The sequence below is a fragment of the Chryseobacterium sp. CCNWLW53 genome (assembly GCF_037083525.1).
Lineage (GTDB): Bacteria > Bacteroidota > Bacteroidia > Flavobacteriales > Weeksellaceae > Chryseobacterium > Chryseobacterium lathyri.
Map to the genome: position 1 here is coordinate 1 of NZ_JBAOJR010000004.1, position 461373 is coordinate 461373.

General features: G+C 37.6%; 428 protein-coding genes, 2 tRNA genes and 5 pseudogenes (1 of these 435 only partly in view). 176 read left to right on the forward strand and 259 right to left on the reverse strand.

What is annotated here, in order from left to right; all coding sequences use genetic code 11:
• Nucleotides 1–117: 117 nt before the first annotated feature.
• Nucleotides 118–258: a microviridin/marinostatin family tricyclic proteinase inhibitor gene (locus tag V6R96_RS13080; protein WP_111953573.1), complete on the reverse strand. Its 141-nt coding sequence runs from the start codon at nt 256–258 to the stop codon at nt 118–120.
• Between the two features lie 738 nt (nt 259–996).
• On the opposite strand from V6R96_RS13080, the gene V6R96_RS13085 reads away from it, so the two are divergent.
• Nucleotides 997–1425, forward strand: coding sequence for a transposase (locus tag V6R96_RS13085; protein WP_336379532.1), 429 nt, complete (start codon nt 997–999; stop codon nt 1423–1425).
• On the forward strand, nt 1398–1733 hold the full coding sequence (locus V6R96_RS13090) for a helix-turn-helix domain-containing protein (protein WP_111953569.1): 336 nt from the start codon (nt 1398–1400) through the stop codon (nt 1731–1733). Before V6R96_RS13085 ends, V6R96_RS13090 begins: the two co-directional genes overlap by 28 nt.
• 107 nt (nt 1734–1840) lie before the next feature.
• Here the strand turns inward: V6R96_RS13090 and V6R96_RS13095 are convergent, their stop codons facing one another.
• The 7 genes from V6R96_RS13095 to V6R96_RS13125 all read right to left on the reverse strand — a co-directional run bounded on the left by V6R96_RS13095 (nt 1841) and on the right by V6R96_RS13125 (nt 6094).
• Nucleotides 1841–2398, reverse strand: coding sequence for a DUF4256 domain-containing protein (locus tag V6R96_RS13095; RefSeq protein ID WP_111953567.1), 558 nt, complete (start codon nt 2396–2398; stop codon nt 1841–1843).
• Nucleotides 2399–2452: 54 nt separating this feature from the next.
• Nucleotides 2453–2866 carry a DoxX family protein gene (locus V6R96_RS13100; RefSeq protein ID WP_336379531.1) on the reverse strand — a complete coding sequence of 138 codons (414 nt, stop codon included), beginning with the start codon at nt 2864–2866 and terminating at the stop codon, nt 2453–2455.
• A gap of 17 nt (nt 2867–2883) precedes the next feature.
• Entirely contained in the window at nt 2884–3462 is a 579-nt protein-coding gene (locus V6R96_RS13105) for a YdeI family protein (RefSeq protein ID WP_111953563.1), read from the reverse strand.
• Between the two features lie 74 nt (nt 3463–3536).
• Nucleotides 3537–4004 (reverse strand): SRPBCC domain-containing protein, encoded by a 468-nt coding sequence (locus V6R96_RS13110; protein WP_336379530.1) that lies wholly within the window; start codon nt 4002–4004, stop codon nt 3537–3539.
• Nucleotides 4005–4083: 79 nt separating this feature from the next.
• The gene (locus V6R96_RS13115; RefSeq protein WP_034725549.1) at nt 4084–4416 is read right to left on the reverse strand and encodes a helix-turn-helix transcriptional regulator; all 333 of its coding nucleotides are present in this window, start codon (nt 4414–4416) and stop codon (nt 4084–4086) included.
• Nucleotides 4417–4623: 207 nt separating this feature from the next.
• Entirely contained in the window at nt 4624–5019 is a 396-nt protein-coding gene (locus V6R96_RS13120; protein WP_336379529.1) for a VOC family protein, read from the reverse strand.
• A 691-nt stretch (nt 5020–5710) separates the two neighbouring features.
• Nucleotides 5711–6094, reverse strand: a complete 384-nt coding sequence (locus V6R96_RS13125; protein WP_111953557.1) for a helix-turn-helix domain-containing protein — start codon at nt 6092–6094, stop codon at nt 5711–5713.
• Between the two features lie 128 nt (nt 6095–6222).
• On the opposite strand from V6R96_RS13125, the gene V6R96_RS13130 reads away from it, so the two are divergent.
• Nucleotides 6223–7014, forward strand: coding sequence for an SDR family oxidoreductase (locus V6R96_RS13130; protein ID WP_336379528.1), 792 nt, complete (start codon nt 6223–6225; stop codon nt 7012–7014).
• Between the two features lie 21 nt (nt 7015–7035).
• Nucleotides 7036–7359 (forward strand): nuclear transport factor 2 family protein, encoded by a 324-nt coding sequence (locus V6R96_RS13135; protein WP_223559419.1) that lies wholly within the window; start codon nt 7036–7038, stop codon nt 7357–7359.
• Nucleotides 7360–7580: 221 nt separating this feature from the next.
• Here the strand turns inward: V6R96_RS13135 and V6R96_RS13140 are convergent, their stop codons facing one another.
• Nucleotides 7581–7754: a hypothetical protein gene (locus tag V6R96_RS13140; RefSeq protein ID WP_336379527.1), complete on the reverse strand. Its 174-nt coding sequence runs from the start codon at nt 7752–7754 to the stop codon at nt 7581–7583.
• Nucleotides 7755–7927: 173 nt separating this feature from the next.
• Between V6R96_RS13140 and V6R96_RS13145 the strand changes: the two genes are divergently transcribed.
• The 4 genes from V6R96_RS13145 (at nt 7928) to V6R96_RS13160 (ending at nt 13516) form a co-directional block, all read left to right on the forward strand.
• Nucleotides 7928–8890: a beta-1,6-N-acetylglucosaminyltransferase gene (locus V6R96_RS13145; RefSeq protein ID WP_223559420.1), complete on the forward strand. Its 963-nt coding sequence runs from the start codon at nt 7928–7930 to the stop codon at nt 8888–8890.
• Nucleotides 8891–9112: 222 nt separating this feature from the next.
• On the forward strand, nt 9113–11980 hold the full coding sequence (locus V6R96_RS13150; RefSeq protein ID WP_336379526.1) for an AsmA-like C-terminal region-containing protein: 2868 nt from the start codon (nt 9113–9115) through the stop codon (nt 11978–11980).
• A 149-nt stretch (nt 11981–12129) separates the two neighbouring features.
• Nucleotides 12130–12885: a LexA family transcriptional regulator gene (locus V6R96_RS13155; protein WP_336380200.1), complete on the forward strand. Its 756-nt coding sequence runs from the start codon at nt 12130–12132 to the stop codon at nt 12883–12885.
• Nucleotides 12886–12904: 19 nt separating this feature from the next.
• The gene (locus tag V6R96_RS13160; RefSeq protein ID WP_336379524.1) at nt 12905–13516 is read left to right on the forward strand and encodes an alpha-ketoglutarate-dependent dioxygenase AlkB; all 612 of its coding nucleotides are present in this window, start codon (nt 12905–12907) and stop codon (nt 13514–13516) included.
• A gap of 11 nt (nt 13517–13527) precedes the next feature.
• Here V6R96_RS13160 and xth read toward each other — a convergent pair whose 3' ends face one another.
• Complete coding sequence (gene xth, locus V6R96_RS13165; protein WP_223559424.1) at nt 13528–14301, reverse strand: exodeoxyribonuclease III; 774 nt, start codon at nt 14299–14301, stop codon at nt 13528–13530.
• Nucleotides 14302–14442: 141 nt separating this feature from the next.
• Here xth and V6R96_RS13170 point away from each other — a divergent pair, with 141 nt between their 5' ends.
• The 3 genes from V6R96_RS13170 (at nt 14443) to V6R96_RS13180 (ending at nt 15620) form a co-directional block, all read left to right on the forward strand.
• A complete protein-coding gene (locus tag V6R96_RS13170) occupies nt 14443–14670 on the forward strand; it encodes a glutathione synthase (protein ID WP_111953545.1) in 228 nt (75 codons plus the stop codon).
• Between the two features lie 10 nt (nt 14671–14680).
• Nucleotides 14681–14911: a hypothetical protein gene (locus V6R96_RS13175; protein ID WP_223559426.1), complete on the forward strand. Its 231-nt coding sequence runs from the start codon at nt 14681–14683 to the stop codon at nt 14909–14911.
• A 142-nt stretch (nt 14912–15053) separates the two neighbouring features.
• Nucleotides 15054–15620, forward strand: coding sequence for a ferritin-like domain-containing protein (locus V6R96_RS13180; protein ID WP_111953541.1), 567 nt, complete (start codon nt 15054–15056; stop codon nt 15618–15620).
• A 107-nt stretch (nt 15621–15727) separates the two neighbouring features.
• On the opposite strand, the gene V6R96_RS13185 is transcribed toward V6R96_RS13180, so the two are convergent.
• Entirely contained in the window at nt 15728–16072 is a 345-nt protein-coding gene (locus tag V6R96_RS13185; protein ID WP_336379523.1) for a hypothetical protein, read from the reverse strand.
• Nucleotides 16073–16248: 176 nt separating this feature from the next.
• On the opposite strand from V6R96_RS13185, the gene V6R96_RS13190 reads away from it, so the two are divergent.
• Nucleotides 16249–16851: a DNA-3-methyladenine glycosylase gene (locus V6R96_RS13190; RefSeq protein WP_336379522.1), complete on the forward strand. Its 603-nt coding sequence runs from the start codon at nt 16249–16251 to the stop codon at nt 16849–16851.
• A 50-nt stretch (nt 16852–16901) separates the two neighbouring features.
• Here V6R96_RS13190 and V6R96_RS13195 read toward each other — a convergent pair whose 3' ends face one another.
• Both V6R96_RS13195 and V6R96_RS13200 read right to left on the reverse strand, forming a co-directional pair.
• The gene (locus V6R96_RS13195; protein ID WP_336379521.1) at nt 16902–18299 is read right to left on the reverse strand and encodes an alkaline phosphatase; all 1398 of its coding nucleotides are present in this window, start codon (nt 18297–18299) and stop codon (nt 16902–16904) included.
• A gap of 130 nt (nt 18300–18429) precedes the next feature.
• A complete protein-coding gene (locus V6R96_RS13200) occupies nt 18430–18768 on the reverse strand; it encodes a MerC domain-containing protein (RefSeq protein ID WP_336379520.1) in 339 nt (112 codons plus the stop codon).
• A gap of 86 nt (nt 18769–18854) precedes the next feature.
• Between V6R96_RS13200 and V6R96_RS13205 the strand changes: the two genes are divergently transcribed.
• The gene (locus V6R96_RS13205; RefSeq protein ID WP_336379519.1) at nt 18855–19244 is read left to right on the forward strand and encodes a transcriptional repressor; all 390 of its coding nucleotides are present in this window, start codon (nt 18855–18857) and stop codon (nt 19242–19244) included.
• Between the two features lie 148 nt (nt 19245–19392).
• Entirely contained in the window at nt 19393–19884 is a 492-nt protein-coding gene (locus V6R96_RS13210; protein ID WP_336379518.1) for a hypothetical protein, read from the forward strand.
• Nucleotides 19885–19887: 3 nt separating this feature from the next.
• On the opposite strand, the gene V6R96_RS13215 is transcribed toward V6R96_RS13210, so the two are convergent.
• Entirely contained in the window at nt 19888–20352 is a 465-nt protein-coding gene (locus tag V6R96_RS13215) for an NUDIX domain-containing protein (RefSeq protein WP_336379517.1), read from the reverse strand.
• A gap of 44 nt (nt 20353–20396) precedes the next feature.
• Nucleotides 20397–21239: an AraC family transcriptional regulator gene (locus tag V6R96_RS13220; protein ID WP_336379516.1), complete on the reverse strand. Its 843-nt coding sequence runs from the start codon at nt 21237–21239 to the stop codon at nt 20397–20399.
• A gap of 90 nt (nt 21240–21329) precedes the next feature.
• Between V6R96_RS13220 and V6R96_RS13225 the strand changes: the two genes are divergently transcribed.
• The 5 genes from V6R96_RS13225 (at nt 21330) to V6R96_RS13245 (ending at nt 25772) form a co-directional block, all read left to right on the forward strand.
• Nucleotides 21330–22307: a polysaccharide deacetylase family protein gene (locus V6R96_RS13225; protein WP_336379515.1), complete on the forward strand. Its 978-nt coding sequence runs from the start codon at nt 21330–21332 to the stop codon at nt 22305–22307.
• Between the two features lie 11 nt (nt 22308–22318).
• On the forward strand, nt 22319–22723 hold the full coding sequence (locus V6R96_RS13230; protein WP_336379514.1) for a DoxX family protein: 405 nt from the start codon (nt 22319–22321) through the stop codon (nt 22721–22723).
• A 162-nt stretch (nt 22724–22885) separates the two neighbouring features.
• Nucleotides 22886–23053 (forward strand): lmo0937 family membrane protein, encoded by a 168-nt coding sequence (locus V6R96_RS13235; protein ID WP_111953517.1) that lies wholly within the window; start codon nt 22886–22888, stop codon nt 23051–23053.
• A gap of 174 nt (nt 23054–23227) precedes the next feature.
• On the forward strand, nt 23228–24886 hold the full coding sequence (locus V6R96_RS13240) for an FAD-binding dehydrogenase (protein ID WP_336379513.1): 1659 nt from the start codon (nt 23228–23230) through the stop codon (nt 24884–24886).
• A 106-nt stretch (nt 24887–24992) separates the two neighbouring features.
• Complete coding sequence (locus tag V6R96_RS13245; RefSeq protein WP_336379512.1) at nt 24993–25772, forward strand: SDR family oxidoreductase; 780 nt, start codon at nt 24993–24995, stop codon at nt 25770–25772.
• A gap of 80 nt (nt 25773–25852) precedes the next feature.
• Here the strand turns inward: V6R96_RS13245 and V6R96_RS13250 are convergent, their stop codons facing one another.
• The 6 genes from V6R96_RS13250 to V6R96_RS13275 all read right to left on the reverse strand — a co-directional run bounded on the left by V6R96_RS13250 (nt 25853) and on the right by V6R96_RS13275 (nt 30573).
• The gene (locus V6R96_RS13250) at nt 25853–26845 is read right to left on the reverse strand and encodes an aldo/keto reductase (RefSeq protein WP_336379511.1); all 993 of its coding nucleotides are present in this window, start codon (nt 26843–26845) and stop codon (nt 25853–25855) included.
• Nucleotides 26846–26982: 137 nt separating this feature from the next.
• A complete protein-coding gene (locus V6R96_RS13255) occupies nt 26983–27879 on the reverse strand; it encodes a hypothetical protein (protein ID WP_336379510.1) in 897 nt (298 codons plus the stop codon).
• 10 nt (nt 27880–27889) lie between these two features.
• A complete protein-coding gene (locus tag V6R96_RS13260; protein WP_111953508.1) occupies nt 27890–28714 on the reverse strand; it encodes a hypothetical protein in 825 nt (274 codons plus the stop codon).
• 12 nt (nt 28715–28726) lie between these two features.
• Nucleotides 28727–29554 carry a hypothetical protein gene (locus tag V6R96_RS13265; protein ID WP_223559439.1) on the reverse strand — a complete coding sequence of 276 codons (828 nt, stop codon included), beginning with the start codon at nt 29552–29554 and terminating at the stop codon, nt 28727–28729.
• Nucleotides 29555–29810: 256 nt separating this feature from the next.
• Complete coding sequence (locus V6R96_RS13270; RefSeq protein ID WP_336379509.1) at nt 29811–30131, reverse strand: helix-turn-helix domain-containing protein; 321 nt, start codon at nt 30129–30131, stop codon at nt 29811–29813.
• Between the two features lie 7 nt (nt 30132–30138).
• Nucleotides 30139–30573, reverse strand: coding sequence for a transposase (locus V6R96_RS13275; protein WP_336379508.1), 435 nt, complete (start codon nt 30571–30573; stop codon nt 30139–30141).
• Between the two features lie 664 nt (nt 30574–31237).
• Here V6R96_RS13275 and V6R96_RS13280 point away from each other — a divergent pair.
• Nucleotides 31238–32839 carry a tetratricopeptide repeat protein gene (locus V6R96_RS13280; RefSeq protein ID WP_336379507.1) on the forward strand — a complete coding sequence of 534 codons (1602 nt, stop codon included), beginning with the start codon at nt 31238–31240 and terminating at the stop codon, nt 32837–32839.
• Nucleotides 32840–33072: 233 nt separating this feature from the next.
• Nucleotides 33073–34920, forward strand: a complete 1848-nt coding sequence (locus V6R96_RS13285; RefSeq protein WP_336379506.1) for a chloride channel protein — start codon at nt 33073–33075, stop codon at nt 34918–34920.
• 102 nt (nt 34921–35022) lie between these two features.
• Here the strand turns inward: V6R96_RS13285 and V6R96_RS13290 are convergent, their stop codons facing one another.
• The 7 genes from V6R96_RS13290 to V6R96_RS13320 form a co-directional block, all read right to left on the reverse strand.
• Nucleotides 35023–35967, reverse strand: coding sequence for an aldo/keto reductase (locus tag V6R96_RS13290; protein WP_336379505.1), 945 nt, complete (start codon nt 35965–35967; stop codon nt 35023–35025).
• Nucleotides 35968–36193: 226 nt separating this feature from the next.
• Nucleotides 36194–37999, reverse strand: a complete 1806-nt coding sequence (locus tag V6R96_RS13295; protein ID WP_336379504.1) for a hypothetical protein — start codon at nt 37997–37999, stop codon at nt 36194–36196.
• Nucleotides 38000–38214: 215 nt separating this feature from the next.
• Nucleotides 38215–38907 (reverse strand): hypothetical protein, encoded by a 693-nt coding sequence (locus V6R96_RS13300; protein WP_336379503.1) that lies wholly within the window; start codon nt 38905–38907, stop codon nt 38215–38217.
• 71 nt (nt 38908–38978) lie between these two features.
• Nucleotides 38979–39548 (reverse strand): Crp/Fnr family transcriptional regulator, encoded by a 570-nt coding sequence (locus V6R96_RS13305; protein ID WP_223559446.1) that lies wholly within the window; start codon nt 39546–39548, stop codon nt 38979–38981.
• 40 nt (nt 39549–39588) lie between these two features.
• Nucleotides 39589–40371 carry a siderophore-interacting protein gene (locus V6R96_RS13310; RefSeq protein WP_336379502.1) on the reverse strand — a complete coding sequence of 261 codons (783 nt, stop codon included), beginning with the start codon at nt 40369–40371 and terminating at the stop codon, nt 39589–39591.
• Between the two features lie 10 nt (nt 40372–40381).
• On the reverse strand, nt 40382–41557 hold the full coding sequence (locus V6R96_RS13315; protein ID WP_336379501.1) for an MFS transporter: 1176 nt from the start codon (nt 41555–41557) through the stop codon (nt 40382–40384).
• A gap of 85 nt (nt 41558–41642) precedes the next feature.
• Entirely contained in the window at nt 41643–42251 is a 609-nt protein-coding gene (locus V6R96_RS13320) for a hypothetical protein (protein ID WP_336379500.1), read from the reverse strand.
• Nucleotides 42252–42883: 632 nt separating this feature from the next.
• On the opposite strand from V6R96_RS13320, the gene V6R96_RS13325 reads away from it, so the two are divergent.
• Nucleotides 42884–43228, forward strand: a complete 345-nt coding sequence (locus V6R96_RS13325) for a mannan-binding lectin (protein ID WP_040995112.1) — start codon at nt 42884–42886, stop codon at nt 43226–43228.
• A gap of 75 nt (nt 43229–43303) precedes the next feature.
• Here V6R96_RS13325 and V6R96_RS13330 read toward each other — a convergent pair whose 3' ends face one another.
• Nucleotides 43304–44086, reverse strand: coding sequence for an AraC family transcriptional regulator (locus tag V6R96_RS13330; RefSeq protein ID WP_336379499.1), 783 nt, complete (start codon nt 44084–44086; stop codon nt 43304–43306).
• 72 nt (nt 44087–44158) lie between these two features.
• Here V6R96_RS13330 and V6R96_RS13335 point away from each other — a divergent pair, with 72 nt between their 5' ends.
• A complete protein-coding gene (locus V6R96_RS13335; RefSeq protein WP_228452524.1) occupies nt 44159–45364 on the forward strand; it encodes an MFS transporter in 1206 nt (401 codons plus the stop codon).
• A gap of 200 nt (nt 45365–45564) precedes the next feature.
• Here V6R96_RS13335 and V6R96_RS13340 read toward each other — a convergent pair whose 3' ends face one another.
• On the reverse strand, nt 45565–45999 hold the full coding sequence (locus V6R96_RS13340; protein WP_336379498.1) for a nuclear transport factor 2 family protein: 435 nt from the start codon (nt 45997–45999) through the stop codon (nt 45565–45567).
• 125 nt (nt 46000–46124) lie between these two features.
• Between V6R96_RS13340 and V6R96_RS13345 the strand changes: the two genes are divergently transcribed.
• The gene (locus V6R96_RS13345; protein WP_223559453.1) at nt 46125–46529 is read left to right on the forward strand and encodes a helix-turn-helix domain-containing protein; all 405 of its coding nucleotides are present in this window, start codon (nt 46125–46127) and stop codon (nt 46527–46529) included.
• A gap of 32 nt (nt 46530–46561) precedes the next feature.
• Here V6R96_RS13345 and V6R96_RS13350 read toward each other — a convergent pair whose 3' ends face one another.
• On the reverse strand, nt 46562–47269 hold the full coding sequence (locus tag V6R96_RS13350) for a DUF421 domain-containing protein (RefSeq protein ID WP_336379496.1): 708 nt from the start codon (nt 47267–47269) through the stop codon (nt 46562–46564).
• A 92-nt stretch (nt 47270–47361) separates the two neighbouring features.
• Nucleotides 47362–48123 carry an MBL fold metallo-hydrolase gene (locus V6R96_RS13355; RefSeq protein WP_336379495.1) on the reverse strand — a complete coding sequence of 254 codons (762 nt, stop codon included), beginning with the start codon at nt 48121–48123 and terminating at the stop codon, nt 47362–47364.
• Nucleotides 48124–48215: 92 nt separating this feature from the next.
• On the opposite strand from V6R96_RS13355, the gene V6R96_RS13360 reads away from it, so the two are divergent.
• Nucleotides 48216–48533: a helix-turn-helix domain-containing protein gene (locus tag V6R96_RS13360; RefSeq protein ID WP_111953480.1), complete on the forward strand. Its 318-nt coding sequence runs from the start codon at nt 48216–48218 to the stop codon at nt 48531–48533.
• On the opposite strand, the gene bioA is transcribed toward V6R96_RS13360, so the two are convergent.
• The 5 genes from bioA to V6R96_RS13385 all read right to left on the reverse strand — a co-directional run bounded on the left by bioA (nt 48487) and on the right by V6R96_RS13385 (nt 53289).
• Complete coding sequence (gene bioA / locus V6R96_RS13365; protein ID WP_336379494.1) at nt 48487–49809, reverse strand: adenosylmethionine--8-amino-7-oxononanoate transaminase; 1323 nt, start codon at nt 49807–49809, stop codon at nt 48487–48489. The two genes, V6R96_RS13360 and bioA, sit on opposite strands and share 47 nt — an antisense overlap.
• A 111-nt stretch (nt 49810–49920) precedes the next feature.
• Nucleotides 49921–50907, reverse strand: a complete 987-nt coding sequence (gene bioB / locus V6R96_RS13370) for a biotin synthase BioB (RefSeq protein ID WP_336379493.1) — start codon at nt 50905–50907, stop codon at nt 49921–49923.
• A gap of 2 nt (nt 50908–50909) precedes the next feature.
• Nucleotides 50910–51524: a dethiobiotin synthase gene (bioD, locus tag V6R96_RS13375; protein ID WP_336379492.1), complete on the reverse strand. Its 615-nt coding sequence runs from the start codon at nt 51522–51524 to the stop codon at nt 50910–50912.
• A 48-nt stretch (nt 51525–51572) separates the two neighbouring features.
• Nucleotides 51573–52673: an aminotransferase class I/II-fold pyridoxal phosphate-dependent enzyme gene (locus V6R96_RS13380; RefSeq protein WP_336379491.1), complete on the reverse strand. Its 1101-nt coding sequence runs from the start codon at nt 52671–52673 to the stop codon at nt 51573–51575.
• On the reverse strand, nt 52666–53289 hold the full coding sequence (locus V6R96_RS13385; protein ID WP_336379490.1) for a hypothetical protein: 624 nt from the start codon (nt 53287–53289) through the stop codon (nt 52666–52668). The genes V6R96_RS13380 and V6R96_RS13385 overlap by 8 nt, the downstream gene beginning before the upstream one ends.
• A gap of 65 nt (nt 53290–53354) precedes the next feature.
• Between V6R96_RS13385 and V6R96_RS13390 the strand changes: the two genes are divergently transcribed.
• Nucleotides 53355–54842, forward strand: coding sequence for a PLP-dependent aminotransferase family protein (locus V6R96_RS13390; protein WP_336379489.1), 1488 nt, complete (start codon nt 53355–53357; stop codon nt 54840–54842).
• 490 nt (nt 54843–55332) lie between these two features.
• Here the strand turns inward: V6R96_RS13390 and V6R96_RS13395 are convergent, their stop codons facing one another.
• From V6R96_RS13395 to V6R96_RS13435, 9 genes are read right to left on the reverse strand one after another with little or no spacing between them, the layout of a single operon-like run.
• Complete coding sequence (locus V6R96_RS13395; RefSeq protein WP_336379488.1) at nt 55333–56517, reverse strand: PepSY-associated TM helix domain-containing protein; 1185 nt, start codon at nt 56515–56517, stop codon at nt 55333–55335.
• Between the two features lies 1 nt (nt 56518).
• Nucleotides 56519–58957: a TonB-dependent receptor gene (locus tag V6R96_RS13400; RefSeq protein WP_336379487.1), complete on the reverse strand. Its 2439-nt coding sequence runs from the start codon at nt 58955–58957 to the stop codon at nt 56519–56521.
• Nucleotides 58944–60332: an AMP-binding protein gene (locus tag V6R96_RS13405; protein ID WP_336379486.1), complete on the reverse strand. Its 1389-nt coding sequence runs from the start codon at nt 60330–60332 to the stop codon at nt 58944–58946. Before V6R96_RS13405 ends, V6R96_RS13400 begins: the two co-directional genes overlap by 14 nt.
• A 4-nt stretch (nt 60333–60336) precedes the next feature.
• Entirely contained in the window at nt 60337–60582 is a 246-nt protein-coding gene (locus tag V6R96_RS13410) for an acyl carrier protein (RefSeq protein WP_062646915.1), read from the reverse strand.
• Nucleotide 60583: 1 nt separating this feature from the next.
• A complete protein-coding gene (locus V6R96_RS13415) occupies nt 60584–61987 on the reverse strand; it encodes an MATE family efflux transporter (protein WP_336379485.1) in 1404 nt (467 codons plus the stop codon).
• Nucleotides 61984–63798 (reverse strand): IucA/IucC family siderophore biosynthesis protein, encoded by a 1815-nt coding sequence (locus V6R96_RS13420; protein ID WP_336379484.1) that lies wholly within the window; start codon nt 63796–63798, stop codon nt 61984–61986. The genes V6R96_RS13415 and V6R96_RS13420 overlap by 4 nt, the downstream gene beginning before the upstream one ends.
• A 7-nt stretch (nt 63799–63805) precedes the next feature.
• Entirely contained in the window at nt 63806–65122 is a 1317-nt protein-coding gene (locus V6R96_RS13425) for a SidA/IucD/PvdA family monooxygenase (protein WP_336379483.1), read from the reverse strand.
• Nucleotides 65115–67541 (reverse strand): GNAT family N-acetyltransferase, encoded by a 2427-nt coding sequence (locus tag V6R96_RS13430; RefSeq protein ID WP_336379482.1) that lies wholly within the window; start codon nt 67539–67541, stop codon nt 65115–65117. The genes V6R96_RS13425 and V6R96_RS13430 overlap by 8 nt, the downstream gene beginning before the upstream one ends.
• Entirely contained in the window at nt 67513–69039 is a 1527-nt protein-coding gene (locus tag V6R96_RS13435; RefSeq protein ID WP_336379481.1) for an aspartate aminotransferase family protein, read from the reverse strand. The genes V6R96_RS13430 and V6R96_RS13435 overlap by 29 nt, the downstream gene beginning before the upstream one ends.
• A 217-nt stretch (nt 69040–69256) precedes the next feature.
• On the opposite strand from V6R96_RS13435, the gene V6R96_RS13440 reads away from it, so the two are divergent.
• On the forward strand, nt 69257–70354 hold the full coding sequence (locus tag V6R96_RS13440) for a TauD/TfdA family dioxygenase (RefSeq protein ID WP_336379480.1): 1098 nt from the start codon (nt 69257–69259) through the stop codon (nt 70352–70354).
• 304 nt (nt 70355–70658) lie between these two features.
• Here V6R96_RS13440 and V6R96_RS13445 read toward each other — a convergent pair whose 3' ends face one another.
• The 8 genes from V6R96_RS13445 to V6R96_RS13480 all read right to left on the reverse strand — a co-directional run bounded on the left by V6R96_RS13445 (nt 70659) and on the right by V6R96_RS13480 (nt 77563).
• Complete coding sequence (locus V6R96_RS13445; protein ID WP_336379479.1) at nt 70659–71471, reverse strand: alpha/beta hydrolase-fold protein; 813 nt, start codon at nt 71469–71471, stop codon at nt 70659–70661.
• Nucleotides 71472–71758: 287 nt separating this feature from the next.
• Nucleotides 71759–72328 carry a Crp/Fnr family transcriptional regulator gene (locus V6R96_RS13450; RefSeq protein ID WP_223559472.1) on the reverse strand — a complete coding sequence of 190 codons (570 nt, stop codon included), beginning with the start codon at nt 72326–72328 and terminating at the stop codon, nt 71759–71761.
• Between the two features lie 13 nt (nt 72329–72341).
• Entirely contained in the window at nt 72342–72863 is a 522-nt protein-coding gene (locus V6R96_RS13455) for a GNAT family N-acetyltransferase (protein ID WP_111953617.1), read from the reverse strand.
• 9 nt (nt 72864–72872) lie between these two features.
• Complete coding sequence (locus V6R96_RS13460) at nt 72873–73883, reverse strand: S41 family peptidase (protein WP_336379478.1); 1011 nt, start codon at nt 73881–73883, stop codon at nt 72873–72875.
• Nucleotides 73884–73951: 68 nt separating this feature from the next.
• Entirely contained in the window at nt 73952–74746 is a 795-nt protein-coding gene (locus V6R96_RS13465) for a helix-turn-helix domain-containing protein (protein ID WP_336379477.1), read from the reverse strand.
• 66 nt (nt 74747–74812) lie between these two features.
• A complete protein-coding gene (locus V6R96_RS13470) occupies nt 74813–75394 on the reverse strand; it encodes a nucleosidase (protein ID WP_336379476.1) in 582 nt (193 codons plus the stop codon).
• A gap of 396 nt (nt 75395–75790) precedes the next feature.
• Complete coding sequence (locus tag V6R96_RS13475) at nt 75791–76492, reverse strand: DsbA family oxidoreductase (RefSeq protein WP_336379475.1); 702 nt, start codon at nt 76490–76492, stop codon at nt 75791–75793.
• Nucleotides 76493–76588: 96 nt separating this feature from the next.
• Nucleotides 76589–77563 carry an AraC family transcriptional regulator gene (locus tag V6R96_RS13480; RefSeq protein ID WP_336379474.1) on the reverse strand — a complete coding sequence of 325 codons (975 nt, stop codon included), beginning with the start codon at nt 77561–77563 and terminating at the stop codon, nt 76589–76591.
• A 205-nt stretch (nt 77564–77768) separates the two neighbouring features.
• Between V6R96_RS13480 and V6R96_RS13485 the strand changes: the two genes are divergently transcribed.
• From V6R96_RS13485 to V6R96_RS13500, 4 genes are all read left to right on the forward strand, one after another.
• On the forward strand, nt 77769–78410 hold the full coding sequence (locus V6R96_RS13485; RefSeq protein ID WP_336379473.1) for a hypothetical protein: 642 nt from the start codon (nt 77769–77771) through the stop codon (nt 78408–78410).
• Between the two features lie 139 nt (nt 78411–78549).
• Complete coding sequence (locus tag V6R96_RS13490; protein WP_336379472.1) at nt 78550–79821, forward strand: hypothetical protein; 1272 nt, start codon at nt 78550–78552, stop codon at nt 79819–79821.
• A gap of 231 nt (nt 79822–80052) precedes the next feature.
• Complete coding sequence (locus tag V6R96_RS13495) at nt 80053–80475, forward strand: transposase (RefSeq protein WP_336379471.1); 423 nt, start codon at nt 80053–80055, stop codon at nt 80473–80475.
• Nucleotides 80476–80505: 30 nt separating this feature from the next.
• Nucleotides 80506–80832, forward strand: coding sequence for a helix-turn-helix domain-containing protein (locus tag V6R96_RS13500; protein ID WP_336379470.1), 327 nt, complete (start codon nt 80506–80508; stop codon nt 80830–80832).
• A 59-nt stretch (nt 80833–80891) separates the two neighbouring features.
• Here the strand turns inward: V6R96_RS13500 and V6R96_RS13505 are convergent.
• From V6R96_RS13505 to V6R96_RS13515, 3 genes and pseudogenes are all read right to left on the reverse strand, one after another.
• A pseudogene (locus V6R96_RS13505) lies at nt 80892–80975 on the reverse strand (DsbA family oxidoreductase); the annotation flags it as partial.
• Between the two features lie 33 nt (nt 80976–81008).
• The gene (locus tag V6R96_RS13510) at nt 81009–82181 is read right to left on the reverse strand and encodes an MFS transporter (protein WP_336379469.1); all 1173 of its coding nucleotides are present in this window, start codon (nt 82179–82181) and stop codon (nt 81009–81011) included.
• A gap of 2 nt (nt 82182–82183) precedes the next feature.
• Nucleotides 82184–83119, reverse strand: coding sequence for an alpha/beta hydrolase (locus V6R96_RS13515; RefSeq protein WP_336379468.1), 936 nt, complete (start codon nt 83117–83119; stop codon nt 82184–82186).
• Nucleotides 83120–83277: 158 nt separating this feature from the next.
• On the opposite strand from V6R96_RS13515, the gene V6R96_RS13520 reads away from it, so the two are divergent.
• Nucleotides 83278–83664 carry a winged helix-turn-helix transcriptional regulator gene (locus V6R96_RS13520; protein ID WP_336379467.1) on the forward strand — a complete coding sequence of 129 codons (387 nt, stop codon included), beginning with the start codon at nt 83278–83280 and terminating at the stop codon, nt 83662–83664.
• On the opposite strand, the gene V6R96_RS13525 is transcribed toward V6R96_RS13520, so the two are convergent.
• Nucleotides 83661–84851, reverse strand: a complete 1191-nt coding sequence (locus V6R96_RS13525) for an MFS transporter (RefSeq protein ID WP_336379466.1) — start codon at nt 84849–84851, stop codon at nt 83661–83663. The genes V6R96_RS13520 and V6R96_RS13525 overlap by 4 nt on opposite strands.
• Nucleotides 84852–85233: 382 nt before the next feature.
• On the opposite strand from V6R96_RS13525, the gene V6R96_RS13530 reads away from it, so the two are divergent.
• Entirely contained in the window at nt 85234–85983 is a 750-nt protein-coding gene (locus V6R96_RS13530) for an NrtR DNA-binding winged helix domain-containing protein (protein ID WP_336379465.1), read from the forward strand.
• Between the two features lie 75 nt (nt 85984–86058).
• Nucleotides 86059–86790: an MBL fold metallo-hydrolase gene (locus tag V6R96_RS13535; protein WP_111953416.1), complete on the forward strand. Its 732-nt coding sequence runs from the start codon at nt 86059–86061 to the stop codon at nt 86788–86790.
• Between the two features lie 20 nt (nt 86791–86810).
• Here the strand turns inward: V6R96_RS13535 and V6R96_RS13540 are convergent, their stop codons facing one another.
• Nucleotides 86811–87152, reverse strand: a complete 342-nt coding sequence (locus tag V6R96_RS13540; protein ID WP_111953414.1) for a hypothetical protein — start codon at nt 87150–87152, stop codon at nt 86811–86813.
• A gap of 602 nt (nt 87153–87754) precedes the next feature.
• Between V6R96_RS13540 and V6R96_RS13545 the strand changes: the two genes are divergently transcribed.
• The gene (locus V6R96_RS13545; RefSeq protein WP_111953410.1) at nt 87755–88348 is read left to right on the forward strand and encodes a Crp/Fnr family transcriptional regulator; all 594 of its coding nucleotides are present in this window, start codon (nt 87755–87757) and stop codon (nt 88346–88348) included.
• Between the two features lie 33 nt (nt 88349–88381).
• Here the strand turns inward: V6R96_RS13545 and V6R96_RS13550 are convergent, their stop codons facing one another.
• The gene (locus V6R96_RS13550) at nt 88382–89011 is read right to left on the reverse strand and encodes a chloramphenicol acetyltransferase (protein ID WP_336379464.1); all 630 of its coding nucleotides are present in this window, start codon (nt 89009–89011) and stop codon (nt 88382–88384) included.
• Nucleotides 89012–89198: 187 nt separating this feature from the next.
• Here V6R96_RS13550 and V6R96_RS13555 point away from each other — a divergent pair, with 187 nt between their 5' ends.
• On the forward strand, nt 89199–90056 hold the full coding sequence (locus V6R96_RS13555) for an NAD(P)-dependent oxidoreductase (RefSeq protein ID WP_336379463.1): 858 nt from the start codon (nt 89199–89201) through the stop codon (nt 90054–90056).
• Nucleotides 90057–90086: 30 nt separating this feature from the next.
• Here the strand turns inward: V6R96_RS13555 and V6R96_RS13560 are convergent, their stop codons facing one another.
• From V6R96_RS13560 to V6R96_RS13585, 6 genes are all read right to left on the reverse strand, one after another.
• The gene (locus V6R96_RS13560) at nt 90087–90956 is read right to left on the reverse strand and encodes a DMT family transporter (protein WP_111953404.1); all 870 of its coding nucleotides are present in this window, start codon (nt 90954–90956) and stop codon (nt 90087–90089) included.
• Between the two features lie 223 nt (nt 90957–91179).
• Entirely contained in the window at nt 91180–91983 is an 804-nt protein-coding gene (locus tag V6R96_RS13565) for an AraC family transcriptional regulator (protein ID WP_336379462.1), read from the reverse strand.
• Between the two features lie 18 nt (nt 91984–92001).
• The gene (locus V6R96_RS13570; RefSeq protein WP_336379461.1) at nt 92002–92403 is read right to left on the reverse strand and encodes a heme-binding protein; all 402 of its coding nucleotides are present in this window, start codon (nt 92401–92403) and stop codon (nt 92002–92004) included.
• Nucleotides 92404–92406: 3 nt separating this feature from the next.
• On the reverse strand, nt 92407–93198 hold the full coding sequence (locus tag V6R96_RS13575; RefSeq protein WP_223559493.1) for an SDR family oxidoreductase: 792 nt from the start codon (nt 93196–93198) through the stop codon (nt 92407–92409).
• 284 nt (nt 93199–93482) lie between these two features.
• The gene (locus tag V6R96_RS13580; RefSeq protein WP_336379460.1) at nt 93483–94016 is read right to left on the reverse strand and encodes a DUF4442 domain-containing protein; all 534 of its coding nucleotides are present in this window, start codon (nt 94014–94016) and stop codon (nt 93483–93485) included.
• A gap of 2 nt (nt 94017–94018) precedes the next feature.
• Nucleotides 94019–94570, reverse strand: a complete 552-nt coding sequence (locus V6R96_RS13585) for a TetR/AcrR family transcriptional regulator (protein WP_111953394.1) — start codon at nt 94568–94570, stop codon at nt 94019–94021.
• 178 nt (nt 94571–94748) lie between these two features.
• On the opposite strand from V6R96_RS13585, the gene V6R96_RS13590 reads away from it, so the two are divergent.
• From V6R96_RS13590 to pdeM, 4 genes are read left to right on the forward strand one after another with little or no spacing between them, the layout of a single operon-like run.
• The gene (locus V6R96_RS13590) at nt 94749–95771 is read left to right on the forward strand and encodes a ligase-associated DNA damage response exonuclease (RefSeq protein ID WP_336379459.1); all 1023 of its coding nucleotides are present in this window, start codon (nt 94749–94751) and stop codon (nt 95769–95771) included.
• Nucleotides 95768–97348 (forward strand): ATP-dependent DNA ligase, encoded by a 1581-nt coding sequence (locus tag V6R96_RS13595; protein ID WP_336379458.1) that lies wholly within the window; start codon nt 95768–95770, stop codon nt 97346–97348. Before V6R96_RS13590 ends, V6R96_RS13595 begins: the two co-directional genes overlap by 4 nt.
• Nucleotides 97349–99796 carry a ligase-associated DNA damage response DEXH box helicase gene (locus tag V6R96_RS13600; protein ID WP_336379457.1) on the forward strand — a complete coding sequence of 816 codons (2448 nt, stop codon included), beginning with the start codon at nt 97349–97351 and terminating at the stop codon, nt 99794–99796.
• Entirely contained in the window at nt 99793–100572 is a 780-nt protein-coding gene (gene pdeM, locus V6R96_RS13605) for a ligase-associated DNA damage response endonuclease PdeM (protein WP_336379456.1), read from the forward strand. Before V6R96_RS13600 ends, pdeM begins: the two co-directional genes overlap by 4 nt.
• A gap of 85 nt (nt 100573–100657) precedes the next feature.
• On the opposite strand, the gene V6R96_RS13610 is transcribed toward pdeM, so the two are convergent.
• Nucleotides 100658–101848 carry an MFS transporter gene (locus V6R96_RS13610; protein ID WP_336379540.1) on the reverse strand — a complete coding sequence of 397 codons (1191 nt, stop codon included), beginning with the start codon at nt 101846–101848 and terminating at the stop codon, nt 100658–100660.
• Nucleotides 101849–102020: 172 nt separating this feature from the next.
• Between V6R96_RS13610 and V6R96_RS13615 the strand changes: the two genes are divergently transcribed.
• The 4 genes from V6R96_RS13615 (at nt 102021) to V6R96_RS13630 (ending at nt 103794) form a co-directional block, all read left to right on the forward strand.
• Nucleotides 102021–102611, forward strand: coding sequence for a TetR/AcrR family transcriptional regulator (locus V6R96_RS13615; protein ID WP_336379455.1), 591 nt, complete (start codon nt 102021–102023; stop codon nt 102609–102611).
• A 68-nt stretch (nt 102612–102679) separates the two neighbouring features.
• Entirely contained in the window at nt 102680–103138 is a 459-nt protein-coding gene (locus V6R96_RS13620) for a hypothetical protein (RefSeq protein WP_336379454.1), read from the forward strand.
• A gap of 2 nt (nt 103139–103140) precedes the next feature.
• Nucleotides 103141–103443, forward strand: a complete 303-nt coding sequence (locus V6R96_RS13625) for a DUF3817 domain-containing protein (protein WP_111953374.1) — start codon at nt 103141–103143, stop codon at nt 103441–103443.
• A 123-nt stretch (nt 103444–103566) separates the two neighbouring features.
• Nucleotides 103567–103794 (forward strand): rhodanese-like domain-containing protein, encoded by a 228-nt coding sequence (locus V6R96_RS13630; protein WP_336379453.1) that lies wholly within the window; start codon nt 103567–103569, stop codon nt 103792–103794.
• Nucleotides 103795–103951: 157 nt separating this feature from the next.
• Here V6R96_RS13630 and V6R96_RS13635 read toward each other — a convergent pair whose 3' ends face one another.
• Together V6R96_RS13635 and V6R96_RS13640 are read right to left on the reverse strand one after the other, a co-directional pair.
• Entirely contained in the window at nt 103952–104908 is a 957-nt protein-coding gene (locus tag V6R96_RS13635; RefSeq protein WP_336379452.1) for a nitrilase family protein, read from the reverse strand.
• Between the two features lie 57 nt (nt 104909–104965).
• The gene (locus V6R96_RS13640) at nt 104966–105763 is read right to left on the reverse strand and encodes a helix-turn-helix domain-containing protein (protein ID WP_336379451.1); all 798 of its coding nucleotides are present in this window, start codon (nt 105761–105763) and stop codon (nt 104966–104968) included.
• A 184-nt stretch (nt 105764–105947) separates the two neighbouring features.
• Here V6R96_RS13640 and V6R96_RS13645 point away from each other — a divergent pair, with 184 nt between their 5' ends.
• Entirely contained in the window at nt 105948–106454 is a 507-nt protein-coding gene (locus V6R96_RS13645) for a pyridoxamine 5'-phosphate oxidase family protein (protein WP_336379450.1), read from the forward strand.
• Between the two features lie 118 nt (nt 106455–106572).
• On the opposite strand, the gene V6R96_RS13650 is transcribed toward V6R96_RS13645, so the two are convergent.
• On the reverse strand, nt 106573–107718 hold the full coding sequence (locus V6R96_RS13650; RefSeq protein ID WP_336379449.1) for an Atu1372/SO_1960 family protein: 1146 nt from the start codon (nt 107716–107718) through the stop codon (nt 106573–106575).
• Between the two features lie 69 nt (nt 107719–107787).
• Here V6R96_RS13650 and V6R96_RS13655 point away from each other — a divergent pair, with 69 nt between their 5' ends.
• On the forward strand, nt 107788–108594 hold the full coding sequence (locus tag V6R96_RS13655) for an AraC family transcriptional regulator (protein ID WP_111953362.1): 807 nt from the start codon (nt 107788–107790) through the stop codon (nt 108592–108594).
• Here the strand turns inward: V6R96_RS13655 and V6R96_RS13660 are convergent.
• The 9 genes from V6R96_RS13660 to V6R96_RS13700 all read right to left on the reverse strand — a co-directional run bounded on the left by V6R96_RS13660 (nt 108591) and on the right by V6R96_RS13700 (nt 115967).
• Nucleotides 108591–109247 (reverse strand): DUF6766 family protein, encoded by a 657-nt coding sequence (locus tag V6R96_RS13660; RefSeq protein ID WP_111953360.1) that lies wholly within the window; start codon nt 109245–109247, stop codon nt 108591–108593. The genes V6R96_RS13655 and V6R96_RS13660 overlap by 4 nt on opposite strands.
• Nucleotides 109248–109311: 64 nt before the next feature.
• Nucleotides 109312–110058 (reverse strand): SDR family oxidoreductase, encoded by a 747-nt coding sequence (locus V6R96_RS13665; RefSeq protein ID WP_336379448.1) that lies wholly within the window; start codon nt 110056–110058, stop codon nt 109312–109314.
• Nucleotides 110059–110064: 6 nt separating this feature from the next.
• Nucleotides 110065–110565, reverse strand: a complete 501-nt coding sequence (locus V6R96_RS13670) for a nicotinamide-nucleotide amidohydrolase family protein (RefSeq protein WP_336379447.1) — start codon at nt 110563–110565, stop codon at nt 110065–110067.
• Between the two features lie 38 nt (nt 110566–110603).
• Nucleotides 110604–112736 carry a catalase gene (locus tag V6R96_RS13675; RefSeq protein WP_336379446.1) on the reverse strand — a complete coding sequence of 711 codons (2133 nt, stop codon included), beginning with the start codon at nt 112734–112736 and terminating at the stop codon, nt 110604–110606.
• Between the two features lie 58 nt (nt 112737–112794).
• Nucleotides 112795–113181: a hypothetical protein gene (locus V6R96_RS13680; protein ID WP_111953352.1), complete on the reverse strand. Its 387-nt coding sequence runs from the start codon at nt 113179–113181 to the stop codon at nt 112795–112797.
• A gap of 14 nt (nt 113182–113195) precedes the next feature.
• A complete protein-coding gene (locus tag V6R96_RS13685; protein WP_146896905.1) occupies nt 113196–113498 on the reverse strand; it encodes a hypothetical protein in 303 nt (100 codons plus the stop codon).
• 286 nt (nt 113499–113784) lie between these two features.
• Nucleotides 113785–114399, reverse strand: coding sequence for a Crp/Fnr family transcriptional regulator (locus tag V6R96_RS13690; protein WP_223559511.1), 615 nt, complete (start codon nt 114397–114399; stop codon nt 113785–113787).
• Nucleotides 114400–114776: 377 nt separating this feature from the next.
• Nucleotides 114777–114998, reverse strand: a complete 222-nt coding sequence (locus V6R96_RS13695) for a hypothetical protein (RefSeq protein ID WP_111953348.1) — start codon at nt 114996–114998, stop codon at nt 114777–114779.
• A gap of 84 nt (nt 114999–115082) precedes the next feature.
• On the reverse strand, nt 115083–115967 hold the full coding sequence (locus V6R96_RS13700) for a DMT family transporter (protein WP_223559512.1): 885 nt from the start codon (nt 115965–115967) through the stop codon (nt 115083–115085).
• A 93-nt stretch (nt 115968–116060) separates the two neighbouring features.
• On the opposite strand from V6R96_RS13700, the gene V6R96_RS13705 reads away from it, so the two are divergent.
• Nucleotides 116061–117473, forward strand: coding sequence for a PLP-dependent aminotransferase family protein (locus tag V6R96_RS13705; protein WP_223559513.1), 1413 nt, complete (start codon nt 116061–116063; stop codon nt 117471–117473).
• Nucleotide 117474: 1 nt separating this feature from the next.
• Here the strand turns inward: V6R96_RS13705 and V6R96_RS13710 are convergent, their stop codons facing one another.
• From V6R96_RS13710 to V6R96_RS13730, 5 genes are all read right to left on the reverse strand, one after another.
• Nucleotides 117475–118068 (reverse strand): Crp/Fnr family transcriptional regulator, encoded by a 594-nt coding sequence (locus tag V6R96_RS13710; RefSeq protein WP_111953342.1) that lies wholly within the window; start codon nt 118066–118068, stop codon nt 117475–117477.
• Nucleotides 118068–118445 (reverse strand): bacillithiol system redox-active protein YtxJ, encoded by a 378-nt coding sequence (gene ytxJ, locus V6R96_RS13715; protein WP_336379445.1) that lies wholly within the window; start codon nt 118443–118445, stop codon nt 118068–118070. The genes V6R96_RS13710 and ytxJ overlap by 1 nt, the downstream gene beginning before the upstream one ends.
• On the reverse strand, nt 118442–118903 hold the full coding sequence (locus V6R96_RS13720) for a DUF1569 domain-containing protein (protein WP_336379444.1): 462 nt from the start codon (nt 118901–118903) through the stop codon (nt 118442–118444). The genes ytxJ and V6R96_RS13720 overlap by 4 nt, the downstream gene beginning before the upstream one ends.
• Nucleotides 118897–119433, reverse strand: a complete 537-nt coding sequence (locus V6R96_RS13725) for a YfiT family bacillithiol transferase (protein ID WP_223559516.1) — start codon at nt 119431–119433, stop codon at nt 118897–118899. The genes V6R96_RS13720 and V6R96_RS13725 overlap by 7 nt, the downstream gene beginning before the upstream one ends.
• Before the next feature lie 164 nt (nt 119434–119597).
• The gene (locus tag V6R96_RS13730; RefSeq protein WP_336379443.1) at nt 119598–120740 is read right to left on the reverse strand and encodes a DEAD/DEAH box helicase; all 1143 of its coding nucleotides are present in this window, start codon (nt 120738–120740) and stop codon (nt 119598–119600) included.
• Between the two features lie 434 nt (nt 120741–121174).
• Here V6R96_RS13730 and pncA point away from each other — a divergent pair, with 434 nt between their 5' ends.
• Nucleotides 121175–121780 carry a bifunctional nicotinamidase/pyrazinamidase gene (gene pncA / locus V6R96_RS13735; protein WP_111953334.1) on the forward strand — a complete coding sequence of 202 codons (606 nt, stop codon included), beginning with the start codon at nt 121175–121177 and terminating at the stop codon, nt 121778–121780.
• Nucleotides 121781–121977: 197 nt separating this feature from the next.
• Here pncA and V6R96_RS13740 read toward each other — a convergent pair whose 3' ends face one another.
• Nucleotides 121978–123162, reverse strand: coding sequence for a pseudouridine synthase (locus V6R96_RS13740; protein ID WP_228452530.1), 1185 nt, complete (start codon nt 123160–123162; stop codon nt 121978–121980).
• 101 nt (nt 123163–123263) lie between these two features.
• Here V6R96_RS13740 and aroB point away from each other — a divergent pair, with 101 nt between their 5' ends.
• The 5 genes from aroB to V6R96_RS13765 all read left to right on the forward strand — a co-directional run bounded on the left by aroB (nt 123264) and on the right by V6R96_RS13765 (nt 127963).
• Nucleotides 123264–124310, forward strand: coding sequence for a 3-dehydroquinate synthase (aroB, locus tag V6R96_RS13745; protein WP_336379442.1), 1047 nt, complete (start codon nt 123264–123266; stop codon nt 124308–124310).
• A gap of 279 nt (nt 124311–124589) precedes the next feature.
• Nucleotides 124590–125225 (forward strand): porin family protein, encoded by a 636-nt coding sequence (locus V6R96_RS13750; RefSeq protein ID WP_111953330.1) that lies wholly within the window; start codon nt 124590–124592, stop codon nt 125223–125225.
• A 316-nt stretch (nt 125226–125541) separates the two neighbouring features.
• Nucleotides 125542–126225, forward strand: a complete 684-nt coding sequence (locus V6R96_RS13755; RefSeq protein ID WP_111953328.1) for a porin family protein — start codon at nt 125542–125544, stop codon at nt 126223–126225.
• Between the two features lie 4 nt (nt 126226–126229).
• A complete protein-coding gene (locus tag V6R96_RS13760) occupies nt 126230–126922 on the forward strand; it encodes a porin family protein (RefSeq protein WP_336379441.1) in 693 nt (230 codons plus the stop codon).
• 333 nt (nt 126923–127255) lie between these two features.
• Nucleotides 127256–127963: a porin family protein gene (locus tag V6R96_RS13765; RefSeq protein ID WP_111953607.1), complete on the forward strand. Its 708-nt coding sequence runs from the start codon at nt 127256–127258 to the stop codon at nt 127961–127963.
• A gap of 174 nt (nt 127964–128137) precedes the next feature.
• On the opposite strand, the gene V6R96_RS13770 is transcribed toward V6R96_RS13765, so the two are convergent.
• The 6 genes from V6R96_RS13770 to V6R96_RS13795 all read right to left on the reverse strand — a co-directional run bounded on the left by V6R96_RS13770 (nt 128138) and on the right by V6R96_RS13795 (nt 134916).
• Nucleotides 128138–129082 carry a glycerophosphodiester phosphodiesterase family protein gene (locus V6R96_RS13770; protein ID WP_336379440.1) on the reverse strand — a complete coding sequence of 315 codons (945 nt, stop codon included), beginning with the start codon at nt 129080–129082 and terminating at the stop codon, nt 128138–128140.
• A 141-nt stretch (nt 129083–129223) separates the two neighbouring features.
• Nucleotides 129224–130723 (reverse strand): amidophosphoribosyltransferase, encoded by a 1500-nt coding sequence (purF, locus tag V6R96_RS13775; RefSeq protein WP_111953326.1) that lies wholly within the window; start codon nt 130721–130723, stop codon nt 129224–129226.
• A gap of 106 nt (nt 130724–130829) precedes the next feature.
• Nucleotides 130830–131549, reverse strand: a complete 720-nt coding sequence (gene purC / locus V6R96_RS13780; protein WP_223559523.1) for a phosphoribosylaminoimidazolesuccinocarboxamide synthase — start codon at nt 131547–131549, stop codon at nt 130830–130832.
• Between the two features lie 33 nt (nt 131550–131582).
• Entirely contained in the window at nt 131583–132278 is a 696-nt protein-coding gene (locus tag V6R96_RS13785; protein WP_336379439.1) for a DUF3307 domain-containing protein, read from the reverse strand.
• Between the two features lie 2 nt (nt 132279–132280).
• On the reverse strand, nt 132281–132886 hold the full coding sequence (locus tag V6R96_RS13790; RefSeq protein WP_111953320.1) for a SatD family protein: 606 nt from the start codon (nt 132884–132886) through the stop codon (nt 132281–132283).
• A 164-nt stretch (nt 132887–133050) separates the two neighbouring features.
• Nucleotides 133051–134916, reverse strand: a complete 1866-nt coding sequence (locus V6R96_RS13795) for an endonuclease (protein ID WP_336379438.1) — start codon at nt 134914–134916, stop codon at nt 133051–133053.
• A 192-nt stretch (nt 134917–135108) separates the two neighbouring features.
• Between V6R96_RS13795 and V6R96_RS13800 the strand changes: the two genes are divergently transcribed.
• The 9 genes from V6R96_RS13800 to V6R96_RS13840 all read left to right on the forward strand — a co-directional run bounded on the left by V6R96_RS13800 (nt 135109) and on the right by V6R96_RS13840 (nt 143557).
• A complete protein-coding gene (locus V6R96_RS13800; protein WP_111953316.1) occupies nt 135109–136248 on the forward strand; it encodes an acyl-CoA dehydrogenase family protein in 1140 nt (379 codons plus the stop codon).
• Nucleotides 136249–136265: 17 nt separating this feature from the next.
• Nucleotides 136266–136763: a DinB family protein gene (locus V6R96_RS13805; protein WP_111953314.1), complete on the forward strand. Its 498-nt coding sequence runs from the start codon at nt 136266–136268 to the stop codon at nt 136761–136763.
• Between the two features lie 192 nt (nt 136764–136955).
• Nucleotides 136956–139886 carry a reprolysin-like metallopeptidase gene (locus V6R96_RS13810; protein ID WP_111953312.1) on the forward strand — a complete coding sequence of 977 codons (2931 nt, stop codon included), beginning with the start codon at nt 136956–136958 and terminating at the stop codon, nt 139884–139886.
• 401 nt (nt 139887–140287) lie between these two features.
• Nucleotides 140288–141001, forward strand: coding sequence for a glycohydrolase toxin TNT-related protein (locus V6R96_RS13815; RefSeq protein WP_223559527.1), 714 nt, complete (start codon nt 140288–140290; stop codon nt 140999–141001).
• A 10-nt stretch (nt 141002–141011) separates the two neighbouring features.
• Nucleotides 141012–141431, forward strand: a complete 420-nt coding sequence (locus tag V6R96_RS13820; protein ID WP_336379437.1) for a hypothetical protein — start codon at nt 141012–141014, stop codon at nt 141429–141431.
• Nucleotides 141432–141717: 286 nt separating this feature from the next.
• Entirely contained in the window at nt 141718–142185 is a 468-nt protein-coding gene (locus V6R96_RS13825) for a nucleoside triphosphate pyrophosphohydrolase family protein (protein WP_073063272.1), read from the forward strand.
• 1 nt (nt 142186) lies between these two features.
• Nucleotides 142187–142753, forward strand: a complete 567-nt coding sequence (locus tag V6R96_RS13830) for a thioredoxin family protein (RefSeq protein ID WP_223559529.1) — start codon at nt 142187–142189, stop codon at nt 142751–142753.
• 2 nt (nt 142754–142755) lie between these two features.
• The gene (locus V6R96_RS13835) at nt 142756–143361 is read left to right on the forward strand and encodes a DUF4230 domain-containing protein (RefSeq protein WP_336379436.1); all 606 of its coding nucleotides are present in this window, start codon (nt 142756–142758) and stop codon (nt 143359–143361) included.
• A 13-nt stretch (nt 143362–143374) separates the two neighbouring features.
• Nucleotides 143375–143557, forward strand: coding sequence for a hypothetical protein (locus tag V6R96_RS13840; RefSeq protein WP_034730159.1), 183 nt, complete (start codon nt 143375–143377; stop codon nt 143555–143557).
• Nucleotides 143558–143900: 343 nt separating this feature from the next.
• Here the strand turns inward: V6R96_RS13840 and leuB are convergent, their stop codons facing one another.
• Genes leuB through V6R96_RS13860 form a run of 4 tightly spaced genes read right to left on the reverse strand, consistent with a single transcriptional unit; the run spans nt 143901 to nt 148209 of the window.
• Nucleotides 143901–145025, reverse strand: a complete 1125-nt coding sequence (gene leuB, locus V6R96_RS13845; RefSeq protein ID WP_336379435.1) for a 3-isopropylmalate dehydrogenase — start codon at nt 145023–145025, stop codon at nt 143901–143903.
• Nucleotides 145006–145611 (reverse strand): 3-isopropylmalate dehydratase small subunit, encoded by a 606-nt coding sequence (gene leuD, locus V6R96_RS13850; RefSeq protein WP_336379434.1) that lies wholly within the window; start codon nt 145609–145611, stop codon nt 145006–145008. The genes leuB and leuD overlap by 20 nt, the downstream gene beginning before the upstream one ends.
• Before the next feature lie 16 nt (nt 145612–145627).
• Nucleotides 145628–147016 carry a 3-isopropylmalate dehydratase large subunit gene (gene leuC, locus V6R96_RS13855; RefSeq protein ID WP_336379433.1) on the reverse strand — a complete coding sequence of 463 codons (1389 nt, stop codon included), beginning with the start codon at nt 147014–147016 and terminating at the stop codon, nt 145628–145630.
• Between the two features lie 29 nt (nt 147017–147045).
• Entirely contained in the window at nt 147046–148209 is a 1164-nt protein-coding gene (locus tag V6R96_RS13860; RefSeq protein ID WP_336379432.1) for a 2-isopropylmalate synthase, read from the reverse strand.
• 146 nt (nt 148210–148355) lie between these two features.
• Here V6R96_RS13860 and V6R96_RS13865 point away from each other — a divergent pair, with 146 nt between their 5' ends.
• Nucleotides 148356–149900 carry a hypothetical protein gene (locus V6R96_RS13865; RefSeq protein WP_336379431.1) on the forward strand — a complete coding sequence of 515 codons (1545 nt, stop codon included), beginning with the start codon at nt 148356–148358 and terminating at the stop codon, nt 149898–149900.
• A 93-nt stretch (nt 149901–149993) separates the two neighbouring features.
• On the opposite strand, the gene V6R96_RS13870 is transcribed toward V6R96_RS13865, so the two are convergent.
• Entirely contained in the window at nt 149994–151010 is a 1017-nt protein-coding gene (locus V6R96_RS13870; protein ID WP_336379430.1) for a membrane dipeptidase, read from the reverse strand.
• A 224-nt stretch (nt 151011–151234) separates the two neighbouring features.
• Here V6R96_RS13870 and thrS point away from each other — a divergent pair, with 224 nt between their 5' ends.
• Together thrS and infC are read left to right on the forward strand one after the other, a co-directional pair.
• Nucleotides 151235–153154, forward strand: coding sequence for a threonine--tRNA ligase (thrS, locus tag V6R96_RS13875; protein WP_336379429.1), 1920 nt, complete (start codon nt 151235–151237; stop codon nt 153152–153154).
• A gap of 158 nt (nt 153155–153312) precedes the next feature.
• Nucleotides 153313–153813, forward strand: a complete 501-nt coding sequence (infC, locus tag V6R96_RS13880) for a translation initiation factor IF-3 (RefSeq protein WP_172617123.1) — start codon at nt 153313–153315, stop codon at nt 153811–153813.
• A 307-nt stretch (nt 153814–154120) separates the two neighbouring features.
• Here the strand turns inward: infC and V6R96_RS13885 are convergent, their stop codons facing one another.
• Nucleotides 154121–154681, reverse strand: coding sequence for a hypothetical protein (locus tag V6R96_RS13885; protein ID WP_336379428.1), 561 nt, complete (start codon nt 154679–154681; stop codon nt 154121–154123).
• 264 nt (nt 154682–154945) lie between these two features.
• On the opposite strand from V6R96_RS13885, the gene V6R96_RS13890 reads away from it, so the two are divergent.
• On the forward strand, nt 154946–155467 hold the full coding sequence (locus V6R96_RS13890; protein ID WP_336379427.1) for a hypothetical protein: 522 nt from the start codon (nt 154946–154948) through the stop codon (nt 155465–155467).
• 230 nt (nt 155468–155697) lie between these two features.
• On the opposite strand, the gene V6R96_RS13895 is transcribed toward V6R96_RS13890, so the two are convergent.
• Both V6R96_RS13895 and V6R96_RS13900 read right to left on the reverse strand, forming a co-directional pair.
• A complete protein-coding gene (locus V6R96_RS13895) occupies nt 155698–156327 on the reverse strand; it encodes a response regulator transcription factor (protein WP_111953286.1) in 630 nt (209 codons plus the stop codon).
• Nucleotide 156328: 1 nt separating this feature from the next.
• Entirely contained in the window at nt 156329–158536 is a 2208-nt protein-coding gene (locus V6R96_RS13900; RefSeq protein ID WP_336379426.1) for an ATP-binding protein, read from the reverse strand.
• A gap of 362 nt (nt 158537–158898) precedes the next feature.
• Here V6R96_RS13900 and V6R96_RS13905 point away from each other — a divergent pair, with 362 nt between their 5' ends.
• From V6R96_RS13905 to V6R96_RS13935, 7 genes are all read left to right on the forward strand, one after another.
• Nucleotides 158899–159720: an alpha/beta fold hydrolase gene (locus V6R96_RS13905; RefSeq protein ID WP_111953282.1), complete on the forward strand. Its 822-nt coding sequence runs from the start codon at nt 158899–158901 to the stop codon at nt 159718–159720.
• Nucleotides 159721–159910: 190 nt separating this feature from the next.
• Nucleotides 159911–160480: a hypothetical protein gene (locus V6R96_RS13910; protein WP_336379425.1), complete on the forward strand. Its 570-nt coding sequence runs from the start codon at nt 159911–159913 to the stop codon at nt 160478–160480.
• A 179-nt stretch (nt 160481–160659) separates the two neighbouring features.
• The gene (rpmI, locus tag V6R96_RS13915) at nt 160660–160857 is read left to right on the forward strand and encodes a 50S ribosomal protein L35 (protein WP_047453167.1); all 198 of its coding nucleotides are present in this window, start codon (nt 160660–160662) and stop codon (nt 160855–160857) included.
• Between the two features lie 117 nt (nt 160858–160974).
• Nucleotides 160975–161319, forward strand: a complete 345-nt coding sequence (rplT, locus tag V6R96_RS13920) for a 50S ribosomal protein L20 (protein ID WP_034705993.1) — start codon at nt 160975–160977, stop codon at nt 161317–161319.
• A 200-nt stretch (nt 161320–161519) separates the two neighbouring features.
• Nucleotides 161520–162695, forward strand: a complete 1176-nt coding sequence (locus V6R96_RS13925) for a M28 family peptidase (protein ID WP_336379424.1) — start codon at nt 161520–161522, stop codon at nt 162693–162695.
• Nucleotides 162696–162721: 26 nt separating this feature from the next.
• A complete protein-coding gene (locus tag V6R96_RS13930; RefSeq protein ID WP_111953278.1) occupies nt 162722–163906 on the forward strand; it encodes a M28 family peptidase in 1185 nt (394 codons plus the stop codon).
• Nucleotides 163907–163987: 81 nt separating this feature from the next.
• The gene (locus V6R96_RS13935) at nt 163988–165178 is read left to right on the forward strand and encodes a M28 family peptidase (RefSeq protein ID WP_336379423.1); all 1191 of its coding nucleotides are present in this window, start codon (nt 163988–163990) and stop codon (nt 165176–165178) included.
• A 265-nt stretch (nt 165179–165443) separates the two neighbouring features.
• On the opposite strand, the gene hisIE is transcribed toward V6R96_RS13935, so the two are convergent.
• The 11 genes from hisIE to V6R96_RS13990 all read right to left on the reverse strand — a co-directional run bounded on the left by hisIE (nt 165444) and on the right by V6R96_RS13990 (nt 175337).
• Nucleotides 165444–166031 (reverse strand): bifunctional phosphoribosyl-AMP cyclohydrolase/phosphoribosyl-ATP diphosphatase HisIE, encoded by a 588-nt coding sequence (gene hisIE / locus V6R96_RS13940; protein WP_336379422.1) that lies wholly within the window; start codon nt 166029–166031, stop codon nt 165444–165446.
• Complete coding sequence (hisF, locus tag V6R96_RS13945; RefSeq protein WP_336379421.1) at nt 166028–166780, reverse strand: imidazole glycerol phosphate synthase subunit HisF; 753 nt, start codon at nt 166778–166780, stop codon at nt 166028–166030. Before hisF ends, hisIE begins: the two co-directional genes overlap by 4 nt.
• A complete protein-coding gene (gene hisA / locus V6R96_RS13950) occupies nt 166773–167495 on the reverse strand; it encodes a 1-(5-phosphoribosyl)-5-[(5-phosphoribosylamino)methylideneamino]imidazole-4-carboxamide isomerase (protein WP_336379539.1) in 723 nt (240 codons plus the stop codon). Before hisA ends, hisF begins: the two co-directional genes overlap by 8 nt.
• Before the next feature lie 3 nt (nt 167496–167498).
• Entirely contained in the window at nt 167499–168077 is a 579-nt protein-coding gene (gene hisH / locus V6R96_RS13955; RefSeq protein ID WP_336379420.1) for an imidazole glycerol phosphate synthase subunit HisH, read from the reverse strand.
• A gap of 1 nt (nt 168078) precedes the next feature.
• Nucleotides 168079–169173, reverse strand: a complete 1095-nt coding sequence (gene hisB, locus V6R96_RS13960) for a bifunctional histidinol-phosphatase/imidazoleglycerol-phosphate dehydratase HisB (protein WP_336379419.1) — start codon at nt 169171–169173, stop codon at nt 168079–168081.
• On the reverse strand, nt 169170–170201 hold the full coding sequence (gene hisC, locus V6R96_RS13965; protein WP_336379418.1) for a histidinol-phosphate transaminase: 1032 nt from the start codon (nt 170199–170201) through the stop codon (nt 169170–169172). The genes hisB and hisC overlap by 4 nt, the downstream gene beginning before the upstream one ends.
• Before the next feature lie 4 nt (nt 170202–170205).
• On the reverse strand, nt 170206–171480 hold the full coding sequence (gene hisD, locus V6R96_RS13970; RefSeq protein ID WP_336379417.1) for a histidinol dehydrogenase: 1275 nt from the start codon (nt 171478–171480) through the stop codon (nt 170206–170208).
• A 2-nt stretch (nt 171481–171482) separates the two neighbouring features.
• Nucleotides 171483–172340: an ATP phosphoribosyltransferase gene (gene hisG, locus V6R96_RS13975; RefSeq protein WP_223559551.1), complete on the reverse strand. Its 858-nt coding sequence runs from the start codon at nt 172338–172340 to the stop codon at nt 171483–171485.
• Between the two features lie 253 nt (nt 172341–172593).
• On the reverse strand, nt 172594–173691 hold the full coding sequence (locus V6R96_RS13980) for a glycosyltransferase family 1 protein (RefSeq protein ID WP_336379416.1): 1098 nt from the start codon (nt 173689–173691) through the stop codon (nt 172594–172596).
• A gap of 124 nt (nt 173692–173815) precedes the next feature.
• Nucleotides 173816–174628: a 2,3,4,5-tetrahydropyridine-2,6-dicarboxylate N-succinyltransferase gene (locus tag V6R96_RS13985; RefSeq protein ID WP_111953256.1), complete on the reverse strand. Its 813-nt coding sequence runs from the start codon at nt 174626–174628 to the stop codon at nt 173816–173818.
• A gap of 136 nt (nt 174629–174764) precedes the next feature.
• On the reverse strand, nt 174765–175337 hold the full coding sequence (locus V6R96_RS13990) for a C40 family peptidase (protein ID WP_223559553.1): 573 nt from the start codon (nt 175335–175337) through the stop codon (nt 174765–174767).
• A gap of 154 nt (nt 175338–175491) precedes the next feature.
• Here V6R96_RS13990 and V6R96_RS13995 point away from each other — a divergent pair, with 154 nt between their 5' ends.
• Nucleotides 175492–176160: a hypothetical protein gene (locus V6R96_RS13995; RefSeq protein ID WP_336379415.1), complete on the forward strand. Its 669-nt coding sequence runs from the start codon at nt 175492–175494 to the stop codon at nt 176158–176160.
• A gap of 16 nt (nt 176161–176176) precedes the next feature.
• Here the strand turns inward: V6R96_RS13995 and V6R96_RS14000 are convergent, their stop codons facing one another.
• Complete coding sequence (locus tag V6R96_RS14000; RefSeq protein ID WP_111953252.1) at nt 176177–176545, reverse strand: hypothetical protein; 369 nt, start codon at nt 176543–176545, stop codon at nt 176177–176179.
• Between the two features lie 414 nt (nt 176546–176959).
• On the opposite strand from V6R96_RS14000, the gene V6R96_RS14005 reads away from it, so the two are divergent.
• Nucleotides 176960–177643: a hypothetical protein gene (locus V6R96_RS14005; protein WP_111953250.1), complete on the forward strand. Its 684-nt coding sequence runs from the start codon at nt 176960–176962 to the stop codon at nt 177641–177643.
• 132 nt (nt 177644–177775) lie between these two features.
• On the opposite strand, the gene V6R96_RS14010 is transcribed toward V6R96_RS14005, so the two are convergent.
• Nucleotides 177776–178240 (reverse strand): hypothetical protein, encoded by a 465-nt coding sequence (locus V6R96_RS14010; protein ID WP_336379414.1) that lies wholly within the window; start codon nt 178238–178240, stop codon nt 177776–177778.
• Between the two features lie 232 nt (nt 178241–178472).
• On the opposite strand from V6R96_RS14010, the gene V6R96_RS14015 reads away from it, so the two are divergent.
• On the forward strand, nt 178473–179228 hold the full coding sequence (locus tag V6R96_RS14015; protein WP_111953246.1) for an SDR family oxidoreductase: 756 nt from the start codon (nt 178473–178475) through the stop codon (nt 179226–179228).
• A gap of 95 nt (nt 179229–179323) precedes the next feature.
• Here V6R96_RS14015 and V6R96_RS14020 read toward each other — a convergent pair whose 3' ends face one another.
• From V6R96_RS14020 to V6R96_RS14030, 3 genes are all read right to left on the reverse strand, one after another.
• The gene (locus V6R96_RS14020; protein WP_336379413.1) at nt 179324–179695 is read right to left on the reverse strand and encodes a Rid family detoxifying hydrolase; all 372 of its coding nucleotides are present in this window, start codon (nt 179693–179695) and stop codon (nt 179324–179326) included.
• Nucleotides 179696–179826: 131 nt separating this feature from the next.
• Nucleotides 179827–180735 carry an alpha/beta hydrolase gene (locus tag V6R96_RS14025; protein WP_336379412.1) on the reverse strand — a complete coding sequence of 303 codons (909 nt, stop codon included), beginning with the start codon at nt 180733–180735 and terminating at the stop codon, nt 179827–179829.
• Nucleotides 180736–180931: 196 nt separating this feature from the next.
• Complete coding sequence (locus V6R96_RS14030; protein ID WP_336379411.1) at nt 180932–181756, reverse strand: helix-turn-helix domain-containing protein; 825 nt, start codon at nt 181754–181756, stop codon at nt 180932–180934.
• 131 nt (nt 181757–181887) lie between these two features.
• On the opposite strand from V6R96_RS14030, the pseudogene V6R96_RS14035 reads away from it, so the two are divergent.
• A pseudogene (locus V6R96_RS14035) lies at nt 181888–182031 on the forward strand (AraC family transcriptional regulator); the annotation flags it as partial.
• Nucleotides 182032–182194: 163 nt separating this feature from the next.
• Nucleotides 182195–182268 (forward strand) — tRNA-Ala (locus V6R96_RS14040).
• 85 nt (nt 182269–182353) lie between these two features.
• On the opposite strand, the gene V6R96_RS14045 is transcribed toward V6R96_RS14040, so the two are convergent.
• The 10 genes from V6R96_RS14045 to V6R96_RS14090 form a co-directional block, all read right to left on the reverse strand.
• Nucleotides 182354–182836 (reverse strand): MarR family transcriptional regulator, encoded by a 483-nt coding sequence (locus V6R96_RS14045; RefSeq protein ID WP_336379410.1) that lies wholly within the window; start codon nt 182834–182836, stop codon nt 182354–182356.
• The gene (locus tag V6R96_RS14050) at nt 182833–183330 is read right to left on the reverse strand and encodes a GNAT family N-acetyltransferase (protein ID WP_336379409.1); all 498 of its coding nucleotides are present in this window, start codon (nt 183328–183330) and stop codon (nt 182833–182835) included. The genes V6R96_RS14045 and V6R96_RS14050 overlap by 4 nt, the downstream gene beginning before the upstream one ends.
• A 157-nt stretch (nt 183331–183487) precedes the next feature.
• Nucleotides 183488–184903 (reverse strand): TolC family protein, encoded by a 1416-nt coding sequence (locus V6R96_RS14055; RefSeq protein ID WP_336379408.1) that lies wholly within the window; start codon nt 184901–184903, stop codon nt 183488–183490.
• 90 nt (nt 184904–184993) lie between these two features.
• The gene (locus V6R96_RS14060; protein ID WP_336379407.1) at nt 184994–188140 is read right to left on the reverse strand and encodes an efflux RND transporter permease subunit; all 3147 of its coding nucleotides are present in this window, start codon (nt 188138–188140) and stop codon (nt 184994–184996) included.
• A 1-nt stretch (nt 188141) separates the two neighbouring features.
• Entirely contained in the window at nt 188142–189326 is a 1185-nt protein-coding gene (locus V6R96_RS14065) for an efflux RND transporter periplasmic adaptor subunit (RefSeq protein WP_111953230.1), read from the reverse strand.
• 1 nt (nt 189327) lies between these two features.
• Nucleotides 189328–189783, reverse strand: coding sequence for a transcriptional regulator (locus V6R96_RS14070; RefSeq protein ID WP_034727861.1), 456 nt, complete (start codon nt 189781–189783; stop codon nt 189328–189330).
• A gap of 116 nt (nt 189784–189899) precedes the next feature.
• A complete protein-coding gene (locus V6R96_RS14075; RefSeq protein ID WP_336379406.1) occupies nt 189900–190412 on the reverse strand; it encodes a GNAT family N-acetyltransferase in 513 nt (170 codons plus the stop codon).
• Between the two features lie 290 nt (nt 190413–190702).
• Complete coding sequence (locus V6R96_RS14080) at nt 190703–190933, reverse strand: DUF2007 domain-containing protein (protein ID WP_111953226.1); 231 nt, start codon at nt 190931–190933, stop codon at nt 190703–190705.
• A 62-nt stretch (nt 190934–190995) separates the two neighbouring features.
• Nucleotides 190996–192321 (reverse strand): L-lysine 6-transaminase, encoded by a 1326-nt coding sequence (gene lat / locus V6R96_RS14085; RefSeq protein WP_111953224.1) that lies wholly within the window; start codon nt 192319–192321, stop codon nt 190996–190998.
• Between the two features lie 102 nt (nt 192322–192423).
• Entirely contained in the window at nt 192424–193974 is a 1551-nt protein-coding gene (locus V6R96_RS14090) for an aldehyde dehydrogenase family protein (protein ID WP_223559616.1), read from the reverse strand.
• A 135-nt stretch (nt 193975–194109) separates the two neighbouring features.
• Between V6R96_RS14090 and V6R96_RS14095 the strand changes: the two genes are divergently transcribed.
• The gene (locus tag V6R96_RS14095; RefSeq protein ID WP_040995320.1) at nt 194110–194262 is read left to right on the forward strand and encodes a histidine kinase; all 153 of its coding nucleotides are present in this window, start codon (nt 194110–194112) and stop codon (nt 194260–194262) included.
• Nucleotides 194263–194356: 94 nt separating this feature from the next.
• Here V6R96_RS14095 and V6R96_RS14100 read toward each other — a convergent pair whose 3' ends face one another.
• From V6R96_RS14100 to ccsA, 3 genes are all read right to left on the reverse strand, one after another.
• Nucleotides 194357–194554: an Arc family DNA binding domain-containing protein gene (locus V6R96_RS14100; RefSeq protein WP_111953220.1), complete on the reverse strand. Its 198-nt coding sequence runs from the start codon at nt 194552–194554 to the stop codon at nt 194357–194359.
• A 127-nt stretch (nt 194555–194681) separates the two neighbouring features.
• Entirely contained in the window at nt 194682–195545 is an 864-nt protein-coding gene (locus V6R96_RS14105) for an SPFH domain-containing protein (RefSeq protein WP_111953218.1), read from the reverse strand.
• A gap of 212 nt (nt 195546–195757) precedes the next feature.
• A complete protein-coding gene (ccsA, locus tag V6R96_RS14110) occupies nt 195758–199027 on the reverse strand; it encodes a cytochrome c biogenesis protein CcsA (protein ID WP_336379405.1) in 3270 nt (1089 codons plus the stop codon).
• Nucleotides 199028–199584: 557 nt separating this feature from the next.
• On the opposite strand from ccsA, the gene V6R96_RS14115 reads away from it, so the two are divergent.
• The 5 genes from V6R96_RS14115 to V6R96_RS14135 all read left to right on the forward strand — a co-directional run bounded on the left by V6R96_RS14115 (nt 199585) and on the right by V6R96_RS14135 (nt 206081).
• Nucleotides 199585–202131 (forward strand): DNA translocase FtsK, encoded by a 2547-nt coding sequence (locus V6R96_RS14115; protein ID WP_336379404.1) that lies wholly within the window; start codon nt 199585–199587, stop codon nt 202129–202131.
• A 65-nt stretch (nt 202132–202196) separates the two neighbouring features.
• Nucleotides 202197–202844, forward strand: coding sequence for an outer membrane lipoprotein carrier protein LolA (locus V6R96_RS14120; protein WP_223559619.1), 648 nt, complete (start codon nt 202197–202199; stop codon nt 202842–202844).
• 111 nt (nt 202845–202955) lie between these two features.
• The gene (locus tag V6R96_RS14125; RefSeq protein WP_111953210.1) at nt 202956–204410 is read left to right on the forward strand and encodes an LptF/LptG family permease; all 1455 of its coding nucleotides are present in this window, start codon (nt 202956–202958) and stop codon (nt 204408–204410) included.
• Nucleotides 204411–204559: 149 nt separating this feature from the next.
• Nucleotides 204560–205351, forward strand: coding sequence for a hypothetical protein (locus tag V6R96_RS14130; protein ID WP_336379403.1), 792 nt, complete (start codon nt 204560–204562; stop codon nt 205349–205351).
• 88 nt (nt 205352–205439) lie between these two features.
• Entirely contained in the window at nt 205440–206081 is a 642-nt protein-coding gene (locus V6R96_RS14135) for a hypothetical protein (protein ID WP_336379402.1), read from the forward strand.
• 50 nt (nt 206082–206131) lie between these two features.
• Here V6R96_RS14135 and frr read toward each other — a convergent pair whose 3' ends face one another.
• Both frr and pyrH read right to left on the reverse strand, forming a co-directional pair.
• Complete coding sequence (gene frr, locus V6R96_RS14140; RefSeq protein WP_111953204.1) at nt 206132–206686, reverse strand: ribosome recycling factor; 555 nt, start codon at nt 206684–206686, stop codon at nt 206132–206134.
• A 125-nt stretch (nt 206687–206811) separates the two neighbouring features.
• Nucleotides 206812–207519 carry a UMP kinase gene (gene pyrH, locus V6R96_RS14145; protein ID WP_111953202.1) on the reverse strand — a complete coding sequence of 236 codons (708 nt, stop codon included), beginning with the start codon at nt 207517–207519 and terminating at the stop codon, nt 206812–206814.
• 166 nt (nt 207520–207685) lie between these two features.
• On the opposite strand from pyrH, the gene porQ reads away from it, so the two are divergent.
• The 5 genes from porQ (at nt 207686) to V6R96_RS14170 (ending at nt 210767) form a co-directional block, all read left to right on the forward strand.
• Complete coding sequence (porQ, locus tag V6R96_RS14150; RefSeq protein ID WP_111953200.1) at nt 207686–208678, forward strand: type IX secretion system protein PorQ; 993 nt, start codon at nt 207686–207688, stop codon at nt 208676–208678.
• A gap of 83 nt (nt 208679–208761) precedes the next feature.
• Nucleotides 208762–209436 carry a (d)CMP kinase gene (cmk, locus tag V6R96_RS14155; RefSeq protein ID WP_111953198.1) on the forward strand — a complete coding sequence of 225 codons (675 nt, stop codon included), beginning with the start codon at nt 208762–208764 and terminating at the stop codon, nt 209434–209436.
• A gap of 91 nt (nt 209437–209527) precedes the next feature.
• Nucleotides 209528–209878 (forward strand): YtxH domain-containing protein, encoded by a 351-nt coding sequence (locus V6R96_RS14160; protein ID WP_040999207.1) that lies wholly within the window; start codon nt 209528–209530, stop codon nt 209876–209878.
• 79 nt (nt 209879–209957) lie between these two features.
• Entirely contained in the window at nt 209958–210266 is a 309-nt protein-coding gene (locus V6R96_RS14165) for a phage holin family protein (RefSeq protein ID WP_111953196.1), read from the forward strand.
• A 3-nt stretch (nt 210267–210269) separates the two neighbouring features.
• A complete protein-coding gene (locus V6R96_RS14170) occupies nt 210270–210767 on the forward strand; it encodes a phosphoribosyl-ATP pyrophosphatase (protein ID WP_111953194.1) in 498 nt (165 codons plus the stop codon).
• 140 nt (nt 210768–210907) lie between these two features.
• Here the strand turns inward: V6R96_RS14170 and V6R96_RS14175 are convergent, their stop codons facing one another.
• Nucleotides 210908–211633 (reverse strand): RNA methyltransferase, encoded by a 726-nt coding sequence (locus V6R96_RS14175; protein WP_336379401.1) that lies wholly within the window; start codon nt 211631–211633, stop codon nt 210908–210910.
• Here V6R96_RS14175 and V6R96_RS14180 point away from each other — a divergent pair.
• Complete coding sequence (locus V6R96_RS14180; RefSeq protein WP_111953190.1) at nt 211619–214225, forward strand: BamA/TamA family outer membrane protein; 2607 nt, start codon at nt 211619–211621, stop codon at nt 214223–214225. The genes V6R96_RS14175 and V6R96_RS14180 overlap by 15 nt on opposite strands.
• Here the strand turns inward: V6R96_RS14180 and V6R96_RS14185 are convergent.
• Nucleotides 214222–214812, reverse strand: a complete 591-nt coding sequence (locus V6R96_RS14185; RefSeq protein ID WP_223559625.1) for a vancomycin high temperature exclusion protein — start codon at nt 214810–214812, stop codon at nt 214222–214224. The two genes, V6R96_RS14180 and V6R96_RS14185, sit on opposite strands and share 4 nt — an antisense overlap.
• A gap of 23 nt (nt 214813–214835) precedes the next feature.
• Nucleotides 214836–215960 (reverse strand): ferredoxin--NADP reductase, encoded by a 1125-nt coding sequence (locus V6R96_RS14190; RefSeq protein ID WP_336379400.1) that lies wholly within the window; start codon nt 215958–215960, stop codon nt 214836–214838.
• A 32-nt stretch (nt 215961–215992) separates the two neighbouring features.
• Between V6R96_RS14190 and V6R96_RS14195 the strand changes: the two genes are divergently transcribed.
• From V6R96_RS14195 to V6R96_RS14250, 12 genes and pseudogenes are all read left to right on the forward strand, one after another.
• Complete coding sequence (locus tag V6R96_RS14195; RefSeq protein ID WP_336379399.1) at nt 215993–216553, forward strand: TlpA disulfide reductase family protein; 561 nt, start codon at nt 215993–215995, stop codon at nt 216551–216553.
• Nucleotides 216554–216574: 21 nt separating this feature from the next.
• On the forward strand, nt 216575–217546 hold the full coding sequence (locus tag V6R96_RS14200) for an iron ABC transporter permease (protein WP_336379398.1): 972 nt from the start codon (nt 216575–216577) through the stop codon (nt 217544–217546).
• A 95-nt stretch (nt 217547–217641) separates the two neighbouring features.
• The gene (locus V6R96_RS14205) at nt 217642–218565 is read left to right on the forward strand and encodes an ABC transporter ATP-binding protein (protein WP_336379397.1); all 924 of its coding nucleotides are present in this window, start codon (nt 217642–217644) and stop codon (nt 218563–218565) included.
• Nucleotides 218566–218731: 166 nt separating this feature from the next.
• Complete coding sequence (locus tag V6R96_RS14210; RefSeq protein WP_034727924.1) at nt 218732–219184, forward strand: MarR family winged helix-turn-helix transcriptional regulator; 453 nt, start codon at nt 218732–218734, stop codon at nt 219182–219184.
• 6 nt (nt 219185–219190) lie between these two features.
• On the forward strand, nt 219191–221584 hold the full coding sequence (locus V6R96_RS14215; protein ID WP_336379396.1) for a 3-hydroxyacyl-CoA dehydrogenase/enoyl-CoA hydratase family protein: 2394 nt from the start codon (nt 219191–219193) through the stop codon (nt 221582–221584).
• Between the two features lie 39 nt (nt 221585–221623).
• Complete coding sequence (locus V6R96_RS14220; RefSeq protein ID WP_336379395.1) at nt 221624–221977, forward strand: four helix bundle protein; 354 nt, start codon at nt 221624–221626, stop codon at nt 221975–221977.
• Between the two features lie 45 nt (nt 221978–222022).
• Entirely contained in the window at nt 222023–223201 is a 1179-nt protein-coding gene (locus tag V6R96_RS14225) for an acetyl-CoA C-acyltransferase (protein ID WP_336379394.1), read from the forward strand.
• 36 nt (nt 223202–223237) lie between these two features.
• Nucleotides 223238–223594, forward strand: a pseudogene (locus V6R96_RS14230) (four helix bundle protein).
• A gap of 52 nt (nt 223595–223646) precedes the next feature.
• The gene (locus tag V6R96_RS14235) at nt 223647–225428 is read left to right on the forward strand and encodes an acyl-CoA dehydrogenase family protein (protein WP_111953170.1); all 1782 of its coding nucleotides are present in this window, start codon (nt 223647–223649) and stop codon (nt 225426–225428) included.
• A gap of 165 nt (nt 225429–225593) precedes the next feature.
• Entirely contained in the window at nt 225594–225902 is a 309-nt protein-coding gene (locus V6R96_RS14240) for a hypothetical protein (protein WP_223559631.1), read from the forward strand.
• Nucleotides 225903–225937: 35 nt separating this feature from the next.
• Nucleotides 225938–226273 (forward strand): YegP family protein, encoded by a 336-nt coding sequence (locus tag V6R96_RS14245; protein WP_111953166.1) that lies wholly within the window; start codon nt 225938–225940, stop codon nt 226271–226273.
• Between the two features lie 316 nt (nt 226274–226589).
• On the forward strand, nt 226590–227036 hold the full coding sequence (locus V6R96_RS14250; protein WP_111953164.1) for a phosphohydrolase: 447 nt from the start codon (nt 226590–226592) through the stop codon (nt 227034–227036).
• Here V6R96_RS14250 and V6R96_RS14255 read toward each other — a convergent pair.
• Together V6R96_RS14255 and V6R96_RS14260 are read right to left on the reverse strand one after the other, a co-directional pair.
• Entirely contained in the window at nt 227033–227749 is a 717-nt protein-coding gene (locus V6R96_RS14255; RefSeq protein ID WP_336379393.1) for a DUF2490 domain-containing protein, read from the reverse strand. The two genes, V6R96_RS14250 and V6R96_RS14255, sit on opposite strands and share 4 nt — an antisense overlap.
• A gap of 71 nt (nt 227750–227820) precedes the next feature.
• Complete coding sequence (locus V6R96_RS14260; protein ID WP_336379392.1) at nt 227821–229632, reverse strand: TonB-dependent receptor; 1812 nt, start codon at nt 229630–229632, stop codon at nt 227821–227823.
• Between the two features lie 632 nt (nt 229633–230264).
• Here V6R96_RS14260 and uvrA point away from each other — a divergent pair.
• Entirely contained in the window at nt 230265–233057 is a 2793-nt protein-coding gene (gene uvrA, locus V6R96_RS14265; RefSeq protein WP_336379391.1) for an excinuclease ABC subunit UvrA, read from the forward strand.
• 252 nt (nt 233058–233309) lie between these two features.
• Here uvrA and V6R96_RS14270 read toward each other — a convergent pair whose 3' ends face one another.
• Nucleotides 233310–233945: an NAD(P)H-binding protein gene (locus V6R96_RS14270; protein WP_336379390.1), complete on the reverse strand. Its 636-nt coding sequence runs from the start codon at nt 233943–233945 to the stop codon at nt 233310–233312.
• An 878-nt stretch (nt 233946–234823) separates the two neighbouring features.
• Between V6R96_RS14270 and V6R96_RS14275 the strand changes: the two genes are divergently transcribed.
• Nucleotides 234824–234895: transfer RNA gene (locus V6R96_RS14275), tRNA-Arg, on the forward strand.
• A gap of 99 nt (nt 234896–234994) precedes the next feature.
• Here the strand turns inward: V6R96_RS14275 and V6R96_RS14280 are convergent.
• The 4 genes from V6R96_RS14280 to V6R96_RS14295 all read right to left on the reverse strand — a co-directional run bounded on the left by V6R96_RS14280 (nt 234995) and on the right by V6R96_RS14295 (nt 238954).
• Complete coding sequence (locus V6R96_RS14280) at nt 234995–235822, reverse strand: hypothetical protein (protein ID WP_336379389.1); 828 nt, start codon at nt 235820–235822, stop codon at nt 234995–234997.
• 73 nt (nt 235823–235895) lie between these two features.
• Nucleotides 235896–236810: a helix-turn-helix transcriptional regulator gene (locus tag V6R96_RS14285; protein ID WP_336379388.1), complete on the reverse strand. Its 915-nt coding sequence runs from the start codon at nt 236808–236810 to the stop codon at nt 235896–235898.
• A gap of 76 nt (nt 236811–236886) precedes the next feature.
• Nucleotides 236887–237684, reverse strand: a complete 798-nt coding sequence (locus tag V6R96_RS14290; protein ID WP_336379387.1) for an SDR family oxidoreductase — start codon at nt 237682–237684, stop codon at nt 236887–236889.
• A 211-nt stretch (nt 237685–237895) separates the two neighbouring features.
• Nucleotides 237896–238954: a 3-oxoacyl-ACP synthase III family protein gene (locus V6R96_RS14295; protein WP_111953152.1), complete on the reverse strand. Its 1059-nt coding sequence runs from the start codon at nt 238952–238954 to the stop codon at nt 237896–237898.
• A 240-nt stretch (nt 238955–239194) separates the two neighbouring features.
• On the opposite strand from V6R96_RS14295, the gene V6R96_RS14300 reads away from it, so the two are divergent.
• Entirely contained in the window at nt 239195–242539 is a 3345-nt protein-coding gene (locus tag V6R96_RS14300; RefSeq protein ID WP_336379386.1) for an SNF2-related protein, read from the forward strand.
• Nucleotides 242540–242650: 111 nt separating this feature from the next.
• On the opposite strand, the gene V6R96_RS14305 is transcribed toward V6R96_RS14300, so the two are convergent.
• From V6R96_RS14305 to V6R96_RS14325, 5 genes are all read right to left on the reverse strand, one after another.
• Complete coding sequence (locus V6R96_RS14305) at nt 242651–243949, reverse strand: GEVED domain-containing protein (RefSeq protein WP_336379385.1); 1299 nt, start codon at nt 243947–243949, stop codon at nt 242651–242653.
• 199 nt (nt 243950–244148) lie between these two features.
• Nucleotides 244149–244664, reverse strand: a complete 516-nt coding sequence (locus V6R96_RS14310; protein WP_336379384.1) for an endonuclease V — start codon at nt 244662–244664, stop codon at nt 244149–244151.
• The gene (locus V6R96_RS14315; protein ID WP_336379383.1) at nt 244664–245026 is read right to left on the reverse strand and encodes a VOC family protein; all 363 of its coding nucleotides are present in this window, start codon (nt 245024–245026) and stop codon (nt 244664–244666) included. Before V6R96_RS14315 ends, V6R96_RS14310 begins: the two co-directional genes overlap by 1 nt.
• Nucleotides 245023–245472, reverse strand: coding sequence for a GNAT family N-acetyltransferase (locus tag V6R96_RS14320; protein WP_223559640.1), 450 nt, complete (start codon nt 245470–245472; stop codon nt 245023–245025). Before V6R96_RS14320 ends, V6R96_RS14315 begins: the two co-directional genes overlap by 4 nt.
• Before the next feature lie 206 nt (nt 245473–245678).
• Nucleotides 245679–246731, reverse strand: a complete 1053-nt coding sequence (locus V6R96_RS14325) for a M28 family metallopeptidase (RefSeq protein ID WP_336379382.1) — start codon at nt 246729–246731, stop codon at nt 245679–245681.
• A gap of 88 nt (nt 246732–246819) precedes the next feature.
• Between V6R96_RS14325 and V6R96_RS14330 the strand changes: the two genes are divergently transcribed.
• Nucleotides 246820–247959 carry an aminotransferase class I/II-fold pyridoxal phosphate-dependent enzyme gene (locus V6R96_RS14330; protein WP_336379381.1) on the forward strand — a complete coding sequence of 380 codons (1140 nt, stop codon included), beginning with the start codon at nt 246820–246822 and terminating at the stop codon, nt 247957–247959.
• A gap of 126 nt (nt 247960–248085) precedes the next feature.
• Here the strand turns inward: V6R96_RS14330 and V6R96_RS14335 are convergent, their stop codons facing one another.
• From V6R96_RS14335 to pdhA, 11 genes are all read right to left on the reverse strand, one after another.
• The gene (locus V6R96_RS14335) at nt 248086–250821 is read right to left on the reverse strand and encodes a sodium-translocating pyrophosphatase (RefSeq protein ID WP_336379380.1); all 2736 of its coding nucleotides are present in this window, start codon (nt 250819–250821) and stop codon (nt 248086–248088) included.
• 243 nt (nt 250822–251064) lie between these two features.
• Nucleotides 251065–251676 (reverse strand): inorganic pyrophosphatase, encoded by a 612-nt coding sequence (locus V6R96_RS14340; RefSeq protein WP_111953138.1) that lies wholly within the window; start codon nt 251674–251676, stop codon nt 251065–251067.
• Nucleotides 251677–251692: 16 nt separating this feature from the next.
• Nucleotides 251693–252205, reverse strand: a complete 513-nt coding sequence (locus V6R96_RS14345; protein WP_336379379.1) for a hypothetical protein — start codon at nt 252203–252205, stop codon at nt 251693–251695.
• A 24-nt stretch (nt 252206–252229) separates the two neighbouring features.
• Nucleotides 252230–253393, reverse strand: coding sequence for a hypothetical protein (locus tag V6R96_RS14350; protein ID WP_336379378.1), 1164 nt, complete (start codon nt 253391–253393; stop codon nt 252230–252232).
• 84 nt (nt 253394–253477) lie between these two features.
• Nucleotides 253478–254410 (reverse strand): phytanoyl-CoA dioxygenase family protein, encoded by a 933-nt coding sequence (locus V6R96_RS14355; protein ID WP_111953132.1) that lies wholly within the window; start codon nt 254408–254410, stop codon nt 253478–253480.
• A 92-nt stretch (nt 254411–254502) separates the two neighbouring features.
• On the reverse strand, nt 254503–255414 hold the full coding sequence (locus tag V6R96_RS14360) for a hypothetical protein (RefSeq protein ID WP_336379377.1): 912 nt from the start codon (nt 255412–255414) through the stop codon (nt 254503–254505).
• Nucleotides 255411–256088, reverse strand: a complete 678-nt coding sequence (gene radC, locus V6R96_RS14365; RefSeq protein WP_111953128.1) for a DNA repair protein RadC — start codon at nt 256086–256088, stop codon at nt 255411–255413. Before radC ends, V6R96_RS14360 begins: the two co-directional genes overlap by 4 nt.
• Before the next feature lie 34 nt (nt 256089–256122).
• Nucleotides 256123–256701, reverse strand: a complete 579-nt coding sequence (locus V6R96_RS14370; RefSeq protein ID WP_336379376.1) for a murein L,D-transpeptidase catalytic domain-containing protein — start codon at nt 256699–256701, stop codon at nt 256123–256125.
• Nucleotides 256702–256717: 16 nt separating this feature from the next.
• Nucleotides 256718–257386 (reverse strand): ABC transporter ATP-binding protein, encoded by a 669-nt coding sequence (locus V6R96_RS14375; RefSeq protein WP_111953124.1) that lies wholly within the window; start codon nt 257384–257386, stop codon nt 256718–256720.
• A 139-nt stretch (nt 257387–257525) separates the two neighbouring features.
• On the reverse strand, nt 257526–259139 hold the full coding sequence (locus tag V6R96_RS14380) for a 2-oxo acid dehydrogenase subunit E2 (protein ID WP_223559648.1): 1614 nt from the start codon (nt 259137–259139) through the stop codon (nt 257526–257528).
• Nucleotides 259140–259226: 87 nt separating this feature from the next.
• A complete protein-coding gene (pdhA, locus tag V6R96_RS14385; RefSeq protein WP_111953105.1) occupies nt 259227–260228 on the reverse strand; it encodes a pyruvate dehydrogenase (acetyl-transferring) E1 component subunit alpha in 1002 nt (333 codons plus the stop codon).
• 124 nt (nt 260229–260352) lie between these two features.
• Between pdhA and V6R96_RS14390 the strand changes: the two genes are divergently transcribed.
• Genes V6R96_RS14390 through V6R96_RS14400 form a run of 3 tightly spaced genes read left to right on the forward strand, consistent with a single transcriptional unit; the run spans nt 260353 to nt 263259 of the window.
• Nucleotides 260353–260955 carry a phosphatase PAP2 family protein gene (locus tag V6R96_RS14390; RefSeq protein WP_111953103.1) on the forward strand — a complete coding sequence of 201 codons (603 nt, stop codon included), beginning with the start codon at nt 260353–260355 and terminating at the stop codon, nt 260953–260955.
• A gap of 9 nt (nt 260956–260964) precedes the next feature.
• A complete protein-coding gene (locus V6R96_RS14395) occupies nt 260965–261450 on the forward strand; it encodes a BlaI/MecI/CopY family transcriptional regulator (RefSeq protein ID WP_111953101.1) in 486 nt (161 codons plus the stop codon).
• An 18-nt stretch (nt 261451–261468) separates the two neighbouring features.
• Complete coding sequence (locus V6R96_RS14400; RefSeq protein ID WP_336379374.1) at nt 261469–263259, forward strand: DUF4153 domain-containing protein; 1791 nt, start codon at nt 261469–261471, stop codon at nt 263257–263259.
• A 173-nt stretch (nt 263260–263432) separates the two neighbouring features.
• Here V6R96_RS14400 and V6R96_RS14405 read toward each other — a convergent pair whose 3' ends face one another.
• Entirely contained in the window at nt 263433–263801 is a 369-nt protein-coding gene (locus V6R96_RS14405; RefSeq protein WP_111953097.1) for an RNA-binding protein, read from the reverse strand.
• 310 nt (nt 263802–264111) lie between these two features.
• On the opposite strand from V6R96_RS14405, the gene V6R96_RS14410 reads away from it, so the two are divergent.
• From V6R96_RS14410 to V6R96_RS14460, 11 genes are all read left to right on the forward strand, one after another.
• Entirely contained in the window at nt 264112–264315 is a 204-nt protein-coding gene (locus tag V6R96_RS14410) for a helix-turn-helix transcriptional regulator (RefSeq protein ID WP_111953095.1), read from the forward strand.
• Between the two features lie 59 nt (nt 264316–264374).
• Nucleotides 264375–264785 (forward strand): DUF6157 family protein, encoded by a 411-nt coding sequence (locus V6R96_RS14415; protein WP_336379373.1) that lies wholly within the window; start codon nt 264375–264377, stop codon nt 264783–264785.
• A 95-nt stretch (nt 264786–264880) separates the two neighbouring features.
• Nucleotides 264881–265273: an acyl-CoA thioesterase gene (locus tag V6R96_RS14420; protein ID WP_111953091.1), complete on the forward strand. Its 393-nt coding sequence runs from the start codon at nt 264881–264883 to the stop codon at nt 265271–265273.
• Nucleotides 265270–265830 carry an AraC family transcriptional regulator gene (locus tag V6R96_RS14425; RefSeq protein ID WP_336379372.1) on the forward strand — a complete coding sequence of 187 codons (561 nt, stop codon included), beginning with the start codon at nt 265270–265272 and terminating at the stop codon, nt 265828–265830. Before V6R96_RS14420 ends, V6R96_RS14425 begins: the two co-directional genes overlap by 4 nt.
• Nucleotides 265831–266029: 199 nt before the next feature.
• A complete protein-coding gene (locus V6R96_RS14430; RefSeq protein WP_336379371.1) occupies nt 266030–268888 on the forward strand; it encodes a heavy metal translocating P-type ATPase in 2859 nt (952 codons plus the stop codon).
• Between the two features lie 4 nt (nt 268889–268892).
• Nucleotides 268893–269621, forward strand: a complete 729-nt coding sequence (locus V6R96_RS14435) for a DUF72 domain-containing protein (protein WP_336379370.1) — start codon at nt 268893–268895, stop codon at nt 269619–269621.
• 334 nt (nt 269622–269955) lie between these two features.
• On the forward strand, nt 269956–270822 hold the full coding sequence (locus V6R96_RS14440) for a polysaccharide deacetylase family protein (RefSeq protein ID WP_336379369.1): 867 nt from the start codon (nt 269956–269958) through the stop codon (nt 270820–270822).
• 116 nt (nt 270823–270938) lie between these two features.
• Entirely contained in the window at nt 270939–271598 is a 660-nt protein-coding gene (locus V6R96_RS14445; protein ID WP_336379368.1) for a YggS family pyridoxal phosphate-dependent enzyme, read from the forward strand.
• Nucleotides 271599–271654: 56 nt separating this feature from the next.
• Nucleotides 271655–272839 carry a sigma-54 dependent transcriptional regulator gene (locus V6R96_RS14450; RefSeq protein ID WP_111953079.1) on the forward strand — a complete coding sequence of 395 codons (1185 nt, stop codon included), beginning with the start codon at nt 271655–271657 and terminating at the stop codon, nt 272837–272839.
• A 103-nt stretch (nt 272840–272942) separates the two neighbouring features.
• On the forward strand, nt 272943–274304 hold the full coding sequence (locus tag V6R96_RS14455; protein ID WP_336379367.1) for an MATE family efflux transporter: 1362 nt from the start codon (nt 272943–272945) through the stop codon (nt 274302–274304).
• Between the two features lie 540 nt (nt 274305–274844).
• A complete protein-coding gene (locus tag V6R96_RS14460) occupies nt 274845–275858 on the forward strand; it encodes a terpene synthase family protein (protein ID WP_336379366.1) in 1014 nt (337 codons plus the stop codon).
• Nucleotides 275859–276252: 394 nt separating this feature from the next.
• Here the strand turns inward: V6R96_RS14460 and V6R96_RS14465 are convergent, their stop codons facing one another.
• Nucleotides 276253–276756, reverse strand: coding sequence for an N-acetyltransferase family protein (locus tag V6R96_RS14465; RefSeq protein WP_336379365.1), 504 nt, complete (start codon nt 276754–276756; stop codon nt 276253–276255).
• A gap of 269 nt (nt 276757–277025) precedes the next feature.
• Entirely contained in the window at nt 277026–277592 is a 567-nt protein-coding gene (locus V6R96_RS14470; RefSeq protein ID WP_111953073.1) for a Crp/Fnr family transcriptional regulator, read from the reverse strand.
• 77 nt (nt 277593–277669) lie between these two features.
• Between V6R96_RS14470 and V6R96_RS14475 the strand changes: the two genes are divergently transcribed.
• Nucleotides 277670–278359, forward strand: a complete 690-nt coding sequence (locus V6R96_RS14475) for an HAD family hydrolase (RefSeq protein ID WP_223559659.1) — start codon at nt 277670–277672, stop codon at nt 278357–278359.
• 45 nt (nt 278360–278404) lie between these two features.
• On the opposite strand, the gene V6R96_RS14480 is transcribed toward V6R96_RS14475, so the two are convergent.
• The 3 genes from V6R96_RS14480 to era all read right to left on the reverse strand — a co-directional run bounded on the left by V6R96_RS14480 (nt 278405) and on the right by era (nt 282331).
• Complete coding sequence (locus tag V6R96_RS14480; RefSeq protein ID WP_336379364.1) at nt 278405–280807, reverse strand: prolyl oligopeptidase family serine peptidase; 2403 nt, start codon at nt 280805–280807, stop codon at nt 278405–278407.
• Nucleotides 280808–280959: 152 nt separating this feature from the next.
• Nucleotides 280960–281388: a DoxX family protein gene (locus V6R96_RS14485; protein WP_111953067.1), complete on the reverse strand. Its 429-nt coding sequence runs from the start codon at nt 281386–281388 to the stop codon at nt 280960–280962.
• A gap of 67 nt (nt 281389–281455) precedes the next feature.
• A complete protein-coding gene (era, locus tag V6R96_RS14490; protein WP_223559662.1) occupies nt 281456–282331 on the reverse strand; it encodes a GTPase Era in 876 nt (291 codons plus the stop codon).
• A gap of 130 nt (nt 282332–282461) precedes the next feature.
• Between era and V6R96_RS14495 the strand changes: the two genes are divergently transcribed.
• From V6R96_RS14495 to V6R96_RS14505, 3 genes are all read left to right on the forward strand, one after another.
• The gene (locus V6R96_RS14495; protein ID WP_336379363.1) at nt 282462–282794 is read left to right on the forward strand and encodes a hypothetical protein; all 333 of its coding nucleotides are present in this window, start codon (nt 282462–282464) and stop codon (nt 282792–282794) included.
• Between the two features lie 5 nt (nt 282795–282799).
• A complete protein-coding gene (locus V6R96_RS14500) occupies nt 282800–283363 on the forward strand; it encodes a Crp/Fnr family transcriptional regulator (protein ID WP_223559663.1) in 564 nt (187 codons plus the stop codon).
• Between the two features lie 241 nt (nt 283364–283604).
• Nucleotides 283605–283931: a multidrug efflux SMR transporter gene (locus V6R96_RS14505; protein WP_111953059.1), complete on the forward strand. Its 327-nt coding sequence runs from the start codon at nt 283605–283607 to the stop codon at nt 283929–283931.
• Between the two features lie 67 nt (nt 283932–283998).
• Here V6R96_RS14505 and V6R96_RS14510 read toward each other — a convergent pair whose 3' ends face one another.
• The 5 genes from V6R96_RS14510 to gpmI form a co-directional block, all read right to left on the reverse strand.
• Entirely contained in the window at nt 283999–284766 is a 768-nt protein-coding gene (locus V6R96_RS14510) for a class I SAM-dependent methyltransferase (protein WP_223559664.1), read from the reverse strand.
• On the reverse strand, nt 284766–285575 hold the full coding sequence (gene map, locus V6R96_RS14515; protein WP_336379362.1) for a type I methionyl aminopeptidase: 810 nt from the start codon (nt 285573–285575) through the stop codon (nt 284766–284768). Before map ends, V6R96_RS14510 begins: the two co-directional genes overlap by 1 nt.
• Before the next feature lie 178 nt (nt 285576–285753).
• Nucleotides 285754–286185, reverse strand: coding sequence for a BT0820 family HAD-type phosphatase (locus V6R96_RS14520; RefSeq protein WP_111953053.1), 432 nt, complete (start codon nt 286183–286185; stop codon nt 285754–285756).
• 91 nt (nt 286186–286276) lie between these two features.
• Entirely contained in the window at nt 286277–287257 is a 981-nt protein-coding gene (locus V6R96_RS14525) for an acyl-ACP desaturase (RefSeq protein WP_111953051.1), read from the reverse strand.
• Between the two features lie 152 nt (nt 287258–287409).
• Nucleotides 287410–288951, reverse strand: coding sequence for a 2,3-bisphosphoglycerate-independent phosphoglycerate mutase (gene gpmI, locus V6R96_RS14530; protein ID WP_336379361.1), 1542 nt, complete (start codon nt 288949–288951; stop codon nt 287410–287412).
• Nucleotides 288952–289301: 350 nt separating this feature from the next.
• On the opposite strand from gpmI, the gene V6R96_RS14535 reads away from it, so the two are divergent.
• Nucleotides 289302–289625 (forward strand): translation initiation factor, encoded by a 324-nt coding sequence (locus V6R96_RS14535; RefSeq protein WP_111953039.1) that lies wholly within the window; start codon nt 289302–289304, stop codon nt 289623–289625.
• Between the two features lie 2 nt (nt 289626–289627).
• Here the strand turns inward: V6R96_RS14535 and V6R96_RS14540 are convergent, their stop codons facing one another.
• The 3 genes from V6R96_RS14540 to V6R96_RS14550 form a co-directional block, all read right to left on the reverse strand.
• The gene (locus V6R96_RS14540; RefSeq protein ID WP_336379360.1) at nt 289628–290527 is read right to left on the reverse strand and encodes a leucine-rich repeat domain-containing protein; all 900 of its coding nucleotides are present in this window, start codon (nt 290525–290527) and stop codon (nt 289628–289630) included.
• 54 nt (nt 290528–290581) lie between these two features.
• Nucleotides 290582–292735: an alkaline phosphatase PhoX gene (locus tag V6R96_RS14545; RefSeq protein WP_336379359.1), complete on the reverse strand. Its 2154-nt coding sequence runs from the start codon at nt 292733–292735 to the stop codon at nt 290582–290584.
• A gap of 283 nt (nt 292736–293018) precedes the next feature.
• Nucleotides 293019–294848: a cytochrome c peroxidase gene (locus V6R96_RS14550; protein WP_336379358.1), complete on the reverse strand. Its 1830-nt coding sequence runs from the start codon at nt 294846–294848 to the stop codon at nt 293019–293021.
• 321 nt (nt 294849–295169) lie between these two features.
• Here V6R96_RS14550 and V6R96_RS14555 point away from each other — a divergent pair, with 321 nt between their 5' ends.
• Nucleotides 295170–295625 (forward strand): hypothetical protein, encoded by a 456-nt coding sequence (locus tag V6R96_RS14555; RefSeq protein ID WP_223559674.1) that lies wholly within the window; start codon nt 295170–295172, stop codon nt 295623–295625.
• Between the two features lie 19 nt (nt 295626–295644).
• Nucleotides 295645–296499, forward strand: coding sequence for a nucleoside phosphorylase (locus tag V6R96_RS14560; RefSeq protein ID WP_223559675.1), 855 nt, complete (start codon nt 295645–295647; stop codon nt 296497–296499).
• Nucleotides 296500–296664: 165 nt separating this feature from the next.
• On the opposite strand, the gene V6R96_RS14565 is transcribed toward V6R96_RS14560, so the two are convergent.
• Nucleotides 296665–297447 carry a hypothetical protein gene (locus V6R96_RS14565; RefSeq protein WP_336379357.1) on the reverse strand — a complete coding sequence of 261 codons (783 nt, stop codon included), beginning with the start codon at nt 297445–297447 and terminating at the stop codon, nt 296665–296667.
• 576 nt (nt 297448–298023) lie between these two features.
• Here V6R96_RS14565 and V6R96_RS14570 point away from each other — a divergent pair.
• The 8 genes and pseudogenes from V6R96_RS14570 (at nt 298024) to V6R96_RS14605 (ending at nt 305881) form a co-directional block, all read left to right on the forward strand.
• Nucleotides 298024–300213, forward strand: coding sequence for a phage baseplate assembly protein V (locus tag V6R96_RS14570; RefSeq protein ID WP_336379356.1), 2190 nt, complete (start codon nt 298024–298026; stop codon nt 300211–300213).
• Between the two features lie 2 nt (nt 300214–300215).
• Nucleotides 300216–301058: a hypothetical protein gene (locus V6R96_RS14575; RefSeq protein WP_336379355.1), complete on the forward strand. Its 843-nt coding sequence runs from the start codon at nt 300216–300218 to the stop codon at nt 301056–301058.
• A complete protein-coding gene (locus V6R96_RS14580; RefSeq protein ID WP_111953022.1) occupies nt 301039–301311 on the forward strand; it encodes a hypothetical protein in 273 nt (90 codons plus the stop codon). The genes V6R96_RS14575 and V6R96_RS14580 overlap by 20 nt, the downstream gene beginning before the upstream one ends.
• Nucleotides 301312–301322: 11 nt before the next feature.
• Entirely contained in the window at nt 301323–303275 is a 1953-nt protein-coding gene (locus V6R96_RS14585) for a PAAR-like protein (protein ID WP_336379354.1), read from the forward strand.
• A gap of 19 nt (nt 303276–303294) precedes the next feature.
• The gene (locus V6R96_RS14590; RefSeq protein WP_336379353.1) at nt 303295–303945 is read left to right on the forward strand and encodes a hypothetical protein; all 651 of its coding nucleotides are present in this window, start codon (nt 303295–303297) and stop codon (nt 303943–303945) included.
• A gap of 4 nt (nt 303946–303949) precedes the next feature.
• Nucleotides 303950–304357 carry a hypothetical protein gene (locus V6R96_RS14595; RefSeq protein WP_336379352.1) on the forward strand — a complete coding sequence of 136 codons (408 nt, stop codon included), beginning with the start codon at nt 303950–303952 and terminating at the stop codon, nt 304355–304357.
• A 304-nt stretch (nt 304358–304661) separates the two neighbouring features.
• Nucleotides 304662–305365 (forward strand): annotated as a pseudogene (locus V6R96_RS14600) (PoNe immunity protein domain-containing protein).
• Between the two features lie 3 nt (nt 305366–305368).
• Nucleotides 305369–305881, forward strand: coding sequence for a DUF6630 family protein (locus V6R96_RS14605; RefSeq protein WP_336379350.1), 513 nt, complete (start codon nt 305369–305371; stop codon nt 305879–305881).
• Between the two features lie 101 nt (nt 305882–305982).
• Here V6R96_RS14605 and V6R96_RS14610 read toward each other — a convergent pair whose 3' ends face one another.
• Both V6R96_RS14610 and V6R96_RS14615 read right to left on the reverse strand, forming a co-directional pair.
• On the reverse strand, nt 305983–307362 hold the full coding sequence (locus V6R96_RS14610; RefSeq protein WP_336379349.1) for a hypothetical protein: 1380 nt from the start codon (nt 307360–307362) through the stop codon (nt 305983–305985).
• Nucleotides 307363–307625: 263 nt separating this feature from the next.
• Complete coding sequence (locus V6R96_RS14615) at nt 307626–308186, reverse strand: DNA-3-methyladenine glycosylase I (RefSeq protein WP_111953014.1); 561 nt, start codon at nt 308184–308186, stop codon at nt 307626–307628.
• A 143-nt stretch (nt 308187–308329) separates the two neighbouring features.
• On the opposite strand from V6R96_RS14615, the gene V6R96_RS14620 reads away from it, so the two are divergent.
• Both V6R96_RS14620 and V6R96_RS14625 read left to right on the forward strand, forming a co-directional pair.
• A complete protein-coding gene (locus V6R96_RS14620; RefSeq protein WP_111953012.1) occupies nt 308330–308629 on the forward strand; it encodes a hypothetical protein in 300 nt (99 codons plus the stop codon).
• A gap of 119 nt (nt 308630–308748) precedes the next feature.
• Nucleotides 308749–309558 (forward strand): enoyl-ACP reductase, encoded by an 810-nt coding sequence (locus V6R96_RS14625; RefSeq protein ID WP_111953010.1) that lies wholly within the window; start codon nt 308749–308751, stop codon nt 309556–309558.
• A 79-nt stretch (nt 309559–309637) separates the two neighbouring features.
• Here V6R96_RS14625 and V6R96_RS14630 read toward each other — a convergent pair whose 3' ends face one another.
• The 6 genes from V6R96_RS14630 to V6R96_RS14655 form a co-directional block, all read right to left on the reverse strand.
• Nucleotides 309638–311077, reverse strand: a complete 1440-nt coding sequence (locus V6R96_RS14630; RefSeq protein WP_336379348.1) for a glycoside hydrolase family 30 protein — start codon at nt 311075–311077, stop codon at nt 309638–309640.
• A gap of 42 nt (nt 311078–311119) precedes the next feature.
• A complete protein-coding gene (locus V6R96_RS14635; RefSeq protein ID WP_111953006.1) occupies nt 311120–311929 on the reverse strand; it encodes a family 16 glycosylhydrolase in 810 nt (269 codons plus the stop codon).
• Between the two features lie 76 nt (nt 311930–312005).
• A complete protein-coding gene (locus V6R96_RS14640; RefSeq protein WP_336379347.1) occupies nt 312006–314228 on the reverse strand; it encodes a glycoside hydrolase family 3 N-terminal domain-containing protein in 2223 nt (740 codons plus the stop codon).
• 9 nt (nt 314229–314237) lie between these two features.
• Nucleotides 314238–315662, reverse strand: a complete 1425-nt coding sequence (locus V6R96_RS14645; RefSeq protein ID WP_336379346.1) for a glycoside hydrolase family 30 beta sandwich domain-containing protein — start codon at nt 315660–315662, stop codon at nt 314238–314240.
• A 3-nt stretch (nt 315663–315665) separates the two neighbouring features.
• On the reverse strand, nt 315666–317216 hold the full coding sequence (locus V6R96_RS14650; RefSeq protein WP_111953585.1) for a RagB/SusD family nutrient uptake outer membrane protein: 1551 nt from the start codon (nt 317214–317216) through the stop codon (nt 315666–315668).
• Between the two features lie 11 nt (nt 317217–317227).
• Nucleotides 317228–320146 carry a TonB-dependent receptor gene (locus tag V6R96_RS14655; RefSeq protein ID WP_223559687.1) on the reverse strand — a complete coding sequence of 973 codons (2919 nt, stop codon included), beginning with the start codon at nt 320144–320146 and terminating at the stop codon, nt 317228–317230.
• 177 nt (nt 320147–320323) lie between these two features.
• Here V6R96_RS14655 and V6R96_RS14660 point away from each other — a divergent pair, with 177 nt between their 5' ends.
• The 4 genes from V6R96_RS14660 to V6R96_RS14675 all read left to right on the forward strand — a co-directional run bounded on the left by V6R96_RS14660 (nt 320324) and on the right by V6R96_RS14675 (nt 325738).
• On the forward strand, nt 320324–321511 hold the full coding sequence (locus V6R96_RS14660) for an MFS transporter (RefSeq protein ID WP_336379345.1): 1188 nt from the start codon (nt 320324–320326) through the stop codon (nt 321509–321511).
• A 23-nt stretch (nt 321512–321534) separates the two neighbouring features.
• Nucleotides 321535–322323, forward strand: coding sequence for an NrtR DNA-binding winged helix domain-containing protein (locus V6R96_RS14665; protein WP_111952996.1), 789 nt, complete (start codon nt 321535–321537; stop codon nt 322321–322323).
• A gap of 128 nt (nt 322324–322451) precedes the next feature.
• Nucleotides 322452–323630 carry an acyl-CoA dehydrogenase family protein gene (locus V6R96_RS14670; RefSeq protein WP_111952994.1) on the forward strand — a complete coding sequence of 393 codons (1179 nt, stop codon included), beginning with the start codon at nt 322452–322454 and terminating at the stop codon, nt 323628–323630.
• A 164-nt stretch (nt 323631–323794) separates the two neighbouring features.
• Nucleotides 323795–325738: a T9SS type A sorting domain-containing protein gene (locus V6R96_RS14675; protein WP_336379344.1), complete on the forward strand. Its 1944-nt coding sequence runs from the start codon at nt 323795–323797 to the stop codon at nt 325736–325738.
• Between the two features lie 61 nt (nt 325739–325799).
• Here V6R96_RS14675 and V6R96_RS14680 read toward each other — a convergent pair whose 3' ends face one another.
• From V6R96_RS14680 to V6R96_RS14700, 5 genes are all read right to left on the reverse strand, one after another.
• A complete protein-coding gene (locus V6R96_RS14680; protein WP_336379343.1) occupies nt 325800–328493 on the reverse strand; it encodes a PD-(D/E)XK nuclease family protein in 2694 nt (897 codons plus the stop codon).
• Entirely contained in the window at nt 328490–329026 is a 537-nt protein-coding gene (locus V6R96_RS14685; RefSeq protein ID WP_336379342.1) for a DUF922 domain-containing protein, read from the reverse strand. The genes V6R96_RS14680 and V6R96_RS14685 overlap by 4 nt, the downstream gene beginning before the upstream one ends.
• A gap of 2 nt (nt 329027–329028) precedes the next feature.
• Nucleotides 329029–329433 (reverse strand): hypothetical protein, encoded by a 405-nt coding sequence (locus tag V6R96_RS14690; RefSeq protein ID WP_336379341.1) that lies wholly within the window; start codon nt 329431–329433, stop codon nt 329029–329031.
• A 62-nt stretch (nt 329434–329495) separates the two neighbouring features.
• Nucleotides 329496–330131, reverse strand: coding sequence for a 16S rRNA (guanine(527)-N(7))-methyltransferase RsmG (gene rsmG, locus V6R96_RS14695; RefSeq protein ID WP_111952984.1), 636 nt, complete (start codon nt 330129–330131; stop codon nt 329496–329498).
• Between the two features lie 97 nt (nt 330132–330228).
• On the reverse strand, nt 330229–331566 hold the full coding sequence (locus tag V6R96_RS14700) for a M20/M25/M40 family metallo-hydrolase (RefSeq protein WP_336379340.1): 1338 nt from the start codon (nt 331564–331566) through the stop codon (nt 330229–330231).
• Nucleotides 331567–331790: 224 nt separating this feature from the next.
• Between V6R96_RS14700 and V6R96_RS14705 the strand changes: the two genes are divergently transcribed.
• The 4 genes from V6R96_RS14705 (at nt 331791) to V6R96_RS14720 (ending at nt 334466) form a co-directional block, all read left to right on the forward strand.
• Nucleotides 331791–332987, forward strand: coding sequence for a pyridoxal phosphate-dependent aminotransferase (locus tag V6R96_RS14705; RefSeq protein WP_111952980.1), 1197 nt, complete (start codon nt 331791–331793; stop codon nt 332985–332987).
• Between the two features lie 172 nt (nt 332988–333159).
• Nucleotides 333160–333792 carry a peroxiredoxin gene (locus tag V6R96_RS14710; RefSeq protein WP_111952978.1) on the forward strand — a complete coding sequence of 211 codons (633 nt, stop codon included), beginning with the start codon at nt 333160–333162 and terminating at the stop codon, nt 333790–333792.
• A gap of 117 nt (nt 333793–333909) precedes the next feature.
• Complete coding sequence (locus V6R96_RS14715) at nt 333910–334218, forward strand: co-chaperone YbbN (protein ID WP_034707328.1); 309 nt, start codon at nt 333910–333912, stop codon at nt 334216–334218.
• Complete coding sequence (locus V6R96_RS14720) at nt 334218–334466, forward strand: DUF6952 family protein (RefSeq protein ID WP_034727575.1); 249 nt, start codon at nt 334218–334220, stop codon at nt 334464–334466. The genes V6R96_RS14715 and V6R96_RS14720 overlap by 1 nt, the downstream gene beginning before the upstream one ends.
• A 382-nt stretch (nt 334467–334848) precedes the next feature.
• Here the strand turns inward: V6R96_RS14720 and V6R96_RS14725 are convergent, their stop codons facing one another.
• Genes V6R96_RS14725 through V6R96_RS14735 form a run of 3 tightly spaced genes read right to left on the reverse strand, consistent with a single transcriptional unit; the run spans nt 334849 to nt 337085 of the window.
• Nucleotides 334849–335538: a Bax inhibitor-1 family protein gene (locus V6R96_RS14725; RefSeq protein WP_111952976.1), complete on the reverse strand. Its 690-nt coding sequence runs from the start codon at nt 335536–335538 to the stop codon at nt 334849–334851.
• Between the two features lie 24 nt (nt 335539–335562).
• Complete coding sequence (locus tag V6R96_RS14730) at nt 335563–336006, reverse strand: peptidylprolyl isomerase (RefSeq protein WP_223559694.1); 444 nt, start codon at nt 336004–336006, stop codon at nt 335563–335565.
• A gap of 44 nt (nt 336007–336050) precedes the next feature.
• Nucleotides 336051–337085 carry an acyl-CoA reductase gene (locus V6R96_RS14735; RefSeq protein ID WP_336379339.1) on the reverse strand — a complete coding sequence of 345 codons (1035 nt, stop codon included), beginning with the start codon at nt 337083–337085 and terminating at the stop codon, nt 336051–336053.
• 59 nt (nt 337086–337144) lie between these two features.
• On the opposite strand from V6R96_RS14735, the gene V6R96_RS14740 reads away from it, so the two are divergent.
• The 8 genes from V6R96_RS14740 to V6R96_RS14775 all read left to right on the forward strand — a co-directional run bounded on the left by V6R96_RS14740 (nt 337145) and on the right by V6R96_RS14775 (nt 346255).
• On the forward strand, nt 337145–337495 hold the full coding sequence (locus tag V6R96_RS14740) for a 4Fe-4S binding protein (protein ID WP_040999034.1): 351 nt from the start codon (nt 337145–337147) through the stop codon (nt 337493–337495).
• Nucleotides 337496–337617: 122 nt separating this feature from the next.
• A complete protein-coding gene (serC, locus tag V6R96_RS14745) occupies nt 337618–338682 on the forward strand; it encodes a 3-phosphoserine/phosphohydroxythreonine transaminase (RefSeq protein ID WP_336379338.1) in 1065 nt (354 codons plus the stop codon).
• Nucleotides 338683–338803: 121 nt separating this feature from the next.
• A complete protein-coding gene (locus tag V6R96_RS14750) occupies nt 338804–339769 on the forward strand; it encodes a D-2-hydroxyacid dehydrogenase (protein WP_223559696.1) in 966 nt (321 codons plus the stop codon).
• A gap of 3 nt (nt 339770–339772) precedes the next feature.
• Complete coding sequence (locus V6R96_RS14755) at nt 339773–341017, forward strand: DUF1015 domain-containing protein (protein ID WP_111952966.1); 1245 nt, start codon at nt 339773–339775, stop codon at nt 341015–341017.
• 55 nt (nt 341018–341072) lie between these two features.
• On the forward strand, nt 341073–342476 hold the full coding sequence (locus V6R96_RS14760; protein WP_336379337.1) for a M20/M25/M40 family metallo-hydrolase: 1404 nt from the start codon (nt 341073–341075) through the stop codon (nt 342474–342476).
• A 1-nt stretch (nt 342477) separates the two neighbouring features.
• Nucleotides 342478–343836 carry a M20/M25/M40 family metallo-hydrolase gene (locus tag V6R96_RS14765; protein ID WP_336379336.1) on the forward strand — a complete coding sequence of 453 codons (1359 nt, stop codon included), beginning with the start codon at nt 342478–342480 and terminating at the stop codon, nt 343834–343836.
• Between the two features lie 3 nt (nt 343837–343839).
• Nucleotides 343840–345198: a M20/M25/M40 family metallo-hydrolase gene (locus tag V6R96_RS14770; RefSeq protein ID WP_336379335.1), complete on the forward strand. Its 1359-nt coding sequence runs from the start codon at nt 343840–343842 to the stop codon at nt 345196–345198.
• Nucleotides 345199–345991: 793 nt separating this feature from the next.
• Nucleotides 345992–346255, forward strand: a complete 264-nt coding sequence (locus tag V6R96_RS14775) for a hypothetical protein (protein ID WP_146896919.1) — start codon at nt 345992–345994, stop codon at nt 346253–346255.
• Between the two features lie 201 nt (nt 346256–346456).
• Here V6R96_RS14775 and V6R96_RS14780 read toward each other — a convergent pair whose 3' ends face one another.
• From V6R96_RS14780 to V6R96_RS14800, 5 genes are all read right to left on the reverse strand, one after another.
• Entirely contained in the window at nt 346457–347629 is a 1173-nt protein-coding gene (locus V6R96_RS14780) for a retropepsin-like aspartic protease (RefSeq protein WP_336379334.1), read from the reverse strand.
• Between the two features lie 146 nt (nt 347630–347775).
• Nucleotides 347776–348843: a peptidylprolyl isomerase gene (locus tag V6R96_RS14785; protein WP_407934762.1), complete on the reverse strand. Its 1068-nt coding sequence runs from the start codon at nt 348841–348843 to the stop codon at nt 347776–347778.
• Between the two features lie 54 nt (nt 348844–348897).
• On the reverse strand, nt 348898–349410 hold the full coding sequence (locus V6R96_RS14790) for an FKBP-type peptidyl-prolyl cis-trans isomerase (protein WP_223559702.1): 513 nt from the start codon (nt 349408–349410) through the stop codon (nt 348898–348900).
• 384 nt (nt 349411–349794) lie between these two features.
• Nucleotides 349795–351075, reverse strand: a complete 1281-nt coding sequence (locus V6R96_RS14795; protein ID WP_336379333.1) for a spondin domain-containing protein — start codon at nt 351073–351075, stop codon at nt 349795–349797.
• A 105-nt stretch (nt 351076–351180) separates the two neighbouring features.
• A complete protein-coding gene (locus V6R96_RS14800; RefSeq protein ID WP_111952950.1) occupies nt 351181–352254 on the reverse strand; it encodes a branched-chain amino acid aminotransferase in 1074 nt (357 codons plus the stop codon).
• A gap of 85 nt (nt 352255–352339) precedes the next feature.
• Here V6R96_RS14800 and mnmD point away from each other — a divergent pair, with 85 nt between their 5' ends.
• Both mnmD and V6R96_RS14810 read left to right on the forward strand, forming a co-directional pair.
• Nucleotides 352340–353038 carry a tRNA (5-methylaminomethyl-2-thiouridine)(34)-methyltransferase MnmD gene (gene mnmD / locus V6R96_RS14805; RefSeq protein WP_336379332.1) on the forward strand — a complete coding sequence of 233 codons (699 nt, stop codon included), beginning with the start codon at nt 352340–352342 and terminating at the stop codon, nt 353036–353038.
• Between the two features lie 98 nt (nt 353039–353136).
• On the forward strand, nt 353137–353553 hold the full coding sequence (locus V6R96_RS14810) for an NUDIX hydrolase (RefSeq protein WP_336379331.1): 417 nt from the start codon (nt 353137–353139) through the stop codon (nt 353551–353553).
• 66 nt (nt 353554–353619) lie between these two features.
• Here V6R96_RS14810 and V6R96_RS14815 read toward each other — a convergent pair whose 3' ends face one another.
• The gene (locus V6R96_RS14815) at nt 353620–354324 is read right to left on the reverse strand and encodes a DUF4294 domain-containing protein (protein WP_111952944.1); all 705 of its coding nucleotides are present in this window, start codon (nt 354322–354324) and stop codon (nt 353620–353622) included.
• 51 nt (nt 354325–354375) lie between these two features.
• On the opposite strand from V6R96_RS14815, the gene V6R96_RS14820 reads away from it, so the two are divergent.
• Both V6R96_RS14820 and rpe read left to right on the forward strand, forming a co-directional pair.
• Nucleotides 354376–355449, forward strand: coding sequence for a M28 family peptidase (locus V6R96_RS14820; protein WP_336379330.1), 1074 nt, complete (start codon nt 354376–354378; stop codon nt 355447–355449).
• 125 nt (nt 355450–355574) lie between these two features.
• The gene (gene rpe, locus V6R96_RS14825) at nt 355575–356225 is read left to right on the forward strand and encodes a ribulose-phosphate 3-epimerase (RefSeq protein ID WP_336379329.1); all 651 of its coding nucleotides are present in this window, start codon (nt 355575–355577) and stop codon (nt 356223–356225) included.
• 325 nt (nt 356226–356550) lie between these two features.
• Here the strand turns inward: rpe and V6R96_RS14830 are convergent, their stop codons facing one another.
• The 12 genes from V6R96_RS14830 to V6R96_RS14885 form a co-directional block, all read right to left on the reverse strand.
• Nucleotides 356551–357048 (reverse strand): DUF1772 domain-containing protein, encoded by a 498-nt coding sequence (locus V6R96_RS14830; RefSeq protein WP_223559706.1) that lies wholly within the window; start codon nt 357046–357048, stop codon nt 356551–356553.
• 33 nt (nt 357049–357081) lie between these two features.
• The gene (locus V6R96_RS14835; RefSeq protein WP_336379328.1) at nt 357082–358176 is read right to left on the reverse strand and encodes a DUF692 family multinuclear iron-containing protein; all 1095 of its coding nucleotides are present in this window, start codon (nt 358174–358176) and stop codon (nt 357082–357084) included.
• A gap of 3 nt (nt 358177–358179) precedes the next feature.
• On the reverse strand, nt 358180–358392 hold the full coding sequence (locus V6R96_RS14840; RefSeq protein WP_111952936.1) for a hypothetical protein: 213 nt from the start codon (nt 358390–358392) through the stop codon (nt 358180–358182).
• Nucleotides 358393–358664: 272 nt separating this feature from the next.
• The gene (locus V6R96_RS14845; protein WP_034707297.1) at nt 358665–359081 is read right to left on the reverse strand and encodes a nucleoside-diphosphate kinase; all 417 of its coding nucleotides are present in this window, start codon (nt 359079–359081) and stop codon (nt 358665–358667) included.
• Between the two features lie 596 nt (nt 359082–359677).
• Entirely contained in the window at nt 359678–360604 is a 927-nt protein-coding gene (gene rsgA / locus V6R96_RS14850; RefSeq protein ID WP_111952934.1) for a ribosome small subunit-dependent GTPase A, read from the reverse strand.
• 194 nt (nt 360605–360798) lie between these two features.
• On the reverse strand, nt 360799–361878 hold the full coding sequence (locus tag V6R96_RS14855) for a chorismate mutase (protein WP_111952932.1): 1080 nt from the start codon (nt 361876–361878) through the stop codon (nt 360799–360801).
• Nucleotides 361879–362311: 433 nt separating this feature from the next.
• Complete coding sequence (locus V6R96_RS14860; protein ID WP_111953579.1) at nt 362312–362647, reverse strand: hypothetical protein; 336 nt, start codon at nt 362645–362647, stop codon at nt 362312–362314.
• A gap of 275 nt (nt 362648–362922) precedes the next feature.
• Nucleotides 362923–364008, reverse strand: coding sequence for a DNA polymerase III subunit gamma/tau (dnaX, locus tag V6R96_RS14865; protein WP_111952930.1), 1086 nt, complete (start codon nt 364006–364008; stop codon nt 362923–362925).
• A 97-nt stretch (nt 364009–364105) separates the two neighbouring features.
• Nucleotides 364106–364747: a TetR/AcrR family transcriptional regulator gene (locus V6R96_RS14870; protein WP_336379327.1), complete on the reverse strand. Its 642-nt coding sequence runs from the start codon at nt 364745–364747 to the stop codon at nt 364106–364108.
• Between the two features lie 6 nt (nt 364748–364753).
• Nucleotides 364754–366010 (reverse strand): aminotransferase class I/II-fold pyridoxal phosphate-dependent enzyme, encoded by a 1257-nt coding sequence (locus V6R96_RS14875; RefSeq protein WP_111952926.1) that lies wholly within the window; start codon nt 366008–366010, stop codon nt 364754–364756.
• Between the two features lie 423 nt (nt 366011–366433).
• Entirely contained in the window at nt 366434–366790 is a 357-nt protein-coding gene (locus V6R96_RS14880) for an AraC family transcriptional regulator (protein WP_336379326.1), read from the reverse strand.
• A gap of 107 nt (nt 366791–366897) precedes the next feature.
• The gene (locus V6R96_RS14885) at nt 366898–367641 is read right to left on the reverse strand and encodes a helix-turn-helix transcriptional regulator (protein WP_336379325.1); all 744 of its coding nucleotides are present in this window, start codon (nt 367639–367641) and stop codon (nt 366898–366900) included.
• 81 nt (nt 367642–367722) lie between these two features.
• Between V6R96_RS14885 and V6R96_RS14890 the strand changes: the two genes are divergently transcribed.
• The 4 genes from V6R96_RS14890 (at nt 367723) to V6R96_RS14905 (ending at nt 370543) form a co-directional block, all read left to right on the forward strand.
• Nucleotides 367723–368370 carry a DUF1349 domain-containing protein gene (locus V6R96_RS14890; protein ID WP_111952919.1) on the forward strand — a complete coding sequence of 216 codons (648 nt, stop codon included), beginning with the start codon at nt 367723–367725 and terminating at the stop codon, nt 368368–368370.
• 428 nt (nt 368371–368798) lie between these two features.
• Nucleotides 368799–369119: a hypothetical protein gene (locus V6R96_RS14895; RefSeq protein WP_336379324.1), complete on the forward strand. Its 321-nt coding sequence runs from the start codon at nt 368799–368801 to the stop codon at nt 369117–369119.
• The gene (locus V6R96_RS14900; protein ID WP_111952913.1) at nt 369116–369727 is read left to right on the forward strand and encodes a response regulator transcription factor; all 612 of its coding nucleotides are present in this window, start codon (nt 369116–369118) and stop codon (nt 369725–369727) included. The genes V6R96_RS14895 and V6R96_RS14900 overlap by 4 nt, the downstream gene beginning before the upstream one ends.
• Before the next feature lie 399 nt (nt 369728–370126).
• Nucleotides 370127–370543: a hypothetical protein gene (locus V6R96_RS14905; protein WP_111952910.1), complete on the forward strand. Its 417-nt coding sequence runs from the start codon at nt 370127–370129 to the stop codon at nt 370541–370543.
• 58 nt (nt 370544–370601) lie between these two features.
• On the opposite strand, the gene V6R96_RS14910 is transcribed toward V6R96_RS14905, so the two are convergent.
• The 3 genes from V6R96_RS14910 to V6R96_RS14920 all read right to left on the reverse strand — a co-directional run bounded on the left by V6R96_RS14910 (nt 370602) and on the right by V6R96_RS14920 (nt 374343).
• Nucleotides 370602–371156 (reverse strand): thermonuclease family protein, encoded by a 555-nt coding sequence (locus V6R96_RS14910; protein ID WP_336379323.1) that lies wholly within the window; start codon nt 371154–371156, stop codon nt 370602–370604.
• Nucleotides 371157–371948: 792 nt separating this feature from the next.
• The gene (locus V6R96_RS14915) at nt 371949–372602 is read right to left on the reverse strand and encodes a response regulator transcription factor (RefSeq protein ID WP_111952904.1); all 654 of its coding nucleotides are present in this window, start codon (nt 372600–372602) and stop codon (nt 371949–371951) included.
• Entirely contained in the window at nt 372586–374343 is a 1758-nt protein-coding gene (locus V6R96_RS14920) for a HAMP domain-containing sensor histidine kinase (protein ID WP_223559718.1), read from the reverse strand. Before V6R96_RS14920 ends, V6R96_RS14915 begins: the two co-directional genes overlap by 17 nt.
• 436 nt (nt 374344–374779) lie before the next feature.
• Between V6R96_RS14920 and V6R96_RS14925 the strand changes: the two genes are divergently transcribed.
• The 7 genes from V6R96_RS14925 to V6R96_RS14955 all read left to right on the forward strand — a co-directional run bounded on the left by V6R96_RS14925 (nt 374780) and on the right by V6R96_RS14955 (nt 382614).
• Nucleotides 374780–375196 carry a hypothetical protein gene (locus V6R96_RS14925; RefSeq protein WP_336379322.1) on the forward strand — a complete coding sequence of 139 codons (417 nt, stop codon included), beginning with the start codon at nt 374780–374782 and terminating at the stop codon, nt 375194–375196.
• A gap of 181 nt (nt 375197–375377) precedes the next feature.
• Complete coding sequence (locus V6R96_RS14930; protein WP_336379321.1) at nt 375378–378389, forward strand: ATP-binding protein; 3012 nt, start codon at nt 375378–375380, stop codon at nt 378387–378389.
• Nucleotides 378382–378996, forward strand: a complete 615-nt coding sequence (locus tag V6R96_RS14935) for a response regulator transcription factor (protein ID WP_111952892.1) — start codon at nt 378382–378384, stop codon at nt 378994–378996. Before V6R96_RS14930 ends, V6R96_RS14935 begins: the two co-directional genes overlap by 8 nt.
• A 274-nt stretch (nt 378997–379270) precedes the next feature.
• A complete protein-coding gene (locus V6R96_RS14940) occupies nt 379271–380383 on the forward strand; it encodes a hypothetical protein (protein WP_336379320.1) in 1113 nt (370 codons plus the stop codon).
• Nucleotides 380384–380540: 157 nt separating this feature from the next.
• The gene (locus tag V6R96_RS14945) at nt 380541–381467 is read left to right on the forward strand and encodes a hypothetical protein (RefSeq protein ID WP_336379319.1); all 927 of its coding nucleotides are present in this window, start codon (nt 380541–380543) and stop codon (nt 381465–381467) included.
• A 371-nt stretch (nt 381468–381838) separates the two neighbouring features.
• Nucleotides 381839–382198 carry a prevent-host-death protein gene (locus tag V6R96_RS14950; RefSeq protein WP_111952883.1) on the forward strand — a complete coding sequence of 120 codons (360 nt, stop codon included), beginning with the start codon at nt 381839–381841 and terminating at the stop codon, nt 382196–382198.
• Nucleotides 382199–382272: 74 nt separating this feature from the next.
• Nucleotides 382273–382614, forward strand: coding sequence for a nuclear transport factor 2 family protein (locus V6R96_RS14955; protein ID WP_223559723.1), 342 nt, complete (start codon nt 382273–382275; stop codon nt 382612–382614).
• Between the two features lie 90 nt (nt 382615–382704).
• Here the strand turns inward: V6R96_RS14955 and V6R96_RS14960 are convergent, their stop codons facing one another.
• A complete protein-coding gene (locus V6R96_RS14960) occupies nt 382705–383316 on the reverse strand; it encodes a DUF4142 domain-containing protein (RefSeq protein WP_336379318.1) in 612 nt (203 codons plus the stop codon).
• A 344-nt stretch (nt 383317–383660) separates the two neighbouring features.
• On the opposite strand from V6R96_RS14960, the gene V6R96_RS14965 reads away from it, so the two are divergent.
• Nucleotides 383661–384284: a hypothetical protein gene (locus V6R96_RS14965; RefSeq protein WP_336379317.1), complete on the forward strand. Its 624-nt coding sequence runs from the start codon at nt 383661–383663 to the stop codon at nt 384282–384284.
• A gap of 26 nt (nt 384285–384310) precedes the next feature.
• On the opposite strand, the gene V6R96_RS20790 is transcribed toward V6R96_RS14965, so the two are convergent.
• Both V6R96_RS20790 and V6R96_RS14975 read right to left on the reverse strand, forming a co-directional pair.
• A complete protein-coding gene (locus tag V6R96_RS20790) occupies nt 384311–384625 on the reverse strand; it encodes an alpha-amylase domain-containing protein (protein ID WP_336379536.1) in 315 nt (104 codons plus the stop codon).
• 120 nt (nt 384626–384745) lie between these two features.
• Nucleotides 384746–385779, reverse strand: a pseudogene (locus tag V6R96_RS14975) (alpha-amylase); the annotation flags it as partial.
• Between the two features lie 440 nt (nt 385780–386219).
• Between V6R96_RS14975 and V6R96_RS14980 the strand changes: the two are divergent.
• Nucleotides 386220–387716 (forward strand): hypothetical protein, encoded by a 1497-nt coding sequence (locus V6R96_RS14980; protein ID WP_336379316.1) that lies wholly within the window; start codon nt 386220–386222, stop codon nt 387714–387716.
• Nucleotides 387717–387846: 130 nt separating this feature from the next.
• Here V6R96_RS14980 and V6R96_RS14985 read toward each other — a convergent pair whose 3' ends face one another.
• Genes V6R96_RS14985 through V6R96_RS14995 form a run of 3 tightly spaced genes read right to left on the reverse strand, consistent with a single transcriptional unit; the run spans nt 387847 to nt 389754 of the window.
• Entirely contained in the window at nt 387847–388218 is a 372-nt protein-coding gene (locus tag V6R96_RS14985; RefSeq protein WP_111952865.1) for a VOC family protein, read from the reverse strand.
• 45 nt (nt 388219–388263) lie between these two features.
• Nucleotides 388264–388857, reverse strand: coding sequence for a dihydrofolate reductase family protein (locus V6R96_RS14990; RefSeq protein ID WP_223559727.1), 594 nt, complete (start codon nt 388855–388857; stop codon nt 388264–388266).
• Between the two features lie 30 nt (nt 388858–388887).
• Nucleotides 388888–389754 (reverse strand): alpha/beta hydrolase, encoded by an 867-nt coding sequence (locus tag V6R96_RS14995; protein ID WP_336379315.1) that lies wholly within the window; start codon nt 389752–389754, stop codon nt 388888–388890.
• A gap of 288 nt (nt 389755–390042) precedes the next feature.
• On the opposite strand from V6R96_RS14995, the gene V6R96_RS15000 reads away from it, so the two are divergent.
• Both V6R96_RS15000 and V6R96_RS20795 read left to right on the forward strand, forming a co-directional pair.
• Entirely contained in the window at nt 390043–390186 is a 144-nt protein-coding gene (locus V6R96_RS15000; protein ID WP_157963349.1) for a bacteriocin-like protein, read from the forward strand.
• A gap of 22 nt (nt 390187–390208) precedes the next feature.
• Nucleotides 390209–390355, forward strand: coding sequence for a bacteriocin-like protein (locus V6R96_RS20795; protein ID WP_167409388.1), 147 nt, complete (start codon nt 390209–390211; stop codon nt 390353–390355).
• Nucleotides 390356–390626: 271 nt separating this feature from the next.
• On the opposite strand, the gene V6R96_RS15005 is transcribed toward V6R96_RS20795, so the two are convergent.
• The 3 genes from V6R96_RS15005 to V6R96_RS15015 all read right to left on the reverse strand — a co-directional run bounded on the left by V6R96_RS15005 (nt 390627) and on the right by V6R96_RS15015 (nt 392837).
• Nucleotides 390627–391184: a sugar O-acetyltransferase gene (locus V6R96_RS15005; protein WP_336379314.1), complete on the reverse strand. Its 558-nt coding sequence runs from the start codon at nt 391182–391184 to the stop codon at nt 390627–390629.
• Nucleotides 391185–391451: 267 nt separating this feature from the next.
• On the reverse strand, nt 391452–392189 hold the full coding sequence (locus tag V6R96_RS15010; RefSeq protein ID WP_336379313.1) for an SDR family NAD(P)-dependent oxidoreductase: 738 nt from the start codon (nt 392187–392189) through the stop codon (nt 391452–391454).
• A 78-nt stretch (nt 392190–392267) separates the two neighbouring features.
• The gene (locus V6R96_RS15015) at nt 392268–392837 is read right to left on the reverse strand and encodes a Crp/Fnr family transcriptional regulator (protein WP_336379312.1); all 570 of its coding nucleotides are present in this window, start codon (nt 392835–392837) and stop codon (nt 392268–392270) included.
• Between the two features lie 419 nt (nt 392838–393256).
• On the opposite strand from V6R96_RS15015, the gene V6R96_RS15020 reads away from it, so the two are divergent.
• Complete coding sequence (locus V6R96_RS15020) at nt 393257–394096, forward strand: GLPGLI family protein (RefSeq protein WP_336379311.1); 840 nt, start codon at nt 393257–393259, stop codon at nt 394094–394096.
• Nucleotides 394097–394453: 357 nt separating this feature from the next.
• Nucleotides 394454–394894: an NAD(+)--rifampin ADP-ribosyltransferase gene (arr, locus tag V6R96_RS20800; protein ID WP_407934763.1), complete on the forward strand. Its 441-nt coding sequence runs from the start codon at nt 394454–394456 to the stop codon at nt 394892–394894.
• 141 nt (nt 394895–395035) lie between these two features.
• On the opposite strand, the gene V6R96_RS15030 is transcribed toward arr, so the two are convergent.
• From V6R96_RS15030 to V6R96_RS15085, 12 genes are all read right to left on the reverse strand, one after another.
• The gene (locus V6R96_RS15030) at nt 395036–395833 is read right to left on the reverse strand and encodes an HAD family hydrolase (RefSeq protein WP_223559734.1); all 798 of its coding nucleotides are present in this window, start codon (nt 395831–395833) and stop codon (nt 395036–395038) included.
• A gap of 86 nt (nt 395834–395919) precedes the next feature.
• Nucleotides 395920–396993, reverse strand: coding sequence for a UDP-glucose--hexose-1-phosphate uridylyltransferase (locus V6R96_RS15035; protein WP_336379309.1), 1074 nt, complete (start codon nt 396991–396993; stop codon nt 395920–395922).
• The gene (gene galK / locus V6R96_RS15040) at nt 396953–398140 is read right to left on the reverse strand and encodes a galactokinase (RefSeq protein ID WP_336379308.1); all 1188 of its coding nucleotides are present in this window, start codon (nt 398138–398140) and stop codon (nt 396953–396955) included. Before galK ends, V6R96_RS15035 begins: the two co-directional genes overlap by 41 nt.
• Nucleotides 398141–398181: 41 nt before the next feature.
• The gene (locus V6R96_RS15045) at nt 398182–399150 is read right to left on the reverse strand and encodes a transketolase C-terminal domain-containing protein (RefSeq protein ID WP_336379307.1); all 969 of its coding nucleotides are present in this window, start codon (nt 399148–399150) and stop codon (nt 398182–398184) included.
• An 11-nt stretch (nt 399151–399161) separates the two neighbouring features.
• On the reverse strand, nt 399162–400010 hold the full coding sequence (locus V6R96_RS15050) for a transketolase (RefSeq protein ID WP_223559738.1): 849 nt from the start codon (nt 400008–400010) through the stop codon (nt 399162–399164).
• A gap of 4 nt (nt 400011–400014) precedes the next feature.
• Entirely contained in the window at nt 400015–400668 is a 654-nt protein-coding gene (fsa, locus tag V6R96_RS15055) for a fructose-6-phosphate aldolase (protein WP_336379306.1), read from the reverse strand.
• Nucleotides 400669–400798: 130 nt separating this feature from the next.
• Nucleotides 400799–402832 (reverse strand): alpha-glucuronidase, encoded by a 2034-nt coding sequence (locus V6R96_RS15060; RefSeq protein ID WP_336379305.1) that lies wholly within the window; start codon nt 402830–402832, stop codon nt 400799–400801.
• 147 nt (nt 402833–402979) lie between these two features.
• A complete protein-coding gene (locus tag V6R96_RS15065; RefSeq protein WP_111952823.1) occupies nt 402980–403948 on the reverse strand; it encodes a glycoside hydrolase family 43 protein in 969 nt (322 codons plus the stop codon).
• Nucleotides 403949–404123: 175 nt separating this feature from the next.
• Nucleotides 404124–405245: an endo-1,4-beta-xylanase gene (locus V6R96_RS15070; protein ID WP_336379304.1), complete on the reverse strand. Its 1122-nt coding sequence runs from the start codon at nt 405243–405245 to the stop codon at nt 404124–404126.
• Nucleotides 405246–405484: 239 nt separating this feature from the next.
• Entirely contained in the window at nt 405485–406939 is a 1455-nt protein-coding gene (locus V6R96_RS15075; RefSeq protein WP_336379303.1) for an MFS transporter, read from the reverse strand.
• Nucleotides 406940–407023: 84 nt separating this feature from the next.
• On the reverse strand, nt 407024–408931 hold the full coding sequence (locus V6R96_RS15080; protein ID WP_336379302.1) for a sialate O-acetylesterase: 1908 nt from the start codon (nt 408929–408931) through the stop codon (nt 407024–407026).
• A 55-nt stretch (nt 408932–408986) separates the two neighbouring features.
• Nucleotides 408987–411359: a glycoside hydrolase family 127 protein gene (locus tag V6R96_RS15085; RefSeq protein WP_336379301.1), complete on the reverse strand. Its 2373-nt coding sequence runs from the start codon at nt 411357–411359 to the stop codon at nt 408987–408989.
• 522 nt (nt 411360–411881) lie between these two features.
• Here V6R96_RS15085 and V6R96_RS15090 point away from each other — a divergent pair.
• Nucleotides 411882–412568, forward strand: a complete 687-nt coding sequence (locus V6R96_RS15090) for an NrtR DNA-binding winged helix domain-containing protein (RefSeq protein ID WP_223559746.1) — start codon at nt 411882–411884, stop codon at nt 412566–412568.
• Nucleotides 412569–412570: 2 nt separating this feature from the next.
• On the opposite strand, the gene V6R96_RS15095 is transcribed toward V6R96_RS15090, so the two are convergent.
• From V6R96_RS15095 to V6R96_RS15225, 27 genes are all read right to left on the reverse strand, one after another.
• On the reverse strand, nt 412571–414478 hold the full coding sequence (locus V6R96_RS15095) for a DUF294 nucleotidyltransferase-like domain-containing protein (protein ID WP_336379300.1): 1908 nt from the start codon (nt 414476–414478) through the stop codon (nt 412571–412573).
• A gap of 46 nt (nt 414479–414524) precedes the next feature.
• The gene (locus tag V6R96_RS15100) at nt 414525–415169 is read right to left on the reverse strand and encodes a 3'-5' exonuclease (protein WP_336379299.1); all 645 of its coding nucleotides are present in this window, start codon (nt 415167–415169) and stop codon (nt 414525–414527) included.
• A gap of 87 nt (nt 415170–415256) precedes the next feature.
• A complete protein-coding gene (locus V6R96_RS15105) occupies nt 415257–416984 on the reverse strand; it encodes a sodium:solute symporter family transporter (RefSeq protein WP_336379298.1) in 1728 nt (575 codons plus the stop codon).
• A 3-nt stretch (nt 416985–416987) separates the two neighbouring features.
• Nucleotides 416988–418148 (reverse strand): aldose epimerase family protein, encoded by a 1161-nt coding sequence (locus tag V6R96_RS15110; RefSeq protein ID WP_336379297.1) that lies wholly within the window; start codon nt 418146–418148, stop codon nt 416988–416990.
• 21 nt (nt 418149–418169) lie between these two features.
• Nucleotides 418170–419666, reverse strand: a complete 1497-nt coding sequence (gene araA / locus V6R96_RS15115; RefSeq protein ID WP_336379296.1) for an L-arabinose isomerase — start codon at nt 419664–419666, stop codon at nt 418170–418172.
• A 163-nt stretch (nt 419667–419829) separates the two neighbouring features.
• Entirely contained in the window at nt 419830–420528 is a 699-nt protein-coding gene (locus V6R96_RS15120; protein ID WP_336379295.1) for an L-ribulose-5-phosphate 4-epimerase, read from the reverse strand.
• 211 nt (nt 420529–420739) lie between these two features.
• Entirely contained in the window at nt 420740–422437 is a 1698-nt protein-coding gene (locus V6R96_RS15125; RefSeq protein ID WP_336379294.1) for a ribulokinase, read from the reverse strand.
• A 246-nt stretch (nt 422438–422683) separates the two neighbouring features.
• Nucleotides 422684–424657, reverse strand: coding sequence for an alpha-L-arabinofuranosidase C-terminal domain-containing protein (locus V6R96_RS15130; RefSeq protein WP_336379293.1), 1974 nt, complete (start codon nt 424655–424657; stop codon nt 422684–422686).
• A 153-nt stretch (nt 424658–424810) separates the two neighbouring features.
• The gene (locus tag V6R96_RS15135; RefSeq protein WP_336379292.1) at nt 424811–427438 is read right to left on the reverse strand and encodes a glycoside hydrolase family 3 C-terminal domain-containing protein; all 2628 of its coding nucleotides are present in this window, start codon (nt 427436–427438) and stop codon (nt 424811–424813) included.
• 193 nt (nt 427439–427631) lie between these two features.
• Nucleotides 427632–430370 carry a T9SS type A sorting domain-containing protein gene (locus tag V6R96_RS15140; RefSeq protein ID WP_336379291.1) on the reverse strand — a complete coding sequence of 913 codons (2739 nt, stop codon included), beginning with the start codon at nt 430368–430370 and terminating at the stop codon, nt 427632–427634.
• A 141-nt stretch (nt 430371–430511) separates the two neighbouring features.
• Nucleotides 430512–433043 (reverse strand): glycosyl hydrolase 115 family protein, encoded by a 2532-nt coding sequence (locus V6R96_RS15145; RefSeq protein WP_336379290.1) that lies wholly within the window; start codon nt 433041–433043, stop codon nt 430512–430514.
• Nucleotides 433044–433204: 161 nt separating this feature from the next.
• Nucleotides 433205–435148 carry a glycoside hydrolase family 97 catalytic domain-containing protein gene (locus V6R96_RS15150; protein ID WP_336379289.1) on the reverse strand — a complete coding sequence of 648 codons (1944 nt, stop codon included), beginning with the start codon at nt 435146–435148 and terminating at the stop codon, nt 433205–433207.
• Nucleotides 435149–435154: 6 nt separating this feature from the next.
• Nucleotides 435155–436522, reverse strand: a complete 1368-nt coding sequence (locus V6R96_RS15155) for a glycoside hydrolase family 43 protein (protein ID WP_336379288.1) — start codon at nt 436520–436522, stop codon at nt 435155–435157.
• A 15-nt stretch (nt 436523–436537) separates the two neighbouring features.
• Nucleotides 436538–437425 (reverse strand): alpha/beta hydrolase-fold protein, encoded by an 888-nt coding sequence (locus tag V6R96_RS15160; protein WP_336379287.1) that lies wholly within the window; start codon nt 437423–437425, stop codon nt 436538–436540.
• 88 nt (nt 437426–437513) lie between these two features.
• Nucleotides 437514–439139: a glycoside hydrolase 43 family protein gene (locus tag V6R96_RS15165; RefSeq protein WP_336379286.1), complete on the reverse strand. Its 1626-nt coding sequence runs from the start codon at nt 439137–439139 to the stop codon at nt 437514–437516.
• 112 nt (nt 439140–439251) lie between these two features.
• Entirely contained in the window at nt 439252–440970 is a 1719-nt protein-coding gene (locus V6R96_RS15170) for a glycoside hydrolase family 43 protein (protein ID WP_336379285.1), read from the reverse strand.
• 68 nt (nt 440971–441038) lie between these two features.
• A complete protein-coding gene (locus V6R96_RS15175; RefSeq protein WP_336379284.1) occupies nt 441039–442313 on the reverse strand; it encodes an MFS transporter in 1275 nt (424 codons plus the stop codon).
• Nucleotides 442314–442940: a bifunctional 4-hydroxy-2-oxoglutarate aldolase/2-dehydro-3-deoxy-phosphogluconate aldolase gene (locus V6R96_RS15180; RefSeq protein WP_336379283.1), complete on the reverse strand. Its 627-nt coding sequence runs from the start codon at nt 442938–442940 to the stop codon at nt 442314–442316.
• 5 nt (nt 442941–442945) lie between these two features.
• Nucleotides 442946–443953, reverse strand: a complete 1008-nt coding sequence (locus tag V6R96_RS15185) for a sugar kinase (RefSeq protein ID WP_336379282.1) — start codon at nt 443951–443953, stop codon at nt 442946–442948.
• 4 nt (nt 443954–443957) lie between these two features.
• The gene (gene uxaC / locus V6R96_RS15190) at nt 443958–445376 is read right to left on the reverse strand and encodes a glucuronate isomerase (protein WP_336379281.1); all 1419 of its coding nucleotides are present in this window, start codon (nt 445374–445376) and stop codon (nt 443958–443960) included.
• Between the two features lie 117 nt (nt 445377–445493).
• On the reverse strand, nt 445494–446309 hold the full coding sequence (locus tag V6R96_RS15195) for an SDR family oxidoreductase (RefSeq protein WP_336379280.1): 816 nt from the start codon (nt 446307–446309) through the stop codon (nt 445494–445496).
• A gap of 37 nt (nt 446310–446346) precedes the next feature.
• On the reverse strand, nt 446347–447522 hold the full coding sequence (uxuA, locus tag V6R96_RS15200) for a mannonate dehydratase (RefSeq protein WP_336379279.1): 1176 nt from the start codon (nt 447520–447522) through the stop codon (nt 446347–446349).
• A gap of 80 nt (nt 447523–447602) precedes the next feature.
• Nucleotides 447603–449552: a RagB/SusD family nutrient uptake outer membrane protein gene (locus tag V6R96_RS15205; protein WP_111952743.1), complete on the reverse strand. Its 1950-nt coding sequence runs from the start codon at nt 449550–449552 to the stop codon at nt 447603–447605.
• Between the two features lie 11 nt (nt 449553–449563).
• Nucleotides 449564–452422, reverse strand: coding sequence for a SusC/RagA family TonB-linked outer membrane protein (locus V6R96_RS15210; protein ID WP_336379278.1), 2859 nt, complete (start codon nt 452420–452422; stop codon nt 449564–449566).
• Between the two features lie 79 nt (nt 452423–452501).
• The gene (gene xylA / locus V6R96_RS15215; RefSeq protein WP_336379277.1) at nt 452502–453830 is read right to left on the reverse strand and encodes a xylose isomerase; all 1329 of its coding nucleotides are present in this window, start codon (nt 453828–453830) and stop codon (nt 452502–452504) included.
• A gap of 108 nt (nt 453831–453938) precedes the next feature.
• Nucleotides 453939–455423, reverse strand: a complete 1485-nt coding sequence (locus V6R96_RS15220; protein ID WP_336379276.1) for an FGGY family carbohydrate kinase — start codon at nt 455421–455423, stop codon at nt 453939–453941.
• Nucleotides 455424–455440: 17 nt separating this feature from the next.
• Nucleotides 455441–456166: an NrtR DNA-binding winged helix domain-containing protein gene (locus V6R96_RS15225; protein WP_111952731.1), complete on the reverse strand. Its 726-nt coding sequence runs from the start codon at nt 456164–456166 to the stop codon at nt 455441–455443.
• 609 nt (nt 456167–456775) lie between these two features.
• Here V6R96_RS15225 and V6R96_RS15230 point away from each other — a divergent pair.
• Nucleotides 456776–458371 carry a sigma-54 dependent transcriptional regulator gene (locus V6R96_RS15230; protein WP_336379275.1) on the forward strand — a complete coding sequence of 532 codons (1596 nt, stop codon included), beginning with the start codon at nt 456776–456778 and terminating at the stop codon, nt 458369–458371.
• Between the two features lie 21 nt (nt 458372–458392).
• Here the strand turns inward: V6R96_RS15230 and V6R96_RS15235 are convergent, their stop codons facing one another.
• From V6R96_RS15235 to V6R96_RS15245, 3 genes are all read right to left on the reverse strand, one after another.
• On the reverse strand, nt 458393–459019 hold the full coding sequence (locus V6R96_RS15235) for a TMEM175 family protein (protein ID WP_223559772.1): 627 nt from the start codon (nt 459017–459019) through the stop codon (nt 458393–458395).
• 114 nt (nt 459020–459133) lie between these two features.
• A complete protein-coding gene (locus V6R96_RS15240) occupies nt 459134–460486 on the reverse strand; it encodes a sigma-54 dependent transcriptional regulator (protein WP_336379274.1) in 1353 nt (450 codons plus the stop codon).
• A gap of 21 nt (nt 460487–460507) precedes the next feature.
• Nucleotides 460508–461373 carry the 3' portion of a histidine kinase dimerization/phosphoacceptor domain -containing protein gene (locus V6R96_RS15245; protein ID WP_336379273.1) on the reverse strand. The gene runs 1405 nt beyond the window's last position, so only the last 866 of its 2271 coding nucleotides appear in the window; the start codon falls outside the window, past its right edge; the stop codon is at nt 460508–460510.

Sequence of the window (461373 nt, forward strand, 5' to 3'; positions counted from 1 at the left end):
ATATCAATATTGTAAAAATCATTCGAGTGGGTAATGCAGAGAATCATTGGCCGGATTTTATTAAAAAAGGAAACTTATGGTAAGTTTCCTTGGAGATGATTTGTTATTATAACTGTCTTAGTTTACAGCTTCATCATTGTCTGATGGATATTTTGTGGTATAGTTTGGCCCACTTCCTTTCACTTTTTTAGGATCTTTAACTTGCTTTTCTAAGAATGATGCAAAAAAAGGTTTCTTTTTTGGATTTTTGTCTTTCATAATGTTTTTGTTTAATTTAATATGATTGAGTTGTTATAACTGTATTAATTTACAAACTTCATCATTGGTGTTCTTTAGTAACAAATCTAATAATAAAATCATTATATAAAAATAATCAGCATTGATAATGATACTCGAATTCCGAATTTTAATATTTTTTGTTTAACTCGAAATGAAAAAATATCTTAAAACAAATCTTACTAACCGAGGAACTTTTCATAGCCAAACGGACTTTCGAAGGAAGAACTTCTATAACCATCAAACTATTCTGACATTCTTATCCTGCATGGTCTAATTTACAAAAAATTGATATAAAATCTGCATTTCCCAGAAAACATTTTTGAGATCAGACATAATCAAGGCCATGCTATGCTCATAGAAAGGATTAAAAACTATTACAACATTGATTACATCACTTTTTTAGTAAAATTAATGAAATTCCGAATTTTATCATCTGTTTATGTGTTGTTTATCAGCTAATTATGAGTGATTGCGTTTGCTGCTCTATTTTTTCCATAGAAGAAAAGATATCTTTGTAATCTTATATATACTAAACAGTTTTAGTTATGGGAAATAATTCTCCGGCTCGTGTTTAGAGACCTATAGTTCTCATACAGGAATTGCTGATTTGCCATACAAGATGTCATAAATATATAAGTAAAAACACAGATTTATAAATAAACACAAATGATGACTAAAATGCTAAACAATTTAGTCTATTCGTACTAAAGAAAAGCAATGAATTTCAAAGAAATACATATCGGAGCTCTCATCAAACAGCGCGTTGCAGAACATGATATAGAGATCCCCCGTATCTGCAACTTTTTTAAATGTACTGAAGATGAGATGGAGGAAATGCTGGTACAGGAGAATCTTTCAACAGATTTAGTTTTAAAATGGTGCAAATTATTGGAATACGATTTCTTTAGAATCTATTCTCATCATTTAATGCTATACTCTTCGCCCTCAACAATCAAGGGGGAAGACTCTGGTAAAGAGAAATCATCACTGCCTGAATTTCGGAAAAATATTTATACCAAAGAAATTATTGAATTTATTCTAGAGCTCATTAAAACCGGGAAAAAAAGTAAATATCAAATCGTAAATGAGTACAAAATTCCTAAAACTACGTTATATAGATGGATAGAAAAGTACATGAAAGAATAAGGCCGGATTATAAAAGAATATACTCAGACCTTATAGAATTAAAGCACCCCGAAAAGAAGGAAAAATGTAAAACAATATTATCTAAAGAACAGCTATCCAGCATCGATATTATTAGAATTAATATTATTATTTTCGGGAATAATGCGAAAAAAATTTCCCTCAATCAGAGACACCGTTCGTATGATAATGAAACGGTACAAAAGATTCTTGATTATCAAAAGGATAACAATTTGAGTAACAGCGAGGTAGCCAGCCATTTTAATATCAGCAGAAATACCATTAGAAAATGGAGAAAAAATACGGTTTGAAATATCTGAAAGGCGAATGATTTTCAGAAGAGAGTAGGGTAAATTATGAATTTATTGTTTTTATAAATTGGAACAGATTACCCCCTCTCAGTATTTGTTATCATATTTTAAACCTTTAATAACCCTCTAAATCCTCTTGCCGCATAATAGGAATCTGCGCCATTATGGTATATAAAAACCGTATTGTAACGGCGGTCACCGAAAATGGCTCCTCCCAGTTCCCGGATATTTGCCGGAGTTTTTATCCAGCTGGAAGTTTTCAGATCAAACTTTCCGAGTTCCTGAAGCTGGCGATATTGCGCTTCTGTTAATAATTCGATGCCCATTTCGGAAGCCCTGTCAATAGCATTACTGTCAGGTTTGTTGGCTTTACGGGCCTCCCAGGCCTGGTAATCGTAGCAGAGACTTCTGCGTTTCGGGCTTTCCGGAGAACAGTCGAAAAAGATATATTCGTCTGTTTTTTTGTCGTAGGCTACCACGTCGGGTTCTCCTTCCGTTTCTTCCATTTCGTTCAATGACCAGAGTTTTTCCGGGGCTGCTTCCAGTTTTTCCTGAATCTTTTCCCAGCTCAGGTCTTTATGACGGTTCATATTTTTCTCAAAACGGGTTTTCAATACCTTTAAAAGCCCTGTGCTCTGTTCGGCTGTCAGTTTCTTTTTGCTCATATCAGTTTTTTTATTTAATGTTTGATTTTAACTGTCTAGTTCTTATCGATCATTTTATGCATGCTCAGAAGGATTTATTACAGCTATTTTTCTGTCTGAAGGCCTGAAATACCATGAAATAATAACTAAAATCAGCAATAACAGAGCCGGAAAAGTCCTTCCAAAAGTATCCCCCACAATGATATGGGAAATAAGTGCTCCGGACATTACAAAGAAAAATCCTGCATAAGCCCACTCTTTAAGCAGCGGACGTTTTGGGATCAGTACAGCAATAACGCCCAGGAGTTTCCAGACCCCGATAATGGTCATCAGATAAGCAGGGTAACCTAGATTCGTGAAGTTTGCAAGTTCATCTTTATTTTTCATAAGCTGAACAATGGCTGTGGATACCATCCCCAATGCCATCCAGATCGTGAAGATCCAGTAGATAATCCTGTTTCTTTTTTGAGATTTGTTCTGTGTTTCCATAAGTAGTTTTTTTGAAGTTAATCGTTTATGCCTTTTCCTGTAAGGATGTGTGGAATATATTTTTCAATCCTGGCTTCTCTTGTTGCAGATTGTTTGGCGGAAGAGAAATGGAGCAGGTAAGCTCTCTGCCGTCCGGGAGTAAGGGCTTCAAAAGCTTCTTTGAGTTCCGGACTTTTATCCAGTTTACTTTGAAATTCTTCAGGCATTTCAAACTCCCTGGTTTTCTTCATAGGAACTTTTATACCGGATTTTTCTATTTCTACAGCTTCATACACATACGTTCTGATTACTTTTTCCAAATCAGTGATTTCTTTAAGGTCAGTAAAGCGGATCTGTCGTGCCGCCTGTACATTTTCTGTCTGCTGAATCAGGATATTCTGAGTGTCACTCAGTAAGGAACCTTTGAAAAAGAGTAGGGCACAGTATTCCTTAAACCCATGGATCAGAACAATATTTCTGCCTTGGTAGGTGTAGCAGGGACAGCCCCATTTCAAATCTTCTTCCAATCCTGTATCGAGAATAATCGTTCTTAATTTTTCAAATTCTTTTTGCCATTGTCCGGCCTTGTCAAAGAAAAAATCAACTTTTGGATTCATAGTGGTGATAGTTTTGAATTTGAGAGTATTAGAGTTGGAGAGTATATCAATTCTTAACCTTTAGTAACTGAAATCTAGTATCTAGTTTCTAAATATTCCTGAAGTCGGTTATGAGCCATATTAAGCCCCTGTGCAAAAGGCAGTTTCAGCATCTGGTCTCTGAAATCAACAGATTTGTAAATGGTATGAATGGTAATTTTGCTGGTACTGTCTGCTAGTTTTTCAAATTCTAAAAATTCGATCTGAACAGGGAAGGGCGTATTTTCCATCTGGAAAGTCCTTGTGATCTTGCAGCCGGGAACAAACTCATGGATGGTTCCGTTGGCGCTAAAAACCACATCGCCCTGAGGATTGGAAGTCTGAAACTGATAGCCTCCATGCGGTTTGTTTTCCATTTTAAGGACTTTGGTGCCCATCCATTGTTCAAAAATTTCCGGTTCGGTGTAGGCTTTGAAAAGAAGCTCAACCGGGAGATCAAATTCCCTGATGATGAATATTTCCTGCTTGCCGTCTTCGGCGTGAATTTTTGTTTTTAATTCCATGATTTTGAGTGTTTTGGGTTAGGTAGTTTGAGTGTTTTAGAGTATTAGAGTGGGAGAGTTTTGGGTAGGAGCGGAAATATTACTCATTACTTATCTTTTTCTGATAGGCTTTCATTACACTTTCCAGCTTATTGAATCTGTCGTCCCACATCTGGCGGAAAGGTTCTATAAAATCGGCTATTTCTTTCATTTTATTGGGATTTAGGTGATAGATAATTTCACGGCCGTTCTGTTCAGATCTCAGCAATTCGCATTCGGTAAGGATCTGAAGATGTTTGGAAACGGTAGGTCTTGCAGTGTCAAAATTGGAAGCGATAGCGCCGGCGGTCATAGATTGCGCGGCTACCAACATCAGGATAGATCTTCTGGTAGGGTCGGCTATTGCCTGGAATACATCTCTTCTTAAATTCATTGTGTAGTTATTTGACTACAAATTTAAATGAAGTTATTTGACTACGCAAGTTTTTTTTGTGAAAATTGTAATTAATATTGAAATAAAAGGGTTTAACGATAAATAATTGTTTCATATTTCCTGTAGATCTTAACGATTAAAACAGATTGAATGTATAAAAATCTGCAACATCTGCCTGATCTGTGAGAAATATTAACTTAATTTATTCTACATATGAAATACATTAAATTTATGCCCGTCAGGATCTGCGAAGACAAAACCATAATAATGGTCTCCGAAGCTTTCAGGTTCCGAAATGATAGTACCGCCGGCTTTCACGACTTCCTGGGCCCACAGATTTGTCTGTTCTATGCTTTCTGCAGAAAGAGTGAATATAATTTCATTGGGGCTCTGAGAGTCACCAAATTTTACATTTTTTAGATTGGCTTCCAGTATTTCTTTTAAGAAAAAATGAATGATCAACTCATTTTCCCCGAAAAAAAAGCTGACCAGCTCATTGGAAGAATTAGGATTATTAGGCCTGAATCCGAGTTCTGTATAGAATTTTTGGGTACGCTCAAGGTTGCTCACTCCAAGATTGGCCCAGATCATTTTAGGTTTCATATTATTTTATTTTTTGGTTAGAATAAAGGTATTGCTTTTTGGAGTAACTGAAATTGCCATGGGACAAGATTTTGTATTTATGATCCAATTTAACATAATATATTGATGCCAGTAAGTCAACCAGTAAATACAGTGAGCGGAATGTTTATAAAGAAAATTCAATGATTCAGAAGCAAATACAAAGACAAGGCTGTGAGCGTTGAAAAGTCTTTGTTGAGCTGACAGAGCATAAGCATCTTTATGACAGGAAAAATTATGGAGAACTTGCTATGATCACGAGCTTGCCGTAATTATTTTTTCTAAGATCGGATTTTTATGCCGTATAGCCATGCACAGCAAATCAGAAATAATTTAACCGGTTTATAGAGAATAAAAATCTAACAATGTACATCAGAGACAATAAGTTTATTGGGCGAGATTGAAAAAGGAAAGTTTTTGAATAAAGAAGAGTTCTCAGAATCCGTTAAAGAATGTCTGACAGAAAAGTTTTGAAAATAGCAGAATCTGAAGAGGTTATACTCCTGTCCTATTATTTATTATTTTTCCTATAATTTATATTATGTTAAATGAGATGTGGTGTTCATTTTGTAAGAACACGATCTGAAGGTCTGTCCTTTTTATCAGATTTTTGTATTTTAACCCAGACAGACAATCTCTATAATTATCTTCTTTAACGTTTTTTGAGATTAATTTAGCTGAAATTTTCTATATCAGCAGATCCTTGAATTCTTTTTATAATCAACGTTCTTAGCCGATCCTCATGTTGATCTGCCCATTGACCTAAAATACCTATTACAGGAATCAAACTTTTACCAAACTCAGTTAAACTATACTCTACTTTTGGAGGTACGACCGGATAAATTTTCTTTGTAACCAATTCGTGGTCTTCCAATTCTTTTAACTGAATGTTTAAAACCCGTCGTGTTGCATCCGGTATCTTACGCTGCAATTCACTTGGTCTTTTATGTCCCTGATCAATGAACCAAAGCAAACGTATTTTCCATTTACCATAAAGTACTTCACCGATCAGATCAAGACCGCAATTTAAGTTCGGTATTATTTTTCTCTCATACATATTGCAAAATTAAACGTATGTTCCGATTAGTGCAATAGGGGAATAATTTATCCCTATATGAATCGTAATTCCGTACTTGTGCAAACTGTTTTTATACCCCAATTTTGTCCTATAAACAATTCTTAAAAATGGAACAATTTAATTTCAACAATGAGTTATCAGGCAAGATTGCATTGGTAACAGGAGGTACAAAAGGAGCAGGAAAAGCAATTGCAGAAAGGTTGCTACAAGCTGGCGCAACAGTTATCATTTCTGCTAGAAATGCACCTGAAAAAGAAAACAGCAATCTGCATTTTATTGCCTCCGATCTGAGCAAGGCGGAAGGAACACAAAAAGTAATCAGCGAAGTATTGTCTACTTATGGAAGGCTGGATATTCTTGTAAATAACCTTGGGGGATCATCTACGCCTGCAGGCGGTTTTGCTGCACTAACAGATGATGACTGGGAATCAACCCTACAAGCTAATTTGCTTGCTCCTGTTCGACTGGACAGAGGTTTTTTACCACAAATGATCGATAGGAAAAGTGGTGTTATCATTCACATCGCTTCCATCCAGGGTAAACTCCCTTTGTACGATTCAACTTTGCCTTATGCAGCTGCAAAAGCAGCTTTGAGAAACTATAGTAAAAGTTTATCAAACGAAGTTACCCCTAAAGGTGTTCGGGTTCTGACTGTTTCGCCAGGCTGGATCAATACGACAGCATCTGAAGCCTGGCTGGGCGAAATTGCAAGAAACGCAAACAGTACTGTAGAAGAAGCGCAACAAAGTGTAATAGATGCATTAGGTGGAATACCTTTCGGTAGACCTGCCGAACCAAAAGAAGTAGCTGAATTAGTTAGTTTTCTTGTATCACCAAGAGCCGGCTATTTATCAGGAACTGAATTCGTAATCGATGGTGGCACAGTACCAACAATTTAATAATCTTAAAAAAAAGAAAATATGAATTTACCAAAAGTAATCACAGAATTAGTAAAAGCTCAGAACGATTTTAATAGCGTTGCCTACGCAAATTGTTTTTCTGATACAGCTGTTGTTTTTGATGAAGGAAAAACACACAATGGAAGAAAAGAAATAGAGCATTGGATCGCAGATTCCAACGAGCGTTACAAATCGGTTATGACGCCTGTCAGTTATGAAGAAAATGGCAGTTCAAGTGTCTTATCTGCAGAGTGTTCAGGTACATTTCCTGGGAGTCCAATTATATTAAAATTTCATTTCGAAATTGTTGACGGACAAATACAACGTTTGAAAGTAACTGATTAAAAAACGGCTAAACTTAGCCGTTTTTTTGAATAACGGGCAAACCATTCTCGGAAGTAATTTTTATTGTTTTTGAGATTTCAAATATTTGAATTTATAAAATACTCCAATACTTTTTAAACCTGATATTTTAAAGAATTTTTTTCGACAAATATGAACATCAAAAATGAACAGAAATGAAATTATTAAAAAACCTCCCGATTGAATTGAGAGGTTTTGAATTTTTACTTTTTATAATGACCTGGTGCATAATGCTTTGCTGATTTAGCACCGGTTACTTTTTTAACCTGTCCCGGTGGAAGGCCATGATTTCCATTAGGCTTTAATCTGGGAGCACAAGAAGCTACAAATAATCCAACTAATACAGCTGCTCCAATTCTTTTAATTATTTTCATCATATTTTTTGAGTTATAATATAAAAAACCGTGCCAATTAAATTTTAAGTATAAATCACTATATTGTATTGCTTATTATATAAAAAAATCCATTTAATTTTTGTATATTTACGGAAATGTCTATTAATACTTTATAAAATAAGTTGTAAACATTCATAATTTTTAAATAATATAAAATGAGTAATGTTTGCCCTGAAGAGAGTAATGGACATAGTATCGGTAATATTCCGATGAAATCCATCAATATTGCGTACTTAATCTTAGTACATCGTTTACCAGACCAATTCAAGCGACTTTTTAAAGCTCTTTACGATCCTTCCAACTTTTATCTTATTCATATCGACAAGAAAGCCAATCAGGAGATTGGCGAAGAAGTCAGTGTCTTTTTACAGAAATACCCGAATGTACACATTCTTAAAAGTAAGAATGTTGTTTGGGGTGGCTACAGCATGGTTCAGGCAGAGCTGGACGGAATGAAATATCTGTTGGACATGGAGATGAAGTGGGACTACTTTATTAACTTAAGCGGCCAGGATTATCCTTTGAAATCACAGAAAATTATTAAAGAATTTCTGTCAAAAAACAATGGGAAGAGCTATATAAAAATTGCGGATCAGAAGAAAAGCAGGCCAGAAACGATGAACCGGATTGAAAATTACTTCGAAGAATCAGAAGATAAAATTTCAGAGGAAACCTATAAAAGAGATTTTATGAAAGGTGTCATTCCCTATATTGGCGGACAATGGATGATCCTCACCCGAAACTGCTGTGAATTTATCTGCAACAGCTCGGAAGTGAAAAGGTTTGAAGACTATTATCTGAATACCTTAATTGCAGATGAGTCTTTCTTCCAGACCGTGTTGATGAATACCTCTTTTGACGGTATTTTGGTAGATGATGATAAAAGAGCAATTATCTGGATTCCTGATGGCGATATTAAATTGAGGCCAAAAACTTTCACTGAAACAGATTTAGATTTTTTGCAAACAGGGAACCATCTTTTTGCAAGGAAATTTGATGATAATGTGGATAGTAAAATCATAGGATGCATTAAAGATCGGTATGATGAGCCTTTTGAAACGTTCATAAAAGTAAGTGATATAAAAAGTATTGCCAAAAATTTAAATCACCTCAATTAAAACTGAACTGAAAATCTCAAAAAAATTTCACAATCTCAAAGATACCCTGGCTGATTAAGCCAGGTTTTTTATTTGTAAAAACGGACTTTACCTTTTTTGTTTTTATGATGATAATTTTAACAAATGGCTTGATTTTAGATTGCGATAACTAATTATTGTTATCAGTTCATAATGATAACATATCAAAATTATGGATCTATGGAAAGGTTTAAAAAAATAATTTTGAAAATTCTAAAATGGACAGGAATTTCAATAGCTGCCATTTTGTTTTTGATGTTTATTATTCCCATACTGTTTCCGGGAACAATTTCTCATCAGGTAAAAATATTTGCCAATAAACATCTTGCGGGAAAGCTCGACTATAAAAAGACCCATCTTACTTTTTTCCGGCACTTCCCTTCCCTTACGGTTTCAGTGGATAATCTTGTTTTACAGGGTTCAAAACCTTTTCAAAATGACACCTTACTGACGGCGAAAGAAGTTGCAGTAGGAATTAATCTGAAAAATCTGATTTTCAACCGTGAAGTAAAAATTGATGAAATATATGTAACCGATGCCAATGCCCATGTTTTTGTGAACAGTAAAGGAGAGGCCAACTACAACGTATACATTTCCAAAACTTCCGAAAAGTCCAAAGATACTACAGAAACAGGAGCATCCATAAAGCTGGATCTGATTAAATTCAGAAACTGGAATATCAAATATAATGATCATTCCGCAAGAGTTTTAGTCGATGCCAAAGGTCTTAACTACACCGGAAAAGGCGGCTTAAGTGAAGATATTTTCGATCTTGAGACTAATCTTGATATTGATAAAGTGGATTTTAGCCTGAACAGGATCTATTATGCCAAACAAAAAACCTTACATGCCGATCTGATTACAAGAATTAATACCAATGCCTTAACTTTTGTTCTGAAGAAAAATGAATTAAGGATTAATGATCTTCCTTTGAAATTCATTGGTTTTATTAGTATTCTCAGGGATGGCTACAATATGGATATCAATGCCGCTTCGGAAAAAACTACAATCCGGGAAATGATTTCCGTATTGCCGCCACAATATCTCGACTGGGCAAAAGGCACCCAAATTGAAGGGAACAGTGATCTGTATTTCCATATAAAAGGAAGGTTCAGTGAGCCTAAAAACATCAAGCCAAGACTCAAAGTACGTCTTTTGGTTAAAAACGGTTTTGTCTCCAACGGAAAAGCACCCGTTCCTATGAACCACCTGAATATGGATCTGAATATAGATCTCCCGTCATTAGATACCAATCAGCTTGTTGTGGACTTAAAAAAACTAAACTTTGATCTCGGTCCGAACAATAATTTCCGTGCTTTCGTGAAAACCAAAGGCCTGAATGAAATGCAGGTAGATGCTGATATAAAAGGTGCTGTAGACCTTCAGACACTTGATCAGGCTTTAGGTTTGAAAGATATTGACATCCGTGGACTTATGGATACCAATATCAAGGCCAATGGTATTTTTAGTATGGACAAAAAGTTATTCCCCAAAACTGACGGTTATCTTCATCTCAAAAACAGTCTGGTGAAAACAAAATACTACCCCAACCCTATTCAGAATATCAATTTGGTAGCCAATATTGTCAATACAGACGGTACTTTCAGAAGCCTTGGTGTAAAGCTGGATCCTTTCAGCTTTGATTTTGAAGGCAATCCAGTTTTCGTCAATGCTGATCTGCGGGATTTTGAAGACCTGCTGTATAAAGTGCGGGCAAAAGGAGTCCTGAATGTCGGAAGAATCTATAAAGTTTTTGCCAAAGAAGGATTTGATGTCAGCGGTCTCATTATGGCAGATCTTTCGCTTAATGGCCGCCAAAGCTATGCTACAAAAGGTCAGTACAGCAAGCTGGACAACAAAGGAACTCTGATTTTAAAGAATATTAAAGCAACCACAGAATATCTTCCAAAATCATTTTTTATCAGAGAAGGAAACTTCCGGTTTGAGAATGAAAAAATGTGGTTCAGAAAATTCCTGGCAACCTATGGAAAATCCGATTTTGCCTTAAACGGTTATCTTTTAAATACCATCAACTATTTTATTGAAAGAAAAGGAACCCTTCACGGAAAATTTGGCTTAAACTCCAATTATATCCTGATTGATGAGTTTATGGCGCTTAAAAACGGGGATAATACCGATAAGTCTATAGAAGTAGAATATGCCAAAGTAGAAAATCCGGGAAGCAGCGGTGTTGTCATTATTCCGGAAAATCTTGATGTTTCCCTGGAAGCCAATGCTAGAAAAGTTGAATTCAAAGGGTTGGCGTTTCATCATCTTAAAGGAAATGCTTCTGTCAATACAGGCCAGATTTATCTTAAAAACACATCATTCGACATCATCGGAAGCCGTATGAATATTGATGCCCGTTACCAGGATGAGTCTCCCCTGACAGCTAATTACGATATCTCTCTTAAAGTTCAGGACTTTGATGTTCAGCGTGCTTATAAAGAAATTGAGATGGTGCGTGAAATGGCCACAGCTGCCAGGAATGTTAAAGGAATCGTGTCGCTGGACTATAAATTGAAAGGAGATTTTGATAAAAATATGAAACCTATTTATCCGTCACTGGAAGGCGGTGGAATTGTTAATCTCCGTGATGTAGAAGTGAAAAATTTAAAAATGCTCTCTGCTGTCGGTGATAACATCGGTGCACAGGCTTTTGATAACCCTGATATGAAAGGAGTAAATATTGAATCCCATATCAAAAACAACCTGATCCATGTGGATAAAATTACATTTAAAGTTTCCGTGCTGAGGCCTTCCATAAGCGGAACAACAAGCTTCAATGGACTACTGGATCTCAGAATAAGAGTTGGGCTGCCACCGGGCGGATGGATTGGTTTTCCTGTCGTTGTGACGGGAACCCATGCCCAGCCGAAAATTAAGATCTTCAGTAAAACTGGACAGGGAATTATTGATGCCCTGTACAATAAAAAATCCAATAAAGTGATCCGTGAAGAAAGACGTGCCGAGAAAAAGACAAGACGTCAGCAACGCAAAGAGAAACAGGCTCAGGAACAAAAAGCGAAAAATGCGGAAAAGCAGATCAACACTGATCTTAAGGAAAAATAACTAATAAATACGAACAAGAAAAAAAACAAGTTGATTCCATGGGATTTATAAGTTTTGCACTGCAAAAACAAGTGCTTTTTTAATCGGAATTTGTACTTTTGTTGATATATTTTGTATCAATGTCGATTTTTTCAAACAATATTCGCTTTTTGAGGGATAAAAGAGAGCTCTCCCAACAATCTGTAGCCAATGAACTGGCAATTTCCCGTGTACGGTATTCCAAATATGAAAACGGAGTTTCTGAACCGCCTATCGGGCTTCTGATAAAAATATCTAAATATTTTCACGTCAGCATTGATCTTCTGGTCTCTGTAGATATCAGTAAATATCCGGTTGAAGACATGCTAAAGCTTTCGGATAACAGAATTGTCCTTCCGGTGGCTGTAGATGATTTGGGTAATGATACCATTGAAATTATTCCGCAGAAAGCATCAATGGGATACCTTGAAGGTTACAGTGACGTAGGTTATATTGAAAGCCTGCAGAGAATTGCCCTACCCTTCCTAACTAACGGCAAATACAGAGCTTTTCCTGCAGATGGAGATTCAATGCCGCCTTTTAGGAACGGATCTTATATCGTTGGGAAATATGTAGAGGGAATTGATGAGCTGAAACCGGGAAAAACTTATGTTTTTATCACTCTAAATGACGGAATTACCTATAAACGTTTCAAGGAAAAAAAGGGGAATACTATCTGTGTAAGTGCCGATAATTCATTCTACGAACCTTATGATATCCCTTTTGAAGAAATTGTGGAAATCTGGCAGTACGCATCAGGGATTTTTCCTGAAGACTTCGAGCCCGGTGACTATGATAATTATAATTTTAAAGAAATGTTCCGGGAACTGAAGCAGGATATCAAACAGCTGGACCAAAAAGTTTCCGGACGCCGGAAACCTAAATAAAGCTGATATAAACAGTGAAATGGATCAGTTAAGCTTATTTAATTCAGATGAATATTTCCGGTTCCCGAAAGAATTGATCGAGTACACCGAACACTTCTTACCGGAAGATGAAGCCTCAGAACTTGAGGAGCTTCTACTTCGTGCTGCACCGTGGAAGCAGAGAACCCAGAAAATGTATGATAAAATGGTTCTGACCCCGAGGCTGACAGCATGGTATGGAGATGAAAGCAGGACCTATCAGTTGGGTGGCAACTCTTTTAATGTCAATCCATGGCTTCCTGAATTATTATCCTTAAAACAACAGATAGAAAAATCATCCGGTTACAAGTTTAATTCTGTACTGCTGAATTTATACCGTGACGGAAACGATTCTGTAGCCTGGCATCGTGACAAAGAAAGCGAGCTGGGGAACCGGCCGGTCATTGCTTCCGTAAGTCTTGGTCAGATAAGGAATTTTGATTTCCGCAAAGCAGATGACCATCGGAATAAATACAGCTTGCCGCTTCAGCACGGATCTCTGCTGATTATGAAAGGAGATCTGCAGGTTAACTGGGAGCACCGTATTGCCAAATCTGCAAAACCCATGAAGCCACGGATCAACCTAACCTTCCGCCTGGTTCATGAAATGTAGGCAATAGATATTTATTTTTCCAATTGAATCCATACAGGCGCATGATCGCTGCTTTTCGTCCAGCCACGGACATGACTGTCGACACCGCCGGATCTTAAGTCTGAATGAAGATATGGACTTAAAAGAATATGATCCAGCCTTATACCTGCATTACGGTCGTATGCCTTATACAGATAATCCCAGAAAGTGTAAACAGTATCATCCGGATATAGCGTACGGATGGAATCAAGCCAGCCTTTATTTAGCAGATCTTTGTAGGCCTTTCTGACTTCTGTCCTGAATAATGCATCATTTTCCCAGCGTTCAGGTTTATAAACGTCCCGGGGTTCAGGAATAATATTAAAATCACCGATAAGTATTGCAGGCAGTTCCATTTTGATGAGCTCATTAGTTCGTTTTTTAAAACGTTTGAGCCAGTCTAGTTTATAATCAAATTTTGGGCCCGGATAAGGATTTCCGTTGGGAAGGTATAGGCAGCATATCACCATCTGGTCAATAATAGCTTCAATATAACGGCTTTGCACGTCTTCAGAATTTCCGGGCAGGACTCTCTGAACTTCTGTGATCTCCAAATCTTTGGCAAGTATGGCTACTCCATTCCAGCTTTTCTGTCCGTTCCATATGGCCTCATATCCTGCTGCATTAATCTCTTTTAAAGGAAAACGTTCCTGGGGTGCTTTTAGTTCCTGAAGACAGACAATATCCGGACTGGCTTCTTTCAGCCATTGCAGCAAGACCGGTAAACGGCCATTGATTCCGTTTACATTATATGTTGCTATTTTCATAGTTTGAGATGATTTAGAAACTATTTACCTGTTTTAGAAGGCAATAATTATTCCATCAAATGGAATGTTGTATATTAAAAATAAAATCCGGAATTATATTGGCATAATTTATTCATTACAATAAAAATAAAACATTATCCCATGTTAAATAAAAATTTTACAAAAGCAGAATTCATATTGAATAATGAAAATCAGTATCAGTTAGAATTTACCATTCAGGAAATTGGTCAAGGATCGAACCTTATCGTTGAAAGGAAAAATGAAAACGGAGAATATGAAACAGTTCAGGCTATGATTACCAGGCTGAATGACCGTATCTTTATAAAATGGAGCGAGCCATTCGACGGCAGACTTATTTTTGAAAAATAAAAACAAGTTTATGAAATACAGTGAAGCCTTAGAATATAAAAAAGAAGCGTTAAAAAAAGCCGATCAATCTGTACTCGAGAATTTTCATATCATTATTGCACCTGCCGATACCGGAGAAAGCGCAAAATATATAGAAGATTTTTCGAAAAATCCTGATCATTTTAATGACAGCAGCTGTAAAAAATACTGCTCGAATGATGAGTACGAAGTGATGAGCTTCAAAAAGGAAACGGAAAATTAAGAGCCTCTTCCCTATTGGATTATTAAAAATTTCCGTATTCGTAAACTGTTATGATCTGCCACATACATACCCGAAAATGCAGGCTGGTCCCATAATTGTAGATATTGTACCATCGAATAATTAATCACTAAAATATATTATTATGGAAACTAAAAAAACAACAAGAAAAACAGCCTCGAAAACTGCAGCAAAAAAAACAGGAAAAACGCCTGCTAAAAAAGATGCAGCCAAACAGCTGAAAGATTTGTTTGAAGATTCACTGAAAGACATTTACTGGGCAGAAAAAGCTCTCGTAAAAGCTCTGCCTAAGATGCATAAAAATGCCACAGACAAAAAACTGAAAACAGCTATTGAACAGCATCTTAACGAGACAGAAATTCATGTAAAAAGACTGGAAGAATGTTTTGCTGCTCTCGGCAAAAAAGCCCAGGCTAAAAAATGTGATGCCATGCAGGGATTATTAGATGAAGGTAAAAGCATTATGGAAGAAACTGAGGCTGGAGCTGTAAGAGATGCCGGGATAATTGCCGCTGCACAGAAAGTGGAACATTATGAAATTGCGACTTATGGGTCACTAGCTGCCTATGCTAAAGTTCTTAAAGAAAAAGTATGCTTAAAAAACCTATTAGCGACTCTTAACGAAGAAAAAAAATGTGATGAGCTGCTCACTAAAATAGCAGATACTGCCATTAATACTAAAGCAATATAAAAACTCAATTCAATATATTTAAAGAGACCTTCAAAAGGTCTCTTTTTTATATTTATTGATTCAGGCTATTATTTTTAATTCTTTCATGACAGAAATTCACCACTTAATCAGCTTATAAAATCCAGCAGACGTTTTCTTGTGATCACTTGGTTTTCTTTATAGAATTCTTCTTTATCTAAACGTGCCAGTGATGCTGTAGATTGAGAGGAAAGCCATTCCACAAATAAATCCCGGGTTTCAAAGATTCTTGGGACATTGAAATCACTATCATATATTTCTCCGTATATAAACTTTTGATCTTCATTTACTTTCATACCCATTCCGCAATAATCCCTATGACTGTAACCTAAAACCGAACCGGTCTGCAATTTATCGGCGACAAGATTGGCCAGTCTTTCTCCAAACGCAGCGGTGTCTGGGTCCGGTTTTTCTGAAAAATGGTAATTGTCCATAAGTTTAAATTATTTTAATCAATAATCTTCTAAGTTAAATCATTCATCTTTGAAATTAATAAATTTAGATGATAATTTTTTATATCCATTCTGTTTTTAAGTCTATCGCTATAACAAAAATTAATATCAGTTGTTTAACTTTGCTTCATCTTAAAACTGCAAATAAATAAACAGATTTGAAGCTGCCACTTTCTTATTATTTAAATCAGGATGTTATTTTCCTGGCTAAGGATCTTTTGGGAAAAGTACTTTTCACAGAAATAAATGGGGACATCACTGCGGGGATCATTGTAGAAACCGAGGCCTATTTTGGTGTCATAGATAAAGCTTCCCATGCTTACGGTGGCCGACGCACCGGACGTACCGCAACATTATATACCCAAGGTGGTGTTTCCTATGTTTATTTATGTTATGGAATTCATCATCTCTTTAATGTTGTAAGTTCCGTTGAAGACGAACCCCATGCAATATTGGTAAGGGCTGTGGAACCATTAATAGGCAAAGAAATCATGGAAATCAGGCGGAATATGCCGGCTTCTAAAACTGCTATTTCATCAGGACCTGGTTCAGCAGCTAAGGCTTTGGGTATTGACCGTTCTTTTAACAAAAAAGATTTAACCGAAAATGAAATATGGATCGAAGACCACGGAATTAAATATTCTCCGGACGAGATCATTTCAGGACCGAGGATTGGAGTTGCCTACGCTCAGGAAGATGCACTGCTGCCATGGCGTTTTTATGTCAGGGGCAACAAATATGTATGCAAACCAAGATCCTGAGAACTGTTGTTAAAAATGTTAGTATCAATAAAAATGCCTGTTCGTGATATTTATATCTGTGCAGCTTTTAACATTAGGTAATGCAGATCTGTATTTTTAATAAAAGGTGGCAGAAGTTCTTTCCCCGGGCCATAAACCGCAACTTCTACATAATCTCCGGAATGGTCCATACTGATCCATCCGACAGAATTATGCTTTCTCTGAATTTCTGAATAAGCTTTAAAAGGTAATTTTTTATAGTTGTAAAGCCCAGCTTCCTGCTTTTCAAGCCCTGAATAAAAACTGAGTAAATGTTTGGCCTCATCATCAGCAAGACGTATTTTGTTGGTCTCATAGATCCAGTCTTTCATTTGCTGAAGATTAAAATCCGGGTGAATAGCATTCAGAATATATTCATTGGTGTATCGATAATCAGAGATGCTGTTAAAATTTTTGGTGGCATCCGGTCCGTAAATTGTTCCCGGATTAGCATTTCCATGGTCTGTTGTGATGATCACCAATGTATTTTGATCTTTCTCTGCAAAATCCATTACAGTTTTTATAGCTTCATCAAAAGCAATCTGATCATGAATTAAAGCAGAAATATCATTAGCATGTGCTGCCCAGTCAACTTTTCCGCCTTCGATCTGTAAGACGAAACCTTCCTGATGATCTTTCATCTGATGAATAGCAGTTTGAGCTAGTTCAGCAAGAGAAGGCATCTGTTGCAGCTCAGGAATATTCGCCCTGTCTATGGAATATGGTAAAGCACCGGAATTGAAAATCCCTAAAGTTTTCTTTCCTTTTTCTGAAGTTTTCAGGTCTGCCCTATTTTTAAGAACCTGATAACCTTTCTGCTTATAAAGAGCATAGATATCTTTCTTATCTTTTCTTTTTAAAGGATTAAAAAATTCATCTCCACCACCCATCATTACATCAAAACCTATTTCAGCATACATTTCCGCGATTTCATTTTCTGCATTTCTACTGTCTGAATTAACGCAGAAACCTGCCGGTGTCGCATGGGTAATCGTTACTGTCGTGACACAGCCTGTCTTTTTTCCAGCCTTTTTAAATTTTTGCCAGATTGGAACATATTTTTCTCCATTCCCTCCAATATTAAGGACACCGTTTTTCACACGGAATCCACCACCAAAAGACGAACTGGCCGCAGCAGAATCTGTAACAATAGAGCTGGCAGAAGCAGTGTCCATCAAAGCTCTGGAAACTTTATTTTCAAGATAAAGATTCATCCAGTTTCCGTTTTTTCCCAGGATATTCTGAGAATACAGATTAGCCATTGCTAAAGTTCCCGAGCTCATCCCATCACTGATCATGAAAATAATATTTTTTGCTTTTTTCCCCGGACCTGAAACTTCCTTTGCACTGTTGGCAAAAAAATCAACCGGATTTAGGGTGAATAGGCCTGACAGCAGTGCTGAACCTTTTAAAAATTTGCGTCTGTTCATCTGGATAAATTTGGTATTGCAATTTAGAGGGTAATGTTAACTAATGAAACTAAGTTGCGTTAATTAATTATGAATTTTTATCATTAATATTCTGAATCATTCCGCTTCGGAATTTTAAGTAATCAGAATCTTAATGCTTGTGATTTCTAAAATTGATGATATGGCCTGTAATTAATCCTGCTGCTCCTACGTAAATCAAAGGAATATGGGTTTCAAAGATTAAATCTGCCAAAACAGAAATTGAGATAAGGATAATAGAACTCCAAAAAAGTAATTTAAGCCAGCTATTGGTTATATTTTTAGTCACTCTATAGACTACAACAGTGCCAATGATAAGGAAGGCAAGATCAATATAAGGATTATGGGATATTCCCAACGGAATGATCATTAACAGAGGAAAAACAACACAATGGATAAGGCACAGGACCGCTGCAGAAATTCCTACTGCATCAAGAATTTTTGATTTCATAAAGATGGGGATTTAAATTTCTTATTGTAACTTTGTTGCAAAAGTATAGATAAAATCTCAAATAACGCAACTTTGTTGCATTAAAAATGAAGCAAACCAGAAATACACAGGCTAAAACTGAAATTTTAAATGTCATTAATCATTCTGACATAGCTCTTTCACAACCGGATATTCAGAAAAAGTTGGGCGATCTATGCAATAGAGTGACGATTTACAGAGTGCTTGAAAGACTTGAAAATGAAGGTCTTATTCATAAGATTGTTAACGTTGACGGTGTTGTGAATTTCGCGAAATGCAGTGGGAAATGCAGTACAGAAAAGCATTTTCACAATCATATTCATTTCAATTGCAAGGAATGTCATTCGGTGACTTGTATTGAAAATGTGGTTCCTGATATCAGCCTTCCACCAGACTTTATAGCACAGGAATATAATTTTATAGTAAGCGGAATATGTCCGAAATGTTCCAAAGCATAGAATCTTGTGCACCACCGCTTGATCGTTTGTTTGCTTTCTGGACGTTTATAAAATCCCAGCATCAGTTTTTCCTGTATCTGGAACAGATTAATGTTTGGTAAAGTAAATAAAAGTACTATTTTTATTTTCATAAAAGAAAACACCAATTATGCCGACCGAAGCTTCCCACAAGCTGATTCCGATGACAGATTTTGTTATTGAGTACTACTCTAACGAAGGATATGCCGATCTTCAGACATTGCGTCTGATGAAAAACTATGCTAATTTTCTAAGACGGCCTCTTACGCTTGGAATGTTTGTTCCTGTAGATCTAAACGGAAATGTATTGAAAGAACCGAAAAACTATACCTCCTGGAAATCACTGGATCACAATACCGTAAAACGAACGGATACTGCCGGATTTGAGGAATACGCCGGATATCAGACTGCAGAAAAGAACTGTCTGTTCGAAGGCTTTACCATTGCTTACAACGGATATTCTGTCGTAAGAATCGTAGCTTCCTATGATGAGGCAGTTGAGCTTTCTTTTAATAAGAGCGATCTCATGTCATCTGCCTTTGCAGATATTGAATCACTGACGGTTTTTAATGACATTTATCTGACGGTTAATGCTTTGGAGGCTATAGGGATCAAAAAATAAAACTTATTTTTCGTCGTTCAGTATCTTTTCCAGTTCGGTTATAAAGGCAGCCTGCGCCGGATTGATTTTTTTCTGAGCTTCTTCTGATTCAAACCATTCCCATTGGTCTACCTCAGGAATTTCGATCATTTTAGAAGATCTTGGTGGCCATTCCATCTGTAATGTATTGCTGTGAAGCCCTGTTGTTTCAATATCACTCTCCAATGCCCATGCATAAACAGTTTTGCCGCCTTTCTGTTTAACAGGTGATAAAGTGGTAAATTGTCCCTGTACTGTTTGGCCTGTCTCCTCCTTAAACTCAAGTAAAGCCCTTTCCAGTGGATCCTCATCTGGCTGCACTTCCCCTTTTGGGACAGACCATGCGCCTAAATCTTTATTTTTCCAAAAAGGTCCGCCTGGATGAACCAGAAAATAATACAGCGTATTTTTCTGTCTTTTATACAATAAAATGCCGGCACTTGTTTTCATAGCTTTAAGATAAGACTTTTTTAAAGTAATAATCAATCAGGCGGTTAGTTATTTTTCCTGAATGCTGATGGTGACATATTTTTATATCCCCGGAAAATCTTATTAAAATGGCTGGCATCATTAAATCCAAGCCGATCCGCAATTTCATTGATGTTATAATTACTCTGCTTCAGAAGCTTTTCAGCGGCCTTTATTTTCTGATGCATCACGTGCTGTTGTATGGAGAATCCGGTCTGCTTTTTAATGTAAATGCTGATGTAATTCCGGGAAAGCATAAATTCCTTTGCCAGATTTTCAAGCTTCATTTTGTTGGCATCCATTGCATTAACATTGATATAATAGAGAATTCTTTCCGCCTGGTTGATCCCTTTTGATATTCGCTCCATACCACCGCTGTTCATCGTATTTCTGATCAGAATGGTGATTATTGCCGAGAAAATATCTGCCGCTGTTTCTTTGCTGTACATACTTTTGTTGCCGAATTCATAAAGAAGGATTTTGGCAAGTTGTAGCAGGTGTTTCCTGTCTGTTGTATTCGTAATCGCCGACTCATATACGAATGTGCTGTCTTCCAGCATCAGGCGGACTACTTTATGAAGCTCAGCTTTTTTATCAGTCTGCAGACTTTCCCAGATATGATGTTCTGTAAATTTTATATAAATGAACCTGGTTTTGTTTTTTATAGAAAATTCGTGTGCATCGCTTGGCCTGAGCAGAAAAGCATCTCCTTTTTTATAGGTAAATGTAATCCCATTCAGGTAGTGTGTTCCTGTTCCGCTTTCGATAACAATCAGCTCGTAGAAATTATGATTATGGTATTCAATGTCCCAGACCTCCTTTTCAATACTGAAAACATTAAAAGAACTGAAATTGACAATACGCTTCATATTGAATGGATTTTTACAAATTTAGCATAAATTTTTACAATATAAGTCAACCGTTTATTCTTCAATTTTGTAGAACAAAAACTCTTTAAAATGAAGCATTTAAAACAATCAGTCTTCCTGATCACATCTGCAATATTTTTAGTTTCCTGTTTTGACAGAAATATGAAAAGCACAGCTAAACAGTCCGCAGAAACCGGAACATCCTCTAAAAAATACTGGCCCAATGGTGCTCAGCTGGTTATCTCAGTATCTATGCAGTTTGAAACAGGAGGACAGCCTGAAGGTGCAGAAAGCCCTTTCAGCGGAACTCCCCTTCCCAAAGGCCAGCCGGATCTCGCAGCAGAAAGCTGGTATCGGTATGGAGCCAACGAAGGAATTTACCGTATGCTGGATCTGTGGAAAAAATATGATATAAAAGTGACCTCTCATGTCGTAGGTACTGCTGCTGAAAAATATCCTGAAATTGCCAGAGCTATTGCCAACGGAGGTCATGAAATAGCTGCACACGGTTTTGCTTGGGACAGCCAGTGGAACAAAAACTATACAGATGAAATGCAGTTTGTAAAAGATGGCGTAGATGCAGTGGAAAGAATTACAGGACAAAAAGCAGTGGGCTACAACTGTAACTGGCTCAGAAGGAGCCCTAACACTTTAAAAATCCTGCAGGAGCTTGGTTTCCTTTATCATATAGACGACCTAAGTCACGATGAGCCTTTCATTACCCAAGTAAACGGTAAAAACTTTGTTGTGATGCCTTATACACTCAGAAATAATGATATTGTGAATATTGAAGGTAAACACTGGAGCCCGGATCAGTTTCTGACCCAGCTGAAGTTCGAGTTTGACCGCCTGTATGAAGAAGGAGCTTCTAAGAGAAGAATGATGAGCATTAGCTTCCATGACAGGATTGGCGGAACTCCGGCAATGGTTCATGCTATGGAAGAATTTATCAGATATACCAAAGAAAAACAGGGCGTTGTTTTTATGCGCAAGGATGATATTGCGAAAATGGTAGTGAATGATCCCGCAACGCCTGTAGATAACAGCGAAGAAAAATTTAATAACTAAAAATAAATATTATGAATAAAAATATAGCCTATTTCCTTTTACGTATATCTATGGGAGTGAATCTTCTGGGACATGGTCTTGCCAGAATCCCCAAACTTTCCGTTTTTGCTGAGGGAATGACCAAAGGGTTTGAAAAAAGCTGGATTCCACAGCCATCCGTATACCTGTTCAGTACTACTCTGCCCTTTCTGGAATTTATTATTGGTGCTTTGCTTATTCTTGGTTTTAAGACCCGTTGGGCAAACTTTGCCGGAGCCGGGCTTATCATTATGCTTCTTTTTGGAAGCAGTACCGTTGAAAACTGGGAAGCCATGGGAATACAAATGATCTATGCTCTTTTCTTTTATATTCTGATCAGCAGAATAGAAGATAACTGCTATGCCCTGGGTCAAAAGAAATCATTTCATACAAAGTAGATACCTCAGATTTTAATAATTTTCGACTATTATAATATATCTTAATTTGTTTCAGTTATAAATACAGTATAGATACCACATTTTGGATATTATTGCTGGTTTTCTTCATAAAGGCATGGAATATGTATTTAATAAAAACAATAACATTAAAAAATTTGAGTCATGAGAAATTTATTATGGTTAGTAGCCGTCATTTGTATCGTTATCTGGCTTCTGGGAATGTTAAATATCGTACCGGGAATAAGTACTGGTTACTTAGTGCATGTTCTTTTGGTAATTGCTATTATTGTAATTCTTTATAATATCATTTCCGGCAAAAGGCCACTTTGATAATAATTAAAGCTTTTTTGAATAACAGATTAAAACAGGTCAGAAAATCATTTCTGACCTGTTTTTTTGATACTGCCAAAAATATCTGATGATAAATCTTAAGGTATACGTCTGAATATTTTATATATTTATTATAGGATATAATGAAAGTATAAACAAAAGTAATTCAATACAATGGAGGAAAAATTCCAGCCTGATGTTATCATTGTGGGAACAGGGTTAGCAGGACTCACTGCTGCTATGGAAATTACCGATGCCGGAAAAAAAGTACTTCTCCTGGATCAGGAAACTGAACAGAATATTGGCGGACAGGCATTTTGGTCGTTCGGTGGCTTGTTTTTTATCAATTCGCCACAGCAGCGGAAAATGGGAATAAAAGATTCTTATGAACTGGCTCTGCAGGACTGGAAAGGAACAGCTGGATTTGATCGTCCGGAAGATTACTGGCCCAGAAAATGGGCAGAAGCCTATTTGAAATTCGCGGCCTATGAAAAATATGCTTATGTTTCTAAGCTGGGGGTCAGGTTTATGTTCATGGTAGGCTGGGCCGAACGTGGAGACGGATCAGCAACCGGCCACGGAAATTCCGTACCGCGCTTCCATGTCAGTTGGGGAACCGGGACAGGAGTTGTGAAGCCTTTTGTAGATAAGGCGTATGAAGCAGAAGGAAAAGGCCTTTTACAGATGAAATTCAGACATAGAGTCACGGAACTGATCATAGAAAATGGTAAAACCAAAGGCGTGAAAGGTGATATCCTTGAAAATGATCATAAAGAAAGAGGTGTTGCCACCAACAGAAACGTAATTTCCCAGTTTGAATACCATACCTCTCATGTGATCATTGCATCAGGAGGCATAGGAGCCAACCATGAACTTGTGCGGAAGAACTGGCCGGAAAGACTGGGAAAAGCTCCCGAAAATATGGTTTGTGGTGTGCCTGCGTATGTGGACGGAAAAATGATTGGTGTTGCAGAAAAGTCCGGTGCACACATCATTAACCCGGACAGAATGTGGCATTATACAGAAGGAATACAGAACTTGAACCCGATATGGCCGAAACATGGCATCAGAATACTGCCGGGACCGTCTTCTTTATGGTTTGATGCCAGGGGAAACCGTTTTCCCGCTCCTTTTCTGCCAGGATTTGATACGCTTGGAACCCTGAAACATATACAGGAAACAGGGTTTTCTTACTCCTGGTTTATCCTGACCCAGAAAATCATTAAAAAAGAATTTGCTCTTTCCGGATCAGAGCAGAACCCCGATATTACCAATAAAGATTATGCTCTTTTTCTGAGAAGAATTTTTGGAAAAAAAGCTCCGGGACCTGTGGAGGCTTTTAAAGAACATGGAAAAGACTTTATTGTTTCGGATGATCTGAAAACCCTGGTGGAAAAGATGAATGAACTGTCCGGCACTTCCCTTTTGGATTATGAGAAGATAAAAGCACAGATCGAAGCCAGAGACAGGGAACTTGACAATAAATATTCAAAAGATACACAGGTCAATTATATCAGGAATACAAGAAATTATTTAGGTGACAGACTCGGCCGGGTTGCCGCTCCACATAAAATATTAGATCCTAAGAATGGTCCTCTGATCGCTGTCCGTCTCAATATTCTTACCCGGAAAACCCTGGGAGGTATTAAAACGAATCTTGACGGACAGGTTTTAAGAGATGATGATACGGTGATCGACGGGCTTTATGCAGCAGGAGAAGCTGCGGGGTTTGGCGGAGGCGGAATGCATGGCTACCGTGCACTGGAAGGAACATTTCTTGGAGGGTGTATTTTTTCAGGCATGAAAGCCGGAAAATATATTGCCGGACTTTAAAGATCAGATCGTGAATTCTTCTTTGAACCTGAATGGTGAATTGTAAGAATAAGAGAGTAAAATATTAAAATAAAAAAACAAAAGTGAATACTTATTTTGATCATAAGTGGTTTGGGTAACAGGAGCTTCGTCAGGAATAGGGGAAGCTTTGGTAAAAGAGCTGGCAGTGAAAAGCAATGCGAAAATTATCCTTTCATCAAGAAATAAAGATCAGTTAAATGCTGTGGCTCAAAGGGCCGGACTTGACGCAAATCGTTTTTTTGTTCTGCCTTTGGACCTTGAAGACTATAAAAAAATGCCGGATGTTGTGGAAGAAGCTGTAGAAAAATTCGGAAAGATTGATATTCTGATCAATAATGCAGGACTGTCTCAGCGTTCTCTGACTATAGAAACTGACATAGAAGTTGATAAACGTTTAATGGATATTGATTATATAGGAACCGTAGCACTTACAAAATCTGTGCTTCCCTATATGATCAGGAACGGCGGCGGACATATTGCTGTTGTTTCCAGTCTTATGGGTATTTTCGGAGCTCCGATGCGAAGCAGCTATGCGGCAGCAAAACATGCACTTCACGGTTTTTTTGATTCGCTGCGTGCTGAATTATATACGAAAAAAATTACAGTGACCATCATCTGTCCCGGCTTTGTACAGACCAATATTTCTATAAATGCATTAACGGGTAACGGCTCTCTGCAGGGAACAATGGATGATGCTACGAATAAAGGAATGCCCGCAGATGTGTTTGCAAGAAAAATGCTTGCGGCTATTGAAAAAAAGAAAAATCAGGCATCTATTGGCGGTCGGGAAGTAATGGGAACCTATCTCAAAAGATTTTTCCCCTCCCTGTTGGCTAAGATTGTCCGTAAGGCAAAAGTGGTATAGACAAATACAAAAACCTCCCATAATGAGAGGTTTTTTGTATATTTCATTGAATAAGAATAAGCTATTATTTAAATTGCTTTTTAAGATTTAGGAACCTGCGCCTTTTCATAGATCAGTCCGTTAGACTTCAATTCGTTCCAGAATTCAGACGGAATAGTGGCCTTAAAACCTTCCACATTATCTTTAACCTGTTCCGGCCTGCCGGCTCCGGGAATAATAGAAGCAAATTCATCTGAAGCCAAAACAAAATGAAGCGCAGCATGTACAATATCTGTATTGTATTTTTGAGCAATAGCAGTTATTGCGGCACGTTTTTCGGCCATTCCTTTTGGAATGACATCCTTATAATTGTACCTTTCTCTTCCTGCAATATATCCGGAATTATACCCAGCACCCGAGACCAGTTTTACACCGGCTTTTTTAACTGCCGGAAGCAGCCTGTCGACGGCATCTTCATGTTCAAGGATCGAATATTGTGTTGCAGAAAGACAAATATCAGGATCAGCAGAATCAATACAGTCTAAAATAGGTTCAATTTTGTTGACTCCCATTCCCCATGCCTTGATCACTCCCTGGTCCCGCAGCTCGGAAAGAACTTTAAACGCTCCTTTCTTTGCCTGTTCCAGAAAATAAGGATACCGGTCCCCTACCTGATCTTCAGACAGGTCATGAACATAAATAATATCAATATAATCCAGTCCTGTTCTCTGCAGGCTGTTTTCTATAGATCTTTTGACTCCGTCTGCTGTATAATCATGTTTAAAATCATAATTCAGCGGTTTTTTCCACATCGTAGGTGGAACTTCTGATTCAGGGACTTCATGAAACAGTCTCCCTACTTTAGTTGAAAATATAAAATCGCTCCTGTCTTTATCTTTCAGAAAGTGTCCGAATCTTCTTTCACTTTTTGTAAGGCCATACCAGGGAGATGTATCATAATAGCGGATTCCCAGATCCCAGGCGGTCTGAAGTATTTTATAAGACTCTTCATCACTTATATTTTCGAAGGCCGTTCCTATCGCCACCCCGCCTATTCCTAACCTGTGCTTTTCTGTTAAAACTTCTGTTTTCATATGATTGTATTTAAGTGTTGGTGATAAATAAAATACAAACATCGTGCAGAGAAAACTAAAGGATATATAAAATCACCCCGAACGAGAGGTGATTTTTCGCTTTTCTGATATAGTTATTGTTTAGGCAGAAAATGAAATTACTGCTCAACAATTGTTAAAACATTATAGCCTCCTGTATTAAGAAGAGGACGTTTGTCCGGGTCCCACGATACATTGATCCATACAAAAGGTCTTAGCTTATCTCCTGCATTCAGATACAGGCTCGCAGTACAGGCAGATCCCACGATCACAGCATTCGGAGCAACTCCTGTGTCCTGAGGATAACCGTTATTGGTTTTTATCCTCTGTATAACCGTATTGGAAGAGTTTCTTACTTCCCAGATCGCTTCCGTCTGGTTTTGTCCAGAACTGGTATTTACCTGGTTGGGTGCTAGGGCAAAAGTAAAAGTAGCATAATATACGCCCGATCTCGGAGCAATAAATTCCCCTGTAGCAGGATCAAAATTAGTTCTTGGCTGCCCGGAGTCCGAATCCAGTTTTTCTGCCCATGAAGTAAGATAAGCAGAAGATCTTCCGGGGATTCCGTCTGTATAGTTTCCTATAGGCCACAAACCGGTTTCAAAAACAGTGGAATTATTATTGGTTTTCTCGGCCATCACCACAATTCTTGGCTTTCCGTATGGCAGAATAGGAACCCATACCGTTCCGTCAGAATATTCTATATAACCCTGGACCCCGATGGCTGGACTTGGATTGTAACGAATAGCTCCTGCCCCGGCCTCGGCGGCGGTTTGATTGGTCATTCCTATAGCCATAGAACCGTTGGCTCCATTTCTTAGGTCAATAGCCATTTTTGGAGTAGCTACCCCAACCCCTATTTTTCCTGTTTTATCAATAATGACTTTTTCAGTTGTGTTAATTTCAATGGAATTGGCAGGATTCGGATTATTAATACCAATACCTATCTGAGCTAAAAATAAGTTTGGGAGAAGTCCCAACCCCAGAAATAATATATTTTTTTTATTTAATTTCATCTTTGTTTGTTTATAGTTCGTAAACGCTGATACTGTTATTGGTACCGGTATTGGCTGTATTTATACTTTTATTGCTTCCGAAATTGTGAAATACTTTAAACTGGATGGTATCACCTGCTACCAAATTGAAAATAGCCGTACAGTTACCTCCTACAATATTATTCACTGTATTAACGTCCCATGCCGGGTATGAGTTTACACTTCTGTATGTCTGGATATTATTAGTGGCTGTATTACTTTCAATAATAGTTTCAATTCTTGAGTTTTGGGCAATATTCCCATCAGCTAAGGTAATATTGAACGAAACGATGTAAAATCCGTTTCTGGGTGCAGTAAAAGTAGTACCATTGAAATTAGACTGTGAATCTGTAACTACGGTCCATCCGTTTACAAGAGTGGTGGTATTATTTGTGAGGGTAAGCGCACTGCTTTTATTAGCCAGCACCACTGCTTTAGGCGGTAAGGTCATTGGAAGATTATGCCACGATACACCGTCAGAATACTGGATAATATTTCCGGTGCTGTAACGGATGGCACCACCACCTGCTGCTGCGGCAGTCTGTGAGCTTGTTCCCAATCCTATAATCCCTTTTTGATCGGCAGAGCGGACATCTACTTTTGTTTTGGGATTTAACAGTCCCACCCCCAGGTTACCATTGGAGGTTACTACTACATCATTTAATATCTGAGGTGCAGAAGGCGGTACACTGCTGTTATCTTTTGCACCGTCTAAATGAAAAGTCTGCATTGGATCTTTGGTGAAGAAACCTGTCTGTGCCTGTATAGAGAATGACAGAAAAAAAACCAGTAATTGATATAAATTTTTAATTTTCATTTTGTGTATTTTTTAATTTTCAATAATGGTCATATTGTTAAAACCTGCATCCGGATGGGTCCAGTCTGCATTTGCTCTTAAAGCTCTTGGCCCGGATCCTGTGATGTTTTGATTAAGCTGTGGCCGCACAGTCTGGTTGGCAGTCAGGCTTACTGTAATGGTGGCGGAACCTCCTACCTGGGCATCTTCATTGCTGCGGGCAAAGGTCTTGTAAGAACGCGCAAGGATAGCTGCAGTAGTTGGGCTGTAAAACTGGCTGGTGACTTCAGAAGAATTGACTATTGATCCGGAAACAAAATTATACGTCATCAAAAACGTATAAACTCCGGTTCTTGGAGCCGTAAAAATCCCTGTAACAGGATCAAAACTGTTGGAAAGATCTCTTATCTCGTCCCATCCTGTAATATTTACATCAGTATTGTAAGGAACCGAGAACGGACTTGTCAGCCTGGCAACCACCACAGCTTTAGTGGGCAGGATAATTGCTGCTTCCCATACATTCCCGTCAGATACTTGAAATTTTGCCTGAGTAGGTTCATATCGCACGGCCCCTGCTCCCGCTGCGCTCGCTGTCATAGTTGTTGAGCCCAGTCCAACAGCATTCTGAAGTCCTGCTGAACGCATATCAAGTTTTACTATTGGATTTGAAACGCCTGCTCCTATAAAACCGGTATTAGTAATAATAAGGTCATTACTGATTTGTGCGGGAGTGGCTGATGCTGTATTGTCTTTTGCACCGTCAACATGCAAAATTCCCAATGGATTACTGGTACTAATTCCTATCTGTGCATTCAAGAGAGATGATGCAATAAAAGCTAGGGATAGCAATTTTTTTTTCATTTGAATTGTGTTTTTAAGATGTCAGGATTTAGTGTAACTTCTGATATAAAACTGCTTATTAACAAATTTGATACCAACATGCAAATTTAGGTTTTCTTAGTTAATGAATTAGGCTTAATACAAAAATTGGCAAATTCTTTCAGAATATAAAATGTATGGTGTAATATTTACTGAAATAAACACATTGATTTTAGATTGTAAATGTTTGATATATAAGTGATTATTTTTTAAAATACACTTTATATACCGTATTCTGCTAAATAAGTTTCTTTTTCCAATTAGCAACCGTATTTCTGCTTAATTTAAAATGCCGGGCCAGTTGTGCGTTATTGTATCCATACTTTTCCTGGTAATTTAGTATTTCAAGAATCGATTGTTTATCATAAAAACGATGTTTCTGATTAAAAATAAGGGTATTTTTATCTTCCTTATCCGTAAGAATGTTGCTGCAAGCGATAACATCCAATATGGACAAAGTCTTTTTAGAGAGTATGGTTCTACATGCTTCCTTTTTATCAGGATATTTTTCATTGATAAGGTCTGTATAGATTCTTTTGTAATCCGGAATATTTTTCATTATGCCTTTATTTATTTATCATATCATATTTATGAAGCCATTTGTAGAGTGTGCTTTTGGGGATTTTATACTCAGAAATTACACTGGATTTTGTCATTTCCCCTTTTCTGATCTTGTGCAGGACAAATTCTACAATCTCTTTGGTGTAAAGGCTCTTACGAAAAGCCGGGAGTAGATTATCTGTTTTTTTCTTTTGAATATAATTCATAGAAGACTGTGGAGAATACAAAATCAGGTGTTGAGAATAAAGTCTGAAGAAATCATATTGGAGGAGTTTGGACCAGCGCAGAAGGACTTCCGTGTCAAAAGCAGAAGAATTATACATTTTCAGGATATCTTCTTCCTGGCAGTTCAGGAATTTACATATGCGAGACATTTCTATATCGCTTTGGGCCACCTTTTCTTTTATCATTGATCCAATGTTCAGATGTTTTAGATCCATATTTTTTATTGTTTGTGTTTTTTTTAGATGAATTAGAAGTAATTTTTATTTTTGATGAAAGAGGGATAAATAAAGGAAAAGCAATAGGACAAAACTCCTAACTGAGGAAATTAGAAATTTTGACAAGGTTATTGCTTTTCATACTTGTGTTTTAGAATTTTAAGCCTGATTCTGTTTTGTTTTACAAACATCATGTGAGATTCTAACGCAACATTAAAGGTTTATCATGGAATATAAAAATAGATAACGTTGTAAATTCTGAATACTTCACTATGAATTTATAGTATTAGCCATATCTTAATATTTTTAAACCAAATGACCTGTTTCAGTAAGGATATCCGGGCTGTAGCGGTAAATAATTTCTTTTATTATTTGTATTGCTTTAAAGTTAAGATGAATTTTTCCATCTTTAAAAAACACAATATTAAGCTTTTGGTCATGTATGTAAAAGTATGGATTGAAATGATTTCTGAAAAAAAGCAGATATTTTGAGGTAATTTTCTAAATGAGATTAAGCAGTGTTGTTTAGTTTGCAGATTTGAATTTAAATCCTTCAAGTTCAATTGGTTGAAAAATTAATTAATAATATAAATTCTGAAAAACTAACACTATTATTGTAAGATAATCATTAATATTGTACTTAATTTGCTGTTTCAAAAAACACATGATGAAAAATACCGTTTTATTTCTGTCCTGTTTTATTTTCGGGCTTTTTCATGCTCAGCTCGATTCCGGATCTCTCACAAATTCACAAATTGATTCTAAAATTATCCGGGCTGAAGAACTGTCTAAGAGCAATCCTGCAAAATCAATAGAACTTTCGAATGAGATTTACCGTGCCTCTAAAAAGGCAGGCTATAAAAAAGGGCTTCTGGAAAGCACTTCTATCCTTATGGCCAGATATTATGACGCAGGAAATCATAAAAAAGTAATCGATCTGAGTACAGAAGGTGAAAAGCTCGCTATAGATGCGAACGATGATGCAAAACTGGCCAATATTTACAGGTTAAGAGCTTCATCTTACACAGAATTAGGCTTTAACAATGAAAGTATCAGAGATTTTAGAAATGCATTAAAAATATCTGAAAAAATAGAGTCTGAAGACAAAAAGAATTATTTGAAATCTTTGATATATACAGGTATAAGTTCATATTTGGCCCATGTGAATGCCCCATTGGATTCTGTGATACATTATCAGAAAAAATGCCTGGAGAGTGCAGTTCATATTGGAGAGAGCAAGGATTTTATATCAAAAAAATACCACCTTCTTGCGCTGTCTTATATGAACTTGGGTATGACAAGCGTCGCGTCCAAACGGATCCATGATGCGGAGGGTTATTTTGACAAAGCATTAAAGATAGCTCAAAATGAACATTATGGAGTATCTAAAAACCTGGAAGTTACTATTCTGAATGAATATGCATGGCTGTATTATGACCAAAAAAAATATGACCAGGCTGTACACTACGCAGAAAAGGCCGAACAGCTGGAAAAAGTAATGAGTATACCCTATATCCGCAGAGATATTTATGAAGTTAACTTCAAATCTTATGTAGAGCTTGGAGAAAAGGAAGCTTCAAAAAAGTATATGAATCTCTACACGAAACTGAATGACAGTCTCGTTAACGAAGAAAAGAAAACTATCAATACTCCCGTAAAAAAGATGATGGATCAGCAGGGAGAAGTTCATACCGGGAATATTCAGAAAATGCTGATGATTGTCTTTACTTTTATTATACTTCTTGTGGCGGGTGGTCTATTTTTCTGGAAAAGAAACCAGAGAAAACTTCATGAAAGTTATGAGACAGTCATTAATAACCTTAAAAAGACCAATGATCCTCCGGCACAAAATGTACAGCTGGAAATTTCTACTGAGAAAAGCATTAATATCACAGACGAAACACTAAAAATGATCCTGACCAAGCTAGAAAAATTTGAAAAATCACAAAAATTCATTAAAAAAGATCTGAGCCTTACTTCCCTGGCCAATGACCTGAATACCAATACCAGATACCTATCGGAAATCATCAAACAGTATAAAGGAAACAGCTATAATAACTACATCAATGGTCTCAGGATCAACTATATTACCAATAAGCTGTATGAAAATCACATTTACCGGGAATATAAGATCAGCTATCTGGCCGAAGCCTGTGGATTTTCGTCGAGAGAAGTTTTTGCAGTAATTTTCAAGAAAGAAACCGGAGTAAGTCCCTCCTATTTCATTAATAATCTGAAAAAAGACAATCTGGAATCGGTTTCTTAAAATTTTTACAGTGCTTTTAAATCAATATGATTAAAAATACCTGAGATTTCCGGATGGATCTTTCAATTGCAGGATGGAATTAAAATTATGAGAAATATTTACAATGATATAACCTATTGAATTTCATTGTGCTGCGATAAGCTTTAATGTTTTTTTAGTAATCCATGACCAGACATTTATAAAGATATTTCATAAATTTACGAAACCATTACGGTTTTAAAATTGGTTTCCAAGTGAAAATTCACAATAAAAAAAAGTATTTAAGCTTTCTAAAATTTAAAAGAGACTTCCAGGAATACGGACTGGAAAAAGCCAGAAGCTATGAACTGATTCTTCACTGGCTTAATAACAGGCTCAGCAGGAACCAGTTTCTGGTACTTTCCGGAATACTCGTGGGTTGTACTGCTGGTCTTGCCGGAGTGGTCCTGAAAACGCTTGTACATACCATCCATAATTTTATTACGCATAAGGTACATTTTGAATATCAGATCTTATTCTATATTGTTTTTCCTTTTTTGGGAATCGTTCTTACTACAGCTATTGTTCTTACTCTGTTTAAAGGCCAGGACAGAAAAGGAATCGGTGCAATTTTGTATGAAATCGCTCAGAACTCAAGTATTGTAGCTTCTGTAAAAATGTATTCACAGATCATTCAAAGCGCCGTGACAGTTGGTTTAGGAGGATCTGCGGGATTAGAAAGTCCTATTGCAGTTACAGGGGCCGCCATCGGTTCCAATTATGCACAGACCTACCGGCTCAGCTATAAGGAAAGGACTCTCCTGTTGGCTGCAGGAGCCACCGCAGGTATTGCTTCAGCTTTCAATGCTCCGATTGCGGGAATCATGTTTGCTTTTGAAATTCTTTTGACAGGTGTGGTTTTTACAGATTTCATTCCTTTGGTAGTGGCTGCTGTCTGCGGAAGCCTTTTATCAAGGATTCTGCTTCAGGAAGATGTGCTTTTCAGGTTTTATACCAGAGAGCCCTTTAACTATAAAAATGTTCCATACTATCTTATACTGGGAATTGTGACCGGACTGTATGCCCGTTATTTTGTCGTGATTTCTCAAAAAGTAGAACATTTCATCAAAGGGCTTAAGCTTTCAAGGATGCGTAAGGCTATGTTCGGAGGTTTGGTGCTGTCATTGTTATGTGTTCTTTTTCCGCCATTGTTCGGAGAAGGATATGAGACAGTGAAGGCTTTTACCAACGGAAGTACTCATTCTATTATCAGAAACAGCTTTTTCCGGTATTTTGATATCGGAGACTGGACCATTATTATATTTTTGGTTCTGGTATGTCTGTTAAAAGCTTTTGCTACGTCTTTTACAATATTTAGCGGTGGTAACGGTGGTAATTTTGCCCCGTCTCTTTTTGCCGGAGGAACGGTGGGTTATTTATTTGCAGTAGTCTGCCAGCATATCGGGTTTACGGATGTTCCGGTAACGAATCTTGTTCTGGTAGGAATGGCAGGAGCAATGAGCGGTGTACTCTATGCTCCCCTTACGGCTATATTTCTGATCGCTGAATCCAGTTTTGGATATGATCTTTTTATTCCGCTGATGATCGTATCCATTATCTCTTATCTTATTGCAAAATGGTTCTCCCCGATCTCCCCGGAACTGGAATCTTTGGCTGATCAGGGGAAAATATTTACCAACAAGCATGATAAAAACCTGCTTTTTGCTTTAAGAACCGAAGATTTTATAGACAAATATTCAGAAACAATCCATGAAAACGCTTCCATTACAATATTATTTGAGCAGGTGAAAAATGGAACTAAAAATATTTTTGCAGCAACAGATGAGGCAGGAAAACTGAAAGGCATCCTTACTTTGGATGATATCCGTCCCTATCTTTTTAATAAAGAAGCTGACAGCTCCATGACAGTTGCGCAAATTATGAAAGCTCCGCCTGCAGTCATTCACCGGGACAATAAACCGTTGGAAATTCTTCAGATTTTTGATGATACCGGCGTATGGAACCTTCCGGTAACCAGTGAAAACAATGATTTTATAGGGTTTATTTCAAAATCATCCATCTTGATGAGCTACAGACAGCTTTTGAAAGAATATTCTGATTAATTTTTTAAACATAAAGTTCAGAATCAAACTTCATCATTTAAAAACATAAAAAATATCCGTTCAGCAAACCGAACGGATATTTTTAATTTCAGATGAAATTAATTAATGACTTGCCTGATTAAGCAATTCAATATCTTCCTGGTCTAGAATAAGTTTTGGGGCGCTGAATAAAGTATCAAGCTGGGAGGCACTTGTCGCACTTACAATAGGTGCAGTGATTAAAGGATTGGCCAGAAGCCATGCCAGGGCGACTGTTCCCTGTGTTGTTTTATGCTTTTCGCTTACGTGGTCCAGGACTTTTAATACTTCAAGACCTTTTGGATTCAGGTATTTTCTTACACCTTCTCCTCTCTGGCTTTTGCCTAAATCTGCTTCATTACGGTATTTCCCGGTAAGAAAACCGGCAGCTAAGGACCAGTACGGAAATACACTCAATCCAAATTCTTCCACCAGCGGAGCATAATTTTTTTCAAAACCTTCTCTTTCCATTAAATTGTAATGAGGCTGTAGGGCTACATATTTGGGAAGGTTATTTTTTTCTGAAGCCTCAAATGATGCCTTCAGGCGCTCCGGGGAAAGATTGGAAGCAGCAATATAGCGTACTTTCCCGGCTTTTATGATCTCGTCGTAGGCAGAAAGCGTTTCTTCTACGGGAGTGGTATGATCATCAAAATGAGTATAATAAAGATCAATATGGTCGGTCTGAAGCCTTTGAAGGGATTCATCCACAGATTTCAAAATATGTTTTTTGCTGATGTCAAAACCGTGTTCTTTGGTCTCAGATCCCACCTTGGTAGCCAGAACTATATCCTGACGGTTGGAACGATTTTTCATCCATTTTCCTATGATTTCCTCAGACTGGCCTCCTTTTCCGTTGACCCACCAGGAATAGGTATCTGCTGTATCAATAAAATTGAACCCGGCATCCGTAAACTGATCCAATATATCAAAGGACTGCTTCTCGTCCAGCGTCCATCCAAAAACATTTCCTCCAAAATTAACTGGGGCTACTGACAGGTCTGTATTTTTTATTTTTCTTTTTTTCATAAAAACAGATTGAATTAAAATTTCATGTACTAAGGTAAGGATTATCATGGAGGATTTCAGATTCAAAATAAGCATATGGCTTATAGTTATTATAAATAGAAAAGCTTATTCTGCCTCACTTTTTTACATTTAAGAGGAGAAGGTAACTGATTATTTTATTAGAATGAACATAAAAAAACAGCCTTCACAATGAAAGCTGTTTATCTATCAATTTAAAAAAATACTGTTACTTTTCAGCCTGAGGAATCTCAATAGCTGTAAGTATCAATTTATGTTCCTGCAGCTGCAGTTCTATGGTATTCAATCCGCTTTTAAAGAAAGTGGATGTATGAAACATGTGATGATAATATTCAATGCCTTCCAGAACATTCTTTTTGAATGTATTCCACTTTTTGGTTTGGGAATTTGTGATCTGTGCTGAAGAATTACTGATTTCTTTTTTAAGATAATCAACATACATTTTCAGTTCATTGATGAACATATTCGGGCGCTGGTTATCCGGAAGAATATTAGCGTTCCCGTAGATGTGTTTTACCATCTCCGAAAGGGAAACTTCCCTGTCAAAAAAAGCCAGATTAGGTCCCGGACATATAACAACCCCCTGTTTTTCGCCCCTTACTTCAAGATTCTGTTCTATATAAGCGGCATTTACCAATCCTACACAGAGACAGGCTTTATCTGTAATCTCAGTCTTCCTTTTGCTAAATTCTTCAGCAGTAAGCTCAGGATCTGTCTGAAGTTCTTTCAGTTTAATATCCTGGTACTTCTTAGAGGCAGTACAGGTTCCCTGCGGTGAAAATTCTTTGCTTAGAGCCAGTAGTTTTTTCGGGCAAGAACTTCCGTATTTTCCGGCAGATTCCTTTTGTTCTTTTAATAGCTCATTAGATGTTCCTCTAACCGTATTGAAAGGTACTCCCAAAGGTGAGATATTACTCAGATAGAAGTCCTTTTCTCCAGATTTTAAAAGTAGATTTCTGGTTTCCGTATCTACAGAAGTAGCTTCAGGAACCAATAGAAATGGTGATCCCCATCCGACACTGTCTACATTATAGTTTTCAAGCAGAAATTCATGTTCTTCAGAGGTTCCCACTCCACCCTGAACTGTAATTTTCATTTCAAGAGGTTCGGAAACGGTATGTTTTCCTTTTTGCTCCAGGGCGGTGATCATTAAGGCGTGAGCAGACTGGATAAGGTCGTTCTTTTTCTGTTTAAATTCTTCCATGATAGGCCCCAGCAGCATCCCTTCCGTAGCAAATGCATGGCCTCCGCAGTTCAGTCCTGATTCAACTCTGTATTCTGAAATCCACAGTCCTTTTTTAGCTAAAAAATTGCCCTGGATCATTGCTGAACGGAAATCGCTTACTTTCAGAATGATTTTCTTTTTTAAAATACCCTTCTCATCGGGGAAGAAATCATCAAATTCTTCAATATAGCTGTACAAACGAGGATTCATTCCTGCGGAAAGTACCATTGAAGAAGATAGTTTACTTTGGGCAAAACCACGCAGTGAAGCATGGGCATCGTTAAAGATCACAGGAAGTTGCTGATCTTTTTTATAGTTGTCTTTATCAACTTTTGTCATGATATTGACATCGATACTTCCCGGTTTCAGGTTGTTTTCAATAAAGTTCTTAATATTTGAGCCTAAATTGTCTTTTTGGTTCACAAGATTTTGAAGTCTGCTTTTCAGATCTGAAGTATTGGGCAGAATGGCTATAAAGTTCTTTAATGCTTCCTTATTTCTAGTGATTTCCTGTTTGAAAGATTCAAATTTTTCATTCACGATATCATCTACCATATCCAGGTAAGCTGTAATTCTTTTAGCCCTGTAATCCTCAGTTTTTGTTGAAATTCCTAAATAATCAAGACTGAATTTCTTACTATAAAAGTTTTTCATTTTTTCCAGGATCTCATCATCAATAATGGAAATCACGGAAGAAATTCCATATTGGGCAACACGGATTGGACTGTCTATAGTATAAGCCAGGCCCATTACCGGAATATGGAAGTTGTGTAATGGTTTATGTGTCATTTTATTCTGATAAAAATTCTTTCGCTGAAAATGAATTAAAATCCCGGAATGGTGGATCCATATTGAAATGAGCGCTTCAGTCCAAAAACTTTAATTGACCTAAATTTATCATTTTAATATTAGCTATGCATTAAATAATACTTATAATATCGGAAATATGTTAAATATCATTGTTTCAAAGCTTCTCCCCTTCTGGAGTACTCAAATGTGATAACTCAACTCCTGAAGTTTTTCAAATAGATATTCTTGGGCTCAAAAGAATATTCCTTCTGAAGAAATTCAGATATCAAAGAATTTATTTTCATACCTCCTGCCAAATACACTCTGCTGTTTTTTATATTTCCCGGAAAGTGTTTTCTGATGTATTCTAGAATATTTTCGGGATGTAAAGGATTGATAATAGAAAAATTTAAAGGAAAGCTGTGATCAAGATCCGGAAAAAGTCTGCCCGGGTGTTTACTGTATATAAAACTTTCAACTTTTTTGCTTACAGCAAGAGCTCTGTTGATCTCATAAAGAAAAGATAAACCTGTATGATCTCCTATCAGAAAATACTGATTTCCGGAATGATCTGTCACCGTTTCATTTAAAAATCTGCGAAAAAATACACTGTCTCCTTCCTGAGCTGTACACATCCAATCTTTCACACTGCTGTCTTCTGCTGTGATAACAAAATCCGCAGTATGATAAACCGGTTCATAATTCCAGAAGGCATATTCCCGACTCCTGCTGCGCGGACTATAATAAGGATCGCAAAGGAAAATTTCGGCGGTATATCCTGCGGCATATTGAATCGTTGAAAAATCCCGGCTTTGAACCTTGATGTGAAAGGTGTCGTATGCAATTTTATTTTTTGAAAGAATAATGCCTGTAAAAATATCTGAAGGTTGGCGCTCGCTGTTGTTCATAGTTCTGATGATTGACTGCAAATTTGCAGACTGTCCGATCCTGAAACATTGATTTGGGTCAAAAAAGAAACTTAAAGTTTTGATTTTAACCGGCTTAATGTTTCCTGCGAAATATTGAGATAGGAAGCCACCATTTTATTGGAAAGCCTCCGTACGATAATAGGGTTTTCATCCAGCAGCTGGCGGTACTTTTCAAGGGCGTCCTGCACCAGAAAAGACATCAATCTCCTGGTATTGTTTACATAAGCCATTTCAAGGTATTTTCTGTAGAATTTCTCCCACTGCGGGATCTCATCCAGCAGATGATAAAAGCTGCCGTGCGTTATATAATACACCTCCGAATCTTCCACAGCCTGTATAAATTCATCAGAAGGTTCTGATGTGATAAAACTGACCAGTGCGGTAGCAAACTGATTTTCAAAAGCAAAATATCGTGTAGAATCCTGGCCTTCTTCATTGATAAAGAAAATCCGGAGACAGCCTTTAACCACAAAGAAAGTCCGCTGGCTGGACTGCCCGTTGGCGAGCAGCAGCTCATTCTTTTTCAGTTTCATCGGTCTGAAATGGGAAAGAATGATGTTCAGCTCCTCTTCTGTTACCGATATTTTGCTTTTAATGTATGAAGCTAATAGTTCTTCCATAAATCTGAAATCAGTCCTGAGCAAATGTAGCAATAAAAGCTCAATCTCCCTGTACCGACCTGTCTTTGGAGGTTTCATCTTCCGATTGGCCTGCTTTCCAGTAAGAAACTGCATGCATGCCGTGGGAATCCCAGTTGAGTTCTGTTTTAAAATAGCTCCGGAGTTCTTTTACAGTACTGTATTCTGCCGTGACATATATATACTTTTTCAGTATTCCAGCGGGAAATTCAATTTTTTTGACAAAATCTGCAATACGGCTTCCTTTTTCGGGATGAGGATTATAAAGCCATTCTACGGAGAGTTCTGCTCTTGAACACAGCATGATTTCGTCTTCCTTTCCGGGAACTTCGAGCAGTATTTTTGCAGTTACATAAGAAGGCAGCAGTTCTGCAACAGCGCAGATCACAGGAAGTGCCGTAGCATCACCAACGAGTAAATAAAAGTCTGCATCAGGAACCAGTGGCCGGGTGCTTTCCTTCATTCCTATTTCCAATGTATCCCCTGGTTTTGCATTAAGCGCCCATAGAGAGGCGGGGCCGGTTTCACCATGAGCAGCAAAATCAATCATCAGTTCGCGGCTGTCCAGATCGATCTTGCGGTTGGTATAGGTTCTGGTCAGGAATAAAGGTTCCTGACTTTGATCTGTCATACCTGTTGGAATAAATAATTTATTGTTGGATCCGGATTGTACGTTTCTTAATAATTCAACCTGATTTTCTTCAATTTTAAAGATTACTCTGATAAAATGAGGACTAAGATATTGTTTATTTTTAACGGTAAATACCGAACGTATTTTTCTTGATATAGCTGGATTATTTGTCATTACTTCAAGTTTATTTTTTGTTGAATAATAAAATGATTATAGAAATGATGCAACTCAATCCTCCAAACAGATACACCGCCTGATAATTGAACCATCCCGCAGCAAGACCTGCAGCCGGGCCCGCCAATCCCAGTGAAAGATCCACAAAAGCCACATAGGCGCCTAAAGCTGTTCCTCTCATTTGTGGTTTTACTTTTTGAATGGCCAGCACACCCAATGCCGGAAAAATCAGGGAAAACCCTACTCCTGTAAGCCCACAGCCAAGAATAGCCATTGCTTTTGATGCCGAGGTCCAGATGATGATCTGCCCTGCAGCTTCGATTATCAGAGAAATAAAAGCAATTCTGAAGCCTCCGTATTTGTCAGGAAATGAAGCAAATAAAATTCTTGTCAATACATAACAGGCCCCGAAAGTTATAAACGCCAGTGACGCATCACCCCAGTTTTTCTCCGTAAAAAACAGTCCCACAAAAGAAGCAATACATCCGAATGCCATAGAGGAAAATGCAAGGCTTAATCCCTGTCCGGATACCGCTCCTATAACTTTGTAAAAAGGAGTTCTTATATGCCCTTTATCCACAGGAATGGAAGGCAGTTTCGCTGTGGAAATCCAGCTGACAAACGGCAGTAGCATGATCAGGATAAATGCCGGAAGCACTCCAAAATCTTTACTCATCCAGATACTCAACGGAGCACCAACAGCAATTCCGGCATACATGGCAATACCGTTCCAGGTCATTACTTTTCCTGAATTCTGATGCCCTACAAGGCCAATCCCCCAGGTTAATGCTCCTGTAACCAGAAAACTTTCACCAACACCGTGAATCATTCTGGCAAGCAGGAGAAATACTAGCGCTGTCTGGGGTGATGCCTGGAAACTTACCGCAAGAATATAGGCTATACCTGCAATAACGGATAGCAAAACTCCCAGCATTTTGCTTTTCTTTGCTCCTTTTGTATCTGTAATTTTTCCGGAGTAAGCACGGGTTAAAAGTGTTGCCAGTGATTGTAAGCCGATTACCATTCCTATGATGATACTGTTAAATCCTAAATTGTTCTGGACAAATTTCGGAAGCACACCTAAAGAAATTCCTATCGTAAGATATATGGCAAATACCGATAGGATAATAGGCATTGTGGCTGTATAGAAATTAATAGTCTGTCCTTTTTCTAATGTTGCACTCATAATTTTGTTTAAAATATTCGGTGCAAATGTCCTGTTACAGACAAAAAAAAACTTTGACTTAAGTCAAAAAACAACCTACAGGAATTTATTCAAAATCCAGAAAACCATCTGTCAGCTTTTTCCACTGGACCTTAGAAATTCCCATCATTCCTCCTACGGCAACCATAAGATTTCTGATAACATCAATATATCCGGCGTTAAAATTCGGCGTTTCATTCCGTCCGTAGACTGCGGCTTTTAGATGAGTAGGCGTTCTCGCGATCATAAAAGTTGAGGTTGCTATAGAGCTGTAAAAATGGGCAATATGACTGTTTTTTCTGTTCTGAGGATTTATGGAGGGTCTGCACGTTATTAAAATGCTTTCCGAATAGTTATCTTCCTGAAAGCAGATATCAGTAACTTCTACCCAGTCATACCCTTTGGCTTCAGTTTCTCCCGGTCCGGGAATATCAATTCTCATAAAATCTCCTTTCTGAGGTGGTCTTTCAGCAATATTTCCTTTTGAATCATAAAGTTTAAAGGCTGCAAATCCTTTACCGCAATAGCTTTTCCAACGGCTCACTGAAAAAAATCTTTGTTTCAAAATATCAAACTTGATCGGTAAAAGTGTCGGTTCAAACTGCTTCTGGCTTTCTGTATCGTGAAATCCACCGGATTGCTGTTGTGGAACTCTGTTGATCTGCTTAGGCTTCATTGTACTGGATTTTATACTAATTTATAAAATATGAAAGTGTTTCTTTATGAGCACGATCATAACCCCATGATAAAAGCCTCTCGATGGAGAGGCTGATGTTAAAACTTAAATGTATCGGGATAAATGGATTTAACTGTTATAAGGGTCGTAAAGAAAATGGAGAAAGAAAAAACAGTAAGAATACAGAATGGCAAAATATTTTATTGACCTTTTAAATTGCCCTGAATCATTGGATGAAATTATTCAATTGTACCATTTATATTATTGGAATCTTTTTAATTTATTTTTTGTTTTATGATAATATATGATTGCTAAATTTCACGGTTATGGTAAGAAAAGCATTATTGAACGAGTTCTTATTTTTAATTAGAATTAATGTTTTTTTAATATTTATACTTATATGATGTTTTGCATAATATATTTTTTACTTATATTTGTAGATCGAAATAATTTTTTTTCATCATTTGTGTTTTTTTAAGGTCTCCTCCTTTAGGGGACCTTTTTCATTTTAGCCTATGATTTTTTGTAACTAAGTGTAAATACGGAATGGTAAATTTGGTATTTTCTACGCTATCATATATCTCATTAAAGTGACAACTTTGTAATGTTAAACAACTTAAAAACATTACACCATGTCAACATTCAAAATCAATATCATTGCAGGTCCGCTTTGGAGCAATGATGAAGCACAAAAAATCGGAGGTCGTATTGCTGCGGCACATTTAGGAAAATTCACTGGACAATGGAGCACTATTGTCGAAGGTCAGATGAGCGTTATCGAAGTTGAATATGATACGCAACCATCAGGAAGCACAGAATATACTATGGACGTTTTAGCAGGACCAATCTGGAGCAACGAAGATGCTAAAGAAATATGCCCTTCAATCTGTGCTTCTTACGGAGGAACCTGGAACGGACAGTGGACAACAGTCGTTGAAGGCAAAATGAGCGTTTGCGGATGCACATTTAAGTTCTAGAACTTATTTAGATTAATATGAATCTCTGGGGCAACCTGGAGATTTTTTTTGCTCTGATAATAATTTACAGCTGAATTATTGAGTAGTTTTTATAAAATCCGTAGGTCTGGACTGCATTACAGACTGGAAACTTCTTGTAAAGGCCTGAACACTCTTATACCCTACTTTGTATGCTGTTTCGGAAATGGTATGGTCGCCGGAGCTCAGCAGTTCCAGGCTTTTAATAATTCTTAGTATCTGCTGGTATTTGGCCAGTGTTATTCCGGTCTCTTTTTTAAAAATGCGTTCTATTGTGCGTAAGGAAAGCATTGAAATTTCACTCAGATCTTCCATTCTTATGTCCTCCTGGTAATGACTGTGAAGATATTCAATAGATTTAGATAACCTTTTATCTTCAGGAAGTCTGATATAAAGTTGTAAGGAATGTTCCACAAAATGAGGAAGCTCATTAAAAAGCGCTTGTAAGAAAAGTGCTTCATCCGGATCTTTTGAAATGCTTTTTGACCATTTTTCTGCATACTTTATCATTTCTTTCAGAACAGGAGGAACGGAAAAAACATTAATCTTATGATGAAAAGCACTGCTTTTTTCTACATCAGCGAACATGATCATCAGTTTAATTTTTTCAGAGTGTGAATTGGTTTTATGAATGGCACCCGGAGGAATCCAGGCTGCGTGGTTTTGAGGAAGAAGGTAGATCTTCCCGTCGACCGTAATATACTGGAATCCACTTTCTACATACACGAGCTGGCCTTTTTGGTGAGAATGAAGAATGTCATCATGCCGCCAGCCTTCTTCAAACCAGACAAAATAGGGCTTCTTCAGCTGATCAATATCTATAGTGTCGTGAACATTCATGTCGTTTTACGTTAAAACTTTGGCAAAATTAAATAAAACTGCTGAATTAATTTTGCATCAAATATTAATTATATGATGAAGAGCGAATCAAGAAAGAATGCTTCTTATATTCTGATGGTGGTCAATATACTGGTTGTGATCCTGGTATCCAGTAATCTGAGATCTCCTATTATCTCTGTTTCCCCGGTATTGGGTGATATACGGCATGCCTTGAATCTGGATAGTTTTCAGGTGAGCCTACTTACTTCTATTCCACTGTTTATGTTTGCAACATGTTCCGTTTTAGTGAGCAGATTTTCACATAAATTCAGTATCAGCCGGTTTCTGATGTATTCCCTGATTATTTTAAGTTTCGGACTGTTCCTAAGGATTACGGGATCTCTATGGACTCTTTTCACAGGATCTGTGTTTATAGGTTTGGGAATCTGTATCGGAAATGTAGTTACTCCGGGTTATATCAAGAATAATTTTCCTAAACAGATCGGTTTGATGACCGGAATTTTTGCAGTTTCTATGAATCTTACAGCTGCATTAGCCTCAGGCTTCAGCGTAAGGATCGGAGAATGGACGGGATTCGGATGGCGTGGCTCCCTGGGAATCTGGCTGATCATTGCCGGACTGGGACTTTTTGTCCTTATCCTGGAGCTGATATTCAATAAAAAGAATCCGGGACAGGCAAAAGCAGCTTTAAGTGTTTCTGATTTTAATATGTTTAAATCTGCGCAGGCATGGAATATCAGTGTATTTATGGGGCTGCAGTCTTTATTTTATTACTGCATGATGGCCTGGTTGCCTTCATTTCTTACTGATTGTAAAATGGAAGGTGAAAATGCGGGATGGGTCCTGTTTTTTATTCAGATTACCATGATCCCGATTACTTTCTGTGCTCCGATTATTGCCGGGAAAATGAAGGATCAGCGGATCCTGATCATACTTATCTGCAGTTTAATGTTCGGAAGTACGATGATGTTCGTCTGGCTGCAGTCGCAATGGATCTATGCTAATGCTGTCATTATCGGTATTTCTAATGGTTTGTCTTTCAGCCTGTCTATTTTGTTTTTTTCAACAAGAACGAAAAATAGCGCCAATGCGGTAAAAATATCTGGAATGGCACAGTCTGTGGGGTACCTGATTGCTGCATTCGGGCCTCCGGTTTTTGGAAAACTTCATGACTGGGATGCATCCTGGAAAAGCTCTTTTTATTTTTTGAGTTTCGCTGTTATCCTGATGTTTTATTTCGGAATGAAGGCGGCCAGGAATAAATGTGTGGAAGATTAAAAAAAATAAAAGAAGTCACACTAAGAGACTTCTGTATTTTTTTTCATTTTCATCGTTTTAAAACAAAACAAAATTAAAACCTCACAAAGAAATCTCTGTGAGGTTCAATTAATCTTTGAAAAGCTCAAAAGTAAGAGAACATTTGCTCTTCATATGAAATTATTTTCTCCATTTATTTAAGCCTACATTCATCTGAATTATTAAAAAAGCCTGGCTTCTACAATGGTGAAATAACCTATACGATCTTTTATGAGCCATTTCCCATCCTGATATACATATTGGTCATCATATTTTACACTATAATCCGTCAGAGTATCTTTGCCTTCTGTCTCACGAATCATTTTAATCTGGGAAAAAGAGGTACCTGTAGCAGTATTTCCATCTATTTCCACAGTATGCTGTCCGTTTAGTGTGAAATAGGTTTTAACCTGCGAAGCATGGCCATTAAATTCGTTTTCAAGTTTTTCTCTTCCCACAGTTTCTCCTGCCAGAAAGTCTCCCATATATGCTTTGTAGGTAGCATCCGATGTAAATAATTCCATTTGTTCTGCAATCTTTTTTTCATCGCCCAAGGATGCATAGGCATCAATTAAGTTTCTTAATTCTTCTTTTGTTTTTAAAATTTCTAATGTCATACTTTTAATTTTAATAAGGTTTTAAAATCTTTATTTGCTTGTTATTGTCTGACAAAACTATAGTATATTTGCTTACAATTTATTAGTCGTTACCAAAAGGTTAGTGACTAATGAAAACCTTAGTTATGGCAAAAGAGAAAGAAAATCAATCAGATAGCAAGGCATTTACAGAAGAATGCAGTACTGTTTTAATGGCCGTTTCAGATGCGCTTTATGCTATTGGAGGCAAATGGAAACTGATGATTATTATTGCAATGGCGAGGGGGAATAAAAGATTTACAGAGATTCAAAGACAGGTGAACGGCATATCTGCAAGGGTACTTTCCAGTGAGCTTAAAGAATTGGAGCTGAACGGATTTATTGTAAAAAAAGTTTCTGTTGGCTATCCTGTAAGTATTGAATATGAATTGCTGCCCTACAGTCATACCCTTGAAGAATTGGTAGGAGCTATGACCAGATGGGGAATACAGCATAGACAGAAAATTAAAAGCGAGATGTCCGCAGGAGGAAAGTCTTCCAGTACAAAATAAAAGGTTGATCACTGTATATCTGATATATTGATTTATGTCACTCTTCTTTTTTCACTTGCTTCCATCCATTCATCTTTTTGACATTTTGAGCAGTTTCCAGCATTTCCTTCCGTTTTAAATTCGGTATGTCCACAGAAGATACATGAATATTGACTTTCTTTATGAATTCTTTTTAATGGATTTTTTAATGAATCCGGCATAATGGGAAGGCCGTATTTTACATCTTTATCTTCATAGTAAAATACACTGATCTCCCCGGAAATTTCTTCAATAGCTGTTTCAATCTGCCCAAGCTGTGAAACACCCTTCAACCTGAGCTCTGCAAAAAATTCATCGCTTCCCAAGTTTTCTTTTTTAAAGTTTTCAATAGCAAATTCACCGTCTTTGATCAGGCAGATGGAACTTCCTTCCACCAGTTTCTCAAATTTTTTGCTTCTTCCTATAAAAAAAGTGACAATGCTGTATAAAAGAATGATGACTATAAAAACAAGAATGGAAGAAATAATACCAACATCTTTATTGAACATAGGATCACCAGCCGCAGAACCTAAACCGATAATAACGACCAGCTCAAAAATAGAAAGCTGCTTTACCCCTCTTTTTCCTAAAATCCTCAGGCCAATAATAATGGCCAGGAACATGATCATAGTCCGTAATATGATTTCCAGAAGAAAAGACCATTCTTCGTGTCCCAGAAATAATTCTTTCCAGTTGAGTTCTAAGAGAAATGGGGATAGCATAGAAATTAATTTAGAGAAGGTATCCAAAAAATGAGCCATCCCCCAACCCATTCTTCTTAAAGATTAATAGATTTTAAACTCTTTTAAATTAATTATAAAGAATATTCCATCCCGTCCTGCAGAACTAAGCATCTGTTCTCCAGATTGTTTTCATTGATCTTCTTCTGAATGTATTCACGGCTTTCCTTACAGTGGCTGACTGCTTCAAGATGCGTGACCAAGATGGAGGCATTGGGTGCATATTCACAAAGTTTGATGATGTCTTCACTGGTCATAATAATAGGATCTCCCACTGCAAAAGTGGCTGCACCTCCGGCTACAACAATATGCTGAGGCAGATGCTTATCGATCTCTGCTGCAATTCTTTCATACCAGATACTGTCACCAACGACATAGAGAGTTTGATCTTCTGTTTTAAAGACAAATCCGTTTACTTTACCCATTTTCTCCCCTATTTCTCCGGTTCCGTGCTGCCCTTCTGTAATTGAAATATTGATATTTTCCCAGATGATACTGTCTTTAATAGAAATTATATTCTTAAAACCTGACTCTGCTATCTTTTCTGCAATGATCTCAGGGCAGATCACAGGAATATTTTTATCTAAAAATTCAATAGCTTTTTCGTCCCAATGATCAGGATGAAGATGAGTTACAGCTACCGCATCAATTTTTGACAGTTTATCTTTTAATTCCTCTTCACTGAACGGAAGGTCAACCAAGGGATTCAGCAGTTCGCTATCTGTCATTGGAAGCTTTCCCAAAGAACCTTTTGCCCCAAGCATGGGATCAATTAAAATATTTTTTCCTCCTATTTGGAGCAGTAATGTGGCATTGCGCCATAATTCCAGTTTCATTTTGTTTAATTTTGTACTGCAAAACTATGGTTAAACCAAGGGTAAATAATAGACGGTTACCAAAAGGTTAACCATATATATAAAAGTTACCGATGAATTTTGAAGAATTTAAAAACTGCGGGCTTAGACGAAGCCTTGATATTCTTTCCGGAAAATGGAAACCGCTGATCCTTCTGAATCTTTTTGAGGAAGATCAGGTACGGTTTATAGAATTGTGGCGTAAAATGCCGAGGGTTTCAAAGAAAGTGCTTTCTGAACAGCTGAAACAGATGGAGGAAAATCATATCATTCAACGGATTGAAGTCTATAATTTTCCTCCTGAAGTCTATTATAAGGTGACTGATAAAGCCCGGAAATTAGGTCCTATTCTTGATCAGCTGCATGCATGGGGCAATGATCTTGATTCTTAAAAGTATTCAATACCTCCAAAATATTCCGGTAAATAAAATCAAGTTCTTCTGATGTGATGCAATACGGCGGAACCAGATACATAACATTCCCCAGCGGACGCATAATGATCCCGCGCTTAAGAAATTCATCATAGAGGACCTTTCCAATCTGGTTAAAATAAGAAGTGTGTTGATCTGTTTTATACTCAAAAGCCAGAATGGTCCCGGTCTGACGTACATTTTCAACATGTGAATGCTTTGAAAGAATTTTAGAAAAATCGGAATGTTGGTTGTTGATACGATCAATGGCTGTTAATGTTTCTTCCTGCAATAAAAGCTCCATGCTGGCCAGAGCCGCAGTACACGCTAAAGGATTAGCCGTAAAAGAATGTCCGTGAAACAGGGTTTTATACTTATCGTCAGATAAAAAGGCATTAAAAATTTCCTGCGAACAGGTGGTAATTCCCATAGGCATTGTTCCTCCGGTGAGGCCTTTTGAGAAACACATAATATCCGGCATTTCCGTCAGGTGATTGGCCGCAAACAGTTTTCCGGTTCTCCCGAAACCTGTGAATACTTCATCTTGGATCATCAGAATTTCTTTGCTTCTGCAGAATTTCATCAGTTCATCCAGATGTTTAGCCTCATACATCAGCATTCCTGCTGCGCCCTGTACCAATGGTTCATAGATAAAACAGGCTGTTTCTTCTGCCAGATCTTTAATCTGAATTTTTAAACTTTCCAGATTTTCTGCGTTAGGTGTATCGATAAAGATCACCTCAAAGAGCATACTTCCGAAAGGTTTTGTCCAGACACTTCTCCCGCTCACAGACATCGCCCCGAAGGTATCGCCGTGATAAGCATTTTTAAAAGCCAGAATCTTCGTTTTTTCTTTCCCTGAATTATAGGCGTACTGAATACACATCTTCAGCGCTGCTTCCACCGCTGTGGAACCATTATCCGAATAAAAAACCTTTTTCTGGTTCTTCGGAAGCAGGTTCAACAGGTTTTCTGAAAGCTGAACAGCCGGTTCATGCGTAAATCCCGCAAAAATAACCTGTTCCAGAGTATTCAGCTGCTGAAAAACACGTTCTGCAATATAGGGATGAGCATGACCGTGCAAAGTCACCCACCAGGATGAAACGGCATCAATGTATTTTTTTCCTTCCTCATCATATAAATAGACGCCTTTTCCTTGTACTATAGGCACTGCATCTCCTGCTGTTTTCATCTGCGTGTAGGGATGCCAGTTGACGGCTTTATCTCTTGACTGTAGAGATTGTATGGATGTATTCATTTTTTTTTAATTAGAAGTTAGAAATTAGAGGTTAGAAGTTAGTGAGATGATCGTTCCATAAGCCAATTGTAGCTTTATAACCTGTAACTGGTACCCCTCTCCCGAAACTCATTAACAACAACTATTTTCCTTCATCTTCATCGGTTTCAGGCCCAGTTTTTCCAGCATCTGCATATCTTCGGAAACTCCCGGATTAGGGGTTACCAATAGTGTTTCTCTTTCTCCTGTGAAGATGGAATTGGCTCCGGCCATAAAGCACCACGCCTGCTCTGTTTCATTCATTTCAATACGTCCGGCGCTTAATCTCACCATGGAGGAAGGCATGACAATCCTGGCGGTAGCAATCATTCTGACCATTTCCCAGGTATCTACTTTTTCGTTGTCTTCAAGCGGCGTTCCTGCTACTCTCGCTAAAGCGTTGATGGGAACTGATTCCGGATGTTTTGGCATGGTGGCTAAGGTTAAAAGCATTGAAATTCTGTCTCTGTGCGTTTCACCAAGACCTATAATTCCTCCTGAACATACCGTTATTCTTGCTTTTCTTACATTATTGATGGTATTGATCCTGTTATCGAATGTTCTGGTTGAGATAATTTCTTCGTAATACTGTTCAGAAGTATCTAGATTGTGGTTGTAAGCATATAAACCTGCTTCCTGAAGACGAATGGCCTGCTCTTCGGTAAGCATTCCTAACGTACAGCACACTTCCAGTCCAAGTTCATTTACGCCTTTTACCATATCGATTACCCTGTCGAAATCTCTGTTGTTACGGACTTCACGCCATGCTGCAGCCATACAGAAACGGGAAGAGCCACTGTCTTTTGCTTTTTGAGCGTGGGCAATCACGGTTTCTGTCGGAAGCAATGCCTGCACTTTGATATTAGTATGGTAACGGGCAGCCTGACCACAATAAGAGCAGTCTTCGGGACATCCTCCCGTTTTGATGGATAATAAGGTAGAGATCTGTACTTCTGACGGATCATGCCATTCACGGTGTACTGTTGATGCTTTATAGATCAGCTCCAGCAAAGGCTGGTGATAAATTTCTTCTATTTCTTCTTTTGTCCAGTTGTTTCTGATGGTTGTTTTTTTATCCATTATCATAAATTTGTTTTTGTTAATTGTTCTGCGGCAGCTTTAATGCTGACTTTAGTTGGCTGGTCGATTTCAGGAATGTAGATAGTTCTGGTTTCTCTTTTCATAAAGTTACAGATCACTCTTTCGGTATCTGGAGGGAAATTTCCATTGAAAATCAGGTATTCCAGCTTAAGTTTTCTTTGTTTTAAGGCCATGATGGAAAGTAAGCTGTGGTTAATGCATCCTAAATAATTTCTGACGACTAACGCTACAGGAAGATTAAGTTTTTCTATAAGGTCTATCATAAAAATCTCATCCGAAAGCGGGACCATAAGCCCTCCCGCTCCTTCTACGATTAGTTTGTTATCTGTTTTGGGAAGCTGAAACTGATCTAAACTGATTTCTATATTTTCTTCCCTGGCAGACTGATGTGGTGATGCAGCCAGCTGAAGACGGTAAGTTTCCGGATGGCAGACAGTATTCTCTGTCCATGATTCTATTTTATGGCTGTCCGTATAGTCGAGATCCCCGGATTGCACAGGTTTCCAGTAATCAGCTTTAAAATATTGTGTTAAAACAGCGGAGCATACTGTTTTTCCTACTTCGGTGCCGATTCCGGTGATAAATATTTGATTCATTTGATGTTACAGGTTGAAAGATTCGGAGTTGATGTTTATTGATTCGTCTTAAATAAATTCTTTAATAATTCTCGTGAGTTCTACAACTTCTTCTTCTGTATTAAAGCTGTGGAGGCATATTCTGAGTCTTTCGGTTCCTGCTTTTACAGTGGGACTGTAGACGGCGTAGGTTAAGAAATTATTATCAGATAGTGTTTTCTGTAAACTTCTCGATTGTTGATTATCCGGCATCAATACGGCCTGTATCGGGCTCAATTCTGAAGATGGGGTTTTAATATTTTGATTCCTGAAAGTTTCAATATTCTTTTGAAGTCTTTCTGACAGTTCTGGTTTTTGCTTTAAGAATTCATAGCCTGTTTGAATAGCCATCCATAAAAAATCCTGAGCAGCAGTGGTATAGATAAAAGGAGATGCAAAATTCACTAAATAGGATTTTATGGTTTCATCACACAAAATAGCGGCACCATGTGCTCCTAAAGCTTTTCCATAAGTCATTACGGCGGCAAAAACATCATTCTGTAACTGATTCTTCTCAATCAGGCCATATCCGAAAACACCAAAAGCATGGGCTTCATCTACAATCAGTGCTGCATTATATTTTTTGGCTAAAGCTGCAATTTCCCGGAGAGGGGCAAGATCTCCATCCATCGAATACAGGCTTTCTATAGCAATATAACAGGGCCCGGTCTGCTTTTTCAGAATACTTTCCAGATCTTCCGGATCATTGTGACGGAATTTTAGTTTTTTAGCATGTGACATTCTGCAGGCATCATGAACTGAACGGTGAATCTGCTCATCTACAATAATCGTGTCATGACGGTCCGGCAGCGTAGAAAATAAGGCCAGATTTGCATTGTAACCGGAAGAAAAAAGAAGAGCTGCTGGGTATTGATGCTGTTCAGCAATGTATTTTTCTGTTTCATCAACAATATTGCTGTTTCCGCTGATCAGTCTTGAACCGGAGCTTCCTGAAAGAAGTTTAGGATTTTCCTGAACATTCCGAAGCAACTGTAATTGAAGTTCTTCATTTCCCGCTAAGCCAAGATAATCATTGGAATAAAAATCAACACCCTCTATTTTGGGTTTTAAAGCTCTTAATATGCCCGCTTCTTTTCTTTTATCAAGCACTTCCTGAAATTTTTTAAGCATAATCCAACTGTGAAACTTCTTCTGCTATGGCATTGATCCACTGATCATGCAGTTCTTTTTCTATCGTCAGGATATTTTCTGCATGCAATTTCCAGTCTGCGGAGAATTCATTTAATTGATTGATCATTTCCTCAAGATGCCCTTCTTCTTCCAGAATAATAGATTTCACCATAATCCTCGAAGATTCCTTGGTCAGAATATCCTGATAAACCGGATATAGCTCATCTGCACGAACTTCAATGGCATAAGTCACAAAAAGATAAGCTGCATATTTCAACTCTTCCTTATTCAGGGCAAATACGGTCTGAAGATACCTGCAAGCCTTTACATCCAGAGAATGAAGATACTGTCGGGTGGCAACTGGGGCCAGAAGTTCGTCTGCTTCATAGGTTTTACATAATTCGGGATCTATTTTGCTGATCTGTTTTTTTAGATAATAAGCATGACGGTGCTCTTCGGCAGCATGTTTCAGCTGAATGAGCGTGACAGAAACCGGATGCTCACACTTAGAGATCTTTCTGGCACCGGCATTTTCCATGAACGAAAGCGTGTTCAGCCATTTGGCATGAGTTCCGTCATCCTGTACAATTCTTTCAAGCAGTTGTTGAAATTCCATAGATTTTTATTTTGAACCAAAATTAGTATATTGCCGGACCATTAAAAGGTGCCAGTTTTAATATTATGGATAGTCCGGTTAAGATTCCTTACCAAAGTTTTATAGAAATTGACAGAGATTCAGAGACTTCAATCTATATGCAGATTGCTAATCAGCTTATTAATGCTATTCAGAGAGGTTTTCTGCCATACGGCACCAAGTTGCCCGGAACCAGAGCCTTCAGTGAAGTGTTGGAAATCCACAGGAATACCGCCGTTGCTGTTTATGATGAATTGTCAGCACAGGGCTGGGTTGAGAGTCTTCCGAACAAGGGAACGTTCATCATCGGAGAAAATCAGGAAAAACCGGTAAAGGTTAAGAATTTTGAAAAAAATAACCTTCAGAATTATCCTGAAACGACAGGTTTTTCATTTAAAACTTCGAATATTTTAGATAATCCATTTGAACATTCCGACTGCGAGTATGTTTTTAACGACGGCGTTCCGGATATCAGACTGACTCAGATCGGGCAGCATTCAAGGTTTTACAGCTCTATTCTTAAACGGAAATCCAATCAGAAAATGCTGGGCCACTACAATCATGACGGAAGTGAATTTTTTAAGGAACATCTGTCGCATTATCTTAATCTTTCCCGCGGACTGCCTATTTCAAAGAACAATCTTCTCATTACCCGAAGTACGGAAATGAGTATCTATATCGTTTCCGAAATTCTTCTTTCTGTAGGAGATACTGTATTGGTAGGCGCTTTGAGCTATTTTTCCGTGAATATGATTTTCCAGAAAGCAGGTGTGAATATTGTATCACTCCCGATAGATGAAGAAGGAATTATCGTAGAAAACGTCCGGGAGGCCTGTAAAAAGCAGAAAATCCGGATGCTTTATCTTACTCCGCATCACCACTATCCTACTACTGTTGCTTTAAGTGCACAACGAAGACTTGAGTTGCTCGACCTTGCCCACGAGTATGGTTTTATCATCCTTGAAGATGATTACGATTATGAATTTCATTATGATAAAAGCCCCATTCTTCCGCTGGCAAGTGCAGATACTAAGGGAATGGTGATTTATATCGGATCTTTCGGAAAATCACTGGCTCCGGGATTCAGGACCGGGTTTATTGTTGCTCCGGAAAATCTGATGGCTGAGATGAGGAAATATCTCGGAATTATAGACCGTCAGGGTGATATCTTAATGGAAAGGGCCTTAGGTGAAATGATTGAAGAAGGAGAAATACACCGGTATCTTAAAAAGTCTTTAAAGGTTTATCAGGAAAGGCGGAATCACTTTGCAGAGCTTCTTAAGGAAAATTTAGACGAATTGATACAGTTTCAAAAGCCTTCGGGAGGTCTTGCTTTCTGGCTGGAATGGAATATTCCTGTCAACCTGATGCAGCTAAGCCGGAATTGTGCGCAGAATAATTTGTTTATTCCTAAAACACTACTCTACCAGACGAAAGATATTACGGCAATGAGGCTGGGTTTTGGAAATCTTAACTTTGAGGAAATGGAGAAGAGTATTGACATTCTTTCTGGGCAAGTGAAAAGATTGTTATAAAATTACCTGCCGATTATAACCACAAAAGTCACAAAAGTTTTCTTGAAACACTTAAGTTATTTAAAGTTTAAGAGCCTACTGTAAAATGACACTTAAGTTTTTGTGAAAATCTTTGTTTTCTTTACTATAAAAGAAAAAATATACCTGATTTCTACAACAAAGAAAAATTTTAACCATTAAGGATTATTGAGCTTTTAAGAATATTAAGTTTTAGTTTCGCTTCAAGGCGGACAACTTAAAAAAATCAATGATTTTTTCTTAACTCACCTTACTCTCTTCATTTATCTTAATGTTTAAAAAAGTTTAGGACGAGAATCAGCGACCATATTAATGTTCGGAGGAAATTGATTTTAAATAACAGTGTAAAATTAACCACAGATGACACGGATTTGCGCAGATGTTTGCGTTGTATGCGGCTGTGAAATAAGGGGATTTTGAAATAAAAAAAGTGTAACACCCGGGTTACACTTATCTAATTTTTGTTGTTTTTTTAATTGGAGGGAGTCAATATCTTCGCTTTCTTTTTCTTGGATTTCTTCTTTTTTCTGTTCAAATAGATAATGAATCCTGTGATGGGAAGTGAAGCCGCGATCATTCCTGCAAATAGATATAAAATCCTGCCAGTCATTCCAAAGATGCTTCCTGTATGAAGGTCATAATTTCTTTCTCTTAATGCGGTTCCATTGCCGATGTTTTTGTCTTTGTAGGATTGATGCTTCAGGATTTTTCCTGAGTATTGATCAAAATTGAATTGCTCATTCTGGTATTGCTTATTCTCATACGTTACTTCAGCATAATAAGTTCCTTCTTCTGTTTTAGGAAAGCTGATGAGTGCAGATTTCTTATCCGCCAGGCTCTGTTCTACCCTGTTTCCTACGATATTCAAGATGTTTTTCTTGTCTGAAGATTCTTCGGTAGGAATGGTACTTTTAGCTTTCTGTTCGGTTTTCGCCTTTCCATTCAGTGCTTTTCTGACCCATTGGTCTAAATCTTCAAAATTCCATATCAATGCTGCGTATGAAATGAGGCATAAAGGAATAACGGCATAAAATCCCAGGACATTGTGCGTATCATAATTGATTCTTTTCCATTTTGCAGACGTTTTAATGAAAAACATTCCTTTCAAAGCCTTCTTATTCATTTTACGGGGAAACCAGATTACCAGTCCTGAAAAAAGCATGATTGCCAATATCAGCGTAGAATATCCGGTAATGGTCTTCCCAATTTTTTCACCCAATAAAAGTCTGCGGTGAAGGTCCATCACAATTTCAAAAAAATCATTTTTGGCATTTTCCACCTCAAGAACTTTTCCGGTGTAAGGATCTACATAAACCCTGTAATAATAAATATATGAACCCCAATAAGTCAAAGCTTCCTTATCCATTTTCAGGGAACGGAATGCATAGCTTCTGGATGGATCTGAGGATATTTCTACCCTGTTTACCTTAAGACTGTCCGGAAGTGCCTGTTCAGCTTTTAGTTTGAGATCGGAAAACTGCAGTTTTTCTTTTTTTATGGTTTTGACGAAATATTTTTCCGGGTGTAGGGCATGTTTCAGTTCTTTTTCAAAAGCGAGAATACATCCGGTAACTGCCATTATCACAACTATAAGCCCGGACGTTAGTCCGAGCCATAGATGTAATTGATATGCTGTTTTTCTTAGTATAGAATTCATATTAAAACTTAAGAGTAACCTCCGCCACAAAGTTACGGGGCATTTGGGCTACTATAACACCCTGTCCTGCGAAATACTGCGCATTTCCTAAATTATTCATTTTAAATCCTAACCTGTATCTTTCTTTTTCAAGAGATACGGAAGCGTTCACTAAAGTATAAGCCGGGAATGTAAACTGTCCGGTAGTTGCATTGTCTACAGTAACCTGCTCACCCACGCGGTTTACTCCAAAACCTAATCCGAGACCTGAAAGTCCTTTGATCGGCAATATGTAGCTTACCCATGAATTGAATACATTAGCCGGACCTGAAGACGATGGACGACGGCCATCTACATTGGCAGCAGCTTTTACAAACTTACTGTCGTTATAAGAATATCCTGCCATAATGTTCAGACCCTGAATTGGATTAAGGATGGTTTCAATTTCGATCCCTTTACTTCTCTGCTCTCCGTCCTGGATGGTCACATTATAGTTTGTTCCGTCGCGGGTCACAACATCTGCCCGTAACATATTGTCAACCAGAATATCATAATATCCTACCGTGAAATTCACTCTGTTTCTCCAAAGATTTCCTTTGAATCCCACTTCCCACTGATTGGATCTCTGCGGTTTAAAATCTCCGCTATAGTCTGCAAGAGGCTGTGCAATCGGGGCTAAATTACTGAAGCCATTCATATAGTTGGCATAGGCAGACAGACGGTCTTTAAGGATCTGATAAGATAAACCAAATTTTGGAGACAACGCATTCTGATTGAATGTCCCCGTATTTACATTTTTGATCAAATCCAGCTGCCCTTTGCTTTCATAATGGTCAAAACGTAAACTTAGTAAAGCAACCAAACGGTCTGTAATGTATACCGCATCGGAAATATAAGCGCCATAAATATTGCTTGATGCTGTATTTCTTACCAAAGGTGCTGTAGAAGTCTGAATTTTCTGTAACGCTAAATCTTTAGTTATATTTCCATATAATCCTGTTACCGGCGGCGCTATCGGTGCTGTAGGATTTTTAGGGTCAATGTAATCAAATACAACAATGGGAGAAAGGTTATTGTTCAAAGACTGGTTTAAATAATCTAATCCTACAAGAACTTTATTTTTGATTTTTCCTATTTTAAATTCCCCGTTAAAGTTCTGCTGAACGCTGGTAGACGCTCCTTCACCATTCTGCCACTGTACATTACGTTCCAAAAGGTTATCTGTAGCTCCTCTCATAAACTGATACTGATACAATCCTTCCGTTTTCCTGTAATTTCTTGAGATCAAAGTCTGGGAACTCCACTGATCTGAAATTTTGTAATTCACCTCAGCTTTTACATTGATGGAAGGCGCTTTTAAACTCATATCGTTATTGGAATAAGACTTTTTCCAGTCATATCCAAGCTCATCCGGAGTGGTTGCAATGAATGGTCGGGTTCTCGGTAAAAAAACAATCGGTGTATTTGTTCCTTCATAGGTGTAAATCTGGGCTCCCAGGCTAAACTTTAAACGGTCATTCACCTGGTAGCTGAAGGTTGGAGCAACAAACATGGATTTTCTGAACTCAGAATCTCTGAATCCGTTCTGATATTGATACGCTGCATTCACACGGAATAAAGTCTTCCTTGAATCTGTGACTGGACCGTATACATCAGCTGTCACACGGTTCAGATTATAACTTCCCAAAAGATAAGAAGCTTCTCCGCCGAAATAATCTTTAGGCTTTTTCGTTACGACATTAATCAATCCTCCAAAAGAATTGACTGCGCCTCCGTATAAAGTTCCGGAAGGTCCTTTGATCACGTCGATACGCTCAATATCCGCCGGATCAATTTCTGAATTGGTGGTCGCAGGAACACCATCTACCATAGAAACTCTCGTAGGAAAACCTCTTAAATTGTAGTAGAAACTTCCGTCTCCCGCTCTACCCGCACTTCCCTGCATTTTTACAATACCCGGAACGTTTTTTAAAGCGTCGGACATATCATACACCAACTGTTCTTTCAGAATCTGCTGGTTGATGCTGGTATACATTTGTGGATTCTCAATGTTTCTCAAAGGCATTTTAGAGATCGAAGTACTGTCTCTGTCCAGAAATTTATTTCTACTGAAGGCATATACTGTAATTCCTTCAATCACATTATTTTCTGTCTCAGGATAAATCACCGGAATTTCAAAGACATCTTTTTCAATACGGATCTGCTCACGCATCAGTTCAATATCATTTAAAACCACCTGAAGCGTATACTCTCCCGGTGGCACATTATCAAAATAGTATTCTCCTAAACTGTTGGTCTTAGCCTGATACGGCGTATTGACTAATCTTAAAAGCGCATTCTTCACGGGCACTTTTTCAGACAACATAATCTTTCCGTTGACGCGTTCATTCTGCTGGGCAGAAACAAATAATGGAAGACCGACAAGAAATAAAAGTATTATAGGGGTTTTAAATATTTTCATGCTGTAAGTTTTGTAACAGAGGATAATTGATTTTGCCGTTTTGTGATAATGGAAATGATTCTATGTGTTCGGTGCGTACATACTGCGGGTTGATTCGCAGTTTATTTTTAATGGTTTCCTTAATGATCTGGGGATCAATTTCGATGTTGTCATACAGAACAATGATTTTTTTATCATTGCCGTTAAGACAAACCACTGTATTGCCTTCCAGTTCATTCTTAAGGATAAACTCTACCTCATCCAGGTTGAGACGGATTCCGAAAAGCTTCATGATCCGCTTGATTCTTCCTGTGATGTAGTACAGTCCGTTCTTCCCTCTTCTGCCTGTATCTCCGGTATGAAGAAGCCTTGGCTGTTCGTAGGTAGAAAGGTCTTCAAGCTTGTTAGCATACCCTCCGCTGATGCTTGCATGTAAAAAGAGTAATTCATCCGTTTCAGGATCGATCTGGAAGCTTCCTGCGTGTACAGGAATTCCGATAGACGTTTCCTCTTCAAGAAGTCCGTCTGTAGTAAGATAAGCCATTCTTCCGCCTGCTTCAGTTTGTCCGTACTGAGCAAAGAACTGTTTATCGAACTCAAGGCAGTAATTGAAGATGGTTTTCCTCAACTCAGCGTTAATCACCCCTCCCGTATGGGTCATGTATCTCAGGCTGGTGCTGTCTTTTCTGAAAAATCCGATTCTGTTGAGGTTTTCATACAGATACGGAACGCCTCCCAGCGTGCTGTAGCCGTACTCTTCCATTTCGTCCCAGAATGCTTTCTGCATGATGTCTTTGTCCGTACAGACTATTCTTCCCGCCCGCATACAGTTGGTGGTAAAAATAGAAAAACCGTACACGAAATTAATCGGTACGTTGAGCGGAACTACATCAGATTCTAGGATAGGCATATATTGAAGGATGCTCATAGCGTTCTGATAAAGGTTTTCATCGGAAAGCTTCACCAATTTTGGAACTCCGGTGGTTCCGGAAGTACTTAAAAGGATTTTGATGTCAGGATGAATGGTCACTTCCGGCTGGTAATCTTCTTTAGCAAAGATTTTCACCGTTTCCGAAAACTCCTTTAACGAATATCCATGAACCTCATCTCTTGAAGGATCAAAGATATATTTGGGACGGTATTCCGCTTCCAGACGTTCTTTAAACTCCGGGTGCAGCTTCTGTCCCAAAACAGCAATGGCATGGGTTGTTCCGTAAAAATTGAGAAGAACCTCAATGCTCGGCAGCTGGTTGTCATTGTACAAAAAGATCAATCCTTTTTCTACAGGATTGAGGCCTAAAGACCTGTACAGTGTTCCAACCGGCGTGGAAGCACCGGTGGAAGCATCTGTAAACAACAAGTTCTTGTTGGCAATTACATTTTCTAAAATTTTCATATACTTAGTTTTCTACGAGTACATCGTATTTTTTCATTTTTTCGCGGATCTTCCCGACGGTTCCCATTTCAAGAATGTCGTTGAAGTCAAACTTGACACGGTAGAACTGCTCCAACGCTTCTACAATAAGCAGATGCGACATGGAGTCCCACTCAGGAATTTCCTGATACGTCAGGTTTTCGTCTACCAATTCTTTTTTCACAGCGATTGCTGATGCGATAATTTCATAAAATTCGTCTGTTGTGTGCATTTTAAATTTTTATAGTTTTCCATTTACCATTTTTGAAGATCATGAGGAACAGTACAGCCAGTACGATTTCCGAGGAAACAATAGCCGTAAATATTCCTTTCAGTTCCCATTGAAGCCTTACCCCAAGCAGGTAAGCCAAAGGAAGCTGAATCACATAGAACATGATAATGTACAGCAGGGTTACCTGCATAATATTACCAGCCGCATTAAGCGCACGGCTGATCACCATTGTAAAACCGAGTAAGAGATAAGCCATAGACACTACATGGATGTACTGTACGGCGTATCTGGCTACCTCAGCTTCCTTGGTGAAGAAGGTCACCACATATTCCGCAGCGAACTGCCAGAATACAGCGACGGCTATCAGATAGGTCATATTGATTCCTCCGGCTCTCCATACCGTTTTCTCTGCGCGGTCCGGATTTCCGGCCCCTAAATTCTGTCCTGTAAGAACCCCTGCAGCATTTCCTATTCCCCAGGCAGGCATCGTCGCCACAGAAGCAATTCTCTGCGCAATAATGTATCCTGCAAGAGCAGTAGTGCCGAAGGTGGCGATGATTTTAACCATGATCAGCCAGCTTGAAGCAGGAATAATATACTGAACCAGTCCGCCAAAAGTAATTTTCAGAATTTTTTTAATTAAAGACAGGTCAAGATGAAATTTCACCAAGATATTCACACTGGTTTTGCGTGTAAGAAGAATAAAGAACTGATATAAAACCGCCAGTAACCGGGATAATATGGTAGCATACGCCAGTCCCATTAATCCGTAAGCGGGAATAAAACCAAGCCCGAACACAAGAATCACGGCAAAGATCATACTGGAGATATGACAAAGCCACAGGGACTTCATCGCCAGATCGGCATCACCCGCTCCTCTGAAAAGACCATTGATAGACAAACGCAAAATCACCAGACCGATACTCAGAAACACCAGTTTGGAAAAAGGAAGTCCGTTCTCTACAATCCCTGTATTGAATCCAAGGAAACTGATGATCTCGCCCGCAAAAAGGAATGACAGGCCACCAATCAGTAATGCAAAGGCAGATGCCAGCAATATGATATAATGAGCAGTCCGGCTCATACCTTCCTGGTCTTTTTCTCCGGCTCTCCTGGCCGTAAGTGTTGCAGCAGCGATACCCAAACCAATGGCAATTGCATTGGCAAAATTGATATAGTTATCTGCAATTCCCACGAGTCCAAGGACCTTATCCCCTAATCTTGCAATGATTAAAAGATTGATACTGACAAAAACAGATTCCATCACGAGCTCCATCACCATAGGAATGGCAAGGCTGAAGATAGAACGGTTGATACTCCCCGAGGTAAGTTCTACTTTTTTTCCCGCTAAAGCTCCGTACGCAAATACAGAGCCTTCTTTTACAAGATGCAGAAACTTTCTCATACCGTCGCTACAGAGTTTTTATTCGCAATCTGATACAAAGGATTCGGCAGTGCACCGTCTTTCTTTGGAATAGCAAATGCTTTATTTTCGCTGTAGCCATTGTTTTTCAAACGCAGACTGTTGATGTAGAACCTTTTGAATGTAGGAACATACAGGTCATATTTTTCATACCGCTCATTCAGATGAGGATTATGGTTTTTGTAGTTCTCTATACAGTCGTGAACAAGCGTCCAGAAGGTTTCTTCCTGAAAATTGGAATGGGTATGCAGAATATTGGATAAATATCTGAAGAACGCATCAAAAACACCCAAGAGAATAGACAACGGAACGTTTTCCTTGTTGGAAGACTGGATCAGTCCGTCTGCCAGATGATCAGGAAGTTTCTCCCTTGCTTCTGTCGTCAGGACAATATCATCCACAAAATCTTTGATGACAATTCTCTGTGGCACTCCGTTTTTCAAGACCACCATAATGTTTTCTCCATGAGGTGTTACACAAAGAGAATGGGTGTAATAAATGTGAAGCAACGGCGTAAGATAAGCATCCAGATAATCTGTGATCCACTGCTGAATACTGATTCCAGCCTGTTCTGCAAAAGCCTGTACCAATGGAACTCCATTCTGATCTACGAAAAGCAAGGAAGCCATGGTAAACATTTCTTCGTCTTCCTGTAAATAATTGGAAGCACTTTCGCGCCATAAAGCTCCCAGAAATTCGTTATACTGGTAAGGAACACCGGCAATCGCACTGTATTGAGGATGCAGATAAGCAATAGAAGCCTCTTCTCCTAAAAATATGGTTCCTTTTGTTTCAAGATAAGCATCACCTTTGATCAGTCCTTTCACCCAGTCTGTAATGGATGGGGCAATTTTCATCTGCTTAGGCGACAGTCCTCTGATATTTCCTGTACTTAAAATAGAAACAGCAGTTTTCAGGTATCTTTTTTCAGGATGATCGGTATTGAACAAAGTTCTGATGCTCTGTTGCGGGCTATACACATCATTTCCTTCTCCTAAAAGAATTAAAATACCGGATGCAATATCGCCTGCAAAATGAATCTTCAGCTTATGTTCCCACTGCCATGGATGTACAGGAATTAAATTATAATCCTCAGGAGACTTTCCGGAATCAACCAGTTTTTGTTGAAAAGCCTGATACAATTCGTCTCCAATTTCAGAACGGTAAAATCCTTCCTGATCTATGTGCTCCAGCGACTGGAACGCTGATCTGTCCTTATGAGCAGCCAGCCATAACACTTTTAAATCCTCTCCCGCTTCCGGAGCAAACGTTTCAAGATCGGTAGGAGAAAATCCTAATCTGCTTTTGTTAACGATTACCCAAGGATGGCCTGTCATCTGATGTTCTACCGTTTGGTAATTACTGGATGCCAGTTCTTTTGAAGACATAACGCCTCTCGATAAAATTAATGCATCACAGTATAACGTATGCAACAATTCTTCGGTATATCTCGCCAGCGTATTGGCATCCAAATCGAATACGGTTTGCATTTCAAGGAAAAACTGGGGAATATTCAGCGCTGAGGTGGGTACGCCATTCTCTATTTTCACGATACTCTCTGTATCAATATGCCAGTAATCCATCATCCTTTCCTGACCCCGGAAAACGTATTCTATAGTCTCGATTCCAGTTTCCAGTTTGAAGACCGTAAATCCTTCTTCATCCTGTGAAACGGCAACAGGTTTTAACCGTTCTTCATGCATTAATTCTGCAATCGTCTTGGCCATAAGGTCTCTGTTGGCCTGTAGCCAGTTTTCCTGGCTGATGGTATTATTTTTTAAGTTGGTGTTCATTGTTCTGTTATATTTTGACAGTTGATACAGCAGCGTGTTTCTCTACATCAAAATCCTGGAAAGCAATTTTCTTTTCGATTTTATAATGTTCTCTTCCCAAAATGTCATTGATGATATAGGAATTACGGTAGGCCGCCATTCCAAGATCGGTAGAAATGTAGCTGTGGGTGTGTACTTCTGCATGAAGCACATAGATTTCACCGCCGTTATGATCTATGGAATAATTCCTGTTGACCGCAAATAATCCTGTAGAATCTCTTTTAATTCTGGACTGAATATTTTTCAGGAAAGCAGGTTCATGATAACGGTATCCTGTTCCTACCACCAGATAGTCAGCTTCCTGTTCGTAAGGAATTTTCTGCTCCAACTGTGTGAATTCAAGAGTCAAATTACCCGGATTGCTGTTGTCTACTCTATCCAGCTGGCTGTTTGGAATGATGGTCAGCTTTGGATCAGCATTATCAATATTCAGGTCGTAGATGAAATCATAGATCTGGTTGATGAGGTCGTAATTGATTCCTTTAAACTGAGCCTGCTGCTTGCTTAATATTGATTTTCTTGCCGCTTCATCCCTGCTGTAGAAATAATCCACATAATCAGGAGAAGTCAGTTCAAGCGTCAGCTTTGAATACTCCATCGGGAAGAAACGGTCCGGACGTGAATACCAGCCCAATTGGGTGTTTTCATCACGGCTTTGCAATAAATCATAGAAAACCTCAGCTGCACTCTGCCCTGAACCGATCACGGCAATTTTTTTACCCTGCGCTAAAAGTTCTTCCTTACGGTACAGATAAGAGCTTGTATGCAGAATACGGGAATCCTCTTTCGGAATAAACGAAGGAATATGCGGCTGTGTTCCTGTTCCCAGGATCAGTCTTTCTGTTCTGAAAACCTCTGTCTCCTTTGTTTTGGTATGAATGGTTGTGATTAAATACAATCCGTCTTCATACACAATATCAACCACCTGCGTTGAAAAACGGCACTGTGGAAGCTGGCTCACCACCCATTGGCAGTAACGGTTGTATTCTTTACGCGGAATGAAAAAATCTTCCCTGATAAAGAATTTATACAGTCTGTTTGTTTCTTTCAGATAGTTCAGAAGGCTTAAAGGATTCGTAGGATCTGCCATGGATACACAGTCGCATAGAAAAGGCGTCTGAAGTGTTACGTGGTCGATCATTAATCCCGGATGCCAGTCGAAACCGTCTCTCTGGTCAAGGAAAAGTGTTTTTAATTCAGAAATCGGATTCGATAAAGCGGCCAATCCTAAATTAAAAGGGCCAATACCTATTCCGATCACGTTATATATTGTTTCGTTATTCATGTTCAGTGATTTTTACGGTGAATTCTACATCTTTGTTTTGCGGGAATTTTTCCCAGTACCATTCTCTGTAGCAGAAATTAAGGTTGGCCTTTTTATGAGGCATTTCAATGACTTTATCTACTTTGAACCCGACATGAGCCTTGTTCATCATAGACGCCAGAGAATCTACCGAGCCTTCGCCTACCATTTTTCCAACCTCAGGCTGGGCAAATACATAATCTACCATAGACTGTGTGGAAGGAGAAACGTATTTCTTCTTCGGATCTGTTGGTGCAATAAATTGATGGGTTCCGTAATCGGTAGGCAGTACATCGTAGTAATCGCCTACAATATCTCTGCATGGCCAATATACTTCGATATTACATGTAGGTTCGCCATTGCTCATGACGATGTAGCTGTGTGCTTCATCACCTGGCAGCATTAAATGGTAATAAGTTTCCAGCTCATCAATCGGCCAGTTCATCTGCCAGATTTTGATGGCATGTTCACGGTTAAACCACTCATGAAGCATTTCAAGGTCTTCATCAAGATTAACGGGTCTCATCGTAACCGTGACATCATCTTTCTGGAAATAACGCTTGAAGAAAGCTTCTTTTCCTTTCGGATGAATCAGCTGATCTGAGAAGTAATGGTAGTGAAGAAGATTCGGAACTTTAGCATAAGAAATGGCTGCTGCACTTGTAATACCATCAATTTCATTAGCAACCGCCTTAAAGTTGGTTTTTGTTCCCCAATGACGGTTTTTAAGTGCATAACGCGTAAAATCTGAAGGCATTTCCTGATGAACCTGTTCAAATTCATTGTGCAGGATATTGATTAATGTTCTCTCTTTCACCCATCCCGTCTTTCCTAATGATGCCACCAGTGCTGAAAGATTGCTCACCAGAACATGGTAAGAAATAATGTCTAAAAGACGTTCATCCCTGATAAAAAGATCTTCAATCTCAGGATGCGTTTTGGAAAGCTCCGCATACTGTTCTCTTGCGCTTTCTCTTAATAAATATCCCTGTGCATCTCTTACAAAAAGACTTGTCGGAAGCAACTGATCATCCAGTTGGATTAAAAGATTCTGTTGGTGTGCTTCAGGAGCCATACCGTATTGGCTGTATAAATGGTTTAAAGGAGCAATCAATAGATGAATATATTTCGCAAACCAAATGGTCACCGATTCTTCCGGACTTGTTCCCAGTTTCTCAGAAATATCTGTAAAGAATTTTTGAATAAAATTCTGTCCGTCTGCAGGTTCGTCCTGACACAATCTTGCTAAAAGAATGATTTGATCTTCCGGCTTGAACGGATTTTCGCGGATCAGCAGATTAAGGCTTTCAATATTTTTATCCTGATGATAAACCCCTAATGTTACAGGTTCCAGAAGCAGTTTAAACTGATTAAAATTCTTTTCAAATGCTGCTCCTGCATGTTTTCTCCACAAAGCTGATGCATAGCCTCTTTTTAAATCTTTCTCCGTATTGATCCTTACCGATCCTGTTAAAAGAACATGTAAAGAAAACTTAGGCATCCACGGAATATGAGGACTGTACATACTTCTGATGGAAGAGGTTGAATAAAATTCTTCCCCAAAAGCTCCGATATGGATCAGAGTACGGTCTTTCACCATTTCCGCTCCTTCTTCGATAGACAAAAGGTAAGTAGCTTCCCAAGGATGACACGGAACCGTATAAAAATCAGAAAGTTTTTCATTTTCGTTAAGGTATTTCGCTTCAAGATCTTCCGGTAATGAAACAATACTTTTTAGAAACTCATGATAAGGCTGTTCTAAAACCGACTGTTCCTGAACACAGCTTTTGTGCACCAGGAAATACTCCAGCTGAATGCCTTTATTGAATTCCGGACCATACAGAAGCTGCTCTTCTCTGGAGAATCCCATTCTCGCTTTTGTGAAAGGGTGAAGATTATGTCCTACAGGAAGCTGCTGTTCAGATTCCAGGAAAGAATACGTCAGAGCATCTTGATCCTGTAAACCTTCCTCCATGATCATTTCCAGATTTCTTAAGCTGCTGTGAATTCTTTTCGTAAATAATTCAAGACCTTTTTCACTGAATTGCTCAGAAAGTTCGCGGTATACCAGTTCGGTAAGCTGATCAACATCCGGTTCAAAAACCTTCTGATTTTTATGATCAACCACCCATAAAGGCAATCCATAGTTGTGAAAAGCGCTTTCAGAACGGTAAGAAACCGGAGCAAATAAAAAGATGTCGCTTTTCTTTAATTCAAATCTTATATGAAGCGGATAGATGCTGTTTTTCAGTGCCTGAGCCGTAAGGGCGTCGTATTTCGGAACTCCCTGATAGAACTTTCCGTTTCCAAGCTCACGAAGCATTCCGTTCAGCAGGATTCTAATCGTGATTTCCTGTGCTTTTTCCGTAAACTTAGTTTGCTGTATCAAAGTCTTCTCCATGCGATTTGATTGTATTTAAAATTTGGTGAACATCTTCTGTTGTCGTAATCGGGTTCAGGAAAGTAAACTTCAGGTAGAAATTCCCATCTACTTTGGTACTTGCCACCAGAATTTCCCCGCTGTAGAAAAGCTTCATTTTGATATGCTGGTTCAAAGCATTCAGGTCTTCAATATCAGGTCTGATATAACGGAAAACCAAAACGCTCAGGTCCGTATCGGAAAGCAGTTCGAAGTGAGGGTTTTCAGTGATCATAGACGCTACATCTTTGGTAAGGTCTATCACTGTGTCTGTGTATTCTGCGAGCTGTTCTTTGCCCATCATTCTTAAAGTAAACCACAGTTTCAGGGCATCGAATCTTCGTGTACTCTGGATAATGGATTTGTTGATCTGTGCAGGAATTTCCTCTTCATCCATTTCCGCAGGATTCAAATAGTCTGCATGGTGTTTCAGGATTCTTAATTCCCTTTTGTTTTTAACGATGAACGCACTGCTGCTGATGGGCTGGAAGAAAGATTTATGATAATCGATTGTCACAGAATCCGCTCTTTCGATGCCGTTCAGAAGATGACGGTACTTTTCGCTTAATAATAAAGCACATCCGTAAGCCGCGTCTACGTGCATCCAGATATTGTACTGCTCAGCAATATTGGCGATATCTTCCAGAGGATCTACGTTTCCGAAGTCTGTGGTTCCGGCCGTTGCTACAATTCCGATAGGAATATTTCCCATCTGCTCTTCTCTCTTAATGTATTTCTTCAGTAAACCGATGTCCATACAGAATCTTTCGTCTGTAGGCACTTTAACGATACATTTTTCGCCTAATCCCATGATAGAGGCGTTCTTTAAGTTGCTGAAATGAGATTTATCGGAAACAAAAATTCTGAAATGTCCGGCCTCCTGTGGAAGACCATCCAGCTTAATATTATGGTTGTATCTCTTCTGGGAAAAGCAGTCACGCATCATCACAAGGCCCATCAGGTTGCTCTGTGATCCTCCTGCTGTGAAAACGCCGTCGCTGGTTTCTGCATTGTATCCTAACTGCTCTGCGGTCCAGTCGATCAGCTTTCTTTCCATGAAGGTTCCTCCGGCACTCTGGTCGTAAGTATCCTGTGAAGAATTGATGGCACTGACAAGGATTTCTCCTGCCAAAGCGGGAATTACGACGGGACAATTAAGGTGTGCCACATATTGTGGGAGATGAAAAGCAGTCGCGTGCTTTACATATATAGTATCTACCTCTTCAAGTAGCTCCTGATACGAAGACAGTTTTTGATTAAGGTCTATCTGCTGTACCATGCCTTTCATTTCTTTGGCTTCTATTCCGCTGAATGGTTTGTCGGTTCTGTGAAGAAAAGTTCCTACAAGGTCTAAAGTTTCTTCGACAGCGGAACGATAATGATCGTAATTATCAGAATGAAAAATATTTCCAAAATTCCCCGAAATGTGAGGTAAGTAGGTGCCCAGGATCTCTCCGGCGGGCATTTGATTGTTATTCATATACGTATTTGTAAGGTGATTTTTAAAATCAATAAGTTGTGTAAAAGTGTATAGTATATAGGTGTATATACCTGATAGTCAAGTTTTTATTTTTTACATTTTTTTTGCTTTTTGTTTGGTGGTTGATAAATTATTCATAAATTTGAACCGGTTATTGTTATTTAGAATAATTAAAAACAAATATAGAAATTATATTCACACACCAAATATTTTTTTAATGAATTCGCTAGAAATTTTAGATAACGACAGTATTACTGCGGTAAAACTGCTTCCGAGAGTCATTGAGATCACCTCTCAGGAAAGAAGAATGATACAAGATGCAGCGGTGCATCTTCAAAGAAAATATGACAGCTATGAAAACAGAGATTTCATTACCCATGTTCATCAGCTGGCCTCTTATTTTTTACCGGAAAGAATTCTGCATATAGCGGCTGATTTCGCCAGCGACTTTTCAAAAGATCAGTACGGAGCGCTTGTGTTTAGAGGATTAATGGATATTGATCAGGAAAGTATAGGAAATACTCCACCGAACTGGCAGTCTGCCGATTATTCTAAATTCAATATCTATGGTTTTGCCTGTGCTTTGATCCACGGAGCACTTCCGTCGAAGCCCGTACAATATTATTCGCAGCGTAAAGGTGGCGGATTAATGCATGCGATCATTCCTGATGAAAAAATGAGAGAAACACAGACCGGATCGGGATCTGCAACAGATCTTTATGTACATACCGAAGATGCTTTCCTGAAACATCAGGCAGACTTTTTAAGCTTTATGTATATCCGTAATGAAGAGCAGGTGCCTTCTACCCTATATTCTATCCGTTCGCATGAATCTATGGGAGAAAAATTCAGGCCTCTTTTTGAACGGATGTATAAAATTCCAAAAGATGCCAATCTGGAAACAGCTGCAGAGGAAGAAGAAGCATTAGAAGCTGTTCTGTATGGTAATCACGAGCTACCTTTCATGCGGTTCGATGCAGCAGAACAGCTGTTTAATCCAAGCATTAAACAAAGTGATGAGGCCCATCATCATCTGACAGAATTCTGGGAAGAGGCAAGAGATCTGATCTATTCAGGGTTTACGCCACAGGCCGGAGATGTGATATTGGTGAATAACCATTTATGTGCCCACGGGAGATCTGCCTTCAGAGCCGGGGTAAGAAATGTTGATGGTGTAGAGCACGAATGTCAGAGAAGAATTATGCTCCGGATGATGAGTAAAGTGAGTCTTATGGAAATGAGAGCGCATACGCTTACAGAAGATCCGTTCTTTGTAATTGAAGAACATTTGGGTAAAAACTTCGAAAACATTTAAAATGTTCTATTAGATATTCATTTGATAATAATTATGATGGATCCTTTTAAGCTTTGTGCTTAAAAGGATTTTTTTAGCTGAATACTTTTTTAAACCTGAATAAATATTTAAACCATTAAGGGCATTTAAGTTTTTAAGATGATTAAGGTGAGCTTCGCTTTTAAAGGTTTAAAGATTTGAGCCATGTTAACCATGTCAAGGTTCAAAACCTTGACATGGTTAGGAGATGTTGATTTCAACTTCAAATAAAGTAGCATAAATAATTATAATAAAACTAGATACATCATTTTATGTAAAGCTAATTTTATAGCTTAAAAAATCGATCAAATAAAGTCAACTGCTCAGATAAAGATCTGCTCCAGTATTTAGGATCATGGATTCCTAAGGACTCTATATAAAGATGTTGAATCTTAAGGTCTGTGAGTTTTTTATGAAATTTTCTGTTCATTTCAATCATTTGTGTGTCTTCCGTACCACAATCGAAAATGTACTGCTGTTCTGCTGTAGCCATAGTCTTCACTTTATTGTCTGTAAGAAATTTAGGATTTAATGATATTGCAGATCCTAATACTTTATCTACCTGATAATGAGTATACCCTTCCCCGAATGAATTGAAGTCCAAAGCACCACAAGAACTTCCCACAATGCCAAATGTATGATTGTATGCAGTCCCAATATTCACAGCACCATAACCTCCCATGCTCCAACCCAGGATACCACGGGATTTTTTATCATTTTTCACCGGATAATTTTTATTGACAAAATCTACAAGTTCCTGCCCAATAAAAGTCTGGTACTGGGAATCTTTAACCAACGGACTGTCTACATACCACGAATTATAATTTCCATCTGGCAGTACATAAATCATTTTATACTCTTGTGCTTTCTGAACCAGATCCGGAATGTCTTGTTTGATTGTCCGTTCAGGATTTCCACTGTAACCGTGAAGAATATAAACCGATGGATAGGTTGCGCCCTGCTGCACATCCGGTGTGATGATAATCGTTTTAACGTTCTTATTCATTTTGGCACTGAAAACCTCTTGATGAATGACTTTCTGTGCGGAAAGCTGTGCAGATACCGTCAATACACAGACGATGCTTACTAAATTTTTCATAGGATAGAATTTTAATTGATGAACTGGTACATCTGAAATCAATTGAAGCGGTCTTATTTTAAAATGAAATTTTATTGCTTTCACTTTTTTTGACGCAAAGATTTACTACTATGATGATTATTTAAGTGAGCTAAAAGGGAATCAATTGACATTGATTCTATGAAGCGGACTCATCATCTTTTTTTTCTCTTTCTCTTGTTCTTATTTAGACGTACAATTGTTCTTATTTATAGGACAAAGATGGGGCTGAGAAAATAAAAAAGCCTCAACATATGTTGAAGCTTTTGTCAGTTTATTTCTTTTTTTATGCGGCTCAGCTGAGTGGGTGTAATCCCCAGATAAGAAGCAATATGATGCTGTTTCAGTCTATCATGAAGCGGTTTGTTCTCCAGAAGCTGTAAATAACGCTGTTTGGCTGTTTCATGCTTTAAAGAGATCTCCAGCGGTTCTTTTTTTACTACCCAGTTTTTTTCCAGATAATGGATGTGAAATAATGCCAGGTCGTGGTATTGATTGATGAGTTCTCTGAAAGCTTTTGCCGGATATTTTATCACCGAACAGTCTTCTAAAGCAATGATATTAAAGTCGCTGGGCTTATCTTTGATAATAGCTGCCGTAGAAGCTACAAAACTTTTTTCTTCAAAGAAAATCTTATACACAGAATCTCCCTGCTCGTCTACAGTATAATATCCTACCAATCCTGATTTTATAAAATAATAGTATCTGGCGGCAGAGCCAGCTTCCTGGAGAAGGTCATTTTTGTGATATGTTTCTTCCTTACAGATATTCATCAGGGCTTTCACCGTTTCTTCTGACAGCGGATAATAACTATTAATCTGTTCTAAAAGGTCTTTCAAAGCTGATAATAATTTAATCTAAAATTTTCTTCATCATTAAATCAGTCTGGTCTTCATCACCCAGCCTGAATGTGTGGCTTCCGAATTCCTCAAAACCATTTTTCCTGTAAAATTGAAGGGCTCTCAGGTTTTTCTCCCAAACTCCTAACCATAGATAACTTTTGTTCAGGTTTTGAGCAGTTTCCAGAGCCTGGTCATAAAGCAATTGGCCTACTTTCTGTCCATGATGGCTTTTTTTGACATAAATACGCTCTATTTCCAAAGAAGTATCGTCTTGTAGCTCAGTTTGCGCAGCACCAGAGTTTAATTTGAGGTACCCAACAGGATTATCCTCTTCCCAGGCTATAAAGAAATAGGAATCAGGATTATTTAATTCCGACTTTACTTTTTCCGTACTGAAACTTTCTTCGAGATATGTTTTCATTGCTTCCTCAGTATTACTTTCTGCAAAGGTTTCTGAAAAAGTCTGTCTGCCTATATTTTGAATGGTTTCAAGGTCTTGTATTCCTGCTTTATGAATGATTATTGATGGCATATTATACATTTATTGCTCTAATTTATTAATAAGATTTTTTATTTCAGGTATGCTTAATTCTGTTTTTGTTTCTGTATTTAAAATATTTTTTAAAATTTTAAGATGAGCAGCCTTTAAAGCGTCTTCAGCTTTTACTTCCTGATCAGGAATCACGCCGACAGGTTCCCAGTTTTTATGGCTTATGACGGATTTTATTTGCCCAGCCGGGACCAATAGTAAATATTGATTTTGGATGATGAAATGATCTACCGGATTGGCAGCACCCCCTGTTTTTTCCCCGATTACTTCGGCCAGCTTATGTTCCTGTAAAAAGTAGGCAAGGCCTTCTGCTGCTGAAAAACTTTTTTTACTGGTTAGAATGTAGACTTTTTTATGAAGATATTTCTGTCCGGCAACTTTAGATTGGGTACTGTTTATCACTGTTTCCTCTTTATTTCTGAAGTATGTAGTATAAAGATCCGTTTTTTTATCAAAAAAATAACTGCAGAATAACAGAAGCATGTCATTGTCTCCGCCGCCATTCTCTCGCAGGTCAATGATCAGGGAATTGGTATTGGCAATAAAATTCATGGCCGCAGCCAATGTTTTTTCACTGGATTCCCGCGATGCAAAGCCTTTGAAGTTGATATAACCGATATTACCTTCCAGGCGTTGAACGTTTTCAAATCCAAAATTTTCAAGGCTGTTATGAAAATTGTTTTCTTTTTCTCTTTCTTTCTCATCAACAGCTTTTTGTGGACTGTAGTTTTCGAGGTATTTAACAAAAAAATGTTTGTCTTTTATAGTTGTTCTCAACTTTTGAGTCAGAAAGACAGCAAAGTCTTTTTTACTCAAATTCTTAAAAGTTCCTTTTTCAGATTCATTTTGAAATAAAGAATCTACTTTTTGGTAGGCTTTCTTATCAATATAGTGACTCTTCACTTTTTCTGTAATATCAGAGAGCACTACATTGGTGTCATCTTTCTGTGCATAAGAAACCAGAGAAAGGGAAAGGAAAATTCCGGACAGTATTTTTTTCATTGAAATATGATTTAATATTTCAGTAAAAGTATTTCAATGATCATACTATAAATTGTAAAAATGGAAACTTAGATAAACAGCCAGATATTATTTTGTTCAATATCTACATTTTCAAAGAACTTTTTGGGACTAATTTTAGTAAATTCTTTAAAATCTTTAATAAGATGGGACTGGTCGTAAAAAAGATTTTCATAGGAAAGCTCTGTGAGGTTCCTTACTTTTTTATTGGATATCAGAACTTTACGAAATCTTTGTATTTTTCTGAATTCAGTCGCCGGCTTACCCAGATACCGCTTAGAAATTTTATTCAGATATTGTCTGGTTATACCATTTTTTGCTGCAATCTCCTCAATGCTGAGTTCAGTTTCAAAATCAGTCAATATGGAGTAAGCTAACGTTAAATCTTTATATTGAAATTTTGAAAGCCAATATTTTTCCAGCATTTCAATTTGTTTTTTTCTGTGGGGCTCATTAAAAACTGTATTCGAGATTTCTTTAAAATCTGAAAAATGAATATGTTCCTGCATAATATCACTGTTATCTGCCTCAAAAAAATGATACATTCCCAACGGCTTAAAATAAACCGTAATTTCATTAATAGACTGCTGATAAAAAATTTCAGTAGGAACAGAACATCTGGCAACAAAGTCAATCACTAAATTTTCGGATAAAGATCTCCGGATTTCCACCCATCCTTTATCCTGGGCAATAGTCACATTCTGACAGGCTGATACAATGAAATAGTTGTCCGGAAAAGTAAGATACCTGACCGGCTTATCGCTATCATCTTTTTCTACAAAATAATATCCTTCAATATATTTTTTAAGTATAGGATTTACCGGTTGATAAAAAGTAACTTTCATATAATTGCAGACTGGATTTTAATAACAGACACAAAATAATGTTCGAAAGTTTCCTCAGGACTTATGCTATGAAAATAATATTTTTTTAAACGCTTCAGAAGCCAGGTGTACCTGAACTGACCAGTCGTCTGCGGCATCACTTCCTGCATCATCAGAAATATATTTCAGACACAGAAAAGGAATATTTTCTTTTTTTGCGATCAGGGCAAGCGGATACGCTTCCATATCTACAATATTATAGTCTGTTTCGGAATGATTCATCTCAAAACTGTCGCCGCTGCCGCAAATTCCTTCTTCCAGGCCGTTCATTTGAAGACCATATTCCAAAACTGGAGGAATTCCGGATAAAGGCGTTTCATAAAGACTGAAACCGAGACCTCTTACATCCATATCTCTTTGAATAAATTTGGTACAGCATACTACTGCACCCTTTCCAAAACTTTTACTTCCTGCGGAACCCAAATTAATGATCAGTTTAGGTTTTCGGAAATGAATTTCCCGGGTAAGCTCAATAGCAGCGTTTACTTTTCCTATTCCTGTTACCAGTTTATTTTTTCCTTCAAAAGCCTGTCCGGCCTCCGAATCCAAAGCAAAGACAAACAGGGTCTCTGAAACAGGATAATGAGCTTCGGTATTGATTTTTATCATTGAACATAAATATTTAAACAAAAATAAGGATTGAACACCTAAAACAGGAATTCTTTCTTCTTTTTTTATTAATCTGTATGGAATAAAAAAAACACCCCAGTTTGAGGTGTTTTATATTGAATATGCTAAATTATTATTCATTAAAACACTAATGTTACTAATCTTTTCACAAATTCCACGAATGTTGCTGACATTCAATAGTAACATTCGTGAATCTATTAGTGTTATTTGTGGTTAGGCAATTAACATAGTCTGGAAGCTGAAAGAGGGAGGTTGAAAGTAACTTTAATCAATAAAAATTAAGGAATTAATCTTAAAAATTTAATAAAGTACATTGTCATTCTGTAGTTGGAACTCAGTAACTTCTCTCTTCCAGTTTCAGGCTTCCTTACAGTATTACACACTGCATCCATCAGCATCACACGATGCACCTCCTTCTTTGGAAAGGTCTTTAAACGGACTTACTGTTTCTTTGTACGTCTGCTGAAGGGCATCAGCAAAAACTTCTGCAGGCTGTGCCCCGGATACGGCATACTTTCCATTCAGGACAAAGAAAGGAACACTGGAAATACCATTGTTTTTGGCTTCCTGGATATCCTGACTGATTTCATAATCAAACTGATCTGATGTTAAAGCCCGTCTTGCCTCATCTTCATCAATATTTAAATTCTTAGCAAGAAAAATAAGTTCTTCAATATCTCCTACATTTTTTCCGTCAATAAAGTGAGCTTTAAAAAGAGCTTCTTCCATCTCATTTGATTTACCATACTTTTTGGCAAGATGAAGTAATTTATGAGCAGTAAAAGTATTGATGATCAAAGCTTTTTCAAAATTAAAATCGATTCCTGATCCCTTTCCCATCTGGGCGACCTGACCAATCATTTGAGATGCCTGGTCTGCCGGAAAACCTTTTTTTTCTTTAAAATATTCAATTGTATTCTGAGGATGAGCAGCATCTAGGGTTGGATCTAGCTGAAAGCTCTTCCACTCTACTTCTACTTCGTCTTTGAATGGCAGCTTTTCAAGAGCCTGTTCAAAATTATGTTTTCCGATATAGCAGAACGGACACATAATATCTGACCATATTTCTATTTTCATTCTTTATTTATTTTAATTCTGATAGAATTATCAGACTACAAAATTAATATATTTCTTAATTGTAACAAAATTTATTACATTAAAGTATACTTGTAGTTAACTTTTACTACTTTCCTTTTGAATATACTCGCTTGGAGTCATTCCTACAAATTGTTTGAACGTTTTATTAAAGGTAGATTGGTTAATAAATCCTGCTTCGGTATAGATATACATCAGGGTTACTTTTTCCAGGTCGCTTTTTGCAATTAATTCTTTTACATAACCAATCCTGTGAGAGTTGACATAGGTATTAAAATTAGAATATCCCTGTATCCTTATTGATTTTGAAATATAGTTATTGCTGATTTTCAAAATGGTAGATAACATCGAAATATTAAACTCCGGATTGGTGAAATGCTTGTTGGTGATGATTTCATTTTCTATTTTTTCAAATAATGACTTGGCATCAGATATTTCTTTTTCATCCAGCGTAATAGGAAGTGTAATTCGTTTCCTTTTTTCTATAATGGCAAGAAACTCCTGTTCCGTTATTTTCTCTTTGTAATAAATGAGCAAATACACAATCAGGATATTAAGCCCAAATGTTAGCAGATCACTATACCGGAATATGTTTTCGTAGGGCATTATTGCTGAACGAAATGGGCCAATACTGCCAGCAAGAAATGCGGCCACTGCAATGAATAAAGTATACATCGAAAAAATAAAACCTTCTCTTTTACCAAGGAAAATATAGGCCCCAAGTGGTACGGGAACTAACCAGCAAAATTGAAAAATAGAGTATTTCCAAAAATAAATGATAATAAAAAAAATATAGATGGGCGCAATTATAAGATAGCCCCGAACTATTTTTTCTAAAGAAAGTGAAGGAAATAAAGTATTAAAAACATATACATGGCTGAACATAAAAACAGCTCCAGCCAGGCAATAATATCCTACTATATTTTCTTTTATGATGAATTGGTATATTAAGGTATACAATAATAAAATAGCTCCCATCAGATAATTATATCTTCTTGAAAGTTCTTCTTTTAATCTTAAGATCTCCTGTTCTCTTAGTCTTGTATTATCCATTTTTTTTGTATTATTTACTGAAATAACCAATGAAAAGTGATCTTTACTTTATTCAATATGCTGTATGTCAATGTTTTAATTTGTTTACTATTACTGATAACGAAACTTATTCATCTTTAATTAAAAAGTGATTTTTCATTGATGCTTTGACCTCTTTTGTTTTTCAATCTCCACTTATGCATATAATTTTGCTGCGGAAATACAAATGATGAAAAATATTGTGACCATAGCAAAAAGCTTTTTATTAATATATGTTCTCACATTGGGAACTTTGTATGCTTATGCTATGCGTCCTTTATTTGATCAAAAAAAAATCGAATCTGGCAAAAGTAATAAAAAAAATAAATCCACTGTAATTTTTGTATCTGAAGGAGCTTATGTTTTCAATGAAGATCAAATGCATAGCATTACAAAGGCTCCATCCTCTTTTCCCAATAAAGCCAAAGAAATAAAAACAGACAAGATTCTTTTTATTTCAGAAGGAACCATACTATATAATGGACACAATATTTTTATTGACGGGGAAAAGAAAAGGAATATTCCATCTGCAAAATCCCTAGCTAAAAAAACATATAAGGAACCAACTGAAGTAAAGAAAAGCAAGGTTGCTAAACCTATAAACATTTATTTTACAACAGATAGCAAAAGAAAATATTTCATTTTAGCTACGGATAGCAGATATTTTATCCCTTCCACATACAACGATTATCATAAACAGCTGATTAACGAGAACTGTTTCAGCCTTACCTCTTTTGTTTTCCCAAAAGATGTATTATGGGAGCGTAATAATAATACGGTATCCCATTCCCATATAAAAGTCTTCAGTATCCGGCCTCCCCCTTTTTAAAGCTATAAGCAAACAAGTAAGAATATCCCTCAACTGTAACCAGATGTCATTAACCATCGAAATCTGTTACAAAAACATAAAAAATAAATGATAACAGAATATAGACCCTGTTATTCAACCGATTCTAAATTAAACAACAATGAAAAAAAATATATATTTAGCAATAGCCTTGACAACATCTTCCTTAGCCTGGTCTCAGGTCGGGATCAACACACAAAACCCACAAGGTATTTTCAATATAGATGGTGCCAAAAATAATGCGGCCACAGGAACTCCAACTGCGGCACAATTAAAAGATGACTTTATTGTAACTGCATCAGGATCTACAGGTATCGGAGCAGCTCCCGACGCATCTGCTATTCTGGAGCTTAATGTAAGCCAGCTTGCATCGGGAAGTCAAAAAGGATTTTTAGGTCCGAGAGTAGCTTTAACAGCCTATAACGACGCGGCTACAATTCCCAGTCCTGCAGTTGGCTTATTGGTGTACAACTTAGGAACAGCTGCCCTTGCCTTTCAAGGATATGTATATTGGGACGGAACCCAATGGAGACCTTTGGACGGGCGTTCATTACAGCCGGGTACGATAGGCGGTCTGAACTGTGCAAGTGCTTCTCTGTTTCCGATCTCCTATACTGCAGGTATCCCTTATAGTGGTACAATGTCGGTTCCCTATACAGGAGGAAATGCAGGAATATATGCTGCACAAACTATAGGACCTGTAAACGGGCTTACAGCAACACTTCCGCAGGGTAATTTTGCACAGGGATCCGGTACTTTAAACTATACTATTTCCGGGACACCAACGGTATCCACCCCGAATACAACAACGTTTCCACTTTCAATCGGAGGACAGAGCTGTAGTGCAACAGTTGGCCTTGGAAAAGTACTTGCTCCTGGCGAATATCAGTTCTTCACCTTTACATTACCAGCGACGTATACAGGATTATTGAGTACATATATTGGCGGTACTTATGATGCTATTTTAGGACAAAAGGTAAGATTGGATATTGATTTTACCACTAGCTCTAATTCAGCAGGCCCAGTTAGTTACAATCCTCGTCTGGTAAATATTTCAAGTTCTAACATTAAACTGTGGTTTGCAGCATTATCAAATGAAACTAATTACCGTCGTTCTAATGTTTTAGTCGCTCCGGGCGGTTACATAGAAACTGATAACGGAATTTATCTTGGCTGGGGAGATAATATGGATAGTACTTCAACAGCGATTACTGCAACCTCTGGCAATAGGACTGGATCTGATAATTCTCAGGAGATAGAAATAGTAGATTTACTCGTAGACGGAATTTGGTACAGAATAACAGTTTATATTTCTGTAGATAACCTGAATGATACTAATGCTGCTAATAACATCCGACGTGTCTTTATGACAGCACAAAGAATGTCGTCTTAAATGATTAATTAAACTGAAGCTCCCGTTTTTCTGAACATAAAGACACAAATGATGGGAAGAATTAATGGGAGCTTCTTTTTATCATAGGAAAAAACCAAAAATAAAATCAAACTTAGCCGGCCAGCTTTTTAATATAAGTTTTTATGTAGTAATCTTTTGCAGTATTTCTTTTGCTGCCGGCTTTATTATGAGAAAGGAAAGTCAAATCTATCATTTAAAAAAAACACAAAAATGAATTTCAAAAGTATTCATATCGGACAAATCATTGAACAAGGCGTTGCAGAAAGCAAGATAGAATTGCAGCGAATATGTAATTTTCTTAAATGTACCGAAAAAGAGATTAAACAAATGTATCAGCAGGAAAGCCTTGATACGGAGACTTTGCTGAAGTGGAGCAAACTGTTAGAGTATGATTTTTTTCGTATTTATTCACAACACCTTATTATTTATGCTCCGCCAAGTGCCAAACAGAAAACCGGAAAAACAACGCTTCCTCAGTTCCGTAAAAGCATCTACACCAGAGAAATCATTGATTTTATACTGGAACAGATCAGCACAGGAGAAATGACCAGGATGGGGGTAATAAAAGAATACGGGATTCCCAAAACAACACTTTACAAATGGTTAATAAAACACAAAGAAAAGGTAGCATAAGCTATTCCTCTCTTTATCAAATCTATACATATGAAAAATAATCAGCCTAATTATAAAAACATTTATTCCGATATACTGACCAAGAAATTTCCTCACAAGCGAAAAGAATGTGAAGTATTGCTTAGTATGGAAAGTCTGTCGTTTTTGCATATTATTCAATTGAATACGATCATCTTTGGGATATCAGATAATCAAACTGAAAATTTCAATCAAAAACACCGTTCTTACCGCAAGTCTGATATTCTGAAAATATTGGAGTACCAGAAGAAATACAACCTTAATAATATCCAATTGGCAAACCATTTCAAGTTAAGCCGTAATTCTGTTACCAAATGGAAGAAAATGTTTTTAGTATAGCAAATAGGCTTTTAACAGTTATCAATATTATATAGTGTGGAGGCAGCATCTAAGGTTAGATCTAGCTGAAAGCTCTTCCACTCTACTTCTATTTCGTTTTTAAACGGCAGCTTTTCAAGAACCTGTTCAAAATTATTTTTCCCTTTTTAATTATTGCCCCATCAAAATTTGTTACATTATTGACAGGGAATAATTGTTTTTTTCTTTTCAGTTCTTCTTTCCAGAATACTTCTCCATATAATCATTAAAAATGCCAGCATACCAAATACAAAACCGATCCATGGATTGTAAGCGGCCCCTTTAGTCACGATCATCCAGCCTCCCAAGGTAGTTCCCAGTGTTACCCCCAGATTTCCAAAAGAAGTAGCTAAGCTGTTGGCAAATTCAAGAGAACCCGGTACAGAAGAAATCATATAGGTTGAAGCATTTTGAAAACTTGGAGAATACAGGAAACCCCAGATTGCTATACTGATAATATTGGCGAGCAGACTGTCTCCGGAAAAATACAGTAAAAATGGCATGATGACCGTACCGGAAAGAAACAGAGCTGTTGTTTTTGATACATTCCAGCTTAACATTTTCCCTGCTATCCAATTGGAAAAAACACCAATGATTCCAAACAGAAAAAGCATATAACTGATCATCGGTCCATCCATTCCTTTAGCTTTATTCAAATAATCTGCAAAATAGCTGTAGGTAGAAAACCAGGCTGTTATCATGAAAAAATTCATAGCAGTACTGATGAGAAATGTTGGCTGTGTTAAAATTTTAAACTGACTTTTGTAAGATTTTTTCTCTTTGACAGGCATTGGAGGAAGTAAAAAATAGATAACAGCCAAAGCTATCATACTGACTGCACTCTGGATAATGAAAGAAGATTCCCATATCCATACACTGGCCAGCCATGTTGCAAAAGGAACTGTTGTCACCATAGCCAGGGCAACCCCTATAAAAACAATTCCCATCAGTTTGTTAGCCTGCTTTTCATCAGCACCGGACACAGCAACAGACAATGCTGTGGCAATATAGACAGGTTGCAGAAAAGCCGGAAGCACTCTCACCAGCATCAGAAGCCAGAACGGTGGTGACAGTGAGGAAACTAAAGCAGTAAACAAAAAGATGGAAATTGCGGCAAGCATTACTTTCCTGCGATCAAATCCGGACATTAGTAAAGTCATGAAAGGCCCCGTTAAAGCAATGATCAAAGCAAAAGTACTGAGCAGCCACCCTGCTTTATCTACACCTATTTGATAATGTTCCGCGATTTGCGGAAGAATTCCAATGACCCCAAATTCAGTGGTAATAACTGCAATGAATCCAAGGCAGCCGATATATGCATATTTTTTCATGCTTATTTTCCTGCAGTTTTAAGATGTTGATGCACAAACTCTGCTATTTCATCAGTAGCCTTTTGGACTTCATTCAGGATCTCTCCCATATGCATGAAACCATGAACCATATCTTTATAAAAGCTGATACGAACAGGAATTCCTGCGTCTTTCATATGCTGTGACAGCTCTTCTCCTTCATCTCTCAAAGCATCATGTTCTGCAATAAGAACTAATGTAGGTGGCGTATTTTTAAAATCTTTGATCAAAATTGGTATTGCCAAAGGATTTGGGTGGTCTGCTCCTTCAGGATGGTACCATTTCCAGGCTTGGATACCTCCTTCTTTATTAAGAACAGGGCCTGTTTCATACGTCTTCCATGATTTTGTATTGAGCTGATGATCTGCAGCAGGATAAATCAGTACCTGAAATTTCAACAGCTCTCCTATCTGGGTAGAAACACCTGTTGCAAGTGCGCCTCCGGCACTGTCCCCGATAATACCGATCTGGTTGGCATCAATTCCCAAAGATTCCGCATGGTCTGCGACCCATTTTACAGAATCGATGCAATCGTTTAAGCCTGCAGGAAAAGCATGTTCGGGAGCTAGGCGGTAATCCACAAAGATCACCACTGATCCGGTTTTATTGGCCAGTTTCCGAACTACAGCATCGTGGGTTTCAAAACTGCCGGCAATAAACCATCCTCCATGAATATAAATGATTGCTGATGAATTTTGGATATCCTTCCCTTTTGGACGGTAGATCCGGACCGGAATCTGATGGTTTGCCAGAGGAATATTCAGCTCTTCTATCATGGCAACAGGTTCTTTTTTTTTGCTAAGCTGAAGGGACATGGTTTCAAGGTATTTTCGGGTATCCTCTAATGGATTCTTGGCATTGAATGAATGTATTTTTTCTAAGTGATTTAAAATCTGATTGATAGGTTCTGTTAACTGCATTGTTCTTATTTTTTATGTGAATACTATTTTTTGGAACGTTGAGCGCTCTTGTTCCGGAACTGCTGTTTATTTTCAGTTTCTGAATGCAAAATTAATTTTCAAACCTTACATTTGCACTGTATACAGCTAATTGTACGGTACTAACAAATTTGTAAGCTATGGGAAAAATAAAGGAAAATTCAACGAATAACATCAATAAAAAGTACATACAGGAGTGTGATTTGTCTTATGCTGTCTGCAAGATCGGAGGCAGGTGGAAGCTTTTGATTTTAAACAGGTTAAAAGACGGAAAACTGCGTTTTAGTGAAGTGCGCGACCGGATCTGTGGAATTACCGAAAGAATGCTCACACTTCAACTCCGGGAACTGGAAAAAGAAGGGCTGGTAAAAAGAACAGTACATGCTGAAGTTCCGCCAAGAGTAGATTATGAGCTCACGGATATTGCCAGAGAACTGATCCCGATCTGGGAAGATCTGGAAAAATGGGGAACCAAACACAGGGACTTGGTTCAGGAAAATATGAGTAAGGCAGAGGCTGAAAATTAAGGCTGGGGTGCGTTTACTTTATTACTGAATACAAGATGAGCTAAAATGGCCAGCAGTCCAAAAGATGCTCCTACAAAGCATACTCCCTCCCACTGTGCATATTGCCAGGCTATAGAAGCCAGCCACGTTCCGAGGGATCCGCCGATGAAATAAGAAACCATATAAACAGTATTCAATCTGTTAACCGCATTGGATTTGATTAAAAAGTAATTGGTCTGGTTCATAATATGGCTGGACTGTACGCCCAGGTCTACCAGGATAACACCAACGATCAGGCCCCAATAAGTTTCCCCGGCAAAATAGGTAAATGCCCAGCTTCCCACTACTATAAAAAGTGAGTACAATATGATTCTGTTGATATCCAGATATTTCTGAAGTTTACCCACTTTTGCGGCTGCCAGTGCTCCTACAGCTCCGGCCAGCCCGAAGCTCCCTACTACGGAAGAGCCCGCATTGAAAGGCGGCTTTTCCATATGAAAGACCAACGTTGTAAATAAAGCACACATAGACCCGAAAGCCATCGCTCCCCGGAATGAAGCGAGGCGTAAGATAGGCTGTGTTTTTGCCAGATGAACCACGGACCGCATTAGTTCCTTGTACGTTCCTTTGAAATTTGGCTGCATTTCCGGAAGCATTTTGTATACGGCGATCCACACTACGATCATTAATCCCGCTGCAATTCCGAACATAGCTCTCCAACCCCAGACTTCGCCTACGATACCGCCAATAAAGCGTGACAAAAGGATTCCAAGAAGCAACCCGGACATTACAAGTCCAATATTGGAAGATTTTTCTTTATCCGAAGATAATTCTGCTGCAATAGGTACAAACAGCTGTGGAATGACGGAAGTCGCTCCTATCAGCAGGCTTGCTGCGTACAGCATCCATAATTCGGTGGCAAAGGTCATCCAAAGCAACGATCCGAATACAAGAACCAGATCAAATAAGATTAATTTCTTACGGAAAAATTTATCTCCCAAAGGCACCAGAAGTAAAAGCCCCAGCGCATAGCCTACCTGGGTAAGCACAGAAATTCTTCCTGCCGCACTTTCAGAAACATGAAGATCGTCCGAAATCAGTGCCAATAATGGCTGGTTATAATAGTTATTGGCTACCACAAGACCTGAAATAACAGCCATAAGCCAGATTACAGTACGGGAGATGCCAGAGGATAAGTTTGCCTGCATGATATGATTAGAATTATGAACTGCTAACGTTTAAGGGTTGAAACAGCCAAATAAAAAGTTCAGCTTAAGATCAGCAAAGATAATGAATTTATAAAAAAGAGGCCGTTTATTTGGAACGGCCTCTTTCAATCAACTATGGCATTTAATCTTAAAATAATTTGTCAGCAGTAAAAGCGGGAATTGTTTTTCGTCAGTTAATAGCTTTACAGAAAGTCAGCCATGTATTTTGTGTCTTATCTCTAACGTAAAGTATCTGTAAATATTTTGTAGTTGCTTTTCTTTTTTTAAGATTATTAAAGTGATTTTTTTAAAGTCTCTATGTAAAGGATTTTTCATTTTTTTTCAGCAAATTTGTAATAAGACACAATCTCAGATTAGTTCCATGGATTTTAAACAACAGCTTTTACAGCAATCTGCCGAGGCAAAAGAAATTTTCCTGCCTCATATTTCAGCCGATCCCGTTATTTTCGGATTTGAGCATAATGAACTTAAAGTTCTGCTTCTAAAGACCAATTACAGGCAAAAATGGCTGCTGCCGGGCGGCTATGTTAAAAAAGATGAAGATCTGGATGAAGCTGTTAAAAGAATCCTCAAAGAAAGAACCGGTGTTGCAGATGTTTATCTTGAAGAATTCGGAGTGTTCGGAAGAAAAAACAGAAGTGAATCTTATTTTGAGGATTTTGATGAAACTCTTTTTCAAAAACAACGGTTTATTTCTGTAGGATATTATGCACTTTATAACCCGTCAATGCTTAACATCATTCCCGATCAATACAGTGAGACCTGCGAATGGATCTTCCTCAGCAAACTGCAGGAAATTGAACTTGCGATGGATCACCGTGAGATCATTAAAAAAGCTCTTCTCATATTGAGGCAGAAAATTGCAGCAATACCTATCGGGCGAAACCTTCTTCCGGAAAAATTTACGCTTCCTGAACTTCAGAAATTATATGAAGCTGTGTTGGGAAAAGAACTTAACCGTGGGAATTTCTATACGAAAATGAAGTCTTTGGGAATCCTGAAAAAGCTGGAAGAACAGAGACGCGGTGGCGCCCATAAAGCTCCTGACCTCTACTCTTTTGATGAAGAAAATTATATCAGAGCTCTGAACAACGGGTTGAACAGCTGGTAAGATGATCGTTTTTTCCGATGAGCTCTATTGAAAAAAAGGTTTTCAGGTTTTAGAAATATTTGGGAAATTTGCAGAATGAAAATTATTCCGCTCAAAGAGGGCAACTTCTCGGCCAGCAAAACAAAGGACTTTACACTATTGACAGATGAAAATTTTGATACAGTGAAAGGAATTAAAATGTCTGTGCAGCCGTTTCTTATTATTACAGCCAATGATTATATCCTTCTTGATGCCGGCATAGGTTGGAAAAACGCTGAAGGAAAAACTGTCATTTCCGAGCTATTGGAAAAAGAGGATATAAAACCGGAACAGATCACAAAACTTCTTCTTTCACACCTTCATAAAGACCATATTGATGGGAGTATCATACGGAACGGCAATGATTTTCAGCCGGCATTTCCCAATGCAGAAATTTATATTCAAAAAAGAGAACTGGCTTTTGCAATGGAAAATAAAGGGAATCCTTCTTTTGATTTTGATACATTGGAAAAACTGATCAGCCTTCCCAATATTGTATGGATGAGTGAAGATCAGGGAGAGATCGCTAGCGGGATTTCTTTTGAAGTGGTGGGTGGCCATACCCCTTTTATGCAGGTATTCTGGATCAGAGAAAACGGGGAAACTGTTTTTTACGGAGCGGATGATCTTCCCCAGGAATCTTACCTTAAATACCATCTTGCTTATAAAAGTGATTCTGATGGTAGAAAAGCAATGGAATTAAGACTGAAATGGCAGAAAGAAGCTGCTGATGAACAATGGAAAATACTGCTTTACCACGATCTGGCCAAAGCAGTAATCCAAATATAATCTAATGCAAAAAATTGTTTTTAAAGATCATTAAACCACTTGTAAATATCCATTTCGGAAGGAATATTAAGTTTTTTCCGGATCCGGTTTTTTCTGTTCTGAATGGCTTTTGGAGTCACAAAAGTATAAGTTGCAATTTCCTTAGTAGTGAAGTTAAGTTTTAGATAAATGCAAAAAATCAATTCAGAGTTTTTGAGATTGGGGTGTATTTTAGCTATTTTGTCAAAAAAATCAGGGTAAACTAACCTGAATTTATTCAACAGACGTGGTGAATTTTCTTTAGCTAAAGTGATAATTTCGTCCTGCATAAAAATTTTTTGATTCAAATCTTCTAAATTAGATTGCGGTTTTTCGTTTTTCATAATATTTTCTCATCTCTACTTATTTCCGGTGCTTTAGTATGTACAGCACCAGTACCTATTCTTCTTTTCCTGTTATTGTAACAGTTGTTTATGGTGTTATGGAAGTTTAAGATTACAGTCTATAATTTATAATTCTAAATACACTTTCCGGATCGGTATTTTTTCTTGCAAACCTCTATCTGACGCTCATTCTTTAACTATTTTAAAAGGAACAAAGAAAGAGAAAATGATTAAAATTCTACAGAATTAAAATACCACATACATACCACGCCCCGTTTATAATTAGTGTATTTATTATATTTCCAGCTCAAAATTTAGGTTAAACTATATTTTATATTTCAACAAATGTAGCAGATGTAAATTTTGTTTTTTATGATCTTAATCAATGTTCTTAAGGATTATATTCTCTATTATGAATATTAAAAGATTTTAATATGAGGCTATCAAAATATTGTGGTATGTATGTGGTAGGACATATTGAAGAAACTCATTAAAATTGCCGTTCTTTACATTATTGAAATTTTCAGCTTTTCTGTTTATTGCATAATGAAAGACATCAATGGTTAAACATTTGTTTAAAATTTTAATTAGCTTATTATACCATGATTGTAGAAGATTTATTAATTTCATTTGGAGCAGAAACTAAAGCATATAAATCGAGTGATATCATTTTCCGCGAAGGAGAATTTCCTATGTTTTATTACCAGATTAAGCAAGGGCAGGTTAAGCTCAATAATTATACGGAGAACGGAAAAGAATTTATTCAGAATATATTTTACGACGGATACAGTTTTGGAGAGTCTCTTCTGTTTATAGACCGTCCTTATCCAATGAATGCAATCGCTATAAAGGATTCCCAAATTTTCAAACTTCCAAAATCGAATTTTTTGAATTTAATAAAGGAAAACCAGGAAGTTTCCCTGAATGTCTATCAATGTATGGCAGAAAGAATGTATTACAAATATATGATGCTTTATAATCTTTCTTTCCAGAATCCTATGCTGAAGCTGAAACAGCTAATGGATTATTTCAAAAGCTATGATGAGGACAAAACACCCTATTCTTTCCAAATTCCTCTGACGAGACAACAACTTGCTTCCCTTACCGGTCTGCGCGTAGAAACAGTAATAAGAGCCATAAAAAGTATGGAAAAAGATAAGATTTTGAAAATAGAGAATAGAAAAATTATGTACTGATTCTTACTTTAATAAAATAGAATTTTACAGGATTTAAAACTCATCAAGCTGCTTCTGAAACTCCTCCAGATATCTCGCAATATGAATTCCATCCGCCAGCCCGTGATGAGCCTCCACAGAAACCGGAAGAAATTTTCTTCCGTCACGGATGCTGAATTTCCCGAATGTAATTTTCGGGACAGATTCAGAATTGTTATAACTGGTAGGATGAAGCAGTGCGCTGAAAGAATTCCATGGAATGGTTGAATGCCTGATGAGATCCTTACCAAGTTCACCATTATTCATCCTGATCCCTGATGTACGCTGTACATCCTCTATTTCCTCCTGCATAATACCATTGAATCTATTAAAATCGTTTGAAAAAGGAATAAATGCAAAACCAAAAGTCCCGTCTGCCCTTCCTATTGTAGTGCCTGCATGAATGACATTATATAAAACCACCTGATTGTCTACAATCCGCAGTTTCAGCTCGTCTACGGCATTTACGGCAACCATTGACCTATGAAGATAGGTCGCGAAAAAAGAATGGCCGTTTTCCTTTGCATAGGCATAAGCTTTTGTACAGTCTACTTCAGTGGTAAAGCCAAAGTACGGGCTGTCCATTTTTGAGAAAAATTCAAAATGCTCTTTCCTGTTCCATTTTTCGACGTCTATAATCTTCATTGATTTTTATTTGCTGCAAATTTCCGTAAGTTTTCCGGGTTTTAAAAGTTAATCAACAAAAAATATTGTAAAAATACAGCCTTGCTTTGGTCGGTTTTTTGAGGCAAATAGAGCAGGTTTACATGATGAAATTCATTTTTCCAGTGTAATTAAATGCCATTGTTTAATCCCCGTAAAAAAATCAAGCATGGAGAAAGAGAAAATAGGATTCATAGGGTTAGGAAGTATGGGCCATTCTATGGCAAAAAATATTGAAAAAGCAGGATTCCCGCTTTCAGTTTACAACAGATCATCTGAAAAAACTAAAGATTTTAAAGAAAAATCAACCGTTTACACTCAGATTTCAGATCTGGTGGAGAACAGCACCATCGTATTTACAATGCTTACCGATGACCATGCTGCCAAAGCAGTTTACGAAGATATCCTGAAATCGGATATTGCCGGAAAACTTTTTATAGACATGAGCACCATCTCTCCACAGGCCACGGCAGAGCTCAGCGGAGCTGTTAAGATAAAAGAAGCAGCTTTCATCGATGCGCCGGTAGCCGGAAGTACTGTTCCTGCTGCAGAAGGAACGCTGATCATTATGGCAGGTGGTGAAGAAAAAGATCTTTCACGGGCCATGCCATATCTTGAAAAGCTTGGAAAAGCAGTAAAGCATTTAGGAGAAAACGGAAAAGGAATTGCAGGGAAACTTTCCATCAATTATTTCCTGTCTGCTATTTACCAGGGATTGGCGGAAACCGTTCTGTTTGCAGATCAATTGGGAATCGACCGAACGGCTATGCTGGAAATCATCAATGAAAGTGCCAGCGGAAGTGGCGCTACCAAAGTAAAAACACCTATGCTGATCAAAAACCAATATGAGCCTGCTTTTGCTCTCGATCTCATGCTGAAAGATATTTTATTAGCTCAGAATGCCGGTGCTGATTTTCCTCTATCTGAGGTTCTGAGCAAAACCTACCAGTCTGCCCATGATGATGGTTTCGGTAAGGATGATGTGATCGGAATTATTAATTATTTGAAGAATCAGCCTGAAAAATGATACAATGATACACCTTTTTTATGCAGAAGCTTATTCTTTGCTTTGAACAATTTCATTCTGAGCCGTCGCTTTACTGAAAACTGTTGTTCCTATACTGGCCACAATGACGCAACTGATTGAAATCCATTGTAAAAAACTCAGTTCTTCTACCAGAAATACCCAACCCGAAAGAGCTGCAAATGCAGGTTCCAGGCTCATCAGAATACTGAAGGTCTTTGCGGGAAGTCTTTTCAATGCCATTATTTCCAGTGAAAATGGCAACGCACTAGACAAAATAGCCACTCCTAAACCTTTTACAAAAATAGAAGGCGTAAGATTGAATACAGCTCCGTCCCATATGGTAAAAGGGATGATAACCAGACTTGCAAATACCATTCCGGTGGTAACCGCATCTTTTCCATCCATAATTTTAGCCACTTTTCCACCCATGACGATGTATACCGCCCAAAACATTCCTGCAAGAAAAGCCAATCCAATTCCAACCAGATCAACATGATCGCTTTGCCACGGAACAATGAGTAATATCCCAATACAGGCCAGCAATGCCCATACTACGTCCAGCAATTTCCGGGATAAAGCAATGGCCAAAAATAAAGGCCCTGCAAATTCTACCGTAACCGCCAGCCCCAACGGGATCCTTTGAATAGCCATGTAGAAAACGAGATTCATCGCTGCCAGACCAATCCCATACATTGCACAGTACTTCCATTTTTGTGCGGTGAACTGCAAAAATTTCGGACGGTTAATCAAAATGAGCAACACAGCAGAAAGTCCGATCCTCAAACTAACAGTCCCAATAGGGCCTATCAGAGGAAAGAGCTGTTTAGCAATGGAAGCACCTCCCTGTACACAGATAATCGCTAAAAGTGTTGCTGAAATTGCCAGGTTTGAATTTTTCATTTCTAAATTTAATATTCGTAAACAACCTATAAAATGAATTTCAGGGTTAAACGAATTTTATTCTATAAGTTATAATCCGGATTTATCATCTAAGATAGCCACCCCAAATATATTAAAACTTTGCTTTTCCGGACACTTGCAATTATAGGTTATAATTTTAAGCATGTTAACAAATAAAAGGAGCAACGGTAAGCTGCTCCTTTTTTATAGATATGTGTTTTTATTAAACCTTGCTGGTCGTTAAACCAAACTTTTGTTTAAAAGAATAATAGAAATGGGACAGATTTTCAAATCCCAGTTCGAGATAAATATCAGATGGCTTTTTATTCCTATGCCGGATCTGGTAATACGCTTCTTCCAGTCTTTTTTCTTTAAGCCATTGTTTAGGCGTCATGTTGAAAGCTTTATTGAAATCACGCTTAAACCCCGAAAGGCTGCGGCCTGTAAGCCTTGCAAACGTTTCCACCGGCACATTGAATTTGAAATTCTTATTCATAAACTCCTTAAGATCGATCTTATGCGGTTCTGAAAAATCAAAAAGCAGGTTTTTAAAATCAGGATTAGCCTGCAGAATCAGCTCAATTGCCTCTTTAACCTTTAAAACCGCCAGTCTGGAAGTGGCTGTTTTTGTTTTGTCAATATACGGAAGCAGTGAAGTAAAATATCCGCTGAAAAATTCATCAGACTCAAAAAAAAGCCTTTCATTATCTGGAAATCTTTCGGATGGGGTCATTTTATATTCTGCTGCATACTGACGGAGCGTTTCCTGGTCGAGAGTTATGGACAGAAACTGGTACTTTTTATTCTTTGAAGGATGTTTTACCGTTCGGATCAGTTGATTTTTTCTGACGAGCACTACTGTATTCTCCTTTATAACAGTTTTGCCTTTGTCATGAAAAGCATGGGTTTCACCGGACAGCTGATAGCCCAGAAAATGATCGGGAATAAATTCCTCGTGCCCCCTGTACATTTCAAAAGCACAGGAATATACCAGTTTATCGAATATGATTTCCGAAGTTTTCTCCATACTACAAATATCTGAAATTTAAGCCATAACAGCAGCACCTGCCTCTGCAATCTCTTTATCCTGTTCAGGAGTTCCCCCGGAAGACGCTATTGCACCTATGATTTTTCCCTCAGCATCTTTGATCACTACTCCGCCAGCAATGGTAAGAAGCCCGTCATTGGAATTCAGCATGCCGTATCCATGAATGTCTGCTCCCGCAATGATTGTTCCCATTACATCACTGTCGACACCGAACATTACTGCAGTTTTCGCTTTCTTAACTGCAAAATCGATAACACCGTAAACACTGTCCAGTCTTGCCATGGTCACAAGATGTCCTCCTGCATCCACAACGGCAATACTTACAGGAATATTGATGGATTTTGCTTTTTCTGTGGCTGCCTGAAGCGCTTTTGCAGCCTGGTTATACGTTATACTCATTGTTTAACTTTTTGCAGTCCATGCATCGGCCTGTAATTGTTTTACAAAATCTTCCGTTTCTTTAGGGTGTACATTCCTGAAATTAGAATTGTCATCCAGCGCTACATTCACAATCACTTCTGCCATAGACTGCGGATCCAGCTGATGGGCAAGAGAATCGGCCGCCCCGTCAAAAGCAGATTCAGGAGTAAAGTTCACTTCAGGATTATACCATCGGAAAATAGAGTCTACTCCCCTGTCATTAAACCCTGTTCCAAAAACGCCCGGGTTACAGGTTGCGATCTTGATATTGAACGGAGCCAGTTCAGTTTTTAATCCCTCAGCAATAGCTTCCATAGCATGCTTTGAAGCACAATAAGCTGCTACATATGGAACCGTCCATAATCCTCCCATTGAAGTTGTGAATACAATCTTGCCTGGCTTCTTTTGTTCAATGAATTTTTTAACAAAGCCTTGTGCCAGTTGCAATCCGCCAAAAACATTCACATCAAACATAGAACGGATAAGCTCCAGTGGCTGCTCAGCAATAGGGCCTCCTTCCATAATACCGGCATTGCTGATCAGAATATCAATATCATATTTTTTAAGGATATAATTGATGTCCTGTGAATTCGTTACATCCAGTTTATCAACCGTAAGTTCGATTCCCTGTTCGCCTGCTTCCCTGATTAAATCACTCATCTGTGGATACACCTGTGCTGTTGCAATAACCTTGTGGCCTTTTTTAGCCAGATCAAATGCGGCTATTTTTCCGAAACCGCTTGCTGCGCCTGTAATTAAAATTGTTTTGCTCATTTTGTTTTCTTTATTGTTACAGGACAAAGTTCATAGATTTCAGTAAGATATTTATTGCTGAAAAGTTCAATGTTTTATTGCTGAAAAGCTCTATATAAAAAACATATTTATACTGATCATCTCAAACTGAACAGTATTTAAATCACCTAAAAATGCAAGAGCAACAAGAGAGTTTAAGCTTGTGGGGAGATGATCATTAACTTTTGTCAATGACCGTAAGGAATACAGAGCACTTTTGCCTTAATGTTTGTATAATTTATGAATGGTATTTGAAAGCGGGTATGTTATTCAGATTTTTGCTTTTTTAATTCCCGTTTCTGTTTATAAAAATTTTTATCAGCAATGTAGATTGTTTTCTTTATCTCACAGTAAAGGGTTTCTTTATTTTTATCTGTAAGTTGTGTTGTTTTTACAATGACAATTTCATTTTCGGTTTTTATCCGTTCTTTTATTTCATCCAATTCCTCTTTTGTGTAAATAAACTCCGCATAAAGGTCATTATTGGCAGGACGTTTGAAATAGATTTCTGCAGATTTATCCCAAATAACGTATTGATGGTTGGTAAGATATATCAGCTGTACCATTGGGATGGGATCTACTGAAGAAAACATGCTGCCTCCAAAAATGGTTCCCATATAATTTTTGTTCTTATAACTGATAGGAAGTTTTATGCAGATCTTTGATAAATCTTCGGATACAGACTGTATTCTGGCAGTGCTTCTGCGGTACATAGGAGATACATTGAATGCCCATTTAAAGAGCTTCGGCAGTCCGATAATCTTTGCTCCGTATTTGCTTACATTTTGGTAAAAACTCATTTTTAAAGTTTTAGATTATTAATAATTTCGTCCATTAAAAGTTGAATATCTTCTTTCGCATATAATCTTCCTACCTGTGCCAGCCCAACTAACAGAGATAAAAGTTCCAAAGCCTTTAACCGGCAGTTCTTAATCATACGGAATTCTTTTTTTTCAATTCCTGATTCCAGAATTGCTGTTGTATGGGAAAGAATGGTCTCGTTGAAGTCTTTTAGTTTCTCTGTGATTTTTTCATCCAGTGAATTATAATCAGAGGCTAAAGTACCGGTCAGGCAGATTTGCTGCTTATCAATTAGAAAAAGGTAATAATTAAAAAGTTTTTGCAGTTTTTCCGTTGCTGAGAATGTGTTCTGGGAATTTTTAAGACTCAGGATCCGTTGCCGGTGCAGCTCAATAATGGCCAGGCAAAGCTCTGCTTTGGATGGGAAATGGTAGTGTATAGAAGATGTTTTTATATTAATGCTTTTTGCTATATCAGCATAGCTAAAAGCATTATAGCCTCTTTCAGTGAGCAGTTTATTTCCTATTTCAATAATTTTATCTTTCGTATTCATCTGTCTATCTATTAGTAGGTAGATAAAAATACAAAATAAAATTGATTTTAAAGTTTTAATTACAAACTCTTTAATATTTTCATACAAAAATGCAGGATTGGTTAGATTTTTGAAGGCTAAAACATAACCAAACTTCTATAAATACAGAACGTTTTATAGAAAATCAAAATATTTTCCATTGAAGCTGATAACATTTACAAAAAAAGGCATTTACTGCCCTCAGGGTAAATTTTATATTGATCCCTGGAGACCTGTAGACCTGGCGGTCATCACACACGGACATGCCGACCACGCCCGCTGGGGAATGAAGAAATACCTTTGCCATCACTATACAAAACCCATTCTTTACCAGAGAATCGGCCCTGATATCGAGTGCCAGGGTGTTGAATACGGTGAAACCATAACCCTGAATGGAGTAAAAGTTTCGCTGCATCCTGCCGGACATATCATTGGCTCAGCCCAGATCAGATTAGAATACAAAGGATATGTTACCGTTATTTCCGGAGATTATAAAGTACAGGAAGACGGTTTGAGTACCCCGTTTGAGCTGGTGAAATGCAATGAATTTGTAACTGAAAGTACTTTTGGATTGCCCATTTACAACTGGCTGGAGGTCCCTGATCTCAATAAAAAACTTCAGACCTGGGTGCTCAAAAATCAGGAAAATGCAAAAACATCCGTATTTATAGGATATTCTTTAGGAAAAGCACAACGTATTATGAAGGCGGTGGAAGGTTTGGGAAAAATTTATGTTCACTATTCCATCGGAAAACTCAATGAAACCTTTGAATCTGTCGGAATTAATCTTCCGGATTACACAGTCGCCGATTTCAGAGAGAATGCTAAGGAAGTTCAGCATGAAATTGTTATTGTTCCCCCAGCATTGCTTGACAGCAATATTATTAAAAAAATACCGGATGCAGCCACAGCAATCTGTTCCGGCTGGATGCAGGTCCGTGGTGCCAGAAGATGGCGAAGTGCCGATGCAGGATTTGCCATGAGCGATCATGCCGACTGGAAAGGGCTTTTGCAGGCCGTGAAAGCTACGGAAGCTGAAATTGTACACGTCACTCACGGACAGACCGAAGTTTTTTCGAAATATTTAAATGAAATTAATATCAAGTCAGATGTTGTACAAACCCAGTTTGGAGAAGATGAAGAAGAATCTGAAAAAGAAATCATTGAAAACCCCGGGCCATGAAACATTTTGCAGATTTGATCAATGCCTTGGAAACTACCAATAAGACCAATGCGAAAATAGACGCCATCATCGATTATCTGGAACGGGCTCCGGATGAAGATAAAGTATGGTTTATTGCTCTCTTTACAGGAAAAAGGCCTAAGAGAAATGTCAATACCAATTATATGAAAGAATGGGCCCTGGAGATCACACAGCTGCCGTTCTGGCTGTTTCAGGAAAGCTATTCTTCAGTGGGTGACCTGGGAGAAACACTTTCTCTCATCCTTCCCCCACCAGCCGAAAAAATCGACCGTACCTTATCCCAATGGATGCTGGATATTGTTCATTTAAAAGATAAATCAGACGCTGAAAAAAAAGAATTTGTATTAAAATCATGGAACGGGCTGGATTATACAGAACGCTTAATTTTTAATAAATTACTGGGCGGAAGTTTCAGGATCGGTGTTTCGGATAAAACACTCATCAATGCGCTGACCAGATTTTCTTCCCAGGAATCCAGCACTCTTATGCACAGCCTGATGGGTAAATGGGTACCCGGTGAAGTTACATTTCAGGAACTGATTTCGGCAGAAAATGTTAATCCTGATAATTCAAAACCCTATCCTTTCTGCCTGGCTTATCCGCTGGAAAAAGAGCTTGAAGAACTGGGAGATCCTGAAGACTGGCAGACAGAATACAAATGGGACGGAATCCGTGGACAGATTATCAGGAGAAATGATGAAGTCTTTATATGGTCAAGGGGTGAAGAGCTCGTCACAGACCAATTTCCGGAAATAAAAGATACCGTACAGGCCATGAAAGGTAATTTTGTTTTAGATGGAGAAATACTTGCGGTAAAGGATTCTAATGTTTTAAACTTTAATGAATTACAAAAAAGATTAAACAGGAAAACTTTAACCAAAAAAATGCTGGCAGATATTCCTATTGAAGTTTTTGTTTATGACTTACTGGAGCTTGAGGGAACCGACCTCCGTGAAAAATCAATGGCAGCCAGACGGGCAATGCTCGAAGAATTACTGCTGAACGAAACCCCTCAAAATATTAAGCTTTCCCAGGTCATTGGTTTTGAAAAATGGGACGATCTCAATACAATAAGGGAAGCATCAAGAGACATCAACAGCGAAGGTTTAATGCTGAAACAAAGAGACTCCCCTTACCATGCCGGCAGGAAGAAAGGTGACTGGTGGAAGTGGAAAGTAAGTCCGCTGACGATTGATGCTGTTTTAATTTACGCCCAAAAAGGCAGCGGAAGACGGAGTGCCTATTACACAGACTATACATTTGCAGTAAAAAACGGCGATGCTCTTGTCACCATTGCAAAAGCCTATTCCGGACTTACCGATAAAGAAATCATGGAAGTCAGTAAGTTTGTTAATAAGAACGCCATAGAAAAATTCGGGCCTGTCCGTACAGTAAAAGCTGAGCTGGTCTTTGAAATCGCCTTTGAAGGTATAGGATTCAGCAGCAGGCATAAAAGCGGTGTTGCCTTAAGGTTTCCAAGAATTGTAAGGTGGCGGAAAGATAAAACCGTGGAGGAAATAGATGAACTGGAAGAAATAAAAAAACTGATCCAATAATTGAAAGCATTTGAAAATACAGACGGGTTCAGGGTCATTCAGCAATGGATGGCTGATAAAGGTATTTCCCCTTTTAAATTCCAGGTAGATACATGGCAGAAATTCGGGAACGGATACAGTGGAATGGTCGTTGCACCAACCGGATTTGGAAAAACATTTTCTGTTTTCCTTGCTTTGATTTCAGATTTCATGAATCATCCTGAAAGCTATAAGAAAGGACTGAAAATGATCTGGATCACTCCCCTGCGCTCCCTGTCCAAAGATATTGCCAAAGCGATGCAGGAAGCCATAGATGAAATTGGCCTCGACTGGACCGTTGGCGTCCGAAACGGGGACACAGACCCTAAAGTCAGACAGCAGCAGGTCCGTAATATGCCTGAAATTCTGGTCGTTACTCCCGAAAGTCTGCACTTGCTTTTAGGACAGAAAAATCATAACCGTTTCTTTCAGAATCTGAAATGTGTTGCAGTCGATGAATGGCATGAATTGCTGGGCTCAAAACGTGGGGTTATGGTTGAGCTGGGCATTTCGCAATTGAAAAAATATGTTCCGAAAATAAAAATATGGGGCATCACAGCAACCATTGGAAACTTGGATGAAGCAATGGATGTCTTAATTCCTTACGATATTAAAAAAACAAAAATAACGGCCAGAGAACATAAAAAAATAGATATTCTTCCGGTTATTCCTGATGAGCTTGACATTCTTCCATGGGCAGGACATTTGGGTGCTAAATTAGCCGATAAAATTGTTCCCATTATTCTGGATTCAAAATCTACCATTGTTTTTACCAATACACGGAGCCAGAGTGAAATGTGGTATCAGCTTCTATTGGACGCTTATCCTGATTTTGCAGGCCAGATTGCCATCCATCACAGTTCTATCGATGCTCATCTCCGGATCTGGATCGAAGAAAATTTAAGTGCCGGAAAACTTAAAGCCGTAGTATCGACTTCCTCGTTGGATCTCGGAATCGATTTTAAGCCTGTAGACACCGTTATTCAGATCGGTTCGGCAAAAGGAGTTGCCAGATTTCTTCAGCGCGCAGGACGAAGCGGGCACTCCCCTTTTGAAACCTCTAAAATCTACTGCGTCCCCACTCATTCTCTTGAGCTGATCGAGGTAGCAGCACTCAAGGAAGCAGTAAAACAGAAAGTGATAGAACCCCGGGAACCCCAGGTTTTGTGCTTTGATGTGCTTGTACAGTTTCTGATGACCTTAGCTGTGGGAGACGGATTTTATCCTGAAGAAACATTCGAAAGGATTAAAAAAGTATTCGCTTTTCAGGAAATGACCGATGAAGAATGGAAAAGTATTCTTGATTTCCTTACCATTGGCGGAAGTGTTTTAAAAAGCTATGAAGAGTTCCATAAGATCGTCATCATGGAAGACGGTCTTTATAAAGTAACCTCCAGGAAAATCGCCATGCTTCATCGTATGAATATGGGGGTTATCGTGAGTGATGCCATGCTGAAGGTAAAATTTATCTCCGGAGGCTATATCGGAATGGTAGAAGAATATTTTATCTCAAAATTAAAAAAAGAAGAAAAATTCATTCTGGCCGGACGAACGCTTGAAGTAGCCATGATCAAGGATATGACCGTATATGTGCGGGCTGCAAAAGGAAAAGCAATGGCTCCAAGCTATCTAGGCGGAAGGCTTCCGTTAAGTTCGAATTTAGGGCATTTTTTAAGAGAAAAACTTTCCCATGCTTTAAACCCGAAAGCTTCAGAAAAAGAACTTAAATTTTTACATCCGTTATTAGCCAGCCAGGAAAAAAATTCCCATATTCCTAAAGATGATGAATTTCTTGTAGAGCTGATCAAAAACCGTGAAGGCTATCATCTTTTCATGTATCCGTTTGAAGGACGCCTCGTACACGAAGTAATGGCTGCACTGATTGCCTATCGTGTCTCAAAGCTGGCTCCTATTTCCTTTTCTATGGCTATGAATGATTATGGTTTTGAACTGTTCAGTGATAAGGAAATTCCTTTAAATGAAGACAATCTGGATAAAATCTTGACCCGGGAAAATCTGATGAATGATGTGATAGCCAGTATCAATTCTGCAGAAATGGCAAGAAGAAAATTCCGGGATATTGCAGTAATTTCAGGAATGGTCATCCAGAACTATGCAGGAAAGCAACGCTCCAACAAATCCCTTCAAAGCTCTGCAGGCCTGATTTTTAAAGTGCTGGAAGATTATGATCCCAATCATTTCCTTGTCAGACAGGCCTATACCGAAGTTTTCAATATGCAGCTTCAGGAACCGCGTCTGGTGGAAGCATTTAAAAGAATAGAAAAATCAAAAATCATTTTAAAATATTCCCATACCTTTACACCCCTGAGCTTCCCTATTAAAGTAGACAGCCTCAGACAGACCCTTTCAAGTGAAAGCCTGGATTCGAGGATCAAAAGGATGATGGAACAGGCAAGGAAAAGAGGTTGAGAATTTCAGTTCCCGCTTTCAGACTGGAAGTATTCCGTCCAACCTTTCTCGATCCCCATTCCCCTTCTTTGAAGGGGTGGATTTTTGCAAAGCAAAAAGACGGGGTAGTTAAAATAAAAACTATACAAAAATTGAATATTGCCACTAAAAATATCACTCTTAACAGCGAAGTTTTCACTTTAACCAACCAGCGTGCAGCCTTTTGGAAAAAAGAGAAAGCCTTAATTTTATCCGATCTTCATATTGGAAAAACCGCTCATTTCCGGAAAAACGGAATTGCTCTGGCTAATCATATCATGAAAAGTGATTTGGAAAGGCTCTCTGTTCTTATTGAATATTTTCAGCCGGAAAAATTTATTGTGGTTGGAGATCTTCTGCATGCCGGAGATAATTCTGATGTAGATGAGTTCTGCAGCTGGAGAAATCAGTATCCGGATCTTCAGTTCTGTCTTATTAAAGGCAATCATGATCGCTTGTCATTGGAATTGGAAAAAAAGTTGTGTTTGAATTTTAAATCCGAATCTCTTACCATTGATCGCTTTACTTTCGTGCATGATTTTGATAAAACCCTTTCTGAATTCCAGATCACAGGGCATATTCATCCCGGTGTTGTCCTGAATTCAGCGGTAAAAAATATCAGGCTGCCGTGTTTCGTGCAGACAAAAGATCAGCTGTTGCTTCCTGCGTTCAGTGAATTTACCGGTCTGGATACCAAAAACCTTCCTAAAGGCGGAAAATTCTATGTTTTTACAGATTCTGAGATTCATGAAATATAAGCCGTATCAGCCTTCAATTTTGAAATAAAAGGACTGCCCCGTTAAAAGACAGTCTTTAAAAATATACCAAAGGTGAAAACTATTTTTAATTTTTATTTAAACGGATGCTGTATAGGGTAATCAGTACAGTAGCCAACAGGAATAAAGCTCCGATCCATGGTGTACTCGCCAGGCCTAATGAAGATGTTACAACAATTCCTCCGGTATATGACCCTATCGCTATTCCTATATTGAACGCGGCAATATTGATCCCTGATGCTACATCTTCAGTTCCCGGAAGTTCTTTTTCTGCAATCTGTACTACTAAAAGCTGAAGTCCCGGCACACTGGCAAAAGACAAGCCTCCCAGAAGAAATAAGGTAATAATGCTTAAAACCTGATCACCAGCTGTGAAATAAAAGGCAAATAATACCAGTCCCTGAGCTGCAAACATCCACAGAAGTGCTTTTAAAGGATTTTTATTCGCTGTTTTTCCGCCTAAAAGATTTCCCAGAGCAATGGCAATTCCATAAATAAGCAGGATAAAAGTAACCGTAGACTCCTGGAATCCTGTGATCTGCTGTAGAATGGGTGATAAATACGTGAAAACAACAAATGTTCCTCCATACCCCATTGCTGTCATTAAAAATGCAAAGATCATACGTCTGTTTCCGAATACTTTGGGAAGGCTTTTTAAAGAAGCCGTCTGATCACTTTTAAGGTTTTTGGGAACCAAAAGCATGCTTGCCAGCAACCCTATGATTCCAAGGAGAGAAACACCGATAAAAGTAGCCCTCCAGCCGAAATGCTGCCCTATAAAAGTCCCTAGGGGAACTCCCGTTACAATAGCCAGGGTAAGTCCTGCAAACATAATTGAAATAGCCGTTGCTCTTTTTTCTTCCGGAACCAGCGATGCTGCAATAGTAGAGCCAATGGAAAAGTAAACGCCATGTGCAAACCCGGTTAAGATTCTGGCCATGACCAGAGTAATAAATCCCGGGGCGATAGATGCCAGTCCGTTTCCGATAACAAAAAGGATCATGATTGAGATTAAAAGTGTTTTGCGCGGTATTTTCCCTGTCAGTGCCGTCAGTATCGGAGCTCCTATAGCTACCCCGATAGCATACAGGCTTACCAGAAGCCCGGCTGATGGAATGCTGATTCCCAGATCTCCGGCCACTGTAGGAAGAAGCCCTACAATTACAAATTCTGTAGTTCCTATTCCAAATGCACTTATGGTTAATGCCCATAATGCTGCCGGAAGTCCTTTGCTCTTCACAGCAGAATTGATATTCATCTGTATTTCTTTCTGATTATTCATTGCGTTGTAATTTTGTTGAATTGACTATGCAAATTTCCGATGAATAATTGTATTATAAAAATTATTTAAATTCTAGTTCATTATCAGAATAATAATAGATTTGGTTTTTAAAATTTCCGTTCCTTTGCAGTAAAGACAGCTTATCCCAATGAAAAAATCAGAAGCCACCCGATTGAATATTCTTCAGAAAGCCTTTGAACTGATCTATGTAAAAGGATATCAGACCACAAGCGTTGATGAGATCATTGCAACGACCCAGGTAACAAAAGGGGCGTTCTATTACCATTTTAAAACAAAAGATGAAATGGGACTGGCTATTATTAACGAACTTCTGATCAGTAATTTCAAAAGCACTTTCATTGAACCTCTGAAAAACAGTGACCATCCTTTGGAAAGCATTTACAAACTGATGTACGGAATTTTAATGGAAAACGATTTCTTAAAGGTTGAATACGGCTGCCCGGCATCTAATTTCACACAGGAAATGGCCCCATGGAATATAGAATTTACAAAAGCATTGAACACACTTTCTGCTCATTGGGAAAATGCAATCATAGAATGTATTGAAACAGGTAAGAAAAATGGGTCCGTAAAAGCAGATACCGATGCAAAAGAAATTGCTGTTTTTGTAATGTCCGGCTATTGGGGTGTAAGAAATTTAGGAAAACTGGAAAATTCAAAATCAGTGTATCTTATTTATTTAAAAGGACTTAAGACTTATTTTAAATTCTTTCAATAATTTTTCACCAAAAAACATACTAATTAGTATGTTTTTGTATACCTTTGGAATATTATAAAAAATTCAAAATGTACCAGACGCTTACATTTCTGCATTCCTTATTCCGTTGGGTGGTTTTATTAAGTCTTATTTATGCCATATGGATTTCCTTTAAGGGCTATTTTTATCATAAAACATTTACAAAAAAAGAAGATCTGGTCAGGCACTGGACAGCTACAATTGCTCATGTTCAACTGATTTTCGGGATCATTCTCTATACGAAAAGTCCAATTGTAAAATACTTTTGGAAAAATTTCAGTGAGGCCAAAGCATCCTTAGACTTACTTTTCTTCGGGATGATTCACATCCTGGTTATGATTACGGCTATTGTTCTGATCACCGTCGGTTCCGCTTTGGCCAAACGGAAACCTACGGACAGAGAAAAATTTAAAACCATGCTCATCTGGTTCACAATTGCACTGGTAGTTATATTTATTGCCATTCCGTGGCCGTTCTCCCCTATTGCCAACAGACCTTATTTCAGATAATTATGATACATTTATTAAAAACAAAAACCGGACGCCTGAGAGTTCTGGCCATTTTGGAAGGAATATCCCTGCTGATCCTCGTATTCATTGCTGTACCTGTGAAATACTGGCTCGGAAACCCTTCTTTTGTGAAACTAATGGGACCAGTTCACGGAAGCCTGTTCCTGCTTTTTCTGTTTAATACGTTAAGCGTTGGTGTAGAACAGCAGTGGAAATTCCGGGAGACTACCTGGAAAGTAATTCTGGCGTGCTTTATTCCTTTCGGAACCTTTTATATTGACTATAAAATCCTAAGCAAATTATGAAAAATGGGCTGATTTTTTGCGGGATTATTCTTACGGTCTATATCGTTTACAGGGTGTACAGATACCAGACATTAGATAAAAGGCCTTGATACATTAATCCAAAAAGGAGCCATTATTCTGGACGTGAGGACAGAGAAAGAATTTAAAACGGGTCATATTGAAGGTTCTGTTAATATTTCTTTGGGAACTATCAGGGAAAGGTATACGGAAATTAACCGGGATAAAACTTATATCACGGTCTGTTCCCATGGCTTACGGAGTGTAAAGGCTGAAAAGATCTTAAAGGAAAGAGGTTTTAGGCATGTGCATAACGGCGGTGCCTGGAGTGATCTTCAGGGATTGATAAAGTAAGGAGTTGGGAGCTGGAAGATGGAAGTTATTGAGATTAAAAACAGCTATGATTCTATTTCATTAAATTTTTTATTGAATAGACTATCCTGAGGTAATTTCGAGGAGTGCCTTTGACAAAATATCTTCCATCTTCCAACTTCCAGCCCCTTAAGTCAGATTAAATAGCATTATCCTTCATCCACACCACTTTCTGCTCCGGATGATGGGTCATTCCAATGATATCCCTGTACAGCTCCGGTCTTCTTGCCTTGATATATCTGCTTCCGCCGGCCTGATGTAGCTTTTCCGGGAAAATGGTAACGGTTTCAGAACTGTCATCGAACGAACGGCATTCCGCAATAATATCCCCAAAAGGATCAATGATCATGGAACAGCCATTTTTAAGCTGATCATCATCCATCCCAACGGGATTTGAGAAAACCACATAAATTCCATTGTCATAAGCTCTTGCGGGAAGCCATTTCATCAGCCAGTCTCTTCCTTTCATTCCATCAAACTCAAGGCGGAGCGAGGTAGGATCAGATTCCCTCTTCTTCCATAATTCCGGATCTACGAAGCCTGCTCCCGGCCTGGTAGAAGGTGTACACATGGTAACATGCGGCATGAAAATAAGGTCTGCTCCCAAAAGTTTTGTTGCTCTTACATTTTCAATGATATTATTGTCGTAGCAGATAAGAATGCCACATTTCCACCCGTGAATGTCAAAAACGCAGTATTGGTTTCCTGGAGTCAGATGGGGATTAATAAAAGGATGAAGCTTTCTGTATTTGGCCTTCAGTCCTGTTCTATCAACGCAAACATAAGCTTTGAAGATATGATCATTTTCATCTTTTTCGAAGAGCCCTGCCAATATTGTGATGTTATGCTCTGCAGCGATCTGCTGTAATTTTGTTATGCTTTCGCCTGCAGGTATAAATTCTGCAATATCCAGAAGCTGTTCTTTGGAAAGGTTTTTGGCAAAAGTGTATCCGGTAACCGAACATTCGTGAAAGGCAATGACCTGTGAGCCCTTAGCCGCTGCTTCAGCCGATAGCTTTTCTATTACTGAAAGATTATATGCTTTGTCACCGCTTTTATTTTCAAATTGTGCAGTAGTAATTTTGAGATTGTCCATCTTTTTTCTGCAAAGCTATCATTCAGGATAATCAGGAGATTGTAAAAAACCGACATTTCAGCGTAACTGGATAAAATTGACTGCCAGCTTCTCTGTTTTTAAATATTGATTGGGAGTAAGTCCTGTATTGCTTTTAAAGTCTTTAATCAGATGGGACTGGTCGCTGTAGCCTGAATCATAAGAAAGACAGGCCGTACTTTCACTTCCTGCATTTTCCTTCAAAAGATTGATGAAATGATGAAGCCGAATGATATTTCCGTATTTCTTCGGGGTAATGCCCATATAATTTTCGAATTTCCTTTCAAGATGTCGCTCAGAATACCCTGTGAACAGCTCCAGCTCTTTTGAAGATACCGAACCTTTGTTTTTAAGCATAAACTGTTGTACAACCCTGATCAGCTCATCATCGGAATTCATTTTTCCGGACATGAATCTGCTAAAAAAATGATTAAGCTTAATAATGATAAACCTGGGATCTGTTCCGGACAGAAGGTCTTCCTGAAAAGACAACAATTCATTTTTTAAAACATCTTCAGCTGAAATGATTTGGTTTTTCACCTCTTTTGCAGAAAGATTAAGAAGAACATTAAAAAAATATGGCTGAAAAACGACTGCAATCATGGAAAATGAACCTGCTGCTGTAAAATCTTTATATCCTGCAGGCTGTCCGTAAAAAAATGAAGAAGGAACCTGATCATTTGAACCAGCTGCATAAAAATTCCGGCTGCCGGATATAATCAGCCCGGTACTCCCATCTGTAAATAACCTTAGCCGTTTACACTCATTTCCTGCATTTTCTAAAAAGATATAATGCCGGATATATGATGATAAATGCTTGGATGGCTTGATCTGCATAATGCAAAGCTACATAGAATAAAACATCTTTGATTTATGTTTTTAAAGAATTTTTTTAACTGTTACTACCACAAAAAAGTGGTGTTTGGTCAGGTATTTGAATATTTAATGAAATAAATATTATTGATTCCGGTTCCTGAGAAAATCAATTTAATTCAATACCAATCACTAAAATTATAATATTATGTCAACACAGAATTTAACCCACCTGGAAGCTATTAAAAAGATCAAAGAACTGTCGGAAAAGGCAAGAACATGCATGTTCTGTACCGAACTTGAAGCCATACCGGTGAATTCCCGTCCCATGACCCTGCAGGAAACGGATGATAGCGGAAATCTATGGTTTATCAGCAGTGCTTCAAGCAATAAAAACTTTGAAATAAAGGAAGACCGGAGAGTACAGCTGTTCTTTATGAACAACAGCGATTCCCAATACCTTTCTGTGTATGGTGAAGCATCCGTTTATAAAGACAAAGCTACGATTGAAGAAAAATGGTCGCCAATGGCCAAGGCATGGTTTGACGGGAAAGATGATCCGGACGTTACCATTATCCGCGTAGAGCCTAAAGAAACTTATTATTGGGATACAAAAGCCGGGAAACTTGTCAGTCTGTTCAGTTTTGTAACCGCTGCTATTACCGGAATTAAAACAAATAATTCCGACGGTGTAGAAGGCAATGCCGTTATTTAAAAGAACAAAAACGGCCTTGGTTTCAGTATTTTACTGTACTAAGGCATATTAATATCCAGTGCTAAAAACTCTGGCAGCTATTCCGGCTGCCAGTAGTTTTTTTAATGATAGAAGCAATTTATTCTACCTCAAAAACAGCCTGTATCTCCACAGAAGAATTCACGGGAATAGAGGAAGCTCCCAAAGTGGCCCTGGCATGTTTTCCTTTTTCTCCAAAAATCTCTACGGTAAGATCCGAAGCTACATTCATCAGGTCCGCATGTTTTGTATAATCATCTTTTGTATTGAAAATTCCTGTCAGCTGTACACATTGTTTCACCTTATTGAGATCGCCGCCTACGGCTTCTTTCAAAACAGCTATAACATTGAGCATGGTAGCTTTTGCAGCCTCTTTTACCTGCTGTTCGGTAACGTCAACGCCCAATTTGCCGGGATTTAAGATTTTACCTTCTTTCAAAGCAACCTGATTGATGAATACAAGATTGCCAGCGCGTACAAACGGCTTGTAATTACCGGCAGGCTGCGGAACCTGCGGAAGAATGATATTTTTCTGCTTCAAAACATCATTGATATCCTGGGATTTTTCTGGAATTGTTACTGCTGCCAGTTTTTTAGAGAATGTTCCTTTAAGGGCTAAAGCTGTTTTGGCAAAATTCCTTCCCTGCAGCTCTGCCAGTTCACGCTCATCTTTTGTAGGTCTTTCAACATCTTTCAGTGATGCCATGCTTGTTATTCCTAAAACCGTATTTCCCTGTGGAATAGCTTTGTTGATATTATCTGTTCCTCTGATTCCGTTGGAAACCAGAACCATTCCGTGAACAGCAAGACTATTCCAGAAAGCCTGAAGCGCAAGTTCTTTTCCTGCCCCGCTTCCGGCAGACATAAAAACTGTTGCAGGCATCCCTTCCAGTGCATGACTGGTCCATAATTGAACAGTTTTGGATAAAAATTCACTCATTCCGGTACTGATATTCCCAAAGTAAACCGGGGCTCCGAAAGCAATTCCATCATAGGAAGGCAGTTCATCTACTGACGCTACAGGAATGTTCTTCAGTTTAGGATTGGAAGATTCTTTAACCTGCTTGATAACTGCAAATGCATTTTTACTGCTTTCAATACCGGATGCTATTTCTTTGGCCAGTTCATAGGTTCCGCCGTTGTCCGAATGAATAAGAACCAATACTTTAGCTTTACTGTCTTGTGCCATGACTGTGGTGATTTTTAATAATAGAATTAATACAAAAACCGTACTTAGTTTTTTCATTTTTTGATGGAATAATAATTACAATACAAAATTAGTATTGTCGTTTTTATTAAATTTGCCAAAAATTCTATGCAGAACGACATCGTAAAATGCGGTTTAACAGAACAGACCGACAGCCGATTTGTAGACACCATTGAAAAAGAAGCTTATGTCTGGTGTGAAAAAGGCTGGAAACATGATGATCACGAGCATGCTCACCAGCGTTCCCAGCTTACGTTTGTGGAAGAAGGATATCAGTATTTCCATATAGACCAGAAGATCTATCTTGTGCCTCAGCATCATGTGATCTGGATTCCTTCAGGAAAAGCACACAGGATAACTTCAGAAGCAAAAACGGTCAATTTAATGGTTTTTCTGTTTAAAACGGTTTTTGATGATGATTTCTATCAAAATGTTTGCGTCTTTGCTGTTCCTGCTGTTTTGAAGGAAATGCTTTTATATGCCTCAAAATGGAATCAGCTGATTGAAGAAGATGAGGAACAGGATTTGTTTTTTAAAGCCATTCTAAAAAGTCTTCCCAATTTCTGCAGAGAAAACAGCTATCTTGAGATCCCGGTTCCGTCGGATGTCCGTCTTATTCCGGTCTGTACCTCTATTAATTCAAATTTTAAATACAGCCTGAACACTGATGAACTGGCAGAAAAAGCACAGATGTCTGTAAGGAGTTTACAGAGGATTTTTAAGAATGAAACAGGAATTACCCTTCAGAAATACCTGCAGCTCGTCAGAATATTAAAAAGCATAGAACTGATTGATACGGGGCAGTATACTTTAAGCCAGATTGCTTATAAAGTGGGTTACCAAAGCCTGTCTGCCTTTACATCTTCTTATTATTCTATCATGAAAGCCAAACCCAAAGTAAAAAAACTAAGTTAAGGAGTTTCATCATGAGCCATATCTACCGGTTTGGATTCCGGTGATCCTTTTTCACGGAGCCATATAGAAAGAATGACTAAAGAGGCAACAGCCAGAAATTCACTCTGCCAGTTCTGAAAAGACTCAAACCAGAACCTGGACCCTGATATATACTGTACTGCAGTAACGGTGGGTTCTTTTTTTATGACCTGTTCTTCATTGAATTCCTTCATGCTTCCATAGAAATGCATTGCGAAGCTGAGAATAAATAAAATAGCAAAAGCTAAGGATAAGGAATGCTTATAAATACTCAGCCATAGTCCGCCTTTTTTTACCGGCCACGGAGCATTGGCATGGACTTTTGGTTCCCTGTCTACATCTTCTTTTTCTTCCAGGGATTTCGATTCACTGGAACCTTTCTGCCTTAGCGAGACCGTAAGTACAACATACAGCATCATCTGAAGAAATTCACTTTCCCAGTTTTCGAAGGTAGCCTGTATAAAATGTCCGCTCCGGACATAGGCTCCCAGGCTGAGCATTGAGCTGCCTTCTTCTGCAAGGTCCTTATTCAGTGTTTTCCAGCCCATGAAAAACTGTCCTACAAGGCTCAAAAGCATTAATGAAAGCAAAACAATACTTAAACTGTTACGGTAAAAGAAACTTTTTTTAGACATAATCAGCAGGTTAAAGATTTAAGATCAAAATTATAATCCCAAAGCTGGATATTGCTGCAGAATTTTATCCGTTGACAATCAGACCTCCGTTCGGGTGAATAACCTGTCCCGTGATCTGGGCGGAACCACTGCCTGCAAGGAATAAAAAGCTGGCTGCAACTTCTTCCGGAGTAGCATTTCTTTCGAAAGGAGGTTTGTTAGGGTCTTCTTTTTCCTCTCCAAAGGTTTTTTGAGTAAGTGGTGTTGCAACCGGGCCTGGTGCAACTGCATTAATGCGGATTCCGTTTGGTTTGGCCTGAAGTGCCAGAGAACGTGTAAAAGATACAATAGCACCTTTGGTTGCGGCATAGTCCAGAAGCTCGGGATGCCCCTGATAAGCCGCTGCAGAAGTCGTATTAATGACACTGCTACCTTCTTTCAGGTAAGGAAAAACAACTTTTGTCAGCAGGATCATTCCTATAATATTGGAATCAAAAGTTTTCCTGATATTTTTTTCTTCAAGATCTTCTATGTTTTCTGCCGGAAACTGTACGCCTGCATTATTGATGAGGATATCAATGCCTCCAAATTCGGAAACTACTTTCTTTGTGGTATCTTCACAAAAATCGTAATCATTGATATCCCCACTAAAAATGATGCATTTTCTGCCCAGCTGTTCAATCTGTTCTTTTGTTTTTTGGGCATCATTATCGTCCTTATAGTAAATGATGGCAATATTGGCTCCTTCCTTAGCAAAAAGTAACGCTGTTGCCTTACCTATTCCACTGTCTGCACCTGTAATAAGAACGGATTTATCTTTTAATTCCCCCATCTGAAATTACTTTAAAATTAGAAGTTGGTTAATTTCACTTTTAAAGCATCCTAAAATAAATTCTGTATAATATAACTGTGCATTCAGAGCCTGGGTTTTAGGATGCAGCTCCAGCTTTTTGGTAAGAATGATCTCCCCTTTATAAGAAAAAGCAAAGTAAGCAAATATCTTATAAGATGAGTTTCTGATGGGCGTACAGTATCCTGTGGTTGCAATTGACCAGTCGGATTCAAATACCTTGGCTACATTAAGAGCCATAGTTCGTGCAATATTTTCTGATACACAGTCGCATTCTTCTGCTTCCTGCCTGTCTACATTCAGCAGTTTTACTTTCTGAGGGAGCGTATAGGCTGTCATGCCTCCTTTATAAAACAGGGAGGCATTCGGCATCTGTGAAAAAGCCAGCTGCAGACATCCTGATGTAACGCTTTCTGCAATTGAAATTGTTTCATCCGCAGTCATGAGGGACTGGCTTATATATTCTAAAAGACTTTTTTGAAATTCCATAATTTTAAATATTTAGTGGTGTGAAGGTGTGTGATGATCTATCTGTTTCTTTCCTGCTCTAGTTCCCAAACTCTGTGTGCAGCAACGGCTTTAATAAACTGCTTATCGGAACCGTCATCTTTCCCAATAACTATAGCAGGATCTTCATGCTGTTTCATGGCAATATTGCTGTTGTCATAAAGGATTTCTGTACCCGCCCCGAAATAAATGGCCTTGCAGTGTTTATAAGCTTCATTAATGAAACGCAGGGAAAGGTGCTTGTTTTCCGGCCCCATGAGCTCCTGTGCTGATTTTTCTCCAGCGCTGATATACAAAGCATCAAAACATACGCTGGCAATACTTGTAAGGGAATGTTTCGGAACTAATGATCCATCTGTAGTTTTGATAGGTGCTAAGCTTGGTGCTATAAGCTCTACTTTGGCTCCTTCTTTTTCGAGTTTTGTTTTTAAAGTATTAAGAACAGAGCCATTTGCACCATTGGCTGCAATAAAGCCTATTTTTCTGCTTTTAATAGTATCCTTAACGGTATTTTTCATGCTCAATGCTTCAGATACTTTGGTTTTAGGTTCTCTTTCTTTACTTTGAAGTTCAGCTGGATCAGCATCTGCAGGAATGCTTTGGTTAGGCTGCTTTAATTTTTTGACTGCAACTCCTAATTTTTCTGCAACTTTTCTAGCGAGGGTATTGTCGATAAAGGCCAGCTGACCAACCATTCTTTCCCTGATCTCGGGTATTGTTACCTTCGAGAGTTCAAAAACAAGGGCGTTCTGAAGATGGGTCTGTTCAGGAGCCGACTGGCTGTTATAGAATAATTTTGCCTGTGAGTAATGGTCTACAAAGCTCTGACTTCTTCTTCTGACCTTTTCACCCGAAACTCTTTCCTGATGGGAAGTAAATCCGCCTTCTGACATCATGGCCTGGAAAGGACATCCGCCTCCGATGGAATTGGGTTCATAACTTACTTTTCCTTTGGCAATCTGCTGTCTCATATGCCCGTCACGCTGGTTGTTATGAACTGTATTGATAGATCTGTTGATCGGTATTTCATGAAAATTAGGTGATCCTAATCTCGATAACTGGGTATCGGTGTATGAAAATAACCTTCCCTGAAGCAAAGGATCATTACTGAAATCTATTCCGGGAACTAAATGTCCTGGATGGAATGCTACCTGCTCTGTTTCTGCAAAGAAATTGTCAGGATTTTTATTGAGGGTTAAAGTTCCGACGATCTCTACGGGAACTTCTTCTTCGGGAACCAGTTTTGTAGGATCCAGAAGGTCGAAATCAAATTGATGTTCGTTCTCTTCCGGGATCAGCTGAACACCAAAATCCCATTCCGGATAGGCTCCGTTTTCAATGGCTTCCCATAAATCTCTTTTATGGAAATCAGGATCTACTCCGGAGATTCTCTGAGCTTCGTCCCAGGCTACAGAGTGTATTCCCAGTTTAGGTTTAAAATGGAATTTAACGAAATGAGCTTTTCCTTCGTCATTAATAAACTTGAAGGAATGAACTCCAAAGCCTTCCATCATTCTCAAACTTCTCGGGATGGCTCTGTCGCTCATGAGCCACATAATCATGTGCATGCTTTCCGGCATCAGCGAAATAAAGTCCCAAAATGTATCATGTGCAGAAGCAGCCTGCGGAATCTCATTATCCGGTTCTGGTTTTACAGCATGAACCAGGTCAGGAAATTTAATGGCATCCTGAATGAAAAAGACTGGCATATTATTCGCGACAAGGTCATAATTTCCTTCTTCTGTATAAAATTTGATGGCAAAACCTCTTACATCTCTCGCCAGATCAGTACTTCCTTTACTTCCGGCTACAGTTGAAAATCTTACAAAAACAGGAGTTTTTTTCCCTACTTCTGATAAAAATTTCGCTTTAGTATAGGCGCTAAGGCTTTTTTTGAGTTTAAAAACACCATGTGCTCCGGAGCCTCTTGCATGAACAATTCTTTCCGGGATTCTTTCGTGATCGAAATGGGTTATTTTTTCTCTAAGAATGAAGTCTTCCAGCAAGGTAGGACCTCTGTCTCCGGATTTTAACGAATCCTGATTATTGTTGATTTTCAGCCCCTGGTTGGTTGTTAGTTTTTCGTTTTCATTAGAAGTGCTGTGTGCTTCCAATTGGTCTAACTTCTTGTTGTTTTGGGTATCCTTTTTCATATCAATTTATCTTTTAATGTGGTGTGAAGGTTAAAATCAAACTAAAATCTTTTATGGATCATTCTTTTTCTGCCCTGTCTTTTTCCAAAGTGCTTAGCAGTTTATTGAGGTATTCTTCTTCTTTTAATACTTTATAGTATGCTGTTTTGGCATAGAGCGTAAAGTGTGAATTTTCAATATTTATTTCTGTATTCAAGTTTTCCGGAGGTAACGTAGTTTTACCATGATACTCGCTGATATTCAGAATATATTCTTTAATATAAGTGTCAATTACATTTTTCAGAATGTCACATTTTGCATTATTTTTTATCTTTTCTAATGATTTGATCAGAAAAGCGGTAACTCCGTAAGAATTGATAGCACTAGGGAAAAGAGATTCATTCTCTATCATATTGTTTTTATCATATAATCCGGAATGTATTAAAGTGTCGTTTTCAAATATCATATTCGTAGCGGTTATTAGTTATCGGAAATTTTTAAATATTTCTCAAAATAATGAAGGTCCTCCTTGTCTTTGATTGAAAGATAGAACATGATCTGCTCCGGTTCTTTCAGCCCTATACTGCCGAAACAGTCGAAATGTGCAATCAGAGCCTGTATATTCTCAATCTCTATGTCTTTCAGGATCACAAATAATAAAAAAATATTATTCTTTATTTCTTTGGCATAGATAGCTGCACCATCTTCAAACCAATTTCCTCTGTTAGAAACTTTAATGAAATCCTTATGCTTTAATGTTTTTACTATTTTATGACAATCCATATTTGAGTAATTGTGGTTATATACTTTCGGGAGAAGTTTCAACATCAATTTCTCTGAACTGCTGCTATTTTCAGTATTGTTACTGAGTTTTATAAAATCAATATGAATGGCATATGGCAATCTGCTGCTTCATGCTGTAGAGCAATGACCGGAATTTTTAATCATCTGAAAAGCCTGAAGCTTTAAACTGCCCTTACCTGGTTTAAGAATTGTATTGAAACTTATATTTCAAATGTACGCCTGAATAATTCACTTTTTTATGACCTCAGTCATATTAAGCCCTGCATTAATAAATAATTTTCCTGTTTTCTATGGTAATGCTTCCCTCTTTTTCCATTTTTTTTAAAGCTCTGATCACTGTTTCTACGCGTAAACCTACCAGATTGGCGATCTGCTGTCTTGTAAGCTGTACATGAAAGCAGCTTCCACAGCTGTCATCATGATAGCTTTTAAGATAATTAAGAAGCCCAGTGAGCCTTGAAGTAGGATTCAGAGAGGCCATATTCTGCATCATAATTGCTTTAAAATAAAGCCTATGGGAAAGACATGCATTCATTTCCAAAGAAAGCTTTGGATCTGTCTTTATTAATTGGAGAAACTGATCTTTCGGGACTCTTATAATTTCCAAAGGACTGATACAAATGGCATTCATAGGATAAAACTTATCCAAAAAGAGCATTGAATCCCCAAAGCTCTGATTTTTTCCGAGAATGTTGTGTATGAATTCTTTTCCTTCTTCATCATAATTGTTCAGCTTCACTTTTCCCTCTGTAATCTGTAAGTAATAAAGAGAATGGTCTCCCTCTCTGTATATAATCTCACCTTTTTTGTATTGTTTGGTTTCTCCTCCATATGAGTATAGCACTTCTTCGGCTATATTCATGCAGCTTATTGTCTTCATAGTTTTTTTATTTTATTTTCAATAAAAAATAGTGAAATTTATTATTGAAACCACGTTTAAAATAAATTTTTCAGATTAAAATATTTGAAAATTTATTTTCTGCTCTCTATCTGCTATCCTAATGGTTTTAGTAAAAAATTTATGAAATCAGATTCAATCAAACCAAATACAAATATTGAACCTTATTAATTTGTAAACTGTTAAAATAAGTTAAATAAATTAGCAAAAACAAAATATATTATTGAATTCTTAGAGATTAAATCATCATATTAATAAATATAAGTTTTCAATATAAGCTGTAATCCCGACAGCTGCTGTAAAAGACATTAAAACCCGCTTTAAATAAAACGGGCTTTAAAATCTATGAATGATAAAAATTATTTTTTGATAACCTTAGCTGTATCTGTTTTTTTGGTAGCTGCAGGATTTGCAGTATGTAAAGTATCGGAAGGCACAGGAGTAGTAACTACAGCGGTGTCTGCCGGTGCCCTATCAATAATTACACTGTCTGTTGTTGTGGTAGAAGTGTCTACTTTTGTTTCCTTTTTGCAGCTCAATACAGTCAAGCCTAATAGCATTAATGCGATGGTAAATTTCATAATAGATATATTTTGTAATGTGTTCCAAAGATAATTCATTACTAAATGTCCTTTTATGACTTGGATCATAATGCTTTATTTTGATTATTTCGCAAACTTTTTGGTTCCTGCAACACATAAAATAACCCCAATGGTTACTCCCACCATACCTATGCTCACCTGCTCATGAAGAAAATAAGCAGCAAGTGCCAATCCGAAAAAAGGCTGCAAAAGCTGTAGCTGTCCTACCGTAGCAATACCACCTTGCGCCAGACCTTTGTACCAGAATATAAATCCAATGAACATACTGAAAAGGGAAATATAAGCCATCCCAAACCATCCCTGGAAACTTACGGTCTCGATATGATCTGGAAAATAAATGAAAAATAGAGGAATCATCACCGGCAAAGCTAATACCAGAGCCCAGGAAATTACCTGCCATCCTCCTAATGTTTTTGAAAGTTTTGCCCCCTCGGCATATCCCATACCGCAAAGGATAACCGCAAGAAGCATTAGGATGTCGCCAACAGGTGAGGCGGATATTCCCTGCGAAACAGCATATCCTATTACCAAAAGGCTTCCGATAACAGAAAAAAACCAAAATATAGGATGTGGTCTTTCCCCTCCACGAAAAACTCCGAATACAGCAGTTGCCAAAGGAAGCATTCCTAAGAATACAATGGAATGTGCCGAAGTAAGGTATTGAAGTGCCAATGCGGAAAGAAGTGGAAAGCCAACTACACAACCGATAGAAACCAGCAAAAGGGGAAATATCTGATTCTTTTCAGGCCGTTTTTCTTTATAAATCATCAGAACGGAAAGCGCCAGAATTCCTGCAATAGCAGCACGGGCTATGGTAACAAAAATCGGGCTCATTTCCATTACGGCCAATTTGGTAGCAGGCATAGATCCACTGAATAGCAACACACCTATAAAGCCGTTAATCAACCCGCTTATATTTTCATCTTTAGAAATTTTATCTGTCATCATTTTCTATATTTTTTTGATAATTCAAAATTAAAGCACTGAAATGAATAAACACAGTCTCAGTTTTGTATATTTGCATGAGTACAGTTGTGAAAAATGAGCAAAGAATTTATCTATACAGAAATTGCTGAGGGAATTGCTTCCCAGATCAGAAATGGCGTCCTGAAGGCCGGAGACAGGTTACCTTCAGTAAGAATGATGTGCCAGGAACATCAGGTAAGTATGAATACGGCAAAACGTGTTTTCCTTGAGCTTGAGTCACAGTCTTTAATTGAGTCCAAGCCTCAATCAGGTTATTTTGTAAGCAGACTAATGTCTGTGAAGCTTCCTCTTCCCGAAGTAAGCCGGCCTTCTCTGATTGCCAATAATGATGAACCGGATGAACTGATCAGCAAGGTTTACGAAAATATGGGTAAAAAAGGGCTGACATTTTTTTCTATCGGAATTCCTTCGGGAGACCTTCTGCCACAGGCCAAATTAAAGAAGGAGATCATTAATGCAACCCGTGAATTAAAAGATGGCGGAACGGAATATGAGGAACTTCAGGGAAATTTAAAGTTGCGGAGAATGATCGCAGTGCGTTCACTTCAATGGGGCGGAAATCTCAGCGAAAATGATTTGGTTACCACAAACGGTGGGATGAATGCCTTATCTTTCTGCCTGATGGCCTTAGGCAAACCTGGCGATACAATAGCCATTGAAAGCCCTTGTTATCCGGGTATTTTACAGCTGGCACACGGATTGGGTTTAAATGTACTAGAACTTCCTACCCACCCGACAACAGGTATTGAAATAGAAGCCCTGAGAAAAGTGATTCCACAGATAGATCTGTGTTTATTAATTCCCAATTTCAATTCACCGCTGGGAAGCTGTATGCCGGATGAAAATAAAAAAGAGATTGTGAGAATTCTTTCTGAAAACGGAATTCCTCTGATAGAAGACGATGTATACGGTGATCTTTATTTTGGAGCGAGCCGTCCGAAATGCTGTAAGTCGTTTGACAGAGACGGAAATGTGCTGTACTGCAGCTCAATTTCAAAAACCCTGGCTCCGGGGTATCGCGTAGGATGGATTGCACCCGGAAGATATAAGGATAAAATAATGAAGCTCAAGCTGCTCCATTCTACGTCATCTATTTCTATTGTTAATGAAGCGGTAGCCAATTTCCTCAAGTCCGGAAGGTATGAAAAGCACCTCCATCAAATGCGTAAAGCTCTTCAGAACAATTATCAGAATTATGTGCAGACTATCGCAGACTATTTCCCTGAAGGCACAAAAACAAGCCGCCCGCAAGGTGGTCTTTCCCTGTGGGTGGAGTTTGATAAAAATATCCGTACCACTGAACTCTATGATCTGGCCATTAAACAGAACATCAGTATTGCTCCGGGCAGGATGTTTACCCTGCAGGATCAGTTTGAAAACTGCATGCGTCTGTGTATTGGTCTTCCGTGGACAGAAGAAACCAGGCTATGTCTTCAGCAGGTTGGAACGCTCGCAAAAAGGATCTGATTTATCTGTCAGGAACAAAATTTTTCCGTGCCAGCTCTTTTCTTACTCTGCTCAGGCTTTCAGGCGTAATTCCAAGGTAAGATGCGATCATCCATTGGGGAACTCTCAAAAGAAGGTCGGGGTACATTTTAATGAATTTCATGTATCTTTCTTCTGCTGTTTCGCCCAATAAAGAATTGATCCTGTTCTGGAGGCTTCTGATGTGCTTCTGTAAAAGAAAATCACTTCTTTCGATACTGTTAGGAAATTGCTCTACGAGATTATTGAAAAAATCGGGGTGCAGAAACAGAACCTCTGTATCTTCCACCGCTTCTATATAGTAAATTGATTTTTCGTTGAAATAAAGGCTGCTTCGGTCAGAAATCAGCCAACTCTCAGGGGCAAACTGTATAATGTGCTCTTTTCCGTTCTTGTCAATGGAATACATTTTCAACAACCCTTTTTCTACAAAGAATATATGCCTGCAGATTTCACCATACTGTAAAAGAAACTGATTCTTAGGTATTTTCTTCACTTCATAGTGTAAGCTGCACATGTTCACTTTTTCTAAAGGAACATTTAATACTTTGGCTAAATATGTGTTAATATTCTTCATTATGAAATCTGGCTTGCGGATATATCTTCATGCGATGCACTGTTAATGACTTTTCCATCTTCAATTATGATCAGCTGAGGACTCTCATGCCTGATTCCAAAGTCTTCGGAAATTTTATTGGAAATGGATCTGTATTCCAGCAAATCTAAGAAATATAAATCCAGCTTATTATCCAAACTATCTATTTCTTTTTCAAAGTTTTTCAATACTGTTTTGCTGATGAAGCAGCGTGTTGAATGTTTGAAAATAGCAATTTTATGGTGATGGGATGCTTCAATGGCTTTGGCCAGGTCTTCCTCAGATTCTATTTTTTTCCAGAAGGATTGATGCTCAGGGTTGTTTTCTTTTCCTCCGAATATTTTATCAAAAAAACTCATACATTAAATTGTTTTAAATGATGATCAAGATGTTTGTATTCTAAAAATCCCCAGTCTTTTTCAGTCATTTTCCCGAATAATCTGTGGTAGTCCGGAAGATCTTTATTTTCAGATGTTGTCCGGAAGTCCTTCAGTGTATTCAGCAGATTGGTTTTTGATTCATCAAAATCACATTCAAAATTAACGATTAGTTTTTGAAAAGTAGGCATGTTTCGGGGAATTCCGTTATTAAAGATCTGCATTTCTATTTTGGTTACTATTCCTATTGCAGCAAGAAAGAAATTAAGTTCCGGAAGTTCAACTTTTCTCAGAGCTATCTGAAGAACAAAATCACAGTGTCTCAGCATTTGGGAAACGTTCATTTTCCCCCATCTTTGTGGAGTATTTTTAGTAAGAAGAGAAATTCTGTAGGCAATTTCTTCAAAATGAACAGGATTATGCAGACTTTTCTTTACCACCCTTTTTCTCTCTTCAGATTTTCAATGTGGGCAAAATGATGATTACAGTGCCATACATAGAAAGCAAGATAATGTCTTAAGTCATAATCTTTATTCTGTTCAGGATGTCGGAAAGTTCTTTCGAACTGTTTATTGGTAAGAGTATTAAGCAGAACCGTCCATCTCTGATGCGTTCCTTTAATCATTCTCATCGCAGGCTTTACAGGCATATTGGCACTATCCTGAAGTTCTGCCCATTTGGCTTCATCATAAGGTTTGATCACAGGATTATCTTCTGTAAGGGCCAGCTTAAAACGTATAAAACTATTGATATGGCTGTCTGCAATATGGTTAACAAGCTGGCGGACCGTCCATCCTCCTTCTCTGTAAGGGGTATCTAATTGCTCATCCGTGAAATTCTCAATCAGATCTTTCAGTCTTGCCGGGAAATTCTTGATGACTTTAATATGCTCATCCAGCTTCGTGTCACAGATATTTTCAGACTGCTGAAACTGACCGATGGGAAATTTCTTTTGCTCTAAATCGTTCATTTTTAATTTTCTTGGTGGTATGTTTAATCAAGTTTTCTGTTGTGATAAAATTACTACAAGAAAAGCAGAAAGACAATAAAAAATAAAATTTCAAAAAATTATACTGAGTGAGAAAATAAAAAAGCCTCAATTCTAAATTGAAGCTATATAATTAAATTCATCTGCTAATAACCATGCAGATCAATTCCCTCCGTTCTCTGTAAAGTCACTTTCCTGCCCATCTTTTTTTGGATCACCCTGAAATGCTGCAGTTCGTCATCCGTCAGAATATTAATGGCAGTTCCTTTTTCGCCTGCACGTCCCGTTCTGCCAATCCTGTGAATGTAATCTAAAGGCGATCGCGGCAATTCATAATTGATCACACAAGGTAAAGATTCGATATGGATACCACGGCCAATAAGGTCTGTAGCAACTAAAATCTGAGCTCCATTTACTTTAAATTCTTCTAAATTATTTCTACGGGCACCCTGTGATTTCTGACTGTGAATGGCTACGGCTTTAATTTTATTCTTTTTAAGCTTTTCCACTAAATTATCTGCAGATCTTGTAGAGGAAACAAATATCAGCGCTTTTTCAACCTTCTTCTCTTTAATTAGATAGCGTAAAAAAGGACCTTTATTTTCCGGAGAAACATGATAGGCCAGCTGCTCGATATTATCAATTTCTACTTCTTCTTTTTTAATTTCAATAATTACAGGATTAATGGATAAGCGTTCCTTCATTTCAGAAACCTTATCATTTAAAGTTGCTGAAAACAGGGTCGTTTGTTTCACTACAGGCATCAGTGCGAAAAGCTTATCCATTTCTTCACCAAAGCCTAGCTGAAACATTTTATCTGCCTCATCAATCACTAAATGCTGGATTCCTGAAATACTTAATGCGTTATGATCAAGTAAATCCAATAAACGGCCGGGCGTTGCAATAAGAACTTCCACTCCAAACATTCCTTTCATCTGCGGATTGATAGAAACACCACCATAAACAGCCATAGTACGTACCTCACGTTTCAGATTTTCGGTAAAAGCCCTGAAAACTTCATCAATCTGAATGGCGAGCTCGCGTGTAGGAACCAATATTAAAACCTGAACATTACGGTCTTTTTTAACTTCTGAATTCTGTAATTTCTCTAAAATAGGCATCACAAAACAAGCCGTTTTTCCGGAACCCGTCTGTGCAATTCCCATCAGATCTTTTCCCTGCAGAATTACAGGAACAGCCTTCTCCTGAATCGGAAATGGCTTCAGGTAACCTAATTTGTTGACAGAACGAATAATATTGTGTGATAATCCTAACGACTCAAATGACATAAAATACTTATTTGGTGCAAAGATAAGCTATTGATATTTGACAGATAGCCCGAAATTGTATCTCCTATAAGCAAAAGTTTAATAATTTTAACCTGAGTTCGGGAGAAGAAATTAAGATTGAAGTGCTGGAAGCAGGAAGAGGGGTGCTTGAAGTTACTATTGGACTATAGTTAAAATTGAATTATTATTCTTAAAAAAATTAGTAAAAAACCGAGGTATAGTTATTTTTTACGACCTCAATAACTTCCCTCTTCCAGCTTCAGGCTTCCTTACCATGTTAAAAACAGAAATGCCTTATCCCGAACTCAGGTTAATTTTAGTTTTCTCAGACCTTGCTCCTATCTGTTTTTTAAAATTATATTGCCGATTTGTCCGATAATTCAGTTTTGGAGAGTTTTTTGAGTAATTTTATCCAAAATTCGAGAAATCTAAATATGAAAAAAGCGTTAATAATCGTAGATGTACAGAATGATTTCTGTGAAGGCGGCGCATTAGCAGTTCCTGAAGCCAATGAGGTCATCCCCTATATTAATCTTCTGATGGAAGAAAATGAATATGACCAGATCGTTCTTACACAGGACTGGCATCCTGCCGATCATAAAAGCTTTGCCAGCAACAACAACAGAAAAGTTGGCGAAAGCATTATCCTGAACGGCGTACCACAGTTCATGTGGCCGGATCATTGTATCCAGGGTACTTTCGGGGCAGAATTCCACAAAGATCTGAACAGAGATAAAGTAACCCACATTATCCAAAAAGGAAAAAATTCAGAAATTGACAGCTACAGTGGATTTCAGGACAACAATCACTTTATGAAAACAGGGCTGGATGATTTTTTAAAGTATCATGAAATTCAGTTGCTTGAAATTGTTGGTCTTGCAATGGATTATTGTGTGAAATTTACGTGTACAGATGCGCTTGCAAACGGATATATCACATGCCTTCATTTCAATGGAACGAAAGCCGTTAATGTAAAGCCTGATAATGGCAGAGATGCTATTTATGAGATGATCCAAAAAGGAGTTACAGTTCTCGGATAGGATTTACATATAATTTTGAAAGCCATAAACTGTTTTCAATTATAAAATATACCGATAAGAAAAAGGCGCAGAAATAAAATTTCTGCGCCTTTTTAATACGTATAATTTCCTTAAATGATTTAAGCCGAATATTCAATTATGATGCAGAATCAGCAGAATCAGCAGATTCGTCAGTCATAATTTATAACTCAAACTTATTAAAGCATTTTAAGATTATTAACTTCCAGATCTGTAAGGATTCTCCAATGGCCACGTTTGATGTTCTTTTTCGTAAGACCTGCAAACATCACTCTGTCCAAAGCTTCCACTTCATATCCAAGTCTTTGGAAAATTCTTCTGATCACACGGTTCCAGCCAATATGAATTTCGATTCCTATCTCATTTTTCGGTTTTCCTTCAATAAAAGAAATCTGATCTACAACGGCTACCCCTTCATCAAGGCGGATCCCTTCCACAATCAGTTTCATATCTTCATGGGTCAGTTTCTTATCCAGGGTTACGTGATAGATCTTTTTGGCATCAAAAGAAGGATGTGTCAGCTTTTTCGTCATGTGCCCGTCATTTGTCAAAAGAATAACTCCGGTTGTAGAACGATCCAGTCTTCCTACAGGAAACAAACGGTATGGTGATGCATTAGCAACCAGATCCATTACTGTTTTTCTGGCTTTGTCGTCCTTAGTTGTGGATATGTATCCCTTTGGCTTGTTTAGAAGCACATATACCGGTTTTTCCGGGGTAATACCCTGGCCGTCGAAAACTACTTTATCAGTCTTCTGAACCTGATATCCCATTTCAGTTACCACCTGTCCGTTTACTTCCACAAGTCCTTGCGTAATCAGTTCATCAGCCTCTCTTCTGCTGCAGATCCCGGAATTGGCAATATACTTGTTCAGACGGATGGTGTCCTTATGAACATCTTTCTCAATTTTGTTTAACCTTCTTTTCTGTACAAAAGATCTTGCCTTATCATCATTTTTGTCATCTCCAGCGGATGGTCTTCTTCCGTATTTCAGGCTGCCTCTTTCATACTTGTCTCTGGTATCAAAACTTTTTCCGCCTTTTTTGGGTGCTGACTTACCAAAAGTTTTTCTCTCACGTCCTTCACTTGAATTGGTAATATAAGCTCTGCTCTCAGTTTTTGCCCCGGAGTCCTCATCTCTGTTCGTAGGGTTATCTCCGCTTTTCTTAAAAGGTTTCGGCTCAAACTTCGAATTGCTTCCTTTATAGTCAGTATTTCTTTCACCAGCTTTTGGAAAAGGCTTCTTAAAAGGTTTTGATCCTGAAGAATTTCCAGATCTAGAAGCACGAGAATCATCAGAATTGTTTCTTGTTGAAGTTCTTGGTCTTTTTGGTCTTTCTGAATTATTGTTATCTCTGCTCATTCTAAAAATTTCTGCAAAGATAGTAATTTAGTTACGAGTTAAAAATTAAGAATCATAACTTTGCAGAATAGTTTTATTTTAATTTTAAAGAAACTCCAATAATGATAACAATATTAAACGATGATTTTTCTCAATTAAATAGTTTCCTTCACGAAAAATCTTTCAGTAAGATCTTTATTTTAGTTGATGAAAATACCCATGAATATTGTCTTCCGGTTCTATTAGGCAATATGGAAACAGACTTAAACTTCGAAATTCTTGAGATTGAGGCTGGTGAAGAAATGAAAAATATCCAGACCGCCAACCAGCTATGGGAGATTCTTACCGAAATGCAGGCAGACAGGAAAGCGCTTGTCATTAACCTTGGTGGCGGTGTAATTACGGATATGGGTGGTTTTGTAGCCTCTACCTATAAAAGAGGAGTCCAGTTCATTAATATTCCTACTACCCTTTTATCAATGTGTGATGCCTCTATCGGAGGAAAAACAGGGATAGACCTTATGCATTATAAAAATATGGTAGGAACTTTTGCCTTTCCGGAACAGATTTTCATTTATCCTAAGTTTCTGGAAACACTTCCGTTTAAAGAATTGCGGAGTGGTTTTGCAGAAATGCTGAAGCATGGCCTTATTGCTGACAAAGCGCATTGGGAAAGTCTTATTCAGATCCACAAACTTGATGTAGAAGCTGTAGTTCCCCATATCCAGACTTCAATGGATATCAAGCAGGACGTCGTGGAAAAAGATTTTCATGAAAGAAACATTAGGAAGACCTTAAATTTCGGACATACAATCGGACATTCCGTAGAAAGTCTCTGCCTTAGCCAAGGAAACCCTATTCTTCACGGTGAAGCTGTTGCCATGGGAATGATCTGTGAAGCCCATCTGGCTTATCTTGAAGATCTTATTACCCAACAGGATGCCGCGGATATTGTGGAAAACATTCAGAGATACTACCCTTATCTTGACATCAGTGATTTTGCGGATGAAAGTATTACTGCTCTTTTGCTGAACGATAAAAAGAATACAGACCGCAAAATTAATTTTTCATTACTTTCAGGAATCGGTTCGTGTACCTATGACCACCAATGCAGTGAGGAAAACATTTTGAAGTCTCTTGATTTTTACAGAAAATTGAATAATGCTTAAATTATTTATACAAAAGAATCATTCTTCTTTACTATTTTAATGGAATTAATAATTTAGATTATCTCTAAACAAACGTTTGTTTTTTAATGTAAATTATTAATAATCAATATTTTAAATAAAAGCAGCTTGTAATTTAGGCTGCTTTTTTTACTGACTTTTATCATGTTATCTGTTTTTGGCAAGCAATTTGAAAGATAATCTGCGTCAAACTCGGTAGTAAGTTTTTGACAGTAGTAAAATTTAAAATTAGAATAGTAAAATATTAAAAAAATTAAAGTTATGAAAAAGTTAATTTTAGGATTGGCAGTAACTGCAAGTTCATTAGCGTTTGCTCAGCAGACTCCATCATCTTCTTCTAACCCGGTAACATTTGGTGTAAAAGGTGGAATGAACGTATCTTCTCTTTCTAAAGACGAAGGTTTGGATGATCAAAAATCTAAAATCGGTTTCAATGCAGGTGTATTTGCGAATATTCCAGTAGCAGAATCATTCAGTGTTCAGCCGGAGGTATTGTATTCTCAATATGGTGCAAAAGCAGATTACACTCTATTAGGGACTAAGTATTCTTCTTCAACTAAATTAGATTATATCGCTGTACCGGTAATGTTCCAGTACAACCTGATCCCTAATCTTTATGTAGAAGCAGGTCCGGAATTCGGATTCTTGGTAAGTGCAAAAAACAAAATTAAAAACGAAAATAACGGAAACTCTTCTACTTCCGATAACTACAAAGATGATTTGAAAACTTTCAACTTTGGTATTGGTATCGGTGCAGGGTATTACTTCACTCCGAACTTCGGACTTACAGCAAGATATGTTGCTGGTCTTACAGACGTTGCTAAAGACAGACCTAACGGATCTGATGCAGTAAAAAACAATGTATTCCAAGTAGGATTAGCTTATAAATTCAAATAGTAAGCTTTAACATTCAGAAACAAATTTTATATTCAATAGAAAGCCGGATTAATTTATTTAATTCGGTTTTTTTATACACACAATATCTTCATCTTTTTTGGCAAGAATTTTGCCATTTGTAGATAAGCTGAAAGCATATATATTTTATAAATGTCTACAGCAAAGTTTCTTCATATATAAATTGATTTCAAATAGAAAAGGTCAGGTTTATTCATTTAAGCCTGACTTTTTCGCGTTTAACATGATTTTTGTCATTTTATTCTCTTTGGCGGGAATTTTGCTGAAGTACGGAGAAATAAGTTAAAACTTTATAACCATGAAAAAACTAATTTTAGGATTAGCAATTGCAGCAAGCCTTTCGGTTAATGCTCAAGAAAAAACAAAATCTTCTACACCCGTTACTTTTGGGGTTAAAGCAGGATTCAACGCTTCAACACTAAGCAAAGTGGATCAGTATGATAATGACCAGAAACTGAAGCCTGGTTTTAACGCTGGAGTATTTGCCAATATTCCGGTAGCAGAGAAATTCAGCATTCAGCCGGAGCTTCTTTTCAACCAGTTAGGTTCAAAAACTGAAGAAAGAGAAGTGTATTACTCCAATTCTGACAGATACACCAGAGAAGTAGATTATAAAAAGACACTGAGCTATCTTGCCGTACCTGTAATGGTACAGTACAATATCCTCCCTCAGCTTTATGTAGAAGCAGGTCCGGAATTTGGATTTCTGTTAGGAGGAAAAGATAAAGGTGATATTACCACTACCAAAACTTCCGGAAATACTACGACTACGCAGACAACAACATTTTCAGAAAAAATTGTTAAAGATTTATATAATAAATTCAATTTCGGGATCGGGATTGGAGCAGGATATTATTTTACACAGAATTTTGGGGTAACAGCCAGATTTACTGCGGGTATCACAGATATCTTTAAAGAAAACAGTGCGGATACTGTTAGAAATAATGCATTCCAGGTGGGTGTGGCTTATAAATTCAAATAATAATATGAGAAAGTTATTTTTAGGATTAGCCGTTACGGCAGGCTCATTGGCATTTACACAGGAAAAAACAGAGACTATATCTAAATCTCCCATTACTTTTGGAGTAAAAGGAGGAATGAACATTTCTTCTCACACTGATGGAAATGAGGATACTTATTATTGGTCGAATTATGAGCGAAAGTCAAAGATTGGATTTAATGCAGGAGCTTTCGTCAATATTCCGGTTTCAGGCAAATTCAGTGTTCAGCCGGAAATATTATATAACGGATTGGGCTCAAAAATAGAAAGCACCATCAACTTTGATATTCCTGACGCCAGAATGAACAATAAAGAAACCCTTTCTTTAAGCTATCTTTCAGTACCATTAATGCTTCAGTACAATCTGTTGCCTGAACTATATGTAGAAGCAGGTCCTGAATTCGGATTCCTTCTGGGTGGGAGATCCAAAGGTGACCTCACTCAAACCAGTAATCAGGACGGAGCAAGCAGTACACAGAGTTATTCTGATAAAATTGTTATGGATTTATTCAATAAATTCAATTTTGGAATAGGTATCGGAGCCGGTTATTATTTCACTCAAAATCTTGCAGTTACAGCCAGATTCACGGCCGGAGTTACAGATATCTACAAGTACAATTCATACGATGCCGTTAGAAACAATGCATTACAGGTTGGTTTAGCTTATAAATTCAAATAGAGATATATTATTTTCAAGTTAATGTCGGATCTTTTTGGTCCGGCATTTTTGTATCCTATCAAGGGAAACAACATTTCATATTTTCAATTTTAACTTTGTGTCAAATCATCAACATAAAGTCAATTTCACTTACAATCATCTTTCAAAAACAAATTTTCATAATATAATTTTTCTTAAAAAACAGTTAAAAGCATAGACAAGGTAATGTGAAAAACCTTCATAAAAGCCCTTTAAATAAGGGTTTTTGGAGTTTGGCAAGCATTTTGCAAAATAAATCAAGTCTGATTGAAAAATCAGGTGAAAAGTAAAATAGTAAAATTAAAAAATAAAATTATGAAGAAGTTATTTCTAGGGTTGGCAGTTGCTGCTGGCATGATGACGTTTGCTCAAGAAACAAAAACAGTAAGCACAGAGCCAATCAAAAAAGAAACACAACCTATCAGATTCGGTATTAAAGCGGGTGGAAACTCATCTTATTTCAGTGAGCAGAAACTAAGCCTTAACAACCAGAAAATCGGATTTCATGCGGGGGTTTTAGTTAATATTCCACTTTCTCAGAAATTCAGCTTACAGCCGGAAGTTTTATACAACCAGTTAGGAGCGAAAAGTGTAATCTCTTCCACTGATGTAACTGTTGGTGATACTAATATTAAAACGAAAAGCGATTACAAAACTACCATGAACTATATTTCAGTTCCTTTAATGGTACAGATGAGACCTACAGAGAAATTTTATGTAGAAGCAGGTCCTGAATTCAGCTATTTCATTAACGGGAAAAATTCCGGAAACAGTACTATTTCTACAACTACAGGAGGAGTTACAACCACTCAGTCTGTATCTAACTCTGAAGACATTAATAAAGATAATGTTAACAAGTTTAACTTAGGTCTTGGTTTAGGTCTTGGATATGATATTACTCAAAATATTGGGATCAACGCAAGATATATCAACAGTCTTACGGATATGAGAAACCAAAAGCCTGAGGGTACTGAGCCATTGAACCACAGAGCGTTTCAGTTAGGCTTGAATTATAAATTCTAATAGAGGACAATCAATTATTTAACCTATAGTAAAGTCCGGACTTAAAATTTTTAAGTCCGGACTTTCGTTTTTACTGACGTAGAAAGTGATTTTAGAATAATGAATCTTATACCAATTGTCAACGGCACCCAAAACTCTCTGACTCTCAAACCCGTACCCGCGTAACTCAAATTATTAGAATATTCGTGGATCATCGCTGATCACTCCATCTACTCCCATGTCTTTTAATTCTTTTAGCCTTTCTTTGGTATTGACAGTCCATGGTATAACTTTCATACCCAATGCATGGCATTCCTGTACAAGCTCTGAAGTAACAAGTGTGTGATCAGGACTGTAAATGGTTGGGGTAAAACTCAGAAATTTCATATCTCCTGATACACCATTCAGATGATCAGGATACTGCCTGAATTTCTCTGCAGGAATATTTTTGAAATGAGCCTGCTGTTGTGCCAACTTTTTATCATCAACTTTTTCCACCAGCAAAGCAGTCATGATCTTAGGGTATTCCTTATGAATGATTTCCAGTGTTCTGGGGTCAAACGACTGAATGATTACCCGGTCCTGAATTCCTTTTTTTAGAATAATGCTCATCATCAGATCTACAAATTCTTTTGGTTCAGGATGAAATATATGGTCAGAAAAAGGACGTGTTTTTGTTTCTATATTATAAAAAGGTAAAGGTCTTTTCAATTTACGGGAGTAAGCCTCACATGCATCTATTACTTCTGAAAAGAGAGGCTTTTGGGCCTTTATTTTCTTCTGATCAGGATAGTTATCAAGTTTCTTTAAGCCTACGTCAAATGTTTGAATTTTAGCATAAGGCATATCATAAATTTTATAGTAAAAACCTGAGTCTTTGGGAATATAAGTTCCATCGGGCTTTGTTACTAATTCGGGAGAAAGAAAAGCGTCATGGGAAAGGATTACTTTTTTGTCCTTTGTAATAGCAAGATCCATTTCCAGCGTTGTGATGTTCATTTTCAGAGCATTCTTCATAGCCGGAACTGTATTTTCGGGATATAAGGACTTTCCTCCGCGGTGTGCCTGCTTATCGAAAGACTGAGAGGAATACAAATGAGCAAATACCAGAAAAATACCTGTTAAGAATACGTTTTTCATATGAAGTTTTAATAATATAAAATTAAAACTTGCTTTTATATTGTATGATACAGGAATATTAAACTTTTGATACATTTATAAAAACAAAAAGAGCCAGATTTTTATATCTGGCTCTTTCATTTATTTCAAATGGATAGAATATTAATTAAACAATTCTACCTCCTCTCCTTTTCCTACCGGATATTCTTCTGTAAAACATCCGAAACAGTGGTTGGAAGATCCTAAAATCTCTTTCAGGCTGTCTGTACTTAAAAATTCCAGAGAGTCTACCCCCAGGTAATCTCTAAGCTCTTCGGTAGTCATGTTGGCCGAAATCAGATCATCTTTCGAAGGGGTATCTATTCCTAAGTAGCATGGAGCAATAATAGGTGGAGAAACACTTCTGAAGTGGATCTCTTTTACTCCTGCATCTTTCAGAATTTTTACTAATCTTTTGGAAGTGGTACCTCTTACAATAGAATCATCTATGATCACAACTCTTTTGCCTTTGATCTCAGAAATGATAGGATTAAGCTTAAGGTTCACTACTCTTTCTCTCATTTCCTGTGTCGGAACAATGAAACTTCTTCCAATGTATCTGTTTTTAATCAGAACCGGACGGAAAGGTATTCCTGAGGCCTTGGAGAAACCAATAGCAGCCGGAACTCCTGAATCGGGAACTCCAATTACTACATCAGCTTCTACAGGGGCCTGTTCCCAGATCTTTTCACCGGATTTCTCCCTGATCTCGTATACATTGATATTTTCTAAAGTAGAGTCAGGTCTTGCGAAATAGATGTATTCAAAAGAACAAATCCTTTGCTTGCCTCTCGCTTCATTGACCATGTAAGAATTAAGCTTACCCGGTTCGTTTTCATTCGTATAAATGATTTCACCAGGTAAAATATCACGTACATACTGGGCACCTACGGCATCCAATGCAACAGATTCGGAAGCTACAACGTAAGTTTTTTCGTCAACAGCTCCTAAAACCAACGGACGGATTCCGTTGAAATCCCTGAAAGCAAAGAATTTATTTCTTGTCATTCCCACTACGGAATATGCGCCTTCAATTTTCTCCATGGTCGCCTTAATGGCTCCGCGAAGTCCTAAATCAAGATTTTTTTGAATTAATCTTAAAATAACCTCAGAATCGGAAGTAGCTCTGAAAACTACGCCTTCAGCTTCCAATTCATTTTTTAATTCTCTCGCATTGGTAAGGTTACCGTTATGCGCTATAGAAAGAATAATCTGGTCATATTCGTTTTTCGCGAAAAATGGCTGGAAATTATACTTCTTTTTGTCACCTGCAGTCGTATAACGAGTGTGTCCGATTGCAGAATTTCCCATAAAAGCTTCAGGATCCTGGATCTCTTTATAAACATCCAAAACCAAACCTTCATCTTTCATATTGGTAATTTTTCCGTCTTTTAAAACAGAAATACCACACGCCTCCTGACCTCTGTGCTGTAAAGCAAAAAGCCCGAACTGCGAAAGAGAAAACGTATCAAGATCATTATCAGAATACATTCCGAAGATTCCGCACTCCTCATTCGGAGCGTCCAATCTTTCTTCTTCCTGCGTTCTGAAAAGATTTCTTCCGTAGGTTTGAGTCTCAAATTGTTTTAAATATTCACTTTTATGAATGTCTAAACTTTTCATTTCTATTTTTTCTAATCTAGATTTTATTTTGATAGATTTTAATTAGATGAAAAATTAAATATTATGTTAAATACAAAAACTTAACATCTAATTTTTATCTAAAATCTTATTTCTGAAGAAGAGTTTTAAGACGATTGTAGATTTCTACATAAGCCTCGGTAACTTCTCCTAAATCTCTTCTGAATCTGTCTTTATCCAGCTTTTTCATGGTGTCTTTGTCCCAAAGTCTGCAAGTGTCAGGAGATATTTCGTCTGCCAGGATGATTTCACCGTCAGAAGTTTTTCCTAATTCAATTTTGAAATCGACCAGGATAATATTCATTTTGTCGAAAAGATCGATCAGGATTTCGTTGATGTCAGAAGTAAGCTCATACATCTCATCAAGCTCTTCATAGGTTGCAGCACCTAAGAAAACGGCGTGGTGATCGTTGATAAGCGGATCTCCCAATTCGTCTTTTTTGTAGCAGATATCGAAAATGGTAACCGGAGATTTAATTCCTTCTTCCACTCCTAATCTTTGAGCCATGCTTCCTGCAGAGTAGTTTCTTACTACCATTTCCAAAGGAATGATTGATACTTTTCTTACCAATTGCTCTCTCTCGTTCAATTGCTTAATGAAATGAGTCTTAATCCCTTTTTCATTTAAATATTCAAAAATCAAAGTTGTGATGGCGTTGTTCATTTCACCTTTCAAATCAACAGATCCTCTTTTTTGAGCATTAAATGCTGTAGCATCGTCTTTAAAACGTACTACTACTTGATCAGGATTATCGGTAGCAAATACTTGTTTTGCCTTACCTTCGTACAACATTTCTTTCTTTTCCATTTCTAAATTCGTATTAGTTAGATTTATTTTATATTACTTAATTAAAATTCCTGTTAAAACAGCCAGTCCAAAACTCAGCAATGTGCCAATAAGCACATATTCCGTCAGTTTTCTCTGCTTAGCTTGTGCCAGATCACTGAATCTGAAAACTGATTTGGCAGCAACCATAAAACCCACGCCTTCCCAATGATTCACCATAATAAAGGTGAAAACCAGGAGACGTTCCAAAATTCCTATATATTTTCCTGCACTCGACAGAGATTCGGTTTGTATACTGCTTTGTGTTTCCGGGGCCGGAGTCCAGGAAGACAATGCTATCTTAATAAAAATTGAAGCCGGTGTTGTAAGGAACAATACAGCCAACAATATTTTCAAAAATTGCTGATTCTGCAGAAAATCAAAACTGAATTCTTTGAAATAAAATGAGATCCCAGCAATGACAAGAATATGCAGCAGCTGATCTATGAAGAACCATCTTTTCTTGTTCTTTACAGTCTGGAAGATCAGTTTTGAGGCATCAATAATAAAATGGGTAATCCCGACAAGCAATGAAACCCACCACAGATCTGTATTCCAGAGAAAAACAAAGCTTAAAACGGTATGGATCAGAACATGAAGATACAAATATGGGCTTTTCAGCTTACGGCGTTCCTTATCTGCAACCCAGGAATTTGGCTGAAGAATAAAATCTCCGAGTAGATGTGCCAATATGAGTTTAGTAAAAATCATGCTTACAGTTCTGAGATTTTCTTTCTAAAATATTGATTAGTTTCTACGATAAGGTCGTAGTTGGCGCGTTTCAGTCTCTGGCTTACCGAGGACTGTGAAATAGCAAATTTTCTGGCGAGATCTTCCTGTGTGATATCCTGGTTCATGATCATTTCGTGAATGATCTCTGCCGTGGCTACCGTCCAGCTGTCGAAATCTTTTGAAGACCATTTCAGAAGGATATTCAGATCCCTGTCTACAGCTTCGTTTGAGGTTTTTATAGAAACGGTGTGCCCGTCACTTTTAAGGTCGTTGAGCAGTCTTCCGGAATGTACATAGGCCGTTCCGTTGGATTCGGTGATTTTTTCAGAGGAAAAATTCTCTTCACCGATGCCTATTGCAATTCTTACATCTAAATTTTCCTGACTTCTTATGAGGGACTTAATGGCTAGAAAACGCCAAAATACTTCATCAATACTGCACTTGAACTGAAATTCATCTCCTCTGTAGATTTCCCATGCGAGCGGTGAGCTTCCCCAGTTTTCCAGGAGATTCTTGAGTCTGGTGATCCAAACTTCTGTGTCTGCATGCTGTGAATTTATAATATCACCGGTTATGACCGCTATCATTATGCAAATATAAGCATAATTACTTATAAATAAAAAATATAAGCAGAAACACTTATAGATATTGATTATTAGTGAATCTGCTTATATCAATGATGCTTTAAATAATAACTTCATCAGTATATTTTATGAGATTGCTTCGCTCCGCTCGCAATGACATTTACTTGTTATTTTTTGATAAACTGATACGTTTTATCATCAAGTTTTAAGAGATATAATCCTGTTGAAAGATTCTGTATGGAAATATTTTTCTTATTTCTGAACGGATCATTTTCTGTATAAATTACTTTCCCCGAAAGATCCAATACCTGAGCTGTTTTTATATCCTGAGTTTCTCCGCTTACAAAAAGATCATCATGAACAGGATTCGGATATATTTTAAACTCTTTGTTGGAAGTAATCAGATCGGTTGCAGATAAGGTTCCCCCCAGATTCTGACAATAATTTGCGGGATAGGAATCCCACTCACCGACAGTGAAAGTAGTTGTTGGCTGGCTTACCGTAGCTTTTCTGTAAAGAGAAACATCTCCGTATGAATTACTTACAAACTTGCTTCCTATAGCATCAACTGTTGCTGACTTATAGGCCAGCTCTATATATTGGGTTCCTGCAAAAGTCAAAGCATCACCTGCTGTAAGAAAGCGTGCATCATTATTGGTGTAACATGATAATGCAGATTTAGGGTTCAGAATGACGAAATTTTCGTTATTAGGTATTTTTCCTTCAAGTTCAAAACTGTTACCAAAATAATAAGAATCACTTACACTATTGTAATATTGTACTTTTATGCTGTAATTGTTTAAATCTACTTCATGGCCCGTCTTATTTACAATTTCCAAAGCTTTGTTGTTACCCGTCCCTTCAATATATTTAACGATAAAAAGATCCTTTGAATTTATATCTGCAGCTGATGTGGATACAGTAACTGCATTACTATCAGGAGACTGCAAGTAGCCCTGATCATATGCTTTTACCGTAAACGAGTAAGAGGTAGAAGGTGTCAGATGATCAATAACTATTGATGTAGATTTTGTGGTGGTTAATAAAATGCCATTCTGATAAATATTATATCCGATAACATCTGAGCTTGTACTTGGTGACCATGTTAAATGAGTAAAATAAGCTCCGGATTGAATGGAATTTAAATTTAAAGGAGCCTGTGGCGCCAAAGCATCAGGGGTCTGCACCCAAATAGAATTTACCCATTGAGGGTTATCAATAAAAGGGTTTCTGTTTTTCTGAATGGTATAAATGGCATTATTTCGGTCTGTTTCCCTTTGAGATACAGGATCCTGAAGATGCCATTGAAGAAGCATCGAAATATAGGCAGGATCAAAAGCCCGTTCTGCAGTTCCATCCAGGGGAGATCGGTCTATCGCAGGATTAATATTGGTTGAGTAATTAAATGAAGGCAGTTTACCTTCATATCTTACAGCAAAATAGAGCAGCATCCTAGCAACATCTCCTTTAAATTCATCCACAGGCTCATACACTCTATTCGTATAAATATAACCGGGAATAGCACTATTGGCAATTTTGGATGAGTTGGTAAATGTATAATGAACCGTGGAATTTCCGACACCATAAGGGTAATTATTTCTAAGCTGATTGATTCTTGCATCCGTAGGGATCACAAAATGTAAATCAGAATACATAGGATAATCACTGTTAAAAGTACTTTGTGGAACTACATGTTCTCTGTTATACCCCAATCCTTCAGCACCTGAAGTACTTATTAAGCTGGCTGATGTATATTCATAAGAATCAGGGCCGGAAGGGATCTCTGAATAAATATCCAATAAAATAGTAGTATTGGCTGGTCCATGATCATAATATTTATCCAGATCTGTCTGATTATATAGATTGGGTAAATCACCATAATGCCAGTTGACATTTTTCTCAGAAATAATATCGTGCAGCTTAGATTTCAGTGCATAGCCTGTAAGCCCTACTGTTCCGTCATAATAACCGGCAGGAGCCTGGGCAACAGCAAATGATGAAATTAAAATGACAGGTAGTAAAAGTTTTTTCATTCTTAAAAATTGGGTGACTAAAATAGTAAATTAAAACACTTGAAGTTCTGAATTTTTCATTAAAAAATCATTAATTATCAAAATATAAAAAATTGATTATTAAAATATTGCGTATATAGCCCTATGAGCTAAATAATTATTTTTGGCTTTCCGTCAATTTAATTATCTTTGGGAACTAACTATTTTATCTATATGAACACAGAGACTATTGACAACATTAAAATGATAGCAGAAACAGCAAGAGAATTTGCTGAGAAAAATATCAGACCGAATATTATGGAATGGGACGAGAGCCAAACGTTTCCAAAAGACTTATTTCACCAGTTAGGAGAAATGGGATTTATGGGAATTGTAGTTCCTGAGCAGTACGGAGGTTCCGGTTTAGGCTATCATGAATATGTTACTATTCTGGATGAAATCTCTCAGGTAGACCCATCAATTGGTCTTTCTGTGGCAGCACACAATTCACTTTGCACCAATCACATCTATGAGTTTGGAAATGAAGAGCAGAGAAATAAGTGGCTTCCGCAGCTTGCTTCAGGAAAAGTGATCGGAGCATGGGGGTTAACAGAGCACAATACAGGTTCTGATTCAGGAGGTATGTCTACTACTGCTGTAAAAGACGGTGATGAGTGGATCATCAACGGAGCGAAAAACTTTATTACTCATGCTATTTCAGGAGATATTGCCGTAGTAATGACAAGAACAGGTGAAATAGGTGCTAAAAATAACTCTACTGCTTTCGTTCTGGAAAAAGGAATGCCTGGTTTTACTTCAGGAAAGAAAGAAAACAAACTGGGAATGCGTGCTTCTGAGACCGCTGAACTTATTTTTGATAATGTTCGTGTACCGGATTCACACCGTTTGGGAGAAGTAGGAGAAGGATTCAAACAGGCTATGAAAATTCTGGACGGGGGTAGAATTTCTATTGCAGCATTAAGTTTAGGAACTGCAAGAGGAGCTTATAAAGCGGCTTTAAAATATGCTAAAGAAAGACATCAGTTCGGAAAAGCAATCGCTGAATTCCAGGCTATCAACTTTATGCTGGCAGATATGGCTACTGAAATTGATGCTGCTGAACTTTTGATTCAGAGAGCTTCAACATTGAAAAATGCTAAGCAGAAGATGACCAAAGAGGGGGCAATGGCAAAACTGTATGCTTCTGAAGCTTGTGTAAGAATTTCCAACAATGCTGTTCAGATTTTCGGAGGTTATGGATATACAAAAGACTTCCCTGCTGAGAAATTCTACAGAGATTCCAAATTATGTACTATCGGTGAAGGAACATCAGAGATCCAGAGACTGGTAATAGGAAGAGACATTACAAAATAATTTAAATACACTCACAAATGATCAAACAAGCCCTCCTAGGTGAATTTCTGCATGAAGCAGAAAGCACAAGAAATCTTTTAAAAGCAATTCCTGATAGTGCTTTAAACTGGAAGCCATCTGAAAAAAACTGGACTACCGGACAATTAGCTTCTCATATTGCAGAAGTGTATAACTGGTATGATTCTACCTTTAATCTTGATGTTTTTGATATGGGAACTTATCAATATGACAAAGGTGATATTTCTAAAGCCGAGAATATTTTAGCAAAATTTGAAGAAAACGTTGCCAAAGCTCAGAAAGTTTTAGAAAATTCAGATGAAGGAAACTATTTTAACGAATGGAAAATGGAAATGGGTGGAAATGCACTTTTTCCTCCTATGCCAAAAATTCAGGTGATCCGTTCTTTTTTATACAATCACTTATATCATCACAGAGGTGAGCTGATTGTTTATCTGAGAGCAACAGGAAATACCGTTCCTGGTTTATACGGACCGACTGCTGACGACCAGATGTAAATTTAGACTTATATTAAGATAAGTAAATAGCATACGTATTTTGCGTATGCTATTTACTTTTTTTGAGATAATATATTTTCAATGTATTACATAATAAATTAGATGTATACTCTAAATTTTTCTTAAATATTTTTGTTTTTCGTAAATTATTTTTTATTAGCTTTGATATTCCACAATCTAAATGAATAATTTATGAAAAAACAACTATCCATGATTGGAATGCTTCTTATTACGGGCATTTCTTTCGCGCAGACTGATCGTCTCTGGAGTGAAGGTTCAAAAAAAGCACCTTCAGAAATTTTTGAAAACAAAACCTCAATTAACAATCCGAAAATCTATAGTCTAGATTTTGAAGGATTAAAAAACGCTCTCAACAGAGCTCCAAAAAGGCTTGCCCCGGGAGAAAAATCAGAAATTATCATTTCTTTTCCTAATTCTGAAGGAAAGATGGAGAATTTTAAAGTAAGAGAAAATTCAAATTTTGACCCTCAGTTAGCCGCGAAATATCCGGATATTAAATCTTATGTAGGTGAAGGCCTGACGGATTCCAATTCAACAGTTTATTTCAGTATTTCCTCACTTGGTCTTTCTTCTATGGAGATTTATGGTGACAAATCTGCAGTTTTTATTGAACCCTACGCCAAAGATCTTTCGTCTTATGTTGTATACAGAAAATCGGACAAAAAAGACGATCTCAATAAATTTGAATGTACAGTTATCGACGTAGCCCAAAAAGGAGTATCCAATAATACCCAGACTGCCAGACCGAATGCGGATGATGCCAAGCTGAGAACATTCAGGTTAGCTCTTTCCACTACAGGAGAATATACAACGTATTTTGGAGGTACTAAAGCAAATGCTCTTGCTGCCATTAACAATACAATGACCCGTGTAAACGGTGTTTTTGAAAAAGATTTTGCAGCGAGAATGGTTCTGATCGCCAACAATGACGCTGTCATTTACACCAATGCTTCTACAGACCCCTATTCTGCAGCTTCAGGAATGAGCAACTGGAATTCACAGCTTCAAAGCACACTGACTTCAGTGATCGGGGAAGCCAATTATGACATCGGGCATTTATTCGGAGCTTCCGGAGGTGGCGGAAACGCTGGGTGTATTGGATGTGTCTGTACAAACGGTTCAAAAGGAAGCGGATATACTTCACCGGCAGACGCTATTCCTTCAGGAGATAATTTTGATATCGACTATGTTGCCCATGAAATGGGACATCAATTTGGAGGAAACCATACCTTCTCTATGAATAATGAAGGAACCGGTGCTAATATGGAACCGGGCTCAGGATCAACCATTATGGGGTATGCAGGGATTACTGCTCAGGATATCCAACCTCATTCCGATGCATTTTTCCATGCGATAAGCATTCAGCAGATCACCAATAATATCAAAGCTAAAACATGTCCGGTAAGCACTTCTACAGGAAATGCCATTCCTACAGCGAATGCCGGCCTTGATTATACCATTCCGAAAGGAACACCGTTTATGCTTACGGGAACAGGAACTGATGCTAACGGAGATTCATTAACTTACATTTGGGAACAGATGGATAATGCATCATCATCCCAAACCGGAGCAAGCTCTGCAGCAAGTGCTACCAAAGCATCAGGTCCTACTTTCAGATCATGGACCCCTACCACTTCTCCAACAAGATATTTCCCAAGAATGGCATCCATCTTAACAGGAGGCACTACTACTGCAGGTTCAGAAATTACAGTGGAAGCACTGTCCAATGTAGCAAGATCTTTAAATTTCAGATTTACCGTTCGTGATAACAGAGCCGGAGGTTCAGGAAATAATTCTGATGATGCCCTGATTACTGTAAATGCAACGGCAGGACCTTTCAGTGTTTCATCACAAAATTCAGCTACTACCTATTCAGGAGGAAGCTCACAAACCGTAACATGGAATGTGGCGGGAACAACAGCCAATAATGTAAATGCGGCGAATGTAGATATCCTTTGGTCAACAGACAGCGGAAATACATGGACTACCCTTCTTGCCGGAACTCCAAATGATGGAACGCAGGCTGTAACTATTCCAAATTCGTCTACGACAACAGGAAGAATTATGGTAAAAGGATCCAACCATATTTTCTTTGATGTAAATAATGCAAATATCACTGTAAATGCAGGTTCAGGAGGCACAGATACGGTAGCTCCTACGGCTCCTACCCTTGCAGCTTCCGGAACTACATCTACCACGACTAATCTTTCCTGGAGCGGCGCTACGGATAATGTGGCGGTTACAGGTTATGATGTTTATCAAGGTGCTTCATTGATCGGTTCCACAGCATCTACAACCTATACGGTAACAAGTTTAACACCTGCCACAACGTATAGCTTTAGTGTTAAATCTAAAGATGCAGCAGGAAATGTATCGCCTTCAAGTAATACAGTAAGCGTTACAACACTTTCCGGAGGTACGGTAACTTACTGCTCATCTTCTGCAAGCAATACAGCAGATGAAAGAATCGGAAATGTGAAATTCGGAACTATTAACAATACTTCAACAGGAACTGCGGGATATGAAAACTTCACTTCAGTTTCCACCAATGTAACAAGAGGAAGCGCTTACACTATCTCAATAACTCCAACATGGACTTCAACTGTTTACAGCGAAGCTTATGCTGTATATATTGATTACAATGGTGATGGTGACTTTACGGACAGCGGAGAATTAGCTTGGTCTAAAGCGGGTTCTACCACTACTCCTGTAACAGGAAGTATTACTATCCCTGCAACTGCAACTGTTGGTGCTACAAGAATGAGAGTCATGATGAAGTATAGTTCTATACCTACTTCTTCATGTGAAGCTTATACTTATGGTCAGGTTGAAGATTATACCCTGAATATTGTTTCTTCAGGAAGAGGAGAGCTTACTGATACCAAAGATCTGATCACTGATATCAAGTTATATCCCAACCCAGTAAGAGACCTATTACATATTTCAAACACGACATCAGAAGATTATAAAATCTTCGATATGGGTGGAAAACTAATCAATTCAGGAAAATTGGAAAGAGGTAGTGTAAATGTAAGCGGACTTATCAAAGGCGCTTATATGATCCAGGTTGGAGAAGCTGCCAAGAGATTCATTAAAAATTAATAACCATTAAGTAAACACTTTGGAAGACTGCCTTCGGGCAGTCTTTTTTTTATGCCAGATGATTTTAAAAATTCCCACGGAAATTTACAATGCAAATTAAACTTCAAAAACAACGCATAAGTGTTTAAAATTTACTTATAATTATTTATTTAAATAAAATTCATTAAAATTTAAAAATTTTAATTTAAATTTATCATTCAAATTTCTTTGTACCGTTACTCGATCAGGCTAGATACATTCTTATATTGGTCTTTCAATTCATAACATATAAGCCTCTCATCCTAATTTTTATTTCTCAAAATGATCCTGCAATGATAAATTGTTGAAGTAAGCTTATTTCATAAAACCAATATTTTAAATTAAAGAACAGCTTTAAAAAAATAACTATAAAAACTTTTACCATGAAACATTTATTTAAGTACATCTTTTTATTGACAACTGTATTATTTTCAGTTGCCTGTAGTTCGGACAATGAAGAAACTGATCACCCTACGGGAGTCGTTACCCATGTGTTCTATAAAAACGCAGATGAATTCGCTTTAACCTACGATCCGGCCGGAACTGTAAGCCAGGCCATCAGAAATCAGGCATTTGATTTGTATAAACTTGGGAAATGGAGTGAGTTAGAAGCATTATTCAACGCTAATAATCTTAATGGTGGCTGGCCTCCTGCAAACGGCGGGTACAATATCGTTGATGATGTTCCGTTTCAGGCAGGGCAAAAATTCGACAGGTATAGTGGCGCTATTGGCAGCTATGACGGAACAGGCGTTCCTACTTTAGGAGGAAGCTTTACAAGCCCGATCATCAATGGATATGTGTATACTTTCTCACAAAGAGCTTTAAATCAGCCTGAAAATAAATATGATTTCTACTATGAAATAGATGTCCTGAATAATTTACTACCTTTCAAGTCTCAAACGGCCGATGTCATTCCTTGGTTTAACCAGATTGGCGGAGGAAAACAGACGATGTGGAAAATCCCGATTGATGTTACAACAGGCTATCAAAAAACATGGAATAAGCTGGCACAGGAAGGATATGTAAAGATTACCATCAAAAAAAGTCCGAGCGGAAAATATAACAATCAGGTCGGCACAGTGATACAGCAATAAATAAACTCAGATGTATTCAATATCAAAAAAAATAAAACTTATCAGGCAGGCGGCTATTGCAAAAAATCATTTCAGCAATGATGAAACAGTTCCGGCTGCTGAAACAAAATTCACATGTTGTGATTGTGGTCAGGAAAATTCAATTGAAATATTTCCTTATAAATCCGGATTCCCGATTTTTGAGATTTACAATGAAGATAAAGTTTTATCCAGAAATGAATTATTAGAAAACAAAATCGTTACTGAAACTTCCCGTAGAATATTATATCTTGGAGAGTTAACGGTAAGTGATTTACCTACCCTATATTTTGGAACAGACTGCAGATCTTGTCAATCAAAGTATATCTGCGTATTCAGTTACGGGGAATGGCAGCCGGGATTAATACTTTTAAACATTTCCGGTATCTGGAAATATGAAGAACTGGAATAGCTGTTTATATTCTTAAACCATTAAGAAAAGTTAAGAAAAATCAAGAGAATTTTTCAAGTAAATCCTTAAAAGCTTAATCATCCTTAATGGTTTAGAATTAAAGGTTCAAAAATTTTCATTAATACATTTCAAAATTAAAAATATAATCCACAGTTTAAACTGTGGATTGTTAGTGAAAACACGTTTGTAGTCAACGATTATTTAACCTTTTATCAGAACAGATATCTAATGGGTATTACACATTTTCCAAAATCGTTTTCTATCTTTGCTGTAAATAATAAAATTCATGGATAAAATTGACAGTCTGAACCAAGTTGCAGAATTCCACACCACTTTTAAAGCCCCTATTTTAGATACACCACAAATCCCGTCTCAGGAAAGATGCAACCTTAGAGTTGAGCTTCTTCAGGAAGAATTAAATGAATTAAAACAGGCTATTGCTGATAATGACATCGTAGAAATAGCTGATGCCCTGTGTGATCTTCAATATGTTTTAAGCGGAGCTGTACTGGAATTCGGACTTGGCAATAAATTTGTAGAGCTATTCAACGAAGTACAGCGTTCCAATATGTCTAAAGCATGCGATAATGCAGAACAGGCAGAGGAAACTGTAGCATTTTATAAAGAAAAAGAAGTAGAATCTTTTTATGAAAAATCAGGAGAGAAATTTAACGTCTACAGAAAAGCAGACCATAAAGTTCTTAAGAATAAGTACTACTCCCCTGCAGATTTAAAAACAATTATCGAAAAATAATATGAAAAAATTTATTACCAATATTGTTGCTGTTTCATGTCTTGTTTTGGCTTCCCAGCAGTTCAGTGCCCAGAAAGTGGTGATGAACCGTGAAGTAGAAACTCAGAACGACGGCAAAATGCTTTTGGGAAACCAGTTCAAAGAGCAGTTCTTAAAAGCTCCGTACGCAGACTGGTATGTGAAAGAGCATGACGAATATGCCATTGACCAAAAGGCAATCGGTGAACTTAGAAAAGCCAAACTCACTTCGTATTCTCTTGTTGTTTTTATGGGGACCTGGTGTGAAGACAGCCACAGAGATTTCCCAAGACTGATGAAAATACTTGAGGAATTGAAATATCCTGATAACAAACTGACGATCATTGCTGTTAACCGCAAGAAAGAATCTCCTACCGGAGACGAGGTACGCTATAATATCCAGAAAGTTCCTACTATTATTGTAGAAAAATATGGCAAAGAGATCGGAAGAATCATAGAAATGCCTACCAGCGGATATATTGAAAGAGATCTGGTAAACATTCTGAAAAAAGATGACAGTTCGGTAATCAAAGAAATTTTTAACAAATAGTGTTGAGAAATTACAAAGTAATCCTATCATTTGCAGCGGGAATTCTCGTTATGCTGATCCTGTTTTTCGGGCTTAAATCATGTTTTAATCTTGGTGAAAAGACAGAGAAATCGGATTTTTATATTCTGACCAACCAGATTTCTAAAATGAACAAAATGGTCGTCATGGAACAGAATGTGTCCAGCATGCAAAAAACCAAGATGGGCTATGAGATGTTTGGTAAAGAAGTTTCAAACAACAGTATTATTACCTACACCAAAACCAATGCACAGGTTTCTTATGATCTTAATAAAATGAAGATAGAAGTAGATTCTATCAACAAAAAACTGGTTATCATTGAGCTTCCCGATGCGGAAATAAGAATTACTCCAAGCGTTGAGATCCAATCGCTGGACGATTCTTTTTTCAACAGGATCTCTGAAAAAGACATTAAAAATGTGACCCAGAAGGCTAAAGAAACTGCGGTTAAATCTATTAATGAGAATCAGCTGAGAACGGAAGGCCGCAAACAATTAATGGAAAATCTTAATAATATTTTCGTTTTGGCAAAAGCTTTGGATTATACCATAGAAGATGAAACCGGCAAGCTCGGTGTTTTAGGACTCTAAAAAATGTAAAGCTATGAATTCAGAAGACAACAAAAAAAAGGAATCTGCCAATTCAGCAGAAACGAAAAAGCAGAATCAGGATTTTCAAAATATTCCTGCTTCCTCCGAAAAAAGCAATCCACCTGATATTGATAAAGAAGATGTTCAGAAATCTTCCAAAAACAAATCGGGAAAAACGGATAACACTAAAAAATAAACGAAAAGATTCCACTCAAGTGAGTGGAATCTTTTTTATTGGAAATTTTAAACCATAAAAGTCACAAAAGTTTTTTGTTTTTTAACACTTTAGTTTCAAAAGTTTTATATCCTGAAATATTAAGTACATATAAACCTAAAATCAAAGATTTTAATATAACTTAAGTGTACTTCATATGCGTAATGTATTAACCTTAAAATAATTAAAGTGTTCAACTAAGCTTTTGTGACTTTTGTGATTTAAAAAGCATGTTCTTGTAAATCTTAAGCAGATAAAAACGAAAGATTCCGCTCAAATGAACAGAATCTTTCTTACTAATCTATTATTATATGGACTTAAATGATCATACGATGGTAGATTTTCCGATCTTGATATTTTCAAAATTGTAATAAGATTTCTCAGAATACTTAATATAATCTGCAATAAAACTACCTACTTCACTTGTAGAATAATGCTGCTCAGCATTAAGGTCTACCGTAACATATCTGTTTTCAATAGCATGCTCTACTGCCCTTCTTAATTTATCTGCCGCTTCCGGAAGTTCAAGATAATCGAGCATCATAGTTGCGCTTAGGATTGAGGCCACAGGATTGGCAATACCTTTTCCTTTAGCCTGTGGATAAGAGCCATGGATTGGCTCAAATAAAGCATTTTCCTCACCTATAGATGCTGATGGCAAAAGCCCGATGGACCCGCCAATAACGCTGGCTTCGTCAGAAATAATATCTCCGAACATATTTTCGGTCAGGATAACATCAAACTGTTTTGGGTTCAGAACCAGCTGCATAGCCGCATTATCAACAAATATATAATCCAGCTGTACATCAGGATATTGAGTGGCAATTTTCTGGCAGGTCTTTCTCCAAAGTCTCGAAGTATCCAGAACATTAGCCTTGTCGATCAGCGTAAGCTTCTTTTTCCTTTTTTCAGCTTCCTTAAAAGCCATATGGGCAATAGGAATAATCTCTTCCGTGCTGTATTTACAGACATCATAGGCATATTTACCATCCGGATCTGTAAATTTTTCACCGAAATAAATACCACTCACAAGCTCCCTGAAGATCTGGATATCCGTTCCCTCGATAATCTCTCTTTTCAAAGGACTCTTATCAATCAGTGAAGGATAAGTTTTCAGAGGTCTGATGTTAGCATACAATCCCAGTTCTTTACGGAGCTTCAATAGTCCCTGCTCAGGTCGTACCTTTGCTTCAGGATTGTTATCAAAAACCGGATCTCCAATCGCTCCAAACAGAACAGCATCCGAATCTTTGCAAATCTTTAATGTTTCTTCTGGAAGTGGATCGCCAGTTTTAAAAATGGCTTCAGCGCCCATTAATCCATAGGAAAACTGGAACCGGCATTTAAAGACTTCAGCCACAGCATCCAATACTTTAATACTTTCACTGACCACTTCCGGCCCAATCCCGTCGCCGGGAAGAACTGCTATTTTAAAATAACTGTTGCTCATACTTTTGTGTTTTTAGTTCAAATTGTTCTATAGCCTGCTTTTTGCTGATTAAAAAATCAATATCATCATAGCCGTTCAGCAGGCATATTTTTTTATAGGAATCAAGCTCAAAAGTTTCGGTTGTATCCTTAAAGCTTATCGATTGTAATTCCACATCAATGGCAATTTCATTATCAGGATTTTCCTGGATTCCTTCCAGAATTTCTTTTAAAAATTCTTCAGAAACTTTCACAGGGAGAAGTCCGTTGTTCAGGGCATTTCCTTTAAAAATATCCGCAAAATAGCTCGATATGATTACTTTGAAGCCATAATCTGTCAAAGACCAGGCCGCGTGTTCACGGCTGCTTCCACAACCGAAATTATTTCCCGCAACAAGAATTTCACCACTGAATTTAGGATTGTTTAAAACAAAATCCGGATTCGGTTCTCCTGTATGAATATTGAATCTCCAGTCTCTGAACAGGTTCTCTCCAAAACCTTTTCTGTCAATGCTTTTAAGAAATCTTGCCGGAATAATTTGGTCTGTATCTATATTTTCTGCCGGCAGCGGTACTGCACGGGATTTTAAAACAACTAATTTTTGCATGTACTTTTTAATGGATTTAGTTTAAATTTTCAAAAGCAGAAATTTTACCTTCTATCGCTGCTTTTGCTGCAGTAAGCGGACTGGCAAGAATGGTTCTCGCGCCTTGTCCCTGTCTGCCTTCAAAATTCCTGTTTGAGGTTGAGACACAGTATTCTCCTTCAGGAATTTTATCATCATTCATTGCCAGACAGGCAGAACATCCCGGTTGACGGATCTGGAATCCAGCATCATTGAAAATCTTATCCAATCCTTCTTCATGGATCTGCTTTACAACCTGTTGAGAACCCGGAACAATTAAGGCCTTTACATTTTCGGACTTACTTTTTCCTTTGATATACTGTGCTGCAGAACGGAAATCTTCTATCCGTGCATTGGTACAGCTTCCGATAAATACATAATGTACTTTAATGCCGGAAATTTCCTGGCCAGCCTTTAATCCCATGTATTTTAAGGCTTTTTCTTCAGATTCAGTCTGAGGAACCGGAATGACTTCGTGTACTGAAATTCCCATTCCCGGGTTGGTTCCGTAAGTAATCATTGGGAAAATATCCGAAGCATCGAATGTCAGCTCTTTATCAAAAACAGCGCCTTCATCCGTTTTTAAAGTTTTCCAATAGGCCAGTTTATCTTTCCATTCTTCTCCTTTAGGCGCAAATGTTTTTCCTTTTACATAATCGAAAGTGGTTTGATCCGGTGCTATCATTCCTCCTCGTGCTCCCATCTCAATACTCATATTGCAGACAGTCATTCTTCCTTCCATGGACATTTCTTCAAAAACATTTCCGGCATATTCACAGAAATATCCTGTTCCACCATCAGTTCCGATTTTGGAAATAATATAAAGGATGACATCTTTTGCCTGAACATTATCATTAAGTTTTCCATTGACTGTAATCCTCATTGACTTCGGTTTATTGAGCAGCAAGCACTGACTGGCAAAGACCTGAGCAACCTGGCTGGTTCCAATCCCGAAAGCTATAGCGCCAAAAGCGCCGTGTGTAGAGGTATGACTATCGCCGCATACAATACTCATTCCCGGCTGGGTAATTCCCAATTCGGGAGCAATGATGTGTACGATTCCCTGATACTGATGTCCCAATCCGAATAATTCGATATTGTTTTTTTTGCAGTTCTCTGTCAGCTGTTCCACCTGATTTCTGGACAGTTCATCCCGAATAGGCTGTTCCTGATTAAGGGTCGGAACATTGTGATCTGCCGTAGCTACGATCTGCTTTGGTCTGAAAATTTCAAGATTTCTGGCTTCAAGTTCTGCAAAAGCCTGAGGGCTGGTTACCTCATGGATAAGGTGTTTATCTATATAAATGATTTGAGGGCCGTCGGGAATCGTTTCTATTACGTGAGCATCCCAAACTTTGTCAAAAAGTGTCTTTTTATTGTTGTCCATATTCAATTCTCGTTGATTTTAAATCAATATTATCCTATTTTCCGGCTGCATGTTTCCATGATCATGTACAGATCGTCATTTTTAACTTCTTTCTTTCGGTCTGCAATTTTTAAAAATTCCTGATACAAAAAGTCAAGTTCATTTTTGGTGATATCATAACCGATATGCTTAAATCTGTATGCTAATGCAGAACGCCCGCTTCTCGCTGTAAGAATAATAGATGAAGCATTGACACCTACTTCTGCTGGATCAATAATTTCATAGGTTTCACGGTTTTTAATGACTCCATCCTGATGAATGCCTGAACTGTGTGCAAAAGCATTGGCTCCTACGATAGCTTTATTAGGCTGTACCGGCATTCCCATCAGATCTGAAACCATCAAACTCATTTCATTAAGCATTGTTGAGTTGATATCTGTATGAAAATTTAAGTCCTTATGCTGTTTTAAAATCATGACCACTTCTTCCAATGCTGTGTTTCCAGCCCGTTCTCCCAAACCGTTTATCGTACATTCGATCTGGCGTGCTCCATTGATGACCCCTGCAATGGAATTGGCTGTAGCAAGACCTAAATCATTATGGCAATGGCACGACAGAATTGCTTTTTCAATACCTTTTACATTTTCTTTCAGGTATTTTATTTTCTGACCATATTCTTCGGGAAGGCAATAACCTGTTGTATCCGGGATATTCAAAACGGTGGCTCCGGCTTTAATTACTTCTTCGCAGACTCTTGCCAGGTAGGCATTATCGGTTCTTCCTGCATCTTCCGCATAAAATTCTACATCTTCTACATAGCTTTTGGCATATTTTACGGCTTCTACTGCCCGCTCCAGAATATCCTCACGTGTTGAATTGAATTTATATTTAATATGAGAATCAGAAGTTCCGATTCCTGTATGAATACGAGGCCTCTTTGCATATTTCAATGCTTCAGCAGCTGTATCAATGTCTTTTTTATTAGCTCTTGTCAGTCCGCAGACTTTGGCATTTTTTACCAGTTTTGAAATTTCAGAAACAGATTCGAAATCTCCGGGGCTTGAAATCGGGAAACCGGCTTCTATTACATCAATTCCTAGCTTATCGAGCCTTTCTGCTATAATCAGTTTTTGTTTTGTATTCAGTTTACATCCGGGAACCTGCTCCCCATCCCTCAGCGTTGTATCAAAAATTTCGATTTTTTCGGAATTCATAATGAAGTTTTTTACTTAATTTTGATCAAAACTACTGCTTACAATATTTTTACATTTTCACCTTGACTGAAAATTACAATATTCAACAGCCGGAAAAATAACTACATTTACTTAATAATCAATTTATTACATTTTATAAATTTACAATGGCAGAATTGCAGAAAGATTTTTTGTTTGTACTGATTAAGTCATTAACCACTTCTGAAAAACGACAGTTCAGGCTGTATGTGAATCGTCTCGGAATTAATGTTGATGCCAAATTTCTACTCCTTTTCTCGGAACTGGATAAGATGAAGGAATATGATGAGCAGATCATCATTGAGAAAAAAATTTCTACCAAACAGCAGCTTTCCAATCTGAAAGCCCATCTTTATAAGCAGATCCTCGTAAGCCTACGAATGAATCCCAGTCATCAGAACTACAGGATACAGCTTCGTGAACAGCTTGATTTTGCAAATATTTTATATCAAAAAGGACTTTATAAGCAGGCTTTGAAAATACTGGATAAGACCAAACAGTCTGCCCTGGAACTGGATGAAAAAAGCATTGCGTCTGAAATCATCAATCTTGAAAAAGTCATTGAATCACAATTTATTACCCGAAGCATTGAAGGGCGTGCCGATGAACTGATTAAGCAATCTACAGAAATCAGCAAACAGAATCATTATGCAACAGAGCTTTCTAATCTGTCGCTGAAATTATACAGTGAAATGCTTACGTATGGCTATGTGAAAAATGATACAGACCGGGAAAAAGTATTGAATCTGTTCAATGATCAGATTAAGAAAATTAAACTAGACCAACTGAATTTCACAGAAAAGCTTTGGTATTTCAAAGCTCATGTGTGGAAAAACCAACTGCTTCAGGATTATAAATATACCCTGAAATATGCCTATCAGTGGGTAGATCTGTTCCACAAGAAACCAGAGATGATCATCAGCCATCCGGTGTGGTATATTAAAGGAAACACTTACCTGCTGAAAATTCTGTTCCTTTATGGAAATATTGATATCCTGGAGGAGCATTTTGAGCATTTCAATGCGATGGTCAATTCACAGAATTTTGCTCAGAATGAAAATCTGCAGGCACTGATCTTTCTTACCCATTACAATACTTTAATGAACATTCATTTTGTAAAAGGTGAATTTTTCACAGGGACCAAACTTATCCCTGAGATTGAACTGAAGATGGAAAGACTTCGGGAAAAAATTGACGAGCATCATTTTATGATCCTTTATCTGAAAATGGCAGCCATGTTTTTCGGAAGCAAAAAGTTTAAAAAATCCATCGAATATTCCATGAAGGTTGTTGAGTGTAAGGGTAATGTTCAGGAAGATCTTCTATTCCACACAAGGATCCTGATTCTAATGGCGAAATATGAATCCGGGAATGATGAAGATTATGATGAATTCATCAATTCTACCCTTAAATTTGCCCGAAAAATGAAGAAACCGGAAGCATTTCATTTTGAAAGCATTCAGTTTTTTAAAAACATTAACAGTCTGGTATTAGATCAACATCATAAAGCTTTTGATGCTTTTGATGAAGTGCTTGATGGATTTTCTAAAAATGAATATTACAGGAGATCACTGTTCTATATTGACATCCATGGCTGGGTAAAATCTAAGGTGAAAAACGTGGATGTGATAGAGATTATCAAGCAGAAAGTAAGATATAAGAGAAAGAGTTAAAAATCCTGCAGATGACTCCGATAATTTCAACCAACTACAGGATTTTCGTTTTTTTTAACAGTATCTGATGGATGAAGAGCCGAAGCCACCAGACTAAAACTTAAATCTTTCTATAAAGTCCAATGCATTTTTATGACTGATCTTTTCCATTATCTCTGTGGAAAAATCTTTTTCAATTCTGCTGTTGGTGGTGTTAAATAATGATGCATTATCATAGCCTTCAAAGAAAAAGGGATAGCGGGATTTATCCGGATGCCCTTTGTCGTAGAAAAAATCTGCACCATAGGCAATGGCATCCTCTCCTCCCAGATCAAGCCCATGTTGAATATGTTCATATAATCTCTCCGGATTCTTTTCATCAAGCCATTCACGGATAAGGTTTAGCCCGATCAGCCCTTTCCTTTTAATAATTTCTTTCGCCAGTTCATCCGGAAGATTTCTTTTTTTGTTCTGAATATTCCTGTAATTGGAGTGGCTTGCTAAAATAGGAATGTTATAATTTTTTTGGTCTACATAATTAAGAATATCATATGCCAGCTGATCACTTGTGTGGGAAAGATCAATAGCAATTCTCCGGTCTGAAATATAGTCGATCAGGACTTTTCCGTCATCCTTCAGGCCGGCTTCAGAGGTGTTCCCTCCCCCAAAACGGTTTTCAGTGTGGTGGGTAATTCCCAGGTAAAGAATTTTTTGTGTGTTTTCGATGATGGTTTCCAGATTTTTAAACCCTGCTTCCAGAGTATCATCTTCTCCGCAAAAAGCAGATGCATTTTCAATGGAAGCTATAATACCTACTCTATCTTTGTTTTCAGTATTTTTATAATTTCCGTTTTCAAACAGGAAGAAGTTTTCATTCTTTAAAAGATCTGAAAATATTTCACTCTGTTTTACACCCTCAACGGTACTGTTTGCATCTGTTGATGCATATATTGCCATAACCTGGAGTTTTACATTCCCTTCTTTTAGATACGGAAGTGAGCATCCCAACTCTCTGTCATCAATTGTGGAGCCCGCTTTTAATAAATAGTATAATAAATCACAGTGCAGGTCAATATTAAAGTTTTTCATATCATCGTACATATTATCGTTTCTTTTTCTTTGAATTATCATAGAATTTACAGCACAAAAACCTCATTATCATAGCATTGTTACTACAAAATAACGATAATGTCAGTGTGTTTCTTTATGAAAAATTCAGATTGGGGATGGATACATTTAAAATAACGGATCTAAATTTGAAGATTCAACAGTAATTCTTAATTCAAATATACTTTAAAAATAGCATATTATTTAAAAAATGCGTATTTTTGCATCTTAAAATTTCTTAGTAAACAATGATAAAAATTACACTTCCAGACAATAGTGTCAAAGAATTCGAAGGAGAAGTTACTCCTTTAGATGTGGCAAAATCTATAAGCGAGGGATTGGCTAGAAATACCATCTCCGCAATTGTAAACGGCAAACAAGTAGAAACGACCACACCTATAACCACGGATTCAACGGTACAATTGTTAACCTGGAATGATGATCTTGGAAAGAAAGCGTTCTGGCATTCTTCTGCCCACCTTCTGGCGCAGGCTATCCTTGAATTTTATCCTAATGCTAAGCTAACCATAGGACCTGCCATTGAAAGCGGATTCTATTATGATGTGGATTTCGGGGACGAGAGCTTATCTGAAAAGGATTTCGAGAAGATTGAAAAGAAAGTTTTGGAAAATGCCAAGAAAGGTTCCACATTCTCTTTATATCCTGTTTCCAAAGAAGAAGCATTAAAAACATATGCAGATAATCCTTACAAAGTTGAGCTTATTACGAATCTTAATGACGGAGAAATCACTTTTGTAACACACGATGATTTCACAGATCTATGTCGTGGAGGACATATTCCCAATACAAGTATTGTAAAAGCGGTTAAGATTTTAAATGCAGCGGGAGCTTACTGGAGAGGAAATGAAAAAAATCCTCAATTAACAAGAGTTTACGGTATTTCTTTCCCTAAACAGAAAGAGCTTACTGAGTATCTTGAAAAACTGGAAGAAGCGAAGAGAAGAGACCACAGAAAACTGGGTAAGGAACTTGGCATTTTTGCATTCTCTGAAAAAGTAGGTGCAGGACTTCCGTTATGGTTGCCAAAAGGGACTGCTTTAAGAAGAAAATTAGAGAATTTCCTTTCTGATGCTCAGAAAAAAGGAGGTTATGAGTTCGTCATGTCGCCACATATCGGGTCAAAAGAATTGTATGTGACTTCCGGACACTGGGATAAATATGGTGCAGACAGCTTCCAGCCGATCAAAACTCCGAATGAAGGAGAAGAATTCATGCTGAAGCCTATGAACTGCCCTCACCACTGTGAGATCTACAAAACTTCGCAATGGAGCTACAGGGATCTTCCGAAGAGATATGCAGAATTCGGGACTGTTTACAGATATGAGCAAAGTGGAGAGCTTCACGGGTTGACAAGAGTTCGTGGATTTACTCAGGATGATGCCCACCTTTTCTGTACTCCGGATCAGCTTTCAGAAGAGTTTGAAAAAGTAATTGATTTAACACTTTATGTGTTCAAATCATTAGGTTTTGAAGATTTTGTAACTCAGGTGTCTTTAAGAGATCCTGATAACAGAGAAAAATATATCGGTTCTGATGAAAATTGGGAAAAGGCCGAAAACGCAATCATCAATGCAGCTGAGAAAAAAGGATTAAAAACCATTGTGGAATACGGAGAAGCAGCCTTCTACGGTCCAAAGCTGGATTTCATGGTGAAAGATGCTTTGGGAAGAAAATGGCAGCTGGGAACCATCCAGGTGGATTATAATTTACCGGAAAGATTTGATCTTCACTACATCGGAAACGATAATGAGAAGCACAGACCGGTGATGATTCACAGAGCACCATTCGGTTCTATGGAACGTTTTATCGCAATCCTTTTAGAGAATACTGCAGGTGATTTCCCGTTATGGCTAAGCCCTGATCAGTTCATTATTCTCCCGATCAGTGAAAAATATGTAGATTATGCAAAAAAAGTTTCACAATTTTTGGAAAATCACGATATTAGCGGTCTGATTGACGACAGAAATGAGAAAACAGGGAAAAAGATCCGTGATGCGGAGTTGAAAAAGATTCCGTTCATGTTGGTTGTAGGTGAAAATGAGGAGAATGACGGCACAATTTCTGTAAGAAGACGTGGTGAAGGTGATCTTGGAGTCATGAATATGGAAGATTTTGTTTCTTACTTTAAAAAAGAGGCAGCAATCTAAGAACATTTAAAGAATAAGGAATTGAAATAAAAAATTCATCTTTTTAATTTTAAATGTTTCAATTAAAATTAGTAATTAACCAATAAAATTATAATACAATAGCACAAAGATTTAACAACAGGGGCCCACAGAGACGTCCGGTACAGGAGGACTTACACTTGATCAACGATAAAATTCGTGTGAGAGAGCTTCGTTTGGTGGGCGATAACGTAGAGCCGGGAGTTTATCCGATTGACAAAGCAAGACAACTTGCCACAGAGCAGGAACTTGATCTGGTAGTAATCTCCGATAAGGCTGAGCCTTTCATTGCAAGGATATTAGACTATAAAAAGTTTTTATACGAGCAAAAGAAAAAGCAGAAGGAACTAAAAGCTAAGCAGGTAAAAGTGGTTGTAAAAGAGATCCGTTTCGGACCTCAGACTGATGATCACGATTATGAATTTAAGAAGAAGCATGCTGAAAAGTTTCTTGAAGAAGGTTCAAAATTAAAAACCTACGTATTTTTTAAAGGACGTTCAATTATCTTTAAAGACCAGGGAGAAATTTTGCTTCTAAAACTTGCTCAGGAATTGGAGCATGTTGGAAAAGTAGACCAGCTTCCAAAACTTGAAGGAAAAAGAATGATCATGATGATGAGTCCTAAAAAACCAGCTAAATAGTTTTAACAGACTCAATGTCTGTTACTTATTATATAAAAAACCTCAAAATATTTTGAGGTTTTTTTATATTAAAGTTTTCAGGAAAAGTTTTAAAAGATATAGAAAAAAATAGTTGATCCGGATCAATCGTTAAAGTTGAGGAAGCTAAATTTACTTACGAATAAAATGATTATATAGTATTGTGTTTTTATATAAGTAGATCATTTTAATGTAAATTTCTTTGAATAACTAAAGATTCTCCCTCAACTTTTAAGACTGATCTGTTGTGAGTCAACTGCTTATTTTCAAAATAATTTATAAGATTGTGTTATCCTTCAAAATCTCCACAATCATGCTCTTTGAAAAGAGACAAAGCTTTGTGGGTTGTAAAATATCTGGATATTCTTTTATTATTTAATTCCAGCTTTTGACCTTCTATAGCCAGCTCGTAGACAGGTGCTTTATCTATTTGGGTTAAAATATATGTTCTTTCTGATGTTTTTAAAATAGTTTTGCTTCCTTCGACAGAGAATGAGAACTCATCAATTTTAAAAGTATCATTCTCATCGCAGACATTGGTCCATATCATTTTATCCTTAGTGATGGATAAGCTTGCCAAATCGCATGAATAACAATTGCCGGAAAATTCTATACCATATTTTTCATACATATTTGTGCTTTTGCTGTTTAATACATCAATAGGAACCAACGCTGAAAAATCAGTCGACATATCAGCTTTTGAAATATGATCCTTTACCGAACCGGACGTCTGAACAGTATCTTTTTTTACCGTAGTAGAAGCTACCTGGTCTAATTTTTTTTCTGTAGAAGGTGAACAAGAAGCCAGCAAAGCTATCACAAGTGAAAAGTTGATTATTACATTTTTCATGTGTCTACAATACTTAATTTATCTTTTGTAAAATTCTCTAAAATATACCATTTAACATATCCCTGCTTTCAGCCATTTATACCTATCTTAAGCCGTTTTGTTAGCTGATGCTTTGAATACACCGATCCCCTTAAAAACAAGATAAAAAACCCCTGAAACCAGCCAGTGTTTATGGAGCTGAAGTCCAATATCTTTGCTGCAGTTATTTAAAGAGATATAATGAAAAAAGTAAGTTTAACCCTCCTTTTTTGTTTACTAAGTTGTTTGTTTTTTGCACAAGCGTTAAAAGTAGTTATTAAACAAGACGGCAAAGTAATTGAACCTGTCAATGATGTTTACGAACTGAAAAAAACTGCTTTCCTATTCGAAATTACTTCTGTCAATCTGGAAGGTTTTTTAATTGGAGCCACTACGGATAAGGATATCTATACGGCTGCTGCAGGTCCTTATAACCCCGAGGTTCCATGGTTTCAGAATACGGGAATGGCGGAGGAATTATATAACAAAGACAAAGAGCTATTTTTGATGGATACGGCACCATCCTATTGGTATTATACCGATGCCAAAGATCATAGGTTCGATAAAAACCCTAAAGGCAATTTAAAACAATGGACGGCTACGCGTACCATTACAAGGTTTTATGACATTATGACGGACCAGGCAATCAATTTAAAAGATTTTGACGGAAATGCTTATGTATTCATGTATGAGTCTATATATAATGATGAATATGACTTAACAGGAAAGAAAAACCTATTTCAAGCTGTATTGAAATTCAAAGATTAATTATTACACACCTAATTATTTGATTTATATAAAAAAAGGTCTGCTTTACGATGTAAGCAGGCCTTTTTTGATATATTTAAGCAAATATTTCATTGCTTCTTTCTAAGCATACACGTACCCTTAGAGCTTCATCAGCGACTTTGTTGTTTTCTTAGCTCCTTTATTAATAATTAATCAAATCTTATCTTTGTTTTATAAAAATTCCAGATTGCAGTTCACAAGAGTCCTATCTATTCGATAATCAAACCGTATTCTATGGCCAGTTTAATGGCTGAACTAAGATTAGAAGTCTGAAATTTTTCAATAAGGTTTTTCCGGTGACTTTCTACGGTGTGCGGGCTGATGAAAAGCTTTTCTGCCATTTGATTGGTCGTGAGTCCTTTCGCTACTTCGGCTAAAATTTCTTTTTCTCTTCTTGTCAGTTTTGGAACCTGATGTAGCCCATCCGCGGATTTTTTCTCCAAAACAGACTTGGTTTGCGAGCATAAAAACCGGTTACCTGCATATACAGCATTAATACCTTCAAGAATTTCGGAAACTGAAGCATTCTTCTGGATGTATCCCAAAGCACCTTCAGCCAGAGTGCTGTTAATCACAGGCAGCTCATTATGAACGCTAAGCATAATAATCCGGAGATTCCCGTACTTTTTCTTTAAAGGTTTTATGAGTTCGATACTGTTGGTATCTACCAGGTTAATATCCAGCAACAAAATATCGACAGCCTGTTTTGCCAGGCCTGCATTCATTTCTGAAACGCTTTTGAAACAATCTACTACATCTATCGTATCGCTGTTTCCTAAAATATTCTTCAATCCTTCCAATAGAAGTGGATGATCGTCTGTTATGGCTACTTTTATCATGTTAATGAATAGGAATTTGAAGTTCTATACTGGTCCCGATATTCAATTCGGAGGTGATGTTCATCGTTCCTTTTAAAAACTGGACCCTTGATTCTATATTATGAAAACCTGCCGTTTTTCTTACGTCTAAACTTGCAGGGTCAAAACCTTTACCGTTATCCTCCACCGTAAGATGTAATACATTTTCTTCTTCACTTATCTGAATAATAATTTCAGAAGTATCGGCATGTTTTATGGCATTATTGACCAATTCCTGAATGATCCTATATAAGATCAGTTGCTTGTCTTCTGGTATGGAGTTACTGTAATTAATAAATTCGGTATGGATGTCTAATGCGCTGTTGGACATGCGAGTGGCAAACTCCTGGATAGCTGCTTCTAAACCGTATTTCATTAATAAATCGGGCATTAAATTATGTGCTACACGTCTCAGCTCTTCCACAGCACCATCAATCTGGTTAATTGATTTTGAAATTCCATCCTCTATATTTTCGGATTGATGGAGATCTAAAGAAGACAGCTGAAGTTTAGTTCCAGAAAGCAGACCACCCAATCCGTCATGAAGATCGCGGGCTAAACGGCCTCGCTCCTGCTCCTGTCCCTCCAACAATGCAGTAAGCGTAGATATTTTTGAATTCTGTTTCTCTTTTTCCATGGCTAAGGCATGCAACTCGTCTCTTTGTTTCATCGATTTTGCACGTTGCTTGTAGGCATACAGCAATAAGACGATCAAAACGATGAAAATAAAGATAAAAATAATGTAATAGGTATTGATCTTTTCCTTGAATGTCAAAAGCTTTTTATAGTTGCTGATGTCATTGTTTTTTTGCTTGGTTTCTAATTTTGCCAACCGGAGTTGCTGCTCTTTTTTCTCCGATTCAAGCTCTGAAAATTTCAGTCGTTCCCGCTGATTTTCTTCCACCAGTTTTAAATTGTTGTAAACCTGTTCACGTTGTGCCCGAAGAATATTGATCAACCTGATTTCTTGTGCTTTTTTATCACTTTCCAGCTGGAGCTTTATGTACTTCTGTTCCTGTCGTTCTTTATCAAACTGCGATTCCAGCCTTTTGGTAATATCCAGTTTTTCCTGATCGTAAATACTTTTGTATTTATCTACATAGCTTTTATAGTGTGTCAGCGCTTCTTTGTAATTGCCTTGCTCTTCGCTAATTCGGGATAAAGATTCAAGAATAGATAATTCTATATTATGATCTCTGACCGGGCTTTTCTCAATTTCCATAGAGGCTTTTAGAAAGTAAGACTTGGCTAAATCATAATTTTTACTCTGCAGGGCCAGTTCTGCCAAAATCCCAAATGAAGAAGCAATATGAATGGCATCACCGGTTTCCAGGCTCACACTATTGGCTAATTGCGCATATTGCATCGCCCTATCTCTATTAAACTCAGTATATAAATTCGCTAAATTGATGGTGGCATATGAAAGACTGCTCCTGTTGAGCATAGCCTCTTTATTTTTGTTGAAAGTTGCAATAGACTGTAAATAATATTGTTCTGCCTTATTTCTCAACGCTGTGTCCGATAGATTTTGAGCGTATTTCTGTTCATATACGTAACCCATCCGCATATAGGCATCGAAGATGAGATTAGGGTCATTTTGCCTGGATGCCAACAGCAAAAACTGTTTACTGTATTTTTCTTCCAGCTGGTATTCATTAAGGTTAGAATAAATAGTGGACAACTCTTTAGCCGCGTTGCCAAATCTTCCGTACAGCGTAGAAGTTGTGGGCGAGTTTTCGTAATAGTCGATGGCTTTCAAGTAAGCAGCAACAGCATCGGCCGTTTTATTATTACGGATCAGAATCCAGCCCTTTGCATACTGGAAGTAGCCTTTAGCTTCGTTGCTGCTCGTTTTTAAACTATACATCCTTGCCATGTCCAAGCTTTTTAAAGATTCAGCTTCTTTATTATCAAGCCGATAATTCATAGCCTGTACAGCATACAAAATGGTAGCGTATTTTCCATCGGCCTGTTTGGCTGCAATGGGAATGTTTGTTTCTAAAATCTGGTAAGATCTAGATTTAAATTTATGGAAAAATAAAGCAGTAGCGAATTTGGGAGCCAGATTTAATTGCTCTGTCGTATTTTTTGAAGCATGGTCATATTCCTTTTCTAATTTGCTTAAAACATTCTGTGCCTGAGCAAAAAACGGACAAATACATAAAGTAAAAATAAGTAACAGTCTGTACATCAAACTCTTGTCTCTATTAAGTTTTATTCAATTAAAAAACGTAAATATAGGAAAATACCCGCTAACCTGTTTCGAAACAGTGTTTCTCAGGCCATAATCGTTGAGTTAAAGATAATCAAAGGTATTAGATAAAAATATCCCTGATAATGGGGTTTTTTAGTTTATTCCGTTTTATCAGTTATACTTTAATCGCATAAGATACTGTTTTCCTTAGATGCTCTATTAATTTAGCGTTAATAATGCATTATGTTGCTTTATATTTTAATCAATATATTATCTTAGATCAACATATTGCAAATATTTTCCATATACATTTGTGATATATAAACACTATTCATTTATTAATCATAAAAAACAAAACAATGAGCACACTTACATTAAAAGACGGAACTGAAATTTATTACAAAGACTGGGGAAAAGGACAGCCTGTATTTTTTCATCATGGATGGCCATTATCCAGTGATGACTGGGATGCGCAGATGCTGTTTTTCCTGGAACAGGGCTACAGAGTTATTGCTCATGACAGAAGAGGCCATGGAAGATCTGAACAGACTGCAGAAGGACATAATATGGACACCTATGCTTCTGATGTTGCAGAAATTGTAGAAGCTTTGGATCTTAAAGATGTTATCCATGTAGGACATTCTACCGGAGGTGGTGAAGTGATCAGATATGTGGCACAGCATGGAAAAGGAAGAGTGGCAAAAGCAGTTTTAATAAGTGCCGTTACGCCAATTATGGTTAAAAACGAAAACAATCCGAATGGTGTACCCATGTCTGTTTTTGATGATATCCGTAATAATACTGCTCATCACAGACAGCAATTCTATATTGATCTTACATTCCCTTTTTACGGGTATAACAGAGAAGGAGCTAAAGTTTCTGAAGGTATCCAAAGGAACTGGTGGAGACAAGGAATGAATGGATCTATCAAAGCTCATTACGACTGTATTAAAGCTTTCTCTGAAACAGATTTCACAGAAGATCTTAAAAGTGTAGAGGTACCGGTTTTGGTATTACATGGTGAAGACGACCAGATCGTACCATTTGAAACTACCGGCAAGGTTGCCGCTACCCTTCTTAAAAACGGAAAATTAATTTCTTATCCCGGATTTCCACATGGAATGCCTACTACAGAAGCAGAAACGATCAATAAAGATTTATTATCATTTTTTCAATCATAATCAATTTACATTATAATATTTTAAAGCCGTCATTTGAAAAAAATGGCGGTTTAATATTTAAAATACACTTAATGGTGTGTTAAATTTAATCTAAAACTACCATTAATAAAGGATTTGTTTACATTAATTTAATCTTACAATTGTGATTTAATATTATAATTACTATTTTTGCAATGTTAAACCATAATCTATGAAAATTAAATTACTGACTTTATTAAGTCTTACGATGCTTCTTGCATCTTGCGCTCAGGATGATGCTCTTGACAATGTAAATACGAATGTGCAAAATGAAAAGCACAACATGGCAGGTAAAAACAATGAATCCCGTATTTTGGATCTTACACGCTATACCCTTTTAAAGGAGAGCACCAACCATCCGCAGATATTAGAAGCCGGTCAATCCATCACTATGGAATACGGCGGCAGCACTTACAAATTTATCATGCAGACGGACAATAATCTTGTTCTGTACAGGGAAAGACCAGGTCTAACTAATGTAATCTGGCATTCCAATACCTACAGAAGCTCAGGTACTCCTAGGCTTATTGTACAAAACGATGGAAATATGGTGATTTACAGAGACGGAAATGCTCTTTGGAGTTCCAATACCTCAGTTAACTATTATGTAGCCAATCCGCACGTTAAGCTTCAGCTTTATTCAAGAACCGGAGCTGCAATTCCTTCAGGATTCAGAATTAAAGTTATTTTAGGTGGAAATAATGAAGAAAGAAACGATATCATCGTTGAAGACTTCTTATAATAAAAACCTCTATTTTTAGCCGTTTCATTGAGAAACGGCTTTTTATATTTATATCTGACAAAATCACAGATAATGAAAGTTTGGATTGATTTTTTTTGTATCTTTGCAAACTGTAATTCCTCTGTATTGCAGGAATCAAGGACAAGATATTGATAACAAAACAATAAAAAAGCAGAACAATGCCAAAATTAAAAACGAAATCAGGTGCTAAAAAGCGTTTTAAACTTACCGGAACTGGGAAGATTAAAAGAAAGAATGCTTTCAAAAGCCACATCTTAACTAAGAAAGAAACTAAGCAGAAGAGAAATCTTACGCAGACTTCTTACGTTGCTGCTGTGGACACAAAAAGCGTTCTACGTCAATTAGCCATTAAGTAGTTTTTATAAATCTATATTCGGTTTATAAGAATTCAAACAAATTCAACAATTTAACCCTGAAATGGTGCCACTAAGAGCAGTTTAACTGCCGCCTCTTTCAAAAAAACAATTTAAATTATGCCAAGATCAGTAAATGCAGTAGCTTCAAGAGCTCGCAGAAAGAAAATTATTAAGCAAGCTAAAGGTTTTTTCGGTAGAAGAAAGAACGTTTGGACTGTAGCTAAAAACGCGGTAGAAAAAGCAATGCAATATGCTTACCGTGGAAGAAAAGAGAAAAAGAGAAACTTCAGATCACTTTGGATTACTCGTATTAATGCGGGTGCCAGAGAGCATGGAATGTCTTACTCTCAGTTTATGGGAGCTCTTAAAAAGAACAACGTAGAGCTTAACAGAAAAGTTTTAGCTGATTTAGCAATGAATCATCCTGAAGCTTTCAAAGCAGTTGTAGATCAAGTAAAATAATGTAGAATTTTTTGTTATCAATATAAATCCCGGGCTATGTCCGGGATTTTTTATATCCATATAAATTAAAGGAATTTCGTGTTTCGGAAAGCATATTAAAAAATAAAATCATATTAGAAAGTTTTCATTTTGGATAAAATAAATTGATTTTTATTATCTACATTTGCTGAATTATTAAATCTATAAATCTTTAGTTAAAAGTGAAAAAAATAACGACTCTTTTACTCCTTTCTTTATCAGCTTACAGTCTTCAGGGCCAGAATTTTATACAGGCTTATCAAATAAGGGTTGATAAGATATCCCAAGCCAATATTACAGCAAACCTACAGAATTTTGGAGATCTTGGTGTAAAAGCGACTGGTACCGTAGAAAATACAAATGCACTGAACTGGCTCAAAACCAAATACCAGTCTTACGGGTATGATGTAAGCCAGATCACAGAAGACAGTTTCACCTATAACGGCAACACTTCAAAAAATTTAATTGTCACCAAAACAGGAACCGTCTATCCAGACACTTATGTGATCATCTGTGGTCATTATGATACCATAGTTGGCCCCGGAGTAAGTGACAATGGCAGCGGAACTTCTATTATGCTGGAAGCAGCCAGAATTTTAAAAGATGTACCTACAGAATATTCTGTGAAATTTATTCATTTTTCCGGTGAAGAGCAGAATCTTTTGGGAAGTACACACTATGTCAATAATGTTGTTTTCCAGAATAATGTACGCCAGCTTAATCTGAAAGTTGTATTCAATATCGATCAGGTTGGAGGAAAACTGGGGAATGTAAATAATAATATTAAGTGTGAAAGCGATCAGAGCGGGCAAACCGGTAATAACGCAGCATCATTGGCGATGACACAACAATTGGCTACCTGTACCACGTTATATTCGCCGCTTCAGACGACCATGTCAAATGCCTATAGTTCGGATTATATGCCATTTGAAAATAAAGGGGACATTATCACAGGATTTTATGAAACAACCAGAAGCTATAACGAACATACTGTTAATGATACTTTTGCCAATGTGGATCCTGTTTATGTATTTAATGTCGGAAAAGCGGCTTTGGGCGCATTGCAGCATTTTGCAGTAGCTTCAACCGTTACCCTGGCAACAGATGATGTACATACCAAAAATTCATTAGAAGCAATCAGGATTTACCCTAATCCGGCCCGTGATGTTCTAAATATTGAGTTGCCAAAGGACCTCGGTCACTTTAAGGTAGAAATTAGTGATATGAATGGCCGCTTAATTTTAAATGCAGAAAACGAAAAGAAAATGAATACTTCCGGTCTGGCAAACGGAGCGTATATGGTCACTGTAAAATCCGATAAAAACAGCATCACCAAAAAAATCATTATAGAAAAATAATCACACACCAACCCAAAATATTTAATATGAAAAAACGTACCATCTTTTTATGGGCTGCATTAGCGGCCGGAAACGTCAGTGCCCAAACTCTCATTCAGGCTTATAAGAACAGGGCCGATCTGGTTTCGCAGACCAGCATAACAAACAATCTTCAGGAATTTTCCAATTTAGGGATAAAAACGACGGGATCATTGAATAATGCCAATACCCTAGCCTGGATCAAGAATAAATATACCTCTTACGGATATTCTGCCAGCCAGATTGTAGAGGATCCATTCACTTTTGGAAGTACAAGCTCCAAGAACCTGGTTATTACCAAAACTGGGACTTTGTATCCTAATAAGTATGTGATTATCTGCGGACATTACGATACCATTACTGGTCCTGGAACCAATGATAACGGCAGCGGAACTTCGGTTATTTTAGAGGTAGCTAAAATCCTAAAAGATATTCCCACGGAATATTCCATCAAGTTTATTCATTTCTCAGGAGAGGAACAGGGCTTATATGGAAGTTCTCATTATGCCAACAATGTTGCGTACCAAAGCGGGGTGAAAAAGCTGGATATCAAATTAGTCTTTAATCTTGATCAGGTAGGTGGTAAACTAGGCAATCTCAACAGTAAAATCATCTGCGAAAGAGATACTGCAGGCCAGTCTGGAAACAATGCAGCTTCCAACACTGTTACGCAGCAACTGGCAACATGCACTACCTTGTACTCTCCTCTTCAGACCAGTATTTCCAACGCCTATTCCTCAGATTATATGCCTTTTGAACAAAAAGGATATGTGATCACCGGTTTTTACGAATATACAAGAAGTTATACTGAACATACGGTGAACGATACTTTTGCTAATGTAGATCCTGTTTATGTATTTAAAGTAGCCAAAGCTGCGGTAGGTGCCATGCAGCATTTTGCAACAGCATCTTCAACCGTTACAGCCGTTTCTGCAGGTAAAGAAAAGCCAGTAAAATCATTGGAATCTGTAAAAATTTATCCAAATCCGGCGAAGGATATTTTAACAGTAGAATTACCTGATCCAGCAATAAAAGATTTCACCGTTGAAATTACCGATCTAAAAGGACTTTCTCTATTGAAAGTAGAAAACCGGTCTCAGGTGAATGTTTCACATTTAAACAACGGAATTTATTTATGCACTGTTAAAACCGAAGGTTCAAGTGTTACCAGAAAGATCATTATTGAAAAGTAAATAGACCTTAAAGTCCTGGCATTTATCCAGGATTTTATTGTTCAGATTCACACCAATCACCACAATCTTAAACTAATTAAAATGAAAAAAACAATCACCATGCTGTCTGTTTGTCTTGCAGTATTCAGCAGTAAGGCCCAGACTTTTATACAGGCTTATCAGGACAGGGCCAATCTGGTTTCACAAACCAATATTACCACGAATTTACAGCAGTTCTCAAACCTGGGCATCAAAACTACGGGTTCACTCCAAAATGCCAATGCATTAACCTGGCTGAAAAATAAGTATACTTCATTTGGATATTCTGCCAGCCAGATCGTAGAAGATCCTTTCACATTTGGGAGTACAAGTTCTAAAAATCTGGTCATTACTAAAACAGGAACGGTTTACCCTAATAAGTATGTGATCATCTGCGGGCATTTTGACAGTATCTACGGTCCTGGGGTGAATGATAATGGAAGCGGAACCTCTATTATTTTAGAAGCTGCAAAGATTTTAAAAGATGTTCCTACGGAATATTCAATTAAATTCATCCATTTTTCCGGTGAGGAACAGGGATTGAGAGGAAGCACCCATTACGCTAATAATGTAGCTTATCAGAACGGGACAAGGGTATTGGACATCAAGCTGGTATTCAATCTTGACCAGGTAGGCGGTGTTATGGGCAACAACAATAATACGGTATATTGTGATCAGGATCAGGCTGGGCCAACTAGCAATAATGCTGCTTCGGCAGCAGTAACGCAGCAGCTCAGAAACTGTACGGCACTATATTCCCCTCTTCTGACGGCTGTGGATCCTGCAGAGGATACAGATTACATCCCATTTGAAAGAAAAGGAGAAGTGATCACTGGCTTTTTTGAAAGAATAAGAAGTACTTACCCGCATTCCATTGATGATACTTTTGCCAATACAGATCCTGTTTATATTTACAAAATAGGAAAAGCAACGGTTGGAGCACTACAGCATTTTGCAGTTGCCACTTCGGTAAGTTCCATCGTACTGGGAGCAAAGGAAACCGCTTCAAATCATTCTCTTGAAACAACCCTATCCATTTATCCCAATCCTTCTAAAGATACCATCAATATTGAGCTTCCCGATACCGGCAGAAAAGATTTCAGTTTCGAAATTACAGATCTTTCAGGAAAATCACTTCTTAAGGCGGCTAATGAAAAGACAGTCAATGTTTCAGGACTGGCCGCAGGAGCTTATATTGGCGTTATTAAAGCTGATGGACAGACTGCTGTACGAAAAATTCTGATTGAAAGATAATTGAAAAATTAAATATGAAATGTGAGCAGGAAAAATCTTTCCTGCTTTTTAATTTAATCTAATTTGAATTTAAAATCAAAACTATAGGTCAGTTTTTTAATTTCCTTTTCTAATAAACTATTCCTGGATTAGTATGGAGACAGATACGATCAATATTTCTTAAACCGAACCCATATATTCTTAAGGGTTGCAAAGGCGGAATCGATTTCTGGTCGATTCGACTAAGCCTTCGTTTTATTCTTCCCACAGTGTACACTTTCCCTGTCTATTTATCCCTGCTTAGAAGAATGGTCTCAATATCCTCCATCTCAAATCCTTTTGCCTTAAGCAGGATCAGGAAATGGTAAAGCAGATCTGCCGCTTCGTTCTTAAAAAGATCATCATTGCTGTCTTTGGCTTCAATAACCAGTTCTACAGCTTCCTCTCCTACTTTCTGAGCCATTTTATTGATGCCTCTCTGATAAAGGGAATAGGTATAGGAGCCTTCTCTCTTATGATCTATTCTTTTAGCAATTTTTGCTTCTAATTCATATAAAAATCCTTTGCTTTCTTTTTCACCGAAACAGCTGAAGCTTCCGGTATGGCAGACTGTATTTGTAGGAACGGCCTGAATCAAAATGGTGTCCTGATCACAATCTATACTTATGTTTTTTACGGTCAGAAAATTGCCCGATTCTTCTCCCTTAGTCCAAAGCCTGTTTTTAGAACGGCTGAAAAAGGTGACAATACCTTCCTTTTCCGTCTTTTTATAAGCTTCCTCATTCATGTAACCTAACATGAGTACTTGCTGTGTTCTGCTGTCCTGGATAATGACCGGGACAAGTCCGTTATTTTTATCAAAATCTATTTTCATCGTACGGGTATTTTTTGATTTTTTAAGTATTGTTTTAATTCCTGAATGGGCACTTCATTGAAATGGAAAATACTGGCTGCCAGAGCTCCTGTTGCTTTTGTTTCATCAAATACTTTAATGAAATCATCTGCGCTTCCAGCTCCTCCTGAAGCAATCACAGGGATAGAAACAGCTTCCGAAACCAGCTTCGTGATGCGGATATCAAATCCGTTTTTTGTTCCGTCACCATCCATCGAGGTCAACAAGATTTCTCCGGCTCCCAAAGAAGCTGCTTCCTTTGCCCAGTTTACAGTATTTAAGCTGGTAGCCTGTTTTCCACCTCTGACGTATACAAGATCTGATCCGTCTGTAAACCGGGTATCAACAGCTACAACCACACATTGGCTTCCGAATTCTTTGGCAAGCTCATAGATCAGCTGCGGGTTTTTAACGGCAGAAGAATTGATGCTGATTTTGTCTGCTCCGGCTTCCAGAAGCTTCCTAACGTCATCCACAGAAGAAATTCCGCCACCTACTGTAAATGGGATGCTCAATTCCCGGGCAATTTTCTTTACCAGGTCTGCAAATGTTTTTCTGTCTTCCAGAGTTGCCGTAATATCCAGAAAAACCAGCTCATCAGCCCCTTCCATTTCGTATTTTACAGCAAGCTCTACAGGATCTCCGGCATTCCGGAGCCCTTCAAAATTAATTCCTTTTACCGTTGTTCCGTCTTTAATATCCAGACAGGGAATGATTCTTTTTTTAAGCATTTTCAATAAATTTCTGAAGTTGTGGTAAACTTATTTTTCCCTCATAGATAGCCTTCCCGATAATTGTTCCTGAACATCCGATTTCCTTCATGCTGTATACATCTTCCATACAGGAAATTCCACCGCTGGCCGTAAGCTTTACTGAGGTTTTACCCAATATTTCTTTGTACAGATCTGTAGATGGCCCCTCCAGCATTCCATCTTTTGAAATATCGGTACAGATCGTTTGGCTGATTCCTTTTTCCTGATACTGAAGGAGAAAGCCTATGATATCTAAAGTACTTTCTTCCAGCCATCCGGACATTTTGATCTTTCTGTTCTCACAGTCAGCCCCTAAAATGATCTTGTCATTGCCATATTTTTGAATCATTTCAAAACAGAATTCCGGGTCCTGTACGGCAATGCTACCAAGGGTGATCTGCTTTGCTCCTGAATTAAAAGCAATTTCTATGTCATCCCCGGTCTTTAATCCACCTCCAAAATCAATATGAAGAGAGGTTTCCCTGGCTATATTTTCCAGGACTTTTTGGTTCACGATATGCTTAGATTTAGCTCCGTCAAGGTCAACAAGGTGAAGAAATTCGATTCCAAAGCTTTCGAATTCTTTGGCAGTCTCTACAGGATCTTCACTGTATATTTTTTTGGTAGCATAATCTCCTTTTGATAGGCGGACACATTTTCCGTCAATAATATCAATAGCTGGAATAATTTTCATCATTTACAATTTTATAAAGTTGTTTAATATTCTGCTGCCCGTTACCCCAGATTTTTCCGGGTGAAACTGTACCGCAAAAAAATTATCTTTCTGCAAGGAAGCACTGAACGGCAGAATATAGTCACATACCGCAGCGGTAGACGCTGATTGCCCACAATAATAGCTGTGAACAAAGTAAAGATCACTGTTATCTTCAATTCCTGAAAAAAGTGGAGATTTCAGCTCGGAAATAGTATTCCAGCCCATATGGGGAACCAGATTTTCGGGCGGAAACTGTTTAACTTCCACATCAAAAATTCCTATTCCTTTTGTGTTACCCTCTTCATTATCACCACACATCAGCTGCATTCCCAGGCAGATTCCCAAAACAGGCTGTTTCAAACTTGGAATAAGTGTATCAAGACCTTTTTCCTTAAGGACTTTCATTGTTGAAGAAGCTTCCCCAACACCCGGAAAAATAACTTTATCAGCTTTTAAAATGAGTTCAGGATCATCTGTAATGATGGAATCAATACCGAGCCTGGCCAAAGCATTCTGGACCGAGCTTACATTCCCCCCGTTATATTTTATTAGTGCAATCATATTATAAGCTTCCTTTAGTTGATGGTAAATTAAAACTGCTGTCCGACTGGTTCACCGCCATTTTAACGGCTTTTGCAAATGCTTTGAAAACAGCTTCTATTTTGTGGTGCTCGTTACTGCCTTCCGCTTTGATGTTCAGATTGGATTTTGAAGAATCTGTAAATGATTTGAAAAAGTGAAAAAACATTTCTGTCGGGACATCTCCTATTTTTTCTCTTTTGAAATCAACATCCCAGACGATCCATGGCCGGCCCCCGAAATCAATGGCAGCCTGAGCAAGACAATCGTCCATCGGAAGCAGAAACCCGTATCTTTCAATCCCTTTTTTATTACCCAGAGCTTTTAGAAAAGCCTCTCCTAAAGCAATTCCTGTATCTTCAATGGTGTGATGCTCATCCACATTAAGATCTCCTTTAACTTTAATTTTAAGATCTAAATTTCCGTGTCTGGCGATTTGGTCCAGCATATGATCAAAAAAATGAAGCCCCGTTGAAATTTCTGCAATTCCCTTCCCGTTGAGATCTATTTCAATATCAATTTCAGTTTCATTGGTCTTTCTGTAGACTTTAGCCTTTCTTGATTCCTGCTTTAAAAAGCGATAGATCTCAGACCAATCTGTTGTTGTAAGTGCAACATTTTCATTAAAGCTTTCATTGATAAAAATAGCTTTAGTTCCCAAATTTTGAGCAAGTTGAACATCTGTCATCCTATCTCCGATAACGTAAGAATTTTCAAGGTTATAACTTCCGTAAATGTATTTTGAAAGCATTCCAATGCCAGGTTTTCTCGTAGGAAGGTTTTCATGCTCAAAACTTTTGTCGATCAGAATATCACTGAAAATAATTCCTTCGTTTTCAAAGGTCTTCAGCATTTTTTCCTGTGGTTTGATAAAATCTTCATAGGGAAAACTTTCTGTTCCTAAACCATCCTGATTGGTTACCATCACCAATTCGTAATCCATTTCCCTAACAATTTTGGAAAGGTTCTGAAAAACTCCGGGATAAAATTCAAGCTTTTCCAGCGAATCTACCTGAAAATCTTCGGGCGGTTCTATAATAAGAGTTCCGTCACGGTCTATAAAGAGTACTTTTTTCATGATGCAATTGCTTTTAACACATTGATTAATTTTTCGTTTTCTTCACGGGTTCCTATGTTGATCCTGATACAGTCCGGGATCGCAGGTGCTCTTTTACTGGTAAGAATTTCTTTTTCAAGCATTCCATTGTACACTTCTTCAACATTTTTCATTTTAATCAGGAAGAAATTGGCATCCGTTGGAAACACTTTTACGATACATTCAATGGCTTTAAACTGCTCTTCCAGCCAGGCTCTTTCCTTGAGTATACTATCAACATTTTCCTTAAGCTTATTTTTATCGTCCAAAAGGTTTAAAATAACTTCCTGGCTTAGGACATTCACATTATAAGGAGCTTTCACTGTATTGATCAGGCGAATAATCTCTTCGGATGCATAAGCAGCTCCTACTCTCGCTCCGGCTGTTCCCCAGGCTTTAGAAAATGTCTGCAAAACAATTAAGTTGGAGTATTTATTCAGCAGTTCAATTCCAGATTTGTTTCCTGAAAACTCAATATAGGCTTCATCAATGACAACAATACCATCAAAGTTCTGGACGAAAAATTCGATATCCTCAACGCTATTTCCTGTCGGATTATTCGGTGAGCACAGGAAGAAAATTTTAATCTCACGTTCTTTTGTAATCTTTAAAAAGTCATCTTTTACCATTTCAAAATTTTCATCCAGATCCAGCTTGAGAACTTCATTTTCATTCACTGCAGCGTAAAAGGCATACATAGCAAATGAAGGGTTCATCATCAGAATAGCATCTTTTTTAGGTTCGCAGAAAATTTTGATGATCAGATCGATCAGTTCGTCGCTTCCGTTCCCTAGTGCGATCTGATTGGATGAAACGTCTTTAAGTTCCGCCAGCTTTTTCTTAAGTTTTTTTTGTGTAGAATCCGGATACCTGTTGAATTCCCCGAACGGACATTCATTCGCATCCAGCATTACAGGAGTATTGAATTCGTTATTATCTCTGAAACTGATGTAAGGCTGTAGGCTCAGTATATTTTTTCTTACTAAAGTATTGAGGTTAAATTCTTTCATTATATTATTTTAATCTGATAGATACTGCATTTTTGTGGGCAATAAGGCCTTCGGCTTCTGCCATTATTTCAATTGTTTTTCCTATTTTCTTTAATCCTTCTTTAGACAAATGCTGAAAGGTGATTTTCTTGACAAAGCTGTCGAGAGAAACCCCACTGTAATTCTTTGCATAAGCATTGGTTGGCAGTGTATGATTGGTTCCGCTGGCATAATCTCCGGCGCTTTCACAGGAATAATTTCCGAGGAAAACGGATCCTGCATTTTCAATCATTGGCACATATTGATTAAAATCTTCCAACGCAAGAATAAGATGTTCCGGAGCGTACAGGTTACTGAATTCCAGAGCTTCATCAATAGAATTGACCAGAATAAAAAGACTGTGATCCAACGCCTGACCGGCTATCTCATTTCTCGGAAGCTTTTTGATCTGCTTTTCAACGGCTTCAACGGTTTCTGTAAAAATCTTATAATCTGTGGTGATAAACACGACCTGGCTATCACTTCCGTGTTCTGCCTGCGACAGCAGATCTGCTGCACAGAACCCGGGAACGGCTTTATTATCTGCGATAACAAGAACTTCACTGGGACCCGCAGGCATATCAATCGCCACACCATAACGCTGTGCATATTCTTTCGCTGCAACGACAAATTGGTTTCCGGGTCCAAAAATTTTATACACTTTTGAGATGCTTTCTGTTCCCAGAGCCATCGCTGCAACGGCCTGTGCTCCTCCGGTCTTAAAGATTTTTGTAATACCGCAAAGCTTCGCTGCATACAGAATAGCCGGATTAATATTCCCTTTGCTATCCGGTGGCGTACAGAGAATAATCTCTTTACATCCTGCCAGATTCGCTGGTACTGCAAGCATAAGGACTGTTGAAAATAAAGGTGCTGTGCCTCCCGGAATATAGATACCTACTTTTTCAATTGCACGGTTTTCTCTCCAGCAGATTACTCCTTTTACCGTTTCAATTTTTTGTGTTTCTACAATTTGAGAAGCATGGAATTTTGAAATATTTTCTTTTGCCTGCTGAATAGCCTTCTTTAAATCTTCAGAGATTTCATTTTCTGCATTGGCCAATTCGGTTTCTGAAACTGTTATTTGTGGAGTCACTGCTTTATCAAATTTTTTATTGAATTGAACAAGTGCCTGATCCCCATATTTTTCGACAGATTCAAATATTTCTGCAATAAGCCCGGATATTTCTTTACGCTCAAAAACAGGTCGTTGTACAAGATTCGTCCATGTTTTTCTTTCAGGATATCTGTATATTTTCATAATTAAATAACCATTTTATCGATTGGAATAATGAGTATATCCTGGGCTCCGTTTTCTTTCAGTTCATCAATCACGTCCCAAAATCTTTCTTCGTCAATTACGGAATGGATGCTGCTCCAGCCCTTTTCAGCTAAAGGAATGACGGTAGGGCTTTTCAATACGGGAAGAACCGAAGCAATATCGCTTATTTTATCATCAGGAACATTCATGAGGATATATTTCGAATTTTTGGCTTTTAATACGGATTTAATTCTGAACAGGAATTTATCCAGAATGGCTTCTTTTTGAGTATCGAGTAAAGAGGTTTTTGCTAAAACTGCTTCTGATGTCAGAATCGTAACAGTTTCCCTTAATCCGTTTTTAAACAGTGTGCTTCCGGAACTTACAATATCACAGATACCGTCTGCCAGACCAATATTCGGGGCAATTTCCACTGAGCCGGAAATAATGTGAATATCGGAAGCAATTCCTTTTTCCTCAAGGAAATTTTTAAGAGTATTGGGATAAGAGGTAGCGATTTTTCTACCCTGAAAGTAGGAAAGATCATCGGTTTCCACATCTTTGGGAACGGCTAAGGAAACACGGCATTTTGAGAATCCAAGCTTCTGGACAATCTGGATATTTTTCTGTTTTTCTGCTAAAAGATTTTCGCCGACAATGGCAATATCTACCACCCCGTCTTCAAGGTATTGTGGAATATCTGAATTTCTGAGATACATGATCTCCATGGGAAAGTTGTCTACGGAAACTTTTAGCTGGTCTTTCCCGTTGTTAACAAAAATACCGCAGTCTTTGAGGAGCTGAAGAGAATCTTCGTAGAGCCGGCCACTTTTCTGAATCGCAATTTTTAATTTACTCATTGTATTATTTTAAGATAAATCTGAGTAAATGAAAACTGATCTGTTGGATACATCCGGAAGAATCCGGGAAACAAAAAAACCGTCTGTTTACTCAGACGGTTTTAATTATTTTTTGATTTTAACACATGTTTCTATCAACCAATTCCGTCTTAGCAGAGATGATGATAGTAATGATGAAGTGTTAAAAAATTCGGTTTCATTGTATTGAATTGTGGTACAAATGTAGGATTTATTTTTAAACTGCAAAGTTTTTTTACAGATTTTTTTTGTAGAGATCCATCAATTGCTTGGCAATAGGCTCGTCATTAAATTTCTGAACAAACTCGAAACTCTTTTCTGCACGGCGTTTTCTTTCGGATTCATTTTCCCAGAGAAATTTTATTTTGGCACCGATATCGAGATAATTGGCAGGATCGATATAAACGGAGTCTTTTCCTCCTGCTTCCGGCAAGCAGCTGGCATTGCTTGTGATTGTCACTGTCTTTGAAAAAAGGGCCTCTATTACCGGAATTCCAAAGCCTTCAAAAAAGCTCGGGTACACAAAGATGTCTGCCAGTTTGTAAATTACAGCCAATTCATCCATGGAAACCCCTTCCAGGAAAATCACCTGTTTTTCCATTTTGTTCTTCCTGATGAAAGTTTCTACTTTTTTGTAATACTTAGTCTTTCTTCCAACAACAACCAGCAGAATATCTGTTCCGCTGATTCCTTTAACAATATTGAGAAGGTTTTTACGGTCTTCGATGGTTCCAACGTTTAAAATAAATCGTTCCGGAAGACTGAACTTTCCCTTTACCTCCTGAGTAAATTCATTAGACTGCTGTTCTTTAAAAGCTTTGTGGCACCCCTGGTAAATAACTTCAATTTTGCTTTCAGGAACTTTTAAATAGGTGATAATATCTCTTTTGGTCTGTTCTGAAATAGCAATGATCTTATCTGCTGAAGAAGCAGCTTTTTTAAATTTCCACAGGTGTATTTTCCGGTCAAAGAAGGAATAATACTGCGGATATCTCATAAAGATCAGGTCATGGATCGTTACAATTTTTTTGATAGGTTCTTTCCCCCATTTCAACGGAAGTTCACCGGAAAGACCATGAAATATATCTGCTCCCTGTTTTTGGGCATCTTTTCCCATTTTAAGCTGTCGGGAAAGATTTCCTTTTGAGGTAGATACAAACCGGACATTTGGTTTTTCCAGGATTTCTTTACCTCTCTCTGAACTGTTTTTGTTCAGCAGCAGGTATTCGTTTTCAGGATAGTATTGAGAAAGAATCCTGACAAGGTCTCTTGAATAATTGCCCAATCCGGACGTATTGTGAAAAAAACGTTTTGCATCGAAGGCAATTTTCATATCAAAGTTTTTAATAAGCTTTTTTAACTGTTTAAAGGTATAAATAAAATAAACCCTAAATGACTATTCAGGGTTTATTATATAAATTTTAAAATGAAACTTTAAAATTTAGAGAAAACACAGCTTATACGGCTACATTATTCTCTCTTAAAGCATCATTAAGGGATGTTTTTTTATCTGTAGATTCTTTTCTCTGGCCGATAATCAATGCACATGGAACCTGGTATTCTCCTGCAGGATACTGTTTTGTGTAGCTTCCCGGGATTACTACTGAACGGGCAGGAACTCTTCCTTTGATCTCAACAGGCTGGTCACCTGTAACGTCAATAATTTTTGTAGAAGCAGTCAGTACAACATTAGCACCCAATACAGCTTCTTTTTCGACGTGAACACCTTCTACAACGATACATCTTGAGCCGATAAAACAATCATCTTCAATGATAACAGGAGCTGCCTGTAAAGGCTCCAATACACCACCGATACCAACTCCACCACTCAGGTGAACATTTTTACCGATCTGTGCACAGCTTCCTACTGTTGCCCAGGTATCAACCATAGTTCCTGAATCTACATAAGCTCCGATATTTACGTAAGACGGCATCAAAATCACTCCTGAAGCAACGAAAGATCCTTCTCTGGCAATTGCATGCGGTACAACTCTTACTCCTTTTTCAGCATAATTTCTCTTCAAAGGAATTTTGTCATGAAATTCAAACGGACCTACTTCAATAGTTTCCATCTTCTGAATCGGGAAATACATTACCACGGCTTTCTTCACCCATTCATTCACCTGCCATCCGTTTTCTGTAGGCTCAGCAACACGAAGTTCTCCTGAATCCAATAAAGAAATAACTTCTCTTATCGCTTTCTTGCTGTCTTCGTTCTGTAATAAATCTCTATTATCCCAAATGTTTTCAATAGTTTGTTGTAACGACATGTTTCTTGTTTGATTTTAGTATAAATTATCCCTGCAGCTTCCCACAGTTCTGAAGGCCAAAAATACAAAAGATTGTCATAGTATACAAGTTAAGTCACAGACCCTGCATACTGTTATTCACAAATAATAGTCTTAGTTATAGTACTCTCTGAGCATGGAGATAGGCTTTATTCCAGTATTTTTCGTTTAATGAAGAGATAATCACCCCTTTTGAAGTTGAAGCATGGATGAATTTCACTTCTCCATCTGCCCCGATATCGTGAACAATACCTACATGGGAAACCCTGCTTCCTCCGGCTGTTGCAAAGAAAAGCAGATCTCCGGGCTTTACTTCCTTGATGTCAATCTTTTTACCAGCATCGGCCTGGTCTGATGATCTTCGCGGAAGGGAGAAATCATTTTCTTCAAAAACTTTTACGGTGAATCCTGAACAGTCAAAACCTGAAGATGTATTTCCTCCAAATCTATAAGGCGTTCCGATATATTTTTCAGCATCTTTAAGGATATCGCTGACTGATCTGGAAATGCTTCCGTTAAATTTTGAATCTAGTTTTCTGAGATTCTCAGTTTTTACAACAGTTTTATTTCCTGTATTTTTTTTGGAAGATACCTTCTTTGAAGATCCGCAGGAAACTGCAATAACAGAGGCAATCATAAGAACGGAAAGCTGCTTTATTCTTAAGTTTTTTTCAAATAATCCCGGTATCATAGTCATCTGATTTTAAATGAAGTAACTAATTATATGGCAAATATACATTTTTATATTTTAACTATAGTATAACTATACTACAACTATATAATAAATATATGTTAAAATTATAATTTCATATATTTATTAGTATATTTGAGTCCAATTTTGTGATATGGCAACGTACGAAAGTTTAATAAAGATCAATGGAAGCGTAGGCGATCTGGTTTTTTACAGCCTGAACGGGAAAAATGTGGTACGGAAGAAAAGTGGATTCAATAAAACGGCTTTCAAGAAAAGTCCTACTTATGAAAAAGTAAGGCAGAACAGTTCTGAATTCGGACATTGTTCGAAAGCAGGAAAAACGATACGAAGCTGTATTGAAAACTATATTAAGGAAACCGGTGAGCCTCTGCTCTACCAAAGGTTTGCGAAACTGATGACTGCGATTAAGGATTTTGATGCTGTTTCAGAGAAAGGAAAAAGAACCGTGCACAACGGCCTTCTTACTGAAAGAGGAATGACGTTTCTCAAGGAATTTAAATTTGGAAATAAAAAGAATTTCAGCAGTGATTTTTTTGTTTTTGAAGAAAAGGAAGATATGGTCCTGAATGTAGCGGATAAACTGCCAGCAGATGAAATATTAATAATCACCATACACCCGGATCTGGAAATATACTCTGCTGAATATTTTGAAGATCAACTTTTGGTAAAGCAGGATGCAGAAATCCGTTTTAGGCGGCATTTTCAGGATGCCGGGCTCCTACTCTGTTTTTTAGTGCTTAGAAGTAAGGGAGAAACTACCCATATGGGATTTATTGAAATAAAAAAGCCTGCAGGTTAATCTGCAGGCTTTCTGTTTATTGTTTGTTTCCTGTCCAGGTTCCGGATCTAGCCGGTGTAGGAACAGCATTTGACCAATTTCCGTTTCCATTTTTTTCTCTTGAAAGAGTTCCTTTGAATTCTCCATCGGAAGGAAGCCCGACTACAGCAGTAAGATCTCCGGTATCAGTTAAATTTCCGGAAATGTTATAATTTTCGTCATTGACTGTAGAATGCATTGTTCCGGTTACCTTTCCGTCACTGGCAACCACAAGATTCCAGGTTCCATCATCGCTTCCGGTATATTTTCCTGACCATGTTCCTATATAATCATAAATAGTATCATCATCAGAGCTGCATCCGATAAATAAAAAGGCTGTTAAAAGAAGTAAAAAAAGTTTCTTCATAGTTTCTAATAGTTTATAAGCTAATCAAATTTTATTGTTATTTATTCATCTTCTACTTTAGAAATAGAAAACTGAATAAGTATTTTGGCTTGTTCCGTGCAAATCTACTAATTTTTTTGATTCAGATTGTCTGAATTTTAATCAGCTGTTTATATTTTTATGAATAAGCTGCATATTTTGGCTAAAATACAATTATTTACTAAATGGAAACAAGCAATTACACGGTAAGATATTAAAAATAGGTGCGGTATTTCATTATTTCAATAGCAATTACTTTAATTAATTATTACACGACTCAACTTTTCATGATTTTTTTCCTGCCAAAAATAATTTATATGAAATTTATCTTCAAGATTATAAATATTTCTTACTTTAGTGAAAAATCTAAATAACTATTAAAATTCAAATAATAAGATGAAAACAGGATTAATATTTTTTGTTGCAATAGCCTTTTCCGGCGGTGTGAAATCACAGGTAGGGATTAATATAGAATCACCTACCCATACCCTGGATGTCAACGGGCTGGTTCGGGTGAGAGGGCTTGCCAATGCGGAAAGAAAAATAGTTGCTGCAGATCCGCAAGGAGTTTTAACGTTAGTTTCACCTGAAGAAATTTTCTCTCCGAAAGCATTATTAAACACCTCCATGTCTCCTGCTGAACAAAGGCTGACCGTTTATGAAGGAAAATGTTTCCAACCGACTGATAATGCCTCTTCCTGCACGGTTAGTGTAAATCATTATAGCTCATGCGCTGGTTTTACGAAGGCAATAGATACTCAAATCGTGGTAGGGCAAACTATTAATACGGGTAATGGACAGTTTTTGGGAACCTGGGCTGCGCGCTTTATTGATAATAAAGGTTATGTAGGCGGACTAACAGCCGCTGAACAGGTTGCCCCCGATTATCCCAGAATCTCCTACCCTGTTGCGAATGCGGCCAACTATTTGGGAAGCGGATCCTTCTCCGGGCAATGTAATGCGGACCTGGTAACCACCATCAATCAGACAACTGGTGATATCAAAGTAGAGTCTGTGAAAAGAAGTATGTTTGCCCATCTTGTCTATCTCTTATCTATATCACGCTCAAGAAGTAACTAGTAAACATTTTTTATAGAAAGAAAATAGCTGTATTTTATTATGCGGCTATTTTTTTGAGAATGCATAATTCTAGTTTCTAGTTAAAATTTATAGATCATTGCAAAGACAGCCAATAATCACTAAATCGATATATTATTTAATATTACGGCGGATATCCTGATATTGTTCCGTAAATAATTCCGGAGTAATTTTCGTCTCTAAAAGCAATAAAATCTTGCTGAACTTTACTTTGAGATAGAAACCTTTATCCAGTTCCAGTTTTCTGTCAGAATAATGGATGATTACTTTGGGTGTTTTGTATTTTCCTAATCTAACCATATCTACTTTTATAATATCGTTCCAGGAAATAACATGTTTCCTCAGTCCACCAGTAAAATAAATTCCGTTATCGGAAATAACCAATTTTAGCCTAGTATAAAAAAACATCGAAACAGCAATTAGAAATATCAAGGGAACCAAAAAAATAACCTCCCCGACTGCATCTTTAAACACTAATAAAGTAATTCCCAGCAATATTAAAGCAGGGCTCAAAATGTACACTATAATTTTTAGCCATTGGGGTGCTGAAAAAGATTCTTCATGTAATATTAATTGCATTATGTAAAAATATGTTTTTTGACATGAGTTTATACTCTTCGTATTACTTAAATCAAGAATTATAATTATGCATTACTGCAAGTTCAAATGAATTGAATTTTCGGTCATGGCAGGGTTTAATTTCATGCAAGGTCAAATAAATTCGGAATTTCTAACAACTTCTGAAAAGTTCACCATGTTTAGACATAACTAAATAGTCATATTTGTATGTACAAAAATTAAAAACAATATTATGTCGAAAAATAATTTACAGGGCAAAGTTGTATTAATTGCCGGAGGAGGCAAAAACCTGGGAGGATTACTAAGCAAAGATTTTGCAGCTAAAGGAGCAAAACTTGCCATACATTACAACAGCGAAAGTTCTAGAGCAGAAAGTGAAAAAACTTTATCTGAAGCTCAGGCTTTAGGAGCAGAAGCATTTTTATTTCAGGGTGATCTCACCAAAGTGGAAAACGTTACTAAATTCTTTGATGAAGCTATTGCTAAATTCGGAGGTATTGATATTGCGATCAATACGGTGGGTATGGTATTGAAAAAACCGTTTACAGAAACTACTGAAGAAGAATATGATAAAATGTTCGGAATCAACTCCAAATCAGCCTATTTCTTTTTACAGGAAGCCGGTAAAAAGCTAAATGATAATGGTAAAATCTGTACTATTGTAACTTCATTACTGGCAGCTTATACAGGTTTATATTCCACTTATGCAGGCGCCAAGGCTCCGGTAGAACATTTTACAAGAGCAGCTTCTAAAGAATTCGGAGCCAGAGGAATTTCTGTAACAGCTGTTGCTCCAGGTCCAATGGATACGCCTTTCTTCTACGGACAGGAAAGTGAAGATGCAGTAGCTTATCACAAATCGGCATCAGCATTAGGTGGGTTGACGAATATTAATGACATCGCTCCGCTGGTAGAATTTTTAGTGACTGACGGCTGGTGGATTACAGGCCAGACTATTTTTGCAAACGGCGGTTATACAACAAGATAAGCCGGATTAGCTTTTATGGATCAGATAATGGGTAATTAGGATTACAAAGTCTAATTATCCATTTTTTTTTAAAGCATTTTTATTTATTGAAATATTTATTTTTTAACAGCTATACATTCAATTTCAATACTTGCGTTTCGAGGTAAAGACACTACTTCAATAGTACTCCTTGCGGGGAAATGATTATGAAAATACTTGCTATATATTGTATTGACTATTTCAAAATGCTTCATATTGGTCATAAAAATGGTTGTTTTTGTGATATGCCTAAAATCGGAATGATTGTCCTCGAGAATAATCTTTAAATTCTCAAAAATCTGAACTGTCTGTTCTTCAATTCCTGCTTTTAAACTGTTTGTTTTTTGATCCAATCCGATCTGGCCTGAAATAAATATCAGATTCTCATAATGTGTTGAATGGCTATAAGGGCCTATGGGGTTTGGTAAATCAGTATGTTTTACCGCCATAACTTCTTTTTTTATACTGCATGACACCAATGTCAGCGAAAACAGTAATAATATAAATTTGCTCATGTTAATTGATTTATGAGATAAAAAAGAAGTTAGCCTGTAGAAAACTAACCTCTTTTGTTTTTCACTTACTTTTTGATGAAGTTGAATAATTCGTTATTAAATTTTTCCAGTTCCTCGATGAAAAGGGCATGACCACTTTTTTCGAAAGGCACCAAAGTGGCATTTTTAAGTAAGGCTTTCATTTGTTCAGCAAGATCATAGGAACAGATTTTATCCAACTTACCGTGTAAAATCAGTGTTGGAATTGTTATTTTTTTCAGGTCATTACGCAAGTCACTGTCTCTTAAGGTTTTTAGTCCTTCTGCCATTGCGTAAGGTGATGCCTGAGCCTGAATATTTCCTAACCAGGCTCCATGCCCTTGAGACACACTGTTGTCATTTGCAGGAAAGATTTTACCGAATGTGGCGAATAGCTCTGGACGGTTTGTATTGTTGAGATTAATCAATCCATTAACATCCTCTTTGGTCCATAAACCATAATTAAAATCCGCACGTTTTGTCCATATAGGTGCCGCTGCTCCAAACAATGCCATTTTGGAAACATGGGCCGCATTATATTTGGCTACATAATGAATGACCGTTGCACCTCCCATCGAAAATCCACCGATTGTTGCATTTTTAATGTCCAGTTTATCTAAAACGACCTTAATATCATCCGCAAAAACATCATAGTTATACTTTCCTCCGGGTTTATCGGATAATCCGAATCCTCTTAATGTAATTCCTATCACCCGGTAGCCCTTTTGAATAAAATTGGCATATTGATATTCATACATAGCATCGCTCAATGGCCATCCGTGAATTAAAACAATAGGCTCCCCCTCACCAAGGTCGGTTACATGAAGCCGCACATTCTTTTCTACTTCAATATATTCTTCCCTTCCAAAGGAGGCGGGGCTTCTTTTAGTTTGTGAAAATACTTGGCTTGAAATTAATGTTGTAAATAATACGATTGCTAAAATTAAATTTTTCATGATTTTTAAATATTTAGTTGTTGTTATAATTGTTATTTTTTGATAGTACAAAGTTGGGGGAATTGTAAGGTCATATCAATGGATGGTTTTCGCTTTGAATTGCACTTTTTGCCTAACCGGGTTTAGGGTACATACGAAAAAAGCACAATCTTACAGATCGTGCTTTATTATAGGATGATATATAAAAGATGGTCCTTTAAAACTGTTTTCTGAAACTGGTTGGTGATATTCCAACATGTTTTGTGAAAAAGCGGACAAAGTAAGCATCGTCTTCATAATTCAGACTATAGGCAACTTCTTTCACGTTCATTGCTGTATGTGCTAAAAGCCGTTTGCTTTCAAGAATAATGCGGTTTTTTATAATTTCATTGGGAGTGTCTTTGCTCACTAATCCTATTTTTTTACTCAGATTTTTTGGGGTAACGCACAGCAAATCTGCATAATCCGCAACAGTATGAAGCGTTTTATAATGTTGCTCGACCAATTTGCTGAATTTTCTTAAAAACTGCACATCAGCCTGCTGCTCTTTGTCAGATAATTGATGCTGCTGTTTCCAGATTCTAGTAGATTTCAGAATAATTAATTTTAAAAGTGTCCTTAACATCTCTTCTGTACCGGAATCTTCATTTCTCAGCTCAGACTGAATATCTCTGATGATCTTTTGAATCTCGGTAGACTGTTCTTCGTTTAAATTTATAAAAGGGATTTCAAACACATTATTGTACAAAATACCATCGCATGCCACTTCCTGATCATGAATTTCTACACAATAAAAATCTCTGTTAAAATGCATTAGCTGACCTCCGATGGTTTCACAGGGCTTTAAAATAACGTGGGGATTAATGAACAACAAGGTGTCGGTTTTCATTTCGATTTCCTGAAAATCCACTTGAATAATAGCGTTTTGAGGAATAAACAGGACTTTGATATGTTCATTTATTGTTGTGAGAGCATCATATTGAATTGAGTTTTTGCTGAATTCCAGGTTGCCAAATTTTTTGTATGAAAATTCCTTTATCATTGTAGGGTTTGAAAAGATTGTTGTTAATTTATTCGCGTTAACATCTTCTTGTAAAATTAATAAATTATAAAATACGGGCTTTCTTCAAATGGAATTAAAGTTCCGAACCCCAATATAGAAAATATAAAGTAGCTACCTTAGCCGATGAAACAGGGTTTTCTTCACCCAATAAATTTACGACGGTATTTAAAAAAGTAACCTCTTTGTCTCCATCCTTGTTTATAAGCTATTTAAAGAAAGAATCTGAAACAGAATTTGATAAAATAAATAATTGATTCATTTCACGATAAAATTGCCTTCAAATCAGATTGTTAAGCTTACTTAAAATTTTGTATCGCATATTAAAGCTTTAAAAATCATTATAAATTCTGATAAATAAATGAGAAAAAATTTGGAAATATCGTTTAAATACTTACTTTTGTACCGCTTTAAGGAAAAGGGGAATTAGCTCATCTGGCTAGAGCGTTAGACTGGCAGTCTAAAGGTGACGGGTTCGATCCCCGTATTCTCCACAAGAAAGCGTAGACTTAAATTTATCACAAACGCTTAAAAGCTTTGAAACCTGTAATTAAAAACTACAGGTTTCATTTTTTTCAATCATTCCATTTCTTTCTTCATCTGCATGGCACGCTGGTAAAAAGACTGCATAGCAATTTTTTCTTCCGCCTCATTAATAGCTGACAAAAGATGATTTTCATTATCTGCAATTTCTCCCAATACTTTTGATACCAACTCCCAAACCGGTTTCATTTTTTCGATGAGTTCAAGACCTTTTGGAGACAGTACAATCAGTCTTTTTCGCTCATCCTGTTTATCTTTTTTCGATTGGATAAGCTTCTGCTTTTCCAGCTCTTTTAGTAAGCTTATGGTTGAAGGATGTGTGTATCCTATTTCGTTGGCAATCTCTACCACACTCAGCATTTTTTTGTGATGTAAGGTGAAGATTATAGGAAACCATTTGGGCTCAAAATCAATTCCGAATGACTTATAGATCAAAGCACCATCTTTTCTGAGCTGCTCACTGAGACGCTGCAATCTCGTTGATATGGCCAGGATTCCTGATTCATTTATTATATTCATACCGTGTGGTTTATATGTAAAGCATAAAAAACATTGTCTGCACTCATCAATGGAAAGCGGTTGGGTAAATTTTCCTTTTCAACCTGTAAAAAATGATTTCTTTCATAAAATCTCATGGCAGCCTTTAACACATTAACCGTTCCCAGGTATATGGCATCTATTCCGTTTTCACGACAGTAAGAAATCAAAACTTCCAAAAGCTCCTGGGCAATATTCAGCTCTTTTCCTCTGAATTCTTTTTTTACGAACATCTTCCTTACGGCTCCTTCCCTTTCATCATATTTAACCAATGCTATAGAACCTACCAGCTCGCCTTCTACAAAAGCTCCCCAGAAATTTCCTCCTGGTTCCATATAAAAACTTTCAATCTGCTTAAGATCTGGCTGATCTTCTATCGTAATAGGCACGTTAAATTCTTTTTGCTGGATCGTCAAAATGAGATCAATCAGCTGATCCGAATACGTATTATTCAGTTGTTGAATATGTACTTTCATATCATTGTTATTTTTAAAATATAAAACTACGTAGTCTACTACATATATACAAACAAATATTTCTTTTTTATAAAAATTTTAACAATATAAAAGTCTAACCAATAAAAAACGTATGCCATTTCGGACATACGTTTTTACTATTTTTAGCTGAAAATTATTATTTCCATCCACCACCAAGAGCCTGATAAAGCTCTACAGCGGCTTTCATTTTGCTGTATTCTGCGTTGGAAATATTCAGTTCTGCATTTAATGAGTTAACACTTGCATTGAGCACTTCAAGATAGTTTGCCATACCGTAGTTGACAAGTTCCTGAGAGTATTCAACAGAATTTTTGTAAGCATTCAGCTCTTTCTGTTTTAAGTCTATAAAAGAATCCTGAACAGAAAATACACGGATGGCATCTGAAACTTCTTTTCCCGCTGTAAGAACTGTTTTTCTAAAGTTCAGATATGCCGTTTCCTGATTGGCCAGACTTACTTCGTAATTGGTTTTGATGGCTCTTCGGTTAAGGATCGGCTGGGCCAAACCTCCCACCACACTTGCAAACAGTGAATTGACACTGAACAAATGATCAATATCAAGAGACTGGATTCCTCCGCTTCCTGTAATTTTTAAAGTAGGATAAAACTGAGCTTTTGCAGAATTGGTCAGTTCAAAAGCATTCATTAAATTGTATTCCGCTCTCATTACATCAGGACGGTTGGCCAATAGCTGTGCAGGATATCCCAGTCTTAAATCAATGGGAACTTTCTGACTTTCCAATGTTGATCTTTCAATGGTATGAGACGGCTCTCCCATCAGCAAACTCATTGTGTTTTCCAACAGCTGAATTTGGGTATCCATATCAATTAATAACGATTTTGCATTGAAAACCAACGCCTCACTTTGCTGAACGGCAACCTCTGTTACTGTTCCTGCAATTTTTAAAGCCTTAGTAGTCTCTAGATTTTTCTCACGAACTTTAATGGTCTCCGTAATGATTCTTTTTTGATCATCAAAAGTCAGTAATTGATAATAAGCGGAAGCAATAGATGCCACCAAATCACTTTTTACGGCCTTATGAGCCGCAACAGTTCCCAAATAAGTAGCCAATTGAGCTTTTTCCTGAGCTTTCATTTTGCCCCAGATATCCGCTTCCCAGCCTAAACTTGCTGTAATATCAAGCTGATTGATATAACGTCGTTGCCCAAACAACTGTCCGGTTTGTGTATTTAGAGACTGAGTCTGAAATGCATAACCGGGGCCTACTGTTAAAGTAGGCTCATAGGCTGCTTTACTTTGCTTTAAATAAGCTTCTGCAGAATTGATACTTTGCAGGGCAATTCTAATATCCAGATTGTTATCTAAAGCCTTCGAAATATGCTTTTGAAGTATAGGATCGGTAAATATTTCTTTCCAGGAAATATTGGCAACTGTTGTACTGTCTGAAGGCAACATATCCGTACGGAAAAGCTTTTCGTCTACAACACTTTTCGGTCTCTCATACTCTTTTCTGGCCATGCACGATGTAATGGCGCCCAGTATGACAGCTGAAAAAGTTATTCTTTTTATGATGTTTAATAAACTCTTCATTATTTGAAATTAGAAATTAGGTATTAGAGGTTTAGAAGCTAGATTTAGAGCTAATTTCTAATATCTAACCTCTAACTTCTCTAATTAATTTTATTCTGCTAAATTGATTTCTTCTTTTTTAATCGGCTTCACTCTTTCTTGTAAAGTTTGGAAAATCACATACAAAACCGGAATTACAAATAGCCCTAAAATTGTACCTATTAATAATCCAATTGCTGCACCCGTTGCAATAGATCTGTTACCTACCGCACCAATTCCACTCGCCAGAACCAATGGTAATAAACCGAAAATAAAAGCAAATGAAGTCATCAAAATTGGTCTCACCCTGGCTTTAGCTGCATTGATGGCAGACATAACAATGGTTTCGCCATGATGCCTTCTCTGGACAGCAAATTCAACGATAAGGATTGCGTTTTTCGCTAATAATCCTACGAGCATGATCAGGGCGATCTGGAAGTAAATATTGTTTTCCAAGCCCATAATCTTCTGCCCGAAATAAGCTCCCATTACCCCAAGAGGAAGAGAAATTACAACGATTAGCGGAAGGATATAACTTTCATACTGAGCAGAAAGAATAAAGTAAACAAAGACTAAGCTTAATCCGAAAATCAGAAGGGTCTGCGAACCTGAATTTAATTCTTCTCTGGTCAATCCGGTAAATTCTACCGCATAGTTCTGGTTCAGCGTTTCACTGGCCACCTGCTGTACAGCGGTAATGGCATCTCCGGAACTGTATCCTGCAGAGTTAGCTCCCGTTACCTTTACTGAAGTAAACAGGTTATAACGGCTTACAGACTGCGGTCCGTATGCTTTTTTCAGAGTGACGAACTGTGAAATAGGAGACATTACTCCTGATCCTGTTTTTACATAGAGCTCATTCAGGTTTTCAATATTTTTTCTGTTTTCAGGAAGTGCCTGAACCATTACTCTGAACTGTTTTCCATACTTTGTAAAGTCGGCTGTATAAATACCTCCGATATATCCCTGCATGGTAGCCAGGATATCACTTACGGAGATGCCAAGCTGTTTCGTCAGAGGAACATTGATTTCCATCTGATACTGAGGATATTTTGTATTGAATGAGGTTTGGGCAAATTCTATCTCAGGTCTTTCCATCAGCTTTCCGATGAACTCATTTGTTTTGTTATCCAGATCTGCATATTCTCCGCCTGATTTATCCAAAAGGACCATCTCAAAACCGGCGCTGTTACCAAAACCAGGTACACTTGGCGGCTGGAAGAATACAACTTTGGCATCAGGAACAGATCCTACTATTCCAAATAGTTTTTTAGTGATATCATCAGAGGTCTGACCATCTTTTTTCCTTTCATCAAATGGCTTTAATTTTACAAAGGCAAGGCCGTTGTTACTTCCGTTTCCGGATAAGAATCCTCTACCGGTGGAAATCGTGACATTCTGTACACCCGGAACTTTTAAAGCTTTGGCCTGAAGGGTCTTCAGAGCATTGTACGTTCTTTCCATAGAAGCTCCCGGAGGAAGCTGAACGTCTGTAAAGATAATTCCTCTGTCTTCTGTAGGGACAAAACCTTTTTTCATAGTACTGCTCGCCCAGAATAAAATACCTCCGGTAACCGCGAAAATAATCAATGTTACCCATTTATGTCTCAACAGGAATACAAATCCTCTTCCGTAACGCTCAGTGGTTGTCTTGAACGCAATATTGAATTTATAAAAGAATTTCTGAAGGAAATTAAGATTGCTGTATTCTTTATGATGTTCTGAGTGAGGCTTTAAAAACAATGAACATAAAACCGGGCTCAGGGTCAAAGCGTTGATTGCAGAAATAATGATCGCAATAATAAGAGTAATCCCAAACTGCTGGTAGAATACTCCTGTAGGACCTGTAATGAAAGTCACCGGAATAAATACCGCCGCCATTACCAGAGTAATAGAGATAATAGCCCCTGTGATCTCATCCATAGCTTCTACAGTTGCTTTCTTGGCATCTGCAATACCATGTTCCATCTTGGCATGAACGGCCTCGACGACGACAATGGCGTCATCCACCACAATACCAATCGCGAGTACCAATGCGAACAGGGTTAACAGGTTTAGTGAATATCCAAATAAATTCAGGAAGAAAAATGCTCCCACAATAGATACCGGAACCGCAATAGCCGGGATCAGGGTAGATCTGAAATCCTGAAGGAATATATATACAACGATAAATACAAGAATAAAGGCTTCGATCAGGGTATGTACTACTTTTTCAATAGAAGCTTCAAGAAATTCATTGGTATCAAAGTTATAGGTGTATTTAATTCCCTTCGGAAAGGTTCCTTCAACTGATTTCAGATAGGTTTTGATATTTTTAATGATCTCCTGGGCATTAGATCCAGGAGTCTGGAAAAGTCCCATACTGATGGAAGGATTGTTCCCATTTTCTCCGACACCGGAATAAGACTGGCCTGCCAGCTCTACTTTAGCCACATCTTTCAGCATTAGGTTCTGTCCGTTTCCAAGAGATTTGATAATGATATTATCGTACTGCTCCTTATCATTGAATTTACCTACATATTTAATGATATATTCAAAAGAACTTCCGCTGTTCTGTCCTATAGAACCCGCTGCTGCTTCTCTACTCTGCTCGTTGATGGCATTGGTAACATCTGTAGGCGTTACACTGTAAGCCGCCATTTTTGCAGGATCCAGCCAGATTCTCATGGAGTAGTTTTTACCGCCGAAAACGTTGGCATCCCCTACACCATTGATCCTTTTAAGATTAGGGATAATATTGATATTCAGGAAGTTTTGAAGGTAAACATCATCCAGATCCTTGTTTTCAGAATAGAAAGACATATACATCAGTGCACTGGTCTGCTGTTTCTGCGTTACCACCCCAGAACGTGTTACCTCGGAAGGTAAAAGCGGTGTAGCTCTTGCCACACGGTTCTGTACGTTTACGGCCGCAATATCCGGGTCTATTCCCTGTTTAAAGAAAACCTGAATCTGTGCAGAACCATCATTTCCGGCACTGGAAGTGATATAATCCATCCCTTCTACCCCGTTGATCTGTTCTTCCAGAGGTACTACAACACTTTTCATTACAGTTTCCGCATTAGCTCCTGTGTAGTTTGCTGAAACGCTTACTGTGGGAGGTGCAATGTCAGGATACTGTGTGACCGGCAGCGAGATAAGCCCTAACACCCCGAGTATAACAATAATAATTGATATAACGGTGGATAAAACCGGTCGGTTTATAAAATTTTTAATCATTTTAGAATTTCGGTTTTATTGATTGAACAAGGCTATCCATTTTCACTTTTTTAGGCTTAACGGCTGTTCCCGGTTTTAATCCTCCAATACCAGCTGCAACAATGATTTCTCCTTTGCTGACACCAGATTTTATAAGAGCCAGATTATCTATCCTGTCAATCACATTGATTACTACATTTTTAGCCGTGTCTTTATCCACTTTGTAAACATAAACAATACCTTGCTGCTCGTAAGTTGCACTTTCCGGCACCACCAATACATTATCATAATGTTGTGGGAATCTGATGGTTCCACTGTTACCGTTGCTTAATAGTTTCTGGGCATTGGTAAAGGCTACTCTGAACTGGATGGTTCCGGTTGTAGGGTCTATCTGTCCGGTAATTGCTTCAATTCTTCCTTTTTCGGGATAAAGGCTTCCGTTTGCCAGCTGTAGTTCTACCATCGGAAGATTTTTAATCTTTTCAGGCATAGATGCACCCGGCGATTTTTCAAGGAAATCAAAATATTCTTTTTCATTCATTGAGAAATAAGCAAAAATCCCGGAAGTATCTGAGATCGTTGTCAATGCAGTCTGGTCAGTAGGTCCCACCAAACTTCCCACTTTCAGTGGAAGCCTTCCGATCACTCCGGAAATAGGGGCACGGATGATAGAATACTCAATATTGGCTTCTACTCCTTTATAATTGGCAACTGCCTGTCTTTTTGCAGCATTGGCCTGTTGCAGCTGGGCCTGAGCCTGTGCCAGATTTGCCTGAGCCGTCTGCAACTGTACGTTACTGATGATATTTTTCTGAACAAGAGGCTTTAGCTTATTGACTTCTACCTGTGCTGCATTTACAGAAGCCTGTGCTGCGGCAATTGTAGATTCTGCGGCACCGATACCGGCTTTGGAAGCAGCAGCATTTTCGGTCAGGATATTGGTTTCCAGACGGAATAACGGCTGTCCTTTTGTTACATACTGCCCTTCGTCTACCAGGACCTGAGTAATATATCCCTGTATTTTTGCACGGACATCATTGTTGACCCTTCCCTGTATGGTGGCCGGAAAGGTCTGATAGCCCACTATATTTTTTGACTCCACAGAAACTACAGGATAAGGTTTTGGGCCATCCTGTTTTGGAGCTTCTTTTTTGCAGGCCGTCAGTGAAAGCGCTGCAATAGAAAGTATAACTAGCTTATTATTCATTTTAAAGTTTATTAAGAGATTCCTGAATATTTTCTATGTTTTTGTATAAAAGTGCTTTGTAAGCTTCTACCCGTTCGTTGTATTCATTATCATGATTTTTTTTAAAGTTGTTTAAGTCATCCAATAGTTTGAGTTCGTCCTCCATTTTTTGAACAATTTTTTCAAATCTGATTTTTTTATACTCATCATTGATGAAAAAATACCGTTTTCGCTCATCCATTTTGTTGTGGTCAATAATCAGCTGTGCATTCAACAGTAGTGATATACTGGTAGAAACAGAACTTTTACTCGCGGAGAGTACTTCCACAAATTCGTCAAAGGTAATTCCCACTTTCTCATAATCGAAAAGCAGGTAAGCATAAATCTTTGAAGCTAAAGGCGGTAGGTTGAAAACGGTGCCGTAAAATTTTACAGCATCTTGAAAAATTTTTTCATCAATTTCTATACTTTGGTGCATAATATAAAAATTTTGACAAAAGTAGAAATTAGTTCAGAACTAAACGAACAAACATGATAGAGTTTATAAATGAAGATTCTTTTAAAAATTCAATGAAACATGATTTAACTTTTGGCTTAAATTATAATCTTTTCATAGGCTTTTCTCATTCCTCCGGCCAATAATACTTCACCACAATAGGAATAACCCTTACTTTCAAGGATCTTCAGCATGGCATTATTATCATAATTTGTATCTACTTTTATACTTTGAATTCCATGAGATCTTGTAAAATCTTCAATGTGATCAAATAATTTTTTCACCATACCCTGGCCGGCAAATTTTCCATCAACCGCCACTCTATGTACAACAACAAATTCTCCATCGCTTAGCCAGGCTCCTTCAATAGTACTGTAGGCAGGTTCGTCATTTAAAATCAATGCTACATAAACGGCAATTTCCCCATCAATGGTAAGGACATACCCAAAGCCTTTTGCAATATCACTTTCTACGGTTCCTAAATTAGGGTATCCATTCTGCCATTGGGTACTCCCGTCCTGTTTTCTTCTTTCAATGGATTGTTGGATAATTCCCCAAATTATATCCCTTTCATCAATTTCTGCTTTTCTAAGTTTGGTCTCTGAATTCATTGTTAGTTGTTTATTGAATTGAATGATTTAAATATTTAAAAGATTTGGATATGTTTTTAAGTTTTGGCTAAAGCCAATTGTAATTTTTTAATTTTTAAGATGGGCTAAAGCCCGCCTCTATTGAATAATGTAGTCTAATTGAGTCATGATCCAATATTTCTAATCTCTACATCTCAAATTTTTAAATACTTAAATCTTTAATAATTAATATTATTTGAATCAAAAAACCGAAAACTAATTAAAATTAATTTTCGGTTCGAAGTAGTAAAATTTAAAATTATGAAATTGTTTTATTGATTTTCACTTTGTTGAAGATAAGCATCTATAACTTCAAATGCATTCTTCTCGTCTTCCAACTTTACCATAATTTTTAATGACGTTGCGGTAGGCGTTGTCGTAAATGTAAGATAATTGTTCTCGACGCTGTTTGTAATTTGTGCATCATCCAATTTAGACTTTATTAGCTGGATTTCTGAAGGCTTGTCACTTTCAAAAACCGATACTCTCGTACTTCTTTCCATATTCTATATCGTTTGAGTATCTAAATATACGATGTATTTTTTAAAATTACAAATCTTTGAATTTAAATTTTATTAATATTGTTCTCTATTTTATCAAGAGCCAATTGAATTTCTTGCTGAGTAACATTCAGATGCGGTCTGAAGCGAAGGGAGTGATCTCCACACTGAAGAATGATCAGTCCGTCTTTGAAAAGCTCGTTCATCAAACGGTTACGCTGTTCTGCGGAAGGAAGATCAATGGCACACATAAGACCTCTTCCTCTTGCATTTGATATTTTATCTGGGTATTTCTGAGCCAGCTCTTTTAATCTTTCCAACAGATAATCTCCAACTACTCTTGCATTTTCAACCAGGTTTTCCTTTTCGATAACTTCCATCACCAATTGGAAACGAAGCATGTCAATAAAGTTCCCTCCGAACGTAGAATTGATCCTTGAACTTTCTCTGAAAACGTTATTTGGAATCTCATCAAATTTTTCTTTATTAGCCAAAACACCACAAACCTGGGCTTTTTTCCCGAAAGAAATAATATCCGGTTTTGCTGTAAAATGCTGAAACGCCCACATTTTTCCTGTGATGGCAATACCTGTCTGAACTTCATCAAAGATCAGTAAGATTTCGTTCTGATCACAAAGTTTTCTCAGCCCCATTAAGAACTCATCTCTGAAATGATTGTCACCACCTTCGGCCTGGATAGGCTCAATGATGATGCAAGCTACTTTATCAGGGTTCATAAGAATTGCTTCTTCGATCTGAAGAAGAGCCAGCCTTTCATTCTTGATGGTTTCCTCTAAATTTTCTTCTGTAATTGGAAAAGATAGCTTAGGGTTTAAGATTCTTGGCCAGTCAAACATTGGGAAATACTGATATTTTCTAGGATCGGAAGTATTGGTTAAGCTCAAAGTATAACCGCTTCTTCCGTGGAATGCCTGTCTGAAATGGATACAGATTCCAGCTTCTGTCTGAAGGCCTTTTTCAAAATTCTTACGGGTTTTCCAGTCGAAGCATGCTTTCATTGCATTTTCTACTCCTAATGTTCCTCCTTCGATAAAGAAAGCATACTGCAGTTCTTCAGGAATCACTACTCTTTCAAAAACTTCCAGAAAGTGGGCATATTCTTCTGAATACACGTCTGCCAAAGTGGGTTTGTTGACAGCCATTTTCCCCAGCCACTCTGATCTTTCTACCAGATAAGGATGGTTGTAGCCTATTGAAGCTGATGCAAACATAGAGAACATATCCAGGTATTCTTTGTCTGTAAGCTTGTCATACAGCCATGATCCGTGAGATTTTTCTATATCCATCACAAAATCAAAGCCGTCTGCCAAAACGTGTCTTCCTACGGTTTCCTTTACTTTATTTGCTTTTATATCAATTGTTTGTTCCATAATTAAAATAGTTGTGTGATTTAATAATTGAATGATTAAAAGTCTTAAACATTCAGGTTATTAATTTTTAGTTTTTTTGTTGAATTGATTTAAACCTAATTTTTACAAATCAAATTTAATCCCTTGTGCTAAAGGAAGTTGAGCTGTATAATTTATAGTATTGGTTTGTCTTCTCATATAGTATTTCCAAACGTCTGAACCGGACTCTCTTCCGCCGCCTGTTTCTTTTTCACCACCAAAAGCACCACCAATTTCAGCACCTGAAGTTCCGATGTTTACGTTGGCAATACCGCAGTCTGAACCTGCATGAGAAAGGAATAATTCTGCTTCTCTCAGGTTCTGAGTCATGATAGCAGATGATAATCCCTGGGGAACATCGTTCTGGATAGCAATAGCTTCCTCCAATGTTTTATATTTGATCAGATACAGGATCGGCGCGAAAGTTTCGTGCTGAACGATCTCGTAAGAATTTTTCACTTCTGCGATGCATGGTTTCACATAGCATCCTGATTCGTATTCTTTTCCGCTTAAAACACCTCCTTCAACTACAAATTTTCCGCCCTCTTTCTTACATTTCTTGATAGCTTCTTCATACTGATTCACTGCATCTACATCGATAAGCGGCCCTACATGGTTATTTTCGTCTAATGGATTTCCGATTTTCAACTGTCCATAAGCTTTTACCAATCTGTTTTTTACTTCATTGTAAACACTTTCATGGATGATCAGTCTTCTTGTTGATGTGCATCTCTGTCCTGCCGTACCTACTGCTCCGAAAACAGCTCCGATGATTGACATGTCGATATCTGCATCTTTGGAAATAATGATCGCGTTGTTTCCTCCCAATTCAAGGATAGATTTCCCGAATCTTTCTGCCACTTTGGAAGAAACCATTCTTCCCACTCTTGTAGAACCTGTAAAGGAAACCAGGGAAACCCTTTTATCATCAACCAGCTTCTGCCCGATCTCATGATCAGCAACCAGTACACTTGAAATACCTTCGGCAAGATTGTTCTCCTTTAATACTTCAGACATAATGTTCTGACAAGCGATAGCACATAAAGGTGTTTTTTCAGACGGCTTCCAGATGGTAACATTTCCGCAGATCCAGGCCAGAGCCGTGTTCCAAGCCCAAACTGCAACCGGGAAATTAAAAGCAGTGATGATTCCTACAACGCCAAGCGGATGGTATTGCTCATACATTCTGTGACCTGGTCTTTCTGAATGCATGGTATAGCCGTGAAGCTGTCTGGATACCCCTACTGCAAAATCACAGATGTCGATCATCTCCTGAACTTCCCCAAGACCTTCCTGAAGAGATTTACCCATTTCATAAGAAACAAGTTTTCCAAGGTCATCTTTATATGTTCTTAATTTCTGACCTAACTGTCTAACGATCTCCCCTCTTTTAGGAGCAGGGATGGATCTAAATTCCTGAAACGCCTTCTGAGCCGTCTCAATTACTTTGTCATAATCACTTTCTCCGGAAGTCTTAATTTTAGCGATTAGCCTGCCATCTACGGGAGAAAAACTTTCTATCGTTTTCCCCGAAGCAAAATATTTTCCGCCCACTGAAGTCCCCTTATTTTCTTCTTTAATACCAAGGTTTTTGAGTGTTTTTTCGATTCCGAAATCCTTTACTTTTTTAGACATAAAATGTTTACTTTTCGTTTCCTCTAAAGATAGAAATATTATGCGAACCTCAAAATTTTAATTTTTAACATGCTTTTTATTTGGACTAATTATAAACATGCTTATCTTTGTCATGTAATTTTTTGATATTCAGACATGGAAAATTCACAGGAAAATAATAATTCGAAGTTCAAGAAGTGGTTCAAACGTGTAGGCTGGGCAGGATTTGCTTTTTTCACGATCAAAGGCTTGATTTGGCTCGTTATATTCTACTTCGGAGCTGATACGCTTCAGAGTTGTATAAAATAAAAAGCAGAGAAATTTCTCTGCTTTCCTTTTTAGTAAGGTTAATTGGATTGTTATTGTCCTTTTATTGGATTAATAATCTTCATCTTATTTTATCCTATCCTTCTTGGTCTTTCTTTTTCCTTCCTGAATTGACCAGGCTTTGATGCAGCAGATACTCGATCTGTCCGTTTACACTCCTGAATTCATCATTCGCCCACTTTTCCACCAGCTTATAGGTCGCTTCATCGATTCTTATGACGAATGACTTTTTGCCTTTAGCTTCAGAGGATTTTGAAGTTTTTTCCGATTTCATCCTTTTCTCTTTGCCTGTTTAGTAATACTTTTTTATAAACTTTTCTATCTGTTCGCAAGGCGTTTTACCCGGCTAAGTTTTTTATGAAATCTAAGTATTTATTCTTCATTTTTCTCTCTTTATTTTGTTAATAAAGAGTTCCTGCATTTAAGATGGGCTGAGCTGCTTTTTCACCACATAGCACCACCATTAAATTGCTGACCATGGCTGCTTTTCTTTCATCATCAAGCTCTACAATATTTTCTTCTGAAAGCTTTTTCAATGCCAAATCCACCATTCCTACAGCACCTTCCACAATCTTGGTTCTTGCTGCAACAATTGCTGTTGCCTGTTGTCTCTGAAGCATTGCTCCTGCAATTTCCGAAGCATAAGCAAGGTGAGAAATTCTCGCTTCCTGAATCACAATTCCCGCTTTTGAAAGACGATCCGTAAGCTCCTGCTCCAAAATAGAATTGATCTTATCACCTCCTTCTCTCAAAGTAATCGGCGCATGGTCATCTTCTAAATTGTCGTACGGAAAACTCATCGCCAAATGACGTACCGCAGCTTCACTCTGCATTCTTACAAAGTCTGAATAACGCTCAACGTCAAAAGCTGCTTTGTAGGTATCTCCTACTTTCCAGACCATTACCACTGCGATTTCAATAGGGTTACCCATTTTATCGTTTACTTTCAGAGTTTGCCCTTGTAAGTTTTCTGAACGCAATGACATTTTCTGTGAAGAATACAGAGGATTGATAAAAAACAGTCCGTTGTCTTTCACTGTTCCTACATACTTTCCAAAGAAATTCAACACTCTTGAATGGTTCGGCTGAATGATCATCAGTCCCTTCAGAAAAAAACAGAACAGCAGAAAGCACAGCATTGCAATGATCACGAATGTAATACTCTGTTCAACTCCGGAAATAAAAAAATAAACTGCTCCGGCAAATAAAACCAGACAGAATACTAACGCCAGATAGCCTGACATAGGCTTTAATACTTTTTCCATGATTGTAATTTAATTTGATATTGTTTTGATATCATAAAGATATAAATAAACTTCTAGATTTTGAGCTATAATCTAATTTTTTTTAGTGCGGATTTCTGGATGTGAGTTTGAATATTATGAGGTCATTAGTTTCAGGTTATTTAGATCCTAAAACGTGAAAAAAAAATCCCGGAAAATGAATTCCAGGATTTTGATTTTATATTGAAAGAAATCTATTTCTTCGTTAATACTTTGAATTTGAAATAAGAAGCTGCTGATAAAAGAAGCATTGTTCCCAATCCGATATATACCCAGGCCGGAACCGGAACCGGATCTCCTGCAGCATATGAGTGAAGTCCGCTCAGGTAATAATTAACTCCGAAGTAGGTCATTACCATAGAACAGAAAGCAAACATTGTGGCTACATGGAATGCCCATCTGCTTCTCAGTCCGGGAACTAATCTCATGTGCAGCACGAAAGCGTATACCATGATAGAGATGAAAGCCCATGTTTCTTTCGGGTCCCAGCTCCAGTATCTTCCCCAAGATTCATTGGCCCAGATACCTCCTAAAAAGTTTCCAACTGTTAAAGCAAAAAGACCGATCGTCAGCGACATTTCAGAAACAATCACCAATTCCTTCAATGTGGTGTCGTGGTGAAGCTTATATGTTTCTTTATTTGAAATAATATAAAATACTAAAGAGATTACAGCAATAATCATTGACAGGGCAAAGAAGCCGTAACTTGAGGTAATAATCGCTACGTGAACAATCAGCCAGTAAGATTTCAATACCGGAACAAGTGGCGTAATCTGAGGGTCAAGTGCTGAACCTCCGTGTGCAAATCCCATCATAATAACTGCTACCATAAATCCGGCTGCAGGAATAAGAGCGTTCGCGTTTCTGTAAAGGATCAACCCGGCTGTAATACCTACCCAAGAGATAAAGATGATTGCTTCGTATCCGTTACTCCAAGGTGCGTGTCCTGAAATATACCATCTTGCTACAAGGCCTAAGAAATGGCATAAATACCCTACTATGCCTATAGCAATAATTACTTTGATTATTTTATTTAAAACCTTATTGGATTTGAAAAGCTCTACAAATCCTAAGATCAGAAGAAGTCCTCCGATTATAGTATAGAAGATCAATAGTTTGAAGTTGATGTTAACTTTATTCATGAAAACCTCAAGATCTACTTTAGATTTTGCAGGAACTACTGCTTTACCCCACTTCTGCTGGTAGTCTGAAAGTTTTGCCAGTTCAGCATCGGCTTTACTCCAGTCTCCTGTTTTTTGTGCAGTAAGAGCTTCTGCAAAATAAGGTCCCATTACCTGCTGGGATTCCATATCCGGCTCAAATTTCTGATCAAGCCATGAATGCCATGTGTGGTTGGCATCGTTCTTCACAGGAACGATTCTCATAAACTGGCCGCTGAAAAACTCGTTGAAGATCTGTACTCTTTCGTTTACAGAAATCACTTCTTTATCATAATTGGTCTGCTCAGAAGGTTTTTTACGGAATGCCGTGTTGTAATCATGCTCCAAAATGTATGTCAGATTTCCATTGGCATCTGCCGGAAAAAGGTTCATCAGTGAAGTATATCCTTCATCATCAGCCTTCGTTTTATTTTTTAATTCGTCACCTCCTTTTGTTCCTACTTTAATCATAGGAACCATAGTCCAGCTTGGCGTATCTGTATTGATCGACAGGAACCATTGGTTAGCCGTAAGAGACTTTCCATCTGTTCCCTTGAACTCGTCTTTCTTATATAATTTTCTTAAAATATCCAGTGCTTCCGTGTTGATAGGAACAATTCTTCCTTCAAAATTCTGAACCAGAAGATATCCGAATTTATCTGCATGTTCTTTGCTGATTTTGTTTCTGGCAATAATCTCGTCCGGAGAAATAGATCTCATTTTGCCCATTGGTGTTGCCAGAGAGTTCTGCTTTGGAGCAGTTCCATCAAGCGGTTGGGCAGACGGAGCCGAAGCGTGAGAATGATTATCTCCTTCCACATGAATATGTTCTCTGCTCCCGTCTGTTGTGCCATGGGTTTCAATTTTCTGTGCATTTAATCCTAAACTTAATAGCACTAAAAGCACTGCTGCCGTCTTCTTTTTATTAACATCAGTCAGCATTTTATTCAGTTTCCAGAAGTGAGTTCCTTTCCAGAAGAAGATCACAAACATTCCTAAGAACAGAAGTCCGTATCCGATATAAGAAATAATGGTTCCCCAGAAATCGTGGTTTACAGAAAGTACGGTTCCCATTCTGTCCGGATCAAAACTTGACTGGAAGAAACGGTAACCTTTATGGTTAAGAACGTGGTTCATGTAAATTTTATAAGGGGTTTCTTTTCCTTCATCAATGATCTTTACGTGGCTTTCATAAGCACTTGGAGATGTACTTCCCGGATAGGTTTCCATCACGAAATCATCTAATTTCAATGCAAAAGGCGTATTATATACTTTAGGTCCGAAACCTACCATAATATTCAGGCCATCCATTGTTACCTGCTTATATGCATTCGGGTTTCCTTTTTCTACAGAAAGATCTACCATTTGTTTTGTTTTTGGCCCCTGAAGTTCTATTCTCATTACATCGGGTACCATGGCATCTTTCTTTTTATCGCCTTCAAAAGCCATAAGCCTCCCTTTTTTAAGACCTTCAGGAACAACCAGTTTCAATTCGTTGATCGTATATAAACTTCTCAATACCAAAGGCTGGAATTCATCTTTCTTGGTACTTCCGGTAGCCTGCGTTGCCATAGTCATAAAGGCTGCATCAACAGGCGTTTTAATGAACAGTTTTCCGTCCTCTTTTTTAAATTCTACCGCACCGTCTATCGCTCTGTTGAACGTTACTAAAGTTCCGTTGATAGATTTTGTTTCTCCCGGTTTGATGTAAATATTCTGTCTTCCGGTAGTTCCGGTAGACACCAGGTGAAGATATTCTGCGCCGTTGGGCTCAGCAATTAAGCTGTCTTTTTTTCTCTGGATATAGTCTTTTGTAAACACCTTTATTTCCTTTCCGTGGAAATCATAGGTTGCCTTAAAGTCTTTATGCAAAGGAGACATCAGATAAGGAACATCCTGATAGTTAAGAACATCCCCTTTCTCTTCAATCTGGATTTTAAAGAAATTTTTGTCAGTTACAATCTCATTGGAAGTTTCACCTTCTCTGATATGCATTGTCCCTTCAAAACTGATGTATCTTGTAATAGCACCTCCTATAAAAATAAGGATAAAAGCAAGGTGAAATACCAGAACCGGCCATTTTTCTCTTCTCCACAGTCTGTATCTTGCGATATTTCCTATAAAGTTAAGAATGAGCAGAAACATGATTAATTCAAACCATTTTGCTTCATAAATTAGCGCTTTAGCTGTAGGAGTTCCGTAGTCGTTTTCTAAGAACGTTGCATACGCCATTGCAAATGCATACACCAGTAACAGCACAGCCATTGTTCTGGTTGAGATAAGAATATCTTGGAGCTTCTTCATGATTTATTTTACTTGACATGCAAAAATAAGGATGATAAACAACAAAGAGGCTAAAAAAAGCTGTTTTTTGTCATTTAAAGGCCTATTTTGGTTATTTTGAATCATTCTTAATAATATATAATTCATTAAGGAAAATTCGATTTTAAGATCATGAAATTCCGGATCTAACTTACTTATCTGTGGTCAGTTCTGATTACTACAGGCAAATAATCATTTTATTACGTCAATAATTATAAGACTGTGTCCTTCATCTTCTTTATTATTTTGTGTTGATTGGTGATAACGAAATTAAGGCCAGGCAAAAATGCCGGGATGTTTTTTGACCATATTTTTTGATTTTTTTTTCACTTTTACACTTTATGGAACAAAATTAGCGGAGCAATAGCTGGTACATTTTGAAGGAGTTTAAAAGTACCTGCTGCAGTACATTTCAGGAAAAAAAATATCTTAAAACTGATGTTCAATTTTAAAAAATAACCCTAAATTACACCATCTTTTTTGCAGAAAAAAAGATTCTATTAATGTTGAAAAAACATTAAATTTGCCACATTGATATTATGGATAAAAAGACACAGACAAAACAGACTGAATCGCCTGATAAAGGCAGAATACTATCTAAGCCACGTATATTTTTCGGGCTTACCTTTATACTTTTCTCTGTCGTTCTGGCATTTTCGTTCATCTCCTATTTGATGAACTGGAAAGCAGACCAGAGCCAGGCAGGAACTATGACCGACAAAACAATAAAATCTTCAAATATCTTTGGGAAGGTAGGCGACTGGCTGGGAAATATTTTTATATTCGAAAGCATCGGGATCGCATCCTTCATTATTGCCTTCTTATTTTTGGTTGTGGGAACGCTTATCCTTAAAAAAAGAACCTTCAAACCATGGAAAACCATCGGACACTCTTTGTTTTTTATCTGCTGGCTTCCTATTTTTATGGGAGCTGTAACTAAAGGCCAGGGTGTTTTAGGAGGCGTTTACGGTTACCAGATCATGGATTATCTGAATGCCATCATCGGACCTGTAGGACTTTGGGTAGTACTTGTTTCAAGCATTCTTTTATATTTTATTTTGGAATTCAATCTTCGTCCAAGCTCTATTAAAGCCAAACTGGACAAGATCAATGACAGTACAATCGGCAAAGTTAAATCCATGATGCCAAGCTCAGAGGAAAACTTTGAAGCAGATGCCGAACTTGAAGAGGAAGCTGCAGAAGCTGGCCAGAATGTTACCGTTACAGACGTTTCGAATAAGGCAAAAATTAAAGAGCAGGAACCGGTAAACGTTCCTAAAGGATTTCCGGAAGTTCAGCCTTTAACAGATTTAGAACCTATTGTAACGCCTAACCAGACTTCTTTTGAAGAGGAAGAGAAACCTGTCAGCTTAAATCTGAATGCAAAACCTTCTGTTCCTACTTCAACTCCGGAACAGGCATTTGATATGACACCGGTAAGTCCGGCGATTAGTCCGGTTCCTCCAGTTTCTACTCCAGCTCAGGACAATATTAAATTTAATGTAGAGATCGCTCCGGTAGTAGATGTATTGGATGATTCTGACAGGAAATCACAGGAACTTGTAGAAAAACACGGACTGTATGATCATAAACTCGATCTGGCAGGTTTCCAAATGCCTACAGTGGAATTGCTGAAAGATTACGGAAGCGAAGAAATTTCAATCAATCAAGAAGAATTAGAAGAAAATAAAAATAAGATTGTAGGACTTTTAAAGAACTTCAATGTCGGCATCTCAGAGATCAAGGCAACGATAGGTCCAACAGTTACTTTATATGAAATTGTTCCGGAAGCCGGAATCAGAGTGTCAGCTATTAAAAAACTTCAGGATGATATTGCCCTGAACCTTTCCGCCTTAGGAATCAGGATCATTGCCCCAATGCCTGGAAAAGGAACAATCGGAATCGAGGTGCCGAGAAAAAATCCTACGATGGTTTCCATGCGTTCCGTTATTGCTTCCCACAAATTCCAGAATACCGATATGGATCTTCCTGTGGTTTTCGGAAAGACGATTTCTAATGAGGTATTCATGGCCGATCTTTCAAAAATGCCTCACTTACTGATGGCAGGTGCTACAGGTCAGGGTAAGTCTGTAGGGATTAATGCCATTCTTACTTCTCTCCTCTATAAAAAGCATCCAAGCGAATTGAAATTCGTTATGGTGGATCCTAAGAAGGTTGAACTTTCATTATATTCAAAAATTGAAAGACACTATCTGGCTAAGCTTCCGGATGCTGAGGAAGCGATCATCACAGACACAAATAAAGTGATCAATACCCTGAATTCTCTTTGTATAGAGATGGATACAAGATATGACCTTCTTAAAAATGCATTCTGTAAAAACTTAAAGGAATACAATAAGAAATTTACGGAAAGAAAATTAAATCCAGAGAATGGACATCGTTATTTACCATACATCGTTTTGGTTGTGGACGAGTTTGCCGACCTTATCATGACAGCAGGTAAAGAAGTTGAGCTTCCGATCGCCAGACTCGCGCAGCTTGCAAGAGCAGTAGGAATTCACCTGATTGTTGCCACGCAGAGACCTTCTGTCAATGTAATTACGGGTATGATTAAGGCCAACTTCCCGGCAAGGGCTGCCTTCAGAGTAATTTCCAGTGTGGATTCAAGGACTATTCTGGATTCTCCGGGTGCAGACCAGCTGATTGGTAAAGGTGATATGCTTTATTTCAACGGAAATGAGATCTTAAGACTTCAGTGCGCATTCGTAGATACACCGGAAGTGGAAAGACTTGCAGAATATATCGGCGAGCAGAAAGGCTATTCATCTGCATTCCTGCTTCCTGAATTTGTTTCTGAAGATTCTACCAGTACGGTAGGCGCTTTTGATCCGAATGAGAAGGATGCTTTATTTGAAGAAGCGGCAAGAATCATTGTTTCTACACAGCAAGGATCTACTTCCATGTTGCAGAGACAGCTGAAACTGGGGTATAACAGAGCAGGAAGAATTATGGACCAGCTTGAGGCTACCGGTATTGTAGGAGGATTTAACGGAGCAAAAGCAAGAGAGGTGATTATCAGCGACCTTCATTCTTTGGAACAGTTTTTGGAAGATTTGCGTAGTTAAAGGAAAGATGCTTTATAAATTAAACCTTGAAGCATTAGAATGTTTAAAGTTTATTAAATAAAAAAATGAAAAATATTATTTCAAAAGTTATAGTCGGAAGTTTTGTAATAGGTGCTGTAGGATTTGCCGATGCACAGAAAATTGATGCGAAAGCTAAAAAAATTCTTGACGATATCACAGCCAACTACAAGTCTAAAAAGAACTCTTACTTCAAATTTTCTTTCGGAACTGGTGTGAACGGACAGGTAACCAAAACAGAACCGGGAATTTACTATTCTGCAGGAGATAAATATAAGCTGAAGATCATGGATACGGAACAGATCTTCGATGGAAGCAAAATCTACAACATCAATGCAGACGATATGGAGGTAACCATTGCAAAACCTAACGGAAGCAGCAGCATGTTCTCCCCTATCAATTATCTTTCAACCTACAGAAATGATTATAACGTAACCTATAATGGGAAAAAGAATGTAAACGGAGTGAATGCAGATTTCATTAAGTTGACCCCTGTAAAATCCAACGGAATCCAACATGTCTATCTTTTTGTAGATTCTGCTAAAAAGCAAATGGTAAAACTGGAGCAGCATGGCAACAATAAAGATGTAGCTGTAATTGCCATCAAAGAATATAAAGAAAACCAGACACTGGATCCTAATATGTTTGTTTTTGACAAAAACAAGTTCAAAAACTACATCATTACAGAGCTTTAAAAAGACAAAAATGGGACAAGAGTAATTACCTCTTTACCTGTTAATATAAAAAGTAATAAAAATTATAAGAGCCACAAGTAAACTTTGTGGCTTTTTGATTAATTTTGACGCATGCTAAAAATACTAGACCGATATATCATAAAAACCTTCTTTGGCCCTTTTTTCTTTATATTCAGTGTTTTGTTTTTCATTTTTATTGTAAACATTATCTGGGTGCAGCTGGGGCAATTTATGGGAAAAGGATTAAGCTACTGGCAGATCCTCAAACTTCTTTTTTATCTTGGGGTGAGTGTTATCAGTCTGGTACTTCCTCTTACTATCCTTCTGGCAAGTATTATGTCCTTCGGGGAATTTGGAGAACGGTATGAACTTGCTGCGATGAAGGCTGCAGGAATTTCCCTGACACGGGTAATGGCACCCCTTATGGGAGTGGCAACGGTATTGGCAGTCATGCTTTTCTTTTTCTCCAATAATATCATTCCGGACTTCCAGAAGAAGGCAAAGAATATGCTTTTCAATATTGCACAAACCAAACCTGCTTTAAACTTTACACCGGGACAATTCATTGACCAGCTTCCGGGATATATGGTGAAATTTGATAAGATCTATGGGGAAAACGGAGAAAATATTGAAGGGGTTTTTGTGCACAGAAAAGCCGGCACCTATGAAAATCAGCAGTCTATTGTGGCAGAAAAAGGGAAATTTGTCCCTGCAGCTAATAAAAACTTCCTGAAGCTGGAGCTTTATAACGGTTATATATTTGAAGACAATTTCGCAGGCAAAGGTGAAAATGTAAGGCTCAAACAACCGGATCAGGCTATTAAATTTGATACCTTAGTTTCACATTTTGATATCAGTGAAGTTATTAATAAAGCTATTGAAAAGGAGCAGATCACAGATGACTACCGTTTTCAGACGTATGGACAGCTTAATGAAACCGTTGCTAAAAACAAGAAAGAGAATGCTGAATTCTTTTCGAATATCGGTGCCGATGTTTTGAGCCAGACTAATTCGGTGATCAGCTATATGGATAAAACAAAATCCAAAGCGGTTGCCAAACAACAGATTAAGCTGGATACCGTAAAGGAACAAAAAAAGCTGGAGATTATTTCTAATGCCTATAACAGGCTGGATAATCTGAAATCTACATCCATGGGTAAAAAGAATGAATTCAGTTCAAATGTTAAATATTTCAGCAAGGTCGTTATTTACCAGCAGAGAATTGTTTCTTATTCTGTAACATGTATCATCTTTTTCCTGATTGGGGCCAGCTTAGGATCCATCATCAGAAAAGGAGGAATGGGGCTTCCGGTAATCATCGCAATCGTTATTTTTATCATTTTTTATGTAATGAATCTCGGTATTGAAAATATTGCATGGGGAGGAGGAATGAGCCCTTATCTGGCAGCGTGGCTTCCTAACCTTATCCTTCTTCCATTCGGAGTATGGATGACGTATAAAGCCCTTACCGACTCACAGCTGTTTGATGCCGAAAAATATAAAGCGCTCTTCAAACCAATTACAAAGAGATTCTCAAAAAACAAAGAACATCAGAGATATCAGTAATTGTATTGAAAGATCAAAAATTGAATCATTTTAAAATATTCAGGCCCGGAATTTCCGGGTCTTTTTATTGGAAGTTGTGGTATTTATTTCATCTCGTCATAAGGTATAAAAAGCTATATTTACAAAAATTTGTTAAAAACGATAATTACATGAAGAAAACATTACTATTTAGCCTGTTTACATTGATGTCATTCAATGCCTATGCACAGGAAGACAACACAGATTATGAATTAAGAACCGATGAAAAATACGGTTATATCATTGATAAAGGTGGAAAAAAAATTGAAGGAATTGTAAGGCTGAACGGAGATGCCATGAATCCGTGGAGCAATCAGAAAAAAGTAAAATTCGTGGCAGTGTCGGATATCGATAAGTCCAAGAAGAAACAAAAGTTCAAGACCCTCGATCCGGACGATATTAAAGAATATGTTGCTTTTGATGAGAATAACGATGAGAGGCATTTTGAAATGATCAAGTATACCAATACCAAAGAAGGCTTCAATACAGCCACCGGAGGTTTAAGCGGGAATATCAAAGCATTCAACAACCTTACAAAAAGTAATCAGTTTGCAGAAGTCGTGAAAGACGGTAAAATCAAAGTCTATAAATTATACGGCTACCCTACTACATTCTCTGCCGGCGGCCAGATCGCAGTAGCAGAAAAGGAAACAGAAAGAATGAGAAATTCCCCTTCTTACATTTATTCTAAGAAAGGAGGTAAGATCGAGGAACTGACTTTAGCCAAAGCCAAAATGATCATTGCAGACTGCAGCTATGCAAAAGGCAAGTTAACAAGCGGTTCTTATACTTCGCTTAAAAATGATGAAAAGAAACGATCCGGGTTAGGAAAACTGATCAAAAGCCAGATTGACGATGTGATGTCCAATGTCCCGCAAATTGTGGAAGAAGTGATCACGGATTACAACGAAAACTGTAAATAAAAACTAAGTACAGAGACTTTCCATTGAAAGTCTCTTTTTTGTTGCTGTAGATTTTTTGTAATTTTAGAAACCACCAAATAACTATCATATGAAAACAATGCTTATCGCAGCCATACTGTTGCTTGCTGTTTCGTGTAAAAATGACAAAGATAAGGCAGCTCATACGACATCTGTTTCCTCTGACAGCATGATTGTAAAAAAGGATTCACCCCAACAAAATACAGATGATCCTATAGCTGAAATCAAAAAGGAATATAGTATGCTTCTGGCACAACTGGAGACAAAAAAACTGAGGTCCAATGGTTTTACATACAATTGTAACGAAGAACCCTCAGGAAAGGTTACTTTCTTTTCCGACAAGGGTGAAATTAAGGTGATAGAGCATTTTTATACTGAGCACAGTCATTTTTCAGCATCTGAAAGATACTTTATTAAAAACGGAGAACCATTCTTCATATTCAGAGAAGAAACCGTGTGGAATTTTGATGGCGGAACTCCGGAAAAACCGATCACTAAAGATGATATTACAGAAACGCGTATTTATCTTCAGCATAATAAGCCGCTGAAATGCCTTGAAAAGAAATACAGCATAAGATCGGATAGCAAAGAAAAAAGTATTTCTGATCAGATATCCGGAAAAGAAATTCAGTGCAATACCGATGAACTGTTAAAAACCTATCGGTCCCTATTGAAACATAAAGATCAGAAAGGAGAAATAAAATGTCTGTAAACAAAAAGAGGCTTCACATAAGAAGCCTCTTTTTTATTTTAAATCTAAAATTACACTTTCATAATTTCAGCTTCCTTAGTCTTAAGATGCTCATCGCAAAGCTTCACATATTTGTCAGTAAAACCCTGGATTTCTTCCTCTACTCCTTTCACAACATCTTCAGAAACACCTTCAAGTTTTTTAAGTTCTTTCAACCCATCCTGTCTTGCATTTCTTACTGTTACTTTAGTACTTTCAGCTTCTACTTTAGCCTGCTTTGCAAGTTCTCTTCTTCTCTCCTCTGTTAAAGGCGGAACATTAAGAATAATATTTTCCCCGTTATTAGAAGGTGCAAAACCTAAGTTTGAATTGATGATCGCTTTCTCAATAGCACCAATAGCAGTTCTGTCCCAAGGCTGAATAGAAATCGTCATGGCATCCGGTACAGAAACATTCGCAACCTGGTTGATAGGAGTCGGAGCCCCATAATATTCTACCATTACATCCTGAACCATTGCCGTAGAAGCACGTCCTGCTCTAATTCTTTGAAATGCATGATCCAAGTGCTTTACAGCGGCGTCCATGTCGTGCTTTACAGATTCTAATATAAGATCTAATTCTTCCATTATATAGTTAAAATTTGATAAATTACACATTTTTATAAATGATGACTGATAAGTGATAATTGATCAGTAATGAGAAATTTTAAATTATTAAATCTTTTAATTTTTCAATTACTTTAATCTGCCACCTACAAATCAACTAAAGTTCCTACATTTTCTCCATCCACGATTTTCTCTAAATTCCCATCCTTATTCATATCAAATACGATAATCGGCAATTTATTCTCGTGACTTAAAGTGAAGGCAGTCATATCCATTACTTTAAGATTTTTAGCATATACCTCGTCGAAGGACAGTGAATTGTATTTTACAGCATCAGCATTCTTTTCAGGGTCCATATCATAGATTCCGTCTACTCTGGTTCCTTTTAAAATCACATCTGCCCCGATTTCGATAGCTCTCAAAGTCGCTGCCGTATCCGTTGTAAAATAAGGGTTTCCTGTTCCTGCCCCGAAGATCACTACTCTTCCCTTTTCAAGGTGTCTTACTGCTCTTCTTTTGATGAAAGGTTCAGCTACTTTATCCATTTCAATCGCAGACTGAAGTCTGGTTTTGATTCCTGCATCTTCCAGCGCTCCCTGAAGAGCCATCCCGTTGATCACCGTTGCCAGCATTCCCATATAATCTCCCTGTACCCTATCCATTCCTTTTGCAGCGCCTGCTACTCCTCGGAAAATGTTTCCTCCTCCAATAACGATCGCAACTTCGCAGCCTTTTTTCACTACTTTTTTGATCTCTGCTGCATATTCCTGCAGTCTTTCATTGTCTATACCATATTGTCTGTTCCCCATTAAGGCCTCACCACTCAGTTTCAGAAGGATTCTTTTATATTTCATCTTTAATTTTTAATAAGCTTTACCGGAGTAATTTTCTCCGAAATTTAATTTTGCAAATATAATCATTAAAAATATTGAATAAAGAAAAATATTTGCGCAGAAATAATGGCAGAAATATTTTGATAAGTACGAAAAAGGATTATTTTTGCATTAATTATAAATTGAATTGAAGAAAATTGTCATTTTTTCATTATTTCTGTCAGGAATTGTTTCTTATGCGCAAACAGGAACAAATGTTTATCCTTTCTTAAACATCCCTGTATCTGCCAGACAGGCTGCCTTAGGTGGCGATGCAATTTCCATCAGAGACTATGATGTTTCCTTTGCTATTGCAAATCCGGCCCTTTTAAATAAAGATTCAGACAAACAGCTTTCAGTGAATGCCGCAGCTTATCTTGCTGATTCAAAATATGGAACTGTTGCCTACGCCAGAGATTTTGATAATGGACATATGGCAACCATCAATGCCCGATACATGACCTACGGAAGCATTCCAAGAACCGATGAAAGTGGTGAACAAAACGGCGAGTTCAAAGCTTCAGACGTAGCAATAGGTGCAGGCTATGCTTATCAGTTCGAAGAAGACTGGACCATTGGCGGTGGCATTAATTTCATCACTTCAAAAATTGACAACTATACTTCTTCTGCGATCTCCGGAACCGCAGGAGTTACCTATCATAATAAAAAAAACAAAGAAGTTCTTTCCCTTGTGATGAGAAATTTTGGATTTCAGCTGAAATCCTTCAACGGAACCAGGGAAAACCTTCCGTTCAGGGTAGATCTCGGATATACCAGAATTCTTAAGGCTATTCCACTTGCCGTTACCATTACTGCACATGATCTTCAACAGTTTGATATTTCTTCGGAATATAACGTGAACGGTCAGGAAGTAGGTTTTGGAAGAAAGCTGGCAGACCACTTTTCTATAGGAGCAGAACTTTTCCCAGAAAAAAGCTTCAATATAAGGCTTGGGTATAATGCGAAAAGAGGAAACGAACTTGCCGTGGCAGATCAGAGAAACTTTTCGGGGCTTTCGGGCGGATTTGGAATTAAATTACGAAGATTCCGCATAGATTATGCCCATATCCGTTATCATAACTCATCCAACGTGAACCAGATAGGCGTCTCTATGGACCTTAGCAGCCACGCGGGAGAGTAATTTCAACACGAAAATTGACATAACAATGTAGATTTTTTTCTGTACAACCTTGATTTTTTAAAAAAATTCTTGAAATTTGCGGTATGAAAAAACCTGTAATAGCTATCGATGGGTACTCGTCTACCGGAAAAAGTTCAATCTCCAAAGTCATTGCCGATAAACTGGATCTTATACATCTGGACACCGGTGCGCTTTACAGGGGGATTACATGGTTTGCCATACAGAACTGCATGAATGATGACGGCTCTATCGATCTTCAGAAATTATTCTCTTCCTTAGATCAGATCGAGCTTGAATTCAGAAACAGTGACAACGAACTGATTCTTTACCTGAATCATATTGATATTTCAAAACAGATCCGTACCACAGAAGTTTCAGATAATGTAAGTATTGTCGCAAAACAGAAAGAAATAAGAGACTTTCTTCTTCACTCACAGCGTTCATTGGCAGAAAAAGGAGGTATTATTATGGACGGACGTGACATAGGGACAGTAGTTCTGCCAAATGCGGACTATAAATTTTTTCTTACTGCCAGTATTGACGAAAGAACCAACAGGAGATATTTTGAGTTAGCAGGAATGGGAATACAGGCAGACAGAGAACAGGTAAAGCAAAACCTTACAGATCGTGATAAGATCGACAGCGAAAGGGAAATAGCACCTTTAAGGCAAGCTGAAGATGCTATTGTTATTGACAATACGAAACTTACCAAAGAAGAAACAATAGATCTTATTCTCTCACATATCCATAAAATTTAACATTTTTTAATAATACAATGCCTCCTTTGGTATACAAATTGTACATTTTCACATAGAAAACTAATATTATTAACTATTAAAAAAGCTTAAAATGTCGAAAAACGGAAAAAATACAGCAGGTATATTGGCAGGACTTCTTGCAGGTGCTGCAGCAGGTGTAATCTTAGGAATGCTTTATGCGCCTGAAGAAGGTAAAGAAACAAGAAAAAAAATCAAAGATAAAGCAGGTGACCTAAAAGACCAGGCTAAAAACAAATACGGCGAAGTGTCTGAAAAAGTAAAAGATCAATACAGCAATATCTCTTCTACTTTCAAAGAAACGGCCAGCAGTGTAGCCCATACGGTAAAAGACGGATATGATAAATACAAAGATCAGATTGTTTCCAAAACTGCAGACGTAGTAAAGGATGTAGAAACGGAACTGAACGATCTTAAAAAATAAGTAGTTTATTTTTTGAGTAAATTATGGGAAGGAACTTTTTGCACGAAAGTTCCTTTTTTTGTAACTTTAAAAAAAAACAATGATAGAGACTATTAAAGAATATGCATCAAAGAGAATAGATCTTCTGAAAATTGAAGCTACTGAAAAATCCTCTCTTTCTGCAGGGCTCATTACCTACTTTGTAGTGCTGCTAGTTGCTTTTACTTTTTTTATTATCCTTTTTAATTTTGGAATGGCATTTCTTATCGGCAAGGCGCTGGACAATACTTCTTACGGTTTCCTGATCGTTGCCGGGTTTTATGTTGTGGTAATGGGATTTATCATTGCTTTTAAAAATAAGATTGTCAATATGGTGGCGGACCAGGTTATTAAATTTTTAAATCATTAAGCTATGGGCAGAAATTACGAAAGCATTGAAGAACTAAGAAGAAAGAAAAAACTGCTTAAAAGCGAGATCAATGATCTGGAAAACCTTCTTACCTTTAAAAACACAAAAGAAAGCCTGAGTGCATTCACCAATGGTCTTACAGATCAGTATCTGCAGGAAAAAGTAGATGATGACGGTGATGAAAAGGTGGTTCTAAGAAAAGATGTCATTGCCAGGCATCTAACTTCCGAAGTAAAAGATATGTTCATCAATAAACAAACAGCTGTAGGAATCGCAAGTACTGCGTTAGGTGGTAATGTGACAGACAGCCTGATAAAACTGGGAATTACCGCTTTGGTTGGCAACTACGCTAAAAAGAATATGAAAAGCCCTAACTGGAAGAAAAAACTTCTGGGTGCAGCTATGATTTATCTGGCTCCTATTGCCCTTAAATACGTCAGAAAGAAGCTGGAAGTATACCAAAAAAACAAGAGTGTTTCAAGTCTGGAACAGTTGATATAGAGAAACTAGAAGTTAGATATTAGAGGTTAGAAATTTTCATGAATAAGAAAATTTTCTCATTGTTAAATTGTTCTAAATTAATAGTGATATTTAGACTTCATCAGCTAATTTCTAATATCTAACTTCTAGTTTCTTAATTTCTATTTAGAAAATAGTTGCCCCAAAATTATTCCCGCCGCCATAGAGACATTCAGGCTTTCTGTAGACTGGGATTTACCAAATCTTGGAATGGTAATGCACTTTTTAAGGAGTTTCTCCGTCTCGGGCCTCATACCGTTTCCTTCATTACCTAAAATAAGGTTAAGTTTTTCAGGTTTTTCAAAAGTATAGATATTTTCCCCTTCCATATCCGTACCGATATTGATATTCTCCGTTTTCGAAAGATATTCCACAAGATCTGTATACATAATATTCACCCGGGTGAAAGAGCCCATCGTGGCCTGAATCACTTTAGGGTTGTAAACATCCACAGTATCTTCACTGCAGATAATCTGTTCTATTCCGAACCAGTCTGCCAGCCGGATAATGGTTCCGAGATTGCCCGGATCCTGAATACCGTCCAGGACCAACTGAACATCCTTATCCTCCGTTTTTTCTTCTTCAGGCAGATAACAAACTGCTACAGAATCTTTAGGTGTTTTAAGGAAACTGATTTTTTTCAGCTCATTTTCAGTGATCTGGATAACGGGTACATCTGTCCGGTCCAATTTTTGCGGATCGGTAGAAAATATTTCTTTAACTTTAAAATTAGATTCAGAAAGTTCACAAATGATTTTATTACCTTCAACCAAAAACAAATTGTATTTTTGTCTGAACTTCTTTTTATCTAAAGACTGTAAAATTTTTATTGTATGAGCTGTAAGCATTATAAGAATTCTCCTCAAAAATATTATAAAATTATCTCATTTGCAACATTTGTTGGTCTCCTTTATGCGTGCAGTACAACTAAAAAAGTTCCAGACGGCGAATATCTGCTTACCAGGAACAACTTTAAGTTTGAAGACAAGAAAGAATCTTTCGATGAGGAACTGAAAGATTATGTACAGCAGAAGCCCAATAAAAAGCAACTCCTTTTCATTCCGCTGGGTTTAGGATTTTACAATATGGCGAATCCTAAATATGATACTTTACTCAACGAATATATGACTTATCCCAGTGAAATGAGAAATCAAAAGCTGAGAGACTCTCTTTTCATTAAATATAATATGAAAAACAGTGTGGGAAAAACATTGTTTTTAGACCGTTTGCTTCATAGCTGGGGAACCCCGCCTGTAATCCTCGATCAGACGAGAAGTGAAAAAAGTGCTGAGTCTATTGAGAAAAGGCTTGTTTACAGAGGATTTTGGGATGCTGATGTCACTTTCAAGCATTCTATGGATTCTGCTTCCAAGAAGGCAGCCGTTAATTACTTCATCAAGCATAATGATCCTACCTATATTAAAGATTATTATTACAATATCACAGACCCCACTGTGAAAGGCCTTTACTGGCAGAAACTAGACAAGAGCCTGATAAGATCCGGACAGAGACTTGACCAGACCGTTCTTGAAAAAGAAGTAACGAGAATTACTGAGCTGATGCGGGAAAACGGCTATTATAGGTTTAATAGTTCCAATGAAGAGATCTACTTCGTAGCAGATTCACTAAAAAGCAGGAAACAGGTTCCCCTTACCCTGGAGATCCATAAAGATTCTGCTGACCATCCTTATAAAGTGGCGACCATCGGGAATATTGACGTGGCCATTGTAAACGAAGCCGGCGATTTTCCGAAAAATACCATTAAGGACAGTTTAAGGAGGATAAGGTTCCATAAAATGGACGAAAGCTATAAAACATCTTCTTTATGGAGAGCCGTGATTGTAGACAGTAAGAAAGTGTATGACCAGAAAGCTTTGGATCTTACAAAAAGAAACTTCATCGCGATGAATAACTTCAGTATTCTGAAGGCAAGGGATTCTTTAAGAAGAGGTGGTGGTACTTCACCGAATGACAGCATTGTTGATGTTCTGTATCTCTTGAAACCGCTTCCTAAATATGAGCTTAAAGTGGGAACAGATATTAATTATTCTCAGATTCTGAACCTTGGGATATCCCCTTCTGTAGACCTTACCACAAGGAATGTTTTCAGAGGTGCAGAAAACCTTTCTACAAGCATTTCAGGAACATTCGGATCAATAAGAAGTACAAAAGATATTGATAAGAGAGATCTTGCTTACGAAATTTCAGCGCAGGCTTCTCTTAATTTTCCAAGACTTCTGCTTCCATTCAATTATTATAAGCTTCTTCCCAAAAGATATACCCCAACCTCTTCTATCCTGTTGGGAGCTTCAGTACAAAACAATATCGGCTTAGGAAGAGTGAACTTCAATACGGGATTGAATTACCAGGCAAACGTCAATGACCAGGTGTCACACAGGCTTACCCTTTTCAATACGCAAATTAGTCTTACGAAGAATAAGGATGCTTATTATGACTATTTCAGTAATGATGAAATTATAAAAGACGATATACTTGCGAGTTATTTTGCCTATGACCCGATTACCCAACAAAAATTTCTTTCAGGTGAACTCAGCCTTGACAATGTTTCCAGGCAGATTGTTCAAGATACAAACTATCAGGGAGCGCTTGACCAGAAGGGGCAGGATCTTCTTACAGCCTTCAAAGGAACCCTTGTGAATAAAGACAGACAGACCCAGGATGTGATTATTTCCTCCATGATCTATAATTTTGTTTATAATGAGATTGGTAAAAAAGATTATCCCAATGCCTTTTATTTTAACGGCAAAATAGAGCTTGCAGGTAATATTTTAAGCTTATTCAATCAGAAAAGAGATGACGGGGGCGTTGTGGTAAGTCCGCAGAGAACAATCTTCGGAATTCCCTATGCTCAGTTTGTTAAATTTGATATTGATACTAGAAAATATTTTAAATTCAATGGCAATCAAACGTTGGTTTTACGTCAGTTCATAGGAGTGGGTGTTCCTTACGGAAACTCTACCGATATGCCTGTTATTAAGTCTTATTTCAATGGTGGATCCAATGATATCAGAGCATGGGTAGCATTTGGAGGACTAGGTCCATCCGACTCACAGGTCGACGAAAGAGTCCGCACCTATATGACGAATAATGTAAAGCTAACCACGAATATAGAATATAGAATCCCTTTTAATGAAATGTATGAAGGTGCCATATTTACTGATATAGGAAACACCTGGAGTATTAGAAAGCCTGGTACAGACAGCAGTTATGGTGATGAATTCAAATTCAATAAGTTTTTAGGACAAATGGGAATCGGCAGTGGATTTGGTTTAAGGGTAAATGTAGCCTACATTACTTTCAGACTTGATCTTGCCTATAAGATTTATGATCCGAATAAACCTGAAGGAGACCGATGGAGATTCAAGAATTTCCAGCCTTTCAAACCAACATTGAATATCGCGTTCGGATATCCTTTCTAATCCGGAGAAATTCCCAATATGAAGTAGACTACAGCAATCACTCTTGCGAGTATTTCCCTGAACTGATTCCTGTAGTAACTTTCCGGTTTGCTGACATCCTGCGCATCAAAACCCAAGGCATTCATAGTGTTATTCCTTGCAAAAAATAAGGCACGGAGATTATGGAAGCCTTGTGATACAATGATCACATCTTTCTTTTTGTAAACATCTTTACAGCGCAGAATACTTTTATAGGTATTGAATCCTTTCGGATCTTCTATGATGATGTCTCCCGGAACTCCTTCCTGATTGACCAGGTAATTTTTCATAGCAGCAGGCTCGTTATAACCTTTACTTTTTTCTCCGCTTACAATAATCTTTTTAATCTTACCATGATGATAAAGAAGTGCTGCAGCATCCATTCTTTTCGTAAAATAAGGATTAGACTGACCAGATCTCATCTTTGGAGAAGTTCCCAGTACCAGGGCAACTTCCCGTGGCGGAATTTTAGAAATCTTGGTATAGGTACGCCCATTGGTAAGTCCGAAAACCCATGCATTACAAAGACATATCAGCAGAATTCCTATTTCTGCTGATACAAACCCCAAGTTAAATATGTTCCTGATAACTCTCAACTAAGGTCAAAGTTAAGCTTTATTTTCTTACTTTTTACAATGGACATGCATGCCAGTATTTTGCCTTGTGCTTCTTCTTTTTCAGTCAGATATTCATTTTCAAGCAGCTCCACCTCTCCTTCTTCAAGATAGCATTCGCAGCTTCCGCATATTCCGGATTTGCATGAATAAGGAACCGGGAAATTCTGGATCAGAAGCTGTTGAAGAATCTTCTCTCTGTTATCAGGAAGATGGGTTGCATATTCTTTTCCAAGCATTTTAAACTTAACTTCCACATTTTCGATCAGCGGAAATTCTTTTTCTACAGGATAAATGTCATCATTATATTCTTCAAAAAGTTCAAAATGAATATTCTTTTTCGGAATTCCGTGGTGATAGCAGGCATTCGCAAGCGATTTTATCATCTCTCCTTTTCCGCATATCAATACTTCATCTACCGCATCCCAAATTGTAGATTCCTCATCCGTATCATCCAGATGAAGAATTTGATTAATAATCAAACTCAATTTCTTTTCGTCCAGCCTTCCGTAGAAAAACTGATCCGCTGTTTTTTCCTTTGAAAAAAAGTAAAAAATCTGAAGTCTTTCACCGTGCATTCTGGCAAGATTATCCAATTGCTCTCTGTAAATAACTTCTTCAGAGCTTTTATTTCCAAAAAATAAAAAAAGCCTGGTGCGCGGTTCCTTATGAAGGATACTCTTAAAATGACTCAGGATCGGGGTAATCCCTATTCCGGCTGCAAAAGCAACAATGGTCCGGAATTCGCTTGGTTTGGAGACCAGTGTAAACCTACCGGAAGGCTCTCCTACCATCAGCTCATCTCCAACATTATAATTTCTGAACAACTCCGAAGTGGCTCCATCAGAAGAATTCACCTTGATTCCAAGGCATATTTTTTTCTCATAAGGCGCTGAAGTCATTGAATAATCGTTGATGACTTCCTCACCGTGAGCAATAAATTTTATGCTTACAAATTGTCCCGCTTCAAACTTGAAATTCTCCTTCAAATTCCCTGGAATCTCGAATTCCAGAGAAAAAGTATTTTTGGTCAGTTGTTCCTTTTTCGCTACTTTTAACGGATGAAACTGTATCAGTTTCCCTTTATAGATTTGTTGTTCCATACTTCAATTCAAAAATAGTCAAAAAATAATTTATGAAGAAGATAATTTTATCCACGCTTATTCTTACGGCTCTTTACAGCTGCAAAAAAGAAGGTCAGAAAACCGCTGAAACCACTGTGGCAGATTCAGTTTCCGTTGCGGACAATACAGCTACTGAAACAACAGCTTATACATCTAAGGAACTTTCTCCGGATAATCTGGGAAAATATTTAGCTCAGAAGAATGACACTTTATACGTTACCAATTTTTTTGCAACATGGTGCGGACCGTGTATGAGAGAAATCCCTCATTTTAAGAGCAAAATGGAGGAATTAAAAGATAAGCCGGTAAAGTTTACTTTTATCAACCTTGATGATAAGTCTGAATGGAATACTTCTGTGAAAAAATTTGCACAGGAAAATAACCTTGCAGCAAATATCATTCTTTTGGATGGTCAGAAGCTGGACGCGAATTTTTTCACAAATAATTTTAAACAATGGGACGGCGGCTCAATTCCCTTTACTTATTTGAGAAAAGGAGATAAAGTTGACGAATATTTAGGAATGATGACCGAAGAAGTATTAAATTCCAAGGTCGATGCTCTTTTAAAATAAACATCCAGATTCTTTCTGATCATGTCAAAAAAGTTCAAAATCCTGTGTTTACTGCTGACGGCTGCTATTATTCTTACTGCAGTGATCAACCTGAACACAGGGTTTTTAAATTTAACCTTTCAGGATTTCTTTCAGGATTCTGCCCAAAGCCAGATCGCCGAGATTCGTATCAACCGGGTACTGGTGATGCTTCTGGCGGGAATATCAATTCCAACATCCGGTTTTCTGATGCAGGAATATTTTCAAAATCCTCTGGCCGGTCCGGATATTTTAGGAATTACGTCTGTAGCCAGCTTATCCGTAGCTTTTTATATTTTCTTCTCCCACGATTTTCTAATCCCGGAATTTCTGCAGAACAGTTTCCTCAGTCTTTCGGCCATTGTAGGAAGCCTTGTATTGATGCTGGTTTTACTATCCATGTCGAATAAGTTTCAGGATAAATCTTATCTCATTATATTCGGTTTCCTTATTTCGGCATTTGCCGGCGCTGTAGTTTCTTTATTACAGTTCTATGCAGAAAATCAAAGTCTGAAAAACTATATTTTATGGTCTTTCGGAGCTAATAATATGGTAACCAGAAACCAAATTTATGTATTATCAATTTTAGTTTTTATAGGCGTGTTTTTCTGTTTTAAAACAATAAAGCCATTGATCGGAAATTCATTGGGAACATCGTATGCTCAGAGCTTAGGAGTCAATCTTAATCAGTTGAAGATCCTTATTATTGCAGCCTCTTCCCTGCTTTCAGCTTCTATTACGGCATTTCTGGGACCTATTTTATTTATCGGAATTATTGTTCCGCATTTTTGCAGACTGATCTATAACCCTTCCAAATTATGGCAGCAATGGATCCTGAATATGTTTCTCGGAATGCTGATCATGCTGGTATTTTCTATTACAGCAGAAAAAACCCAGATTCCCATGAATGTGATAAGCTCTGTATTTGGGATACCGGTAATTTTGCTGATGCTTTTGAAACAGAATAAAATTTAAAAGTCAATAAGTCAATGGTAAATTGTGAATTTAATCAAGCAGATTTAAAATAGTATTTTTGTAAACAATGCATCTGGGCAATTAATCAATATCCAATGTTCCTACAAATCAAACAAGCTAATATAGGCTACGATAAAACTTTAATTTCAAATGCTTATGCAGATTTGAAACTGGGTGATGTGTGTCTTTTGATTGGTAATAACGGTGTAGGAAAAACAACGCTTATCAAATCCATTTTAAATCAGATCTCTCTTTTATGCGGAGAAATTTTAATTAATCGTAAAAATATAAAAGACCTTTCCGTTAAAGAAACTGCAGAAAATATTGCTGTTGTTTTCTCAAAATCAAATGTTCCGCAACATCATACTGTCGAAGACCTTATTTCATTAGGAAAATACATCTATTACCCTTTTTATTTCGAGCTTAAAAAAGAAGACAGGGAGGAAATTTCCCATATCATAGACGAATTGGATCTTGCTCAATACAGACATAGTCTTCTTAAAAACCTTTCGGATGGTAATTTGCAGAAAGCATTTATAGGCCGGGCTATCGCTCAGAATTCTCCTGTTGTTATTCTTGATGAGCCGACAACCCATCTTGATGAAAAAAATAAACTCATCATCTTAAAAACCCTTCGCAGACTGGCCAAGGAGCAGCATAAAATCATATTATTCTCTTCCCACGACTGGCGACTGGCCAAGGAATTTGCAGACAAAATATGGTATGTAAAGGATAATCAGCTTTTTTCCGGACTTGTAGAAGATGTACTGCTTCAGCATGATGAACTTACCAATGTTTCATTGTTTCAGGTGAATGAGAATTTTGTTCCGCCTTCTATTAATGCACCGCAGGTTCACAAGGAAATGCTTTATTCTTTACTGCAGAAAAACTTCGAAAAAGACCTTTCTGCCCTGCATTTTGAATATAAGAACGGTTTTTGGGGAATTCTCACCGACACTTCCAATCAACAATACGAATCCTTTGAAGAAATAGTTGATTTCATCAAAAACATTCATTAATACTGTATTTCTGTTACGTATTTCACATACTATGCATGCATAGTATTATGCTAATCATACAATTTAATCCGTTTACTATCAGTTAATTAACAAAATTTAACGTTAATAAATACTATGCATGCATAATATTTACTAAATTTGGGTAACACCATTAGTGGATAGAATGATGGATAATAATAAAGAAAAAATAGAAAACGTAGATTTAGTTTTAAAGCAGACCTGGTTGGCTGTTTCAAAAATGTACACAGAACTTGCCCAAGAGCATGATTCTACTGCTGTACAGGCCCTCACTCTTCTTAAAATTGACCCCAAAGAAGGTACCAGAAGTACCAATTTAGGCCCTAAAATGGCTATTGAACCCACCTCTTTGACCAGAATCATTAAACTTCTGGAAGACAACGGATATATCTATAAGGAAAAGACGACTGCCGATAAAAGGGAGGTGATCATTAAACTTACGGATAAAGGTCTGAATTCAAGGAATATGTCCAAAGAAGTGGTCGTCAATTTTAACAAAAAAGTGATGGAAAAGATTGCTCCTGAGAAAATTGAAACCTTCAAGGAAGTGATGTCCGAAATCATGAAAATTGCAAACGAATTATTAAATAACAGAAAATAAATTATAATGAAAAGAAGAATCAAACATGTAACGGTTCTTGGTTCAGGAATTATGGGCAGCGGTATTGCGGCACATTTCGCCAACATTGGTGTGGAGGTGTCTCTTTTGGATATCGTTCCTTTTGAACTGACGGAAGCTGAACAAAAAAAAGGTTTGACCAAAGATGACAAGGTGGTAAGAAACAGAATTGCTTCTGAAAACTTTGAAAAACTGAAAAAAGCAAGTCCTGCCCTTCTCTATTCTCCAAAATTTGCAGATAGAATTAAAGTAGGTAACTTCGATGATGATCTTAAAAACATCAAGAATACAGACTGGATTATTGAGGTAGTCGTTGAAAAGCTTGACATTAAGAAATCTGTTTATGAAAAAATTGAACAGTTCAGAAAGCCGGGAACATTAATTTCTTCTAATACATCGGGAATTCCTATCCATTTCTTAACGGAAGGAAGAAGCGATGATTTCAAAAAATATTTTGCGGGAACACACTTCTTCAACCCGGTAAGGTACCTTCCTCTTTTAGAGATTATACCAACAAATGATACAGATCCGGAAATTGTAGATTTCTACATGACTTATGGAGCTAAATTCTTAGGAAAAACTACCGTTTTAGCTAAAGATACTCCAGCGTTTATCGCCAACAGGATCGGAGTTTTCTCGATGATGGATCTTCTTCACAACGTACAGAAATTAGGATTGACGGTTTCTGAAGTTGATAAATTAACAGGTCCTGTCATCGGACGTCCAAAATCTGCAACATTCAGAACAGCTGATGTGGTAGGTCTTGACACCTTGGTAATGGTAGCTAACGGCGTTCGTCAGAGCGGTGCTGAAGCCAATAATTTCAATGATGTTTTTGCCCTTCCTAATTATATCCAGAAAATGATGGATAATAAATGGCTGGGTTCTAAAACGGAACAGGGATTCTACAAAAAAGTGAAAAATGCAGAAGGAAAATCTGAGATCCACGGATTAAACCTTGATACGTTAGAATACGAGCTTCAGGGAAAATCTTCTTTCCCTACTTTAGAATTAACTAAAAATATAGACAAGCCAATTGACAGATTCAAAGTTTTAATTGGTGGAAAAGATAAGGCCGGCGAATTATACAGAAAATCTTTAGGTGCCCTGTTCGCTTACGTTTCTCATAAAGTTCCGGAAATCTCTGATGAAATCTATAAGATTGATGATGCCATGAGAGCTGGTTTCGGCTGGGAAAACGGCCCGTTTGAAATCTGGGATGCCGTAGGTGTTCAGAAAGGTATAGAATTAGCAAAAGACGCAGGCTATGAAGTTTCAGATTGGGTTAAAAATGTAGAAACTTTCTATAAAGTTAATGATGAAGGTCAAAGCATCTTCGTGGATAAAAACTCAGGAGAATACAACAAAATTCCTGGGCAGGATGCCTTTATTATCTTAGACAATATCAGAAAGAACAAAACACTTTGGAGCAACTCAGGAGCTGCTATCGAATATCTTGGTGATGGTATCATCAACTTTGAGATCCGCTCAAAAATGAACTCTCTTGGAGGCGAAGTTCTTGACGGACTAAACAGAGCTATTGATTTAGCAGAAAAAGAATACGATGGATTGGTTGTTGGAAACCAGGGAACAAACTTTTCTGTAGGAGCCAACCTTGCTATGATCCTGATGATGGCTATCGAACAGGACTGGGATGATCTGAATATGGCTATCGCCTATTTCCAGAAATCGATGATGAGAGTACGCTACTCCTCTATTCCTGTAGTGGTTGCCCCTCACGGAATGACGCTTGGTGGCGGTTGCGAAATGACTATGCATGCAGACAGAGTGGTTGCGGCAGCAGAAACTTATATCGGATTGGTAGAAACCGGAGTTGGAGTAATTCCTGGTGGTGGTGGTACTAAAGAACTTACCTTGAGAACTTCCAGAGAATTCCACAGCGATGACGTTAAAAACAACAGGCTTCGTGAAGCATTCATGAATATCGCAATGGGTAAAGTAGCTACTTCTGCTTATGAAGCCTATGATATGGGAATTCTTGAAAAAGGAAAAGATATTGTATCCGTAAGCAAAAACAGACAGATTGCTGAAGCTAAAAAGGTTGCAAAACTATTGGCAGAACAAGGATATACACAACCTATCGAACAAAAAGTAAAAGTTTTGGGTAAAGATGCTTTGGGAATGTTCTACGTTGGAACTGATCAAATGTTAACAGGAAATTTCATTTCTGCACACGACAAAAAAATTGCAGACAAACTGGCCAACGTAATGGTCGGAGGAAATCTTTCCGAACCTACGGTAGTTACCGAACAATACTTATTAAATCTTGAAAGAGAAACATTCCTTCAGCTTTGTGGTGAAAGAAAAACACTGGAGAGAATTCAGTACATGCTGCAGAATGGAAAACCGTTGAGGAATTAATTTGTACAATGTCGGTTGTAAAATGTAAAAAGTATTGACATGCACAATTTTAGAGAACTGGAAGTTTGGAAAAAGTCAATTTTGTTATGTAAACAATATTACATTATTTCTAAAAATTTCCCTAAGGATGAATTATTTGGATTGACATCACAATCAAGAAGAAGTCTATATTCAATCCCCTCTAATATTGCTGAAGGTGCCGGACGAGATACCAATCCTCAGTTTTGCCAATTTTTAAACATTGCATTGGGTTCTTCCTTTGAATTTGAAACTCAAATTATAATTGCTAATGATTTAGATTTCATCAACAAAAGCGATTTTGAACTATTAGTAACCGATATCAGACATATTCAAAATATGATAATTAGATTAAAACAAACTTATTCTAAATAACGTACACTGTACATTTTACATTGTACATAATACATTTTACATAAAATGAAACAAGCATATATAGTAAAGGGTTTCAGAACTGCCGTAGGAAAAGCTCCAAAAGGAAGTTTAAGATTTACAAGACCCGACGTGATGGCCGCTACAGTTATTGAAAAATTAATGGCTGAGCTACCACAATTAGATAAAAACAGAATTGACGACCTTATCGTAGGAAACGCAATGCCTGAAGCAGAACAGGGTTTAAACGTTGCCCGTTTAATTTCTTTAATGGGATTAAATACCGATAAGGTTCCGGGAGTTACTGTCAACAGATACTGTGCATCAGGAAGTGAAGCGATTGCTATTGCTTCGGCAAAGATCCAGGCAGGAATGGCAGACTGTATCATCGCAGGAGGTACAGAATCTATGTCTTACATCCCGATGGGAGGTTACAAGCCGGTTCCGGAAACAGATATCGCAAAAACAAACCCTGATTATTACTGGGGAATGGGCTACACTGCTGAAGAAGTAGCCAAGCAATATAATATTACAAGAGAAGAACAGGATCAGTTCGCATTTGAATCCCATATGAAAGCTTTAAAAGCTAATCAGGAAGGAAAATTTGCCAATCAGATCGTTTCAATTCCTGTAGAATATAATTTCCTGGATGAAAACCAGAAAATGCAGTCTAAAAAGTTTGATTTCTCTGTAGATGAAGGACCGAGAGCAGATACTTCTCTGGAAGGTCTTGCTAAACTGAGACCCGTATTCGCGAACGGAGGAAGTGTAACAGCCGGAAATTCATCCCAGATGAGTGACGGAGCTGCTTTCGTAATGGTTATGAGCGAAGAAATGGTAAAAGAATTAGGTCTTGAGCCGGAAGCAAGATTAGTGGCTTATGCTGCAGCAGGTCTTGAGCCTAGAATCATGGGTATGGGACCGATTTATGCGATTCCAAAAGCTTTAAAACAAGCCGGTCTTGAATTAAAAGATATTGAATTAATTGAATTGAACGAAGCATTTGCATCACAGTCTGTAGCGATCAAAAAGGAATTAGGCCTAAACCCTGATATCCTGAATGTCAACGGAGGCGCTATCGCTCTTGGCCACCCGCTCGGATGTACCGGAACAAAACTGACCGTTCAGCTTCTTGATGAAATGAGAAGACGCGGCAACAAGTATGGAATGGTTTCTATGTGCGTGGGTACAGGACAGGGAGCAGCAAGTATTTTCGAACTTCTTTAATTAATTATAGATTTTAAATTATAAATTTTAGATGAAATGAGTTTCAAAGAAGACAATTTGATTCAGATAAAAACTTTTGACTTTGCTTTAAGAATAATTAAATTTTATACTCAATGTAAATCTTAGAATGAATTCATTTTATCTAAACAAATTCTTCGCTGTGGAACTTCAATTGGCGCAAATGTGGAAGAAGCAATTGCTGCACAATCTAAAAAAGATTTTATCTCAAAACTTTCTTTAGCCAACAAAGAAGCACGAGAAACAAAGTATTGGCTAAGACTTTATCAATCTTCAAATTTAGTTCAAATTGAAATAGACTCTTATTTGAAAGAAATTGAAAGTATTATTAATATTTTGACCAAAATCATCAAAACTTCATCCGAAAATTTATAACAGAGAATCAATAATTTAAAATTTATAATCTAAAATTTAAAATCATAAAATAATGAGTAATACACTTAATAAAACACTGAAGGGAGGTGAATTCCTCATCAAGGAAATTCCTGCAAATGATATTTTCACTCTTGAAGAACTTTCAGAAGAACAAAAAATGCTTCGTGATTCTGCGAAAGAATTTATCGACAGAGAAGTAATTCCTCAAAAAGAAAGATTTGAGAAAAAAGATTATGCTTTAACTGAGGAAAAAATGCGTCAGTTGGGCGAAATGGGACTTCTAGGAGTTGCTGTTCCTGAGGAATACGGTGGTCTTGGAATGGGATTCGTGAATACTATGCTGGCGTGTGATTACTGCTCAGGAGCAAATGGTTCATTAGCTACAGCTTATGGAGCTCACACGGGCATCGGAACCCTTCCTATCCTATTGTATGGTACAGAAGAGCAAAAGAAAAAATACCTTCCGGATCTGGCAACAGGTACAAAATTCGGAGCATACTGTCTGACTGAGCCTGATGCTGGTTCTGATGCCAATTCAGGAAAAACAAGAGCAAAACTTTCCGAAGACGGGAAACATTATATCATCAACGGGCAAAAAATGTGGATTTCCAATGCAGGTTTTGCAGAAATCTTTATTGTCTTTGCTAAAATTGATGATGACAAAAACATCACCGGTTTCATCGTAGAAAAAGAAGGAACCGAAGGGCTTTCTTTCGGTGAAGAAGAGCATAAACTGGGAATTCGTTCGTCTTCTACAAGACAGGTTTTCTTTAATGATATGAAAGTTCCTGTTGAAAATCTTTTAGGTGAAAGAAACAACGGTTTCAAAATCGCTCTGAATGCTTTGAATGTCGGAAGAATTAAGCTGGCAGCTGCCAACCTTGACGGACAGAGAAGAATCTTAAACCACTCTCTTCAGTATTCTAACGAAAGAAAACAGTTTGGAGTTTCTATCTCCACTTTTGGAGCAATCAGAAAGAAACTGGCAGAAATGGCAACTGGAATTTTCGTTGCTGAAGCTGGTTCTTACAGAGCGGCAAAAGATGTTGAAGATAAAATCAACGAATTGGTTGCCGGTGGAATGAACCATCAGCAGGCTGAATTAAAAGGAGTTGAGGAATTTGCTGTGGAAGCTTCTATTCTGAAAGTTTTCGTTTCAGATTTAACACAACATACTGCCGATGAAGGAATCCAGGTGTACGGAGGAATGGGATTCTCTGAAGATATGCCGATGGAAGCAGCCTGGAGAGATTCAAGAATTGCAAGAATCTATGAGGGTACCAACGAGATCAACCGTCTTTTAGCAGTTGGAATGTTGATTAAAAAAGCAATGAAAGGAGAATTGGATCTGCTTTCTCCTGCAATGGCGATCAGCAAAGAACTGATGGGAATTCCTTCATTTGATGTTCCAGATTACTCAGCATTTATGGCTGAAGAAAAAGCGATTATCGCTAACCTTAAGAAAGTATTTCTTATGGTTTCCGGAGCGGCTCTTCAGAAATACATGATGGATATTGAAAAACAACAGCATTTATTACTGAATGCTTCTGAAATCCTTAATCAACTTTATATGGCAGAATCTGCTATTTTAAGAGCTGAGAAACATTTCTCTGCTGATTCTGTAGAAGCAGCAATGGCACAGCTTAACCTTTACAAAGCTGTTGAAAAGATCATCGCAGCTGCAAAAGAAGGAATTGTTTCTTTCGCGGAAGGTGATGAACAGAGAATGATGCTTTCAGGTCTGAGAAGGTTCACGAAATATACCAATCATCCGAATGTAGTGGCTTTAACTGAAAAAGTTGCCGCACACTATATCGGTAAAGGAGCTTATTAGTCTTTTATAACATAAATTTTGATTGAAGCGTCTCATTTTTTGAGGCGCTTTTTTTTAGCTTATATTAAGACATAACAGACAGGATTGTAAACCAATAAGTAAAATCTATGGTGCTTGTGAACTTAAATTCCAATATTTTTTATATTTTTATTTTAAATTAAAAACATGAAGATTTTATTATTTCCTTTCCTTCTTATTTCTATTATACTAACTGCTCAGAAAAAAGAAAGAAAGCTGATCCTGCTGAAAACAGATACCACCAAGATTCTCAAGCTTAATGATCCTAAAGAAATTCAGGAAAAAATGGGTATGGATCGGAAGGAACAGTATAAAATGCTTACTGTAACCCCAAAAGATACAGCAGCATATATGGCTTTAAAGGAACCTAAAAAGGATTATTCAAAATACAAGATACTGAACCCTGACATTCCTGAAAAAATTGCAGACACAAAAAAGGCTCAGCCTTCCAAATAATTAAAAAAAATAAACAAACCACAAAACCAATTACTATGGGAAAATTTATTATCTCGAAGAGAACAGACAGTGACTTCAAATTCAATCTGAAAGCCGGCAACGGACAAGTAATTTTAACAAGCCAGGGATACGGCTCAAAATCCTCATGTGAGAACGGAATAGAATCTGTACGCACCAATTCTCAGGACGATTCAAAATTTGAAAGAAATACGGCTAAAGATGGCCGCTGCTATTTCAATTTAAAAGCAGGAAATGGGCAAATCATAGGAACCAGCCAGATGTATGAATCTGAAAATGGAATGGAAAACGGTATAGAATCTGTAAAAAACAACGCGCCAGGTGCTTCAATAGAGGATGAAACCCTGCTTTAAACTGAGTCCGGGATAAGACATTTCAATTTATCATGATGTAAGGAAGTCAGAAGCTGGAAGAGGGAAGTTATTGAAGTCCAAAGATAGAAATACAGGGTATTTTTAGTAGTCTTTATAAAACTACTTCAATAAATTTAAAAGAAATTGTTAATACCGGCCAATAGTAACTTCCATCCTCCAACTTCCATCTTCTAGCCTTTTAATTTTAACTTTTTATCCCTAAATCAGCTTATTTGATATTCCTTAAAATATTCTCAATAAAAATGTCTTATTTTTTAAGGCATTTTTTATTTTTGTATTCTATTTTCTATTAGAAATGACAAAAGAAGAAATGCTCAACAGAGCCATAAAGATAGCTGATAAAGCACATAAAGGTCAAACCGACAAGTACCACGCTCCCTACATCGCTCATGTGATGCGTGTCATGGAGTATGGTAAGACCATAGACGAAAAAATCGTAGGGGTGTTGCACGATGTGGTAGAAGATCATCCGGAAGAATTCAGCCTCGATTATCTAAGAACCGAAGGTTTTCCGGAATACATTATTTTTGCTATAAGCTGCCTTACCAAATTTGATCCCGAAGAAGATTACGATGAATTCGTTAAAAGAACAGAAAGATCACCTCTGGCTGTCGCTGTAAAGCTTAATGATCTCCGCGATAATATGGATCTCCGAAGAGTAAACAGGGAGCTTAGCCCTAAAGATATCAAAAGGTTCAACAAATACCTGAAAGCGTATCGTTATCTGATAGAGAAATATTAATCCGCTCCCGGGAAATCATAGGTTTTTGTAGGATGGTTCGTACCGTCGATATTAATGTTTAAAGCCAGATAGATAAAGTGAAGGTTTTTATTGCCTTTTGCTTCGAATTCTCGCTGCCACAGATAACCCGTCAGGATTCCGAAATAATCATCAATCTGATAGCCAAAACCACCATATACCCTGTTTCTCGCGAAAGTAGGCTTCATTGGACTTACCAGGAAGATCTCGTCATAAGCATTCGCGAAAACAGTTCCTTTTTTAACTATTTTTGCATTCAGGGGAACACTTATGTTCAGACGGTATCTGTAACGCATTCTTTGGGAAGCTTTATCTGTTGCCGGCTCATAGAACCAGCTTTTTTCTGCACGGAAACGGTTTTCAAACTTGACGATCCCTTTTTTGAGGTCAATCACATCCTGTAGCCATACCCTGAACTCTTCTCTGCTCAGGCTGTGTTCTTTATAATTCACGTATCTTCCAAGGCCAACAAAAGGTTTGTGATTTTTGGTAAGATTGTATCCCACTCCTCCTTTGATCTCGTAATAATCCGGGTAGGTGTAATCTTCATTTCCTCTCAGCTGGCCTTCGGCATAAAGAAAAAATTTGGGATGAAACTTGTAGGTGAGAGTCACTGCATTGAAGCTGGAAACGTGGTCCTGTGCTTTGAAAAAGGTCATACTCAAAAGTAAACTCAGACTTAAAAAAAGTTTCATAAAAAATTTTTGCAAAAATAAATTATTTAACAATTTGTTAATATTAACTTTCATTCATTTCAAATTAACATTTACTTAATATTGATCGTATAGGAGAAGCCTAAGTGGAACCATCTCTGAGGCATTTCTACTCCGAAGGCTTCCGTATATTTTGTATTGGTCAAATTATTGATCAGCACATATACGGAAAAATCTTTTTTCGCAAAGCTCAGCTTTTCATCAAGAAGGTTATAAGTTCCAAGATTCATTCTTTCATTATACCTGTAAACCAGCTCATTCGTAAAATATTGAAAGAATCTCGTTTCAAGCTTCGCAACAACCTGATGCTTCAGATTATCAAGAATATACCTGGATACAAACTCATTAGACTCCTTCATTTTGCTATCCAGATAAGTATATCCTGCTGTATACTTCAGCCAGTCAAAAATCCTGTGGCTCAATTCTGCCTCAATTCCTTTTGTATCTATTTTTCCTACATTCTGAGCGTACCATACCGGATTGGTCATGCTTTTTTTAACCCAATCGATAGAATTGTTGGAGTTTCTCATAAATCCGCTCACTTTTGCCAAAATTCTACTGTTCTGGTACTGGTAACCAATTTCAGATGAAACCGCATTTTCCGGAAACAGATCAGGATTTCCCTGTTCCGTTTTGCTTACATAATAAAGATCGGTAAATGTCGGAACACGGTGAACCTTTGCGATATTTCCATAGATTTTATTGTTCTGATTGAAATTATAGCCAACATCTAATCCAGGATAGAAAAAGTTCCCCTCTTTGGAATAATTCGCCCATGAAATTCCGGGGCTGATGTTCAGCTTTTTATCCAGTAATGAAAAATGATGCTCAAAGAAAACCTGCGAAACAAAACGGTTTCTCTCTCCTAAATTGTTACTGGCCAGAAACTCCTTTCTCAGTTCAACACCGACGCCCGTAGTTCCCAATCCCCACTGGTAGCTGGAGTTTACTTCCCCGCCTACATTATTCCCGATATGCATATTTCTGTAACCATCCGGCTTATTCCTGTCATACAAGTACATATCCTGCCCTCTTCTCCAGTATACATTCGAGCTTAGTTTCAAATGACCAAACGTCTGCTGATGGGCTAAACTTACTATAGAAGCCTGCGTTTCCTCATATTGCTCGGTAGCACTTTTAGAAGCATAAAAACCGTTAGCCCCAAATTTCTTTTCAGAAAAGCCCGCTTGCAGCTTCAGATCACCGTTTTTAATATTGAGCTTGCTTTGATAGAAAACATTTCGGATTTCGTAATCCGTATTGTACATATAGCCCTGTGATGAGGCAGAATTAGCCTGAAGAGAGTTAGAAAACTTTTCATTTCCCAGCTGTGCGTTGAAGCCGAAGCCGTAAGTTTCGTAATCTCCGCCTTCAGCACTTATTTTCACCCGTTTTCCGGGAGTTGTTTTCGTAATGATATTGATGACGCCGGCATAGGCATTCTGCCCGAATCTTCTGGCAGCCGGACCTTTGATGATCTCAATTCTTTCCACATCATCCATATCTACCGGTACATTCATAGAATTGTGTCCGGTCTGGGAATCATTCATTCTGATGCCATTCAGCAACAGCAATACCTGCTCAAAAGAACTTCCCCTGAAACCTATGTCACTCTGTACACCATTGGCTCCTCTTCTTCTGATATCCATTCCCGGAACCTGTTGAAGAACCTCGTCAATACTTTTTGCAGGAGAATTGGCAATATCTTCTTTCGTAATAACCGTAATATTCTGATTGGCATTTTTATAAGGTGTAGAAATAAATTTTCCCTGAAATTCAATGCTTTCAATATCTGTAGTTTTCTCCTGTGCATGAGCACAGAGCATTGAACCTAATAAAAATATACTTCCAATCTTCTTGATCATAATAGTTCCCGTTTTGTTTTGAATCAGTTCTTTAATAACGGACCCAAAAGTAAGGGAGTTCCCCAAGAAAGACAAATGATAGTTATCATAAAAAAGATGCAGTAGGATATACTGCATCTTTTGAGGGGGAATAACTTCATCTTTTTCTCATTAAATGTGTAACAAGATCTCTGAATAATTTTCTCATTTCTATATTACATATTTATGAATACAATTTTAACTAATTTTAAAATACAAAACAAGAGCAAAATGCAAAAACATATTGAAAATCATAAATTATTTTTCAATTTTATAATTATAAAATAGTTAACATAATCTTATGGATGTTAACAGCTTATCCATCAATTTTTTTTCTGACTGAAAATAGAAATATTTTATTTTTTTTGGCTTGTTAATAATTGAATATAATTATCTGGAAGCAAATATTTAAACGTCTTATTTTCACTAAAATTTTGTAATTTTGTGAGTCTTAATTTTGCGATGAAAATAATCATCTTTCCATACTTTTACAGGCACTTTTAATCAATGGTCAATCTTGGACGGATACAGAACAATTTATCAGGCAGCAGAATTTACACAAGAAACAGTCACACTGGCACAGATGATTCTCAGTCAGTATATATTTTATGAACATGACTAAAACAGTAGAAATAGATATAAAAAAACAGATCTTCGTTAAGAATGCCCATCTTAACAATCTGAAACATATAGACGTTCTGATCCCGAAAAATAAATTAATCGTAATCACGGGGGTTTCCGGAAGCGGAAAATCTTCCCTGGCATTCGATACCATTTATGCAGAAGGACAGAGAAGATATGTGGAAAGTTTAAGTTCCTATGCACGTCAGTTTTTGGGTAAACTGGAAAAACCCAAAGTGGATGATATTAAAGGGCTTGCCCCTTCCATTGCCATTCAGCAGAAAGTGATTTCTTCCAATCCCCGTTCTACGGTGGGAACTTCTACGGAGATCTATGATTATATGAAACTTCTTTTTGCAAGGATCGGGAAAACTTTTTCTCCGGTTTCAGGCGAAGAAGTAAAGAAAGATTCCGTTTCTGATGTAATCGATTTTATCAAGGCTTCAAAAAAAGACACTTCGTTTTTACTGACAGCTCCCTTGGAATATGACGCAGATAATTTTAAGGAAGCATTGAATGTTTTAAAGCTAGCAGGTTTCACAAGACTTGAGATCAATGGTAATGTAGCTGGTATTGAAGACCTGGAAAGCTTCGGCTTTACTCCTGAAAAAGGGATGACCATTAATCTTGTGATCGACCGTTTTTCTTATGAAGAAGACGAAAGTTTCCTTCAAAGGCTGGCAGATTCTATCCAAATGGCATTTTACGAAGGTCATGGCTATTGTTCACTAAAAAACCCGGATACCGGAAAGGTAAAAGAGTTTTCCAATAAATTTGAGCTGGATGGTATGGAGTTCCTTGAACCGAATGTTCATTTTTTCAGCTTCAACAACCCCTATGGAGCATGTCCGGCATGTGAAGGTTACGGAAAAGTGATCGGAATAGATGAAGATCTTGTTATTCCTAATAAAACACTATCCGTTTATGAGGATGCAGTCGTTGCCTGGAGAGGTGAAAGCATGAGTGAATGGAAAAAAGCATTTATTAAAAAAGCCGGAGACTTCCCTATCCACAAACCTTATCATCAGCTAACCAAAGATCAAAAAAGTTTTCTGTGGAAAGGAGACGGTAAAAGCAGTTTCCCTTCTATTAATAATTTCTTCAAAATGCTTGAAGAAAATCTGTACAAGATCCAGTACCGAGTTATGCTTTCCCGATACAGAGGAAAAACACTCTGTCCTACTTGCGAAGGCCTGAGATTAAGAGAAGAGACGAGCTGGGTAAAGGTAAACGGGCACAATATCCAGTCTATGATTGAGCTTCCTCTTGATGAATTGTATCCTTTAATAGACGGGCTGAAACTTTCTGAGCATGATCAGGATGTAGCCAAAAGGTTATTGTATGAAATCAAAACCCGTATCGAATTTTTATTAAAAGTAGGTTTAGGTTATTTAACGTTAAATAGAACCTCCAATACCCTTTCAGGCGGTGAAAGTCAGAGGATTAACCTTGCGACAAGTTTGGGAAGTTCTCTTGTAGGATCTATCTATATCCTGGATGAGCCTTCCATCGGTCTTCACTCAAGAGATACCGAAAACCTGATCGAAGTTTTAAAAAACCTTCGGGACCTGGGAAATACCGTAATTGTTGTTGAACACGATGAAGACGTTATGAAAGCTGCTGACTATATTATTGATATTGGCCCTGAAGCAGGCTATCTTGGTGGTGAACTGGTATTTGCCGGAGATTATAATGATCTTAAAAATGCGGATACGCTTACTTCAAAATATTTAACCGGAAGGATGGAAATTGAGGTTCCTAAAAAGCGCAGAAAAGCCAAGGAATGGATCCACATCAAAGGAGCAAGGCAAAATAATCTGAAAAATATAGATGTAGATGTTCCTTTGGAAAGCCTTACGGTAATCTCAGGAGTTTCCGGAAGCGGAAAATCTACGCTGATGAAGGAAATTTTAACCAACGACATCCAGATCCAGCTTGGGATGGGTGGCAAAAAAGGAGATTATGATTCTGTAGAATTCCCAAAAAAACTGATTAAAAACATTGAACTGATCGATCAGAATCCGATTGGAAAATCTTCACGATCCAATCCTGTTACTTACCTGAAAGCGTATGATGACATCAGAGATCTTTTTGCCAAACAGAAAGTTTCAAAAATGATGGGTTACAAGCCCAAGCATTTCTCTTTCAACGTAGACGGCGGAAGATGTGACGAATGCAAAGGAGAAGGTGTGATCAACGTATCCATGCAGTTCATGGCAGATATTGAGCTTGAATGTGAAGTATGTAAAGGTACCCGTTTTAAAAACGAAATCCTGGAAGTGAAGTTCGATGAGAAAAGCATTTCCGATATTCTTCATATGACGGTGGATGAAGCTTTGGAATTCTTTAAAGACAATAACGAAGAAAAGATCGTCACAAAACTGAGACCGCTTCAGGAAGTCGGATTAGGCTATCTGCAGCTGGGGCAGAGCTCTTCTACCCTTTCCGGTGGTGAAGCACAGCGTGTAAAACTGGCATCATTCCTTGTCAAAGGGGTTACGACAGACAAAACCCTGTTTATTTTTGATGAACCTTCTACAGGACTTCACTTCCATGATATTCAGAAGTTGCTGAAATCATTGCAGGCACTTATTGATCTTGGTCATTCTGTAATTGTTATTGAACATCAGCCGGATATTATCAAATCTGCAGATTATATTATAGATATTGGCCCGGAGGCAGGAAAATATGGCGGTGAAGTTGTTTTTGCCGGAACCCCGGAAGACCTGGCGAAAGATAAAAAATCGCATACCGCAAAATATATCAAGGAAAAACTTGAAAGCTAAATATGAATAGAGAGCCAATAAATGGCTCTCTATTTTTTTAACCCTTGAGGTTTATTTAATTTGTTTAAAATGTAAGTTGAGTTTAGCATGAAAGCGTTTTTAAACCACAAAAGTCACAAAAGCTTTTTGACACTTAAGTGATTAAAAATTTAATGCTTTATGAATAAGAAGTTCACTTAAGTTTTAAAAAATCATAGATTTTTTGTATCAGACCTCCAAGCTTTAAACCTTAAACGTTGAACTTTAAACCCTTCAAAGATTATACAAAAACGGGCTTTGTTTAATGTAAGCTTCATCATCGATCTGGGACACCAAAAACTCAGACAGATCTGCTGCACTGATTTTCTCACCTGGACAATCCGTCAGATTCGTCTCTGTTCTGAAGTGCTCGGAAGTAGGAATTATTAATGGAAGTCTCACCAATGTCCAATCCAGATTACTCTTCACAAGAATTTCATATTCATCCTGTTTGTCTTTTGTTGTCTTTGGATAATTCTGATACATCCACTCAGTTGCCATTTTTACTTTATCATTTTTATGATCAAAAGGCGTGTTAACGTTCAAACCGGTGATAGTAATATATCTTTTAATTCCGTGAGAATTCATCGACTGTATAATATTTTTTGTAGCATCCGTGAATATCGGTTCTTCTCCGGCAGGCTGTCCTATTTTACTGATTACCGCACTGCAATCTTTAATAAGACGGTTCACAGCTTCAGAATCTCTTGCATCTCCCTGTACGATTTCAATTAAAGGATTTTCAATAGTAAAATTTTCAGGAGTCCGAAGTAACAGTTTCATGGGATGTTTTCTTTTCAAAAGCTCCTGGACAAGGTAATGTCCTGTTTTTCCTGTGCCACCTATTACGGCTATTGTATTGGTTTTCATAATGATCTCTTTTGTTGGTGAAATATGATCCAATAATGAATGAGAATGCCTCATCAATTATTGTCAGATTTCTTTTTGGGTATTAAATAATAGAATAACAGGGTTCATAAAATTTGAACCTTAGGATCTCAAGTACTTAGAAATGCACTTGAATAATGATATTTATAAAGAGATTTTAATGAGTCAAATATAACTAATTATTTTAAAAAGATAAAACTTTAGAATCAAACGCTATTTAGCCTTAATTTTTTATCTTAGAAAACAAAATCATTCATTATTCATTCGCTGGTTTTTACCTTTTTAATCTGATTAAACAATATGAATTATAAAATTCTATCTGCTCTTCTGTTTATTCTGTTATTATGCAGAGCGCATCAAAAAAATGATCAATTCAGATAATAATCAACGATATGGATCACTGGTATATTGATAAAAAGAAGTGACAAGGAAAAAACACTTGAAAAACACCATTGCAAACATCCTGAATAGCAATTGATTACAAACTTATCCACAACAAATTGTGGATAAGTTGTGAATTTTAACATTAAATTCATGTTTCGTATTAAAAATTGTACTACATTTACTATGTAATACAACTGAAATGAAATCATTTTTTGCTTTTTTCAGCTTTGAAATTGCAATTAAATTTGAAATAAAAATTTAAGCACAGCATTGTCGGCTGTGCTTTTTTATTGTTGTCTAATTAAAAAAATGAGATGTATTTATCTACTGGATCCGCTCCTAAAGAGCGGATTCTTTTTATGCACAGGTTCAGTTCCTGTCCTGAATGAATTCTGAATAAAATCATTGAAAAACAAACCGCAATTATTGGAAAGTTTTTATTTATTTAAATTAATTAGTATTTTTATTTTTTCCAAGGCCTCATAGTTCAACGGATAGAATAGAAGTTTCCTAAACTTTAGATCCAGGTTCGATTCCTGGTGAGGCCACAAGTGTAAATAAACAATAAAATACTGGCAGCCCCGCTATATTTGTCGTAGTTGTATGTATTCCTTAAAGCCAGGCAAGTAGCTGCATGTCCAACTTTATTATTTTTTAGGTATTTTCATTACATTTATAAAATCCTCCCGCATTACCTTAGTCATGTGTTTTGCGATAGTTGTGCCAGGCCAGAGGAGACGGGCGCCGAGCGCCGAATAATCCCCGGTACTACTGCAACTTGAGTATGTGAAACCTTCTCCCCCTCCAGCTTCATCACTTAAATTACACATCACTTCATATTTGTGCTGATATATGTTCCGGTCATAGTTATTGAAGTCAATTACTTCACCATTCCACACGGCTTTATTTGCTTTCCATAATCTGAACATAGAGATAGCAGCCTCTTTATCCTCCATAGTATATGCAGATACGTCAGGTTCCAGATCGGGATCTATATTAAGGATTTTACAGATATCCTCATAGCTGTTGACTTCTGATTTAGAATTTATTGTACTTAGTTTTAATGATTCATTACCCGTTTTTATTATTTTTTCAGGTATTTTCATCATATTCATAAAATCCTGCTGCATCACCTTAGTGACGTGTTTTGCTATGGTAATGCCAGGCCAAAGGAGGCGGGCACCGACATGGCTCCTGTTGCTGACGGGACGGTAAGTAAAGTACATCAAACCTGAATCCGGATCAACTTCATCACCCAGATCAAACAAAATTTCATACTTCTCCTGATCATCGTCATTGAAATCAATCATTTCGCCATTCCACGCAGCCTTATTTGCGTTCCACAATCTGAACAGGGAAACAGCAGCCTTTTGATCTTCTTCATCATAGGCAGATACATCTGGTTTCAGGTCAGGATGTATGTTCAGTATTTTACAAATATCTTCATAACTGTTCATTTCCAATTCGAAATTCATTTTTAATTAGCTAATGATTAGGTAGTCCATTCCTTTTCCTCCCAATATTATTACTCATCCTATGAAATATATCTCAATTAAATGATTGTCTGTAGCTTAAAGGAGTTTTTTCCATTTTCTTTTTAAAAAGCTTATTGAACGATTGAGGATGCTCAAACCCTAAAGCATAAGCGACTTCCGATACGGAAAAATTCGTAGCTATAAGATATTCTTTAGCCTTTTCAATCAGTTTTTCATGAATGTGCTGCTGGGCATTCTGTCCCGTAAGGTTCCGGAGCATATCACTCAGATAATGCGGCGAAAGGTTCATTTCTGAGGCCAGGAACTCCACGGTGGGAAGTCCTTTGGTTAATGTTTCCTGTTTATTGAAATAGTCTTCCAGTATACCTTCCATTTTAGATAAAATATCACTGTTGACTGCTTTTCTGGTGATAAACTGTCTTTTATAAAAGCGGTTGCTGTAATTCAGCAGAACCTCAATATAAGACACAATAACGTCCTGGCTGACTTCGTCAATCGCTGTATTCAGCTCATTCCTGATATTATCCAGTAATCCGGTGATGATTGTTTTTTCCTGATCAGATAGATGCAGTGCCTCGTTGGTATCATAGGAAAAGAACCCGAATTTTTTAATGTTCTTGCCCAAAGGATAGGTCCGTATAAAATCCGGATGTACAAGCAACGTATATCCACAGTATTCTGCGTCCGCATCAGTAGAAAGAATCTGTCCCGGCGCCGTAAACATCATGCCTCCTTCGTTAAAATCATAATATCCCTGTCCGTAACCCATCTTTCCATGTTCAGAAAACTTATACGAAATCTTATAAAAATTCAGGTAAAAGCTTCTGTTCAGCAATTCCTTATTTACAATCATTTTCGTATTATCTACCAGGCTTACTAACGGATGAAGCGGTTTGGGAAGTTTCAGCAGGTCGTGAAGCTCCGATATGGATGAAATTTTCATAGGTGTATTATCCTTCTTTTCCATGATATAAATGTATTAAATATTTGAATTAAAAGACAGCATAAATAAAATCTATGCCGTCTCAATATTTAAAAATATCTTAAATAAACTGTTTGCCGAACTGCTCTCTGAAAGCTTCAGCTCCCAGTTCAAGACGCTGGGCATATAATGCTTTTGCATCCTCTCCTGCTACGTATCTTAACTGCTTCTTGCCATCTGTAGCTGCTTCATATACCACTTCAGCAATCTGTTCAGGTTTGGAAGCCGCTTCCATCATTCCTTCCATACTGGAAAAAAGGGAATTGGTAATCTCTTCATAGGCCGGGCTCGTTGCGGAATCTAAAGAACGACTTACAAAATCGGTCTTAATTCCTCCTGGAGATACAGTTTTGATATTAATGCCGAATTTATTCAGTTCATAAGATAGACTCTCGCTCCAACCCTCCAGCGCCCATTTGGTTGCATGATAGGTTGAACCCAAAGGAAATGCAATCAATCCTCCGATTGAGGTGGTAGAAATAAACATTCCGCTCTTTTTCTCTCTGAAATATGGAATAAAAGCTTGTGTTACACGAATCACCCCAAGAAGGTTGGTATCCAGCTGCTTTAAAATCTGCTCATCTTTTAAGGCTTCCAAAGGACCAATAAGCCCATATCCTGCATTATTGAAAACCACATCTACATTCCCCAGCTCAAGGGCTTTATTTACAGTCGATTTTATCTGTTCCAGATTGGTAACATCCAAAGGAAGCAGGGTTACATTGTCCAAGGCGGCAAGTTCAGAAGCTGCTTCCGGGTTTCTCATAGTAGCAATAACGTTCCAGCCTCTGCTTTGAAATAATTGGGCAGCCGCTTTTCCTAATCCTGTTGAAGCGCCTGTTATAAAAATTGTTTTCATTTTGTTCTGTATTAAATTAACAGGACAAAGGTCAGGATTCGAATAAAGGCTGGAGTTGCCAAATTGGACTAACGTGTATCCAAAATGGATTTTAAATAGTTTTTTGAAGGAATTATCTCAAAATAGAAAGGCCCGGATTTAAAATCCGGGCCTTGTTTATTAAAAAGAGAAATGCAGTATAAGCTGTGAATTCTCTTCAGATTATCTTATCTTAAAATTTATAGACAAATGAATTGATATTCATCCCTGCTCCTACAGAAGCAAATAAAACCACATGTCCTTCTTTTATTTCATGGGAAGGAAGTTCTCCATTCAGGATCATCGTAAGCAACGTTGGAATGGTAGCCACACTGCTGTTCCCTAATTTATCGATTACCATCGGCATGATATTCTCAGGCATTGTCAAATCATAAAGCTGATAAAAACGTTTTACAATCGCCTCATCCATTTTCTCATTAGCCTGATGAATGATAATTTTATCTAGCTGATCTATAGAATATCCGCTTGCATCCAGACACTTCTTCATAGCATCCGCCACATTTACAAGAGCAAATTCATAAATTTTTCTGCCTTCCATTTTGATATATTTCGTATCAGGACAGCTTTCATTGTTGTATGACTTACCAAAGAAAAGGTAATCTTTTTCGTTCAGGGTATAAGAAGCCGATAAATGGGACTGTATTCCTTTACCATCTTCACTTATTTCCATGATAACCGCTCCTGCACCATCCGCATAGATCATACTGTCCCTGTCGTGAATATCAACGACTCTGGAAAGTGTTTCTGCACCAATAACCAGGCAGCGTTTTGCAATACCCGATTTGATGAAGGCATTAGCCTGTATCACACCTTCTATCCAGCCCGGACATCCGAACAGAACATCATAGGCTACACAGAAATTATTTTTGATCTTTAGAAGATGTTTTACTCTTGAAGCCAGACTTGGCACACTATCCGACTGAACGGTGCCAAAGCGGACATCACCAAAATTATGGGCAAATATGATGTAATCCAGGGTCTCCGGATCTATTTTTGAATTTTCTATTGCTCTCTGTGCTGCAATCAGCCCCAGATCTGAAGTCACCTGATCCTCAGATGCGTATCTTCTTTCTTCTATGCCGGTAATTTCCTTGAGCTTTCTGGCAATAATATCATTCGCTTCCTTTAATGACTCCCCGTTTTTATTAATAAAATGATGCTTGTCAAAAAATAAATTTGTAATTGTTTCCGGCGGAATATAATTGCCGACTCCTATAATCTTGCTTGTCATTAAAAAAAAATTATAATCTTCTTAAATTCATTTTGGTTTTTTCATGAATTTAAATATTGTACAATATTAACGATAAAATATCTATTAATCGTATGATAAAATAGAATTGAATATTTATATTGGTATTCAGAGCATAAAATGAAACATTACCATCCCTCAGATCGCTTTCTATCATTAGATTTTCACTTCATTCTCAATCCCTTAGATTGTTGTTTTCATTTTTTGTAAATTCGCATGCTTATGGCAGCCTATATTCTTGAAAATACAAGCATCAATATACTTTCCGTTTATGATCTCCTGAAACATACTTCAGGCAGCGCATTCCTGGAGATCAGAGATTTTCATAATATCTATCCTACTGCCATCGAAAACAATATAGGCGTTTTTACTAAAAGATCCCCGTTAAAAGATTTCCCGGAGGTTTCCGTCGGCCAGATTGGCAGCTCTATAATAAGTACATGTACCTGCCATACCCCTAAAGACAAACTTTGTGAGCATCAGGCAGAAATCATCCACTGTATCATAGAGGAGAAAAAATTCAGGACTTTTTTTGATCCTTTTCTTCGTAAGAAACTGTTTATTGCTAAAGCTAAAAGTTACGGCTTAGAAAATGAACCGGAGCTTGATATCTATTTTGAGCTTGAATATGTTAATGACAAAATCGAAGTAAAGCCTAAGATCAGGGAAATGTTACCTATAGATGAGGATATTTTTAAACAGCAGCTTCTTCCTCAACGTTCTTCAGTAATCAATCAATTAGCATTACAGGACAGTGGGAAGAGAAAAATACTGGTCATCGGAAGGCACCGTTATTACAGCCACCTGAATTTTTCACTCATGGAAGCTGAAACTACCCAGGCAGGAAAACTCAAAAATCCTGTCCATCCTGTTGATGCCATGCAGCTTATCTGGAAAGCTGAAGAGCCACAGCATATTAAATTCTACACTGCTGTTTCAGCGTTTCAGAATAATTATAATGAGGATTACAATACTGCAGAGCTGGAAGCTCTAAAACTTATCGTACAGAATCCGCTTGGGCTGGAAACTTATTATCATGACCGTGAGCTGTCCGAGACCGTTTCATCAAAATCTCTTGTCCCTGTACATCTTGAGGTTTTGCAGGCAGAAATACAGCTTAGCGTATTCAAAAAGGAGCCTTTTTATGAGGTAACCGGAGCGTTAGAATTCAATGATGCATCCATTCCTTTTAAAAATATAATGATCAGGAATGAATATTTTGTCTACAGCCGGAATACTTTCAGTTTTGTAGATGATCCGGATATGCTGAGGGTAATTAAATTTTTTAAAACCAATAATGAGATCCTGCTTGTTCATTCCTCGAAATATGAAGGATTCATGAAAAATATTCTTTCTTCACTGGAAGAACGTATTCATATCAATTATAGTTATATACAGCCTGCAACACCAGTACAGCTTGAAGAAGAAAACCACAGTAACGAATGGGTCATTTATCTTCGCCAGCAAGGAAATTACATTGCTTTGACTCCGGTCATGAAATATGGACAGGCAGAAGTTGCCGTCTATTCCAAGAAACAGCTTTTCGGAACGGATCAGAATGGAAATGTATTTAAAATTGATAGAAATGACGCAGAAGAAGCCCGTTTTACCTATCTCATTATGAAGCAGCACCCCGACTTCGAAGCACAGATGGACGGCTATGATTATTTTTATCTGCATAAAGATAAGTTCCTGGATCAGGACTGGTTTCTTGGTGCTTTTGAAGTATGGAGACGTGAAGGTGTTGTCATTCTTGGATTCAATGAGCTTAAAAATACTAAACTCAATTCTTACAAAGCAAAAGTCAATATTCAGATCACCAGTGGGCTGGATTGGTTCAATGCTAAATTAAAGGTAAGCTTCGGACAGAAGGATGCCACACTGAAACAGCTTCATCGCGCTATACGCAACAGAAGTAAATTTGTACAGCTGGACGACGGGACGCTCGGGGTTCTCCCGGAAGAATGGATCAACAGGATGAATGAATTTTTCCGGATCGGGGAAATTGATGCTGAGGAACTTAAAATTCCAAAGATCAATTTTACGGAAGTGTCTTCACTGTTTGAAAAGGATATTTTGAGCAGCGAGGTACAGGAAGAGCTTTCTTCTTATTCACTTCAGTTCTCATCCGTTAAAGATATTCCCCAAATCGATATTCCTTCAGGATTGAAAGCTGTTTTGAGGGATTATCAGCATGACGGACTGAACTGGCTGAGCTTTTTGGACAGCTTTAATTTCGGAGGATGTCTTGCGGATGATATGGGTCTTGGAAAAACACTTCAGGTGATCGCGTTTATTCTTTCTCAACGTAAAAAACGAGGCCATGTTACCCATCTTGTCGTAGTTCCTACTTCCTTGCTCTTCAACTGGCAGGAAGAGATTAACAGGTTCGCTCCTTCAATAAATGTAATGACTCATTATGGAGCCGAAAGACTGAAAACTGCAGAACATTTTTCTGAATATGAGGTAGTACTTACCAGCTATGGAATGTTACTTTCGGATATCCGTTTTCTGAAAGACTTCCGTTTTAACTGTGTTTTCCTTGATGAATCACAGACAATTAAAAATCCTAATTCAGAAAGATATAAAGCAGCCCGCTTGTTGAATTCAAGAAACAGGTTTGTTCTTACAGGGACTCCTATTGAAAACAACACTTTCGATCTTTACAGTCAGCTTTCTTTTGCCTGTCCGGGACTTTTGGGAAGCAAGCAGTATTTTAAAGACATTTATGCCGTTCCCATTGATAAATTTGAATATGGTAAGCGTGCCCAGGAGCTTCAACAGAAAATCAAGCCTTTTATTCTCCGCAGGACAAAAAAGCAGGTTGCCAAAGAGCTTCCTGAAAAGACGGAAATGGTAATCTACTGCGAAATGGATACTGAACAGCGTAAAATCTATGATGCTTATGAAAAGGAACTCCGTGAATTTATTGCCGCCAATGATGACGATGATCTGAATAAAAACAGCATGCATGTTCTGACCGGACTTACCAGGCTCAGACAGATCTGTAATTCTCCTGTACTATTAAAAGAAGGATATTCCGGCGATCATGCCGTGAAAATAGAAATACTGATGGAACAGATCCAAAGTAAGTCGAAAGATCATAAAATCCTTGTATTCTCACAATTTGTAGAGATGCTGGACTTGCTTAAAGCTGAACTTGAACGTAAAAAGATTCCTTTTGAATATCTTACGGGACAAACCAAAAACAGAGGCAAGACCGTTAATAATTTCCAGGAGAATGAAGAGATCCGGGTATTCCTGATCAGTTTAAAAGCGGGCGGCGTAGGCCTGAACCTTACTCAGGCAGATTATATTTACCTCGTAGATCCGTGGTGGAATCCTGCAGCGGAAAACCAGGCGATCGACCGTAGTTATAGAATCGGTCAGACTAAAAATGTGATTGCAGTCCGGCTGATCTGTTCAAATACTGTGGAAGAGAAGATTTTAAGTCTTCAGAAAAAGAAAAATGAGCTGGCCCAAAATCTGCTTCAGACTGACGGAACAGGCATTCAGAAGCTGTCGAAGCATGATTTATTAGAAATACTGGAATCAAAATCATTGTAAAACCTTTCAACACAATATTCAGTTATACCTGACTAAAAAGAAAACCGACAGATAGAATCTGCCGGTTAAAAAAAACAAAAATTGATATGGATATGATTAGATAAAGTGTTCTTATTTTTTAATGATCTTTTTGGTGATGCTTTTTTTATCTTTAGTGTAGATCCTGATCAGATAAGTCCCGGGAGTAAAGCCATTCATATTAACAACACCGGATATTCCTTCCAAAAGTTTCTGTCCAGATACGCTATAAACTTCATATTTTTCAAGTCCGCCTTCTGTTTGTACCGTTACGGAACCTGATGTAGGATTTGGGTATATTTTTGCAGATGATTTTTTTGTTACCTCCGATGTAGCCAGATTGGATGCCAGCACATTTAAAGTATAATCTTCAACCTGTCCAATGAACCACCCTGCTGGACATGGCAGATTTTCCAAGGTTCCCATCCATGAATTAGATTCATAAGCTTTAACAATTCTGAACCGGGTTGATCCCAGCATTGCATCAGCAGGAATGCTGATTGTTCCAGACGTTACTCCAGACTGTCTGCCGGGAATAGGATCAGAATTATCCAGATAGCCTAAATTAAACGCTTCGTTCGGATCAAAAGTATTATTGTGATTAAGATCGATATAGGCATACACTGAGACGGTTGTCTGTCCCTGAGTTCCTCCAGTGACGGTTATTGGATAAGAATTACCTCTGTTCACACTGAAAACTGTAGATGTAAAGTTCTCAACTGCGTCTGAAGTTCCGTCTATATGACTTTCGTTGGAAATTCCTGTAAATTCTATCTTTGTAATTTCACTAACAGTCAGGGTTGTGACATTTTCAGCTCCGCAGTAGGGCCATGGGAAAACCATATTATTTCCTGCAATATTTACAGTGTAATCTTCGGTTTGTCCCGCTCTTAAGCTGGTATCACAAGCTGTAGTGATCGAATTCGGTGCGTTGGGATCAGAATAAGCAGCTGTATTGGTATTTTTCAGTACTCTCATTCTTGTGGCACCGGATGCTGCATTCGCGGGAACTGTAATGGTACCGTTAATCGTAAAGGCATTAAAAGGATTCGCTGCTGCCAGTCTGCCTATATAAAAATTTTCTCCCGCATCATCAAAATTACCGTTCTTGTTAAAATCAATAAAAACCACAACGTCACTTGGAAAAGTACCGGAGGGCCCTTTTATAGAAATCTGATAACTGTTTCCGGCCTGAAGATCTACAGACAGTGAGGTAAAATCCTCATAAGGCTGCGCATTCCCTGATTGTGAAGTTGAGGTATTATTGATATTTCCAAAACTTACATTGGTGATCATATTGCTATCTGTGCCATATTGAAATGCAGGAGTACAGTATTGTGCATTCATCATCATATAGAATACCACAGCAGAAAAAGTAGATAATTTCTTCATTTATTCTTTTATTTTGTTGAGACAAATTTATATTTATTTAGAATCAATAAAAATAAGAATCGAATGATATTTATCACTTTTAAAAGAATAATTAAAAATAAAGGAAGATATTTAAAATAAAGCTGCTGAAAACTAACAGTATATACATTTATTATACATGCAGAAATATCTGTAGAATCTAAGTGTGTAAGCAAAAATATTAAGCTCTGGAAAGCTGATCGAGCTTTTTCAACAGTGCTGGTATCCGGTAAGCTCCGGACATCTGCTCTACTTTAGGCAATAGTTCATCTACATCCGCACCTTTTGCGGTAAGAAATAACGGAGTTTTGCTTTCTCCTCTTAAAACACTTCTTCTTTGGGAATCCGGAGAAGCAAACTCGTTCTTTGCAATTCCAATGATTGCATATTTTCGGTCTAAGGCTTCATAGAGGTATCCTCCAAGACCTATTTTACCATCATTATCAAGGGTAACATAGCCATCTACGATAATAATGTCTCCTTCTTTTAAGGATATTTTCTTTAATAGGCTCAAAATGCAGGGCAGTTCCCGCTTGTAGAAAGCACCACTTTCATATCCGGAAGAGACTTCTGTTTTTTCAGTATAAATATCAGACTCATTTTCTGAGGTCCAGTCTTCAAATGCGATACACACAGTGTTTGCATGGTCCTCATAATAATAGGTATCAAAAGCGTAAATCATATTTCCTTCTATCATTAAAAAAACTCTCCGAAATGCCACAAAATCCCGGACGGATCATGTACAAAGCATTCTTTTCCCCAGTCCATTGTTCTTACGGGGGTAAGCTTTACTTTTTCATATTTCTCAGTAAGACGCAAAGTCTGAAGTTCCTTCCAGAATTCATCCGTATTCTCGACTTCCATAAAGACCATGGTATTGTCTATCCAGTCTTTAGCATAGTAATCCTGAAGATAGAATCCGGTTTCCTGCCTTTTAAACAAAGATAATTTAGGTTCAAGAATTATTTCCTCAAATCCAAGATCTCTGTAGAAGCTTCTGCTTATTTCAAAATTTTCAGCCCCGATAAATGGCCTGATGGATTTTACATGCTGTCTCATTGTTTTCTGTTTTTCCAGTTATTATAAGTCATTTCAAATTTGATTTCTCCTTTTCCATGCATACCTCTCTCCTGCCATCCGGACTTCCTGTAAAATGCTTCCGCTCTTGTTCCCGGTGCAGTTCCCAGCCATACATCTTCTTTGGTTTGTTCAAAATACCAGTCAAGCATAACATCATGAAGCTTCCTTCCAATTCCGAGATTCTCAAAATCAGGATGTATAAAAAGTGCCCAGATATTATTTTCCTTCAGATCTACAATAGAAAAACCAATAATCCGGGATTCTATCTCACCTACCCAGCCTTTTCCTCTTTCAAACAGAAATTCTTCACAGTCTGCGTCAGTTACCAAGGCGGGATCAGAAAGCATATTCTCTTTTACTGAGTTCCGGACGATCTGGATCTGTGGAATGTCTTCAGTCCTGGCTTCGCGAATTGCTGTTTTCATTTGGTTATTCTTATGTTGGTTAGCTATTTTTATAAAATTGAAGTTGGTCAATGCAAAGGCACAATTTTATGTGCCTGATGCTTTATTAGGAATCTCCGATAAAATGTACCTTACTAAAAAACACAAACCATTGGTTTATTAAACTTTAAACATTATTAATTAAAGCAATTTTTATTTTGTGTTTTGTGATGATTCAATAAAATATTTTATTTTTTATCTACTACAATTCTTTCTGCTCTGTTGGCAATTTCCCAGGCAGTGGCAAAAACCAGCTGGGCTCTTTTTTCCAGCAATGGATAATCAATTTTCTCAGGATCATCGGTTGGTTTATGATAATCTTCATGAATACCGTCAAAGAAAAAGGCTACCGGAACATTGTTTTTAGCGAAATTATAATGGTCTGAACGGTAATATAGCTGTTCCGGATCCGCAGGATCATCGTATTTATAGTTTAATTCCAGATTATTCGTTTTTTTGTTGGCAGCTTCATTGATGACTTTAAGCTGAGAGCTCAGCATTTCAGAACCTATCACATATACATATTGTTTTCCTCGGTTTGCGGCATCATCACGTCCAATCATATCAATATTGAGGTCAACAACAGTATTGGCAAGCGGAAATACGGGATTGCTGGTATAGTACTCAGATCCGAACAGGCCATGCTCTTCTCCTGTTACATGAAGGAATAGAATTGATCTTTTTGGCGCGTTTCCAGCCTTTTTAGCTTCCTGGAATGCTTTCGCGATCTGCATAACGGCTACAGTTCCGCTTCCGTCATCATCAGCTCCGTTGTAAACAACTCCGTTTTTGGTTCCGACATGGTCGTAATGTGCAGAAATCACTATTATTTCTTCCGGTTTCTCACTTCCTTCAATGAAAGCAAGGATATTTTCAGAATCCGGAAGGTTTCCGCCTCCTCTTTTCTTCATAAATTCTGCAGGAACCTTTTGATAATAGGAACCTAACGCCTTTGGAGGAGTAATTCCTAAGCCTTTATAATAATCAACCATATACTCACCCGCTTTTTTCTGTCCAGGACTTCCGGTATCTCTTCCTGCCATTTCATCGGAAGCGATCACATATAAGTTTTTCTTTAGTTCATCAGATTTAATGGTCTTATATGCAGCAAGAAAGGCTTTATCCCCTTTTGCTACAGACACGGATTGAGTGGATTGGGCCGAAGCACCTTCAGAAGTTTTCGCCGTTCCGCAGCTCACCATAACAGCCAGCCCTAACAACGGGATAAGTATTTTTTTCATACAATAATAATTTGCTTAAAAATAACAAATTTTATTTAACCTTCAACGGATGCCTATTTTTCTTATATTTGATATAAATGCAATATAGATGGAAAAAATTTACGGATTTACACACTATTCCTTTTTCACGGAAATGTCTGAGCTGGCTACAAAACATAATAGTTTTGATCTGTCTTTAGGACTTCCCGACTTTGATATTGATGAGCGATTAAAATCATTTTTAAAGGAGGCTGTAGATTGTAATAAACATCAGTATGAGCCACTTGCAGGAAATCCGATGCTCATTAACAATATCATTACTTATAACACAGCACGTAAAAACAGCATCAGACTTAAAGAAAATGAGGTGACTGTTGTTCCCTGTGCAACTTTTGCTTTAAATACAGCCCTTAAATCTATTCTAAATCAAGGAGATGAAGTTATCATTATTCAGCCTTCCTATTATACTTACGCACCTGCAGTTGTTCAAAATGGCGGTATTCCTGTTTATTATGACCTTGATAATGATTTTACCATAAACTGGGAAAATTTTCAAAAATGCATTTCCGGAAAAACAAAAGCCATTATTGTTAATTCGCCACAAAATCCAACGGGAACAATCTGGAAGCAGAATGACTGGAACCAGCTTTATGAACTGATAAGGCATCAGGAAATTTACCTTATCTCGGAAGAAATTTACGATACCTATTGCTACGACGGGCTTGAACATTACAGTTCTTTTCTTCATCCTGAGCTGAGAAACAGGACCTTCTGTATCTTCTCTTTTGGAAAAATGTTTCATACTTCCGGTTGGAAGGTGAGCTATTTACTTGCCTCAGAATACCTTACCTCAAAATTCAGATGTCATCAGCAATATATTTCCTATAGTGCGAATGCTCCTGCCCAATATGCTCTTGCTAAATATCTGGAAGTATTCGATTCCAGTGAAAACAAAAATATAATGCAGCGAAAAAGAGATATTTTTAATGAAATGATTGCATTTACACCTTTGGAAGCTATCAAAAAGGCTGAAGGAAGCGTCTTTCAGATCGTTAATTTCAGGAATGTTTCTAAAACTATGACAGATGTAGAATTTTCAAAATGGTTGACGGTAAAGAAAGGAACAGCATGTCTTCCACTTTCTGCTTTCTATAATTCGCGGCAGAACTCCGATTATGTGCGGTTCAGTTTTGCTAAAAAGGATGAATTGATCATCCAGGCTTTGGAACACCTGCAGAAAAACCTTTAATATTTGAAACCTGTCATTACAAAGAATCATAGTTTATGCATAAAGAAGATTATTAACTAAAAAATCTTCATATCAATGAAAAAGCACCGCTTGAGACGGTGCTTTAAAATATTTGATCATTCGATCTTAGAGACTTAAAACTCTTACATCAATTCTTCTGTTTTTTGCTTTACACTCATCCGTGTCATTCGCTTCACAAACCGGATGCTGAGAGCCATAGCCTTCTGCTTCTACCCTGTCTGATGAAATTCCCAGCTCCAAAAGCTTCAGTTTTGCAGTCTGAGCTCTCAGATTCGATAATTTCTGATTGCTTTCTTCATTGCCGGTATTATCTGTATACCCTCCCAATTTAATTTTCACGTCAGGATAGGCATTTAAGATTTCAGCAAGGTTATTAAGCTGAGCATCTGATCCGGCTTTCAGATCACTGGAACCGGTTTCGAAATAAAGGTTTTCCAGAGTATACCAGTTATTAGGATCTATGATAGTCTGATCTTTTTGATTTACCGAATTGTATAGCTGGAATAGTCTGCTTCCTTCTCCTAAAGCGATTGTTTTTCCGCCTTTCAATTTTATTTCCTGAATGTTTCCTGTCTCATAAACAAAATCCCCGTTTTCATTAAGATGTCCTTTGATTTCTTTTGGAGAAGCGGGAACGGTTTGAAGATCTGTATGGGTTGCAGTTGAAGTCGCATTATAAGCTCTTGTCAGGCTTTCCAGTTTCGCTTTCCTGTTGGCTTCAATTTTATCTTTATGCAGTACTGCCAATGTTGGTGCAATAACTAATGAAACAATGGACATCAATTTGATCAGAATGTTCATTGATGGTCCTGAAGTATCTTTAAAAGGATCTCCCACAGTATCTCCGGTTACGGAAGCCTTATGAGGTTCTGAACCTTTATAATAGGTCTGACCATTGATATCAACGCCTTTTTCAAATGACTTTTTAGCATTATCCCAGGCACCACCTGCATTATTCTGGAACATCCCCATCAGAACACCGCTCACGGTAGCACCGGCTAAAAATCCTCCTAAAACTTCAGGTCCGAATATAAATCCGATCAGCAAAGGTGAAATAATGGCAATAGCCCCTGGAAGCATCATTTTTCTGATGGATGCATCTGTTGATATGGCTACACACTTCTCATATTCGGGCTGTGCTTTTCCTTCCAGAATCCCCGGAATTTCACGAAACTGTCTTCTTACTTCTTCTACCATGGCCATCGCAGCTTGTCCTACTGCAGTAATGGCAAGTGAAGAGAATATAAACGGTATCATTCCTCCCACAAATAAACCTGCCAGAACATCTGCTCTGTAGATATCAATTCCATCGATTCCGGCAATTCCTACAAAGGCAGCAAATAAAGCCAGCGCCGTTAATGCAGCGGAAGCAATTGCAAATCCCTTTCCTGTAGCTGCTGTGGTATTTCCTACAGCATCCAGGATGTCTGTCCTTTCACGGACTTCTTTTGGAAGTTCACTCATTTCAGCAATTCCTCCGGCATTATCAGCAATCGGTCCAAAAGCATCAATGGCGAGCTGCATGGCAGTAGTGGCCATCATTCCGGCTGCTGCAATTGCCACACCGTAAAGTCCTGCACATAAATAAGAACCGTAAATTCCTCCTGCCAATACAAGGATAGGAAGTAATGTTGATTCCATCCCTACTGCCAAACCACCGATAATATTTGTTGCATGACCTGTAGAGGATTGTCTTACAATACTTGAAACAGGCCTTTTGCCCATAGCTGTATAAAATTCCGTAATGATGCTCATTAAAGTGCCTACTACCAGACCTACCATTATAGCACCGAAAACACCCATCTTAGTGAACTCGTGTCCTCTGAGCGTCATTTTTTCGGGAAGAAGGTAAGTGACCAGAAAATAAGAAGAGATCGCTGTAATGACAATACTTCCCCAGTTACCCAAATTCAGAGCATTCTGTACGCTGGAAGTAGATGAGCCTTCATTATCATTGATTCTTACAAATAAAGTTCCTATCATGGAGAAAATGATTCCTGTCCCGGCAATAAGCATTGGAAGAAGGATAGGTGCAAAACCACCGAAGGCATCATCAGACATTGTTTCTCTACCCAAAACCATTGTCGCTAATACTGTTGCAACATAAGATCCGAAGAGGTCGGCTCCCATCCCAGCTACATCTCCTACATTATCACCTACGTTATCTGCAATAGTGGCTGGATTCCTTGGATCATCCTCAGGAATTCCCGCTTCCACTTTTCCGACAAGGTCAGCTCCAACATCTGCAGCTTTTGTATAGATACCACCACCTACTCTTGCAAAAAGAGCAATGGATTCTGCTCCAAGAGAAAATCCTGTAAGAATTTCAATGGTCTTTTCCATTTCATGGGAATCTACTGTTGCATCAGGAGCGAAAATCTGTTTAATGATCAGAAAAAGAGCACCCAACCCCAGAACTGCCAATCCGGCCACTCCCATTCCCATAACGGAACCTCCGGTAAAAGAAACTTTCAGAGCTTTGGAAAGTGATGTTCTTGCGGCTTCTGCTGTTCTTACATTGGCTTTTGTTGCGATTTTCATTCCGATAAACCCTGCCAATGCAGAAAATACAGCTCCCACGGCAAAAGCAACCCCAATACTCCAGTGGGAATTGGAATTACTGGATCCCATTACAGCAAGTAATATCGCAACCACCACTACAAAATAGGTTAAAATCTTGTACTCGGCCTTTAGAAAAGCCATTGCACCGTCAGCAATATGTCCGCTGATTATTTTCATTTTTTCATTCCCGGCATTCTGCTTACTTACCCAGTTACTCTGCAGGAAAGTATACAATAAGGCGACAACGCCGAAAACCGGAATTAAATAGAACAAATCCATAGTTTATTATTTTAATATTAATAAATAGTAATTAGTTTTATAAATATAACAAAAATTCTATGGTTTTATTAAGTCTGATTCTATAATATATTTTCTGAAAATTTGAAACGGCATAAAAAGGTGCTATTCCGGGAAAGCATTAATATATTTAAGTTTTTATCCTCTATCAAAAAAGATGCTTATTAAACAAATAAAGGCAGATGAAATTCATCTGCCTTTATTATGAGTTGGAAATGCTATTTTTTAGCCTCCGAATTTTTCTGCGTAATCTTTTTGAGAAGCTTTGATCACTTTTTTAGCATGCTCAGCTCCATATACCTCATGAATTCTACATTTTGCAGGCTCATCCGGTAAATTTTTATACGTTAAGAAGTAGTGCATTAATCTTTTCACTTCAGCTTCCGGAAGTTCAGAAATATCTCTGAAATGTCCAAAAGCGTGGTCACCAATCATTACAGCAACAATTTTGTCATCTGCTTCTCCTCCATCGATCATTTTGAATCCACCGATTGGAATAGCTTCCATTAATAACCCTCCTGAATGAATATTGTGAGAACTTAACACACAGATATCAAGCGGATCATGATCACCTTCCGTCACATCATCAGCGCCAGCTTCTACAGCTAATTTCATAACTTCATTATGGCAGTATGTTCTTGGAACAAATCCATATAAAGCGGGAATAATATTGGAAAATTTCTGAGGTCTGTCAACCTTCAAAAATCCTGTTTCTTTATCTACTTCATATTTAATAGTATCTGAAGGAACGATTTCCACAAATACGTTTACAACATTTGGCGCATCTTCTCCTGCAGAAACCCCATGCCATGGATGTGCTTTAAAATTTGGAATCATTATTTATTTGTTATTTTTAAGTTATAATTAAAATTTCTCTTCTAAGGTCTTCTATGGTAGCAGCAATATAGTCATCGCCTTCCATATAGTTCATAATGAAAATGGTTTTGAACTCTTCAAGATCTGCATTTCCATTCAGACCATCATATGTTTTATGAAGTAAATCGATCAAAGCATTTTTTGAGTCTACGATATTCTTCCATGAGCCTTTTGTAATATACAGCTGTTGTGAAGAATTGTACTCAAACTCCTCATTAATGGTTTTTTCTGTAAGGAAAATAAACTCGTGTACTGCCAGACCTTTATCAAATTTCTGGATGATATTCGACGGTTTTATTCTTTCTAAAAAGAGGGTCATTCTTTCATAGGAATGTGCTTTGTTTTCAGCGTTTGATTTCACGGAAAGAAGCTTGATCTCCTGATTTTTAAGGGTAATGTACGAGTGTACGAATTGTCTCAGCAAAACCAAAAAAGGAATTGCGATAATTAATGCAAAAGCATACGGTAGATATCCTGAAAAATTAGCCATAATTTTAGACCGCAAAATTACTAATTATTTTCCGGCTTCTAAAGAGTTTTTAAATATATCAGTCTTAGAATTCTGAATATAGATGAGAGACAGAACAATGATCAGATAAAAACCTATCATCATTCTGTTGGCCAGGCTTGGAAAAACCAGATATCTTACAAAAACTGCTGCATAAACAGCTCCGAAAAACAAGCATTGAGCCCAGCTTTTTTTGCTGTTCAAAGAAAATTTATTGGCCAGAATAATAACGATAAACAATAAAAGCAGTGGGAAATATGATCCGTTAAAGTCCAGCATCATTGTTTTTTTTATAAAATTCAGATAATCCGGAAAATAGAACGGATCAGGATTCGATATCGGATAAATCTGAACTTTTGTAAACTGATTCATAAATAAAACAGACCATGAAATCTGATTGAAATACTGGATCAGAAAAAAGGAAAGGAAGATATATCCGTAAGATAAAAATACTTGCGCTGTTTTAATCTGAAGGGTGTTTTTATAAAAATAAATCAGAATATAAAGAAGTGAATATAAAATAAAATATTCCGGTCTTGTTAAAACACAGAGCATCGCGAAAACTGTTGCTGCAAGATGATTTTTCTTAATTATAAAGGTATAAAAACTTAACAGAAGCATTAAACAGGCTAAACTGTCTGCCGAAGCATACCGGCTTGCCTCCAAAAGAGGTTTGAATAATGAAATAATGACCGTTATAATGAATGCTAAAGGGTAATTCTTTAAAATCCTGATCAGGAACCCAAATATTAAAGTAATGATAAAAACATAAGAAAATATTGAGGTTAAAGATATTGAGGTTAAAACATTAAAACCTAATTTATAAAACATCAGGTTCACAAAATTATAAAATGGTTTCACAGAGAACAGCTGAAGTTCTTCTTCATAAGCTTTGGGATTTTTTGACAGCGTATAATAATAAGTGTTTCCCCCTATTGCAATTTCTTCAGCTTTGGAAATTTCAGAAAGTTTAGGATTTATATTTTTTAATTCTGTATAAACTTTTTTATGAATATCTTCTATTTTAAGATCAGAATGTTCGGTTTTGTAAATAAGGCCCATGTAGGCTTCTAAATCTGCATTATAATACTGATGGGTATACAAATAGTAGGACATCAGGCATACATAGATCGAAAAAATAAAAACAAGAATATTTCCAGTTTTTTTCATCTGCGTTTGAGTTTATTCTGTTAAGGATGCAAAAGTAAAAAAACTATTCTTTCAGCTGCTATTATTCAGGTGTTTTTATAGTAATTACAATTCAAACAGTGCAGGTCTTTGCGTTACTTCATGATAACATACACTGTTTTCATCAAAAAAGTGATATACAAGGCTTTTCCTGGTTTTGTTTTTGTCTGTATGCGGTTCTCCACCGTGAAGGATATTGGCATGCCATATTAGCATATCCCCTTTTTTTGCTTTAAATATTTCTTTTTTCAGACCAAGTTCTCTGACTTTAGATTCCAAAAACTCTTCATAGGCACGGTAGCTTTTTTTACCGATTTTAAATGCACTACCTTCATTCTCATAATCAGAATTAAGGAAATAAGGAAGTTTATGACTTTTAGGAATATAATGTAGTGCACCATTGGTTTCATCCACATCCTCTAATGCAATCCATACTCCTAAAAGCCCGCCTAGAGGATAAGTCGTCATATGAATACTGTCAGAATGCGTTTTCTGCTGGCTGCCATTAATGAAGTTGATACTCTGGAAAAGCTTTGCCTTACCATCTAAAAGGACAGACAGAAAATCCAGCAGGTTCTTATCATTTCCAATATTTTTAATGATTTCAGAATGATGAATGGCAAACATCAGCTTTCCTCCGTAAATAAATTTCAGGGTGCCATTTTCCATCAGCTTTTCAATTTCATTATTGATCCTGTCTGCATCATCTGGACTAATGAAATTTCTTACAATCATATATCCGTTTTCATCATACTGAAGGGCACTTTGTTTATTTTCAGCATTGAGTTCTTTGAAAAACGTAGTGTCAACAAGTCTATTCTGGTCTATTCCTCTTTTTGAAGCCGGAAGATGGGCAAAATCAGTGCTGGAAATGCTGGAATAGTAGTTTTTTTTGAGGCCATACTTTTTATACAAGGGGATATTATGCTGTAATTTCTTCTTATTAAAAAAATTATAAATAATATAGGGCAGTTTATAATAACGGATCTGCTTTAGCATGGCTGGATTATTAGGATAAATACTTTATAAAGGTACGGAATAATATTTAATTAAAATCATTCTAAATAACGAAAATAGACATGATATTCATCTTAAGAAAGTTTACCTCTCATTAGAAAACGGGCAAAATCCCTGATCAATGTCTTTTTAGAATTTTCTATAACTGCGTAGTGTTTTAATTCCGGTCTGAAGCCTCTGAAAAACTCCTCAATACTCGGAAGGTTTCCTCCTTCAAAATCAAAAATAAAATTTTCAATATTCTCTTTGATTACGTGATCAATAAGCGTAGATGCCCCGGCCATTTTAATATATTTTTTATCATTAAAAGTTCCTAAAAGAGCAATGGTATCGTAATCCGAATAAATGGCGATCATATTAGTGATTTCGTGATGATAATAAAAGGCCAGAAATTTTAAATGCTTTGATGCATGAAATGTCTCAAGCGTTTTCAGTAGAGTGTCTGTATCATGTTCTTTATCCAGCCCTATCACATTGTTTTTTATGAAAGTTTCTGCTTCTTTGTACTGTATTTCCTTAAGCTCTGAATTTTCCGTCACTTCATCATCCAATCTCAGTTTTCTTTTTCTTTTGGGAGAATATTTAGCAAATACTTTAGCATATTCATTAGGATATAAAAGAAAATTCTTCTTTGTCTTTAGCTTTGAATCGAAACTATTGGTTTCATTAAAATGATAAGCTCTTATCAGGTAATTTTTCTGGAGAAAATACAAAAATTTTTCATTGATTTTCTTATCATCTTTTTCTGAAAAAACGCCAAGCTGTTGGCATATCAACGGATTATGCACAATCTTAATTCCTTTTTTGAGGATAAAAGGAACAGGCATTACAGCATTATAATCATTATGCACCAAAACATCCCATTGCTTATCCGTCGTCACATCTAAAAAGCTTTTTGATGCTGAATATTTCTTCTGTTCTGACTTTTCCAGACAGTCAGTATATTTTTTAAAATCAATCTCGTTATATTTCAGTCTTCTAATCATAATAATCCTTCATCTGAGAAACTAAAGTAGGCATCCTGCGTCACAATGATATGGTCTAAAAGCTGTATGCTTAATGTTTTCCCTGCCTCATTTATTTTTTTGGTAATGTTGATATCCTCTTTACTGGGTTTCAGGCTTCCCGACGGATGATTGTGTGCAATAATAATTCCTGTTGAAAAATGATCCAAGGCTGTTTTAAACAAAATTCTTACATCTACGATTGATTGGTTTATACCACCCTGTGTCAGTTGTGAGATATGAATTACCTTATTGCTTTGATTCAGGAATATTGCCCAGAATTCTTCAGTCCTTAAATCTGATAACTGGTTTTTAAGGATAAAATATGCATCATCACTATTGGATATCACAGCTTTCTCAGGTATTTCCTGAACAGTTCTTCTCTTTCCTATTTCTAATGCAGCAATGATGGAAACAGCTTTTACCTGCCCAATTCCTTTGAATTTCATAAGTTCTTTATTGGAAAGAAGGCTCAACTGGTGCCAGCTGTTGTTTACTGAAGCGAGGATTTTTCTTGCTAACTCCAATGCACTCTCGTCCTTACTTCCGCTACCCATAATGATCGCCAGAAGTTCAGAATCGGAAAGGGAATTCTTTCCTTTCAGCAAAAATTTTTCTCTGGGCCTATCGTCTTCGGCAAGAAATTTTATGGTCATTTGTGTGTTATAAAGTTATAAATAAGGAATCAATTTAATAAAATGCATACAATATCACCGGATATTTTGACTTGTCGAGATATTTTGCAGTCAGCACTAATGCATTGGCAGAGAGCATAGGACATCCTAAGCTTAAGCAGGCAGGTGTCGGAGATTCCTGATCCGGAATGCATCCGAAAGAATGCAGGACTATTGCCCTTTGCATCGCATTGCTGTTATCAGTATCCAGACCGTTTAGCCTGTAAGCTTTTCCAAATTTTCCGTTATAGCTGTTCAGGATTTCATACTTTCCCAGTGAAGACTGGTAGGATCCTTCTGTATTACTGAATTTCAGAACATCTGAATTCTTAATAACCGAACCTGAACCATGTGAAACAATTGCTTTCTGCAATATTTTATCGTTTTTCAGATCATAGACAAAGTAACGGTATTTCCCGGAATGAATCTTAAAATTGATAAAAACAGCAATATCCTGGTTATAGCTCTTCTCTTTCACAAAATTTTTAATTTCCAGGACCTTTGCTGCCGGAAGACTACCGGAAGCATTACTTTCCTGAGACTCAGCTTTGGAGCAGGAAATCATAAAAAGGAACAGGAAAATAAATCTTTTCATTGAGGTAAGATGATTTTTATTCGATGATCATTCCATCTTTCATAACCAGTTTACGGTCTGTGATCTCGGCAAGGTTTGGGTTGTGGGTTACAATAACAAAAGTCTGGTTGTATTTATCCCTAAGATCAAAAAATAACCTGTGAAGATCATCCGCATTTTTTGAGTCTAAGTTTCCTGTAGGCTCATCTGCAAAAATAATCTTGGGAGAATTAATCAGCGCTCTTGCTACGGCTACCCTTTGTGCCTCTCCACCCGATAATTGATTGGGCTTATGATGCAGTCTCTGTTCTATTTTAAGGTCTTCAAATAAGGCATATGCTTTATCTAAGGCCTCCTTTTCATTGGCACCTCCAATTTTTGTCGGAAGAAGCACATTTTCTAAAGCAGTAAATTCCGGAAGAAGCTGATGGAACTGAAAGACAAAACCGATATTCTGATTTCTGAATTTGGAAAGCTGCTTATCATTCATATTAATGAAAGATTCCCCTGCAATGCTGATTTCGGTGTTGTATTTATTGGAATTGCTGGGATGATCTAGCGTTCCCAAGATCTGAAGCAACGTAGACTTCCCCGCCCCAGATTCGCCTACAATAGAAACCACTTCACCTGTTTTAATGTGAATATCAACTCCTTTCAGTACTTCTAAATTTCCATAAAATTTATGGACATTACTCGCTTTAATCATGATTCAAAAATAGTGATTTCTCCAAACAAAAATATAATTAATTAAAATTTTTATAGAATGTACAACACAGATATTTTAATTAATTTAAACAAAAAAAACCTCTCAAAGCGAGAGGTTTTAATATGTACAATCTGAACTGTTACAGTAACAGGGTTAAAGGACTTTCCAGATATGTTTTTAAAGTCTGTAGGAACTGAGCTCCCGTAGCACCGTCTACCACTCTGTGGTCACATGCTAATGAAAGCTTCATGATATTTCCTACCACGATCTGACCGTCTTTAACGATCGGCTTTTCGATGATTGCTCCTACTGAAAGGATGGCAGAATTCGGCTGGTTAATGATACTTGTAAATGTTTCGATTCCGAACATACCCAGGTTGGAGATGGAGAATGTAGAACCTTCCATTTCATTGGCTTTAAGGCCTTTGCTTTTAGCTCTTGAAGCCATATCTTTTACTGCTGCAGAGATCTGAGTGTAGTTCATCTGGTCTGTATTTTTAAGTACAGGAACCACTAATCCGTCAGGAATAGCCACTGCTACCCCCACATTGATATTTCCTCTGTGGATGATCTTATCCCCTGCCCAGCTTGAGTTCACCTGAGGATGTTTTCTTAAAGCAACAGCAGTTGCCTTAATGATCATATCATTGAAAGAGATTTTCGTATCCGGTAAAGAATTGATTTCTTTTCTGGCCTCAATTGCTTTATCCATATTGATCTCCACCATCAGATAATAGTGAGGCGCTGAGAATTTACTTTCAGCAAGACGTTTTGCAATAATATTTCTTACCTGAGAGTTTGGAGTCTCCGTGTCTTCACCCTGAACAAAGCTTAGTGCAACCTGAGCCGCTGCAGGAGCAGAAGCTGCCGGTTGAGCCTGTGCCTGGGAAGGCTGATAGTTTTCAATATCTTTTTTAACAATTCTTCCGTTTTCTCCTGAACCGTGAACACTGTTGATGTCAACACCTTTATCCTGAGCCATTTTCTTAGCTAACGGGGAAATTGCTACCCTGTCTGAAGATGAAGAACTTGCTGCCGGAGCCGCTTTTTCTTCTGCTTTTGCTTCAGTTTTCTGTTCAGCCGGTTTTTCAGAGGCCTGAGCCGCTGCTTTTGGAGCACCTACAGCAGAAACATCTGTTCCTTCCGGACCGATGATCGCCAATACTGAATCTACCGGAGCAGCACCACCTTCTTCTACGCCCTGCTTCAATAATACCCCGTTGAATTCAGATTCAAAATCCTGAACCGCTTTATCTGTTTCGATCTCAGCAAGAAGATCTCCTTCTTTTACGGTATCGCCTACATTTTTATGCCATTTTGCCACTTTACCTTCCGTCATCGTATCGGAAAGTCTTGGCATTGTAATAATTTCTACACCTGCAGGAACTTCCGCAGTAGTCTGCTCAACACTTGTAGCGTTATTTTCTGTTTTGGATTCTTCTTCAGATTTCTTCTCTTCAGAAGCACCTGCAGCAGGAGCAGCAGCTCCGCCAGTCAGTCCTGAAATATCCTCACCTTCATTCCCAATAATCGCTAAAACAGAATCTACAGCAGCAGCAGCGCCTTCTTCTACCCCAATATATAAAAGAGTTCCTTCTATTTCAGATTCGAAATCCTGAACAGCTTTATCTGTTTCAATTTCGGCTAAAATATCTCCTTCTTTTACTTTATCTCCTACTTTTTTATGCCATTTCGCCACCTTACCTTCCGTCATAGTATCAGAAAGGCGGGGCATCGTAATTACTTCTGCCATAATTTATTGTATTATTTTTTTAATATGGTGATTAATAATAGAAAACAATGCTTTTCGCATCATCTATCATTGGATCAGCAAATTATTTTAGTTTTCTAATTTATCTAAGAATGGATAATTTTCCTGAGCATAAACATATTCATACACCTTATCCGGATCCGGATATGGAGAATTTTCCATGAATTCGATACATTCGTCTACAAAATCTCTTGATTTATTGTCGATCGTTTCTAATTCTGCTTCAGTAGCCCAACCATTTTCCAAAATTCTGTGTTTTACCAGTTCCATAGGATCATCATTCTTGTGAATCGCTACTTCTTCTTTACTTCTGTAAGGCTCGGCATCAGACATAGAGTGTCCTCTATAACGGTAAGTTCTGGCTTCAATGAAAGTAGGTCCGTCTCCTCTTCTTGCTCTTTCAATAGCTTCGTAAGCTGCTTCAGCCACTTTCTCAGGATCCATTGCATCTACGGCAAGGCAAGGCATTTCGTATCCTAAACCTAATTTGTAGATATCTTCATGGTTGGCTGTTCTTTTTACAGAAGTTCCCATCGCATATTGGTTGTTTTCTACAACAAATACTACAGGAAGCTTCCAGTTCATCGCCATATTGAATGTTTCGTGAAGCGATCCCTGTCTTGCAGCCCCGTCTCCGAAGAAACAGATATTTACAGCTTTTCTGTCAAAATATTTATCTGCAAAAGCAATTCCAGCTCCCAAAGGAATCTGTCCGCCTACAATACCATGTCCGCCATAAAAACGGTGCTCTTTGCTGAAAATGTGCATAGAACCGCCCATACCTCCGGACGTTCCGGTAGCTTTACCGCAAAGCTCAGCCATGATTCTCTTCGGATCTACTCCCATCGCCATTGGATGGATGTGGCATCTGTAAGCAGTAATCATACTGTCTTTCGTTAAGTCCATTGCATGCGTGAAGCCGGCAGGAATAGCCTCCTGACCGTTATACAAATGTAAAAAACCTCTGATCTTTTGTTTTAGATAAAGAGAACGGCATTTGTCTTCAAACCTTCTCCACATAGTCATATCTTCATACCACTTCAGGTATACCTCTTTAGAAAATTCTTTCATGTGCTAGCTCTTGCTTTTTTATGATGAATATTTGAGCAAAATTATAAAAAAAACTTTGTTTTTATCGTATACATACTAATTGTTTTTTTGCTTATAGTGTTATATTTGAATTTTAAACTTGAACATGGAAGAAAAACAGCCTTCAACAGTACATAAAATTTCAAAAATCATCTCAGATTTTTTCAATCCGCTAATTTCTTTATTTATTTTTTTCGTTTATATGAGTATAAAGGAATATTCACTCGAAGATTCTCTTCTTTATTTTGTTCCTATATTATTAATGATTATTGCTCCGGTTGTGATCTGGCTGGTTTGGAATGTAAAAACCGGAAGATATACGAATATGGACGTTTCGAACCGTATTCAAAGGAAAACACTCTATATTTTTATTGCGGCCTGCGTGGTTACTTATCTTATTTTCAATTATGTAAGAAACGGGTATATTGATCTCGTCATGCTGTTTGTCCTGATCCTTGTTTTCACTATGCAGATCAGTAACTTCTTTATTAAAAGCTCGATGCATACAGCGTTTAATGTATTTGTTGCAGCATTATTTTTCACATTGGACTGGAAAGCAGGACTGGTATGGCTGGGAATTGCTGCTTTAGTGGGAATTACAAGAATCATTTTAAAAAGACATACAATAAAGGAAGTATTTATGGGTGCCGGAATAGCATTTGTGGTATCTTTTATTTATCTTTATTGCAATATACAATTTCAACATTAAGAACTTTCTATGAAAATAAATCATCTTACCGGTGCTGAGGAAAATTTTATGAAGCTGTTTTGGAAGCTTGAATCTTTTTATCTTAAAGACATCATGGAGCAGCATCCTGAACCAAAGCCGCACCAGAACACTGTTTCTACTTACCTTAAAATATTGGTGGAAAAAGGTTATATCACCACTCAAAAGGAAGGAAGAATCTTCAAATACACCGTAGTTGTCCCTATGGAAGAATACCGTAAATTCTTGCTGAAAGAGCTTGCTCATAATTTTTTCAATGATTCCGGAAAGGAAATGCTGGAGTTTTTATTCAATGAAAAATTAATATCACAGGATGATCTGAAGAATTATTTTGATCTAAAAATTGAGATTATTCCTACAAAAATTGAGGAACCGAAATTTGAATATGCAGATGAGATCTTAAATCCTAAAAAAGTTAAAAAGAGTAAAACAAAAGATAAGGATAAAGACAAGAAGAAAAAGAAGAAAAAAGACTAAGCACAAAATACACGAATCATGAAAACGAAAATCCGGGAAATAACAGGGAAGGCACAGGATGTTCTGTCGCGCTATCCGATGGTTTTATTAATGGGACTGCTCTCTTCTGTGGGAGCCATCCGTATGCTGGACAGCAAATATGACCGTGAATCGTTATTCATTCATTCGAAATTTACTATTTGCTGCTGTCTCGGTATTTCCCTTATGTTTGCTTTGAAAATCCTTTCCCAAAGGATCGGAAAAAGACTTTTACTGGAAATATTGGGAACAGTTTTCCTGATAGGATTTTTTTTCATTTTACCTGCAAAAGAGAGAAATTTTACCGAAGTTCATGGCTTCATCATCGCTATTAGTCTTCTTCTTTCTCACTTACTGGTTTCCTTTGGCGCCTTTCTCGAAAAGAACAGGGAGCTTAATTTCTGGCAATACAATAAAAATCTTTTTGTTAATATTTTCCTGACCGCTATTTTTACAGGAGTACTTACAGGAGGTGTAGAGCTGGCCATCCTGGCAGTTGACAAATTATTTGATTTTAACTTCAGTGATAACCTATATGCCGATACGTTCTATGCCCTGGCCATTTTCGGGAGCAGTTTTATCTTTCTCCTTTTCAATGAAACCGGGCTAAGCTATCTGGAAAAAGACAGTACCTATCCGGTGATTTTAAAGTTTTTCACCCAGTTTGTCCTGATTCCGCTGCTTTTCATTTATCTGGTCATCCTGTATGTTTATTCATTTAAAATAGTTATCAACTGGGAACTTCCGAGAGGATGGGTTTCTTATCTGGTCCTGGCTTACAGTATTATTGGTATCCTTGCTTTATTGCTTGTCTATCCGCTTAAAGAGGAAAAAGCAAAATCGTGGGTCAAAGTATTTTCAAAACTGTTTTACTACACCATAATTCCGTTACTTGTTTTATTATTTACGGCCATATTTACAAGGATCCTGGAATACGGCTACACAGAACCCAGATACTTCGTTTTGCTATTGGCACTATGGCTGCTGGGTGTAGTTTCTTATTTTGTTTTAAATAAAAAGGCAAGCATAAAATTTATTCCCATCAGCTTATTTGCTTTTGGAGCTTTTTCGTTGATCTTTCCTTATTTAAATGCATTCAGTGTAGCCAAAAGAAGCCAGAAAAACCAATTGATCACTCTTCTGGATAAAAATAAACTTCTGGTTAATAACAAAATAGATTTTCAGAAGAAAGTATCTGACACTCTCGTTAACGAAATTGCTGATAAATTTGAGTTCCTGGCTGAAAGAAAGCAAAAAGATTTTTTACTGAATCTGACTGCCGGCAAAACGCACGATCTTTTAGCAGGAGACTTTGAGAACGTTCGTTCTTCGCTGATCAGCAGTACCCTTAGAAATGCTTTTATACATGTCAATAAAACTTCGGATGGATCAGAATATGAAAGGCTTGTTTTAGACTCGGAATCAAAAGTAATCAACATTCAGGGTTATCAGTATTTAATTAATTTTGACAGCTATAATCAGCAATCGAAAGATATTAATGGAGATACATTTCTGATAGACAGCCAGACCGGAGTCAATAATGGAAAAACGATAAAGGTGATTCTCAATTCAGAAGAGACGGTAGATTTCAGTCCGGTGATAGATAAGCTATTCGAAAACAACGCCAGCCATTCGGGAACCATAAAAATGAAAGAAATCTCTATGGAAAGTGATTTGGGGAAATACCACATCAAAATAGTTTTTCAGAATATCTCAAGAGACAGCTCTCCTTACAACAAACAAAAGACCATATTTTATAATAATGCAGCATTATTGATCAAAGAAAAATAAAACTCATAAAGTGGCTTTTTAGCCGCTTTATTTATTTAGTGTTCTATAATTCAGATTAAATTATATGGTTCTCAATAGAAAACAGATAAAAATAAGTATCCCTTCCTGCAATTACATCAGAAAGGGATAATAGTCCATAAAAAAAAGCGGCTAAAAAGCCGCCTTATATTTTTTTACCAACGGTTTCCGCCGCCGTTACCACGGTTATTTCCACCGCCGTATCCGCCGCCGCCATTACCACGGTTGTTTCCACCGCCGTATCCGCCGCTTCTGTTGTTGTCAAAGCTTCTTCTTGGTTTTTCTTCTCTTGGTTTAGCTTCTGATACGTTTAACTCTTTTCCGTTAAATTCTTTCTGGTTAAGAGCCTCGATAGCTTGCTTTCCTTCTTCATCACCCATTTCTACAAAACCGAAACCTCTTGAACGGCCAGTTTCTCTGTCTGTAACAATTTTAGCTGATGATACATCACCAAATTCTGCAAATAGATCGTGCAACTCATACTCTTTAGTTGCGTAATTGATGTTTGAAACAAAAATGTTCATTTTAAATAAAAATTAAAAATTAATAAAAATTTGGTATATAAAAGAAAAACAACATAAATTAATGAACAAATATTGATTCCAAATATAAACGTATGCAAGATACAATTAAAAATTTTAAATCAAAGTTTTTTTTAAAGTATTTGTCACGTTTCAAGGAGTCAAAAGCTATTTTTTATTGATTAATAATAAATAAGTATTGTTTTATAATAAAATTATATTGAAATTTACCAAAAGTTAAAGTTAGTTAACATAATAAAAACGATTCTGTAAACGTGCAAAAAACATCCTTTTTAAAGATAAATACAGCCTTATGCCTATTATAATAAACCTTGATGTGATGATGGCTAAGAGAAAAATGTCACTGAATGAGCTTTCAGAAAAAATAAATCTTACGTTATCCAATCTATCCAATCTAAAAACCGGAAAAGCAAAAGCGATCCGCTTCAGTACGCTTGATGCCATCTGCAAAACTCTGGACTGCCAGCCCGGTGATATTTTAGAATTCAAAGAGTAACCTGAATTTATAATCAGGAATAATGCCATTAATAGTTAACCTTTATTGACAACATCTTTATGAAACATACTACAAATTATACCAACACCTTTATTGAAGTCGCCGATGATTGTCCTGTTTCTCAGGCCGAGACACCGCATGAAAAGAAAATAAAGACACTGGCAGAGCTTCAGTATGAGCAGATCATGAAAAATCCTTACCGCTATACTTCGGATGATATCATATTCGAATGTTATGCTCTGAAAAATGATATTCCGGAAAGCGAAAAACAGCAGGCAAGGATACAGTTCTTCTCCAAAGGACAACCCTGCCTCAGATCTTCTCCCCTATCCAAACGTTATGGGTTTGGAACCCATCACAATGACGAAGGTAAAGTAGCAATATTCCCCGTTGAGAGTAAAGAATATCAAAAATTTTTAAATGATCCTACCGTAAAAAAAGTAAAAGCGATGCGTTCCAAGAAAATATGATTGAGAAAATGAATCATTTCCTTAAGATCAGTAAATACTGTTTCTTTGATAAAACCAGTTTTTAACACTAAATTTGTGAAGTAAATTATTAAAACATGAACTATCATACCAGAAAATGGGTAAAACCCGAAGACCTGAATCCCAATCATTCTCTTTTCGGGGGAAGACTTTTACAGTGGATCGATGAAGAGGCGGCGCTTTACGCAATTATTCAGCTGGAAAATACAAAAGTGGTTACAAAATTTATTTCGGAAATTAATTTTGTGAGCTCTGCAAAACAGGGAGATATTATAGAAATCGGGATTGAAGCTACGCACTTCGGATCTTCATCCGTCACCTTAAAATGTGATGTAAGAAACAAAATGACCCACCAGACCATTATTACCGTTGATAAAATTGTCATGGTGAACCTGGACAACGAAGGAAACCCGGCTCCTCACGGAAAAACGCAGATTGAATTTGTAAAAGACAGACTGAGCAAGCCATGAAAATTTTTGTGAAGAATATGGTCTGCAACCGCTGTATTTCTGCAGTGGAAAAAATATTCAGCGATGCTGGTATAGCAGTAAGCTCTGTTACATTAGGAGAAGTTGAAACCGGAATCGACATTTCAGCTGAGAAAATGAAGGCTATAGAAAATAGTCTGCTGGATACAGGTTTTGAAAGAATCAAGGATTCCGCTCACCAGCTTGTCGATAAGATCAAAAACATCATCATCATCAAGATCAGTGAGCTGGATATTGATGAAAACTTTCTTCTCTCTGAGTTTTTAAGCTCAAAAATCCCAAAAGATTACAGTTCTCTTTCCAAAACCTTTTCGCAGAACGAAAACATTACCCTAGAACAGTTCTTTATTCTTCACAAAATCGAAAAAGTAAAAGAACTGCTTCTTTATAATGAATTCACCCTTACTGAAATCGCTGGCAAGCTCGGCTACAAAAGTGTTCAGCACCTTTCTTCCCAATTCAGGAATATCACCGGATTTACGCCTACCGAATTTAAGAAACTGAAGGATCATCAAAGGAAAACATTGGATAGTTTCTGAGTTGGAGTGTGAGAGAGTTCTAGAGTAAAGGTGTTTTAAAATACTCAATAATTACGGTGTTAAGCTCCCCTACTCGAAGACACTCAAACCCTCCGATTCACCCATCCACACCGCAGGCAAAATTCTATAACTATTATCCTTAAATTTATAACAGCCTTACCAATTCATTTTGGAAATTTGTAGTATAAATTCAAGGATCATGAACAGACAATATAATATACTCGGAATGACGTGCTCCGGCTGTCAGAAAAAAATTTCTGAAAAGCTCAACGCTATTGAGGGAGTTAGCGCCGATGTAAATCTGGAGAATAATACGGCTACCATCACTTCTGATAAGGAAATTGAACTATCGGTTTTAAATAACGCTTTAGGAGATAAATACAGACTGGAAGACCCTAATAAACCCGAAACTACATTTGTAAAACCTCAGGACAGGGTTTCTCCGTCTTCAGTTTATTATTGTCCAATGGAATGCGAGGGTGACAAAGTATACTTTAAACAAGGTGAAAGATGCCCGGTTTGTAATATGTATCTGGTTCCCATCGAGGAAAAACATGCTAAAGATCCAAATCATAAACCCACCTACTCTTCTTCAAATCTACCAGCCAATTTTAAAGACAGCATGGGAAAATACTATTGCCCAATGTTCTGTGAAGGGGATAAAGTATATGACGAAAAAGGTGACTGTCCGGTTTGCCATATGCATCTGGAAGAAATCACAGAAGATCTTGCGAAAAATGCAGCCTCACAAGGCCATCAGCATGCTCATTCCCACCATCACGATCACAGCCATCATCATGAAGCTCCTAAAGTGACAGATGATATGGCCGGAAAGTATTACTGTCCGATGTACTGTGAAGGGGATAAAACTTATGATTCTAACGTAGGTTGTCCTGTCTGTGGAATGGATTTGGTAAAATATCCGGAAAAGAAAACTGCAAAATACACCTGTCCCATGCATCCGGAGATCATTCGTGATGAACCTGGAGACTGCCCGATATGCGGAATGGATCTGGTAAGAATGCCAGACAGCGGAGAAGATGAAGAGGATGAAACCTACAATATCCTGAAAAGGAAATTCATGATTTCTCTTGCCTTCACTATTCCGGTTTTTATTCTTTCCATGGGTGGAATGTTCATCAATTTCCCTTTTTCCCATACAGTACAGGGATTTATAGAGCTTGCCTTGACGCTTCCTGTGATGTTTTATTCAGGATGGTTCCTGCTGAAAAGAGGCTGGGTTTCGTTTAAAACCTGGAATTTAAATATGTTCAGCCTGATTGCTCTAGGGGTTGCAGCAGCCTTTATTTTTAGCATTGCTGCATTGTTCTTTCCTGATATCATTCCTCATGAAATCAGAGGTCATAATCATGAAATACCACTATATTTTGAGGCAGTCTGTGTCATTCTAACCTTGGTAATTTTAGGACAGCTGATGGAGGCCGCTGCTCATAAAAAAACGGGAAATGCCATCAAGGAGTTGATGAACCTTTCTCCCGACGAAGCCAATCTTATCGTCAACGGAGAAGAAAAAAGAGTATTGCTTTCCCATGTAAAAATCGGAGATCTTTTAAAGGTAAAACCGGGTGAAAAAATCCCTGTGGACGGCAAGATCACAGAAGGAAGCTCTTTGGTCGATGAAAGCATGATCACAGGAGAGCCCGTGCCTGTAGAGAAAAATATTGATGATAAAGTTTCTTCGGGAACCATCAATGGAAACAAAGTATTCATCATGAAAGCTGAAAAAGTAGGTGATGAAACCCTTCTTTCGCAGATCATTAAAATGGTGAATGAAGCCAGCCGAAGCAGAGCCCCGATACAGAAACTAACCGACAAGGTTTCTAAAGTTTTTGTTCCTGTTGTGATTCTGATTGCTGTTCTTACCTTTGTTTTATGGCAGTTTTTCGGGCCGGAAGGGAAAAGAAGCCTATTTGCTTTTGTCAATGCGGTTGCAGTTCTCATTGTTGCCTGTCCCTGTGCGCTTGGTCTGGCAACTCCGATGTCCCTGATGGTTGGAATCGGGAAAGGAGCTAAAAGCGGAATACTCATCAAAAATGCAGAGGCACTGGAACAGATGCATAAAGTTAATGTTCTGATTACAGACAAAACAGGGACTTTAACAGAAGGAAAACCGTCTGTAGAACATATTGAAACTACAGGAAACGAAAAGAAAAATGAGATCCTGAAACTTGCTTTTTCCCTAAACCAAAACTCAGAACATCCCTTATCCAATGCCGTGATCAAAAGAGCAAAAGAAGAAAATTTAACGGCTGAAAAGGTAGAGCATTTTGAAAATATTTCAGGAAAAGGAGTTCAGGGGAATATCAATGGAAAAACAGTTTATTTAGGAAATGAAAGCCTTCTGACCTCCAGCAGCCTCTCTATCCCTCAGGAATTAAAGCAAAAAGCTGTAGAAGTGCAGTCAAAGGCACATACCATCTCTTATATTGCTCAGGAAAAAACGGTATTAGGCTTCATCAGCTTTACCGATAAAATTAAAGAAACTTCCAAAAAAGCGGTTCAGCGTCTGATGAATGAAGGAATTGACGTGATCATGATGACCGGAGATAATGAACATACGGCTAAAGCGGTTGCTGGAGAATTGGGAATCAAACATTATAAAGCAGGCTGCCTTCCGGAAGACAAGCTGAATGAAGTAAAAAAACTTCAGCAGCAGGGTAAAATTGTAGCGATGACCGGAGACGGGATTAATGACTCCCCTGCTCTGGCGCAGTCTGATATAGGAATCGCCATGGGAACAGGGACCGATGTTGCCATGGAAAGTGCTGAAATCACTCTTTTGAAAGGCGATATTTTAGGCGTAGCAAAAGCTAAATTATTAAGCGAAAAACTTCTGAGGAATATTAAAGAAAACCTGTTTTTTGCATTTATTTATAATGTGCTGGGAATTCCGGTAGCGGCAGGATTATTGTATCCTTTCTTTGGAATACTGCTGTCCCCTATGATTGCAGCCGCCGCCATGAGCGTCAGTTCACTCTCTGTTATCCTGAACTCACTACGGCTGAACTCTGTAGATCTGGATGCAGATATAAAATAAAGTTATGAAAAAAGGAAGTCTTTACATTGGATGTTCGGGATTTTATAATAACGACTGGAAAGGGTCGCTATACCCTGAGAATGCTCAAAGTAAAGACTTTCTTACCTTATATTCCCAGGTTTTCAATACAGTGGAGATCAATTCCACTTTTTACAGAAAACCAACCGCAAAAACCCTTTTAAAATGGCACGATGAAACTCCTGAAGAGTTTAAGTTCTTCATCAAAATTCCTAAAGCCATTTCCCATGAAAAGCGGTTGAAAGATTCTAAAGAAGACATTTCAGAATTCTGTACCCATATCCAGACTCATTTAAAAGAAAAGCTTTCCGGATTTCTGTATCAGTTTCCGCCTTCTTTTAAAAAATCGCAGGAAAACATCGATCTGATCCTGACCAGTCTTGATTTTAATTATTTAAATGTTATAGAATTCCGTCACAATTTCTGGTGGACTGAAGAAATTTTCAGTGTTTTAAAAGAAAATAATATTGTTTTTTCCGGCGTCAGCTTTCCCGGTGATCTTCCGGAAGAAATTATTGACAATCATCCTGAAGTTTTGTACTACAGGCTTCACGGAAAACCGGTCCTTTACAAATCGGAGTACAGCTTGGATTTTCTTGATGATCTTGCTGAAAAAATCAGCCATTCAGAAAAAAAATCATTTGTATTTTTCAATAATACATGGGGCACTGCTGCAATTAAAAATGCACTATATCTGAAGAAAGGTTTAGAATAAGCCTCGCACACAAAATCTTTCGGTCATCTTTCGTGCTTATTCTAGCTAAAAAACAAATTCACCTGTTTACTTTAAAATAATTCCCCAATAAAGGAGGAATGCTTTAATTTCAACAAGAATAGAAAAAAGCTATTGTTTTTACAATTATAAATGTTAAATTTCAAGAATAAGAAAATAGAATTGAAAAAGCATTTCGTTCTACAAAATATCGCTTAAAATAAAGTTATTAAAATAAAATTAAAAAGCAGTTTTTTATCAAATAATGGCATATAATTTGTTAACATTTCAGCAATATTTTTAACAATTTTTAACGATTTAAACCTCCATTATCTTTATGAAAAAAATTTTTGGGGAAAAGTCAAAAAACATGGCTTTTCTGGGAATGACTGCATTGGTGAGTGCAGCTTCAATTGTATTCAACGGCTGTAACAGCAAAACTGATGTGAAAGAGTTTGAAAAAACAGTCTCACTGGAACCTCCCACCGTACAAATGGTCCCCAAAATAGATGATGAGAGCGTAGAATCTGATAAAAGAATTATCTACCTTACTTTTGATGACGGCCCCAACCAGGGAACGGAAAATCTCCTTAAAATATTAAACAAAAGGAATGTATGTGCAACTGCTTTTCTGGTAGGAAAACATGCCTACGGAAGCAAAAGACAAAAGGATGATATGGAGCTTTTAAGAAGCAATCCGCTGATTGAGCTTGCCAATCACAGCTTTAGCCACGCCCATAATAAATATACTGATTTTTACAAGAATCCTGAGGCTGTAGTCCATGATTTTGATATTGCTAAAGACAGCCTTAAGCTTTACGATAAGATAGCAAGAACTCCGGGAAGAAATATCTGGAGGCTGAACAATATTAATGTTACTGATATTAAAAGCTCCACCGAAGCCGCAAACGGCCTTAAAAAAGCAGGCTATAAAGTAATTGGCTGGGATCTGGAATGGAGACCTTCTCAAAAAATGACTTTAAAGGGAAGCCATGAAGCCATGATTAAGAAGGTGGACAGCATCTTTCTTAATGATCTGGAAAAAACATCAAGACATCTGGTTTTTCTTACACATGACCAATACCTCAGAGATGCAGATTCCATCAATGAACTGGATATGTTTATTGAAAAGCTTCAGAAAAGCAATAAATTTGTCTTCAGAAAGATTTCTCAGTATCCGCAGATCAATGACATTCTTAATTAATGTAATATTCTATCAATGTAACAATTACATTGATGGTAACCGCCAACTAGCAACTAGAAACAACAATTTTACAGATTCATTAGTTTTTTGCTTTTAAAATTCAGAAATTTGCATTCATGGATATTAAAGAAAATTATACAGCAATACAAAATCAGCTTCCATCGGGAGTTCAGCTTGTAGCAGTTTCAAAAACGCATCCGGTTGAAGCCATTCAGGAAGTCTATAACCTGGGGCAAAAAGTCTTTGGCGAAAATAAGGTTCAGGAGCTTATGGAGAAATACCCTCTCCTTCCAAAAGATATCCAATGGCACCTTATCGGACATCTGCAGACCAATAAAGTAAAGTACATTGCTTCTTTCATTGATACCATCCAAAGTGTGGATTCTGAAAAGCTTCTTATAGAGATCAGTAAGGAAGCCGGAAAAAACAGCAGAACCATTAAAGTACTGCTTCAGGTAAAAATTGCAGCAGAGGAAACTAAATTCGGACTTGAGATTGCTGAGGCAAAAACATTATTCCAAGAATATATTGACGGAAAATTTCCCAATGTTGAAATAACCGGCCTGATGGGAATGGCCACATTTACAGATGATAAAGAACAGGTGAAAAGAGAATTTTTAATTTTAAAAAGGCTTTTTGATGAATTAAATCAATTAAAAACCCTCGAAACTTTATCTATGGGAATGAGTGACGATTTCCCGGCTGCCATTGAATGTAGTGCCAATTCTGTAAGGGTTGGATCCGCCATTTTCGGCAGAAGAGATTACTCAAAATAGTATATTTAGGTATAGTTTTTGCTAATAATTGAATCAAAAAATCTAAATTTGCAACTATGCAAAAAATCCTTATTGTAGAAGACGAAAAAGCAATCTCGGGAGTATTACACAGTATCCTTTCTGATGAACTTACCGATTACGAATTTGTTATCGCTGAAGATGGCCTTGAAGGCTACAAACAGATAGAAAAAGAAGATTTCGCATTGGTGATCTCTGATATCAAGATGCCTAAACTTTCAGGAACAGAACTTTTAAAGCAAAGTATGATCTTAAAGCCCGAAAGTACATTCATCATGATCTCTGGCCACGCGGATATTGATTCTGCTGTTTCCTGTCTGAAGGAAGGTGCATACGATTTTATTTCCAAACCTATTGATATCAACAGACTGATCACAAGTGTAAAAAATGCTTTAGCCAAAGAAAGTCTGAAAAAGGAAAATAAAAATCTTCAAACTGAAAATAAGACCTTAAAGAAAAAGGTTAACAAAAAATACCAGATGATCGGCGATTCTCCTGCTTTGAAGAAGATTCAGGATATGATCGAAAAGGTAGCTGCTTCTGATGCCCGGGTTTTGATTACAGGGCCAAATGGTGCTGGAAAAGAACTCGTAGCCCATGCTATCCACAATCAAAGCGAGCGTGCAAGAGGTCCGATGATCGAAGTAAACTGTGCCGCTATCCCTTCTGAGCTTATTGAATCTGAACTTTTCGGACATGTGAAAGGTTCTTTTACAGGCGCTATTAAAGACAAGCAGGGAAAATTCGAGCAGGCAACTGGCGGTACCATCTTCTTGGATGAGATCGGAGATATGAGCCTTATTGCTCAGGCCAAGGTTTTGAGGGCATTGCAGGAAAGCAAAGTTTCTCCTGTAGGAAGTGATAAGGAAATAAAAGTTGATGTAAGGGTAATTGCAGCAACCAATAAGAACATGCAGAAGGAAATTGAGGAAGGGAAATTCAGGGAAGACCTTTACCACAGGCTTTCTGTAATTGAAATTTATGTTCCGCCGTTGGATGACAGAAAAGAGGATATCAAATTATTGGTAGATCATTTTTCCGGATTAATTGCCGATGAGCATGGTACTGCCGTGAAAAAGTTTGATGATAAAGCGATTGAGGCGCTTAAAGTTCTTTCATGGACTGGAAATATCAGGGAATTGAGAAATGTTGTGGAAAGATTAATTATTCTTGGTGGAAATACTGTTTCCGAGGAGGATGTTGCAAGTTTTGTAAGGAAATAATTTAATTGAACATTAAATATATGATAACAATTTGCAGTAGCCTTACTGCAAATTTTTTTTTGCCCTACTTTTAAATATTAAACTATATGAATCATAAACTATTATGAACTTTTTGAACAAAAACTATACGAAAGAATGCCTTACCCTGGCTCTTCCTGTCATGCTTACGCAGGTTGGACAGGTCTCGGTGAATCTGTTCGACAATATCATTGTCGGGAAACTTTTAGGTGCTGATGCACTGGCTTCCGTTTCATTGGGGAATGCTGTATTTTTCTCGGTGTTTGTGCTGGCACTGGGATTTTCATTTGCTATTCCTCCTCTGGTTTCTGAAGCACACTCTAAGGGGGATCACGGAACTATTAATTCCGTATTCAGTCACGGATTTGTGATCAATATGTCTGTGGGGATTATTTTAATGGCTATTCTGCTTTTAGGGATGCCGCTACTCTATCATTCCGGGCAGCCGGAGAAGATTATTCCGAATACGGTAGATTTCCTGGGTATTATGGCGATCAGCATGATCCCGTTTATGGCTTTTCAGACGCTTCGTGAAGTTTCTGAAGGATTATCCTATACCATAGGCGTTACCAAGGCTACGATCATTGCCAATATCATCAATATTGCCCTGAACTATGTTTTCATCAAAGGACTTTGGATCTTCCCTGAAATGGGAGTAAAAGGTTCCGCCTTAGCAACATTAATCTCCAGAATATTTATGGTGGTATTCCTGTATGTGGTATTGGTTAAAGAGAAAAAAACAAGACGTTATATCAAAGATTTCTCTTTAAAAATACAGGTTTTCTCCAGAAATATGTTTGATAAGATGGTAAAACTGGGGCTGCCTACCGCTTTACAGATGTTCTTTGAAGTTACGGCTTTCGCAGGTGCTGCATTTATTTGTGGTCTAATTTCGGCTCACGATATTGCTTCTCACCAGATCGCCCTAAGTATGGCTTCATTTACCTTCAACCTTTGCGTAGGATTCAGTGTGGCTTCAACGGTCATGATCGGAAGAAAATTGGGTGAGCAGAACTTTGTTGAATTAAGAAAGGTCGGGATCAACAACCTGAAAATAGCCTTTATTTTCATGTGTATCTGCGGAATGATCTTCATTTTGGGAAGAAATATTTTACCGACTTTCTTTACCAAAAAAGAGGAAGTTGAAGTGATTATGCTGGCTTCAAAATTAATGATTATCGCTGCTTTATTCCAGCTTTCGGACGGCGTTCAGGTAACGGCTTTGGGGATGCTCAGAGGACTTCAGGATGTAAAGATCCCATCGATCTATACTTTTATCGCTTATTGGGTGATTACCATTCCTTTAGGGTATTTCTTATGTGTCACTTTAAAAATGGGGGCATTCGGAATGTGGATCGCTCTAGGGCTGGGCCTCACAGTTTCTGCAGTTTTCCTGGTGAAGCGGTTTTTAAACATGTCTGCGAAGAGAATTAAGCAGAATTCTTAAATAAATAAGAAAATCTGCTAAAAAAACTGCGCGAAGTCTTCGACTTCGCGCAGTTTTTTTATCCAAGAATAAGAAAATATTGGAAAAAATCATCAATATTAATTAACCTACAATCACATCATTTACGAAATTATATTTGATAAATATTGAATATTTTAAAATAAAATTTTATTACGAATAATAAATTCTTATTTTAGTATTCAAAACTAAACCAAAAAACATCACAATATGAATATGAAAATTTCAACACACTTGAGCTGCTTTACAAATAATTTCAATATCCTTTTCCAGCATTAAAAAATCCCCAACCTGGTTATTTTTTTCAATGAAGTACAATCGGTAATCAAAACGAGGTAACCAGACAGTATGCATTACAATATCTTAAGGTAATCCAGCATGAACATCTGAAAGAAGCCTGTCTTGAAGATTTACTTCTACAATGAACACCTGAAAGAATTTGTGGAGCATAACAACTTAGAAGATAATCACATATTGAGTATAAATACAATTTTTTTTCATTTTAAACTAAAACCATATATTATGAATCAATTTAATGTGCCCAAGCCAGTATACCCTTGGGAAACCCTCTCAAGCCCTTTCGCTGGAACTTTCTATGAAGAAGAAACCAGTTGGTATGACCAGGATTATCAATTCTTATCAAAAGAGGCAATGACCCGGTACAGAAAAATGCGGTTAGTTGATGTAGGCCCCTTTATGGTACCTGCAGCTACCGAAAAGGACAGAATTCTCCATGCAACGCGTTTTGCTATTTATATGACAGTGACTGATGATTATGTTGAACTTTTGCCCGTAAAGGAAATTGCAGCAATCAGAGACCGTATTTTTGAGGTGATGATGGGAGATGATCCAAAACCGGGGGAAATAGGCATGTTCCGTCAAATGCAAAAAAACAGAAAGGAATGGATTGCGCTTGGGATGCCAGACTTCTGGCTTGAGCGGATCGCTAAGAATTATAAATACCGTTTCGTTACTGATGGAATTATGGAAGAATCACCATATAAAATCAGTAAAGATATTCCTTCTATTCCTCTTTTTCATTTAATCCGTGCAAATTCCATAGGAATGATTCCATTTGTTGATTTAATTTGCCCTTCAACTGGTTTTGCTTTACCTGATTACATTTATAATCATACCGTTATACAGCGTATTATTATGCTACAGTCAATCATTGTTGCTCTTCAGAACGATTTTGCAACTATTGGCAAAGAGCTCGCCATAGAATCAGAGATTTTCAATATCATCAAATTATTACAGCATCACAATAAAATTTCTTTTGATGAAGCCTGCAAAGAAGGAATGAGGATTCATGATGAACTTGTAAATGAATTTGTAACATTATCAAATCACCTACCGGATTTCAGTCCATATCAAAAGGAGACAGAGGAATTTATTTATTACATAAAACAAATGATCAGTGGGTTAAATAATTGGTACTATAAAAGCGGAACAGAACGATATGAACCTGGTGGATTTGCTGTGCCACCCAATGGAAAAGGTGAGACAATGGACAGAGTAGAAATTAAATATTTCTAGGACTGATAGTTAATATTTTACAAATTTAATCTTAACCAGAAGAATATAATTCAAAAGATCATATGCTATGTAGCCATTACCCTGGCCCGACTTTATCCATTCACATGCAGAGCGGATGGGGAAAGATACAGGATGGATAATGGCTACATTTTCCTGACAGAACAATAGCCTGAAATATACAAAAATGAGACTGCATGCGTACTGCTAGTATGGTACCTGCTTAACGTTTCAGCAATTTTTTATCCAAGAATAAGAACTCTACAAACTTAAATTATAATCCTCCATATAACTAAACTTTGTACCCCTTCCACAAATTCTTTAAAGCTTGTATTTTTCATCTGTATTTTCCTTTAGAAGTTAAAAGGGATTCACCCTACTCTGTACATAAAGAGATTTAATTCACCTTTTTCCCTAAAATCGTCAGGCTCCTTTCTATTCCATCCAAAATGGCCACATCAGGAAACATTCCCCAATCTTCAAATCCAAAATTCCTGAAAAGTTTTAAGCTAGCTTCATTATGTGAGAAGATAAATCCAAGAAGTGTTTTTATCCCTAAACTTGGAGCCTTATCAATACAGTATTCCATTACTTTTTTCCCAAAACCTTTTCCTCTGCAGGATTCATCGAGGTAAATACTCATTTCAACGGTTCCATTGTATGCAGGCCTTCCATAAAATGAAGAAAAACTTACCCATCCTACCGTTTCATGATCATTATTCTCAATGATCCAAAGTGGTCTTGTTTCAGGATTATGTTCATCAAACCATTTTTTCCTGCTTTCTACAGTAACGTTTTCAGTATCGGCAGTCACCATTCTTGACAGAATGGTAGAATTGTATATCTCAACAATTCTTTCTAAATCTTTCAGGTCAGCATTTCTGAATTGCAGTTCTCCCATTTTATAAATTCCGGTTTTATCTGTGCAAAAATACGGAGGATAATATTTTTATGAGCAGAAATTCAATCAATAATTGTAATTAATGGGAAGGATGAAAGATGGTTACTATTAGTCTTCCGGATAGCCTTGTCAAGGTTTTGAACCTTGACAAGGCTATTGCTCGATATTTTTACAGTAAAAAAGTAATCTAATTGTTCTCCTATGAAAACATACTGGTTGTCTTTTCGCACTCAATAACTTCCCTCTCCCATCCTCTATCCTTAACTTGTTTATTTCCCTAAATTCTTCAAAGTCCGGTTCAGACTTCTTACTGTAATTCCCAGGTAAGCAGCCATATCCTCTTTTGAAATCTCAATTTCTTCATGTTTCTGCAGTTCAAGAAGCTGGGACAAAGTATGTTCAGCCGCGTACAACTGCTGATAAGAGGCTCTTTTGGATGTATTGACAATGCGTTCGGCAAATACGTCCAGCAGCAGATTATTCAGTGAGAGGTCAGTTTTAATCAAAGTCCTGAAATACGGTATAGCTACAGCATACACAGTAACGTCTGTGACTGCTTCAATACTGCAGAGGCAGGAAATATTTCGGATCAGCTCTATTTCCCCGATGATCTCACCTTTTCCCAGAAATTCAACAATATATTCCTTGTCGTTTTCTTCAACGAAAAAACATTTGGTAATTCCCTCTTTGATCAGCATTACTTTAGAGGGTTCTTCGTTTTGCGTGAATATTCTATCACCTTTGGAAAAAGATCTTATCACAATATCTTCTTTTCGTTCCTGTTTTTTGTATAGATCTTCCAGATAATTTAAAAATAGCTGATTGGTCCGTAACATATTTTATCCGGGACAAATGTCCTTTTCTGTTTGAATTTTTATATTGAATTTTGTCACGAGAAAAATACAAAAGTAAAATGAATAATCATATAACAACCATCGCTTTTGATGCAGATGATACACTGTGGATCAATGAACCTTATTTTCAGGAAGCAGAAGAAGAATTCTGTGTGCTTCTTGAAGATTATCTGCCACAGCATTCTGTCTCTCAGGAATTATTTAAAACTGAAATGAAAAATCTTCATCTGTATGGCTACGGGGTAAAAGGATTTATGCTTTGTATGATAGAAACCGTGAGCAGAGTTTCAGACGGTACAGCATCGATGCAGCTGATTGACAGAACCATTGAAATTGGTCAGGAACTCCTGCAGAAACCTATAGAATTACTGGAAGGTGTTACCCAAACATTAGATGCATTAAAAGGAAAATACAGGCTGGTTGTGGCCACAAAAGGAGATCTGTTGGATCAGGAACGAAAGCTTAAAAACTCCGGACTGCAAGACTATTTTCACCATATAGAAATTATGAGTGACAAAAAGGAAAGTGACTATCAAAAGCTGTTGAAACATCTGGACTGTAAACCAGAGCAATTTTTAATGCTCGGGAATTCTATAAAATCAGATGTTCTTCCAGTACTGGAGATCGGAGGCTTTGCAGCACACATTCCTTATCATGTGACCTGGAGCCATGAGCAGCATGAACATCATCTGGAACATGATAACTTCATGGAACTGACAAGTATTGATGAAGTACTGAAGTATTTATAAAAAAAAAGCCCGTTTTAAATAATGAACGGGCTTTTTTTAACTATTTTATTTTTTCAGACACTTCTCAAGGAACTGATCCTGTTCCCATAAAAGGTGTAGAATATTTTCTTTAGCCACATAACCATGTGCTTCTTTTGGAAGAAGGACCATTTTTACAGGAGCTCCCAAATTTTTCAGAGCCTGGAAATATCTTTCCGTCTGCAAAGTAAAGGTTCCCGGGTTATTGTCGGCATCACCATGAATTAAAAGCATTGGTGTTTTCATTTTATCAGCATTCATGAATGGCGACATTGTGTTATAAATTTCCGGAACATCCCAGTAATTTCTCTGCTCGCTCTGGAATCCAAACGGAGTCAGCGTTCTGTTATAAGCTCCACTTCTTGCAATACCACAGGCATAGTCCTTAGAATGGGTTAAAAGATTAGCCGTCATAAATGCACCATATGAATGACCTCCAACAGCAACTTTAGTTCTATCAATATAGCCTAACTTGTCTACAGCATCTATAGCTGCTCTTCCATTTGCTACCAACTGTGGAATGAAAGTATCATTTGGTTCCGTCTTACCTTCTCCAATAATCGGGAAAGCAGCATCATCCAGTACAGCATAGCCTTTTGTAGTCCAGTACACGAAAGATCCGTAATATGGAAACGTAAAGTCGTTCGGGTTCTGGGTATTCTGCCCTGCTGTATTTTTATCCTTGTATTCAGTAGGATAGGCCCAGATCAGTAAAGGAAGTTTTTCTTTTTTAGCTTTTCTGTCGTAATTGGCAGGCAGGTAAAGAGTTCCCGTTAAAGTAACTCCGTCATTTCTTTTGTATGTAATTACCTCTTTATAAACGTCTTTAATACTTTCAAAAGGATTTGCAAATTGAGTTACTGCTTCTGCTTTATTGGTTTTAATATTCTTTTTAAAATAATTCGGGTACAGGCTTGGGGACTGCTGGGTTGTCAGAATTTCACCTTTTGAAGGATTTAGGATATCTATGATCTCTTCCTTACCATTCTTAACGTTAGATGTATATAATCTTTTCTTTTTTAGCGACTTTACATCCATTTCATCGATGAAAGGATGCTGTCCGTCTTTGGTAAATCCGTCTCCGATCAGATAGGTTTTTCCTCCTTTCATATCAATAACATATCTCCCGTATTGATTTTTTGTAGTACTAAAGTTCCCAGGATCACTGTAAACATCCTGGTAATTTCTGTCATCAATCACTTTTGATTCGCCGTTATTAAGATCCACAAGGAAAGATTTTGTATTTCTTGTATCATACCAGCCTTCAGAAACTATCGCATAGTGATCGTTGGTCCAGCTTACGCCTTCATATCTCTGTTTTGTTTTAAAGAATGATTTTGGAGCAGTAGTAAAAGGTGCTTCCCATGTAAAGATCTCATCCCTGTACTCTGCAGATTTAGACTGGTCACCTCCATCCAATGCTTCAGCAAATACTAAAGTTGCCGGTGCATCATTTCTCCAGCCCATACTTCTTTTTCCTGTTCTTACAGACGAAAATCCTTTTGGCATTATTTCGTTCAAAGGAACATCATTTACTATTTTTACTGCATTTCCCTTCATATCATACACCGTAGTTATCATTGGAAACCTGCTCAAAGGAACAATGTATGAAAAGGGTTTTTTGATCACCGTAGCCATCAAATAATTTCCGTCCGGAGAAAAGCTTAAACCGGAATACATATCCTGGTCTTTTACTTTTTTAAGGGTTCCATTCAGGTCTACACTATAAATTTCTGAAGCGGTAAGAACCTCAAAGTTTTTTTCATCCTGAGGATTTTTTAAAAGATCCTGATAGGTTCTGTTTTGCGACACTTTACCGTCAGCTGTAGAAACGATAGGTCCGGTTGGAAGATCTTTGCTGGCATCTATCAGAGCTGGTCTGTTCTGGGGAAGGGTCCTGATCAGAAGACTTTTGGAATCATTGTACCATGTATAGGGCGTTCCTAAGTTAGCATTAAGATTATCACCAGTAATTTTTTTGGCAGTAGCAGTTTCCATATCTACGGACCAAAGCTCAACTCCCTTATTGGTTGTGTTGGTAAATGCCAGTGTTTTTTCGTCCGGCGAAAATGAAATATAAGTGATTTTAGCATTGGAAGGTAGGTTCTTCACCTGAACCTCGCTTTTATCATTAATCTTTCTGATCTTCAGATTATCGGAGTAAGTGACACTGCTTGAAATATTAGTAACCGGATTAATTCTTAAACCGGCAAGTTTCATTTCCTGCTGATTAAGGTCTTCCAGTGTTTTATAGGTCGGACGGTAAGTGAAAACCACCCAGTCTTTTTTGCTGTTCATCAGGACGCTTGGCGGTCTTTCATAATCTGCAAGCTTTAGAATTTCAGCAGATGGTTTTTGATAAGTAATATTCTCCTGTGCATCATAGAAATTGAGAAATGCCAGAAGGCAAATGGTCAGTTTTATCTTCATATAAATTCGTTTTCCACGAAATTAGTGATTTTTAGGATACAACTAATTGCTTTATGAGAAACATATTACTGGAAGTAACAAACAGTTCCATTGACATCAAAATAAAAAAGAGCACTATTTCTAATGCTCTTTTATCTTTTATCTGAACCGGGCTACCAATCCGAAGCTCTTTTTCTTTTTTCTATCATATGATCTACCGATACTTTTCCTGCACCAAAAACCATGAGAAGCAGATAAACAGACAAATAGATCAGACTCATTTCTTTTTTCTCAAAAGGATCTCCTCCATGAACCACAAAAGCAGCAATGACCATTGTAAAGATCAGAAATCCTAAAGAAATCCTTGTAAAAAGACCTAATATAAGAAGTATTGAACAAACAAATTCAGCAATAACCGCAAGAACCAGGGTCACTGTAGGGCCTAACCCTATAAAGTCGAAAAATTCAATTTTGCCGCCTTCAAGCAGCATCTGAAGTTTCGGAAACCCGTGAGATAGCATGGCAAAACCAACAAATACTCTTACTACTAATAAAATAATATCTTTAGGTACTGAGCTGGAATTTGAGTTAAAATAGTTCATTTACTAAAAATTTAGATTAAAGTTAATAAAAATCTTTTAATAGAACGGAATTCCGGGCATTTTTAGTTTATCTGTATCCGAAATTTTTCAAATCCCTGTCGTTTTTACGCCAGTCCTTTTTCACTTTTACAAAAAGATTCAGGTGAATTTTCTTGGAAAAGAATTTTTCCAGATCCAATCTGGCTTCAGTTCCTACTTTTTTGATAGCTTCTCCCTTATGCCCAATGATAATTCCCTTCTGGGTATCTCTTTCCACATAAATAATAGAATCGATGAAAATAATACCTTCTTTTTCTTTAAACTGCTCGGTCACTACTTCTACAGAATAAGGAATTTCTTTCTCATAGTTTAAAAGGATTTTTTCACGGATCGCCTCGTTGACAAAAAATCTTTCCGGCTTATCGGTGTACTGCTCTTTGTCATAATATGGAGGGTTTTCCGGCAACAGAGATCTTAATTTCGGAAGAATGATATCTGTATTGAAGGCATTAAGGGCAGAGATAGGAAGAATCTCAGCTTTAGGAATCCTGTTGTGCCATTCTTCTACCAGTTTTTCAAGTCCTTCCTGGGTAGTCTGGTCTACTTTGTTCAGCAGAAGCAATACCGGAACCGGAATCTTATTAAGTTTATCAATTAAGAATTCTGAAGGTTCGGCCTTATCTGTAACATCTACAATGAACAGAAATACATCGGCATCCTGTAAAGAATCCTTTACAAAATCCATCATTTTTTCCTGAAGACCATACTTGGCGTCTAAAACTCCGGGAGTATCTGAAAATACGATCTGTAAATCCTCCTCATTATAAATTCCAAAAATCCTGTGGCGTGTTGTCTGTGCCTTTTGTGTTACGATAGCCAATTTTTCCCCCATTAACTGGTTTAATAAGGTAGATTTTCCCGCATTGGGCTTTCCGACTATATTTACGAATCCTGCTTTGTGCATATAATATTTTTTAGGCTCAAGATTGAACCGGGCTGCAAAGTTAGTGAAAACAAAATTTAATTGGGTTTGGTTTCCATGAAAAGTACGTGCAGCCTTTGAAAAAGTAATATATTTATAGCAAAATTCATCTATGGCTGAAGCAGAAAAACATTTTGCAGAATTAGCGGCAGAAATTCCGGAGGCCCAGCAGGGAAAAATGTTTGGCGCTCTTTGCCTGAAAGCTCCTAATGGTAAAGCATTCTTATTATCAAAAAATGGAAGTATTGCGATAAAACTCAGTGGATCAGTCTTAGAAGAAGCTTTAGGTTTAAATGGAACTTCTATTTTTGAACCTTCTGAAGGGAAAAAGATGAACGGATGGGTTCAGATACCGGCTGAACATCAAAACAAATGGAAAGATTTTGCCCATTCCGCATTAACAGAAGTTAAGAACATAGAGAAGAAAATTTCAAAAAACAATTAAAATTCATGGATATAGATCAGATCCTTGACCGTATTTATGTTTTGCCAGAAGCTTCTAAAAATGCTTTGAAACAGCATATTCAAGAAGTATCACACCCCAAATATTTCTGCCTTATGGAAGCAGATAAAATTATCCCGCATATCTATTTTATCAGGAAAGGTATTGTACGTGCTTATGCTTCTACTGCTGAGAATGATATTACATTCTGGTTCGGAAGCGAAGGAGAAACGATAGTTTCCATGAAAAGTTATGTAGAAGACAGACCCGGCTATGAAAGTATTGAGCTTCTGGAAGACTGTGATCTGTACATTCTGGAAACGGAAAGCCTGAGAAAACTTTTTAATGAAGATATCCACATCGCTAACTGGGGAAGGAAATTTGCAGAAAGGGAACTTGTGAAAACAGAAGAACTGATTATTTCAAGACAGTTTAAAACCTCCCTGGAACGTTATAAAGATCTGATGACGAATAAATCCGATCTTTTAAAAAGAGTTCAACTGGGACATATTGCCTCTTATCTTGGCATTACACAGGTAAGTCTGAGCAGGATCCGGGCGGAAATAAAATAAAAAGACAGGAAGATGGAAGAAGGAGGCTGGAAGTTAGTATCCTTGATCCTTGTCAAGGTTTAAAACCTTGACAAGGATCAGTTCCAAAAATTAATAAAGACAGTATTCTAGCCATACTTTCGGTATCAGTAACTTCCCTCTTCAAACTTCCCGACCCTATAAAATAAATTCCTTTTTTAACAAATGTAAAATTGTTTCTACTTTCAAATGCGGAAATTTGCAGGAGAGAAAATTTAAAAAAATGAATTGGATTATTTTAATCATCGCCGGATTGTTTGAGGTTGCTTTTGCATCTTGTTTGGGTAAAGCCAAAGAAACTTCCGGATCTGAGATGTACTATTGGTATGCCGGTTTTCTGGTGACTATGACAATCAGTATGGTACTGCTGATCAAAGCTACGCAAACGCTTCCAATTGGGACAGCTTATGCAGTATGGACAGGGATAGGAGCCGTAGGAACAGCGCTGATGGGAATTTTCTTTTTTAAAGATCCCGTGAGCTTCTGGAGGGTATTTTTTATCGTAACCTTAATTGGTTCTGTAGTAGGACTGAAATCTGTTTCTCACTAAGATCGAAAACAACTTCTATCTATATTTAAATAAACCCGTCTTCAACATGAGGACGGGTTTATTGTAATTATTTTTTGAAAACTACAGGCAAGATCTCATTTTGTCTCAGCCCGTATTTTTTGATTTCTTCTTCTGAAAAATTCTGGGAATAGAAATTGGGTTCAGTTTCAAAGCCGGCCTTCCTCAAACGGTCGAAATAATCCATTCCGTACCAGCGGACATGGTCGTACTGTCCGAAATGTTTCTGACGTTCTTTCGGATCCTTTATTGAAAAATCTTCATAGGTCTTTTCCATAGAGTTTCTCATGGGAACCTGAAAAATTCCCCAGCCTCCGGGCTTCATTACTCTATACAATTCACTGATCGCCTTTGCATCGTCTTCAATATGTTCCAGGACATGATTACAGAAAACAATATCAAAACTTTCATCAGGAAAAGGTAGATCCAGAATATCCGCTTTCACATCTACGATGGGGGAAAAAAGATCTGCAGAAATATAATTCAGATTTTTCATCATCTTGAATTTTCTGAGGAATTCCTGTTCAGGAGCGATATGCAGAACTTTGGCGTTTTTAATGAAAAAATCGGTCTCGTTTTGAAGATAGAGCCACATCTGACGGTGTCTTTCCAAACTCAGCGTCCCGGGAGAAAGCGCATTTTCGCGTTGTTTTCCATAGCCGTAAGGAAGGAATTTCCGATAGGATCTTCCGTCGATAGGATCATAGAATTCCTCTCCTTTGAAAAACTGATAAATAAGCGGCCTCGCCCAGATACTCATTTTAATAAGCATTGGACGAGGTATTTTATTGAGTAAAAGTTTAGTTACTTTTTTCATTAAAAATCCAATTGGAAAGACTTTTCTTCATCACTTACGATACCCAGGGCCTCATAAACATATTTGAATGTGGAAAGCAGCACTGGTTTCCCGTTAATTACCGCTACGTCATGCTCAAAATGGGCAGAAGGCAGGTTATCCAAAGTAGTGACCGTCCAGCCATCATTATGGAATTTCACCTTTTCCGTACCCAGATTCACCATCGGTTCGATAGCAATGGCAAGACCGTCTTTGATGACTTTTCCGCTTCCCTGTCTTCCGTAATTCGGAACCTGAGGATCTTCATGCATTTTTCTTCCAAGACCATGTCCTACAAGTTCTTTCACCACCCCATATCCTTCTTTTTCACAATGTGCCTGGATGGCATGGGAAATATCCCCTATTCTTTTTCCTCTTACGCACTGCTCAATTCCTTTGTAAAGGGATTCTTTGGTTACCTGCAATAGTTTTTTAACCTCAGGTTTCACTTCCCCGATCTCAAATGTATAGGCATGATCTCCTACAAAACCGTTGAGAATAACCCCACAGTCTACAGAAAGAACATCTCCTTCTTTGATAATATCATTATTCGGAAAACCGTGAACAACCTGATCGTTTGGAGAAATACATAAAGAATTCGGGAAACCGCCATATCCTAAAAAAGCAGGTTCTGCCCCATGATCTTTAATGAAATCATGAGCCAGCTTATCAAGATATAAAGTATTGATTCCAGGTTTTATTTCTTTTGCCAGCATTCCCAGTGTTTTTGAAACCAGGTGTGCACTCTCCTTCATCAGGCGGAGCTCCTCTATTGTTTTTAATTGAATCATTTTTATAGATGTTAGATATTAGATGTTAGAAGTTAGACTACAACTTAATGTATATTTTAAAGTAAGATTAAATGATAGCCTTCCCAACATCTACGGTTTTCTGATAAAGTTTTAAACGAAGCAGTAGCATTAAAAAACTAATTTCTAATCTCTAGCTTCTAACTTCTATTTTAAATTGTTACCAGAAAAGTCCTTTTTTCTTTTCTTTTTTAAGTTTTGAATAGGCCAGAACTTCTTTTCCTTCTACACGGAATTCTATTCTTTCCTGGATAATATTGTAGATTTCTCCCCAACCCGGGAAGCCTCCTAAATTCCTGTCATCGATGAACCAGTCTGCATCCAGTTTTCTTGACTGATTTTCAGGATCAAAAACTTCTCCTTCAAAACTGGAATTCACTGCGTAAAATTCTACGCCATTATTTCTGCAAAATTCTACAGCTTCATCCAAAGTCTTTCCGTGTCTGTATGTCCAGAGAATTAACCTGTACCCTTCTGCCTGAAGTCTTTTTAATGTTTCGAAAGCAAAGATTTTTGCTTTACCAATTGCCGGGTATGCATCATCAACAATAGTTCCGTCGAAATCAACAGCAATTTTCTTGTTATTTAACATTTTGTCTTTTTTTAGCTTTGCAAAGATAAGAAATAAAAAGAGTGCCGAAAACGATGGCACTCTTAAGTTTTATAATTTAATGTTTGTAAAGTTAGCCTTTTACCCACTTAAACTGAAACTGTAAATCCGGAGTTGAAATTCTGTCCGTAATTTTCTGAAGTCTCGCAGGCAGTTTCATCAGGTATTCCTGAGCTTTTTCAGCTTGTTCAGTAAGTCCTTTTACATGCTCTATCTTCCATTCATCCAATAAGTCTTTCATAATATTGATATAATCCTGACCTGTATATACCATACATCTTTGTGCTGCATCTGAGAAATGCCCCCAAAGCTCTCCGGCTTTTTGCCCGGACTGTCTCATCATATGAGCAGGCATTACGATTTTTTTACGCATCATATCTTCAAATGCAAGGATCATTTCTGATGGGTCTATTTCTAAAATTTTAGCAACGAAATGTTTGTATGCTTTTGCGTGTCTGGCTTCATCTGCAGCAATTACACCACACATTTTTGCTAACTTTCCGTTTCCTGACTGTTTTGCCAATGTACCCACTCTTCTGTGCGATATATTGGTAGCCGTTTCCTGAAAGCTTGTATAAACGAAGTTTCTGTATGGATCCATGCTTGTCCCTAAATCGAAACCGTCATTAATTAAATATTGAGTGGTCACTTCCAGTTCTCTCATATTCACTCTTCCGCACAGATAAAGGTATTTACCCAAAAGATCTCCATGTCTGTTTTCTTCACCAGTCCATGCTCTTATCCAGTGGGCCCAGCCCACTTCTTTCTGCTCCTGATCTATTCCGTCTACTCCCATTAACCATGATTCATAAGAAGGCAATGCTTCTTCTGTGATACAGTCGCCAATCAGAGTTACAAACAAATCATAAGGCATTTCACGGGCAAAAGTCTGAATTTCTTCTAAGTCATATTTAAAATCAGCGCTTGACGGATCCGGAAGATAATCGGAAGGCTGCCAGATTTTTTCAATTGGCGTTAAAAATTTATCCAGAAAAGAACCTACTTCCTTTTCCAATATTCCCATTACTTCTTTTCTGACAAGCTTTTGATACATCTTACTATATGGATTTTAATTTACAAAGATATGATTTATTTATTATTTGTCGCATAATAACCTATGCAACTCATACAATGACTGATATAAATCATACAAAAATGCCGCCATCTATACCATAACGGCATTTTTCGGACAATATTATTGAATTTTTAACTAACTAAGATATCTCCTGTCATTACTTCCGGAATCTCTACTCCCATTACTTTTAAGATAGTCGGAGCTACATCTCCAAGTTTCCCGGGTTTTAAATTCCATGTATGGTCTTTATCCATCACAATAAATGGTACAAGGTTCGTAGAATGCTGTGTGTTGGGAGTACCGTCCGGATTGATCATTACGTCTGAGTTTCCGTGATCAGCCAGGATAAATACGGCATAGCCATGCTCATAAGCTGTAGTTGCTACTTTCTCAATACATTTATCTACTGTTTCAGCGGCTTTTACTGCCGCTTCAAAAACTCCAGTATGACCTACCATATCTGTATTGGCAAAATTCAAACAGACAAAATCCGCTGTTCCGTTTTCCAATTCGGGCACAATGGCATTGGTAATGTCATAAGCAGACATTTCCGGCTTAAGATCATAAGTGGGAACATCTTTCGGACTTGGACAAAGCAGTCTTCTTTCTCCGTTGAATTCTTCTTCCCTGCCCCCGGAGAAGAAAAACGTTACGTGAGGGTATTTTTCTGTTTCGGCAATTCTGATCTGTGTTTTACCGTTTCTTTCAAGAATTTCACCCATTGTTTCCTTCAATACTTCTTCATCAAACACAACCTGTACATTCTGATAGGTTTTATCATAATTGGTTAAAGTGATATAATGAAGGTTGAGTTTACGCATAAAGAAATCAGGGAAATCTTTCTGGGTAAGAACTTCTGTGATCTCACGCCCTCTGTCTGTACGGAAATTGAAACAGATGACCACGTCACCATCTATAATTTTGGCTACCGGAACTACGTTTCCTGTTTCTGTTGTTTTAACCAGAATAATAGGCTTTAAGAATTCATCAGTCACATTATTATCATAAGACGACTTAATAGCGGTCAAAGCATCTGTCGTCTGTAGCCCTACTCCTTCTACCATCGCATCGTATGCCAGTTTTACACGTTCCCATCTTTTATCACGGTCCATTGCATAATATCTTCCGATCACCGTTGCTAGCTTGCCTACTGTAACCTCCATATGGTTCTGAAGCTCTTCTATAAACCCAAGCCCAGAATGTGGATCACAATCTCTTCCGTCTGTAAAGGCATGTACAAAGACATTTTCGTGCAGTCCAAATTCATGTGCGGCAGTCAACAAACCTTTTAGGTGATTGATATGTGAGTGTACCCCCCCGTTGGAAACCAATCCAATAAAGTGCAGCTTTTTATTTTCTCTTTTAGCGTAGTCGAAAGCATCCTGAATGACCTGCTGTTGTCCCAGTGTTCCATTCTCAACGGCCATATTCAGTTTTACAAGATTCTGATAGACCACTCTTCCTGCTCCCAAATTCATGTGTCCTACTTCAGAATTTCCCATCTGTCCTGCAGGAAGTCCTACAGCCAGACCGCTGGCTTCAAGTGTTGTATGTGGAAATTTTTGATAACAGCTGTCTATAAATGGAGTGTTTGCTTTATCTAAGGCAGACACCTCTGGATTTGTTCCCAGTCCCCATCCGTCAAGGATTGCTAATATTGCTTTTTTTGACATTTCGTATAACTTTTTGTTACACAAATTTACCTAATTTCGGATGAATGGACGAATTTGAAGGATTTATTTTAAAAACATCGGCGTAAAACAGTACTACTATGAATATTTTCCTTTATCTCCTGCAAATTTTGCTGACGACACAGATATATTATTCAAAATGTTTTTAACTATTCTATTCCGGCTGTTGGCTGCAGTACTCTAATCCAACGCCTGTGGTGACTTCGAGTATTTCAGTCACCAAGCCTTCTTTTTCTCTGTATTGATTACTACCAGTTTCTTAGGTTTCCTTTTTCGTGTTAAATTATTTACGATCTGACACACTTTTCTAAATTATTATTTAATTTTGCTATATGGATTTAAGAGATCAGTTAAAGAACCTTTTCCCTGAACATGAGGAAAAGGACTTTGAAATGCCTAAGGAAGAGTTTAAGCAGCAGGAACCTTTGGTGTGTAAATTTGAGAAAAAAGGCAGAAACGGTAAGCCTGTAACGATTGTTGAAGGCTGGGAAGGGAGTGAGGAAGATTTAAAGAAAATCTCAAAAAAAATAAAAACCACCTTAGGAATAGGCGGTTCAGAGAAAGATGGAACGATCATTATTCAGGGCGATAACCGTGATAAAATAATGAATATCCTTAAAGAAATGGGATATAAAACCAAAAGAGTCGGCGGGTAGATCTAGAAATAGATCTGGGTTTCCGGCATCAGGCTTTTCAATCGTTCAATCTTAGTTTTTTCTATAGGATTTCCTGTCAGGATAAGGGTTTTCAGTTTTTTCAACTGCCCTATTTCTTCGGGAATATCTTTCAGATTATTATTGGCAAGATTCATACTGACAATATTTTTCAGTCCTTTTATTTTAGGGGATATTTCTGTGATATGATTGCTGCTTACGTTCAAAAATTCAAGATTCTGAGCCCTGAACAGGTTTTCCGGCAATTTTACAATAGCATTCTGCTGCAATTCAAGATATTTTAAATATTTAGGGAAAGAAAGATTCCCCAAATCATTAATCTGGTTTTCAGATAAATTCAAAAATTTTAGATTTTTTATTCTGTATAAACGGTCCGCAATGATACTGATCTGGTTTCCCTGAAGGTTAATTTCTTCCAAAGCCGGTATTTCCATCAGGGCTTCGGGAAAAATATTCAGGTTATTGGCATCAAAATGTACTGCTTTTAAATTCTGAAGTTTTGCAACGTTGGGGTTAATGCTTGTCAGGCCGTTAAGATTCATGGAGAATGTGTTCAGCTTTTTCAGGTTTCCAATTTCGTCTGGAATATATTTGATGCTGTTTTCATTCACATTTAAGATCTCCAGCTTCGTTAATGCAAAGATTTCCTGATCCATTTTTTCAAGCTTATTTCCCATGATATTAAGGAAAAATAAGGATTCCAGCTTTGAAATTTGAGGAGGCAGGTTGAAAAGTCCCTTTTCTCTGAAACTCATACTGTAAACCGTTTTTTTACTGGTCAGCGCTTCATCAATACTGGTAAATGTAGGATATTTCACAGGATCTATCTGTGCCTTTGCAAGACAGAGAGAGAAAACAGAAATCAATAGAACAAGCTTTTTCATAGAGATAAATTTCGGGCGGCGGCAAAGCCGCCGCCCGAAATGAGTATTAATAATTTACTTTTTTACTAGCTTCACAGTTTTCTGGAAACCTCCTTCTGCTTCGATATTCAGAACCAGAATGCGGGATCCTTCAAGCTGATGCGTAAAGTCAAGATCCAATGATCTGTTAACTCCGCTGAATTTCTTCGTATAAACGATCTTTCCATCCAGGCTGTATGCTGTTACAGAAATGTCTTTCAATCCTTTTGGTGAGTTGATTTTAACAATTCCTGAAGTAGGATTCGGAGCTACCTCAACGGTATTTTCAGCATTATGACTTTCAACAGTCCCCAATGCACCAGCTGTTCCTAAGTTTTGTTTTAAAGCAATAACAACTGTAGCTGATTTCCCTCTGTAATCAATTGTATTTCCTGTAGCGTCAATATCCGTAGAAATCGTAGAATCAGGATGCTGAATCGAGAAGAAACCAAATTTATGATCCGGTGTGAATGTCAGTCCTGTAGGTTCTGATCCTGCAGGCATAGAAGCAAAAAGTCTCACTTTAGGATTAGCCTGTGTATGATCCGGAGCGATTACCCAGATGTAGTTTTTTCCACCATCCTGAAGAACCCAAAGGTTTCCAAGTTCGTCAAAAGTAAGGTTGTCATTTCCATCGCCCCATGCTTCAGATTTCATTCCCTGAGGAGTGTTAAAAGAATATGCTGTAGAAGCACCTCCTGCAAAAGTTTCTACCTGGGAAGCAGTTGCTCCGTTATCCTGCAGACGGTATATTTTATCCAATCCTTTTGCTGTAAAATAAATTTTTCCGTCTAAAGGGCTGATGTCTACATCTTCCACTCCGTTAAATCTTGTTCCTCCTAAAGACTGGGCAAGTGCAGTTGTATTATTCTGATCCGCTTTTATTTTATTTGGAACCTGAACCCATGTAGCTGTAGTTCCCACAGGATCTCCTGAAGTACTTAATCCCTGATCAAGCTTTAATACATAAAGGTTTCCAGAAGAAAGATCATTTGGAGTATCCATTACATATTTATAGACCATATGGGTTCCCCCGTCTTCTCCATAATAGGCTGTAGTTCCTGCATTATTTACCACTACATTTTCGTGGTTCATAATTCCCATCTGCCAAAGCTTTCCTTTGGATCCGTCTGTATTTTTGGAAATAACCTGCGCTGTGGCCGGATCAATTTCCACTAACCATCCGTAATCTTTGTAGCCATCACTGTTTACGTCATTGGAAGTAACAGATTCTTCGGCAGTAACAACAGTTCCCCAAGGAGTAACTCCACCTGAACAGTTTCTGATCGTCTGAACCAAACTTGGATCGGAGAAACTTACTGCTCTTGATCTTGTCAGCTGCCAAAGTTTTGTGGAAGAATTGTAGTTAACCTCAGCCATCGTAACCCCTCCAGGATTGGTTTCATGGTTTACAGAAAGGTATCCGTTCGTGCTGCTTCCTGTCTTGGCAACATAGGCAGTAAAGTCATTCTGACCTCCTACCATTCCACCTCCTTCGGTGTAACTGTCACCTTCTTTTAAGATAAGCTGGTATTTATGTTCAGTCGGAATGATCAGTTTATTGGTTTGTGCCGTAGGAACAATAGAAGTAAAACAGCTGATGTGCGTTCCTGTACATGCAGGAGGTGGCGTAACAGTAGCTGTTGTCTTTAAATAAGCATCAATTCTAAGGTCTGAGCTGGCCGCGGTTCTGTTGTGAAGTTCTATAGAGATCCTGTTGGTTCCGTTTACAAATTGAGCTTTTGGAATAGAAAAGATATTATAAACGCTTTCTGCAGCCCCGTCAATTGTTGTACTGGAAGGTGTATTGAAAGCAATAGCCCCTGTTGGCATATTATCTCTCACTACCTCAACTCCGTTAAGATAAACAACGATTCCGTCGTCTCTCATTACTCCTAATTCCATATTATCTGAAAGGGTTAACAAGTCTACGGTGAAATCTTTAGCAAAATAAGCAGTTGTAAGACCTGAACTGATGGTAGTGGTTACAGGATCTCCATAACCCAGAGGTCCGTTCCCTGCGGTCCATGTTGAAACATCAAATGTCTGATCTTTCCATGAATCTGCCAGAGCCTGGTTGTTATCCTTATAGCTCCAGGACGAGTTCTTGTTGAATAAAAAGGTCTGTGCCTGTGCACTAAAACCAGCCACCATAGCCAGCGCCGCAATTGTAAGTAATTTTCTCTTCATTTTAATTGATTTATTAGACTCTGCAAAGCTATTTTTTTGGCGAGGTACCTCTGTTAATAGGAGTTTAAATATAGACTGGAGAATATTAATTAATTTATAACCCAATGTTAAGGGAATTAAATAATTGTTAAATATTTGAGTTTGAGAGTGGGAGTGTTGGAAGTGTAAAACTCAATAGTAATATTATTCAAAGTTCATCCTTTAGTAAAAGTAGTTGCAGATAATAAATCTTATATCCAAATTCATTTAAACCTCCAACACTCCCACTCTCAAACTCTCCAACTCATCTAGCCTTACTAATATCGGTCAGTGAATTCAGGAAAGCAATGACCTGCTTGATCTCTGTTTTTGTAAGTTCCAGTTTATCCGGTGGCAGCGTTTGATTTTTCATCTTTAAACCGAGGCCTTCTCCTCCACCTTCGTTATAGAAGTCCATAACTTCTTCCAGAGTATTGAAAGCTCCGTTATGGAAGTAGGGTTTGGTAAGAGCAATATTTCTTATCGTAACGGTTTTGAAAGAGTAATCATAGATCCATGATTTCTCTTTTTTCACAGGGCTGTTGCCTCTTCCAAGATCCTGATCCAACTGAATAGGAAGCTGATGGATGGGTTTTGTAGTGACCCCTAAAACTTCTGATTCATTTTCATTAAAGAACGGCGGCACAAGACCCGAAAAATGTGGTGCAAAATGACATGTTGCGCAATTGGCCTTTCCCATAAACAGATTATATCCTTTTTTTACATCTTCGGAAACATCTTTTTCATTTCTCATAAAACGATCGAAATCACTGTCAAAAGAATACAGGGATGAAACATAAGAGCTTAAAGCTTTGGAAAAATTTTCTTTATTTATTTTACCATTTTGAAAAGCAGCACGGAAAGCTCTTTTGTACTCAGGCTTTGTTCTCAGTTTTTTGATGATGTCTTCATAGCTGGTATTAAACTCATCACCATTGTAGATTACATGTTCTGCCTGTTGTTCAAGGTAAAATGCCCGCAGATCATAGAAAAACCTTTTGGCAAAAACAGCATTGTATAAAGACGGAGAATTTCTCAGAACTGTTTTACCTTCCACATTGCTCTGGGACTTTACTTTAAGGTCCGTAAAAGCATTTTCCTGAAGATGACAGATCGCACAGCTCATTTTACCGTTTTGACTCAAATTCTGGTCATAGAAAATAGATTTCCCTAAACGGCGAAGCTCATTACTATCTTCAGTAGATTGCAGCAATGTGTAGAAATACGGATCCAGAAAATCACTGCTGAAAAGGTTTTTACTCTTTACGTTCCAACCGGAAAATTCTTTTAGATCATCTGCCCTTCCGTCCCATTTTCCGAATTCCTCATACAGAAGCTGAATGTATTTTTTATAAAACTCAATTCTGTCAAAATTTTCAAAATCTTTATTCACAGTGACATAATTGATTCCTTCATTAAGGATCTTGTTGGCTTTCTGAACATTATAGTTTTTAAAATACACATCGTCATTAATGTATTTTTTTATTCCGGTAAAAGCATGGCCGGCTTCCTCTGAAACATTCAGGGAACCTGGTGTATCAAAGCCTGTAATTCCCAATGTATAAATTCTTATCAGTTCTATCCTTAGTGGCAGCGTTTTATTGTTTCCGCGGCTTAAACCGTTCTTTATGGTACTCAGATAAAAGCTTGAATAGGAATTGTACAGAAAATCCGTAATCGTTTTGATCTTCTCCTTTTCATCTCCTGCTTCATCGGAAAAGATCAGCTCATCCAGAACCTGGAGTCCTTCCGGTGGCAGTGTATAGGCAGAAGTTCCCGCAGCTTCTATATGAAACAGCGGAGCGGCATTAAGATGAGTTTTTGTGAATTCCGGATAATGATAGGCGATAAAAAATTCGATTTCTTTAAACGAATTTCTTGTCCCCCTTAAGGAATTTCTAAGCTCTTCAAGAGAGATTTGATCCTCTGAGAATTCGTATACGTCTGATTTCAGCTGGTCAAGCCTGTTTTTAAAATCCGACAAACCTTTATTGACAAAGGTATTTTCATTTTCTTCTCCCTTATCAATCGGATTAAAAGACATGACAGCAAAACCTATCAACACAATCACAGCTAGCAGCGGGTATAATCTCATTAATTTTTAGCGGCAAAAGTACCGTTCCGATATTATCGCAACTTTAACGGCAGATTAAAAAATGTTTATGTTTTGACCACATAATTATATCAAGGGCTAGTTTTAACACAAATTTAAAATCCAGCAAGGCTATTTTAAAAGCGTAAAAATCTACAAACGGCAGTTTCTTATAGAAATATTTTTATTAATTTTAAACCCCGAAATCAAATTCATTATACTTAAGAACGGCTGATTTCTATAGGCCGCTTCAAAAAAGATGACGAAAGATATTGGGAGAGGATTTATAACATCATTTCAGCAAATTAAAAACAAGATATTATTATGAAAACAAAAGTATTATTTGCTTTTGCGGCGAGTTTCCTTTCCATTTGTGCATTTTCACAAAAAAAGAAGGAAATGGCCGTGTACGCAGAGAAAAAAGGCAATGATTATTATCTGGTACGCCTGGAAGAAGGCAAACAAGTTCCAAATGTTTATGTATATTCAAATGGTGTAACAAAACCTTACAAGAACTATACTGACCTCAAGGATATTGTTATGGATTTTCCGGGAATGATGGACTCTAACAATTCAACCAAGGAGGAAATGGTTTCTGTTCTAAAAAAAGGAGATAAACTCTATGAAATTACAACCCAAAGAAAGGATCCGAAAAATTTTGAAAAAACCATCATTACGGTCTATGAGATTTTCCAGGGACAGAAAAGAATCGTAGAAGAATATGATACGATCTATGATCTTGCCGGATCGCCTTACAAAGAAGCTATATTCATTAATTAAAAAATAAAAAATATAAATTATGCTAAATAAACTTGCTGCCTCAGAACTGGTGCTGAATGACGATGGAAGTGTATACCACTTAAATCTTTTACCTGAAGATATTGCTGATAAGATCATCCTTGTGGGAGATCCGGACAGAGTGGCAAAAGTTTCAAAATATTTTGACAAAGTAGAAATCAAAAAAAACAAAAGGGAGTTCTATACCCATACCGGAACACTTCGCGGAGAAAGAATTACCGTAATGTCTACAGGTATCGGAACAGAGAATATTGATATCGTGATGAACGAGCTTGATGCCCTGGTGAATATCGACCTTAAAAACAAGGAGTTTAAAACTGATCATAAAGCCCTTGAACTTTTCCGTATGGGAACCTGTGGAAGTGTAAATCCGGACGTACAGGTTGATAATATGCTTGTAACCCAAAATGTTGTAGGTCTGGACGGACTGATGCATTTTTATCAAGACTACAGCTTCGAGAATGAGTTTTCCAAAAGTTTCATGGAAAAATTCCCGTATGAGAAGATCAAACCTATGCTTTATTTCTCAGACTGGGCAGAAGAAATGGGAGACTATTATAAAGATGCCAAATACCACGGGAATACGGCTACTTTCCCAGGATTCTACGCTCCTCAGGGAAGACAGCTGCGTTTAAAAGCAGTTGATGATAAGTTCCTGGAAACATTGAATGACCTTGGAGTAACTAATTTTGAAATGGAAACTTCAGCGATCTATGCTCTTTCAAAACTATTAGGCCACAAAGCCATTACAGTGAATAACGTTATTGCCAACAGAAGACGTGGAGAATTTTCTGCAGACCACCATGCTTCTGAAAAGAACCTTATTGATTGGGTACTGGAAAGAATTATCAAGTAAAATAACTCACGTTTTTATCCTTAAAATCAAACCTTATAGGTTTTAAAAATCTATAAGGTTTAGCTTAAATTATAGCAAGATCTGCTTAATTGGCTCAATCTGCAAGCGGTTTTTCTCTCGCAGATTGAGCCAATTAAGCAGATTTTTTATTTCATCTAAGTTTTCTTAGAGTAAAGAAGTATTTAAGTGAAATGCTCTCGGATCCGGATATTTAAATATAAAATCCAATTCTGAAATCAGCTTTGAAGACAGGATTATTTTCCCCTCACCTATTGTCACTGTTTCTTCAGAGGATTTTAAATTTTGCTGAGCATTGATCACCTGGGCTTTCGACGGATGTTCTGGAGCCGTTACATTGTACAGTTTTCCGTCTGATCCTGTTTCGATCATTTTTTCAATTACTCTACAGATATCTTCATAGTGAATATGATTCACCGGTGCTTCCAGGTTTGAGATATTATAATTTTTCAGAAGCCGGTTATCTCCCATCAATCCTGCTAATCTCAAGATATTTATCTGCGGATATTTACCTTTGATCATTCGCTCTCCCTGAACATGATCTGATGAAAGATTTTCTTCTGCATATTCACCAGGAATATCCGGATAGACACCGGTAGAACTCATCACAAATATCTGACCTTTAAAATCGTCGATAAATGAAAATAAATGCTGAACCCTGTTGTATAACGAACTTGCACAGCAGCTTTTACCGGAAATCGGAATAGTGATAATGAGAACATCTATGTCTTTAATCTCAGTCCACGGAATAACCTTTTCTTCCAGCTGAAAATCCGGGAAGCTGGCGACAGAAGTATTAAATCCTTTAGAAGACAGCTCATCAGCTTTGTTTTTTGTAGTGGTGGTAGCATATATTTTATACTGTCCGGACATTGAATCAGCAATCCTTGATCCCAGCCAGCCGCAACCTATAATTCCTATTTTCTTCATAAATTTTCAAGTATATGCATTAAGGATTTAAATCTTCTTCCTTTTAATAAGCAGAACATTGGCAAAATTAAATCAATTTATGCTGTCCGCAATTTTCATTGCATTATATTCTTAAAATCTAAAATCAGCCTTTCTTCAGCTGTATTTAATTTGTGCTTTTCTTTCCGTACAGCCCATGTATCTATAGGTTCTTTTTTGTCTCATTTTGAGCCTAACAACTGTTAGTAGTAAAACTACGACAAAAAGAAAAATAGCCTTCCATTTTTTTCCTCATTATGTCTTTGCTTCTTATATTTGTTTCACGTGGATGTGATTTTAATATCATCATTACAAAACTGTAATTCAGAATATTAAATTCATTAAAACTAAATATTAATTATATTTTAAAACTTAAAAATATACAGGGATCCATTCCCGGCATCAGGTGAAAGCAGAACGATAATTCCCTCACAAAAGATACTATTCTGTTGACATTAACAAGACAGTATTTTGATCTGTAGTGAGTAATAAGAACAACCATTATGCAGTCCGGCATGCCAGACTGTTGTTACATACATTAACCAGAAAAAATATGTTATGTTCCAGGACAGCAAATCATCAAAAAACCAGATTCCAAAATCTAAAAAAGATCTGGACAGTATAAAACCCGCAGATCCAGACCCAGTTAATAAAGCTGAAAAAAAAGTTGAAAAAATAAAAAAAACGGTACAGACAGCCGGGCAGGCACTCTCCTATACCGATAATTTCATGAACAAAGCTACACAACCTAATACAGCTTTGGTTTCTGAAAATAAAATTTGGAACGAGCAACCCACTTCTAAAATATTCAATGCCGGATCAATTCCGAAAAGTGAGCTTTTAGGGATCAATCGTGTGGTTAAACTTGAAATCATTATTGAAGGAAAAATAATTAAGCATTTCAAGCATTTTAAACTCACCCAAAGTGCTGTTAAACATCATGAATTCAATCTTATGCTCGCTCATGATGCTTTGGGAGGGGCAGAAAATCATAACCTGGAACAGGCACAAAACTTTCTGGGCAAGAGGATCACAGTAGTATTTAAATATAAAGACGTAGAAGAAAGTCCTGAACGAAACTTTGTAGGGGTGATTACGGAAGTAGGGTTCAGCCAGGAAAAAGGCAGTTTGGGAAATATTGTACTTACCGGAAACAGCCCTACTGTACTTCTGGATGCTGCCCCGCACATTCAGAGTTTCGGTGGTGCCAAAGAGATCAGCCTGAACAGCATTGCAGATTGGGTGATTAAAGAAGGACTTGGTTCCAATAAATTTGATTTCAGAGTAGATTCCCAGCACGGAAATGTTTCTTACAGCTCTCAATATGAAGAAACCCACTACAATTATCTCGCAAGAATAGCAGAAGCTTACGGGGAACAGTTTTATTATGATGGTGAGGTTCTTCATTTCGGAAAACTGCCTCCACAGGAAAAGCCGGTACAATTGGTATACGGAAGCAGCGTACATGATATTAAGATCAAAATGAGAGCCCAGCATGTAAACCCTGTTTTTTACGGCTATAACAGCAGCAAAAATGAAAAGCTCACAACAGGAAGTTCAAAAATAAATCATCAGTCAGATATTGCGAAACGAGCCTATGAAATATCCAAAGCAACTTTCACAACCCCTTCATTAAGGGTAGCTCCCATCAAAGCATCTACTTTTATAGATATTGATGCTTCACAGAAAGGTACAGCAGGAAGTAAAGCTGTAGACGTGTTTATCACATCCGGAAGTACTTCTGTTCCGTTTTTATATCCTGGATGTACCGCGGATGTAGAAATGCGGAAATCTGAAACCAACCAGACCGCCTATTTTACCAAGCTTATGATCACAGGGATCAGCCACGAGGTAGATGCAAGAGGTCATTACACCGGAAATTTTGAAGCAATAGCAGCAGATACCGGATACATGCCACGGCCTGAATTTGAGATGCCTAAAGCAGAACCTCAGTTCGCCAAAGTTATTTCAAATACTGACCCTCTTAACCAAGGCAGGATTCAAGTTCAGTTCGACTGGCAGAACGGGCAGGATACCACTGAGTTTATCCGCGTTATGACTCCTGATGCGGGCGGAAGCGATAAAGTAAGTAAAAACCGTGGTTTTATGGCTATTCCTGAAGTTGGAGATCAGGTGGTTGTCAATTTTGTACACCAGCATCCGGACCGTCCCTTTGTAATGGGAGGAATGTTTCATGGAGGTGTTGGCGGAGGAGGCGGACAAAACAATAATGTTAAAAGCCTGAGCAGCCGAAGCGGTAATAAATTGGAACTGGATGATGGTGCAGGATCTGTGTTTCTGACCGATCAGGGAGGAGCCAATATGAAATTTGATGGAGCCGGAAATGCAATGACCAATGCCAATAATGATAAAACAGTAACAGTTGGGAATAATAATACGGTAAATGTTGGAAGTGTAAGTTCTATTAACGTAGGAGGAAAAGAAGGCGGAGGAGCCAATTCTATGCTTAAAATGGATAATAGCGGAAAAATCACTCTGGAATGCGACACAACCATTACCATTAAAACCGGAAGCAGCTCCATAACCATGACTACGGGAGGAGATATCACCATAGAAGGTCTCAATGTGAAAGTCATAGGAAAAACGACTACAGAGTTAGGAAAAGCTGCTGCCAATCCTGGAATTAAGATTGATAGTGACATCAATGCCAATGCCGCCAAAATTAATACCTCATCTTCAGGACCTACCAATATCAAGGGGGCTGATGTGGAAATCAATAAAGGATAATTATGCAGGTTAATATAGAAAACAAGGGCGAATATCGTAATTATACCTTTCTCAGAGAAGAAAGATATCAATTTCAGGGACTCAGAAATGAAAACTATATTGAAGCTGAGCTAAAAGTCACCCTAACTTCTATTGAAAATGAAAAGCCTGTTTTTACCGTTGAAATGCCATTGTATAAGCAATCCAATAAAGACGGTATGTACAAATGGGTCGGAGACCTGCATCAGCTGAGAGAAAAAATAGTATGCACCCTCAATGAAAACGGACAGCTTGGAAAGATCATCAACTTAACTGAGGTACAGAATAAATGGCTGGAAATAAAGCCTAAAACTATCCTGAAACATCGAAGTGAGCAATACCGTGAAATTTTCATCAAAGGTGTAGAAGAACTTTTGGAAGATGGCGAGCGCCTGGCAGAAGCTCTCCGTTTCGCAATGCCTTATCAATTGTTATTTCCCGGCATTCATTTCAAGGAGTTCAAAAAAAACGAGATCATCAACGGATACCGTGAGCTTCCCAACTTTATTGCTACCAAGAGCGTCCCTATTACTACAGAAGAAACAATTTCAGAATTAGAAGACGGCAGGTACCAGATTGATGTGAAAGGAAGCATAGATGAAGATAATTTTGAACAGGATAAAGTAACCGCCATGATCCGTGTTTTAAAGAACCGTCCCCGTGTGCCGACTCTCCTGCAGCTTAATTATATAGAACGCTATCTCCTGGAAGAGTGGCCGTGGTCTGAACAGAGTATGTGTATGAGCCTGGCACAGATTCCCGGCACATTATACCGTGAAGAAAAAAACATTTTAAAAGCTGCAGCCCATGACCATTCCCCTGCTTGATATTGTATTCCAGAATGACCGCTACTATCTTCTCTTCGATGATGAGAAGATCCTGGAGGCTCCGGCTGCCAGAGAATGGCATGTATATGCAGACGGACAATATATATGCTCTGTCAGTAACTGTAAAGTTTCGGAGCTGTTGAAAGTTCCGGGTAAGATTTTTCTGGAGACCCGGGAAAACCTTAATAAACTGGAAAATAGTTTCAGAAGATTGAAAAATGTAACCCTGAGCTCAGATAAAATTAACATCTAAATCATCGCATTATGGCAAAAAAATACGTACCTGAAGGTGCCTTTTTAGCTTGCGACAAAGGAACAAGCCCCTCTACCCTGCGGGTAAGCAACAATAAAAACACTACCATATACAGTGTTCCCATGGCTTCGGAACTGGATTTTCTTCCTTTTTTCAATATCAAACCTATGGGACTTTGTACCAACCCTTTGAAATGGGCAACAGGAGCTTCTTGTCTACCAACCATTCTTACTGGATGGCAAGCGCCAAAGGATGGGGTAAAGATAAATGGAAGCCGGATGCTATTGGAAGATTCTTTCTGTAATTGTATATTTGGTGGAAAGATCAACATCTTCTTTGATAGAGCAGCTGCCGTATCATATGGCGTCGGAGAAGGAAAAATGCCTTCCGACTATATCAAGGAAGGTTTTGACTGGATCGCCGAGCAAAACAAAAAAGGTCGGGAAATGCGGGACCAGATGCTTCCGGACTGGATGAAGCCCGTAACAGGTGTCGGAGACTGGTTCAGTGATCTGGGGACAGGGCTGGTAGAAGGAGCTGTAAATGGTGTAGTTGGCTTAGGTGAAACACTTTATCAGGTTGGCCAGGATCCCGTAGGCACTGCTGAAGCATTGGGCGGAATGGTAAGTGACGGATGGAACGCAGCTACCGAAGGGGTCGGAAATGCATGGGACTGGGCCAGCAAGGGAGACAACTGGAGCAATGCCGCTGAAGGAGCCTGGAACTGGGCCAGTGACGGACAAAACTGGGCAAATGCAGGAAACGCAGCGTGGGAAGGCACCAAAGATGCTGCAGGCTGGGTAGCTGAAAATCCAAGAAAGATAGGCACAACCGTGGGAGAGTTTATTCCGGATGCAGTAGCTGCGGTATATTCTGGGGGAACTTCATTAGCTGCAACTGCAGGAAAAACAGTTCTAAAAGAGGGAGGTGAAGCGGTTGTAGAACAAACCGTTAAAAATGTTGCAGAGGAAGCTGTAGAGCAAGGTGTAAAAAAAGGAGCAGATGATGTAGTAGAAGCTGGAGCCAAAAGAGGAATTGCGGAAACCATGGAACAGCTAGCCAAAAAAGAAGGTGGGGATATTGCTAAGGTTATCACAAAAGACGCAGATGAATTAGCAGCTGAAGCAGCTGAACAAGCAGCAAAAGAGGCAGCTGAACGATGGGCGAAATTAGGATATGATGATTTAGGCACTACTGCCCCTTGTTTCTTAGCAGGAACTTTTGTTCATACAATTGACGGTTTGATTCCTATTGAAAATATTCAGATTGGTGATATTGTATTTTGTTATGATAAAATAAATAATGTAACAACTAAAAATAAAGTAACCCGTATCTACAACAACTGGACTGATAAATTTATTAAGATTACTACAGATAAAGAAATAATCAGCGCAACATTTAAACACCTTTTCTGGATTGAAGATGAAAGTAAGTGGATTACGGCAAAGGAATTAAAAACAGATATGATTTTAAAATCCTTGTCATTAAACAATATCTTAGTTAAAAAAATTGATTATCAAAAAGATGTGGAATTATCTACTTTTAATATAGAAGTTGAGAATAATCACAATTATTTTGTTGGAAACCAAGGCATACTTGTTCATAATGATAATAAACCTTCTAAATTTGAAAGTACTGTTAAAAAGCCTACCAAAATCTATGAAGTTTACGATCCCAAAACAGGAAAAACAGTATATGTGGGACAAACAGATAAAACGAATGTGGCAGACCGTTTTAAAGAACATGTAGCAGAAGGTAAAAAGAAAGGTAACCATAAAAAAGACTGGGGGAAGAAATACAAAATCCGTGAGGTTGCAAGCGGAAATTGGGACCCTTATGAAGCGTCTGTTTGGGAACAGCATTATATTGACAAAAACGGAGGCAAAGCTAATCTTCAAAATGGAAGAAATGAAATTACTAAACCTAAATTTGATAAATATAAAAATTTACATAATCCTTGTTAAATCATAAAAATCTATAAATATGAATATTAAACCCGGAACTATTTTTTCGGTAAATGTTTCTACTGACGAAAAAATTTTTGGAAGAGTCTTATTTAATGTTGATGAATATCTGGAAAAGAGTAAGAACGAAAATAATCAGAACTACTTTGATGTATATAAAAAATGTGTCTTGATAGAAACCTTTGGAAAAGTTACTAAAGAATTTGATGAAACCCTTTTGAAAAATGTAGCAGTTAAAAGCAGCTTTATTCCGATGGATACTTTTTCTGATGAAGATGAATGGGAGCTTACTGATTTGAATCTTCCTGTTTCGACAGAATATTTAACATTTCCTGAAGTTTTAAGATTCGTAAACGGGAAAATTTATTTCTGTGTAGGAGAAGTTACTATTGCAACTTCTTTCGATGAGGCATTTAGAGATCAATGTGGAGTTTATCCCTCGTTTGGCAGTGGATATTGGGAAGTTGTTGCCACACTGGATTTTGCTGACAGGAAAGATTTAATAGAAGATGAAGATGATGTTATGGATAAATATTTCAAAGATTCAGACTTGAGAGAAAGTCCTGAGGCAAGACAAGAAATTTATCAAGCTATTGGAGAAAATCCAAATTTGTCATACAATGAATTAGCATTAAAACACGGTTTCGACCTAAAAAGATTTTACAGTTAACTTTATGGAATTTCAAAACCAAATTTTACAAAGTATATTATGGAATTTTACTGAACAAAAATTTTCAGATATTGAAAATTTCAGGATCGCCTTGAAAGATTATAATGAAAAGATAACGGATGAAAAATTTTTAGAAAACCTGGATAAGCCTATTCTGAAAATCAATAAAGTTGCTATACAATATGAATATTGGGATGAAAATATTGAAGACATTATTGAACCAGATTTTCTATTGAATGCAGATAACGGACAATTTTTCACAACTGCTGAACTATTGTTTAAAATTCATAATCAGGTCCATGAAAAATTGAAAGATGATGACCATCATTTTTTTGAAGGATTAGAGTTATGGACGGGAGAAAATCCCAATTATCCTGACACTCCGTTATACTTTTTACAACAGGGAAGTTAAAGAATAATATAGTAGAAAAGGTTTCAATTTGAAACCTTTTTGTTTTAATAATCACACCATCATGAAGTCGAAAACACTGACAGACGGGACTAGGCAGATGTCCGATAAATGGATACAGGACAGATTAGGTAATACCGTCTCTAGACAAGAGTTGCGTAATATAACACAATCAGGTTACGAGAGAGTTGTGGGAAAAGTTGATGCCAATGGAAAGATTGTTTATAGACGTGTTGATGCAAATGGATATATAATTAGAGGAAATGCAGGAAAATGGCCATAACCAATAAAAAAATAAAAGAAAAATATGAGAACTAAATTGAAGAGCCCTGAGTATTTTGAAAACTATAACACATTAAACAATGAAGATATTGAATTTTATGAAGATGGATTAAAATCCGGAGCTACTAAAGAAGATCGAATTCCCGCCGTAAATAGACAGATCTTTACAACAAGTATTCATACTGTTATTGCAAAATATTCTGCGGGTGCCGCTATTCAGGAAATACAAAATGACTTTTTAAAAGTTATTGATAATTTAAAAGCCGGGTGGCAGAGCGATACTCCCAATATTCAGTTTGATGATTATATATTAATGCTTTGGATGCTTTCGTTAGGTATTTTATTGGATATTTCGGAAGATGATTACAAAAAAATAATAACTGTCCTGGATGATAGCAATCACAAAGATTATATTTATGATATAATTATTTCGTCCAAACTGTCAGGCAGAAATATAGATTCCAACATATATTACCCTAACGAATTTGGTGTTTTAAAAGATCTTTATGACAAAAAAAATATTGCAGCATTAAAAGATTATTTAAATGATAGCTGGTACAAAAAAATGAAGCCTGCTTATTGGTACGATAATGATAAAAACAAAAATGATGTTTCTTTGGGTACTGGAGCTTTGAAAGCGGTGCTTTTGTGAAAATCTTAAGATTGGATGATTCGTCTTTAAAAGAACAACAATTTTATCCTTACGATCTGGTTCATTGGAAATCATAATATATGAAAAAATATGTAGAAATTATTACACTCCTTGTTTCAAATAAGGACGATAGGAATTCTATTATTGACAGGCTAATTGAAATTGAAGGTGATTCTTCACTATATGAAGATCCTTTCTTCAGAATGCCGGATGATAATCAAGATATAACCTGGCTTGCAATGGTTGATTTACTTATTGAAAAAGGATATGCTTTTGAAATTGACTGGAAAGAAAATTACAGTGTTGCCAAATCAGGGATTGAAAATTTATTATCAAAATGGGATATTTCAAATAGATATCAAGATAATAACAATTTATATGACGAATATGCTGATCAGTTTTTTCCGAAAGTAAATGCTATTCTTAAGGAGTTAAACTATACAATTCTTTGTCTGGATATCAATAGTGATAGCTATGTGACAGTAATGATTCCAACCGCAAATGAACAGTACTTTTCGTCTTTGGATTCCAGAATAAAAAATATTAATATGACACTTAAATATAAAAGAAACCAATCAAACCTTAGGATTTAAATTAACATAACCTATAACTATTAACCGCTTTATGGCGGTTTTTTCATTTTGATATCTAAAAATTACAGGACCAATGGCATAGCTTGTAAGAATTTTTCAATTTAAAACTCATTAATCATCACATAAAAATGCCCGGAATACAAACTTTCAGGTCCGCCTGAGATATTTGTGAGATTAATTGTAACACTTGTAGTAGAAGTCATTCTTGGATTGGATACCGAAAAAGAAGTATTGCCTGCAAAATCGCCCGCCGGAGAAACTACAATTGCTGCTCTTACAGAACCCGGCTGCATATTCACAGGAACAGGAATTTCGAGCGTAACAGATTTTCCGGGAGGCAGATTATTCACAGAAACCGATGGCCAGGATTCAAAACTGATCTGGTTTTTTTGTACACTCCCCTTTTCACCCAGTTTGTATCCACCATTTACATCCAATTTAGCAGATGTATTAGGGAATCCTGTACCTATTCCAACATTAGCATTATTATTTCCAATGACAATTGCATTAGCTTGGGAAGTCGCCGCTCCATATCCAATCGCTGAAGAAAACTGCCCCAAAGCATTCGCTCCCGATCCTATTGCCGTAGAATTCTGATTATTGGTCACTGTATTATATCCTACAGCCGTTTCACTGTTAGAACTTGTTTTTGCATTATATCCTATTGCAGTAGACTGAAAGCCTGATGCTGTTGAATTTTTACCTAAAGCCGTCGCATCATTTGTTGTTGTTTTGGCATTATACCCTGCTGCGATCGATTGAAAGCCTGATGCTTCCGCATTATTCCCTATTGCTGTGGCTTCATTCATTGTTACTTTGGCATTGAATCCTACTGCTGTTGACTGATAACCGGAAATTTTAGTATTGGCTCCCAAGGCTACCGATTCATTGGCCGTAACAGATGTATTTGTTCCGATGGCAATTCCCTGATAAGCACTGCTGGAATTACCCAGAGCAATACCATTCTGATCTGCATGAGCTGCCATACCAAAACTTATTGAGTTATTTACACCCAAATGTCCTACTGTGGTAGAATTTACTTTAAAAATAAGATCATCTGAAGTATTGGTCCCTAAAGAAAGATTGGTATTAGCTCCAGCCGAATTACCACTGTTTGTTGCCGAGCTATTCCATGCTGAAAATGGAGCGACACTTCCTCCGCCGGCTCCGTTTCCGTTCGTTCCTGGAATGGTGGCAAGCATATTCCATTTGCCCTTATTCCAGTAATAAAACCCGGTCTCCGTTAAACTTCCTTGTCCATTATTCCAAACAATGAGCCCTTCAGCCGGATTTCGAATAGTTAACTGATCTATATTGGATGCTAAAGACACACTTGGAAAAAGCACTCCTTTATTTTTTGAACTGATGTGCAGCATAGCAGAAGAATCAGGTTCAGGTAAACCAATCCCCACCTGTGCGACAATAAAATTATTAATCAGTAAAAAAAGAAGAAAGAGCTGAAGTTTGAATTTGCTTTGCATCGCCTTATTGCTATAGTTTATTTTTTGAGGACGCAAATATACGAATTTAAAACAAAATAGCCATATTTTTTATCAAATCAATAAATATACACTTCATAGTGATTAAATCCACCGTTAATCACTTATAATTGAAACATTATCATGAATTAAAAAGCATGAAACCTAATAACAACACAGTTCCAAAGGCCTTATATCTTCTATCATATAAAAAATTAAATTACATTATATATAAAAAAATCACGTAAAAATGAATAAAATAAAATTTATTTTTGTCTTACGAAGCAGCTTTCAATATGATCGTTCACCATTCCGGTGGCCTGCATATGAGCATAAACCACTGTAGATCCCACGAATTTAAAACCTCTTTTCTTCAGATCTTTAGATAAAATATCAGAAATATCTGTTACAGCCGGAACATCACCTAAAGTTTTGGGACAGTTATCCACCGGCTTTCCACCTACAAAACCCCATATATATTCTGAAAAGCTTCCAAACTCTTTCCGAACTTCCAGAAACTTCTGCGCATTGGTTACTGTAGCCATTATCTTAAGCCGGTTTCTTATAATGCCGGGATCGTTCATAAGCTCCTCCATTTTCTCTTCCGTATAAGCTGCAATTTTTTTATAATTGAAATCATCAAAAGCTTTTCTGAAATTCTCTCTTTTAGAAAGGATCGTATACCAGCTCAGTCCCGCCTGAAAACTTTCAAGGATCAGAAATTCAAAAATAGTTTCATCATCGTATACGGGCCTTCCCCATTCCTCATCATGATATTTTCGGTACAGATCGTCTTTCTCACACCAGCCACATCGTATTTTTTCCATAATAGTAATTTTTTATACTGTACTAAAGATAATACTGATTTGAAAAGTATAACAAAAGATTAAGAAAAGTTTAACAGCATTTCCGGGTTTTAGGAATAGTTATTGTTTATTTACGTATACACAACAATAAAATATTATATATTATGAACAATTCAGAATACAACAAAGCGGAAAATGCAGTAAATAACACAGAAAACTCTTTAAAGAATGCAGCAGACAATGCTAAATGGAAAATTGATGACCTGGCAGCCAAAGCAAAAGATTACATCAATGAAAAGAGGAATAATGATGAAGAGGCACAGCAGGAAGACTGGTTTGAAAGAGTAAAGAATAATGCTGCAGATGCATGGGATGACATAAAAGATAAAGCAAACGAAGCTTGGGAAAAAACTAAAGATGCTGCGGAAGATGCAAAAGCAGAATGGAATAAGAAAACCAATTAAAATTTCAGTCATATAAATATTTCAAGAAAATGGAGTCTTAAATCAATAAGGCTCCATTTTTATGATGTTACAAACACAAATTATTGCTACATTTGTATTCAAATAAACATTAAAAAATTATGTCATACGGTTTACTTAAAGGCAAAAAGGGAATTATTTTTGGAGCCCTTAATGAGCAATCAATCGCATGGAAAGTTGCAGAAAGATGTCATGAAGAAGGTGCTGAATTTATCTTATCAAATGCCCCTATTGCTTTGAGAATGGGAGAACTTAATGGTTTAGCAGAAAAAACAGGTTCTGAGGTGATTGCTGCAGATGCTACTTCTATAGAAGATCTTGAAAAACTTTTTGATGCTGCGACAGCAAAATTCGGGAAAATAGATTTTATCCTTCACTCTATAGGCATGTCCGTAAATGTAAGAAAAGGAAAGCATTACACTGAGATGAATTATGACTGGTTGGAAAAAGGCTGGGATATTTCAGCGGTTTCTTTCCACAAGGTAATGCGTGTGGCTTGGGAGAAAGACTGCATGAATGAGTGGGGAAGCATTTTAGCACTGACTTATATTGCAGCTCAGAGAACTTTCCCTGACTACAATGATATGTCTGATAATAAGGCTTATCTGGAAAGTATTGCAAGAACATTCGGAAATTACTGGGGTGAGAGAAAAGTACGTGTCAACACGGTTTCCCAATCTCCTACACCTACTACAGCAGGTAGCGGTGTGAAAGGTTTCGGCGGCTTCCTTGGATACGCTGAAGATATGTCTCCGCTTGGAAATGCTACAGCTCTTGACTGTGCCAACTATTGTGTAACTCTATTCTCTGATCTTACTAAGAAAGTGACGATGCAGAACTTATTCCATGATGGTGGTTTCAGCAGCTCAGGAGTTACTCAGAAAGTAATCAGCAAATATGATGTTGAATAACAGCATTAAAAATATACTGTAAACAATAAACCGGCGGCCTCTACGAGGCCGCCGGTTCTATAAAAATGTTAATATGAAGTTACAGTATAACAGTCTGTATAGAATGGGCCGGCGCAGATAATTTCGCAGCCATTCCTTCGATCCACAGATTTGTTTCAATATCATTCCCGGAATCATTCATGATCACAGTAACCAGCTGGCCGTTTTCATTCATGAAAGTGGTAGATGTAAGAGCCGCTCTGTTTGAAGAACTTCCGATTCTCTGGGCATTAGGCTTGATAAATTTTGAAACATGGCCTACATAATAATATTCATAAGTATAATGTACCTCTCCTGTTTTGGTATCAGCAATGATAGGGGCAAAACAGAAGTTTCCGACATGGTTTGGGCCTCCGGTTTCATCCAGCAATACATTCCAGTCTGTCCATAAGGCTGTTCCTTTATTGAAATCATTAAGCATATTTCTTCCATAAAGTTCACCAAGACTCACATCATAAATTCCGGACATATTGAACTGTTCTTTACAACCTTCGGTAAAAGCCAGGAACTTATCCGGGAAAGCTTTCTGCGTTTCAGATAAATTATCGAAAAGCTGTGTTTTATTATTCCAGGTTTCATACCAGTGATACCCAATTCCGCTGGCATATTTCGAGGTTTCAGGATCGCTTAAAGTAGTAGTAGCTCTCTGGTAGATTAAATCCCGGTTGTGATCCCAGATCATTACCTTTTTGTCTTTGTAACCATTTTTCCAAAGTGTCGGCCCAAGGTTATTCTTAAGAAATTCACCTTCTTCTTCAGCTGAATAAATGCAGGACTCCCAGGTCTGTGTCGCCATAGGCTCATTCTGTACAGTCAGACCCCAGATGTTGATTCCTCTTTTTTCATATTCTTTGATGAATTTAATGTAATAATCTGCCCAGGTCTGATAAAATGCATTTTCCAACCGCCCTCCTTTCAGCATACTTTTATTAGATTTCATCCATGCTGGCGGACTCCATGGGGAGAAGTAAAATGTGAAATCTTTCCCTATCGCTTTCTGAGCTTCTTTAATCATCGGGATCTTATACTTTTCATCATGGGCAATATTGAAAGTCTTCAAAGCCGTATCATTATCTTCTACATAAGTATAAGAATCACTGGAAAAATCGCAGGAGTTCATATTGGTACGGACTACGGTGTATCCCAATCCGTTTTTTCCAAAGTAAGCCTCTATAATCTCTTTCTGCTTGTCCTTCGGCATTTTATAAAAGGTTTCTGCAGATGCATCAGTGATGGCCCCACCAATTCCGATCAGCTTCTGATATTTAAAATCAGGATCTACAAAAATACAGGCATCGGTTTCTTTGGGCTGTCCGAACTTCTCAAACTTAACCATTCCTTTATCTGCCATTTTCTCATTGGCCTTGGAGTTGGTAAGAATAACCTTTGCTGTTTTCCCTGCGTTCTTTTTCCAATAGTTCTGTGCATTAGCATTCAGAAACGCTCCTACTGCCAAACAGCTTACAATTAGTTTTTTCATAATTTTTTCTTTCTGTTTTTGGACGTAACCGCCCTCTCTTCATTATTTATTTTGATAAACCCTTACATAGTCTATATAATATTTTTGCGGAAATATACTGTCATCTATTCCTTCTTTTCCACCCCAGAAACCGCCTACTGCCAGATTTAAAATAATAAAATAAGGCTGATCGAAAGGCCATGCTTCATAAGTTTTTTCTTTATTTTCATACGTGAAAAACTTTTTATCATCAATATAGACATCAATTTTTTCCGGCGTCCAGTCTACTTTATATACATGGAATTTTTCACTGGCATCTTTTACAATCAGAGTATCCGTTTTCTGTGTTCCCTGAATATGATTATACTTTTTGGTATGAACCGAAGCATGGATATACCCCTGATTGAAACCTACGTGTTCCATGATATCCAGTTCGCCGTCATCCGGCCATTTTTTCATATTCTCACTCATCATCCAGACGGCTGGCCATGTTCCCCTGCCTTTGGGAAGTTTTGCCTTTACTTCTACTGTTCCGTATTGGAAAGAGAATTTCCCCTTGGTCAAAAGCCTTGCAGAAGTATACTTATTCTTATCCCAATTTTCTTTTCTGGCCTCAATAACAAGATTTCCACCTTCCATTCTGGCATTTTCAATTCTTTTCTTTGTATAAAACTGAGCTTCTTGGTTTCCGTATCCGTCTCCTCCTACATCATAATTCCATTTTAATGAATCAGGAAGACCTTTCCCATTAAATTCATCGCTCCAGACCAGTTTTCTGCCGGAGCCTGCTTTGTTTGAGACGCAGCTTGCCACAGAAAGAACTAATATTCCGGCCGCACAGAGTTGAATGATATTTCTAAATTTGATTTTCATGAATGTGGTTGTAATCTAATTCGTTTCCTATTTTATTATGTTAAACAGGCTAAAGCCCCCGCTTGTATTGAATATTTTATTTACTCCATGTGATTCTTTTCGTCTGAACATCCTGGGAGTTGGTTCCAACCATAATATTGAATTCTCCACTTTCCCAATCATAATTCAGATCATTATCAAAAAATTTCAGGTCTTCCGGGGTCAGTTTGAAGTCTACTTTTTTGCTTTCTCCTTTTTTGATGGATATTTTTTGGAAACCTTTCAGTTCTTTCACAGGCCGTACTACTTTCCCAAAAAGATCTCTGATGTAAAGCTGTACGACTTCTTCTCCGTCAAATTTTCCTGTATTGGAAACCGTTACGCTGATATTTAAAGTCTGGTTTCCTTTAAGACTGGTTGAACTTAAGACCATGTCAGAATATTTAAAATCCGTATAGCTTAATCCGTAACCAAATGGAAATTTCGGATCATTATCCAGATCAATATAAGCTGAAACATAATTTCTATCTGTGTTATTTTTCGCAGGTCTTCCTGTATTGTAATGATTATAATAAATAGGAATTTGTCCTTCGGTTCTTGGGAAGCTCATTGGAAGTTTTCCTCCGGGATTTACTGCACCGAACAGAACATCGGCAATAGAATTTCCTGCTTCGGTTCCCAGCCACCAGTTATAGGTGATGGCAGGAATATGATCTGCTGCCCAATTAAAGATCAAAGGTCTTCCAGCGTTAATCATTAAAACAACAGGTTTTCCCGTTTTAGCTATTTCTTTCAATAAATCTTCCTGTACGCCGGAAAAACCGATACTGCTTCTGCTTTTGGCTTCACCGCTCATCGCATGGCCTTCTCCTAACGTCATGATTACCACATCTGCTTTTTTCGCGGTTTCCACAGCTTCTGCAAACATGGATCTGTCCTGATCGTCTACATTACATCCTTTTGCATATAATAAGGTAGAATTTTTATCGAGCTGATTTTTAATTCCGTCAAACTGAGAAACGATTCTTTGATTATCATCTTTAAATGCAATAGACCAGAAGCCGTGGTTGGCAACAGTTTCTTTCCCGAAAGGTCCGATCAGTGCGACTGTTTTCACTGTTTTTGAAAGTGGAAGAATATTTCCTTTATTTTTCAGAAGAACAATACTTTTTGAACCGAATTCTCTTCCGAATTTCCGGTGTTCCTGATTGTCGGTCTGTTCTTTCTGTCTTTTTTCATTGCTGAATCTGTAAGGATCATCGAAAAGCCCCATTTCGAATTTCTTGGTTAAAATTCTTCCTGCGGCATCATCTACTAATTTTACATCAACTTTTCCTTCTTTAACCAATTTTGGAAGTTCTGCCATATAAACGCGGCTTTCCATATCCATATCACTTCCACCTGATATAGCTTTTTCAGCAGCCTCGTAAGCGTCTTTGGTATAACCATGAGGAATCATTTCCCCGATACTTCCCCAGTCTGACACCACAAAACCTTTGTAATTCCATTTTCCTTTTAAAAGTTCTCTTTGAATATATTGATTGGCTGTAGCAGGAATTCCGTTGATATCGTTAAAAGAATTCATGAATGTGGCTACTCCAGCCTCAGCTGCGGCTTTAAACGGAGGCAGATAGGTTTCATTCAGCTGTCGTAAGCTCATATCTACAGAATTGTAATCTCTTCCGCCGACAGCTGCTCCATAAGCTGCAAAATGCTTGGCACAGGCCATTACCGCATCAAGGCTTCCTAAGCCCTTTCCCTGGAATCCTTTAATTCTTGCCAGACCAATCTGCGTTCCCAGGTAAGTATCTTCTCCGGAACCTTCCATTACCCTTCCCCATCTCGGATCTCTTGCTATATCTACCATAGGTGCAAAGGTCCAGTGGATCCCATAAGCAGAAGCTTCTGTGGCTGCAATTCTCTCAGACTTTTCAATCATTGCCAGGTCCCAGCTTGCTGCCTGACCCAGGTTAACAGGAAAAGTCGTCCGGTAGCCATGAATAACATCCTGTCCGAACAGTAAGGGTATTTTCAGCCTTGATTGCTGAGCGAGCTTCTGAAAAGCCCTGGTTTCATCAGCGCCCGCTACATTGAGCATTGAGCCTACTTTCCCTTTCTTTATTTCTTCCAATACTGCTGCTGAATTGGATTGCTGAGGCCCTGTGGCATATTCAAATCCGCTATACTGAACCATCTGTCCTACTTTTTCTTCGAGTGTCATTTTAGACAGCAGTTCCGCTACTTTCTGATCAATCGTTTTCTGCCCGTGGATATTGATACCTAATGCTGCAATTGCAAGTAAGAAATAAGTTTTTTTCATGATATTAAATTAAAAAACATAAGTCGCTGCCGAGTGTCCTGAAAGGGTAACCGGAGCAGTCTTTCCGTTATATTTGATATTAAAACTTTCATCTGTACTGTTTCCGTTCCGGATAATAAGTACAGTTTTTCCGGCAGGGGTTTTAAAGGCTGCCGTAGAAAGTGTTTCTGTCTGTGAGGAGGCAATACGCCAGGAACCTGCAGGTACAAATTTGGAAGCGTGTGCGATAATGTAATAGGAGACATTTCTGGTGAAGTTTTCACTGTCCGAAACTGTTATTGCTCCTTTACATTCTGTACATCCTCCGTCTGTATGCGGTTTGTACTGCGGATCATTTGCTATATTCCATTCCAAAGCAATTTTGCTCCAGTTTCTCATGGAACCGATGATTACATTTTTAACATGCCAGTTCAGGTCTTCATTAAAAGTTCCCTTCGATCCCGTCCACTGCTCGGTAAAATACAAATTTTTATCGGGAAATGCGTTGTGAACCGTACTTAACGCCGAAATGTCTCCTTCATACAAATGGAAAGCCGAGCCGTCAATATATTGATACGCCTCCGGATCTTTCAGAATATCAAGGGCATATTCCGGTTTATTGCAGTTATGATCGTAAACAACAATTTTTGTTTTGATGTTGTTGGCTTTAAAAACAGGACCCAAATGACCTTTGATAAAGTTTTTCTGTTGCTCAGACGGCATATACAGGCTTGGGTTGTTTCCGGGATGGAGAGGCTCGTTCTGAGGCGTAATGGCATCAATGGTAATCCCTTCCTTTTGCATTCCCTGAATATATTTTACAAAATATTCTGCATAGACTTTATAAAATTCAGGTTTTAAGCTTCCTCCTTTGGATTTTCCGTTGTCCTTCATCCAAACTGGAGACGACCATGGAGCGGCAATAATTTTGATATCGGGATTGATGGCTAAAATCTCTTTCAGCATCGCAATCAGATCTTTATCCTTTGCCAGGCTGAATTTTGAAAGTGTCGGATCTGTCTGGCCTTCCGGAAGATCGTCGTAAGAAAAAACTTCACCATCGAGATCGGAAGCTCCAATACTTAACCGTAGATAGCTTATGGAAATTGAATTTTTATCTTTCCCAAAAAGTTCATCCAGAAGCGCTTTCCGTTTTGAAGATGAAAGCCTGTTGATCACTTCAACGCTTCCTCCTGTCAGGGTATAGCCAAAACCGTCAACATATTGAAATTTCTGGGTATCATCAATTTCAATATTTTGCCAGTTATTGGCATTTGTTGTAAACCTAACCGGACTCTGCTGCTGTAATTTTACACTTTCATTTCCTTTCGTCAGCCAGGATTGAACACTTTCTTTATCATTATTTACTGACGCACATGATACAGGAAAAAGTACCACGCCGCAAAGCAGCGCAGTACCTTTAAAAAAGAAACTATATAAACTGTGAAACTTCATGTTTTAGTAGCCTGGGTTTTGTTTTAAAGCAGTATTTGGCAATTCATTGAACGGAATTGGAAGAATTTCATTTTTATTTGCTTTAAATCCTTTAGAGGCAAGCTTAGAAGGAGCATCTCCCCATCTGACAAGATCGAACCATCTGTGCCCTTCTCCGGCAAGCTCTCTTCTTCTTTCGTCTTTAATAGCCTGTAGAGAAACAGGAACTGATGCTAAACCTACTCTTGCTCTCACGGCATCCAACAGAGCCTGTGCTCTACCTCCGGCACCGCCTAAGGCTTCTGCTTCCATCAGGTAAGTATCTGCCAGTCTTATGGCTACATAATTTTGTCTGAAATTCAATTCAGCCGGTCCTGGAAGTGAGCTTTTCAAATCGTTCGTAGGTAAATATTTGTTTAAGAAATATCCTGTATCTGCAAAGGCAGGGCTGTAAGAAATTTTACCATCAGCGACCAATTGTTTCGCATTGAAAACGGTTACATTTAATCTGGGATCCCCCTGCATGAAATTAACGAAGTCATTCGTTACTGTATTAAAAGCCCATCCGGAATAAATATCCGGTGCATTATTATTCGGAACATTTTTTAAAGAATAAGAACGCGGTCCTACCATTACGTTGATAGAGTTACCTTCATCTTTTCCCTGTCCCCAGAATCCCCAGTCGGAGTTTCCTTTGTTGGTATGCATAACTTCCAGAATGGATTCTGTTGAAAATTTATATGGATCTGCCGTTTCCGGTCCCACTTTGAATAGATCGGCATAGTTGGCCACAAGTTTATATCCATATTGGCTGGTTCCTCCCGGTGTACCATTCACTGCTGCCAACTGTGTTGCCGCTTCGGGCATTTTTTTATCGTAAAGATAAATTTTACCTAATATTGCCCTGGCTGTTCCTTGTGTAATTCTACCCTTGTCATTGCCGCTAGACGTCATCATTAAATCTGGAATGGCCGCATTGATGTCACTCTCTATCTGCGCATATACATCACTTGGTTTCGCCTGTGGTATATTCCAGTAATCATCACCGAACTGAATAGTTTTGAGCACTAACGGAATATTTCCAAACATTCTTACCAATTCGAAATAATATAAGGACCGGAGTACTTTGGCCTCTGCAATATATCTCTTTTTGATATCTTCACCCATAGTAGCTCCAGGAACTTTTTCTATTAAGAGATTAGCACGTGCTATCCCTTGATAAAAATCTTTCCAGTAACTCGCAGGCATAGTATTGGGATTAATTGTAAAATTATTCATTCCCTGGATTCCTGCTCCATCATTGGAGTTTCCACCTCCGGAATAAAAGTCATCAGATCCTGCATTAAAAAAAGTGACCGTATTCTCGAATCCTCCGGAATATTTTCTTAAAATATCATATACGGAAACCAATGCACTAAAAGACTGTTGTTCATTCTGAAAATACAGATCGGTATTAAAAGACCCTGAATTCTTTACGTCATCCAGATATGAATCACTACAGGCAATATTACTAAAACTCAGGCCTGTAAGAAACGTAATAGCAAGCCCTTTATATAAAAAATTCTTATTTTTCATTTTGTTCATTATTAAAATTGGATATTAGCACCTAACAAAAATGTTCTGGCTTGTGGATAGTAAGCTCTGTCAACTCCTATTATATCTTGTTCGGAATTGTTTCTTCCTGCAATTTCCGGATCGTAGCCCGTATATTTCGTAAAAGTAAAGACATTTTCTCCCGTTACATACAGTCTTACTTTGCTCATTCCAAAACGGTTTGTAACATCCTGAGGAAGTGTATAACCTAACTGGATGATTTTTAAACGGACATAATCTCCTTTTTGAAGATAATAATTTGACATCCAGGAATAGTTATGGTTAGGATCATCCCGTGTAACTCTAGGGTTACTATTGGTGGAACCTTCCCCTGTCCATCGATCTAAAACCCTTGTCTGATAATTGGCATCAAGCATATCTAATCTTCTTAAACCCTGGAAAATTTTATTCCCGGCTTGTCCTTGTGCAAACATCATAAAATCAAAATTTTTATAATTTAAATTGACGGTCAGTCCAAAAGTATATTTCGGGATAGAGCTTCCTAAGTTTACTTTATCATTGTCATCAATTTTACCGTCGCCATTATTGTCCTGCCATATAAAATCTCCTGGTTTCGCATTAGGTAATAACTTGTTTCCCGTTGCATTGACGTAGGAATCAACCTGTGTCTGATTCTGGAAAACACCACTATATGTGTATCCGTAAAATGATCCGTAAGGCTGTCCGACTGCTACTCTAGATACCGCTCCCATGGTCTGAAAAGAGGCAAGGTTGAAATAATCTATATCATCTTCTAATCGTAAAACTTTGTTTTTAATAGTAGCAAAGTTACCGTTAACCGAAATGCTAAAATCTTCCCAGTTCTTTTTGTAACCTAGCTCAAGTTCTAGTCCTGAGTTTTCCATATCTCCAACGTTTGCCCAAGGCAAATTAGGAACACCTACATAACCAGGGATATTCACCTGTCTTAAAATATCAGATGTTTTCTTTTTGTACCAGTCTGCTGTAAAAGTGAAGTTGTTGAAAAGTTTCAAATCCGCTGCAATATTCAGCTGGCTGGTCTCTTCCCACTTCAGGTTCGGATTTTCCAGTGTACTTGGTGCATATCCTATGATAATATTATTTCCGGCAGTGGTATAGTTGCTTCCGGAAACCATGAAACTTGCAAATCTGAAGTTATCCATTTCATCATTTCCTAAAACTCCGTACCCTCCTCTTAATTTCAAATTATTGATCACTTTATTTTGAGGCCAGAAGTTTTCTTTATGAACATTCCATCCTAATGACATGGAAGGGAAAGTTCCCCAATGCTGATTCGTGGCAAATTTTGAAGAACCGTCTCTACGGATAGTTCCAGTAAATAGATATTTATCTGCATAATCGTAAATAATTCTACCAAAATAAGATGCTTTACGGGTCTGTATTCCATCCCATCCTGTAGCCGTAATATCATCCTGAGGGATATTAAAGTTGAAAGATGCATCCTGCCAGTTATCAATAGGCAGATTACTATAGGTCAAACTTGCCCCGCCAGCAATATTATATCGGTAAACTCCCTGTCCCAACAATACACTTAAATTATGATCGCCGAATTTATTCTGATAGGTCAGAGTATTTTCCATACTCCATTCGAATTTATTTTCGTCTACCTTATTCAGACTGTTGAAGCTGGTATTGTTAAAATTAGGGCTCAAATAATATTTCGGCGTAAAAGTGCGGCTTCCCCAATACGACTTCTTACCATTCAAACTTGTTTTGAAAGTGAAGTGATCAAGAAATTTAAGCTCAGCAAAAACATTCCCGACAAAGTCATCCGACCAGCTATAATTTCCCTGTTGGATGTGGCGGAAGGCTTGTGGATTGGTCATTTCCTGATTGACATAACGGGAAATTCCATATGGATTACCATTCTCGTCACGGATAATATATGGGTTGGTATAACCGTTAGGATCTACTAAAGACCAGTCTGTAACGACTACCGGAGTGGTAGGATCTAAATTAACTGCTGAAGCTAATGGACCACCGAATTCTTCGTTGGCACTGATTCCCTGAGATTTTACGTGTGTATACGCAAAGGTTTGGCCTATGGTCAGGTAGTCTGTAACTTTATGTGTTGAATTAAATCTGGCATTTATCCTTTTATAATAAGAGATATCGCTCATGACAATACCCGTTTGATCAAAATATCCAAACGAAGTATAATAGGTTGACTTTTCATTACCACCTGTAATACTTATCTCGTGAGAAGATTTTTCACCGGTTCCGAAGATAGCATCCTGCCAGTTTGTTCCCTTTCCAAGTGATCCGGGATTGGCATATCTAGGTGTTCCCCCATCATTTACAAATCCTTCATTAATGATGTTTGCATATTGAGTAGCATCTAAAAGGTCTAATTTTTTGGAAGTATTTGAAAAACCATAAAACCCATTGTACGAAAGACTCAGTTTTCCTTTCTTACCTTTTTTTGTCGTAACCAGAATTACTCCTTTTGCTGCAGAAACCCCATAGATAGCAGATGATGCCCCATCTTTCAGGACTTCCATACTTTCTATATCAGATTGGTTCAGCCATCCGATATTGTCTACTACAATACCATCCACCACCCATAAAGGGCTGTTACTACCTGCACCAAAACTGGTAATTCCACGCACCCGTACCGTAGCAGCAGCTCCGGGCTGCCCGGAATTCGTCACTACAGAAACACCCGCAGCTCTTCCTTGTAATACCTGTTCAGGTTTACCTGCCGGAATGTTTTCTATGTCGCTTGCTTTAATACTTGCAATAGCTCCGGTCACATTACTTTTTTTCTGTGTACCGTAACCGATCACAATAACCTCCTCTATTTTATTCTCTTTCGGAACAGTGTCTTGTACGCTGGTCTGTGCACTGAAATTAGCTGTAAAATACAGCACAGCAACTACTCCCAGACTTCTTGATACTCTTAGATTCATATACAGTTAGTTTTTTAATTCTCAAATTGAGACAATAAAAATATATTTTTTTTTAATAAATTAACATTCTATTCACAATTATTTTAATTTTTCGTTTATTTTTGGGAGTTGAAAGCCTTATATCTTCTTCATAATTCCTAAAAAAATCGTAAAAAAACAATAAAAAAAGTCCCCAAAATGACAGCCAAGCTTTCCAAGATCTCTCTTCCTCTAAAACTAACCTTCCTTATTTTTTCAATGGTCTTGAACTGCATGGGTATTGTGATCCTTCAGCTTTCAGAGGCAAAAATCACCTATGAAAAATTAGGCTTTTTAGAATCTTTCAAAGATATTCCCATTGCATTTATTTCACTTTTTGCAGTGAATTTTATAAGCAAGACGGGTACTAAAAAAGCATTGGTTTCTGCTTTAGTCATTGTTGGAATCTGCTCATGTTTCCTTCCATTTATAGAAGATTTTTGGTTCTATAAAGTCTGGTTTGCTATTATCGGGACCTGTTTTGCCGTAGGAAAGATCTGTGTTTTCGGAATTATCCGGAACAATATTTCAGATGAAAAATCTCTTGCCAAAATGATGAACAGCGTGGAAGCCTCATTTATGGTCGGTATTTTTATAGTAAATACCGGTTTCGGGTGGCTCATTTCCAGCCGCTATTCCGAATACTGGAAGTTCGGTTTCCTTTCTATAACAGTACTCTGTGTTGTAACTATATTTCTTTTTTCAAAGCTGAACATCTCAGAAGCAAAAAAAACGGAGAATAAAAGTCTTATGGCTGAACTTTCAGTATTTGTAAAACCCGCAACAATTATGTTCCTTGCTGTAGTTTTTTTTATTGTTTTTGTTGAGCAGGGATTTAATTCATGGCTGCCTTCTTTTTATAAAAATCACCTGAATGTCAATTCATTTTTTGCTTTACAGGCCACTTCTTTCCTTGCTCTTTTTTCTTATGCAGGCAGAACAGCAACAGCTAATATCATTCACAGATTTTCACTGTCAAAATATTATATTCTGTGCATTTCTTTAATTATTGCTGTGCTGGCAATTATCGTGGGAATACAGTATTTTGATTCTGTGAATTCCGGTATTATTCTATTTTTATTTCCGGTGATTGGACTTTTCCTTTCGCCGCTCTACCCTGTCATCAATTCAAAGATGATTGCACAGATCGACAGGGAAAAAATCAACCTGTTTACATCCCTGATTGTCATTTTTTCATCGCTTGGCAGCTCTGTCAGTTCAATTATTATGGCAGTTCTGTTCGGAAAACAACTGTTAAACTACTATCCGCTTTATATATTACTTGCTGTTTCTGTGCTTTTTACAGTGAGTTTAATATATTTTAAGCTTGCAGGAAAGAAATTATAGAAAATAATTTTATTTTTACTCCCATGAAAATCAAAGACACCAAAAACAAAGAAACCCTTCAGGAACTTATTGATACAAAAGATTTTGTAGCACACGTATCTGTTGACTGCACAATATTTGGTTTTCACAATAATATTTTGAAGGTTTTGCTTCTGAAGTACCACGATCTGGATCTGTGGTCGCTTCCGGGCGGTTTTGTTTTCAATGATGAAGACCTTCGTGAAGCCGCTGCAAGAGTACTGTATGAAAGAACCCATCTCCAGGACCTTTTTTTAAAACAGTTTCACACGTTTGGGAGAATTGACCGAACGGAGAATAATGTCCATCAAATCCTTCTTAACAATAAAGGAATTGAGGTTCCGAAAGATCACTGGATCTTCCAGAGATTTATTACGGTGGGCTACTGTAGCCTTATTGATTTTTCCGTCGCCAATACTTTTCCGGATGCATTCAACGAAAGCTGTGAATGGTTTGAGGTTAATAAACTTCCCAAGATGGCCTTCGATCATGACAGAGTTATAGAAACGGGCCTTGAATATCTTCGTATGAATATCAATACCGAAGTGGCAGCCAGTAATCTTCTTCCTGAAAAATTTACGATGAAAGATCTTCAGTCGCTGTATGAAACTATTCTGGGACAGAAATTCCGGAGAAATAATTTTCAGCGTAAAATATTAAGCTTGAATATTCTGGACAGACTGGAGAAACTGTATGACGGATCTGCCAATAAGGCTCCATATCTGTATAAGTTCAAAAGTAAGGTACACAATGCTGCCAATCAGTATCCTATCTCTAATGATGAGGAATCTTAGGAGACTGTATTTTAACTGAAATCCTGTATGTTCCCATTTATCTTACTGAAAATCAAACGCAACAAAGATTCGTAAAAAAATTTTTCAAACCAACGAAAAGTATTACTTTTAAGCAAATCAAAAAAATCATGTCATATTATCCTCTTACAAGCATTCCAGACTACTACGGAATTGATGCTTTACTTACTGAAGAACATAAACTGATCCGTCAATCGGTAAGAGATTGGGTGGAAAGTTTTGTAATGCCGCAGATTGACCAGGCCGCGCAAAATCATACTGATATTCCGGGCTTAATGAAAGAATTGGGAAAGATTGGAGCTTTAGGTCCATACATTCCTGTTGAATATGGCGGTTCAGGGTTAGATCAGATTTCTTACGGTCTTATTATGCAGGAGCTTGAAAGAGGAGATTCTGCGGTGCGTTCTGCTGCTTCGGTACAGAGCTCGCTGGTGATGTTCCCTATCAACGAATTCGGTTCCGAGGAACAGAAGAAAAAATACCTTCCGCATCTTGCTGCAGGGGAAATGATCGGTTCTTTTGGATTAACTGAGCCTAATCACGGTTCAGATCCAAGTTCTATGGAAACGTATTTCAAAGATATGGGTGACCATTATCTTCTGAACGGAGCCAAAATGTGGATCACGAATTCTCCTCTGTGCGATATCGCAGTAGTCTGGGCAAAAAACGAAGAAGGAAAAATACAGGGCTTAATTGTTGAAAGAGGAATGGAAGGCTTTACTACGCCTGAAACTCACAATAAATGGAGCTTGAGAGCTTCAAAAACCGGAGAGCTGGTATTTAATAATGTAAAAGTTCCTAAAGAAAACCTACTTCCGGGGGCTACCGGATTAAAAGGACCTTTATCTTGTTTAAACTCAGCGAGATACGGAATTTCATGGGGTGTAATCGGGGCAGCAATTGACTGCTACTGTACAGCTGTTCAGTATTCTAAAGAAAGAAAACAATTTGGCAAGCCGATTGGTTCTTTCCAGCTTCAACAAAAGAAATTAGCTGAATTCTTAACAGAGATCACAAAGGCACAGTTATTATGTCTTCAGTTAGGAAATCTTAAAAATGACCACAAAGCAAGTCCTGCACAGATCTCAATGGCTAAGCGCAACAACGTGAAAATGGCTATTGATATTGCCAGAGAATCCAGACAAATCCTTGGCGGCATGGGAATCATGGGCGAATTTCCGATGATGAGACACGCAGCCAATCTTGAATCGGTAATTACGTATGAAGGTACACATGATGTTCATTTACTGATCACTGGCTTAGATATTACAGGAATCAACGCTTTTTAAATAAAAGCTCAAAAATATACTGAAGAGGAGTCCGGCCGAATGGCCGGACTCCTTGTTTTACTCACTTTGCAGGGAACTTATATTCAATGAATAATTATTGATGTATTAACATTATCCATCTTTTATTAAAAACAATTAATTTAATAACATCAAAAAATATTGATATGAGAAAATTATCTACACTTTTATTAAGTTTCACTGCTCCGTTCTTTTTTGCCCAACAGGCAGGAGATGTTGTGAGTTTTGAACAAAAATTGGATCTGACTCCACAGGGAGTTACCAATTTCATCGCCAACAGTCTGGGCGAGCAGAACGCTCCGGATTTTGTCAGCTATCTCAATGGATTCAATGTGGGGCTTAAGGGCTATAAAATTACTTATTATACCAAAAATGAAAAGAATCTCTTAGTAAAGGCTACAGGACTTCTGATGTATCCGAACGTTGATTTTAAACTTTCCACGGTGGTTTCTGATCACGGAACGACCGACAGCAGAGATAATGTCCCTTCTAACTTCAAAGGAGCCTTAACCGCAGGATTCGTAGTTGAATTATCATATGTACTCAACGGCTATATTCTGATGGCACCTGATTACGTAGGAATGGGAAGCGGAGACGGCGTTCATCCATATGTAGACGCTGCTACGGAAGCTGGCGCAACGATAGACTTTGTAAAGGCAGCCAATAAAGTGCTGGGTCAGTTAAGAATAAAAAGATACGATGAATACTTTCTCGCAGGCTATTCACAAGGTGCGCATGCCGCCATGTCCACTTTAAAAAGCCTGAATACCTCCAACCCTACCAATCTGAAGTTCAAGTATGCTTACATGGGAGACGGACCATATGATTTTTCAGGAGTTACCCTGAATAAAGGAGTCCTGGAAAAAGATTTTTATCCTTTCACTTCTTTCCTTGCCAATGTATTGCATACCTGCAATAATACAGGTTATAAAACCTACAATACGAGCATTTCTGAGGTCATTTCTCCGGAATATCTGGATAAATACAATTACCATGTGGTTCAGGACAACGGAGGTCTTCTTTGGGGGCCTGTGATCTGGAGAAGTCTTTTCACTCAGAATTTTGTTAATGATGTTACCAATAATCCCAACAATAACCTCAGACGATGCATGAAGCCTAAGGATGTGTATGACTGGTACAACAAAACCCCTATGACCCTGGGACATTCCTCAGTAGACCTGGCTATTCCACCGGAAAACACTTCTAAAACCATTGATGTACAGCGGGGATATTATGCATGGTGGGATCTGAACAAATATAAGCTGGAATCATTATTTTGGGGACCTTTAGGCCATGTAGGGGGAATTGTTCCTTTTACATTGGCCTCCAATGCCAAATTCAATACACTCAGAAGCGGAGGTTTTCTGAATGAATGGGCCATACTGACTTCAAAACAACAGGGAAACAGCCAGGCTGAGACCCATACACTCTATTCTTCTCAATTAAAGCCGGATCTTGGAAAAATGCAGCTTGTAGGAGTTACAGATTTCAATCAGGAAAAAGCAGTAAGCAAATCAGGAACAAACGGCAGTTTATCATCATTAACAGACGGTGTCTATCTTTTAAAAGTACAGGAAAATAACAATCAGAAATTAATTCCATACGTTAAAAGCACACCCGTAGAAGTTCCTGAAAATGAAATTGTACAGTCTGAAAACAATAATATTTTAAAACTGAAAATACCACAGGAAGAACTGATCACTGTCAATATTTTTGATGGCAATAAAAATCTTTTAAGAACAGTTTCTCAGAAAGAGTATGCCGAAAACAATGGAATTGACATAAAAGGTCTTAATAATCAGAACACTTTTGAAGTGGTCACTCAGTTTTATAATCTTCAGTTCAGAAAAGCACTGGAAAACAGCTCATTATCTGACAAGACTGAGATATTTACAAAAAACCGCCAGATCGTCGCCAGAGCAGGCAATGGCATTAAAAACATCAGCATCTATAATATTTCGGGGGCATTGATTATTCAGCAGGAAGTCAATAAATCAGAATTTGAATCAAAAAGCTTGGAACCAGGCATTTATGTAGTTCAGTTCACCGGAAACGATGGTAAAACGGTGAATAAAAAAGTAAAATTATAAGACAATAGTACTAGTATATCTTCATTTCAAATGAGATGCACTTCAGCAATGAAGTGCATTTTTAATTGGAATAGGGCTTGATATTCTCAATAAAACTGAGATCAGGGTTCAATATTTCCAGAATAAGGTTCTTTACGGACTGCATGGCATCATCAATATTCCCTTTATCAAACTGCAGAGAAATGACTCCTTTTTTAGCTTCTGCAAAGCTCCAGATTCCCGTTTCTATAGGAAGTCCCCAAAATTCCGGAAGATTTTGTACCACATAATGATAAATGCAAAGCTGTAGAGCCTGTTTCCTTTCGCTGTTATGGAAATATTCATCTACGTTATTTTCATCTATTTTTACCGTGAGGTTTTTGATCTTTGCCGTTTTATAATCAATAATTCTTAGGGTCCCGTTCAGGCGGTCTATCCTGTCAATAAATCCGAAGAAAGAAATTTTGTCGTTGCCATCAAGATAAAAATCTACATTTTCGAATCTTTTTTCAATGTCCAGAATCTCCAGAGTATTACCATTTCTCACCAGTTCAAGATCATGATTCAGTACATTCTCTATCACTTTTTTAGCAATAGCCCTGTGAATAAAATTCATGCCTTTTTCATAGAATTCAGGCTGATGCTTCAGCTTTTCAATAGCAATATTAATGTATTGATCTATTTCTTTAATTGAATTTTGTAAATCCTTTTCTTTTAATACTTTACCTTTAAGTAATTCATATACTTCTTGAAGTGAATAATGAACCAGATTTCCGTAATTTTTAACAGACAGTTCTTCTTCTATTTCATCCGTTTCCGAGGTCTTCAATATCTTGGAAAGATAAAAATCTATAGGATTATAAAGATAGCTGGTCAGGTGTGATGCAGATACTTTTTCCTTCCATTTCTGCAACCTTTCCATCACGATTTCCGTCTTCAGAATTTCTATTGGTTGTGAAGCAATAGGTTCGGAAGAATTTTCAATAATAAGGTGCTCTATCTTATGGGAGCTCTCCATTTCTATCTGTGTGATAAATCTGCTCTTCTCTCCAGTATTCACTCCGGAACTGAGTGCATTGTACAGAAGATGGACATTTCGGGAATCCTGGATCAGCCTGTAAAAGTGATAGGCATAAATACTGTCATTTTCCAGGAACGTATGCATATCAAAATACCTTCTGATATCAAACGGAATATAAGTATTCTGTGAATTTCCTAAAGGCAGCTTCCCTTCATTCACAGAAAGCATGATTACATTTTCAAAATTCAGAAGACGGGTTTCCAGAAGACCCATAATCTGAAGTCCGCGGAGCGGTTCCCCCTGGAAATCTATACTTTCGGAATTGACATGCTGGTTGATCAGGATTTCCAGTGTTTCCATTTTGATTTCAAAATCATATGGACTGAGTTGGTTTTTAATAATTCTGAACGCATTTTCAAAATGGGAAACGTTTTCATATTGGATATCATCTATTTCCAGCCATTTGATCCGTTTACAGAAAGCGATAAGCATATCCAGGTAAACACCTGTATGATCAGCTTTTCTAAGAAGTCCATAATAAGAAAGCCCGCCCAGAAGCTCTTCTAAAAGCTTTTTTGATATATAAACGATATTCCTCTCCTCTATTTTCGTCCTGAAATTACTGATGATCAACTCATCTTCAGAAGACTTCGGAAGCTCTTCAAGGATCGGGAAAATATCTCTGTAGTAATAGGAAGATTTATTTTTCTCCAGCTGTTTCTGAAGATAGAAAAGCTGTTTTACGGCATTGGAAAAAGAAAGATTCTTCAAAGGAAAACCCATGGTAATATTCAGGTTTTCAACACCGTACATCACATCCAGACTTGCAGGAAGAAGATTTTCATCCAATAATACCACTGCGGTGTTGGAATAGGTCTTATTTTCAATTTCCTTAAATATTTCAGGCAGAACTTTAGTCTGCGTTACATTTCCGGAAACCTCATAAACTTTTATATTTTTTGGCTGATTAAAATCATCTTCTATCCACTGAAAAGTCCTGTTGTCATCAAATTCTTTCCATGTTTTATGGTTCCTGAGGAATTTTCCCGCTTCCTGTCTTTCATCATCAAAATAATAATGATCCGCCTGAAAGAAGCACTGTGCTTTATTCCGACGCAGTAAGCTCCTTACGAGCTTTTCTTCCACCGGTGTGAAAGCATTGAAGCCACAGAATACAAAATGTTCGGAAGTATTTTCGGCAAAAGCTGAGATCTTGGCCTTCGCAGTTTCATGAATCATCCCGGAAGTCGCCCAGTTTCTTTCCTGTAGTTTTTTCTTTAGAATTGGAAGAAAAACGTTCATATTCCGCCAGAAATTAAGGAATTTTTTACGGGGAACATCATCATCTTCACCCAGATCCTGAGCCCATTCTTTGATCCTTTCTTCATCAAACATATACTGTAAAACAGCTTCATCACTTTCAGAGAACTTCAGGATATCGTCCCAGTCCTTCTGAAGGGTCGGAAACCACTTTAAAAAGTCTGCAAAATCATCTTTCGGGATTAGACCAAGACTCCGGTAGACATCAAAGGCAAAAAGCCAAAGAGAGATTCCCTGAACAGGCTGTTTGCCTGCAATCCTGTCGATCAGCTCTTCTATGGTAAAGAAATTGGGAAGAAATCCTGAGTAATTGTTTTCTTCCAGGATCTGCCTGATGAATACGATGGGACGTTTTCCGGGCAGAACAATATTGAACTCCGAAAGATCCTGGTTTTGGGCCAGCAGTTCGTGAATGATTTTATTGAGAAATTTCAAGAGGCTTTATAGCTTTTTAAATGGTCCAGTTCTTCAGCAATGAGAGCATTGTATTCTGCCTGCTTTTCTTTATTCATTCCATGTTCCGTAACCCTGTCGTAAGACATCTGGAAATTTTTGTAATCGTTTGATATTTTGCTGTAAACTGCATTAAAACTTTTATTGTAATCACCGGAAGTTTTGATCTTCTCTCCTATTTCTTTCCTAAATTTTCTGACAAACAATTCTGCAATATCAAAATGCATTTGCTCATGCAGCAGGATATAATCATTTATTTTTTTGACATCTTTCCAGGATCTGTCTTCATTAAAAATAGCAGTGATCTCAATTTTAACCGGAGATTTAGGATTAGTAGATTTCACTACAGAATATTCCCAGCCGCAGTGTGTATAGGCAGCTACATCGGGATGATTTTTTCTGTTTATGGGACTTTTAAAGTTATCCCAGACCAGCTTATGATCTTCCTGCCAGATAATTTTCTGCCCAAAAAGGGCATTGGCAAAAAGAAAAAAGCAAAGTGAAATCCATTTCATTATTATTCTACTACAATTTTTTTGGTGATCCAGCTGTTACCGCCATTCCAGAATTTAAAGGTATACGTTCCTGTCTGGCGCGGACTGAAGTTGATCTGGTTGGCTCCCACATGGGTTTCCTGTGTACAGGGACCGTCCGTAGTATATTTATAAGCGGTAACAGATCTTTCCAGGCTGCTGTCATGAATGTAATCATAGCCATAAAAACCCTCACATTGGGACGAATAGGTAGAATACGTCTTAATACTCTGTATTGAATATACATCCATAGTATCCTGCATGACCTTTACACTGTCGATTTTGATCTTACCTATAGATTGTACAGTCTGGTAATCATCGTCTTCGCAGGAAACAAAAACCATTCCTGAAAACAATACAGAAAATCCAATATTTAAAAGTTTTTTCATAACCTTAAATTTACTGATTATTAATAAAAATTCAGCAAAAATTATTCCTTAATTCATTAAAATTAAGAATTAAAATTGCCTTTTGATACATAAATTACTTTTTTAGTATCAAAAAATTCTTCATCAAAATAGTTTTTAAGATTGAAGATTTCACATTTAATTCCGGCTAATTCTTCTGCAAGGTCGCCGCCTTTTAAATATAAAACCCCGTTATGTTTGGGATTAAACTGTTCTTTCTCAAACTTTCCTTTCAGCCATCTGAGGAATTCCGGCATCTGGGTTACAGCGCGGCTTACCACAAAATGAAACTTTTCTTTTACTTTTTCCGCTCTTCCGTGAATGGCCGTTAAATTAGTTAGCCCGATTCCTTCTGCCACTGCTTTCACTACAGTAATTTTTTTTCCGATAGAATCAACTAAAGTAAATTCCGTTTCCGGAAATAAAATTGCCAGGGGAATCCCCGGAAAACCTCCTCCTGTTCCTATATCCAGCACTTTTGTTCCGGGTGCAAATTCCATTATTTTTGCAATTCCTAAGGAGTGAAGAACATGCTTCTCATACAGCGATTCCATATCTTTTCTTGAGATCACATTGATTTTTTCATTCCACTCATTATACAGTTTTTCCAACTGGGAAAACTGCTCGATCTGCTTCTCCGTAAGATCAGGAAAGTATTTTAATAGTAACGATGCTGCCATATGAATTATTATAATCTACAAAAATAAGTTTTATTTCTGTTGTATTCAAATGAAGTTGTCCGGATCAGATTTTAAATTTCAGCTTCTTTAGTCGATATTATTTCGCAATCCCCGGAATAACAGGTACACTTAAATTCCCGGCCTGATTAATCGTCTGAACGGCAAAAATATAATTGTCTTTTGAAAGTGGGATTTTAATGGAAAGCTCTTTAGTAAATATCTTTTTTTGCCAAACGGGACTATACGTTTCTCTTACAAGAATATAATACCCCGCTGGTGTTCCGGATTTTGGCTTTTCCCATCTTAGTGAGGTGGAGTTGGTAAGCTCTTTAACCATTACTTCTACCCGCTCAGGTTTTGAAGCAGCTTTGGCCAGACTTGCCAGAACAGCAATATTTGCCGCAACGTTTCTTTTCAGATAGTTAAAATCTATAAATTCAGGAAGATCTCCGTACTGCTTATTATTTTCAACTCTTATATCCTGATGTTGATGATCGTAGTTTTCATAATATTCAGTGAGCCTTACGGAAGGAAATCCCTGACTGACAAAGCTGGAATGATCTCCGCCACGTAAAAACCTGTCGTTCCTGTAGATCAGCTTCACTTCTAGTCCTTTTACATATTGTTCTGCAATTTCTTTAATATACCGGGCCAATTGCCGGGATTCACTGTCGTTTTCAAGTCCCAGGTTCCTTATACCCATTGCTTTTTTATCGAGTTCTGCATAAGGCAGCCCTTCGCTAAAAACCCTTAACGTATGGTTATTGATCTCTCCTGTTTCTCCTGCTTTAGAATTTCCGATCATGTCATTGTTCAGGACTGCTTCTATCTGCAGGTTTTCTTTTTTGGCTTTATCTGCCAAAAGCTTAGATCCAAGCAAAGACTGTTCTTCTCCGGAAAAAGTAACGAAAATAACGGATGCCGGAAAAGAAGATCTGCTCAAAATTCGCGCAGCTTCTATAACAGCACTCACTCCGCTTCCATCATCGTTGGCACCCGGCGCGTATGAAATTCTGTTCATTACATCGGTAACCCGTGAATCCAGGTGTGCAGAAATCAGGAAAATTCTTTTATCATTAGGATCTGTACCTTTTAGAAAGGCTATAGGATTTCCCAGGTTGGTAACCCTGTCTATCCGTTTTCCATCCGGCTGAATGTTTTCCTGCTGTAAGTAAACATCCATTCTTCCTCCGGAATTCTTTGCATAGTCTTTAAATTTTCCAAGCACCCAGTTCCTTGCCGCTCCTATTCCCTGATTTTTATCATCAACAGAACTTAAAGTATGCCTGGTATGAAAGCTTACAAGCTTGCCGATATAGGATTTTAAAGAATCCGAACTTACTTCAGAAACGTATTTTTTTATTTCATCATCTTTTGTTTTTGTTTGGGAAAAACTTACAAAAGGAACCAACAATAAAAGGAGAGAATATTTCATACCCACTGAATATTTAGATAGTTAAATATACAAAAACATAATATTGGGTACCGCTTTTCATTTCCATGTTCTTAGGAACTGAATATTTCGGCAGAAAAGTATAAAAGACTATACTTTAATGATTAAAATTTAAAAAACCTGACAAAAATCTTTTTTCCTGCCCTACTTTTATTTCCCGGCAAAACGTTTTTATTATATATTTGTTAAAATTCAAAAAGACCCACATGGATAAACTTTCAGATAGAGTAAAGAGATTAGGTTACTCACAGACTTTCGTAATGTCAAACAAAGCAAGAGAAATGAAGGCCGCCGGCATTGATGTGATTAGTCTGACACTTGGCGAACCGGATTTCGATGTTCCGGACAATATCAAACAGGCAGCTTTTGACGCGATTAACCAAAACTACAGCCATTACTCTCCTGTTCCCGGGTTTCTTGAACTTCGTGAAGCGGTTGCCCACAAATTAAAAAGAGACAACAATCTTGATTATAAGCCAACCCAGATCTGTGTTTCCAACGGCGCTAAACAGGCCATTTTAAATGTATTGGCCTCCGTGGTCAATGATGGTGACGAAGTTCTTCTTCCAGCACCTTATTGGGTAAGCTATGATGAAATGGTAAAAATGATGGGAGGCACTTCAGTAATGCTGCCGACTTCTTATGTTACAGATTTCAAGATCACTGCTGAACAACTTGAAGAATCTATTACAGATAAAACAAAAGCTATTCTTTTCAGTTCTCCGTGTAACCCTTCCGGCGGATATTATACGTATGATGAGTTAAAATCGATGGCGAAAGTTATTGCCAAATATCCTCATGTAACGGTTATTTCGGATGAGATCTACGAGTACATCAATTACGAAACAAAAACCACATCCATCGCTCAATTCCCTGAAGTATATGAGCAGACTGCTGTGATTAACGGAATGTCTAAAGCATTTGCCATGACAGGATGGAGAATCGGGTATTCTGCCTGTCCGGAATGGCTGGCTAAAGCCTGCGAAAAGGTTCAGGGACAAATGACCAGCGGAGCCAATACAGTGGCGCAGAGAGCTTCTATTACTGCTCTAAAAACAGATCCTTCCGAGTACAAATACATGATTGATGCGTTCCAGAAAAGAAGAGATCTGGTGTATGACCTGATGAAAGAAATTCCAGGATTCAAAGTATTACTTCCAAAAGCTGCATTTTATTTCTTCCCGGATATCTCCCACTATATCGGAAAAACACTGAATGGCACTGAAATCAAAGACTCTGATGATTTCGCTATGTTTTTATTGGAAAGTGCTCATGTAGGATGTGTAGGCGGTGTTTCCTTCGGAAGCCCGGAATGTATCAGATTTTCTTATGCAGCTTCTGAAGAGGATCTTAGAGAAGCGATGAAACGAATTAAAGATGCTTTAGCTCCATTTAATTCATAAATTAGACTGAATAGAAATTATTATAAAGTAAACAAAAAAGCTCTGATTTCAGGGCTTTTTTCTTATAGTTCCATTAAAAACAATTATAGATTTTATTTATCGATATTGATTTGTTTGATAGATGAATATTTATATATTTGCACAAGAAAATTTAATATAAAAACAGAAAATTATGTCTTTAGTAGGAAAAAAATTCCCAAATGTAACAATCGATGCTATGTCTGAAATGGGTGATGATCTTAGAATCAACATCCTTGAAGAAGCTACTTCTAACCAGCAAAAAGTAATTTTATTCTGGTATCCGAAAGATTTCACTTTCGTATGTCCTACAGAGCTTCATGCTTTCCAGGATGCTTTAGGTGAATTCGAAAAAAGAAACACTAAAGTAATCGGTGCTTCTTGTGATACTAACGAGGTACACTTTGCATGGTTGAACACTCCAAAAGATAACGGAGGTATCGAAGGAGTAACTTACCCACTTTTAGCTGATACTCACAGACAATTGGCAAACATCCTAGGAATTGTAGATCAGGATTTCGAATACAATGAAGATGGAGAGGAAACTTTCACAGGTTCTAATGTAACATACAGAGCAACATACCTAATCGACGAGACTGGAAAAATTTTCCATGAGTCTGTAAACGATATGCCTCTTGGTAGAAACGTGAAAGAATATTTAAGACTTATCGACGCTTACACGCACGTTCAAAAACATGGTGAAGTATGTCCTGCCAACTGGGAAGAAGGAAAAGATGCTATGAAAGCAGACAGAACTTCTACAGCAGAATACTTAGCTAAGAACTAAATTTAATATAACAATGTAGCAATCTAACAGTATAACAATTTTAAGATTCGTTTTTTAATTGTTAGATTGGTAAATTATTAGATTGCTACATTGTTTATTTTTTCTAAAAATAAACTTATGTACACAGAATTAACAGAAGATACTTTACAGAATATCGTGAATGACAATGAAAAAGTAGTTGTTCAGTACGGTGCCACATGGTGCGGAAACTGCAGAATCATGAAGCCTAAATTTAAAAAATTAGCATCAGAAAATGAAGAAATTCCTTTCTTATATGTAGATGCTGAAAAGCTTCCTGAAAGCAGAAAATTAGCAACCGTTGATAACCTTCCTACTTTCGCAGTTTTTAAAAATGGTGAATTGGTAAACCAGGTACAGAGCAACCAGGCTGAAAGTTTAATTAATCTTTTTAAAGAAATACAGTAATGAAGTTACCCGTAATCCGACAGTTTTATCAGAATCAGACGCCTGAAAATCTTGAAAAAACATTAGAGGTTTTAGAAAGCTTCTGCGAATTCAGAGGAACCAGCGAAGAAGATCTGAATGTAGCAGGAGAGCTGATCACAAATATCTGCGGCGCTTTGGAAGTGCACGCCAGCGTTCAGAACGGAATGAGCGAAAAAGACGCTTTAAATTCTTTTGCACAGAAGGTCTTAGGATCCATTGATAAGTAATTTTTTCATTCGATCGATCATTTAAGATTAATAGTAAAAAATTACAACAAAAACACAGTACTACTGAGGCTTTCCTCGATACTATATTTTCTCAATTCTTTAGTTTTTAATTTAAACACACGCTTCAAAGCTTCTGTAATATGCCATTGCTGACGCTGCTGCTTCTGTTAATATAGATTAAAGAATCCACTAAAATCCCAGTGATATTTTCACCGGGATTTTTTGGTTAAATGGCTGAATTAAAATTAAAGTATTTTTTTGAAAACATTTGTGCCATTTGTGTAAAAAAATACAAAAAAATAATCCCGGTGAAAATATCACCAGGATTATTTATAAGATAGAATCCGAATTTACAATTCTTCTCCTTTCATTTTTAAATTAACTAGCTTCTTCTGCTCATTAAGATTCTCAGAATATACCAGAACAAAAGCATAATGGATGCGAAAAGCTGCAATGAAGCACCTACATACTGCCCTGTAGAATAAACATCTTTAAGCTTACTTGTTTCATAAAGAATACTTGCAGAAGCCAAAAGCACCATTCCTACTGAGAACCAAAGTCCCAGATTGAAGCCAAAAATCGCTCCGGCTACAATAAGCCCTATCGAAAGAAAACCTCCGATAACAATAATATTTCTTAGGAACGAAAAATCTTTTTTTGAAGTAAATGCCACTGCCGAAAGTCCGGCAAACATGGCAATCGTAAGCATGGCAGCCTGGAATATAATATTTCCTCCACCCTGCATTCCTGCTGCTATATAGATCATAGGCATGAAAATCACAGCCTCCAGGATAATATAGAAGCCTAATCCGAAATACTGTGTTGTTCTACTCTGCGAAAGTGACCATTTAGAAGCCAGCATCGAAGCCAGCCAGAAAACACCGATAATCAGTAGCCATGTGTATTTCTGTCCGAACATCATAGCAATGATCTCCACAGGAACCGTTTTCAGTAAAATAGTTTCAACCCCTATAAATGCCAGGATTGATAAAGCGACATGCAGGTAAGTTTTTCTGTAAAAAGCTGCTTTTTCCACATCGGAGGAATGAGCAACTAAAACATCTGTCATCATAGTTAGTATTTTTATTGTTTTAGATTATTTATCTTTTTTTGCCGGCATTACCCCAATAATCTTTCCATCCTCTTCAAAAACAGCCATAATTACCTCTTTTGAAGAAGAATCTCCTGCATATTTGTAGTTGATGCTTGGCAAACTGGAACCATCCATCAATCTGTGGTATCCCGTTTTTAAAATTTCCAACTTTTTATTCACATCAAAGCCTTCTTTTACTTTTTTAAGAACATCGTCCGTAACGATATCTTTTACCTTATCGGAAAGAAGTGCATCAACGCCTGAACGATCCGAAGATTTAAGTGCTTCAACAAACTTAAGAAAGTTGTCATTATACAGATTAATCTTCTCTTTGCTTAACTGCGCAGGAATTTCTTTCTGAACTTTTTCAACCTTCACGCCTGTTACTTTCTGAGCAAACATCAGCTGTGCGGCAAGAACTGTAAGTCCTAAAAATATTTTTTTCATAATCTTTTTTGTTATTGGTAAAATAGTGAGTTAAGATACGAAAATCAGACCACTTCCAAAAATTTCATCGTATCTACATTATCGGCATACGTATCCAAAGCAGGGTGCTGCGCTTCTCCGAAAGGAATTGAATCCAATCCCAGCTCATCTTTTGCCACAATACACTGGATATTCTCTTCATTTTCGGCAATGAAATTTTTAACATCATCCAAAGATGAATACCTGCTGAAATGGATCACGGAAAGCGGGCTGAAAAGCTTATCATCCTCTTTCAGCATAACAAAATTATTATCCCAGAATTTATCCTGGTTCAGGAGATAAACTGCTCTGTTATAATCATAGTTATTTGCATATTTATTATGATTAATGATATCCTGGAAGCCTATAAAACTTTCAAATAGCCTGTCGATAAGAAAGTCTTCAGGAATAAAAATTCTGGTTACATTTCTGCATCCCAAACCGAAATACCTGAAAATATCTTCCGCCAGAAGCTGAAGTTCTTCAGAAGTCTCATCACCTTTCAGAACCGCCGCAGAGGTTCTGTTTTTTCTAATAATGCTTAAATGGTCCTTGAAATAATATTCCAAGTACCTTGCCGTATTATTGCTTCCTGTTGCGATCACAGCATCAAAATTCTCCAGTCTTTCAACAAATTCAAACTGGACAGCTCCATCTGACAACTCATTCCATTTTTTCAGCAGGAACGGGACCATCTGCTTATCTTTTGAAGACAACTTGATCAAAGGAATGTGTCCGCTTAAAACAACAGATATCACATCATGCAGTCCTACCAATGGAATATTTCCGGCCAGGATCAACCCTACTCTTTTTGAAGTTTTGGAAACGGAATAATTTCTGAGCCAATTGTTTATATTTTCCTGAGTAAGCAAATGAGTCCATTCTGTAAGAGCAAATTTCTGATTCTCAAGGGTAAACCAGGGATTCTCTATTTCGGATCTTCTCAGCAATAACTCAAACTCCGTATCATGATCATTATAATCCGCAGGATTCTTTGCTAAAAACTCTTTTATATATACACTTAACTTAATAAGTCCTAAAACTTTATTTTCGATATTCATAATTACTTTTAAATTGGGGAATATTTTGTAATTTTGTGCAAATTTAAAAAAAATTAGCGATGGCTATTAAAATAACTGATGAATGCATTAATTGCGGAGCCTGCGAACCGGAATGCCCAAATAATGCAATATATGAAGGGGCCGTAGATTGGAAAGCTTCTGAAGGTACTGCCCTTACAGGTACTGTGACCATGCCGTCAGGACTTACTGTAGATGCAGATTCGCCGCAGGAACCGGTAAGTGATGATGTATATTTCATTGTAACAGATAAATGTACGGAATGTAAAGGTTTCCATGAAGAACCTCAGTGTGCAGCTGTCTGCCCAGTAGACTGTTGTGTTCCAGACGAAGACCACGTAGAATCTGAAGAAACCCTGCTTAATAAAAAAGCATTCTTACACGGTGAATAATAAAAGCTCCGTCTCAGCATAATGAGGCGGTTTTTTTAACCATAAACTTAAAGGAATCTAGTAAAATATCAATAATAAACCGCAAGTCCATAAAATTCTTGCACAACCAAAAAAGTAAAAATATGAGCAAAAAGCACAACTTCAGCGCAGGACCATGCATCTTACCTCAGGAGGTATTTGAAAAATCAGCAGAAGCTATTTTAGATTTTAACAGAATCGGACTGTCTCTCCTTGAAATTTCGCACAGAAGCAAGGATTTTGTTGCTGTAATGGACGAAGCACGTGCCATTGTGAAAAGACTGATGAACCTTGGTGATGATTATGAAGTGCTTTATTTAGGTGGCGGTGCAAGCCTGCAGTTTGCAATGGTTCCCTACAATCTGCTAAAAGTAGGCGGTAAAGCAGCTTACCTGGATACAGGAACATGGGCGGCAGGAGCTATTAAAGAAGCTAAGAAATTAGGAAATGTGGATGTGGTAGGCTCTTCCAAAGAAGAAAACTATTCTTTTATTCCTAAAAATTATACGGTAGGTTCAGAATACGATTATTTCCACTGCACCTCGAACAATACAATCTACGGAACTCAGATGAAATCTTTCCCCGAGGTAGATACTTTGATGGTTTGTGATATGAGTTCTGATATTTTTTCAAGACAACTTGATTTTTCAAAATTTGATCTTATCTATGCCGGAGCTCAGAAAAATATGGGACCTGCAGGAGTTACTCTGGTGGTGATTAAAAAAGAAATTCTTGGGAAAACAGGAAGAGAGAACATGCTTTCTATTCTGGATTATTCCCAACATATTTCAAAAGAATCCATGTACAACACCCCTCCGGTTTTCCCTGTCTATGCTTCCCTTCTTACTTTACAGTATCTTGAAAAGAACGGAGGAATTGCAGCAGCAGAAGCCAGAAATGAGGCAAAGGCAAAACTTTTATATGATGAGATCGACAGCAATCCTCTGTTTGAAACATTCTGTGTAAAAGAAGACCGTTCTTTAATGAATGTTTCTTTCAACATCACAGATGAGAGCAAAAAAGAAGCATTCGACACTGCATGGAAAGCCGCAGGAATAAGCGGGCTGAACGGACACAGAAGCCTGGGTGGTTACAGAGCAAGTTTATACAATGCTTTACCAATTGAAAGTGTGCAGGTTCTTGTTGATGTTATGAAATCTATTAAATAATTGAGCATTAAAAATTCAAAGATTGAAAAATTTAGAGCAGTTAATTAAAATTTATTAATTTGCGCCCCGATTTAAAATTTTTAAATAATTAAATTTTTCAATCTTTAAATCTAAATAACACATGAAAGTTTTAGCAAACGACGGAATCTCAAAAACAGGAGAACTGGCCCTTACGGAAGCAGGATTTGAAGTCCTGCCGAACAGAGTGGCACAGAATCACGTGATCAATTTCATTAATGAAAATAACGTGGATATTCTTTTGGTAAGGAGCGCGACGAAAGTAAGACAGGACATAATCGATGCTTGCCCAAGCCTGAAAATCATTGGACGCGGCGGTATCGGAATGGATAATATTGATGTTGATTATGCTAAAAGCAAAGGTATAAAAGTGATCAACACGCCTACAGCATCTTCAAAATCAGTAGCTGAGCTTGTTTTCGGACACTTTTTTGCACTGGCAAGATTCCTTCACGAATCGAACCGGCTGATGCCATTGGAGGGGGAAACCCATTTCGATGCTATGAAAAAGTCATTCAGCAAAGCGTATGAACTTTCAGGAAAAACACTTGGAGTAATCGGCTTTGGAAGTATCGGGCAGGAAGTTGTAAAAATAGGGATAGCATTGGGAATGAAAATTAAGGTGCTGACGAAAAACCCTAAGACAAGAGTTCTTACCCTGGACTTTTTCGATGGACAGAGTCTGAACTTTGAGATCACTTCCACCAATGATATGGATGCTTTCCTTAAAGATACAGATTTCATCAGCATCAATACTCCAAAAACGAATGAATATATTATAGACACACCTCAGTTTGAAAAAATGAAAGATGGAGTCTACATAGTAAATACTGCAAGAGGCGGTGTAATCAATGAGGTAACCCTTATAGATTTCATTGAATCTGAAAAAGTAGCGGGAGCCGCACTGGATGTATTCGAAAACGAACCGACTCCGGAACTCCCTTTACTGATGAATCCTGCATTATCTCTTTCACCTCACGTAGGTGGAAACACCATAGATGCACAGGAGAAAATCGGAGCAGAACTTGCAGAACAAATTATTAAGCTACAAAAAGAAACCATAAGATAAAATATGCCTGTTTTTAAACCTTTCCGTGGAATAAGACCTCATAAAGACTTTGAGAGCACTTTCCCTACCCATCCGCTGGACAATTTCACCCAAGAGGAGATTGCAGAGAAAGCTCAAGTTGAAAATACTTACATCAATATGATTAAACCTTATGTTGTAAGTAAATCCAAAGATATTGACCGGAATTTAAGGAAGATCCGTTCAACATTTGAAGAACTTCTGGAAGAAAAGAAACTGATCCAGGACAGTTCATCATATTACCTTTATGAGCAAATCTATCCCAACAAACAGGTTTTCAGAGGCTTGCTGGGATTAGCAAGTATTGAAGATTTCTGGAACGGAAAGATCAAAAGACACGAAAGTACCATTCCACAGAAAAAAGAAAAGCTGGCTCATTATCTGGACAAAGTAAGTCTTCAGGCTGAACCGGTGCTTCTTACCTACCCTTCCAATTCCAAGATTGAGCTTCTGATGAATCATGAAGAGAAGAATGTTCCTATTTTCAACCATGTGGATTCTATCGGGATCAGACATAAGATCTGGAGAATAGACAACCGTCTGAAACTTCAGCAATTCAAAGAGGTAATCGATCAAATTGACTCGTTTTACATTGCAGATGGTCACCACAGGATCGGATCTACTGCTCTGAATGCTAAATATCACAAGGAGAAAAATAAGAGACACAACGGTACGGAAGCCTATAATTTTGTCTATAGTTTTATCGTCTCCAACCAGTCGATCAAGATTCATGATTACAACAGAATTCTGTCCGATCTTAACGGGCTTTCCAGCGAAGAGTTTTTAAAAGAGCTGGACCAGTATTTCCTGATTCATGAAAAAGGTGAAACTTCTTATTTCCCTTCACAGAAATTCCACATCTCGATGTATCTGGATGGTAAATTCTACTCACTTCACGTGAAGCATGACCTTCGTTCAACGGAAATGTCCCTTGACAACCTTGACCACCATCTTTTAGATAAATACATTTTCAAAAATATCCTTAAAATAGAAAATTCAGACAGTTCTGAGAAAATATCATACGCCAAAGGAACATCCAACATTCAGGGAATCAACTATTTAAAAGAAAAAATAGACAATGGTGAGGGCAAAGTAGGGTTCGGAATCTATCCAGTGAGTTTCAATGATATGATCAAAATTTCTGATCTTAAGCTCAGTATGCCTCCAAAATGTACATTCATTGAACCAAAATTGGTTACAGCACTGTTAATGTACGATATGAAACCTTAATAAATTCCTAATTTTTCCCTACTTTTATCTTCGGAAAAAGAAAGGTAAATAAAAAATGAAAAAAATCTTCATTATACTTCCACTCTTTTTGAGTGGATTTTTATTTTCTCAAAAAAAGCCACAGAAAAAACCGGTAAAAAAAACAACCGTGGCTAAGTTCAACTATCATGATGAATTCAAAAGAATCTCAGACGAGGTAATGACCAATGGTACCGCTTACGAAAATCTTGGGGAACTTACCAAAGGGATCGGTCCCCGTTTCAGTGCTACTCCCGGTTATATGAAAGCGGTGGAATGGGCAGAAAAAAAACTCAAATCTATCGGTATTGAGATGATCTGGAGAATGGAAGCCAAAGCTCCGGTCTGGATAAGAGGAAGAGAATCTTTGCAAATAAAAACAGCGAATGGAGATTGGAAAAATATCAGAATGCTGTCTTTCGGGAATTCTGAAGGAACTGGCGGGAAAGATCTTACAGGCGAAATTGTTTTAATTAATTCAACTTCTGAGCTTAATGCTATGTCGGTTGGACAATTGAAAGATAAAATCGTTTTCGTCAATCTTCCGATGGATCCGAAGATCATTAATACAAATGATTCTTATTTAATTACCGCAAAATCTAAATTAATTTCCGCTTCCGTGATTGCTAAAACAGGAGCAAAAGCTTTAATTATAAGATCTTTAACAACAGCTATGGACGATACACCACACGCAAAAATGGTGTATTACGAACCTGACGACAAAGTAAGAATTCCTGCCGTGTCCATTGGAGTAAAATCCGCTGATGAATTAGAAAAATTATTAAAAAATCAGAAAGTTGCCGCCAAACTGAATATGACGGCGCAATCAAAAGGCGATACTACCAATCCGAATATTATTGCTGAAATTCAGGGTAAAAAAGATTCTAAAGTGATTGTTTTAGGAGCTCAATTAGATTCGTGGGATTTCGGTGAAGGGGCTATTGATGACGGAACCGGTGTTGCACAATGCATTGAAGTTTTAAGAACATTCAAAGCTCTTGGGATCGAAAATAATCATACGATAAGAGTTGTTTTTTATGCAAACAGCGAAAACGGGGGACAAGGACGTGAAATGTATGCAGCCTATGTGAAAAAGAAAGGAGAAAAACATGTTTTTGCTTTAGGAACAGATGCAGGAGGATATTCTCCAAGAGGATTTTCCTTAGATATGTCTCCACAAAGACGAAAACAGATCTTCGAATGGAAAAATTATTTCCTTCCTTACGGTATTTATGATTTTGACCAAACTGAAGCTATTCAGGATATTTCTCCGCTGAAAAAATTGGATATTCCTTTAGCTGAACTGGTTGTAGATACACAAAGATATTTTGATTACCACCACTCTGAACAGGATACTTTCGATAAGGTGAACAAAAGAGAGCTACTGTTAGGGGCTACAGCAATGACGCAACTTATTTTTATCATCGATAAAAACTGGTAAAATGAAAAAAACCGTCACTCTTTCACTTTTAATGGTAAGCATGGCTGTTTTCGGGCAGTCTAAAGAGGATTCAATACAGTTTAGTAAAATTTCTACAGAAATACTGAATAATGGGAAAGCTTACAATGAACTGAAAGACCTTACCAAAAACATTGGAAACCGTTTAAGCGGTACCGAAGCGTATGAAAAATCTGTAAAATGGGCAGAACAAAAGCTCCGTGATGCCGGCGCCGATAAAGTTTGGCTTCAGGAAGTAATAATTCCAGTCTGGGTCAGGGGTAAAGAATCCCTGCAGATTAAAACAGCAGACGGGCAGTGGAAGAAGCTGAAGATGCTTTCTCTCGGAAACTCTGAAGGAACGGGCGGAAAAGATGTTTCCGGCGAGATCATTATGGTAAGATCATTAGAGGAATACAACAGGCTTCCCGCAGATCAAGTAAAGGATAAGATCGTGTTCTTTAACTACCCTTTTAATCAATCACATGTGCAAACCTTCATTTCATACCGGGAAGTCGGAGCATACAGAAGGTCTGCAGCCAATTTAACAGTTCAGAAAGGAGGAAAATTTGCCATTATCAGATCTTTATCTTCTGCTTTTGATGATGTTCCTCATACAGGTAATATGCGGTATGACGACAACGTCTCCAAAGTACCTGCAGTGACTATCGGAAATACAACCGCAGATGAACTGGAAGCATTGTTAAAAAACAAAAAGATTATTGCCAAGCTTAATTCCAACTGCGGAATGAAAGGTGAGAAACTCTCCCATTCTGTGATTGGTGAGATTACCGGGAAAAAAGACCAGAGCGTCATCGTAGTCGGTGGACATCTGGATTCATGGGATGTGGGTGAAGGTGCACATGATGACGGCGCCGGAATTGTACAAAGCATTGAAGTTCTGAGAACATTTAAAAAACTTGGAATTAAAAATAACCATACCATCAGGGCTGTTTGTTTCGCCAATGAAGAAAATGGAACCAAAGGCGGAAAGCAATATGGAAAAGCAGCAAAAGAAAGCAATGAAAAACATCTTTTTGCGATAGAAACGGATGCGGGAGGCTTCTCACCAAGAGGCATTTCCCTGGAAATGGATGATAAAAACAGAAATCAGATCAAAAGCTGGGTGAATCTGTTCCTGCCTTACGGAGTATATAATTTTGAAGGCAAATATTCCGGATCAGATATCGCTCCACTGCATGAGATGGGTGTTCCTACCGCAGAACTGGTTCCAGATCCGCAACGTTATTTCGACATTCACCATACAGAAGAAGATACTTTTGAGAAAGTAAACCGCAGAGAATTACTTCTCGGTGCTGCGGTAATGACACAACTTATTTATATGATCGATAAAAATTGGTAAACTATGAAAAAGATAATTGGAACTTCATTATTATTCCTGGGAATGGCTGCTTTTGGCCAGTCAAAGGAAGATTCTGTCCAGTTCAGCAAAATCTCCACAGACATCCTGAACAACGGAAAAGGCTATACAGACCTTAAAGATCTGACTAAAAATATTGGACATCGCTTAAGTGGTTCTCCCGCTTATGAAAAATCTGTAAAATGGGCAGAACAGAAGCTCCGTGATGCCGGCGCCGATAAAGTTTGGCTTCAGGAAGTAATGGTTCCGGTCTGGACCCGTGGAAAAGAATCCCTGCAGATCAGAACCTCTGAAGGCAAATGGAAGAACCTGAAGATGCTTTCTCTCGGAAATTCTGAAGGTACCGGCGGAAAAGATGTTTCCGGCGAGATTATCATCGTAAAATCTATGGAAGAATATGACAGACTTCCGGCAGATCAAGTAAAAGATAAGATTGTATTCTTTAACTATCCTTTCAGTCAGTCTTTTGTAGAAACATTCAGAGGCTACAGCGATGCTGCAAAATACAGGGTAACTGCTGCTGCTTTAACAGCTAAAAAAGGAGGTAAATTTGCCATCATCAGATCTCTTTCTTCTGCTTTTGACGATGTTCCACATACCGGAGCCATGCGCTATGAAGATAAAGTTTCAAAAATTCCTGCCGTAGCCATTGGAGCAACAACTGCGGATGAACTTGAAGCTCTTTTAAAGACACAGAAAGTCTCTGCAAAGCTTAATTCCAACTGCGGGATGAAAGGGGAAAAGCTCTCCCACTCTGTCATTGGCGAAATCACCGGCAAGAAAGATCAAAATGTGATTGTAGTCGGTGGACATCTGGATTCATGGGATGTGGGCGAAGGTGCTCATGACGACGGAGCAGGAATTGTACAAAGTATTGAGGTTTTAAGAACATTCAAAAAACTGGGGATTAAAAATAATCATACGATCAGGGTTGTTTGCTTTGCCAATGAAGAAAATGGCGTAAAAGGAGGCATTCAATATGGAAAAACGGCCAAGGAAAAGAACGAGAAGCACCTTTTCGCCATAGAATCCGATGCGGGCGGCTTTGCTCCAAGAGGAATTGCCCTGGAAATGGATGATGTGAAAAGAAACCAGATCAAGAGCTGGGCTGGTTTATTCATTCCATACGGAGTATATAATTTTGAAGGAAAATATTCAGGGACTGATATCTATCCGCTTCATGATATGGGAGTCCCTACGGCAGAGCTGGTACCGGATTCCCAAAGGTATTTTGACATCCATCACACGGAAGAAGATACCTTTGATAAGGTGAACAGAAGAGAGCTTCTGTTGGGTGCTGCAGCTATGACCCAGTTAATCTATATGATTGATAAGAACTGGTAAGGTATTGTTCTAAGCCAGCTTTTTACCGCAAAATTACGTCAACAAGTTGATTCAAAGGGGAAGTTTTATTTTCTTTCCCAATCAACTTGTTGACATCTTATATAGAGACCCAATTTTTGCATACCTCCCATAGGTCTCTCAGATTACACATACTTTTTATCAAATCTTATTTTTTTAAGCTTCTGTGATGATTCTATGTTAAGCTTTGAACCTGAAAATTCTAAAGTACTCCACAATTTTTGTGATTTTTGTTGCTTAAAAAAAATTGAATTCAATTCTTTTGTCTTTCAATTTCTATATTTCTCTGTTAATCATCTACAAACTTAAACCTACTTAATGCTAAAAACAAGCAGGAAAATTCACTTTGGCATGAAATTCGCAAGCTAAATCATTGAAAAAAAATTATTTAAAACACAGACGATGAGAAAAGGTTTCCGTGGGAGCTTCAGTTTCCATTGAGTCGAATAAAGGTTTCATATTTTAATATGGCCTTTTCTTTAGATACCGTATGCATCGGAAAAGATAGTCCCTTATCAATTCCATTTACGATGATGATTGTGTACGGTGTCATAAAGCTCATGAATTCCTTCCGGAATTCAATACTGTTTTTTAATTAAAACTTTCTGGGCAGCTTAAAGCATACCCTGATGTAAAACAATCAAACGGCCATAAGATCATAACCTTAGCCAAGTTTAACTATGATCCGTATGCCATTTAATTTATATCGGAAAATGATTCCGGACCGTTCTATTGGAGAACGGAAAACAGATGTATAACCCTTAAAAAGTGATTAATGATGAGAGACTTTTTTGAAATGATTTTTAAGAGAAATGAAGATGCTGCAAAAATGAATATCTGGAGCCTGATGCTCCTGTTGAGTTTTGCTGTTTTTTCCGTGCTGGTGTATTTTATATATGCCTCAAAACCAGATTTTAACAGCTTAATTGTATACCTTACCGCGTTTGCGGCATACCTCGGCTTTGGAATTGTATTTATCAGCTCCCTTGCCGGAAAAATGAATTCTTCCGATACAAGGAAGAAATCGAGACACGCATAACTTTAATTTCTACTTTACTAGAAAGCCGTTCAATGTATTGAACGGCTTTTTCTTTATTAAAATTACTTTAAATAAAAACCTATAATCAGCTGTTATTCAAAGTCTATAGGATTAATAGTAAAAAAAATAAAAGCTCTTACACTGAAACAGTATCTATACACTTCCTGTTCTCAAACTTTAAAAACTCTCTAACACTCAAATTTAAACCCCTACTTTCAAAAACTCTTTTCTATCCAGCTTCACCTGCATTTCCTTTCCGTCTCTCCTGATTTTAAGATCAATTGAATTCTGCCCGTTTTCTACTCTATTAAGAAAATAATGACAGGCACTTTCTTTGTTAAGGTTATCCAGATTAATGTTATTGATGCTGATAATAGCATCTCCCACTTTCAATGGAAAATTTTCTTCCTGAAATACAAAGACCACTGTCGGTTTTGAATCTATAAAACGGTAACCGAAACCGAAAGACTCCAGTTTAGCAGGCTCATTTTTGATCCGTTTCATATAGATCTTGTTTCCGGACCAGTCGAGGATAAATACAAAATTTTTAAAGAAATCATTCCCGATCAGGTTGGTCCCCCCTGTGGCAATTATTTCATTAAAGAAGCTTTTATTACCTAATGACAGAGCTGCGGTCCGGAAAATATATCCCGGTGCAGGTTTTCCGGCCCCATAAGCTCCGATAGAGTTTGTTCCATAGACTTCTATACTCTTTAATGCCTTTTGAGCCTCATATGCACCATCTGTGATCTTCATCCTTCCGGAAAATCCGGTATCGAAGGTAAGCTCTATTTTTTTTCCCTGGAGATCAGTTTCTACAACGGGTGTTTTTTGTGTTCTGGGGCTGAAAGGAATGACAATATCATAATCTGCCAGGTTAAACTGCGCAAGATCTTTTGAAGCTTCAAGTAAGTTTTCCGAATAATTAATTTTCCAGAAAAGTTTTGCCATCTGATTGGCTCCAAGAATACCATCGATTTTGAAGCAGCTCAACTCAGAAACACTGAAATCCATCACGACAACTCCCACATCTTTGAAAACAGCTTTATCAACGGTCATTTCCGGAAGAATAGTGAAGATCTGTTCCTGTTTGTTTTTCTGTGAATCCTTTACATTACTTTTATGTTTTTTCTCCAATCCCAGCTCAGTGTATACTGCTGTAGAGATCACCGTTGGCGCTCCGGTATCAAACAGAAAATTGTAAGGCTTCCCATTAATGCTGACCTGTACAAAAGGTAGATCATTGGCATATCTCAGGTTGATCTTTTCTACTGGATTCTGAAGCTGTATCTCACCGCTTTTGAAGAATTTTTTTCCCTGTGCGGAAAAAGTGGTTGTGGAAAGAATAAGAAGGGTGTAGAAGATTTTTTTCATTGAATTACTTTACACGAAAATAGAGAAATTACATTAAACTAAAAGTATAAGCTTTTACTTTAACTGAATCTTTATATAATTTTAAATCTCCAGCGGACAAAAAAAGCCGTCCTCACGGACGGCTTCAATATATTTTAAAACTTCAATTACTGTACTTTCACAAGCTCAACATCGAAGATTAACCAAGCATTTGGCGGGATAACCCCTCCTGCTCCTCTTTCTCCGTAAGCCATTGCCGGCGGGATCAATAAAGTAGCAGTTTCACCCTCTTTAAGTAACAGGATCCCTTCATCCCATCCTTTGATTACTCTTCCCATTCCGATTGGAATTTCGATAGGCTCATTTCTTTTGAATGAAGAATCGAATTCTGTACCGTCGATTAATTTACCTGCGTAGTGTACAGATACATTGTCACCAGCTTTAGGAGCTTTTCCAGCCGGAGCTGTTTTAGTGATCTTGTAATATAACCCTGATTCAGTTTTCTGCATTCCGGCTTTCAGGTCATCAACCATTTTCTCCTGGTTAGCTTTGAATTCCTCTTCTTTTTTCTTTCTGTCAGCTTCTTCTTTAGCAATGTAAGCTTTATTGTTTTCTGCGATTTTAGCTTTTCCTTCCGTGAAAGTTTTTGCTGCATCGTAGTTTTTGTATTCGTCACCTTTGCTGAAAACAGAAACTTTTTCTAAAACGATATCTGTTTTAGGCTTATCCTGAGCTCCTTTTTCTACGTTAGCAATGGCATCGATCACATCGTTACCTTTAACTACTTTTCCGAAGATGGTGTGTCTTCCGTCTAACCAAGGTGTAGCCACTTCAGTGATGAAGAACTGAGACCCGTTTGTGTTAGGTCCGGAATTCGCCATAGAAAGGATTCCTTTTCCTGTATGCTTAAGATCGTTTTTCTCGTCTTCGAATTTATATCCAGGATCTCCCATTCCTGTTCCCTGAGGATCACCTCCCTGGATCATGAAATCTTTGATCACTCTGTGGAAAATAGTCCCGTCATAATAAGGAACTCCTTTCGCCTTAGCTTTGTTGTCTATTTTTCCTTCTGCAAGACCAATAAAATTGGCTACAGTTACCGGTGCTTTTTTGTCTTCGAACTGCACGATCAGATTTCCTTTAGAAGTCTGAAGATTTGCATAAAGTCCGTCATGAAGACCTTCGTAAGTTTCTTTGTCTACGTTCATTTTTTTATAGATTGGGGTACAACTCATCAGCGAGATACTTGCCGCTGCCAGAATTATATTCTTGTTAAACAATTTCATTATTTATAGAGCTTTTAATTTTATGATTAATGGTATATCGTTGTCTATATTCTTTTCGTCTCCAAAGGTTCCATAGGCCAGTGAAGAAGGTACCAAAAGCGTCACTTCCTCTCCATCATGCATAAAACGCAAAGCATTCTCTACCGCTTTCAGTTCATCAAAATGCCCGAATCTGGCATCTCTCCTTTCAAAAGGTTTGTCATAGATTTTGGTTTCATCAAAATCATAGAGATCATAAGAATAAGAGATGGGTGTATTATCCGCTCTTCTTTCTCTCTGATCAAAACCTTCAACACTTACCCAGTAATTAAGCTGAGTAGGATAATATTTTACAGGCTGACCACTAATCCAATCCTGGATCTGGCCACGCTCTATGGTATTGAGATTTCTCATTCTCTCCTTGGAAACATCCAGGTCTTTCTGGCTCAATACTCCACCTACAGGAGGGTGCGCCGTGGGTGCATTCCGGTTACAGCTTAGCAGGCTTACTGCTGATATGAAGAGTAATTTTTTCATAAACTTTTGCGAAAATACGCATTTCGGGGAAATATTGTTCAATAGGTTTTAAAAAATTTTGGAGAAAATAGTGAAGTATTTCCGGGGGATGGAATTATGGGGATTTAAAAATTAAAAATTCAAGGATTTAAAAATTTCAACCACAAAAGTCACAAAAGATTTGAAACACTTAAGTGCATTTAAAGTTTAAAATCCAACTGCAAAAAGTACATTTAAATTCTTATGAAAATCTTTGATTTTCTGCTTATGTGATCTTATTGTTTCCGGGATGGCAAAACTTTTATAACTAAAAAAGCTTTTGTGACTTTTGTGGTTAAACAGATGGGGATTTAAAACAAAAAATCACCCCGAAAAGAGGTGATCCTATATTTTGATATTCAAATATTATTGAATCGTAACTTTAATCATCTGTGGAAGTGACGGAAGTGTATTGAACTGGTTCGGGTTGGCAAGCTGCTGTACCGGCTGGCTTTCAGCCTCAGCCGGCTCCGACCCTATGTGGGCTCCCGGAAAAGAGCTCACCAGCGTTCCACTGTCAAAAAGCCCAATGATCGAAGAGATATCGCCACGCGTTGAGCCGTCTACCCCGTTATTCATGGCCGCAATAAACCAGTCATTGGATTGTCCGTACATTGTTGCCAGTGCAATACGGTCTCCTTTACGTGCAGATATTACCTGTGAAGCCTTGCCGCCGTTATTTCCGTTTATTCTAGGTCGTAAAACACCTGTAGCCGGATCTTTAAGGACGAATACTTCTTTTATTCCCGGCTTGCCTTTAAGGAAAGCTGCCAAAACATCAGCATTACCCTGCTGAGAAAGCTCCTTCAAACCTTCTCCACGGTCATTCTCCCCGGTTTTAAAGATAGGATTATCGTTACCGCTGTATACTACGACCAGTACCGGTGAAAATGCAGAATTAGGACCTGTTATACCTGTAAGGTATTGTTCCAGAGGCGTCGTTTTTCCGGTTTCAGCAAGGTCTGTCAATCCGTTAGCTGACGGCTTTCCTGGTGAAAAAATAGGATCTTCTTTCAAAAGTGTTGTCCCTGAAATATGGGAAACAGCCCAGACTCCGGCACTTATTGGCGTTTCATTGGCTGTACCGCCTGAAGTATTGGTTAATTTCAAAGTAAATTTGGTTCCTCCCTCATGAGTCAATTCCGCTTTCAGCAATTGTGAAGCGGGTGTTGCCACTGCAATTTCTGTAACATTCAACGGAGTACCTTCTGCTACACCGGGATGAGTAACACCAGGGCCCGTAGGTTCATTTTTACGTGTCCCGTTATCCCAAAGCTTGATCTGTGAAGAAACATTTCCTGTTACCGGATCTCCGTTATCCTGATACAGTTTCAGTCCCGGGTTGGCCGGGGCAAAAAATAAATCGTTACTGTTTCCATACATGGCAGCAAAACTTACCGTCTGTCCTTTTCCTGCATAAAATGTAAATGAGGCTGATTCCCCGGGATTAATGACAGGCGATGACCCTGCATTCCGGAAAGTTCCGAATTGTGTCAATGCTTTACTTTCAATTATATTTTCTACAGTTATTGTGGCCGCATCGTTTACCAACATTTCTCCGTCATCATCTTTACTGCAGGAGGAAACAGCTAAAAGACTGATCACAGAAAGCAGACCAAGAGGTAATTTGAACTTTAGGAATTGCATAGTATTCTAAATTTTGTGAAAAATTACCAATAATTGGCGAGAAAATAAAAAAACCGGCAGAAATAAATTTCTGCCGGACATATTATGAATCAAATAATATTGAAATTAAACAGTTTCCAGAACGTCTTTTTCAACCATAACTCTCCATCCGAAAGGATCTTCGCTAAGGTTGTTCTGAAGGTCTGTAAGATCTTTTTTAAGAAGAGCTGCAAAGCTTTCTTCATCCGACAATTTAGGAAGTTCAAGCTTTACGCCCTGATATCCTAAGGCTTGGAATACAGTAGTTACAACAGCTGTTCCCACTCCCCAAACTTCTTTCAGCGTTCCGTTCTTCTGAGCTTCTATAACTGTTTTCACAGCTACCGGCTCTATTTTTACCTCGATTCCTCTTTTGTTGGCAAGCTGGATGAAGCTGTCTCTTGTTACCCCGTCAAGGATTTTTTCGGAAGTAGGCGGTGTATAGATCGTATCGTTAATTCTTACGAATACGTTCATTGTTCCACTTTCTTCAAAATATTCATGAGTAGAATCATCAGTCCAGATGATCTGCTCATACCCTTCTTCAATAGCAAGCTGTGTAGGATAGAAAGAAGCGGCATAATTTCCTGCTGCTTTAGCAGAACCTACTCCTCCGTTGGCAGCTCTTGAATAATGATCTGAAATTTTCACAGAAACCGGTTCTGAATAATAACTTTTCGCTGGTGTCGCAACGATTGCAAACATATATTTATTAGCAACTCTTGCTTTCAAAGCTTCCTCTGTGGCAAAAATCAATGGTCTGATATATAATGACATCCCTTCTCCCTGCGGGATCCAATTTCTGTCGATATCTACTAATGCCTTCAATCCGTCTAAAAACATTTCTTCAGTCACTTCAGGCATTGCCAGACGTTTTGCTGATTTATTGATACGTTCAAAATTCTTTTCCGGCCTGAAAAGGAAAACCTGCCCGTCTTTGTCTTTATAAGCTTTCATACCTTCAAAACAAGCTTGCCCGTAGTTTACACCCATCATGGCTGGCGTAAATGGTATTGGACCATAAGGAACCAATTTCACATCACCCCATTTTCCATTTTCATACTCACATATAACCATATGGTCGATAAAAGTATTTCCAAATGAAAAATTGTCCGGATCAAAGTCCGAAAGTCTGGAGTTTTCAGTTTTTTGAATTATCATTTTTTAAAATTTTTACGATGTTCTACAAATTTAATATAATTTTCTAAATATAAAAATTTTAGAGTAAATTTGACAAAAAAATAGCTTGAAAAGAGAGATTAAGACCACAAACGACGGTAGTAAAACATTGTTTATCAACGATTTAAACGAAAACTATCATTCTCATCATGGGGCGCTTCAGGAAGCAGAACATGTGTTTATTAAAAATGGACTAAATCAATTAAATGATTGCGAAATTAATATTTTAGAACTCGGTTTTGGAACAGGTTTGAATGTTTTGGTGACAATTAATGAATATTTAAAAACTGACAAAAATCATGTCATCAATTATTTTTCTCTTGAAAAATACCCGATAAATGAAGCTGAAATGAATGACCTTGCCTATTTTGAGCATTTTGATAACCCGGAATTCAAAAATATTTATCAAAAAATTCATCAGGCAGAATGGGAAAAACCATCTGAAATCATTAAAGGCTTTACCCTGAAAAAGATCAAATGTGACTTTTTTGACCTGAAAGACATAGACTTACCTAAAATTAACCTGGTTTATTACGATTGCTTTGGTGCGAGAGTACAACCTGATTTGTGGGAAAAACCACTTTTTGAAATGGTTTCCGACAAAATGTCCGTTAACGGATTGTTAACAACTTATTCTTCTAAAGGAAGCGTAAGAAGGATTCTTCAGGAGCTGAATTTTAAAGTAGAGAAAAAGCAGGGCCCTCCCGGAAAGAGAGAAATGATTAATGCGGTAAAGATGGAAAGTAAGAAAAACAGAGAAAATTAGAAAAGGGGAACAACAGATTATATAAGGAGCTAATTTGCAAATAGGTTTATTGGCTCTTTCTACTAAATTCCTTATTTTAGCTATACAAAATATTACATATGATTGATAAGATCAACATTCGGGTGTATGCCTGTGCAGTAAAGGATAAAAAAGTACTGACGCTGTTTGAAGAGTATGCCGGTGAACAATTAATGAAATTTCCGGGAGGAGGCCTGGAATTTGGCGAAGGGCTTATAGAATGTCTTCACCGTGAATTTGATGAAGAGCTGAATGTAAAAATTGAAGTTGTGGAACATTTTTATACCCAGGAAGATTTTCTGGTTTCACGTTTCAGAGAAAATGAGCAGCTGCTTACCATATATTATATAGTCAATATTACAACAGAGGAAGATTTCCTGATCCTTGATCCATGCATTGAGAAAATAGAATGGATCGATATCAATAGATCCGATAATCCTTTTCCGCTTCCAATAGATCAAATTGTATTCGATAAATTAAAAGAAAAATTCCTGTAAAAATTTACAGGAATTTTATATTTAAAGTCTGTTCAGATTTATTTTTTAATAAGCTTAAACCGGTTCTTATTTTCTTACCTTAAAATCGGAGGCACCGGGATAAGGCTGTAAATAACCGGAATTCCAGTTGGACTGAAGCAGGGATTCTATAAATTCATCCGTTCTGTTTTTGTGCGGGTTGTATTGGTCTTTCAGGTCTATATCTGCCACCTTCCCTTTTACATTCCACCAGAAAGCAATCCATCCGCCTCTCATCTCTTTAATAATCTCATAAACATTTTTTCCCGTTGCTCTGTTCATCAGCTTGGCAAAAACCTGGCCTTCTGTTGTTGTAAGATCTCTCAGCTGTTTTTCATACTGATCCGCAAGTATATTCTGCCTTTCTCTTATAAATTTCCTTTTGGCTTTGCTGTCCATATCTGTCATATCCGCCTGGATACCTCTATATTGCTCAAGCGCAGTGACAAATAACGGATAAACCCTGTTCAGCTTTTTATTAAGAAAATAATAGTAATTTTTATCCAGCTGATTATTAAACCGCGGTTTATTAACCAGGACCAGCTCATCCAGCACTACCACAGGCTCACCGTTAATTTCATAAATCTTTACCTTTTGACGTTCGTCATAATAGTACTTATTACCGAACTCATCCGTTTTTAAAGATTCAGCAGGATATTGGTTGAGGGGTTTCGCAATGATAGAATCCTTCTGACCAAAAACACTGACTCCAAAAAAGAGGATAAAAAGACAGACAATCTTGCTAAAATTCATTATTTTTACACTTCTAATAACAAAAATTACCCGCAAAAATCATTCCCTTTTATGAAATTTGAAAAGAAATCTTTGAAATTTTTAGAAAAATACTTAAACACCTCTTCACCAACAGGTTACGAGCACAAAGGCCAGGAAATCTGGATGGATTATATCAGACCGTATGTAGATAAAATAGAAGTAGACCATTACGGAACTTGCTATGGGATAATCAATCCCGATGCTGAATTTAAAGTAGTTATTGAAGCCCATGCTGACGAGATCTCATGGTATGTGAATTACATTACAGATGAAGGATTGATCTACGTGATTAGAAACGGAGGTTCAGATCAAACGATAGCTCCTTCAAAAGTTGTTCATATTCATGGTGAAAAAGGAATAGTAAAAGGCGTGTTTGGATGGCCTGCAATCCATACAAGAACCAACCAGAACGAACCGACCCCGAAAATTGAGAATATCTTTATCGACTGTGGAGCCATTTCCAAAAAAGAAGTTGAGGAAATGGGAATTTATGTAGGATGCATGATCACTTACCCGGATGAATTCTTTGAAATGAACGACAGGTATTTTGTCTGCAGAGCACTGGATAACAGAGTCGGGGGCTTTATGATTGCGGAAGTAGCAAGACTTTTAAAAGAAAACAAAAAAACAATTCCATTCGGATTGTATATCACGAATTCTGTACAGGAAGAAGTAGGACTTTATGGGGCAGATATGATCGCTGACACCATTAAACCTAATATCGCCATCGTAACAGATGTTACCCACGACACCACCACTCCAATGATTGAAAAGAAAAAAGAAGGCGATCAGAAATGTGGTGACGGACCTGTGGTCTTCTTTGCTCCAAGCATTCATCATACCATCAGAGAATTGATCATTGATACAGCAAAAGCTAAAAAAATTCCTTTCCAAAGAGCTGCCGCAAGCAGAGCAACAGGAACAGATACCGATGCTTTTGCGCATTCTAACGGCGGAGTACCAAGTGCATTAATTTCCTTACCTTTGCGCTATATGCATACCACGGTAGAAATGGTGTCTAAAGAAGATGTAGGCAATGTAATCCAGCTGATCTATGAAACCCTTCTGAAGATTAAGCCGGAAATGAAATTGAAGTATCATTAAGAGAATCAAGATGCAAGACACAAGATTCAAGACGCTTAAAATCAAGTAATAAGGATAGCTAATATCCGCTTAGTTCCGATCTTGGCTCCTGGTTCTTGGCTCTAAATATCTAATAAAAAGTAAAAATGAAAACGAAGCTTATTGCTCCTTCCCTTTTATCCGCAGACTTCGGGAACCTGCAAAGAGACATTGAAATGCTGAACAATTCCCAGGCAGACTGGTTCCACATTGACGTGATGGACGGAAGATTTGTTCCCAACATTTCATTTGGCTTTCCTGTAATGAAAACGGTACAGCAGCATGCCAAAAAATTTGTGGATGTCCATTTAATGATCGTAGAGCCTGAAAAATATGTGGATGAATTCATCAATCATGGTGCAGACCTTATTTCTGTACATTATGAGGCATGCACACATCTTCACAGAACGATTCACTATATCCAGAGCAGAGGGGCAAAGGCAGGGGTTGTTTTAAATCCTTCCACTCCCGTACTGATGCTTGAAGATATCATTGCTGATGTAGATCTTGTTCTTTTAATGAGTGTAAACCCTGGATTTGGAGGTCAGAAATTTATTGAAAATACATACAAAAAGATTGCGGAGACTAAAGATCTTATCCTGAGCAATAATTCCACAGCGCTTATCCAAATTGATGGCGGAGTTAATCTAGACAACGCTTCAAAACTTTTCGAAGCGGGAGCAGACGTCCTGGTAGCAGGAAATGCTGTTTTCTCTGCAGAAAGTCCTGAAAGAACAATCGAATTGCTGAAGATCTAATCTCTTCAGATTGATCTCACATAAAAGGCAGCTTCATCGGCTGCCTTTCTTCTTTAAGACGAGTCTGGATCTTTTATTGCATTAAGTAGAGAATCAATAAAATACTCCTTTGGTAACAGTCTAAAAAAATAAAAGGCAGCCCTTGGGAGACTGCCTTTCTTCTTGCGGAATTTGAGCTTATGTGGTTATTAGTTTTTGTCTTAAAACTTTAAATGCTTAATATTCCTTGTGCTATTGCTGATGTAAATTTGCAAATAAAATCATATATAAGACATCCGTATAAATACTGAATTTCACCATTAAGTATTTCTACGCATAGATCAAATTATTTGGGTAATTCCCCGTTCCAGATACATGCGCAGATGACCAGAACAATACTTATTACCGAAAATGCAGTTCTGATGTTATTTAAAAGGTTCCATCTGTTCTCAAAACTTTCCCGCATCTGTTTAACTGCTTCTGCTGTTGAGTTACTGATATCAAATTGATCCAGCATATCATTCAAAGGGACATTTCCAACAATGGTCACTCCAAAAACACCTATCAGATAAGCGGCAGTTGCTAGCAAAAGAAAAAGAAACCCCGGCTGCTCTCCCCTGTACAGAAAAGTAGTTAACGGAAGTAGTACAGCAGTTCCCATAAAGCTCATAAAAAACACAGGATTAAGGATTTCGCGGTTGATGCTCTGCATGGCCCTTAAATATTCCGTATCAGAAAGTTTTCCCAATCCCAGAACCACAGAGCATGAATAGGCATAGAAGAGCCCGGCGATCAAAGCCGTAAGCACGGCCGTAATTAGTAAAAATACCGTTGTCATTTTCATATATTTTGATTTGTGATGTATTGAAAAAAGTCATTAGTAAGGGTTCCATTTTTTGATAATTTGCTGTGCAGTCGTAATCATTTCTTCATCCCAGTTTTCAGGTTTAAAATAATGAAAATCATGTTTCTTTACAGAATGAATCTGGATTCCATCAAACAGCATTTTAGTTAGCTCAGTCTGCTCATCATACAACAGCAGATCTTCAAGAGGTACTGAAGGTTCTTCATTTTTTTTATGCCAAACCCTTTTATTCCCTGGGAGAGAATCTGAAGCCTGGATGATCTTTTTTACACGGTTAAAATCATCAAAAAAAGCATCTTTCTCTGAATCTGTATTTAACGTATGCCCCAGTCTTTCAATAATGATGTATTCCAGATTGTGACATTGGGATAAAACTTCAGGAAGTATATTTAGTATTTCTTCTGGAATGCTTTCATCATGAGTATCCCTTCTTACCGGTTTTTTTCCGTAAGCACTTTCCTGCCAGCTTCCACCTGAAAGATGAATTTCCTTCACCTTTTCCAAAGGATACAGTCTGATAATTTCTTGCATACTGATCTCAAAGTTCCATGACTGGCAGTAGATATTATGAAGATCAAGAATAAGAAAGCCGTCAATATCTTCTATAAGTTTATCAAGAAAATCTCCCTGCTCTTTCACATCATCTATGGAAAACGAAAAGGCAAGATTTTCTACTCCGACAGGAATTTCTACAGCATCCTGAAGCCTTTTGAGCCTGTCCTTCCCTATTTGAAGTGTTTTAGGATGAAGTGGTACGGGCAATGGAACCCCCTGATGAAAATTTTCAGTATTCATAAATCCGAAGTGCTCGGTAATATGATTGTATTTTCTATGTCTGAACTCCTCTTTTAATTTTTTAAGCCAGCCTTCCTGTCTTTCAGTCCATTTGGCATCAAAAAGAGAATAATAAACACCGTGACCAAGAAGCCTGTTATTTGCTGAATAAAAATCCAAGAGTCCGGAAAGCCATTCCGGTTCCTGTGCATCATAAAATGTATCGAAAGACCATTCCAATACATCTACAGAATTATTTTGTAGAATAGGAAGGATAGCGGAAACAAAATCTGCTTCCGGCATCATAGATAATCCTAACAACGGTTTTTTCATATCTTATCCCATTCCACAGGCCGGACAGTAACCACCGCCTCTAAGAATAGTATCTTTCTTCGGAACAAACTTAGTTTCGGCTGTTTTTATCGGCTTGGGAGATTCTGTTTTTTTAATTTTACTTACCGGTTTTTTCGCTTTCTTAACCGGCTTCGTAGCCTGTCCTGATACACTTACGGCTAATAAACTGGCCATTACTAATGCTGGAATTTTCATAACATTTCTTTTCAAGGAGTTTACAATAAGTATTCCGTTTATGATAATGCTAAAAATACAACAATTTATTAGAGATTATTTCAGAATCTATATCAAAATTTTCCTCTTTTACTATGGTATTCGGATTTAATCCATTTCTCTAAAATTAGACCTTCTTATTATTATATCTCAAAAAAGCAATTGTAACGATTTACAATCTGCCATTTCAGACATTTTGGCATAAAAAAACCAGAGAATCTTCTCTGGTTTTATATTTTTTGAGGTGGGTTTTCTTAGAAAATCTCTCTTCCTGAAAAATGGAATTGAGCTTCGATAAGAGCGTTCTCGTCAGAATCTGAACCATGAACTGCATTTTCACCGATGCTTCTTGCAAACATTTTTCTAATTGTTCCTTCTGCTGCATCAGCAGGATTTGTAGAACCAATCAATGTTCTGAAGTCTTCTACTGCATTGTCTTTTTCTAAAACTGCAGCTACGATAGGACCTGAACTCATGAATTCTACCAACTCACCATAAAATGGTCTTTCAGCATGTACTTCGTAGAACTTTTTAGCATCAGCAACCGTAAGTTGAGTTAATTTTAATGCTTTGATCTTAAAACCTCCTTCAGCGATCTTACCTAATATAGCACCGATATGTCCGTCTGCTACTGCATCAGGCTTAATCATAGTGAATGTAATGTTAGACATAAATGTATATTTTTTTAATGCCGCAAAATTACAAAAAATATCTTTCATTTTTATTTTAATTTTTTTTTAACATAAAAATAACTTTTATTAAGAAATGGCGTAAAAGTTTTGGCACAGTAATTGTTAATTCTATTACGATTCTCATGTTTAATTTGAGTTTTCATGGTTATTAGTTTTTACCCAGCCTCGGCTGGGTTTTTTATTTGCAATAAAATTAAGTTTATATTGCGAATTTAATAATTTAAAAACCACATTAAAATCATATTAATACCTTATTGCTTCAATTGCAATCAATGAAATAAAAGTAATTTTTTGATATTTTTTCATGATCGATTTTTGAACAGAATTCAAATTCTTCAAAATAGTCATATTTGGCAAAAATAATTAAGACAAAAAGTAGAGTTATTGTAAAAGTGGAAGCATTTTTATTCTAAAGAAATATTATTCTAAGAAAAAAATCATTTTTTGACAGCTGTAAAAAATGTAAATTTTATTATAAATGCTTAAGCTTTATGCTAAAGTATCTGGTCGGGATTACCGCAAAAGTTTATATTATTAAAAATCAGGGCTACAGACATAAAAAACCTGAGGAAGTTCTATTTTTGGGAAGCTTCTTCAGCCTCTTCCATCAGCTTTACATAGTTGGCATAGCGGGAATATTGGATTTCTCCGGTTTCAAGGGAAGCAAGAACCGCACATTTCGGCTCATTAATATGAAGACAGTTATGAAATTTACATTCTTCCCTTTTTTTGAAGATCTCAGGAAAATAGTGCTGCACCTCTTCTTTCTCAATATCTATCATGGCAAACTCACGTACACCAGGAGTATCGATAACGTTACCACCAAAATCCCAAAAATGCATCTGGGCAAAAGTTGTAGTATGTTTTCCTTTGAGGTGAGAGTCTGAAATTTCAGAAGTTTTTAAATTTAAACCGGGCTGTAATGCATTAACCAGTGTAGATTTTCCACATCCTGAATGCCCGAAAAAAACAGAAGTTTTATCTTTAAGAAGTTCCTGAAGCTGATCAAAATTGAGTTTGGAGTAGGATGAAATTTCCAAAGTATCATAACCAATTTCCTGGTAAAGAAATTCGATGTCTTTCACAAGCTCTATTTCCTCTTCGTTCAGAACGTCGATTTTATTGAAAAGAATCAATGGAGTAATATTGTAAGCTTCACAGCATGCCAAAAAGCGGTCAAGGAATCCAAGTGAAGTTTCCGGGTGCTTCAGGGTAAAAATAAAACAGGCCAGATCTATATTAGAAGCAATGATATGAGCCTCTTTTGAAAGGTTAACGGATTTTCTGATCAGGTAATTGGTACGCGGCTCTATTTTAGTGATCCAAGCGATGTCATCCTGTTCTAACTGAAATTCCACAAAATCTCCTACAGCAAGCGGATTGGTAAGTCTGGTCTTGATCAATTTAAATTTGCCGCGGATTCTGGCCTCGAAAATTTTGTCTGTTTCGAATTCCATAACCTGGTACCAGCTGCCTGTAGATTTAATGATTTTTCCTTTCATAGATAATATGGATGCAAATATAAGGAATTAGGAAGTAGGGTTCAGGATATAGTTGAAAACATATTAATAATTCTCCTCTGACCATGAAATTTCAAGCTCCATTATTTATATAAAACCTTAAGAAAGTCTCTCCAGCTCTAAATCCCTAATCCCTAATCCCTAATCCCTAATCCCTAATTTCTATTATTATCCTATTATCTATCAATCATGATACTATTTTGTACTTCAATAGATTCTTCGTGGATTGCTTTGAAAACTTTCTCAATAAATTCCTGAGACATCCCAGTTTCCCTGGCTTTCTGCGTAGCATATTCTGTGATCACTTTCCATCTTTCAGGCTGGAAGATCGCAATATCATTTTCCTTTTTAAGCTTACCGATCTTTTCGGAGATCTTCATTCTTTGGGAAAGAAGCTCGATCAGCTGGAAGTCAAGATCAGAAATCAGTGTTCTGTGTCTTCCCATCTCATTGTCGAAGCCTGCCAAACCTGAATTTCTTACTTTTAAGTTTCCGATCAGTTCTGCCAATACCTCAGGAGTGATCTGCTGTGAAGCATCGCTCCACGCTTCATCAGGATTGCAGTGGGTTTCAATAATTGCTCCCTGGTATCCTACGTTGAATGCTTCCTGTGTAATATCAGCCAGACCTGTTCTGTTTCCGCAGATGTGGGAAGGATCTATCAGCATTGGAATATTAGGAAACTGGCTTTTGAAGTCAAGGGCAATCTGCCAGTTCGGGTTATTTCTGTATTTTGTTTTCTGGTACGTTGAAAATCCTCTGTGAATTACCCCCAGATTTTTAATATCCTGTCCCAAAAGTCTCTCTAACGCACCGATCCATAAAGCAAGATCCGGGTTTACAGGGTTTTTAACAAATACAGGCTTATCAGTCCCCCTTAAAGCCATTGCAATTTCCTGAACGGTAAAAGGGTTTACTGTAGAACGCGCCCCAATCCAAAGGACATCTACATCTGCTTCTAAAGCTGCAAATACGTGGTGGGCGTTGGCTACTTCTGTAGCAGTCTTGAATCCGTATTCTTCCTTTACTTTCTTCAGCCAGTTCAGACCGATAACCCCTACTCCTTCAAATCCGTTCGGCTTGGTACGCGGCTTCCAGATCCCTGCACGGAAAATAGGTACCTGAGCATTGGTTTCTTTTATCCTTCTAGCAGTTTCAAGCATCTGAGCTTCACTTTCCGCACTGCATGGCCCTGCGATCATTAATGGCTGCGAAAGCTCGTTGATCCACTCGTTTTTTACATCTTTTAAATTCATATTTTTAAATTTATTGTTTTTATTTTTCTTGAATTAACAGCAATAGTCCTTTGATTATAAAATTGATTTTTATAATTCTTTTCAAAAAATGCCGTTCAAAGTTTTTTAAAGGAATCAGGAAAATAAAAGGACTTTAATTCTCCTGTATTTTTTGGAAAGAAATTCAGTTAGCAGTACCAATAAAATCGATAATACGTTCTGAAATTTCTATAATAGAAAGCAGAAAAACTAAAATAACCGCTAAAGAAATTAGCGGGTACAAAATGAGACAGATATGGGATGAATAATTTTTCCACTTTGGGTCTGAAACTTCTGTTGTCTAGTTTTTTAAATCTAATTTGTTTTTGTCAAAAACTTATTTTTTACAAAAATCTTTGACAAAGATATAAAAAAAGTCAATCTAACAAAAAAAAACTGTGATAAATACAATAATTTATGTCAGGTCAAATTTCATTAAATCATCAAGGTCTTTTAAAAGCGGGTTTTTTTCAATAAACTTTTCGAATATTTTTCTTTTGGTAACCACTTCAATTTTGAGGTTGTCAAAGTCCCGCTGGTAATCTATTTCAATAGCATGGTTGTGAACCTTAGTTTTAAAATGATTGAAAAATTCTCCGGCGATCTTATCAAACTCAACTTTGGCAGAATCTGAAGGGTACAGAACTTTAATGGTATTTTCTCCTGCCTTGATCAGTTTGAATGTTTTTACAGCATTAAAGATAAAGCTGTTTTTTTTCTGAAGCTGTTTGAGCATCAGATTCCATTCCATCTGCAGGTCCGTATCTGTGAAATGGTTTTGGGGAAGATGTTCTGTTTTTACGGCTACTGCTTCTTCTTTCTCTACTTTTTCTTCTTTATTGAGGAAAGAATTGATGCTGAAACCTGAAGAGATTCCCTGTCTTGATAAAGGTTTTGTTGTTTTTACAGTGGTTTCCTGAACGGTTTCAAGCCGTTGAACGGGTTGTTCTGCTACGGGTTCTTTCTTTTCGGGAGCCTTCTCCTGTATTTTTACTTCCTGCTTCTCACTGAGAAACGGAGCCAGTATTAAGAACTTTTTTTTTTAGTATCACCTAAATTGGCTGTCAGGGAAGACAGCTGCATCAGTGCAATTTCTACTGTAAGTCTTGGGTTTTTGGAGTTCTTATAATTAATATCCGCATGGTTACAGATCTCGACGGCGTCAATGAGCTGCTGGGCATTCCATTTCTGGCTTTGCTCTACGAATTTCACCTTGGTCCTCTCACCTACTTCAATAAGTTCTATTGTTCTGGCGTTCTGGGCCATCATAAGGTCTCTGAAATGATTTCCCAATCCAGCAATAAAAATATGCGGATCAAAGCCTTTTTTTACAATTTCATTGAAAGCGAAAAGCGTTTCTGGAATTTTGTTCTCCTTGGCCAGGTCCACTATATTGAGGTACTGATCATAATCAAGGATATTGAGCACTTCGGCAGCTTTGGCCAATGTAATGTTCTTCTGGGAAAATGTAGAAAGCCTGTCAAAGATAGAAAGCGCATCTCTTAGGGCACCATCGGCTTTTTGGGCAATAAGATACAAGGCATCATCTTCATACTGGATATTTTCCTTTTGAGCGATGTTTCTTAAATGTCCCTGAATATCTTCAATGGTAATTCTCTTGAAGTCATAAATCTGGCAACGTGATAAAATAGTAGGGATTATTTTATGCTTCTCTGTAGTCGCCAAAATAAAAATAGCATGTGCCGGCGGTTCCTCAAGGGTTTTAAGGAAAGCATTAAACGCTGCAGAAGACAGCATGTGCACCTCATCGATAATATAGACTTTATATTTACCTACCTGAGGCGCAAAGCGGACCTGGTCTATCAGCTCCCTGATATCATCCACGGAATTGTTAGATGCCGCATCTAATTCATAGATGTTATAAGCAAAGCCGTCTTCTGAAACTGAACCATCCTTTTCATTGATCTTTCTGGCCAGGATTCTGGCACATGTGGTTTTACCCACACCCCTAGGACCGCAGAACAGTAAGGCCTGAGCCAGCTGATTTTCTCCAATAGCATGTTCTAAGGTATCTGTAATATGAGATTGCCCTACTACAGTATCAAACTGCTGGGGGCGGTATTTTCTTGCAGATACGATAAAATTTTCCATTGGTCAAAAATAAGAAATATAGTTTTAATCTGAAAATTAAAAGTTTTCAAATTATCAACAAAAATTTATTTTCGGAAAATTGGAAAACTTTTAATCATTATTCTTTTGCTTTTTTCGTTTTGTAGTAGTGTTCTATAATCTCAACGATCACTTTCTCCACTTCGGCTCTTCCTTCATCAGTTCTCATATCAATACCGCAGAATTCTGTTCCGTTGTATGCAGGGAACAAGTTCAGGTAATAAACTCCAGCCGCTATTAAAGCTAACATAGCTCTTACGTTTTTAGCGTTTTCCCCGAAATAAGGATCCGTAACATTTTCAAATAGATTGGCCGCTACATCTTCTCTTTGCTTTAGTATATTTTTAAGTATCGGCTTGCTTTCGGAAAGTTCCCAAAGAATAATTTTCTGTAATTCTTTATTTTTCTTCAGACTTTCAAACTGCATGAGAATTCCCTGAATCAGGACTTCTTTAACTTTTCCAACCTGTACTTCTTCCTCAATATCCGGGCTGAACTTGCTCCAGTAATCCTGGGATTTTATATACTCATCAATAAGTTTATCTGTACTTCCAAAGTACTCATAGATGAGTTTCTTGTCGAACCCGGCTACTGCTGCAATTTTACTTACTTTTAAACCGGAGTAACCTTTTACTCTCAAAATTTTACCAACTGCTGCCAGCAGTTTTTGTTTTGTTTTTTCTTTGTCCCTAATAGGGCCTTGGACTACTTTTCTGGGCATAATTTATTATTTTTTTGCAATATGCAATTTTTTATTTATATCATCAAAAACATTCAGTGTTTTGTCAAGATGTTCTTTTTCGTGTCGTGCTGTTACAGTCATCCTGATACGTGCATCTTTTCTGGCTACGGCGGGATACATAATAGGGTTTGTATAGACTCCTTCTTCAAGCAGTATTCTCCCAATATCCCACATTTTATTCTGATCTCCAATTTTCACAGGAATAATAGCTGAGCAGGTAATACCGGTATCTAAGCCAAGATCATTAAGCCCTGTTTTAAAATAATTGATATTATCCCATAGTTTATCTTTCCAGAAAGGTTCTTCATCAATCAAATCAATTGCTTTTAAAATTCCGAAGGAAGAAGGTGGTGCTGTTACTGAGAAAATATGCTGTCTGGACTGGAACTTAAGAAATGATGTTATTTTTTTGTTAGCAATCACATATCCTCCGAGGTTGCCAAAAGTCTTGCTGCATGTTCCTGTTATAAAATCTATCTTATCCAATAAACCGTCGTCTTCAAGAGCTCCTCTTCCGGTTTTTCCCATCACTCCTACCCCATGTGCATCATCTACCATGAGATAAGCATTATACTTTTTCACAAGATCATATATTTCTTTAGCCCGTGAAGTGTCCCCTTCCTGAGAGTAAACTCCATCTAAGATAACCAGCTTTGTACGGTACGTATTCTCACATACCTTCAAAACATGTTCCAAAGCTTCCAAATTATTGTGCGGAAATGTTTTTTTATTGGTAAAAGCACATCCCTCATGTACACTGGCATGTACTCCCATGTCTAAAATAGCGATATCTTCCTTCTGCATTAAAATCTGTAAAGTAGCGCTATTAGCGGCGTATCCAGTTGTAAACAAAATGACTTCCTCCTCATCTCTTCCAAAAAAATCAGCAATCTTTTTTTCTATCGCATTATGATAATCAAAATATCCACCTATCAGAGGTGATGCTCCTGTACCTGTTCCATACTTTTCAATTCCTTCAATTGCTGCCTCTTTAACTTTAGGATGCTGTGTAAATCCTAAATAATCGCTGGAGACAAAACTTACATAATTTTTATTTTGGTTTGCAATATCTATATTCAATGTTGCATTGCTTCCTGAAGTATTTTTCAGTCTGTAATTCATATGACCTCTGGATTTCATATGGTCAAGGAATTCATAAAAATAATTAGCTCTTTGAGCAATATCATAATCTGAAATATTCTCAAAATCTTTAAAAGTTGCTGTTTCAAAATCGATACTCATCCTTAATGTTGTTAGTGTTAATTGTTAGTGTTTAGTGTATGTTTTAGTTGTTTGAAGAAACAAATATATGATTATTTAAAGCTTGTAAAATCTATCGATTATATTAAATATTATACATCATATAAGACGTTTTACTTTATGATCTGATAATCAAATCACTTTATTATCCATATAGCTGTTGAGTATTTCAAGGGTTTAGTTATTTTTTTTAATGAATCTAAATTTAACAAAAAAAATACAACAATAAATCACTATTTTCAAATAAATCACAAAAAAAAGGACAAATATTTCACAATTGTCTCATTATTAAAATCTTATTTTTCAGATATGTTTTTTGGATGTTAAAATTCATTAAAATCCAGGAATTATAAAAAGGAATTTTTATGCTATTTTGTCCCTCACGGAAAAAATACTGAATCTTAATCACTGTAATCTACTCTTCTTTCTGAATGCTCCCGGTGTAATTCCTGTCATCTTTTTAAAGAACTTGGAGAAGTTGGACGGGTCATAGGTAAACATTCTTGCAATTTCTGCAATAGACCGATCTGAGTTTACTATTATCTCCTTGGCTTCGTTTATGATTTTCTCATCATAAAAATAGCACGGATGCTGTCCTTTTTCTTTTTTTATAGTATCCGTGAGGTGCTGATGTGAAACAGCAAGCTGGCCGGCAATTTCATTGAGTTCCATAAATTCCTGAACAGCTCCGGTAATTACATCCTGAATATGCTTTTCAATAAAATCAAAATATTGCCTGGTGATCTCTTCACTTCTTTTCATTTGTTATCATCATTTGTTTATAGTAAAAATTTAATCTATAAAATTAAACATAAGAATAAAAAAAGCATGGTGAACTTTCCGGAGTTTGCCCTATAAAAGAACCACCGTTAATAAAAGCTGTCTTTAAATGCCTGTACAGAATTTTTCACTTTCAGTTTTTCAAGGATATTCTGGCGGTGCCTGCTTACTGTATTGATGCTTATAGACAGAAAATCTGCTATTTCTTTACTGGCATAGCCTTGGCCTACATATTTTAAAACTTCCAGTTCTCTTTTTGAGAGAATATTCTGATAGTTGAGCTTATCTTTTACAATAATTTCACCTTTAGCTGTATTAATGATCATAAAATCGGAAACCTGAAGCTGCGTCTGATCCAGCGCAATATGATAAAGACAAAATGCAAATCTCAGCTTTCCGTTATCGGGAGAATAAATATAGAACATCCGGTGCTTTACAAACCTGTATTCATCATTTTTATCTTTCATTCTGATTTTAGAAAGTACAGAATAGTCCGCCCGAAGCTCTGTATCCATAGAATCCATCATTTCATAAAACCGCAGTTCATGGATATATTTTTTGAGTCTGTCATCCGGATGTATCTTTTTAATGATCTCTTCTTCCCAGATAGAATTGATCTCTGACGGGTTTTCCTCCATACTTAAACCTAATTCCCATGCAGCTTTAGATTTATACACATAACTTTTATCTGCCTGCATGTCGCTCAAAACAGATATAGCACCTTCCATCTGGGAATATATCGATGCTCTCTGTTTATACTCTTCTATATCAAGCCTGCATTTCTGAGATGATCTGTCCAAAAGCCGGCTATTCAGTTTTTCTACGATTTCCATAAATGGTTATTTATCAGTATTGATGAAATATGGGTATAGTTATACTTTTGCTAAAATAATAATTTACACCCAGCTAAGAGGATGAAGAGATTGATTTTAAGTTTTTGTGCTGTTCTTATGGCCGAGAAAACGCTTTCACAGACTTTGGAAAAGATGAACTGGTTTAATGAGCCTGAAAAATGGGAAATTAAAAACAACAGCCTGCTAATGAATGTTACGCCACAAAGTGATTATTGGAGGATTTCCCATTATGGATTTACAGTAGATGATGCTCCTTTTTATTATACGACCTATGGCGGAGAATTTGAAGCGAAGGTAAAGATCAGTGGAAACTATAAGACAAGATTTGACCAGACGGGGCTTATGCTAAGGACTGATAAAGAGAACTACATAAAGGCGGGTATTGAATTCGTAGATGGTAAATACAACCTCAGTACTGTAGTTACGCATGGAACAAGCGACTGGAGTGTTATTACACTGAACACCACTCCTTCTGCAGTCTGGATAAAAGCCGTAAGAAGACTGGATGCTGTAGAAATATTTTATTCTTTTGATGACAAGAATTATACAATGATGCGCAATGCGTATTTACAGGACAACACCCCTGTAATGGTGGGCTTAATGGCTGCCTGTCCGGATGGAAACGGCTTTACTGCAGCCTTTGAAAACTTCACGGTAAAACATCTTCCCGACCAGCGCAGGCTGAAATGGCTTGAAAATAACAAATAGCGATTGAATTTTATTCAATATACAGTCAATTTTTATTCGCCTCCCTTTTTCGGGGAGGCTTTTGTTTTAATTTTTTTCTGAGCAGCATTATGATTAAAAAAATCATACTATTTCACTGCGTGAAGATAAAATAAATATAAAATTATGCTTAATGTGTCTGGTTATTAGATAAAATTCATATCAAATACATCTCGCTATGGTAATTTATGTTTATAAAATTACTAATTTTACAGTCCAAATTCAACTTGTTTTAACGGCAAGACATCAAACACAAAAAAATTAATGAAAAGAAATGCATTCAGTATTCCCAACACTTAAAAAACTTCGGCTTGTATAATGACTATTATTAATAAATTTTCGCCCTAATCAAGCGGAAAGCATAGATCATTTATGTATTTATGAAAGCCCGGACTTTGTTTTTTGTAATTATGTTTTCAAGCATTTACAAACAGCGTCATATTTTCACGAGGTTTATTACTGACAACGGATTTCTGCAGAATGATGCAAAAGCTATTGTCAAGGATGATCATGATTTTACAGGGCTCATTGCTGAAGCTGTTCAAAAAAAAATTACAGCTATTATAGCAACCGCAAGCACAACCTTCCGCTTTCATACCTTTCAAAATAATCAAAAACTAACCCCGATAACCACCGGTACGGAATTGAAATATCCGCTAACATCAAATTCAAATGCAGGTATTTCAAAGGAAGTATTCGTTGAAACAACTCCTATTAAAAATTTTATATGAATGAAAGAATTTTAATCGCTGATGATCACTATGTAGTAAGAGCAGGAGCTGCTCTGGTCTTAGAGTCTGCCTATCCGAAGCTCAAAATAGATTTTGCAGAAAATTATGACCAGGTAAAAGAACAGATATCTGAGACCCTTTATGATCTCCTTCTTCTTGATATTGATATGCCGGGAACACAATATAAAAAAATGATTTCTGAGCTTAAAAGTATCCAGGAAAATCTTAAAATCCTTGTTTTTTCCGGACATGGTAAGGATGTGGCGATACAATATATTCGGGAAGGTGCTGAAGGTTATCTCAGCAAACAGGGTTGTGAAGAAGAAATCCGGGAAGCTGTAAGATCAGTCATTCAGAAGGGTTATTACTATCCCAGTGAACTGATCGGGCTTATTATCCAGAATAAAAAAAGTAATCCTGCAGAAAAGCTGTCTTCAAGGGAATATGAAATCTTTAAACTTCTGGCCAAAGGGTCCGGAAATCTTGAAATCGGGAATAAACTGGACATTCAGATGTCTACCGTAAGTACCTACAAAAAAAGAATCTTTAAAAAACTTAATGTTTCGAATATCGCCGAGCTCATCAAAGTACATGAAATGATGCATTAGGATACGGGAAAACATCCAATTTAACCGAAATTGAATGTATAATATCCGGCCTCTGATTTTGCTGCTTTGAAAATGGCAATATTCTTATTCTCCAGTATTCATTTTATTTATAATGGTTTATTTTGAGATAAATGTGAAATTTTATTTCAGATCTGCTTGGAACAGAAGATTAAGAGATATTAAAACTCTTTAACGAAACAATAGATACCACATAGGTACCACACAAAATATTCTATTTTTCTATCAATTCAGTTAATTTCAGTATTATTTTAACATATAATTAATTATTTATGTTAAAAATTAATAAAAACATTAACAATACAGGATATTTACTATTAGTCAGGGCATAATATTTGCAATTAAATATTCACAAACACACCTTTCTAAACTCAAAATATTATGAATGCAGCAGATCTTAAAATTAAAAACTTAGTTGAGTACAAAAATCAGATTTACACCATCACTGAAATATTTCAGGGTAGAGGTCACGATTATTTTGTAAAAATAGAAAATGACATCCACAGCATTTCAGTTCCGGCAGATTCTCTTAAACCCATTTGCATAACAGAGGAATGGCTTGAAAAATTTGGGTTCCTGAGAACCTACAGCTCAAATGAAAGAATCCGTTATGAAAGACCCGAACCATTTATTAAATATGATATTGATTTAAGTTCAAGGAAAATCCTTGAGGGTTTGAAAATATATGGAAACTCCATTAAATGCAAATATATCCATGAGTTTCAGAATATTTTCTCGTGTCTTTTCGGAAAGGAACCTGCAGCTTTTAATTTAGGACTGTTAAAGACAGAGTCTTAGTTTATTATTATGTTGATTATAAGGAAACCGCTGCTCTTTTTTGCAGCGGTTTCTTATTTTATACCGTCTTATTATTCCCGAAGCCCTGTTCTTTTTCTTTTTGTACCTGATGTTCCAGCAGTTGTTTTTGAAGCCGTTTTTTTTTAGCATTTTCGCGCTGTTCTTTACGGAAATCCCAGGGAGAGACTGCTTTTTTATCCTGCCAGAGTCCTAGCTTTTTATTTTTTGCCGTTTCCTGCATTTTTCCCAGATCAGCATTTTTAGAATAGGAATAGTACCACCATCCATACCCGGCTTTTATAATTTCTGCGGAAAGATATTTTCCATTGTCATAGTATATTTTAGCTACTGAACGTCCATAGCGGTCTTTATTGGTTTCTATAAACCTGATCTGCTTTGCAAAGACCTGATCTGAGGTAAACTTTTTCGCATTTTTTCCAAATGGCTGCCGGTTTTCGGGGCAGTCTACCTCTGCCAGCCGAAGTTTTTTCTGTACATTTCCGTCCAGTAAGACCGTAATTGTATCTCCGTCTGAAATCCCAACTACTTTAGCTGTTGTTTGTGAGAAGAATAAAAGAGGAAAGCACAGTAGTGCCGAAAGAAATATTCTCATGATGCGAAATTATGTATTTATTTCCAAACCCCCTTACCAGACGAAGTTTTTTTTATTTAATCCACTCTGGAAAAACAAAAAGTATATGAAGTGCTCAGAATTACCGCTCAATAAAAAAGGAGGCTAATTGCCTCCCTTTTTCTGTATCAATGATCTATAAACTTCTTTATATTAATTTTGTGTTTTTTTAAGTCGTGTTTAAGAAGTTACTTAAAGATCATTCATACCTAATATTGTTTCATCATTTGTGTTCTAATAAAGTCTACCGTTTGTAATAAAAAACTTTTTCAGTTAATATATTCCGTTTGGTAAATTTTATTAGGACAAAGTAACAACATTAAGGAATAATATTCTCTGTAATTAGCGTCGATATATATCGATAAAGCCATAGATGTTTTTCAAATAAAAGTTTATCCCGGGTGTAATTCTATCCTGGCATTACCCCAATAAAAAAAGGAGACTATTGTCTCCCTTTTTTATGTATAAAATGACCTACAAAGACCAAGCCTGCTTCTCTATATTAATTTGTGTTTTTAATAATCAGCTTTCGAGAAGTTTCTTCAAGGCCATGCATACACTTATATTTATCTCATCATTTATGTGTGTGTGTTATAAAACTTACCGTTGTACTAAAATCAGAAAGTATCTTTGGTTAATTTTACTGAGACAAAGTAACAACATTAGGAGGAAATATTTCTTATAGTTGACATCGATATATATCGATAAAGCCATAGATGTTTATCGATAAAATGCTTTAACAGGGGAGAAATGAGGAACGAATCTTAGAAAATCCTATATTTTGTGATGAGTATTGATGAGATCGATCAATTCGACAAGGTTTTCTATTTTTAATTTATCAAAAATATTCTTCTTGATGGTGCTCACAGTATTCTGTTTTATATCCAGATCATTTGCAATTTCCAGGTTGCCATAACCTTCTGCATACATTTCTGCAATCTGCAGCTCTCTTTTGGTTAAACGGCTAAGCGGGTTGATTAAATCCGGATTCTGAACCAGCTGCAGCATCAAGTTACGAGAAAGCGGAGAGAAATATTCTCCCTTATGTACAATATCTGAAATTGCCTGTCTTATTTCTTCTTCCTCACTTAATTTGCTTACATATCCGCTGGCTCCGGCTTTAATAAATTTCAGCACATGCAAATCTTCTTCCAGACCTGTGAAAACTAAAATTTTAATATCCGGATTCACAGCTTTCATCAATGGTAAAACATGGAGACTGTTGCCGTCCGGAAAATGAGCATCAATAATAGCTATTTCCACTCCTTTTGACTGTACCAGCTCTACGATCTGCTGTGATGATGAGGTTTGATAAACTTTAGAATTTGGAACAATTTCATCGATGAGAATCGCAATTCCCTGGCGAACGATACTGTGATCATCCGCTAAAAGAAATATAATCTCTTTATTTTCAGTTGGTGCTTCCATGATGATTAATGCTTAAATTTATTCTGAATGTTACCTTTGTCCCTTTATGCAGCTTACTTGAAACTGATATTTCTCCATTAAACAGCTCTATGATTTCTTTGCATAAATTCAATCCCAATCCGGCCCCGAAATTATCAATCTTATCAGAGATCATCCCCTGATAATAGGGTTCAAAAATTTTCTCCAGATCAGAATCTGAAATTCCTACACCGGTATCCCCTACTGTTGTGATCAGAGAAATGGTATTTTCATCTACTTTTTCAGTTGCCATAGAAAGATCGATCTGTCCGTTTTCTGTAAACTTGTTGGCATTTCCCAGGATATTCATAAATATCTGGTTAATTTTTATATTATCTGAATTTACAACTAAATCCGCAGGAATTCTGTCTGTTACCAGAAATTTATTGTTCCTTGTTTCTATATAAGGCGTAATGGCTGTTACAATAGACCCTATCTCATCCTTAAGATTAAAGACGGTTTTCACCAGTTTTTTCTCAACTTCCTGGTTTTTTGTGTATTCAAGAATTTGGTTGGACTGTATAAGCAAGGTGCTGTTGGTGAACTTTATTGATTTAAGGTAGTCTTTGGTGGTCTCATCTTTTGTGGTCCTGTTGATCTTATCAATAAAGATATTGATAATCTTCAGAGGCGACATCAGCTCGTGGCTCAGCATTCCAAGAATTCTGTTTTTGAAATTAAGACTCTTTTTAATCTCCTTATTCGCGGCATTAAGCTTCATTTCGTATATGAATGCTATTCTTGTAAAATACATAATCAGAATGGATACAATAAACATTAAGACCATTAATCCCAGTACGAGATAGGTCCTGATTCTGTTGTTCCTGGAGCTCTGCTTGTTATATTCTTTTTCTAAATCGGATTTAAATTCTTTAATAGCTTTTTCGTAAACATTGATCAGTCCGTTGCTGTATACCAATAATTTACTGAAATTACTGTAGAACTTTATATTTTCACGCTGGCTTTCTGCCATGGATTGCTGCTTCTGAACTGTAGAACGCTGAATTTTTTTAACCTCGGTGGTATAATATTTATCCATAGATTTCGCCAGGCTATCCATCCTAAGTTTTATTTTAGAAAGATTAGCCGGCTTTTTATTGGTCATGGTAATCACGGTACTTTCCTTTTGTACATCTACCTTACCTGATATTGCGTCTTTTAAACGCCCCATGAGGCCTTTCTTTTTGATGGTATCTGAATAGGTTTGGGTTTGTATGTTCAGATCTTCAAAGTCGTCCATGTTTTTATACCTTTCCAGCTCGTAATGCTGATCCGGGATGATTGTTACAGGCGGTTTCAAAGAATATTGATATACAGAGTCTATAATCGTCTGTAGCTTTACAATTTTCAGAGTATCTTTTTTTTGCTTTGCCAGTTTATTTTTCAGTCCCAGATTTGTATCTCCATAATCATTTATTTTTTCGAAATTGCTATTTAATCTTTTAAGAGATTCAAAGTATAGCTTCAGATCTTTGTCATCCTGGCTGATCACATACTTTTGAAAGTAATTCTGTGCATCCATAAAATCTTTCCTCGAATTATCCGTTAAACCGCCCAATGCTTTACTTTCGTCCAGTTGATTTTTAATAAACTGAAGCTTTTTTTCATTGACAAATTCGTTGTAAAAAAAAATGGCTATAATAACCTGTATCAACAATATGCACAGGATTAATGAGTAATGAACAACTTTTCTCAATTTAAAATCTAAGAATTTATATTTCATATCTTTTTATCAGCTAAAATAGTTTTCTGATTATCTAAGTCTGCAGGTATTAGTTTTTAACGCCATCATCACATTACCAAAATCATGCTAATGTCTATATCATTCCTTTGCAAAGTTAAAGTAATTTTTGTCTTCTCATAACAGTAAACAGGTGATAAATACAGAGAACTAATTTTATTTGAAATTACAAAAATCTAAGAAAACTCCAGGATTTCATTCAGTGTAAGTATATTTTCCTGTTCAGACACACATATTGAAAACAATAATCGTTAGTTTTTTCTAAGTACATAATTTTTCATGGTAAAAAAAATGTCAATTTCCATGTTATACATAATTTTAATAGGCTTTACAACCCCTGAAATGAAAATCAATCTCAAGATGGGCAATATACATTATAATTCGGAATAATTATTCTAACTTAACATAAATTTCTGCTATGAAAATTCTGTCATTTCTATTTTTTTCATTTTGCTTTTTATATGTTCCGGCACAAAAGCAATACAGTTTGGAACTCAGTTTTGTGACTGACAGCAATCAACATGCGCCCAATGTTAGCGTGATCTTCATTAAAGACACCAAAGAAGGCGGTATTATAGTTGAGAAGGCTACCGCTGACAATAAAGGTGTTTTAAAGCATACAATTTCTGAAGATTATTTTGATGAAAACGGCTTACTGATTATCGAAGCCTCATATTATAATCAAGATATCTATTATTTTGATTATCATGAGAAGCTTTCAAAAAAACAGTTTCCTTTCAGGAAAACGGTTGTCCTGGAACATATTGTTCCGCCGAACCTAGAAGAGATCAACAAGATGAATCCGCCACCTCCACCACCTCCCAAAGCTAATTAACGAGAATAGAAAACTGTTAAATACCTGAAACCAAAAAACTTAAAATTCTGTCAACCGAAAAATAATACAGACAATACTCTATTTTATTTTTTTTTGCCAAATGTTAAAAAAAAACCTTTTATTGATATTGTTTTTACAAATTCAGTAATAACTTTGCCGTACCATTAAAATAAAAAGATTTGTGCAAAAATATACTTCCGCTTTTCTGTTCTTCTTTTTTTTCATTATTTACAGCCAACAATATAACATTCAGTCATATAATACAGACAACGGGCTTCCACAGAACAGTGTAAAAGATATTATTAAAGACAGATATGGTTTTATATGGCTGACCACTGAAAACGGAATTGTAAGGTACGATGGAATGAAATTCCTGGTTTACAGGAATCTTCCGCTAAACAGTCAACGGTTTAGGTATTTCTACGGCTCCCCCGAAAAAGACAGCATCTATACTACAGCAGATTACGCAAAAACCGTGCTTATACACCAAAAGTCCCCTAAGGTAATACGCTCCATAAAAAAGAATTCGCATTTTATATTTAAAGACCACATGAATTACTTTTTATATAGCTCCAATTACACTTACACTACATCGCCAGGCATGAATCTGTATTTTCCCCTTAAAGAAGGTACCTATTTTATAAAGCAGAACTCTCTTCAATATATAGATGCCACTTCTAAAAAAGAAAAGAATCTAAATATCAAGGCATTCTATAAGAACATTGCCAGAATCTTTGTAATTGATAAATCAGTGTTCTTTATTGATTATCAGTCAAAAAACATTCAAAAAATAGAAAAGGGAAAAATCGCTGATTATTACCATGAGCCATTACTGACGGACATCCATAGCAAGGTGTACTGGAGCCTGATTAATAATCAGGTTTTTATCATCAATAAAAACAGCATTTACAGGTGCCAATATGAAGGAAACACATTAAAAGTAACAAAACTTGTACAGCTTGATGATATTGCAAAAAATATCATCAGCATATATTATGATACAGTTTACAAGAAGCTTTATCTGGGAAGCAGTACCAACGGCCTGCAGATTATCAGTTTTCCAGATTTTGTTACCATCCAGAGACCCCCTTCAAAACCTGAATCTGTTTTTTATAATACTTTACCTTACAGTCATTCTTCAGTTATTACCACTTTCGGAGAGATCTATGACCGTAACGGACTTGTAGAAGACAAAAAATTTAACAGTATCGTTCCATTCTTCATGGCTTATGATGAGAAAGAAAACATCATTGCGCGTAAGGCAAGCGATCTGATAACCTATCAGAAAAAATCTTATTATACGAAAAGTACTTTTAAAAAAAAATTCGATTTAGTAGACTTCTTCTTGGACACCCAGAGGTATTATGCCCTAGAACTGCAGCCTAAAAAAAGCGGAACTCCTGCCTACAGCGGATTCCTTCTGATCTATGAGGACCTGTCTTTCAATTCACTGAAAAAAAAGTTTTTTTTTAATAATGAGCCTGTCAAAGCCTTGAAGTTTGATGAAGAACATATATTGGTAGGCACCACGAAAGAACTGTACAAAGTATCATTAAAAACCAATAAAATACTCCAGCTAAATCCCGGCAACGAGCTGTCAATCCGCAGTATTATACAGTCAAAAGACGGTAATTTCTGGATCACCACTTTAGGGAAAGGCTTTTATCTGCTGAAAAACAACCGCCTGATCAAAATGCCTTATGATGCCAACAACAATATTTCTTCTTCACATACCATTTTAGAGGATTCACGCGGATTTTTCTGGATCCCTACCAACAACGGACTTTACAGAGTTCCGGAAAGCCAGTTGCTTCAGTATGTTCGGAATAGGAAATTAAAAGTCAATTATTACCGTTTTTCAAAAGATTCAGGTTTCAAAACCAACGAATTCAATGGCGGTAGTAATGTATGTGGTAACAGGCTAAAAAATGGAGAATTTGTACTTCCTTCTTTAGATGGTCTGGTTTTCTTCGATCCATTGAAAGTAAAAAGCTATTATCCCGGAAACGTTTATATAGAAAGGGCCGTTATCGATAACAAAGAACAATATTTCGATAAAGTACTCAATTTAAAACCAGAATCCAATCGTATTGATATTTTTATTGATGTTCCCTATTATTCAAATCCCGACAATCTAATTATAGAAGCAAAGCTGAGCGGAATACCCAACGCCAACTGGGAGCCTATAGGAAAAGACGGAAAATTTTCCATTTCAAACCTATCTTACGGAAATCATTCTTTCGTAGTGAGAACACTCATTTCCGATAAGGGAGAATACATTTATAAAAAAATACATATTATCATTCCGCCTTATTTTTATCAGACGGTATGGTTTAAAATATTTCTTTCATCCATAATCCTGCTGCTGCTGTACTTTTTGGTCAAGTGGAGAATACATTTCCTGGAAAAGAAAAACCATGAACTGGAAGAAATTATAAACTCCCGCACAAAAAGCCTCTCTGATACTGTAGAAAAACTAGAGATTACAAAAATAAAACTCCATAAAGAAATTGAACAGCAAAAAAAACTCATCGGAACGATTACCCATGACATTACAACTCCGGTAAAGTTTATTGCACTCACCGCAAAGGAAGCTTTGAACAGGAATGGCTTTAATGAACAGCATCGTGAAAAGATCCTTAACTCTATTTACAAATCTTCGGATCAGTTATATAATTTTACTATTACCCTGAAAGAATATGCGGATATCTATACGCATCACCGGTCTGATAAAACAGAGCTTTACTCTCTGCATAAGCTGATAGAGGAAAAGAAAATACTTTTCAATGCTATCGCAGAGAACAACAACACCCTCATCATCAATAATGTAGACAAAACGCTATGGGTCTGGATCAGTAAGAATATCCTGTCTGCAATTGTTCATAATCTACTGGATAATTCTGTAAAGTTCACAAAAGACGGCTTCATCACAATAGAAAGCCATGCGGAAGGAAACACCATTACCCTGTTGATAAGAGATACCGGAATTGGGATGGACGAAAAGAAGATAGAATATTATACAAAGCTTCAGGACAATATTGAAAATGAAAAATTATTGCTGCAAAAATACGGGATGGGACTTCACCTTGTTTTACAGCTTCTGCAAATGATAGAAGGGAAAATTGTCTTTAAAAAAAATAAATTAAAAGGAACTTCATTCAAACTGATTTTAACGAATAAAAAAAATGATTAAGAATATTCTTATTGCTGATGATCACGACATTGTTCTGGTAGGTACAAGCATGATTTTAGAGTCACGGATTCCGGGGGTCGTTATAGACCAGGCTGAAGATTATCCTCAAGCCCTTGGAAAAATTTCAGAACGGAAATACGATCTTGTTATTCTGGATATCAATATGCCGGAAAGCAAAAATAAAAAAATGATCACCGAAATTAAGGCGTTGGATCCTGCAATAAAAATACTGATATTTTCGGCTTATGAAGAAGAAGTAGCCGTACAGTATATCAAAGAAGGCGCTAACGGATACATCAGCAAGCTCAGCAAATCTGAGGAAATCTCGGATGCCGTAAACAAAATATTTTCTGAAGGCTTTTATTATCCTCCATCTATTGTACGGCAATTGCTTCAGAAATCTCCATTAGATTCTATAAAAAATCTATCCACGAGAGAGTACGAAATTTTTATTTTAATGGTAGAGGGTAACGGCAATTTAGAAATTTCCAATAAGATGGGGATACAGATGCCAACGATCAGCACGTATAAAAAAAGGATCCACAATAAATTAAAAACCAAGAATCTAGCCGACCTTATCAAATTATATCAAACTTATATTTCCTGATTCATACGCCTTTTATAAATCACAGCATGTAGAAAATTTTCTACATGCTTCTTTATTTTATTCTACGAAACACTCTCTTTTCTGTAGTAATATTTCTATATTTTTACATTATGAATAAAGATGTTTAAAATTTTTAAGCAAAAAACATGCAAATTCATAATTTTTTAAACATTAAGTAACATATAATTAACCCATTATAAAACAATTTCATTATGTAATACATAGCAAATTAAGATAAAAGCTAATCTGTAAAACTGAAATAAAACTGAAAATAATGCTAAAAAAAATTACAAAATTAGGACAAATAGTGGGGCTGGTGACTTCATCTGTCATTTTTGCACAATCTGGAAATGTAGGAATAAATACTCCAAATCCTGGATCTACAATGGATGTTAATGGTTCTATAGCTGCCCATTATCTTGCAGTAACTGCAGCCGTTTACAATTTAAATTCGTCGGATTTTCATGTCTCTTATAATGGTACCGCCAATGCGGTATTCAATCTTCCGGCAGCCATCAGCGGAGTGGGAAATTTTAAGGGACGAATGTATACGGTCAAGAATAATACAAACTTTACCATAACGGTAAATTCTGCTGCCCCGGAAACCATTAATGGAAGTGCGAGTATTACAGTACCAGCGAATCAAAGTGTTCAGCTAATTAATACAGGACTTACAGGAGCTGCAGACACTTGGGAAATTACAATAGCCAATAGTGCAATAACAGCGAGTAATGGTCTCTCCATGTCGGGCACAGATGTTAAATTAGGAGGTACTCTATCCCAACCCACTAATATTGCTACTGCCGGAAATAACCTGAGCGTCAACGGAACCGGAAAAGTTTTGATCGGAACCAATACGGTACCTGCCGGAGCCGCCAATTCTAAAATTGTTATAGACAATGGAACCACCAACGGTGCGCTACAGATTAAAGACGGTACAGAGCAGCTGGGGTATGTACTAACCAGTGATGCTGATGGATTGGCCACCTGGTCTTCTACGGTTACCACCGCATTTGCCAACAACTGGACATCATATTCAGGAACACTGGTAAATCCTTTTACCGGAAGTCCGGGAGGCCTTCTTCCAACGGGAATTTCAGTAACTATTCCTGCCAAAGGATGGTATTTTTTCCGTTGTGGGGTAACAATACAATCAGGCTGTAATGATTATGGATTTTATATAAATGGAATAGGTGAGATTTGGAGGACTTACTGTAACGTTGCAGATGTTCAGATGATGTCACCAAGAGATCAAAACCGAGTACTTTATTTTTCTACTCCCGGTACTTATTCCATTGTCGGTGTAAAAACTAATGCAGTTGTACCAACAGGATTCAACATAGGTAACCCTGCTTTCTACCTTGATTTTGTAAAATTCCAAAATTAAGGAAACCACAATAACCATGATTCTAAATACATAAAGCTGAAAATTGAACTGCTGCAAAATTCCCTCATTCCTGCAGCAGTTCATTTAAAATCAACTCTCCCTTATCAAACTAATAATTATTTATTTACCTGCTATTTATTCATTTAATCTTATTAATATGAAAAAAATGTTTTTCCTGCCATTAATGGCCCTTTTAAACAGTAGTCTGATGTATTCTCAATCCGGAAATATAGGCATTAATACCAGCGATCCGGGCAGTAAGCTAACCGTTAATGGCTCATTTGCTGCAACGTATAAAACTACTGGAGCAAGCGGTCCTGTTGACGCCAATGATTACTATATAGCCTACACTGGCAACAGCAATGGTACTTTAACTCTACCCGCTGCTGTAAGCGGATCCGGCAATTTTATTGGAAGAACCTACCATTTCAAAAATACCGGTACCGCAACATTATCTATTGCCGCCAGCGGAACAGAGCTCATTGACAATCAAAGCGGTGCAGGAGTAGCTTCTGTCAGCGTACCTCCGGGTTACTATGCCTTTTTTATAAGTAAAGGAACAGTTACCGATACAACATGGGAGCTTATTTTACTCTCAAGCTCCAGCAGTCTGCCCGCAGCAGCGTCCACTTATGCTTTTTCCACCATAAGCACTACAACAAGACAGTCACTTCCTGCTACAGCCAGCGGACCCTTTATCAATGCTGAAATTAATTATCCTCAAGGAACGGTCATCAATACAGGAAATGTAATGAATACAGCCAATGGAAGGTTTACAGCTGCTACCAGCGGATATTATATGTTCTACGGCTCTACCCAGTTTGATAATGGTGCGCTTGCAGGTGCTCCCAATTTTGCATGGGCTATATTATATCTTGTAAAAAACTTCAGTACCACTCCCAATAATATATTGGTCCAGTCTTACCAGTCAAACCCCGGCATATTGGTAGGAACCAATGTTTCATGCATCACCTATCTGAATGCCGGAGAAACCGTGAGTATGGCTTCAGCAGCAGCTGTAACCAGCGGGACGACTTACCAGGTAGTGGTAAGTTCATTTTACGGTTACAAAATTGCTAATTAAACTTCACAATATTATATAAATTAGTTAATCCCCCTCCTATCATTACATGACGCCATACATGATGAGAAAGAAAACAATTTGTTCCCAAACAAAAGGGGGATTCTAGTTTATATTTATGGTTGAAGGATATTATCAATAAATTGTTATTCAGGCATTGAAATTAAGAACCTACTTATCTGGAGACTTTAGAATCAGGCTTAGAGACTATCTTCATTATTTTTTTGTCCTGCCCAATACCGGACATAGTTATTTTTCATAAATGTTTAACTGTAAGCGAAAAAGCTATTGATTAGTAGTTATTAAAAAGTTAAATTTCTATTTTACTTTGATTGTTTTAAGCTTCTGAGTAAATTTGTAAAAAATAAAAATAAATGAACTATACACTTGAGCTTAATACTCAGGATGCTTACTCTACAATTGTTTTTAACACAATCGTATTTGACTCGTTCAAGGTTAATATAGTTGAAAGATATACAGGGCGAATGAATTTCCAGCCAAAACTATCATATGCTTTATTTAAAGTCAGAACCCTGGATAATGAAATTATTAAAACAAGAGACGGCAATGGAAGAGTCAAAATTAAAGGAGACCATTTTGAAACTTACCAGAAACTGACAAAGGTCCTGAATTCTTATGCCTATAAAAACAAACTGATGAATGTAAAAGAAGCTCAGGAGGATTATGTCCATTTCATTTTGAGCTTAGTCATCGTTAATTATCAGCTTAATTAAATATTTTATTTCCAAATGATTATCCCGGATACTGATAATCATTATTGATTTATATACTTTTTAATACCTGCCTTATGGATAATAAAACTGTTCTGGAGAAAGCCAATGCTGCCATATCAATGGGGGATCATGAAACCTTTCTTTCGTATTGCAGCGAAAATACAAAGTGGGTATTTATAGGAGATCAGGTTCTTTCCGGGAAGGAAGAGGTACGGAAGTATCTGGCAGATGCCTACAGAGAGCCTCCCAAGTTTGATGTAGAATATATGATAAGTGAAGGAGATTATGTAACGGCAGTAGGTGTAATAAGCCTGCTGAACAAAGACAACCAATGGACAGACTATGATTACTGTGATGTATGGAGATTCCAGGACGGAAAAATGGCAGAGCTGAGAGGCTTTGTTATCCAGAGATAATTCTTCAGCCATTCCAATGAATTTTGATAGCATTCTGAAAAATAAAAGCTCCTCTAATGACAGAGGAGCTTATTCTATACGTACTATATATTATTTTACGGCATTCTTTGCTTTTTCAGATTCCATTAAATGATGCTCCAAAGTGGGCAGTGTTTTGCTCGCAAAAGATTTTAATGATGCCTCCTTACCTTCTGAGGCCTGTTTTTTAAATTCTTCTACGTCTTTTTTATGATCACTCACCATCAGATCGGTATATTTCTTATCAAATTCAGCACCTTTTTTTGCTTTCAGATCATCATATTCCTTCTGTTTGTCAGCATCCAGGCCAGTTGGCAGCGTGTAGCCTGCTGTTCCAGCCCATTTTTTGAGCTCGTCATTGGCTTTACTGTGATCTTTTACCATCATTTCTCCTAATGCTTTTACTTTTGCATTAGTAGCATTAGTGGCTGCAAGCTGACCCATCATTACTTCCATCAGGCCTCCTTTTGCTGCGGCATCTGCAAATTTCTTGTCCTGATCACTCAGAGAATTTGTAGTGGCCGTAGTATCAGAAACTTTGGTAGAATCAGTAACCGTTATTCCAGATTCAGCAGGGGCAGATACAATTTGCTCATCTGTAGATTCATTTACAGATTTGGTTTCGGTTTTTTTGCAGGCGATCAGTGCAGCAGCTGCAAAAAGTGTTAAAACAAAATTTTTCATAATAATAATTTTAAAGTGATGATCAATAAATACAACAATTTATTTGCCAAAATTCATATTTCTGCGATGCCAATCCGTTTGTAAACAGCACTTAATAAGTCTTTTATAATCAAGGTGAACTTACGCTCTTCTACAAATACAGTTTATAATTTAAACTGAATCTTGCGGTAGAAAAACTTCCAACCCTGAATGATAAATTAGCCGACCAAAAGCTTTGAATAAAGGATATAAATTTTTTGTTTAATATTAATATCCAGATTTTTAGCTATTTAATATCGGTGTTTGTATTTTTGATATATTTGTCATGTACAACCTATCAGTTTTAAACCTAAAATATTATTGTTATGAAAAAAAATTACTATATCATAGCTTTTTTTCTGCTTTCTTCTATCGCTGGTGCCCAGTCATTCACCGTTGAGCAGAAAGCCCAATTTAACAAAAGTGAAACCATACAGTTGATGACAGGCGGCAAATCAACAATTAAAGGCCAGGCTTTTGCTAAAGATAATCAATCGGGCATCAGAGGAATTGCAGTTCTTAACATCAACAAAAGACAATATGCACCTAAAGGAACGTCTATTATTGTAATGCCACAAACTGCCTATTTTAAAGAATGGCAGGAAGTAAGCAAAAAGTATGAAAAGGAAGGTAAGATAGTAGAACTGCACAAAGAGGCCAGAGCCTGCATTAAAGTAATACAGGTAAAGGATGATAAAGGCAGCTTCGAGATCAATAATCTTATGCCCGGACAATATTTACTGATCACAGGGTTCAACTACATACAGGATAAGCAGCAGACTTATACCTTGGGTTATGAGAATACCTATATCAATAATACTCTTCAAAGCTCAAGAGAAATAGAGGGGCATCATTACTTTAAGATTCTAAGTGAGGCAAACATCCGAAAATCCGTTACCATTAAAAAAGATGGCGATGTGGAAGACGTCAATTTAAGAATGACTCTTTAGCCAATATTAAGTCAGTAGGCTGGAATCTAAACTTTCACCCACACACTTACAGATTGTGAATTGACCACAAATCTGGCTTTGCCATTTTCATCTGTTTCAACTGGGTCTTTTCTTTGTCCGGTAAAATCCCGGTATACGGAATTTGCGTTTTCTTTTCCAAGCTCAATATCTTTATAGCCGTCTTCGCTGTTAGATAGGATCACAATACAGCCGGGATATTCAGTATTCCCTTTTCTGACCCACGCAATGCAGTTGGGATGATCAAAATAGCTAACCTGCTCGCCATAAGCAAACTGCTGCCGCGCTTCAAGCAATTTAGGCAGAACTTCCACCTTTGGCATAATGATTTTTATTTCTTCACCATCTTTCGAATCCGTATATTCTGCTCCGAAAAGATCGGGATAAAAAACACAGGGATATGCCTCTTCTGACAATAAAATAACAGCGTAAGCCAGAGGCTTGAACCAATCCTGTACAGCTGATTCTAAAGCCTGTAACTTCTGCGTATCATGATTTTCAACAAATGAAACGGAAAAGACCGGTTTTTTCTCCAGAAAACTGCCTTTTAAAATCTGGCTGAGATCATAATTTTTCCCCTCCTTTGATGCTTCAAAAAAATTGTAATGGAGAGGTGCATCAAAACAGGAGATCATATCATTAATCTTATCAGAAAAATCAGATATTTTTCCAGATTCCGACTTCCAGAATTCGCCCAAAATATAACAACCCGGATTCAATTCGGTTTTTATATAGGTGATCCATTCCTGTAAGAAATCAACGGAAATATGTTTCAGGGCATCCAGGCGCAATCCATCCACATGGGTGGTTTCCAGATACCATTTGATCCAGTTTTCATTTCTTCGACGACGTAAGGATTACGGTATTCTACATCAGCTCCCATCAGATAATCATAATTTCCGAACTGGTGGCTTACCGCCTGGTTCCATTCTGTTCCGTATTCATTATGGATTTTGAAAATTCCTTTTATTTCTTCATGATCTTTCTGAATAATGTCTATTCCGCTAAAACAAGTATAATCCCAGATAAAATCCGAATACTTTCTGTTCCGTCCCGGGAAAAGGAATTTCGTAAATACCTTTGCACTGAAAGGTTCACCAATGGTTTCATTCCGGTTTTCCTCATTGACCTGCTGTACGGTAACAGTCTCACCTTCGTCTCCCCCCATTCTGTGATTCAGTACAATATCGGCATAAACGGATATGCCAGCTTCGTGGGCTTTTTTAATAGCGGACAGGTATTCATCTTTGGTTCCGTATCTTGTGGGAATACCTCCTTTCTGATCAAATTCTCCCAGGTCATACAAATCGTAGATATCATATCCTCTGCCCTCCTGCCCTAACACACATTTTGTTGCGGGTGGAAACCATACTGCTGTAAATCCCAGATTCCTAAGATACTCACACTTTTCCGTAAATTCATTCCATAAATTTCCTTCATGATACCAATGAAAGAATTGTATAATAACTCCATTCATATTTTAATTCGGTTTTCTATTAAACATTAAAAGCTTTATTTATACTGATAATTGCTCAAAATAGATCAGGAATATGATGCACCATAGTTTGCATCCTGTCTGTTCCAGCAATACTAAAAAACCTCCCAAAGGATGAAAGGCAAAGTGTAGCGTTTTAGATAGTATACATGCATAATCATTTACAAATCTAAGTTGTATCCTTCACCAGCATCATGATTAAGATCATAAAACATCATATTTCGGTGAATTTTAATTAATATTTTTATGATTATAATCATAATTCAATAATTTGGGATTTATTAAATTTACTTATCAATTATTACTGCTATTATTTATTAAAATTTAACTGATCAGCTAAGTATACAGCTCGAATCCATTACTGAAACATTTTCGGCCCATACCGGGACCAATCCTATTATTAATAACATAATTAATTCACCATGAAAAAAAAATTTACCCTCCGCTATTACAAGAATTTTTTCCTGCTGTTTTTCATATTTCTGTTTTATGCAGGGAAAGGTCAGATTGGAATTGGAACTCCCACTCCCAATGCAAGTGCTATGCTGGACGTAAGTTCCACAACCAGAGGAATGCTGGCTCCAAGAATGACAACAGCCGAAAGAAATGCGATAGTAGCTCCCGCCGATGGACTCCTGGTTTACGATTCTACATTGAAGCTATTCTATTATTACGTAAATTCTACATCATCATGGGCTCCGTTAGCAAGCAGTGTGACTGAGAGAATTAACTTTAAACGCATAAAATCTACTGATGTACTGAATACAGTTTTAGCCGAAGAACTTGCTGCCGGGGGCGGTGGAAAATATCTTATGGACGCTAATACACTGTATGAGATCAATGGACAGGTAACATTTGATTTGCCCATTGATATTAATAATTCTTACATAACCGGCCATGACAGCAATAATGACATTATCCGGAGAACTTCGGGCAATATTTTTGAGGGAGCCACGGGCGGGAGCATCAGAAGCTTAACCCTTACAGCACCAGGTGGAAATGTTTTCAATTTAAACGGATCTCCTGCTCAAAACCTTATATTCCGGGACTGTGTTGTTGCTAATTCCAATACTGTTGGAACTGTTTCTGGCTTTGGGCTGGTATTTTTGAGCATCATTCAATTTACAGGAAACAGCAACGGCATCACCTATAACAATATAACACAGCTGTTACTCAGTAATATAGGTTGGTTTGGCAATAATTCCGGAACTTATGAGCGTTTGACGGGTACTTTTACATTGATAGAAAAACAAGGCGGATTCAGCCAGGTAAATGGATCTGCCACAGGATTTGATGTATCAACATCCGGTCTTACAATAACCGGTGATGCTGTTATGGAATCTGTCGTTTTTACGGGAACCAATACCGCAGGTTATATCAGGCCATATGCTACAGGAACCTATCCCGGGTATAATTTTAACAATAGCTGGACGGTAAGAGCTGCCGGAATACCTACTGAAGCTGACACCAATGCTGTTGGAGATTTTTCTGTAGACTATCCTGTAGGAACCGGCATTGGTGTCAGTTTTACCAACAATGCAAACCCCAGCAATATCGTAAAGATCGGTACTGCATCTTCAGTTTCCACCTCATCCAATTTATTCAGGTTTTCAACAGACGGTGTTCCCAACAGATTAAGATATCTGGGCAAAAAGAAAAGAATTTTTCAAATAACAGGATCAGTTTCTTTTCAGGTTCCCGCAGCAGGAACTTATATCATATATATTGCCAAGAACGGAACTGTTTTAAGTCAATATAAAGTGTACGGACGAGGATCATCTACCAATGATATTGTTGTACTGCCAATAAACGGAACTACTGAGCTTCTCAATAATGATTATGTTGAAATATTTGCTCAGCGGTATTCAGGCTCTAATGGCGACATTGTGGTTCCGAATATGACGATCACAATCAAGTAATTGAAATCAATTCTATGGTGGATTTCAGTCTATAAAAACGGTCATTATTCTGCAAATAATTAAGAGTATAAAAAATTACATTTCAATAAGATACAAAAAAGCTGCAATCAGTCAGATTACAGCTTTTTTATTACTCCGGAGTTTCCTGTAGATTAAAAACTGTGCCTGCCGGGTCAGTAATCCAGTGCATATTTTCAGGAAGCTCCTCAATTTCGTCACAGGTTTCCACACCATTTGACTGCAAATATTTTGTCGCTTCATCTATATTGGGAACGGTAAGCTGTAACCAAGTTTCAGAATGGGTATAGTTGTCCACACAATCCAGCCATATAATATTGTTGCCAAATTTTACTTCATGCGTCCGGGAAACGGTAGGATTGTTAATTGGCTTTTCTTCAACATCCAGCTTTAGAATGTCCCTGTAAAAAGCAACTGTTTTTTCATATTTATTTTTCGGAATTTTTATGGCTATATTAATTCCTGCTTCAAATTTTGTATTCATTTTAGAGTTTCCAAGAGTTGTAAAGTTATTCTTTGATCAAAAATTTTACAGTTCAATATCACCTGTTATAATCTCCCCATTACGCTTGTAATTGGCTATAATCACTCCTTTTGATGTCACATGGCTTTCTGTTAAGGCAAAGGCTGCCGGAACCGTATCACTGTCAAATAATCTTTTCCCTTTACCCAGGACCAACGGGTAAATTTTGAGTCGAAGCTCATCTACAAGATCATGCTTTAGCAACAGGTGAATAAGCTCACTGCTGCCCCAAACCTGAAGATCAGGCCCTTCCGATTGCTTTAGCGTCTGTATATCTGCCAGGCTTTTGAGGAAAGCTGTATTTTTCCAATCTGAATTTTCCGTGGTTTGAGACAGGACATATTTTGTCCCCTCATTAACAGCCGGCCAAAAATCAGCATGGTCCGGCCAGTAAGATGAAAAAATATCAAATGTCTTTCTCCCCAAAAGATAGTCGGCGGGCTTCATCTCTTCCTGCATGATCCGTCCAAAAAGCTCATCACCATAAGATACTGTCCAGCCACCATATTTAAAGTCTCCGGAAACATCTTCATCAGGACCGCCAGGTGCCTGCATAACACCATCCAGCGTAATCATTGATAAAACAGTTATTTTTCTCATTTTGATAAATTTATTATTTCAGTTATGGTATTACTTTAAAAAACTGTCCAGGTAGCTCAGGATCGTTGCACTCTGCATCATCAGGCTGACATGTCCCTGCCCGGGAACGATTGCCAGCTGAGATTTTGGCATAGAGCCAAGGTCGGCAGAAATGCCACCTCCCAATAATGTATAGGTTTTTGCCAGCTCAACTTTATCCAGTCCGTCATTGTCACCGGAAATGATTAAAACGGGTGCCGAAATTTTAGAAATATTGGAATCGCCTAAGTCAAAAGGCTGTTTGGCAGTAGCAATCATCTGCTCCAAAAATTTTGTCCATTTTGTTTTATCTGGTGCCACAGCGTCATAGGCCGCCTGCATAGGGCTGTTTATAAAAAGATCAGGTTTCATCCCTTTAAAGGCGTTATTTACTTCGGGTATCCAACCGGTATTTTTATAAGTTGCAGAAATAATCACCATCTTGTTTAATCTTTCAGGGCTTTGTATAGCAAACTGGTAAGCAACAGCACCACCAAAGCTATATCCTATTACATCTGCTTTATCAATTTTCAGCTTATCCATGACTCCTTTTACATCAGCGGCTAATGTAGCGTGTGATAATTTGCGGTCTGAAAACGGCGTGTGTCCGTGTCCCTGCAATTCTATGGCAATTACCTTCCGGTTCTTCGACAGCTCCGGAATCAATTGGCCCCAATTCATATCAATGGTCATAAAAGCACCATGCAACAATACAACAGGCTTACCTTCCCCGTAGACTTCATAATATACTTTGATGTCGTTAACAGGTACATAGCCACTAGCAGACGGTTTTACTTTCTGGCCGTATAACGGTGATGCTGTAAGCATAATAATCACCAACGCTAGTAATGGCTTTAGGATTCTGAATAAATTTTTCATAATATTATCTGGATTTAGGTTAATCTAAAACTTTTATCCAAAATTAATAAGTCATCACGAAAGCTAACTTGCCACAAGACAAGATTTTATCTGATGAAGTCATTTTGAGTGGATACATTAAAAAATTACTTCTAAACATCTTCATAAGCCTTATATTTTGCTTGGCTTAAAAGAGCTTAAAGTAAAAATATTAACACCAAAACACTTATTGAAGATAAACATTTTATAAATAATTACACCGAATTGAAGAAAATTTATTAATTTCGGACAGAACTAAACCTTATTTTTATGAAAAATTTAAAGAAAATCGAAAGACAGGAAATGAAGTCAATTACAGGGGGTATTAACTGCCCGGGTGGTCAGCTATGCTTAATCAGCGGAAAATGGCAATGTATGCCATACGATGGATGTGGCGGTGGAAACCAGCCTTAAGTTTAACCCAAATTACTTTATTATGAAAAATTTTAAGAAAATTTCAAGAGAGCAGCTGAAAAATATTAATGGCGGGGCATTAAGCTGCTCCCAAGCATGCTGCCCACCTCCGGGGATAAAAAGATGTCCGTGGGTTATTTGTGTAGCACCGTGTGATATATTGAGTTAAAAAGTAAACCACTTTCTGAATACTATACTTTTCAGAAATAATAAAAAAGCCTTAGAATCTTTGATCCTAAGGTTTTTTTATAGGAGAAGGCCTCTATAATTAAAGCTCCTGCCCTATTGTATTTATCTTTCTACAGATATTTTTAATAAAGGTTTGTGTATAATTTTTTTAAGTACTGCAATCCATATTGTAGAAAATAAAAGTGTAAGGCAAGTGATGTCATGTTTTTACCTTAAAAAACATATAGTATCGATATGCAGGTATGTCTGCTTTATACTGATTTGATGATTTTCGCAGGAGTGCCGGCCACAACTGTGTCTGCAGGTACATTTTTAGTTACGACAGCACCGGCAGCAACGACCGAATTCTCCCCTATGGTTATTCCCGGAAGAATGATGGCACCGGCACCAATCCAGGCATTTTGTTTAATATGAATTTTCCCCGGCACCAAGGAATGTCTTTCAGCTGAAGGTAAAGGATGGCCTTCGGATAGTATGCTTACTTTAGGTCCTATCATTACATTGTCTTCTATAACAATACCGCCTAACGTTAGAAAAGTACAATCAAAATTGATAAATACATTTTTACCAATCTCCAAATGTTTGCCATAGTTGATATAGATTGGCGGAAATATCGCTACAGTCTCATCAATGGCTGTATTGGTAATTTCGCTCAATATTTTTCTTATTTCTTCAGGATTGGAAGAAGCATTAAGCTTTTGTAACCAACTGATCGTAGCATAAGAGTTATCTCTTAAATCTTTTATCTGTGGATGCTGAGGGGTTACGGTCGTTCCGTTTTTTAACTCATCAAAAATTGTATTGCTCATATTTTTTCTAATTAACTGACCGTGTAAAGGTACGATCATCATTATTCTCAATGATTACATTATGTACCTGAAAAATGTCAAATATTACCTTTTTTAGTCGATAATTGCGGTGTCAGCCTATAAATGCAAATGGTCAGCCTCCAAAATGTATGCAATTCCACTAAAATTACATGTTTTTGTTGTCTTAATTTCATAACCATAACAAAAAAGAGAAACCTTTCGGTTTCTCTTTAATCACATCTTATCCTGTAAATTTTGATGTAAATACTACCATGGACTTATTTCTGTCCCATCTTCTATATCATGACTAAAATACTGTCCTGTAGGTGCATTTTCATCCGTCAGTGTGTGTTTAATAATAAACGCTGCTGCACTTTCTACAGATCCTGGCCCGCTGTGGTGGTTAAAATCTGTTGCAGTATAGCCAGGATCAATGGCATTCACTTTAAAAGGCGAATCTTTCAATTCATAAGCCAATACAATGGTGTATGCATTTAAAGCTGACTTTGAAGGACCATAGGCCGCCCCTTTCACACCATAATACTTCCAAGTAGCATCGCTGTGCAATGTTAGTGATCCAAGTCCGGAAGTTATATTGCTGATTCTGGGAGTGTCCGATTTTTTGAGCAGTTCTAAAAATGCCTGTGTTACGCTGATTACCCCAAAGAAATTGGTGTCAAACACCTCCTGAATATGTTCAATGGAAGTATCCGCTGCCGTTTGAGGGTTTACGCCCAAGATCCCTGCGTTGTTAATCAGAACATCAAGCTTTCCCTGTTCTTTCGCGATGATATTCCTTGCTTCAGAAATTGAATGAGGTTTGGTAACATCTATTTCAACCGCTTTGATATTTTGAAATCCTTTTTCGGCCAATTCTTTTACGGTCTCTTCACCTTTTGCAAGATCACGGCTTCCCAAATAAACGAAATACCCTCTCTCTGAAAGTTGCTTTGCTGTTTCCAGGCCAATACTTCTGTTGGCTCCTGTAATTAATGCTGAATTCATTATCCTTTTGTTTTACTTGATGATGTAAAATTCCGCCAATTAAAAATAAAACCGTTTGCCATTTGGCAAAAAGCAACTTTAGCGGATATTTTTTCTTATTCTACTCAGTGAAGACTGTGTAACACCCAGATAAGAGGCAATATATGACAATGGGACACGGTTGACAACAGTAGGATAGATTTCCAAAAATTTAAGATAACGGGTTGTTGCATCTTCGGAAACCAACGGACTTCTTCTCTCTACTTTCTGGATCAGCGCCCTTGAAATAATTTTATGTACAATTGCATCCCATCCAACAATGGTCTGTAAAAGCTCCATCCAGTCTTTTTTTGAAAAAACGATTATTTTGGTATCGGTTATTGCCTGTACATAAGTGCTTGAGCAAATTTCATTATCAAAACTTTCCAGATCCACCACCAGATTATTTTCTTCAATAAAATATTTGGTGATTTCTTCGCCTTCATTATTATAATAGCAAACCCGTAATATCCCGTCTACAATAAATCCAACCTGACGGGCAATTTTACCTGCCTCTGAAAAATATTCATCTTTCGGAAGGTGTATTTCCTGGGCTTTACTTGAAATAAAATCAATCTGTTGCTGATTAAGATTTCCAAACCTTAAAATAAAGTCAAATAGTTGTTTCATAAGTGCAAGTTAATTAAAGTCAGTTTCACAGTATTTGTCATTTGGTAAAATAAATGAAAAATGATGATTATAGTTTTGGAACATGAATATTTTGGAACTTCATGCAACAAGAAAGCAAAAAAACTGTTATTAATTTAAGTGAGTAACTCAGACCGACATTTTAAAGTAGACTAATTATATTGATTATCCTCAAATTGCCGCATGAAATGAGCTTCAAAATATTCTTTATATGTTGTGTACGGATTTATTAACGTCTGATAGCATTTAATAATTTATGAGCTAATGCATTAGTTCTCTAAGCATTATTTTTTTCCAGCACTTAATAATTTTGTATTTTTATTAAGAAATCATTTAATACTAACCCATATGAAGGGCAAGATCACCTGTAAGATTTTTTTATTATCTTAAAATAATTAATTATGAAAAATATTTTTGCCCTGCCAGCATTGTTCTTTATTATATTCCTTCACTCACAGACGCATAGATTTGTTTATGAACTACAGTACAAAATGGATTCGGCCGAAGCAGGATATGAAAAACTGAATATGCTTCTTGACATTAACCCTAAGGAGGTCAAATTTTATGGCCATAATTTACTGGTAACCGATTCTTTAAATAAAAAGTTCGGAACCAACAACAGCCATACCGACATGTCCGGACAGATCGTGAAAAGAAAGATCAACACGTATGACAATACAAATTTCATTGCGATTAAAGAAGGATATTATTCATTTAAAACAACAGATAAAATAAGCTGGGTTATTTCAGATGAGACAAAAAAAGTTGAAAATTACACCCTGCAGAAAGCTTTTACCCGATTTGGAGGCAGGAATTGGACGGCTTGGTTCTGTAAGGATATTCCTTTTAATGAAGGTCCTTATAAATTCCGTGGACTTCCGGGACTGATTTTTGAGCTTTCGGATTCAAAAAAGAATTTTATATATAATCTGATAAAAAGCCAGGAGCTTTCAGGTACTTTTCCAACTGATAGTTTTATAGAATCTAACTTCGGAAACAAGGCAATCCCCATCAATGAAAAGCAGAAAGTGAAGCTGACCCTAGATTTTTACAATGATCCTTTTGCTTTTGAAAGAAATAATTTCAGCAAAGCAAATACTAATCTGAAGATCAATATCAATGGAAAAGAGATCCATACTGTAGACGAGTTGAATACTCAGACAAAAAGTATGCAGCAAATCATCAGAAAATATAACAATCCTATTGAGATTGATAAAGCGGTTCATTACAAAGAATACTAGTGTAATATGCATAAAACACTATTTTTACATTCTTAAAAAAAATAATCATCGAAAATGGAATTCAATCCCAACAATCCCGTTATACAGCTCTGTATGCAAGGTATGCATATGGAAGAAACTGCAAATCTGGAAGAAGCCGGTAAATTATTTCTTCAGGCCTGGAACAAGGCAACAAACGACTTTGAAAAGTTCCTTGCCGCCTGGTATGTTGCCCGAAGTCAGGCAAAGGTTGCTGACAAATTAAGTTGGTATGAAACTGCTCTGGAATTTGCCTTAAAAGCTGATAATGAAGCGGTAAAAGGAGCTTTTATTGCTCTTTACTCAAACATTGCTGAATGCTATGAAAATGTTGGCGACATGGATAATGCAAAAAGATATCATGAACTAGCGTTAGCATCCGTAAGCCAGCCTTCGGATAAAGGTCCCTTTTACCATGGTACAAAAGCGGACCTAAAAGCAGGTGATCTATTGACCGGCGGGCGTACTTCCAATTATCAGTCGGAACTAGTCATGAATCATATTTATTTTACTGCACTGGTTAACGGGGCGGGTCTTGCTGCAGCTTTGGCCAAAGGCGATGGTGCTGAACATGTATATATTGTTGAGCCCAGTGGTCGTTTTGAGGATGATCCCAATGTCACCAATAAAAAATTTCCCGGCAATCCGACACGTTCTTACCGCACCAGCGAACCGTTGAAGATAGTTGGTGAAATAAGAGACTGGCAAAGACTAACACCTGAGCAATTACAGCAATGGCGGGAAAAATTAGCTAATAATAAAGGAGAGATTATTAATTAAATTATGACCATTTTCTAAAATGACAGCATAAAAAGCAAATAGTTCGTTCACAATTTCAATTTAGCTAAATTCAAGTATTCTATTAAATAAAACCTGATCCAAGTAATTGAACTAAAAGAAAATCTTTCTAAATTCTTAGGATTAGATTTTTAAATATTCGCTGATGGTTTCTAAGACGCCAAAATCATCATTTGAAAGTGTAGAAAAGCTGGCAGCCACCTTTACAGAAGGATGAGCATTTTCCATTGCATAAGAATATTTTGACCTTTCCAGCATCGTAATATCATTCATATAATCTCCGAAAGACATGGTTTGGGACGGCGTAATATTCAGAAGATTCTGTAACTTTTCCAGTGCATTACCCTTGTTAATATCTTTATTCATAATATCAAGCCAGTATTTTCCAGATACAACGACTTCCAGATTATTTTCCCGGAATTTTTTCAGGAAAGGGTAAAGATTCTTTTCAGAACCCTCTGGATGATAAACGGCGATCTTGAACGCATCATCATCCACTTCTTCTCCCAAATCATTTACTTTTTGATTTTCAGTATAATATTTTGTAAAATAATCAATAAATTGCTGATCATCACTTTCATAATACGCTTTCTTTTTTGCAGACAGAACTGCTCTGGCACCGGGAATTTCCCGGACAGCTGCTGTAATATCAACAATAAACTGATGGTCTAATTTATCTGCAAAAAGCTCTTTATTTTTGTAAATAACATATCCTCCATTTTCTGCAATAAAACCGATCTCATTTTTAATGTCCTCAAAATATTGGGTAATACCCGGCATTTGCCTGCCGCTTGCAGGAACAAACAGAATATTCCTTTTTTTCAGTTCTTTAAATACGGAAGGAAAGTTGGGACTTACTTCATAATCTGAATTGAGAAAAGTACCGTCCATATCTGTGACAATCAGTTTAATATCTGTCATAATAGTATTCTTTACAAAAAAATTCCATTTGGATTTTTTGATGGTAATTCAATTAAAATTTACAATGCAAAGGTAGGCTCTTTTATTTATACATTTTTGTAATGTACCTTTGAAAGATGTTGCAATATTTCCGCACTTTGTTCCGGTGTGAGATCGCGCTGTGGTTCTGCCAGCATTTCGTAGCCTACCATAAATTTTTTCACTTCAGCATTTCGGAGTAAAGGAGGGTAAAAATGCATGTGAAAATGCCATTCCGGATGCGGTTTTCCATCCGTTGGCGCTTGATGAATTCCCGCTGAATATGGAAAAGAAATTTCAAAAAGATTGTCGTATAAAATTGTTAAATCCTTTATTATTGACGCTAATGAATACTTCTCTGAATCAGAAAACTGCAGAATATTTTCAACTTTTCTTTTGCTTACAATCATTGTTTCATAAGGCCATACTGCCCAGAATGGAACAACAGCTACAAAATCCTCATTTTCAAGAATGACTCTTTCTTCGATTTCCAATTCTTTTTTGATATAATCTTCCAGCAGAGAACTTTCATTTTTTTCAAAATATTGTTTCAGATTTTCCTGCGTTCTCAAAACCGTCGAAGGAATAGAAGATTGTGCCCATATTTGTCCGTGAGGATGCGGATTACTACATCCCATCACACTTCCTTTATTTTCAAAAATCTGAACATGATTGATGTAATCTTCAGCTCCCAATTCCTCATATTGCTGTTGCCACACATCAACTACTTTTTTGATGTCACCGACTTCCATTTCCGGTAAAGTAAGGCTGTGATTTTCTGAAAAACAAATCACCCTGTTAATTCCCCGCTCCGGTTTCAATGCAAAGAAATCTGAATTTTCATCAGAGAATTCAACATTATCTCTCATCAAAGAACCAAAATCATTTTCAAAAACATAAACACCTTTGTAATCGGGATTTCTTTCTCCATTTACACGGAGATTTCCGGAACATAAATAGCAATCAGGGTCGTGAACCGGGAGTTTTTCTTCGGCTATTTTTTCGGTTTGTCCCTGCCAAGGCCGGTTTGCCCGTTGCGGAGACACCAGAATCCATTCATCCAAAAGCGGATTATACCTTCGGTGAGGATGCTTTTTCTGATTAAATGACGAATTCATTTCTTTTATATTCTTTAATTCCATCCGATATTTTTACACGGTACACTTTCATTTCGATGCCAAAACCGGCTTTGTACGCTGCACTGATTTTTTCGATTACTTCATTTACATTTTCATCTTTAATCAGATTGATGCTGCATCCACCGAAGCCGCCGCCCATTATTCTTGCGCCTAAAACGCCATTTTCTTTTACCGTTTTCTCTACCAGAAAATCGAGCTCTCCGCAGCTCACTTCAAACTCAGTAGAAAGTCCGGAATGGGTTTCGGTAAGAAGTTTACCAAGATATTCTACATCGCCTTCTGATAAAGCTTTGGCTGCCTTTTCGACTCTTTTGATTTCCTTTAAAAGATACCGACATCTTTTGTATGAGGTCTCTCCTATTTCCGATCTGACTGCATCCAGCATTGAAAAACTGAAATCTCTGAACTTCTCGATTTCAGGAAATGTTTCCCACAATATCCTTTTTCCTTGATCCACATCTTTTCTCCTGTTGTTGTAGCCGGAAGTGAGATGGGTATGTTTTACGCAGCTATCGAAAAGTACAAGGCTGTAACCTTCCAGATTAGCTTCGAAATACTGGTGTTCCAGAGAATGGCAGTCCAGCATGATCACCTGATGTTCTTTACCGAAAACAGAGGCAAACTGGTCCATAATTCCGCATTGTACTCCAACAAAGGTATGTTCGGATTTCTGACCTATAAGAGCCAGATCTTTCCTGCTTAAATTTAAATCAAAAATCTGGTTCAGAATAAAGGCGAATCCACATTCCAGCGCTGCTGATGAAGATAAGCCGGAACCCATCGGAATGGTACTGCTAAAAGCAATTTGTAAACCACCGGTCTTTTTCCCACTTTCCTGAACAGCATTAAATACGCCCAGTAAATAATTGACCCAGGTCTGCGAAACAGGACTTTGCTTTTGGTTGATATTAAAACTAAAAGAATCGTCAAAGTCTTTAGCAAAAAAGGTACAGGTTTCCGAGTCCTCAATTTTTTTTACAGCAAAGCAAATGTATTTGTCAATAGCTGCTGGAAGTACGAAACCATCGCTGTAATCAACATGTTCACCAATAATATTAATTCTTCCCGGAGCCAGAAAAATATTTTCCGGATCTGAATGAAAGAAAGCCTGGAATGCTTCTGTTGTATCATTAACTAATTTCTCCTTCATAAATAACTGCAATGTATACTTTAGGTGAATTGAGCATAAATTTAAAAAGCATTCAATTCCTTTCTTTTTATAACTTTTTTTGCCGCCTCCACAATATCATTGGCCGTCAGCCCATATTTTTCCATCAGTTGATCAGGTGTTCCGCTTTCGCCAAAACTGTCGTTTACGGCAACATATTCCTGTGGCGCAAGATGTTCCGTGATCAGAAGCTGTGCAACGCTGTCGCCCAGACCTCCTAATCTGTTATGTTCTTCAGCAGTAACCACACATCCTGTTTTTTTAACCGAATTAAGAATGGCCTCAGCATCTAAGGGTTTGATGGTGTGGATATTGATAATTTCAGCATCAATTCCCTGCTCTTCCAGGATTTCTCCGGCTTTTATCGCTTCCCAAACCAAATGCCCTGTTGCAATGACTGTCACATCTTTTCCTTCGTTTATCATCCAGGCTTTCCCGATTTCAAAAGTTTGATTTTCATCGGTAAAAACAGGAATTACAGGTCTTCCGAAACGCAGATAAACCGGACCTTCATAATCTGCAATAGCAATGGTTGCTGCTTTGGTCTGGTTGTAGTCGCAGGTATTGATAACAGTCATTCCCGGAAGCATTTTCATCAGCCCAATATCTTCCAGAATCTGGTGTGTTGCGCCGTCTTCGCCTAAAGTAAGGCCCGCATGCGAAGCACAGATTTTCACGTTTTTGCCGGAATAAGCCACCGACTGACGAATCTGGTCGTACACTCTTCCGGTAGAAAAATTGGCAAAGGTTCCCGTAAATGGAATTTTGCCTTCTGTGGCCAAACCTGCTGCAATACCAATCATATTGGCTTCTGCAATTCCGATCTGGAAAAAACGCTCCGGTGCCTTTTCAATAAATTTTTCCATTTTCAGGGAACCGATAAGATCTGCACAAAGAGCTACGACATCAGAATTCTTGTCCGCCAATTCCGCAAGACCGGCTCCAAAACCGCTTCTGGTATCTTTTTTTTCTGTATAAGTATATTTTTTCATTTGATATCTGTTTAATAATCTCCCAAAGTTTCTTCAAGCTGGTCTAATGCTTTTGCCAATTGCTCATCATTAGGCGCTTTTCCGTGCCAGGCGTGGCTTCCCATCATATAATCTACACCATAGCCCATTCCGGTTTTTAGCAGAATACAAATAGGCTGTCCTTGTCCTGTCAACGACTTCGCTTCATCTAAAACTCTAAGAATTTCGTCCATATCATTTCCATTTTCCACTTCAAGAACTTTCCAGTCAAAGGCTTCAAATTTGGCTTTAAGGTTGCCTAGAGAAAGGACTTTTGAAGTGGGTCCGTCGATCTGCTGACCGTTGTAATCTATTGTCGCAATGAGATTATCTACTTTATTGTGAGAAGCGTACATAATGGCTTCCCAGTTCTGCCCCTCCTGCAGTTCGCCGTCACCGTGGAGCGTGAACACTAAATTTTCATCTTTGTCCAGCTTTTTACCAACTGCGTGACCAATGGCCACTGACATGCCCTGCCCAAGAGAGCCTGATGCAACACGGACCCCGGGAAGATGTTCGTGTGTGGTGGGATGTCCCTGCAGTCTTGAATTCAGTTTTCTGAAAGTGGCTAATTCTGACTTATCAAAATAACCCGCATGTGCCAAAACACTATAAAAAACCGGAGAAATATGGCCGTTGGAAAGATAAAATACGTCTTCACCTTTTCCATTCATATCAAATCCCTCCTTTCTTTTCATCGCATCAAAATAAAGAGCAACCAAAAAGTCGGCACACCCGAGCGAACCTCCGGGATGACCTGATTGGCAGGCGTGAACCATTCTTACAATATCTCTTCTTACCTGGGAAGCGATATTTTTGAGTTTTGAAATATCGTGCTGCATATATTTATTTCATTTTTTGTGAATCTTTGATAAACTGTTCCAAACCGCTGTCTGTTAACGGATGTTTTAGCAATGACAAAATGGGTGGCAAAGGACAGGTAACAACATCTGCACCTATTTTTGCACAATTGATGATGTGCATACTGTGTCTTACGGAAGCCGCTAAAATCTGCGTTTTGAATCCGAAATTATCATAAATGGTTCTGATTTCTTCAATTAAATTCAAACCGTCCGTAGAAACATCATCCAGCCTGCCCAAAAATGGTGAAACATATGTTGCTCCTGCTTTCGCAGCTAAAAGTGCCTGTCCGGCGGAAAAAATTAAAGTACAATTTGTTCTGATTCCTTTTTGTGAAAAATATTTGATCGCTTTGATTCCGTCTTTAGTAACAGGAACTTTTACCACGATCTGCGGGTGCAGGGCTGCCAGCTCCTCTCCTTCCTGAATCATTTCGTCATAAGTAATTCCGATAACTTCGGCACTTATATCGCCATCAACGATATCACAGATTTTAAGGTAATGGTTAAGAATATTTTCTTTTCCGGAAATCCCTTCTTTTGCCATCAGAGACGGATTGGTCGTAACGCCATCCAGAATACCCAAAGCATTGGCTTCTTCAATCATAGCAAGATTCGCCGTGTCTATAAAAAATTTCATAAAATAAATTGTTAAGGTTATAAGTGTTAAAATTACACTTAATTAAATAAATGAGCAAATTTTGCTCATTATAATCAAGATGAGATTTAGTTTAATGATAAATTGAATACTGGAAATTTAATTAGCCATTCTAATTATGATGTCCCATATTGAGCTTAATTTCCTTTAAATCTTCCAGTTCGTGAACCGGTCGCTCGATGTCATAAGGAATCGGCATTTTCGAAAAAGTCTGAAAATATAGCAGACACGCATCTTTCCACCAAACAGCATCTTTTGCCTGAATTTTTAATTTTGATTGAACGTTCTGGAATCGTTCTTCATCAACATAAGGCTGCATTTTGTCCCAGACTTTTTGATATTCGCGTACATTTTTAACGCCTGTATCGTATTTGTAAGATAATTCTTCCCACAAAGTTTTGCCATCTTTCATCTGATAATTCCACGGAACATGATGAAACCAGAGAATCAGGTTTTCAGGGCAGGTCTTGATATTTCCATACACTTCATTCAAAGGAGGAAAATAATCTGAAACTGCATTACTTCCGGTTTTAGTTCTGTCAAAACCTACTCCATTTGCATCAGCTTTGTGGTAATAAACTGGCGACCAATCTGCTCTAGTTCCTTTGTAATCACCCCAAGGTTCAGGTCCATAATGGTGCATTCCTGCAAAGATATGGTGCAAACCAAGAGGCATCATATAATCCACTGCCGTTTCCCTTGATGTCAGCATCATTTCTTTCACAGGACTGAGGAATTTGTCATTATCGGTAAACGTCATTTTAATCCATTCTTCAGCAATCTGTTCAGAAGTCAGATCGTGGTTCCACGCCAGACGCCCGAAAGCGTACCAATTGGCCTGTGCAAAATGATGACCCGTCCAGTTTTTATCTTCCCCGATATTGGAAACCGCAGAAATAGCCGTAATTTTCGCAGGTCTTAGCGTTCCGTCTGTAATTTTAGCAATCGTAGAACCTTTTCCGTCAGAATAAGTATCGCTGTTCAGTGTTTCCTTAAACAATGGAGCGAGATAAACCAGATGATTGGCTTGCCCTAAATATTCCTGAGTAATTTGAAACTCAACCATTTCAGAAGTTTTCTTCAGCGCTCCAAAAAGTGGGTTAAACGCTTCACGGGGCTGAAAATCAACAGGTCCGTTTTTAATCTGAACAATAACATTATCTCTGAATTTCCCATCAAGGGGAACGAATTCCAGATAGGCTTGTTTTGCGCGGTCTTCTTTGCTGGGACTATACACAAAAGCTCTCCACATTACGATTCCTCCGTAAGGCTTCAGAACGTCTGCCATCATATTGGCTCCGTCTGCATGTGTTCTTCCATAATCCTGAGGTCCGGGTTGCCCCTCGGAATTGGCTTTCACCAAAAAACCTCCAAAGTCCGGAATTAATTTGTAAATCTCTGAGGCTTTATCTTTCCACCATTTCTGAACATCTTTGTTTAAAGGGTCGGAGTTCTGAAGTCCGCCTAAAACTTTTGGAGACGAAAAATTAACTGAGAGGTATACCTTGATGCCGTAAGGTCTGAAAATGTCTGCGAGAATTTTTATTTTTTCAAGATAGTCTTTACGGAGCATATTGGGTGATGCATTCACATTATTGAGAACAGTTGCATTAATTCCTATTGAGGCATTGGCTCTTGCATATTCTTCATATTTCGGGGAAATTGTATCCGGTAAATCTTCCCATTTCCAAAGTGAATGTCCTGCATAACCACGCTCAATCGTCCCGTCCAGATTATCCCAATGGTTGAGAATTCTGACATCATAAGATGGTTTTTCGGTAATATTAAGATTAGTTACCATTGATTTTGTTTGCTGCAAACGTAAAATATGATACACTCCATACAACAATCCGATTTCTTTTTCAGCAGAAATAACCAATTTGTTCTGAACTGATTTTATTGTATAACCACCTTTCAGATTTTTTAATGATTTATCTGTACGAAGTTCCACAGCCTGTCCCTGCCAATGATTCATCAATTCTTTTTTGGCAATATTTAAAGTCGGATTGTTTCCTTTGGAAATAATTTTGTCTGAGGACACTCCATTTTTTGCCGGAAATCGAAGCCAAAGCTGACTTCCGTCTTCCGCGAAAATCGTTAATGGAATCATTAGAAATAATAGGATGTATAGTCGGAAATAGCGCATTAGATTTTCTTTTAATTTTTATTTAAATAAGTTTTGGCTAAAGCCAAATTGTATCTCTTCATCTTTAAACGGGCTAAAGCCCGTTCCTATTGATAATAGGATTTTATCCTACCTTCATTAAATCGTCTCTTTGGGACTTTTTATAGATTATTCTTCTAAACCTTCAATGGTTTTAATTTTACCATTGCTGTCATATTCAAGTTCGATTACCTTCATACTTCTGAGCCATGTTTTTCCTTCACTCGGAACAGAATCGTGGAAAAAGAGATACCATTTTCCTTTAAATTCAACTATACTGTGATGGGTTGTCCATCCAACAACAGGCGTCAGAATTTCTCCCTGAAAAGTAAATGGCCCATAAGGATTGTCTCCCGTTGCATAACATATCAAATGCGTATCGCCGGTAGAATATGAAAAATAATAGGTGCCATTGTATTTGTGCATCCATGAAGCTTCAAAGAAACGGTGTCTATCACCGTGAAGCAAAGGATTACCGTCTTTATCAAGAATCAGAACATCTTTTGGTTCTTCCCCGAATTCCAGCATATTGTCACTCAACAAAGCTACTTTTGAAGGAATTGCCGGTTCATTTTCATTGGGAAGAACCGCGGATTCAAGGGCTTTGTTGTTTCTATAACGTTGCAGCTGCCCGCCCCAGATTCCACCAAAATACATATAATATTTTCCATCTTCTTCAAAAATACAAGGGTCGATGCTGTAACTTCCCATCATCGGGTGTTTCTCCGGAATAAACGGTCCGTAAGGTTTGTCGCTTACTGCAACCCCAATTCTGAAGATGTCATTTTTATCTTTTAACGGAAAGTACATATAATATTTACCGTTTTTGAACGCCACATCGCAATCCCACAACTGTCTTCCTGACCACGGAATATCTTTTACAGAAAGGACAACACCATGGTCTGTAATTTCGCCGTTTTCTACATCATCGAGAGAAAAAACGTGGTAATCATTCATATCAAAATGATCTCCGTTGTCATTTTCTTCCATTCCGCTTTCCCAGTCGTGGGACGGGTAAATGTACAATTTGCCTTCAAAAACGTGCACAGAAGGGTCTGCCATATAATCTTTCGGGAATAGATATTTTGATTTTTTCATTTTAATTTATATGTTAAGATAATAGACTGATAGATTTTATTTTCTCGCAGATTTTCAGATTATTTAAATAAAAATCTACTTAATTCGCTAAATCTGCGAGAGAAACATTTTTGTGATTTGCAGATTATTTTTTAAACCTTATAGGTTTTGAAAACCTATAAGGTTTGAAGTTGCATTATTTTTCTTTTGTTAACTGAATGATTTTTTCCACCACAGGTTTTGTCTGATCGTTCCGGTCGAAAAGTAATGGATAATCGGTTCTTCCTTTTACCGGGAAGTCATTTTTCCAAGATTGGGCATCAGTAACGCCCCACAAGGTTACTCTTCTGATTTTATCCTGATGCTTCAGGAATAATCTGAAAAAATCCAGATAACGGTTTTCCCATTCTGCTTTTATATTTTCGGGAAGCCCTACCTTATAAGGATTCATTTTTGCCTGATATTCCACGGTATCTGAAACGTTGGCAGAAGTTCCCCAAGGTGACGGAAGTGCGCTGATCTCCATTTCGGTAACATTAACCTTCACTCCGTTTGCTGCATAAGCTACAATTGCTTTTTCATATTCGTCAAGTGTTGGTGTATCGAGACCCACGTGAGTCTGCATCCCAACACCATCGATGCGGATCCCTCTGGATTTTAGAGTCTGTACCATTTTGCTGACGGTCTGCACTTTTCCGGGATACCATTCGTTGTAATCATTGTAATACAATTCCGCATTCGGATCAGCTTCCTGCGCGTACTGAAAGGCCAGCGGAATGAATTCTTCACCTAATATTTCGTAAAATTTACTTTTCCGGTAAGAACCGTCTTCCATGATGGCTTCGTTAACCACATCCCAGCCTTTCACGCGGCCTTTATATCTGCTTACAACCGTGGTGATGTGATTTTTCATCCTCTGCTTAAGGACTTCCTGAGAAACGTCTTTCCCGTCTTTATCAACGAAAAACCATTTTGGCAGCTGAGAATGCCAGATCAACGTATGGCCAATGATAAACATTTTATTTTTCTCTCCAAAAGCCACAAACTGGTCAGCATCATCAAAAAAGAATTTGCCTTCCTGTGGTTGCAGGAACATAGATTTCATACAGTTTTCCGCTACAATGGAACTGAACTGATTTTTAATGATCTCAACAGATTTTACTTCTGTTTCGTGAATCTGCGGAAGGCTCATTGCTGTTCCGATGTAGAATTTATTTTTGAATGCGTTTTTCAGAGAATCATTTGAAGTTGCCGTATTTGCTGTCTTGCACGAGACGGTCAAAGTTAAAATTCCTAATAATGCTACTATTTTTTTCATAAAATTTTTATTTTCATTTGGCTTTTAGCCGAAACTTATTATAAATTTTGGCTAAAGCCTTTTTCCTTGTCTTGTATTAAACGGGCTAAAGCCCGTTCCTATTGATTCCAATTAATCTTGTCAAGATTTTTGAATACGAATCACTCGCAGCCCGGCTTGAACGGAGCTCTTTTTGTGGAACAAGCGGAACAAAAAAGCGGGAGTGGAAGACGGATCAGCTGTCCAAAAAATATAATTGATTAATCTGTTGATTTTCTTCTTTCTTTCAAATCCTGCTCGATTTTGATTTCCATTTTTTTGTTGATTTCATAGAACATCAGCAATCCGCACGCTAAAAAGAACGGAATGGAAGGAAATACACTGACCAGCATTTTTGCTCCTGCGGAAACAGTTTCCGGCTGTATCACGCTTATCGCACCTTCTGACGAAATGTAACCGTATTTTCCGATAATCAATGCAACCAAAGAACTTCCGATACTCAAGCCGACCTTTAAGCCGACCATCATCGCAGAGAAAATAATGGCTGTTGCGCGTCTGTTATTTTTCCACTCGGAATAATCTGCCACATCTGCAATCATCGCCCAAAGTAAAGGGGTTCCGATTCCGTAAAAGAAACCGTGTAAAATCTGTGACAGGAACATCAACCCCACCGATTTTGGCGGATAAAATATGAATGCCAGTACGAACAATGTTGAAATGAACAATGAGGCGATGAATGCATCTTTCTTACCATATTTGTCAGCAAATTTTTTGGAAAAAGCAATCCCTACAATCATCATGATAATCCCGCCTGCATTGAAGAGCCCGAAACCTGCTGACCGTGGATCTTCTCCAAAGAAATTCATCCCAATGGAATTGAAGAAATTCGTAATCGGTGATATAAATTGCTGAAGTGATGCTTCATCTACATAGTTGTTAAAATAATAGACATATGAGCCACCTTTCATCGCGAGTGTAATGAAAATCAATGCGGTAACTATCAACATGATAATCCATGGCTTATTTTTCTTTAAATCTTTTAAATCAGCGCCCAAAGTCGATTCCTGTTCCGGTTTTGGAATCACCCTTTCTTTGGTTGTAAAAAACGTTATCAGCAACATGATCGTTCCTATAATGGCGAGCCAGGTCATTACAACCTCGATTCCGGCTGCTTTATCACCATGTCCTGCAGATAAAATAATGGGCAGCATAAATACCTGAACGAAAAATTGCGCAAACATAACGGCAACAAAACGGTAAGATGAAATACTATTTCTTTCGCTCATATCGCCTGTAATTACACCACTTAGAGCTGCGTAAGGTAAATTATTGGCTGCATAAAGCAATAGCAAAAGCGAATATGTAACTGCTGCATAAATCATTTTTCCTTTGTAAGAAAAATCGGGTGTGCTAAATGCAAAGAGTGCCGCTGCACCCAGTGGAATTGCGGACAGTACAATCCAAGGACGGAATTTCCCCCATTTTGTCCGGGTTCTGTCTGCCAAAGCACCAATCACCGGGTTGAATACAAAGCCTGCCAATAAGCCTACAGTAAGGGTGATAATGGATGCATCTTCCGCTTTTAATCCGTAAATATCTGTGTAAAAATAAGCTAAATACGTTACAAGCGTCTGGAAAACCAGATTGGCCGCTAAGTCTCCTAAACTGTAGCCGATTTTCTCAACAACGGATATTTTCTGGGATGGATTGTTCATATGAATTAGATATTAGATAAAAAGATTTATAGACTGACAGATCATAGAATAAAATCCGCCTTTATTATATGTTTGGTTTAGTAATTATTCAGTAGTAAATGGTGAAGCAGGAAGTCCTGTTTTGTTTTTCAAATTTCCGTCGGGATTGTCTGCCCAGTCGTAGCGAACAGCGAAAGGTTCTTTTACATCATCGTTCCAAACCATTATTTTATTACCTTCCACTTTGGCTTTTGCCCACTCATATTTACCGTTTTTACTTTTGACAGCAAAACCTTTCAGCTCTGAAACAGGCTCAAAATCATCTGTTCCGGGTCTGAAAGAGAGCATAATTTTATTTCCTTCCACTTTCATTGACTGATACACCGGTCCGTCTGCCGTGATATTTTTTCTGTATGCCACTTTTAATGCCTGTAAAGCCAGTCTGTCTCCCACTGTTTTCTTATCAAGCGGATGAATGTCGTTCCACTCTCCTAAATCAATAATTACGGCAAGTCCTGTGTTTGGAACTTTCAGCGAAACTTGACGTTGCTGGTCTCTGAGCTCTGCCCAATTACTTTCGGCAGGCTGATTTTTCGGTTCCATAAAATTGGCCAGCTGTACGGTGAAAAACGGCAAATCTTTTTGGTTCCATTTGTTTCGCCAGTCCAGAATCATTGTGGTCAGCAAGTCTCCGTATTCTTTTGGTTTTCCGGTATTGCTTTCGCCCTGATACCAAATCGCCCCTTTGATATTATAATTGATTAAAGGGTGAATCATTGCATTGTATAACCCTGTCGGTTTCCAACGGATGAAGGTCTGTCCGGGAGCCATTTTTTCCATTTTAGCCCCGATTTTATATTTCCATTCGGTTTTTAAATCAATTTTATTTCCATCAATATCAAGATAGTAAGGCTTGTCAGCAATGAACTGCCCTTTTCCGCTTCCGTTTGTAATTCTTACGGCAATGACATTTTTGCCTTCTTTTAAAATACCTGCCGGAATATTGTACCAGCGAGGCGGATATTCATAGGTTACATTTCCGACTTTTGTTCCGTTGATGTAGGTGACATCGGCATCTTTTATTCTTCCTAAATTTAAAAATGCGGCTTTTCCTGCCTGATTTTTGGTTAAATTAATCTCTTTTCTAAACCAAACCGAACCTTCAAAAGAACCTTCTTTATCTTCCCAGGAACCGGGAATATTCATTGTTTTCCAATCAGAATCGTTTAGGTCAAAATTTTCCCAATGTTGATTAAATCCGATATCACTTTCGTCGAGTTCTGTGTACCAAGCTTTGCTTAACGCTTGTTCGCCAGATTCTGTAGATTTTATTAAATCATCATTCTGCCATTTTTTGGCTTCGTCAAGATATTCAGGGTATTTTTTCAGGGAATTTTCATCCATCCAGGCCTGGATTGGTGAACCACCCAAACTGGTGTGGATAATTCCAATGGCAACTTTGTTTTTTTCACTTAATTCTTTCGCAAAAAAATAGGCAACTCCGGAAAAATTAAGAATCGTTTGTGGATTGGTTGCTTCCCACCTGCCACCATCAAGCTCAGCCTGAGGTAATTTAAAATTATATTTTTGTGGAACAGTGAAGAATCTGATGTTCTGATTATTTGCATTTTTAATCTCATCTGCATAAAGCGGTGTCAGTCTGCGCATCGGAAGTTCCATATTCGATTGTCCTGAAGCCAGCCAGACATCGCCGATAAGAATATCCTTCAATGTAATTTCATTAATGGTCATTGTATAAGGACCACCTGCTTTCTGCTCCGGAAGCTGAATTTTCCAGTTTCCGGCCTGGTCGGCGGTTGTGCTGTATTTTTTATTGATGAATTTAATTTCTACTTTTTCTCCGGCATCAGCCTTTCCCCAAACATTCAGCCTTTGGTTTCTCTGCAGAACCATTCCGTCTGAAACCAATGCGGGAAGCTTGATTTTAGCTTCAATGAAAATGCAGAATATGCAGAGCAGCAAGCTTAAAATTTTGTTGAGTCTATTGTTCATATGGATTGGAATATTTTGTAGTTTTCTCAAGGTTTAAAAACTTGACAAGACTTGTTTAGTTTTTATTTGGCATTTGATTCAGCAATCTGACTTCGATGATTTTCGGGGTAAGGGATTTTTCACCTGAATTAAATTTTACTGTCAGAACTTCCTTACGACTTTCAGATTCGGGAATTGGAATTAATAATGATTGTGAAGAGCTGCCTAGTTTTCCGTCGAAATTTTTAGAAATTACCTTGATTCCGTTAATTTCCGCATTCAACGTTCGGTTGGTATTGGCATCGAAATAAAGAAGATAAAGATACTTTGCCTTTTTATCTTTGTTTCTCATCTGATAGCTGAACCAGCCTTTTGCCTCACGGAAATGACGGTCCTCCATATAACCGGTATTGGAATCTTTGCTGTCGATGAAATGATCTGATTCCGGTTGTTGCTCACCCAGCTGAACTTTATCTGAAGTGATGCTGTCAAGCTTTCTTATTTCCTCTTCTTCTTTAGCTTTCTGCTTCTGAATCTTTTCAATCTTATCCTGATCTGCCTGGGGAAAATAAATGATGTAGCGCTCTTCATGAATCTTATAAAATGGAACTAATTCCAGTCCGTTACTGAATTTATTCTGGGGATACAGACCACTCAATCTGAAGGTCAAATCTCTTCCGCTAACCGTTTCCAAATGATTTAAAACCGAAGCTGAAGGGCCTGAAATAGTTGGAATTTCATTTAAAGGAATCTGTGGGCCGTGCGCGATATGTCCACCTCTGCTGTCATCGGCGAAAAGTCCATCCTGGTTTTCTTTTCCGTATCTAGCAGCTAAAACAACCGGACCATATTTAAACGCAAAATAATCTGAATGATCGGGAAGCTGTTCTGCGGCAAGATGCATCGGCATTTTCATCTCGACCACGTCTCCTTTTTTCCATTTTCTTTTGATACTAAAATACCCTTCAGCATTCACAGGCACACTGATGTGTTTACCATTTACTGAAATGTTGATTTGAGAGGCATCTGACCATTCCGGCGCTCTTAATTTTAAATTGATATTTGAGGCTGATACAACATCAAAGATCAGTTTCGTAGATGGTGATTCCGGGAAATTATTTTCCTGTCTCAGAATTATTTTCTTTTCAGACCATTTTAAAACGGAAGGAATAAACAGGTTTACATACAGATCTTCATCAGAATACGCATAGATCATTTCACCATATTTGGCGTGGTTCTCCATTCCGGAACCTACGCAGCACCAAAAGCTGGTTTCCGGCTGGGAATACACCCTGTAATGACCGGGACGCATTGGTGTAAAATAAACAAAACCGCCTTTTCCGGGATTTTGTGTGGAAAGAATATGATTGTACAAAGCCTTTTCGTAATAATCCACATAAGATGATTTTGGATTGGCTGCGTACAATTCCTTGGAGAGTTTCAGCATATTATAGGTATTGCAGGTTTCGGGACCTTCAATACTTTTAATCATTCCGCTGAAATCACTGGTCGGATTGAAATGCTCGCTGACACTGTTTCCTCCGATAACAGCTGATCTTTTCTGCGTAATATTGTTCCAGAAAAAATCGGCGGCATTGCTCCACTCTTTATTGTTTTCCAAATCGGCAATGCGTTTAAATCCAATCACTTTCGGAATCTGTGTATTGGCGTGGATGCCGGTGAGTTTATCTTCACCATTCAGCAGTGGATTCAGAATCGCAAGATGAGAAAAACGGCGGGCAAGCTTTAGATATTTTTCATTTTTTGTAATGTCGTAAACATCAGCAAAAACTTCATTCAGACCACCGTGTTCACTTTGCAGCATGTCCTGAATCTGTGCATCGGAAAGTCCGGAAACTTCTTCAGCCATCCAATCCGTGAGCCTGATGAGCATTTGTTTTGCTTTCCCGCTCTCCGCATACCAATAGGCATCACGTAAACCCGAATATATCTTGTGAATGTTATATAAAGGAACCCAACGGTCATTCAAACCGAAAGTTGCTGCCCGGATATTTCCCCCGGCAATTTCCTTCCAGATTTTTTTACCGTTCGGAACTCCCGAAAGATAACCGTCTCCTGAAAGATTCTGACAACGCTCCAGCTCATCAATCATATAATCCAGACGCTGCTTTATTTTTGAATCACCTGTAGAAGCATACATTAATGCCAAAGCGGATACATAATGACCGCCAATATGACCATCCAATCCTGTATTTTCCCAATTGGGATAGTTCTCTTTGCCGGGTTTAAGTCCAGCTTCTTTCTGATAGGGTGCCAGAAGCCGGTCTGCATCCATTGCCAGGATATATTTCTCATCCGTGAGCATCGCCCGGCTGAAAACACTTTCGGACAAATGAACCTTGTTGAGCGGAAAGTAGCTAACATTTTTCTTTACTTGTCCAAAAGCCGTAGTAAAGCCCAGAAGTACTATCAGTGATTTTTTGTTCATTAATAAATGTTATTTCTACATTTCTAAAATAAAAGAAAGTATCCAGATAGCAAACAGTTTTCCCCGTTTAGCAATATGTCCTTTTGAAAATGCATTTTGAAATAAGTAAAAAAACTTTTACAAACCTTTACCTTATCATAAAAAACAAGAATAGACAAACTATAGAATATCAATTAAATAAATCTAATCCTGTCATTATCAAAATACATATCGTGTGTTTATAAAAATCGGGAAAAAATTACATCCGGGCTTATCGTATTTTAATAATAACCCTGAAAAAAAGCAGAGTGAAATACCGGATCAAAATTTTAACATATTTTTAACATTGCATTCATATAGGATTTACCATTATTTCAACAAATAATTCGTTTAAATGATGAAAATAATTCCCCAAAATACTATTTGAAACTTACAAATCATCAAAATGAGTATTAAGAAAAATATAAAGTGTTTAACATACATTTATTAATTTTTCATATTAAATCTACATTAAAAGAATTAACTTTGTTTAAAATCATTTTGATGGAAGAAAATTATCTTACTTATCCCAAACATCTTGTCGCAGTAGACTGTATTATCTTTGGTTTTGGTGGAGAAAACCTTAAAATTCTTCTGGTAAAAAGAAACTTCGAGCCCAAAAAGGGAGAGTGGTCACTGATGGGAGGATTTGTTGATGATAAAGAAAATTCCGATCAGGCTGCCAATCGTGTTCTGAATGCTCTGACCGGACTTGAAAATATCTACCTTGAACAACTGAAAGCTTACACAGAAATTGACCGGGAGCCTACTGCCAGAATTATGTCGATTTCATACTATGCTTTAATCAATATCCAGGACAATATTCAGATCAACGAAAAATACAGTGCGAAATGGTTTGATCTGAAAGACCGTCCCGATCTTATTTTTGATCATAACGCAATGGTAAAAGATGCTGTTTTGAGACTGAGAAGAAGAGCAACGACAAGGCCGATTGGCTTTGAGCTTCTCCCTGAAAAATTCACCATGAAAGACCTTCAGAATCTTTACGAAGCTATTTTTGATGAAAAATATGACAAACGGAATTTTACCAGCAAAATCAATGCTTTGGATGTTCTGGTAAAAACTAATGAAAAAGATATGAACTCGTCTAAAAAAGGATCTTTTCTCTACACTTTTGATGAAGAGAAATACAATAAGAAGATCTCGGAAGGCTTTATGTTTAAAATTTAGTCTTAGAAATTTCCGGTAAATTTCACTTTGATTCCCAGTTGAAAATTGGCAATGGTCTTGAAAATTTCGATCAGTGTTACTCTTTCTATTTTAGTAAGTTTACTAATTTCTACATAATTATCAGGGTGCTTTTTATCTATATTGATTTGATTGGCCTGGTTTTTAAGCCGGAGCGCCATCAGATAATAATAAGACTGATGCATCTCATTATACTGCTGCTGTGTGAAAATTCCGATTTCCTTTAATTTTTTCATTCTTTCCCCAGTATTTTCAATTTCGAGCTGATTTTCCAGCGCGTAGACCCTAACCAGATCTACAATTGGAGACATCGCTGTTTTAATGTCGAAGACTTCTGATTTTCCGATAGTCTGGGTCTTTATTCTTTTAAAAAAGGTCAATGGTGGTTCATACTGCAGTGCATTTTTAGCAATATGGGCAAAAAACAGCTGATTGGGCGAAGCCAGTTTTTCTTTGATAAAAGTTTTCAGCTCACGGACAATAGCATCATCACCGTAAATAAAACGGAAATCAAAAAATGTGGAAAAATTCATCGCACTTTCAGGCAGAGATTTTTCAATCCATTGGGTATAATTTCTTTTCCAGTGAGAAAGAGAATGCGTCCACTTAGGATTGCTCGCCATGAAGCCACCTTTGCAGTATTCAAAACCAATGGTATTGAGGTCGTCGGAAACTCTTCTGGCAAAATCCAGGAAATATTCCCTTACCATTTCCCGGTCTTCGTTGGCTTTGTCTTCATAGATAATTCCGTTGTCCTGGTCGGTATTCAGCGTCTGCTCTTTTCTTCCTTCGCTTCCTGTGACAATAAAGGCAAATTTGGCAGGCGGCTTTCCTATCTGTCTGATGACCTTTTCTATCACTTTTCCTGTAATTGTATCTGCAATGGTGGTAATAACCTGACTGGCAATTTCACCATGAACTCCCCTACCCAAAAGCTGATTGATGATATCAGGTACCTGGTTCCATTTTTTGCGAAGTTCTTCCGTATTTTCTGCTTGCTTTACAGACTGGATAAACACCAACGGGCTCTGCGCCTGCTCGCTCAGCAAACGGTTTCTGCTAAGGAAGCCTACATATTCATCTTTATTTTTTACCAGAAGATATCTTGTTTTGGTTTTAAACATCATCAGAACCGCTTCATACAGGTAAGCATCACTGGAAATACTGACAATTGGATTATCCATTACCTCCAAAATGGCTGTTCTTGAATCCAGGCAGCGGGCGATGACGTTATCCCGTAAAGTAATATCTGTCGCATAACCGATAATCTCGTCACTCTGTGACTTCCTGATAAAAATACAGCTCACTTTATTGGCTGCCATCATTTTGGCGGCTTCAAAAACGGGTGTGCTTTCTTCACATGACACAATACTTTTGTAAGCGATGCCTTCTATTTTTCTGGAATACAGCTGATCGGCAGCAAAATAACTTTCTTCAAAAGTAGCCGGGGTTTTTACAAAGTGCGAAAACTCCTCATCCAGCATTTTTATACCAAAATCTGAAGTGAAATAATGAAAAAAGCTGTCGTAGGCATTGCATAATTCATAAAACTCCTTTCTGGGTAAGGTGTAAACCACAGTTCCTTTTTTGGCTATCGCAGATTTTAGTGCACGAACCCGGTTCAGAACAACTGAAATTCCGCCGAAACAGTAAGGCGGATAATGTCTGGTCAGACATCTTTTGTTTTCTGCAACATCGAAAAAGAAAGTTTCGTATTCTCCTGATGAAATAATATCGACCCCTCTCATCTCGGTCACTTCCTGACGATACACCAATGTATCTTTAGAAAACTCGGTTTTTGTAAACGATTCAGAGATTTCGGCAAGAACCGTTTCAGGCAGAAGATCAAAAGGTTTTGTTACTTTTAATAGCGAAATAATTTTTTCTTCCATAATGATTAAATAGGTGGCATATATTCAGATTAATAAATTATTTCATTTACTTATTGATTTTATCTAAAAAATTCAATTTACTTTCAATTTTGTGATGGATATTCTGAAGTTCATCTTTTGAAATTTCTCCACGGGAACGAATCTCAAAAAAGCATTTTGCTGTCATTTCTGCATCAATCACAGCATCGTGAGAGCGTTCCATCTTTTCATTAAAAAGAAACTCGTAAAGCTGTGGTAGCCGGAAGTAATCTGCTTCAGGATTCAAAGCATAGCCTTTGCTTTTGAGCATTGTACAGTAAAAATAACTTTTTTGAAAAGGATTTTCCAAACCTGCCCTGTAATAATCACAGCTTAGCGTGTGAATATCAAATTCTGTGAAATGTCCGGTTATGAGCGGCTGATATTTCCGTATATCTTGCGAAAGCTTTTCTAAAACCAATTTCCGGTTCTGTCCGTTTTTACTCAAAAGCGTTTTGGTAATCCCGTGTACTTTAACCGACTGTGCACTGATTTTTAAATTTTCATCATAAATATAAAAATTCTCCCATTTAATTTTGTTCCCGGTTTCATCGTACAAAATCCATGCAACCTGAACTGCTGATGGCCAGTTGTCTGTTTCAGAATAAGGAAGATTCCAACGTTTCGGAATTCCTGTTGTTTCGGTATCGATAAAAAGGAGATATTTTTTCAAAACTTTATTTAAAATTACAAAATCATCAGACTCTTTAACAAAAATAGGATGCCAATCATGACATCCTATTTATAAATTATTTATTAATTACCAGAATCTCACATAAAGTGCAGTCAGTAAAAGAACTGTTACTACAATCATAACCAATGTTCTGGAATCTACTTTAAACATGGTTGCATCTATAGCGAAAGCTTTAGGATTTACTTTCGGACCTGCCAAACTGATCAGAACCATAACAACAACTGTAATAAAGAATGACCAACCCATATTAATCAAAAATGGAATTTCCGTGATCGTATGAACGACTCCGTTTTCTAATTTTTCATAGGTAAAAGCAGTGTATAGCCAGGTTTCTTTCCCGAAAATATCTACTGCAAAACTGTTGAAGAAAATAGCCAGTAAAAAGCCAAGAAGAACGCCTACCAAAGCTGCCGTTCCTGTTGTTCTTTTCCAGAACATTCCCAAAAGGAACATAGCAAAAACTCCGGGACTGATAAATCCGGTATATTTTTGGATGAATGTGAAACCACCTTCTCCTCCAATTCCCAGGACATCTGTCCATGTAAATGCCAGAGCCACGAACATTGCGATAATGATTGCCCAGCGTCCTGTTCTTACCATCTGGATTTCGGTAGCATCTGCTTTCAGGTATTTTTTATAGATATCCAAAGTAAAAATGGTCGAAATACTGTTTACTTTTCCTGCCAAAGATGCTACAATTGCTGCAGTAAGCGCTGCAACCGCAAGGCCTTTCAGCCCTGTTGGCAAGAAGCCTAAAATGGCTGAATAGGCGCCATCTTTTACACCGTTGAAACCTGGCAGATGCCCTTTCGTATATAAAACATAGGCTGCAATTCCCGGAAGCATCACAATAATCGGCATAAATAATTTTAAAAATCCCGCGAACAAAATTCCGGTTCTTGCCGTTTTTAGGTCTGCTCCCAAAGCACGCTGCGTAATGTACTGGTTACATCCCCAATAATTCAGGTTAACAATCCACTGACCGGCAAAGTACATTGCCAATCCAGGTAAAACCACATATTTCTGAACATTCACGTTCTCCGGCATTGCCAGAGTTGTGGTGGTTGTAGCCGGTTTATCAAGAATGAGCTTAAAATGCTGTGGTGCTTCTTTAATTAATGTCTGGAAACCTGTGAAAGCATTTCCTACAGCGGCTCCGTTAATTCTCTGGTCAACAATCTGAAGAGCCATATAAACCGTGGCAAAACCTCCGATAATTAAAACCGCTACCTGAATAACGTCGGTGTACCCGATTACTTTCATTCCTCCCAGACCAATCAGCAAGGCCATGAGCAGTAACCCAATCATAATGATATGAAGATTATCTCCGCCCAGCAATGTATCAATGGCCAAAGCTCCCAGATAAAGAATGGAGGTCAGGTTTACAATCACATACAGAAACAGCCAGAAAACCGCCATAATCAGTGAAACCGATTTGTTGTAACGGGTTTCAAGGAATTGGGGCATCGTATAAATCTTATTTTTAAGGTAAATAGGAATGAACCAGACTGCAATAATAATCAATGCAATGGCTGCAATCCACTCGTAAGCTGCGACAGCAATGCCTACGAAGAATCCTTCACCACTCATTCCTATAAACTGTTCGGCCGAAATATTGGACGCAATCAGGCTGGCACCAATCGCCCACCAGGTAAGTGAACCTTCTGCCAGAAAATAGTCTTTACTGCCTGTAGCTGCAGATTTTTTCCTGTTGTAGATCCAAATTCCGTAACCGGCTACCACCACAAAATAAATCAGAAATATGATGATATCAATAGTTGCTAAGTTTCCCATAATTTATTTTTTAACTGAGAATTTATAAATCGTTTTAGTCTGATATTTCTGTCCCGGCTTAAGTTCTGTTGAAGGGAAAGAAGGTTGATTTGGAGAATCCGGAAAATGTTGGGTTTCTAAACAAAAGCCTGTTCGGAATTCATTCTTCCCTCCTGTTTTAGTGTCAAACTTTCCATCAAGAAAATTTCCGGAATAGAACTGAACACCCGGTTCATCCGTAAGAACTTCCATTACTCTTCCTGACTCAGCATGATAGACTTTTGCAATGCTCCTCATTCCGTTTCCATTCAGAATCCAGTTATGGTCGTAACCTTTTCCTTTTTTCAGCTGATCATCATTTGTAACATTGATGTCTTTTCCGATTGGTTTTGAAACCGTGAAATCAAACGGACTTCCCTTTACAGATTTCTGTTCACCGGTTGGAATCAACGTTTCACTGACAGGTAAAAATTTATTTGCATTAATTTGCAGTTCGTGATCAGTAATCGTTTTTGTAAAATTCCCTGAAAGGTTGAAATATGAATGTTGAGTAAGGTTAACAAATGTTGCTTTATCCGTCGTTGCTTCGTAAGAAATCTCCAAAGCATTGTCGTCTGTCAACGTGTAGAATACCGTGGTAGATAATTTTCCCGGATAGCCTTCTTCGCCGTCTGCACTCGTGTAAGTCAGCTTTATAGTTGGAAATTTCGCACCTTTAACAGGTTCAATGTTCCAGAATTTGGTGTGAAAACCTTCTTTTCCACCGTGAAGACTGTTGGGTCCGTCATTTTTATCAATATCATAGGTTTTGCCTTCCAAAGTGAATTTTGCGTTGGCTATTCTATTTCCAAAACGTCCGATCAATGCTCCGAAATAATACGGATTTCCGTTGAAATAGTCTTCAGGCTTTGTAAAGCCCAAAACGACATCTTCATAGTGACCATCTTTATCAGGAGCTGTCAATGAAGTGATAATTCCTCCAAAATTGATGACTTCCACTTTCATCCCGTTTTTATTGGTTAAGGTGTATTTTTTAATGGAATCGCCTTTTGCAGTCACTCCATAATCTGAAACCTGTATCTTTTCCATATTTTCTTTTTGAGGCTGATTAATGTTTTCTTTTTTGCTGCATCCGAGAATACATAAAACTGCAACAATAATCAGATTATAGTTTATTATTTTCATAGTTTGAATAATATTGCAAGATTAACGATAATAAATTTCATTCCAGCGAAGACTGTTCTTAAAATCACGGATTTTTGTATCTTTATCAATAACCAGGGATTCAATTCCTGCAATCTCCGCAAAATCTTCCAACTGCTCTGCACTGATGTTTTCACTATAGCACGTATGATGTGCTCCACCAGCCAGAATCCATGCTTCTGCAGCTGTATACAAGTCCGGAAGTGGTTTCCAAAGAACTCTTGCTACAGGAAGTTTTGGTAATTCTTCGGTAATTTCCAATGCTTTTGTTTTATTGATTAACAGTCTGAAATGATTTCCGAAATCCATAAGAGCAGCATTCAGAGAATCAATATTTCCTCTGGAATTGAAAACCAGACGGACCGGATCTGATTTGCCTCCAATTCCCAACGGATGAATTTCGCAGGATGGTTTATCAACTGCTAAAACAGGGTCAACTTCCAGCATATGGGAACCTAAAACTGAGGGATTTGCAGGATTGAGATGATAAGTATAGTCTTCCATAAATGCGTTTCCGCCTTCCAGGCCCTGCCCCATTGTTTTCATTGCACGGACTAATGCTGCTGTTTTCCAATCGCCTTCTCCGGCAAAACCGTAGCCTTTTTCCATTAACCTTTGAACAGCAATTCCAGGAAGCTGCTCCAATCCGTGAAGGTCTTCAAAAGTATCTGAAAAACCTTTGAAATTTCCGTCTTTCAGGAACTTTTCCAGTCCTAATTCTATCCTCGCAGCAGTTTCAAGTGATTTTCTGTTGCTTCCTCCCGAAAGCAGAGAATCTGCCATTGTATAAGAAGCTTCATATTCTTCAATTAAAGTTTTTACTTCACCTTCGCCAATAGCATTGACAACGCTCACTAAATCTCCGATTCCCCAGGTATTTACTGAAAATCCGAATTTGGTTTCCGCTTCTACTTTGTCACCATCTGTAACGGCTACATACCTCATATTGTCTCCAAAACGGGCAAATTTCGCTCCCTGCCAATCGTCCCAGCCTGCAGCAACGCGGCTCCAGTCTCCGATTTGTTTCTGAACTCTTTCCTCTGCCCAGTGTCCTACAACTACTTTCCTGTTTTTACGAAGACGGCTTACCATAAACCCAAATTCACGGTCACCGTGAGCAGCCTGGTTCAGGTTCATAAAATCCATATCCATTGTAGACCAGGGAATATCCTGATTGAATTGTGTATGTAGATGCAGCATTGGCTTTTGTAAAGCTGTGAGCCCGCGAATCCACATTTTTGCAGGTGAAAATGTGTGCATCCAGGTCACTATTCCAATACAATCTTTTGCAAAATTGGCAGCTGTAAGCGTTTCAAAAATTTCTTCTGTAGTTTTTACGGTTGGCTTCAGAACCACTTTTACAGGAATTGATGAAGATCTATTGAGCGCTTCAACAATTTTTCCTGAGTGTTCAGAAACCTGAGCTAATGTTTCAGGTCCGTATAAATGCTGGCTTCCTGTGATGAACCAGATTTCTTTGGTATTGAGAGGTGTTAACATATATTATAAAATGATAATTGATAGATAATTGTTATATATTTTACCATAGGTTTTACCTACGGCTATTGATATTAAACCCTTCGGGTTCTGTTTAAATAATTTGTTTGATAAACCTTATAGGTTTGCTTTCCGTTAATACACAAATTTTCAGGACTAATGCCATTTACTGTCCGTAGTAGGCATTTTTTCCGTGTTTTCGTTCGTAATGTTTTTTGATGAGGGAATCTTTCAGCCGAACTGCATTGGGATTGATCTGCCGGGTGAGATAAGCCATTTCCGCAACTGTTTCCAGAACTTTACTGTTATAAACCGCTTTATCAGCATTTTTGCCCCAGGTAAAAGGTCCGTGATTTCCAACGAGTACCATTTCCACTTCTTCGTAAGACAATTTTTTTTCTCTGAAACAATCGAGAATCTGGATTCCGGTATTGTATTCGTAATTTCCCTCGATCAAATCATCGTGCATTGGCGGTGCACAGGGAATATCTGTCGTTAAATGATCTGCATGTGTGGTTCCGAAAACCGGAATATCCAGCTGTGCCTGAGCCCAGGCTACCGAATAGATCGCGTGAGTATGAGAAATTCCGCCAATGCTTTCCCAGTTTTGGTAGAGATAAGCGTGGGTTTTGGTATCGGATGACGGCCTTAATTTTCCTTCCACCACATTGGCATCGTAATCTACAATCACAATGTCTTCAGGCTTTAGAATCTCATAAGGAACACCGCTTGGTTTGATCGCAAAAATTCCTTTTTCACGGTCAACGGCACTTACATTTCCGAAGGTATAAACGACTAGCTTCAAAGCATCCAACTGCATATTGGCTTCGTAACACTCTCTCTTAAGTTCTTTATAGATGCTCATTTTATTTTTATTAAATGATTAAATAATTTAAAAATTACAGGTCTTTGTTTCGGGCTAAAGCCCATTCCTATTGATTTCCGTCAGCCTTGTCAAGGTTTTGAACCTTGACAAGGCTGTCCTGTTGAATTATCCCTTATTTATTTTTATTTGAATCGATGAATCTAGTTCCTCGTTTCACGCAGTGCACTCCTAGGTTAAAAATTTCTATCAACTATAAACTATCAACGATCAACTTTTTCTTTGATTTGATATTGTTTTCGGTGAAGTCGGCGAGAATCTGATACTGGTTCATTAATTCTGCATACTTTTCAACCTGATCTGCCTGAGGAAAATATTCAGCTTCGAAATCGGAGCCCATTTTACGGCTTGCTTCCTGAACAGTCGGATAAATACCTGCCGAAACTGCCGCATAAATCGCGGCTCCCAAAGCCGGAGCCTGATCAGATGCCGCCACGACGATCGGCATATTCAGAACATTTGCCAATGTCTGCATAATAAACGGGGATTTTCTGGCAACGCCACCAATTCCGATTACTTTATTGATTTTAACGCCTTCTTCTTCAAAACGGTCGACAATTTTTTTGGATCCGAAACAGATGGCATTAACCAAAGCCTTGAAAATATGAGGTGCTTTTGTTCCCAAAGAGAGCCCGGAAATTGCTGATTTCAATTGCTGATCCGCATCTGGTGTTCTTCTTCCGTTGATCCAATCCAAGGCAACAGGAATTGTTTCGGAAAGTGGAATTTTTTCAGCTTCCAAAGTAAGATTGCGGATGAGATTATTTTCTATTTCTTCTTTTAAGCGTTGCTTTTGATCTTCATCGATACTATCAGAATCCATAAGCACATTATAAATTGGCCAAGTGAGAATGTCTTTATACCATGCCAAAAGATCTCCGAATGCGGACTGACCGGCTTCCAGACCAATCAGTCCTGGAATAACAGAACCGTTCACCTGTCCGCAAATACCTTTTACGGTTTTATCCAGGATGATTTCGTTGGGAGCAACCATAATATCACAGGTGGACGTGCCCATAATCCTAATGAGGGTGTTCTCTTCAACTTTTGCGCCGACGGCTCCTGAATGGGCATCGAAAGTTCCTACGGCAATCACAGTATTGGTCGTCAGTCCCAGCTTAGCCGCCCATTCTTCGTTTAAACTGCCTGCAATCTCATCGGAAGTATAGGTTTTATCATATAATCTGTCCCGAAGCTCAGCTAAAGACGGATCCAGCTGCCCAAGGAAATCCTTAGCCGGAAGTCCGTTCCATGACTCGTGCCACATTGCTTTATGACCCGCTGCGCAACGGCTTCTTTTGAATGTTGCCAGATCCTGATGATCGGAAAGCAGAAAAGTAATATAATCACAGTGTTCCATCCAGCTGTAAGCGGAATTTTTCACTTTTTCATCCTGTCTGTTGATATGCAGAATTTTTGCCCAAAACCATTCGGAAGAATAAATTCCGCCCTCGAATCTGGTGTAATCTTCACCGCCCCAGTTTCTTGCCAAATGATTAATTTCTTCAGCCTCATGAATAGAGGTATGATCTTTCCATAAAACCATCATTGCATTGGGATTTTCTTCAAATCCGGGTATTAAAGCCAGTGCTATTCCTTCTTTGTTTACAGGAAGTGGTGATGAACCTGTAGTATCAATGCAGATGCTTACAACAGTTTCCGGTGCCACTCCGCTTTCTTTTACTACATTAGAAATGGTTTGTTCCAAACCTTCAATATGGTCTAAAGGATGTTGGCGAAACTGATTTTTTTCCGGCAAACAGAATTTTCCCTGCTTCCATCGTTGATAGTAGCTGACTGATGTAGACAGTTCTGCACCGTTTTCTGTATCAATCAGTACAGCACGAACGGAATCTGTACCATAATCCAGTCCGATAACATATTTCTTCATTTATATAATGAGTTAAGTTTTAACAATATTTTGATAGACCCCTTCGACAAGCTCTGGGTGAGATTTCTAATGCTAAATGTTTAAGCTTAGGTTTAATTTGATGACTAAAAAGAATCATTTTTAATTAAGCCTTAATAAATCCATTACATTTCTGTTCTTGAGATAAAACAAATATAAGATTCTATTTTAAATAAATGTATAAAATACACTTAATTTTATTTTTATTTCTATGTTTATATCTGAGGCTTATTTAATCTTTAAAACAACCAGCGAATAGGCAGGAATTTCCATTGAAAATATCCTTTTTTTTATGACTGAATTATCTTCAACAGGCTGTATATTTTCTGTTTTAAAATTATTCTCGGCAGAAAGTGTAGGAGCTTTTAAGACCGTTTTTGTCAGTTTTTGTCCCAGTTTTATATTTTTAGGATTAATTTCTATTAATACCGTCTTGTTGTCTGTATTGACAATTTTAATGATCACCTCATTATTTTTACTGTCTTTTACTGCGGTTGCATAGAGTTTATCCTGTCCACTGACCGGGGTCTTATTGTGGTAAATCTTCAGTAAATCAGTCCCTTTATTATTCGAAAATAACTTCTGAACATAATAATTGGGAGTTGCGTATGACTGCAGATTATTGAACCAAATCAAATCCGGAGTCCATTGCCAGCCATCGGCGTGTGCAAAAAGCGGCGCATAAGAAGTCATGGTTACCACATCCGCATTTCTTTCCAGCCCTGTCATAAAAGCGGCTTCCGAAAGTGCCGATTCCCAGTTATTTTTATTGTCCGGACTTACTGTTTTTACCGACTGAACTGCGTATTCACCTGCAAAAACTTTAGGCCCGTTTCTATCATATTTATCGTATCTCGCAGCATTTTCCTGAAACCATTTTGCTGAATTGTAATAATGCTCATCGACAATCTGTGCATTGAGCTTTTTAAGCTCTTTCCAGCCGTATTCGAAAAATTCTCCGTCAGGCAATGGTCCGCTTCCGGAAATGATTGTAATATCGGGGTATTTTGAATGAATGGCTTTTTCAAAAATTTTGTACCGTTCGATATAGTCTTCACCCCACTGTTCGTTTCCGACGCCAATATATTTCATATTAAAAGCCTTGGGATGTCCCATTTCTGAACGGATTTTTCCCCATTTCGTATTGACATCTCCGTTGGCAAATTCAATTAAATCCAAAGCATCCTGAACAAAAGGGTTTAATTCTTCAAGGTTTACCAGCTCACCTGTATTAAACTGGCAGGCCATTCCACAGCTAAGAATCGGTAAAGGCTCGGCTCCCAAATCTTCGGAAAGCTGGAAATATTCATAAAAACCTAATCCGAACGATTGGTAATAATCGGGAGTCAGGCGATGCGGGAAACCCGAACTCCATTTGTTGATGAGATATTCTCTGTCTGCTACATTTCCCAATGTTTTTTTCCACTGATACCTTTCGGCAAGTGTTCTGCCTTCCACAATGCAACCTCCCGGAAAACGCAGAAATCCAGGCTGTAAATCGTATAATTTCTGAACTAAATCTTTTCTTAAGCCATCTTTTCTTCCTTTCCAGGTATCTTGCGGGAAGAGGGAAATCATATCCATATTTACAACGCCGTTTCCTGTAAAAGTGATCTGAAGTTTTGCTTTTTCTACCGTTCCTAAAGGAGAAAAAACAGCCGAATATTTGTGCCATCCTTTTCCTTTGATGATTATCGGAACTGTAGAAATTACCACTCCTTTTTCGTCAACCAAGCTTGCATTGACCGCAGAAATATTTCCAGATACATTTTCTAAATCAAAGCTGAAATCATATTTAGCATCTTTATGAAGTCCAATTCCCCGGAAGCCTTCATTTTCCAGTATATACTTTTTATCGTTGTGAACGGTAATTCTAGCGTAGTTTTTATTGGTTTTGGAATGATCAGAATAAATGGTCAAAAACCCGGAATCCAGATTATGAGAAAGGGTTTGCGTATTTTTTTGCTTCCAGCCCGTCAAGGGTTCATCGAATTCAAAGCTTCGGTTTTTGATTAATTCGGCATAAATACCGCCATCGGCTGCAAAATTGATATCTTCAAAGAAAATCCCATACATTGTCGGCTGGATTTTAATGTTGGTAGGAGCTCCATCAAGATCTAAAGTAAATTTTGAGTTTTGCGCTGATGAAAATGCAACGCAACTTGAAAGAAGAATGGTAAAAATTTTATTTTTTGTTTTCATTGATACTATTTTTGATTGTCCAGATAAACACTTAGATTACAGTCAGTGTGGCATCTATAATCGTAAACTTTTAAATTGAATGTATTATTCTTCTATTTAATTGATAAACCTTAGGTTTTAAAAATCTATAAGGTTTCCTACATTGAGAATAGTTTACTTGACTTTCAACTGAATACTTTTTAAATCTGAGTTTTTTGAAGTTCCTCCGTAGAAAATTGTATAATCTCCTGATTTTGAAACTAGATCATCAGCTTTTTCATCATAAAATTTAAAAGATTCTTCAGAGATGTTTAGCTGGATGTTTTTTGTTTCTTTAGATTTAATCAATTTTTTTTCAAAAGCTCTCAGCGTTTTTACGGGTGCTAAAGGATCATTATTTCTTTTGACATACACCTGCACCACTTCTTCGCCATCTCTTTCCGAAATATTGCTAACCGGAATTGTTATCGTGATTTTCTCATTAGAATTGATGCTGTTTTTGCTCAATTTAGCATTGCCATAGGCAAATTTTGAATAGCTTAAACCATGACCAAATGCATATAAAGGATCTTCGGACATATAGCGATAGGTTCTACCTTTCATATCATAATTCTCAAAACCCTGATGCTTACTCGTTGTCGAAAGTGCATTATCCAATTGCTCAAGATTCCTGTAAAAAGTAATTGGTAATTTTCCGGAAGGGTTGTAATCTCCAGTTAAAACATCGGCAACAGCGGTTCCACTGGATTGACCGCCGTACCAGGCATTCAGCAGAGCGTCATAATTTTTTTCATCCTGCTCCAAACCGAGCGCACTTCCCGTGCACAGTACGAACACAACAGGTTTTCCTGTTTTTCTTAATTCTGCTAACAGTTCACGCTGAACTTTCGGAAGCTCTATTGAAGTTTTATCACCACCTTTAAAACCTTCTGCATTAACCATCATTTCTTCCCCTTCAAGGCTCGGGGACAATCCGCCGACAAAAACAATTACCTCAGCGTCTTTTACTTTTTCTTTTACTGAATTAAAATTCACCGGATCTTTTCGGTACACTTCGAAATCAATGCTTACATATTTTCCTTTCTGGCTGTGTCGAAATTCTATCTGATACTCCTTCCCTTTCTCCATTTTCACCGGAAATTCAGAAGGATGTCTTGCATCCGGCCCTTTTCTTGTCGCAATTTCTTTTCCATCAATCAAAAGCGTATAAATATCCGATGTTGCAGCAGAAAATATCACTTCACCAGAATAACTGCTTTTAAAAATACCTGATATTTTTGCTGACGTATTTTCTCTGGCCACTCCCGGCGCAAGTTGAGTTCCGCCAAAACTGCTGTAGGAAATCCTCGTTGTATTGACCGAAATATTGACCGGTTTTTCTTTGAATTCATTATTATTAAAAAACTCAACCTTCATTCCCTTCTCACCGTTTTTCTGGCTTACAAAATTCTGGTAAAGAGTTGTTCTGGATGATGGATCTGCCACCTCGGTTCCTTTTTCGTAAATGATTTCAGCATTTGGAAATTTTGTTTTAATTCCACTTAAAATGGTCACCGTTGAAGAAGGTGTTCCGTTATAATTTCCGAGCTGCATAATTCCATCATCGGCATTGGGACCGACAACAGCAATTTTTTTAATATTCTTATTTAAAGGCAGAACATTTTTCTCATTTTTCATCAGTACAATAGACTTTTGAGCCATTTTCAACGCCTGTTCTTTATGTTCTTTAGAATCTACCGTAGAATAAGGAATATTGTTCCAGTGAACAGACGATTTGGGATCAAGCATCCCTAATTCAAACCACCCTTTGAGGATTCTGCGCATCGAAATGTCGAGGTCTTTTTCGGTAATTAATCCGCTTGCCAGGGATTTGTTAAGATTATTGTAAGTATCTCCGCATTCCAAATCTGTTGAATGTTTTAATGCATCTGCAGCGGTTGTTTTTTCGTCAGGATGTGTTCCGTGGTATTTTTCCTGATAGAAATCGGCCAAAGCCCAACAATCTGAAACCACCATTCCATCGTATTTCCATTTACCACGAAGAATTTCATTAAGCAACGTATTGTTGGCACAACAAGGCTGGCCGTCAAAAGCATTATAGGCACACATCACTTCTCTCACATTTCCTTCCAAAACCAGTGCTTTAAAAGCCGGAAGATAAGTTTCATAAAGATCTCTCCTGGAAATTTCAGCATTATAGGAATGCCGGTTCCATTCCGGACCGCTGTGAACGGCAAAATGCTTGGCACAGGCATGGGTTTTAAAGTATTTAGGATCATTTCCTTGCAAACCTTTTACAGCAGCAACGCCCAAAACAGAGGTTAAATAAGGATCTTCTCCATAGGTTTCCTGACCTCTTCCCCATCTCGGATCTCTGAAAATATTGATGTTTGGAGTCCAAAAGGTAAGACCTTCGTAACGTCCGGTTTTATTGGCTTCATCAAAAGATTTATTGTATTTCGCACGAGCTTCGTCAGAGATCATTTCAAAAGTTTTGAAATGCTCTGAAACATCCCAGGTTGCCGCCATACCGATTGCCTGCGGGAAAACAGTAGCCGTTCCTGCTCTGGCAACACCGTGAAGCGCCTCGTTCCACCAACCGTAAGCCGGAATTTCAAGTCTTGGGACAGCCCTGGAATTGTCCATCATCATTCCAATCTTTTCGTCAACCGTTAATAACCCTAAAAGATTTTCAATCCTTTGCTCAACCGGAAGACCGGGGTTTTGAAACGAATATTTGAAATTCTGAGCGTAACTAAAGGTACAGACTACAACTGACAGGGTTAATAAAATTTTGTTCATATGGTTAATTTTAAAGCAGTCTTTTGTTAAAACATTTTGATTATTATCATTGAATATTGCATTCCAATGTGATAAAGACAAAGATAAGATTCTATTTTAATAAATGTATATAATACACTTAATTTAAAGTAAAAAGGTTACCTGAAAAGGCGGTAACCTTTTTAAAGGAATTTTTAATATAATCTCTTTGAGATTATTGTTTTATAAATTTACTTTTAATACTTTTTCCTGAGTCGGATATTTCAATAAAATAAAGCCCTGCCGGAAGTTTTGAAACATCAATTCTGTTTCTTCCTTTGGTTAGCTTTACTTTATTAGTTATGCTTCCTCTCGAATTATTGATAGAATAGAATGCATCATCCGATTTCCAGTCAATGAAAATTTCTGTTTTGGCAGGATTTGGATAGAGGAAAATCTCTTCTTTTGCTGTGATTACGTCATCAGTCTTAAGTGTAGCAAAACTTAACGGAAGAAAGTTGTTGGTATAGGTATTATTTTCAGTAAGATATCCCTGGAAAGAACTGACTGAAGGCTCGTTACCCGCCGTTACCTTATAAAAACCTGTCACTCCGCTTTCTGTTTTCAGCACATATCCTCCTGCAGCTACTTTTACAGACTGATAAACGCCGTTTATCTGGTTGACCGTAATTGCTTTTGGTGTAGATACAGCACCTGATCCTGTGAATGTCTTGCTTCCTGTAGCATTGATCAATACAGGAGTATTTGCAGGAATTATCCCGTTGGAAATCTGTGAACAAACCACATTTCCGGAACCGGGCTGCATCATGTATGCGGTAACTCCGGAAGGAATGGCTGACTGGAAAGGTAAAAGAAGGATCCCGTACCCATTAAAAGTTCTTGTGTACGTAGCAGAACTTGCTGTAAAGCCAAAAGGCACTTGAAAATCTTTACCCAAATCCGAAAGAGTCAGGTTCTGACAGGAATTGCCTGAAATTACATTTATATTATTATTGCTGACGCTTCCGTTAACATAAAAAATACTGTTCCGGTTGGCAGAAGCATTGCTCCAGGTGTCTGTAGAAGTATTTCCTGTAACGTCTCTGAAATCAATAGATGTATAATATTCATTTTCGAGGGCATCCATAAGACTGCTGTCTGCAAGAGAGTAAGCCGCTGCAAATTTTGAAGCTCTTTCATTACCAACATTGAAATAAACATCACCCAAAGTCAGGGTGAGAATTGAGCTGTAATTTCCGCTTCGAAGCCCGATAATCCCTTTGCAGCCATACGGAAGAACCGTTCTGGAAATATCAAATACCAGATTGAAACTTCCGGAACCCGGAGCAGGAAATGCTACACTGCCATAATTATGAGATCTTACCGTTCCGTTGCTATCAACATAATACAATGTCGTATTGGATGAAGTCGGCAAGTTGCTTGTTGTATAATTTAGTACATTAAAAATTAACTTGTTGTAACGGTCATCCAAATTTAAATATCCGCTGTTGGCATCTGTATTTGAGCTTATTAGCGGCGTGGAATTGTAGAATGTAACCGTTTTTCCGCTCAGTTGATAATTAGTACCAAACGATGAATTGGTTGGAACCTGAGTTTCAATTTTATTATAATGAACATCACCGCCCGTCATGAATGATACCGGTCTGTCGCCACTTTTATTAAACACAAAAGTCATTACACTCGAAGGGCTCACCTGAACTGTGGGGCGGAAACTCGCCGTACTGAAAGAGAAAGGTGATGAAGCTATATTCACAGATTGTGAAGTGGTTGTCTGTATTCCTGAAGTTGTAAAGAATGGCAGATCAACTTTAAGATCATATGTGCTGGAAGAAGAATTGATAACAACAAGGGTGATCTGGTTTCCGTCCAGCGAAATATAAGAAGAGCCTTCCAAAGTTCCGCTTGAGGTTTCCCATTTGGCATCAATTCTGGTTTTTCCCGTAGTATTTTTGGCATATTGGGATAAAATATATCCTCTTTTGGTCATATCTCCGGCAACAGTTCCGTATGAGCCATCCCCCATCAGCCCATAAAATCTTTTTGAGGCATAATGAATCCACGCATTTACATTTCCAAGCAATGCATTATTTACACTTCTTGCAAAAGTGAAACCATCCGTATTCCAGACGAAATCCCGTGGAGCCGAACTACTTGAAGAATTCCAGTTGATCAGATATTCTGTCTGCCATATTTCTTTATTATAATTCTGAAACTGCTTGTACACAGACTGCATCGAACCGTATTGATGTCCTCCGTACACCTCAAAATTCGCCATTACCGCGGGATCTAAGAATGCATTGGCAAAATTATCTGTAAAACCAACACTTTCGGGTGCTATTACCTTACAGTTGATAAGGTGGCCATAATTTTTAACAAAGGTGGCTATTTGTGTTGGCGTCCAGATACAGCCTTGATACTGCGCCATTTCATCGGGTTCATTTTGTATAGATATGTAATCTAATGTTACCCCATTATTTTGCATATAAGTTACAAAACTGTTTAGATACAAAGCATAATCCTGATAATTTTCAGGTTTCAGATAGCCGATTTGCTGAACACCGTTCGTATCAGTATACACAGCATTGACATGGTTATTGGTTTTCCATGCTGCCGGCATTGTCCATGGACTGGCAAATAGGGTAAGACCCATTGATTTAGCCAGCTGAGCCGTTGCAAGAGCCGTGCTCCAATTACTGCTTTGCTCGGGAATATAAAGGCGCATGATATTATACCCTCCTTCACTGCCTGCACCCCAAAGTTTTTGGATCTCTGTGGTAGTCATATGGTTGTATCCAAACTGTGGACTGCAGACAAAGCCGCCGAAGCCTGTTATTTTCTGATAAGCAATATTCTTATCAATTTTTACTTTTGCCTGTAGATTTTGTGCATTCAGCTGTACTGAAATTGCAATACCCGTAATCATTACAAGTATTAATTTGAAGATTTTTTTCATAGTAATAAGTTTTAATTCTGATGTTAAATGTGTCTAATGAATAGATTTATGATGGTCGCTAAGTAGTTATTTCAGCTTCTTCTGAAAATTATCCTTTCATAAAATTCACCATCATCAATTTTCAACAATTACCCTCTTCATTTATTTTTCTGAATAATCACTTTGAGGAGCTCCCAGATAACTTGGTTTAAGGCCTCCCGTATCAATTAGTATTTTCTCTAAAACAATTCCCGGCTCCAGAATCCTGAATCTTAACGTATGTTTGCCTGGCTGCAAAATCTGATGTTTTGTCACTGATTTAATGATGTGTTCCGACTGCCATTTTCCCAATTCTCCACGGTAATGTCCATTGAAATTGACAGTCTCGAGTTTTCCTCCATCGAAGGAAATCTCATAACGCAATCCTTTGTTATGGTTGAAATTTAAAGTCGGAGCTAAAAGCAGCTGAACTTCAACTTCACCTTTAGATTTAAAATTAATATCATATTCCAGATAGATATTTTCATCGGATTTCGGGTAGGCATTCTGGGGAAAAGTCGTTAGCCCGGATTTTGTTTTCCCGAAATCAGGAATCACTTCCCAATGAATCCTGTCCGAATTATTCATTCTCGCAAAATTTTCCGCTTCTATGGAAACATAGCCGTTTTCTTCTGCAAATATTTTCTCTTTCGGAGTGGCTGCTGCTTCGGAGATATAGATTACGTCAGGCATTACATTTACTTTTCCATCGAACCAGGCTTTGTACCCTATCTTCATTTGATCCATCATATGCGTCCATTTTCCTCCGGCAATTTCATTGTTATATTTATTGTCGAGATAAGCATTTCTTTCAAAACACTCTTTCACTTTATCTGCGTAGAAATTTGCCTGAATATCATTTTTGGCAGCCAGTTCTTTATTTTTAGCCACTGCATAATACATTTCATATAAATTGCTGCACGCATCGATTGGGTATAGAACCAACTGATAATAGGCATCCTGATATTCTGCCGGAATCTGGTCTTTTAAACGTAAAGCATCGACTGCTAATGATCTGTAGTCATTCAGTACTGTTTCAAATTCATTATAATTTTCGAGGCTGAATGTTTTGCTGTCAAGCGTTTCAGGGGTAACTCTTCGATTATATTTGGCATAGAGATTAATCATTCGGGCAATTTCCTTTGCATGTTTCTCGCCAAACTGCTGTACTGCCCATTTTTCGGTATATTCCAGAAGATTTTTAGCGTTAAACTGTTTGGGATTCCAGGCCATTTCAAGGAAAAAACTGATCGGGAATTCCATTGGCTTTAAATCGCCCACATTCACTACCCAGACTTTGTCGACTTTATGTTCGTACGAAAGATTCATCTGCTCCCAAACTCTCTGTATGGGACTGATATTGATCCATTTAGAATTTCTCGGTCCACCTACGTAATCAAAATGATAATATATTCCGTAACCGCCTTTATGCAAGGGTTTTGAAAGATCCGGAAGCTTTCTCACGTTGCCCCAGTTATCATCGCAAAACAGCAAAATAACATCATCCGGAACCCTCATGCCTTTATCGTAATAATCCTGAACCTCTTTGTACAAAGCCCAAATCTGAGGTGTTTTATCCGCTTTTTTACCGGTTACCTCAGCAATAATTTTGCGTTGATCTTTTACGATTTTTTCAAGTAAAGAAATATTGGTTCCCTCTCCCATTGCTTCATCACCATCGCCACGCATTCCAACAGTAATGAGTTTTTCCCAGCTTTTGCTTCTCACAATTCCGGCTTTCCAGAATTCCTGCAAAACTTTAGAATTTTTGGAATAATCCCAGACATTCGGGAGGTTATTTCTTTTGATATACCGGTGCCAATCGGTCTGCGCCTGCGCCATCGGCTCGTGGTGAGAAGTTCCCATTACGATTCCCATTTCGTTGGCTAATGGCCCGCTCAAAGCATCATCGTCATAAAATGCTTTTCCCCACATGGCTGGCCAAAGGTAGTTGCCTTTCAGACGAAGGATCAATTCAAAAACCTTTTCGTAAAATTTTGAATTAACACCTCCAAAAGTGGCTCTAGCCCAACCGCCAAGAGATGGTTCTTCATCATTCAGGAAAATCCCGCGGTACTCTACAGCAGGTTCTCCATCGGTATATATTCCTTTTTTGAAATATAAATTTTCTTTCGTTTCAACCGGAACATCTGCCCAGTAATACCAGGGTGAAACACCAATCTGCTGCGAAACTTCATAAATTCCGTAGATGGTTCCTCTTTTGTCACTTCCGGCAATCACAATAGCTTCCGAAACTCCGGGAAATGGATTGCTGATATTCTGGATGACGTATTTTTCTGTTTTCCCGGTTAATGATTTCCCATCGATCTTTTTTTGTCTGATTAAATCATCGATCACAGATTTTGTTCCGACAGTTCCGATAATAATTAAAGGAGAAGTCGTTCCGGAAATCTGATTCAGAATGTTGGGTTGTTCGCCTGTAACTTTCTGAAAATCTGTTTGGAGGTTCTTTACGGCTCTCATAATTCCTGCATCCATCTGAGCATCTGCATAGATGGAAATTCTGACTGATTTGTCTTTCAGAAGAATAGCATCATTGGTTTTTTCTGTCGTGATAAACCGTTCGGTTGCCTGTATATTACCAAAAGCACCCAACAACAGTACAAAGAAAAATAGTATAGGTAATCTGCTCATAATCTTATCTTTATCTGATTGAAACCTTCAAGGTTTAAGTTTAACATTTATCAGTTGCGAATCGCATGCAGCCCGCCCTGAGTGGAGCTCTTTTTGTGGAGCGAAGCGGAACAAAAAAGCGGGAACGGAGGGCGGATAAAGCTGCCCAAATTATTCCTGCATTAATTCTTCAACACAAAACCGCCATTCGGCTGAATTTCAATTTCGTATACTCCTTTTTTACTAATGGAAATCTGTTTTGTAAATGTGGTTCCGGATTTATCATCATTAATAAGGTCGACATTTTTGCCTGCCAACATCGGGAGATTGAGTTTAAGCTTTTTAACCGTTTTCTCTGCATTCACCCCGGCAACATACCATGTATTCTGATGCCTTCTTGCAATGACAGAATATTTCCCGGGATAGCCGTCGATAAAAATCGTCTCATCCCAAAGTGTCGGAACATCTTTCATAAAATCAATCTGGAATTTTGGAGCATCAGCCAGGTTATTCGGCATTACTGCAAACATCTGAACGGGATTTTGAAACAAAACCGCTGTCGCCAACTGAAATCCGTCTGTTGTATGTCTTTTATTTTTATCCTTGTTTGATTGGGTTAAAAATTTATTGAGAAAAGTGCCGCCAAACTCCATACTTCCCACCGTATTCCTGATAAACGGATGCAAGGTTGCAAAGAACGCTTCCTGCTTACGGACATCTTCTGAAAAATACAGCATTTCCGAAGCTAAAACGGCTTCACTTCCCGCATAATTCGGGTACATCACTTCCCAGCCTCGTGGTAAAGTGGCGCCGTGGAAAATAATCGTTAATCCGAAATCATTAGCATCAGACAAAATATCTTCGTACAGACGCATGGTTTCCTGTTTGTCTCCGCCGAAGAAATCGACTTTCAGGCCTTTTACTCCGACTTCCTTTAGCCATCTCATTTCTTTTTTCCTTTCTACGGCATTGCTCATTTTGTTTCTTGGACCCATCGGTGCATCGTTGGCAGCTCCGTTGGAATTGTACCAAAGCATCACACCCACATTTTTGGATTTCGCATACTGAACGAGTTGTTTCATCCGCTCTTTCCCTATATTTTTATCCCAAAGTGCATCGATCAAAATAAATTCATATTGTAAGGAAGAGGCAAGATCTATGAACTTCACCTGATCATCATAGTTCATGCTTGCATCCTGCCATAATATCCAGCTCCAGGTAGAACGTCCGAACTGATATTCCTGCGAAGGCTCGTAAAGCGGTTCCAGCACATCAAAAGGAATCGTAGTTTCTACGATCGGTTTCAATGAATCTCCAATGCTAATGGTCCTCCACGGTGTTTTTCCCGGAAGTGAAATCGCTGCTCCGGAACTTCCGAAACCGTTGTTTTCCGCCATATTTGGATAGGCTACCTGATAAAGGTTCTTTTCTGAAGTAGTGCTGAGATGTGAAGCGCAATATAAACTGGTCACGCCAGTCTCTGAAAGTAAAACCCAGCCATCATTTCCGATATGAAAAAGTCCTGGGAAAACATAACCATAGTCGGCTTTTGTTCCTAATTCTGCATCCGCTTTGTATCCGCTTTCGTAGCTTGGCGCTGTTCGGGCAAATCCGCTCATCGGCTTCATCATCGGTGAGAGAAAAGTTGTCGTTTGAGCTGGAAACCGGTATCCGGTAACTTCCGATTCTACCACCGCACTGAAACGATCCTTCATTGACGGAATCTCATAACGGAAAGCAATATTATTATCGCTAACCTGAAACTCAATTTCAAGATCGAACTGATCTGCATTCATAAAGCTGACCATCAAAGTATTGGCTTTATACTCAACTTCAGATTTTTTTATTTTTTTGTTGCTGTATTTTTTAGAAACAACATCTTTTTTGCTGTTGATGAATTTTAAATTTTTAGAAAAATCAGATTCATTGGTGATCAACCCCAACGGAGACTTGTCGAGCATTGTTTCTCCCTGAAAACTTACAGAGTATAATGCTTTTCCTTCTTCTGAAAATACATTCAGCTTCAATTTGCCATCCGGACTGGAAATTTCAGCAATTTGGGCTTTAACTTCTGATAAAAAACAGAAAATTATTAATGACAGAAATATAAGTGTTACTTTTTTCATTTTAAATTATTTTGAAAACATCCAATAATCGAAAAACATAATATCTTTTTCCGCTTTACCATTACACACGAAATAAAGATTGTGAATGCCTGTAATTTTGTTGGATAGATTAGTCGTAACTGTTTCAAATCGATCATCTCCACCGGTAAGAGGAACTTTTATGGTGGCGGCAACCGGTCCGTTTAAACTGTCTAAATGAACATCCATTGTGACACCGCTGTTATGCGTAGTTCCAACACGGGCAGAAAAAGATGATGCGCCATCTTTTCCAAAATCAACATTCTTTACACTGGTGTAAGCGCCATTTTTCTTTGCTTTAATGAAAACTCCCGCTGCTTTGTTCTGATAAGATTTTACGTTCTCTGACCACGCAATCATTTCTGCCTGATTGAATGCGTAAGGATTGACGTTTGCAATGGCATCCGTAATACCGTTGGTCATTTTAAAAGGCGAAATAGAGCCGTCTTTATTAAAATTAAGTTCCTGCACGCTTACCGATCTTGTAAATCCACTTCCGCCCGGCAATGCACCGTTATGGTAGAAGAAATACGTTTTTCCTCTGAAATCAATAACTCCGGGATGATTGGTAAAGGATTTTCCTTCCGCAGGCATTATGATTCCTCCATATTTCCAAGGACCTTGTGGACTTTTACTCGTCGAATAGCCGATAAACTCGGGAAGCGGACCGCCCGGCCAGAAAAGATAATATAAATTTTTGCGTTTGTACAGCCACGGACCTTCTTCGTATTTGGTGGGTCTTTCGGGATTTCCTTCTCTTTTACCAAAAGATTCTTCGGTCATTGGAACCTCAACAATATCGCCGGAATAGGAAATCATATTTTCATTTAATTTTACATATTTAAGCTTTGGATTCCCCCAGTACATATGCGCCTGACCATTGTCATCAATAAAAACCGTAGGATCGATATCACCCCATTCGCTCTGAACCAATGGCTTTCCCAACGGATCATGAAACGGACCAAAGGGACTGTCGGCAACAGCAACTCCAATTGCGCCTTTGTTATTGGTTTTGGAAATCATCGGTACGTACATAAAAAACTTTCCGTTTCTTTCGATGCACTGTGCTGCCCATGCATCACGTTTTGCCCAATCAAAATCATTGTAAGAAAGGATAACGCCGTGGTCTGTCCAGTTGACCATGTCATTGGTAGAAAATACCTTCCAGTTGTTCATGGTAAACCATGTAGAATCATCTTCATCGTGACTGGTGTAAACATACAAACGGTCATTGAACACCATCGGAGCCGGGTCCGCGGTATAAGCGGTCTGAACGATGGGATTTTGGGCAGAGAGCGATAATCCTGTTAAAACTAATCCGATATTCAGAACAGACTTTAAAACCTTTTCCTTCATGACTTTGATTTTAGATTAGTTCTTTACTGATTGGGGCACAATGGTAAACTCAGAGAATTTGCTTTTGTCAACAGGCTTAAACAACAACTGCGAAAAAATATATAAATCATTTTTCCAGACTTTGAAATCGTGACCACCCGGTTCTACATAAAAAATGTGAGGAATATTATTTTGCGTCAGATAATCACTTGTCCTTTTACTGAAAGACATCAGTCTGTCCTGATCGCCGCAGGAAATCCAAAGGAGTTTTAATTCTTTAGCTTTGGCAGGATCTGGAAGCAGCTGTTGAGGTTCTTTGGTATTCGGAGCCGAAGAAAAACCGCCTACCCAAGCAAATTTATCTATATTTCCTAATCCAAAATTCAGGGATTGTCCACCCCCCATGGACAGTCCGGCTATTGCTCTGTTTTCTCTGTCCTTTTTTACAGGATATTTTTTTTCAATGAAAGGAATAAGATCGTTCAGCAAATCTTTTTCAAATGTTGCAAAAGCTTCGACTTTATCTTTTGCCATAATATCACCCGTGGCTCTGTCGTCTTTCATCGCCCGCCCATTGGGTAAAACAACGATCATTGGAGTCAACTTTCCCTGTGCATACAGATTGTCAAGAATAATCTGGGGGGTTCCGTTCCTGAACCATTCTTTTTCATCTCCGCCAATGCCGTGAAGCAGGTACAAAACCGGATATTGAGCCTTTTTTTCAAAACCCGGAGGTGTATATACCAAAGCTTTTCTTTGGGTTCCTACCGTTTTTGATTCATAGGTTACGGTATCAATTTTCCCGTGGGAAATTTCTTTCTTTTCAATATCAAAACCTTGCGGTGCCTGTTTATCAAAAGTTTGTGCAGAAATAAATATTCCTGACAAGATAAAACCTAAGGCTAATACAACTGATTTATTCATGAATTTTTTATTTGTATTTTTAACACTTATTAATTGGGATAAAAAAATATTACGATTAGTAATTATTTCACCATTTATATGATCTTATCTAACGTATATATTTTATGTTTAATGAATCCGTTATTCTGAAAAAATTGACATCTACAAAACCTCCTGTACTTTTTGTAGCATAATTAAAAACCGCGAATTTAGAACCCATAAATAATCTTCTGTAATCGAAAATCATTTTATATTCTTTTTCCATAACCGTCCAGTTTTTTTGATCGGTGCTGTAAGAAAAATCTGCCAGATCTTTTCCAAGGTTAAAATCAGCTTCAATACGAAGATAAACGGTGTCTGAAGTGAGAGGAAAACGCTTCTTTTCTTCTTTTCTCACTCCTAAAATGGCTTTTGTTTTGTTATCAAGACTGACATCATTGGTAGAAAATGTGATAAATTTCTGATTGCCTTCTTTTATAACTGAAAGCAAGCCGGAATCGCCGTTAAATGCACTGAAACCTGTAACATCACCATCCTTCATTCCTCTTAAATCTAAAGCAACCACAGCGCTGGATTTCGGGCCTGTCATTCTTTGCGTTAATGTATTCGGAGCAGCGTAAACATTATCCACTACCCGACTCGTTTTCAGCCTTATAAATCCTTTCCTTTCGGATAAAGACCAGGCTTCGTTTACAGGATTATGGTTCCACTGCCACTGGATTTTCAATTTTTCACCAGAAAATTCGTCACTTTCTACAATGTTATTTTTAGGCTTAAACGGAGGAAGCGGAACTTCACCATTCAAAGGGATTTTTCCATTATTTCCCAAAACCGGCCAGTCGTTTTCCCATCGTACAGGAATCAAAATCGGGACACGCCCCACTCCACCTCTGTCCTGAAAAATAAGCGAATACCAGTTACCGTTCTTATCATCGATCAAAGCCCCTTGTCCGGCATATGAAAACCCTAAAAAATTATCTTCCAGAATGATTTTTTTCTCATAAGGTCCGGTCACTTTATCTGCTCTGTAAACTTCCTGACGGCGTTTTTCACCTTTAGGCCAGGAAATCATCATTATATAATATTTTCCGTTTCTTTTAATAATCTGATTACCTTCTAAAAGTCCGGTTTCCGTAGAGTCTTTCTGAAAAACAACAGTTCCGTCAGAATTTCCGATAACTTCTTTAAAATCAGGACTTAATTCAAAAACTTTATTGGAAGTAAAAACATATACCTTGTCATCATCAAAAAACAAAGAAGCATCGTGAAAATGTCGGGTTCTGGTAATGAGTTTCCAATTGCCTTTTTCAGGATTATCTGTTACATAGAAATAGGATTTGAAAGGCTCATCATTCGGAGAAAACAAAACGTAATATTTCCCTTTGTGATGGCGGATGGAAGATGCCCATTGTCCGCGGCCGTAAACCGTTCCGTTAAGTAAATCATATTTAGAATTATCATTCAGTGTATTAAAAACATAGCTTGCCATTTCCCAATGCACAAGATCTTGGGAATGCATTACCGGAGCTCCCGGCATCAGGTGCATGGTGGTACTGATAAGATAAAAATCATCACCGTTTCTGGTCACTGATAAATCCGGAGCATCTGCCCAGATAATGGGATTGGTAAATGCTGTCGTCTGCGGCTTCTGAACAGGATTTACCTGGGCTGAACAATAATTCAGCCCGATAAACCCCAAAAAAGAAACTATATAAAACGATTTTTTAGTTTTCAAAACTTTAATATTTTGCTTGGTTATTTAAATTTTTTCTCTCGCCGATTTTATAGATTTGGCAGATGATTGTGTTATTAAAATCGGCTTAATCCGGAGCTTATCATTTTTAATGTTAATTAGGTACAATATCATTAGACGAAGTGCTGTACAAACCAATCAAACTTCCGGTAAATCCGCCTGCAACATCGGTAGAAAGAATATCTCCGGAAACAGAACCTCCAAGGTTTTTAAAGTTTTTGCCATCCAAAGAATAATTAAATTGATGTTCATCTTTTTCACCAACGACTTGTAATCTGACCGTTTTAGAAAGCGAAATCTTTTCGCTGGCCACCAATTTTGATTCTCCTTTTTCTGTTCTTTCCAAAACAATGTAAAAATCTTTGTCTTTTTTTGTGATTCCGAATACATAGTTAAATCGTTCACTTTGGTAACAGGTAATTCCTGCTAATTCTTTTTCAGATTTCGGTTTGAAATCCAGTGTTACGGAAGTTTCAAAATCTTCGTGCTGCAATCTGTGAAATAATGCCGAAACCGGAGCGAGAGCTTTGATATTCGTTTCAAAAGGATTTATTTTTACTCCGTTTTTAGAAATATTGATAAAATTCTCACGGGGTCCTCGCATCGCAATCCATCTGTAATCCAGTTTTTTTTCGGTCAGTTTATCATTATACGTGAAGTTTCCGTTCGGGAAAAATCCATTTTGTCCGGTCTGATTTTCTACACCTTCCGGCAATTTTAATTTTGGTTTCATTGGTACCAATCCGTTTTGGAAAACAGGATATGTTCCGCTCCAGTCAACAGGAAGAATGAAAGTTTCGCGGCCACTGTTCACCCTGTTATTTACATTCGGACGAATAGCTAAAAAGACACCGTAATATTTACCATCCGGAGTTTCCACCAAATCGGCATGGCCCGCCCAATCCACTTTATCTTTTCTGTCTTTCGGAAAATACCGCTGTGTCAGAATCGGATTGTTATTCGCAGGAATGTATGGACCTTTCGGAGAATCTGACATAAAAATAACTTCGCTGTGGTTACCGCCTGTTCCACCTTCTGCACACATCAGATAATATTTACCATTCTTTTTATATAAATGTGGCCCTTCTATCCAGATTGGTTTTTGAGAAAGATCAACGCCTCCATTCACAATAATTTTATCTGAACCTGCTACAACCTGGTCTTTTTCCAGATCATAATCCCACATTTTGATCACACGGTGACCGTTGTACTGCTCAGTTCCTTTCGGCGGTGCATCATTGTGGACGATATAAGCTTTGCCATCGTCATCAAAGAAAATCGAAGGATCGATACCATCAAAATTCAACTTTTGCACCTCACTCCAGCCTTTTGCAGGATCTTTGGTTTTCACAACCATATTTCCGATTCCACTGGCAATCTGAGTGGTGATCATATAAAAAGTATCGTTGTGCTTATTATATTTGATATCCGGAGCATAAATTCCTTGTGAAACACCTGATTTTTCCACTTTTAATTGGGAAGGTCTGTCCAAAACGTGCCCTAACTGTTTCCAGTTGACCAAATCTTTTGAAGTGAAAATAGGAACTCCGGGAAACATTGAAAATGAAGAATTGACCAAATAATAATCGTCTCCTTTTCTGGTAATACTCGGGTCGGGATAGCACCCCTGAAGAATCGGAGAATAAAATTCATTTTCTTTCAGTGGGTTGTTTGTGTAAATTTTATCATTTCCACGATAGGAAAAGTCTGAGAAAGTCTGTGCTGAAACGTTGGCAAAAGATAATAAGGCAACAGCAGCTATCAACGTTGTTGTCTTTTTCAAAAATATCGGATTCATTGTTCTCTGTCTCATAGTATATTTTTTAGTTTATTATTTAGTTTTTAATGTGTTACGTTTTTTTTCAAAATGAATTTTGATCTTTACATTGGTTTTCTTCTGTTGATCAACCAGATAATTCCCCAAGCCGCAACGTAAGAAACACCGGCAATAAAAAATATGATGTTGTATCCGCCGTTGATGTTTCCTGCTTTTTTGAAGGTATCCAAGACAATTCCGATGAAAAGCGGAAAAATAATTCCTGCTGCTGAACCGAGCATTCCACCAAAACCGATAACCGAACTTACATAGTTGTTAGGTAATTTATCTCCAACTGTGGTCATCAGATTGGCTCCCCAACCTTGGTGCGCTGCAGTGGCGAAAGCAATGATGATGGTAATCAGCCACATATTGTCTACATATTTTGAGAACATCACCGGAACGACCATCAACGCAAACAAGAGCATTGTCAAACTTCTGGCTCTTCCGATGGCCCAGCCTTTTTTAATCAAAAATGAGGAAAGATAGCCACCCCCGATGCTTCCAATCGTGGTTCCGCTGTAAATGATAATCAACGGAATGGAAGGTTTTGTCATATCCATCTTGAATACGTCTGAAAAATAAGCCGGCAGCCAGAACATAAAGAAATACCAGATTGGATCGGTCAGAATTTTTCCGATGGCAAATGACCAGGTGACTTTGTATTTTAATATTTCAGACAGCGGAACTTTAGACTGTTCCTGTGTTTTTCCGTCCTGATCACTTTTAATATACTGTAATTCTTCCTTGCTCAACTTTTTTGTTTTTTCCGGAATGCTGTAGAATCTCCACCAAAGGACAATCCATAACAAACCTAAAGCCCCGATCCAGACGAAGGTTTCCCGCCATCCGTAATGTCCCAGAATGAACGGCACAAGAAGCGGTGCTAAAATGGCTCCAACCGTTGCTCCGGAGTTGAAAATCCCTGTTGCTAAAGCTCTTTCTTTTTTCGGAAACCATTCTGCAACAGATTTTATCGCTGCCGGAAAATTTCCTGCCTCACTGATTCCGAGTGTACTTCTCGCAATGATAAATCCAACGGTGCTTTTCACAAAACCGTGTCCTATGGAAGCCAGACTCCAGACAATCAACGAAACGGCATACCCTATTTTGGTTCCTACCCTGTCTATAAATCTTCCCATCGCAAGATATCCGATGGCATAAGTGGTCGTGAATGCCATTACAATGTAGCTGTAATCTTTTTCGTCCCAGCTGAACTCTTTTTCAAGAACAGGTTTCAGTAAACCCATTACCTGACGGTCAAGATAATTGATCGTGGTGGCGAGAAAGACCAAAGACAGCATCAACCATCTTATGTTACGGTTTTTAGGAGCCTGCATTTAGTTTTGATTAAGTTGTTGCAATAAGTTCTGAACTTTTTCTGTGAGCTGTTCTGATGTAAAATCTGTTCTGACGAGTGAACTTCCTAAACCAACAGCAATGGCACCACCTTTTATCCATTCTGTAATGTCAGCAAAGTCAGCATTGATGCCTCCGGTCGGCATAAAATTCATTCCCGGAAAAACAGGTTGAATGGATCTGATATAATTTTTGCCTAAAGCATCTGCCGGAAAAATCTTCACTAACCGAAGTCCGTTCTGAAAGGCTACATTGACATCGGAAGGAGTAAAACATCCTGGAATTAAATTGATATTTTTTGCAACAGAATGTTTTACCAGTTCTTCGCTAATAACAGGTGTAATGATGAAATCTGCTTTTGCATCGGCATAATCATCCATTTCCTTTATATTTTTCACGGTTCCGATTCCCAGTAAAAGTTCTGGAAATTCGTTGGCAGAGATTTCTTTTAATTTAGTAAAATTCTCCAATGCCTGAATACCTCGGTTGGTATATTCTATCACACGGATTCCTGCTTCGTACAAAGCTTTTACGGTATTTTTTGAAACCTCAAACGATTCATTGTAAAACAACGGAACTATTTTCTGATCTTTTATTTTTTGTAGCATTCCTTTCATAATTTTTCAATATTAATACTGTCATTAATGGTATCGCCCTTTACAAAAAGTTTTTTGAAAGCGACTTTTGCAGCATCTTCTAAAATCTGCTGTAAAGAATTTCCTTTTAAAGTTCCGTGAATCAAAGCAGCCATAAAGGAATCGCCGCTTCCTATTCTTTCCTCAATTGTTGTTGAATGATAATGTTCAGAAATCAAAAGTTTTTCATCAGCAAATAAAGTCGCAAAATAATTAACCTCTTCACCCTTCGTAAACCGAAATGTATTGGCAATCATCTTTACATTTGGATATATTTTCTGAATTTCTAATGCTGATTTTCCAGCCTGTTTCAGAAGATTTCTGTCGTCAAAATTCCCATTTAATTCATATTCAATCGGAATTTCCAAAAATTGTTGAATGGACCAGATATTTCCCATCAGAACATTGACAAAAGGCATCAATGCAGTAATTTTCACAGACGGATTTCTGTTCTGCCAAAGGGCGGAACGGTAATTCAAATCAAGAGAAACCGTGATGTTTCTGGTCGCTGCCTCTTTCATTAAATCCATACATTTCTGATAGGCATTTTCGCTCAATGCCGGCGTAATGGTGCTAATGTGAAGCCACTTTACCTCTGAAAATATTTCATCGAAACTAAATGTTTTAAAATCCGACTGTGTGAAAACCGAAGGAAAACGGTCGTAAACCACCGAAGCGTTCTGCATATCGCCATCCGAAGAGAGGTAAAACGTTCCAATTCTGCCGTTACTTTTCTCAGCAAGCACCTCAATTTCTTTATTTTTGAGCTGTGATTCCAATTGATTTCCCAGAAAATTTTCAGGCAAAGCTGAAAGAAGTTTTACAGGATTGTTCCATTGTGCAAGAGCTGCAGCTACATTATATTCTGCACCGCCCACGAAAATCTTCAGAGATTGGTCATTGAGCCAGTTTCCTTCGGAATCTGGAGCGAAATGCAAAAGCAATTCCCCGAAACATACTATTTTATTGGAAAATGAATCTTGCATTCTCTTAAATTTTAAAATAATTTTTCGTGTTGTGATAACAAATGTCCTGAATGATTTTCCCAACCCATTCTTCGTCATCGGGAAGCAATCCTCTTTCGATCTCGCTGCCGAACATATTGCACAAAAGCCTTCTGAAATAATCGTGTCTTGAGAATGACAGGAGACTTCGGGAATCGGTCAGCATTCCGACAAAAGTGCTGATGAGACCAATGTTGGAAAGTGTGTTCATCTGTTTTTTCATTCCGTCTAATTGGTCGAGAAACCACCAGGCTGCACCAAACTGTACTTTGGACTTCATTCCACCTTCATTAAAATTTCCTGCAAGTGTCGCTAAAACTTCATTGAAGGTGGGATTAAGGTTATAAATAATGGTTTTGGTGAGTTGTCCGGCAGAATTCAGTTCGTCCAGAAGCATGCTCAATCTTTGTGCAAAATATTGTTCACCGATTGCGTCATAACCAGCATTGATGCCAATCTTACTAAGCATTAAAGAATTATTATTTCTGGTTGCTCCCACGTGAAACTGCTGTACCCAGCCTTTTTCAGCATACATTTTGCAAAGCTCTTTTAGTAAGTAGCCACACAACGCTTCCGGATTGGAGAATGTTGGATTATTTCCTTTTAAAAATTCTGAAAATTCGTTTTCTAATTCTATATCCCATTTTGTGGTATCGGGAAAATATTCAAACCCGTGATCGGCAACCTTGGCTCCTACTTCTGCAAAATAATTAATTCTGGATTGAAGCGCATTTAATAAATCGGAAACTGATTCGATTGAAATTCCACAAACATTTTCAAGTTTTTTTATTCCTGAAAGATATTGTTCCGGATTGTTGATATTGATGTAAGAATCCGGTCGGAAAGCAGGTAAAACCTGGGCTTTAAAACGGCTATTCTTTAATGCTTGATGATAAGCCAAATCATCAGCAGGATCATCAGTTGTGCAAAGTGCTTCCACTTTGAAATTCTGAATGATGGATTGTGGCAAAAAATCTGAAGTCTGCAAACTTTCATTCATCTGTTGATAAACAGAATCTGCATTTTTCGGGGAAAGATATTCTTTGATTCCGAATGGATTTTTAAGTTCCAGATGGGTCCAGTGAAATAAAGGATTTCGAAGGGTGTACGGTACCACTTCCGACCATTTTCTGAACTTTTCCAAGTCTGAAGCTTTGCCGGAAATGAATTCCTCATCAATCCCGAAATTTCTCATTGCCCGCCATTTGTAATGATCACCATCCAGCCAAATTGCTGTCGGGGAACGGAAATTCTGATTATTTGAAATCACGTCAGGCTCAAGATGATTATGATAATCAATAATCGGCATTTCTTTCGCAAAGCCGAAATAGAGATTTTCTGCCTTTGCTGATTCCAGCAAAAACGATTCTCCGAAAACTTCTTTATTTTTAAGGGAATGAGTCATTATTCAATTTAAAAGTGATTTGATTTTGTGAAAATCTTTAAAAACAAGACCTTAATTGAAATCTATAAAATCATCTAAGGCCTTGTAACTACTGTATGAAGAAAAATAATATTAATCTTAAACACCACTGAATGCACTGAAACCACCGTCAATAGGCAATAATGCACCCGTGATAAAACTTGCGGCATCTGAACAAAGGAACTGGACGGCTCCGTTGAGTTCATCTGCATTTCCAAAGCGTCCCATTGGCGTTTTGGCGATGACTTTTTTGCTTCGATCAGTTAAAGAACCATCCGGATTCAATAAAATCGCCCGGTTTTGATCTCCTATAAAAAATCCGGGAGCAATTGCGTTGACACGAATTTTATCGCCAAATTTCAACGCTACATCTGAAGCGAGCCATTGGGTAAAATTGGTAATTGCAGATTTTGCTGCTGAATAACCAGCAACTCTTGTGATTGCAGAATAAGCCGCCATTGAGGAGATATTCACAATACTTCCACGTCCCTGCTCTGTCATCACTTTTCCGAAAACATAGCTTGGATAAACGGTTCCGTTGATATTCAAATCGGTTACTTCGTTCCAGGCTTCCATTTTCAGGTCGAAAAAAGATTGGTCGGGAGCCAATGTTGCGGTAGGTATATTTCCTCCGGCAATATTGAGCAAAATATCAATTCTACCGTATTTTTCAAGGATTTTCTTTGAAGCAGCTTCAAGGCTTTCCACATTCATTACATTGGCTTCCACAGCGAATGCTTCACCTCCCAGATCTGTCAGTTCTTTAACACGAGCGTCCAGAGTTTCCTGGTTTCTTCCCAATGCTACAACTTTGGCTCCTGCTTCTATGAAACTTTTAGCCAGACTTCCACCCAACACCCCTGAGGCGCCTGTAATTACGGCTACTTTATCTTTTATGCTGAATATTTCGTTCATTTTTACTTTTTATAATAATTTATTGCAAACCTTAGATTTAATTTCTTTGCAATTCTGACTGTACAGTAGCCATTACTCCTTCGATTTGTCCTAACGCAAGCATTCTTCCGAGAAATGAATATCCGGGATTGTAACCTTTATCAATATCGTCTGTCAGTAATCTTCCATGATCTATACGCATAGGCAAGTCCGGATTTTCTTTTTCAAATATCCGGATGACCTCTATCAATTTTCCTCTTCCACCTAAGTGATGGGCTTCGATGAAATCTCCGTTTTCAAAAACATTAGTGCTTCTTAAATGGACAAATTTTGTGCGGTGGGCATATTTTTGGGCAAGTTTCGGAACATCATTCTGAAGACCTGCACTTAAAGAACCTGTACAGAATGTGAGCCCGTTGTGAGGATTATCGACAGCATTTAAGAGCCAGTCGATATCTTCTTCATTGGTTACGATTCTTGGTAGACCTAACAATGAAAATGGCGGATCATCGGGATGTACACACATCTGGATATTCCATTTTTCGCAAACGGGCATTATTTTTTCAAGGAAATATTTCATATTCTGACGGAGTTGGTTTTTATCAATACCATCATATAATGCCAGTAAACTTTTGAAAATAGCTACCGGATTCTGGTCTCCTTCCTTGATGTTTCCGTTAACAAAACCCTGTGTTTTTACAATGATCGAGTCTATCAGATCATTGTTATCTTCTTCCGTTAAAGTATTTTTTAATTGTTCTACTTTTTGAAGAATCTCTGAATTATAATCGTTTTCTGTACCTTTTCTTTGCAGAATATGAATTTCAAAATAAGCAAATTTAGCTTTATCAAAATATAATGATGACGAGCCGTCTTCCCACTGATAAACCAAATCTGTACGGGCCCAGTCTAGAACCGGCATAAAGTTGTAGCAAACCGTTGTTACTCCAGATTTTCCCAGATTTTCAAGACTCTGGATATAATTTTCTATTAATTGATCTCTGTTTTCGCCTCCGTATTTTATGGCCTCACTTACAGCCAGACTTTCTACAACAGACCAGCGAAGTCCGAAACTTTCTATATAATTTTTATAATCATTAATTGCGTCCGACGGCCAGATTTCTCCGTTCGGAATATCGTGAAGCGCAGAAACAATACCTTCTACCCCAATTTGACGGAGCATATCTAATTTTATTTTGTCTTTTTTACCGAACCAACGCCAGGTTTTTTCCATAAATTTTATTTTTTTCATTAAAGCAAAGCAGGTGTAATAGAACACCTACTTTGCTTCTGTTAACATGAATGCATATAATATTAATTGTAACCAGGATTCTGATATTTGTCCTTGATATCTGCAGAGACTTCCATAGCATCCAATTGCCCCCGAGGGATTGGTCTCAGATAATGAAATTTTTGAATATTACGCGTTACAGTCTGCGGGGTATGATCTCCGTAAGCAGTTCCTGCAATTTTATAAGTAGCTGCATATTCTTCCCACTTCTGTGTACGTACCAGATCATACCATCTGTATCCTTCGCCATAATACTCACGGGATCTTTCTGCCAGAATGTAATCTATGGTAATGGTATTAGGTGTAGCAGCAATCATTGCAGCACTGTTATCTTGTACTTTTGCAACATTTCCGCTAACACTCCAAACCCATTTTCCTGCTCTGGCTCTGATTACATTAATAAGATCTCTAGGACTCATAGATCCGGAAGCTCCTTTAACTGCTGCCTCAGCTGCCAGGAAATAAAATTCTGAAAATTTAGCGGCTACAAACGGACGGGTTAAACTTGGATTTGGATAGCCTAAACCGTTACCGTTATCTGTACGGTAAGTTCCTATTTTCCATATACCAGGATATACCACTCTGCTGATTCCATTTGGTGCCACTACCCAGTCTGCCCTTCCCGGAAGCGTTCCTGCTCCAATATTACTATTCCCTGCATTGGAACTATAAGCCGGCACTGCAGAATCATCATTGAGAAACGTTAAAATAGGGTCACCAGGATGTACGGGAAGACTATTGGCATTATACAGGGTAGTCTGAGTCATCCCTGCTTTGTCCCAGTTACCACGGTAGGTCGTAACGAATGTACCGTCATATCTGGAATCATTGGTTTTATCAGCAAACGTATTTTTAATAACTTCAATGGTAGGAGCCATACGTGTCCAGGGACGCCCTAGATCTTGTGTAGCTGCTCTTTGTACAGAACTGACAGCAGACCAGGATGTACTGGAAGTACTGCTTCTGATATTAGGGTAATTCCAGGTCATCATCCAGGCAGCAAAATTATTTGGAGACCAGCCATCGCCGTAACTTGCCTGAATAACCCCTTCATTATAATAAGCACTTGTCTCTGTATGGTCCGCATACAGCATACATTCCTTGTTACGGTCATTTGATCCTACATTTAAATTATAATAGGTAGGCTGTAAAGCATACGGTCCGGGACTGTTGATCCCGTCTAATGCAATATCATAAGCTTTTTGGAAGTACCATTGTGCATTGTGACCATCAGGATCTATTCTTGTTGCCTCCGGATAGGTTGGAATGTTGTTTGGATTTTGCAGCCACCATGCATACGTTAAATAGGCTTTTGAAAGATATAATCTCGCAACATTTTTGGTAACACCGCCGGTTACTCTTGGGCTTGCAGGAAGATTTTCAATGGCTTTGATCAAATCAGGGAAAATGGCCTTTGTGTAAACCTCTGAAACCGTATTTCTAACTGAAGTGGTGGTTGGCGAAATATTGAAGGCCAGTTCTCCTGAACCTAAATCAAGTGGTGCGCCACCGTACGTCTGAACCAGTAAGAAATAATAAAATGACCTGAAAAATCTTGCTTCTGAAATCAGTGATTCGGATACATTAATTAACGGACCATTTTGTATAACTCCATTTGCAGAATTGATGGCAGGAAAAACAGATCCCCACACCATACTTGTTGGGAAAGTTGAACTGTCAATATTCCCGTTATTGGACATATCCATAGCTTTAAAGTTGCCATCGGCATCTTTCCCCCAGGTTGCCTCATCAGTACCCGTCATGGTAGAATTTAAGAAGTAGCCGTTTCCATACAGCATTCTCAGTTGTCTATACAAAGACGTAACCCCTTGTGTAATTCCTCTTTCTGTAGTAAAATCTTCCGGTGTATAAATACCTCTTGGCTGTTCATCCAATATCTCATTACATCCTGTACTGAATGTTAATGATGCTAAAAACAGAGCAGCGATAAATTTTTTATTTAAATTGATCATGATTTTTTCTTTTAAAAGGTTAGATTTAGCCCCATCATATAGTTTCTTGTAGAAGGATTATTCGTACCAATTACCAGCTGATTGCTTTTGTATGAGTTTACAGCCTGATTTTCATTCCCTCTCGAATTCGGTTCAGGATCCATCCCTGATTCTCTGTAATAAGGAGAACCGAAAACAAATGGATTCTGTACTGTTACATACAGTCTCAGACTGCTTACGCCTAAATCATCCAGGGTATTTTTATTAAAATTGTACCCTAATGTGATGGTTCTTATTTTTACGTATGAGCCATCAAATAAACCTAAAGTTGAACCGTATTTCGGGTTATCTCCGCTCATCATTCCACCTGGTTTCGGATAGCGCACGTCTGGATTTTCTTCAGTCCAGTAATCAACATCCACGTTATTTCCTCTTCCCGATAATCTGTTGAGATATCCTGAAGAGCCGTATAGTGTACTGATTAACACTCCCCCTTTCTGAAATGCTCCAACCACACTAAGATCAATATTTTTATATGCTAACCTTGTATTGAAACCTCCCATAAAATCCGGATTGGTATCGATAATCTGTCTGTCAGCAGGTCCGATAGCTCTGGTCGGAGTTCCGTCTGCATTGTATCCACCTGTATATAAAACTTTGATCATTCCCACATTTCCTCCAGGTTCCAATACGCTCAGATAAGGATCTCCATGCTGCCACAAACCTATATACTGGTAATCATATAATGCATTGATATTATGACCTACAAACCATAAATTCCCCTCGTTTCTGTCAGTTCCGGAAGCTAATGCTGTAATTTTATTTCTGTTGGCATATAAATTACCTCCAACTTCCCAGCTAAATCCATCAGGATTATTGAAAATAGTACCATTAAGAGATATTTCGAAACCTTTATTCTCTGATGCTCCCACGTTCTCGGTCACAGATCCCAAACCGCTGGATGATGGCAACCCTTTACTTAACAATAACTGTTCTGTCTTCGTAACATAATATTCTACGGTACCGCTGATGATTCTGTTGAATAAAGTAAAATCTAATCCATAATTCCAGGTTTTTGAAAACTCCCAGCCCAAATTTGCATTTGAAGCTGTATTTACATAATTCCCGATGACAAATTCATTTCCAAAATTGTAAGGCACCGTACTTAAACTCCCAAAAGTGGTATAAGGCCCGACAGACTGGTTGGAAGTCTGTCCAAAACCGGCTCTCAGCTTAAGCACATTGATATATTTTGAATCTTTAAGAAAGTTTTCATTGGCAATATTCCAACCCACAGAAATTGCAGGATAGGTATGCCACTGGTGCCCTTTCGCTAAAACTGAGGCTCCGTCTGAACGGACAGTAGCCGTAAGCATATAACGGTTATCATATTGATATAAGGCTCTTCCCATAAAAGACATAAGGCCTCTTTTATAATATCCCTGATTATTTGGATCAATGGTTACCTCACCTTGTGCATGGCCTAAATTAAAGTATTGAAAGGCATCGATAGGAACATCTCTCGCTGATATGTAAGAGCTGTTATACTTGGTCTGTTCCGCAGAATATAATGCCGTTGCACTAATTTTGTGTTTACCAAAAGTTCGGTCATAAGACAGAATATTTTCCAAAACCCACTGCGTCGTCAACGAGTTTCCGATTCCAGCTGAAGACTCAGTAGCAGGATTTACATTGAGTATACCGGTTCCTGTATAGGTTCCGCTATTTGAATTTCTATAGGTAAGACCAACATTAAGCCTGTATTTAAGACCTTCAACTCCTGGTATTTTTAATTCTCCATAAAGGTTATTATATGAACTAAAAGCATTTGTACGGTCAGCATAGGCATCGCCTAGATTTTCGAGAATACCTCTGGTCTGGAGAGCCGTCTGATCGATGGCACTATACATGACAGTTTTAGGACTCCCGTCAGCCTTATAGGGACTAACCAATGGCGAATACCCTAACATAGGGGCACCGCTAACGCCGTTAAAGTCGTTGATAGAAAAGTTTGAGTTGGTAGAGAAGCCTATTTTTATGAACTTACTTACTTCCTGATCTAAGGAACCCCTAATAGAAAGTCTTTTATAACTTTGCAAAGGGACAACTCCATTTTGCTGAAAATACGCGACACCAAAGTTGTAATTCCCTTTTTCGCTTCCTCCTGTAACCCCTACATCATGGTTCATCATCAGTCCCACACCGTAATATTTATCCTGCCAGTCTGTATTTATATCATTGAATTCATCTTGCGCGTTGGTGAACATTTTGGCATCTGCACGTAATTTGGCAAACTTAGGCCCATCCATCACCGGATATTTAGAGAAAATAGTCTGAAATCCAGTATATCCGTTATAGGTAAATCTTGCTTTCTGACCTTTTGATCCTCTGTTTGTTGTTATTAAAATGACTCCGTTTGCACCACGTGATCCATAAATCGCTGTGGCAGAAGCATCTTTAAGAATATCCAAGCTTTTAATATCTGATGGGCTGATATCTCCTAAAGAACCTACAAAAGGAATTCCATCCAATACAATCAAGGGGTCATTAGAGCCTGTTAATGAACGTTCTCCTCTGATACGGATCTGTTGTACAGCGCCGGGTTTTGTAGAGGTTCTGCCAATATCAACTCCCGGAAGACGTCCCTGTATCGCATCGGTTATATTGGCTGAAGGAACTTCTTTGAGAGCAGTACCACCCAGAGACGATACTGACCCGGTAACCGCTTCTTTTTTCTGTGTCCCATATCCAATTACAATAACTTCTTCTATCTTGTTTTCTTTGGCAACAGTATCTTTTTTACTTTGAGAATAAGCTAAGCTTGACGGTAACAGAGCCATGGCGAAAAATATCGCAGCCCTGTTGGTTTTAGCAAAATGAAATCTGTTCATAATTATTATTTTTAATATTACATTAATAGAAAGGCTATTAATAAATCCTTAGTGTTATAATGAAAGCCTTCTATAATTATTAGATATACATGTTCACGATTGCTTCAAACAATTCCTGTTTTCCGCTTTTGGCCTGAGGTTCTCCCACCTCATGAGCAATTCGCTGAAGGTCTTCCAGTGTAAGATTCCCTTCTTCAAAAGCTTTTCCGTTACCGCTATCAAAAGAAGCATAGCGCTCTGTCCGTAATTTTTTATAATCAGAGTTTTCCAGTATATCTGCAGCAACTAATAATCCTTTGGCAAAAACATCCATTCCAGAAATATGGGAGATAAATAAATCTTCCAGATCGGTAGAATTTCTTCTGATTTTCGCATCAAAATTAACTCCGCCATTTCCTAATCCTCCTGCAGGAAGAAGTACCAGCCAAGCCTGAGCCAGGTCACGATAATCCACAGGGAACTGGTCTGTATCCCATCCGTTTTGGTAATCTCCCCTATTGGCATCAATACTTCCTAATAATCCTGCGTCAACTGCTACCTGAAGTTCATGCTCGAAGGTATGCCCCGCCAGGGTAGCGTGATTAACTTCAATATTAAGTTTAAAATCTTTGTCTAAACCGTAATGTCTCAGGAAGCCAATCACTGTTTCAGAATCGTAATCGTACTGATGTTTAGTTGGCTCCATTGGTTTTGGCTCAATAAGGAATGTTCCCTTGAAGCCCTGACTACGGGCATAGTCACGGGACATTGAAAGGAAGCGGGCCAGATGGTCTTTTTCTCTTTTCATTTCAGTATTCAGCAGACTCATATAACCTTCTCTACCACCCCAGAACACATAGTTTTCGCCACCGAGAGCAATCGTTGCATCAATAGAATTTTTCACCTGAGTTCCTGCACAGGCTACTACATCAAAATTTGGATTGGTAGAAGCTCCGTTCATGTATCTTTCATGCGTGAAAACATTAGCTGTTCCCCACAGAAGCTTAATCCCAGATTCTTTTTGCTTTTCTTTGGCATATTCCACAACAGCCTGAAGGTTTTTTTCATAGTCTTTCCAGTTATCTGCCGGAGCAACCAAGTCTACATCATGAAAACAGTAATATTGGAATCCAATTTTAGACATGAATTCAAAACCTGCATCCATTTTATGTTTAGCTCTGGAAACCGCATCATTGCCAATATCCCAAGGATGGTGGATCGTTGCTCCGCCGAACGGATCGCTTCCGTCTGCACACAGAGTATGCCACCATGCCATTGCAAAACGCATCCATTCTTTCATTGGTTTTCCCATCACGATCCTATCTGCATCATAATAACGGAATGCCATAGAGTTTCTACTTTCTTTACCTTCAAATCTGATGTTTTCAATACCTGGAAAAAATGCTTTTGTTTCTGTTAAAATGTTCATATTATTTGATTTTATTTTTAGTTTGTTCTTTATAATTTAATACAGGAATCCCCTGCCTGCTGATTTAATAGGTCCGCAGGTACAATGAATAGCTTCGTTGCAGGATGATTAAATGATTTCGTTAAGATGCTGTTTCCACCTTGAGTATGCTTCTAAATATTGTTCTCTTTTTTCTGTTTCAGGTTCTATAACTGCTATTTTTTCGAGGGATGAAAATGCCTCTGTTGAATCTGCATAAAAACCTATTCCCATTCCGGCAGCTCTGGCAGCTCCTACCGCTCCGTCTGTGTCGTAAAGCTCAATCACTGCATTGCTTACACTGGCAAGCGACTGTCGGAAAATTGAACTTAAAAACATATTGGCATTGCCTGCCCGGATCACCTGGATGTCCATTCCCATATTTCTCATAATATCCATTCCATATTCATATGAAAAGACAATTCCTTCCTGTGCCGCACGCAGAATATCTCCTTTTGTATGGATGTTGAAATTAATCCCGTGCATAGAACAGCTGGTATCTTTGTTTTCCAAGACTCTTTCTGCCCCGTTTCCAAAAGGGATGATACTTAATCCTTTTGATCCAATCGGGGAAAGGGATGCCAGATCATTCATATCACCATAGGAAGACAGTGAGGTTGCAAAATTGTGCTTTAGCCAGGAATTTAAAATTCCTGTTCCGTTAATACACAGCAAAACTCCCAATCTGGTTTGCTCAGGACTGTAGTTGACATGGGCAAATGTATTTACCCGTGACAGGGTATCATATTCCAATTTATCCAGCACCCCATATACCACTCCCGAAGTGCCGGCTGTTGAAGCAATTTCTCCGGGATTGAAAACATTCAGAGAGAGCGCATTATTGGGTTGATCTCCTGCCCTGTATGAAATTGGGGTTCCTTCTTTTAATCCTAATTCCTGAGCCGCCGGTGCAGAAACCGTTGATTGGATACCAAAAGTAGGAATAATTTCAGGGAAAAAGCTTTTAGGGATTCCATAATAATTAATCACGTCCTCAGAAATACAGTTGTTTTTAAAGTCCCAGAATATACCTTCAGAAAGTCCTTCAATCGTCATTCCTATTTCACCGGAAAGCCTCATGGCAATATAATCTCCCGGCAGCATTATTTTATCAATCTTTTCAAAAATTTCAGGTTCATTTTCCTTTACCCAGGCTAGTTTTGATGCTGTGAAATTTCCGGGAGAATTAAGAAGATGGGATAAACATTTCTCAGTTCCAATTTCCTGAAAAGCTTTTTCACCATAAGGCACAGCACGGCTGTCACACCAGATAATCGAAGGACGAAGCAAATTCTGGTCTTTATCGACCAGGATCAGTCCATGCATCTGCCAGGTAATACCAATTCCTCTGATATCTTCAGGATTGATTCCGGATTCATGCATTACAGATTCATGTGCCAGCTTTAGGTTCAGCCACCATTCTGCAGGGTTCTGTTCTGCCCAGCCTGGGTTGACTGCCATGATTTTCATTTCCTTTTTTGGAGAGAAGTCTGATGCAATAATTTTTCCACTGGATGCCTCAATGAGACAAACTTTAACAGAAGAACTGCCTATGTCATATCCTAGCAAATACATAATTTGAAAAGGGGGATTTATTTAATTAGTTTAGTGTTGTTTTTCTTATAGATCTTGGCATCGAACCGATAGTATCTTGCTGCCCGGTGCGATACGTTTTGCTCTATCTCTTCTAAAGGAATGATATAATTAAATGATGAAATTTTTTTATGAAAATTCTTGATATCGATCTGTTTTTCACTTAACGCGCTGTACAGCTGGTACAGCTGTCTTATTGTAAATTTTTTCGGCAGCAATTCAAAAATAATAGAAAAATCGGTCTCAATCCATCTTCTTATTTCTGTTAAAGATTCATTAATGATCTTATTATGATCAAAGGGTAATGCCGGGACCTGGTCTACAGGATACCAGTCGACTGTTTCATATTTGGTGCTGTTAATTTTATGATCGATTTTACATAGAGAAAGGTAGGCCACCGTAATAATCCTGTCAATATTATGCATATACTCGGTCCCCATCCACTTGATATCAATCTGATTGCTTGCGCGAAATGGATCAGCAAAGCATTTGAACTGCTTGAGAACCATTTTTTTTATTCCTGTTAACTCATGAAGAACCCTATGGGCTGCATCATCCACATCTTCATTACTGAAAATCAGGCTACCCGGCAATTTTCTTTGCCTATCCACTGGTACATCGTCTACATGACGTTGCACAAGTAAGATATTGAGTCTGTTGTCATGGTCAAATCCAAATACCACACAATCAACAGAAACATAGGTATGAATAAAATCCTGGTTCATCTTTTATTAACATTAGCGTAACATCACAAATATAAAAATTCAATTGAGAAAAAAAAATAAAATCTACATTACAGGCTATATATCAATAGATTATATATCATTTTTTTATGATAAGAATGATGTAAAAAATATGATAAGGTTATCATTAATTTTATGATTATTATTTCAGAATACCTTAATATATAGCTATTTAAATGTTAAATTGACACTTAAAAAATTAATATTTATTTTTATCTAATTTATGATAAGAAAATTTTAAATTTTATTGATATTTTTTAAAAAAGTTATAAGAAAAACGTCCATTTTATGTTTAAACCCATATATTTAAGACGTGTATTTTTTACAATTATTCAACCTAAAAGGTAAAAAGTTATCATATCATAGGATTTTTCTATACACAGCTAGGGAATTTCTAAACTTTTTCAGGAGGGTTTAAAAGGGTTTTCATTATACATCTATAAAAACGTACAGATGATTTACTTTAAAAAGATTTACAGAGATAAACTTTTCATAAAAAAACCTGTGCTTAAAAAATTATATTAATTAATCTATACTATTCCAAAATAGTACTGTTTTCTCTATCTTTATCCTTTCAATCAATAGATCTTTATGAATAAACAGTCTGATCAAAATGTTGATGTCATGAGGGCCCGGCTTCAGGAAATGCAGAAGGATCATCTGGTGATTTCATCTATTAATACTGCCTTTGCCAAAGTTTTAGATAAAAAACATTTCAGCATTGTATTAAATCAATCCTTTAAAAATGAATTTCTATGTGATGGCATTATGGTCCTTACAGCAAAGGATCATAAGCAGCAGATTTTTTACAGTTCTTTAATTACCGGAGCGTATGATGATAGCTCTTCCGATTCACTGGATATTTGTTTTGAGCAATGCATGCAATCATCGGAACCTGTTACTTTTTACCTTAAAGATTTCTCTGAAAGGAAAACATCAGTACCGTATTTTACCCTTGCAAAAAAACTGGGAATGCATATGGCTGTGGGATTTTGCTTACCATCTATAGGAGATCATAAAAACGTGATTTTCCTTTTGTATAAAAATTTCACTGAATTCAATGGCCGGTTAGAAAGGCTATTGGGAGGCATCTCTACGCAGCTGTCAATTACCATCAGAAACATTCTGTTCTCGGAAATGCTGGATACTTTTCATACTTCAGCACCTGATTCTCAAAAAGATATAAAGCCTGTCAGAAAAGATGAGGTAAGAAATCAAGAAGGGTTTAACGGAATCATTGGAAATAGCGAAGCCATGCAGCATATTTATGAGCAAATCTCCCAGGTAGCTTCTTCATTATCCAGTGTGATCATCTATGGCGAGACCGGAACGGGAAAAGAGCTGATAGCACAGGCTATCCATGAACTCTCCTCTTCGTCTCATCACTCAATGATCAGGATTAACTGCGCATCCATTCCTGCCAATCTTATAGAAAGTGAACTTTTCGGGCACGAAAAAGGCAGTTTTACAGGTGCTACGGAGCAGCGTAAGGGGAAATTTGAACAAGCGAATAACAGCACTATTTTCCTGGATGAAATTGGGGAGCTCCCTTTAGCTCTTCAGGGAAGATTACTGAGAGTTTTACAGGAGAAAGAAATTGAAAGAATCGGCGGGAATAACACCATTAAAGTCAATGTCAGGATTATTGCTGCCACCAACCGGATTCTGGAAAAAGAGGTTGCTGAAGGGAGATTCAGGAGTGATCTGTTCTACCGTCTTAATGTTTTCCCCATCCATTTACCTGCATTGCGGGACAGAAAAGAAGACATCCCGCTACTGGCCGATTATTTTCTAAAAAAAATCAATCTGAAAACAGGCAAAAAAATCAATGGATTTTCTCAAAAAGTAATCCATGCAATGAGTGAAAATGCATGGCCGGGAAATATCCGTGAGCTCGAAAACATGATCGAAAGAAGTATTCTTACGGCAAAAGACAGTACCATCAGAAAAATGGATTTACCGGAGATTTTCGGACAAAAAACAGCTGATCATGATTTTCAGATTAAAACATTACACCAGGTGGAAAAAGAGCATATCCTAAAGACCGTTGAAAAATGTAAGGGACGAATTTTTGGGCCACAGGGAGCGGCTTTATTATTAGGATTACCGGCTACCACATTGATTTCAAAAATGCAAAAATTAGGAATACAGAAAGGGCATTATTTTAATAAGAGCAATGAAACTTAAAATTACTGTGGAAACCGCTAATCATTCTGATTCCTTCATACTCATTTCAATTTTCCCTGAAGATAAAGCCCAGAAGATCCACAAGCCTAAAATCATTATTAAGGAAACCGCAGGAATCCAAAACGAGAACATCAATGCAATGAGATAGATGGGAAAACCATAAAGGTAATTATTGCGGATTTTTTTAATCGCAGCATCCGTAATTCCCGGACGCAAAAGCTTCTTATTGCGGCTGGCTACAAACCAAAGCAAATTATAGGCAAAATTGATCAGAACAAAAGTTCCCGTATATATAGCTACAACCATAGAAGATGCCTCCCCATTGAAATATCTGGCCAGCAAAGCGGTAGGATAAGAAACTGCAGAAACTAAAAAGAGAATCAGTCCGTTGGCAAACATAATAGCCGAATTACGGCTGTAGATCTGTTTGAAAATCTTATGATGATTCACCCACATTATAAAAATGCTGAAAAAAGAAAGGATAAAGGCTAAAAATACAGGCCATTGACTCTTCATAAAGGTGAAAAGATCATTTCCGTTTTTTATTACATGTTCTTCCGGTAAGTGAAGATCCAAAACCAGCAGTGTTACGGCAATCGCAAAAACAGCATCACTGAATCCTTCTATTCTGACGGTTTCTTTTTCCATATTGTTGGCCATTTTTTAAACTTAATTAGGTTGAAAATTGCATGAAAATGCTTCACTTATCCATAAGTGACTTCAACAAGATTAAATGTGTAAATTATTTTTCTTTATTCAGGTTTATTTATACCCTTTATCAATTCCCAGCTTCTTCATTTTAGAATAAAGTGTTTGAGGCTGCATTTTCAGTAATTCAGCAGCTCCTCCTATTCCAGAAACTTTCCCGCCGGAGTTTTGCAGGGCATTCAGAATATGATCTCTTTCCATTTCCTCCATCGATTTTAACTGGCCCTGAGGTTGATCAGAAGGCTTTTCTATGATATTGGGAAGGTCAAAATTTTCAATTTCTGCTATTTTTGCCAAGAGAACACTTCTTTCTATAAGATGTTCCAATTCCCTTATATTTCCCGGCCAGTTGTAGTTATGAAGCTGATCTAAAGCTTTTGCACTTATCGAAGTAATATTTCGCCTTGAAGCTGATGCATATTTGGTCAGGAAAAAATGAGCTAACAATTCAATATCTTCTTTTCGTTCTCTTAATGGCGGCAGTTCTATGGGGAAAACATTTAACCGGTAATATAAATCCAACCTGAACCTTCCTTCCGCCACTTCTTTTTCTAAAGACCTGTTGGTTGCTGCAACAATTCTGACATTAACTTTAATCGTTTTATTTCCACCCAATCTTTCGATTTCTTTTTCCTGAAGCACACGCAGGAGTTTTACCTGTGAGTCTAAGGGTAATTCACCGATTTCATCCAGAAAAATAGTTCCTCCGTCTGCCTGTTCAAACTTCCCGATTCTCATGGCATTGGCTCCTGTAAAGCTTCCTTTCTCATGACCGAAAAGTTCAGATTCAATGAGAGAATGAGGCAATGCTGCACAATTCACCACCACAATAGGCTGATCCTTTCGTTCTGAAAGTTCGTGTACAGAATGGGCTACTTTTTCTTTTCCGGTTCCGCTTTCTCCCACCACAAGTACGGAAGTATGGGTAGGTGCAACCACTCTTATTTTTTCAATAACATCCTGAAGGGAATTGCTTTTTCCGATAATTCCTTCAATGATACCATGATCACTGGTTTTCACAAACCCGCCTCCTTCCTCAATCCCGAAACGGTATTTTGCAATATCAAGCATGACGATCAGATCCCGCTCACGGAAAGGTTTAACCATAAATCCATAAGGCTGGGTTTCTTTTACCGCTTCCAGCGTTGACTGGTTGGTGTTGGCCGAAATGTATAGAAATGGCAGGTTGATTTCACGCAATTCCCAGGCAAGATCTATTCCTGTAAGATCGCCTTTGAGCATAATATCAAGAAGGACCCAATTGGGTTTATTTTCTGCAATTAATTTCCTGGCCTGAACTACCGAAGAGGCAATTCCGGTGATCTGGTAACCTGCTTTTATGAGCATGATCTTTAGATCATTGGCCACGATGAATTCGTCTTCTACAATTAAAATTTTTTCTTTCATTCTGATTTAAATTTCAACGTCTTATTTTGAAATATCAATTTCTGTTTTTTTCCTAAATGTGATGATGATCTTTAAACCATTTTTATTTTCCAGGAGAAAAGTTCCGTCGAGCTGGTCAGTTAATCCTCTCATGAGATTCATGCCTAGAGATTCGCTTTCATCAATGTTAAAGTCTTCCGGAAGCCCTACTCCATTATCGGAAACAATCAATTCGAAATCGTCTTTTCCGATACTTTTAAAAGTGACGATAACCTCTCCTTTCCGGTTTTCAGGAAATGCATATTTAACGGTATTATTGATCGCTTCGTTGACAATGAGTCCCATGGGTACAGCCTGCGAAACGTCCAGAAAAACCTTGTCAATATCCATCGTAAAGCTAACCTTCTTTTCTGATGAATAGCATTCTCTGATGTAACTGATCAATTCATAAATATACCACGACATATCTATCATTGACAGGTTATCCGACTGATACAGTTTCTGATGAATCAAAGACATGGCGTGCATCCTGTGCTGGCTGTTCTGAATGGCCATTAAAGCATCTTCATTCTCCAGGTACGCTGACTGTGTATTTAAAAGGCTGATCACGATCTGCAGGTTGTTCTTTACCCTGTGATGAATTTCCTTCAGCAGCCATTCTTTTTCGGACAGCAGTTTTTTCAGCTGCTCATTCTGTTCATCGATCTGCTTACGTTTCAGCTCAAGCGTTTTATTGGCATTACTTTTCAGTCTTGACCGGTTGTAAAGCAAGGCTGCAAAAATAATCAGCACCAGAATGCTTCCTATAAAAATGTACTTTACAAAAGTATCATTGGTAATCTGAATTTCCTGAACTTTTCCTTTCTGGGTAAGCAATTGGATGTTTTTATCTTTCTGATCTGTTTCAA

Coding starts and splice junctions, on each gene's coding strand:
- V6R96_RS13080 (WP_111953573.1), bottom strand. CDS start 258: ATGAAAGACAAAAATCCAAAAAAGAAACCTTTTTTTGCATCATTCTTA.
- V6R96_RS13085 (WP_336379532.1), top strand. CDS start 997: ATGAATTTCAAAGAAATACATATCGGAGCTCTCATCAAACAGCGCGTT.
- V6R96_RS13090 (WP_111953569.1), top strand. CDS start 1,398: ATGGATAGAAAAGTACATGAAAGAATAAGGCCGGATTATAAAAGAATA.
- V6R96_RS13095 (WP_111953567.1), bottom strand. CDS start 2,398: ATGAGCAAAAAGAAACTGACAGCCGAACAGAGCACAGGGCTTTTAAAG.
- V6R96_RS13100 (WP_336379531.1), bottom strand. CDS start 2,866: ATGGAAACACAGAACAAATCTCAAAAAAGAAACAGGATTATCTACTGG.
- V6R96_RS13105 (WP_111953563.1), bottom strand. CDS start 3,462: ATGAATCCAAAAGTTGATTTTTTCTTTGACAAGGCCGGACAATGGCAA.
- V6R96_RS13110 (WP_336379530.1), bottom strand. CDS start 4,004: ATGGAATTAAAAACAAAAATTCACGCCGAAGACGGCAAGCAGGAAATA.
- V6R96_RS13115 (WP_034725549.1), bottom strand. CDS start 4,416: ATGAATTTAAGAAGAGATGTATTCCAGGCAATAGCCGACCCTACCAGA.
- V6R96_RS13120 (WP_336379529.1), bottom strand. CDS start 5,019: ATGAAACCTAAAATGATCTGGGCCAATCTTGGAGTGAGCAACCTTGAG.
- V6R96_RS13125 (WP_111953557.1), bottom strand. CDS start 6,094: ATGTATGAGAGAAAAATAATACCGAACTTAAATTGCGGTCTTGATCTG.
- V6R96_RS13130 (WP_336379528.1), top strand. CDS start 6,223: ATGGAACAATTTAATTTCAACAATGAGTTATCAGGCAAGATTGCATTG.
- V6R96_RS13135 (WP_223559419.1), top strand. CDS start 7,036: ATGAATTTACCAAAAGTAATCACAGAATTAGTAAAAGCTCAGAACGAT.
- V6R96_RS13140 (WP_336379527.1), bottom strand. CDS start 7,754: ATGATGAAAATAATTAAAAGAATTGGAGCAGCTGTATTAGTTGGATTA.
- V6R96_RS13145 (WP_223559420.1), top strand. CDS start 7,928: ATGAGTAATGTTTGCCCTGAAGAGAGTAATGGACATAGTATCGGTAAT.
- V6R96_RS13160 (WP_336379524.1), top strand. CDS start 12,905: ATGGATCAGTTAAGCTTATTTAATTCAGATGAATATTTCCGGTTCCCG.
- xth (WP_223559424.1), bottom strand. CDS start 14,301: ATGAAAATAGCAACATATAATGTAAACGGAATCAATGGCCGTTTACCG.
- V6R96_RS13170 (WP_111953545.1), top strand. CDS start 14,443: ATGTTAAATAAAAATTTTACAAAAGCAGAATTCATATTGAATAATGAA.
- V6R96_RS13175 (WP_223559426.1), top strand. CDS start 14,681: ATGAAATACAGTGAAGCCTTAGAATATAAAAAAGAAGCGTTAAAAAAA.
- V6R96_RS13180 (WP_111953541.1), top strand. CDS start 15,054: ATGGAAACTAAAAAAACAACAAGAAAAACAGCCTCGAAAACTGCAGCA.
- V6R96_RS13185 (WP_336379523.1), bottom strand. CDS start 16,072: ATGGACAATTACCATTTTTCAGAAAAACCGGACCCAGACACCGCTGCG.
- V6R96_RS13195 (WP_336379521.1), bottom strand. CDS start 18,299: ATGAACAGACGCAAATTTTTAAAAGGTTCAGCACTGCTGTCAGGCCTA.
- V6R96_RS13200 (WP_336379520.1), bottom strand. CDS start 18,768: ATGAAATCAAAAATTCTTGATGCAGTAGGAATTTCTGCAGCGGTCCTG.
- V6R96_RS13205 (WP_336379519.1), top strand. CDS start 18,855: ATGAAGCAAACCAGAAATACACAGGCTAAAACTGAAATTTTAAATGTC.
- V6R96_RS13210 (WP_336379518.1), top strand. CDS start 19,393: ATGCCGACCGAAGCTTCCCACAAGCTGATTCCGATGACAGATTTTGTT.
- V6R96_RS13215 (WP_336379517.1), bottom strand. CDS start 20,352: ATGAAAACAAGTGCCGGCATTTTATTGTATAAAAGACAGAAAAATACG.
- V6R96_RS13220 (WP_336379516.1), bottom strand. CDS start 21,239: ATGAAGCGTATTGTCAATTTCAGTTCTTTTAATGTTTTCAGTATTGAA.
- V6R96_RS13225 (WP_336379515.1), top strand. CDS start 21,330: ATGAAGCATTTAAAACAATCAGTCTTCCTGATCACATCTGCAATATTT.
- V6R96_RS13230 (WP_336379514.1), top strand. CDS start 22,319: ATGAATAAAAATATAGCCTATTTCCTTTTACGTATATCTATGGGAGTG.
- V6R96_RS13235 (WP_111953517.1), top strand. CDS start 22,886: ATGAGAAATTTATTATGGTTAGTAGCCGTCATTTGTATCGTTATCTGG.
- V6R96_RS13240 (WP_336379513.1), top strand. CDS start 23,228: ATGGAGGAAAAATTCCAGCCTGATGTTATCATTGTGGGAACAGGGTTA.
- V6R96_RS13250 (WP_336379511.1), bottom strand. CDS start 26,845: ATGAAAACAGAAGTTTTAACAGAAAAGCACAGGTTAGGAATAGGCGGG.
- V6R96_RS13255 (WP_336379510.1), bottom strand. CDS start 27,879: ATGAAATTAAATAAAAAAAATATATTATTTCTGGGGTTGGGACTTCTC.
- V6R96_RS13260 (WP_111953508.1), bottom strand. CDS start 28,714: ATGAAAATTAAAAATTTATATCAATTACTGGTTTTTTTTCTGTCATTC.
- V6R96_RS13265 (WP_223559439.1), bottom strand. CDS start 29,554: ATGAAAAAAAAATTGCTATCCCTAGCTTTTATTGCATCATCTCTCTTG.
- V6R96_RS13270 (WP_336379509.1), bottom strand. CDS start 30,131: ATGAAAAATATTCCGGATTACAAAAGAATCTATACAGACCTTATCAAT.
- V6R96_RS13275 (WP_336379508.1), bottom strand. CDS start 30,573: ATGGATCTAAAACATCTGAACATTGGATCAATGATAAAAGAAAAGGTG.
- V6R96_RS13280 (WP_336379507.1), top strand. CDS start 31,238: ATGATGAAAAATACCGTTTTATTTCTGTCCTGTTTTATTTTCGGGCTT.
- V6R96_RS13290 (WP_336379505.1), bottom strand. CDS start 35,967: ATGAAAAAAAGAAAAATAAAAAATACAGACCTGTCAGTAGCCCCAGTT.
- V6R96_RS13295 (WP_336379504.1), bottom strand. CDS start 37,999: ATGACACATAAACCATTACACAACTTCCATATTCCGGTAATGGGCCTG.
- V6R96_RS13300 (WP_336379503.1), bottom strand. CDS start 38,907: ATGAACAACAGCGAGCGCCAACCTTCAGATATTTTTACAGGCATTATT.
- V6R96_RS13305 (WP_223559446.1), bottom strand. CDS start 39,548: ATGGAAGAACTATTAGCTTCATACATTAAAAGCAAAATATCGGTAACA.
- V6R96_RS13310 (WP_336379502.1), bottom strand. CDS start 40,371: ATGACAAATAATCCAGCTATATCAAGAAAAATACGTTCGGTATTTACC.
- V6R96_RS13315 (WP_336379501.1), bottom strand. CDS start 41,557: ATGAGTGCAACATTAGAAAAAGGACAGACTATTAATTTCTATACAGCC.
- V6R96_RS13320 (WP_336379500.1), bottom strand. CDS start 42,251: ATGAAGCCTAAGCAGATCAACAGAGTTCCACAACAGCAATCCGGTGGA.
- V6R96_RS13325 (WP_040995112.1), top strand. CDS start 42,884: ATGTCAACATTCAAAATCAATATCATTGCAGGTCCGCTTTGGAGCAAT.
- V6R96_RS13330 (WP_336379499.1), bottom strand. CDS start 44,086: ATGAATGTTCACGACACTATAGATATTGATCAGCTGAAGAAGCCCTAT.
- V6R96_RS13335 (WP_228452524.1), top strand. CDS start 44,159: ATGATGAAGAGCGAATCAAGAAAGAATGCTTCTTATATTCTGATGGTG.
- V6R96_RS13340 (WP_336379498.1), bottom strand. CDS start 45,999: ATGACATTAGAAATTTTAAAAACAAAAGAAGAATTAAGAAACTTAATT.
- V6R96_RS13345 (WP_223559453.1), top strand. CDS start 46,125: ATGGCAAAAGAGAAAGAAAATCAATCAGATAGCAAGGCATTTACAGAA.
- V6R96_RS13350 (WP_336379496.1), bottom strand. CDS start 47,269: ATGCTATCCCCATTTCTCTTAGAACTCAACTGGAAAGAATTATTTCTG.
- V6R96_RS13355 (WP_336379495.1), bottom strand. CDS start 48,123: ATGAAACTGGAATTATGGCGCAATGCCACATTACTGCTCCAAATAGGA.
- V6R96_RS13360 (WP_111953480.1), top strand. CDS start 48,216: ATGAATTTTGAAGAATTTAAAAACTGCGGGCTTAGACGAAGCCTTGAT.
- bioA (WP_336379494.1), bottom strand. CDS start 49,809: ATGAATACATCCATACAATCTCTACAGTCAAGAGATAAAGCCGTCAAC.
- bioB (WP_336379493.1), bottom strand. CDS start 50,907: ATGGATAAAAAAACAACCATCAGAAACAACTGGACAAAAGAAGAAATA.
- bioD (WP_336379492.1), bottom strand. CDS start 51,524: ATGAATCAAATATTTATCACCGGAATCGGCACCGAAGTAGGAAAAACA.
- V6R96_RS13380 (WP_336379491.1), bottom strand. CDS start 52,673: ATGCTTAAAAAATTTCAGGAAGTGCTTGATAAAAGAAAAGAAGCGGGC.
- V6R96_RS13385 (WP_336379490.1), bottom strand. CDS start 53,289: ATGGAATTTCAACAACTGCTTGAAAGAATTGTACAGGATGACGGAACT.
- V6R96_RS13390 (WP_336379489.1), top strand. CDS start 53,355: ATGGATAGTCCGGTTAAGATTCCTTACCAAAGTTTTATAGAAATTGAC.
- V6R96_RS13395 (WP_336379488.1), bottom strand. CDS start 56,517: ATGAATTCTATACTAAGAAAAACAGCATATCAATTACATCTATGGCTC.
- V6R96_RS13400 (WP_336379487.1), bottom strand. CDS start 58,957: ATGAAAATATTTAAAACCCCTATAATACTTTTATTTCTTGTCGGTCTT.
- V6R96_RS13405 (WP_336379486.1), bottom strand. CDS start 60,332: ATGAAAATTTTAGAAAATGTAATTGCCAACAAGAACTTGTTGTTTACA.
- V6R96_RS13410 (WP_062646915.1), bottom strand. CDS start 60,582: ATGCACACAACAGACGAATTTTATGAAATTATCGCATCAGCAATCGCT.
- V6R96_RS13415 (WP_336379485.1), bottom strand. CDS start 61,987: ATGAGAAAGTTTCTGCATCTTGTAAAAGAAGGCTCTGTATTTGCGTAC.
- V6R96_RS13420 (WP_336379484.1), bottom strand. CDS start 63,798: ATGAACACCAACTTAAAAAATAATACCATCAGCCAGGAAAACTGGCTA.
- V6R96_RS13425 (WP_336379483.1), bottom strand. CDS start 65,122: ATGAATAACGAAACAATATATAACGTGATCGGAATAGGTATTGGCCCT.
- V6R96_RS13430 (WP_336379482.1), bottom strand. CDS start 67,541: ATGGAGAAGACTTTGATACAGCAAACTAAGTTTACGGAAAAAGCACAG.
- V6R96_RS13435 (WP_336379481.1), bottom strand. CDS start 69,039: ATGAATAACAATCAAATGCCCGCCGGAGAGATCCTGGGCACCTACTTA.
- V6R96_RS13440 (WP_336379480.1), top strand. CDS start 69,257: ATGAATTCGCTAGAAATTTTAGATAACGACAGTATTACTGCGGTAAAA.
- V6R96_RS13445 (WP_336379479.1), bottom strand. CDS start 71,471: ATGAAAAATTTAGTAAGCATCGTCTGTGTATTGACGGTATCTGCACAG.
- V6R96_RS13455 (WP_111953617.1), bottom strand. CDS start 72,863: ATGCCATCAATAATCATTCATAAAGCAGGAATACAAGACCTTGAAACC.
- V6R96_RS13460 (WP_336379478.1), bottom strand. CDS start 73,883: ATGAAAAAAATACTGTCCGGAATTTTCCTTTCCCTTTCTCTGGTTTCT.
- V6R96_RS13465 (WP_336379477.1), bottom strand. CDS start 74,746: ATGAAAGTTACTTTTTATCAACCGGTAAATCCTATACTTAAAAAATAT.
- V6R96_RS13470 (WP_336379476.1), bottom strand. CDS start 75,394: ATGATAAAAATCAATACCGAAGCTCATTATCCTGTTTCAGAGACCCTG.
- V6R96_RS13475 (WP_336379475.1), bottom strand. CDS start 76,492: ATGAAAATAGAAATATGGTCAGATATTATGTGTCCGTTCTGCTATATC.
- V6R96_RS13480 (WP_336379474.1), bottom strand. CDS start 77,563: ATGGATAATACAAGACTAAGAGAACAGGAGATCTTAAGATTAAAAGAA.
- V6R96_RS13485 (WP_336379473.1), top strand. CDS start 77,769: ATGATGAAAAATATTGTGACCATAGCAAAAAGCTTTTTATTAATATAT.
- V6R96_RS13490 (WP_336379472.1), top strand. CDS start 78,550: ATGAAAAAAAATATATATTTAGCAATAGCCTTGACAACATCTTCCTTA.
- V6R96_RS13495 (WP_336379471.1), top strand. CDS start 80,053: ATGAATTTCAAAAGTATTCATATCGGACAAATCATTGAACAAGGCGTT.
- V6R96_RS13500 (WP_336379470.1), top strand. CDS start 80,506: ATGAAAAATAATCAGCCTAATTATAAAAACATTTATTCCGATATACTG.
- V6R96_RS13510 (WP_336379469.1), bottom strand. CDS start 82,181: ATGAAAAAATATGCATATATCGGCTGCCTTGGATTCATTGCAGTTATT.
- V6R96_RS13515 (WP_336379468.1), bottom strand. CDS start 83,119: ATGCAGTTAACAGAACCTATCAATCAGATTTTAAATCACTTAGAAAAA.
- V6R96_RS13520 (WP_336379467.1), top strand. CDS start 83,278: ATGGGAAAAATAAAGGAAAATTCAACGAATAACATCAATAAAAAGTAC.
- V6R96_RS13525 (WP_336379466.1), bottom strand. CDS start 84,851: ATGCAGGCAAACTTATCCTCTGGCATCTCCCGTACTGTAATCTGGCTT.
- V6R96_RS13530 (WP_336379465.1), top strand. CDS start 85,234: ATGGATTTTAAACAACAGCTTTTACAGCAATCTGCCGAGGCAAAAGAA.
- V6R96_RS13535 (WP_111953416.1), top strand. CDS start 86,059: ATGAAAATTATTCCGCTCAAAGAGGGCAACTTCTCGGCCAGCAAAACA.
- V6R96_RS13540 (WP_111953414.1), bottom strand. CDS start 87,152: ATGAAAAACGAAAAACCGCAATCTAATTTAGAAGATTTGAATCAAAAA.
- V6R96_RS13545 (WP_111953410.1), top strand. CDS start 87,755: ATGATTGTAGAAGATTTATTAATTTCATTTGGAGCAGAAACTAAAGCA.
- V6R96_RS13550 (WP_336379464.1), bottom strand. CDS start 89,011: ATGAAGATTATAGACGTCGAAAAATGGAACAGGAAAGAGCATTTTGAA.
- V6R96_RS13555 (WP_336379463.1), top strand. CDS start 89,199: ATGGAGAAAGAGAAAATAGGATTCATAGGGTTAGGAAGTATGGGCCAT.
- V6R96_RS13560 (WP_111953404.1), bottom strand. CDS start 90,956: ATGAAAAATTCAAACCTGGCAATTTCAGCAACACTTTTAGCGATTATC.
- V6R96_RS13565 (WP_336379462.1), bottom strand. CDS start 91,983: ATGGAGAAAACTTCGGAAATCATATTCGATAAACTGGTATATTCCTGT.
- V6R96_RS13570 (WP_336379461.1), bottom strand. CDS start 92,403: ATGAGTATAACGTATAACCAGGCTGCAAAAGCGCTTCAGGCAGCCACA.
- V6R96_RS13575 (WP_223559493.1), bottom strand. CDS start 93,198: ATGAGCAAAACAATTTTAATTACAGGCGCAGCAAGCGGTTTCGGAAAA.
- V6R96_RS13580 (WP_336379460.1), bottom strand. CDS start 94,016: ATGAGTTTTTACCAAAATGTAAGCAAATACGGAGCAAAGATTATCGGA.
- V6R96_RS13585 (WP_111953394.1), bottom strand. CDS start 94,570: ATGAATACGAAAGATAAAATTATTGAAATAGGAAATAAACTGCTCACT.
- V6R96_RS13595 (WP_336379458.1), top strand. CDS start 95,768: ATGAAACATTTTGCAGATTTGATCAATGCCTTGGAAACTACCAATAAG.
- V6R96_RS13610 (WP_336379540.1), bottom strand. CDS start 101,848: ATGAATATCAATTCTGCTGTGAAGAGCAAAGGACTTCCGGCAGCATTA.
- V6R96_RS13615 (WP_336379455.1), top strand. CDS start 102,021: ATGAAAAAATCAGAAGCCACCCGATTGAATATTCTTCAGAAAGCCTTT.
- V6R96_RS13620 (WP_336379454.1), top strand. CDS start 102,680: ATGTACCAGACGCTTACATTTCTGCATTCCTTATTCCGTTGGGTGGTT.
- V6R96_RS13625 (WP_111953374.1), top strand. CDS start 103,141: ATGATACATTTATTAAAAACAAAAACCGGACGCCTGAGAGTTCTGGCC.
- V6R96_RS13635 (WP_336379452.1), bottom strand. CDS start 104,908: ATGGACAATCTCAAAATTACTACTGCACAATTTGAAAATAAAAGCGGT.
- V6R96_RS13640 (WP_336379451.1), bottom strand. CDS start 105,763: ATGCAGATCAAGCCATCCAAGCATTTATCATCATATATCCGGCATTAT.
- V6R96_RS13645 (WP_336379450.1), top strand. CDS start 105,948: ATGTCAACACAGAATTTAACCCACCTGGAAGCTATTAAAAAGATCAAA.
- V6R96_RS13650 (WP_336379449.1), bottom strand. CDS start 107,718: ATGAAAAAACTAAGTACGGTTTTTGTATTAATTCTATTATTAAAAATC.
- V6R96_RS13655 (WP_111953362.1), top strand. CDS start 107,788: ATGCAGAACGACATCGTAAAATGCGGTTTAACAGAACAGACCGACAGC.
- V6R96_RS13660 (WP_111953360.1), bottom strand. CDS start 109,247: ATGTCTAAAAAAAGTTTCTTTTACCGTAACAGTTTAAGTATTGTTTTG.
- V6R96_RS13665 (WP_336379448.1), bottom strand. CDS start 110,058: ATGGGGGAATTAAAAGATAAATCCGTTCTTATTACAGGTGCAGACAGT.
- V6R96_RS13670 (WP_336379447.1), bottom strand. CDS start 110,565: ATGGAATTTCAAAAAAGTCTTTTAGAATATATAAGCCAGTCCCTCATG.
- V6R96_RS13675 (WP_336379446.1), bottom strand. CDS start 112,736: ATGAAAAAGGATACCCAAAACAACAAGAAGTTAGACCAATTGGAAGCA.
- V6R96_RS13680 (WP_111953352.1), bottom strand. CDS start 113,181: ATGATATTTGAAAACGACACTTTAATACATTCCGGATTATATGATAAA.
- V6R96_RS13685 (WP_146896905.1), bottom strand. CDS start 113,498: ATGGATTGTCATAAAATAGTAAAAACATTAAAGCATAAGGATTTCATT.
- V6R96_RS13690 (WP_223559511.1), bottom strand. CDS start 114,399: ATGAAGACAATAAGCTGCATGAATATAGCCGAAGAAGTGCTATACTCA.
- V6R96_RS13695 (WP_111953348.1), bottom strand. CDS start 114,998: ATGAAATTTACCATCGCATTAATGCTATTAGGCTTGACTGTATTGAGC.
- V6R96_RS13700 (WP_223559512.1), bottom strand. CDS start 115,967: ATGATGACAGATAAAATTTCTAAAGATGAAAATATAAGCGGGTTGATT.
- V6R96_RS13705 (WP_223559513.1), top strand. CDS start 116,061: ATGAGCAAAGAATTTATCTATACAGAAATTGCTGAGGGAATTGCTTCC.
- V6R96_RS13710 (WP_111953342.1), bottom strand. CDS start 118,068: ATGAAGAATATTAACACATATTTAGCCAAAGTATTAAATGTTCCTTTA.
- ytxJ (WP_336379445.1), bottom strand. CDS start 118,445: ATGAGTTTTTTTGATAAAATATTCGGAGGAAAAGAAAACAACCCTGAG.
- V6R96_RS13725 (WP_223559516.1), bottom strand. CDS start 119,433: ATGAACGATTTAGAGCAAAAGAAATTTCCCATCGGTCAGTTTCAGCAG.
- V6R96_RS13730 (WP_336379443.1), bottom strand. CDS start 120,740: ATGTCATTTGAGTCGTTAGGATTATCACACAATATTATTCGTTCTGTC.
- pncA (WP_111953334.1), top strand. CDS start 121,175: ATGAAAAAAGCGTTAATAATCGTAGATGTACAGAATGATTTCTGTGAA.
- V6R96_RS13740 (WP_228452530.1), bottom strand. CDS start 123,162: ATGAGCAGAGATAACAATAATTCAGAAAGACCAAAAAGACCAAGAACT.
- aroB (WP_336379442.1), top strand. CDS start 123,264: ATGATAACAATATTAAACGATGATTTTTCTCAATTAAATAGTTTCCTT.
- V6R96_RS13750 (WP_111953330.1), top strand. CDS start 124,590: ATGAAAAAGTTAATTTTAGGATTGGCAGTAACTGCAAGTTCATTAGCG.
- V6R96_RS13755 (WP_111953328.1), top strand. CDS start 125,542: ATGAAAAAACTAATTTTAGGATTAGCAATTGCAGCAAGCCTTTCGGTT.
- V6R96_RS13760 (WP_336379441.1), top strand. CDS start 126,230: ATGAGAAAGTTATTTTTAGGATTAGCCGTTACGGCAGGCTCATTGGCA.
- V6R96_RS13765 (WP_111953607.1), top strand. CDS start 127,256: ATGAAGAAGTTATTTCTAGGGTTGGCAGTTGCTGCTGGCATGATGACG.
- V6R96_RS13770 (WP_336379440.1), bottom strand. CDS start 129,082: ATGAAAAACGTATTCTTAACAGGTATTTTTCTGGTATTTGCTCATTTG.
- purF (WP_111953326.1), bottom strand. CDS start 130,723: ATGAAAAGTTTAGACATTCATAAAAGTGAATATTTAAAACAATTTGAG.
- purC (WP_223559523.1), bottom strand. CDS start 131,549: ATGGAAAAGAAAGAAATGTTGTACGAAGGTAAGGCAAAACAAGTATTT.
- V6R96_RS13785 (WP_336379439.1), bottom strand. CDS start 132,278: ATGATTTTTACTAAACTCATATTGGCACATCTACTCGGAGATTTTATT.
- V6R96_RS13790 (WP_111953320.1), bottom strand. CDS start 132,886: ATGATAGCGGTCATAACCGGTGATATTATAAATTCACAGCATGCAGAC.
- V6R96_RS13795 (WP_336379438.1), bottom strand. CDS start 134,916: ATGAAAAAACTTTTACTACCTGTCATTTTAATTTCATCATTTGCTGTT.
- V6R96_RS13800 (WP_111953316.1), top strand. CDS start 135,109: ATGAACACAGAGACTATTGACAACATTAAAATGATAGCAGAAACAGCA.
- V6R96_RS13805 (WP_111953314.1), top strand. CDS start 136,266: ATGATCAAACAAGCCCTCCTAGGTGAATTTCTGCATGAAGCAGAAAGC.
- V6R96_RS13810 (WP_111953312.1), top strand. CDS start 136,956: ATGAAAAAACAACTATCCATGATTGGAATGCTTCTTATTACGGGCATT.
- V6R96_RS13815 (WP_223559527.1), top strand. CDS start 140,288: ATGAAACATTTATTTAAGTACATCTTTTTATTGACAACTGTATTATTT.
- V6R96_RS13820 (WP_336379437.1), top strand. CDS start 141,012: ATGTATTCAATATCAAAAAAAATAAAACTTATCAGGCAGGCGGCTATT.
- V6R96_RS13825 (WP_073063272.1), top strand. CDS start 141,718: ATGGATAAAATTGACAGTCTGAACCAAGTTGCAGAATTCCACACCACT.
- V6R96_RS13830 (WP_223559529.1), top strand. CDS start 142,187: ATGAAAAAATTTATTACCAATATTGTTGCTGTTTCATGTCTTGTTTTG.
- V6R96_RS13840 (WP_034730159.1), top strand. CDS start 143,375: ATGAATTCAGAAGACAACAAAAAAAAGGAATCTGCCAATTCAGCAGAA.
- leuB (WP_336379435.1), bottom strand. CDS start 145,025: ATGAGCAACAGTTATTTTAAAATAGCAGTTCTTCCCGGCGACGGGATT.
- leuD (WP_336379434.1), bottom strand. CDS start 145,611: ATGCAAAAATTAGTTGTTTTAAAATCCCGTGCAGTACCGCTGCCGGCA.
- leuC (WP_336379433.1), bottom strand. CDS start 147,016: ATGGACAACAATAAAAAGACACTTTTTGACAAAGTTTGGGATGCTCAC.
- V6R96_RS13860 (WP_336379432.1), bottom strand. CDS start 148,209: ATGAATTCCGAAAAAATCGAAATTTTTGATACAACGCTGAGGGATGGG.
- V6R96_RS13865 (WP_336379431.1), top strand. CDS start 148,356: ATGGCAGAATTGCAGAAAGATTTTTTGTTTGTACTGATTAAGTCATTA.
- V6R96_RS13870 (WP_336379430.1), bottom strand. CDS start 151,010: ATGATAATTCAAAGAAAAAGAAACGATAATATGTACGATGATATGAAA.
- thrS (WP_336379429.1), top strand. CDS start 151,235: ATGATAAAAATTACACTTCCAGACAATAGTGTCAAAGAATTCGAAGGA.
- V6R96_RS13885 (WP_336379428.1), bottom strand. CDS start 154,681: ATGAAAAATGTAATAATCAACTTTTCACTTGTGATAGCTTTGCTGGCT.
- V6R96_RS13895 (WP_111953286.1), bottom strand. CDS start 156,327: ATGATAAAAGTAGCCATAACAGACGATCATCCACTTCTATTGGAAGGA.
- V6R96_RS13900 (WP_336379426.1), bottom strand. CDS start 158,536: ATGTACAGACTGTTACTTATTTTTACTTTATGTATTTGTCCGTTTTTT.
- V6R96_RS13905 (WP_111953282.1), top strand. CDS start 158,899: ATGAGCACACTTACATTAAAAGACGGAACTGAAATTTATTACAAAGAC.
- V6R96_RS13910 (WP_336379425.1), top strand. CDS start 159,911: ATGAAAATTAAATTACTGACTTTATTAAGTCTTACGATGCTTCTTGCA.
- rpmI (WP_047453167.1), top strand. CDS start 160,660: ATGCCAAAATTAAAAACGAAATCAGGTGCTAAAAAGCGTTTTAAACTT.
- rplT (WP_034705993.1), top strand. CDS start 160,975: ATGCCAAGATCAGTAAATGCAGTAGCTTCAAGAGCTCGCAGAAAGAAA.
- V6R96_RS13930 (WP_111953278.1), top strand. CDS start 162,722: ATGAAAAAACGTACCATCTTTTTATGGGCTGCATTAGCGGCCGGAAAC.
- V6R96_RS13935 (WP_336379423.1), top strand. CDS start 163,988: ATGAAAAAAACAATCACCATGCTGTCTGTTTGTCTTGCAGTATTCAGC.
- hisIE (WP_336379422.1), bottom strand. CDS start 166,031: ATGAAAATAGATTTTGATAAAAATAACGGACTTGTCCCGGTCATTATC.
- hisF (WP_336379421.1), bottom strand. CDS start 166,780: ATGCTTAAAAAAAGAATCATTCCCTGTCTGGATATTAAAGACGGAACA.
- hisA (WP_336379539.1), bottom strand. CDS start 167,495: ATGAAAATTATTCCAGCTATTGATATTATTGACGGAAAATGTGTCCGC.
- hisH (WP_336379420.1), bottom strand. CDS start 168,077: ATGATTGCACTAATAAAATATAACGGGGGGAATGTAAGCTCGGTCCAG.
- hisB (WP_336379419.1), bottom strand. CDS start 169,173: ATGAAAAAAGTACTCTTTATAGACCGTGACGGAACTCTTATTATAGAA.
- hisC (WP_336379418.1), bottom strand. CDS start 170,201: ATGAAAGAATTTAACCTCAATACTTTAGTAAGAAAAAATATACTGAGC.
- hisD (WP_336379417.1), bottom strand. CDS start 171,480: ATGAAAATATACAGATATCCTGAAAGAAAAACATGGACGAATCTTGTA.
- hisG (WP_223559551.1), bottom strand. CDS start 172,340: ATGAGTAAATTAAAAATTGCGATTCAGAAAAGTGGCCGGCTCTACGAA.
- V6R96_RS13980 (WP_336379416.1), bottom strand. CDS start 173,691: ATGAAAATTGCCTTCGATGCAAAACGTTTTTTTCACAATACGTCCGGA.
- V6R96_RS13985 (WP_111953256.1), bottom strand. CDS start 174,628: ATGTCGTTACAACAAACTATTGAAAACATTTGGGATAATAGAGATTTA.
- V6R96_RS13990 (WP_223559553.1), bottom strand. CDS start 175,337: ATGATACCGGGATTATTTGAAAAAAACTTAAGAATAAAGCAGCTTTCC.
- V6R96_RS13995 (WP_336379415.1), top strand. CDS start 175,492: ATGGCAACGTACGAAAGTTTAATAAAGATCAATGGAAGCGTAGGCGAT.
- V6R96_RS14000 (WP_111953252.1), bottom strand. CDS start 176,545: ATGAAGAAACTTTTTTTACTTCTTTTAACAGCCTTTTTATTTATCGGA.
- V6R96_RS14005 (WP_111953250.1), top strand. CDS start 176,960: ATGAAAACAGGATTAATATTTTTTGTTGCAATAGCCTTTTCCGGCGGT.
- V6R96_RS14010 (WP_336379414.1), bottom strand. CDS start 178,240: ATGCAATTAATATTACATGAAGAATCTTTTTCAGCACCCCAATGGCTA.
- V6R96_RS14015 (WP_111953246.1), top strand. CDS start 178,473: ATGTCGAAAAATAATTTACAGGGCAAAGTTGTATTAATTGCCGGAGGA.
- V6R96_RS14020 (WP_336379413.1), bottom strand. CDS start 179,695: ATGGCGGTAAAACATACTGATTTACCAAACCCCATAGGCCCTTATAGC.
- V6R96_RS14025 (WP_336379412.1), bottom strand. CDS start 180,735: ATGAAAAATTTAATTTTAGCAATCGTATTATTTACAACATTAATTTCA.
- V6R96_RS14030 (WP_336379411.1), bottom strand. CDS start 181,756: ATGATAAAGGAATTTTCATACAAAAAATTTGGCAACCTGGAATTCAGC.
- V6R96_RS14045 (WP_336379410.1), bottom strand. CDS start 182,836: ATGAATATAATAAATGAATCAGGAATCCTGGCCATATCAACGAGATTG.
- V6R96_RS14050 (WP_336379409.1), bottom strand. CDS start 183,330: ATGAAAGTACATATTCAACAACTGAATAATACGTATTCGGATCAGCTG.
- V6R96_RS14055 (WP_336379408.1), bottom strand. CDS start 184,903: ATGAAGAGTTTATTAAACATCATAAAAAGAATAACTTTTTCAGCTGTC.
- V6R96_RS14060 (WP_336379407.1), bottom strand. CDS start 188,140: ATGATTAAAAATTTTATAAACCGACCGGTTTTATCCACCGTTATATCA.
- V6R96_RS14065 (WP_111953230.1), bottom strand. CDS start 189,326: ATGAATAATAAGCTAGTTATACTTTCTATTGCAGCGCTTTCACTGACG.
- V6R96_RS14070 (WP_034727861.1), bottom strand. CDS start 189,783: ATGCACCAAAGTATAGAAATTGATGAAAAAATTTTTCAAGATGCTGTA.
- V6R96_RS14075 (WP_336379406.1), bottom strand. CDS start 190,412: ATGAATTCAGAGACCAAACTTAGAAAAGCAGAAATTGATGAAAGGGAT.
- V6R96_RS14080 (WP_111953226.1), bottom strand. CDS start 190,933: ATGGAAAGAAGTACGAGAGTATCGGTTTTTGAAAGTGACAAGCCTTCA.
- lat (WP_111953224.1), bottom strand. CDS start 192,321: ATGGAACAAACAATTGATATAAAAGCAAATAAAGTAAAGGAAACCGTA.
- V6R96_RS14090 (WP_223559616.1), bottom strand. CDS start 193,974: ATGTCTAAAAAAGTAAAGGATTTCGGAATCGAAAAAACACTCAAAAAC.
- V6R96_RS14095 (WP_040995320.1), top strand. CDS start 194,110: ATGGAAAATTCACAGGAAAATAATAATTCGAAGTTCAAGAAGTGGTTC.
- V6R96_RS14100 (WP_111953220.1), bottom strand. CDS start 194,554: ATGAAATCGGAAAAAACTTCAAAATCCTCTGAAGCTAAAGGCAAAAAG.
- V6R96_RS14105 (WP_111953218.1), bottom strand. CDS start 195,545: ATGGAAAAAGTATTAAAGCCTATGTCAGGCTATCTGGCGTTAGTATTC.
- ccsA (WP_336379405.1), bottom strand. CDS start 199,027: ATGAAGAAGCTCCAAGATATTCTTATCTCAACCAGAACAATGGCTGTG.
- V6R96_RS14115 (WP_336379404.1), top strand. CDS start 199,585: ATGGATAAAAAGACACAGACAAAACAGACTGAATCGCCTGATAAAGGC.
- V6R96_RS14120 (WP_223559619.1), top strand. CDS start 202,197: ATGAAAAATATTATTTCAAAAGTTATAGTCGGAAGTTTTGTAATAGGT.
- V6R96_RS14125 (WP_111953210.1), top strand. CDS start 202,956: ATGCTAAAAATACTAGACCGATATATCATAAAAACCTTCTTTGGCCCT.
- V6R96_RS14130 (WP_336379403.1), top strand. CDS start 204,560: ATGAAGAAAACATTACTATTTAGCCTGTTTACATTGATGTCATTCAAT.
- V6R96_RS14135 (WP_336379402.1), top strand. CDS start 205,440: ATGAAAACAATGCTTATCGCAGCCATACTGTTGCTTGCTGTTTCGTGT.
- frr (WP_111953204.1), bottom strand. CDS start 206,686: ATGGAAGAATTAGATCTTATATTAGAATCTGTAAAGCACGACATGGAC.
- pyrH (WP_111953202.1), bottom strand. CDS start 207,519: ATGAAATATAAAAGAATCCTTCTGAAACTGAGTGGTGAGGCCTTAATG.
- cmk (WP_111953198.1), top strand. CDS start 208,762: ATGAAAAAACCTGTAATAGCTATCGATGGGTACTCGTCTACCGGAAAA.
- V6R96_RS14160 (WP_040999207.1), top strand. CDS start 209,528: ATGTCGAAAAACGGAAAAAATACAGCAGGTATATTGGCAGGACTTCTT.
- V6R96_RS14165 (WP_111953196.1), top strand. CDS start 209,958: ATGATAGAGACTATTAAAGAATATGCATCAAAGAGAATAGATCTTCTG.
- V6R96_RS14170 (WP_111953194.1), top strand. CDS start 210,270: ATGGGCAGAAATTACGAAAGCATTGAAGAACTAAGAAGAAAGAAAAAA.
- V6R96_RS14180 (WP_111953190.1), top strand. CDS start 211,619: ATGAGCTGTAAGCATTATAAGAATTCTCCTCAAAAATATTATAAAATT.
- V6R96_RS14175 (WP_336379401.1), bottom strand. CDS start 211,633: ATGCTTACAGCTCATACAATAAAAATTTTACAGTCTTTAGATAAAAAG.
- V6R96_RS14190 (WP_336379400.1), bottom strand. CDS start 215,960: ATGGAACAACAAATCTATAAAGGGAAACTGATACAGTTTCATCCGTTA.
- V6R96_RS14195 (WP_336379399.1), top strand. CDS start 215,993: ATGAAGAAGATAATTTTATCCACGCTTATTCTTACGGCTCTTTACAGC.
- V6R96_RS14200 (WP_336379398.1), top strand. CDS start 216,575: ATGTCAAAAAAGTTCAAAATCCTGTGTTTACTGCTGACGGCTGCTATT.
- V6R96_RS14205 (WP_336379397.1), top strand. CDS start 217,642: ATGTTCCTACAAATCAAACAAGCTAATATAGGCTACGATAAAACTTTA.
- V6R96_RS14210 (WP_034727924.1), top strand. CDS start 218,732: ATGGATAATAATAAAGAAAAAATAGAAAACGTAGATTTAGTTTTAAAG.
- V6R96_RS14215 (WP_336379396.1), top strand. CDS start 219,191: ATGAAAAGAAGAATCAAACATGTAACGGTTCTTGGTTCAGGAATTATG.
- V6R96_RS14220 (WP_336379395.1), top strand. CDS start 221,624: ATGCACAATTTTAGAGAACTGGAAGTTTGGAAAAAGTCAATTTTGTTA.
- V6R96_RS14225 (WP_336379394.1), top strand. CDS start 222,023: ATGAAACAAGCATATATAGTAAAGGGTTTCAGAACTGCCGTAGGAAAA.
- V6R96_RS14235 (WP_111953170.1), top strand. CDS start 223,647: ATGAGTAATACACTTAATAAAACACTGAAGGGAGGTGAATTCCTCATC.
- V6R96_RS14240 (WP_223559631.1), top strand. CDS start 225,594: ATGAAGATTTTATTATTTCCTTTCCTTCTTATTTCTATTATACTAACT.
- V6R96_RS14245 (WP_111953166.1), top strand. CDS start 225,938: ATGGGAAAATTTATTATCTCGAAGAGAACAGACAGTGACTTCAAATTC.
- V6R96_RS14250 (WP_111953164.1), top strand. CDS start 226,590: ATGACAAAAGAAGAAATGCTCAACAGAGCCATAAAGATAGCTGATAAA.
- V6R96_RS14255 (WP_336379393.1), bottom strand. CDS start 227,749: ATGAAACTTTTTTTAAGTCTGAGTTTACTTTTGAGTATGACCTTTTTC.
- V6R96_RS14260 (WP_336379392.1), bottom strand. CDS start 229,632: ATGATCAAGAAGATTGGAAGTATATTTTTATTAGGTTCAATGCTCTGT.
- uvrA (WP_336379391.1), top strand. CDS start 230,265: ATGACTAAAACAGTAGAAATAGATATAAAAAAACAGATCTTCGTTAAG.
- V6R96_RS14270 (WP_336379390.1), bottom strand. CDS start 233,945: ATGAAAACCAATACAATAGCCGTAATAGGTGGCACAGGAAAAACAGGA.
- V6R96_RS14280 (WP_336379389.1), bottom strand. CDS start 235,822: ATGAATTTCGAATTGGAAATGAACAGTTATGAAGATATTTGTAAAATA.
- V6R96_RS14285 (WP_336379388.1), bottom strand. CDS start 236,810: ATGGAAAAGAAGGATAATACACCTATGAAAATTTCATCCATATCGGAG.
- V6R96_RS14290 (WP_336379387.1), bottom strand. CDS start 237,684: ATGAAAACAATTTTTATAACAGGCGCTTCAACAGGATTAGGAAAAGCG.
- V6R96_RS14295 (WP_111953152.1), bottom strand. CDS start 238,954: ATGACAAGCAAGATTATAGGAGTCGGCAATTATATTCCGCCGGAAACA.
- V6R96_RS14300 (WP_336379386.1), top strand. CDS start 239,195: ATGGCAGCCTATATTCTTGAAAATACAAGCATCAATATACTTTCCGTT.
- V6R96_RS14305 (WP_336379385.1), bottom strand. CDS start 243,949: ATGAAGAAATTATCTACTTTTTCTGCTGTGGTATTCTATATGATGATG.
- V6R96_RS14310 (WP_336379384.1), bottom strand. CDS start 244,664: ATGATAGAAGGAAATATGATTTACGCTTTTGATACCTATTATTATGAG.
- V6R96_RS14315 (WP_336379383.1), bottom strand. CDS start 245,026: ATGAGACAGCATGTAAAATCCATCAGGCCATTTATCGGGGCTGAAAAT.
- V6R96_RS14320 (WP_223559640.1), bottom strand. CDS start 245,472: ATGAAAACAGCAATTCGCGAAGCCAGGACTGAAGACATTCCACAGATC.
- V6R96_RS14325 (WP_336379382.1), bottom strand. CDS start 246,731: ATGAAAAAAATACTTATCCCGTTGTTAGGGCTGGCTGTTATGGTGAGC.
- V6R96_RS14330 (WP_336379381.1), top strand. CDS start 246,820: ATGGAAAAAATTTACGGATTTACACACTATTCCTTTTTCACGGAAATG.
- V6R96_RS14335 (WP_336379380.1), bottom strand. CDS start 250,821: ATGGATTTGTTCTATTTAATTCCGGTTTTCGGCGTTGTCGCCTTATTG.
- V6R96_RS14340 (WP_111953138.1), bottom strand. CDS start 251,676: ATGATTCCAAATTTTAAAGCACATCCATGGCATGGGGTTTCTGCAGGA.
- V6R96_RS14345 (WP_336379379.1), bottom strand. CDS start 252,205: ATGGCTAATTTTTCAGGATATCTACCGTATGCTTTTGCATTAATTATC.
- V6R96_RS14350 (WP_336379378.1), bottom strand. CDS start 253,393: ATGAAAAAAACTGGAAATATTCTTGTTTTTATTTTTTCGATCTATGTA.
- V6R96_RS14355 (WP_111953132.1), bottom strand. CDS start 254,410: ATGCTAAAGCAGATCCGTTATTATAAACTGCCCTATATTATTTATAAT.
- V6R96_RS14360 (WP_336379377.1), bottom strand. CDS start 255,414: ATGATTAGAAGACTGAAATATAACGAGATTGATTTTAAAAAATATACT.
- radC (WP_111953128.1), bottom strand. CDS start 256,088: ATGACCATAAAATTTCTTGCCGAAGACGATAGGCCCAGAGAAAAATTT.
- V6R96_RS14370 (WP_336379376.1), bottom strand. CDS start 256,701: ATGAAAAGATTTATTTTCCTGTTCCTTTTTATGATTTCCTGCTCCAAA.
- V6R96_RS14375 (WP_111953124.1), bottom strand. CDS start 257,386: ATGATTAAAGCGAGTAATGTCCATAAATTTTATGGAAATTTAGAAGTA.
- V6R96_RS14380 (WP_223559648.1), bottom strand. CDS start 259,139: ATGGCAGAAGTAATTACGATGCCCCGCCTTTCTGATACTATGACGGAA.
- pdhA (WP_111953105.1), bottom strand. CDS start 260,228: ATGAAAGAATTTTCTAAAGAGGTATACCTGAAGTGGTATGAAGATATG.
- V6R96_RS14390 (WP_111953103.1), top strand. CDS start 260,353: ATGGAAGAAAAACAGCCTTCAACAGTACATAAAATTTCAAAAATCATC.
- V6R96_RS14395 (WP_111953101.1), top strand. CDS start 260,965: ATGAAAATAAATCATCTTACCGGTGCTGAGGAAAATTTTATGAAGCTG.
- V6R96_RS14400 (WP_336379374.1), top strand. CDS start 261,469: ATGAAAACGAAAATCCGGGAAATAACAGGGAAGGCACAGGATGTTCTG.
- V6R96_RS14405 (WP_111953097.1), bottom strand. CDS start 263,801: ATGAACATTTTTGTTTCAAACATCAATTACGCAACTAAAGAGTATGAG.
- V6R96_RS14410 (WP_111953095.1), top strand. CDS start 264,112: ATGCCTATTATAATAAACCTTGATGTGATGATGGCTAAGAGAAAAATG.
- V6R96_RS14415 (WP_336379373.1), top strand. CDS start 264,375: ATGAAACATACTACAAATTATACCAACACCTTTATTGAAGTCGCCGAT.
- V6R96_RS14420 (WP_111953091.1), top strand. CDS start 264,881: ATGAACTATCATACCAGAAAATGGGTAAAACCCGAAGACCTGAATCCC.
- V6R96_RS14425 (WP_336379372.1), top strand. CDS start 265,270: ATGAAAATTTTTGTGAAGAATATGGTCTGCAACCGCTGTATTTCTGCA.
- V6R96_RS14430 (WP_336379371.1), top strand. CDS start 266,030: ATGAACAGACAATATAATATACTCGGAATGACGTGCTCCGGCTGTCAG.
- V6R96_RS14435 (WP_336379370.1), top strand. CDS start 268,893: ATGAAAAAAGGAAGTCTTTACATTGGATGTTCGGGATTTTATAATAAC.
- V6R96_RS14440 (WP_336379369.1), top strand. CDS start 269,956: ATGAAAAAAATTTTTGGGGAAAAGTCAAAAAACATGGCTTTTCTGGGA.
- V6R96_RS14445 (WP_336379368.1), top strand. CDS start 270,939: ATGGATATTAAAGAAAATTATACAGCAATACAAAATCAGCTTCCATCG.
- V6R96_RS14450 (WP_111953079.1), top strand. CDS start 271,655: ATGCAAAAAATCCTTATTGTAGAAGACGAAAAAGCAATCTCGGGAGTA.
- V6R96_RS14455 (WP_336379367.1), top strand. CDS start 272,943: ATGAACTTTTTGAACAAAAACTATACGAAAGAATGCCTTACCCTGGCT.
- V6R96_RS14460 (WP_336379366.1), top strand. CDS start 274,845: ATGAATCAATTTAATGTGCCCAAGCCAGTATACCCTTGGGAAACCCTC.
- V6R96_RS14465 (WP_336379365.1), bottom strand. CDS start 276,756: ATGGGAGAACTGCAATTCAGAAATGCTGACCTGAAAGATTTAGAAAGA.
- V6R96_RS14470 (WP_111953073.1), bottom strand. CDS start 277,592: ATGTTACGGACCAATCAGCTATTTTTAAATTATCTGGAAGATCTATAC.
- V6R96_RS14475 (WP_223559659.1), top strand. CDS start 277,670: ATGAATAATCATATAACAACCATCGCTTTTGATGCAGATGATACACTG.
- V6R96_RS14480 (WP_336379364.1), bottom strand. CDS start 280,807: ATGAAGATAAAACTGACCATTTGCCTTCTGGCATTTCTCAATTTCTAT.
- V6R96_RS14485 (WP_111953067.1), bottom strand. CDS start 281,388: ATGAACTATTTTAACTCAAATTCCAGCTCAGTACCTAAAGATATTATT.
- era (WP_223559662.1), bottom strand. CDS start 282,331: ATGCACAAAGCAGGATTCGTAAATATAGTCGGAAAGCCCAATGCGGGA.
- V6R96_RS14495 (WP_336379363.1), top strand. CDS start 282,462: ATGGCTGAAGCAGAAAAACATTTTGCAGAATTAGCGGCAGAAATTCCG.
- V6R96_RS14500 (WP_223559663.1), top strand. CDS start 282,800: ATGGATATAGATCAGATCCTTGACCGTATTTATGTTTTGCCAGAAGCT.
- V6R96_RS14505 (WP_111953059.1), top strand. CDS start 283,605: ATGAATTGGATTATTTTAATCATCGCCGGATTGTTTGAGGTTGCTTTT.
- V6R96_RS14510 (WP_223559664.1), bottom strand. CDS start 284,766: ATGAAAAAAGTAACTAAACTTTTACTCAATAAAATACCTCGTCCAATG.
- map (WP_336379362.1), bottom strand. CDS start 285,575: ATGATTCAATTAAAAACAATAGAGGAGCTCCGCCTGATGAAGGAGAGT.
- V6R96_RS14520 (WP_111953053.1), bottom strand. CDS start 286,185: ATGTTAAATAACAAGAAAATTGCTGTTGATTTCGACGGAACTATTGTT.
- V6R96_RS14525 (WP_111953051.1), bottom strand. CDS start 287,257: ATGTATCAAAAGCTTGTCAGAAAAGAAGTAATGGGAATATTGGAAAAG.
- gpmI (WP_336379361.1), bottom strand. CDS start 288,951: ATGTCAAAAAAAGCAATATTAGCAATCCTTGACGGATGGGGACTGGGA.
- V6R96_RS14535 (WP_111953039.1), top strand. CDS start 289,302: ATGGATTTAAGAGATCAGTTAAAGAACCTTTTCCCTGAACATGAGGAA.
- V6R96_RS14540 (WP_336379360.1), bottom strand. CDS start 290,527: ATGAAAAAGCTTGTTCTATTGATTTCTGTTTTCTCTCTCTGTCTTGCA.
- V6R96_RS14545 (WP_336379359.1), bottom strand. CDS start 292,735: ATGAAGAGAAAATTACTTACAATTGCGGCGCTGGCTATGGTGGCTGGT.
- V6R96_RS14550 (WP_336379358.1), bottom strand. CDS start 294,848: ATGAGATTATACCCGCTGCTAGCTGTGATTGTGTTGATAGGTTTTGCT.
- V6R96_RS14555 (WP_223559674.1), top strand. CDS start 295,170: ATGAAAACAAAAGTATTATTTGCTTTTGCGGCGAGTTTCCTTTCCATT.
- V6R96_RS14560 (WP_223559675.1), top strand. CDS start 295,645: ATGCTAAATAAACTTGCTGCCTCAGAACTGGTGCTGAATGACGATGGA.
- V6R96_RS14565 (WP_336379357.1), bottom strand. CDS start 297,447: ATGAAGAAAATAGGAATTATAGGTTGCGGCTGGCTGGGATCAAGGATT.
- V6R96_RS14570 (WP_336379356.1), top strand. CDS start 298,024: ATGTTCCAGGACAGCAAATCATCAAAAAACCAGATTCCAAAATCTAAA.
- V6R96_RS14575 (WP_336379355.1), top strand. CDS start 300,216: ATGCAGGTTAATATAGAAAACAAGGGCGAATATCGTAATTATACCTTT.
- V6R96_RS14580 (WP_111953022.1), top strand. CDS start 301,039: ATGACCATTCCCCTGCTTGATATTGTATTCCAGAATGACCGCTACTAT.
- V6R96_RS14585 (WP_336379354.1), top strand. CDS start 301,323: ATGGCAAAAAAATACGTACCTGAAGGTGCCTTTTTAGCTTGCGACAAA.
- V6R96_RS14590 (WP_336379353.1), top strand. CDS start 303,295: ATGAATATTAAACCCGGAACTATTTTTTCGGTAAATGTTTCTACTGAC.
- V6R96_RS14595 (WP_336379352.1), top strand. CDS start 303,950: ATGGAATTTCAAAACCAAATTTTACAAAGTATATTATGGAATTTTACT.
- V6R96_RS14605 (WP_336379350.1), top strand. CDS start 305,369: ATGAAAAAATATGTAGAAATTATTACACTCCTTGTTTCAAATAAGGAC.
- V6R96_RS14610 (WP_336379349.1), bottom strand. CDS start 307,362: ATGCAAAGCAAATTCAAACTTCAGCTCTTTCTTCTTTTTTTACTGATT.
- V6R96_RS14615 (WP_111953014.1), bottom strand. CDS start 308,186: ATGGAAAAAATACGATGTGGCTGGTGTGAGAAAGACGATCTGTACCGA.
- V6R96_RS14620 (WP_111953012.1), top strand. CDS start 308,330: ATGAACAATTCAGAATACAACAAAGCGGAAAATGCAGTAAATAACACA.
- V6R96_RS14625 (WP_111953010.1), top strand. CDS start 308,749: ATGTCATACGGTTTACTTAAAGGCAAAAAGGGAATTATTTTTGGAGCC.
- V6R96_RS14630 (WP_336379348.1), bottom strand. CDS start 311,077: ATGAAAAAACTAATTGTAAGCTGTTTGGCAGTAGGAGCGTTTCTGAAT.
- V6R96_RS14635 (WP_111953006.1), bottom strand. CDS start 311,929: ATGAAAATCAAATTTAGAAATATCATTCAACTCTGTGCGGCCGGAATA.
- V6R96_RS14640 (WP_336379347.1), bottom strand. CDS start 314,228: ATGAAAAAAACTTATTTCTTACTTGCAATTGCAGCATTAGGTATCAAT.
- V6R96_RS14645 (WP_336379346.1), bottom strand. CDS start 315,662: ATGAAGTTTCACAGTTTATATAGTTTCTTTTTTAAAGGTACTGCGCTG.
- V6R96_RS14650 (WP_111953585.1), bottom strand. CDS start 317,216: ATGAAAAATAAGAATTTTTTATATAAAGGGCTTGCTATTACGTTTCTT.
- V6R96_RS14655 (WP_223559687.1), bottom strand. CDS start 320,146: ATGAATCTAAGAGTATCAAGAAGTCTGGGAGTAGTTGCTGTGCTGTAT.
- V6R96_RS14660 (WP_336379345.1), top strand. CDS start 320,324: ATGACAGCCAAGCTTTCCAAGATCTCTCTTCCTCTAAAACTAACCTTC.
- V6R96_RS14665 (WP_111952996.1), top strand. CDS start 321,535: ATGAAAATCAAAGACACCAAAAACAAAGAAACCCTTCAGGAACTTATT.
- V6R96_RS14670 (WP_111952994.1), top strand. CDS start 322,452: ATGTCATATTATCCTCTTACAAGCATTCCAGACTACTACGGAATTGAT.
- V6R96_RS14675 (WP_336379344.1), top strand. CDS start 323,795: ATGAGAAAATTATCTACACTTTTATTAAGTTTCACTGCTCCGTTCTTT.
- V6R96_RS14685 (WP_336379342.1), bottom strand. CDS start 329,026: ATGAAATGGATTTCACTTTGCTTTTTTCTTTTTGCCAATGCCCTTTTT.
- V6R96_RS14690 (WP_336379341.1), bottom strand. CDS start 329,433: ATGAAAAAACTTTTAAATATTGGATTTTCTGTATTGTTTTCAGGAATG.
- rsmG (WP_111952984.1), bottom strand. CDS start 330,131: ATGGCAGCATCGTTACTATTAAAATACTTTCCTGATCTTACGGAGAAG.
- V6R96_RS14700 (WP_336379340.1), bottom strand. CDS start 331,566: ATGAAATATTCTCTCCTTTTATTGTTGGTTCCTTTTGTAAGTTTTTCC.
- V6R96_RS14705 (WP_111952980.1), top strand. CDS start 331,791: ATGGATAAACTTTCAGATAGAGTAAAGAGATTAGGTTACTCACAGACT.
- V6R96_RS14710 (WP_111952978.1), top strand. CDS start 333,160: ATGTCTTTAGTAGGAAAAAAATTCCCAAATGTAACAATCGATGCTATG.
- V6R96_RS14715 (WP_034707328.1), top strand. CDS start 333,910: ATGTACACAGAATTAACAGAAGATACTTTACAGAATATCGTGAATGAC.
- V6R96_RS14720 (WP_034727575.1), top strand. CDS start 334,218: ATGAAGTTACCCGTAATCCGACAGTTTTATCAGAATCAGACGCCTGAA.
- V6R96_RS14725 (WP_111952976.1), bottom strand. CDS start 335,538: ATGATGACAGATGTTTTAGTTGCTCATTCCTCCGATGTGGAAAAAGCA.
- V6R96_RS14730 (WP_223559694.1), bottom strand. CDS start 336,006: ATGAAAAAAATATTTTTAGGACTTACAGTTCTTGCCGCACAGCTGATG.
- V6R96_RS14735 (WP_336379339.1), bottom strand. CDS start 337,085: ATGAATATCGAAAATAAAGTTTTAGGACTTATTAAGTTAAGTGTATAT.
- V6R96_RS14740 (WP_040999034.1), top strand. CDS start 337,145: ATGGCTATTAAAATAACTGATGAATGCATTAATTGCGGAGCCTGCGAA.
- serC (WP_336379338.1), top strand. CDS start 337,618: ATGAGCAAAAAGCACAACTTCAGCGCAGGACCATGCATCTTACCTCAG.
- V6R96_RS14750 (WP_223559696.1), top strand. CDS start 338,804: ATGAAAGTTTTAGCAAACGACGGAATCTCAAAAACAGGAGAACTGGCC.
- V6R96_RS14755 (WP_111952966.1), top strand. CDS start 339,773: ATGCCTGTTTTTAAACCTTTCCGTGGAATAAGACCTCATAAAGACTTT.
- V6R96_RS14760 (WP_336379337.1), top strand. CDS start 341,073: ATGAAAAAAATCTTCATTATACTTCCACTCTTTTTGAGTGGATTTTTA.
- V6R96_RS14765 (WP_336379336.1), top strand. CDS start 342,478: ATGAAAAAAACCGTCACTCTTTCACTTTTAATGGTAAGCATGGCTGTT.
- V6R96_RS14770 (WP_336379335.1), top strand. CDS start 343,840: ATGAAAAAGATAATTGGAACTTCATTATTATTCCTGGGAATGGCTGCT.
- V6R96_RS14775 (WP_146896919.1), top strand. CDS start 345,992: ATGATGAGAGACTTTTTTGAAATGATTTTTAAGAGAAATGAAGATGCT.
- V6R96_RS14780 (WP_336379334.1), bottom strand. CDS start 347,629: ATGAAAAAAATCTTCTACACCCTTCTTATTCTTTCCACAACCACTTTT.
- V6R96_RS14785 (WP_407934762.1), bottom strand. CDS start 348,843: ATGAGTTGTACCCCAATCTATAAAAAAATGAACGTAGACAAAGAAACT.
- V6R96_RS14790 (WP_223559702.1), bottom strand. CDS start 349,410: ATGAAAAAATTACTCTTCATATCAGCAGTAAGCCTGCTAAGCTGTAAC.
- V6R96_RS14795 (WP_336379333.1), bottom strand. CDS start 351,075: ATGCAATTCCTAAAGTTCAAATTACCTCTTGGTCTGCTTTCTGTGATC.
- V6R96_RS14800 (WP_111952950.1), bottom strand. CDS start 352,254: ATGATAATTCAAAAAACTGAAAACTCCAGACTTTCGGACTTTGATCCG.
- V6R96_RS14810 (WP_336379331.1), top strand. CDS start 353,137: ATGATTGATAAGATCAACATTCGGGTGTATGCCTGTGCAGTAAAGGAT.
- V6R96_RS14815 (WP_111952944.1), bottom strand. CDS start 354,324: ATGAATTTTAGCAAGATTGTCTGTCTTTTTATCCTCTTTTTTGGAGTC.
- V6R96_RS14820 (WP_336379330.1), top strand. CDS start 354,376: ATGAAATTTGAAAAGAAATCTTTGAAATTTTTAGAAAAATACTTAAAC.
- rpe (WP_336379329.1), top strand. CDS start 355,575: ATGAAAACGAAGCTTATTGCTCCTTCCCTTTTATCCGCAGACTTCGGG.
- V6R96_RS14830 (WP_223559706.1), bottom strand. CDS start 357,048: ATGAAAATGACAACGGTATTTTTACTAATTACGGCCGTGCTTACGGCT.
- V6R96_RS14835 (WP_336379328.1), bottom strand. CDS start 358,176: ATGAAAAAACCGTTGTTAGGATTATCTATGATGCCGGAAGCAGATTTT.
- V6R96_RS14840 (WP_111952936.1), bottom strand. CDS start 358,392: ATGAAAATTCCAGCATTAGTAATGGCCAGTTTATTAGCCGTAAGTGTA.
- V6R96_RS14845 (WP_034707297.1), bottom strand. CDS start 359,081: ATGTCTAACATTACATTCACTATGATTAAGCCTGATGCAGTAGCAGAC.
- rsgA (WP_111952934.1), bottom strand. CDS start 360,604: ATGAAAGGAAAAATCATTAAATCTACAGGCAGCTGGTACCAGGTTATG.
- V6R96_RS14855 (WP_111952932.1), bottom strand. CDS start 361,878: ATGAATTTAAAAGATGTAAAAAACGAGTGGATCAACGAGCTTTCGCAG.
- V6R96_RS14860 (WP_111953579.1), bottom strand. CDS start 362,647: ATGGAATGGAATCTGATGCTCAAACAGCTTCAGAAAAAAAACAGCTTT.
- dnaX (WP_111952930.1), bottom strand. CDS start 364,008: ATGGAAAATTTTATCGTATCTGCAAGAAAATACCGCCCCCAGCAGTTT.
- V6R96_RS14870 (WP_336379327.1), bottom strand. CDS start 364,747: ATGCCCAGAAAAGTAGTCCAAGGCCCTATTAGGGACAAAGAAAAAACA.
- V6R96_RS14875 (WP_111952926.1), bottom strand. CDS start 366,010: ATGAGTATCGATTTTGAAACAGCAACTTTTAAAGATTTTGAGAATATT.
- V6R96_RS14880 (WP_336379326.1), bottom strand. CDS start 366,790: ATGAAAAGAAGTGAAGAGATCACCAGGCAATATTTTGATTTTATTGAA.
- V6R96_RS14885 (WP_336379325.1), bottom strand. CDS start 367,641: ATGGAAATCGTAGAAAAACTGAATAGCCGGCTTTTGGACAGATCATCT.
- V6R96_RS14890 (WP_111952919.1), top strand. CDS start 367,723: ATGAAGAGATTGATTTTAAGTTTTTGTGCTGTTCTTATGGCCGAGAAA.
- V6R96_RS14895 (WP_336379324.1), top strand. CDS start 368,799: ATGTTTTCAAGCATTTACAAACAGCGTCATATTTTCACGAGGTTTATT.
- V6R96_RS14900 (WP_111952913.1), top strand. CDS start 369,116: ATGAATGAAAGAATTTTAATCGCTGATGATCACTATGTAGTAAGAGCA.
- V6R96_RS14905 (WP_111952910.1), top strand. CDS start 370,127: ATGAATGCAGCAGATCTTAAAATTAAAAACTTAGTTGAGTACAAAAAT.
- V6R96_RS14910 (WP_336379323.1), bottom strand. CDS start 371,156: ATGAGAATATTTCTTTCGGCACTACTGTGCTTTCCTCTTTTATTCTTC.
- V6R96_RS14915 (WP_111952904.1), bottom strand. CDS start 372,602: ATGGAAGCACCAACTGAAAATAAAGAGATTATATTTCTTTTAGCGGAT.
- V6R96_RS14920 (WP_223559718.1), bottom strand. CDS start 374,343: ATGAAATATAAATTCTTAGATTTTAAATTGAGAAAAGTTGTTCATTAC.
- V6R96_RS14925 (WP_336379322.1), top strand. CDS start 374,780: ATGAAAATTCTGTCATTTCTATTTTTTTCATTTTGCTTTTTATATGTT.
- V6R96_RS14935 (WP_111952892.1), top strand. CDS start 378,382: ATGATTAAGAATATTCTTATTGCTGATGATCACGACATTGTTCTGGTA.
- V6R96_RS14940 (WP_336379320.1), top strand. CDS start 379,271: ATGCTAAAAAAAATTACAAAATTAGGACAAATAGTGGGGCTGGTGACT.
- V6R96_RS14945 (WP_336379319.1), top strand. CDS start 380,541: ATGAAAAAAATGTTTTTCCTGCCATTAATGGCCCTTTTAAACAGTAGT.
- V6R96_RS14950 (WP_111952883.1), top strand. CDS start 381,839: ATGAACTATACACTTGAGCTTAATACTCAGGATGCTTACTCTACAATT.
- V6R96_RS14955 (WP_223559723.1), top strand. CDS start 382,273: ATGGATAATAAAACTGTTCTGGAGAAAGCCAATGCTGCCATATCAATG.
- V6R96_RS14960 (WP_336379318.1), bottom strand. CDS start 383,316: ATGAAAAATTTTGTTTTAACACTTTTTGCAGCTGCTGCACTGATCGCC.
- V6R96_RS14965 (WP_336379317.1), top strand. CDS start 383,661: ATGAAAAAAAATTACTATATCATAGCTTTTTTTCTGCTTTCTTCTATC.
- V6R96_RS20790 (WP_336379536.1), bottom strand. CDS start 384,625: ATGCCAAAGGTGGAAGTTCTGCCTAAATTGCTTGAAGCGCGGCAGCAG.
- V6R96_RS14980 (WP_336379316.1), top strand. CDS start 386,220: ATGAAAAAAAAATTTACCCTCCGCTATTACAAGAATTTTTTCCTGCTG.
- V6R96_RS14985 (WP_111952865.1), bottom strand. CDS start 388,218: ATGAATACAAAATTTGAAGCAGGAATTAATATAGCCATAAAAATTCCG.
- V6R96_RS14990 (WP_223559727.1), bottom strand. CDS start 388,857: ATGAGAAAAATAACTGTTTTATCAATGATTACGCTGGATGGTGTTATG.
- V6R96_RS14995 (WP_336379315.1), bottom strand. CDS start 389,754: ATGAAAAATTTATTCAGAATCCTAAAGCCATTACTAGCGTTGGTGATT.
- V6R96_RS15000 (WP_157963349.1), top strand. CDS start 390,043: ATGAAAAATTTAAAGAAAATCGAAAGACAGGAAATGAAGTCAATTACA.
- V6R96_RS20795 (WP_167409388.1), top strand. CDS start 390,209: ATGAAAAATTTTAAGAAAATTTCAAGAGAGCAGCTGAAAAATATTAAT.
- V6R96_RS15005 (WP_336379314.1), bottom strand. CDS start 391,184: ATGAGCAATACAATTTTTGATGAGTTAAAAAACGGAACGACCGTAACC.
- V6R96_RS15010 (WP_336379313.1), bottom strand. CDS start 392,189: ATGAATTCAGCATTAATTACAGGAGCCAACAGAAGTATTGGCCTGGAA.
- V6R96_RS15015 (WP_336379312.1), bottom strand. CDS start 392,837: ATGAAACAACTATTTGACTTTATTTTAAGGTTTGGAAATCTTAATCAG.
- V6R96_RS15020 (WP_336379311.1), top strand. CDS start 393,257: ATGAAAAATATTTTTGCCCTGCCAGCATTGTTCTTTATTATATTCCTT.
- arr (WP_407934763.1), top strand. CDS start 394,454: ATGGATAATGCAAAAAGATATCATGAACTAGCGTTAGCATCCGTAAGC.
- V6R96_RS15030 (WP_223559734.1), bottom strand. CDS start 395,833: ATGACAGATATTAAACTGATTGTCACAGATATGGACGGTACTTTTCTC.
- V6R96_RS15035 (WP_336379309.1), bottom strand. CDS start 396,993: ATGGAATTAAAGAATATAAAAGAAATGAATTCGTCATTTAATCAGAAA.
- galK (WP_336379308.1), bottom strand. CDS start 398,140: ATGAAGGAGAAATTAGTTAATGATACAACAGAAGCATTCCAGGCTTTC.
- V6R96_RS15045 (WP_336379307.1), bottom strand. CDS start 399,150: ATGAAAAAATATACTTATACAGAAAAAAAAGATACCAGAAGCGGTTTT.
- V6R96_RS15050 (WP_223559738.1), bottom strand. CDS start 400,010: ATGCAGCACGATATTTCAAAACTCAAAAATATCGCTTCCCAGGTAAGA.
- fsa (WP_336379306.1), bottom strand. CDS start 400,668: ATGAAATTTTTTATAGACACGGCGAATCTTGCTATGATTGAAGAAGCC.
- V6R96_RS15060 (WP_336379305.1), bottom strand. CDS start 402,832: ATGCGCTATTTCCGACTATACATCCTATTATTTCTAATGATTCCATTA.
- V6R96_RS15065 (WP_111952823.1), bottom strand. CDS start 403,948: ATGAAAAAATCAAAATATCTATTCCCGAAAGATTATATGGCAGACCCT.
- V6R96_RS15070 (WP_336379304.1), bottom strand. CDS start 405,245: ATGAAAAAAATAGTAGCATTATTAGGAATTTTAACTTTGACCGTCTCG.
- V6R96_RS15075 (WP_336379303.1), bottom strand. CDS start 406,939: ATGAACAATCCATCCCAGAAAATATCCGTTGTTGAGAAAATCGGCTAC.
- V6R96_RS15080 (WP_336379302.1), bottom strand. CDS start 408,931: ATGAACAATAGACTCAACAAAATTTTAAGCTTGCTGCTCTGCATATTC.
- V6R96_RS15085 (WP_336379301.1), bottom strand. CDS start 411,359: ATGAACAAAAAATCACTGATAGTACTTCTGGGCTTTACTACGGCTTTT.
- V6R96_RS15090 (WP_223559746.1), top strand. CDS start 411,882: ATGGAAGAAAATTATCTTACTTATCCCAAACATCTTGTCGCAGTAGAC.
- V6R96_RS15095 (WP_336379300.1), bottom strand. CDS start 414,478: ATGGAAGAAAAAATTATTTCGCTATTAAAAGTAACAAAACCTTTTGAT.
- V6R96_RS15105 (WP_336379298.1), bottom strand. CDS start 416,984: ATGGGAAACTTAGCAACTATTGATATCATCATATTTCTGATTTATTTT.
- V6R96_RS15110 (WP_336379297.1), bottom strand. CDS start 418,148: ATGAAAATAATAAACTATAATCTGATTATTGTTGCAGTTTTATGTATT.
- araA (WP_336379296.1), bottom strand. CDS start 419,666: ATGTTAACACCTCTCAATACCAAAGAAATCTGGTTCATCACAGGAAGC.
- V6R96_RS15120 (WP_336379295.1), bottom strand. CDS start 420,528: ATGAGCATCTATAAAGAACTTAAGAGAGAGTGTTACGAAGCCAATATG.
- V6R96_RS15125 (WP_336379294.1), bottom strand. CDS start 422,437: ATGAAGAAATATGTTATCGGACTGGATTATGGTACAGATTCCGTTCGT.
- V6R96_RS15130 (WP_336379293.1), bottom strand. CDS start 424,657: ATGAAAACAAAAAATAAAATTTTTACCATTCTTCTTTCAAGTTGCGTT.
- V6R96_RS15135 (WP_336379292.1), bottom strand. CDS start 427,438: ATGAACAAAATTTTATTAACCCTGTCAGTTGTAGTCTGTACCTTTAGT.
- V6R96_RS15140 (WP_336379291.1), bottom strand. CDS start 430,370: ATGAAAAAAATCTTCAAATTAATACTTGTAATGATTACGGGTATTGCA.
- V6R96_RS15145 (WP_336379290.1), bottom strand. CDS start 433,043: ATGAGCAGATTACCTATACTATTTTTCTTTGTACTGTTGTTGGGTGCT.
- V6R96_RS15150 (WP_336379289.1), bottom strand. CDS start 435,148: ATGAAAAAAGTAACACTTATATTTCTGTCATTAATAATTTTCTGTTTT.
- V6R96_RS15155 (WP_336379288.1), bottom strand. CDS start 436,522: ATGAAGGAAAAGGTTTTAAAGTCTGTTCTGAATATCGGATTAGTTTTA.
- V6R96_RS15160 (WP_336379287.1), bottom strand. CDS start 437,425: ATGAATAAATCAGTTGTATTAGCCTTAGGTTTTATCTTGTCAGGAATA.
- V6R96_RS15170 (WP_336379285.1), bottom strand. CDS start 440,970: ATGAGACAGAGAACAATGAATCCGATATTTTTGAAAAAGACAACAACG.
- V6R96_RS15175 (WP_336379284.1), bottom strand. CDS start 442,313: ATGCAGGCTCCTAAAAACCGTAACATAAGATGGTTGATGCTGTCTTTG.
- V6R96_RS15180 (WP_336379283.1), bottom strand. CDS start 442,940: ATGCTACAAAAAATAAAAGATCAGAAAATAGTTCCGTTGTTTTACAAT.
- V6R96_RS15185 (WP_336379282.1), bottom strand. CDS start 443,953: ATGCAAGATTCATTTTCCAATAAAATAGTATGTTTCGGGGAATTGCTT.
- uxaC (WP_336379281.1), bottom strand. CDS start 445,376: ATGACTCATTCCCTTAAAAATAAAGAAGTTTTCGGAGAATCGTTTTTG.
- V6R96_RS15195 (WP_336379280.1), bottom strand. CDS start 446,309: ATGAACGAAATATTCAGCATAAAAGATAAAGTAGCCGTAATTACAGGC.
- uxuA (WP_336379279.1), bottom strand. CDS start 447,522: ATGGAAAAAACCTGGCGTTGGTTCGGTAAAAAAGACAAAATAAAATTA.
- V6R96_RS15205 (WP_111952743.1), bottom strand. CDS start 449,552: ATGATCAATTTAAATAAAAAATTTATCGCTGCTCTGTTTTTAGCATCA.
- V6R96_RS15210 (WP_336379278.1), bottom strand. CDS start 452,422: ATGAACAGATTTCATTTTGCTAAAACCAACAGGGCTGCGATATTTTTC.
- xylA (WP_336379277.1), bottom strand. CDS start 453,830: ATGAACATTTTAACAGAAACAAAAGCATTTTTTCCAGGTATTGAAAAC.
- V6R96_RS15220 (WP_336379276.1), bottom strand. CDS start 455,423: ATGTATTTGCTAGGATATGACATAGGCAGTTCTTCTGTTAAAGTTTGT.
- V6R96_RS15225 (WP_111952731.1), bottom strand. CDS start 456,166: ATGAACCAGGATTTTATTCATACCTATGTTTCTGTTGATTGTGTGGTA.
- V6R96_RS15230 (WP_336379275.1), top strand. CDS start 456,776: ATGAATAAACAGTCTGATCAAAATGTTGATGTCATGAGGGCCCGGCTT.
- V6R96_RS15235 (WP_223559772.1), bottom strand. CDS start 459,019: ATGGAAAAAGAAACCGTCAGAATAGAAGGATTCAGTGATGCTGTTTTT.
- V6R96_RS15240 (WP_336379274.1), bottom strand. CDS start 460,486: ATGAAAGAAAAAATTTTAATTGTAGAAGACGAATTCATCGTGGCCAAT.